The sequence below is a fragment of the Aristophania sp. ESL1100 genome (assembly GCF_058511235.1).
Genome location: NZ_CP196394.1, coordinates 880,460 through 1,341,832, shown reverse-complemented (window position 1 = coordinate 1,341,832; position 461,373 = coordinate 880,460). Strand labels below are relative to the sequence as shown.

The following is a 461,373-nucleotide window of genomic DNA, read 5'->3' as shown; positions in this document are numbered from 1 at the left end:
GGGGAAACTTATTTAGCCATCTATTTTGTTGAAATCAGCGATAGAGGATGCTTCTTCACAGAAGGCAGCCAGAAGAAGAAGCCTGTTTTTACGCTGCTCAGCTTCTGGCGCATTAACGGTCACTTTATCAAAGAACTGGTCCATAAAGGGCCGTAACTGTGCAAGATGCCGCATCGCGCCGGAGAAATCATCATTTTTGAGATGTGACTGCAGCAAAGGAGCACACTCAAAAAGAGCTTTCTGGAGGGCGTGCTCCTCATCCTGTGTGAAAAGAGAGGTATCAGGCTGGCCGATATGGGGGCCATCTTTCTTATTCTCAATTCGGAGAATATTGGCCGCGCGGCGATAGGCTGCAAGCAGATTGCGGCCATCTTCATGCTCAATCATCTCGGAAAGGGCATCAACACGGTTCAAAAGCCGGACAAGATCACCATCAAGATGGTCCTTGAACAGGGTATTGCCTTCGATCGCGGGCGTTACCGCTAAAGTGGCATCCAGAACGTCATGACGTTTGCCTTCTGTTTTAAGCTGCACTTTAAGACGTTCTGTGAAAAAGGCCTCAAGCGTTTTTAAGGCATTTCCAGCAGTCCGGCGGTCAGAAAGGCAGTCTGCTGCCTGATGGAGCAATAATCCAAGGTCAAAGCGCAGGCCATGCTCCCGGATGATACGGATCACGCCAAGCGCAGCGCGTCTCAGGCCGTAGGGATCACCCGATCCTGTAGGCACTTCACCAATGCTATAAAATCCCGCCAGCATATCCAGACGGTCCGCCAGTGCCACTGCGGCGGAAACCGGAGATGAGGGGAGGTCATCATCCTGCCCGCGGGGCCTGTATTGTTCTGAAATTGCCGTGGAAACAGCCGATTCTTCTCCATCATGGGCAGCGTAATATCCACCCATAATGCCTTGTAATTCCGGGAACTCACCAACCATGCCGGTCGTAAGGTCCGTTTTGGCAAGAAGGCCAGCGCGCTCAGCTTGAGCTTTTTCAGCTGCGGACAGGTTCATGGCATCGGCAATCAGGCCAGCCAGATGGCTTATCCGTCTTGCGCGTTCTTCCTGTGTCCCTAACTTGGCATGGAAGGTCACAGCCTTGAGGTCATTGACCCGGTCTGCCAGTTTTGTTTTCCGGTCCAGATCCCAGAAATGACGCGCATCAGCAAAACGGGCGCGCAGAACGCGCTCATTGCCTGCAATACAGAGGGCGCCACCATCTGCGAATGTGCGGTTGGCAACAAAGGCGAAATAGGGGGCTGCTTTGCCATCAGCGGTACGCAGAGCGAAATAACGCTGATTAACCCGCATGGAGACCTGCATAACCTCAGGGGGCAGGTCCATGAATTGGGGGTCAATGGAGCCGAGAAGAGGAACAGGATACTCCACAAGACCGCTGATTTCTTCAGTCAGGGATGTATCTTCTGCCAGTTTCAGGTTTTTCTCATCGGCAAGGGCATGGACGCCGTTTTCAATAAGAGTGCGCCTTTGAGCATCCTCAGTGATGACAAAACGCTTCTGAAGTTCCTGACGCCATTGTTCTGCGCCGGTCACGACAAACGTTTCCGGAGCAAGAAAACGGTGCCCTTCCGAAAGATTGCCGGACTGTAAACCATGAGCATCATCCCCTTCGTGCGCGAGGGAGAAAGGAACAGTAACGCCATCGAGCAGGCAGGTAATGTGGTGGAGAGGTCTCACCCATGAAAAGCCTGATCCCTTGCCCCAACGCATTGCTTTGGGCCAGGGGAACGTCCATAGCAAATCCGGAAGAGATTCACATAGAATGGCAGAAGCAGGGCGTTCAGGAAGGCTGCGTTCCAGAACCCAGAACCCATTTTCTTTCTTCAATTCGTCACGAGTGGCATTATGCTTGCGCATAAAGCCTTCAAGAGCTTTCTCCGGAGCTGTTTCACGTGGCCCCCGTTCGCTATGGGTACGAGCCGGGAGTGAAGGTTTAAGAGACAAAGACAGGGCTATGCGGCGTGCTCCATAAAAAGGATGCACATTTTCAGGGTCAAGCTCGGATAATGCTTTTGTGACCAGTCTTGCAAGATCATGTGCCGCACGGGCCTGCATGCCGGCAGGGATTTCTTCGCTCAGGAGTTCAAGAAATAATTCAGCCATGAATAGGTGCTCCCTCAGAGCGTTCTTTGTCTTCTGCATCTTCAGGGGCAAGCCATGCTTCACAGGCAGCCCTGGCCAGGGTTCTTACGCGGGCAATATAGGAGGCGCGTTCAGAAACGGAGATAACGCCTCTGGCATCCAGCAGATTGAAAAGATGTGAGGCTTTCAGACATTGGTCAAAGGCGGGTTGTGCGACCCCGGCCTCTGAAAGGCGCAGGGATTCCTTTTCACAGTCATTGAAATGGGACAGAAGCATTTTTGTGTCAGCCAGTTCGAAATTATAGCGGGAATAATCTTTCTCTGCCCGTAGAAAGACGTCGCCATAAGTCAGACCTTTGCCATTGAAATCAAGGTCATAGACATTTTCGACTCCCTGCACATACATGGCAAGGCGTTCAAGTCCGTAAGTCAGCTCCGTTGAAGGCATCACAGTCGGGATACCGCCAACCTGCTGGAAATATGTAAATTGTGTGACTTCCATACCATCACACCAGACTTCCCATCCCAGGCCCCAGGCCCCGATGGTCGGGTTTTCCCAATCGTCCTCGACAAAGCGAATATCGTGTTTTTCAGGATCAATACCAATGGCACGATAGCTTTCCAGAAGAAGGTTCTGACTTTCTTCGGGGGTTGGTTTCAGCAGCACCTGATATTGATAATAATGCTGAAGCCTGTTGGGATTTTCACCATAACGGCCATCAGAAGGGCGCCGGCAGGGCTGAACGTAGGCGGCAGCCCACGGTTTTTTTCCTAGTGCCCGTAAGGTGGTGTAGGGGGACAGAGTGCCTGCACCCAGTTCTGTGTCATAAGGTTGCAGGATCGCGCATCCCTTCTCAGCCCAGAAATTATGGAGGCGTAAGATAAGGTCCTGAAAGCAAGGAGGCCGGATGATAGACAAGTCTGGAGGCTCCATTCATAAACATAAATAAAAGCAGATTTCCCCTCATATTACATGATGGCCAGACACATCACTAGAGCAGATAATGTCATGAGAGGAGGAGGGGAGGAATTTTATGACAGAAGATTAATCAGAATTCCTTTAATATCTTTGCTATTAATAAACCAGGATGGTTTTCTGAAATGCCGGGCAGGACGAAGCTCTTGCCAGCTCGATGAAAGCGCATCATATCTTTTGCAATAGAGAGATGGAGTGACTGCCTCTTTACGGGTTATACTCGCGGTGAAATGAGGCAGATCGTTTGAAACAGGAAGGGCACTTTCATGAATTCAGAAGAACGGGACCTTATCAGTCGATTTGTCGCTCGCGTAGGGGGTGGCCAGGGTAATCAGGCTGGCCAGGGCGGTCAGGTTGCCCTGCCACCAATTGACCCGGAAGCAGACCGGTTTATCGAGGAAAATTTCCAGAAATATCCTGAAGCCCGCTACCGTATTACCCAGCTTGCTGTCGTGCAGGAAGCGGCATTGGCCCAGGCGCAGAACCGTATTCGTGATTTGGAATTCCAGTTGCAGCAGGCCCGTAGCCAGGCCGCACAAGCTCAGCAGCATCCCTCAGGGGGTGGTTTTCTGAGCGGCCTTTTCGGCGGAAATCGTCAGGCTCCTCCGCAACGGCAGAATAACTTTCCGCCAGGATGGGGGCCGCAAGGTGGAGCGGCTCCGCGCCCTGTTGCTCCTGGATATCAACAGGGGGGCTATGCGCCACCTCCGGGTTATCAGCCAGGGATGTTCCAGCGGTCTGGAACGGGTTTTCTGGGGTCTGCCCTTTCTACGGCTGCCGGTGTTGCAGGCGGGATGATGGCTGCCAATGCGCTGGAAGGTTTATTTTCAGGCCATCATGGTGCAACGGATGGCGCGGCAGGAGCTGGCGCTGGCGTGGGAACAGGAAGCGATTCTACGGCAGGTGGCTTTGCGGCCCCTGCATCGTCTGATGATCCATTTGCAGGGTCCGGCACAGAAGCATCCGGTTTCAGTGACAGTGATTTCCCCCAGCAGGATGATTCCTTCTTTAGCGGCAATGATGACAACGGTTTTGACGATAGTGGTTATGACGATGGGGGAGATGATGGGAGCTTTGATGACGGAGGATCTGACGACTTTTAAGTCCTGATTTGTCTTAAAAACCTGCCTGAACCAGAGGAAAGATAGGATGACCGATACCGTTGCGGGGCAAACATTCCACGATGTCATTGCTTTTGATGAACTCGAGGAAGGAAAATTGTACCCGCTTTCGGTAGCGGGCATATCGGTTGTTCTTCTGCGGGAAGGTGATACGGTCAGAGCTCTGGGGGGTAAATGCCCTCATAAAGGGGCGCCTATGGAACAGGGTGCCTACTGCCTGAGGAAAGAGCATGGCGACGTTATTGTCTGCCCCTGGCATAAGAGCGTTTTTGATATGGCGACCGGTGCTGTGGTTGAGCCGGTCGCATTTGCGTCCCTTCCGGTTTATCCCGTTGAGGTGATTCAGGGGCGGGTCCTGGTCGGAACTGTTCCCATTCCTGAAGGAGAGCCGGTCCCGGTCCGGGAAAATGAATCGGTATTGATTATCGGGGGCGGCGGTGCTGCGGCCAGTGCCGTATATACGCTGCGCCAGGGGGGCTTTGCTGGTACCATTATAATGGTATGTGGTGAAAAAAAGCTCCCTTATAACCGTACGGCCCTGAGTAAAGCGGTATTACTCAGTGATCCTGAGAAAATAAAAGTCCCGGTCCTGTTGGATGAAGCTTATTACGAGAGTCATAATGTCTCAATTATTTATGATTCAGTAACGAATTTTGACAGTGTGACACAGGTGGCAACCTTATCATCGGGGCAGACCCTTCGCGGCAGTCATGTGCTTCTGGCGATGGGGGCGAGCCCGAACCTGCTGGACCTTCCGGGAAGTCAGCTTTCTGGAGTCAGGCATCTTTATACGCTTGATGACGCGCAGTCCATTTCAGCAGGCATTAATCCGGAAGACGCTGTCGTACTTATAGGAGGCGGTTTTATCTGTCTGGAAGTGTCTTCCGCCTTGAGACAGAAAGGGGTTGGTGTAACAATTGTCAGCCCTGAAGCCGTGCCGATGGAAGGGCAGTTCGGGCGGGAGCTCGGCTCACGCCTTCTACAGCTTCATGAGGAAAATAGCGTTGCTTTCATCCATGATAGCAAAGTTGTTAAAATCCTTGGTGAGCAGAAAGTGGAAGGGGTAGAGCTTGATGACGGGACGATGCTGTCCTGCACTCACGTTGTGCCTGCTCTAGGGGGGCACCCCAATACTGATTTCATTAATGATCTGCCCAAGGATGAGGCTGGGGCTATTCCCGTTGATGAAGCGATGAGAGTCCGGGGAAATATTTATGCGGCAGGAGATGTTGCCTCTCTTAAATGGGGCGACAGCACATGGAATTTCCCTCATTGGCGCCATGCTCTTGTAATGGGACGGATTGCAGCCTGTTCCATTCTTGGCTATCCGCCGGGCGATATTCCTACCCCATGGTTCTGGACGCAGCAATTTGGCAAAAAGCTTGAATATCTGGGCTGGGGTGAGCCGTTTAATCACGTTACGATTGAAGGTGATCTGAGAAATTTTGAATTTCTGGCGACGTTGAGAAATCAGGATAATGTCGTTGGTCTTGTCAGTTCAGGAAAACCTGTCGAAATGTCGGAAGCAGCCCTGAATTATAGAAAATTTATCACTGAAGAGATTAGTGAAGCACCTGTGTGAGTGTCTTTTAACAGAGAAACTCTTGACAGGAGGGGGTCGCCTCGGCTTCCTGCATGTCTAATATAGTTTTGAGTTTGTAAATTATAGCCGGAGCAATGAGGGTTTTATCCATGCATCAATACCGTACTCACACTTGTAACGCCTTGCGTGTGGAGGACGCGGGAAAAACCGCACGGCTTTCCGGCTGGATACACAGTAAACGCGACCATGGTGGCCTGCTTTTCATTGATTTGCGGGATCATTATGGCGTGACGCAGATTGTTGTCCCTGCTGGGGGTGAGCTTCTTTCCCAGGCCGAGCGCCTGCGTGTTGAAAGCGTGATCACAGTCACAGGTGAGGTCGTTGAACGTGAGGATGGACAACGCAACGGTCATCTTCCCACAGGTGATATTGAGCTGCGCGCTCAGGAAATCACGGTGCAATCCACTGCAGATGTGCTTCCTTTCCAGGTGGCAGGACAGGAAAATTATCCTGAAGAGCTACGTCTGAAATATCGTTATCTTGACCTGCGCCGTGAGAAAATGCAGCGTAACCTTCTTTTGCGCAGTCGTGTTATTGCCAGTATGCGCCGCCGTATGCAGGATCAGGGATTTGTCGAATTCCAGACACCCATCCTGACGGCATCATCACCTGAAGGGGCGCGGGACTTTCTGGTGCCGGCACGTTTGCACCCCGGGAAATTCTATGCGCTGCCTCAGGCACCCCAACAGTTCAAGCAGCTTGCCATGGTGGCCGGGTTTGAGCGTTATTTCCAGATTGCACCCTGCTTCCGTGATGAAGCGTCTCGTGCGGATCGTAGTCCGGGTGAATTCTACCAGCTTGATTTTGAGATGTCCTTTGCAACGCAGGAAGATGTTTTTGGCGTTCTGGAACCAGTCCTTGCAGGGCTTTTTGAGGAATTCACACCTGAAGGATGGCAGATTACAGAGGGTGCTTTCCCACGGATTCCCTATGCAGATGCTTTGCGCGATTACGGTTCTGATAAACCTGATCTCCGTAATCCCCTGATCATTAAAGATGTCACAGAGGTTTTTGATGGTTCCGGTTTCGGTTTGTTCGCTAAAATTGCCGCTTCTGGCGGTCAGGTGAAAGCCATTCCGGCACCAGGTGCCGGGGACAAACCACGGGCTTTCTTTGATAAGCTGAATAACTGGGCCCGTGAGCAGGGAGCAGGCGGCCTGGGCTACGTCATTTTCGAAGAGGAAGGCGGGAAAGGCCCGATTGCGAAAAATCTGGAAGCCGAACGTCTGACAAAGTTGCGCGAAATTTGTGGGCTTAAGGCAGGGGACGCTGTGTTCTTCGCGGCAGGGAAAGGTGACGAAGTCACAAAATTCTCTGGTGTGGTGCGGACCAAAATTGCGACCGAACTTGATCTGATCGAGAAAAATGCCTTCCGTTTCTGCTGGGTTGTTGACTTCCCCATGTTTGAACGCAACGAGGAAACTGGGCAGATTGATTTCTCCCATAATCCTTTCTCAATGCCACAGGGCGGCCTTGAAGCGCTGGAGACACAGGACCCGCTGACCATTAAAGCCTATCAATATGATATCGTTTGTAACGGTGTAGAGCTGTCTTCGGGAGCGATCAGAAACCATCGCCCTGACATCATGCTCAAGGCTTTTGCGATTGCAGGTTATGGCCCCGAAGTCGTTGAAGAACGCTTTGGCGGTATGTTGAATGCCTTCCGTTATGGCGCTCCGCCTCATGGTGGTGCAGCACCGGGGGTTGATCGTATTGTCATGCTTCTGGCTGATGAACCCAATATCCGTGAAGTCATCCTCTTCCCACTCAATCAGAGTGGTGAGGACCTGATGATGGAAGCGCCAGCCCCTGTCGAGCCAGCTCGTCTGAAAGAGCTTTCCCTGAAGCTGGATCTGCCAAAACCGAAAGTGACAGCCTCTCATTCATAAGAATAAGAGACTTCCTTTAAATGAGCCTCCCTTTCTCTATAAGGAAAGGGAGGTTTTTTATTTCAGAGTAACGAGAAGCGGGACATGGTCAGAGGGTTTTTCCTTTGCCCGCTCATCACGGTCAATTTTCACCGCTTCAAGCCGATCTGCCAGAGAAGGGGATAGAAGGGCTATGTCGATTCTAAGCCCGGAATTTCTCTGAAACGCTGCTGCCTGATAATCCCAGAAGGTATAAAGTCTTTCATCGGGGTGAAGTGCCCTTGTGGCATCCGTCAGACCGGACCAGAGAAGGCGCCGGTATCCAGCACGGCTTTCTGGCGCAATAAGGGCATCTCCCGCAGAAAGTGCGCCGGGTGTCAGATCCTCGTCAGTCGGGCAGACATTATAATCACCGATGAACGTGAAGGGCGTGTTTTCTTTCAGGAGGGTTTGGGCTCTGTGATAGAGGGCCTCCATGAAAGAGAGTTTTTTCTTAAATCCTTCTTCTCCGCCTGAATTGCCGTTTGGAAGATAGAGATTTCCGATTCTGACATCATGAATCGTGACTTCCAGATAACGTGACGCCGTGTCGTCAAAACCGGGAAGATGGTCTGTCACAAGTGTTATGGGCTGGCGGCTGATAAAGGCGACGCCATTATATGATTTTTGCCCTTTCACAATGCAATGAAAGCCATTTTCCTCAAAAATGGAAGGGAACTGGCTTGTCTCACATTTGATTTCCTGTAGCGCCAGTATCTGGCACTCAGGATGGCGCTCAAGCCAGTCCAGGACCAGATGGGCACGCATGCGAACGGAGTTGATATTCCAGGAGGCAAAACTGAAGGACATAAGGAAGTGAGGCTTTCAGAGATTTTTAAAAGACTTTATGCGAGGGAAAAGCTGCTGCCGCACCCACAGGAAGAGGCGGCATTGGGATTATTGACGACGAAATGAGCCCCCATAAGCTTGTCGATGAAATCCAGTTCAGCGCCTTCCAATAAGGCAAGACTGGCTGGGTCAACCAGAACGGTCGCGCCATCTGACTGAATGAGCGTATCATCTCCGTGGCGGCCGCGGTCCAGTTTGAACTGATATTGAAAACCGTTACATCCCCCCGCATTGACGGCGACGCGCAAAGCCAGTCCTTCCTTATCGTCCTGTGCTTCTATGATCTCAATAATACGGGCACGCGCTGTGGGGGAAATGCGGAAACTCTCTGTCATAAAATTTTTCCCGGAGAAGAAACTCTCAATTCTGGAGGAGGAAATAGGTCACTTACGCTTGACTATAAGGCAAGCCGGGTCAAGAATCGACGATAATCATCGTGATCCTTCTCGATAATAAAAGCCGGTAGAATGAAAGGTAACTTATGGTCGCGCCTTATGCCGTTCAGCTCCAGAATGCCCGCGGGCGTCTTTATGAAGAAGAAAAATTATCTGAAAGCAGCACATTTTGTGTCAGGTCTCCCTGGCAACGTGATCGTGACCGTGTCCTCCATTCTACGGGGTTCAGGACACTGCAATATAAGACGCAGGTTTTTCTCAATCATGAAGGTGATTTTTTCCGCACCCGTCTGACCCATTCTCTCGAAGTCGCCCAGATTGCCCGTTCTGTGGCACGAAATCTGGATGTTAATGAAGATCTGACAGAAGTGATTGCCCTGGCGCATGATCTTGGTCACACCCCCTTCGGTCATGCCGGGGAGGATGCCCTTGCCGAGGCCATGAAAGGATGGGGTGGTTTCAACCATAATGCTCAATCCTTAAGGTTGGTGACTGAAGTTGAGTCCCGCTATCACGGGTTTAATGGCCTTAATTTGACGTGGGAGACGCTCGAGGGGCTGGCCAAACATAATGGGCCGGTTAAGAAACCATCAGCATGGCTGGTTGAGTTTGATGAAATTTATCCTCTGGATCTGATCCATTACCCCTCAGTGGAAGCGCAGATCGCGGCCATTTGTGATGATATTGCCTATCATGGGCATGATCTTGATGATGGGTTGCGTGCGGGACTTCTCACATTTGAAGATCTTGAAGAGGTGCCCTTGCTGAAGACATGTCTTGATGAGGTCAGAAAATTGGACTGGTCTCTTTATGAGCCATTGGAGCGCGCGCAGAGAATGCGCCATGAGCTGGTCAGGCGTGTGATTAACGCCCTGATTCGGGATTTAACGGAAAATAGTTCCAGCCTCTTAAAGGAGCTGGCGCCTCGGACGGTTGATGATATACGTCACGCCAGACAGGGTGTTATCGCGCTTTCTGCCGATATGGCGCAGAAAAACAAGGAAGTTCGTAAATTCCTTTATGCTAAAATGTACCGTCATTGGCGCGTTATGCGCATGGCACGCAAAGCCAGACTGGCCTTAAAGGAAATATTTGCCATCCTTAGCGAAGAGCCGCGCCTGCTCCCCAGTCCCTGGCGTGAAAAAGCCCTTGCAAAACATGGCATACAGGAAGAAGGGGGATCGCGCCGTGTTATTGCGGATTATATTGCCAGTATGAGCGACAGGAACGCGATGGAGGAACATAAGCGTCTGACAGACTTATCCATCATTGTTTAGGGGGGTGATAAAAATTATGACTGCCCTTATAAGAGCGATTATAAAACATTTTCAGTAAAAAGCCTTTAAGCAGGGCTGGTCTCTTTTTCAGCCAGGCCCGCTCCAGACAGGAACATATATATGCCCGTTTCTACAGCGTCATCGACAATCTCAGACTGTTTTTTCGCCCAGATGCTGGAGAAAGTTGTAGAGTGCGTGAGTGAGCTCCTGCCTGATCTGCCGGGGGATGTTCTGGCCCGGATCGAGCTCACTCCGACAAGAGATCCCTCACATGGAGATATGGCGACAAATGCGGCCCTGCTGGTGGCAAAACCGGCCAGAAGCAAGCCACGGGATATTGCTGAGAAGCTTGCGGATCTGTTGGCAGCGCGCCCTGAAATTGAGAAAGTTGACGTGGCCGGTCCGGGCTTTGTTAATCTGACGTTAAAAACGCAATTCTGGCAGAAAATCGTCTCTGTTGTGCTGGAAAAAGGCGAACACCTTTATGGTCGCTCTTCTATCGGGCAAGGGAAGAGAGTGAATGTGGAATATGTTTCGGCCAATCCAACGGGACCGATGCATGTAGGGCATTGCCGTGGTGCGGTTGTTGGTGATGCTCTGGCAAACCTTATGGGGGCCGCTGGCTATAAGGTTACCAAGGAATATTACATCAATGATGCAGGCACGCAGGTCAATGCCTTAAGCTGGGCAGCTTACTGGCGTTATCTTCAGGCACTTGGGACCTTTATCCCGGCAGAAGAGTTTGACAAGCTGTCCCCCAATGGATTGCAATATCAGGGTGATTACCTGATTGCCGTAGGAGAAGCACTGGCAAAATCCTATGGAAGTTCACTGGCTGGGGACAATAATAGCCCGGCCGATCCGTCAGTCTGGTTTGAAATTGTGCGCAAGGTAACGCTTGAGCATATGATGGCCATGATCAAGGAAGATCTGGCGGCTCTGGGCATTCACCATGAAATCTTCAGCAGTGAAGCGTCTGTTCTGGCAGAGGGTGATGTTGATAAAGCCATCGCTGTTCTTGAAAAGAAAGAGCTGCTTTATCAAGGTGTTCTGGAACCTCCCAAAGGCAAATTGCCTGATGACTGGGAAGCTCGCCCCCAAACGCTTTTCCGCTCAACTGACTTCGGAGATGACACTGACCGTGCCTTGAGAAAGGCCGATGGAACGAACACCTATTTCGCCAATGATATTGGTTATCATGCCCGGAAAGCCCAAAGGTCAGATCTGATTATCGACGTTCTGGGTGCGGATCATGGCGGTTACGTTTCCCGTATGCGTGCGGCTGTGAGTGCCTTGACTGACGGGAAAACAGACTTTGAAGCGGTTTTATGTCAGATCGTGCGTGTTGTAAAAGATGGTGAGCCTGTAAGGATGTCAAAGCGTGCAGGGACTTTTGTAACCCTGCGTGACCTGCTTGATGAGGTGGGACGCGATGCTGTCAGGTTTATTATGCTGACGCGCAAGGCAGATGCCCAGATGGAGTTTGACCTGAATGCAGCGGTTGCCCAGACGCGCGATAATCCTGTCTTTTACGTCAATTATGCGCATGCACGCTGCTGCTCTGTCCTGCGCCACGGGACTGAATTATTCGGGGCAGAGGCACTGTCAGAAGCAGCCTTGGCAAAAGTTGATCTCTCCGGGCTGACTCTGCCTGAAGAATTGGCGGTGCTCCGCCGTATAGCGGCGTTCCCTCGTCAGATAGAGGCGGCCGCTACGGCACGTGAACCACACCGTATTGCAACCTATTGCATTGATCTTGCTTCTGATTTCCATGCATTGTGGAATAAAGGCCGGGAAGAGACACGCCTGCGCTTTATTCAGGAAAATGCCCCGGAAGAGACATTTGCGCGTTTGGCGCTGGTGTCGGCTATCGCGACAACCATAAGAGCCGGGTTGGGCATATTGGGCGTTCAGGCTTTGGAGGAGTTACGTTAAATGTATGAGCGTAATGATGAAAAGAGAGTCAATCTGACACCCCCGCAACCTGACGAGCGTCTCGGGGGCGCTGATTATGCAGATGGCCCTCGTTCACGTCTGGGTGGTAATCCCGGGTCAGAACAGCCTGAGCGGCAATTTAGAAAAAGTCAGCAGAAAAATTTTCTGCTTTCCCTTTTAGGGCAGGACCCTGCGACCCGTAAATTGATGGGCGGGGCTCTCGCAATTGTGGTTCTGCTTCTTCTTTCCGTCGGGGTCTGGTCCCTGTTTGGGGAGAAACGTCATCAGGGCGTTCCTGTTATTGCACCTCCTTCCATGGCCTTAAAGGACCGTCCGGCTGATCCCGGTGGAATGCAGATTATGAGCGATGATTCCCTGAAAGGGGACGTTACAGGGAAAGGGGAAGTCCATCTGGCTCCTCCAGCAGAACAGCCTGATGAGCGTATCCTGGCGGGTAAGGATGGCCGATCTGTAACCCCGCCTGTTCAGCACCCTTTGCAGAGTGATATTCCGTCAGCAGATAAAACGGCTCCAGGGACACCGACAGTTCCTGTTCCTCCGCCTTCAGAACCTGCCAAGGGGATTCAGTCAGACATGGTCTCTCCTGATGGGAAAAAGCCGGAAACAGCCACTCCCACTGTTGAACAGCAGCCCGTGAAACCGATAGCTGAAAGCACGGAGAAGAAGTCCGAGGAGGCTGCCGGTAAAAAAGCAGCAGCTACTTCTGAGTCCCATCATACGGCTAAAAAAGAAACGACTTCCCAGACTTTGCCTCCGCCAAAAGCATTACCTCAGAGTGGTTCTTATCAGGTTCAGCTTGCCGCTCTGGATAGTAAGGAAAAAGCCAGACAGGTCTGGACGCGTTTGCAGAAAAAATATCCTGAGCTCTTTGGTAGAAGGTCAGCTCTTTATAGCCAGACGAGCCACGGCGGACATACGTTTATTCGTCTCAGGACCGGTGGATTTTCTGACTTGAAGGCGGCGAAGGCATTCTGTGCTCAGGCGCAGGCTCATTCTGTCTCCTGTACTCCCGCCTTTTTCTAGGAGTGCTGTGTGACGGAGAGTCTTCATCTTCGTTTGGAAGGATATGAGGGCCCGCTCGATCTTTTGCTGGATCTGGCACGAAGGCAGAAGATCGACCTGTCAGAGATATCCATCCTGCAACTGGTCGATCAGTTCCTGGCCGTTGTTGAAGAAGCCAAAGATGAGGCGCGCCGTTTCGATCTGGACGTAACAGCGGACTGGCTGGTCATGACAGCGTGGCTGACCTGGCTGAAATCCCGTCTCTTGCTGGAAAGCCCGGAAGCCGAGGTTGAAGAGGCGGTGGATTTGCTCCATGGGCGCCTGATTGAGCTCGAACGCATGAGGGAGGCGGTCAAATGGCTGGAGGCGCGGCCCCGTCTGGGAATTGACGTTTTTGAACGCCCGGTGGCGGAGGAATATGTTGAAATTGACCGTTCTCAATTAAAAACAGATCTTCCGTCCCTCATTAAGGCCTATCTTGCAGCAAACAGGCGCAGGCAGCGGAAGCAGGTTTATCGTCCCCGGAAAATCCGTTACTGGAGTGTTCAGGAAGCTCATATGGTTTTGTCTCGTTTATTGGGGCAGGAAATCAGTATGCGGTGGCAATCATTAGTGTCACTCCTGCCTGCTCTTGAATCGCAGACCCATCTTGAAGAAAAGGCTGCCATAGCTGGGGCGTTTCTCGCCAGTCTGGAAATGGCTAAAGGTGGCCGTCTCGAATTAAGACAGGCATCGGCTTTTACAACCATTGAATGGCGGAGCCGGAAAGATGTCTGATGAGCAGACTCAGGCTGACCAGCTTGCCTTGATTGAAGCCTATATTTTTGCCAGTGCAGAACCAGTTTCGTCTCAGAGTGTGCTGTCTTTCCTTCTTGCGCAAAATCATCATGTGGAGAAAGAGGAACTTTCCGTTCTAATAGAAGCGCTGCAGAAACGTTTTGAGACTCATTCATTTGAATTATGTTCTGTTGCGCGTGGATGGCAGTTCCGGACGAAAGCGGAATTTGCGCCAGCTCTTACAAAAATGATTGAAAAACCTCGCCGTCTTTCCCGTGGGGCTATGGAAACTCTTGCCATCGTCGCTTATCATCAGCCTTGTACAAGGGCCGATATTGAGACCATAAGGGGGGTCAGTCTGGGGCAGAATATTCTTGATACTCTTCTGGAGGAAGAGCTTCTCACGCCAAAAGGGCGCCGGGAAGTGCCAGGCCGTCCTGTTTTGTGGGGAACGACAACCCGTTTTTTAAGAGTGTTCGGTCTGAATTCCCTCAGTGATCTTCCGAGGAAAGAAGAACTTGTCATTGATCCTGCCCTGTTAAATCAAGATGGCGGTGATATGACGCAGGAAAAGGGGGGAACAGGCGAAAGCGATGTTTGATTTCAGCTGGACAGAAATTGCCCTTTTTGCTGTTGTCGTGCTGATTTTTATCAAGCCGAAAGACCTCCCTGTTGCCATGCGGGCGCTTTCCAGGGCGATAAAGGCAATCCGCCGGATGGCAGGCGAATTTCAGAACCATATTGATGAAATGGTGCGTGAGGCTGATCTGTCTGAAGCGCGTGAGCAGATCAAGGAGTTAAGGCAGTTCAATATTCGCGATCAGGTTAAAAGAGCGATTGATCCTGATGGTGGGTTGAAAAAGTCCCTCACGATTGAAGAGGGAGATTTCGTTGATAATCTCCCCTCTGTGCCGTCTCCCCCTGCCTCGGAAATCGGGGACTATAAGCCGGGGGAAAGCCAGCCTTATAATGCCCGGATGGAAGCACAGGCTGAAGCCTTGAAAAATGCACCAGCCATGATTCCCCCTCCAACAGCAATGCGTCTGATTGATGAGGCGGAATATTGGCACACACCTACCATTATTCCGCCGGAAATTGCCTTACATCATGGAAGGCGCATCCGTATTCTCTCTGACCCATCTTCCAGGAAAGCCGATATGAGGCAGCATGGCTGATTCGAACAATACGATTCATGATAAAGCGATGCCGTTGCTTGATCATATCATTGAATTAAGAAAACGTATTATCTGGTCGCTGGCGACCTTCATGATTGCTTTTGGGATCTGCTACCATTTTTCCGGCGAGATTTATCATTTTCTTTCCGCACCTCTGGCTGACATCATGCGCCAGAAAGGTGAGCAGCCTCATCTGATTTATACAGCTTTGTACGAAGCTTTTTTTACCTACGTCAAAGTCGCGGTTTTCGGAGCAATTTTCCTATCTTTTCCCATGATTGCCATTCAGGCCTGGATTTTTATTGCGCCGGGACTGTATCGCAATGAAAAGAAAGCTTTTGCCCCTTTTCTGATTGCAACACCGGTTTTGTTCCTTCTTGGGGCAGCCTTGGCCTATTACGTCGTCTTTCCCTTTGCCTGGCGTTTTTTCCTTTCCTTTCAGCAGGCAGGAGGGACGAACCAGATCGGCATTGAATTACAGGCCCGCGTCTCTGAATATCTCAATCTTGTCACCAAAATGATTCTGGCATTCGGGATCTGTTTTGAGCTCCCTGTTGCTTTGACCCTGATCGTTAAAGCCGGACTTGTGAGAACCCAGACTTTGAAAAAAGTGCGCCGTTATGCCTATGTCGCAGCGTTCGCGGTTGCAGGCATTATTGCCCCGCCTGATGCGATTACCATGTTAAGCCTCGCTATTCCGCTGGTCGGGCTTTATGAGCTTTCGATTTTTGCCGCTCGTCTGGTAGAACCCCGCTATGATAGCACCGCTGAAGAAAACACTTCCGAAGAGGCGTCTTCCGTTCCGGAGCTACCGGAATTTAAACAGATAGAAACTGATAAAACAGGGGGAGCATCCTGAGTCTATGCATGATCTTAAAAAATTAAGGGCCAACCCTGCTGCTTTTGATGAAGCTCTGGCACGGCGTGGAATCAGCCCCGTGGCAGAACGTCTGGTGCAGGAAGATGAAGAACGCAGGGCAGCGCTCTCGGAACTTCATCAGGCTCAGGCTGAGCGTAAAAACATTGCGCGCGATATCGGTCAGGCAAAGAGGCAGGGGCAGGATAGTGCAGCGCTTGAAGAAAAAGCCGTGCAGCTGCGCGACCATATTGCCGCACTTGAAGCGCGCTCTGATTCCCTCACAAAGCAGATTGAGGATGTGCTGAAAACACTGCCCAATCAGCTGGACGCTTCTGTTCCTGATGGACGGGACGAAAGTGACAATGTCGTTATCCATCAGACAGGAGAAATCCCTCAATTCCCATTTACGCCCAAGCAGCATTTTGAGCTTGGAGAAGCGTTGGGTTTGATGGATTTTCCAACAGCTGCCAAATTATCAGGCGCCCGTTTTGTCATGCTTAAGGGGGCTCTGGCACGGTTGGAGCGGGCAATCGGGCAGTATATGCTTGATACGCATACGCAGGAATTTGGCTATCAGGAAACAACAGTTCCCCTTCTGGTCAATGACGCAGCCATGTATGGCACGGACAAACTGCCCAAATTTGCCGAGGATTCATTCCATACAGATGATGGAAGGTGGCTGATCCCGACCGGGGAAGTGCCGCTGACAGCAACGGTCATGGGGGAAATGCTCCCGGCAGATAGTCTACCTCTCCGTTTAACAACGCTTTCGTCCTGTTTCCGTTCTGAAGCCGGCTCAGCCGGGCGTGACGTAAGAGGGATGTTGCGGCAACATCAATTTACGAAATGTGAGCTTGTCTCAATCGTCAAACCTGAAGCAAGCGACGCTGAGCATGAACGCATGACCAGAGCTGCGGAAACAATTCTTGATAGGCTGGGGCTTCCTTACAGGCGCGTTCTGTTATGCGCGGGAGATACAGGCTTTGGCGCAGCAAAAACTTTTGACCTGGAAGCATGGCTACCCGGTCAGCAGGCATGGCGTGAGGTTTCCTCCTGCTCCAATACCAAAGATTTCCAGGCAAGACGCATGAATGCCCGTTTTAGAAGTGAAGAAGGCCCTGCCTTCGTCCATACCTTAAATGGCTCAGGTCTGGCCGTAGGCCGCGTTATGATCGCCTTAATGGAAGTTTATCAGACCGAAGACGGACGAATTAACATTCCAGAAGCCCTCAAACCCTATATGGGGGGACTGGAACAAATCGGATAAGTCTGAAACTCCGATTAAGAAAGATCTTAGTTTTGAGACCCTGCCTGATCGTTCAGGCAGGGTTTTTGTCACGGTTTCCGGTTATGAGTGGGGCTTTTTCCTTTTCCCGGAATAAGGTTTTTTCTTTTTATGGGACGAGGCCGCGTGATCGTTCTGTTTGGGATGGGTGTTATCTTTCCCTTTAGGGCCACGGCGTTTGGGACCAAGCTTGCGGGCTGATTCTTTCATGCGGCTTTTGGTACGCAGCACGCTTTCAATCCAGTCATTAAGGCGCGCGGCATTTTGCTCAGCATCCTGCAAGGCCGGATAATATTCGGGAAAGCGCATGGCAAGCCAGCGCCAGCTTACCAGGCGTTTATGCCGTTTCTCGGCACGTTCCAGCTCGCTATTTCCTGCATTGGCTGGTGGGGGCAGCTTGCCAGTGCCGGGCGGATGTACAACCTGCCCGCGTGCATGGGCTGCTGCCCATTCAATAAGGCGTGGTATGCCATTATCGCGCACATCAACTGGGCACATGGCGTAAGTCCAGCGTGTATTCAGATCGAGCTTATCCACCCCTTCAAGGGCCGAGGCAATTTCAAGAGCCTGTTCCATATCAGCAAGGCGGTAATTGGGGTCATCAGGGCGCAAAACGGCTCGCTTGATGCGGGTCAGGACACCATAAAGGCTTTGGGAGCCTATTTCCTGGGCAACAGCCTGCACAATGTCGGAATCAGGCTGAACCAGAGGACGAAGTTCTTTTAATTCCTCGGGAGGGGCCTCAAGCATAGTGCGTACAAAAGATGGACTTCCACCCCCATCAAGAACACAGACGAGGCCGTGCTCATGCTTGCCATAACGGCCCGCGCGTCCTCCGATCTGTTTGACCTCCTGGGAGGTGAGGTTGCGTGTGTTCCGGCCATCATATTTACGTAATGTGCTGAAGATCACTCTTTTTATGGAGAGATTCAGCCCCATGCCGATGGCGTCAGTCGCAATCAGAATGTCTGCTTCCCCGTGATTGAAGCGGGCGGCTTCTGCACGCCGGACTTCAGGGCTGAGGGCCCCATAAATGACGGCAACGCTTTTATTCTTTTCGAGTAATTGCGCGCGGTAATCCAGAACGTCACGCCTGGAGAAAGCGATCAATGCATCACCGGAACGCAAATCTCCCAAAGCGAGGGTATGTCCAGCCTTGAGGGGGCTTTTGCGCTCAAGATGGATTTCATCAACCGGGTCATTACAAAGTGCAGCAATGCGTTTGACCAGGGGGATGCAGTCAGGAGCGCCCAGAATGAAGATATGTCGCGCAGGCACCCCCATAATGGCCGCTGTCCAGGCCGCTCCTCGGTCCGGGTCGGTCAGCATCTGTGCTTCATCAATGATGGCCACATCGACCGGATTATGAAAGGGGCACATCTCAACCGTTGCGGCCAGATGACGCGCCGTAGGGTCAATAATGCGCTCTTCCCCCGTTGTGAGGGAGACGGCGACGCCACGGCTTAACAAGGCTTCCCGGAATTCATGAGCCAGAAGCCGCAAGGGCGCGAGGGCGATCCCGGATTCCGCTTCTGCCAGTGCCTGGAGGGCAGTATGCGATTTTCCGGAATTTGTCGGTCCCGTAACGAGCGTGATACGTCGCTTAAGAGCCCGAGCTGTGCGGAAATGAGCGGCAAACCGGTCCAGTGCTGCGACGCGGGCAATGGCTTCATTTCCGATTTTAGTCTCAGATTCCGACTTCTTGTTGCTTTTATCTTTCTTTGACAGACCTTTGCGCCATAACGGCACTTCAGGAAGAAGTTTTTCAATTTCAACAGGATCGAAAAGGAAAATCTCCCGGCCGTCAGGCTGTGTTTCGCGCTTTGCGATGGGGAGACGGCTTTCAGCAATCCAGCGTAACACTTCCCGGATGGAGCAATGAAGGATCGCCGGTAGCCTGTCATATTCTATAAGCGTCTTTTCCCAGTTTTCCAGCCGTTCCAGCTCTGCCTGACGGCGCATCTCGGCGCGCTTGCGGATTTCTTCCTGTTCTTGCTGTCTTTTTTCCTCATAGAGAATGAGATCATCTTCGAAGCCGAGATCGATCCCGCCAAAAGCCCGGGCAATGCTATGAGAGAGCTCTTCAATCTGGCGGGCTGAAAGATGGGAGCCTTTATCGGCCATATCTGACCTGACTTCCTCGAGAACATCGCGGGGACGGTCAGCAATGTCGCGCCATTTTTCTTCCAGAACCGAATCGAGCAGAGCCGATAAGGCCTCTATTTTGACAAGCGGGTCATTAACGCGTTCTGCGGCTGTCAGCACATCTTCTTTCTGCACCCAGATATGGCCCTGACCATGAGCCATTTTCATGAGCGCGCTGGCCCACTGGCGCCTTCTTACCTGACAAAGTGCGTGCAGGAGCTCTGGAAGAGTGATGTCTGTTTTTTCAGTGTTCAGTCTTCTGGCAATCTGTCGCAAGAGGGCAGGGCGCTCTTTTGACGTGATAGCGAGTTCTCCATCCCATTCTGCTTCAGCATGGTTGAGAGCAATTTCAGCAGGGGAGAGAGCGTGATCATTCATGAAAATGGAAACCTGTGGGAAAATTTAAGCAAGTGTTAAGTAAGGGGAAAGCCGCTTTTGAACGGCCAGTTAATGTTTTTGCATGGGGCGAAAACGTATGATGGCTTTCCGTTTTCTGCAATAATAGGCTAAAACCATGTCACAATTAACAATAACGGGCTTTCTGCCTTAATTCCTTTTGTTCTTATTGTCCAATGGAGACAAAGACGGATATGACCACACCATTCCCAACTGATTCTGCACCTGTTCCGACTCTGGACGCCCCTTTGAGCGGACTTGTCCCTTACGAAGGCCACGACCGTCAATATCGTCTGGCGAAGCCGAGCAAGGAATATAGTCATCTTTACCCTGCCGAGGTGAAGCAGGTCCATCATTGGACGAACCGTCTTTTCAGCTTTACGACGACTCGTGATCCCGGCCTGCGTTTCGAAAACGGTCAGTTCACAATGATCGGTATTGAAGTTGATGGCAAACCCCTTTTGCGTGCTTATTCAATCGCTTCAGCCAATTATGAGGATCAGATGGAGTTTCTCTCCATCGCTGTTGAGAATGGCCCTCTGACATCACGTCTGCGTCATGTCAAAGTGGGTGATACAGTTTTGATTGGCCGTAAGCCGGTTGGCACATTATTGCTGGATAATCTTAAACCCGGTCGTAATCTTTATTTCCTTTCAACAGGCACCGGTCTGGCTCCTTTTATGAGCCTTATTAAAGACCCCGATGCCTATGAGCGTTATGATAACATTATTCTGACCCATACAGTGCGTGAGCGTGGTGAACTGGCGTATAATGATTTCATTAAAAACATTCTGCCGGAAAATGAATTCCTGGGAGAAGATGTCAAGGCAAAGCTGAAATATTACCCTGCTGTGACGCGTGAAGAATTCCCTGTGCAGGAACGTATTACCAGCCTGATTCAGAGCGGTCGTATTTTCCGTGATCTGAATATCCCTGAGCTGGATCCTGAGCATGATCGGGTCATGATCTGTGGGTCACCTGAAATGCTTGCTGATACAGAGAAACTTCTTGAAAGCCGTGGCTTTGAAGAGGGTAACATGAGTAATCAGGGTTCTTACGTGGTTGAGAAAGCCTTTGCCGAACGGTAAGTTTTTTCAATAAGGAGCTGAGTTGATGCAGGAATTTGATCTCTTTATCATAGGTGCCGGTTCTGGCGGCGTACGCTGTGCCCGTATTGCAGCCCAGAACGGTGCCAAGGTCGGTATTGTCGAAAGGCAGCACTGGGGAGGGACCTGCGTCAATATTGGCTGCGTGCCCAAAAAACTTATGGTTTATGCTGCTGAAGCGGGCCGGGCGGTTCATGATGCTCCTGCCTATGGGTGGGACGCGTCGGAGAACGGGCATGACTGGTCGCGCTTCATGGCGGCGAAAAATAAGGAAATTGAACGCCTGAATGGCATTTATGTTTCCTTGCTGAAACGTTCTGGTGTTGAGCTTTTTACAGGAGATGCCAGCCTGCTGGACGGCCATACGGTGACAATTGCGCCGTCTGCATTGGAGCCTCAAGCGCAACCTCAGACAATCAGGGCCAGAAATATTGTGCTGGCGACCGGGTCTACGCCTGTAAGGCTTGATTTCCCGGGGGCTGAGTATGCTCTCGTTTCAGATGATCTCTTCTCCCTGCCAGAGCGCCCTGAACGCCTTGCGATTATTGGCAGTGGCTATATAGGGATTGAATTTGCCGGTATTTTCGCGGGACTGGGTTCAAGTGTGGAACTTGTTTACCGTCAGCCCCTGCCATTAAAAGGGTTTGATCAGGATCTGCGTGAGCGGATGCATATGCTGATCGATCAAAGAGCCATTAAGCAGCATCATGGAGTAACCCCTGAGAAAATAGAAAAAACAGCTGATGGGTTGTTGCTTTCTCTTTCGAATGGCAAGGTTCTTGAGGTTGACGCTGTATTAATGGCAACAGGACGGAAGCCGGCTATTGAGGGACTTGGTCTCGATAAGGCCGGTGTAAAGGTTGAGAATGGTAGCGTCGTCATTAACGAAGCCTTCTCGAGCTCTGTTCGGTCTATCTATGCGATTGGTGATATTACAAACCATTATAATCTGACGCCGACAGCCATTGCAGAAGGGCATATGCTCGCTGAGGCGCTTTTTCATCCTCAGGGTCGTGAATGGTCTTTTGAAACAACGCCTAAAGCCGTCTTTTTCTCTCCCCCTCTGGCAAGCGTGGGGCTGAGTGAAGAAGAGGCACGCACTCAGCATGATCTTGAAATTTATACGGCAGAATTTACCCCGATGGGGCATATATTACCCCAGAGACCCGGTAAGTGCTTCATGAAACTCATTATTGACGGCCGCAGTGGTGTTATACTGGGTGCGCATATGATAGGTCCTGAAGCCCCGGAGATCATACAAATTATGGCGGTAGCCGTTACAGCCGGTCTGACCAAGGCTGAAATAGACCGCACTGTGGCCCTTCACCCGACTTTAGCTGAGGAATTTGTCACAATGCGTATGCCCGATAGAAAAGTTCCCCGGGCACATTCATGAAGCAGCTGGTTTAAATAAAAATGAGGCAGTTGCTAAAGGAGGATAATGAAGCGACCGTTATTGGAACCTGACGCAGTAAGTGCCGCACTTTTTGCCTTAAGGACAACGGTTGTCTCTTTGATTGCTCTGGCTATTGCCTTCTGGATGGAACTGGACCAGCCCCAATGGGCAGCTATGACTGTGTGGATTGTGGCCCAGAACTCCCGGGGAATGAGCCATTCCAAAGGAAAATGGCGTATTATCGGTACAGTGGGAGGTGTGGTTTCCGCTCTGGCGTTAATTGCACTTTATCCGCAATATCCCTGGCTTTTCTTTGTATCACTGGCACTATTGGCGGGGTTATGTACGGGGCTATCTTCGGTCACAAATAACTTTCGCAGTTATGCGCTTGTCCTTGTCGCCTATACAGGGGCAATTATTGCTTTAAGTGCTTTGGAGCGGCCAGATAAAGTCTTTGATATCGCAGTTTCCCGCGGCACCTATATTATTTTAGGTGTGGTCTGCGAAATGATCGGGGGCATGATCTGTGTCCCCAATTCTGTCAAAGACGCTCTCGAGGATCTTCATAAACGTTTTTCGCACCTGATCGGGCAGTCTGCTCTGGCGCTGGCTGGTATTGCCCTTGATCGTCCTCACGCTGTGACGACCTTGAGCAATCTTTTAGGAACGTTGCAGAAATTCAATGACAGTCTCGAGTTTGTTCGCTCGGCAACCCAGCAGGCTGGTGGCGATATTGCGCGTGCCCATAAGGTACTGACACTGATTGCCATAGTTCTTTCAAGGGGGCTTGGGCTTCATTCCCGTCTGATGTCTGTGGGAGAGCTATCAGGCACTTTGAAAGCAGACCTGCGCTTTTTAGCCACAGAGCTGGAGAAACTCCCTGATATTATGGCGGTTCGGGGTCAGGGAGGGATCGCGGTTGATCGTCTGGAAGAGCTGAAAGCGGTTTTTCATAAGAAATTGCAGATGGCCCTGATGAAAGATGATGATGACTCGCTCAAGTCAGCCATTATCTATTCCGGCATTGATTTTATGCTGAAGGATTTTATCGTTGCTCTTTCAGCGCATCATTTCAGCCGCAAGGACTATCCACTTAACAATTTTCCTTCCCTCAGGCGGCAGCCGGACTGGCGCTCTGCTTTTTCAAATGGGGGGAGAACCGTTGTCGCTCTTCTGGTTGGGGCACTTGTCTGGGAAGTGACAGCCTGGTCTGAAGGACCGGCTTATCTCAGTCTCCTGGCCGTTGTCTGCACGCGTTTTGCAACGTTTGATAATACCGTATTGGTGAGCCGACAATTTTTTTACGGGGCATTCTGGGCTGTTATTGCCAGTATTATCCCGGTTTTTTTCATCATCCCTGTAACATCGAGCTACGTTCTGTTTGGTCTGGCAATCGGGCTCATCATGTTTCTGGGAGGCCTTGGTTTACGTTACCTGCCGACTTTGACGATCGCTGCTTCATTTTCCAATTTTTTCCCCTGGGTGCTGGGGCTGGATAATCAGACACGTCTTGATGAGGTCAGCTGGTTTAATACCTCTCTCGCGCTGTTATTGGCTTTATGGAGCGGGGTTGTTGTGTTCCGGGTTGTTTTTCCATTTACAGCACCACAGGCATGGCATGCCCTGAGAGGGCATCTTGCCAGAGGGTTGAAGCGCCTGTTGCGCCAATCAGGCCACGTTAGCAAATTTTCCCAGATCGACTGGATCGCCGATACAGCCCAGCGTATGGAGCAGGTATTTCGCTATGCCGGGCAGCTGCCCGAACACCATGTTGAGGATATGGTGAAAGGGACTTTGTCTATTATGACAGTGGGGCGCAATCTGCTCATGCTGGAGAGTTTCTCTCAGGAAGGGCGTCTGCCGCGTGATATGAGTTACGAAGGTGAGAAGATTGTCAGTTCTCTGATTCAATCTCCCAGGGCATCGGATACCCATAATGGGCTTCCTTCTCTTCTGGACCTGAAGTCCAGTCTTGAGGAGTTACGAGAAAAGTTGTCGAGGACCTATGATTTTTTTGAGCGCAGGGACATCGTGCTGGCTCTGGGATCACTGATGATTTTAAGATTTGAATATATGACCAGCCGTATTTTCCTAACAAAACCTATTATTACCTCAGGCAAGTCAGAAGGCCTGGGATAGAGTGCGGTAAGGCAGGAATGAGGTGGGTCCTTTTCCCGCCTTACAGAATAAAGGCACAATCAGTATTGGAACCCGTTTCCACGCGGAGCGACCCAGCCATTGCCCGTTGCGTCTCCCAGTTCACCTTGCTGTGTCGGGTTGCTATCGCGGTAGGACGTGCCGAATTTACTGAGGTCCGTACCGGTTGTTTTATCCCTCTGAACCTTGGCCTGATGGTCTGGATCAGGGCCGTTCTGGAATTCCATTGAGGGGGCTTCCTGATATCCGGGCGGTGGGGGGCGCGTTCCGCGGGCATGATAGTGCTCGCCCCCATGTACAGCCTGGCTTTTGGGTGCAGCTTTAGGACTATTGGGGTTATTATTCTGGTCAAAAGGCTGATCAAAATGGACTTCCTGAGCATTAGCCTCAGTAATGAAAGAGCCAACCCCTTGAGAGATGCCTAGAATGAAAGCTGTTGAACTGATCAGTGAAACAACTTTGCGACCTGTAAGTAATCTCATGATTCTTCCTGACGAAGAGAAAAACAATTTTCCCCATAATTGACCTCAAATACAAAAGCTTCAAGCCCCTACATTCAGGAAGCCGTTAATGGCAGAAAAAAGAACAGATTTTTTTAATCTTTATATCCTGTTCAGAAACTCTATTTTATTAAGACATAACGCTTTGCAACGTAGCAAAAAACAACGATAAAGTATAATGAATTGGCCTTATTAGCCGCGACGTAAGCTGGAGAATGAAGAATGGCAGAGGTTAGTAAAACCCCTGATACTGTAAAATCCGCTGCCCTTAATGGGTGGTCCGTTGAAAGTTGGCGTTCCCGCCCGGGGCGTCAAATGCCATCTTATACGGATCAGGCCTCTCTCAAAGCTGTAGAATCCCGTCTGGCCAAATATCCTCCGCTTGTTTTTGCCGGTGAGGCCCGGCGCCTGAAATCCAGGCTGGCTCAGGCAGGCAGGGGAGAGGCTTTCGTGTTGCAGGGGGGGAACTGCGCCGAAAGCTTTAATGAATATACCGCTGATATCGTTCGTGACACATTTCGTGTCTTATTGCAGATGGCTGTGGTTCTGACGTTCGGGGCAAAGGTTCCTGTCGTTAAAATCGGGCGTATGGCTGGCCAATATGCCAAACCACGTTCATCAGATACGGAAACAATTAACGGCGAAAGCCTGCCTTCCTATCGGGGCGATATTATTAACGGCCCTGAATTTACAGCAGAAGCCCGTGAGCCGGATCCCCGCAGGATGGAAACGGCTTATTTCCAGTCAGCAGGTGTCATGAATCTGCTCCGGGCGTTTTCCAATGGCGGTTATGCCAATCTTCATCGCGTCCATGGCTGGAACCTCGATTTTGTTGCCCGTTCCCCGATGGCAGAGCTCTATCAGGATCTTTCCAACCGGATTGATGAGACACTTTCTTTCATCAAGGCCTGTGGCTTGAACGGGGATTCAGCTCATATTGATGAGACTGAGTTCTATACGTCACATGAGGCTCTTTTGCTGCCTTATGAACAGGCCCTGACGCGGATAGACAGTACATCGGGCCGTTATTATGACTGTTCGGCTCATTTCCTCTGGATCGGGGACCGCACACGTCAGCCTGATGGGGCACATGTTGAGTTCCTTCGTGGCGTTGAAAATCCTATTGGTGTGAAAGTCGGTCCTACCACAACGATTGAGGATCTTGAGAAGCTTCTCGAAATTCTTAATCCATTGGATGAAGAAGGCCGTATCACGCTGATTTCGCGTATGGGACGTAACAAGGTTCATGAATTCCTGCCGCCTTTGCTGGAAGCTGTGCAGCGCACGGGCCGTCATGTGACATGGTTGTGTGACCCTATGCATGGGAATACGACAACAACGTCCGCCAAGGTCAAAACGCGTTCTTTTGAGGATGTTCTGGCTGAGGTAATCGGATTCTTCGAGGTCTTCAAACAGGCAGGTCTGCGCCCAGGGGGTGTGCATTTTGAAATGACGGGCCAGAATGTGACCGAATGTATTGGTGGGGCACATCGTTTGTCAGAAGATGACCTTGGTTTGCGCTATGAAACATTCTGTGACCCTCGTCTGAACGCAGAGCAGTCTTTGGAAATGGCTTTTCTGCTGACGAAAGCTCTGGCTGAGTCAAAGGGTGGCAAATAAGCCTTCCATGTTAATCTTATGCCTGTGAAAGAGCGTGTTCATGGCAACTCCAGAAGAAGCCCTTGCGTCTGCCCTTGGTCCGGAGCAGACCCTGACTGAAGAAGAAATTCTTGCAAGGACAGATGCTTATTTCGAGCGGACGCGTGCAGTCGTGCGCCATTTTGGTGATGAACGCGTTACCTACGCTGTTTTTATTCGCCGCCCTGTCATTGCAGCCTGCGGGCTGGCTCTGGCCTGGGTCAGAAATGTGGCAAAGGAACAGGGGTTCGAAATTGAGATTGAAGAACTTTTCCCCGAAGGCGCCTGGGTGGGCGCCGGAGAGGCCCTGTTTTATCTGACAGGCAATTTTTCTGATCTGGTTTTGCTGGAAACAATGGTTCTGCAAAAAACAGGTGCTGCCTGTGTAGCCGCCTATAATGCCTATCAGATGGCGGTAACGCTGCCTTCTGTCCCATTTCTGGCCATGGAAGCACGTCATTGCGCCGGGGCTGAAATGCAGGAGCTGATGGCTTATGCCGCTTCTGTGGGGTCGCGGGCGGCTCAGATGGAAGGGGCAAAGGGATTTATTGGCAACGCCAATCACGGAACGTCCGGCTTTTTTGGCATGAAGGTCGGTCTTGGGACAATGCCTCATGCCCTGGTCGGTTATGCCGGTTCAACCGTGCGGGCTGCCGAGATGTATGCTGAGCTTTATCCGCAGGATCAATTAGTCGTTCTGGTTGATTATTTTGGTTATGAGATCACAGACGCACTTGCCGTCTGCCATCGCTTTCCTGAAAGGGCCATGCGGGGCGAGATCAGTGTCCGGCTGGATACGCATGGAGGGCGCTTTCTGGAGGGGCTTGATACGACATCCTCATACGAAGTACTGGAGCGGCATAATCCGGGTATTATCCGTCATTATTGCTCTGACAAGGAGCGACATTATCTGGTCGGTATGGGCGTCTCGGCAGCGGCGATATGGTATATGAGAGAGGCTTTGAATAAAGCGGGCTTTCCAAAGGTGAAGATCATTGTTTCATCTGGTTTCAGTATTACGAAATGTATCACCATGAAGAAGGCTCATGCCCCGATTGATGTCGTGGGGACGGGCTCATTTCTACCCAAAAGCTGGTCTGAAACCTATGCAACGGCTGATATTATCGTTTACGGAGAGCAGAGGCGTGTTAAGGTTGGACGCGAATTTCTCCTGAACAGATTCCGCCAGAAACCATAAGTCCAGGAACCATCATAAGTAAAGCAGAGTTTATGAGCCATACAGAAACAAAATCTGACCCTCAGGAATGGGTTGTCAGGATCATCGATCAGTCGGGTGCGACGGAAGATGATACGATTGAGGAAGTGAAAGGGTTTCTTGACCTTGCTCATGCCAACGCTTTCTGTCGTGCCTATGTTCGCGATAGTATAGAACGGTGTCGTGTTCCCGGCGCATCCGGGCGCGAAGTGCTGGAAAGCTGGTTCTCTTTTGGAGAGAATGCTGAAGTAATTGATGCAGGAGATGATGGCTGGAAAGCAAATTCCGAGCTGGATGATTTTGTTTCCTCTCCTGCAACCCGCATGGAGCGCGACTGGCGCAGCCTTGACCCCCGCCGGCTGGTTGAGGAAGAGGATGTGTTTGAAGAACTGAACGATGATGAAGACGATGAGTTGGACCCATCTGACGTAACCCGGCATTAAGATTGTTATTTAATTCTAATTGAGACTATTCCTGATATGAAACTCCGCTTTGCTCCGTCTCCGACCGGTTCTCTCCATGTAGGGAATGCGCGTCTTGCTGTTGCCAATTACCTCTTTGCACGCAAGCATAAAGGCACTTTTCTGCTGCGTATGGATGATACCGATACGCAACGGGGGAAGAAGGAATATGAGGAAGCCATCAGACGTGACCTGAAATGGCTGGGGCTGGAGTGGGATGAAGAGGCGTGGCAGTCCAAAAGGCTGGAACGTTACGCTGAGCAGGTTGAAGCCCTGAAAGCATCAGGAAGGCTTTATCCTTGTTTTGAAAGTGAATTGGAGCTCAAGATCAAGCGTGAACAACGCTTGCGCGCAGGAAAGCCACCAATTTATGACCGGGCCATGCTTAAGCTGACTGCGGAGCAGCGTGAAAAGGCAGAAGCCAACGGAAAAGTGCCTTATTGGCGGTTCAGACTCTCTGACCAGACCCGTCACTGGAATGACCTGGTCATGGGAGAGATGAGCGTCAAGCTGACCGCTATTTCCGACCCGGTTCTCATCCGTGCGGATGGCAGCATTCTCTATACTCTGGCGTCTGTGATCGATGATCTCGATATGGGTGTAACCCATATTATGCGTGGTGAGGACCATATCACCAATACAGGCGTTCAGCTTGATATCGCTGAAGCTCTAGGTGCAAAGCCGAAACATTTTACGTTTGCTCATCTGCCACTTCTGGTCGGAGGCGGCGGTGAGAAGCTTTCCAAACGTCTAGGCGGCCTTGCTTTATCGACGCTGCGCCATGATGGCATCGAACCACAGGCGATTGTAGCGTACCTGGCTCGTCTGGGAACGTCAGATGACCCGGAAGTACTGCCGATGGATGAGCTGATTGCCAGCTATAATATCAATCATGTGTCAAAATCCGCAGCGCGCTTTGATATGACCCAGCTTCTGGCCCTTAATCGCCGCACGTTGCATAATCTTGCTTTTGAAGACGTTAAGACCCGGTTGCCTGAAGGGGCTGATGAAGCATTCTGGCTGGCGATCCGGGGCAATATTGACCTGATAGCAGAAGTCCCTCATTGGTGGGATGTGTTCCATGGTTCCATTGTTCCGCTCTCTTTGCCTGATGAGCGTGATTTTCTGGCAAAAGCCAAAGAACTTCTCCCACCTGAACCATGGGATGAGACTTTCTGGAAAAGCTGGATTGATGCTCTGAAAGCTGAGACAGGGCGGAAAGGAAAACAACTTTTCATGCCGCTTCGCCTGGCCTTAACCGGAGAGGAAGCCGGGCCGGAACTGGCTCATATTATGCAGGTTATGGGAAGGGCGAAGGTGATACAGCGCCTCAATGACGCCTTGACCAGCTAAAAGTAAGAAAAGAGCGAATAAAAAGAAAATGCCCCTTTTAAAGGGGCATTTTTTATGGTGTTTCAGACCGTCCGTAATCATGGGATAGTGCTCTGACCACACCATGGAGTGTGCGCAATTCCTGTTCTGTCACTTCTCCACGGGTGAAAAGGTGACGAATATTGCGGATCATACCGGGCTTTTTCTGTTCATTGCGTAAAAAGCCTGTTTTTCCCAGATCACCCAGGAGATGATTCATGAAATTATTCACTTCACCTTTCGTGGCGACGTGGGTTTCATTCGTCATTAATGTGCGTTCCGGGGTCTGATCTTCTGTCAAAAACCATTCATAAGCCATAATCAAGACAGCTTGAGCCAGGTTAAGTGACATGAAACCGGGATTGAGCGGATAGCGAATAAGCGTATCGGCTCTCGCCATATCCTCATTATCAAGGCCTGCGCGTTCAGGGCCGAAAAGAATTCCCGCCTTAAGCTGACGCTGGCTGATGGCGCGTAATTCAGTCGCAGCTCCCCGTGCCGTCATTAAAGGCTTGATGATGTGGCGTGGGCGTGGGCATGTCGCAAAAACACGGTGCAGATCAGCAACAGCCTCATCAACCGTCTCAAAAACCTGAGCCGCTTCCAAAATACGGTCTGCCCCCGATGAGGCATACCAGGCACGTTCCTGGGGCCAGCCATCACGTGGGGCAACGAGGCGGAGATGAAATAATCCGCCATTCGCCATGGCACGGGCTGTTGTGCCAATATTTACGGCAAGCTGTGGGCGTACTAAAATGACAACAGGGTCATAAGGGCCAAGGGGCGCAAGATCGGCGCCACCATCACGTCCGGTCATGAAAACTTATCCTTTGCGCCAGGTTGTGCCCTGTGGGCCGTCTTCCAGGAGAATATTTTGTGCTGCCAGTTCAGCGCGAATTTCATCAGCGCGGGCAAAGTTCTTCTCTTTTTTGGCGGCCTGTCGTTCAGCAATCAAGGCTTCAATTTTATCTGTGGAGAGAGACACATCTCCCTGAAACCATTGGGAAGGTGAGACATGAAACAGCCCCAGGAGTCTTCCACCATTATAAAGATCGTCCGCTCCCTGCTGGTTGCCTGCCATGGCAAGATCAGCAAATTTATGCAGCTCAGCGAGGGCCTGAGCTGTGTTCAGATCCTCATAAAGAGCATTTAACAGGCTTGGAGGGAGTGCCTTATTTTTCTCGGAAGGAGGGGTTTTTTCCAAAGCGCGATAGAAGCGGTCGAGCGTTTTACGGGCGTCTTCAAGTTTCTCCCAGGAAAAATCCAGTGTTGAGCGGTAATGGGAGCCAAGGTAAAGCAGGCGCAATGCCTCAGCGGGGAAACGCTCCAGAACCTCTCTGATTGTATGAAAATTTCCCAGTGATTTGGACATTTTCTCTCCATTGGAGAGAAGCATCCCTACATGGAGCCAATAACGGGCAAAATGGCTCCCTGGATGAGCACAGAGTGATTGTGCCCGCTCATTTTCATGATGAGGGAAGAGGAGGTCATTGCCACCACCGTGAATATCGAAATTCTCGCCCAGATAATGCTGAGCCATGGCAGAACATTCAATATGCCAGCCCGGGCGGCCTCTTCCATAAGGGCTTTCCCAGCCCGGTTCGTCCGGGGAGGAGGGTTTCCACAACACGAAATCACCCGGATCGCGTTTATAAGGCGCAACCTCAACTCGTGCACCTGCGCGCATATCATCAAGCGAACGCCCTGAGAGAGCGCCATAATCAGGGAATGAACGCACATCAAAAAGAACATGACCTTCTGCGACATAGGCGTGGTTCTGTTCAATTAACTGGCCGATCATCTCAAGCATGTCAGCAATATGGGTGGTTGCCTGAGGTTCGATATCGGGCGGCAGGATTTCCAACGCTTTCAGATCCTGATGGAATTCCTCTGTTGTGCGCCTGGTCAGGGCAGAAATTTCCTCCCCTGAGCTTTGGGCACGCTGAATAATCTTGTCATCAATATCAGTGATGTTGCGTACAAAAGTGACACGCTTATAGAGCGTTCTCAGGACACGGACGAGTATATCGGCGCATAGCATGGCTCTGAGATTGCCAAGATGCACCAGGTCATAAACAGTAGGACCACAGAAATAGAGCTTGATATGGCCGGGGTCTAAGGGAACGAAGCGCTCCAGCTTATGGCTGTGGCTGTTATAAAGACGGAAAACAGGGGAGGAAGGAGTTTCATTCATAAAGTGATCAATGCATGAGCGAAAAGTTTTGGGCAATTCTTTTCATACAGTAAAATACTTGTTTTGCATAAGAAGCACGTTATGAGTGGGGTATGACCTCACAGACTCCATCAAAGAATTCGACGCAGATTTCGTATAGCAGCCATGCTTTTTCTCTTATACGGGTCGGTCTGCCATTAGCCCTGTCCCAGCTTTCTGAAATGGCCATGGGCGTGACCGATACAATCCTGCTGGGGGGGCTCAGTGTCTCGGCAGTGGCGATTGGTGGCATTGCCAATAATTTCTTTTTCACGACGATGGTGATTTTTCAGGCAGTTCTCGGTGGTGTGGGGGTCATGCTTTCCCATGCCAGAGGCGCGCGAGATCACGGCTATAATATCGCCCATGATGGCAGAAGCATCATGAGTGCCGGTTTTGTGTTGGCGCTCCTGGCCTTTATCCCGTGTTTTATCATCCTGTCATCTTCTGGCTGGCTTTTCTCACTGATGGGTGAACCCGCTGAGGTCATGGATAAGGGGGTTCGTTTCATTACGATCCTGCTTTATTCACTCCTACCGCATATCGTTGTTCTGGGTGTTTTTCGCGTAGCCCTGCCGTCATTGGGGGCAGAGACCTTACTGCTCTGGATCATGCCGGCGATGGCGCTCTGTAATGGTGTGACCAATGCCGCCTTGATTCATGGTTGGTTTGGATTGCCAGCTTACGGGTTGTTTGGCTCAGCCCGGGCAACGACTCTGACCGGCTGGGCAATTACGTGCGCAATGGTGATTCTCTGCTGGCGTCGCCCGGAAGTAAGAGAGGTCATGCGTCCTGCTCCGATAAAGCTTCCCGTTCTTAAAGGGCTGGCTCATCTGGGATTTCCTATGATGGCGTCTGCTGCGGCGGAACTTCTTATGTTCCAGATCGCAACGTTAAGAGCCGGTAGTCTGGGAACGCAAAGCCTGGCAGCTCATCAGGTTGCTTTAAGTACAGCCTCTCTTTTGTTCATGGTCAGTCTTGCGATCGGGCAGGCGACGAATGTGCGGGTTGCTTATTGGCGTGGGGCAGCCAGAATGGATCAGGCACGGCGCTCCGCTGTCATGGCGGTTATGCTTGTATTGCTCTGGTCCTTTACGACTGGAGCTGTGCTTGAATTATTTCCTGAAACGATTGCACATTTTTATTTCAGGGGAAGCTCAACAGATACCCTGACCGTAGCAACAACTGTGACCTTATTGAAAATTGCCGGAATCTTCCAAATGGTGGATGGCCTGCAAACCGTTTTTGGAGGTGCCTTGCGCGGGTGTGGTGATGTCTATGGCCCCATGATGCTGACAGTGGGTAGTTACGGCATTATAGGGCTTGGCCTTGGGGAGTATCTGGCCTTTTATCAGCATGTCGGTGTTGCCGGTCTGTGGATTGGCCTGGCATCAGGGCTGGGGGTTGCCGCCCTGACGCTTGGCTATCGGGCTTACCGGGTCATGCACCGTATCTCTTAAGAGGCGGTGCGTTTCTTCACAGCGAGTGCAGTCAGATAAATCACCAGACCACCGGCTGAAAGAATGGCTCCTCCCCACCCAGCAGCATGATAACCGAATCCGGCATCAAGAAGTTTTGCAACAAACCACGGCCCTAATGCATTGGCAAAGTTAAAGGCTGAATGATTGAGGGCTGCGGCCAATGTCTGTGCCTCACCAGCCACATCCATCAGGCGCGTCTGAAGAGCGGGGCTGATAATGATACAGCCGGCGGGAACAAGGAAGCAGGATATCAGTGCCAGCCATGGATAAGGTAGCGTCAGCCAGAAGCCGAGCAGGAAAAAAATACTGGCCAGCAAGGCAAAAATCACGGTTTTGTCCAGGTTACGGTCAACCATGGCACTGCCAAAGGCATTCCCTGCGACCAGACCAAGCCCACAAACAACCTGATAGAGAGAAATCGTCCAATGATTGAGATGAGTGACTTCAGAGAGAGCAGAGGTCAGGAAGGTATAGACGCCAAATAACCCGGCAAAACCGATGGCTCCGGTAAAAAAGGTGAACCAGACCTGAGGAACAAGAAGAGCTTTCAGCTCATTGAGCGGCTTTGCTCCAGGGTGAGGTTTATCCATTGGGACAAAATAGAGCACACTGCCAATGCAGAGGACACCAAACAAGGCAATCAACACGTAAATAACGTGCCAGGAGACATATTGGGACAGAACTGTGAAAGCAGGAGCCGCTACGACGGTGGAAATCGTAATCCCTGTAAAAACAAGGCCGATGGCTCGCCCACGATGGGAGTAATCCACCAGAGAGGCGGCAATGAGAGCCGCAATCCCGAAAAATGCCCCATGCGGCAGCCCTGTAATAAAACGCAGGATCTCAATGGAAGGAAGGGTTGCGCATAACATAGTGCCAAGATTGCCGATGACAAAAAGGCTCATCAGCAAAATAACCAATATCTTACGCGGGAGTCTGGCACCAGCAACAGCAAGAACCGGTGCTCCGATAACAACACCCATGGCGTAACTTGATATCGAGGTGGATGCCTGTTCAACCGTAAGATGAAGGGAATCGGCAAGTGGCTGCAGGATACTCATAGTGCCGAATTCGGTGGTACCGATTGCAAAAGTGCCGGTGGCAAGAGCTATCAATGCCGGTTTTACACCATGAATAGAGCGCACATGTTCAATCTCATCATGCGCAGTTTCAGCGTTCATAATCTTAGAAGTCCGATAGGGGGATGTGGAAAGGGCTCTCAGCCATACAGGGTGAAAGGATTGCCTAAAAAGTAAAATAGATTTTTAGTCAAGAGAGTGAATTGTACTATATATCTTATATTTTGATTTAGAAAAAATAAGAGACTGTTTTATAAGAAGACAACGCTTTGAGAGCGGGTAGATATAACCTCATTTATTGACAGAAGCACCTATTTCGTGTAACCGCGCACTTATTGCCGGGAAAGTGGGTGTTTCGGCAGTCTATGAAAAGACAGGCTGTGTGTCTTTTTCGGGCTGTAGCGTCATATCCCGTTCCGCCTTACGGAAAGGTGGAGACTACCGGCGCAACAAAGGGTCTGCCAGCACAGTATCGGGCAGGTCCGAATTGAGAACTAGGGATTACCTGTGTCCAAGCGTCTTGCGAGTAAGTATAAAATCAACCGTCGTCTCGGTGCCAACCTCTGGGGCCGTGCGAAGTCTCCTGTAAATCGTCGTGAATATGGTCCTGGCCAGCATGGTCAGCGTCGTCGTTCCAAGCCTTCTGACTATTCCGTCCAGCTGATGGGTAAGCAGAAACTTAAAGGCTATTACGGCAATATCAGCGAGAAACAGTTCCGTCGTTATTATGACGAGGCAGTGCGTCGCAAGGGTGACACATCAGAGAACATGATCGGGCTGCTGGAGCGTCGTCTTGATGCCGTGATCTATCGCATGAAATTTGCGATCACGCCTTTTGCTGCCCGTCAGTTTGTGAACCATGGTCACATTCTGGTTAATGGTAAGCGCGTCAATATTCCTTCTTACCTCGTTAAAGAAGGTGATGTGATTGAAGTGCGTGAAAAATCAAAGCAGCTTGCTGTTCTGCTTGATGCCGTTCAGAGCGCTGAGCGTGACGTTCCGGAATATATGGAAGTTGATCATCGTCAGATGAAAGGCACCTTCCTGCGCGTGCCTCAGCTTTCTGACGTTCCATACCCTGTGCAGATGGAACCAAATCTGGTCGTCGAGTTCTACTCACGTTAAGACCGGTTTTTCGGTTACAGACTTTATCAGTTGCGGAGCGCCGGGCGGGAATTTCCGCCCGGCGTTTTGTTATTATTGTTTCCTTGGTAGTAGGCTTTCATGTCCGACACACTCTCTGCGAATGAATTATCGCATGAAATTTCCAGACGCAGGACTTTTGCGATTATTTCTCACCCGGATGCTGGTAAAACGACTTTAACAGAGCGTATTTTGCGGGCTGGCGGGGCGATTCAGATGGCCGGTAATGTCCGTGCCAAAGGGGAGAGAAGGCGTACTCGTTCGGACTGGATGGGCATTGAGCGTGACCGTGGTATTTCGGTTGTGACCTCTGTGATGACCTTCAATTATGGGGGGTGTGTCTTTAATCTTTTGGATACGCCGGGCCATGAAGACTTCTCGGAAGACACCTACAGGACACTGACAGCCGTCGATTGCGCTGTTATGGTGATTGATGCGGCAAAGGGTATTGAAGAACGTACGCGCAAATTATTCGAAATTTGCCGTCTACGCGATATTCCCATTGTCACCTTTATCAACAAGATGGACCGCGAAGCTCAGGATTGTTTTGCTCTGTTGGATGAAATTGCCAATAGTCTGGCTCTGGACGTCTCTCCAGCAACCTGGCCGGTCGGGCGTGCTGCGAAGTTTGTCGGAACATATGATCTGCGGACCAAAGAGCTCCATGTCAAAGAGCCTCTGGCAGAAAATGATCCCCGTCTGGAAGAACTTGAGGAAGAATGTGGTCTCGCAGAAGCCGCTCTTCCGGCTTTTGATAAAGAATCTTTTGATGAAGGGCATCTGACACCTGTTTTCTTTGGTTCTGCCATGAAAGAAATTGGCGTAACCGATTTGCTTGACGCTCTTGTGGCTTATGGTCCACCCCCGCGCGCTCAGAAAACTGAAACGAGAGAGGTGCGGGCTGATGAAGAGAAGGTCACGGCGCTTATCTTTAAAATTCAGGCCAATATGGACCCCAATCATCGTGACCGTATGGCGTTTGCGCGTGTCTGCTCTGGCCGCCTGACACGGGGAATGCGTCTCAAGCATGTCAGGATCAACAAACAATTTGCGCTCCATACACCACAATTCTTTTTTGCCCAGGATCGTCAGCTTGTTGAGGAGGCCTTTGGAGGGGATGTTGTTGGTATTCCCAACCATGGAACGTTACGGATTGGTGATACCCTGACAGAGGGTGAAGATCTTCGCTTTACGGGAGTGCCGTATTTTGCGCCTGAAATTTTGCGCCGTGTACGCCTTGATGATGCGATGAAAGCCAAAAAACTTCGCCAGGCTCTGACAGAGTTGGCCGAGGAAGGTGTTGTGCAGCTTTTCCGCCCGCAGGATGGCGCACCGCCTATCGTGGGTGTTGTCGGGACCTTGCAGCTTGATGTTTTGCAATCAAGACTATCTGCCGAATATAACGTCCCCGTTGGTTTTGACAGCACACCTTATAATCTTGCCCGTTGGGTGACGGGTGATAAGGATGCGATAGAGAATTTTGCCTCTCTTAATCGTACGGCTATGGCTGATGACATTGATGGCGATCCCGTCTTTCTTGCAAGTTCTTCCTTCATGATGAACCGTGCAGCAGAAATGAATCCAAAGCTTGCGTTCCACGATATCAAGCAGATTGGTCTTTCCGGGACGTAAATTCTAAGGCAGGTCGAGTGTGGCTGAAACAGGACAATGATCACTGATCATGTCCGTGTTTCGGTCAAAACGGAAGGTCAGGACGTGGAGACTTCCGGGGGTAAGCCATTTCCGGGCTGTGCCTCCCAGAATGATATGGTCAATAAAACGGCTGCCTCCGCGACATGGGCTTGCCAACCCTGCTGTGACCAATGTCAGGGGAGCGTCCTCCTTCAACGCCAGATAGGCTGGATCTTTCAAGGTTAAGCGACGATTGAAGTCGCCAAGTATGACATAGGGGACGCCTTCATCCTCACGGTCCAGAATCCAGTTTTCAAGCACGGAAAGTTGCCGGACCAGAAGAGGGCAGGAATGCCTAGTGTCAGAAAGAGGAACCGCCCAACAGCCTGTTTTGAGGTGAACGACAAGTAAACGCAGTGTGGTGCTGCCATCATGAAGGGTCACGTCGAGGCCACTTCGGAGCGCATGTCTGGCACCGGGTGGTTTGACATTAAAGGCTGTAACATCAGGATTAATCGTTACAGAGAGGGATTTGCGCACTACCAGGCCAACACGCTGCACAATGTGATCACGGCTTAAAACAAAATTATAATGGCGGGGATCAAAGATTTTACGAAGGGCTGCTTCGCTTTCAACTTCTTCGACGGCAATAAGATCACTGTTAAGGCGGTTGGCATAAAATTTTAAACGGGCATAATCCTGATCGGAACGAAAGGGGATATCAGCAGGAACCTCTGTGTCCCCGGGTGAACGAAGGGTCAGCCAATTCATATTCCACGTCGTCACTTTCACCCTGTGGGCAGAGGCGGGGTCTGCCCACAGGGTGAAGATTAAACAGGAAACCAGAAAAAGTTTCTTTAAAAACAATCGTGTTATCAGGATTTTACGCGCTGTCTTAAAGCGGCAAGCTCTTCTTTGGCGGGGCGGAATTTTCCGCTTTCTTCATTCAGAACAAAAATCTTGCCATTCTGAATATCGTAATACCAGCCTTCTATGCTGACCTCATTGCGTGCTAATGCCCCGGCAACAATAGGGTGAGTTTTCAGATGAGTTAACTGGAGCTTTACGTTGGCTTCAGTGAGGGAGCGTATTTCCGCTGGTCCTGCATCCTCAGCTTTCAGCTCGGCAAATTGCGCTTTGGCTGCCTCTGCATTTCTAAGCCATTTTCTGACCGTTGGAAGGGAATCAAGCTTGGAGTGATTGAGGTCGAGCAAAGCATGCATGGCCCCGCAATTTGAATGGCCGCAAATAATGACATTTTTAACCTTGAGGCTGCCAATAGCATATTCAATTGCAGAGGAAACACCACCCACCATATTGCCATAGGCAGGCACAATATTTCCAACGTTACGGATCAGAAATAGTTCACCAGGTTCCGTCTGGGTAATCATACCCGGGCTGATCCGGCTGTCCGCACAGGTGATGAACAGGATTGGAGGGGACTGATCATAGGCAAGGCTATGGAAAAGTTCCTTGTTCCGAGGATAAACCTCCTCTTCGAATTTACAGACACCTTCGAGAAGCTCAGAGAGGGTATTTCTATGAAAAGCCATAATGAAGCTCCTGTTAATTCTTGTTTTATCGTTTAGCTGAAGATGTTTGGATCCTTGATCAGACTAGGACGTACAGAGGGGAAGAAACACCTTAAATTTTTGTAAGGTGTTAAAGAAACACTCCGTGGGAAAAAGCCTTTCCCACGGAAATGAATATTTAAGCCTGCTCGATTTTGCTGCGAATCATATCAAAGACGGCTTTTTCAGCTACGTCCGTCCCGCCAGCCTGAGCCATATCCGGGCGGCCACCTCCGCCTTTGCCACCCATGAGAGGAGAGGCGTCTCTCACCAGATCAACAGCGCTGATACGGTCAGTGAGGTCCGAGGAAACAGCAATGACGAGGCTGCCACGCTCATTGGCGCTGGAGAGAAGCGCAACAATTCCTGAACCAAGCTGTTTCAGCAACGTTTCTGCCAACCCTTTCAGATCGCGTGGATTAACGTCTCCGAGGTTACGTCCGGCAAACTTGATGTTGTTGACCGTCTCGATAGCCTCAGCAGTGCCACCTGTAGCCAGCTTGTGCTGGAGAGAGGATATCTGGGCATTAAGGCTTTTGCGTTCTTCCAGAAGTCCTTCAATACGATGAGGCACTTCGCCGGGAGCTACTTTTAGAAGATCGGCAATTTTCTGCAATAAGGCATCTGTTGAATTGGCAGCCTCTTCGGCCGCGATACCACAGACAGCTTCAATACGCCGCACACCTGAAGAAACGCCTGTTTCAGAAAGAATACGGAACAGGCCGATATCTCCAAGTCTTTCAACGTGAGTGCCCCCGCAAAGCTCAATGGAGTAGGCAGAACGATTCCCTTCTCCATTCCCCATTGTGACGACGCGCACTTCATCTCCGTATTTTTCACCAAAAAGAGCCATAGCCCCTTCAGCGACGGCCTGGTCTTTGGTGAGCAAACGTGTCTGAACCTCGGAATTCTGGCGGATCAGGCTGTTAACTTCCTGTTCGACGGCCTTGAGTTCCTCTGCGGTTAGTGGACGTGGCTGGCTGATATCAAAGCGGAGTCGGTCAGGGGCGTTCAAGCTGCCTTTCTGGGCAACATGCTCACCGATCTGACGTCTGAGAACTTCATGCAATAAGTGCGTAGCGGAATGATGTGCGCGGATTCTTGAACGGCGTTCATGATCAATCTCAGCATGCACTGTCATACCGGGCTTCAGGACCCCTTCTATGACTTTGCCATAATGGACGACAAGATCGCCATTTTTCTTCTGGGTATCCGTGATTTTAACGAGGAGATGATCCCCTGTTAATGTCCCGTGATCTCCAACCTGGCCGCCGCTTTCTCCATAAAAAGGTGTCTGATTTAAAACGATCGCAATTTCAGAACCGGCAGGAGCTTCAGCCAGCTCATCCTGTCCACGGAATATGGCCTGGACTTCGGCATCAGCCGTTTCTGTCACGTAGCCAAGGAATTCAGTTGCGCCCAGTTTATCACGTGCATCAAACCAGATGGTTTCCACGCCACTATCACCAGACCCCACCCAGGCAGCACGGGCACGCTTGCGCTGCTCAGCCATCGCTTCCTCAAAGCCCTTTTCATCCACTTTATGGCCTTGTTCACGCAGGACATCCTGAGTCAGATCAAGGGGGAAACCAAAGGTATCGTACAGTTTGAAAGCGACTGTTCCGGCAAGCGTTCCATTTTGTGGCAGACGTGAAACCTCATCTTCCAGCAGGGCCAGCCCCCGGGTCAGAAGGGCCTCAAAACGCTCTTCTTCACCTTTTATCGTTTCGGTAATAAGGGCTTTATGCTGGGAAAGTTCGGGATAGGCGTTCCCCATTTCCTGAATCAAGGCAGGCAGGAGGCGGTAAAATACCGGCTCTCTAGCCCCCATAATATGGAGATGGCGCATGGCGCGGCGCATGATACGGCGCAGCACATAGCCCCGTCCTTCACTTGAAGGAAGTACGCCATCGGCAATCAGGAACGCAGTGGAGCGCAAGTGATCAGCAACAACACGGTGGCTTGTCTTAAAAGGACCATCCGCATCCTGATGAAGTGTTTCGGCAGAGGCCTCAATTAAGGCGCGCAGTGTGTCTGTGTCGTAATTATCACATTTGCCCTGCATGACGGCCGCAAAACGTTCCAGCCCCATACCCGTATCGATAGAAGGTCTTGGCAGATTTGAACGTTTCCCACCCGCTTCTTCCATAAACTGCATAAAGACGAGGTTCCAGATTTCGACAAATCGGTCACCATCTTCATCAGGGCTTCCAGGAGGGCCACCAGCTATTTGTGGACCGTGATCATAGAAAATTTCAGAGCAGGGACCGCATGGCCCTGTGTCACCCATGCGCCAGAAATTGTCTGTTGTGGCGATACGGATGATTTTATCGTCTGAAAAACCAGCAATTTTTTTCCATAAAGTCGCTGCTTCCTCATCTTCGGCATAGACCGTTGCTAAAAGCCTGTCTTTGGAAATCCCGAATTTTTTCGTAAGCAGGTTCCAGGCAAATTCAATCGCTTCAGCCTTGAAATAATCTCCAAAGCTGAAATTTCCCATCATTTCAAAGAATGTATGATGCCGGGCTGTATAGCCGACATTATCAAGGTCATTATGCTTTCCACCGGCACGAACAACCTTTTGTGCGGTTGTAGCCCTTTTATAGGGACGTGTTTCCTGGCCTGTGAAAATATTCTTGAAAGGCACCATTCCTGCATTGGTAAAAAGCAATGTAGGATCATTCTGTGGGACCAGAGACGCTGAGGGAAGAATCTGATGTCCTTCCGCAGCGAAATGATTAAGAAAAGCGGAGCGGATGTCGTTCGTGCTGGTCATGGTTTGGTATTTCTGCTTCCAGACATAGACGTAAAATTATCTCTTTTCCTAACCGATTGTTACGGTCTTGGAAATGGAGAAGGATATTTTGCCTGCTAAAATAGGATTATTTTATCGAACGGGAAATGCTTGCGACGTTTCTTAACAGCTTATGTGGCAGAAAATACACAATATTTTGTCAGAAGAAAATTAATTGTCATGCCTCCCAGGGCTCCGCAGAAAAGAATCATCAGATTTTTCTGACTGAGAGCAGGGACATAATAATGAAGGGCCAGGGTGATCCCCCGATTGACGCAAAACCCTGGCACCGTTGCAAGAATAAATCGCCCCCATTGCACTGAGGCTTTGTGATGATCGTGGCTTGTTCTACGGAACGTCCAAATACGGTTAAGCAACCAGTTCCATGAGGCTGAGATGACGTAAGCACAACTGACTGCTGGAGGAAAAGGCAACAGCACAAGCAGAAGATTCAAACATAACCAGTCAATGACAAGGCCTGTTGAGCCGACGATTCCAAAGCGTATGAATTGTAAAAAAATTGTCCAGCTCATTAAGATTTCACAATAATTTTTCGATTTTTGAAGAGCTTACAAAAAAAGGATGCCCCCGTGTAAGAGGCATCCTTCTTAAAGTGAGACCGTAAAGGCCGTATCGTGATTATTTCAGGATAATCTCGACGCGACGGTTCTGAGGTTCACGGGTGTTAGGTCCTGTAGCAACCAGAGGATGAGCCTCACCGTAACCATGGATATCGATGGCAGTTGCCGGGACACCATCACGGACGAGCTCAGCCTTTACGCTGTTGGCACGGCGCAGGGAGAGGCCCATGTTATATTTCTGTCCGCGTGGGCCAGGATGAGCAGCGGAGTTATCGGTATAGCCGTTAACTTCGATGCGTGTTGTCTGGACATGCGTTGAAGCCTGAGCAGCCTGAGCGACGATCTCGCGAGCGCGTGGTGTCAGGTTTGATTTATCCCAGTCGAAGAAGACGAGATAAGTGCGAGCAGGTGTTCTCTGAGGAGGAACGACAACATGAGCCGGTGCTGGTGGCGGTGGAGGTGCATTGTTGAACGCATAACGCAGACCAAGGATGAACTGGTGCTGGTAGCGTGAGCCCGTATGCATGCGAGCGCCATTGGCATGATAAGTACCGATATTCACACCTGAGCCGCTACCCGTCTGAGCGAGGAAACGGTACTGGGTTGTAATGGCAAGCCCAGGAACGCCCGGGATGTCGTAAGCAGCACCGACGATTGCCTGAGCCGCAAAACCACCGCCTGTAGAACGCATAATGCGTCCAACGCCACTGCCTGAATTGCCGTGAATGTGATATTTTTCCCACATGTAACCGGCACCAATACCGACGAATGGTGTGATGGGAACGTCAATACCGAACTGTGCCAGGTCAATATCATAGAGGACGTTAACGAGAGCACCATAGCCCTGGTTACGACCGCCAGTCCGTGTTTTATGGCCACCTATGGCGCCATGATGGCTCATGGAATTATTGTTGCTCTGGGTATAAATACCTTCGAGTTCGACCCGAAGACCGTTACCAAATCCCCAACCACCTGACAGGAAGCCTGTATAGCCATCTGATTGATGAATACGGCCTTTTGTGCCTGCTGATTTAACTTTATACGTCTGGCTTTGTGTCAGATTATAGCCGGCGCCTAAATCGACATAAGGTCCGGTGATCGTACTTGCCAATGCCAGAGTAGGCGCAGCGGCCAAAGCTGACACAGCAAGAAGTGCTGTACGTATACGCATTTTCATTCGTCCTTTAAAACTACGAATTTGTATAATCTGCGTTACAGACTGGTTAGCGACATCTTATGAGAGATATCCAGCCCCACGAGATCGACCGGGTTAATATAAAATGAATATATTTTTTTTTAAAGATAACTGAGGTCGTCATACAACGAAAGCGCTGCCTTATGTTGTAAGGAAGACACAGTATAGCTATCAGATAATGACAGAATGAAATGATTTCCTGTCAGTTTTATATAAAGAGGATGTTCCTGAGTGAGAAACATCCTCTTTTATTTGGGACTCGGCTAGAATCCTGTCGTGATTATTTCAGGATAATCTCGACGCGACGGTTCTGAGGTTCACGAGTGTTAGGTCCTGTAGCGACGAGAGGACGTTCCTCACCGTAACCATGGATATCGATCGCTGTTGCTGGGACACCATTGCGGATCAGTTCAGCCTTTACGCTGTTTGCACGACGCAGGGAGAGGCCCATGTTATATTTCTGTCCGCGTGGGCCAGGATGAGCAGCGGAGTTATCGGTATAGCCGTTCACTTCGATGCGTGTTGTCTGGACATGCGTTGAAGCCTGAGCAGCCTGAGCGACGATCTCGCGAGCGCGTGGTGTCAGGTTTGATTTATCCCAGTCGAAGAAGACGAGATAAGTGCGAGCAGGTGTTCTCTGAGGAGGAACGACAACATGAGCCGGTGCTGGTGGCGGTGGAGGTGCATTATTGAACGCATAACGCAGACCAAGGATGAACTGGTGCTGGTAGCGCGTGCCACTATGGACTTTATTATGATAAGGGGAGGAGTCGTGTAATGTCCCGTTATTCACACCAGACTGGCTGCCCGTCTGAGCGAGGAAACGGTACTGGGTTGTAATGGCAAGACCTGGAACGCCCGGGATATCATAAGCGGCACCGACGATTGCCTGAGCCGCAAAACCGCCATTTGTGGAGCGCATGTAATTTGATTTGTGGTAAACGGGGCCGTCCAGATATTTCCCGGCGCTACCATGGAGATTATATTTTTCCCACATATAACCGGCACCGATACCGACGAAGGGTGTAACGGGGACGTCAAGGCCGAATTGAGCGAGGTCAATGTCATAAAGGATGTTGACCAAAGCGCCATAACCGTTATTGGCACCTTTGGCGTCAACTTTATGGTGTTCCCCGCCTTTGGTATGGCCTGTCATGGAGGTGTTGTAACTGTGAGTATAAATACCTTCCAGTTCAACCCGGATGCCGTTACCGAATCCCCAACCTGCGGAAAGAAAGCCGGTATAGCCGTCTGATTGATGGACTCTCCCTTTAATTGCGCCGCCTCTGTTAACGACGTTATTTTTATTGACATCTTTATATGTCTGGCTTTGTGTCAGATTATAGCCGGCGCCGAGATCGACATAAGGGCCGGTAATTGTGCTTGCCAGCGCCAAAGTAGGCGCAGCAGCTAATGTTGTCACAGCAAGAAGTGCTGTACGGATATTCATTTTCATTCGTCCTTTAGAACTACGAATTTATATAATCTACACTTCAGTCTGGCGATTTTATTAAATAAAAAGGCTCAGCCTTCGTAAGATGTCTGTTTATTAACATAAAATAAACACATTCTTTTTAAAAGATTGAGATGCAGAGCTTTATACTAAAACCCCACACTCTGTGACTAAAAAGACACGGTAAGTCTTTTTCCGATATGAATAAAAACTGCTTTTTGAAGAGCTTACAAAAAAAGGATGCCCCCGTGTAAGAGGCATCCTTCTTAAAGTGAGACCGTAAAGGTCGTATCGTGATTATTTCAGGATAATCTCGACGCGACGGTTCTGAGGTTCACGAGTGTTAGGTCCTGTAGCGACGAGAGGACGTTCCTCACCATAACCATGGATATCGATCGCTGTTGCCGGGACACCATCACGGACGAGCTCAGCCTTGACGCTGTTTGCACGGCGCAGGGAGAGGCCCATGTTATATTTCTGTCCGCGTGGGCCAGGATGAGCAGCGGAGTTATCGGTATAGCCGTTCACTTCGATGCGTGTTGTCTGGACATGCGTTGAAGCCTGAGCAGCCTGAGCGACGATCTCGCGAGCGCGTGGTGTCAGGTTTGATTTATCCCAGTCGAAGAAGACGAGATAAGTGCGAGCAGGTGTTCTCTGAGGAGGAACGACAACATGAGCCGGTGCTGGTGGCGGTGGAGGTGCATTATTGAACGCATAACGCAGACCAAGGATGAACTGGTGCTGGTAGCGCGTGCCACTATGGACTTTATTATGATAAGGGGAGGAGTCGTGTAATGTCCCGTTATTCACACCAGACTGGCTGCCCGTCTGAGCGAGGAAACGGTACTGGGTTGTAATGGCAAGACCTGGAACGCCCGGGATATCATAAGCGGCACCGACGATTGCCTGAGCCGCAAAACCGCCATTTGTGGAGCGCATGTAATTTGATTTGTGGTAAACGGGGCCGTCCAGATATTTCCCGGCGCTACCATGGAGATTATATTTTTCCCACATATAACCGGCACCGATACCGACGAAGGGTGTAACGGGGACGTCAAGGCCGAATTGAGCGAGGTCAATGTCATAAAGGATGTTGACCAAAGCGCCATAACCGTTATTGGCACCTTTGGCGTCAACTTTATGGTGTTCCCCGCCTTTGGTATGGCCTGTCATGGAGGTGTTGTAACTGTGAGTATAAATACCTTCCAGTTCAACCCGGATGCCGTTACCGAATCCCCAACCTGCGGAAAGAAAGCCGGTATAGCCGTCTGATTGATGGACTCTCCCTTTAATTGCGCCGCCTCTGTTAACGACGTTATTTTTATTGACATCTTTATATGTCTGGCTTTGTGTCAGATTATAACCAGCGCCTAAATCGACATAAGGGCCGGTAATTGTGCTTGCCAGTGCCAGAGTAGGCGCAGCCACTAAAGCTGACATAGCGAGAAGTGCTGTACGCATACGCATTTTATTCGTCCTTTAAACAACAATTTTATTAATCTACGCGTAAGGCCAATCGATTTCTTTTGAAGGAAACTAGGTCTATGCGGGATTGATGTTTATTAACGTAAAATAAACATATTATTTTTTAAAGGTTAACGTGAATAATTTTATTATTAATTCATACTTATGTCACCAAAAAGACACATTGTGTTATTTAGAACTTTACCAGTACTGTATATTGTCGTAACCAAAGACTTATCTTTATGATTTCCTGAATAAAAAAGGATGCCTCCGTGTAGAAGGCATCCTTCTTAAAGCGAGACCGTAAAGGCCGTATCGTGATTATTTCAGGATAATCTCGACGCGACGGTTCTGAGGTTCACGAGTGTTAGGTCCTGTAGCAACCAGAGGATGAGCTTCACCGTAACCATGGATGTCGATCGCTGTTGCAGGGACCCCATTGCGGATGAGCTCAGCCTTTACGCTGTTTGCACGACGCAGGGAGAGTCCCATATTATATCTCTGTCCGCGTGGGCCAGGATGAGCAGCGGAGTTATCGGTATAGCCGTTCACTTCGATGCGTGTTGTCTGGACATGCGTTGAAGCCTGAGCAGCCTGAGCAACGATCTCGCGAGCGCGTGGTGTCAAGTTTGATTTATCCCAATCGAAGAAGACGAGATAAGTACGTGCTGCGGTTCTCTGAGGAGGAACGACAACATGAGCCGGCGCTGGTGGAGGAGGAGGTGCATTGTCGAATGCATAGCGCAGACCGAGAATGAACATATGCTCATAACGTGAACCTGTGCGTACTTTATGATGGGAATCATCATGATAGGTGCCGATATTCACGCCCGATCCACTGCCTGTCTGAGCCAGGAAGCGGTATTGGGTTGTAATGGCAAGACCAGGAACGCCCGGGATGTCGTAAGCAGCACCGACGATTGCCTGAGCGGCGAAACCACCGCCGGTGGAATGCATTGAGTTTGCAACAGCATTTGAGTGGTTCATGCTGTATTTTTCCCACATATAACCGGCACCAATACCGACGAAGGGAGTTACAGGAGCGTCAATGCCGAATTGTGCGAGATCAATATCATAAAGGATATTTACCAGTCCGCCATACCCCTGATTTGAGCCGCCGCTATAGCCTTTGCGTCCATGGCTTCTAAAGTTGGTATTATAATTCTGGTTATAAATGCCTTCCAGCTCCAGGCGAAGCCCGTTGCCAAAGCCCCAACCGCCGGCAAGATAGCCGTTATATCCGTCAGATTGATGCAGGCGGCCAGACTTGCCAGCTGTGTGGGATGACATTGTCTGTGACTGTGACAGGGTGTAACCAGCGCCGAGGTCTACATAAGGGCCTGTGATCGTGCTTGCCAGTGCCAGGGTAGGCGCAGCTACCAGAGCGGTTACGGCAAGGAGTGCTGTACGTGTACGCATTCTCGTTCGTCCTTGTTTAAGGTTTAATCATAAACACTCATTCACGTCAGACGATCTGTTATTATTAATAGCAGCTCACCCAGACGATCTCAGACAAAAATAAACGAGCGATGGTTAATAATTTCTGGACAACGATTTATTAAATAGGGCGTTTCCAGAAGATGATGGCGGTCTGTTGCGTAAAAAACACAGTCTTGAAAAGCCGGGGGCAGGATGTCACTCAGGACATCCTTCTTCCCTGTAAAGCTCTTTAACAAGCCCGAATTCCACGTCGCGGCAGGTAAAGGCTTTTCCAATGCCGTGGAGCAATACAAAGGTCAGGCAGCCATTATGCACTTTTTTATCCCTGGTCATATGATCCAGTAAGGCTGAAATAGAGGGACGTTCCGGCAGGTCAGCAATGTTCCCCGGCATGTGCAGAGCTTTAAGGTGAGCATCAAGACGTTTGAGATCACTTTCCGGAGCCAGACCCATTTTGACAGAGAGTGCCAGTGCCAGATGGAGCCCGATGGATACGGCCTCACCATGAAGAAGCCGCCCGTCATAATGGAATTCCGCCTCCAGGGCATGAGCGAAACTATGTCCTAGATTGAGAAGGGCTCTGCCGCCTTTTGATGCTTGCTCGCGTTCATCGGCGCAAACGATCTGGGCTTTAAAGGCACAGGCTTTTTTTACAGCTTCACTGAGCAGAGTCGCGTCACCATTGAGCAAAGCCTGTCCATTTTTTTCACACCACTCAAAGAGAGCGGGGTCCGAAATAAGCCCTGCTTTGATGATTTCCGCGTAGCCGGCCATGAGTTGCCGCTTGGGAAGCGTCTCAAGTGTTGAGATATCGGCCAGGACCAGTTGAGGTTGCCAGAAGGCGCCTACAAGATTTTTCCCAATTCTGGTGTTGATCCCTGTCTTTCCGCCAACAGAGCTATCCACCTGGGAAAGAAGGGTTGTAGGGATCTGGATGAAAGGCACACCTCGCATGGCTGTTGCGGCAATAAAGCCCGCCAGATCTCCGACAACGCCGCCGCCCAATGCAATAATGGTCGAACTGCGCTCAAGGCCCAATGCCAGACAATCTTCCATAACACGCTGGTAGGTTGCAAAGGATTTGCTGCCCTCACCGGGGGAGACGGCAATCGTATCAAGGCGCACGCGGCTGTGCTCGAAGGATGCTTTAAATGTCGCGAGATGATGGAGTGCCACGGTCTCATCAGTGATGAGGATGGCATGATTATTTTTAAGAAAAGGCTCTATATAAGTCGCTGCTTTAGCAAGCAGATCACGCCCGATAATAACGTCATAGCGATGATGGGAAAGATTCACTGTAACTTTTTGTGGAGGTTCATAAGCGTCAAGGGCAGCAACGAGTTTATGGACAGCTTCATCCACGGTTTCATCTCCAAAGTTAAGGACCATATCAGCCTGAGCATAAAAAGGATGCCGTGCGGAAGCGAGCCGTTCAAGCGTTTCATGCAGGCTTTCTTTTCGCTGGTGTAAAACAGGCCTTTTGGCTTTGTTGTGTACAAGCCGTGAATGGAGGACAGGAAGGGGAACGTGTAACCAGATTGAACGCGTGCCGGGTGTGTTCTTCACCAACTCGCGGGTGCGTTCATCCATCCAGGCACCTCCCCCTGTGGCCAGAACGCAACTTGAGCCATTGAGCAGGCGGCGGATGACTTTATGCTCTCCTTCCCGGAAATGAGCTTCCCCATGTGTTGAAAAAATTTCCGCAACAGAGCGTCCGGCAGCCTTCTCAATTTCGCTGTCGAGGTCAATAAAAGGGAGCTTGAGAGTTTGGGCCAGACGACGCCCCAAAGTTGTCTTTCCAGCCCCCATATGGCCAATCAGGACGATAATCCGCGGAATTTTCGTCATTCAGTCCGGTTCCCATAAATAAGATAATAAAAAACTTTCTATCACGAAGTATGAAAGAAGCCATAATTTTGTCCGGCAAGACTTTATGCGATTGCAAAAATCCAGTAAATTCAAAAGAACTATGCTGCATTTTATGCAACGTTTCTGGCAAATTTTTTGCCTAAAAAGTCATGAGGGTCGTGGGTATGGCGCAGTCATCAAAAGGGGGCTTTGTAATCTCAGGGCTCGTTATTCTTCTTATACTCGCAGCCCTGGGTGGAGGAGCGCTTTATCTTGGTAAGGTTTCCCCTCCTAATCAGACCAATGTGCATCACGTTCTGAAACAGGCACCCCAGACATCGTCAGGTGATACGCATGCTCTGCCTGATCTTCCTGCGGTGACGCCGCCTGCAGAATGATGTGACCGGGAAAGCTCGGAATCTTCAGATCTGGCCATGAATTCTCTTATTGAGCGTTTTCTTGAAATGTATGCCTCGGAAAAAGGGGCGGCATTCCGAACGAGACTTGCCTATCAGGCAGATCTTGAAGAATTTGCCTCATGGTGTGGAGAGAGAACTCTGGTCAGCATCCAACCGGAAGATATTCGGGCTTATCTGGGGAAAAGGAGCCAGGAAGGGCTTGCACCACGTTCCCTGGCGCGGCATCTCTCCTGCCTGAAACAGTTTTATCGGTTCCTTTTTCAGGAAAAACTGATTTCCCTCAATCCAACCTCTGATCTGTCCGGTTTTCGTTATAGGGCGTCTTTGCCGCATCCTTTGACGGAAGAGGAAATAAAGCGTCTCATTGAGGTAGGAACCTGTCATCATGATGATCCGCGCCGCGATATTGTAGCAAAAGCGGCTTTGGAACTTCTTTACACAACGGGGTTGCGAATTTCCGAACTTCTATCCCTGCCATCTTCCATTACCCAGCGAGGGGAAGGGATGCTGCTGATAAAAGGGAAGGGCGGGCGTGAGAGACTGGTCCCCTTTGCCGAATCGTCTCGTCAGGCTGCGGCGGCGCTCGTGCGTTATGATTCCATTTTGGACAGCCCATGGCTTTTCCCCGGGCGCAATCCTCTCAAACCTTTGACAAGGCAGGGTTTTGACCGGATCCTGCGGGCATGTGCCCTCAAGGCAGGAATAGATCCACAGCGAGTCAGCCCGCATGTTCTGCGTCATTCTTTTGCGACTCACCTTCTCAATCGTGGGGCGGATCTGCGCGCGTTACAAATGCTTTTAGGGCATGTCGATATCGCGACGACCCAGATTTACACGCAGGTTATGAGTGAGCGACTGAAAGAAATTGTGGCTCATTACCATCCTTTATCGTCAGAACATTCCTGATGCGCGTTGGTGGGACGGACATAAATTTAGAGAGCAGGATTAAATAAAGACTGTTTCTTCTGCGCTGCACATGCTATCGCGCAATCTATGCGCCAGTTCCTAGATTTTGAAAAATCAGTCGCCGAGCTTGAAACCAAGATCGACGAATTACGCCAGATGGGACGCCGTGAAGACGGGTTCGGTCTGGATGGTTTAGACATTGATGAAGAAATAACGCGTTTGTCTGAAAAGGCCGACAAGCAGCTTCGTCTCGTCTATGGAAAATTAACGCCTTTGCAGAAAGTGCAGGTTGCCCGGCATGCCCAGCGTCCTCATGCACTTGATTATATCGGGCGTCTTATGACGGATTTCACGCCTTTAGCGGGGGATCGTGTTTTTGGCGATGACCACGCAATGGTGGGGGGGCTTGCCCGTTTCCGCGGGCAGCCTGTCGTTGTTCTGGGGACGGAAAGAGGATCCGACACGGAAAGTCGCCTCAAGCATAATTTCGGTATGGCCAGACCAGAAGGCTACCGCAAGGCCCAGCGTCTTATGAAGCTTGCAGCGCAATTCAAGCTGCCAGTGGTGAGCTTTGTTGATACAGCCGGTGCATGGCCCGGTATTGATGCAGAGGCACGAGGGCAGGCGGAAGCAATCGCGCGTTCCATTGACGTGTCTCTGGGGCTGTCTGTCCCTGTGATCGCGACTGTGATTGGAGAGGGTGGCTCAGGGGGCGCTATTGCGATTGCTGCGGCTGATAAGGTCTTCATGCTGGAGCATGCGATCTACTCGGTCATTTCACCTGAAGCGGCTGCCTCTATCCTGTGGCGTGATGCCAAATTGGCTCCTGCTGCGGCAGAGGCGTTGAAATTAACAGCGCAGGATCTGAAGAAATTCAATCTGATTGATGAGATTGTGCCAGAACCTGTTGGTGGTGCTCAGCGCCAACCTGGTGTTGTTATTGATACAGTTGGGACCATGATTGAGACTGGCCTGTCTGAATTAATGCCTTTGGCACCGGAAATGCTTGTTGAAAAAAGGCGTGAACGTTATCTCGCCATGACCAGAGAGCATTAAGTTTCCCGGATTTTACAGAGGCTCACCCTCAAAAGGGGTGGCCTCGACGGATTCGATAATTGATTTAAGCTTGCTTCCGGCCTCTTTGACAGCGTGTTCGTTATATCCTTTGGCAACCAGGGCAACGCCCTTTTTACCGTTACGTGTGAAAGGATAGGAGCCGAGGTCCAGGTCCGGATAGTCATTCTGCAAATCACTGAAGGCTTTGGCGATTCTGCTTTCGTAAATATCGAACCCGTACCAGGCTTGTGAGCATAAAGGCGTGCCCTTGGGGAGGCGCGGGACCTGCCACTCGACCATGGACTGGAAAATTGCCGGGACTCCAGCCATAACGTAAATATTGGCAATAGAAAAACCAGGCGCTATTGAAACAGAACTCCGGATGGGTGTTGCTCCTTCCGGGAAATAGGCCATACGCTGGGCGGCTTCATTGAAAGTGCCGGGCTTGAAAGCTTTTTCAAGAAGCTCGAAAGTTTCTTTATGGCAAATGAAGGGGCATTTCAGAGCTTTTGCGATGGAAGCGCTGGTAATATCGTCATGTGTCGGGCCGATGCCCCCACTTGTGAAGATAAAATCAAATTGGGAACGACATTCATTCACGGTGGAAATGATGCGCGCTTCGTTATCAGGAATGACGCGTATTTCATCGAGTTTAATACCCTGATGATTAAGGGCATTGGCCAAGACGACCGTGTTGGCCTCCTGCGTGCGTCCAGAAAGGATTTCGTTGCCGATCACGATAAAACAGGCTGTTTTGGGAGACATGGCGATTGTATCCTTTTCTTTGAAGCAGGGAGACTATTTTAAAGATTAAAGCCTATAAGGGAAAAGAGATAGCATTTTTCAGGATAAGATTCTTGTGATGGCCCACCTTTTTAATCAACCTGTCTGTATTCTTGATTTGAAAGCAACTCTGGGTGAAGGCCCTTATTGGTCTGATCGTGAGAAGGCTCTTTATTTCGTCGATATTTCCGGTCACAGACTTCACCGTTATCAGCCTGAAAATGGTACCCTCTCTGCGTGGGAGGCGCCTTCTCATTCAGCCTTCATTCTCCCTGTCAGTGATGGCTCCTTCATCGTTGGGCAGAGAGAAGGTCTCTACCGTTTCGACTGCCAGACCGGGCTTTTTTCTCTGATCTATAAGGTGGAAAATAAAGAGAACGGAAATCGACTGAATGATGGGTGTCTTGATACGGCCGGGCGGCTATGGTTCGGAACAATGAATCTTGAGGAAAAAGAGCCGACAGGCGCTCTCTTCTGCTTTGAGCATCTTCAGCAGGATCTATCACTCCGCAAGGTCGATGAGGGATATATTGTCTCGAACGGTCCGGCGATCTCGCCGGAAGGGAAAGTTCTTTACGTCGCTGATAGTCCGCGGCGCTGTATTTATGCCTTTGACCTCGCTGAAAATGGCAGTTTGTCAGGAAAGAGGGTTTTTGCCCGTTTGACGAAGGGTTATCCGGATGGTCTTGCAACCGATAGCCAGGGAAATCTGTGGTGCGGTGTCTGGGGTGGGGGATGTATTGCCCGTTTCCGTCCTGATGGCAGTCCGCTGCCTTTTATTGAGATGCCAGTGAGCAATGTCACAAAAATCTGCTTTGGGGGTGTGGATTACCAGACGGTTTATGTAACAACCGCCCGGGCAGGATTAAGCGAGGAAACCCTTGCCAGAGAGCCTCAGGCAGGAGGGGTTTTTACGTTCAGGACAGAAATTCCGGGCTGGAAGCTGCCCCGTTTTCCGAGTTTTTCAATGTTAGAGGCAGTTAATCTGAAAAATGTTTGAAGAATTCCTGAATTTTGGGGACTAACGGGAGATCCGGCTCCGGCATGGCGTATGTTCCCAATTCAGACGCACGTACCCATTTAAGGGCTTGCCCCTCTTTTCCTCTTGGCGAGCCTCTCCATTCTGTCAGTGTGTAAAGGACCATCAAAAGGTGGAATTTTTCACAATCTTTACTGACAAACGTAAAGGGCTTTAAAGCCTGTTCTTCAACATGAATATCAAGCTCTTCAGACAATTCTCTACGTAAGGCGTGCTCAGGCGTTTCGCCTGTTTCAATTTTACCTCCGGGAAACTCCCATAGCCCCGAAAGAGGTTTTCCTTCCGGGCGTTGGGCTAATAAAATCTGACGATTCGGATCGATCAGAATAGCGGCTGAAACCATGACCAGGCGTTTAGGAGGGATTACTGTCATTTGGCTGTCGGGACTTCGAGTTCTGCTGTAAGGGCCGTAATGAACTGGCTCGCAACCCGCCCGGAACGGCTGCCGCGTGCCATGGCCCATTGCAGGGCTTTTTCTGCAAGCACTTCATCATCAATAGGCAATGATTTTGCCCGGGCATACGTCCTGACAATTGTCAGATAATCATCCTGGGACGCACTATAAAGCCCGATCCACAGGCCAAAACGGTCTGAAAGAGAGACTTTTTCTTCAATGGCTTCCCCTGGATTGATCGAAGAGCTTGCCTCATTTTCAATCATATCCCGTGGCATGAGGTGTTTACGGTTGGACGTTGCATAGACCACGACATTTTCAGGTCTTCCAGCAATCCCTCCATCCAGAACTGATTTCAGGGATTTATAATCGGCATCCTGAGATTCAAAGGACAAATCATCACAAAAGAGGATGATGCGTCGTTCAGTCTGCCTTAGCAAAGCCAGAAGCTGGGGGAGCGTGGAAAGTTCATCACGAGGAATTTCAATCAGGGCGAGGGGAGTTTTCCCAAGAGAGCGCTGCGTTTTATTGACGTCCAACACGCAGGCTTTAACGAGCGATGATTTTCCCATCCCCCGCGCCCCCCATAACATGACATTATTTGCCTGACGTCCGGCGGCGAAATGTTGCGTGTTGTTCAGAACGGTATCGCACTGCCTTTGAATACCGCAAAGATAGGAAAGCGGGACAGCCTGCACTTTCTGGACGGGTAGGAGCGTTCCTGCGGCGCCACTCCAGAGAAAAGCGTCAATAGAGTGGTCTTCAAGCAGGCTTGCATCGGCTTTTTTCGGTGCCATACGTTCCAGACTATCGGCGATACGGGTCAGAATAGGCAGTAAATCAGCAGTGGAAGAAATATTCTGTGACATAATAACTCTTGATTGAACGCTTGACGTCAGTTCTCTTCACGATATGGTCGCTGGCATTAATTAGCAAGATGGAAGCTCGAATCTAATGTTTACACTCCTGTTTTCAACCGCTTACGCAGCCGATCAGGCCGCCGCTGCAGGGGGCGCGTTCTCGCCTCAGGCTCTTATGCAGTATGCACCGATTGTGTTGATTTTTGTGGTGTTTTATTTCCTGTTGATCAAACCACAACAAAAACGCCAGCGCGAGTTGCGTGAAAAACAGAGTGGGTTGCGTCGTGGTGATAAAATCGTAACAGCCGGGGGTATTGTGGGTGTTGTTCAGGCAACACGCGATGATTCACCAGAAATTGATGTGGAAATTGCCCCTAATGTCCGCGTGAAAATTGTGCGCAGCACGATTACGACCGTTATTCCGCGTGATCAGCCGGCAAATGACGCTTAAATTTCAACGCGCTCTATAATAAAAAAGCCTCTGCACCATGATGATCAGGTGCAGAGGCTTTTTTTATAACTGTGCTTTACGCTGAAAGAAGCTGGGCTTCTGCGAATTCATAATTGGCCAGTTTATCAAGGAAGTTTGTTGTATAGTCAGGGCGGCGATTGCGGAAATCAAGATAATAAGCATGTTCCCAGACATCGAATGTCAGAAGGGGACGGTCTGTTTTTTCAGCAATTGGAGTGCCGGCATTGCCTGTTTTTGTGATTTTCAGCTTTCCTTCGGGGCTGAGAACAAGCCATGCCCAACCGGAGCCGAACTGACTGGTTGCAGCCTGTTTGAAAGCCGCTTTAAACTGATCGACGGATCCAAAGTCTTCAATGATCTTGGCTTCCAGTTTGGAGGGCATTCTGCCGCCTGTAGGGGAGAGGCATGTCCAGAAGAAGCTGTGATTCCAATGCTGCCCGGCATTGTTGAAAACCGGTGTCAGATCAGCCTTGTTGAAAGAAAGCTGTATCAGCTCTTCAAGAGATTTCCCCTGTAAAGAGGGGTTGCCTTCAACGAGTGTATTGAGTGTGTTGACATAAGCCTGATGATGTTTGCCGTGGTGATATTCCAGTGTTTCCTGGCACATTCCGGCCTGAGCAAGTGCGTTCTCTGCATAAGGCAGTGAAGGAAGAATAAATGTCATAAATCATACTCCGTAATGAGAGAGCCATTGAGACCAATAGCTCTTATGCTCCATTAGCTATGAAGTGCAGAAGCACCCGTCAAGGACTGAACCCTTGTTTGAACCCTGTTTCAGGAATGCTGTCCAGAGAGGGCCTTTTTTTCAAGCTCGCCGATCAGTGCTGAATAGTCTTCGTCTTTATGCTCTTTATTGGAACGGGCAAGTGCCTGTTCAGTCACACTCATGCCGGAAAGCGTTGCTGATGTGTTCTGTCCGGCATCGAGAAGAAGCCTCATATCTTTGAGCATCAGGCGTGTGGGAAACTGTGGCGGGAAGGACCTGTTCTGGGCCATTTTAAGTTTGCGCTTGTGATGAGGGCTGATAACGGCGAGCTCCTGCAGACTGTTATAGAGAACATCACGATCAATGCCCGCAGCCAGGCCGTAGGAAACACCTTCAGCAACGATATTGAGTGTCGCACCCATGATGCCGTTAATGACCAGCTTGAGGCGCGCTGCTGAGCCGGCAGGCCCTGTACGGATTGTAATGCGCCCGACGCAATCCAGGACGGGTTTTGCACGGTCAATGACGGCGTCATTTCCGCCAGCCAGCATAATCAGCTCGCCCTTTTCTGCTTCCGGTGTGCTGCCGGACATAGGGCAGTCAATGATCTGCACGCCATGGCTCTGCATAAGCTCAGCCATATGATCCGCCCATTCAGGGGAAACAGTGGAGGTATCAAGGATCAGCTGGCCTTTTTTCAGCCCTGCAAGAAGACCATATTCACCTTCGAGCATTTTCTTTTCGGCGTTGTCATCAGGGACGCAGAGAATAATAATATCTGATTTCTCGGCAATTTCCCGTGGAGAGGAAAGCATGGGAACGGGAGATTTTTCTCCGAGCACGAGGCCTGATGGGGTATAGGCGACGACCTCATATCCCGCTTTGATCAGGTTTTTCCCCATTAGGGACGCCATAGCTCCGTAACCAACGAAACCAATAATCTGGTCATTCATAATATCTGCTCCAGACTGAATCTTAAGTAAGAAAGTTGCCAGTTGTCCGGCCATTCTATCCTATAAGGCGAGAGTTTGTGAGATTAATAGCGAAAACGTGATGAAGTGCCAGGGCATTGCCGCTTTGTTTCTTTTGATTGCGTTGCGGCGTAGAGTCGTGATACTTACCATGAAAGCTATTTTCCCTTCTTTGGTTTAAATAAAGGAATTCTGCCCTATGGCACGCGTGACTGTTGAGGACTGCATTGAAAAAGTTCCAAACCGTTTTGAGTTGGTTCTTCTTGCTGCCCAGCGTGCAAGAGGGCTGAGCCGCGGTGAGGAACTGACCATTCCCCGTGATAATGATAAAAATACAGTGATCGCATTGCGTGAAATTGCGGAAGAAAATGTCTCTCTTGACGGACTGCGTAATGCGATTGTCCGCTCCATGGGGCATCAGCCGGAAGTTGAGCCCGCAGATGAAGAGGTTATGGATCTGATCCCGACAGACCAGAATATTTTTGGTCTTCAGGATGTCACGGCTGAAGAGGAAGCCAGTCATATGGCGTCTGACGAAGCTTCAAAAAGGTCCAGAAAACGCTAAGAGGCTGAACCTGGCAGGATTTTCCAGTTTTACTGAATGTGAAGGCGGGCTGTGACTGAATATCCCTCATTTCCATTCAGTTCCGTTTTTTTTGAAAAAGACAGTGGGGCGGGGAGTCCCATTGCATGCGGGCTGGTACATAAAGAGGGGGAATCAGGTTTCGTGTCGCCTGATTTTCATCCCCCCATTCCAGGGCTCCTGAGACGTGTTGCCGAGTATTGCAGTGAGGCTGACGTCCAGGAAATTCAGGATGCCTATGATATGGCGGCCATTGCTCACAAGGGGCAATGCCGCGATAACGGTGATCCTTATATAACGCACCCCGTTGCCGTGGCGTCCATTCTGGCTGGTTTAAGAATGGATAAGACCTCTATTATTGTAGGGTTGCTTCACGACACGATTGAAGACACTGATCTCACCTATGAACAGCTGGAAAAACAGTTTGGGTCTGACGTAGCCTCCATCGTTGATGGGGTTACGAAACTGACGCGACTGGAACTCCAGTCTGACCGGACCAAACAGGCGGAGAATTTCCGGAAACTTGTTTTGGCAATGTCACGCGATATCCGTGTTCTTGTCGTTAAACTCTCTGACCGGCTGCATAATATGCGGACTCTCCATTATGTGGAGAGCGAAGCGCGGAGAAGGAGGATTTCGCGGGAGACGCTCGATATTTACGCTCCGCTGGCTGAGCGTATCGGGATGGACAGGGTCAAAACCGAGTTACAGAATATCGCCTTTATCAATCTTGAGCCAGAAGCGGATGCGACAATTCGCGCCCGCCTGAATTATCTGCGTGGCCAGGGCGCAGATATGATTGAGGATATTGTCAAAGAGCTGAAAAAGCTTTGTCATGAAGCCGGTATTGAAAATGTAGAAGTCACAGGACGGGAAAAATCGGCTTATTCCATCTGGGAGAAAATGAAGCGGCGCAATGTCGCCTTCGAGCAGCTCTCAGATATTATGGCGTTCCGTATTATCGTTCCGACCCGTGAAAATTGTTATATGGCACTGGGTGCTGTGCATGCGGCCTATCCTATGATAGCCGGGCGTTTCAAAGATTATATTTCAACACCTAAAGCCAATGGCTACCAGTCACTTCATACGGGTGTGACGCTTTACCGCCCACAAAGCCAGAAGATTGAAATTCAGATCCGAACGGATGTGATGCACGACCTTGCTGAAAATGGAGTGGCATCACATTGGTCATATAAGGAAAACGGTGATTCAGAAGTAGAAACGGAAATGTTGTCAGAGAATTTTGGCAGCTATACCCGTAAATTGCGCTGGGTGCAGGACCTTCTCGAAATTCTGGAAGACAGTCAGGAGCTCAATGAGTTTCTGGAGAATACGAAACTTGAACTCTATCAGGATCAGGTTTTCTGCTTTACCCCGAAAGGGGAACTGATCTCTCTGCCGCGTGGTGCGACCCCTGTTGATTTTGCTTATGCTGTGCATAGTCAGGTCGGGGATTGTTGCGTCGGCGCCAAAGTCAATGGCCGCCTTGTTCCCTTGCGTTACGTTCTGGAAAATGGTGACCAGATTGAGATTATGACGGCAAGAGGTGGTCAGCCCTCGCCGTCATGGGAGCGTTTTGTTGTTACAGGGAAAGCGCGGGCTCGTATCCGCCGCTTTGTGGCAGCGCAGCAGAAACAGGTTTATCTTGATAATGGCAAGGCCGCTGTTGCCCGAGCTTTCCGTCAGGAAGGTGTTGCAAAATCAGATAAAATCCTTGAAGAGCATCTCGGTGAATTGCGTCAGAGTTCACTGACGGATTTATATATTGCTGTTGGAAATGGTCAGCTTCTCGCCCGTGATGTTGTAAAGGCCGCCTATCCTGAACTTGGGCGTCGCAATCGGGCACCGCGTCTGGTCCCGGGGCTGCCGCAATCCGCGCCGGGGGGCAAGGGGGGGAAACTCGACCGTAAAGATGACCGACCTGAAGGAGAAATTCTCCGAGATGTTGGTCGCGGGATCGAGATCCATTTTGCCGGATGCTGCCGCCCTGTGCCGGGAGATCCTATTATCGGGATCATAATGCAGGGAAAAGGAATCTCGGTTCATCAGAAAAACTGTCATAATCTGAGCAGTTTTGCCGATACGCCTGAACGCCTGATGGAAGTTGAATGGAACCCGGCCCTTCTTGAAAGAAAGGGGAATTGCCGTTACGTGGCCCGGCTCTCTGTCGTTGCCGGAAATGACCCCCATATTCTAGCCTCTATGACCAATATAGCCTCGCGTCATGATAGTAGTGTCGTGAATTTGAGAATAGCGCATAGGCAGCTGGATTTTATGGAGATTTTTGTGGATGTGCAGGTCTGCAACCTGGCTCATTTATCAATAATTCTCGCGGCCTTCAGGGCTGAAGAAGGCGTTATTCACGTTGAGCGGGCTAAAAGTTAAATAGAAAGTGTGAGTCATGATTTTGGGGATTGGGGCTGACATCTGTCTGATAACACGCCTGAAGAAAGTTATAGATCGTTACGGTGATGTCTTTTTGAACAGGGTTTTCCTTCCTGAAGAGCGGAGTTATGTCGAACACCTCTCTGCGAGAATGCGTTTTGGAAGTTATGCCAAGAGATGGGCTGCGAAAGAGGCTTGTGTCAAAGCGTTGGGGACAGGCTTTGCGCAGGGTGTGCAATTTCATGATATCCGGGTGACGACAAACAATTATGGTGCTCCCGGGTTAATCCTGCTAGGAGAGGCGAAGTCTGTGCTTGAGCGACTTTTACCGGCAGGGTATGAGGCACAACTTTTTCTGACGATGAGTGATGATGCTCCCTATGCAATGGCGAATGTCATAATCCAGGGTTTGCCCCGTAGAGAGCTCGGCTGAAAAGAAGACAGAGGGATTTTATCCTTCTCTGTATGGATTGTGATTGTGGTTATGAAAATGAGGGTGGCGAAATAATATGAATGAAGCGGGAAAGAATGATATGGGAGAAAAGAAAGAGACATTTGCTGGCTTTATAAGCCAGTGCGTTGTTATAATCGTCTGTGTTTTTTTGATCCGCTCATTATTGATCGAGCCTTTTAATATCCCTTCAGGCTCTATGATCCCGACCTTGCAGATTGGTGATTTTGTAGCTGTTTCCAAATATAGTTACGGTTATTCACATTATTCTTTTCCATTCTCTCCGCCCTTATTCAAGGGGCGTATTATGGGGCGGGAGCCTGCTCGTGGCGATGTTGCCGTATTTCGTTATACGCAGGATACCTCCATCGATTATATTAAACGTGTCATTGGCCTACCGGGTGATCATATCCGTATGGAAGAGGGAAATCTCTTTATCAATGATCATGAAGTCCCGCGGGATTCCATGGGGCATTATGAAGTAAGAGATGAACGGGGCAATCTGCTCAGTGGTACGCGTTACCGGGAAAAACTTCCTGCATCAAACACCAAAGGTGTTGTTGCGCATGAAATTCTGAAAATGCGTAAAGATGATGACGCCAATAACACGCAGGAATATGTCGTTCCCGAGGGGTGCCTTTTCATGATGGGGGACGACCGTGATGACAGCGCCGATAGCCGTTTCCAGGGGGGAAGAGAAACGGGGAAATGTGCTGCCCCTCCGGGAAATGATTTCCTGAAAGTCTCTGATCACGATCTGGGCTTCGTTCCCATGGAAAATCTTGTTGGGAAAGCACAGAGAATCATGTTCTCTATTGATTTGAAACATCCAGCCTGGGAGTTCTGGTACTGGCCGTCTGAAATCAGATGGGGGCGGACTTTCCACGGTATAGATTAATATGGACCGCACTGAAATTCTCATGGCCCTGCAAAAACGTCTGGGCCATGCTTTTGAGCATAACAGCTTATTGCAAGAGGCATTGACGCACCGTTCAGCTTTGGCCAGGCGGCCAGGAAAGCGGCATGGTAAAATGGATATGCATGACACAATCAACGGTCATCATGGAGCCAGAACCTCGAATGAACGGCTTGAATTTATTGGTGACCGTGTTTTAGGTCTGGTTATTGCTGAATGGTTGTTTGAACGCTTCCCCAAAGAGCAGGAAGGGGCCTTGGGGGCGCGTCATGCGCATCTGGTTTCCCGCCCTGTTCTGGCTGATATTGCGCAGACCATTGGATTGGCTGAGGCGCTGTTGATCGCCCGTCACGAAGAAGCTGCCGGTATCAGGGAGCTGGCCAGTGTGAAAGCCGATGCGATGGAAGCCATTCTGGGAGCGGTCTATCTTGATGCCGGACTGGAAAAGGTTCGCAAGCTGATTCACCGTTTCTGGAAACACGCCATAGACCGTGAAAAAATGCCTCATAAAGAGCCCAAGACACTCCTGCAGGAATATGTTCTGGCTAAAGGCAATAATTTGCCACATTATGAACTCGTCTCTGCGGAAGGGCCCTCTCATGAGCCCATCTTTCGCGTAAAGGTGTCAGCGCTTGGCCGCAGTGGCAATGGTGAAGCCCGGAGCAAAAGGCTCGCTGAAACGGCGGCCGCTGTCGATCTTCTGCAAAATCTTGGACAGGAAACAAAAAGTGTCTGATCAAACCCAAACAGTTTGCGGCTTTGTCGCTCTTGTCGGAGCTCCTAATGCAGGGAAATCAACTCTTCTGAACAGAATGGCGGGAGCCAAGCTCTCCATCGTCAGTCCCAAGGCGCAAACGACCCGTTTCCGCACATTGGGAATTGTTATGCGGGGGCATAGTCAGATCATTTTCGTTGATCTGCCAGGAATTTTCAAACCCAGACGTCGGCTTGACCGGGCGATGGTCAATGCGGCCTGGAACGGTGCGCAGGATGCTGATCTGACTCTGTTTTTGGTTGACGCGCGCAAAGGGCTGAAAGAGGACGTGCGCGAGATCGCGGAAAAATTGCAGAAAAGTGAGCGTCCAGTCTGGCTGATTCTCAATAAGACGGATCTTGTTTCGCCAGAAACGCTTCTGCCTTTAACGAAGGAACTGACCGAGCTCCTTCCCGTTGAGCATGTTTTTATGCTGAGTGCCAGAATGGGGAAAGGAGTTGATGAACTTCTCGACCATCTGGCGGCTTCCCTTCCTGTCGGGCCTTATCTTTATCCTGAAGATGATCTTACTGATCTGCCTGATCGTCTGCTTGCCGCTGAAATTGTACGCGAACAGATTTTTTTCCAGACGCAGGAAGAAGTCCCTTATCAGACAACAGTTGAAACTGAGAGCTATAAAGACCGGCCAGATGGTTCTGTGCGGATAGAGGTGACAATTTATGTTTCCCGCCCAGGTCATAAAGCGATCCTGATTGGCGAAAAAGGGCAGAGGATACGCGAAATAGGTATGAAAGCCCGTAAGCAGCTTGAATCGCTTCTAGGACACCCCTGTCATCTCTTTCTGAATGTGAAAGAGCGTGCAGGCTGGGATGAGGAAACAGCTCGCCTGAAAGCATTGGGCTTATCAGACTTTGCATAGTGAGAACGTTTCTGACTGGTCTTGTTGAGTTGAAAGCAGACTTGTAAGAAAGGACTATGTGCGGATTTTATGGGAGTAGAGCGAATCATGAGTCATAATCTTCAAAAAGAAAATCTCCCATATAAAAGAGTCCTGCTTAAAGTGTCGGGTGAGGCACTTATGGGGCAGGGCAATTTTGGAATAGACCCAGCGATGGTCGAAATGGTTGCAGATGACATTGCCAATGTGTCCAGCCAGGGCGTGCAGGTCTGCCTTGTCGTGGGCGGAGGCAATATTTTTCGTGGTGTTGCAGCAGCAGCCAAAGGGATGGATCGGGCGCAAGGTGATTACGCCGGGATGCTTGCAACAGTGATCAACGCGTTGATGGTTCAGAACGCCCTTGAGAGGCGCAATGTGGAAACGCGGGTTATGTCAGCAATTCATATGGCCTCAATTGCAGAGCCTTATATCCGCCGGCGTGCCGTTCGACACATGGAAAAAGGGCGTGTTGTGATTTTTGCTGCCGGAACAGGAAATCCTTTTTTCACAACGGATACAGCCGCAGCCTTGAGAGCCAGTGAGATGGAATGTGACGCCCTCTTTAAGGGAACGCAGGTGGATGGTGTTTATTCTGCCGATCCCAGAAAGAACCCTGAAGCAGTGCGTTATGATCACCTGAGCTATACCGAGGTCCTGACACGTGACCTGCGTGTGATGGATGCAACGGCGATCAGTCTGGCTCGTGAAAATAGCCTGCCGATCGTTGTTTTTGATATGCACGTACCGGGTGCTTTTGGTGCGGTAATCAAAGGTGAAGGCCGTTTTACAAAAATTGTGGAAGCCTGATCGGTTATTCGTTTTGTTCAGGTGGTTCCTGATTTTTGGGTGAAAGACCTGATTTTTAATAAAAAGGAAGTCTCATTATGAGTGCAGAGCTTAAAGACCTGATTGCAGATTTGCAGCGCCGCATGGATGGTGCTCTGGAAAGTCTGCGTCGTGATTTTTCAGGTTTGCGGTCTGGACGTGCAAGCCCCAACCTTCTTGAGCCGGTGCGTGTAGAAGTTTATGGGTCCGTTGTTCCTTTGTCACAAGTCGGGTCAGTGGCTGTTCCAGAGGCACGCATGCTCACTGTTTCCGTATGGGATCGCAGTGTTGTCGGCGCCGTGGAAAAAGCGATTCGTGACAGTGGGTTAGGTCTGAACCCTGCTTCGGAAGGGCAGACGATTCGCGTTCCTATTCCGCAGCTTACAGAGGAAAGACGTAATGAGCTTGCGAAGGCAGCAGCTCGTTATGCTGAAAACGCCCGTATTGCCGTACGCGGTGTCCGACGTGATGGCATGGATAAAGCCAAATCGTTCGAGAAAAAAAGCGAAATCAGTCAGGACGATCTGAAAAGCTGGGGCGATTCAATTCAGAAACTGACAGATGATTATATCGGTCGGATTGACAAAATTCTGTCAGAAAAAGAACGCGATATCAAACAGGTTTAATGGTTTTACTCTGCCAGTGCATTCTTCTGACAATCATATAATACCCTTAGAGCAGACGCCTAAGCATGTTGCCATTATTATGGATGGTAACGGGCGCTGGGCGCGCTCTCGTGGCGCGTCTGTGGCTTATGGGCACCGAGAGGGGGCCGAAGCGGTTCAGCGTTGCGTTCGTGGTGCTATTGCGCATCAGGTTAAATATCTGACGCTCTATGCGTTTTCGTCAGAAAACTGGAGGCGCTCCGAGGAAGAGATCAGTAACCTTACGGCGCTATTGCGCTTTTATCTGCGTTATAAGCTGGCAGAGCTGCACAAACAGGGTGTGCGTCTGCAGGTTATTGGAGAGCCGGAGCGTTTTGGGAAGGCAGTGCTGGAGGAGTTGCGCGTCGCAGAGCAAAAAACACGCCAGAATACGACACTCACTTTAACATTAGCTCTTTCTTATGGAGGTCGGTTGGAAATTGCTACTGCTGCACGTACCCTGGCGCAGGCAGTTTCTGACGGGACATTGTCCCCGGAAGACATTACTGAAGAAAAATTCGCGGCCCATCTTCAGACATCAGGCATGCCTGATCCTGATATCATTGCTCGTACAAGTGGGGAGCACAGGCTTTCAAACTTTCTTTTATGGCAGGCCGCTTATGCAGAGCTTTTATTTCTTGATGTGTTGTGGCCTGACTTCAAGGAGAACCATTTTAGCGAGATAATCGATCATTATACAGGTCGTGACCGTCGGTTCGGAGGGCGCTCATCATGAAGTCATTTGCACAATGGAATGAATTTCAAAAGAGAGTTGCTTCAAGTCTTGTGCTGATCCCTGTTGCTTTGTTCTGTTTATGGTATGGGCGCTGGTTTTATAACGGCCTGATCCTGCTCGTGATGGTAGGACTTGTGTGGGAGGGGGAAACGCTTTTAAAACAGCCGATGAAGAGCTGGCGGGGCGTCCTTTTTCTTTTATGGCCTTTTGTGGGAGGGCTTATTGCCATAAAAGGGGCTTTTCTGCCTCTTCTATATTTCTCTCTTTCCGCCCTGTTATTTGGTTTCCGGTGTTGGTGTCCTGTTATTATTTCAATTATCGGTGGCACGTCCCTGCTTTTTTTGAGAGCAAGAGGTGATGGCTTTCTGGAAGTTGCTCTCGTTCTGGGGTGCGTTATTGCAAGTGATAGTGGGGCGTATCTTTCAGGGCGTCTGATTGGTGGGCCGAAACTGGCGCCTCGTATTTCACCAGGCAAAACGATCTCCGGTTCACTGGGCGGAATGGTGGGGGCGACCTTATTTTCAGGGCTCCTGATAGGCTGGGGAACGGGTGAATGGTCAATCAGTCCCTTTTTCTGGGGAGGCGTTTTAAGCATTGCGGCACAGTGTGGTGACCTGGCTGAAAGTGCTTTTAAGCGACGTGTTGGTGTGAAAGATTCCGGGAAACTCATTCCTGGCCATGGGGGGCTTCTGGATCGCTTTGATGGGTTACTGGCAGCAGCGCCATTGGCAGCCTGTCTGGCTCTTCTTTCAGGATCAGCCCCTTTCTGGCAATTAGGGCAGACCTTGTTGAAATAACTACATCAAATATATTTGGACGAAACAGGCAATAACGTAAAAGGAAACAGGAATCATGAGCGTTGGGGCTGGGGCGAAGAGACGCCGTATCAGTGTATTGGGCAGCACAGGAAGTATCGGAACGTCAACAGTCGATCTTCTCAAAACACTGGGGGACGAGATTGAAGTGCGTGCTCTGGTCGGTGGGAGTAATGCTGCTCTCCTGGCGCAACAGGCTCGCGAATTAAACGCTGAGCTTGCCGTGATTAATGATGAAACACGTCTCGATGAGCTGAAAGAACTTCTGAAAGGAACGGCAACCAAAGTTGCAGCAGGTCGGCAGGCGGTTATAGAAGCCGGCGCAATGGAAGCTGACTGGACCATGGCAGCCATTACAGGGGCAGCCGGTCTTGAGCCGACTTTGGCGGCCGTGCGTAATGGTCACGCGGTGGCTCTGGCAAATAAGGAAGCCTTGGTCTGTGCCGGGAATCTGATGCTGAAACTGGTGGAAGAGGCCGGTGCAAAGCTTCTGCCTGTTGATTCAGAGCATAATGCGATTGCCCAGTCCCTGGCTGGGTGTGATATGGCGCAGGTGGATAAATTAATTCTGACAGCGTCAGGGGGGCCTTTCAGACGCTCCAGTTTGGAAGAGATGGCTGTTGCGACACCGGAAAAAGCACTCCGTCATCCCACATGGTCCATGGGGGCAAAAATCACGATTGATTCGGCATCCATGGCCAATAAAGGGCTGGAAGTCATTGAGGCCGCTCGTTTGTTCGGGGTGGAAGAAGACAGAATCGATGTGATTGTTCACCCGCAATCAGTTGTGCATGGAATGGTCTCTTTTAAAGATGGAAGTTTCGTTGCGCAGTTAGGGAGCGCTGATATGCGTATTCCCATTTCTCATTGCCTTGCGTGGCCGGATCGGATGAGAACGAATTGTGAGCGGCTTGACCTGGCGAAGCTGGCCAAGCTTGATTTTGAGCCGGTTGATGAAGTGCGTTTTCGTCCATTAGCGCTGGCGCGCCAGGTATTGCGGGCTGGTGGTGTGGCACCAACTGTTTTCTCTGCCGCTAACGAAGTCGCTGTTGAGGCCTTTCTCTCAGGGCGGATACGCTTCCTTGGGATTGGTGAACTGATAGATGCCTCTCTGCAGGCTATGCCTGAAAACCCTGTTCCCATGACATTGGATGATGTCCTTTTCTGGGATCAGAAAGGGAGAGCTCTTGCAAAAGAGCAGATCGAGCGAGTTTAAAATTATGCATGGTTTGCACAATATTATTGTCGGGTTGCTGGTCTTTGGTGTCATCGTGTTTATTCACGAAATGGGGCATTATCTGGCAGCGCGCTGGTGTAAGGTGCGTGTTGATGTCTTTTCCATTGGCTTTGGGCCGGCCTTGTATAAATGGAAAGATCGGGTTGGCACGGATTGGCAGTTAAGCGCTGTCCCACTGGGGGGGTATGTCAAACTTCATGGTTTTGAAGGCGATGCCAGTGCCGAACACCCTGAAGGAAACCCGGAATCCTTTCATAGTAAACCTGTCTGGGCTCGTGCGCTTGTTACCGTTATGGGGCCTGTTTTTAACATTATCCTGACAGTCATGCTTCTGGCCATTATCTTCAGCCTTTATGGCCGTCCTGAAGTTAAACCTGAAATCAGCATGGTGGCACCACACAGCGCTGCCGAACAGGCAGGTCTCCAAAAAGGTGATAATTTCATCCGGTTTAATGGAAAGAAAATCCTCGGAGTGGCGGACCTGCAGTCTCTTGTGGCGTCTCATCCTGGTGAGACTGTTACCATGGGTATTGTCAGAGGAAACGAACCCAAAGATATTGCAGTGACTCTGGCAAACCTGACCAGGGGTGAAAAGCATTATGGGCAATTAGGGGTAGGGTTTACAGCCGTTCAGGCGACTCCTATGCCTGTCTATAAAGCCATTCCGGCGGCCATAGAGGGGACAGGAAAGCTATTTTCCCAGATTTTTGAAAGTTTGTGGCAGATCATCAGTGGCCAGAGAAGTCCGCGCCAGCTGGCAGGAACAATCGGTATTATTGCCATGTCCGGTCAGGCGGCTGATAATGGAGCCGCCAGTTTGCTCTTTTTTGTCGCTATGCTTTCAGCCAATCTCGGGTTAATTAATCTTTTCCCAATTCCTATGCTTGACGGTGGGCACCTGCTTTTTTACGCAGTGGAAGCCATCCGGGGTAAGCCTCTTTCCATGAAAGTGCGGGAAATGGCCTTGCAGGCTGGCCTTATGCTGGTTATAGCGCTGTTTTTATATACAGCCTATAATGATATCAGGGGCTTAGGGTTGTTCAAATGGTTAGGGTCTCATTTCTGAAACTGGACTTTGACTATAGAGTTTTGAATATGAGCAGTTGGAAAGAGAGCATCTTTTGTTTAAAAAGAACTGGCTCTTTTAATAGAGGCTCTTGCGTATAAAGATGATTTTTGGATAATTCTGTTTCCAAGCGGAAAGAACTATCTGTGAAATCTGGAAACGAGGGATACCGGTTTTGTCAGGATTGTGCTCTAAAAGTTTCCGGCCTGTAGCTATTAGGTTGGCTTTACTGGCTTCAGCGTGTCTATTTCCGACGGTATGTCATTCGTCGCAAGCACAGACAACACGTCACCAGGATGCGAGTCCCTCTAATAAAGCAGCAGGTAAGCACAAAACTGCAGCGCAAGGGCATGTTCTGCCTGACAGCATCATTCAATCTATCGTTGTTAAGGGAAATACCCGGATCGAGACAGGGACCATCCTGTCCTATATGGTCGTGCAACCCGGGGATTCGTTTGATAAAAACGAATTGAACCGCTCTTTAAAGACACTTTATGCAACCGGTTTGTTTCGTGATGTGACGATGCAGCGTCACGGTGGGACGTTGGTCGTTCAGCTCGTTGAGAATCCTGTCGTGAACCGAATCGTTTTTGAGGGCAATCATGCTCTTAAAGACAATGATATGCTCAAAGAGATCAGTCTCAAGCCCAGGGCAGTCTTTTCTGCCCAGACTGTGGCAGCAGACCGACAGAAGATCTTAGGGCTTTATGCAAAAAAAGCGCGTTATGGCGCGACAGTAACCCCGCAGATTATTCGCCTCTCCAATAACAGGGTTGATGTGGTGTTTCAGGTTAATGAAGCACGCCAGACGCTCGTGAAGAAAATTGTTTTTGTAGGCAATAAATCTTTTACGGAATCAGCATTATCCAGCGTTATTTCGTCCAAAGAGACAGCATGGTACCGGTTCTTCTCTTCAGCAGATGAGTATAACCCTGAACGAATCCGTTATGATGCCGAGTTGTTGAGACGTCATTACCTCCATAATGGGTTTGTTGATTTTAAAATGATTGATGCGACAGGTGAACTGTCGCCTGATCATAATACATTTTATATCACCTTTACGATCAATGAGGGCCCTCGCTATAAATTGGCGAAAATTGATGTGCGTTCAGATGTGCATGGCGTTACGAACAAGACACTGAAAAAGCATATCGAGCTCTTTGCAAACCAATATTATGATGGCACAGCGATCCAGGATAATGCCAATGACATGCAGGAGTGGCTCCAGGAAAGTGGGCATCCTTTTGCCTTAGTCAGAACAGAAATTGCGCGTAATCCCGAGAAAAAGACAATCAACCTTCTTTATGATGTCGTGCAGGGGCCGCGTGTTTATGTTGAACGTATTGATATTAACGGTAATACCATAACGCGAGATCCCGTTATCCGGCGTAATCTGCCTATGGCAGAAGGGGATGCCTATACCCCTTATGACCGTAAATACGCAAAGCTCGGCTTACAGGATATGGGCTATTTCAAGTCTGTTACAGTTGAGCAGACACAAGGGTCTGCGCCTGACAAGACGAACCTTGCTGTTAACGTGACAGAAAAACCAACGGGTGAGTTCTCTCTTGGTGGCGGTTACTCAACAGACGTTGGTGTCATGGGTAACCTCGGCCTTAAACAGCATAATCTGCTTGGTACTGGGATTGATGCCGGTTTCTCCGGGACGGTCGCCTATTATGAAAAACAGGTTGATCTTTCTGTAACGGATGCTAATTTCCTGGGGCGTAACTTTGTTGCTGGTGCAGATATTTATTATATGCAGAATTCCGGTCAGACGTACCAGAGTTATGATGAAGATCAATATGGTCTTTCATTCCGTATGGGCTATGCCTTCAATCGTTACCTGTCACAATCCTGGACCTACTCGCTTGTCAATCGTAAGGTCAGTCATACCCACCCAAGGCGGAAATGGTGCCGGGGTGATGAAGGATGGTGTAAAGATGATACATCTTCAGTATACGTGCAGGATGCAGCGGGCTGGTCACTTCTTTCTCAGTTGAGTACGACCGTTACCTATGACCGTCGTGATAATACAGTAGATCCACATTCCGGTTATATCATCCGTGCCACAGGTGATTTTGCCGGTATTGGTGGAAACTCCAAATATCTGCGCGGCAAGGTTAGTGGTTCCTATTATGTTCCTCTCGATAAGCTGACGGCCAGCCATGACTGGACGATCCAGCTGAGAGGCGGTGTCGGGTATATGGGAGATTGGAGCGGGGATAGTAATCGTAATATTATCGATAACTTCTATCTTGGTGGTGAAAACCTCCGCGGCTTCCTTCAGGGCGGTGTCGGGCCTCGGTCAGGGCATTACCGTTGTTCCAGTGGTGGACGCAATGGCTTCTGTCCAGAAATGGGACAGGAAGACTTGCTCGGGGGCCGGTTCATGTATACGGCCTCTGTCCAGCTTAACTATCCGTTCCCCTATGGTGAGAGTCTGGGCATGAAAGGCAGAGCCTTTGTTGATGCTGGTAGTTTGACAGGTACGCGTGTGAAACGTCACCATACAAGTGCTTCTCAGGACGGGAAAGACTATACGCCAATTAACGGAAATACCTATGTTCCGCGTGTGGCAGCTGGTCTTGGTTTCTCCTGGAAAAGTCCATTCGGGCTGGTCAATATTGACGGGGCTGTTCCTATTCATAAGGAACATGGAGACAGGGTCTATCCATTGCGTTTCGGCTTTGGACAACAATTCTAAAAATAGTTCGTGATAATTTTTGTAGTGAGTTCATAGAGGTGTTTTATGGTTATGCGTTTTAAGGCCCGTTTGTCATTAGCCTGTTCACTTCTTGCTATTGGGGCCATGACGGTTCCAGCGCTTGCGGCCACAGATTCCTCCAAATCTGGAGCTAAGGCGAATAACCCCGGCTGGTTTGTGCCAAAGACGGAACAACCTCATACGGCTAAAGCTCCGGCACATTCTCATAGAGCGGCAGCAGCTCCTGTCCCTATGGAGAGTGATGATGACGATTCTTCAGGCATGGGGCCTTCCACGCAAAATCCACCTGTGCTTCCGCTGCCACCTGTCCCGGCGACATCAGCTATTGCGAAAGAAAATCCTCCTCCACCGGCAGTGATCGGTGTCATCAGTGTTCCTGGTGTCATGCAATTCTCAACAGCTGCCCAGGAAATGCAGCAGGTTCTGGGAGAACGTCGTGATAAATTGGCCCAGGAAGTCCAGAAGGAAGAAGCTTCCTGGAGAGCAGAGCAGCAGAAGCTTCAGGTTCAGGCTCGGACATTGACGTCAGATCAGATTCAAATTCGTGAACGTCACCTTCAGGAACGTCGTGCCAAGGACCAACGTGATTTTGGGAATAAGGCCCGTATTATACAGGAAGCCTACCAGGTCGCCTTCCACCAGATTGAGCGTGAGCTTGAACAGAGAGATGGTATTATTGCTCGCGTGGCCGCGGCTCATAACATGAATCTGGTTCTGCATGCCGAGCAGGCTGTGCTGCATGTTGGTGAGCAGGATATCACTGAGGAAGTCGCCGAACGCCTTAATAAAATCCTTCCTCACGTTTTTATCCCAAAGGCTGGGGTTGACCCTGAGCAGTTGGCTAAATCTGGTCAGATGCCAACGACAGCGGATGAAGAGAAAGAATTGCAACAGGCAGAAACACCTAAAGTGGTCGGAGCGCCAGCGCAGTCAGTCGTTCGTCAGAAACGCTGACCCTGAGTTTATTCAAGCTCATGGATCGCTCACAGGAAGATTGTTCTGATACCGGGGATGCTCGTTTTTTCTCAAGACGGGGTCCCTTTACACTTTCCGATATCGTGTCTCATCTGCGTCTGGATGTGTCGTGTGAACATCTGGATGATGAGCGCCCGTTTACGGGGGTTGCACCACTTCATACAGCAGGCAGTACAGAAATCAGTTTTCTGGATAATCGCCGTTATGTTGATCTGTTGGATACAACCAAAGCGGGTGTTGTTATTGTGGCGCCCGCTTTTAAAGATAGAGTCCCTGAAGGCTGTATAGCTCTTATTTGCAAGGAGCCTTATCTCGCCTGGGCGCGTTTGGCGCAGCTTTTTTATCCGCTGCCCCCTTCTACGGGACAGATACATCCAACAGCGGTTCTGGGACAGAATGTTTCATTGGGAAAAACAGTCCAGATCGGGCCACTCGCTGTGATTGGGGATAATGTTACAATAGGGGACGGATGTGTCATCGGAAGCCACGCCGTCATTGGTGAGGGGGTAAAGATTGGCGATAATTGCCGCATAGGCTCTCACGTCAGTATTTCACACTCATTACTAGGCAATCGTATTACTCTGTTTCCTGGGGCGCGGATCGGGCAGGACGGTTTTGGTTTTGCCGTGACATCGCAGGGTTTTGAAACAGTACCGCAGTTGGGACGCGTTATCCTGCAGGATGATGTGGAAATAGGGGCGAATTCAACCATTGATCGTGGTTCAATGAAGGACACGGTTATCGGGGCTGGAAGCAGAATCGACAACCTTGTTCAGATTGGCCATAATGTCCAGATGGGGCGTTGTTGCATTGTCGTTTCACAGGCAGGGATTTCCGGTTCAACGACATTAGGTGACTTCGTCACGATCGCGGCTCAGGCAGGTCTTATTGGCCATATTCAGATCGGCTCCAAGGCACGTATAGGGGCACAATGTGGCGTCATGTCGGATATTGAAGCAGCATCGGACGTGATCGGGAGCCCTGCAATGCCTTTCAGGGAGTTCTTTCGTAATGTGGCAACTTTGCGTAAGTTGTCGCGTAAAGAATGATCCTGATAGTATTTTAACATATATTTTGTTAGAAATTGGCACTATTCCTGACATGGTGCTTTTCGGCCATGCAGTGGTCAGTAATATTGGGACTTAAGCCAGGAAAGGTATTGCACGTGAACGCAAAATCGGATCAGGATCATATTGTTCCCGAAACCGTAGATATTCTGCAAATTATGCAGGCTATTCCGCATCGTTATCCGTTCTTGCTGATTGATCGGATGGAAGAGATTAAAGCAGGGGAATCAGCGATAGGGATTAAGAATGTCACTGCGACTGAGCCTTTTTTCCAGGGACATTTTCCTTCACGCCCGGTAATGCCCGGTGTTTTGATTGTCGAATCGATGGCCCAGACAGCTGCGACGCTGGTGGTTCTGACACTCGGAAAAGAGTTTGAGGGTAAACTCGTTTATTTTATGACAATAGAAGGCGCAAAATTTCGTCGGCCAGTCGGTCCGGGGGATCAGTTGCGTATTCATGTTCAGAAAGAACGGGCCCGGGCAAATGTCTGGCGTTTTAATGGAATTGCCAAGGTTAATGATGTCGTTGTGGCAGAAGCAACTTTCAGTGCCATGATTATGGGCTAGGTTTGTGAAGAACTCTAAAGTGGATTCGACAGTCCCTTTTATTCACCCAACGGCGCTTGTTGATCCGAAAGCGTCTTTGGGAGCAAATGTCGTCATCGGTCCCTGGTGTATGATTGGGCCGGATGTGACTTTGCAGGACGGCGTAAAATTACATGCCTCGGTTGTTATTGAAGGTCGTACTCAGCTTGGAAAGCACGTAGAGGTCTATCCTTTTACGACGATCGGAATGGCACCTCAGGATCAGAAATATGCCGGTGAGCCCACCTCCTGTCATATTGGAGACAGTACAATTGTCCGTGAAAATGTGACGATCCATAGAGGTACGTCACAAGGCGAGGGTATCACGCGCATAGGCAGGGCCTGCCTGATAATGGCCAATGCTCACGTCGCTCATGATTGCGTTCTGGGCGATGAGGTCATCATCGTCAATAATGTTGTCATGGGAGGGCATGTCAATATAGGCGATCAGGCCCGGGTCATGGGGTCTGCTGCGATTCACCAATTTGTACGTATCGGGAAAGGCGCTGTTATAGGCGGTCTTTGCGGCGTCGAAATGGATGTCCTGCCTTATGGAAGTGTTCTGGGAAATCGTGCACGCCTCGTGGGGTTGAACTGGGTTGGGTTAAAACGCTCCGGGGTCGGCACTGATGAAATGCAGACTTTGAGACGAGCCTTCCGTCAATTATACCCTCGTTTAAATGATTCAGGTGATGTGCTCAGTCGCAGGATAAAGAAACTTCGTCAGGAATTTGGACATATAGAACGTTTCATCGAAATGCTTGATTTTATGGAAGCCCCCAGCCGCCGTGGTCTGACGCGGGCCGTCCGTAGAGAAAGTGACGATTACGCAGAAAGTCTATGCTGAAAGCGTCTCCGGCGATAGGTATTCTGGCTGGTGGAGGTCCCCTTCCATCGCAGCTGGCCCAAAAGCTGAGAGAACAGGGACATTCGATATTTATTGTGGGTTTTGAAGGTTTTGTAGAGCCTGACCTGATTAAAAATTATCCTTATAAATTAATACGCCTCGCAGCAGCCGGAGAGATTTTGAAATCTCTCCGAGATCATAACTGTAGAGATCTGGTCCTTATTGGTCCGGTCAAGCGGCCATCATGGCGTGATTTACGTCCCGATATGGAAGGGACCAGAATATTGGCCCGTCTGGGGAAGGCTATTTTTAAAGGCGATGACGGTCTTTTGAGCGCCATCATCACAATTCTGGAGGAAGAAGGCTTCCGCATTAGGGGCGCTCATGAATTTTTGGAGAGTGCGGTCGGGCGAGAGGGGGCTTTAGGCAAATTTTCTCCTTCTGCCCAGGCATGGAATGACCTTAAAAAAGCTGCTCATATTCTGACCGTGATGGCGCCGCTTGATGTCGGTCAAGGATGTGTCGTGCGAAATGGTGTGACACTGGCAATAGAAACAATAGAAGGCACAGACGCCATGCTTGAGCGTTGTCGGTGTTTTCAGGAAGGGCAAAAAGGGGGTATCTTGCTGAAGATGCCTAAAAAGGGGCAGGATATCAGGGCAGATATGCCGGCCATCGGTCCCGTGACGATTGAAAAAGCGGCTTCGGCAGGCTTGGAGGGTATTGCCTTTATGGCAGGAGGTACTCTGTTAACTCATGGTGAAATCTGTAGAATAAAAGCTGATCAGAAAGGCATTTTTTTATACGGGTTGCCGCATGATATGCTGCTGAAGTGGCAGGAAGAGAAGGAATGATCATATGAGTACTTTTTTACATACAATGGTGCGCGTAAGGGACATTGAGCGTAGTCTCGCATTTTATAATTTATTGGGTATGCACGAACTTCGACGTTGTGAAGTCAGAGAAGGGCGCTATACGCTCGTTTATATCGGTTTTGCGGACAATAAACACGGCCAGGCTGAAATCGAGCTTACCTATAATTGGGACCAGGAAAAAGACTACGATATCGGGAATGGCTTCGGGCATTTTGCGATAGGGGTGCCCAATGTGGCAGATGCCGTAGAAAAGGTACGCCTTGGGGGCGGTAAAGTCACACGCGAGGCGGGGCCCCTTAAGTTCGGGACAACGGTTATTGCTTTCGTTGAGGATCCCGATGGCTATAAAATGGAGCTCATTGAGGTGACCGAATCTCCTTGATGATTTTTAGAGTGGCGTCTAGTGAATCCATAATCATTTGAGCCTCGTGGCGTACATTGGGATCTTTATGATGGGTAAGATGATCGGCGACCATGACAGCTGGCGAAAGCTTGTTTCGTAAGTCATGCCGGAATTCTGACAGAAAAGATTCCAGATTATGTGGCGCAGTAGAAGGCTTTGAGCTGGTATCTGTCATGGATATCTCCTGATGTTAGGATTGACACTTTAGGACAAGCCGCTTAAAAGCACCACAAAATAGCTGAGAAATTGCTAAGGGCGTCTATCGCCCGATTTTTTGATATGTTTCGGCGTATCTGTGTTTTAGGGGAATGAAGAGTATGAAGCGCACTTATCAGCCTTCTCGTTTGGTTCGTAAACGTCGTCATGGCTTTCGTACACGTTCTGCGACAGTCGGTGGACGTCGCGTTCTGGCAAATCGCCGCGCAAAAGGACGTAAAAAACTTTCAGCCTGATTGACGCATAGATGATCCGCCTGACTCGCCTGAAAAAAAGGGCAGAGTTTCTCAGGATGGCTCAAAAAGGGCGAAAGGTTGTGACCCCTGGTCTTATTGGCCAGGTTGCGGCTTCCGAAAAGGCACCGGAAATGCGTGTCGGATTCACAGTGACTAAAAAAGTTGGTAACGCTGTGACCCGTAATCGTGTGAAGCGACGGCTGAGAGAAGCCAGTCGCCTGGTCATAAAAGAAAACGGTGCTCTTTCTGGAGATATGGTGTTGATCGGACGGAATCAGACGATCAGCAGACCATTTTCGTTATTGAAAAATGACGTTCTGAAGACCGTGAAAGCGATGCAGGAAAACAGGAACAGTCAGGGGTGAGGTTTGCGCTCACAAAATGCTGTTTGTTCCTTATTGCATTTTACCGCGTGGCGATCAGTCCTTTTCTGGGACGAAACTGCAGATTTCACCCGACATGTAGCGCTTATGCAGCGATTGTCATCAGGCGCTATGGTCCTTTCCGGGGCGGGTGGCTTGCCTTGAAGCGGATTTTAAAATGTCATCCTTTTCACAAGGGGGGAGAGGATCCTCCACCGTGAAATTAAAATTATAGCCTAAATAATGGCCTCACCCTGTTTTATGGGTTGAGAGAAATGCTACTTTGTGGAAAAACCTTCTGGGTCGTTTAACAGGGTAATTTTCCGTCTCCTATAAGGGAGGGTAAGCCCTTGTAGTATGATGAAAGAGTGGCTTCAGCTCGATGGAAAATAATAAACGTGTTCTTCTAGCCGTCGTTATTTCGGCTATGATCCTTCTGGGGTTTAACGTGTTACTGCCTAAACCGCCTCATCATGATGATGCGGTTACCAAGCAGGCTCCTGTGTCCAAAACGCTCCCACCAGCAGCGTCGTCTTCGCCGGGGAATGCGGCTTCTGATGGCGCGGATAATTCAGCGCAGCCTGATGCAGCAGATCATGCCGAACATCGTCTGGTTGTTGCAGGGCGCGATGTCCAGGGATCGATCAACCTTCGCGGGGCGCGCCTGGATGATCTGGTCCTGACGCATTATAAAGAGACGTTAAAGCCCAATAGTAAGCTGGTGCGTTTGCTGGATAAGGCTGGAAGTGACAAGCCGAGCTATGTTTACCCAGGCTGGACCAATGGTGAAGGAAGCTCAGTCAAACTTCCAGGGTTGAACACACTCTGGCAGAGTAGCGGTGATAAACTGACCCCAGAACATCCAGTGACGTTGAGCTGGAAGAATGGCGAAGGCATTGAGTTTCTGATTCATCTCTCGTTGGATGATCATTATATGTTCACCATCCAGCAGGAAGTCAGAAATACATCGGACAAGCCAGTTGTGCTGAGACCATTCCAGAGAGTGCAGCGGGATTATCTTCCTGAATCTACAGGGTCCTACACGGCTTATGAAGGTCCAGTTGCTGTTATGAATGGCAAACTGGCAGATAAAAGCTATAAGGATGTCCGGAAAGGGGTCTCTGAACCAGGACAGATTGCCTGGCAGACCACAGGAAAAGGTGGCTGGGGCGGTATTACAGATAAATACTGGCTGACCTCTGTCGGAGCTGATTCCTCCTCTCTTGTAACGGCGCAATATGCCTATCATCCTGTCGGAAAAGGTGTTTATCAGGTTACGTTCCTTTCCCGTGATGGACAGACCGTTCAGCCTGGCGCGTCTTTAGTGCAGAAAAGCTATGTTTTCGCCGGTGCGAAAGTTCCAGGCCTGCTGAAAAGCTACGAGAAAAAATATGCTTTGCCTGATTTCGATAAATCGATCGATTTTGGTTATCTGAGCCTGCTCACACGTCCCATTCTTTACGTTTCACATTGGCTCTATATTCACATTGGTAATTTCGGTCTTGCCCTGATGGCGCTGACCCTGATTGTGAAGATCATTCTCTATCCACTGGCCGTGAAAGCAGCTGTATCCTCTGCCCGTATGCGTCTTCTGGCGCCTAAGATTACGGAACTCAGAGAACAGAATAAAGATGATCCTATGGCCGTGAATCAAAAGATCATGGCTCTTTATAGAGAGGAAAAAGTCAATCCGGCAGGCGGCTGTCTCCCCATCCTGATTCAGGCGCCGATTTTCTTCTGTCTGTATAAGATTCTCAATCTCAGCATTGATGAAAGACACGCGCCGTTCTTTGGCTGGATTCATGATCTGTCTGTTCCTGACCCAACCAATATTCTCAATCTTTTTGGTCTTCTGCCTTTTGACCCGACCGATATTGCCTCTTTCCTCCATGTCAGTATCTGGGGCATCGCCCTGGGTGTGACCTTCTGGCTTCTGCAACGTCAGAGCATGGTCAGTATGGACCCGGTGCAGGCACGGATCATGCAGTTTATGCCGATTGTTTATGTGTTTGTGATGTCCAGTTTCCCTGCCGGACTGATGGTTTATTATACATGGAACAATGTGCTGACTCTCGCACAGCAGGCCATCATTCAACGCAGGACCAAACTTCCTGTCCCACTCTATAAAGTAAAAGCAAAGAAATAGGTCTTATGTCCAAAGAGCAACCAGGCCCTCCTTCAGAGGAGCAGATCGAAGAAGGACGCAAGCTCTTTGCTGGGGAATGCAATTTCTTTTTCGGCGCGCAAAAGCTTGAGCAGCTGCCAGATGCCCGAAAGCCAGAAATTGCATTTGCCGGACGCTCCAACGTCGGGAAGTCCAGCCTTATTAATGCTCTGACAGGGCGGAAAGCTCTTGCTCGGGCGTCATCCGAACCGGGTAGAACGAAACAGCTCAATTTTTTCAATCTGGGTGATAGGCTTACCCTCGTTGATATGCCGGGTTATGGTTTTGCCAAGGCTTCCAAGTCGGTCAAGGAGGACTGGCAGGGAATGATGTTTGGTTACCTTCGCGGCCGTCCTGAGCTGGCAAGGGTTATTCTGTTGATTGATAGCAGAGTGGGGCTGAAATCATCGGACCGCGAGGTCTGTGATCTGTTGGATAAAGCGGCTGTTGTGTATCAGGTTGTTTTAACCAAATGTGATGCTGTGAAAGCCAATGAGCTGGAAAAACGTCTTGAAGAAATCACCCAGTTTCTAAAGACACATCCGGCAGCCTTTCCCTATATTCTGTCCACCAGTAGCGAGAAAATGCATAATATAGCCGAGTTACGCGGATTATTATCACAGTTCGCTGAACCAGCTTTTTCGTCTTAGAGCGGCCAATAAGAGAGGCAAAAGGTCATGTCTGGAAAATCCCTTGAGGATCGATTAATGGTTCCTGTGCCAGAGGAGCTTTTGGCGGCAGAGAGCCTTACGGAAGAGCAGAAGGCAGCAGTACTGGCTGAGGCTCTTCCTTATCTGCGCGGTTATGCCGGTGATACCATCGTTGTAAAATATGGCGGACACGCCATGGTTGAAAATAACCTGGCAGCGACATTCGGGCGTGATATTTCATTATTGAAACTCGTTGGCGTCAATCCGATTATCGTCCATGGAGGCGGTCCCCAGATCAACTCTGTCTTGCGCCAGTTAAATATTGAATCACGTTTTATCGATGGTCTGCGTGTCACGGATTCGTCCATGATCGGCGTGATTGAAATGGTTCTCTCAGGGACTGTGAACAAACAGGTTGCGGATCTGATTAATCGTGCCGGCGCGCTTGCGGTTGGCATTTCAGGTCGTGACGGCAGATTGATCCAGGCGCGCAAACTCTATCATAATGGCCCCTCCGCCAATGGTGAGCCAGTTGATCTCGGTTTTGTCGGCACGCCGGAAACAATTGACCCACGTGTACTTTACGCCCTTTTGGGGGCCGGTTTAATTCCGGTGGTCGCTCCAGTCGGTGCGGGGGATAATGGCGAGATCTATAACATTAATGCAGATACGGCAGCAGGCGCTATTGCCGGTGCCGTCGGTGCTTCACGCCTGCTGATGTTGACAGACGTGCCCGGTGTCCTTGATGAAAATGGAAACAGGCTTCCTGAACTGACAGCTGACGAAGTGCAATGGCGGATTGAAAAAGGCCTGATCACCGGTGGCATGATTCCCAAAGTGGAAACCTGCCTTAAAGCGGTAAGAGCGGGGGCAAAAGCAGCCGTCATCCTTGATGGGCGCGTCCCTCATACCTGCCTGCTTGAGCTTTTTACACCGGCAGGTCTGGGGACTTTGATCAAAGCCGAATAAGAGGCCCCTTGAATGAAAGACAGTCAGGCGTTCTGATGTGCAAAATGCCACAAACGACCTGACTTTCTTTCCGTTGTCTTTTTTAAGGCAAGCATGGCCTGTTCCATGACTTCATCAATCGTTTCACGGCTTAATGGTTCGCGGCAACACAGGCCCATTTGCAGTGACAAGGTGGTTTTACGGAGAAATGGCGGGGTGATCCCCTGGGAGGTTATGCTTTCAGCGCGTTCTGCCGCTGCGTAACGATCAGCTCCATCAAGCCAGATTACAAAGAGCGGGCCACCAATTCGCCCGATTGAGTCGGTAGGGCGGATGGCATGTTCCAGAACGGCTACGCTGTGGGCAAGAATCTTTTCTTCTATTTCCGGACCATAGGTTAAAGCCAGGGCGGAAAGGCCATTAATTTGCACGAGAATGAGGGTGCCTGCCAGACCGTCACGGTCCAGCCTTGGGAAACGACGGAGAATGGTCTGACGTAATGCAGGCCAGGTCAGCACACCGGTTGCGGGGTCATGGCGTGTTTTTTTGATGGCCGTGATGTAAAGATTTTCAAGCTCCATCAAAAGAGCGGATATTTTCCAGAAATACGTTATGATTCTTTCATCATTTTTCTGCCAGGAAGCTTTGCGCCAGAGTAAAAGAATGGCCCATTCATTCTGCCGTAATTTCTGATAACAGGCGAATATTTCTATGTCATTAATCTTGAATGTGAAACTATTTTCGTTGGGAACATTCGGCGTTGCAAGATAGTGGAGAACTGTCTGGTCCATAAAGCCTGAGACAAGAGAGCCGGCTTTAAAAGGGTCATAAATAAGGGACGCTGTTTTCTCAGAAGGAGATTGACCATCCTCTATAACCAGGCTTTTCAGGAGAGCTCCCTGGCAGTTATAGTAAGAAAAAAGCTGATCAGAAGCGGCACAAATGCCTCTGTAGGGTGTTATCCCATTGCGCAAGGCATCAAGCAGGTTTGATAATAGATCGGGCTGCTCAGTGCTCTGAGAGGTTTTAAGAGGGTGTTCAAACACAGACACTGTTCTGTTCCTCCTATTTCTGGAAAAACGTGGATTGTCTTTGCAATAATACCAATTTTCTGTAGTTGACTTCCACGTCCGTGGACCTCATGGTCCACATATCTTATTCGTTATTAGATAGTTTGGGTTAATACGTCATGCAATATGATCAACTCCGTTCAGCAATTGAGAGATTGTGGGAAGAACGTGAATCTCTCTCATCTCAGACGACAGGTGAGGCACGCGATCTCATTGAGGAAGCTCTCACTGGTCTCGATACTGGTGTTATGCGTGTTGCAGAAAATAATGAAAATGGGGTCATCGTTCACGAATGGCTGAAGAAAGCCGTTTTAATGTCTTTCCGCCTTTATGACTCGGAGCCAATGGCTCAGGCTTGCGGTGGTGCACCGGGATTTGACAAGGTCCCCCTGAAATTCAGTGGCTGGGGCAAGGCTGAGTTTGACAAAGCCGGGTTCAGAGCTGTTCCCGGGGCAATCGTACGTCGTTCAGCCTTTATTGCTCCCGGTGTTGTGTTGATGCCAAGCTTCGTCAATCTCGGAGCACGCGTTGATAGTGGGACAATGATCGATACATGGGCAACCGTTGGTTCCTGCGCACAGATTGGTAAAAACTGTCATATCAGTGGCGGCGCAGGAATTGGTGGCGTTCTGGAGCCTTTGCAGGCTTCTCCCGTTATTATCGGTGATAACTGCTTCATCGGTGCCCGTTCAGAGGTTGCTGAAGGCGTTGTCGTGGAAACGGGTTCTGTTCTGTCCATGGGCGTTTTCCTGGGAGCATCCACCAAGATTATCGACCGTGCAACGGGTGATATCTATATGGGGCGTGTGCCTGCATATTCTGTTGTGGTGCCGGGAACACTTCCTCCCAAAACACCAGGTGGCCCGGCTCTGGCCTGTGCGGTCATTGTTAAAAAAGTTGACGAGCGCACGCGTTCCAAAACCTCTATTAACGATCTGTTGCGCGATTAATGATGGTAAAGCCTGTTTCTGATAAGACTGACCCGGTTCTTTTGTTGAAAACCTTGTTGCAGTGTCGTTCTGTAACCCCTGCTGATGACGGGGCTTTGGGCATTGTGGGTCACATGCTTGAGGAAATGGGCTTTGACGTCAAACGCCTGGATTTTGGCCCAGCCGGTGCTTCGACACCCAATCTATATGCCCGGTTAGGCCAGGGAAAACCTCATTTCTGTTTTGCAGGCCATACAGATGTGGTGCCTGTCGGAGAGGGATGGTTGCATGACCCCTTCTCTGGCGAGATAGAGGGCGATTTCATTTACGGCCGGGGTGCGGCTGATATGAAAGGGGGCATAGCCAGTTTTCTGGCTGCTCTTGCGCGTTTCCTGAAAGAAAATCCCCTTAAGGGAAGCTGTTCTTTATTGATTACCGGCGATGAAGAAGGCCCTGCCCATTATGGGACGAAAGAAGTCTTGCGCTGGATGGAAAAGGAAGGCGAGATTCCTGATTTCTGTCTGGTTGGCGAACCGACCAATCCACATGAAATGGGTGACGTCATTAAAATTGGCCGTAGGGGCAGCCTGAATGCGGTCATTACGGTCAAGGGAAGGGAAGGTCACGTTGCTTACCCCAATCTGGCTGATAACCCGATCCATAAGCTGATTCCTCTGCTTGAGGCCTTGACGCGGGAGCCTCTGGATCAGGGAAGTGAGTGGTTTGCGCCATCCTCTTTGCAGATTACAAGTGTGGATGTCGGGAATCAGGCGACCAATGTCATCCCTTCTGAAGCCGTTATCAGGCTAAATATCCGTTTTAACGATCTTCATAGTGGTGCCTCTCTTTCAGAGTGGCTTCAGACACTTGTTGAGCGCTTTACACCAGAGGCGGAACTGAAGATTGCCATCAGTGGTGAATCCTTTCTGACGCAACCAGGTCCTTTTGTGAAGCAGATTACAGACGCAGTGGAGCAGGTGACTGGGCGCAAACCTCGTCTGGACACGGGCGGTGGAACGTCAGACGCCCGCTTTATTACGCGTTATTGTCCTGTTGCAGAGTTCGGGCTTGTGGGGGCGACCATGCATAAGCGTGATGAGTGCGTCTCTCTGGCCTCTCTGGAGATACTGACACAGATCTATCAGACTTTAATGATAAGGCTCGGTCTCTGAGCCTTATAGCGATGTTATGAAAGGGTCGTCGGGGTAACCGACCCCGATAAAACAGAGACCGCTTGCCGGTGCCGTCGGGCCGGCAACGCAACGGTTACGGGCTTCCAGCACTTCATGCATTTTTTCAGGAAGCCATTGCCCTTTCCCGACAAGTGATAATGTGCCGACCATATTTCTTACCTGATGATGCAGGAAAGAACGGGCCTGGGTCTCAATAATAATGGTTTCTCCCTGACGTGTGACCGTAAGCTCATCAAGCGTGCGCAGAGCGTCTCTGGCCTGACAGGCTGCGGCCCTGAAGGAGGAGAAATCATGCCGTCCGAGCAGATAATCAGCCCCTTCCTGCATGGCTTTTTCATCAAGTAGCGGTTTGACGTGCCACACCGTATTGCTGCTGAACGTAGGGCGGGAGGGACGGTTGAGAATCGTATAACGATAGCGCCGCCATAAGGCTGAAAAACGCGCACTCCAGTCGGGAGCAACCGGAGCTGCCTCCAATATAACAATAGGATGAGGCTTGAGATGAAAATTAATGCCGTCGCGCATGGAATGGGCCGCCACTGAACTGTCGGCAGGGACATCCATATGAACGACCATACCGGAGGCATGGACACCGGCATCTGTTCGACCTGACGTCGTTGTCGTGATGGGCTGCCCCTTGAAAAGGCGAGCAGCGGCCTCCTCCAGTGATTGCTGAATGGAGGGGCTATGGTCCTGCCTTTGCCATCCCGCGTAAGCGGTGCCATCAAATTCAAGCCGTAAAGCCCAGCGCCTGGTTGGGAAAGGCAGTGCGTTATTCAAAGCGGGTTCCCTTGGGGAGAGGATTCCCTCTTAAAAAGGCTTCAGCGTTCATCATGTTACGCCCTGGTTTCTGAAGGAGTGTCAGGCGCAGGGCACTGTGATCGCCACAGGCGATGGTCAGGTAATCATCCAGAACCGTCCCTGGTTCACTCTCTGAGTGAGGGGGGGGCGTTATAATCTGGGCCGCACCTATACGAATTGCCTGTCCTCCCAGCATAGTAAAATTGCCGGGCCAGGGGGTGAAAGCGCGAATCTGACAGTCAATTTCCCGGGCGGAGCGTTTCCAGTCAATTCTCCCATCGTCTCTCTGAAGGCGGGGGGCATAACAGCTTCCTTCCTCAGATTGAGGGGTAGGAAGAGGGTTCGTATCAAGGACCTTTAATAAGGTGTCACTGCCGAGTAAAGCGAGGCGATCATGGAGCGTCTCTGCCGTATCATGGCTCGTAATTTCAGTCTCGGCGCGTAAAAGAACAGCGCCTGTATCAAGTCCTTCATCCATCTGCATTATGCAGATACCTGTTTTTTGATCTCCAGCTCTCAGGGCAGACTGGATCGGCGAGGCACCACGCCATCGGGGAAGAAGACTTGCATGAATGTTTAAACAGCCTTTCTCTGGCAGGGATAAAATCTCTGGAGGGAGAATAAGACCATAGGCTGCGACAATGATCGCATCAGGCTGAAGTGATTTCAGATAATCACGTTCTTCCTGATTATGGCGCAGTTTTACGGGTGTCCTGACCTCAAGATTATATTTTTCAGCGGTCAGGTGAACAGGCTGTTTCTGTACAGTCTTGCCACGTCCTGCCGGGCGTGGAGGTTGCGTATAAACTGCCGCAATTTCGTGCCCCGCCTTAATGAGACCCTCAAGTGCTGGAACGGCAAAATCAGGTGATCCCATGAAAACCAGTTTCATAGGGTCAGGACTTTCTTTTCTGCTCTTTCGCCAGGCGGCGCATAAGCATATTGCGTTTCAGGGTTGAAAGATGATCGACAAATAAAATCCCGTCTAAATGGTCAATCTCATGTTGTATGCAGGTTGCCAGCAGGCCAGTTGCCTCCAATGTGGTTTCGTGACCATTCAGATCGCTATAGCGCACTTTGATAAAAGCAGGTCTTTCAACTTCGGCATATTGATTGGGGACGGAAAGACAGCCCTCTTCATGCACGGAGAAGTCTTCGCTTTCCTCAATAATTTCCGGATTGATGAGCACCATTGGTTCTGGGGGCGCATCTTTTTCTGAAACATCCATAATCAGAAAGCGTTTGCTGATGCCAACCTGCGGGGCCGCCAGGCCAATGCCGGGAGCTTTATACATTGCAGAGAACATGGCAGGTAACGCGTTTTTAACCGTTTCCATTTCCTCAATGGTAACGGCCGTTGCAACCTGTTTCAGGACAGGATGGGGTGCCACCAGAATGGGCATGGGATCAATGGTGTCGATACGATCGAGAAATTCAAATGTCATCATAAGAGGGAATTTACCGGGCAATTGGATTTTGTTCCAGAGCAAAATCCGGGGCATGAAAGAAATGGATCAAGGAAAAGATTTCTGCTGCCCCTTGCACAGAAAGCAAAAATTTCTTTATTTAGTTAAAGAAGAGGGTAATGCCTTCAAAGGGTTACCTGTTTCGTCTCGCTCCATGAGGAGGCTTATTGTCACGTGTCAAATCGTCTTTTTACGTCCCCGATGTTTCTGGGGTTCGATCATCTTGAGCAAATGCTTGAGAGGGTCTCCAAATCTACGTCTGATAGTTATCCCCCTTATAATATAGAGCAGCTCAGCAATACCGCCCTGCGTATCACGCTTGCTGTAGCCGGTTTCGTGATGGATGATTTGCAGATTACTCAGGAAGATAACCAGCTGGTTATCCGTGGTCGGCAGGCTGATGACAGTCAGGGGCGTGTTTTTCTGCATAGAGGGATTGCCGCGCGACAGTTCCACAGGGCTTTTGTGCTGGCAGAAGGAATTGAGATCAGCGGTGCCTGGCTGGATAACGGGTTGCTCCATATTGATCTTGTACGCCCGCGCCCGGAAGTACGTGTGAAACATATTGCGATTTCACAGGGGCACCAGAAATCGCATATCCTGTCCGAAACAGCAGGCACCAAGTCCTCTTCCCGGGGGCGCAATGCGCGAAGCCTGCATAATCCTGAGTCAGACAGGAGAGGGGATGATGGCTAAAAACAAATCTCCGAGTACGAAGCCCTTTATCCTCCCTCGGGAAACCATCATGAGTGGCCAGGAATTCAGGGGGCTGGGAATGGCACAGACTGCTTACTTAAAGCCAATGATCCATGAAGGCGTCAGAATGATCGCAATTCATGCGGCAGATGGAACGCCGATTGCGATGGCAGAAGATGAAAAAAGTGCGGTGGACGTTATTTTGAAATCGCAGCTGATTCCGAGTTTCGTGCAATAAAGGACTTCTGGAAATTTCAGTCATTTCCAGAAGTAGACAGAGTCTTACATGGTAAAATGTTCACCAAGATAGACGCGTCTGACATCTTCATTAGCGACAATGGCTTCAGGCGTTCCTTCCATAAGGACTTCACCGCTATGAAGGATATAGGCACGATCAATAACTTCCAGCGTTTCCCTGACATTATGGTCTGTGATTAAAACGCCGATTCCGCGATCTTTCAAATGAGAGACGAGCCCTCTGATTTCACTGACTGCAATAGGATCAATCCCGGCCAAAGGTTCATCAAGCAGAATATAATTAGGCTGACTGGCCAGAGCGCGAGCAATTTCCAGTCTTCTGCGCTCACCGCCTGAAAGTGCGAGGGCAGGGGAGTGGCGTAAGTGGGTGATCCCAAACTCGGCTAAAAGACCATTGAGCATCTCATGTCGTTTTTCCGGGTCGGATTCTATGACCTCCAGAGCGACCATGATGTTCTGCTCGACATTAAGGCCACGAAAAATACTGGCTTCCTGAGGGAGGTAGCCGACGCCAAGGCGGGCCCGGCGATACATCGGGAGCTGCGTAATATCAGAGCCATCGAGCATGATGGCGCCTGTATCAGCACGGACAAGGCCGACGATCATATAAAAGCTTGTTGTTTTACCGGCCCCATTAGGACCTAATAATCCGACAGCTTCGCCACGCTGAACATGCAGCGAAACGTCTTTGACGACAGGTCTCTTTTTATAGGTTTTGCCAATGCCGTGCGCGACCAGCCCGGGACCTTTATATAATTCGGAATACATTACTGATGTGTCTCATTCGGAACGACCAGTCCCTGAATAGGCGAACTCTGACCTGGCAGCATGGTAGCGATTCCTGTTTTCATATTCACGACAGCCTGTGAACCATTATTCTGGTTCTGTCCCTGCGTGATGTGGACGTGTCCGATCACACGGGCGAGCTGCGGTCCGAAAAGATAGACGCCTCTGTCACCTGTGGCAACTTGTTTATCTGTTTTAATGACAACATGTCCCCACCCATAAGCGCGGTCCAGAGAACCGTTATTATCAGTGTTGCTATTTTTGTCTTTCTGCTTCTGTCGTTCCGCTTTCTGGGCATCTGTCAGGCCGACAGATTTCAGGATATCAGCCGTGACACGCTTCCCTTCATCATTTGTGACAGAGGCGTCGCCACGGCCAATGGTAATCCGTTCCTTGGGGTAATATTCAACAAGGTCACGCGCTGTCATAACCTGATGCGGCGTCGTGAATTTCATATTCTGCCCTGTCAGCAGAATAACGGCTTTATCGACATCATAGATTCCATGGTCGCCCCAGCCCTGACTTGTCCTGTTATAAAAATGAACATGCCCGATGGCTTCGACACGGTAAAGTTCCATGTCCCCGCCCATCATATCATTATTATTTTTGGGTTTTGGGGTCGCTGGCGCCACTTTATGACGCAGATAGCCGATAAGGGTATCGGCATCCAGCGTAACCTCTCCCCTGACAGCTCGTGCACCGCCAGTCAGTGTTACAGTCTGTTTATTATGATCGTAGATTTCTTCCTGTTTCCAATAAAGCTGGATAGGCTGACCGTGGGATTTGTCCGCCGCAGGGCCCGTTTGTGTTTTGTCTGATGATGAAACAGCCGATGATGATTCGGCTTTTCCTGATAAAGGGAAGAGCAGAGCGGAAAGAGTAAGAAAACAGGAAGATAAAAGATAAATACGCTTAAACATGATCTGACTAAGTCCCTTTCGCAGGGGAAGAAGGGGGATCTTTATCATCATTATGGACAGTCAGACCGGGCCCTGTAAACTGAATTGTCTTGGTGTTCTGATCAAGAAAAGCGCCTTCAGCATCCTGCGTGCCAAAAGGGCCTTCTGCATGAACCCAGCTGGCGGTAGAGATAATATTTCTTTTTAGGTCAATATCTGCTGTGGGGCTGTTGAGCAGAATGCCATCATTGCGATACACGACAACATGACCTGTCAGTGTCAGAGTTTGCTCATCGCGCATATAAACTCCCTGATCAGCCCGAATATTCAGCCAGACATTATTTTTCATTAAAATATCAGCAACAGGGTAGACCAGGTCAATATGGTCCTTACCGATCTGGCGTGCATTTTGTGACGTTAGGGTATAAGGGCGCTCTTTTGAGTCAATATCATGATAAATTGCGTGTTCTATAGCGCCTGTCAGATGCTGGAAACGCTGCATCTCTTTGAGAGATTTCCTGTTCAGATTCACAAGATGAGAAATTTCAGGCCACGCAGCGAGTGACACCAATATCAGGGCTGCCAGAGAAGGAAGCCCCCAGCGGGCCAGTTTCAATCGGGCTTGTCTGCGCGACATTTCCTCAGCGCTGGGAGGGCGCCGCACACGCTGAAATGATTCGCTACGGATTTTGTCGAGTTTCGCGCGATCTTCTGAATCCTGGTTGTCGAAATCACTCCGCCTGGGAGGACGCCGCTCTCCTGTTTCGTTCATAAAACCCCTGTGCGTAAAAGATCATGGAGGTGAACGATGCCTAAAGGATAATTTCGTTCATCGACAATAAATAAATTACTGATAGGAGGCGTGTGACGATTCATAAGATGGAGGACGTCCTGCACGGTCATGTCGGGTGCAACGGTGACAGGATGTCTGTTTATGATATCCCCGGCCAATGTTGTTTCGAGATTCCGGGAAAGAGCTGGGCGCAAATCACCATCTGAAATAAGTCCTACCAGTATTCCATTTTCATCGGTGATGCCGATGCAGCCAAAGGCTTTGCGGGTAATTTCCATAATAACCTGTGACAGGGGCATAAATAGTGTGCCAAGGGGCATTTTAGAGCCTTTATGCATGATCTCACAGACGGGGCGTAGCCGCGCCCCGAGCTGCCCTGCCGGATGAAACTGGTTGAAATCCTTATCAGTAAAACCGCGTTGATTAAGCAGACTTGCCATTAAGGCATCACCAACAGCCAGTTGCAAAATACAGGAGGTGGAAGGAGCGAGCCCGATCGGACAGGCTTCTGCAACGGCTGGAAGTGTCAGGCAAAATCTGGCAGTTTTTGCCAGTGTTGAGGAGGCGTTGCTGGTGACGGCTATAATAGGTATCTGGTGCGATTTTGCATATTCCAGAAGAAAAGACAGTTCCGCTGTTTCTCCTGATGTGGAGAAAATCAATAAGAGATCATCCTGGCAGATCATGCCTAAATCGCCATGCGCTGCCTCAGTTGGATGAATAAAAAAAGAGGGGGTCCCGGTTGAAGCGAGACTGGTCTGAATCTTGCGAGCAATATGTCCAGATTTGCCTACACCAGTAACGGCGATTCGGCCGGAAGAAGATAGAATATATTCAACAACCTGGCCAAAGACCTCTCCCAGAGTCCCTCTGAAAGTGGCGTCCAGAGCTTCTAATCCCTGCCGTTCCCTGGCAAGTGTATCAAGGGCCGTGACGAGGGATGGGTTAGTCATATTTTGTAAGATCAGCCTTTATGAGAAAATATATCCGGCTCTGTATAACCAAGCAGGTCCAATGTGGCACGGGCGGATAGAAAATCAAAGCATGATTGTGCCAATTCGAGACGATTTTCACGAACCAGCAATTCTCTGAGTTTATCCCATAAAGCATGTAAATAAAGCACATCAGAAGCGGCATAGCTTTTCTGGGCTTCGGTCAACACGGAAGCGCCCCAGTCAGAACTCTGTTGCTGTTTGGAGAGGTCAATTCCCAATATTTCCCGGCAGAGATAGGCAAGGCCATGCTTGTCTGTGAATGTATAAACCAGACGGGAAGCAATTTTTGTGCAGATAACAGACGTAACTTTGATATCAAAGGAATGTTGAAGTAACGCGACATCAAAACGGGCGAAATGCATCAGTTTTGTAACGTCTTTATTTTCCAGAAGTGCTTTAAGGTTCGGGCAGGCTGCCCCTTTCCCTTCAAGGTGGGAAGGGCGAATCTGGACGAGATGAGCTTCACCATTACCGCTCGAGAGTTGAACCAGACAGAGACGGTCACGATAGGGGTTAAGCCCCATTGCCTCGGTATCAATGGCAACCAACGGTCCTAGATCAAGATCTTCCGGCAGATCCCCGTCATAAAGATGGATTTTATTTTGTTCATTATTCATAAGGCACCGGGAGAGATGTAAGTCACATTAAGAGGCAGATGGCCTCATAACGAGCTTGGTCTATCTGCCTTATATGAATATGGTGCCCAGAAGAAGACTCGAACTTCCACGTCCTTGCGGACACAGGTACCTGAAACCTGCGCGTCTACCAATTCCGCCATCTGGGCTTCCAAAATCCGTTTTCATGTTTCTCACTGGGAGCAACACGAAATCAGCGTTGGTGGGATGCTTCTAGCGGCCTCTTGAAAGAACGTCAACTCATAAAAAGCATAATTAATCAGTAAAATATTTTAGGTCCGTTATGGACGTATTGTTCTGAGATGTCTTTCGTGTTTTCTGAAAATATGTGATTACAATTTTGTGAATGGTAAGCATTGCTGACTATTTATTGCGGTTGTTTATTGTCATCAATGATTAAGGTTTTAAAAGTGTCTGTTTTCCGCCCTGGGGTTCAGGCCGCAAAGAGGAGGCGTTGTTCATGGCCGATCCCATGCTTAAATTTGTGAATCAACCACAGGAGCGCCCTGTCAAACGCTCAGCTGAGCAAAGGCGGAAAGATTTTGAAGAAATATATGAGGGTTTCTCTATTGATAGAGCGGAGATGCAGGCGTCTCGTTGCTCTCAATGTGGGATTCCTTTTTGTGCCTCACATTGTCCTTTAGGGAATAATATTCCTGATTGGTTGCGACTTGCGGCAACGGGGCGGCTTGAAGAAGCTTATCGACTTTCGTCAGAAACAAACAGTTTTCCTGAAATTTGTGGCCGGATCTGCCCTCAGGACCGTTTGTGTGAAGGCAATTGCGTTATCAATAAGGATTTTAAAAGCGTCACAATCGGGGCAGTCGAGCGTTTTATTACGGAGACAGCCTTTGACGAAGGATGGGTGGAGCCGGATCTGCCTTTATCAGAGAAATCCTTAAGTGTCGGGATTATAGGGTCAGGACCCGCGGGGCTTGCCTGCGCCGGGGCTCTCAGGGCAAAGGGATATGAAGTCCATGTTTATGAACGCCAGGCCGAAGCAGGGGGGCTGCTGCGTTTTGGTATACCCGGATTCAAGCTTGAGAAGCATGTTGTCAAACGGCGTATAGAGTTACTGAAAGCCCAGGGGGTCATTTTTCACCTGGGGCAGGAAATTGGCTCAGCTCCCGGGGCGCTCTCTTTTGATGAAGTGCAGAAGCGTCATCAGGCTCTTTTCCTTGGAACAGGCGTTTATAAAGCCAAACGCCCCCATATAGAGGGGGAACATTTAAAAGGCGTCATCAAGGCGCTGGAGTTTCTCTGCCAGGCGGAGAATCCTGAACCGGAATTCAATAGCGCTGGGAAACGCGTTGTCGTCATTGGTGGTGGTGATACAGCCATGGATTGCGTCCGTAGTGCGATCAGGCAGGGGGCTGCAAAAGTAACATGTGTTTACCGCCGTGACCGTGCCAATATGCCTGGGTCACGTCAGGAAGTGATCAATGCCGAGGAGGAAGGTGGCGAATTTTTATGGTTGGCTGCCCCTGAGGCATTTGTCGGGAAAGATCATGTTGAGGCGGTTCGTCTGAAGGAAATGAGGCTCGGTATGCCTGATTCTGACGGGCGTCGTGCTGTTGAGCCCACAGGAGTGAGCAGTGTGCTTGAAGCAGATATGGTTATCTGTGCGCTCGGCTTTGACCCTGAAGACCTTCCGGCTTTGTGGAAACGCAGTGACCTCGCCGTAACGTCTCACAACACATTAAAGGTCTCGGAACATAATTATGAAACGTCCCTTCGCGGTGTTTTTGCGGGTGGGGACATAGTCCGTGGTGCCAGCCTTGTTGTCTGGGCTATCCGGGATGGGAGAGAGGCCGCCAAAGCCATGGATCACTATCTTGCAACACATTATACGGCGTCGCAGTCCAGTCATAATCTTGAGGGAGTTCTTTAAATGTCCGGTCAGAATTTCGTTCAGGATTATCAGGCTAATATTGAACGCTTGAAGGGTCTTTATGATCCCTCCCAGGAGCATGATTCCTGTGGGGTCGGTGTTATCGTCAGTCTTGATGGCAAGGCATCACGTAAAGTGGTTGAGGCCGGGATTGAAGCCTTAAGCAATATTTGGCACCGCGGTGCTGTCGATGCTGACGGCAAGACAGGGGACGGGGCTGGTATCCATGTAGAGATCCCCCAGGATTTCTTCGCAGAGGCGATTCACAGCACGGGTATCAGTAAAATAGACGGAATCATTTCCGTTGGTATGGTTTTTCTGCCCCGTAACGACCTGGCCTCGCAGGAACGGGGGCGCCAGATTATTGAAAGTGAGATTCTCGCTTTCGGTTACGAGATTTATGGCTGGCGCCAGGTGCCGATTGATACGTCCTGTATCGGTGAAAAGGCGAACGAGACCCGCCCTGAAATTGAACAGATCATGATCAGAAACGTTCTGGGGCATGATCAGGATGAGCTTGAGCGCAATCTTTATGTGATTCGTCGCCGGATTGAGAAGGCAGCAGCCCTTGCCTCGACGGATCTGTACATCTGTTCTCTTTCAAGCCGCTCCGTCATTTATAAAGGCATGTTTCTTGCTGAGAACCTGACGGATTTTTATCCTGATCTGCTGGATAAACGTTTCGTTTCACGGTTTGCACTTTACCATCAGCGTTATTCCACCAATACGTTCCCCACATGGAAATTGGCACAGCCTTTCCGCCGTGTTGCCCATAATGGTGAAATCAATACCCTGTCAGGTAATATCAATTGGATGCGTGCGCACGAAACGCGTCTGTCCAACCCGGATCTGGATCCTTTTATGGATTCACTCAAACCGGTCATTCAGCCATCCGGGTCTGATACGGCAGCCCTTGATAATGTTTTTGAGCTTCTGACCTTTGCTGGGCGGGACGCCATGATGGCAAAGTCTCTAATGATTCCGGCCTCTATGGGGGGGAGCACATTTATCTCACCAAAAGTGAGGGCTTTTTACCGCTATTGCTATTCCGTTATGGAGCCGTGGGACGGCCCGGCCGCCATCTGCGCAACGGATGGCAAATGGATCATCGCCGGGCTGGATAGGGCAGGTTTGCGGCCTTCGCGCTATTCCATCACGAAAGATGGGTTGCTGATTGTCGGGTCAGAGACGGGGATTGTCCGTATCCCTGAAGAGTCCATCCTGGAACGCGGTCGCCTTGGGCCTGGTCAGACGATGGCGGTTAATCTTGCAACAGGCCGGCTTTATAAGCCTGATGACGTCGAGGAAGAGCTGTCTTCGCGGCATAATTATGAAGAATGGATTAAATTAACGCGTGACGTTGCCCCGTTGATTGAAGGGATGGATGAGGAAAGCGAGCTTTCAGAAAGTGAGCTCTTCCACCGTCATCAGGCGATCAGCCGCACTTATGAAGATCTGGAGACAATTCTGCACCCGATGGTGGCGAATGCTGCTGAAGCGATCGGGTCAATGGGTGATGATACGCCCTTGCAGATTCTTTCAACGCATTATCGTGGGTTAGGAAATTATTTCCGTCAGGGGTTCAGTCAGGTGACGAACCCACCCATTGACAGTCTGCGGGAAACACGAGTGATGAGCCTTGTGACAAGGCTTGGCAATCTCGGAAATATTCTTGCAGAATCACCCAGTCAGTGTGACCTCCTGCAACTGCCTAGCCCCATTCTGACTAATGGTGAATTTGACCGCCTCCGCAAAGTCTGCGGGGATCAGGGGGCTGTTATAGATTGTACCTTTCCGCTCTCCGAAGATAAAGCCGGTCTCAAAAAAGCAATTCAGTCAATCTGCAGTCAGGCGGAAGAGGCCGTCCGGCAGGGATGTGCCCATATTTTCCTGACTGATGAACATAGCTCTGCCGAGCGGGTGGCCGTGCCGATGATTTTGGCAACGGCAGCGGTCCATATTCATCTGGTTCATCATTCTTTGAGAACCTTTACGTCTCTTAACGTGCGCAGCTCAACGGTTCTGGACGTCCATAGTATCGCGGTTAATATCGGTGTGGGCGCGACGACTGTAAATCCGTGGTTGACCCAACATTCAATTGCAGATCGTCTCAAGCGTGGTTTGTTTGAGCCCATGACATTGCGTGAAGCAATGCTGCGTTATCGCAAGGCTTTGGACAAGGGATTGCTTAAAATCATGTCCAAGGTTGGGATCTCAATCGTTTCCTCTTATCGAGGTGGTTATAATTTTGAGGCAATCGGTCTTTCCCGCGCCCTCGTTGCGGAATTTTTCCCGGGGATGCCATCGCGCATTTCAGGGATAGGGCTGCCGGGAATTGCACGTAATGTGCTCAAAGCTCATAAGGCTGCCTGGGCTGATGCCAAAATTACGCCTCTGCCCATTGGGGGGCGTTATAAATTACGCATGAGAGGGGAAGCGCACGCCTTTAACGCAACGGTTGTTCATCAGCTCCAAATGGCCGTGAATGCCAATAGCTATAAGCTATATCGCCGTTATGTTGAGGCTCTGGAAGCCCTTCCGCCAATTTCGCTGCGTGATCTGTTCGGGTTCAAACCTGTGGCCCATCCGATCTCAGTTGATGAGGTTGAGGGGGTTACGCAGATCCGCCGTCATCTCGTTGCTCCCGGGATTTCACTGGGGGCTTTGAGCCCTGAAGCCCATGAAACATTAGCGATTGCGATGAACCGGATCGGGGCTAAATCTGATTCTGGAGAGGGGGGCGAAGACCCAGCCCGTGCCCATCCCCGTCCGAATGGGGATAATGCGTCTTCGGCTATTAAACAGGTCGCGTCAGGCAGGTTCGGTGTAACGGCGGAATATCTCAATAATTGCCGCGAAATTGAGATTAAGGTTGCCCAGGGGGCAAAACCGGGAGAAGGGGGGCAGTTACCCGGGTTCAAGGTCACAGAGCTCATTGCCCGTTTACGCCATGCAACACCGGGTGTGACTCTCATCTCGCCACCGCCTCATCATGATATTTATTCTATTGAGGATCTTGCCCAGCTTATTTATGACCTGAAACAGATCAACCCGGAAGCGACAGTGACGGTAAAGCTGGTTGCCAGAACTGGGATTGGCACGATTGCAGCAGGTGTTGCAAAAGCGAAAGCGGATGCCATTCTGATCTCCGGTCATTCCGGTGGGACAGGAGCCAGTCCGCAATCCTCGATCCATTATGCGGGTCTCCCCTGGGAAATGGGGCTGAGCGAAGCCCATCAGGTGCTGATGCTGAATCGCCTGCGCCATCGCCTGACATTGCGTGTTGATGGCGGGATCAGAACAGGGCGCGATGTTGTGATTGCGGCAATGCTGGGTGCTGAAGAATTTGGCATTGGCACGGCAGCGTTGGTGGCGATGGGGTGCATCATGGTTCGCCAGTGCCATTCAAACACCTGTCCGGTCGGTGTCTGTGTGCAAGATGAATCCTTGCGCGCCAAGTTTGAGGGAACGCCCGAAAAGGTGATCAACCTCTTTACCCTGATTGCGGAAGATGTGCGCAATATTCTGGCGCAATTGGGCGTGCGTTCACTGAAGGAAATCATCGGGCGTACAGACATGTTGCATCAGGTGTCTCGTGGCGCTGATTATCTGGATGACCTTGATCTGAACTCCCTGCTTGTGCAGGCTGATACGGGCGGTTATGCGCGTTACTGTACGCGTGAAGGCCGCAATGAAGTGCCTGATACGCTTGATTCAGAGATTATTGCAGATGCACGTCCTCTGTTTGAACGCCGGGAGAAGCTCCATCTCCATTACATGGTACGTAATACGCACAGAGCGATCGGGACGCGCATTTCGTCTCTCATAACGCGTAAATTTGGCATGGACACTCTGCCGGAAGGCCATGTGACCCTTACGTTGAAAGGCTCAGCCGGTCAGTCTCTGGGAGCCTTTGCGGTGAAAGGCTTGCGCCTTGAAGTGGAAGGCGATGCCAATGACTATGTCGGCAAAGGTCTGTGTGGTGCTACGATCATTGTGCGTCCCGGGCAGGGCTCGACACTGGTTACGCAGGATAATGCGATCATTGGCAACACAGTACTTTATGGCGCTATTTCCGGCACGCTTTTTGCCGCTGGGCAGGCAGGGGAGCGGTTTGCCGTCCGTAATTCAGGCGCGGTGGCTGTTGTGGAAGGTTGCGGCTCCAACGGTTGTGAATATATGACGGGCGGAACAGTGGTCGTTCTGGGTGAAGTCGGTAATAATTTCGGTGCCGGCTTTACGGGTGGAACAGCCTTTGTGCTGGATGTCGATGATCAGTTTGAGGGACGGGTCAATAGTGAGAGTCTGATCTGCAACCGGGTCGTTTCTCCCCGCTGGGAAATGCAGTTAAGGGAGCTGGTTGAGCGTCACGTCAGAGAGACAGGAAGTCTCTATGCAGCCGGTCTGCTTGATAACTGGGCGGCGATCCTTCCCAAATTCTGGCATATTGTGCCCAAGGATTATGCCAAAATCATAGGGTTTGTCGAAGAAGATCTGACACGTCTTTCTGCCTGAAGAAAGAGGAGGGGGGAACTCTTTTTAGAAATAAGGGAGTTCCCACGCTTCTTCAGTCAGGGTAAGCTCTGCCTATTATGAATATGCAGTCTTACCCCTTATTTCCATTTACCATGTCTTCACAGATACAGCCCTCTGAGACGAGTGCACCTGTTGCACCCCGGTGGGATCTGTCTGATCTGTATCAGTCTCCGCAGGATCCGCGTATTGAGCAGGAATTTCAGGCTCTGGAGCAAAAAGCAGAGGCCTTTGAAGCGAAATGGAAAGGCAAAATTGCCACTTTGTCACCGGCTGAGTTTGCCGGGGTTATTGAAGATTATGAATTAATAGAGGAAGGGCTGGGGAAGCTGGCATCCTACGCCCAGCTTCTTTTTGCCGCCCACACAACTGATCCTGAAACAGGTCGTTTTTCACAGGGCGTGCAGGAAAGAATGGCCTCTCTGTCAGTTCATCTGCTGTTTCTTTCCCTTGAAATCAACCGTCTGGATGACGCGTTTGTCGCTGATCTGTGCAAATCTCCCGAGGCGGGAAAATGGGCTTCCTTCATCCGCGACGTCCGTGTCTTCAAACCTTATCAGCTGAGTGATGAAGTTGAGCGTGTCCTCCTTGAGCTGTCTGTAACAGGGCGTCAGTCATGGGTGCGCCTGTTTGATGAAACCATGGCAGCCATGATCGCGAAAGTGGGAGAGGCTGATGTGCCTCTTGGGGACGTTTTTAATCTCCTGACGGATTCAGACCGCCAGAAACGCCATGATGCTGCCAGAAGCATCAGTGCTTCCCTGAAAAAACAGGAAAAGCTTCTGGTCATGATTACCAATAATCTGGCCAAGGATAAGGCAACATTGGACAAGCTGCGGGGGTATCCACGTCCTGTAAGCAGCCGTAACCGTGCCAATATGGTGGAAGATGACGTTGTTGATGCGCTTGTTGAAGCTGTGGACGCCTCTTTCCCCCAATTATCGCACCGTTATTATAAGCTGAAAGCGCAGTGGCTCGGTTTGGAAAAACTTGAGCATTGGGACCGCAATGCCCCCTTGCCACAAAGCGATGACCGTATTCTCAGCTGGGATGAGGGCAAGGAAATTGTCTATCAGGCTTATCGCAATTTTGACCCCGAGATGGGGCAGCTGGCAGAGAAATTCCTGACCAATCCGTGGATTGATGCCTCTGCCGCTCCGGGAAAATCTTCAGGGGCGTTCGCGCATCCAGTTGTGCCGTCAGTTCATCCTTACCTCCTGATGAATTACCACGGGCGCCCCCGTGACGTCATGACGTTGGCGCATGAAATGGGACACGGGATTCATCAGATCCTGGCCGGTCAGACGCAAGGTTATCTCAAATCCTCCACTCCCCTGACCCTGGCTGAGACAGCCTCTGTTTTCGGGGAAATGCTGACCTTTCAGTCCTTGCTGAAAAAATCGACCTCACCTGAGCAACGCCGTCACCTGATTGCTTCCAAAGTGGAAGATATGCTGAATACCGTCGTGCGGCAGATTGCGTTTTACCAGTTTGAAGTTAAGCTCCATGCTGAGCGCCAGAAAGGCGAGCTTCCTGCTGAGAAAATCGGGGAAATCTGGCGTGAAGTGCAGCAGCGGAGCCTGGGGCCGGCGTTCCATTTTACGCCTGATTATGATCTTTACTGGTCTTATATCCCCCATTTCATTCATTCACCTTTCTACGTATATGCTTATGCGTTCGGGGATTGTCTGGTGAATGCGCTTTATGGTGTCTATTGTGAAAAGCCTGATGGCTTTACCGGAAAATATAAGACCATGCTTGCCGCTGGAGGGACCTTGCGACACAGGGAGCTTCTGCAACCTTTCGGGCTGGATGCCAGTGACCCGAAATTCTGGCATAAGGGTCTGAAAGTCATTAGTGGGCTGATTGACCAGCTCGAGGCTGACTCATTGTAACAAGGAAGGCTGTATCATGGCGCGTGAAAGTGATCTCGATAAAACTGGCTTTATGGATAATGTCCAGCGTGTCGTTCGTGCGTCTGGTGCAATGGGAGGGGTCGCTGCCCGTCTGGCAGGGCATAAGCTCGGACTGAAAGCAGATAAGGAGAAACATGCGGAAGGTCTGCGGGCGGCTCTTGGTAATCTGAAGGGCCCTCTGATGAAAGGTGCCCAGCTTCTTTCCACAATCCCTGGGGCCTTGCCGGAAGAATATGCCGATGAGCTGGCTCATTTACAGGCCAATGCCCCTCCCATGGGGTGGAGCTTCGTCCAGCGTCGTATGAAGGCGGAATTAGGCAATGACTGGGAACAGAATTTCCGCTCTTTCAGTCATGAGGCGGTAGCGGCTGCCTCTTTGGGGCAGGTGCATCGCGCGCTCTTGATTGACGGGGAAGAAGTCGCCTGCAAGCTGCAATATCCAGGCATGCAGGGTGCCATGGATAGTGATTTGCGGCAGTTAAAACGCGTTCTTGGTATTTACGGCTTTTTTGGTAATACGATCAGGCAGGATGAAGTTTACGCCGAGCTTGCAGAACGTATGCGTGAAGAGCTTGATTATCAGCGTGAAGCGAGTCATCTGCGCCTTTACAGGATTATGTTGCAGAATATTGAGTCTGTTACGGTCCCGGCGCCTATCTCCAATTTAACAACGGCGCGTTTGTTAATCATGAGCTGGGTCAATGGTCGTTCCATGAAGTCTGTTCTGGAAAGTAACCTTTCGCAGCAGGAGCGTAATGATATAGCCCGGGCCCTGTTCCAGGCCTGGTACCGTCCTGTCTATCATTATGGTGTCATCCATGGTGACCCGCATATGGGGAATTTTACGGTGCGCGAGGATGGAGGGATCAATCTGCTTGATTTTGGGTCCGTGCGCATTTTTTCCCCCCGTTTTGTGGGCGGTGTGGTCAGACTTTTCAACGCCTTACGTGAGGATGATGAGGATGCCGCCTTTGAGGCGTATCAGGATTGGGGATTCCGCAATCTTTCACGCGATACAGCCAACGTCCTGAATAAATGGGCTCGTTTTTTCTATCGCCCTCTTATGACGGACAAGGAAACCTCAATGGAGGAAAGCAACAAGCCTGAGGAAGCAAAGGCCACGCTTGAAGCTGTTTATGATGGATTGAAGCGCACAGGCGGCGTGACGTTGCCGAGAGAATTCGTCATGATGGACCGCTCAGCGATAGGATTGGGGAGCGCCTTTTTGCGCCTGGGGGCCCGCCTGAACTGGCATCAGATGTTTATGGAGCTTATCAAGGACTTTAATGTCGATAGTCTGGCGCTCCGCCAGCGGGAAGCCCTGAAACGTGCCGGTGTTCAGCCAACACGTTCCGGTCTTTGAAGAGTGGGGAAAGCTATTTCTTAAAGATTTTTCCAACAAGATCAGACAGCCCTGAAGCGCCGTTCTTTCCGTCTTTCCCTTCAGATTGGGACTCACCTTTATTGATGAAGCTATTAATCTGCTGAAAAGTGTTATTGATCTTGTCGTGGCCATTCTGGAGGCTATTGGAAATATCCTGAAGTTTCTGAGACCATTGCTGAGCCTTCTGATTGCCCTGCTGTGCTTCTTCCTGCACTTCCTGAATCAGGGACTGGAGTTTTTCAAACCCCTCCTGAACCTTGTTGCTGAATTGAGTGTAAGCCTGGGTGATCGTTTTCATATCCATGATTCTAACCTCTCTTTTTCGAGTCCGATTATACCACCTTCTTTCTTAAGAAGGTGACACTAAGAGAGGGGTCTCTTGCGAAATCAGCATTTTATCTCCATCTTGTCTTGAATGAGCACGAAAACCTCTTCCCGCAAAAAAAAGAAACCAGTGCCGCCCAGGCAGACGGATTTTTTCCCGGAACGTCAGCCGGTAAAACCGAAAACGCGGCGCATGGTTGTCAGGTCGGATTATGAACCGAACGGGGATCAGCCGCGCGCTATTGAGGAAATCGTCAAGGGGCTGGAGGCTCAGGAACGCAATCAGGTTCTACTGGGCGTCACGGGCTCCGGCAAAACCTTTACCATGGCCAAGGTCATTGAGGCGGTACAACGCCCAACCTTGATCATGGCGCCCAATAAAACATTAGCCGCACAGCTTTATGCGGAAATGAAGCAGTTTTTCCCGGAAAATGCGGTTGAGTATTTCGTCTCTTATTACGATTATTACCAGCCGGAAGCCTACGTTCCCCGTTCAGATACGTTTATCGAGAAAGATAGTCAGCGTAACGAGCAGATAGACCGTATGCGCCATGCCGCGACTCAGGCCTTGCTGGAACGTAATGACGTCATCATCGTCGCCTCTGTGTCCTGTATTTATGGTATCGGCTCACCAGAGCTTTATGCCAGCATGAGAGTGCATCTTGAAGTCGGTGGGACGATTGAGCGTGACAGTCTGATCCGGTCATTGGTCGAGCTGCAATATATGCGCAATGACCTGGCTTTTGAGCGCGGTAGTTTCCGTGTGCGGGGAGAGGTGATTGATATTTTCCCTGTGCAGAATGAGGACCGTGCCTGGCGAGTCAGCCTGTTTGGCGATGAAATAGAATCAATTTACGAGTTTGATCCTCTTACAGGGCAGAAAACGGACGATTTGGCAGAAGTGACGCTTTATGCGAATTCTCACTACGTAACACCGCGCCCGACCCTGAATCAGGCTATGACGGGAATTGCTCAGGAACTGGAAGGACAGCTGAAAGTTTTTAATGAGGAAGGGAAGTTACTCGAAGCCGAGCGCCTGCAGCAAAGGACCAATTTTGATCTCGAAATGCTGGAAACAACCGGGGTGTGTAAAGGCATTGAGAATTATTCACGCTACCTGACCGGTCGGCGCCCTGGCGATCCTCCTCCGACATTATTTGAATATCTTCCTGAAGATGCGCTTCTGATTATTGATGAAAGCCACGTGGCGGTGCCCCAGATCGGTGGGATGGAGCGGGGCGATTATGCCCGTAAGGCAACCTTGGCTGAGTTCGGGTTTCGTCTGCCTTCATGTCTCGATAACCGTCCGCTCTCTTTTTCAGAGTGGGAAGCTTTCCGCCCCCAGACGCTTTTTGTGTCTGCGACTCCGGGCCCGTGGGAGATGGAACAGACGGGTGGTGTGTTTGCTGAGCAGATCATTCGTCCGACAGGATTGATTGATCCGGTCACCATTGTTCGGCCCGTTGAAGGCCAGGTTGATGACCTGTTGCATGAGGCCAAAGCGACCATCGCTCAGAAAGGGCGTATTCTTGTTACGACCCTGACCAAAAAAATGGCTGAGGAATTGACAGAATATCTGTCTGAAAATGGAGTTCGGGTCCGTTATCTCCATTCTGATATTGATACGCTGGAACGGATAGAAATTATCCGCGACTTGCGTCTTGGCACGTTTGATGTGCTGGTCGGGATCAATCTTTTGAGAGAAGGTCTGGATATTCCTGAATGTGCTCTTGTGGCTATTTTGGATGCTGATAAGGAAGGTTTTTTACGCTCACGCACCTCTCTTATCCAGACGATCGGCCGTGCTGCCCGGAATGTTGAAGGGCGCGTGCTACTTTATGCAGACAAGATTACAGACAGCCTGCGTTACGCGATTGATGAAACAGCTCGGCGGCGGGAAAAGCAGATTGGCTGGAATGAGGCCCACGGTATTACGCCTCAATCCGTCAGAAGCCGGATCGCTGATTCATTGCAGGCTGAGGAAAATGTCCTTGAAGACGAAAAAAGACTGGACGCACAGGAAGAACAGGTCTCCCTCGACCGCTTAAGAAAAGAAATGCGTCAGGCAGCCTCTGAACTTGATTTCGAGAAAGCCGCTAAATTACGCGATGAAATTTATCGCCGTGAGGCTGAAGAGCTTGGTATGACGATCAATCCGCAGGAAACCGTTTTCCCACATAATCTGGCGCCCGCTGCTCAGAAGAAGCGCAGTAGAAAGAAAAAGGAGCTGTGATTATGAGCAGCCGGCGGTTGCAGTCTCTCCAATGGTGCCTTATGTGAACCGCCCTATATGAAAACGTATCACTTTTGATGATTATAGAGGGTCCGTAGGCGCTCAACGTAGAAATTTATCCTGTCTGATGGATGGGAAAATCCGCTTCCCCCGGGCCGGTGACGGATTATGTCTTTAAGGTTACGATGTTATGGCTGAGAAACCGTCTCTCAAACAATATCTCTCTCCTAAAGGAGCAGAGCGTATGCGTGCAGAGTTAAAGCAGCTCTCTCATGAGGAAAGACCAAAAGTTGTAGAAATTGTCTCATGGGCTGCCGGGAATGGTGATCGTTCAGAAAATGCTGACTATCAGTATGGCAAAAGGCGGTTGAGAGACATTGACCGGCGCTTACGTTTCCTGACAAAGCGATTGGATGACGCCATTATTATTGACCCGTCACAACAGACGAATCGGGAGCAGGTTTTTTTTGGTGCAACGGTCCGTTATGTTGATGAGGAAGATCGCGAGCACGAAGTAACGTTGCTGGGGGTTGATGAAGCCGTCCTGGAAAGAGGCGAAGTCAGCCTGGTATCACCCGTTGCAAGGGCGCTGATGCGGGCGCGTATCGGTGATGAAGTCACGCTTCAGACACCCTCAGGTCCCTTATTGCTTGAAGTGCTTTCTATAACGTACCCGTAATTTCTGCCTTTATTTAAAGGATATGACTATGTCGTCTCATTTATCGTCCCTTCATATCGCTGTGCAGATGGACCCCCTTGAAACCGTCAATATAAATGGCGACTCCACCTTCGCCCTGATGTTGGAGGCGCAGAAAAGAGGTCATAAGCTTTTTGAATATCATCCAACATCATTGGCTTTAACGGAAGGAGATGGCGGGAAAAGCTCTGTTTCAGGAAGATTGATGGCCAAGGCCCGTCCCGTTGAGGTGCAGCGTGTGCAAGGCGATCATGCTCATTTCGGTGCCTATGAAACTCTCGATCTCGCCTCTACCGATGTTGTTTTAATGAGGCAGGACCCTCCTTTTGATATGGGGTATATTACAGCCACGCATATGCTGGAGCATGTTCACGGTAAAGAGGCGGACAGAACGCTTGTTGTCAATAATCCTGTGGCTGTGCGCAATGCGCCGGAAAAGCTGCTTGTGACGCATTTCCCTCATTTAATGCCCCCAACATTGGTGACGTGGGACAAAGAGGCGATTGCTGAATTTCGTCGTCATCATCGCGATATCATTCTTAAACCCCTGTTTGGGAATGGGGGAGCGGGCATTTTCCGTGTGAAAGAGGATGATGAGAATTTCAGTTCCTTATTGGAAATGCATTTTGCGACCTCCAGAGAGCCCCTGATGGTGCAGCGTTATGAGCCGGCTGTCAGAAAGGGTGATAAGCGCATCATTCTGGTCGATGGTAAGGCGATAGGAGCTATTAATCGGGTGCCGGCCCAAGGGGAGGCGCGCTCCAATATGCATGTAGGGGGACGGGCCGAGCCCGTTGAGCTGACCGTAAGAGATCAGGAAATCTGTGAAGAGATAGGATCTTATCTGAAAAATAATGGACTGATTTTTACAGGAATTGATGTCATTGGGGACTGGTTGACCGAGATTAATGTGACATCTCCAACGGGATTGCAGGAGCTTGACCGTTTTAATGGCATCAATAGTGCCGGTCTCATCTGGGACGCAATTGAAGAGAAGTTATAGAGACCCCGGCTCTTTAATTTAGGAACGTGCCTGATTGATGTGAAGAAAAAGGAAGTCTTATTCGGACTTTCCTTTTTCCGGGCCTTCTTTTTGGTCTTCCGTTGAGGCATCCGTATGGTCTGCCTCTTTCTTTGGCCGGAAATTATCATAAGGGAAAGGCAAAAGCGCATCAGCCCCCTCAGCACCTGAAGGCGGCGGAGGGATTTTATCGCGTGTAAAGCGGTTAAGAAACCACGATTTCAGCCTGCTTTTTTCGCGCACATAAATAAGGCCGCCCCAGGTAAGGAAGGTAATGATGGCAATTGCGAAATTCAGAAATGAAAAGTGGGAAATGATTTCCTCCACTGGCAGAGTTGCGTCTACGGTCCATCAAGTCTATTTTACAAAAAGATATGCCGTCAATCTTGCTACGATAAAGTTTTACAGGGCAAGTATTAGAAAGTGTTTGTGCATATAATCATGGCGAGTCCCTTCTGGGATGACGATAAAAGACAAACAAGGTCCTATAATTTCATGATGTCTTCTGATCAAACCCGTAATTCTCTTGATGCTGATAGCGTCATAAACGCCTATAGAAGATGGGCCGATATTTATGACATTGTATTTGGCGGCATTTCAGCTTTCGGACGTAAAAGAGCTGTTGAAGCTGTCAATGCATTGCCTGGCGATAAAGTGCTTGAAGTCGGTGTGGGGACAGGGCTCTCTTTGCCTTCATATCGGATGAATAAACTGATCACAGGGATTGATCTATCTGGCGAAATGCTTGCAAAGGCGCGCAAGCGTGTCCAGCAGAAGGGCTTAGGTAATATTGAAGCCCTGCTGGAAATGGATGCAGAAGCAACCAGCTTTGAAGATGCCAGTTTTGATATCGCAGTGGCTATGTTTGTAGCTTCCGTTGCACCTCATCCCAAGAAGTTACTTCAGGAGCTGAAAAGGGTTGTAAAGCCAGGTGGTCATATTCTGTTTGTGAATCATTTCCAGGCTCATAGTGGCCTGCGGCTGACGATCGAAAAGATTATGGCACCAGCATCACGCACATTAGGCTGGCATCCTGATTTTGCTCTGGATGATTTGCTTTCAAATCAGGATATCATAAAGGCAACGATCACCCCTGTTCCCCCCCTGGGGCTGTTTACGCTGGTCACATTGCCGCATTGAAAGATTAAAAGATTGTCATGATTTTGCGTGACATAAGGCTGGTTTGTCATTATCAATTCTGAATCAATGATCGTTTGAATATTGGAGAGGTTCCATTTTTCGAAGGAACATCTTCGTAAAACCCAGAGGTCGAATGTGATCGGCTATTCAGAGTCAGCAGAACCTTCTATTTCCACTGTCGGTAGTCGTATTGGAACGGCTTATCTCTTATTGGCCCTTTTTGCGGGTCTGCTGGGGGGCGGAATGGCGCTTCCTTTTATTGATAAGCATCCCACAGCCGGTCTGTTCGTCAGTCATACACTTCTGATGGGTTTTTTTGTCGTGGTGCCCGGTATTTTGGGCGGCTTGGCTCATTGGTTATTGCCTCAGGCAATTGGTGCAAAGAAGATGGCTTTATCTTCTTTTTCAATAGGGGCATGGCTGCTTCTTGCGACAGCGATTATTGTTCTGCCTTTATGGCCTGTGCTTGCCTTATTGCTTTGGGCAACAGGCGTGGTCGTGCTTGCGATAAATATCATCGCAACCATTCTGGAAGAACGATCAAAACCCTATAGGGCCCTTTCCCCTATGGTCTGGGGCTTTCTTTTTAATGCAGTTACCCTGATGATTGTTGCGCCTGTTATCATGGCGCTTCTTGTTAAGGGTAAAATAGATCTGGGTTCAGCATTATCATTGATGCATTTTTTCCAGATTCCCGAACTCAGTCTTCTTCTTCTGCCTGCATTTGGCATGGTGGCTCAGGCCCTTCTGCCGATGAAAGACACATTATCAGCGAAACTGGCCCCCTATCTGTTTGCAATTATAGGGGTGGTGGCTCCTTTATTATGGGTAAAAAGTCTGTTTTGTGGTTTTGTGCCGAATAGTTCCTTTTATATCCTGTATCTGTCACAATTAGTGCCAGCCCTCATTTTTCTTGCGAGTTTATGCATCAGTATATGGCGTGCCTCATTCAGGCAGAGTGCGGCGCCCTATTGGGCTGTTATGGCTGTTATTTTGCTGGTTATCGGCACTGTGTCTGCCTTGTTCGCGCCGTCTTATAAAAATCTGTTTTTTACGATCGGTGATATCAGCCGGGGGCATCAATCAATTGTTTTTGGCAGTCTCCTGGCGTTATGTGCTGGTTTTTATGCCTGGGTAGCCCAGATGGTGCCGTTTTTCTCCAGGGGATATCTTGAACTTGGTGTGGCGCATGCTTTTGTGACCTTTGCTGCCATGCTGTGTTTTATGATCCCCCAGGCCCAGCTCTTTGCGGTCGTGCTGACGGCAATCAGTCTTTTTGTCTTTATATTTATGGGTTTTTATGCCTGTGTGACGTTAAAAAAGAGGCAGAAACAATTTTCAAAACAGTCTTTTGTAAAAGGCTAATCTGTTATGTCACAAAGCCTGCCGTCGCACTCTTCGATTGCCAGATTAAAAGAGATCTTCAAGCTTGAAGGTCAGAATGGCGATGCCTCTCTCAGAGAGTGGATCAGCCTGTTAAAGCCGCGTGTTATTTCTCTGGTTGTCTTTACCGGCTGGGCGGGGATGGCTGTAGCGCCCCGGCATGTTCCCTTTATAATCGGGCTTGTGACGATCCTGTCCATCTGTCTGGGGGCCGGGGCCGCAGGCGCGATCAATATGTGGTATGACAGAGATATTGATGCTGTCATGAAACGCACGAGTGTGCGGCCTGTCCCCGCAGGGAGAGTCACGCCTGAAAGCACGCTGATTTTTGCTGTTGTCCTTTCCGTTATTTCTGTCGCTCTGTTATGGCTGGCGACGAATACGCTCGCAGCCTCTATTCTGGCATTTTCGATTTTCTTTTACGGTGTGATCTATACGATGTGGTTAAAGCGCCGTACACCACAGAATATCGTGATTGGCGGTGCCGCTGGTGCATTCCCCCCCATGATTGGCTGGGCAGCAGCGATGAACTCGCTTGATGTCCTTCCGGTCAGCATGTTCGCCATTGTGTTTTTATGGACACCCCCGCATTTCTGGTCGTTATCACTTTATGCCTGTAAAGATTACGATCGGGCGGGGATCCCTATGTTGCCGGTTATCAAGGGCGCCCGGCACACACGTTGGCAGATCTTTATTTATACATGGATCCTGACAGCCGCGTCATTGGCACCGAGCATCGCAGGGCAATGTGGATGGTTTTATACGATATGCGCCATTTTACTTGATGGCGGGTTTATTTTATGTGCCTTGAAAGTTTTGCTTGACCGGCAGGATGAAAAAGGGGTTAGCTTAACAAGTGACAAGCCAGCACGTCTGGCCTTCAGATATTCGCTGGCTTATCTGTTTTTTTTGTTTAGTGCATTGTTGATTGACAGGATTCTATTAGCATGATGAATGGGCATGATCTTTCATCACGCCGTCGGATAAGCCGACTTTTGGGAATAGTGTTAGGGCTGTTATTTGTGGCGCTTGCCCTTTTTAATATAGCTCTATATCGACTTTGTTAAACAATACATTCCAGGAAGCAGCTTTTCCAGGCTAACATGGATTGTGATGAATGAAAAACGCCTTCCCTTGTTGATCAGGGAAGGCGTTTTATTATGGGGTATTATTATCCAGCCTGTTGTATGGCTGACAGAACCCAGTTGCCGCGTCCATCCGCTTTGACGAAAGTCCAGAGCTCTGTTACCACCTGTGGCTCTGTCTGGCTGCCGTCAATCACATTGCCCATACTGTCTGTTGTCACATCAATGAGGCTATAGCGCATGGCAACAGTCGCATAAGTCAGATTTCCTTCATGCCAGGCTTCAGAGAGATCTCCATGCAAAAACTGGACATTGGAGAGGATATTCCGGGCGCCTTTGCTGGCGAGGTCTGAAAGCTGCTCTCCGAAATATTGGGCCATTTCGGGCGTCGTCATACTCTTCAGGGCAGTGATATTCTGCGCACTCCATGCGGCCTGGATTTGAAGAAGCAGAGATTGAAAGGCCCAATAGTCCTTAGGTTGCAATGATAAGGGAAAAATTTTTCGCTGAAGTGCGTTGTTGGCGACTTTATATTTTTCTGGCTTGTTCATCACTATGTATATACCCACGCCGCAATCAATGAATATAAAACAAACCAACAGAATAAATGGGAGATTGCTTGAATTATCGGAAGAGCTTTTATGATTTGATAAAGCATCAGCTGATTGCGTTGTCATAATATCTCGCGCCTCCGATGGCGAAGCGTTACCATTCGTCGTAATTGCTGTTGTGGGGTTCTGTTTAGCTGTCTCTGAAACAGTTGGAGGAGGAGCGTCAGTGGCAAGGGTAGAAGAGGAGTCTTTTTCGGAGTTAATAGAGGCGCCCGTTAAAACTGGAACGGATGAAACCGCCGGACTTACGTTATTTTCTGACTTAAGAATTCGCCTGTTTCTTGATCTATGAATCAAAACTGGTGCGCGAGTAACTCTTCTATAAGAAGTATGGTGCTTCGAGACAGGCAAAGAAGTGCTTGTACTGACGGCAGGGCGAGAAGATTCCGAAATGGTAGAGGGTGCTTTTTCCTCCAGAGAGAAAGAAGAGACTTCCTTTTTTCCCTCTGAAGAGGAGATGTGAGACGTTTTTTTTGGAGATGTCCAACTTTTTTCTATTGAATGGGTTCTGGTAGGTGTGATGGAAGTCGCTCTGGGAGTACTCCCTGTATGCGAGCCACGACTACCGAAAGAAGACCCGCGTCCCGCGCGGGCCTGGCTGTCAGAAGCATTTAAAAGAACAAAAAGCGATAAAAAAGCTGAAAGAAAAAACTGAAGGTTTCGGCACATAAAATGACTAACCAATGCTTAACGGACAATTAGTTTTCTATATTATGCGCGACAAATACCTCAATAAATGAAATATGTCATTAATATTTTAATGATTGTACCTGATTAATTTTGTTTTTATTGGTATATCACTATAACCTATTGATATAATGATATTTTTAATAATAGTTTGTATTTATATCCTAAAAATACAGATAATTGATCTTTTTATGTGGGAAATCATATCCATCAGGTATTAATCCCTATTTTTATTAAAATACTATAACAGCAAATAAGGAGTCTCTTCCCGATCCTGATTTAATATGAAAAGCAGGTTTTAGGTTTATATCTAAAATAGGTAAAAAACCGACGTGCTATAGGTGTGCATGAGACTGTAAGTCCTGGCAATGAAATCAGCCTCATGCTCTGGTTTGTATTCTATCCAGCCTGTTGTATGGCTGACAGGACCCAGTTGCCGCGTCCATCCGCTTTGACGAAAGTCCAGAGCTCTGTTACCACCTGTGGCTCTGTCTGGCTGCCGTCAATCACATTGCCCATACTGTCTGTTGTCACGTCAATCAGGCTATAGCGCATGGCAACTGTCGCATAAGTCAGATTTCCTTCACGCCAGGCTTCAGAGAGGTCTCCACGTAAAAACTGGACATTGGAGAGGATATTCCGGGCGCCCCTGCTGGCGAGGTCTGAAAGCTGCTCTCCGAAATATTGGGCCATTTCGGGCGTCGTCATACTCTTCAGGGCCGTGATATTCTGCGCACTCCATGCGGCCTGAATTTGGAGAAGAAGTGCCTGAAATGCAGAATAATCTTCCGGGCGCAATGTTACAGGAACTCTCTGCTGAGCAGGAGCCATCCCTCCAACGCTGTTAGGGTTACCCTGTTGCTGAGAGGGTCTTCTCCATAACTTCATAAGAAGCGAGACAAAGAAGATAACAACAAGGATCTGGATCAGAACGCCGAGGAAAGACCATCCATTGGCGAAACCACCGAAGAAACCATGCCCGCTAAGCAATCCGAATAATCCAGCTCCCAGAAAACCCCCTGCAAGACCCGTCAGCATAGGATGGCGAGCGGCAAAGGAAGGGCGGTAACCATTCATCATGGGAGGACGGGCGCCCATAGGAGACGTCGGCGCTGGTCTTGTCATGCGTGGAGGGGGTGTCAGACTCCTTTCCATAGGGCGAGACCAGTTGGGTGTAATCGTCGTGCTTCTGGGGGCACTCCACGTCCGTGAACCACGGCTGCCAAAAGAGGAGCCGCGTCCGGCACGAGCAAATCCGTCTGATGCCTGGAATAGGGTAAATAAGGCCAGAAAGGCAAAAAGGAAAAAACGGGAGGGTTGGCGCATAAAGTTACTCTCCGGCGATCGTCATACCATCAATCCTGATGGAAGGCGCATTGATAACTGATTCCATTAACAGATCATTAGCAGGCTCAAAACGGGAAAACATGTCATTAAGGTTTCCGGCGATTGTAAACCCAGAAAGAGGTTCAGCGATTTCGCCCTTTCTGATCATAAAGCCAGAGGCCCCACGACTATAATCACCTGTCAGAGGATTAATGGCGTTCCCCATCATTTCAGTTATGAGGATACCTTCTGAAAGATCGCCAATCAGCTCCTCAGCTGTCTGTGCTCCGGCATGAAGAAAAGCGTTGCTGGCTCCAGGGTGAGGCCCGCCTGCATATGATCTCACGGCTCTGCCATTATATGGTAATCCCAGTTGCCGGGCGCAACGGCTATCAAGCAACCAGTTGACTAACAAACCCTGCCAGACAAGGTTTAAATCATAGCTTTCATGTCCCTCCATATCAAAAGGACGGGAGCCAAGCCCACGGGGCAGAAGAGGCTTATCTTCGATCATAATTGTGTCAGGAAACAGCTTCTCTCCCATTTTTCCGTCCAGGAAGGATGTTTTCTGGACGAGGGAAGAGCCATTGATCGCTGTCAGAAAATGCCCGATCAGGGAAGAGGCAATCCGACGGTCAAAAATGACGGGTAAGGTTGTGGTACGTGGTTTCTGAGGGTGAAGGCGTCTTAAAGCCCTTTCCGCCGCTTCATGACCGAGGCGTTCGCCTTGTTTGAGATCCGCATAATGCAAGGCGCTATGACCGGCATAGTCCCGCTCCATAGCGTCCTTCGGGCCGGCAATAACGCTGACCCCACGGCTGAATTGTGTGCGTTGATAAGAGCTGGAAAATCCACAGCTTGTTGCATAACCAACAGTTGTAAAGGAACGACCGGACGATGCCCCATTACTGTTGGTAATGCCTTTATGGGAGAGAGCTGTTTCTTCCATTTCCTGAGCCTGTTTTATCAGATCATCTGTGCTCAGGGTGGTTTTACGGTCAATCAGATCAAGCTGTTCAATCAGGGCAGGGCTGATTTTTTCCGGTAGGTTTTCCAGAAGGCCATCAAAAGGGGAAGGGGGGAGGGCATCTGCCATGGCGCAGGCGCGTTCAGCACAGAGAGACAAGGCTTCTGCTGACACATCATGGGTGGATACAAGGGCCACTTTCTGATCTTTAAAAACGCGCAGGCCAAGACCGAGCTGTTCAGAATGTTTGATACCCTCTATTTCACCATTTCTTACAAGAGCTGTATCACTCTCTGATACCGTAATCAGGACGTCCGCATTATCGGCGCCTTGTTGACGGGCCAGATCAAGTGTTTTGGCTAAGAGGGCCTCTATATTCATCATGTGTTCAGAGTTTCACGAATTTCGTCAGGAGAGGGAATGTCTTTTGCCAATCCCATGGTGGTTACAGTCGGGGCGGAACTGAACAGAGATTGTGCAATCCGTAAAATATCAGATTCCGTAACCTGCTCAATGCGCGAGACTGTTTCTTCTGTAGGGATAATACGGCCATAGAGCTGGAGCTGGCGCCCAATCTGGGCACAGCGGCTCCCGGGGCTTTCCAGAGACATAAGGAGTGATGCCTTAAGCTGCGTGCGGGCGCGGGTCAGCTCTTCTGGAGAAAGGCCATCCTGCAGGCGGCGCAGTTCATTGAGCATGGCAGGGACCAGCTCGGCTGTTTTCTCTGGTCCGGTTCCGGCATAAAGTCCGAAGATACCGCCATCTTCAAAAGGACTTGCAAAGCTGTAAACGCTATAAACCAGCCCACGCTTTTCACGGATTTCCTGAAAGAGACGTGATGACATGCCCCCACCCAGAAGGGTGGAAAGCACCATGGTTCCGTAATAATCCGGATCCTGATAGCCCGAAGCAGGGAAGCCCAATAACAGATGAACCTGGTCTAACTGGCGAGGCGTCTGATGAATGCCGCCACGATAATGGGCTGCCACAGCCTGAGGCGGTCTGTGCGTCGGTAAATCCTGAAAATGCTCTTTGACTAAAGAGACAACAGCCTTATGTTCCAGGTTTCCTGCCGCTGCGATGACCGTGTTCTGCGTGCTGTAATGCTCGTTCATATAGGCTGTGAGTGTATCACGGCTCATGGTGCGGACATTTTCTTCACTGCCCAGAATGGGGCGCCCCATTGGTTGGTCCGGGTAAGCCTGCTCCTGAAAATAATCGAAAATGATATCGTCAGGTGTGTCATTTGCCTGACCGATTTCCTGAAGAATGACGCCTCGTTCACGTTCAATCTCTTCAGGGCTGAATGTGCTGTGGGTGAGAATGTCGCCTATAATATCAATGCCAAGAGGGAGGTCCTCTTTCAGGAGCTTGACGTAATAGGCAGTATTTTCACGGGCAGTATAGGCATTGATCTGGCCGCCTACATTTTCAATTTCTTCGGCAATCTGCATGGCAGAACGGCGTTGCGTCCCTTTGAAGGCCATATGTTCCAGAAAATGGGCAACACCGTTATTTTCGGCTGTCTCATGGCGTGAGCCTGAAGCAACATAAACGCCAAAAGAAACTGTTTCGACGCGGTCAATGGTCTCTGTGACAATTCTCAGGCCATTTGCCAGGGTGGTTTGTTCGATTGCAGAACTCATAAATGCCTTATTGAACTAAAATTAATGGGACCGAATATGGGCTTTGATGGCGTTCTGCACATCAATAAGATCGTTAGGCAAGGTCTTATAATGTTCCTGGCGCGTAAACAGATCAGATAAATGAGGTGGTAGCTCCGGATGAAGACCGGTCGCTTTTTTGACCGCCTCAGGAAATTTGGCTGGATGGGCTGTCGCAGCGGCAATCATGGGAACGTCACTTTCCTTATAATGCCGTCCTGCCTCAAGTCCAATCGCGCTGTGAGGGTCCGCGCAATAATGTGATTCATCATAAAAACGGCGCATGGCTGCAATGGTCTCATCATCATCCAGGCGCAGCGCATTGAAGTTTTCGCAGATTTTCTTCCACGCATCATGGGGGACAGCCATCCGTCCCGTCTGCCGGAATTCCTGCATAATGGCATTGCAACGGTCTGAATCGCGTTCCAGCATTTCAAAGAGCAGGCGCTCAAAGTTTGAGGAAACCTGAATGTCCATGGAGGGAGAAAGACTGGGGTTGACCGTTGTGACGCTCATGTCATTATTGAGCAGGAACCGGGTCAGTATGTCGTTTTTATTGGATCCGACGATAAATTTGCGGATGGGAAGGCCCATTTGTCCAGCGGCCCAGGCAGCTAGGATATTGCCAAAATTTCCGGTTGGAACGGCAAAGGAAACGTCTCTGTCGGGGGCGCCAAGGGCGAGGGCTGAGCGGACGTAATAAGGAATCTGTGCGGCTATACGGGCCCAGTTTATGGAGTTTACCGCCGAGAGGGAAACCTCTTCCCGGAAGGCCGTGTCAGCAAACATGGCTTTCACCATATCCTGACAGGCATCAAAATCACCTTCAATGGCGATATTGAGAACATTATCCTCTGTCACGGTTGTCATTTGCCGGCGTTGCACGTCAGAAGTACGCCCCTTGGGGTGCAGGATGACGATTTTGACGCGTGCTTTCCCTTTGAAAGCTTCAATGGCAGCTGACCCCGTATCGCCAGATGTGGCACCGACGATTGTGACCGTGCGGTCTTCTTTTTCCAGCACATATTCAAAAAGCTGGCCAAGCATCTGCATGGCCATATCTTTAAAGGCCAGAGTAGGGCCATGGAAAAGCTCGAGTGAGAAAAGCCCGTTTTCTACCTCGACAAGGGGAACGGTCGCTGCATGATCAAAATTTTTATAGGCCTCGTGAGCCATTATTCGCAGGTCATCAACAGGGATAGAGTCTCCCGCGAAAAGAGAGATAATTTCCGTTGCCAGATCGGGATATGATAAACCGCGCCATTTCAGCAGGGTCTCACGTGATATTTGTGGCCATTCTGTCGGAAGGTACAATCCTCCATCAGGTGCTAATCCACTGAGCAGAATATCAGTAAAAGAGGGATTTCTGTCATGGGCGGTACTACGGGTGGATCGATAAAGCATCATGCATCCATCAAATCTAAGGATCAGGGTAAGGTAATAATCAGTAATTGTAATGGTTGATCGACTGCCCCGGACGTGTCTGCTTCATTTGCATTCCCGATCAGGACTGCCAGTTTCGCCTTGGATGACGCCGTTGCGGGAATAAACACCATATCTCGTGCCTGCGTAAGCGTTATATCATGCAGCATACGCATGGGAAGGTGCTTTTGTGGCACGCCAATCAGATCACCATGATCAACATCAACCATATAAAGTGTATTATCAGGCGTAATAGCCAGGCCACCGAGGCAATAGGAGTTACGCCATTTGACCATCGCTTCGAGCAGTTCGGCCGGCCCGGTTGTCGGGTCATTGAGCAGAACGGTTTCGATCATGTAAAAAGGGCCGGGGGGCGTTTGATAAAAAAGTTTCTTCCCATCATGGCTGAGGGCAAGATAACGGACGTTCCCGACACTCAGAAGAAGGCCATCTGCGTTTTTCTCAACCCTGCCATTTCGTTTATAAGGACGCTCTGCAATAAGACTGGGGTAACTGACCATCAAACGTCGTGCCTGATGGGTTTTGAGGTCCATAACAATGAGAGCAGGCGCTCCTTCGTCGGAAATATAGGCATAATCAGCACCAACCTGAAGAGCCGGTATATGACTGCCTGCTGTCACCACTTTTTCAAGAGAAGAATGATCCTCTACGGCACCTTCTGGCGACAGATGATACAGTTCAGGCGTCTTTCCCCGGGTTACAGCCCATAATCCCTGATCGTTTCCTGTCAGAGCACTGAAGGCGGGCAGATTGGGAAAAGGATGAGTCCGGGCTGTTTTCTGATCAAGCAACACAAGAGTGCCGTTTGTATCAAGACTATAGAGCCTGCCGTCAGGGAGAGAGGCAAGAACAGAGGTCACCTGGCCGTTAACGGGGTGCTCAGAGCTGATTTGAGCCGGAACAGGTGCAGCCTTCAATTCATCACCTGCATGGGCAGGATTTATGCTTAACAGACTGCTCAAACAGAGAAGTGAGGAAAATGTTAAACGCCCAATAAGACGTCGTGTTACAGGGCGAGCGTGCGAAGAGGACATAGTCATGGCGCTATGTTTGGACTTTTTGCATCATTTGGCAAGATAGAGAAGAGCGACTAAATGGTGATTAATCACCAAAAATCTCTTTTCAGGGATAAAATTGTTATGGCGGCATTATTAGACCGTGCCTTACAGGCTTTCAAAGAGGGAGATTTTGATCAGGCGGCCGGTCTGGCCCGTTCTTTCCTCTCCCAAAAGCCTGATGACCCTTATGCTGTTCATATTCTGGCATCAATCGCTCTGGTAAAGAATATGCCGGCCACCACGATTGCCCTGATTGGCAGGGTGCTTCCGGACCTTGCTATGCTTGATGACGTAATGATTCAGGGCAGGCTTTATCAGACCCTGGGGCGGGCATTGATGGCTGAGAATCAGCTGGATGCCGCACGTGCTGCCTTTGTTATCGCGATTCAGTATTTCCCGGAGGAAGCATCAGCTCACGGCGGGCTGGGGGAGGCTCTGCTCAAAATCGGGAAGTTCCCTGAAGCGATTACGGCTCTGGCACAGGCGATCAGACTTGCCCCGGGAAATGCTGTTCTTTGGGGATTAGCGGGGAGTGCCTATCTTCAGGCAGGGAAATATCAACAGGCGGTTGCCGCATACGGGCAGGCTCAGAAAATCTGCCCGCAGGAAAGCAGTTTTTATGCCAATCAGGGGGCAGCCTATTTTCATCTCGCGCAATGGGAAGTGGCAGAAGATGCCCTGAAAAAAGCCTTGTCGTTAGGTGGTAATCTGCTGGAGGCCGACATGACGATGGCTCTGGTCAGATTATCACTGGCTGATATCAAAGGTGCGAAAGCCCTTTTCACTGAGTTGCTGAAAGAAAATCCTGATCAGCCGGATTTAAGCCTTGCTTATGGAAGTTTCTGTTACGAAACGGGGGAACGTGATGAGGCAGAAACGCTTTTTCAAACTCTTGAAGCTTGTGATGGGAGGCCGGATTTATCGACAAGAGCCGCATTCAACCGCAGTGCCATTTTATTGGAAAAAGGTTTCTGGAAAGAGGGCTGGGCTCTCTTTGAAAAAAGAAAACTCTTTACGCCTCAATTTCATGAGACGCATGTGCCTGAGTGGGATGGATCATCGGGAGAGGAGGCCGTTGCGATAACATTGGAAGGAGGATGGGGGGATTCTCTGCTCTTTCTGAGATTTTTGCCTTACGCGGCGCTCAGGCGCCCTTTGCGGCTCGATTTCCCTTCTGAGTTTCAGGATTTACTTCAGTTCATGCCGGGGCTCCCACGGGAAAGAATCGTTCCCTCAGGCCATCCTGTTCTTGCCTCTCAAAGCCTGAATAGTCTGCCTTTTCTCCTTGAAAAAGAGCCGGAACAGAAACCCTACCTGTCTGTGGAAGGAGAGGTCGAGGAAGATCTGATTGGCGTTTGCTGGTCAGGAAACCCGCACTATGTTTATGATCGCCGCCGGTCAGTGCCAGTGTCTCTTCTTGAGCCCTTACGTTCTTTAAAAAATGTCAGGTTTCTGAGTTTACAGAAAGACGGTGAGTGCCCGGAATGGATGGAAAAAGCGTCGTTAGGTCATCTTTCTGATCTGGCAAAATCCATACAACGCTGCGCTTTCATTATCAGTATTGATAGTCTGGTCGCCAATATGGCGGGTGCCATGGGTAAAAATCTGTGGTTGTTACACCGGATCGGAGGGGATTGGAGGTGGTCCCGTCATTTCTGGTACCAGAACGTCAGATTATTTTATCCTGAAGCAGACAGGGATACGGTAGAAGATACATGGCGCCCTGCCATCATGGCTCTTGTGAAGGCTGTTGATGAGTGGAGAAAGATGGGCAATAGGCTCTGATTAATATGACAGACGTAATGATCACAGGCCCACAATAGAGCCATAAAAACAGATCATGAATGTTTCGTCTGAATATGAGCACCAGAATCGGGACGAGCAGACTGATCACCTCACCCCATGAGGCGATATTGCGCGGAACCAGAGCCAGTAAGGAAGGCACTCTTTCTTTGGGTGTCGTAAGGCATAGTCTTGATAATGCCCAAAGGACCCAGCAGAGAAGAAAAAACCATATCATGCGCTTTTCCTGCTTTTCAGAATGAGTGTCAGGGCTGCTGTGCCGATGAGGGCTGCGCAGAGATCAATGATAAGGCAGCAGCTCATTCCAGAAGAAAAGGACCTGGTCATAAGGTCGAGGGGGACCAGGCCAAATCCGGTAATGGCTAATAGGAAAGGCAGAACAGGATAGCGTGAATTAACGATGAAACTGATGAAATAGCAGGCTGCCCAGAGTGAGAAAAAGACCAGCATTTCCCATTGATCTATTTCCATAAAGGAAGGAGCAGGAAGACGCGTTAAAGCCAGAAGACATAAGGTCGCAAGCGGAAGCCCCATAATTGTTCCATCATTCAGGGCTTTATAGAAACGGCACAACAGGGCCTTTTCCGGCTTTTTCTCAATTTGTTTACAAGCTTTCTGATAAAAAATCAGTAACCCACTTCCTGTGAGAAAGGCGCCGAGCAGCCCTATCAGACTGATATAATAGCATAAAGGACTATGAGCCCAACGCACTTTATGGATGGCGTGTAATAACGTAAGGGTGTTGCACTCTGGGGAGAGGGGCCCCGCTTTTAGATCAGACGTAATAAAAGCGCGCGTCCCGCAAAAATGGCTCTCATCACCTCTGATAAAATGTAACCCATCAGGGGTGTTCAGAAAAAAACTGCCTTCAATATTATGCCATTGCTTTCTTCCTTCTTTGACCATGGCAACAAGTGGGGGCATTGGAGCGGGGTTTGTGATTTTTGCGCTTTTGTGACTGTGTGAGGGACCGAGCAGGCCAAGTTTATGGAGGTTAAGAGCCGCCCCGGAAAACGTGATGATAATGATGACGGGGAGTATGATGCACCCGATCAGTAAATGCAGGTCCAGCAATCGTCTGATCTGCGCAGCTTGTGGTCTGAAGAGCAGAAGATCGGGGAAAAAGCGTTCCAGGTGAATCCATATTCCTGTAATCAGGGCGATAAGAAGCCCGATAAAGATAAAAGTTTCCAGCAAAGCGGCATAAAATTTCGGGAGGTGCAGGGAGCTGTGTAAAACGACGAAAAAGGTAGCACCACTATGGTCGCGTGTAGGGATAACTGTACCGGTTGCCGGGTTTATTGCTGAACCGAGAAAGGTGTGTCCGTTAAAATGGAGCACTCTTATTATAGGGTCACGCTCTGTGGGGAGGCGTAAAAAACTGTTGGAATAATGTTGCAGAGAGTGTTTAAAAACGGTTTCAGCCCCGTTAATGCCTTTTTCAGTTAAAGGCGCTTTTATCAGGGTCTGAGGTTCCATCCATTGCTGAAGCTCGATGCTTGCTGTCGCCAATGCGCCTGTAAAAAACAGGATAAACAGGAGAAGCCCCGTTGGGTAGCCAATCCATTTATGAAAAAAAGTCAGCCAGGAGCGTAAAACAGGAGCCATGGAATCGTTTCTGAAGAAAATTAAATTTTATTCTTCGAAAGGGATAAAATAAGAAAAGGTATTTTTCAAGTTGTGGCCTTAATATAAATATTTGTTAATACCTAATTGAAACTGATTATTAATTTTACAATTAATTTAAAAATTACGAAAAATATTACACTGTTAATATTTATAGTCTACTTCGTGCTGTTCTGCTTATGGTAGTAAATATTTATCTTAATCAATAAAAACATGAATCACCTTATTCGCCCTGTTTTTTCAGCCAGTTGTGGAGGCGGAAGGCACGAGGAAGAAAGTCCGATCAGTTGTTGCAAATAATTCTCAATATTACTAAAGAGGGAGGTGTTAACCCTTAAAATGACAAGTCTGAAATATGTACGAATGCCAATCTCTCAGAAAAACAAGGTCTTTTTCCCGTCTTTTATGCCAGATTGGTATAAGCACATTATCCTTCTCGACAGTGGCGCTTGCCGATACGAATAGCCTTGAAGGTGAGAAGAAAAAACAGTCTGTCATTTCCGCGCAGTCAACATCAGCCGATGAAACCATTATTGTGCGGGCCCGCAAACGTGAGCAGATGCTTGTGACCTCAGGAGGGCAGTTAGGTGTTCTGGGTCAGAAGAAAGGTCTGGATGTCCCCTTTAATATCCGCAGCTATAATGCCAGTATTGTGGATAATCAGCAGTCTCAGACTCTGGGGCAGGTTTTGCAGAATGATCCGTCTGTAAGAACGACATATGGTTACGGAAATTTTTCTGAATTATTCATTATTCGTGGTTTTCCCGTTTATGGCGATGACGTTGCCATTAACGGTCTTTATGGGATTGTACCACGCCAGATTGTTTCACCTCAGCCATATGGAAAAATCCAGCTTTTAAATGGAGCCAGTGCGTTTCTAAACGGGGCAGCACCAGGGGGAACCTCAATTGGCGGGACGATCAATCTATTGTTCAAACATGCGGAGAGGACACCGATTACGCGGATTACCGGCGATTATACAGGAACCGGTATGGGCGGAGGGGCGCTGGATATAGGCCGTCGGTTCGGGCGTGATAAACAGTTTGGAATGAGGCTGAATGTCGCAGGCATGTCAGGACAGACCTCCATTGATCATGAACATCGCCACTCCACAATTGTAAGTTTTGATACTGATTGGCACGATGATAAAACCCGTATCACTCTTGATATGAATTATCAGAATCAGGGCGTTCAATGGGGGCGGCCGTCAGTCATGATCCCGGCAGGTACCAAAGTTCCACGCCCTGTCAAACCGTCTCACAATTTTGGTCAGCCCTGGTCGTATAATGAGCTGAATTATATTTCAGGTATGCTGAATATTGAGCATGATCTTACCGATAATATCATGCTTTACGGCGCTTTTGGCGGACTGGGGGGCGATGAGGCAGGGGATTATTCAACCTTTACCTTAAAAGATGCGGCAACAGGTGCGGGCACAACGGGAGCCATGTATGTGCCTTACGTCCAGACAAATGAAAGCACGCGAGCGGGCATGAGAGGGCATTTTAAAACAGGCCCCCTCAAACATGAGGTGAATCTGGGCGGCTCAGCCTTATGGGAGGAAACGGATACAGCCTGGTCGATGGGGGCGGCGACACCAAGCAATATCTATCATCCGTCCTATGTTGAGAGACCTGACCATACAATGGTGGGCGGAAATATCAAAAGTCCCAAAAGAACGGCAGATGAACGGCTTTACAGTCTTTATTTCTCAGATACGATTTCTGCTTTTAACGGTCGTGTCGCTCTGACAGGGGGCTTTCGTTACCAGAATATCATGACAAATAGTTATGATTATAAGACGCGTGGCAAAACCGACCATTATGATCGTGATGCCATTACACCAATCGTTGGGCTGGTGGTGCATACGACACGTCATACGTCCCTTTATTTCAACCGGATTGAAGGTATTGCACCAGGACCGCAGGCGCCGAGTAATACAGTCAATGCAGGGCAGATGTTCGCCCCTTACCGTACCGTGCAATATGAAATCGGGGCCAAATACGATATCGGTAAATTAAGTGCCTCTCTGGCTTTTTTCCGGATGTCCCAGCCCAATTCCTATTCAATGCCTTATGGGGATACTGGCTCGAATATTTTTACAACAAATGGCCGTCAGCGTAATCAGGGAATAGAATTCAACCTGGACGGAGAAATTGTGAAGGGGCTGCGCTTTAATGGAGGAACGTCAATTATAGACGCCGTCCAGAAACGGACTGCCCAGAATATGTATGATGGCAAAAGGGCCATTGGTGTTGCGGGTTACACGATTAACGGCAATCTCGAATATGACGTTCCTCACGTCAAAGGGCTTACCTTGACCGGGCGTGTAACGCATACTGGCCACCAATATGCTGACAATGCCAATACGGCCAAGGTTTCAAGCTGGACGAGCTTTGATGTGGGAAGTCGTTACGTGTTTCTTCTTGAAAAACACCCGATGACGTTGCGCTTCAGTGTCGAGAATCTGGCGAATACGCGTTATTGGGCTTCGGCCTATGGGGGATATCTGACAGAAGGTCTTCCCAGAACATTCAAGTTTTCTGTGACGACTGATCTGTAAGTACGGCAAGCAAAGCTGATCGGATGCGGTGCTGATCAGCCTTCTGGGTAAATTTCCGGCCCTCCCGGTCGGAAATATAAAAGACGTCCACAACCCTTAGCCCATAGGTGGCAATGTGAGCTGAGGAGATGACAGCGCCTTCCTGATAAAGGGCATAGGTTATGTCATGCAGAAGGGCAGGCCGGTCACGCCCTGAAACTTCCAGAATTGTATAGTGCTCTGAGGCATTATTGTCGTAAATGACACGCGATGGAATATAGAGAGCGCCCATTCGGCGTGTTAAGGGAAGGGTCGCCGCACTCAGAGCGTCTTTAAGTGGCAGATCCTTTTCCAGAACATTACGAAGTGTCTTTTTCAGACGCTCAATATGGGTGGGTTCTTCGAAGGCCTCGCTATAGCCATTTTGAATCCAGAATGTATCGAGCACCATGTCATTTGAGAATGTGTGAATCCGCGCATCAGAAATAATGGCACCACATAAGGCGAGTGCGCCCGCGATTTTGGAAAACAGGCCAGGCTGGTTTTTGCAGAAAATGGTTAATTCCGTAATGTCACGGCTTGGCAGAGGCTGAATATCAATGGTCGTGCCTTTTACATCATTCTTATGCTCTGCAATCAGGCGGGCATGACGTTCAAGGGTGCTCTGATCGAAGCTGAGCCAGTAACCCGGCCGCCCCAGGGACATGAAGGTCGTAATATTTTCGTAACTGAGATCTGCGACAAGGGCACATTTAACGGCATTTTTAATTTCATTGATGCGGCTGTCATTTCCATGAGCCTGCAATCCGCCATCCAGAACGTCAGCGATGCGGGAGTAAAGCCGGTAAAGCAGTGTCGCTTTCCAGGCATTCCAGGCTCTGGGGCTGACGGCACGAATGTCAGCGATCGTCAGAAGAAGCAGGAGCTTCAGTCGCTCAGGGGACTGAATAATGTCGGCCAGGTCAAGGATTGTATTAGGGTCGTCTATATCACGCGTAAAAGCTGTCTGGGTGAGGAGAAGATGGTGGAGGATCAGCCATGAAACCGTATCGGTTTCTTCCCGGGAGAGACATAATTGCTGGCATATCCGGGCCGAAAGGTCAGCGCCGACCGCAGAATGATCGCCTCCATATCCTTTGCCGATATCATGTAGAAGTGTCGCAATATAAAGTTCTTTACGTGATTGCAGCTCTTTGGTCAGGCTGTAGGCAAAGGGGATTTCATCAGCCATTTTTCCTGCCTCGATCTGGCGCAGAATTCTGACGGCTTCAATACTATGTTCGTCGACAGCAAAAATATGGTAGCTGTCAAATTGTGTCCGCCCCACGATGCGTGACCAATAGGTGATAAACCGGCTCAATAAGCCTGTTTCATTGAAAAGCGATAAGAGAAAAGGGCGCTCTTTTTTTTCATCAGGATAGGGCCGGTCATTTTCAAAAGCCGGGTCACATAATAAATTGAAAAAGAGCTCTGATGCTTCAGCTTGCCCACGGAGTGAGACTACGAAACGTTCATTATTAATGAGTTGTTGAATGGCCGTTGGATGAAGCTCCATCTGATACCGACGGGCGCAATCAAGAATTTTAAAGAGATCGGCAGAATTGTTCTGAAATGATTCCTGTGAGGAAAAAGCGAGACGCCCATTAATACGGGTAAATTGTTCAGGGCCTTCTTCCAGTTGGAGGGGCGTGTTGCTTTGCTGGTTTTGAATATGCAGCATGATGGCTGGTTGCAGGACGCGCGCGAGTCTTAAAACGGTTCTGGCCATCAAGAAATAATGGCGCATGAATCGTTCAACACCCTTTTGATGGCCATGTGTCGCGTAGCCCATGCGGGCCCCGATAATGGGTTGCACATCAAAGGTCAGGCGCTCTTCATTTCTGCCAGTGATATAATGAAGGTGGAAGCGCACCGTCCAGAGGAAGTTCCATACTTTTTGCGCACGATAGCTTTTATGAGGTGATAGAAGCCCGAGTTTGACGCAGGTAGGGGCCAATTCCAGACTGTCTGGATGGGGGCCGTGGCCCGGACTGATGACGTCCAGGCTGGCACGTCCTATCCAGTTAAGAACCTGAAGGTCGCGTAATCCGCCCCGGCCTTCTTTTAAATTGGGTTCAACGAGATAAGGCGTTTCACCAAAACGTTGGTGGCGGATGTCTCTTTCCCTGATTTTTGTGTCAATGAAATTAAGAAGGGCAGGCCCCGTAAGATAATCCTGCAATCCTGTTTGTATGCTGGTTGCTAAAGCACTCTGGCCAAAAAGTGGACGAAGATAAAGAAGTGTTGTGCAGGCAATCTGGTCGGTCTGGGCATTTAAAAGACATGTTTTGACCGAGTGGGTGGAATGCCCCACTTTTAATCCGAGGTCCCAGAGACAATAGAGAATATATTCAATCTGTTTCAGTAATCGGGGAGACGGGTTGTTGCCTGTGATAAACAGGAGGTCGATGTCACTGAAGGGGGCTAATAATTTGGCCCCATAGCTTCCTGTTGCGCATATACAGAACTCTTCTTCAGAGTCGTTCTGGTTCAGTCCGGCATATTCCGCCAGCTGGGTGATGACATGGTCCATGGCGGAGGAGAGTTCCTGACCAGCCTCGACACCGTTTAATTTCAAGCTTTCAAAAGTTTTACGGATATCTTCACGCTTCTGACCCAATGTGCGTCTAACTAAACTGACGGCCTCGTTACGGGGAAGCCGGAATAATTTGGAATTAGAACGCCCACCGAAATGATCTGGTGCTGAAGGGGTCATGTACAAGAGTGCCTGAAAGCTGAAAGTGATAAAGAAAGTGGGAGATAAGTAATAAAGGTAATGACGCCGATTCCACCTCATTACCGGAATTTAATGATGTTACGTTACCGTTTTGGAAAAGGCTATCTCTTTTAAACGATAGAGCATGTCATGGGCCTGGCGCGGCGTTAGGGAATCCGGGTCCAGATCAGTAAGAATATGTCTTAATTCAGAGAGTTCGTCAGGAGGAAGTTCCTGATCAATAGCTGGTTTTTTTTCATCATTTGAAGAAAAAAGAGGTAATGGTTCGCTGATATTTTCTCCAAGATCGGTCTGTTCTTTCTCAAAGCGTGCAAGAAGAGCACTGGCGCGTGAAAGCACAGATTTCGGAATACCTGCCAGTTTTGCAACATGCAGGCCCCAGCTTTTTCCAGCGAGGCCGGGTTTTACCTCATGTTGAAAAATGACTTTCCCTTCCCATTCCCGGACAGACATCGTAAAGGGGGCAAGTTTGGGGAGACGACCGATCAGGGTTCCCAATTCATGAAAATGCGTTGCAAAGATCGTTCTTGATTGAAGCTGTGAATGAAGGGCCTCTAATGTCGCCCAGGCAATGGCCAGTCCATCAAGTGTTGAGGTCCCGCGGCCTATCTCATCCACAACGACCAGAGAGCGGGGGCCTGCCTGATTAAGAATTGCAGCTGTCTCAGTCATTTCAACCATAAAGGTTGACTGCCCGCGCGCAAGATCATCTGACGCCCCAACACGTGAAAAAAGACGGTCAACGAGGCCTATTTTGGCAGAGGTGGCCGCAACGGGCAGGCCTGCCTGAGCCAGTATGACGGCCAGAGCCGATTGCCGCAGAAAAGTTGATTTCCCGGCCATATTCGGCCCTGTCAGTAAAATGACATGTTTATTGGGAGGGAGGTCGCAGTTATTGGGAATAAATCGTGCTTCGTTAGAAAGATCTGCCTTCAAGGCATCATCAACGACAGAATGGCGGCATGCCTCAAGCGCAAATTCTGTTCCATTTGAAAGTTCCGGGCAGCACCATTGCCCTGTATTGAATAATTTTGTGCAGGAGAGCAGTGCATCCAGCTTGGCCAGGGAAATAGCAATTTCATCAAGGGCAGGCGTTGCAAGGATATGATTACAGAGATCATCAAATAGATGCCGTTCAAGAAGAGACGTTTTTTCTCCAGCCTCTGTAATGCTCTGATCCAGCTCTATAAGGGTATCAGTCGAGAAACGAGCAAGATTGGCTGTTCCCTGACGGAAATGAAGCCCCTCATGCTTTTTGAGCTTATTGGCCGCCGCCGCCGTGACTTCAATAATATAACCAAGCTGGTTGTGATGACGGATCCGGAGGTTTGAAATATCATAGAGTTCTGCCAGCTGGGCTTGCAGCTGCGTGATTTTTCTCCGCCCATGGTCACGAAGGTCTCTCAACTTATCAAGTTCGGGGTCAAAACCGGTCGCAATCACCCCGCCATCCTCTATTCTGCCAGGCAGCTCCAAGGCCAGGGCACTGACCAGACGATTAAGCAGAGTATCAGCACGCCCATAAAGAGTAGCTGCAAGGGAGCGTATATAAGGAGGAAGCGTATCTTTATGCGCGACAAGGAGCTGGGTAATTGTTTCAGCGGCTTTGAGTGTATCGCGAATGGCAGCCAGGTCCCGCGGCAGAGCACGTTTGCTGGAAATACGCCCCAAAGCTCGGGCGCAATCGGGTGTCTGTTTCAGAATGGACTGAAAAGACTGCGCGAGATCAGTATGCTGGCTGAGCCATAACCACCCTCCCTGACGCCGCTGGATGATTTCCAGATTCTTGCTCGGAGCAGAAAGCCAGCGTGCCAGAAGGCGCATCCCGGCAGCCGTTTCGGTGAAATTGATACTACTGAAAAGCGTGCGATTTGTTCCGCCATCACGCGATTGCAGGATTTCAAGACTTTGCCGGGTAGCGGGATCAATGCCCATTACCAGATCGCCGCCTTCTCGCAAGGGGCGGCTCAAACGGGGGAGCTTGCCTGCCTGACTGCGACGTACGTAAGTAATAAGCGTTGCACAGGCAGCAATCTGCTCATCAGGAAAGTCGCCTAAAGCACTCATCTCCGTAATGCCATAAGCCTCGGAAAGGGCTTTTTTCATCAGGTGAGGGGAAAGCTTTGTGGTAGCCGGTGCCACGCGGGACTCGTAATCCTGTGGAATAAGAGTGCGTTCTGCCAGAATTTCCGAGGGATCCAGCCTTGCCAGCAATTCGGGCAGTTCACTTAAGGCCAGAGATGTTGTTTCAACATTACCTGTGGAAATATCGATCCAGGCTGCCCCTAAAGGGGATTTTTGTTTTTTCTCTGTTTTCAGAACGCAAAAAAGCAGATTGGCGCGTCCTGCTTCCAGAAGTTCATCTTCGGTCAATGTGCCGGGGGAAACAACGCGCGTAATCTCCCGTCTCAAGGGGCCTTTCTGTCCTTTTGACGGGGTTTCTGTCTGGTCCGCAACGGCAACTCTGAAGCCCCGTTTAATCAATCGCAGCAGATAGACTGAAGCGGCTCCTGCGGGGACACCACACATGGGAATAGGGTTTCCATCATGCGTGCCCCGATTGGTCAGGGAAATATCCAGCGCCAGAGAAGCAGACTGCGCGTCTCCAAAGAAGAGCTCATAAAAATCGCCCATTCTGAAAAAAAGAAGGGCGTCTGGTTCCTGTTCTTTGAGAGAAAACCATTGAGCCATAGCAGGAGTCGCATTTTTAGCGGATGGGACTGGCATAGGGGTAAAATCTGCTTTGGCAAAAGACATGTGAACAGGAAACCTGACAATAATGTGATTGAAAATGTTCAGATGGAAAATTTACGGCGGATAGATGTTTTGAGCAAACCTTTAGTTACAATGTCTTTATCAGGAGGTTTTTCCAAAACGACGTCTGACCATGACATACAGGTCTTTATAGGATGCAAGCCCAAGAGCGCTTAGTAAAACACCATAAAAAGCAGCATGAAAAATTATGATCCCGCCAAGAGTAAGCAGTTTGGGGATTATGGGCCAATCAGGAGCCTGAGCAAGAAATCCATGCAGAATTCCGAAAGCACTGAGCCCCATTAAAACCGATGCGACTATAATTTTTCTGACACGAAGCAGGGCTGTCCTGTCCGGGCAGAATAATCCTTTCCGCTTCAGGATAAACATCAGAAGGCACAGATTTGCCAATCCGGATAATGTGCTGGCAAGGGGTGGACCGATATGGGCAAGGGGACGGTAAAATAAAAGATTGAATCCCAGATTAAGCGCCAGGGTAAAAAGCCCTATATAAACGGGCGTTCTGGTATCTCCCTGGGCGAAAAAGGCTGATGCAAATAATTTGATCAGTATAAAGGCAGGCAGTCCGAGCGCATAGGCCTGCAGGCACTGTGCTGAATTTATGAAATCGTGATGCGTAAAATGCCCGTAACCAAAAAGCCCACTCATAATTAACGGGGCTATGGCGATCAGCCCGGCAGTCGCGGGCAGAGTTAACAGGAGCGCATAATCAAGGGCTTTATTCAGGCTTTGTTGCAGGGCGGGAATATTTTTTGCAACCACATGCTGTGTCAGGAGTGGCAGTAAGGTCGTTCCAAGAGCGCTTCCCAGCACACCAAGCGGGAGCTGATTGACGCGGTCGGCAAAATAGAGCCATGAGATTGAGCCAGCGGGCAATAATGTGCCGATAATGGTGTCGATCGCCAGGTTTAATTGTGTGACGCCAGAACCGACAAGTCCGGGGGCCATTCGTTTAAACAGCGTCCCGATGTCCTGATTATAAACCGGCCAGGAAAAAGTGGGTAAAAGGCCGAACTTCCGTGCCGCCCATAAGAGCGCTCCGAGCTGAATGACGCCTGAAATGGTAATGCCCCATGCACTGCTCAGTGTAACATTATGGATACCAAAAGCACCAATAAGGATGGCAATAATCCCAACGATATTGAAAGTGACATAGGCCGCTGCCGCTGCGCCGAAATGCCTGCGTGCATTTAAAATACCCGCAATCAGGGCGGCGCTGCATATAAAGACCATATAAGGCATGGTTATGCGGGTCAGGCTGATGGCGAGGTTGTAGCGACTAACGTCACCATGTTTAAAGCCCGGGGCAATGAAACTGATGACAAAAGGCATGAATATTTCGCATAACAAGGCAAATATAATGAGCCATGTCAGTAAAACAGCCAGCGCCTGTCCTGCGAATTTTAAGGCTTTTTTCTCCCCATTTTCGGCATATTGTGCCGTAAAAAGAGGGACAAAAGCCGCATTGAAAGCACCTTCTCCCAAAAGGCGGCGAAACATATTGGGAATACGGAACGCGACCTGATAGGCATCCTGCAGGGGACCGGCACCAAGGAAAATGGCCAGAAGCTGGTCGCGGATAAGCCCCAGCAGGCGCGAGAGCATGGTCCATCCACCAACAGTAAGAAGATTGCGTAACAAAATCAGATCTGCCTTCAGGGGAAAAAGAGAGTTCAGGCTTATTTCATCAGGCGATTTACAGCCCTGCAAAAACGTTTTTTATCTGGCGAGGTCAGAGGGATATGCCATGATTGGAGCTGTCCCTCCCGATTGATGAGATATTTGTAAAAATTCCATCGTGGAAGGGAAAGAAAGCCACCTTCTGCGGCAAGCCATTTGAAAAGCGGGATTGCCTCTTTGCCTTTAACGTGTGACCGGGCCGATAATGGAAAGGTCACGCCATAATTTTTCTGACAGAATCCCTGTATCTCCTGCGCATTGTCAAATTCCTGCCCTCCAAAATCTCCACTGGGAATCCCGATGATGACAGGGCCATTCGGATCAGAACCTTGGAGCTTTTCCCACAGTTTCTGAAGATGTTCATATTGAGGTGTAAAGCCACATTTCGAGGCTGTGTTGACAATGATCAGAGGGCGCCCACGCCACTGGGAAAGGTCTATCTGTCCACCATCAAGTGAGGGTAGCGTAAAATCATAGGCGGTTTTATGCGCTATTTCATTCATCGAGGCAGGCTTTCATAAGAGGTCGTGGCGATAATAAAATTAAGGTGAAATGAATTATTCCAGTCGGGAGGGACGATCAAGTAAATACCCCCGTGCCTGGTCAGGGGTTATTTCACCTTTCAGTAATCTGTGGACGGCATCAATGATCGGCGTCTCTACACCATAACGGGGCCCGAGGGTGCAAAGCGCTTCGGCAGAAAGTGCTCCTTCGGCAACGGTGTTGCGTTGGGAAAGGATCACAGAGAGATTTTCGCCTTTTCCCAGAGCAACGCCCAGACTGTAATTGCGTGATCCGGCCCCTGTGCATGTCAGGATCAGATCTCCCACTCCGGCTAAGCCATAGATGGTTCTGCTCTGGCCGCCCATGGCTTCCACAAGTCGGCCCAGTTCCGCCAAAGCACGCGTGATAAGGGCTGCCCGGGCATTTTCACCCAACCCGGCACCGATTGTAACGCCGGCGCCGATGGCGATAACATTTTTGGCCGCTCCGGCGAGCTGAACGCCAAGAGGGTCCATGCTGGCATAAAGTCTGAGGGTCGGAGTCGTCAGTTTTTCCGCTATTTCCTGGATAAAGATGCGCTCGGACGCGGCCAGGGTTGCCGCGGTTGGGAGGCCCTGAGCCACTTCAATGGCAAAATTGGGACCTGAAAGCACCGCTAATGGATGAGAGGGCATCGTTTCTTTGAGGACTTCAAGCGGGAGGAGGGCCGTCCCTTTCTCCAGTCCCTTGCAACAGGTAATGACGGGGATATGCGACGGAAGTGTTTTTGCAAGCTTCAGGCTGTTTTCTCTCAATGCCTGTGTTGGAACGACAAGAAAGATAACCTCCACATCATCAGGAAAACTGGTCGTGACTGTGACTGATTCCGGGAGTGTGATTTCAGGCAGACGCTTGAGACGTCTCGGCCCCAATTCTGGATCCGGCTCTGAACGGGACCAGAGCTGGACGTCTGCGATCTGGCTATAGGTGCAGGCCAGTCCTATGCCCCATGCGCCAGCGCCAATCACGCCAATGCGGAGTCTGTCCTTCATAAACGTGCCTCCTTAACAGCAGAAACGACAAATGGCTTTCTCTCAGAGAGTGGCCAACGGGGCCGGGGAGGAAGCGTAATATCGTCCGGTCTTTCTCCCTGTTTTAACCGTTCCAGAGCGGCCCATCCAATCATGACGGCATTATCGGTGCAGAGCTTCAGAGGCGGCGCAAGAAATGTTTTTCCGTGTTTTTCTGCGACATGGGATAAGGCAGAACGCAGCATTTTATTGGCAGCGACACCTCCGGCAGCGACCAGAGCGGTCACCTGTGGAGCGAGCATGAAAGCATGTTCAAGGCGGTCCTGCATGATGTCTGCGACTGCCTGCTGAAAACTGGCGGCCATATCTGCTGCGATGGAACGCGGAATGGCTTCCTGGCCATAAGGTTCAATCAGACGGGCAACAGCCGTTTTTAATCCTGAAAAAGAGAAATCACAGTTAGAGCGGCCTTTTAAGGGGCGAGGGAGATCAAAAGCCCGGGGATTTCCTTCCAATGCAAGTTTTTCCAGTGCCGGGCCGCCTGGCCAGCCAAGCCCGAGCATTTTGGCGACCTTGTCAAAAGCCTCTCCAGCGGCATCATCAATCGTGCCTCCAAGTTGGCGATATGTGCCGATGCCTTCGACGACAATGCATTGGCAATGCCCCCCTGACATCAAAAGAGCGAGATAGGGGAAAGAAAGCGCCTCGCAATTCCAGTCTTTCAAGGCTGCGGGAAGGCGGGGGACGAGAATATGTCCTTCAATATGGTTGATCCCGATGAAGGGTTTGTTTTGTGCCATTGCCAGACCCTTGGCGTACGAACTGCCAACGATCAGCCCGCCAATCAGGCCAGGGCCTGTGGTTGCGGCAAAATAGCGGATATCGGCTAAAGTGAGGCCTGCACGCTCAAGTGTGAGATCGACAAGAGGAGGTAAAAGTTCTAAATGCGCTCTTGCGGCAATTTCAGGAACGACACCTCCCAAAGCGGCATGGCTGTCCTGAGACCATACAGATTGTGCAAGGATCGTTCCCTGATGATCAAGAATGGCACAGGCGGTATCGTCACAGGATGTTTCGATCGCTAAAAGAGGTGTAAGAGTGGAGAGGTCGTTCATAACGGGTTTATTATGACGAATTTTATCTGTTCATGACAGTCCCCTATAGATCAGGTTCTGTAAAATCGGCTAAGATGTACAAATTATGAATCTTACTTTCGTGCCTTCTCCAGCTCTTCAGAATGTCGCAGCTGAAGCGATCAGACGTGCCCATAGTGGCGAACCTTCCAGAGCAAGCCGTCTCCCTTTGAAGGTTGGGACCAGATCATCACCTTTGGCTCTTGTCCAGACCCGTAATTTTCTGACGCGTCTGACCCGTTTCTGTCCGGTGCTGCGTGATATGGGAGCGTTTGAAGAGTTTCAGATCAGTACGTCAGGTGACCGCAGTGCCCTGAGGCTGGCAGATATTGGCGGGAAAGGGCTTTTTTCCAAAGAAATTCATGAAGTTCTTCTTGAAGGCGGTATTGATTTCGCGGTTCATAGTCTGAAAGATCTCGAAACCAATTTGCCAGAGGGGCTTACGCTGGCATGCACGTTGAAACGTGAGGATGCACGGGACGTTCTGGTCCTGCGGGACCGTACAGCTGTTATTGAAAGCGATGACCCGCTTTCATGCCTGCCGGAAGGAGCTCTGGTTGGTTGTGCGTCTGTCAGAAGGCAGGCGCAGCTTCTGCATTATCGTCCTGATCTGCGTTTCTGCCTTATTCGGGGGAATGTTCAGACCAGACTTGATAAAATGAATGCAGGGCAGTGTGATGCGACCTTGCTGGCCTTGGCCGGACTTCGTCGCCTGGGCATGGAAGACCGCGTTGACGTGATTTTTGAACCGGACTTTATGGTGCCGGCATCCGGTCAGGGCATTGTGGGCGTTACGGTCAGGGAAAGTAATACGGAATTACGCGAGTTATTATCAGCGATTGAAGATCCCGAAGCGCGGGCTGTGGCAACGGCAGAAAGAGCGTTGCTTGCAGAGCTTGATGGCTCATGTCGAACGCCGATAGGGGGCTATGCGCGGCTGGAAGGTAATGTGCTTCATATGAGCGGGCTGGTCGCCAGTGAAGATGGAACCTTTTATTTGAGAAAAGAAATATATGGGGCGCCTTCAGAAGCTGAAACCTTAGGGAAAGAGCTTGCCTTGCAGTTGCGGCGCGATACGCCGGATCATATTTTTGCTGAAATAACCCGAAGCTAGAAGGTCCGATCCATGATTCCGAAACGCCTTGTTCTGGTGACACGTCCTGAACCTGGCCTATCAGAATCGATGTGTGAGTTGGAAAGGCGGGGTTGGCACGGTCTGGCCTGTCCGGCGCTGGAAATTATACCAGCTGATGCTTTTCCACCTTTGGAGTGTCGGGCAATTCTGCTCACAAGTGGGCAGGCCCTTCCAGCCTTGTCCCGGCAGGATCGGGATAAACTCATATGTGCTGTCGGGAAGAAAACAGCAGAACGTGCGCGTCAAATCGGGTTCAGGAATGTTCAGGCAGCAGGGGGAAATGCCGAATCTCTGAAACGATTCTGTCTTGAGAGAAACCTGACAGGCGCTGATGTCATTTTAGCGTGCGGGCAAGGATGGCAAGGGCAGGATTACGGTCGGGATTTAAAAGAACAGCTTTCTGTAAAGTCACTTTGTGCCTATAGAGTCGAGCGTAAAAAAACTCTCCCTCAGGAAGTGATAGAAGTTCTGAAAGCTGAATCCGTTGATTCGGTTTTGTTCTATTCATCGGAAACAATGGCTGCTTTTGTTTCCTTATGCTCAGAGGCAGAGAGTGTGCCCTGTTTAACGAAAGTCACAGCTCTCTGTTATTCTGAAGCGATCGCAAAAAGGGCGGAGACTTCCGCCCTCTGGTCTTCTGTCATCATCGGACCTTATCCCCCCGCCTGCATTTAGCATTTAAAAGCGTGCAGACAGGGAGAGGAAATTTTTTAGGCCTCGCCAGCTGTTTCCGGGAACTCATGGGCACGTTTTGCCTGCCACAATGTCACGAAATCAATAGGTTGAAGCACGATCGGCGGGAAACCACCGTCACGGGTAATGTCGCTGATAATGGACCGTGCGAAGGGGAAAATCAGACGTGGAACTTCAACAAGGAGAATAGGTTCAATAAGCTCTTCGGGAGGATTTTCAAGCGTGACGATCGCGGCATAGGTCAGTTCAGTAATGAAGACCATGCGATCGGGCGTCTTATCCTCTGATTTATCCGTGGCTTCGGCGCGGATGGCCAGAGCAACTTCATAAACAGATTGCTCTTCTTCAATTTTATTGGCCTGGACGTCAATATTAACATTAATCTGGGGCGCGTTACGCAGCAACGTAAAGATAGCAGCGCCCAGAGGGACTTCAAACGAAAGATCTTTTATATATTGCAGATTAATGGCCAAAGGCATGGCAGGAGGATTATTTCCCGGCTGTGTTGCATCCGCACCGGCAGGAGAGTTGTTCTGTTGAGACATACGAAAAATCCTTGAGATATACTCTATTTTATTTCACTGATCTGGCCTAGCATGTCTAAAAGAAATGGCCAAGTTTGTGAAAGTTTATTACAAATCGTTCAGATTTTTTTCGAACTGGTTGTGATTGGGGCGTATTCGTCTTAAATTCAAACTGTATAGACAGTATGAAAAGGCTCCTTTGGGCAAAAGGGGTTGGGTATTAGGACTGATGATGACAAATTTCCCATGGGATATCGTTTTGCTGGCCATTCTGGCACTTCTGATGGCAGGTACGTTATTTTGTGTGCTTGGCCGCCGGATTGGGGCTCAAGGAGTGAAGCAGGAAGCATCACCAACCGGGCAGACGCAAGGTCCCCGGAAGCCTGATGACCGGACATTGCCTATGCAGCCCCCGCCACTTCCCAATCAGTCTCTTCCTGAAGAGAATCGTACGGAATATGTTGTTCCGGAAAGTCATACTGCTCTTTCTGATGAGCTCGGTCTGCTTCAGCAGAAAATGCCAGGTTTCACCGCTAGTGGCTTTTTGCATCAGGTGGAAGCTTTTTTCGGAGATGTTGTGTCGTCTTTTGCAAAGGGCGATTTGCCGGCACTTCAGGCTCGTCTGACGCCCGAAGCATTTGAAGCTTTCAAATCCATTATTGAAGCGCGCAAAAAAGAGGGACATCAGGCCTTCTGCGAGATCAAACGGGTGGAAAGACTGGAATATAAGGCGGTAAAGTCTGTTTCTGCGAATGCTGAGACCGGTGAAGCCGGGACTGTTCTCTTTCAGGTCGCCATTACCTCCTGGCAGATCAGCAATGTCAGGGACATGGAAAAAAATATTGTTGATGGGACAGAGGCCCTGACAGAATTTCATGACATCTGGGGTATTTCCTGTTTGTCTCATGGTGGTGAGTTGAAACTGGTCTCATCCTCTGTTTTCTGAGAGGCAGTTTCATCTTGGGTTTTGTTTAATTTAAGTGGCGAAAAGCGGAGCTTTCACGAGAGAGCTTTCATTTTCAGCTATTAGAGACATTAAGGGTATTCTGTTGAAGTCTTTGATAAGGCATTTTGCCGCTTTAGCTTGTTCTGCCTCTTTTCTGGCAGGGTGTGTGTCTCAACAGCAATCAGGGAACAATCTCTTCACAGCGGTGGGGTATGAGGGTTTTTCAGCCTGGGGGCAGGAAGATCATAAAGCGCTCCTTCCTGTCATGCTCAAAGAATGTCAGCGTCTTGCAGGATTGCCTGCTGACACGGCTTTGGGGGGGATGGATTCTCTGCCGAATGGGACGAAAAGTGGAGACTGGGCCGCGGCCTGTACGGCTTTACCAAAAGGTGAAAATGTCAGCGAGCAGGATGCCAAAAACTATTTCGAGAGCTGGTTTCAACCTTATCTGATTGAAAAAAACGCTTTTTATACCGGTTATTATGAACCGCAGATTGAGGCCTCTTTAACAAAAACCTCAGAATATACAGTCCCGCTTTATCGCCGCCCTCTGGACCTCGTCCGTGAAAAGGCGACTGATGGTGAGGTGATGTTCGGCCGATGGGTTGGGCAGGATTTTAAGCCCTATGATGACCGTGCGCAGATTGACCATGGGTCCCTTAATGGCAAGGGGCTAGAAATTGCCTGGCTCAAAAGTCCGGTTGATCTGTTTTTCCTGCAAATCCAGGGTTCTGGCCGTCTGTTGTTACCCGATGGACGCATTGTAAGAGTCGGTTATAGCGCGCGTAATGGGCAGCCTTACGTTCCGATTGGAAAGGTATTGGTGCAAAAAGGTCTGATGGCGAGAGAAGATGTGACCATGGAGTCCATCAGGAACTGGCTTTCAGCAAATCCCGATCAAGCTGAGGCATTGTTGGAAGAAAATCCCAATTATGTCTTTTTCAAAAAACTGTCCATTCCCTCTCTCGCAGGGCCGGTGGGGGCCTTCGGTGTTCAGCTGACTCCCGGACGTTCGATTGCTGTTGATCGGGCTTATGTGCCTTTTGCTGCTCCGGTGTGGGTGGAAACAATGTTCCCCTCAAGTCCATCTCCTTCAGCGGACGAAGGGGAGCGCTGGGCGCATCTGACCTTTGCTCAGGATGTCGGTAAGGATATTCAAGGGGCCGCTCGTGCAGATTTATTTACGGGCTGGGGCGAGCAGGCGAGTTTCATCGCCAGTAATTTGCGCCATAAAGGCCGTATGATTGTATTATTACCCAGACCAGCGACGGCAGAAGTGCACTGGTCCGATTTCAAGGCTTCGCTCAATCAATGATCCGTACGCGTCGTGAGACGTTAGGACGGCATCTGCTGATTCGGGGTGACTCAGGCCGGGTTCTCAAACGGTTTGAGCCCGGAAGTGTCGATGTTATTATTACGTCACCTCCCTATAATATCGGGCTGGCTTATGAAAGCTATCAGGACCGTCTGACAGAAGAAGACTATCTCGACTGGATGGAGGGGATTTGCAAACTTCTCCACCGTTGTTTGCGTGATGAAGGTTCATTTTTCCTCAATATTGCCGGTTCGAGCGCTCAGCCGTGGCTTCCTTTCGAACTGGTCGTGCGTTTGAGGAAATTCTTCGCTCTTCAAAATCACATAAGCTGGGTGAAGTCCATTGCCGTAAAGGACGTGACCTATGGTCATTTCAAGCCGGTCAATTCCAAGCGTTATTTGAACCGTAACCACGAACATATTTTTCATTTAACGAAAAAGGGGGACGTTCCCCTTCAGCGCGTTGAGGCAGGGGTTCCTTTTACGGATAAGAGCAACATCAACCGCCGCCAGCATCTTCAGGATAAACGCTGCCGGGGTGATTGCTGGTTTTTGCCGTATGATACAGTGCGGAGCAAGGAAGGGAAATTCAGTCACCCGGGGACTTTTCCGGTTTCGCTTCCCATGACATGTCTTCGCCTGCATGGTGTTCATCCCGATCTTACGGTTCTTGACCCCTTTATGGGGACGGGTACGACCTTGATTGCAGCTGAAAAACTTGGTGTAAAAGCTATAGGCATAGAGGCTGATACCAAGTACGTCCGGACGGCAAGGGAACGCCTGCAAAGCTGCCTTGATGAGGCAGGTAAGGATCAGGTGTGACAAGGCGTTTTCTGCAACAGGAAGAAGTGAATTTGTGGCATGCCGTCATGCGTGACGTTATCCCTTTAAGGAATTCCTTCTCGAAAGAGGTGTCGCGCCCGCCTCAGAAAAAAGAAGCCGTCATTTCAGAAAAAAAGCAAGAAACACCCGTTACGGAAATGCCCAGAGAGACGGTCTTCAGAAAAATCCTGGAACCCTCTGTCCCACCTCGTTCCCGGCATCATGAACTTTTTGTGGGTGTGCGTAATCCCGGATTGGATAATACACAATGGCGGAAATTGGCGCGCGGGAAAATTGCGGTGGATAGCAGACTGGACCTGCATGGCTTCAGCGTTCAGGAAGCGTTTGACCGGTTGGTGTCTTTTATGGCGCGCGCCCGGGCGGGTCATTGGCGTTGCGTCGAAATTATAACCGGTCTGGGCAGTGGTGAAAAAGGGGGCATGATTCGTCGGGAATTGCCGCTCTGGTTGCAGAGAGCGGATATCAGGCCCTCTATCCTTGCCGTTGTTCATCCTCATCACGGCAATCAGGGATCTGTGCGGGTACTTTTGAAAAGACAGCGAGGTTAAAATCGGTTCATAATCCCGATTGGAAGGATTTTATCTTGGCGCGCGCTTTCGCAGCACTTATAAAGACAGAACGCGAATGATTATCATTCCAAAATTTTCCTGACCAGCGGAGAGCGGGTGCCATGTCTTTAAAGACTATCTTGCGTACGGCTACGATGATCTCACTTCTATGGGGCGGGGTTGCGGGTATTGAAGCGCAGGCGCGCGACGTAACAGATATTACCGGCCATGTGGTAAAAGTCCCTGATGACCCGAAACGGATTGTTCTGGGGGAAGGGCGACTGATTTACGCGCTCGAACCTCTGGAGAAGGAAAAACTTTTCGATCGTGTCGTGGGCTGGCAGGGGGAGTTTATATCTTCCGATACAGCTTATTATAAACAGCTTGTCGATCGCTTTCCTCAAGCGTCAAAAGTGGCTGTCATAGGGCGGAGTACATCAGATACGATCAGTCCGGAGAAAATTCTTGATCTGCATCCTGATCTTGTCATTTTCAGCACGACGGGCCATGGCCCCGGTCAGTCCAGTGACGTAACCGCAAGACTGAAAGCAGCGCATATTCCCATTGTTTTTGTTGATTTCAGGCAGGATCCGGTCAGAAACACGACAAAAAGCATGCAGATCCTGGGGCAGGCTCTCGGGAGAGAAAAAGAAGCACAGGCATTTAATGATTTTTATCAGAAACGCCTGACGCTGATTGAAGATAGAATTAAGGATGTTCCGCCTTCAAAACGCCCACGCGTCTTTATCAATATGCTTGCAGGCGCTCGCCAGACATGTTGCCACACGGCAGGAAAAGGCAATATGGGGGCGTTTATTGCCACAGCAGGCGGCCAGAATGTCGCAGCGAATATGCTGCCGGGCTATCTGGGCGATATTTCCGTCGAAGCTTTGATGACGCTTGATCCCGATATTCTGATCCTGGATGGGACCAAGGGGGCTGATTCCAAAAATCCCGGTCTGAAAATGGGTGCTGGTGTCAGTAAAGAGGTCGCCTATAACTCTTTTGAAAAACTTCTGAAACTCCCTGAATTTTCGACCCTGAAAGCTGTAAAGCAGAAAAAGGTCTATGGGATCTGGCATACATATTACGATAACCCTTTCAATATTCTGGCTGTAGAAGCGATGGCAAAGTGGTTCTACCCGGATAAATTCAAAGATATTGATCCAGATGCAGATCTGCGTGAAATGCAGAAGAATTTCACGGTTCTTCCTCCAGGGGGAACATACTGGATCAGCGATAATGCTCACTGAAACAGGTGAGAGAGACGCTAATCAGCCCGATCGTGATCATTATGAGGAACTCGCTTCCCGCCTGACGGGAATGAGGGCCTCATATGAGCGCCTGACAAAGCGGAGAACGCTGGTTCTGGCTCTGTTGGGGTTATTAATTTGCGGATCTCTTCTGCTGGACTTTTCTCTGGGCCCGGCGGGGCTTTCTCCAGCGCAACTGGTTCATGCGCTGTTTCATCCCTCTTCTGATACAGCCTCGATTATTGTCTGGCAGCTGCGTCTTCCTTATGCGCTTATGGCGCTTCTGGTGGGTCTGGCTCTGGGGATTTCCGGCGGTGAGATGCAGACCATTCTTGATAATCCGCTTGCGAGCCCTTTTACATTAGGTGTTTCTGCGGCGGCGGCTTTTGGTGCGTCTCTGGCGATCGTGCTGAATTGGAGATTGCCCTATATTCCTGAAAACTGGATGATCCCCATAGAAGCCTTTATCTTTGCGGTGGGATCAGCCTTTTTACTGGAGCTTGTTTCCCGTACGCGTTCACGTTCCACATCAGTGGTTGTTTTATTTGGCATTGCGCTGGTTTTTACGTTTCATGCTTTTGTCGCTCTGATGCAGTTTGTGGCTGATGAAGACTCCCTGCAGGAACTGGTTTTCTGGACAATGGGCAGCCTGACGCGTGCTGACTGGAGTAAACTGACGGTTCTGGCTGTAGGGTGCCTTGTTATATTGCCGTTCAGCTGGCGTTCTGCCTCCGCTATGACAGCCTTACGTCTGGGCGAAGACAGGGCGGCGAGCTATGGTGTGAATGTTCAGCGTTTGCGGATGATGTCTCTTTTGCGGATCAGCATACTTTCAGCGCTCGCGGTCTCTTTTGTCGGGACGATCGGGTTTGTGGGGCTTGTCGCTCCCCATATCGCCCGCAGGCTTTTAGGCGAAGACCATCGTTATTATCTGCCGGGGGCTGCCTTATGTGGCTGCCTCATTATGTCTCTTTCATCCATTGCAGCTAAGAATCTGATTCCTGGAGTGGTGATTCCAGTGGGTATTGTCACAGCACTGGTCGGGATTCCGTTTTTTCTCGGTGTGGTGTTACGGAGGCAACTCTAATGAAGGAGCTGCCTGAAAAGAGAGGGGGCGCTCTCACAATACGTGATCTGAGCGTCCATTATGGCGCGCGGCACGTCATCGATCATATGACGCTTGCGCCCATTAAAGCGGGGTGTATTACAGCCATTTTAGGGCCTAACGGATCAGGTAAATCCACGCTTTTAAGAGCGATTGCCGGTTTGACGCCATCACGTGGAACCGTTGAGTTGGGGGCTTTTGCTCTTTCGGCGCTGTCTCCCTCCAGGCGCGCGGAATTAAGCGCGTATCTTCCCCAGACTTTGCCGCCAACAGTCCATTTGCAGGTTCTTGAAGCCGTTATGGTTGCCCGCCGCGCAGGATCAATGATTTCAGCCAGAATAGCGCTGGAAGAAAGTGTCGAAATTCTTGAGCGCCTGGGGATTGGTGCTCTGGCACTGCGTTACATGGATGAACTTTCAGGCGGCCAGAGGCAGCTTGTCGGGCTGGCGCAGGCACTTGTGCGCAGACCGGCCCTTCTTTTGCTTGATGAACCACTGAGTGCACTTGATCTTCATTATCAGATCGCGGTCATGGAAGCTGTTCGTCATGAAACGGAAATGCGGCAATTAGTGACATTGATTGTCGTTCATGACCTCAATATTGCTCTCCAGCGATCCAAAGATGTCGTTTATATGAAAGAGGGCAAACTGATCGCGCAAGGGAGCGTCACAGACGTTACAACGTCTGATATACTGGCCGAGGTCTATGGCGTTCAGGCGCGTATTGAAACATGCTCGCGCAATAAACCCCATGTGCTCGTGGATGATATTGTTCAGACCCCGCTTTAAACGGTCATCAGCTTAAAGCGGGGCCCGTATTTGCTGGTTATGGCCAGCAGGTTTCAGGAGGCAGGCTCATGAGAATGGCTTCAGGGTTACCGCCTGTTTTTAAACCAAAAACCGTCCCACGGTCATAAAGAAGGTTGAACTCAGCATAGCGACCGCGACGGATGAGCTGAGCCTGCCTGTCTTCATCACTCCAGGGGGTGAACATTCTTTTGCGAACGGCTGCTGGATACGCCTTGAAAAAAGCGTCTCCTACCTCTTTGGTGAAAGCGAAATCATTTTCGAGTTTCTCTGTCCGCAGCCAGTCATAGAAAATTCCTCCCAGGCCACGTGGTTCCTTGCGGTGAGGGAGGTAAAAATATTCATCACACCATTTTTTAAAGCGAGGATAATAGGTCGGGTCATATTTATCACATGCTTCTTTAAAACATTCATGAAAGGCCTTGGCGTCTTCAATCGCTTCGTCACTTTTGGGAAACATGGGTGTGATATCGCCACCACCGCCAAACCACCCGCGCGATGTGATAATCAGGCGCGTATTGAAATGAGCGGCTGAAACATGCGGGTTACAGGGATGAGCAACAAGGGAAATTCCTGTTGCAAAAAAACGGGGATCTTCTTCCGCGCCAGGGATCTGTTTGCGGAATTCAGGTGAAAACTCTCCCCACACAGTAGAGCAGTTAACGCCGACTTTCTCAAAAACGCGTCCGCGCATAACGGACATGACGCCACCACCACCACTTTCTCTTTCCCATGGAGTGCGGATAAAACGGCCCGCTTCAGAGCGGTCTTTCAGGATTTGTGAATTTCCGGCAACAGCCTCATCTTCAATCTTTTCATAGCTGGCACAGATACGGTCACGTAAAGATTCAAACCAGGCTTTGGCCTGAAGCTTCAAAGCATCATGAGGAACGTTAGGACGAATTAGTTCATTAAAGTTCGACGTTTCAGTCATGAAGCCTGCCCTTCTTTGTCGTCTAAAGCTGTTAAAAAAAGGTTGAACATATTTTGTAAGCTTTAATGACTATACTCTTTCATGATTCACAGAAAAGAGAGAAAGTCGTACGAATTTCGAAAATGAGGCATTAATTTTAAAAAAAATGTGTCCCTGAAGTCTGTCAGACGATAAGACGAAAATCACACTTGCAGAACGTATTAAAGCGGAGAAACAGATTTCATGAATCAGACAGTCACACCGGTCATTGGCGTCATAGGGGGCTCAGGCCTTTATGAAATTGATGGGCTTGAAAATCGTGAATGGCGAAAAGTTACCACGCCGTGGGGTGATCCTTCAGATGAGCTGCTTTTCGGCACGCTGAACGGCGTTTCCTGCGTTTTTCTCCCACGTCATGGCCGTGGTCACCCCATTCCCCCTTCCGAGCTGAATTACAGGGCCAATATTGCTGCCCTGAAAGCGGCAGGGGTTACGGATATTCTGTCTGTATCGGCAGTAGGGTCTCTTAAGGAAGAACTGGAGCCGGGGCGTTTTGTTCTGGTCGATCAGTTTATTGATCTCTGCCAGAACCGTAAGCGCAGTTTTTTCGAAACAGGCTGCGTAGCTCACGTTGGAATGGCAGATCCTGTGTCATCACGCATTATGGATGCTGTGGAAAAAGAGGCACGTCATTTATCCATCCCCCTGAACCGGGGGGGCACGTACGTCGTCATTGAGGGGCCGCAATTCTCAACACGGGCAGAAAGTGAGCTTTACCGTTCATGGGGCTGCTCTGTGATTGGTATGACCAATATGCCTGAGGCCCGTCTCGCCCGTGAAGCTGAAATCAATTACGCCACGATCGCCATGGTGACGGATTATGATTGCTGGCATGACGAACATGAAAATGTAACCGTGGAGGCCGTGATCGCTATTATGAAGAAAAATGCCGATCAGGCGCGGGCCCTATTGAAGGCGGTCATTCCTGTTCTGGGACAGACAAGAGCCATCGGGCCTCATGATGCTGAAAGGGCGCTGGATAATGCTCTTATTACAGCACCGGCTGCACGTGACCCCAAAATTGTGGAAAAACTGAAAGTTATTGCCGGACGCGTTTTGTAAAAAACGTAAGGGGAGGGCGAGCCTCCCCTTTGTCAGGATTGCTCCTCTATTGGGGGCAATCCTATTTTCTCAGGAGATGCTCAGAGAAAAATGACAAAGAACGCTCCCAGGCCAGTTCACTAGCCTCCTTATTATAGCTGGGGCGATCCGTGCAGCCGAAACCGTGATCGGCATTTTTATAAAGATAAAACGGAATATCAGGGCAGTCGCGATGAATGATCTCTCTGTCCGCGGCAGGGATAAGTGTATCCTTTTCCCCAAAATGAAGTTGGACTGGGCACACAGGTCTGGGCGATGTGATTTGCTGGATGTCACCCCCGTACCAGGCGATGGACGCGTTTACGGGAAGTGTCTGGGCGCATTTCCAGGCCAGATAACCACCCCAACAGAAACCGATAACGCCGATAGGCAGGCTGGGATTTTGCTGACGTAAGGCTTTGATACAGGCCTCTATATCTTTGAGAGGAGATTCTGGATCGAGTTGAGCGCGGATATCCAGCCCTTTTTCAACACCCTGTTCGTCATAGGACAGGACGACATCAGGCTTTACCCGGTCAAAAAGAGCAGGGGCCATAACGTGGTATCCTGCCTGAGCCAGGTGCAGACAAACCTTTTTGATATAATCTGTCAGGCCAAAAATTTCCTGAAGAACAATCAATCCGGCTTTAGGTGTAACATGGTCTGGTTTCGCTTCCCAGATGTCCAGTGCATGATGATCGTTTGTCTGAAGTTTTATAAAATGTGGTTCAACTATTTGAGAGCCCATTAAAAGCCATCCTTTCCTGCGGAATTCCCTGAAAAAACTGATCTTCTGCTCCACCTTTAAAAGAGGATCATGGGTTAAAAAATCCTTTTTTGCAGGCCCGGCAGTTCTTGACGCTTCAGGGGGGCGATATTATCTCTTCAGGAGCGTCTTGAATCCTTATAAGAGACGCACAGAGGTGCGCTGCTGTATATGAGTGCAATAACCCGGCCATGCCGCTTTTTACAAGGGCTGGCCTAAAATGGAGTGATCCATGACGAAATTTCGTCCTCTTCATGACCGCGTTGTCGTTCGCCGCTTGGATGGCGAAGCAAAAACCGCTGGCGGCATTATTATTCCCGATACAGCCAAAGAAAAGCCAATGGAAGGCGAAGTTGTCGCTGCCGGACCTGGTGCTCGTAATGACCAGGGGCAGATCGTTCCGCTTGATGTCAAAGCAGGTGATCGCGTGCTGTTCGGAAAGTGGTCTGGCACTGAGGTGAAAATCGACGGTGAAGAGCTGTTGATTATGAAAGAAAGCGATATTCTGGGCATTGTAGGCTGATTAAGTCATCCCATTTGCAATTTCGCTTGTTTTAAACCTCTAAAAATCTAGGTGTTATTATGGCTGCTAAAGACGTAAAATTTGGTGCAGACGCGCGTGAGCGTATGCTCCGTGGTGTTGATATTCTTGCCAATGCTGTGAAAGTAACGCTGGGTCCAAAAGGACGTAACGTTGTTCTCGATAAAAGCTTCGGCGCTCCCCGTATTACAAAAGACGGTGTCTCTGTCGCAAAAGAAATCGAACTGGCTGACAAGTTCGAAAATATGGGCGCACAGATGGTGCGTGAAGTTGCGTCAAAGACCAACGATATCGCTGGTGACGGCACAACAACAGCGACCGTTCTCGCTCAGGCTATCATCCGTGAAGGTGCCAAGGCCGTTGCTGCTGGCATGAACCCGATGGATCTGAAACGTGGCATTGATAAAGCCGTCAGCCATGTTGTTGAAGAGCTGAAAACACGCACGAGAAAAATCTCTTCTCCTGCTGAGATCGCTCAGGTCGGCACAATTTCTGCCAATGGTGAGAATGAAATCGGTGAAATGATTTCCCGCGCCATGGAGAAAGTCGGCTCCGAAGGTGTCATCACTGTTGAAGAGGCAAAAGGCCTTCATACAGAGCTCGACGTTGTTGAGGGTATGCAGTTCGATCGTGGTTACATTTCTCCTTATTTCGTAACCAACACAGAGAAAATGACTGTGGATATGGATAACCCGCTTATCCTGATCCATGAGAAAAAAGTTTCCTCACTTCAGCCAATGCTTCCTCTTCTTGAGAGCGTTGTTCAGTCCGGTCGTCCGCTGCTGATTATTGCTGAAGATGTTGATGGTGAAGCTCTTGCAACACTCGTTGTCAACAAACTCCGTGGTGGGCTGAAAATTGCTGCTGTCAAAGCTCCCGGCTTTGGTGACCGTCGTAAAGCCATGCTGGAAGATATTGCGATCCTCACAGGTGGTCAGGTTGTTTCCGAAGATGTTGGAATCAAGCTTGAGAACGTGACAGTTGATATGCTTGGCAATGCCAAAAAAGTGCATATTGACAAAGAAAATACAACGATCGTTGAAGGTGCAGGCCAGTCTGAGGCCATCAAGGCTCGTTGCGGCCAGATCCGTTCCCAGATTGAAGACACAACATCTGATTACGACCGTGAGAAACTTCAGGAACGTCTTGCGAAACTGGCTGGCGGTGTTGCCGTTATCCGCGTTGGTGGCAGCACGGAAGTTGAAGTTAAAGAGCGTAAAGACCGCGTTGATGACGCGCTTCATGCAACACGCGCTGCTGTTGAAGAAGGCATCGTCCCAGGTGGTGGTACAGCTCTTGCCCGCGCAAGCCTGACACTTGGTTCTCTGAAATTCCATAACGAAGATCAGCGCGTTGGTGCTGAAATCGTTCGTAAGGCCCTTCAGGCTCCTCTGCGTCAGATCGCCCATAACGCTGGTGAAGATGGTGCGGTTATTGCTGGTAAGGTTCTGGAAGACGGTAACTATACAACAGGCTTTGACGCTCAGAAGGGCGAATATAAAGACCTCGTTGGCGCTGGTATCATCGACCCGACCAAAGTTGTCCGCACAGCTCTGCAGGATGCAGCATCAGTTGCAGGTCTTCTGATCACGACTGAAGCCATGGTTGCAGAACGCCCTGAGAAAAAAATGCCTGCTATGCCTGATGAAGGTATGGGTGGCATGGGCGGTATGGGAGGAATGGGCTTCTAATCAGGAAGCACAATCCTTTCTCCCTTCTTCGTTAAGGAGAAGGGATACCCCTTATAAAAAGCTTTCACTCTCAAGGGAGTGGGAGCTTTTTTTATATCCGGGTGATTTCTGTAATCTCGGGATGAAGAAAATGCGTGATCTCTTCGATCGCTTCGGCAAGTTTCAGACGCCTGACCTCTACGCCTTCCGGGAATGCTGAGAGAAGTCTTGATGGTAAACGCCGGTCGAGCATGACGAAGACCCCCTTGTCATCCTTGCGCCTGATCAGGCGCCCGAAAGCCTGGCGCAATCTCATACGCGTAATAAAATCGTCATAATCACTGGGATTATCGGGAGAGAGATAACGCCTTCTTTCCCTATGCAGGATATCCGGTCGTGGCCAGGGTGTTCTTTCAAAAACGACCATTCTCAGGGCATCTCCCGGAACGTCCACGCCATCTCTCATGGAATCCGTGCCCAAAAGGCAGCTATGGCGTTCAGTGCGGAAGATATCGACAAGGGTCGCATTATCCATAAGATCAATATGCTGGGCATAAAGACTGATGTCTTTGTGGCTTAAGGGCTCCTGAATATGTTTATAGACGGCTTTCAAGCGATTTATGGCCGTGAAGAGCCCTAAAGCGCCCCCTCCTGATGCTTCAAAAAGCTTCTGAAAAGAGCGACTAAGAGACATAATTTCCGGCGAGACATCCGTGATGATGTAGGCTCGCGTCTGCTTGGCATAATCAAAAGGACTGAGCAGTGAGGCCCTGACAGGTGCTTTCAGGAAATGTTGAACACCAACACGTTGTTCCGCTTTCTGCCAGTTCTGTTCCTCGTTTCCTTTTTCCTGCTGGTCCCGAAGCGTAGCAGAGGTGATAACCAGGCCATGAGTTGTATTTTTCAGGACATTGGCGAAAGGAATGGTCGGGTCCAGCCAATGGCGGTGTAATCCGATGTCCAGTCCATCCAGTCCCATCCGGGGGGCAGAAAATCTCTCGCGCCTGACAAAATCAATATAGAGGGGTGTTTTATCTTCAGCAGGAGGGGCAGATAATGCCCTGAGCATGGAGATCCAGCCTTGCAAGGGTGTCAGGGCGCGGCGGTAGAGACTGCGGATGAGTGCTTCAAAACGTTGGACCAGAGAGGGGTCAAGCTCCGTATTTTCTTCAAGCTGCGTTGCCAGGTAGGAAATCAGATCATCAAGAGGCGTGACAATTTTTTGCAGCGCCTCAATCAGGCCGTCCGTTGCTGCACGTAAGGAGACACTGACAGGATGGAGATCAACTTCCTGGCGGTCATAGCGGAAATCAGGCTCATTCGGGCGCAGATTTTCGCGTAGCCGGGCTTCAAGTAGAGCATCAAGTTCCTGAAGAAAATGCTCAGAGGGATTATCCAGTGTCTCAATCTCATCCGGACGTTCTTCCGTTTCTTCTAAAAACGCGTTTCTTTGGTCCCTGATCTCTTGAAGACGCAGACTCCATTGTGGTTGGGGGAGAGCCGTTTGTGCGGCCAGAAGGATTTTCTGAAGCTTGTCTTTTAAGGGGGGAAGGATTTCCAGAAGGTCATCAAGTCTCCGGTAAAGGCCTCTGGCTCTTGAGCGCCCCCCTTCATTCCCTAAAAGCCAACGGCGCAACTCAGCGGCCTCCAACCCTGAGAATGTCAGGGAAAAGGCATTGTCGCTGGCATCAAAAATATGGTGCCCTTCATCGAAGATGATATGAGAGGGTGTGCCATTTTCATCTTCCAGATTTGCCGGGGCTTTTGATTGAGGCACAAGAGCGTTCCAGGCTGCCTGAGAGAGTGTCAGGGCATGGTTGGCGATAACCAGATCAGCATAACGGGCTTTGCGAATTGAGTTTTCGATAAAGCAGCATTGATAATGGCGGCATGCTGAATGGATACATTCTCCTCGCCGATCCGCTATGGCTGCGAGTAATCCCGTTCCAAAAAGATCACCAAACCAGCCCGGCAAATCACCGCCTTGCAGATCACCGTCAGCTGTTTTGCAGACCCATCGTGTCAGTAAAACCAATGCGATCAGGGCCGGATTATTTTTTGCGGGGCGGTTGAGCGTTGCCGTGACAATTTCTTCAAGATTTAAAAGACAGAGATAATTCTCTCTTCCTTTACGCAGGACGACCTTTTCTTTTCGCACCTCAGGATCGGGATAGAGGCGCGTCAGTTCCTGCTCAATCTGTCTCTGGAGGTGGCGTGTATAGGTGCTGATCCATACAGCCCCATCATTTGTTTCAGCCCATAAACTGGCAGGTGCGATATAACCGAGTGTTTTCCCGGTTCCTGTGCCAGCTTCTGCTAAAACAATATTGGGCGTATTGGGTTTTTCACGGGGATGAAACGCATTGCTGGTAACGGATGAGAAATCGGCCTGTCCGATTCTTGTTTCAGCATTATCGCCCAGAATTTCGGCCAGTCTCTTTCGTGCAGCCAATGTTGTGATCATTTGTGAGCCTGCCTGCGGACGGGGCGCTTTTTCCTCCCATTGGGGAAGATATTTCCAGACTTTGAGATACTCAGAAGGATGTCTGGTATTTTCAGCACTCTTGTCGGCAGTGCAAGCAGGATCAGCCATAAGGGCAGCCTTGACTGAATCAGCCCAGCTCCATCCGGCACTGGCCATAAAATCATTTAAGGCGAGAAGCGTCTTGCGTTCTTCAATATTCGTGCTGATCTGGCTTAAATGGGTCAGGATATGATGTGTGATTTCATAAAGTCTGTGCGGCTGTATGAGTGTGTCATCATGCTCGGAAATCAGGCCGAGAGCTACAGCTAACCCCCGGGGTGTCGGTGTGACAGGTCTGGCTGGATAAACGAACAGAAAGAGCTCAAGAAGATCAAACCAGGGGACGGGCTGAGGTTCGGGAGGCAGGTTCAGAAGCTTCAGGGATTCCGGGCCATGTACCAATAAGGGGGGCGGAAAGTCCCGTAAAATTGGCGCAAGCTCTCTATTGGGAAGCGACATTATTTCCCCATCCGGTGTCAGCAGAGAAGAGACAGCCGGGCACGCGATCAGAGCAGGTGCGTGAAACAGGGAAAGAAACTGATCAGTCATTTGATCACTTTATCTGTAAAATGCGTTGATGCCGAGAGCTTAATCTCTTAGAAGAACCTGCACTTCTTGATATGTGACCTGAGGCACTCTAAATTTACAGGGTTATGAATACCATGCTGAGCTCATCCCTTCCTGATTCTGCTTTGTTAAAGCTTTGGCCTTACGAAGAAGCTCGAAAATTAAGCGAGCGTGTTAAGGACAGGGATCCTCAAAAGCCTGTTTTGCTTGAAACCGGCTATGGGCCTTCTGGCCTGCCACATATTGGCACTTTTGGCGAAGTTGCCCGTACGACCTGGGTGCGTCAGGCATTTGAAGCAATGACAGGGCGTAAGACGCGTCTTCTGGCATTTTCAGATGATATGGATGCTTTGAGGAAAGTGCCGACAAATGTTCCTCAGCAGGAGATGCTCCATCAGCATCTGGGGCTTCCACTTTCACGTGTGCCTGATCCTTTTGGCACTCATGAGAGCTTTGCGGCTCATAATAATGCGCTTTTATGTGAATTTCTCGATGAGTTCGGGTTCGATTACGAATTTGCATCCGCCACTAAATATTATACGAGCGGCGTTTTTGATGAAGCTTTGAAGCGCGTTCTTGAAGTGCATGATAAAATTATTGCCGTTATTGCACCGACCCTGGGAGCCGAGAGACGGGCGACCTATTCTCCCGTTCTGCCCATTCATCCTGAAACAGGCCGGGTTATGCAGGTGCCTATTCTGGAGGTGAACCCGGAAGCTGGAACGGTGATCTGGGCAGATGAATCCGGTAAGCGTTTTGAGACCTCCGTCTATGGCGGGCAGGCTAAAATGCAGTGGAAAGCTGACTGGGCCATGCGCTGGTATGCGCTCGGGGTCGATTATGAAATGTCTGGCAAGGACTTGATCGATAGTGTCAAGCTGTCCTCGAAAATCTGCCGTCTCTTAGGCAAAGAGCCGCCCGTGACTCTGACATATGAATTGTTCCTGGATGCTCAGGGGCAGAAAATCAGCAAGTCCAAAGGAAACGGTTTGTCTGTGGAAGAATGGCTGCGTTATGGGACGACTGAAAGTCTGGCGCAATATATGTTCCAGCAGCCAAGCCGCGCCAAACGGCTTTATTTTGATGTTATCCCCCGTGCAACAGATGATTATCTGACGTTTGTTCAGAAAGCGGAAGGGCAGGAAGGGGCTGACTTATATAATAATCCGGTCTGGTTTCTGCATAATGGAGAGATCCGCACGCAGGATACAAGCCCGATCTCTTTTACCGCTTTGTTGAATCTGGCAAGTGTTGCCAATGCCCACGAGGCAGAGACGCTCTGGAAATTTCTGCGTCGTTACGATGCGACATTATCGCCAGAGACCCATCCTTATCTGGATCGTCTGGTGACGCACGCCCTGGCCTATTTCGATGAGCGTGTCCGCCCGACAAAAATATTCCGTAACCCGACCGAGCAGGAAAGGGTGGCATTGGCAGATCTGGCTCAGGCCCTGTCTGATTTACCTCCTGATTCAACGCCGGATGCCGTTCAGAATGTCGTGTTTGAGATTGGTAAACGATATTTTGACAAGTCCGAGTTGCGGTCATGGTTTGGCTGTCTTTATGAGGTCCTGCTCGGACAGAGCGAGGGACCACGTTTTGGGATTTTTGCAGCGTTATTCGGATTGTCAGACACGGTTTCCTTAATTAAGGAAGCTCTTGATCGCCCTGTGGATATAGACTAGAAGACAAAATTCACGAGTACAATCTTGGGTTTTATGACCAGACAAGGGCACTCATTGCCTCACGAGGCCGAAGTAACGAAAAAGGCAGATAAGGGACACATCTCTTTTAAATATCTGCCTCCTCTTATAGGGATCGTTTTGCTGGTTGCCGCTGTCATAGTGATCTGGCGGCAATTCAGACATTTTTCTCTACATAATATTCTTGCAAGTTTAGCCGCTCTTCCAGCGTCCGCCTTATGGTTGGGGGCAGGCGCGACAGTGCTTTCCTATGGAATTCTGACTTTTTATGACGGACTTGCATGCTGTCATGTAAAAGCTGGTCTCCCGTGGTGGAAAATTTCCTTCGTCTCTTTTTGTGCCTATGTTCTGGCTCATAATCTCGGCTGTGCTGCAATTTCCGGTACGGCGGTCCGTTACAGACTTTATCGTAACTGGGGAATAGCCGGAGGCAAGATAGCCTCTATTATCGCTTTTTGTTCACTAACCTATTTTCTCGGGATGATCGGGCTTGTAGGTCTTATTTTGCTTTGGCAGCCTGGAACAATACCGGTTTTGTCACATTATGGTTCCTGGTTTCCTCTTCTTCTGGGGAGTGGCTGTTTTCTTGTATTAGGATTGTACGTAATCGCGGCCTATAAAAAGAAAAGTCTTTCTTTCAGAGGCCATAAAATTGACGTCCCGGATTGGAAAATTGCCATTGGGCAAATTTTAGTCAGTATGGCTGATATGTCGGCAACAGCTTTGATTGCCTGGTGTCTTATAGGACCTTTGCCGGCTGAATCGACTCTGACTTTTGGCAGTTTTCTCGGGATTTATCTATTTTCCTATACGGCAGGGCTCTTGACCAATATTCCTGGTGGGTTGGGTGTTTTCGATGGGACAATGGTGGTAGCACTGTCTCCCTGGTTGCCTGTGTCACGTATTATGGCAATGGTCCTGATGTTCAGGGTTATGTATTATCTTATTCCGCTTTTACTTGCAGGCGGGGCCTTTGCTATCCATGAAATCTGTTTGAAAGCACAGTTTTTTCATAATAAGGCGTTTGCATTGGGGCGCCCACATCAGAAGTTACGTCAGTCAGAGACGTATTTTGTCGTAAAGGTAGCAGGAAGCGCACAAATATTTGTGGGATCTATTATCGTTGCCTATGCTGCAATAGTACCAGTGCGCTATTACGTTCCAGAAATTTATACATCCTTTACGCAATTGATAACGCTGGCTTTGGCCTTGTCAGGGGTGGCACTGATTGCCGTCTCATTCGGGCTTATGAAACGTATTGCCCTGGCATGGCGCCTTTCAGTCGGTCTCTTGTGTTGTACAGGGTGTCTGTTGGTGGCTCGTCACGCAGACTGGGAAATATACGGTATTACATTGTTGCTTCTTCTTATATTACTGCCATTTCGTAATAATTATTATAGAAGAGCCTCTATATTTACGGAGAAGTTATCCCCTTTATTATTGTTTTTTGTCGGAGTGTTCCTGTTTGGTCTCTGTGGGACGGTGTGGCTTACCTTAATAGAGGGGAGGCGGTTACCATGGCATATTCCATCTTCCTATAGTTTATATGATCTCAGAGATCATTGCTTCATGCTGGCTCTGGCTTTGGGGTGCTTCTTTACGTTCTGGTGGAGTTTGAGAAGGACATCTCTGCGTCCTCAGGATTGGACGCCTCTTCTTGAAACAGCCTATGACTGTCTGGATAAACAGAATAGATTTCGCAATTTTATCCGGAAGTATGCCCTGCGTCCCGACGGGCTCTTCTATGATGAAAGCGGGCAGGCAGCTCTTGCTTTTATCAGAAAGGGAGATTTTATCCTCGCCTTGGGAGAACCAGTGGGAAATCCGGTTAAAACAAAGGCAGCGATTTGGCGTTTGCGGGATTACGCTGTGCAGGAAAATTGTAACCTGGCATTTTTGCAGCTTGGTGAAAGATATAGAAAACTCTATGAGGCACTTGGTCTGTCGCGTTTTGACCTGGTGCCCGATGGAATGATTTTCTGTTCAGATGACAAATGTCAGCGTTTGAAACGTGAATTAAAGTCAGTCAGTTCTGTCCAGTTTTCCTGAACGGATTCAGCTGTTCGTTTGCTATTGAATGTATATTCCTCAAGTTTTCTGACCTGACCATAAGTCTTGTTGCCATGGTCTTCAATAAGAGCAATGCGATCAACGTCAAATGATGGAATTGGTAACAGGCTGTGCTGATTGATCCAGTTTTTAAGAAGCATCTCATGGCCTGGGGGCATAAAACCCAGCTCGATAAAGGTCGAAAGTTTCTTACGTGGTATTTCCAGTCCGGCTCTGTGCAGAGCAAAGTTTACTTTCTGGAAAAGAGATAACAAAGCGGGTGAGGACGTAACCGTAAGGCCAAGCCTGTATCCTTCGTTACAGCTTTGAAAAGCGACGTGCTTAAGGACGCAGGAAAAGGGCGACCATCGCAATCGCATGAGTTCATAGTCGATCTCTTCAAGCAGGGCCCGATCAGTACACAGCCCGATGTTTCTGAGGCGAAGGGACAGATTAACCCCGCTCAGCCATTGGCAATCCACTGTTTTGAGCAAGGAACTATAGGCAGCGAAGGAGGACGGAAGGGGAATTATTACCGATAAATGACTCATAGGTCATATGAGGTCTTTCCAGGGGGAAAGGTCAAGTCACAGCCTTGACATAATCTGAAAAAAACCCACATCGTCATAGGTAAGGTTTCTCTGGCTGATTTTCAGGGACATATTTAGCAGGTAAGGAATTCTATGGCATTTCAGTACGATTATAACGCCGCCAATAGTCAGCAAAATGTTGCTGCTATGGATGCAGGACTGCGGAGTTATATGCTCAGAGTCTATAACTGGATGGCAATCGCTCTGGTTGTGACTGGTGGCGTAGCGCTGGCTGTCGTTAATACGTCGTTGCGTGGTCTGTTTTTCCACCTTGCTCCAACGCAGACAGGGGGAACAATGCTGGTTCCTACTCTGTTGGGTTATGCTGCTATTTTTGCGCCTTTAGTGTTTGTCATGGTCTTGTCTTTCGGCGTGAACCGGCTGTCGCGTTCATCAGCACAGCTGATCTTTCTGGCTTTCAGCGCGGTTATGGGAGTCAGCATGGCTTCCCTGTTTTTCGCTTTTACCGGGACGTCGATTGCACGCACCTTCTTTATCACAGCGTCTCTTTATGCAGGTGTCTCATTATGGGGATACGTAACTAAAAGATCACTGGTCGGTTTTGGTGCGTTTCTTTTTATCGGAATGATCGGCCTTCTGATTGCGATGGTCGTTAATATGTTCCTTCACAGCAGCATGATGGATTTGCTGGTTTCATGTGCGGGAGTGCTTATTTTCACGGGTTTCACGGCCTATGACACCCAGCGCATCAAATTGTCCTATCAGCAGCAATATGCGTATGTAGGGCCTGATATGTTGGCGAAAAACAGCATTTATGATGCGCTTTCAATGTATCTGAACTTCGTCAATCTCTTCCAGTTTCTGCTCCAGTTTCTGGGCGTCAGGAACGATAACAGAGGGTGATGGTCCTAAATAGGGTTGTCAATTTCTTGGGAGACGTATGAGGCAGGGTGTTACTCTGCCTCTTTTTGTATGGATCCGCTTATATCAGGACTATTATCGTGACTATTAAAAAATTTTAATCCAAGTTTACTTTTACGTGAAATGAGATAAAATGCGCGTTAGACCAATGTTTTCTTTTGCGAAAACCGGTGGGTGATCCCCGTTGGTATTCTGGATTTTCCTTGTAAACGGTAGGATGCAAGTGAAGGTCATAAGGGAACGGTCGGGAATCCTTCCCGATGAGTTGGTATAAACGTAGAGGCGGGAGGTCTCGCTTCTACCGTCAGGACAGGAACGGAGGAAGGTAAAAAATGACGACGTTCTTATGCGCTAGGGCAGTCCTGACAGTGTCAAATTGTTATCTGATCACTCCAGGTCAGAACGACAGATAAAGGCAGGATCCATGAAAAGACTCTGGCGATTTTTCCCGGCGTTGCCTGCATTGATGCTTTCTGGGTGTACGGTTGATCTTCTTCAGCCACGCGGCCCCATTGGGGAAGGTAACCGCGACATGATGCTCCTCGAATGGGCCGTCATGATGTGTGTTGTCGTCCCAGTCATCATCGCAACATTGGTATTTGCTTGGAAATATCGGGCATCAAACAAAAAGGCCGAATATTGGCCGGATTGGGATAACTCTCACAAGATCGAAACTTTTGTGTGGGCTATTCCTATTGCAATTATTTTCGTATTGAGCTGCATCAGTTTCTGGAGCACTCATTTCTATGACCCTTATAAGCCAATGACACAGGATCAGCTTGTCAAAGAGCAGGCTGAGAACAACAAACCGCTTCGTATCCAGGTTGTTGCGCTTGATTGGAAATGGCTGTTTATTTATCCGGATCTGGGTATTGCAACGGTTAACGAGCTGGACGTCCCTACAAAGACAGAACTCAGCTTCGTTATTACATCCGACGCAGCTATGACCTCTTTCTTCATTCCACAGCTTGGATCTCAGATTTATGCGATGGCAGGGATGGAGACACAGTTGCATCTTCTGGCACGTGATGCGGGCACATATCGTGGCGAAGCCGCCCAATATACAGGCCCTGGCTTCTCTGATCAGAAATTCCTGACCATTGCCATGCAGCCTGAGCAGTTCCAGTCCTGGGTTGAAAATGTGAAGAACGGCGGAAGCAGCTTCGCATCCAGTGAGCCGCTTAATGTCCAGACATATGCAAAAGTATCTGCGCCACAGGCTAAAGCGCCTGTAACGTATTTTGCTGATGCACAGTCAGACCTCTTTGATCGTATTATTGCTAAATATAACAATGGTATGGTGAAAGATCCGGCTAATGGCAAGATCATGAGCATGCAGTCTATTTCTGACAATGCTTCTTCTAATGACACCGGCATGTAAGGAAACACCGAAAGATGCTCGGAAAATTAACCTTATCTGACATCCCGTTTGATGTACCCATTCTTGTGGGGACATTTATCGCGGTGGCAGTCATAGGGATTGCTGTATTAGCGGCAATTACCTATTTCGGTAAATGGGGATATCTGTGGCGCGAGTGGTTGACAACAGTCGATCATAAAAAGCTTGGCGTTATGTATATTGTGTTGGCAATTGTCATGCTTGTGCGTGGTCTGGCCGATGCGATCATGATGCGTACACAACAGGCACTCGCCTTTAACGGTAACCCTGGTTATCTTCCTCCTCACCACTATGACCAGATCTATTCCGCTCATGGCACCATCATGATTTTCTTCATGGCCATGGCATTCATGACAGGTCTGTTCAACTTTGTGGTTCCTCTCCAGATTGGTGCGCGTGACGTTGCCTTTCCGTTCCTGAACTCTGTGAGCTTCTATATGACATTAGCTGGCGCTGTGCTGGTTAATATCTCATTGTTCATTGGTGAGTTTGCGAACGTTGGCTGGCTTGCTTATCCACCAGTTTCAGAGCTGGCTTTCAACCCTGGTGTTGGTATTGATTACTATATCTGGGCTGTTCAGATCTCTGGTGTCGGAACGCTGTTGACTGGTGTGAACTTCTTCACAACGATCGTTAAGTTGCGTGCCCCTGGCATGAAATGGATGGAGCTTCCTGTTTTCACATGGACAGCTTTCTATGCCATTATCATGATCCTGATCACCTTCCCGGTGCTGACGGTTACTCTGGCTCTGCTTTCACTTGATCGTTACCTTGGAATGCACTTCTTCACCAATGATGGTGGCGGAAGCGTCATGCTCTATATCAACCTGATCTGGACATGGGGACATCCTGAGGTTTACATTCTCGTTCTGCCTGCTTTCGGTGTCTTCTCCGAGATTGCATCTGTCTTCTCTGGTAAGCCTCTTTTTGGTTACAAAACGATGGTTTATGCCAGTGGCGCGATCTGCTTCCTTGGCTGTGTTGTGTGGGTTCACCACTTCTTCACAATGGGTGCCGGTGCAGACGTCAATACCTTCTTTGGTATTGCTACAATGCTTATTGCGATCCCGACAGGTGTTAAGATCTTTAACTGGCTCTTCACCATGTATAAAGGTCGCGTACGTTTCGTAGGTCCGATGAACTGGATCGTGGGCTTCATGATCACCTTCTCAATTGGTGGTATGACCGGTGTTATGCTGGCTATGCCAACAGCTGACTGGGTTCTTCATAACTCACTCTTCCTGGTGGCTCACTTCCATAATACGATTATCGGTGGTGTGTATTTCGGTTACGTCGCAGGTCTGGTCTACTGGTTCCCGAAAGTTTTTGGCTACAAGCTGAATGAGTTCTTCGGAAAATGGGCATTCCGTTGCTGGTTTGTCGGCTATTATGTCACATTCGTTCCGCTGTATATTGCGGGGCTTGAAGGCATGACACGTCGTCTGAACCACTATGACAACCCGAACTGGTATCCTTTGATGCTGGTCTCCTGTGTTGGTGCTTTCATTATCATCCTGGGTACACTTTGCATTGTCGCACAGCTGGTTCTGGCTGTTGTTGACGCTGTAAAAGGTAAACATGATGCTGACGATCTTACCGGCGATAACTGGGGTTCCGGTCGTACTCTTGAATGGTCACTTCCTTCACCAGTACCGCATTACAACTTTGCCCGTATCCCTGTTGTCAGAGGTCTTGATACATTCCATATCGAGAAAAAGCTGGGCCGTCCGGCACCTGTGACACCGCTTGAGCCAATCCATATGCCACGATATACTGGCGTTGGTGCGATTATCGGTCTGTTCACCATTATTATGGGTTTTGCTCTGGTTTGGCATATCTGGTGGATGGTAGGGCTTGGATTCCTCGGAATCGCGCTCTCTGTCATCGTTCGCAGTGCTGATCTGGACACAGATTATTACGTTCCTGTTTCAGAGATCCAGGCTAACGAAGATGCTTTTGCACAGCGGCTTGCCGCAGCGCATGCGGCAGAATAAGGAGGAGATGAATCACTATGTCTACTGACACGACTCACTCATCCGTAGCTGGCCACGAAGAGCACGTAGACCATAACGAAGTTAAGGTTTTCGGGTTCTGGATCTACCTGATGACGGACTGTGTGTTGTTTGGTACGCTTTTCACGGTTTTTGCTGTGATGTGCCATCAATATGCAGGTGGTCCAACAGGGAAGCAGCTTTTCGACATTAAAAATGTCGGGATTGAAACGGCTATCCTTCTGGTGTCTTCCATCACTTACGGATTTGCGATGATCAATGCCTTCGCACAGCGCAAATCCGCAGTTCTGACCTGGTTGCTCGTTACGTTCATCCTCGGACTTTCCTTCGTCGTTCTCGAAGTGAAGGAATTCTCCGAGCTGATTGGTGAAGGGCATGGACCAGATCGTTCTGCATTCCTTTCCTCGTTCTTTACGTTGGTTGGGACGCATGGTCTTCACGTTACGTTTGGTCTGATCTGGATGATCGTTCTGTTCTTCCAGATTATGGGTAAACAGGGACTTGGAGAGCGGATGATCGGCAAGCTTACGTGCCTGAGCCTTTTCTGGCACTTTCTTGACATCGTCTGGATCTGCGTCTTTACCTTCGTTTATCTAGGGAGTGTGATGTAATGAGCCAGAATCATGCAACATCTGCAGCTGGTGAGAGCCACGGCTCTTACGGTTCCTACATCATCGGCTTTATATTAGCAGTTATTCTGACAGTTGCCTCTTTTGCTGTTGTTATCAGCAAAGCATTGAGCTTCTGGTCAACACTGGTAGTTATAAGCGTCCTGGCAGCGATTCAGATTGTCGTTCATATGGTGTTTTTCCTTCATATGAATACAAGCTCCAAGCAGCGTTGGGTCCTGATGACATTTCTCATTACGGCTTTCTCCGTATTGGTTATCCTCGCAGGCTCACTCTTCGTGTTGTGGGATACACAGATGCATATGATGTCTCGTTAAGAGATATCCTCAGCATTCTGAGTAATGAAAAGGACCGGCAGGATTTTCTGCCGGTCTTTTTTTGTCATTAAGGTGAGCCGGATAGGCTGAATTACATAAAAAAAGCCCTGACCTTACGAAAGGCCAGGGCTTTTAAAGTTCGAACTAAAGAATTTTAATCTTTATTAGGTTCTTCAGACAAATATTGGGCTTTATCGGGCTTGCCGTTCCATTCTTCAGCATCCGCAGGCTGAGTGCCCTTCTGGCTCATATTGGGCCACACTTTTGACAGTCTGGCATTGATTTCCATCCAGGGGCCAGATCTTTCATCACTATCAGGGAAAATAGCTTCTGCGGGGCATTCCGGCTCACACACACCGCAATCAATACATTCATCAGGATTGATGACCAGGAAATTTTCGCCCGCATAGAAGCAGTCAACCGGACAAACCTCTACACAATCCATGAATTTGCATTTGATGCAGTTTTCTGTGACCACATAGGTCATTGCCGTCTCCAGTTCTTATGATGGCCTTAAAATAAGCCTGAAATCAGAATTTTCCAGAATGGTATGCGAAAATCAGGGGTATTATGCAAGCATAAAACGCTTATTCGAGAATTTCACTGTAAAGGAGTGCCGCTTCAGGAGCAGGCCCTCGTCGTGTTCCTAATTTTTCAATCCGCCATACTTTAACAATAGCGGGGCGCCCCGGCAAAGGAAAAGTCAGAACATCCCCTATCCGTAATTTTGTATGGGCTTTGGAGATGCGCCTTTTGTTTAAGTACATCTGTTCTTTTTCAATAGCATTTGCACAAATCTGACGGCTTTTGGCAAACCGGGCATAAAAGAGCCATAAATCCAGACGTTGTGAATCCATAGTGGGCCCTTATTTCCTGAAATGAAGCTGTTTGAGAATATCAAATGGAGAATCAGCTATGCCCTTGGCGTTGTCTATCTTTTTTCTATCCTTTCTCTTCCGGCCAGTGCTGGGTTTTGTTTTTTTCAAAATCAGGGGCGCTGGAGGGCCATAAATATTTTCAGGCAGATCTTGAGGGAGCTGATAAGCGATATTCAGCTCTTTAAGAATGTCTGTCACTAAAGGCTTTTTGACGCCCAATAAAGCGCCAAGATTGGCAGGGGCTGGCGCAGAGTCCAGCTTTTTCCAGTTACGATTAATAAGCTTGAGTATTTTTTCCAGCTGAATCACTGAAAGGATTGCAGAGCGGAGTTTAACCATTCCTGGCTCAAGCTGTAATTTTTCAGAATGGTCTTTATGCCACAGAGCATGAAGGATAATGAAGAGTGGTGTCAGGGGTCTTTTAAAAAGTGGAAAGCAATAAATATAGCGCTCACCCACAACAATCTTCTTTTGATAGAGACTGTTTCGTTGAGCTGACGTGAGATGACGGTCTTCTTTCTGCTTAAGCGTCATTCCGCCATCTTCATATAAACGGTGAAGAATACCTCTCAGTAGGGGATCATTCTGTGTGGATATCTGCGCCGCATGAAGTGGTTCCAACATTATATCAATCAGTGCTGAGACGGACTGTTGAAGATGTTTCAAAACATTATGACGTTGGGTCTTATCCTGAAACTCACCTGGTAGAAGCGCTATTTCAGGTTCGAAATAACTTTTACCGGTTTTTAAATGTGCTATTGGAACGTGATCCCAGCTTATGATTCCATGGCTGGAAAATGATAAATCTGAAACCGGACGATTCATAAAATCGCGAATTAACGCAGGCATTTCAGAGTGAAGAGCCTGTCGTGCCGTTTTAAGCAGGAGGCTTTTCTCTGCATTATTTGTGGTTTCGTCCAGTTTAATCGTAAAGCCTTTAATCTGGCCGATATCATGTCCTTCAATAAGGATATGTTTGTCTTTGGTAATGTTGTAAAAAAGGCTTCCCTTATGGTCTGAGAAATTCTGTTTAAGAAGTGTGACAGCACGTTTATTGACAAAACGCGCTATTAAACGTTCATGCAAAGCGTCAGAAAGCTTGTTTTCAACATCACTGCTTTGCTCCTGCCAATAACGATTTCGAGGTAACCAGTTCTGGTGGGCAGCGATATAGGAACAGATACGCACGCTTTGCAGACGTTGCATAAGTGTATCAATATTGGCGTCACTTTGATTAAGAGCCCGTAATTGTCCTTCAATCCAGTGAGTGGGAATCCTGCCTTCTTTGGCGAGATATAAAAAGAGCTTCCCGCAGAGTTGTGCATGACTGTCATCTCCTAATTTCCGGAAATCGGGAATTTGGCAGACCTCCCATAAAAGCCTGGTGGTTTTGGGAGTGAAAACACTATGTTTCATAAGGTCGGATGTTGTCAGATACTCCAGTACAGCGAGGTCAGAAGCTTCCCGGCCTCGGATCAGTTCAGGCTGGGGAGGGGGAGTCTGTAACGATTTCAGAAGTGAATGAGGATTTGTGAAATCCAGAAAATTTTCCCGCCAGTAAATTTGTTTTAAAGGCGCGAAATTATGTGTTTCAATGGCTGTAATGGTTTCAGGAGTAAGAGCAGGGCTGGTGGTGAGCGTGCCAAATGTGCCGTCTCTCATCCCTCTGCCAGCTCTACCGGCAATCTGGGCGATTTCTTGTAAGCTCAGGGAACGGTGGGTCCTGCCGTCAAACTTTCTAAGCGACGAAAGGGCGACATGGTCGACATCCATATTTAAACCCATACCGATCGCATCTGTCGCGACCAGATAATCAACTTCACCTTTCTGATAAAGTTCAATCTGGGCATTGCGCGTGCGTGGACTGAGGCGCCCCATAATCAGAGCGCAGCCACCTCTTTTCTGCCGTATGGATTCAGCCAGCGCATAGACTTCCGAGGCGGAAAAGGCGACGATGGCTGTTCTGGCTGGAAGACGGTTCAGTGGAACAGGGGGCGTGTAGGTCAGTTTTGATAAACGGGAACGCGTTTCAATGACAATTTCGGGGAGAAGTTTTTTCAGAAGAGGCCGGATCAGCTCAGCTCCAAGGAAAAGAGTTTCTTCTGTTCCCCTGGCATGAAAAAGGCGATCGGTAAAAATATGGCCTCTATCAGGATCGCCAGCAAGCTGGATTTCGTCAACCGCAATGAATTTGACCCTCCGGTCAAGGGGCATGGATTCAACGGTGCAGGAAAACCATTTTGCTTTGGGAGGAAGGATCTTTTCTTCCCCCGTAATCAATCCGACAGCCTCCTCGCCTTTCAGTTGAACGAGCCGTTCGTAATTTTCCCGGGCCAGCAGGCGAAGTGGAAAGCCGATAATGCCGCTTTCATATCCCAGCATCCGGGAGAGGGCATAATGTGTTTTTCCTGTATTGGTTGGTCCCAGGACGGCATGGAGGTAACCGGATGAACTTAATGTCATGTGCATCCATGCCTTATAATGCGTAGGGTGAAATGAACAAATCAGAACAATGTGTTTGAACGAAAAGCATTTTATAGGTGAAGAATGTTGGATCTGGAAACAGTTTTGCAGTCATTATCTTTGTCCCTTCCTCTCATTGAAGAAGAAAACGTTTCGGAACGTATCCCTTTATATCTGTTGCATAAAGACGATAAAGCAAGGGCGCAGGCTCTATGCGGTAATGACTGGTCTTATCTCACGGCCGGTAAAGGAAAGTGTGAGTCCGGAACAATTTTTGTTCTTCCCGGGAAGGACGGGATGAGAGGGGCAATCGCTTTTTATGATAACCCTGCAAACCCGGAATCTTTTGGTGCTTTGGCATCCAGATTGCCCGGAGGAATCTGGTCTGTTCAGTCTGAAGATGAAACATTGCTGGAAAGTGTTTTTCTGGCGATAGGGCTGGATAGCTATGATTTTAGCTTATCAGGTAGAAAAACTGTTTCAGAAGGGCCACGTTTTCTCGTTCCGGCTTCGTTTTCCCGTGAGAGATTAGAGAAGGTGAAGACGATTGTACGGGCGGTCTGGATGGGCCGTAATCTCATCAATATGCCAGCCAATATTCTGGGACCGCAGGAATTGGCGGAGTTTGCTGCGTCAGAACTTGGGAAGCGCGGTGCCGCTGTTACAATCACAAAGGGCGAAGATCTAAAGCGGGGCTATCCAGCGCTTGCAGCAGTCGCGGCCGGGTCTGACAGGGGAGGGGCCGTTCTGTCGGCTCATTGGAAAGGGAAAGAGGGGGCGCCTCATATCGCGTTGGTGGGGAAAGGCGTCTGTTTCGATACAGGGGGCTATGATCTGAAGCCAGGAAGCTCCATGCTGAAAATGAAGAAAGATATGGGTGGGGCAGCTCTTATGCTCGGACTGGCCTGCGCACTCATTGAAACAGGTCAGGAGCTGGAAATCGATTTACGTCTTGGCTGTGTGGAAAATAGTGTTTCAGGTCATGCTATGAGGCCGGGTGACGTTATTAACACGCGGGAAGGGCTTTGCGTTGAAATTGGAAATACCGACGCAGAGGGACGCCTGGTTTTATGCGATCTGCTTACAGACGTGGGTGAAAAAAAGCCGGATGTTATTATAGATGCAGCCACTCTGACCGGTGCAGCCAGAGTCGCGCTGGGGCCGGACCTGCCTGCCTTGTTCTGTAATGATGACATGTTTGCACAGAAAATCCTGAAGGCAGGAACGGACAGCTTTGATCCCTTATGGCGTATGCCGCTATGGTCAGGCTATAAAACATGGCTGGAGAGCGATATAGCGGATTGCAATAATGTCTCTAGTAAGCCAATGGCTGGAGCCATTACGGCAGCGTTATATTTGCAGAATTTTGTTAAAAAAGAGCAGAAATGGGCCCATATAGATAGCTATGCATGGAATGATCAGCGTACGGCCTGCCACCCTAAAGGCGGTGAAATGCGGGCATTCAGAGCACTCTTTGCACTGTTTTCAAACGAATTTCAGGGTTAGTTATAAGAAAAAAGCATAGCTGTTGAGCGTTTGAGGCAATTCCTGATTTGTTACGATTCCAATATACTTGCTGCATCGTTTCGAATAAGTCATTTGAGTGAAGATGATTTGTCGGACCAAGGTCGGACAGACGATTATGATTTCAAATGAACGAACATTAAAAGGTGGTTCTATGAATCGTGCGAAAAAGACAAACCAGACATTACTGGTGTTGCGTGATACAATCGTCGAAAGTGTTCGCCGTGAAGGGCCTGACCTCTCAGCGCGTCAGCTTGCTGTGTTTTTAACCTGCTACCTGCAGGATGGGGCCCATACAGTGCGTGGCCTGTCCGAGCTTCTTAAAGTCTCTAAGCCAGCTATCACACGGGCTCTTGACCGTCTTGGTGAATTGGATCTTGCACGGCGTAAAACAGATCCGCTGGACCGTCGCTCTGTGCTCGTTCAGCGCACGATGCAAGGGGCTGCCTATTTGCGTGAACTGGGAGCTATTATGGATCATGCCGTTGCAGGCGACCTTTCTTTCAAGGCAAATAAGAAATCAGCTTCTGACAAAATAGCTGACTTCCAGCTGCGTAAATTTGGTTGATCTTTCGTAACAACAGCACTTTTATACGCAAATGGGGAATGATCGCTTTGTGGTCATTCCCTTCATTTCATAAGCATTTAGAAGCTCTTTAGACTTTTCAAACATTTATTGATAAAGTTCCGACGGATATCATTGTCGTTAAGGGCTTTTTATGGTCGGGTTCGTACCTTTTCTGAATTTGCCAGCACAACAGGCTCGTCTCGGCAAGAGTTTAAAGCAGCGCGTAAATCGTGTTTTTGAACATTGCCAGTTTGTTATGGGACCGGAAGTTCAGGAGCTTGAACAGGCGCTTGTTCGATATAGCGGTGCTCATCATGCTATTGCTGTTTCATCTGGAACAGATGCGCTGTTAATCACCCTTATGGCCGAAAATATCGGGCCGGGTATGGCTGTTTTCCTGCCGGCTTTTACCTATACAGCAACAGCCGAAGTTGTTTTGCTGTTAGGGGCTGTCCCTGTATTTGTGGATATTGATCCCCAAAGTTTTCAGATCAGTCTTTTGTCACTGAAAGAACGTTATCAAAGCGTTTTAAAAGAAAACACCTTAAAACCTTCTGCGATTATTGCTGTTGATCTATTCGGGCAGCCTGCGCCCTGGGATGAACTGAAAGAATTTGCCTCACAAACCGGTCTTGTCCTTATCGCCGATTGTGCGCAATCCTTTGGAGCGTCCTATAAAGGGCGTAAATTGGGGCAGGAGGCTCAGGCGACAACCCTCTCTTTTTTCCCTTCAAAGCCTCTGGGATGTTATGGAGATGGGGGCGCTATTCTTACCAATAATGAAGAGAAAGCGGCCCTCTATCGCTCTTTGAAGTCTCATGGGGAAGGGAAAGAGCGTTATGATGTCCAGAAAATAGGGTTGAATGCTCGTCTGGATACAATACAGGCAGCCATTCTGCTCGCAAAACTTGAGGTCTTTGAAGAAGAACTGGTCAAACGTGACTCTATTGCCTGTTATTATGACCGCTTCCTGCCTGACTGTGTTCAAAGGCCTGAACGTATAAAAGACAGTCAAAGTGCCTGGGCTGTTTATTGCATCACATTACCCTCACGACAGGGGCGCGATTCCCTGAGACAGTGGCTGACCGATCATCATATCGCATCAGCCATTTATTATCCTAAGCCCCTGCATCAGCAACCGGCTTATATAAATTATCACGATGGTGTATCGTTGCCCGTCTCTGAAGCAACGGGCGAGATTGTTCTGGCGCTTCCTTTGCACCCTGATCTGACGGAGAAAGAGTGCGAATATGTCGTTACAACCATTCAGAAATGGGCTGACCATTATGACGTTTAAAAGCAAAAATACCTTTCTTCTGGGAGGTATCATCATGGTCCTGGCGCCTGTGGTTCTGATATGGATATTTGCCTGGCCTATGTTGCGGCCTCTTCCTTTCCCGACTCCTGAAAATGGGCATATGATCCAGCCTGCCGAGCGTCTTCTTAATGAAAAAGAAGTGGGAAAACTTGCTCAGTGGTTCCAACAACATAGAAGTGGCTGGGGCAAAAAAGGCGAAAAAGCACCGGGAGCGCCTTCAGTGCAATTTCTGCTGGAAGGTAAAGATCATCAGAAGCTTTATCTCTCCTTCTGGCATTTCCGTCATGGAGATGATGTGGCTGGTGTCCAGTCAGAATTGAATGGGCCCTTCAGAATGAGCTCTACCAACAAAGAGCAGCTGGAAAGTCTGATGAAAAACTTTCCCGATGTTCCATGGATCGCTAAAAAATAATCTGTGAGAGTTATAAAAAGATCAGTTTTCCTTCTGATCTTTTTTATTATCTTCAGCGTTCTGCGCTTCCTGTTTTTTGCGAGCATCCAGCTCCTCCCGGCTTACTTCTGAAACAGCGACCTGAACAGCCTCAGCATTTTCGAGTGGAGGCATTGCCTTATCAAAAACAGCCAGAAGAGCTGCTGTGATCGGGGAGGCCAGCACCAGCCCTGGCACACCTAAAATAGAGCTGAAAACCGTCTGTGAAAGAATGGCAATTGCGGGAGGCATATGGACGGCGCGGCGCTGGATGAGGGGGGCTAGCACATTTCCCTCAAAAAACTGGATGACCGTATAGAGAATAGCCACCAGAAAAGCTTCCTTGGTGCTTACTGAGAGGCTGATAATCAGCGCCGGGACAGCTCCCAGGATGGCTCCAATATAGGGGATGAAGTTGCAAAGTCCCGCCACGACTCCAAGCGCTAGAGCCAATGGAACGCCAATCATGGAGAGTCCTAAGCCAGAGAGGCAGCCAACAACAAACATGTCTAGAGCCTGGCCAGACGTCCATGCCCATAAGGTGGCCCCTGCCGAGAAAAGGAGATCCCGGGTTGCCTCTCTGTGTGTGGGGGGAACCAGCCGTAGAAAGCCATTAATATAGAGGGAAGGAGAAATGGCGAAATAAAAGGCGGAAATCAGGACGACAAAAATCGTTCCTACCAGACCTAAGGCACTGCTTAAGAAGCCCGTTACTGAGCCCGCCAGTCCAAAGCCAAGGCTGCCAAGAGGGTTATGATTATCATTGCCGCCAACAGAGGTTGGTAAATGGTCAAGAATGAGACGGCCCAGTGTTGAATGAGACAAATGCTCTCTCAGATCACCAGATTGCGTAATCAGGGCTGTTTTCAGGCTGATAAACTGATCCCCGATAGCTGGCCCGTTACTCCAGATCAGGGCTGTAAATAACCCTATAATGGCCACGACAACGATACCGACCGCCGCGGCGTAAGGAATAAAAGGAAGAAGTTTCCTTAATAATTTTGCCAGGCCATGCATGACAATGGCCATCAGAGCTGCCGCGAAAACAATCGTCAGAACGTCACCTACCAGCCAGAGGGCCAGTATGATGAGCGTCAGAATGATGACAGAGCGTATCAGTGTAACAAGCTGGCTTAAAGCGCGTGAAGGAGGCTCTTTCTCCGTAGGTTGCGGACGGTAAAAGAAAAATCCCATGAAAGTGGCATCCTTTTATTAACTTTTATGAATAAGGCTGATGTCATGAGGCGGCCTTAAATATTATTCTTTTCCAGTTCATCTTGCGCTTCAAACCAGGATAATTCCGTTTTTTCGAGCAATTGCTCTGTTTTGGAAAGTTCACTGTTCAGGTTTGTAATGTCGGCAGTATTCCCGGAAGTATAGAGTGCAGGAGAGGCGAGTTTCTCTTCAAGTTTTTTCTTTATATCAGATAATTTTGTCATTTGCGCTTCCAGCTCCCTGATTTTTCGCCGGAGGGGAGCCAACTGTCTTGTAAGTTCTTTTTTTTCAGCGCGTTTTAAAACAGATTCTGACGTTTTTTTATTTTCAGACGCCCTGGCTGATGTTCCTGACGTAGCACGACGGGCCCTTGTTTCAAGCCATTCTTTATAATCTGCCATATCCCCTTTGAAAGGGGTGATTGTGCCATTTTCAGCGATCCATAGATCATCAGCGACAGAATCGACAAGATAACTGTCATGACTGATTAAAATGACAGCGCCCTCAAAATCACACAAGGCGCGAATCAGGGCATCACGGGCGTCCAGATCAAGGTGGTTGGTTGGCTCGTCCAATAATAAAAGATGGGGGGCGTGACGTGTTGCCAGAGAAAGCAGAAGGCGTGCTTTTTCGCCACCGGATAGATTTCCGACCGGTGTCTCGGCCCTTGTTGAATCGAGCCCGAAACGAGCGAGCTGAGCCCGGACAGCTGTTGGTGTTGCCTGAGGCAAGGCGCGTGCCATATGGGCTATAGGGCTGTCTCCCATAACAAGTTCTTCACTCTGGTGCTGAGCGAAATATCCGACTTTCAGGCGTGGGTTGGTTGAGAGCTCCCCTTCAAGAGGTGTGAGCCTTCCGGCAAGGAGTTTGGCGAAAGTCGATTTACCGTGCCCATTCTGGCCCAGAAGAGCGACCCGATCCTGCATATCAAGCCGCAGATTGAGGCCCCGTAAAACAGCCTTTCCGTTATAGCCCACAGAGACATTTTCGAGGCGAATCATTGGAGGAGGAAGCGCTTCAGGTTCAGGGAAAGAGAAAACCGTAGGCGTCGCCTCAATAACGGACTCAATCTGGGGTAATTTTGCCAGGGCCTTCAGGCGGGCCTGAGCCTGCCGGGCTTTGGTCGCTTTAGCCCTGAAGCGTGCAACAAAGGATTCCATTTTTGCCCGTTGGGCAGAAAGCTTTTCAGCAGCACGGTTTTGTTGCAGGGCCTGTTCTGTTTTGATCTGGATGAAGCGGTCATATCCCCCTGGCGTTACAGAGATTTTCCCCTGATCAAGATGGGCAATGGCATTGACCGTGTTATCAAGCAGGGAGCGATCATGGCTGACCATTAAGACCGCCCCGGAATATTTTGTCAGCCAGTTTTCAAGCCAAAGGGTCGCTTCGATATCAAGGTGATTGGTTGGCTCATCAAGAAGAAGCAGATCAGGCGCAAGGAAAAGAGCACTGGCCAGGGCAACGCGCATTCTCCATCCACCAGAAAAATCTGAAACAGCCCGCTGCTGGGCTTCATGGTCAAATCCCAGACCGGCAAGGATAATGCTGGCACGGGCAGGGGCCGTATGGGCATCAATGGCAATCAGTCTTTCGTGGATCTCTGCCAGAAGCTGAGGGTCCGTGACTGTTTCAGCCTGATGGAGCAGAGTGGTCCGTTCTTCATGGCTGGCCAGAACTGTTTCAAGCAGGGATTGCGGGCCGGAAGGTGTTTCCTGTTTAACTCTGCCGATTGTGGCACGGTTGGAAAGTGTAATCGTCCCCCCATCAGGGGCAATATCTCCGGCAATAGCGGCGAGGAGTGTGGATTTCCCGACACCGTTTCGCCCAACAAGGCCAATTCTGCGTCCGGGATCAATGGTGAGGGAGGCGTCTTCAAGCAAAGGACGACCAGCGATGCGAAGTGTTAAATTAGTGATAACAAGAAGACTCAAAAGCCATCCCCAAAGAGTGTAATCGTGATTTTGATAATAAAAAAAGTCCTCACACCCTATCAGATTCCCTATTTTTCCTCTAGTGAGTTCAGGAAAGCTTATCTTTTATAGTAAAGAGAGGACAGAAAATGGCCTTGGAACGTACACTTTCCATTATTAAACCCGATGCAACAGAGCGTAACCTCACCGGCAAGATCAATGCCGTGTTTGAAGATGCCGGCCTGCGCATTGTTGCCCAGAAGCGTATCCAGCTGAGCGAAAAAGAAGCCGGTGCTTTTTATGAAGTCCATAAGGACCGCCCTTTCTTTGGTGAGCTGGTTTCCTTCATGATCTCCGGTCCTGTTGTTGTGCAGGTCCTTCAGGGGGATAATGCTGTTGCCCGTCACCGTGAAGTTATGGGTGCAACCAATCCTGCCGAAGCCGCTGAAGGCACAGTCCGCAAACTTTTTGCCAAAAGCATTGGCGAAAATTCTGTTCATGGTTCTGACAGCCTTGAGAATGCTGCCCGCGAAATCAGCTTCTTCTTCGCTGAAACAGAAATTCTTCCCTGAGGGGGAGTAGGGGGAGTTCAGTCTCCCCCTGATATTTTATAATCAGGCTTATTTCTGATCCAACTGCCTGATAAAGCGCGCTAATACTTCCGGGTAAAGTCTGTGTTCCTGCTCTAGAACGCGCTCGCCCAGTATTTCAGCGGTATCTCCTGCCAGCACCGGCACTCTGGCCTGTGCAAGAATAGGGCCTTCATCCACCCCGTCAGTGACAAGATGGATCGTGCATCCATGCTCTTTGGCACCAGCCTCAAGAGCAGCCTCATGTGTATGCAACCCTGGGAAATTGGGGAGCAGGCTAGGGTGAATATTTAACATGCGCCCAGACCATTGCCGGACCAGATAGGGCGTGAGGACACGCATATATCCTGCCAGGCACATGATTTTCGCACCGGACGCTCGAACTAGCCTGTCGATTTCCTTTTCATGTGCTTCACGATCACGGCCATAAAGCTTGTTATCAACCACACAGGTTGGAACATTATATTTTTTCGCGGTCTCAAGGCCGGGCGCATCAGGGCGGTTACTTAAAACAAGAACCACACGCGCTGGATAGTCCGGGCGGGTGCATGCTTCCAGTAACGCTGTCATATTACTGCCGCGCCCACTGATCAGAATCGCAATGGGCGTCTTTTCTGTGACACTATTCATGGATCAGGCGAATGAAACCGGATTGCTGAACTGAATTCCAGCGCTGTCAGATGTCACTTTGCCCATGATGAAGGCTGTTTCCCCGAGGGATGCAAGCTCATTCATAACGGCTTCCGGCTGGGAAGTTATAAGTACCATACCAACGCCACAGTTAAAGACTTTCAGCATTTCATCCTGGGTGACGGGCCCTTCCTTGGCGAGCCAATGGAAGACTTCTGGTGCTGTCCAGCTGGATCCATCAATGATAGCGCCCAGACCTTCAGGCAGAATACGTGGTAGATTTCCTGGTAATCCGCCACCTGTAATATGGCTGCATCCCTGAAGAAGATTTTTTTCATGAAGACGCAGAACTGTTTTGACATAAAGTCTGGTTGGTTCAAGCAAAGCCTGTGCCAGTGTTTTGCCAGGACAGAAAGGCGCCGGATCATTCCAGCCTAGCCCGGTTTTTTCAACAATGCGGCGTACAAGGGAAAAACCGTTGGAATGCACACCAGAGGAGGACAGGCCGATGAGGGTATCGCCTGCCTTGATTGTTGAGGGAAGCAGTCTGTCACGTTCGGCAGCGCCGACGCTGAAGCCAGCCAGATCATAATGCCCTTTTCCGTAAAGGCCAGGCATTTCAGCTGTTTCGCCACCAACGAGGGCACAGCCGCTTTCCTGACAGGCGCGGGCAATACTTTCGATAATGCGCTGAGCAACGTCAAGGCTCAGCTGGCCAGTAGCCATATAATCAAGGAAGAAAAGCGGTTGCGCGCCTTGCACGATCAGATCATTAACGCACATAGCGACAAGATCAGTCCCGATATTGTCGTGTTCACCACTTTCCACAGCCAGAAGAAGTTTAGTGCCAACGCCGTCCGTGCAGCTGACGAGGACAGGGTCCTTAAAACCGGCGCTCTTGAGGTCAAACAAGGCACCGAAACCGCCTAATCCTCCCATAACGCCGGGGCGTGAGGTGGCTTTTGCAGCGGGTTTAATCGCTTCGACCAAGGCATCCCCGGCCGCTATATCCACTCCAGCATCAGCATAGCGTGCGGCGTTAGAAGGTCCAGAAGTCGAAGTCATAAAAAGTAAGCCTTTAATGGGGGTTGATGCTTTCTTTATTCTAAAGCATCCTTGCCAAAGACGAAATAGCTAGATGTTGCCGACAGGATATGAAACAATCCACCCCGATGATGCGAGGAGGATTATGAGCCGGAATCAGTTACAAATGACACTGGATTTGCAATCGGGAAACCGGTCTTTCAGCAGTGATTTCATTCCGGGCGCCTCCAATGCTGCCGCGCGTGCGTGGCTGGCTCGTGACACCTGGCCGGAAAATCGTCTTTGGCTATGGGGTGCTTCCGGCACGGGAAAAACGCATTTGCTGCGTTCCTGGTCGGAACAGAATTATGTGCGTGTTTACGAAGCGTCTGCACTTTCAGAAGAAAATCTGGCAACGATTCTGGGAGAGACACCACAGGGGATTCCCGTCAGGGCAGTCGTTATTGATCATCTTGAAACGTGCCGTAATGAACTGGCCCTTCTGCATTTACTGAATATGGCATCCTCCCAGGGTGTTAGAGTCGTAATGGCGGCAAGGCAGCCCCCCTCATGGAAACGTTTCATAGTGCCTGACCTAGCGAGCCGTTTAAAAGCGACATGCACAACCTTTATTGATGAACCCGAGGATGCGTTAAGGGCGACACTGCTTTTGTCATTACTGGCAGAGCGTCAGCTCATTGTGCCTCAACAGGTTACAGAATGGTTGTGGCGTCGTCTGCCCCGCACAGGGGAGGCCCTTGTCAGGGCTGTCAAACGTCTTGATGAAGCTGCCCTTGAAAGAGGCAGTGCCATTTCCCGCCCACTCGCTCAGGAAGTTCTGGCTGATATGCTGGAATCAGATCCTTATGGAGACAGCCTGTTATGAAGAAACTCCATACCGGTTCACGTCATGTCTCTCAGGGAACAACGCAGGAAACATACTCGCCCAAAACGGGAGAGGTAGACATTCGCCACTCACCTGAACGTTTTGTCAACAGGGAGCTTTCCTGGCTCGATTTTAACCAGCGTGTTATTGAAGAGGCGGAAAACAAGCGGAATCCTCTTCTCGAGCGGGTAAGTTTCCTATCAATCAGTGCCCGTAACCTCGATGAATTTTATTCAGTGCGTGTGGCCGGGCTGGTGGGCCAGGTCCGTGAAAATATTTCCACACTCAGCCCGGATGGAGCAACGCCCAGTCAACAGCTCGAGGCTATTCGCGTCAAGGCAAGGACCCTGAAGCAGGACCAGCAGCGTATCTGGCAGACGTTACGCAGAGAGCTTGATGAATCCGGGATTCGAATCATTGAGGCGGCCAGGCTGGCAGATAAGGATAAAGAGTGGCTCTCTCATTATTTTGACGATCAGATCTATCCGGTTTTAACCCCTCTGGCGGTTGATCCTTCTCATCCGTGCCCTTTTATCCCCAATATGGGGCTTGCCCTGGTCATGTGTCTGATAGACCCACTTAGTCATACACATGTCATGGATGGTATTGTGCTGCTGCCCAGCCAGATATCACGTTTTTTGCGTCTTCCGACGCAAGGGGGGGAAATAAGGTTCGTTTTGCTTGAAGAGATCATTACGCTATTTGCAGAACGTCTTTTCCCTGGCGTAACGATCGCTTCATCAGGTGTATTACGGATTATCCGTGATACAGACGTTGAGTTTGAGGATGAAGCCGAAGACCTTGTCAGTGCCTATGAAACAGCCTTGAAACAGAGGCGCAGAGGGGTTGGTATCCATCTGGAACTTGAAGGAAGCCTGCCTGATACATTGGGGCGCGAACTTTATAAGGAAATGGGGGTTGGCCCCAAGGATGTGATTGTTCTGCCGGAAATGGTGGGCATGGTTGATCTGGCCCAGCTTGTCGTCAATGATCGGCCAGACCTTGTTTTCCCACCTTATACCCCTCGTTTCCCGCAGCGCGTTCTTGATTATGACGGGGACTGTTTTGCGGCGATCAGGGCGAATGATTTAATTGTTCATCATCCCTTTGAAAGTTTCGATGTCGTTGTAAAGTTCCTGCAACAGGCAGCTTTGGATCCCAATGTTCTGGCGATCAAGCAGACGCTTTATCGCACGTCGCGGGACAGTCCGATTGTGCAGGCGTTGATTGAAGCTGCTGATGCTGGCAAGTCTGTGACTGCCGTAGTTGAATTACGCGCCAGATTTGATGAAGAAGCGAATATCAGACTGGCACGGGCACTTGAGGCTGCCGGTGTGCAGGTTGTGTTTGGTCTGGCCCATTATAAGACACATGCCAAGCTCAGTCTGGTCGTGCGGAGAGAGGAAAATAAACTTCGTTCCTATGCACATTTCGGGACAGGAAACTATCATCCATTAACGGCCAGAATTTATACCGACTTGTCATTTTTTACCTGTAATCCCGCTTTGGTTGAGGATTCAGCACGTCTCTTCAATTATGTGACAGGCTGTATTGTCCCGGAACATATGCAGGCTGTTTCCTTTTCCCCGATCAATATCCGTCAGACTCTGGAGAAACTAATTCGGGAGGAAATCGCTCATGTCAAAGCCGGCAGGCCCGGGCATATCTGGTTAAAAATGAACAGCCTTGTAGACCCGCAATTGATTGACCTGTTGTATGAGGCGTCTCAGGCAGGGGTGAAAATTGTTGCACTGGTGCGGGGAATCTGTTGCCTGCGCCCGGGTGTACAGGGGCTTTCTGAAAGAATACAGGTAAGGTCTCTGGTTGGGCGCTTCCTCGAGCATTCGCGTATTTTTGCTTTTGGCAACGGGCGTCATCTGCCATCACGTCAGGCGAAGCTTTTTATCTCTTCAGCAGACTGGATGCAGCGTAACATGGATAAGCGTGTTGAAGTCCTTGTTCCGATTACCGATCCCACTGTTCATGCTCAGATTTTAGGGCAGATCATGACAGTTGACCTGCGCGACACCCTTCAGACATGGAGGATGACGTCGAAAGGTGACTGGCATCATGTATCGACGGAGCTGCGGGCTTTTTCCGCGCATGAAAATCTCATGAATAATCCGTCACTGTCCCGTCGTGCGGGGGGTAAAAACCGCCTCAAACCTGAGCTTTATACGGTGCCTGAACTGGGATGGGAGGAGAGCGACCATGGAAATTGCTGATTGTACACGTGCAGCGATTGTTGATCTGGGCTCAAACTCTGTAAGAATGGTCGTTTTTGAAGGGATCAGGCGCAATCCGCTTATCAGTTTTAATGAAAAGCACACCCTTAAATTGGGAAAAGGGCTTGATAAAACAGGTCGATTGAATGAGGAAGGAGTTTCGAGGGCCAAAGATGTCCTGGTCCGTTATGCGACGATTGCCGCTGTTATGGGGGCGGAACCTTTTCACATAGTGGCAACAGCAGCTGTGAGAGATTCCTCGAACGGGCAGGAATTTATTGATTCAGTCAAAAAACTTTTGCCTCATGTTGATTTCCGTATTCTCAATGGTGAGGAAGAAGCTGATTACGCAGCAAGCGGGATGCTTTGTGCCCAGCCTGATGCGAATGGCATTGTCGCTGATATTGGAGGCGGATCACTGGAATTGATTCATATTGCCGATAAGCGTCATTATGAATCCATAACAACGCCTTTAGGGGTGATCCGTCTGAAAGAAAGATCTGACGGCACTATTGAAAAAGCGGCTGAAATTGCTTCCTCTCATTTTAAGGAAATAGACTGGTTATCGGCAGGGCAAAATCGGTCGCTTTATCTGGTAGGGGGGGCTTTCAGAGCATTGGCACGGCTCTATATTGCCAGACATAAATATCCCCTTCATATCGTTCACCTGTTACGGCTGTCATTTCAGGAAGCACAGGATCTGGTTAAATGGATCATAAATGCTTCTGAAAAAGAGCTTAAAACGCAGGGTCATATTGCCATAAAGCGCCTTCCTGATGTCCCTTATGCGGCGGTTGTCTTACAGGAATTGCTTCAGTCTATCAGGCCGATGAATGTCGTTTTCAGCACGGAAGGGCTGCGTGAAGGGTGGTATATGCGCCACGTAGCCTCATCCTTATGGGATTTTGACCCTTGCCTGATTTTGCTTGAGGAAATGGCAACACGATCCAGCCGGCAGGTGATGTCGCCAAATCTCTTATATGAATGGACATCCCGTCTTTTTTGCGAGAAAGGGGGATTAGGTGAGACACCCCTTCTGGCAACATGGCGTTATTATGCCTGCCTGATTTCAGATATTGGTGCTTTTGCTCATCCTGAATACAGAGCTGAGGAATCCTACCGGCTCATATTATATAATCAGGGTGTCAGCTTTGACCATGACACAAGGGCTTTCCTGGCGCTCGTTCTGGGTATTCGTTATGGGGTCGATCGTCATGACCCATTGCTTGAAATTTCAAAACAAATTCTCTCTCCAGAGAAATTTGAAAGAGCAATCCTCCTGGGAGCTTTGATAAGGCTTGCTTATACGCTCTGTGCCGGGGCTGATATCTTACTGAAATCCTGTCAGATTTCTTTAAAAGAGGATGTTTTGACGCTTGATCTCGGGGCCGGGTTGTTACGCTCAGCCGGGAGTGCGGTTGAAATTCGTTTGAAAAAACTGGCAAGTGAATTGGGAAAACCTTTCGCAATTCTCGAACAATAGAAACAGCTTTTACAAATCAGGATGAGAAAGCGGCTTCAGAAGCCTGTTGAGGTAATCAAGCTCTGCCTTGGGGCGTGTCCTGTCAGAAGCACGACGTTGTAATTCACGTTCTATCGAACGGTAATCCTTGTTTTTATAGTTATCGGGGATATGGGCGTCTGATTCATTGTCGTTATCGAGAGAACGGCCCAGAGGGTCCTGGTGTTTGGACGGGCTGGACTGGTCGTCTCCGTTATCCGTATCATCATCGTTGTCATTCTCGTCCTGTTCAGACGAGCTATTATCCTGTTGCGTGGATGGGTGATCCTGTGAGGATTGTGGTGGCGGAATGAAACCTAACCGTCCTTTGGCTTTCTGTTGCATGGAACGCTGGTTTTCTCTCATTTTCTTTTGAGCCTGAGACAAATCCTCCAGAATTTTCTGTTCCGTCAGGGCCGTTTGTTTATCATCTCTTTGAGCGATGACTTTCAAAGCCACCACCATATCGTCTGCTGCCAGTTTAAAGGATTTATTATCTTTTCCCGTAAGATCTTTTTCGCGTTTTATTAAGAGTTCTGTCAGAGAACGAAGGCCCTGCTGCGTCTGATGATCCTCCTGGCGCTGGGCAGAAAGCTGGCGTGTTACATGGATGTCAGGCGTTGTCTCTGGCGTGTCGTAACCAAGATAGTCAGGAGCGGCAACGCCTAACTGACGCAGCAATGAGGCCGTGGACATCTGTGTTATGTCATGGGACTGGCTGTCAGAATCAAGGTGACGGCCATAGATTGCCAGACGGTGGTGCGTACGGTCCAGGAGCTTTGTTTCATCCTGGATGAGAATGCGTAGGGCAGAGCGCTGCTCTCTGGCTTCCTGCTGCGCTTTCATCTGAGATGAGAGGGATTGAAGGTCTGGCACCTGAGCCTGACGCATTTGTTCCGCCATACCGGAAAGCTCAGCCAGATGGTTCCGGGCTTTTGAGGTTTCGTTATGCAGGGCTTCCTGCTGGATTTTATGCGTCAGCTTCTGCCAGGGAGTGTTTTTGTCTGATGGTAAGGGAAGGACGATCCCTGTTTGACTGGCCTGTGTGAACATGAGGTTCATACGTTTATCCAGCGCGTTTTTCAGCCTTTCCAGCTGTTCATGCAACACTTCCTGCTCAGTTGTGGGAAAATAGCTTCTGCCCGCCATCTGGTTGATTTTATGGAGGACATCCTGTTGTGCCGCCCTGAATTCTGCCATGGAAAGAGCAACGGCTGTGCCGGAATTGGCGCGATCTTCCTGATAAAGAGCCAGAAACCATAAGATTTCTGATAATTGTTCAGAGTGAACAGGCTTTCGTGCATCATTCAGAGCCTGGGAAAAAGCAGCCCCGACGTCACGTGTCATGGGTAAGTGGCTCAGAAGAGTCAGTTCCACAAAAGATTGTTCCTGTGTTTCTTCATTCAGGGACAATCTTTTGCGGAGGTCAATGAAAGCGCGTGCCAACGGGTCATGGAAAGGACGTGCTGCCAAAGAAATTTGTTGTGTCGGGCTTTTGCTGGTCAAGCCTGAGAGGCTGGTTGCCTGTAGATAGGCAACAACTTTTTCTCCAGCAAAAGGGTCAGCTGAGAGATCAAGACTGATTTCTCCTTTAACGGAGACAGGATGTCCATCAAGGGGCAGAGGAATATGGCTGACACGTGGTTTATGGCCAGGCAGGGGATGCTGGTCAGGTTGCGTCATAACCAGCTCAAGGGATTTCAGTCCCTGAGGTTGGTGCGCTTTCCAGCTGATTGTCGTCTGCCAGTTGCTCTTGAGGCTTTTGGGTTTCTCTTTCCAGTCAATAAAAGGAGGAACATCCTTTTCAATCTTAACGTCCCAGGAGGCAATGAGACGTCCTCTGGCTGATAATTTTATGACCTTATGGTCACGAATAAGTCCCTCAATTTTCCAGTTTTTATTTTCCAGTTTCTGATATTTCTTCTGTGTTACTCCAGAGAGATAGGGTGCGCCTTTTCCCCCTGATATAACGGCGAAAAAATGACTCCCTTCCAGGATCGGGGCATCAATTTGATGAATTTGATTTTGTAAAAACAAAACCGGATTTCTGGTATAAGAGGGCGGTTCAATCCAGGCCTGAACAGAAGCAATGGGAGCAAGATCATCATCTATCCCGGGGATGAACCCGGCTTTCAGACGTGACAGACAATGTGGACCCGTTACGTTCAGCCCTACAGCATAGAGACCGATCAGAGCCAGAAAAGCGAAGCGTTCATACCAGTTATGAAAAAAATAAGGTTTTCTGACGCGCAGGGACGTAAGAGAATCAGCCAGGCGCTTTTGATATTCCTGCCAGATATAAACATGCGTTTGTGGCGTTAATGTCCGGCTGGGTGTGGCTGGAGAATCATTAAGGCTGGAGAGAGGATGCCCCTGCTGAAAGGTTGATCGTTCAATAAGACGGTCAAGTTGCTCTGTCGTCGGGGGAGACGGGCGGCTGCGATATTTACGGAAAAGATAGAAACAGCAAAACAGAAACGCTGCCAGCTCTATGAAACCATGAAGAAAATCCGGCAATGATTGGGGAATACGGAAAAGAGACGCCAGTCCCCATAAAAAAACAATAAGGAGCGGCCAGCGCAGCTCAACCCAGACCTGCTCAATCTTGAGGGTACGCCTTGCTTTCTGGCGTGCCCGTTTCAAGATCGGGGTAAGGGAAGATCTGCTCGCCATCCTGATGGTTAACCCTCAGACCAGACCGGCAAATGTTCCTGATTCAGAATTTCATCCAGGGATTGCCGTTCACGAATAACAGATTTCTGGCCATTTCTAACCATGACCTGAGCCGCAAAGGGGCGTGAATTATAGGTTGAACTCATAACCGCTCCGTAGGCACCCGCATCAAGGATGGCAAGATAATCGCCTTTTGCCAGTGGGGGAAGGGGGCGGTTGCGGGCAAAAACGTCGCTGCTTTCACAAACCGGTCCTACCACGTCATAGTGTTCCATATCACTCCCAGCCGGATTTTTAACAGGGATAATACCGTGCCACGAATCATACATGGCAGGGCGGACAAGGTCATTCATGCCGCCGTCAATGATCGCAAATTGCCGGGAGCCTTTTTTAATCTCTGTAATGCGCGTGAGTAAAACACCAGAAGGAGCGGAAATCCAGCGTCCCGGTTCAATACGCAGCGAAACGTCCAGAGGGCCCAAAGTTTCACGAATGACATTGGCCAGCATGGAAGGTTCAGGGGCTTGCTCATCGCGGTAGCAAATTCCGAGTCCGCCACCACAATCCAGAGTTGTGACTGTCAGGCCTGCGTTACGCAGTTCAGTAACCATCACAGCCAGTTTTTCATATCCGGCTCTATAGGGAGCTTCCGTTAAAATCTGGCTACCCAGATGCACGGCGAGCCCGACCATCTCGATACCCTCAAGCTCAGTCTGTGCTTTACGATAAAGGGCCAGGACATCCTGGTGAGCGATTCCGAATTTATTTTCAGCTTTGCCGGTCGTAATCTTGGCGTGAGTTCCGGCATCGATATCAGGGTTAACACGCAGGGCAGTGCGTATCTTCTTATTCAGTGATAAGGCAAGGTCATTGAGTCTGAAAAGCTCTTCAGCACTTTCAACATTGATTTGCGCAATATCGAGTGTGATGGCTTTCAGGAGTTCATCATCTGTTTTCCCCACCCCGGAAAAAACAATATTTTCTGCTTTGATGCCGGCATTAAGAGCGCGTTCCATCTCTCCGCCGCTGACGATATCTGCGCCGTAACCCAGCTGGGCCAAAGAAGAAAGGCAGGCTTTATGATCCTGTGACTTAACCGCAAAATGAAAATGCACGGCCTGTTTGAAGTCTTTGAAAGCCTCTTTAAATGTTAAGGCTCTTTCGCGTAGAACAGTGTCGCTGATCACCCAGCAAGGTGTTCCAGATTCTTCAGCGATATCCTGTAAGGCAGTATGATCGAAAAGCAATCCTTTTTGCTTGTCATAGCTGAGGGAAGGATGACTGGCGCAAAGACGCTCTATTGTAGGGTCATTATGGTCTGCGGTCATAAACTGTTACTATTGGCCCCGGTGTAAAGAGAGTGAAGCAGAAACGAAAGAGGCAGTATAAAGTAAAAAAACCCTATTCTCATAGGGCTGATTGCCAGAGAATTAAAGTTTTACTCATGATGCAGACGGGATGCGGCCTTCTCTTGTCAGGCTAGGGGCCTGTTCGGGCGGATTTAAGATAGAGGAACAGGGTCGTAAAAAACGCGATCATGGCAGCAAAGCAACTGGCAAGAAAAATATCTCTATAACCGGAAAGATCAGCAATCAGGCCGGCTAGTGGTCCCGTTAGACCGTAAGATAAATCCTGAAAGGCAGAAAAGCCGCCCAGGGCAATACCGCGTTCCTGCGGTGTGACCAGATTCATAACTTCCCGGCCAATTCCGGGATAAATCATTGAACAACCAACCCCGCTCAGAAACGCGCCTGTTAATGCGATAACCGGACCATGTCCTGCCCATATTAATAATTGCCCAACAGCCTCAATAAGCAGTGAGCAGAGAGTGATGCGGAGGCCGCCAATGCGGTCAGGCAACCCTCCACAGAAAAAACGTATGAGAACGTAACCCCCTCCAAAGGTAGCGAGCCCCAATCCGGCACCCGGCCAGTGATTTTCTGAAAAATAAAGCGCAAAAAAGGCGCCGATTGCGGCAAAGCCAATACCTTGCAGGCAGATGATGGAGCCATGCAGCCAAATTTTGCCGAGCAGTCTCAAAAATGAGGGTTTTCGAGCCATAGGCGGTGGTGGCGTGAAGGGGATCTTTGTAATGGCTACCAAACCGAAAGCAGGCAGAATAAAACTGACAAGCATCGTGCAGGAATAGCCAATATCATGGTACAGAATAAGCCCCAGGGGCCCCCCGATGCCGATGGCTCCGTAAATGGCCGCTCCGACCAGTGCCATGACTTTGCCAGAGCGTTGAAGCCCGACGAGCGCAATCCCCCAGGTGTTAATGCCTACTCCGACGAAACTTTCTCCCAGACCAAGGATAATTCTGCCACTCATAAGGATGACAAGTGATAACGCCGGAATGGTGGAGCATAAGCCCGACATCAGGCAGAGCAGCGCACCGGTCATATAGAGTATGAGGCCACATCTTACAGATGGTTTTGAGCCCTTGATGTCAACAAATCTGCCAGCATATCCACGTGTGACAATGGTGGAAAAAAAGGCAATACCAACAGTCAGTCCAGCCCAGACATTATTTAAGCCAAGATTATGAGCGACAAAAACAGGGACGACCGGCAGGGTCAGGCCGACACATAGATAAGCGATAAAAAGGATGACTGTCAGAAACAGAAGATATTTCTGCTGTGTATCTTCTTGTCGCCCTTCTGAAGACATCCACTTTCCCTTAATAAATCAGGTGGCGTAATAATTTTTGTGCACTTCAGCTGATATACAGACTAACGGAGTCTGTATAGTCATTTCTGTCTGTGATTTTTGTGGTATGGTGCACCCGAAAGGACTCGAACCTCTAACCCCCAGATTCGTAGTCTGGTGCTCTATCCAGTTGAGCTACGGGTGCATAATTCATGGTATGAAACCATGCTGGATATAAGTGGTGCACCCGAAAGGACTCGAACCTCTAACCCCCAGATTCGTAGTCTGGTGCTCTATCCAGTTGAGCTACGGGTGCGTCTTGCGGCGTCTTCTATCTTCATTAACAAAGCAGCGCAAGCCCTTTTTAGGCATTTTTTTGTTTTTAAAGAATTATTTGCCTAAGCATCCTTATTCCCGCGTCAGAGTGATCCGTGCACGGCAACGTGGGGAGGCATAGGTCCCTCCAATCGTCTGCCCGACAGGATAGCCCTTGAAAACCTGCTTATAAGGTGTGTCATTCATCCCTTTATTCGTGAGCTCTGCCTGGAAAGTCTGATCGCCTTTTTTATAGGACCCCCTCAGAACAGAAATGCTGATCCCTGGCGTGAAAATGAGTGATTTCCCTCGCACTTTCAAAAGGGATTCGTCTTTCGTCGGGCATTCTCCATCCTCGGTTACGAGTGTGCCTTTCCACGTGCCATAAGCATTATGTGCCGGGTCGGGGGTTCCACCGGCACAGGCCGCCAGAAATGTAAGCCCGAGCAGGGGAAAACAGAAAGAAAGGTGCATAGAGTCTCCTAAACATTCAAGGATATGCTTCAAAAGATTTGGCAAAGGCTACCATAAAAGGATGACGTTTTCGCTGATACACTTTATAAATAGCGAACTTTCAGAAAGAATTAAGCCATATTTTAGAGACGAGGCCAGAAACTTGACGCAACAGAGCGCACAAAACCTTAATCAGCTTGATCAATCCCTTCATGAAGACAGAATTCTGATTCTTGATTTTGGTAGTCAGGTTACACAGCTTATCGCACGTCGCGTAAGAGAAAGCGGTGTTTATTGTGAAATATGGCCTTATACAGCAAGTGACGAAAAAATCAGGGCTTTTCATCCACGTGGAATCATTCTTTCAGGGAGCCCCTCAAGCGTTCATGACCAGAATGCTCCCCAGATCCCGCAAAGTGTTCTCGAATTGGGGTGCCCGATTTTAGGGATTTGTTACGGTCAGCAAATTTTGTGTCAGACTCTCGGTGGGAAAGTCGAAACGCATGAGCACCGTGAGTTTGGCCGTGCCTATATTACCGTTGCAGAAGAATGTCTGTTGTCTCATGGCGTATGGGCGACAGGTGCGGTTGAGCAGGTTTGGATGAGCCATGGGGACCGCGTTACCGCTCTGCCTGAAGGTTTCAAGGCCATCGCCTATTCTGAAGGGGCACCATTTGCGATTATCGCTGATGAAAAGCGGAAAATTTACGGTGTTCAGTTCCATCCTGAGGTTGTGCATACACCCCACGGAGCAGCCTTGATCCAGAATTTCATTCACCGTGTTGCAGGGTGTGCCGGGTCATGGACAATGGCAGGTTTCCGTGATCTGGAGATCGCCCGTATCCGCAAACAGGTCGGCGATAAAAAAGTCATTTGCGGTCTTTCAGGTGGGGTCGATAGCTCCGTAGCTGCGAAATTGATTCACGAAGCTATTGGCGATCAGCTTACCTGCATTTTCGTCGATCCCGGAATTTTACGGGCTGGCGAAGCCGATGAAGTCGTCCGGACGTTCAGGGATGAATTTAATATAAAACTGGTTCATCGTGACGCTTCCGAGTTGTTCCTTGGCGAGCTTGCCGGGGTAACAGATCCGGAAGTGAAGCGCAAAACGATCGGGCGCCTCTTTGTTGAGGTGTTTGAAGAAGAGGCGGCCAAGCTTGGTGGGGCACAATTCCTGGCACAAGGGACGTTGTATCCGGACGTTATTGAAAGTGTGAGCTTTACGGGTGGTCCATCTGTAACGATTAAATCACATCATAATGTTGGTGGTCTGCCTGAGCGTATGAATATGCAGCTCGTCGAACCGCTGCGCGAATTGTTCAAGGATGAGGTGCGCGCTTTGGGTAGGGAGCTGGGAATTCCCGAAAATATTGTTGGCCGTCATCCTTTCCCGGGGCCAGGTCTGGCAATTCGTATTCCCGGAGAAGTAACACGTGAGAAACTGAACCTTCTGAGAAAGGTTGATTCAGTTTATCTTGAAGAGATCCGCAAAACCGGCCTTTATGACGAAATCTGGCAGGCCTTTGCCGTGTTACTTCCCGTCAGAACAGTGGGTGTGATGGGGGATGGCCGCACTTATGACCAGGCTTGTGCTCTGCGCGCTGTCACCAGCACAGATGGTATGACCGCCGAAGTTTATCCTTTCAGCTTCGATTTCCTCAATCGCGTCTCCGGTCGTATTGTAAACGAGGTGCGCGGCATTAACCGCGTCACGTACGATATCACTTCCAAGCCACCAGGAACCATTGAGTGGGAATGATAGTGCGCCTGATCTAACAAGCTGGAAATAGGTCATAACTTTTTAAAAGCCCTGCATTATGCGGGGCTTTTTTTATATGTGAGGGAAGAACTCGTCCCAATTTTGCCGCATTCTTTAAAAAAATGGCTTTCCATAGTGCAGCGACTTACGATGGGTAGTGTCATGGGGAGAGTCTGACCACTAACCTTAACTGTCGTGGTTATTTTATCTAACTCTCTGATTCTTATGTAATTTTTTTGTAAGTATTTTCACATAATTAAGAAATAGTTGACAGTTTAAATAGTACCGCCCTAGTTATGATAATATCTGATCTTGTCATAATTATGTCATGGACGTTTCTGCTAAGGAAAACTCAATGAAGTTTAATTTTTTAGTTACTAATGGTGGTTCGTACATGGCATCCGGCGTGAATAACGTCCATGTTATCGGGAGTTCTGGTGGTGAAATCGTCCTGCAGAATGGGACGTGCCTCGGTGGTGCAAGCATTTATGATGGCTGTGTTATAGATGTGGGGGCCGGCGCTAATATCGAAAGTGGACTTCAGATTTCAGGTGGTACTGCTGAGATTTCCGGTAGTGTGGATGCACTGACGATCAGTGGTGGTACAGCTGTTATCCATTCAGGCGCCAAGGTGGTTGCGGGCGTTGTGTCTGGGGGCTCCTTTTCTGCGGGGGCTCCTCTTTTGAAAGGCACGCTGCAATATGACAGTGGTTCTGTCCTTGATGAGAATCAGACGATTTCTGCCGGTGTTGGTGGGGTTGCGATTATAGAAAATGGTGCCACAGCTTATAATATTGTGGCTGATGGTAGTGGGGCCGAAGGAGGCTCCGCAGGGACGGTCATCCTCAATGGTTCTGCAAGTAATAATATAACTGTGCAATCTGGCGGGGTTGTCAGCGTAGGAGCGGGGACCAGAACCGGGAATATTTCTTATAATGAGGGCGGGAGTGTTTACATCAGAAATGGTGCCAGCATTATCGAGCAAACAGTTCTGGTCAGTGGTGGAGATGCAACGCACTCCGGTTATATGGAGATTGATAAGGGTGGTTTCATAAGTGGCGTTTCCGCTGCTGATTATGGAAGCATTAATATTAATAATGGTTCTGCAACAGATGTCTGGGTCGATTCCAACTCGGACGTTACCTATAGCCATTCCGGTAAGTCACATACAGCCCGTGCCACGAATGGCGGTGAGATTCATATAAGTGGAGGAGGGAAAGTCGACATCCTCTATGCCTCCAGTGCTGCTGTGGTCGATCTGAAATCAGGCGGGAAAGTAGGTCTGATGTCTGCTTATTTGGGAGCTACGGCTCTGATCAGTAGCGGAGGATATGCGAGTAATTTACATGTTTTACATAATGGGCATGGGACAATTCAGTCTGGAGCATCTGTCCATAAATTGACTGTTGGTTCGGGTGGCTCAGTGACCTTTTTATCCGGGGCTTCGGCGGATTCCATTGTTGTTTCCCATGGCGGTTATCTTACTGGGCCTGTTATCACAGATAAGCAGACACTGGGAGTTGCTTCAGGCGGCACAGTCATAGGCGCTACAATTACAGCAGGTCAGAAGGATTCCACGCCCAATCCGGATGGTGGAAAAGAGCATCCATTATTTGTTGATAATACAGGTGGCGTAACCTCTGCGGCCTCAGGAGCTGAACTTGATGATATTACCATTGCTGGCGGTAATGGTGTTGATAATGTAGGTGGTCTCCTGGTCGTGGATTCCGGAGCGGTAATACAGAATATTAGTATGGGGTCCAATTCGCGTATCAGATTTAATGGGTTACATTATGATGATCAGCATAAATATCTCACACTTATCGACAATGAACTATATATTTACGATGGGGAAATAGGGTCACCTGGAACTCAGGCCACGGCTATTTCGTTAAGTGGTGACTATAAAGAGAGTGACTTTTCTCTGGTTGATGACGGACATGGCACGTCAGTGCTTGTCTATGCCTGCTTCCTCCCCGGGACGATGATTCGTCTCGAAAATGGTGAAACAGCTATTGAGGACATAAAAGAAGGTGACGCTCTCTGCGTGCTGGAAAATGGCAGACAGCAGATTCGCAAAGTAACGTCTGTTATGCATAAGCGCGCAACTGTGCGTAAGGATCAGCCTGTAGAGATAGCTGGCTGGCCTGTGCAGGTCTGTAAAGATGCTTTCGCCCCGGGCGTACCCTCACAAGATCTTTATGTAACGCCTGAACATTGTTTTTACCTCAATGAGCGTTTTGTGCCCGTTCGTATGTTGGTCAATGGAGCAACGATTCGGTACGATCTGTCGCAGGAAAGTTATGATTACTATCATGTGCGGACAGAGCCTCACGCAATCATCTGGGCCAATAATAGTTTGACGGAAAGCTACCTTGATACAGGAAAGCGTCAGACGATTGAGGTGCAGGATGATAATACAGCGCGTCTGGTTCCTTTTAAGCCCCTGACATGGGCTGATGATTCTGCCGCTCCTCTGGAGGTTAGTCGCGATTTTGTGGAACCACTTTATAATCAGTTACGTGATCGTGCCTTTTCTCTGGGATACGTTGTTACAAACTCTGATCTTGAAAAACAGAGCATGACAGAGGATTCAGATCTGCGTCTGATGCTTGATGATGGGGTCATTATCGGAAAAACGCGTGAGCATAATGGCAAGATGATTTTTGCCATTCCTCATAAAACGAAAAATGTGCGCCTTCTTTCAAGAACCTTCAGGCCGTCTTCAACAATCGGGCCTTTCCTGGACGACCGCCGTGAGCTGGGAGTGTTGATTGGGAAGATTGAGTTCTGGGTAGGGGCATCTGAAATTGATGTCATATCCCATTTGGAACAGGAAAGCCTCTCTGGCTGGAGTGTTATTGAATCCGGTCCACATCGTTGGACGATGGGTAACGCATTATTGCCTCTGCCTGATTCCAATGTGGCAGAAGGTCAGAAAAGGGTTCTGGCGATTCAGGTTGAGGCGGGTGGTCCTTATCTCATAGATGAATCGCTTGATCGGGCTTTTGCTATACAAGCAGCTGAATAAGCGTAAGGGATCAGAAGAATCCTGGGCCTGTAACTACCGGCATGGTGAAAAATGCCGGTAGTTACAGAGTTATAGTAAGTGGTTTTTTAAAAATTCTTTAAATCATTTCAGTTGTGTTCAGGTTGTTCTGTTCCAGTTGCCTTTCTAACCAGGGGGATGCCGGTGAAGATATGCTAGCCGGTAGATTTATGGTTCCATAATTCCTGGGCATATAATTTTTTTTGAAAAATACGGTCAAAAACAGCTTTTTTTGGGCGGTTTGTTTGAATTTTTTATTAATAGTATTAAAATAATACCATATTTTTAAATGGCTATTTATATGATTTCGCCTTAAATTTGACATACATAGTTTTGAGCTATTTGAAAATATGAAATAAATTCATATCCTGTAAAACCGTATTTTTTAAGAAGAAACTGCAGATATCAGCGGTTTTTAAAAGTTTTATATAAAATACATCTTTATAATAAGTTTTATTTTTAATTGTTAAAGATTAATTGTCAATAAATGAAAATCATCATTAATTTTAAGATGGAAAAAGTATTTTAAAAATAAAATATAGTTATAAGTGTGTATATATTATAAATAATTTCTTTTTATATTGTGAGTTTCATTAAATGATTCATATATAAGCGAGTCATAATGTTGACATAATATTTCATATTTTAACGTCGTAACGTACTTTGATTTTAGGATATGATTAAAATGTACCTGAAAGAAACTCGTCCCGCATCTTCATCGTCTTTTAGGGCATCTCTTCTGCTCGCGTCCTCCCTGTCATTGGTTGTTATGAGTGGCACGGCACTGGCGAGTGGGACAAGCCAGAATATAACCATAGATCATAATGGAAAATTATTAGATATTAATGATATTGGAAATCACGATGCTAACGTCACTATAAATGGCGGAACGCTTGTGATTGACGCAAATAATGACACAGCCAATCATACGATCAATCTTCATGATGATGGAACGAATAGTGATGGCCATCAGCATTATAACTATAGTAATGATCCTCAGATGGCGCCTATCGTCAAGCCGGATAATGGGCAGCCTTTCCACTATCATATGGGCGGGACAATTGACTTGGAAGGGCATGATTATACCCCGGCAGGCAAGATAACAGGAAATGGCGGCCTGACCCTTGTGGGAACCGGTGCGCCGGGGATGCAGCAAGGGTCGACCCTTAATCTGAATCATGATAATAATTATCAGGGTGATACGACAATTGTCGGTCTGGGCGGCAACCCGGAGAAGGGGGATAGCACCCTTACCGTAAATGCAAACAGTACTAATGCGTTTGGTGTGGGGAATTCGTCTAATGGGCGAAATGCGCTCACTCTGGTTTACGGTACAGTCGTCAATCTTAATGGTGATCCAGCTGACGGCAAAAATGCCGGCGTTGAAGTGCATGGTGATATCAATGTCGATAATCACAGTGTCCTGAATTTCAACAATAGTAGTGAGGCCAGCTCCTATATTGGCGTTTTGCCTGATGGTAATGTGAATTTTAATGACCATAGCTCAGCCGGTTCGGGGCTCATTAATAACCTTAATCATATTACGTTTACCGGTGATTCAACTGCCGATAAGGTGACAATTCAGAATTCGCCTCAGGCAGGGGCTTATCGGCCTAATCCTACGAATGATCCAAACGGTTATGGGATAAGAGTGCCTTCTCTGGACGTATCAGTAGACGTTTCTGGTACCAATAAGGGAATCGCCATTGGTTCTATGTCAGATGCTGGTGGCGGCGAAGTAAAACTGGGCGGTAAAACACTGACATTAGGTGGTCTGAATAAGGACGATCATATTTCGGCTATCATCGAAGATGGTGGGAAATATGGTGGGACCGGTGGCTCTCTGAATAAAACAGGCTCCGGAACGCTGACACTTCATAATAGTAACACCTATACTGGTGAGACCAATATCGGTAAGGGGACCTTGGCTCTTTCTTCCGGTCAGGATGTGCTCGGTCATAATATTGAAGGAAGCATTTCTCAGTCCAGCAATGTTAATATAGCAGACCAGGCTAAATTCGATATCAGCGGTGTAAAAGGTGATAGCTCTTCAATAAAAGGGGTCAGCGGTCAGGGCGACGTAACGCTGGGTGATAAAACACTGACGATTACAGCGGCTGATTCAAATCATTCTTATTCCGGGGTTGTTTCTGGAAATGGTGGCCTAACGATTTCTGGAGGGAACCAGGTTCTCGATGGTTATAAGCAGCAGGAATATAAAGGTCAGACGAATATTAATGAGGGTGCCACCCTTACTCTAAATGACACTCATGGAAATATTCTCAGTAATTCATCAGACGTTAAGGTTGATGGTAAGCTTGATGTAACGCATTTACAGCTGGAGGGTCATGCTTATCCGAATGGAAAGGATTTTATAGAACTTCCTGAGAATACCACAATTACATCTCTCTCAGGGGGGAATAGTGGTAACGTCGTTCTCGCAGGCCACGGCAAGTTGGTACTCACAAATGCCCATGGTGAGTATGATGGCATCATTTCTGGTAATAAGTATGATGGTCACATCGCATCCGGTGGCTTTGCCGGGGCCGATCAGCTTGGCGGGTTAACGATCGAAAAGGGTCATGAAACCCTCGGTGGTGCTAATAGCTATACAGGCAATACGACGATTAATAATGGCGCATCACTTGCTTTGTCAGGTAATGGGTCTATTGGCAATTCAGCCTATGTCCAGAATAACGGTACATTTGATATTTCAAATGTAAATGGAAAAACTGATATTACGTCCCTTTCCGGGAACGGGAATGTTAGCCTTGGTAAGAACGACCTGGTTCTTACAAATGCGCATGGGACGGTCATCGATAATACTTCATCTGCGCAGGTTCCAGCAGGGGATAAGGCATTTACAGGCACGATCTCTGGCACCGGTGGCTTAACCGTTCAGAATGGTAAAGAGACGCTTGGTGGAGCGAACAGCTATAGCGGCAACACGAACATCAGCAATGGCGCTGAACTTGCCCTGTCCGGCAATGGTTCAATCGCCAATTCGACAGTCCATGACGAAGGCACGTTTAATGTGTCAGGAGCGAATGGCAGCACGAGCATCAACTCTCTTGCTGGCAGCGATAAAGGTTCAGTCCAGCTTGGCAGCAACAACCTGACACTGACCCATGCGGGTGACAAGTTTGATGGAGTGATTGCTGGCACAGGTGGTCTGACCGTTCAGAATGGTAAAGAGACGCTTGGCGGAGCGAACAGCTATAGCGGCAACACGAACATCAGCAACGGTGCAGAACTGGCGCTGTCAGGTAATGGCTCGATCGCGAACTCCACGGTCCACGATGAGGGCACGTTTAATGTGTCAGGAGCGAATGGCAGCACGAGCATCAACTCCCTTGCGGGCAGCGATAAAGGCTCTGTACAGCTTGGCGGCAACAACCTGACACTGACCCATGCGGGTGACAAGTTTGACGGTGTGATCTCCGGCACAGGCGGTCTGACCGTTCAGAATGGTAAAGAGACACTTGGTGGAGCGAACAGCTACAGCGGCAACACGAACATCAACAACGGTGCTGAACTGGCGCTGTCAGGCAATGGTTCAATTGCTAATTCGACAGTCCATGACGAAGGCACGTTTAATGTATCAGCAGCGAATGGCAGCACGAGCATCAACTCTCTTGCGGGCAGCGACAAAGGCTCGGTGCAGCTTGGCAGCAACAACCTGACACTGACCCATGCTGGCGATAAGTTTGATGGTGTGATTGCCGGCACGGGTGGTCTGACGGTTGCTTCCGGGACTGAGACGCTTGGTGGAGCGAACAGCTACAGCGGCAACACGAACATCAGCAATGGTGCTGAACTTGCCCTGTCAGGGAACGGCTCAATCGCCAACTCGACAGTCCATGACGAAGGCACGTTTAATGTGTCAGGAGCGAATGGCAGCACGAGCATCAACTCTCTTGCTGGCAGCGATAAAGGTTCAGTCCAGCTTGGCAGCAACAACCTGACACTGACCCATGCTGGCGATAAGTTTGATGGTGTGATTGCCGGCACAGGCGGTTTAACTGTTCAGAATGGTAAAGAGACGCTTGGTGGAGCGAACAGCTATAGTGGCAACACGAACATCAATGAAGGTGCAGAACTTGCGCTGTCAGGCAATGGTTCGATTGCCAATTCCAGTGTGAATGATGACGGTAAGTTCGACGTGTCAGCAGTCAATGGTGGTACAGACCATCAACTCGCTGTCCGGCAGCAAAACCGGTTCGGTTCAGCTGGGTGGTAATAACCTCACCTTGGCCAATGCCGGCGGAACATTTGATGGCGCAATGTCCGGCACAGGCGGCCTGATGGTTGCAGGTGGTAAAGAGACGTTTGACGGTGCAAATGTCACTATAGGAAACGCTGTTATTGATACAGCCGGCAAGCTCTCTGTTACAGATGGTGGCAACATCAATATCGGTAATCATATCACCGACAAGGGTGATCTGACGCTTGATAACAGCCATCTTACAATGACCTCCAACCCGACAGGGGTTACGAATGACAGCAGCGGGCTTTTCTATGTAGGAGCCCAGGGCGGTAATGTTGGTCACTTAAACCTGACCAATCATAGTACCATTGACGGGATCGATAAAGATGGTTTCGGAATGGCCCTGGCGATTGGCGGCTCGAAAGGTGACGTTGGTGAAGCGACCATCGACAACTCAACGGTTAATGTAAGCCAGTTGCAGATAGGCAATGAAGGAACAGGCACAGCGACCGTCTCAGGTGGCTCACAGGTTAATGTGAATAATGGCCTGGTTGTTGGCGATGACGGTAAGCATAATAATGGGATAGGCGACGCCCATGGTGATCTTACCCTGACAGGGAAAGGGACGCAGCTTACAGCGAATACGGCTGTGCCTACGAAGAACCCGCAGCACGCCATTTATATGGAAGGCTCTTCCAACATCAATGTGAATGATGGAGCGAACCTGAATATCGTTCAAAGTGGACGTCCCGAGAATGGCGTTGCGATCTATGACCATAGTGCCGTGAATCTCAATAATGGTGGCACGGTCAATCTGACGCAGCAAAATGGCAATGCAGCTTCCAAAAACTCCTTTGTTGATCTTGATGAAGGTAGTCATATCAACATCAATAATGGCTCGACACTGTCCTATCATGGTGATGTCAGCAAAGGTGAACATCTTTACCTGCATACTGGAGGCGATAGTTCCCTTAAGGTTAATGAAGGTGGCACACTTGACGTAAGCGGGGACCTGTCTGATCGGCCTGAAAATCCTGTAAGTGACATGCATTCAGTGATTGAAGTGAATGGTGGCACGATCAAAAACACAGCCGATTTCCAGACGAATGCTGATATTGAACTAGCTTCCGGCAAGCAGGGACAGTTCGACGTGGAAGGGGATTCCACACATGCCAACTATACCTATCAGGTAGGTGGAGCTGGTGGAGTTGATAAAACCGGTTCAGGAACAATGACCCTGAGCGGGGATAAAAACAGCTACACAGGTGAGACCAATATCAAAGGTGGCAGCCTTAATCTGGCCTATGGCGGAAGTATCAGTAACTCAGCTGGTGTGAATATATCGAATGGCGCATCGTTTGATATTTCCAATGCATTCCATGATAAGCCGGAAGAAATCAAAACGCTTAATGGCGAGAATGGCTCGAAAGTTCAGCTGGGTCAGAATGACCTGGCTCTCTCCGATGCCCATGGCCAGTTTGATGGAGTGATTGCTGGCACAGGTGGTCTGACCGTTCAGAATGGTAAAGAGACGCTTGGCGGAGCGAACAGCTATAGCGGCAACACGAACATCAGCAACGGTGCAGAACTGGCGCTGTCAGGTAATGGCTCGATCGCGAACTCCACGGTCCACGATGAGGGCACATTTAATGTATCAGGAGCGAATGGCAGCACGAGCATCAACTCCCTTGCGGGCAGCGACAAAGGCTCGGTGCAGCTTGGTGGCAACAACCTGACACTGACCCATGCGGGTGACAAGTTTGACGGTGTGATTGCCGGCACAGGTGGTCTGACCGTTCAGAATGGTAAAGAGACGCTTGGTGGAGCGAACAGCTATAGCGGCAACACGAACATCAGCAACGGTGCTGAACTTGCCCTGTCAGGTAATGGCTCGATCGCGAACTCCACGGTCCACGATGAGGGCACATTTAATGTATCAGGAGCGAATGGCAGCACGAGCATCAACTCCCTTGCGGGCAGCGACAAAGGCTCGGTGCAGCTTGGTGGCAACAACCTGACACTGACCCATGCGGGTGACAAGTTTGACGGTGTGATTGCCGGCACAGGTGGTCTGACCGTTCAGAATGGTAAAGAGACGCTTGGTGGAGCGAACAGCTATAGCGGCAACACGAACATCAGCAATGGCGCTGAACTTGCCCTGTCCGGCAATGGTTCAATCGCCAATTCGACAGTCCATGACGAAGGCACGTTTAATGTGTCAGGAGCGAATGGCAGCACGAGCATCAACTCTCTTGCTGGCAGCGATAAAGGTTCAGTCCAGCTTGGCAGCAACAACCTGACACTGACCCATGCGGGTGACAAGTTTGATGGAGTGATTGCTGGCACAGGTGGTCTGACCGTTCAGAATGGTAAAGAGACGCTTGGCGGAGCGAACAGCTATAGCGGCAACACGAACATCAGCAACGGTGCAGAACTGGCGCTGTCAGGTAATGGCTCGATCGCGAACTCCACGGTCCACGATGAGGGCACGTTTAATGTGTCAGGAGCGAATGGCAGCACGAGCATCAACTCCCTTGCGGGCAGCGATAAAGGCTCTGTACAGCTTGGCGGCAACAACCTGACACTGACCCATGCGGGTGACAAGTTTGACGGTGTGATCTCCGGCACAGGCGGTCTGACCGTTCAGAATGGTAAAGAGACACTTGGTGGAGCGAACAGCTACAGCGGCAACACGAACATCAACAACGGTGCTGAACTGGCGCTGTCAGGCAATGGTTCAATTGCTAATTCGACAGTCCATGACGAAGGCACGTTTAATGTATCAGCAGCGAATGGCAGCACGAGCATCAACTCTCTTGCGGGCAGCGACAAAGGCTCGGTGCAGCTTGGCAGCAACAACCTGACACTGACCCATGCTGGCGATAAGTTTGATGGTGTGATTGCCGGCACGGGTGGTCTGACGGTTGCTTCCGGGACTGAGACGCTTGGTGGAGCGAACAGCTACAGCGGCAACACGAACATCAGCAATGGTGCTGAACTTGCCCTGTCAGGGAACGGCTCAATCGCCAACTCGACAGTCCATGACGAAGGCACGTTTAATGTGTCAGGAGCGAATGGCAGCACGAGCATCAACTCTCTTGCTGGCAGCGATAAAGGTTCAGTCCAGCTTGGCAGCAACAACCTGACACTGACCCATGCTGGCGATAAGTTTGATGGTGTGATTGCCGGCACAGGCGGTTTAACTGTTCAGAATGGTAAAGAGACGCTTGGTGGAGCGAACAGCTATAGTGGCAACACGAACATCAATGAAGGTGCAGAACTTGCGCTGTCAGGCAATGGTTCGATTGCCAATTCCAGTGTGAATGATGACGGTAAGTTCGACGTGTCAGCAGTCAATGGTGGTACGACCATCAACTCGCTGTCCGGCAGCAAAACCGGTTCGGTTCAGCTGGGTGGTAATAACCTCACCTTGGCCAATGCCGGCGGAACATTTGATGGCGCAATGTCCGGCACAGGCGGCCTGATGGTTGCAGGTGGTAAAGAGACGTTTGACGGTGCAAATGTCACTATAGGAAACGCTGTTATTGATACAGCCGGCAAGCTCTCTGTTACAGATGGTGGCAACATCAATATCGGTAATCATATCACCGACAAGGGTGATCTGACGCTTGATAACAGCCATCTTACAATGACCTCCAACCCGACAGGGGTTACGAATGACAGCAGCGGGCTTTTCTATGTAGGAGCCCAGGGCGGTAATGTTGGTCACTTAAACCTGACCAATCATAGTACCATTGACGGGATCGATAAAGATGGTTTCGGAATGGCCCTGGCGATTGGCGGCTCGAAAGGTGACGTTGGTGAAGCGACCATCGACAACTCAACGGTTAATGTAAGCCAGTTGCAGATAGGCAATGAAGGAACAGGCACAGCGACCGTCTCAGGTGGCTCACAGGTTAATGTGAATAATGGCCTGGTTGTTGGCGATGACGGTAAGCATAATAATGGGATAGGCGACGCCCATGGTGATCTTACCCTGACAGGGAAAGGGACGCAGCTTACAGCGAATACGGCTGTGCCTACGAAGAACCCGCAGCACGCCATTTATATGGAAGGCTCTTCCAACATCAATGTGAATGATGGAGCGAACCTGAATATCGTTCAAAGTGGACGTCCCGAGAATGGCGTTGCGATCTATGACCATAGTGCCGTGAATCTCAATAATGGTGGCACGGTCAATCTGACGCAGCAAAATGGCAATGCAGCTTCCAAAAACTCCTTTGTTGATCTTGATGAAGGTAGTCATATCAACATCAATAATGGCTCGACACTGTCCTATCATGGTGATGTCAGCAAAGGTGAACATCTTTACCTGCATACTGGAGGCGATAGTTCCCTTAAGGTTAATGAAGGTGGCACACTTGACGTAAGCGGGGACCTGTCTGATCGGCCTGAAAATCCTGTAAGTGACATGCATTCAGTGATTGAAGTGAATGGTGGCACGATCAAAAACACAGCCGATTTCCAGACGAATGCTGATATTGAACTAGCTTCCGGCAAGCAGGGACAGTTCGACGTGGAAGGGGATTCCACACATGCCAACTATACCTATCAGGTAGGTGGAGCTGGTGGAGTTGATAAAACCGGTTCAGGAACAATGACCCTGAGCGGGGATAAAAACAGCTACACAGGTGAGACCAATATCAAAGGTGGCAGCCTTAATCTGGCCTATGGCGGAAGTATCAGTAACTCAGCTGGTGTGAATATATCGAATGGCGCATCGTTTGATATTTCCAATGCATTCCATGATAAGCCGGAAGAAATCAAAACGCTTAATGGCGAGAATGGCTCGAAAGTTCAGCTGGGTCAGAATGACCTGGCTCTCTCCGATGCCCATGGCCAGTTTGATGGAGTGATTGCTGGCACAGGTGGTCTGACCGTTCAGAATGGTAAAGAGACGCTTGGCGGAGCGAACAGCTATAGCGGCAACACGAACATCAGCAACGGTGCAGAACTGGCGCTGTCAGGTAATGGCTCGATCGCGAACTCCACGGTCCACGATGAGGGCACATTTAATGTATCAGGAGCGAATGGCAGCACGAGCATCAACTCCCTTGCGGGCAGCGACAAAGGCTCGGTGCAGCTTGGTGGCAACAACCTGACACTGACCCATGCGGGTGACAAGTTTGACGGTGTGATTGCCGGCACAGGTGGTCTGACCGTTCAGAATGGTAAAGAGACGCTTGGTGGAGCGAACAGCTATAGCGGCAACACGAACATCAGCAACGGTGCTGAACTTGCCCTGTCAGGTAATGGCTCGATCGCGAACTCCACGGTCCACGATGAGGGCACATTTAATGTATCAGGAGCGAATGGCAGCACGAGCATCAACTCCCTTGCGGGCAGCGACAAAGGCTCGGTGCAGCTTGGTGGCAACAACCTGACACTGACCCATGCGGGTGACAAGTTTGACGGTGTGATTGCCGGCACAGGTGGTCTGACCGTTCAGAATGGTAAAGAGACGCTTGGTGGAGCGAACAGCTATAGCGGCAACACGAACATCAGCAACGGTGCAGAACTGGCGCTGTCAGGTAATGGCTCGATCGCGAACTCCACGGTCCACGATGAGGGCACATTTAATGTATCAGGAGCGAATGGCAGCACGAGCATCAACTCCCTTGCGGGCAGCGACAAAGGCTCGGTGCAGCTTGGTGGCAACAACCTGACACTGACCCATGCGGGTGACAAGTTTGACGGTGTGATTGCCGGCACAGGTGGTCTGACCGTTCAGAATGGTAAAGAGACACTTGGCGGAGCGAACAGCTATAGCGGCAACACGAACATCAGCAACGGTGCTGAACTTTCCCTGTCAGGCAATGGCTCAATTGCCAACTCGACGGTCCATGACGAAGGCACATTTAATGTGTCAGGAGCGAATGGCAGCACGAGCATCAACTCCCTTGCTGGCAGCGACAAGGGTTCGGTCCGGCTGGGTGCCAACAACCTGACATTGGCAAACGCCAACGGTAAGTTTGACGGTGTGATCTCCGGCACAGGCGGTCTGACCGTTCAGAATGGTAAAGAGACACTTGGTGGAGCGAACAGCTACAGCGGTGATACGAACATCAGCAATGGTGCAGGACTGGCGTTGTCTGGTAATGGTTCGATCACGAACTCCACAGTCAATGATGAAGGCACGTTCGATGTATCAGGAGCGAATGGCAGCACGAGCATCAACTCCCTTGCGGGCAGCGATAAGGGTTCGGTCCGGCTGGGTGCCAACAACCTGACATTGGCAAACGCCAACGGTAAGTTTGACGGTGTGATCTCCGGCACAGGCGGTCTGACCGTTCAGAATGGTAAAGAGACACTTGGCGGAGCGAACAGCTATAGCGGTGATACGAACATCAGCAATGGTGCAGGACTGGCGTTGTCTGGTAATGGTTCGATCACGAACTCCACAGTCAATGATGACGGTAAGTTTGACATCAAGCATGCTAAAGATGGCGCATCAGTGGGTTCTCTGGCTGGAAAGGGTTCAGTGGAGCTTGGTAATAACAACCTGACACTGGCTCATGCGGGGAATCAGTTTGATGGCACAATTACTGGGACAGGTGGCCTCACGGTTGCAGGTGGGAATGAAACGCTTACCAATGTAGGTAACAGCTACACTGGTCAGACCAGCATAAATAATGGAGCCGAACTTGCTCTATCGGGGAGTGGTTCTGTCAGTCAGTCATCAGGTGTTTATGATGATGGCACATTTGATGTGAATAATGTCACGGGTGGGAATGTTGCAATCAACTCTCTTTCTGGTGGAGATAAAGGTTCAGTTCAGCTTGGTAAAAATAACCTCACATTGGCAAACGCCAGTGGCAGATTTAATGGGACAATTTCTGGTAATGGTGGTGTGACACTCGCCGGTGGAAACGAAGTGTTCGGTGGGGCCAATAATTATGCGGGTGAAACGAATATTAATTCCGGTAACCTCGAAATTGATGGTGACCAGACCAATGCAAAAGGCAAAACAACTGTTAATAGTAATGCGACACTAAGTGGTGCAGGGACTGTTGGTGGAGACGTTGTCGTGGGTGCTGGAGGGACTCTCTCCGCAGGTAATAATGGTGGTGCCGGTATTGGCGACTTGCATATTAATGGAAATCTGACTTTACAGGATAATTCCACCCAGAAATTCACAGAAGGTGAAAGTCACGTCTCAGGCGGGAAATCGAACGATCTTGTGGAAGTCGGAGGGAATCTGACCCTTGGCGGTAAATTAAAGCTGGAAGATAAGGGAGATGTATCGCAGTTAGACGAAAACAATCAGAAAACTTATCAGGTCTATAAATATAAAGGACAGCTTTCAGGCCAGGATAAACAGGAACTTTCCTCTATGAATGTTGAGGATGGTGTCAGTCTGACCCTCCAGACGTCTAAAGCAGGAGAAGTGAATGTTGTCGTTAATGACCGGGATGTGACCTATTTCCATTCAGGAAATGACTCAGTCAGCGCTCAATCAGGACGGGCAGCTTCTGATGGTTCAATGCCGGTTAACGAATGGAGTGCGTCCATTAAAGGACTGGGATTAACAAACTGGACAGATTCAACTGGGAAAGACACAAGTTCGTGGAACAGAGATAATACGGCTATCTTTGATGAGTCTGCGAGTGTCATTAAGGTTAATGATCATAAAGACGGGCAAACGGCACCAGTAAGAATTGGTGGCCTGAAATTCCAGAATGAGGATGGCAAAGCCTTTGTCATCACAGGTGATGATCTTTATAGTAAGACTAAAGATACCTATATCAGTGTCGGAAATGGCATGAAAAAAGGAGCTCCGGTTACTGCAGAGCTGAATACTGCCATTAATGACAGACTCTCCGAAATTGCTCCTCAATTGGTTAAAGCAGAAGAAACTGATGTTAATCTGCACAAGGATGACGTAGGGACGTTGCGTGTGACGGCTGACCAGAAATACCATGGCAAGACGATTGTCGATGGTGGTAATCTCGAAGCTGACGCAAATCTCACAATGTCTTCTGGTGTAGAAGTTAACCAGGGCGGCACATTGTCAGGTAATGGGGCAGTCAGTAGCGTTACGGCACATGCCGGGGGCACTGTTTCTGCCGGAACCGTCAAGGATCCTGCCGGTAATCTAAACGTTAATGGTGACCTTACAATGGAAAAAGGTTCAAACCTTGCTGTTAACGTCGTCAAGGCTCCGGCAACATGGTCCAAAGAGAGTTTGTTGAGAAACACGTCCGCAAATACTGCAGATAGTGGTCGTACGAACAATATGATCTTTGTGACAGGTATGGCTAATCTGAACAATTCCAATGTGAATGTTAACTTTGCCAAGAATGTGCAATTGGCTTATGGGCAGTCTTATGATTTCCTTGTTGCTGATAAAGGCATTACGGCGAACGGCACCAAGCTGGTCACAAATATGGGTAGCAAATATGCATTCCTTGATCCTAAATTGGGTATCAAGGCAGCGGCAAAACCCGTTCCTAAGATTGAAACTCGGGACGGTGATAGCGATCCAATTACGGGCAGTACGTCATCAGTAGGTGATAAGGCAGAAGATGCGTATGTTTATATGGGTCGTAACGATACGTCATTTGGATCCATGGCACTGACACGTAACCAGCGTGAGGTTGCACGTGCTCTTGACAGGCTTGATAAACTTAACCCGATGGTTCGCCCAAATTCAGATAACCCTGTGCTTGATGCGGCCTATCAGATCAATAAAGGGCAGGAAAGAAGAAGTTTCGACTCATTCTCTGGTGAAATTCATGCTTCAGCAAGAACGGCCCTTATCCAGGACAGCTTCTATATAAGAGAGGCAGCATTGAACCGTCTGGCTATGGCCGATTGTGATGTGAATGGCGATTACGGGATCAGCACAGCGGACGCCAAAACAGGCAAGAGAATTGACGGAAAATGTGAATCATCTTCTCTGGTTCTATGGGGTGAAGCCTACGGAAGTCGTGGGAATAATTCCGGTGATGGTAATGCTTCGGCTATGCATCACTCCAGCACAGGCTTTATTATGGGAGCGGATGCTCCGGTATTTAATACCTGGCGTGTTGGTGGTCTGGTCAGCTATGGCCGTTCAATGTTCAGTACCAAAAACACACCTGCCAGTGGCTACAGCAATAACGCTTCAGTCAGTGCTTATGCGGGGACACATTGGAATAATGTCTATCTCCGCATGGGTATCGCTTATACCTGGAACATGATGAACGTTAATCATACAGCGACCTATGCTGATGAACGCCGTAAGTCGAACAGCAATTACCGTGCAGGTACAGCTCAGGCCTTTGCGGAGATGGGTTATCGGTTCCACTTCAAGAATGCGATCATTGAGCCATTTGCAAATGTTGCCTATGTCAATCTGGACACAGATAAATTCAAAGAAGGTGGCGCTCTGGGACTTCGTGGTAAGAACTCAGATACGGGTGTTACATTCTCAACCTTCGGTGTTCATATGATGACAAGCTTTAAAGCAACGCAGCATATGATTGTGAAACCTTATGCAACGGTGGCTTATAGACACGCATTTGGTGAGTTGACACCAACGGCTCATGAACTGTTCAGGCAGGGTCAGCAGGGTGGAACGATGGATATTGCCGGTGTGCCTTTGTCCAAAGATTCAGCACTGGTTGATGCCGGGTTCTCTCTGAACGTTACCGATAGCCTGGATCTCAAACTTTCCTATATCGGTCAATATGGCAACCAGTCAGTTGACAGTGGGGGAAGAGCCCAGCTTTCTATGAAGTTCTAAGAAAAAAGAGGGCATAGTTTCTGTGCCCTTTCTTTCCTCGATTTCTGAAACTCTGAAACCTCTATATTGCCTATCCAAGGTGGTATGGAGGTTTTTTTGTAGAATTGTCCGGGAGATAAGTTTCAGGACAATAATTGTTTTGGGAGAAAAGTCTTTTTAGGTAGCAAGAAAATCGTTAGACTGCTTCGGTATTTTATAACGTTGGCATAGATAAAATTCATGAAGCTGTTACATCCTGTTTCTAATGGCCTTTTTCTCACTGGAAAGGCGTTTTTTCTTATGTCTGTTCTTGTGTTTACAGGGCAGTTTTGTGAGGCAGGCGCTGAAACGAAGCATCACCTTCTTCCTCCCCAAAGCATTCATCATAGAAAACATCCAGGGAAAACGGCTCAGAAACATAAAGAAAAAGGTAAAAAATCCCTGAAACAGCATAAGAGTGCCACCTCTGTGAAGGCGTCTTTAGGAACGGGAGGCGCTGCTGGAGCCATTGCGGGTGGGGCTGTTGCGGCCAAAGCGCAAACACAGCCGGTTAATAATGCATCATCAAATCCGCTTCCGACTGAACAGGAAAAAGGGACGGATACGGGTTATCCTATTCCCCGTTTTGCCTCTTTGCGGGCTGATCGCGTGTATATGAGACGGGGGCCGGGGGATCGTTATCCTATTGAGTGGGTTTATCATCGCCGTGGCTTGCCAATGAAAATTGAACGGGAGTTTGATGTATGGCGCCTGGTTGAGGATTCAGAAGGCCAGAAGGGGTGGGTGCATAGAGTCACGTTAAGAGGGAACCGTACATTTGTTGTTCTTGGAAATGATGAAAACAAGACACAGGATACTAAAAATTCTTTTTCTAAACACGCTGACCCCTACGTGGTAGGTTACGTTCCGCCACAGGACATAGGCCATCAGAAAGGCGATTATACTTATCTTTTAAGTTCAGCAGGACCAGATCAAAGAGTGATTGCTTTATTAAAGGCTGGAGTAGTCGGGCAGCTTGTAGCCTGTCCGGTAAAATCAGCCTGGTGTCAGGTCAAGGTCGCCGATCATGAAGGTTGGGTACAACGTAAATATATCTGGGGGCTTTTTCCTGAGGAGGTTATAGAATCAAAGTAATCAGAATTGAGGATATAATGACCAATATTGCAGGTGACCGACGCACAAAAATTGTTGCAACCCTTGGACCGTCTTCATCATCACCGGAGGTAATTTTATCTTTAGCAAAAGCCGGTGTGAATGTTTTTCGTCTGAATTTTTCTCATGGGTCGCATAAAGAACATGCTGCTCGGCATCAGGCAGTTCGTGAAGCTGAACAAATTATAGGGCATCCTCTCGCTATTCTCGCTGACTTGCAGGGCCCGAAATTACGGGTTGGTGTTTTTGCAAACGGGCCTGTTATGCTCCGTGCCGGGCAACATTTCCGGCTGGATCGAGATGAAACCCCCGGGGATGAAAATCGCGTTTGCCTTCCACATCCAGAAATTATTCAGGCTGTTGATATCGGGCATCGCCTACTGCTGGATGATGGGAAACTGGCTCTCAAGGTTTTGTCAAAAACAGCAGATTCTCTCGAGACTGAGGTCATCATAGGGGGGAAATTATCAGAGCGTAAAGGCGTCAATGTCCCGGACGTTATTCTGCCTATTCCCGCTTTGACTGAAAAAGACAAAGACGATTTTAATTACGCATTGTCTCTAGGTGTTGATCTGGTAGCCTTATCTTTTGTGCAGAAACCGGAAGATGTCATGGAGGCGCAGAAAATCGCCAAGGGACGTGCATGGATTGTTACAAAGCTGGAAAAGCCCCAGGCTGTTGATTGCCTGGAAAAAATTATTCACCATTCAGATGCCGTGATGGTTGCTCGTGGGGATCTTGGTGTTGAGCTGCCGGCTGAAGATGTTCCTGTAACGCAAAAACGTGCCATTTCCGAAGCACGTCGGCAGGGACGCCCGGTAATCGTGGCAACACAGATGCTTGAAAGCATGATCGAAAGCCCGACCCCGACCAGGGCTGAAGTGTCAGATGTTGCGAATGCTGTTTATGATGGTGCTGATGCCGTCATGCTTTCAGCTGAAAGTGCAGCAGGGCGCTACCCTTTAGAGGCAGTGCAGATGATGGTGCGGATTGCCACACGTGTTGAGCGTGATCCGCAATGGCGTGCTCGTATGGACAAGATGCGCCCTCCCGTTGAACATACAATTCAAGGCTCATTGGCCCAATCGGCCTGGGATGTCGGACATACCTTGAATGCCGCTGCTCTGGCAGTCCATTCAAGAAGTGGACGCGGCGTTATTACCGTTGCACGGGAGAGGCCCTATAATCCGGTTGTATCCTTAAGTGATAGAACCGTTGCACGCCGCCTATGCGTGGTCTGGGGGGTCTATCCCGTCGTTCATCCCATGACTGATGAAGCTATGGGAATTGAAGATCTGGACGGTCCTGTCTCAGAGATGATGCTTGAACGGTCTCTGGCGAAGGAAGGGCAGCATGTTATTCTTCTGGCCGGGCTTCCTTTTGGCCGAGCAGGCAGTACGAATACCTTGCGCGTTATAAAAATTTAACTCAGGTTCACAGAGATGGAGAAAAAGCCCGGCTTATAATCCGGGCTTTTTTTGTGACGTATCACTAAACCTGCTTTTTATCGATCAAGGTCTGCCTGATTAATTTACCGCGTTTAATACGGTCTGTAATTGCATCAGCATCGTTGTCCCGGATTGCCTGAGCCATTTTTTCTGTTTCATCTTTAAAACGGTCAAGTGTCTCAAGAATAACGTCACGATTGGCGAGAAAGATATCGCGCCACATGATGGGGTCAGAGGCGGCGATACGCGTAAAATCCCTGAAGCCCGAAGCTGCATATTCAAGGACGTCGGCACGAAGATCGCTGGAGAGATTGGCCGCGGTGTCACAGATTGTAAAAGCCAGAAGATGTGGAAGATGGCTGACCATGGCGCAGACACGGTCATGATAATCGTCATTAATGATACGCGTTCTGGCACCGCATCTTTGCCATAGGGATTCAATTTTCTGAATGGAAGATTTCTGAGCCTGCGAGGGCGGTGTCAGCAGACACCAACGATTTTCGAAAAGCGTTGAAAATCCTGCATCCGGGCCGGAAAATTCGGTGCCAGCCATAGGGTGAGCGGGGACGTAATCAACCCCCGCCGGCAAGGCTGTAGAGATTTCGATACCAAGGCGCCCCCGGACTGAAGCAACGTCGCTGAGGATACTGCCTGGTTTCATATGAGGAAGCACCTTGAGTGCGACCTCCTGAACCGCGCCGGTCGGAATGGAAAGAATAACGACATCAGCATCCTTGACCCCTTGAGCAAGGTCAGTTGTGCAGAAATCAGCAATCTGGAGCTCACTCACCCGTTTGAGCACATCTGCATTATTGTCAATGGCCGTTATATAGTGCGCTAGGTCTCCTTTTTCTTTCGCCCGGCGTAAAAGGGAGGACCCGATGAGACCTGGTCCTACGATCGCCATATGTCCAAAGAGAGGAGAGTGATTCACATCCATAATAACAGCTTTGCTAAAGTGTTTTTTTGAGATTACGAAGCTCGGAAATCTGCCACAATATAAGCACAGGTACGCCAATTATGATATCGCGCCCGCGTCTTAACAAAGAAAGGGAGAAAGAAATATCTGTGCTGATCCCGAAAATAAGACCGACTGCCATATAGGCGCCTTCCTGCACACCAAGAGATCCTGGGACAAAAAAACCGACTGACATCATCCCGCAAACGACCCCTTCCAGAGCTATGGCATCAAAGAAGGAGAGCGATACGCCCAGAAAAAAGAGCGCAACCCACGTTATAACGGCGCTGGCAAGCCAGAAAACAAGGTGAAGAAAGGCGCCGCAAGCAATATGTCTGGGATTGTCCCAGAGTTTTTCAAGTGCCGTCTGAAAGGAAGAGGTATTGTTATGGAGGCTTTCTTCCCAGCTTGCAGCGATATGACGCGACAGAAATCGTCCTATTTTACCGAGAATATTCCCGCTTTTTTTCTGGCTCCAGATAAAACCGGCAATTCCGGCTGTCAGGAGTGAGAGGCCAATAATCAGGGGCGTTATAAAACGTCCGGCTTCCTGATGGCCTAATAGGCAGAGCAGGGCAAACAGGATAAAGACAATCTGGGCAAGCGTCTCGCACGTAATATCAACGATATTAGCTGCAATGGCCTCGGCCCAGCTGATTTGCGGACGAGCACTTTTTTTGTCAGAGGAGGTCTGGGGTATTGTTGCCTTCACACCGGCAATCATCCCGCCTAATTGTGAGAAAGGGAGACAGGCCCCAGCGGCATCTCTGACAAAACGCGCCAGAACCAGGCGTTTCCACGATATTTCCCGAACGCTGCCTTTCCACGAAAAGCCCAGACCGAAATTAATGATAAGCTGGAGGAAAATCAGGACAAAAAAACCTGTAAACCCGACCTTTGAAAGAGCTGTTTCAATGGGGCCGATTCCCGCCTGGGCCGTCAGATAGGCAAAAAGCAGAATACCGATAAAAGTCAGGCCATAGGGAAGGGTTTTTTTTAGCGTTGGGCTCATAAAAAATTATATTTTTATTTTCTGTATTCGTGAGAAAAGAAACAACTTCTTCTCTGTGGGGTATTCTTTTTACAGGAGAGTGATTCCGTATTATACCCCACAGGAATATTTTTCGTAAAATGGATCTGATTGGTTATGGTTTCTGATAAAACATTCGTTACAGGTGCAACCGGGTTTGTTGGTTCGGCAGTAGCGCGTGTCCTGGAAAAAAGAGGCCATAAACTCAGACTTCTGGCCCGTCCTTCCTCTGATAAAACAAATCTTGAAGGCCTCAAGGCAGAGATTGTCTATGGTGATCTTTCCCAGCCTGAAACGCTGATTAAAGCTTTTGAAGGTGTTCGCTATCTTTTCCATCTAGCAGCGGATTATCGCCTATGGGTGCCTGACCCAGAGACGATGATGCGCGCCAATGTAGAGGGTACACGCCAGCTGATGCGCCTGGCCCAACAGGCAGGGGTCGAGAAAATCGTTTACTGCTCGTCAGTTGCAGCTCTTGCCACGGCGCATAATGGAATTCCTGCCGATGAAGCCAGTCCCGTAACAGAGGATCAGATCGCCGGGGTTTATAAACGTTCCAAATATCGCGCGGAACAGGCCGTCCTGCAAATGATCAGGGAAGAGAATCTTCCAGCAGTGATCGTGAATCCCTCAACGCCTATCGGGCCACGCGATATTAAACCGACACCGACTGGTCTGATGATCCGTGATTGTGTCCGCAGGCGCATGCCTGCTTACGTTGATACAGGGCTGAATATTGTTCATGTTGATGATGTGGCTGAAGGGCACGCCCTGGCGCTTGAAAAAGGAAAAATAGGGGAAAAATATATCCTGGGCGGTGATAATATCATGCTGAAGGATTTATTTGATCTGATCAGTGACGTAGCTGGTGTCCCCGCACCGAAGATTAAACTCAGTCAGTCCGTGTTATATCCAGTGGCGGTCATATCCGAAGAATTATATCGTCTTTTTAAAATTGAGCCACGTGTCACAAGAGAAATGCTGGCCATGTCTAAAAAACTGATGTTTTTTTCGTCAAAAAAAGCAGAGGACGAGCTTGGTTATAAACACCGCCCAGTAAGTGATGCGGTTGCTGACGCAGTTGCCTGGTTTAAAAATAAGACGTAATAAATCATGAGACTATAAATAAATAACGGAAACAAAGTCATGACCGCATTTTATGCCTTTTTTGTGTGGTTATATCTTATATTTATGCGTGGTTATTATTGGCTGGGCGGCCCCTGGTTGCAAAAGGTCAGGGGTGATGACGACAGATTAAATCTGCCAGACCTGCCGGTTGTTTCTATTATTGTGCCGGCACGCGATGAAGAAGAGACAATTGATATCGTTCTGAAATCTCTTTTAGCGCAGGATTATAAAGGACATTATAATGTCATCCTCGTTAATGACGAGAGTCGGGACGCGACGTCCTCTATAGCCAGAACAGTTCATGATTCTGAAAATCGGTTGACCATCATTGAAGGGAATCCACGCCCGGAAGGGTGGAGTGGTAAATTATGGGCAGTTTATCAGGGGCAGGAAAAAGCTTTTGAAACTTTGAAGGAAACAGATTTTGTTTTCCTGACAGATGCCGATATTATTCACGACCCGGATCACCTGTCCTCATTGGTGGCAAAAGCAGTTGAGCAGGAACTGGATCTGGTTTCTGAAATGGTCATGCTTAACTGTACGGGATTCTGGGAAAAATTTCTGGTCCCGGCTTTTGTCTATTTTTTTGCGCTTCTTTATCCATTTCGTAAGGTCTCTGACCCTCGTTCACCAATTGCCGGTGCGGCAGGGGGGACCGTTTTGCTGCAATGTGGCAGGTTGAAAAAAATTGGTGGGATACAGGCATTGAGGGATGCTCTGATTGACGATTGCACCTTGGCGGCACACGTAAAAAGAAGTGGCGGGAAGCTTTATCTCGGATGTAGCAAGCAGGCCCGGTCAATTCGTGGATATGAGTCCCTTGGTGAAATCTGGCATATGATCGCGAGAAATGCCTATGTCCAGCTGCAATTTTCGCCCTGGCGTTTTGCGATGGCTGTGATAGGCATGTGCCTGATCTGGTTTGTTCCGATTTGTAATTTTATATGGGGAAAGGGGAAGAGACGCTGGATTGGAGGGGCCGTTTATATGGTAAGTTGTCTGAGTTTCTTTCCGACCATCCGGTGGTTTAATCTTTCCCTATGGCGCGTTTTTCCACTACCGATTATAGCGATGTTCTATATGATGGCGACGACAGGTTCCGTCATCGACTATTATCGTGGGGTGGGGGTGCGCTGGCGTGGACGTTCTTACGATAAACGTTCACAATAACAGGGAAAAACGGCACGCTAATGGAAGATAGTAACACTATGAATGTCTGGGGCGAAGAGGATGTTACATCCAGAAAAGGCATGGGAGATGAGAATTTCCCTGTGGGATCTTTTCTGATCGCGCCTGTCCATCGCCCTGTAATCCATGCCTATTATCATTTTGCCCGTGTGGCGGATGATATGGTGGATAATGAGAAACTTTCTCCCGAACAGAAAAAAAATCGTCTTCTGGCTCTCAGAGAGGTTCTTTTTGGAGAAAGGGAGGCTCCCTGTCGGGCGGATGCACAGACGGCCGTCCGTCTTCGTTCTGCGATGCTTAAATGCGGCCTTCCCTTGTCCCTGGCGGGTGACCTGATTACGGCTTTTGTTATGGATGCCGAAAAAAACCGTTATCAGAATTGGGAAGAGTTACTGCATTATTGCCGTTATTCTGCCAATCCTGTGGGACGATTTTTATTGGCCGTCCATAAAGAGGACGAAGAAACCTATGAAGCATCAGACGCGCTTTGTACGGCTTTGCAGATCATTAATCACCTTCAGGATGTTTATGATGATTTGAGCAAACTAGACCGTTGCTACCTACCTGTGCCCTGGCTCGAGGAAGAAGGGGTGACGATTGATGATTTGCGGCTTGCTCGTTCAAAACCAGGTGTCCGTTTCGTTATGGACAGGATGCTTGCCAAGGTGGACGGATTGAATACAAAGGCCAGGCGTTTGCCATCCCTGATCCGGGATAGACGGATGCGTCTGGAAGCCGCGGTTATTGTCAATTTATGTGTGAAGCTGACGGACTATCTGCATTATCAGGATCCGATCGAAAATCGTGTTGCGTTAAAACCGGTTGATGGGGTCGTTGCACTTATAAAAGCTTTCTCTTATTTTTCGTCGCCAAAAGCAGTCCCTTCCTTTATGAAGAGAGATTAGAAGTCACATAGTTGTTCAGAGCGTATGGGACGGTACAGATGAGGGAGCAAAAGAAAAGATAATGAGTTTTGCCCGGAAAAAAGAGGCATTGGGCTTGGTTTGTGCCCCCTCTGACTTGCTCGCTGTTCAGGCAATTGTTGATCAATCCGGTACCTCTTTTGGAAAAGGGATGCGGATTCTCACACCTTTGCGCAGGCAGGGGATGTATGCGATCTATGCTTTCTGTCGCATTGTCGATGACATTGCTGATGGTGATACAGACGATGCCAACCCTGAACAGGCTTTGACAGCATGGTTCGATCGTCTCAATGACTTATATGAAGGAAAGACGTCCGGTGCCGTAGATAATGTTCTGGTGGCAGCGATTGAACGCTTTCATTTAAAGAAAAAAGATTTCGAGGATGTGATAGAAGGGATGCTGATGGATTGTCGGGGGCCGATTGTTGCGCCTGATGAAGCAACCCTTGATCTCTATTGTGATCGTGTAGCCTCGGCGGTCGGGCGCCTCTCCATCAAGGTCTTTGGCACACCTCATCATGAGGGAGCTGTTCTGGCCTATCATCTGGGCAGGGCTCTGCAACTGACAAATATTTTGCGCGATATTGCAGAGGATGCAAAAAAGAACCGTCTTTATTTGCCGAAAGAACTTCTGCAACGCTTTGACGTCCCATTGGATCCCTATGAAGCGACCTATGCGCGGGGATTGGATTCTGTTTGCCGGATCATTGCAGGAAGAGCAAAGGATCATTTCAGAGAGGCAGACAAAGCCATGAAGCAATGCCCCTCTGACACCGTTAAACCGGCACGTCTGATGGCCGCCTCTTATAAGGTTACTCTCGCTGCTTTGGAAAAAAGAGGGTGGCGTAATCCTGAGAGGGCTTTAACTATTAATTCATTGTCTAAAAAGCTCTCTCTCATTCGGGCTTTTGCCGGGGTATAATCGTGGGGCACGTTCATATTATAGGGGGAGGGCTCGCCGGTCTATCCGCAGCCATGGAATTGGCCCCACAGGCACAAGTCACAATTTATGAGGCCGGCCCTGTCTGTGGGGGGCGTGCGCGTTCTTTTTATGATCGTGCTCTCGAGACGACAATTGATAATGGCAATCATTTATTATTGTCTGCCAACGCCTATAGTTTTCGCTATCTTGATCTGATCGGGGCAAGGGATACCTTAAAAGGTCCCGGGAAGCCTATCTTCCCCTGGTATGATCTTGAGGATAGTCTGGGATGGTGTCTTCGTTTATCAAAGGGAAAGGTTCCTTTCTGGCTGTTAAACCATCGGGCACGTGTTCCCGGGATGGCCTTGAAGGAAATTTTTGTCCTGACCCGTCTGATGAAAGCCGGACCGGATCAGACGGTTGCGGAATGTCTTGACGGGGGAGAATTTACGCGCCGTTTGGTAGCGCCATTTGCGATATCGGCCCTGAATACGGACCTTGAGAGTGGCAGCGCCCTTCTCTTGGGTAATATTATTAAGAAAACCTTGGCACAAGGGGGGCAGGCCTGTTGCCCATGGACAGCCAAGAATGGCCTTTCTGAGACGTTTGTAACACCTGCTTTATCCTATCTGGAGAAATTCCATAGTAAAGTTCTGGTTGGCACACGCGTTACGTCCTTAAAGGAGGAAAATGGCCGCCTTGTTTCCTTTATGACAACGGATGGCATTGTGAATCTCGGGCCGGAAGACTCTGTGATCCTTGCAGTGCCGGCGACTGTTGCGGAAAGCCTGCTGCCTGAGCTTGTGGTGCCGACAATGTTTGAGTCGATTGCCAATGCCCATTACAGACTGCCTTATAAATTGAGGCTTAAAAGCCCTGTAAAGGAAGCGGGATTCGTTGGTCTGGTAGGCGGAATGGCTGAGTGGCTTTTCATTCATGATGATGTGCTCTCAGTAACGGTCAGTGCGGCAAATCGTTATGCTGATTATTCCAATGAAGCGATGCTTGATCTGATCTGGGAAGAAATCACCCAGGCCCTGAATACGGTTATAGAAGGTGTTCTGCCACTTGCGACACCGGCCAGCAGACTTATCAGGGAAAAGCGGGCAACCTTTGCAGCCACGCCAGAGCAGAATAAGCGCCGCCCTGGTGCCAGGACGCCCTTTGCCAATCTTTCGCTGGCGGGGGACTGGACCGATACAGGCTTGCCTTCAACGATTGAAGGGGCCATTCAGTCTGGTCTGGCCGCAGTGGACGCTTTGGGCTACCGGTCTGCCTTTAAAGCTGGGCAGCCATGAAAAGCGGCGTTATTTCTGGCTAAACTTAATTCATAGTGAAACAAATAGAATCAAGCAGGGAGAAACCAGTGAGCGAGACTTTGTCCTATCCGAGCGATTTTAGCGGTAAGCTTGATCACTCTATCGAGCAGGGCCATTTTGCCTTAGGACGCCGCCAGAAAGAGGATGGCCACTGGGTTTTTGAACTTGAAGCTGATGCGACCATTCCGGCTGAATATGTGCTGCTGGAGCATTTTCTAGATCGTATTGATCCAGAAAAAGAGGAAAAAATCGGCCATTATCTCCGCCGTATTCAAGGTGAGCACGGGGGCTGGCCTCTCTATCATGATGGAGATTTTAATATCTCCGCTTCTGTAAAGGCCTATTTTGCTCTTAAAGCGATTGGTGACAGTCCTGATGCCCCTCATATGAGAGCCGCGCGGGCTGCTATTCTACAGCATGGAGGCGCTGAGAGAACGAACGTCTTTACACGTATCCAGCTGGCCCTGTTTGGAGAAGTCCCCTGGGATGCCGTGCCGGTCATGCCTGTTGAGCTGATGCTGATGTCACGCAAGGCGTTTGTTTCTCTATGGAATATGTCCTACTGGTCTCGCACCGTGATTGCGCCTTTGCTGGTTTTGGGAACCTTCAAGCCTGTTGCGATTAATCCGCGCAAGATTCATGTTCAGGAGCTGTTTGTAACGCCTCCTCAAAAAATCAAGGACTGGATCAGGGGGCCTTATCGTTCCCGCTGGGGGCGTTTCTTTAAAGCTCTTGATGTTGTCTTACGCAAGGCTGAACCGTATTTCCCAAAAAAAACACGCAAGAAAGCCATTAACAAAGCGATTGCCTTTATCGAGGAACGCCTGAGCGCAGGCGGTCTTGGCGCTATTTATCCGGCAATGGCGAACGTTATTATGATGTTCCGTACACTTGGGGTTGCAGACAATGATCCCAAAGCGGTTCAGGCATGGCAGGCGGTTCAGGACCTGCTTGTAGAAAAAAATGGTGAGATCTATTGCCAGCCTTGCGTCTCGCCCGTCTGGGATACAGGGTTATCCGGCCTGGCAATGCTTGAGGCTGCTTCCGGTCCCAAAGGTATAAAGCGTGAAGAGACAATCGCTGCCTTGAAAAAAAGTGCAGCCTGGTTGAGAGATCGCCAGATCCTGGACGTTAAAGGTGACTGGGAGATCAATATCCCCGGTCTTCGTCCCGGCGGTTGGGCCTTCCAGTACGAAAATGACTATTACCCCGATGTTGATGATACAGCCGTTGTCGGAATGTTGCTTCATCGCCTTGATCCTGTTGAGAACAAGGAAGCGATCGCGCGTGCCCGTGAATGGATTATCGGTATGCAAAGCACCAATGGTGGGTGGGGTGCTTTTGATATTGATAACAACATGGACTTCCTGAATTATATTCCCTTTGCCGATCATGGAGCCTTGCTGGACCCTCCTACAGCAGACGTTTCGGCCCGGTGTATTTCCTTTTTGTCCCAGCTTGGTCATGACGAAGATCGCGCGGTTATTGAAAAAGGCATCAGTTATCTGCGCCGTGATCAGGAACCGGAAGGGAGCTGGTTTGGCCGCTGGGGTACGAATTATATTTACGGAACATGGTCTGTGCTCTGTAGCTTGAATATAGCGGGTGTTTCTCATTTTGACCCCATGATTACGCGTGCTGTTGAATGGCTGAAATCTGTCCAGCGTGAAGATGGTGGCTGGGGTGAGGATTGCGCCAGCTATGAGGGGGCTAAACACGGTGTTTACAAGACCAGCCTCCCGACGCAGACAGCCTGGGCCGTTCTTGCCTTAATGGCGGTTGGAGAGCGTGATTCAGATGCGGTTAAACGCGGTATTGCTTACCTTGCCCAGGCTCAGGATGAGAATGGTGAGTGGCATGAAGAGCCCTATAATGCTGTAGGATTTCCGAAGGTTTTCTACTTGCGTTATCATGGTTATAAGCAGTTTTTCCCGCTTATGGCTCTGTCACGCTACCGTAATCTGGGGGCTAGTAATTCAGGCCACGTAGAGTTCGGGTTTTAATGCTGGGGATTCTGACAGGCCTGGCTGAAGAAGCAAAATTGGCATCCCGTGCATTTCCAGAGGCGAAAATTGCGCTGAGTCATGCACAGGAAGCGCAAGGGAAACGAGCTTTACAGACGCTTCTGGAATCAGGCGTGACAGAATTATTGTCCTTTGGCTGTGCAGGGGGGCTGGATGAAACCTGCTCTCCCGGGACGATCATTGTCCCTGATTATGTTTATGTTGAAGAAGAAAAATATTTCTCCGATCCTATGATGACCGAGCGTCTAAGAAACGAAACCACCCGTAAGGGAGGGGTCTTTCATAGCCCGGTTATGATTGAGACCGCTTTGCAGAAAAAGCAGATATGGGAAGAGACGGGGTGTAGCGCTGTCGATATGGAAAGTGGTTTCGTTGCGAAAGCCGGGCTTCCATTCGCGGTTCTGCGTGTGGTTTGTGATGATGCTTCCCAGGATTTGCCACCTGCAGCATCGGCCGGGTTGAAGAATGGCAAGATTTATATGCCGGGGCTTATAGGCTCTCTTTGCCGACACCCATCTCAAATGGCTGCCTTGATAAAGTTAGGGCAGAATGCGGCTAAAGCGCGCAAAATTATGGCTGGTTTCCTGACCGCCCTTTGATGAATTAAGCTTGCTATTTCTCATCTGAAACGTTAAAAGAAGGCACTTTTTCCCGATCATCGGGAAGAGGCTATTTCGCACGCATGACCCAGAATCTCTGGTGCCTGTAACAGGACGCGTCATGCGGAGGATTAACCAGACTATAAAGGTTGCTTATTATGGCAATGCCTCAATTTACAATGCGCCAGCTGCTTGAAGCAGGTGTTCACTTCGGTCACCACACACGTCGCTGGAACCCAGCGATGGCTCCTTATCTTTTCGGTGTCCGTAACCAGGTTCATATTATTGACCTTCAGCAGACAGTTCCCTTGTTGGATCGTGCCCTGAAGCAGGTTCGTGACACTGTTGCTGCTGGTGGGCGTGTGCTTTTCGTCGGCACAAAACGTGCAGCTTCCGAGCATGTTGCTGAAGCCGCACAGCGTTGTGGCCAGTATTATGTCAATCACCGTTGGCTCGGTGGGATGCTGACAAACTGGAAGACCATCACAAATTCAATCAAGCGCCTGCGCTCTATTGATGAGATGCTTGCCGGTGATACAGCTGGTCTTACGAAAAAAGAAATTCTTGATATCACACGCGACCGCGAGAAGCTGGAGCGCTCACTCGGTGGTATTAAAGACATGGGCGGTCTGCCCGATCTGCTTTTCGTGATTGATACCAACAAGGAAAAGCTGGCCGTTGAAGAAGCCAACAAGCTGGGTATCCCGGTTGTGGCAATTCTCGACAGCAACTCTGATCCTAAAGGTGTGAACTTCCCTGTTCCAGGGAATGATGACGCAATTCGCGCAATTACCCTTTATTGTGATCTAGTTGCCGGTGCGGTTCTGGACGGTATTTCTGCTGAGCTGGCAGCTTCTGGTCAGGATATCGGTGCTTCTGAAGAGCTTCCTGTTGAAGCAACAATCACAGAAACAGCTGTTTCTGCTGAAGAAGCTCCAGAAGCTTAATGAAAGCTGAAAACAATTCCTGATTTTTTGGGAACTGCTTTTGAAAATTAGACCATGCAGTCAGGGGACAAATTCCTGACTGCATGGATTTTTATATAAAAGGTGATGATATGGCTCAGATCTCAGCAGCCCAGGTTCGTGAACTCCGTGAATCTACTGGTGCAGGCATGATGGACTGCAAAAAAGCCCTGACTGAAACTGATGGAGATATGGAAGCCGCCATCGACTGGCTTCGTAAAAAAGGTCTCTCTCAGGCTGCAAAAAAATCAGGTCGTGTAGCGGCTGAAGGCCTTGTTGGTGTTGCCTCCGGCAAAAACAAAGCGGCCATGGTTGAAGTGAATGCCGAGACAGACTTTGTTGCGCGTAACGAAGCATTCCAGAATGTTGTCGAACAGATTGCCAAAGTTGCATTGGAAGTTGGTGATGACCTTGAGACGATCAAGGCTGCAACATTACCTTCAGGTCGTACAGTTGCTGACGAACTGACACATCTGATCGCAACAATTGGCGAGAATATGTCTCTGCGCCGTGCTGTTGTGCTGAGCGTTCCCTCAGGCGTCGTAGCAAGCTATGTTCATGGTGCACTGCGCCCGGGCATCGGCCGTATCGGTGTTCTGGCAGCTCTTGAAGCCCCTTCAGAAAGTGAAGCACTCGAGACACTTGGCCGCCAGGTCGGGATGCATGTTGCGGCAACACGTCCTGCTGCTCTGGATGTTTCCGGTGTTGACCCTGAAGCTCTGGAACGCGAGCGCGCTGTTTTGGTTGAGCAGGCCCGGGCATCCGGTAAACCGGAAGCGATCATTGAGAAAATGATTGATGGCCGTATTCGTAAATTCTACGAAGAAGTTGTGCTTCTGGAGCAGGTCTGGGTGCATGACGGTGAAACACGCGTCAAAAAAATCATTGAAAAAGCTGGAGCAAAGCTTGTTGCTTTCGAACGCTTCCAGCTTGGTGAAGGCATTGAGAAACAGGTTGATGACTTTGCGGCTGAAGTGGCGAAAGCTGCTGGCCACTAAGTTTCAGCCAGAATTTTCTTGACGTTATTAAAAGGCTCTCATGAAATATGAGAGCCTTTTTTATTGAGCGGAAGAGAGACATGATGGAATGGGAAGCGCCAGCGATTGTTCTGCGGTCAGAGCCACAGGGAGAGAACAATTTATTGGTAACCGTTCTGACTCAGACGCATGGTGTCAGGAGAGGTTTGTGCAGAGGGGGAAACTCAACCCGGCAAAGACCTGTCTGGCAGGTTGGAAATATCCTGATTGTTAAATGGAAGGCACGACTGGCTGACCAGCTGGGGCAGTTTACAGGCGAAATTGTTAAAACAATCAGTGGCTATTTGCTGGATTATCCAGAGTCCCTTGCATTGATGACCAGTGCCTGTGCTGTTTGTGCTCATGGTGTGCCGGAGAAAGAAGCCTGCTCCGACCTCTTTCATGAAATGGTAAAGCTGTTAAGCAGATTGGTTGTTTTTCCCCAACTTCCTCCTTATGCAGATTACATCCGATGGGAGGTTCTGCTTTTAAGGCAATTGGGATACGGCCTTGACCTATCTTGTTGTACAGTAACAGGAAGGAAGGATCATCTGGCTTACGTGTCCCCACGGACGGGTAAGGCAGTGAGCGAAGAAGGGGCTGGAGAGTGGAAAGACCGTCTCCTGCCTTTGCCTCATTTGTTACGTGATGCAACGGATGAAGGCACAAAAGAGCAATGGCAGCAGGGGCTGAAAATAACAGGCCACTTTCTTGAAAAATCTGTCTTTGGTGTCATGAACCGCCCCTTACCTTTGGCAAGAGAAAGGCTCTTAGAGCATCTCAGTTGATATGGTAGTGCGTCCAATTCTTGACAGGCCGATCTATCAGGGCGTCCTATTTACGTCATGACTGATGAACAGCGCAAATTTCTCGATGAGGTCTGGGCCGGTATGAGGAAAAGAAGTGCCGGAAGCCTACGCATGGTAGCGTGAGACACTAAAGAAACACCTAAAATAACCAAGTGCTAAATTCACTAGGGATATAATGCGAAAAAAGAGGGAGAGACTTTGAACGTCTCTCCCTCTTTTTCAATAAGGGGACTTTACCCAAGCTTAATGCCCAGATGCTGCCAGATCACGACAAGAATTGCCATCAAACAGGTAAAGAAGAGGCTGTGTTTGATCGTGCGGGCAAGCACAATACCTTCCTGACCTTTCAGGGTAGTGACTGAAATGCCGGTAGCGATATTTTGCGGTGAAATGGTTTTGCCCATACCGCCACCTGCGGCATTGACGGCCGCAAAAAGGGTTGGGTCCAGGTTGAGCTGGTGGGCAGCTGAAACCTGCAAATTCCCAAAGAGGGCATTTCCAGCAGTATCGCTGCCTGTAAGAAAGACCCCGATCCATCCCAAAAAGACTGATACCAATGGGAAAACAACGCCAGTGGAAGCGATGCCAAATCCGAGGGTATAGGTCATACCGGAATAATTCATCAAATATGAAAATCCAACCGTCAGTGCAACGGTGATGACGGCAAGCCATCCCTGTTTAGCGGTAAGGAAAAGCGCATTCTTAAATTGCTGGAAAGAAGCTTTCGTCACAATGGCAGTAAGAAGGGCGGAGAGAATAATCGCCGTGCCTGTGCCCAGTGGCTGTAATTTCCAAATAGCAGCATAGGGCTTATGATAAAGGGTTATGTAGACCTTATTATCAAGACCCGGCCAGTGAATGTTAAGCTCACCTATTTTATCAATATGATAAATGTTCCAGATAATCACCATAAGCGTAACAATGACCCAGGGGATCCAGCCATGCCAGTGAGGAATATTCACGTCAGTCTGGCTGGATTTGTGGTCAACTGTTTCTGTAACCGCATAGGCAGGATCTGGTTTGGGTTTCCAGAAAGATAAGAACCCGATTGTAACGACAAGCGAAATACAGGCTGCGAGTACGTCGGTCAGATTATAGGACACGAACATGGTGACAGCGACCATCGTGAGTGTAAAACTCAAGCTCGCAACCAATAGTACTGGCCAAAGCTGCCTGACAGACTTCCATCCTCCGTAAAGAACCATGACGTAAAAAGGCATCATAGCGGAGAGAGGTGCCATCAGGAGGCCGGATATACTCGCCAATAAAGGCGCTGACAGACCCGTGACAGAGCCGAGTACGGTTACAGGAATTCCCAAAGCACCATAAGCCGCAGCGGCCGCATTGAAAATCAAAACATAGGAAATCGCTTCAAGAGCCGGAAATCCCAACATAATGAGGAGCGCACTGGTGATGGCAATCGGGCTGCCAAAGCCTGCAATTCCTTCCAGGGCGGTGCTGAAGCAGAACCCGATGACAATCAGCATAATGCGTTTGTCATTGGGAACGTGGCTCAATATCCATGAACGGAACGCATCAAAGCGGCCTGTTTCCTTGGCAATATTAAAAAGAAAAATCGCACTGATTGCGATCCACATAACCGGGAATACCGCAAAAACCATGCCGTTCGTCAGGCTGGAAAAAGCAGTTGTAACCGGCATGCCCCATACAGTCACTGCCAGTATCAAACAAACAGCCAGCCCACCAAGGGTAGATTGCCAGGCGGGGCGTTTTAAAACGCCCATCATGACAAGCGTGACGAGAATAGGCGCTGATGCAAGCAGAAAAGAGAGGAGGAGGCTGTTACCAGCAGGTATTATGGTTTGTGAAAACATGTTTTTTTACTTTGTAAAAAGAATGTGTCTTCACGGCGAAATATAATATCTCATCCATGAAAATTGGATTCATAATGACTATTGTACTTCGGAAATCAATCTATATATGTTCGTTTGTCGTTCACAGATGCGTCAAGAAAAGACATTTTTGTAAGAATGTGGAAATAAAAAGAGCATTTTTCTCAGAAAAAAATGTATTTTGACAGTAAATCGTGAATGATATATTTAATATGTATGAGAATATAACGTTCTAAATATATTTTTACAAAAATAACCTTGATTTACTAATTTATGGGAACAAACGTTATATCGTTAAAAAAATATTACAGTATCTGACATTCAGTGTGAATTACTATTTTTATATACAAAATATATAGAGATATACATATATAATATATTCCAACAGCATGTTAAAAAATCGAAAAAATAATGCGATATGTTTTGGAAATTTCTTCCATATTTCCTAGATAAAATGGGAGATTCGCAATCAGGATGGGTAAGGTCGCTTTGAGATATAGCGATTATAGAGATATGCCACGGCAACAAGTGTGCTGGTCCCTACGAGAATTGGGGTCAGTAGAAAGTTCCAACTGGCTGCAGCAAGAATGACGACCAGGGGGTCACCACCGGCAGGCGGGTGTGTTGTGCCAGTTAACTGCATAACGGCGATCGCGAGGCCTACACCGACGGTCATTTCAATAGGGCCGTGGCCTATAAAATGAAGTATGACCAGTCCAACAAGAGACGATAGGAAATGCCCTCCTATGACATTACGGGGCCTGGCAAGGGGGCTTTGGGGCAAGGCGAAGAGAAGCACACAGCTGGCACCAAAAGGGGCAATCAGCAAGACATAGTGATAATTCGTCGTTAAATCGACGAGTGGAAAAATGGCTAACATGCCGCCAATGCCTGAAATTAAAGCAGGGAGGAAATTTTTCCTTATTCCCTGAAGCATCGCGTTTCCTGTTGCGCTGAAAGATACATTTTTCGCGTCGATTGCCATCATCCATTTCCTATGGATAAGAATAGTCCGCACAGTTAAACTGTGCGGACCAAACCGTGTTATTTGATCTTTTTGAAACGAGCAGCTTCTTCTGAACCGCCAGTTGCATTACCCTTGGAGTAAGAGCGTGCCCCTGTTCCGGCCAGAGCGCCCCCGTCAACGATCAGATATTCGTCACGGATAGGACGTCCCTCGAAATAGCATTCAAGGATTTCACGTGTGCCAGCGGCATAACGAGCCTGAGCTGACAGAGACGTCCCGGAAATGTGAGGCGTCATACCATTATGAGGCATTGTGCGCCATGGGTGATCCTGCGGAGCAGGCTGCGGGAACCATACGTCGCCACCATAACCGGCCAGCTGACCCGATTTAAGAGCGCTGACAACGGCATCACGGTCGCAGAGTTTCCCACGAGCTGTATTGACCAGGTAGGCACCACGTTTGAAGAGCTTCAGTGTCTTCTCATTGATCATATGCTCTGTTTCAGGGTGCAGAGGGCAGTTCAATGTGACAATATCACAAGCGGGATAAAGATCTTCGCGTGTGGGGTGCCATGTGAGGTTCAGTTCTTCTTCAACAGACTCAGGCAGACGTTTGCGGTCTGTATAATGCAGATGAACATCAAATGGTTTCAGCAGGCGCATGATGCGCAGACCGATACGACCGGCTGCAACGGTGCCTACATGCATACCTTCAATGTCATAGGAACGTTCTACGCAGTCAGCAATATTCCATCCGCCTTTTACAGCCCATTCATGGGATGGGAGGTAGTTGCGGACGAGAGCAAGCATGGTCATGACCACATGTTCAGCAACTGAGTGAGAGTTACTGTAAGTGACTTCTGCAACTGTGATTTTGCGGTCGATAGCAGCCTGAAGGTCAACGTGGTCTGAACCGATACCAGCTGTCAGAGCCAGTTTCAGTTTAGGAGCACGGGCAATCCGGTCAGCTGTGAGGTAAGCAGGCCAGAAAGGCTGTGAAATGATAACCTCGGCATCATGAAGATGTTTTTCCAGAACAGAGTCCGGACCATCTTTTGATGATGTTACAACGAGTTCGTGGCCGTTTGATTCCAGGTATTTGCGAAGACCTAATTCACCTGAAACCGAACCAAGCAGGGTGCCAGGTTTGAAATCAATTGCTTTGGGGCTCGGCAATTTCTGTCCGTCGGGGAAGTCCTTAACAGCGGGCAAACTATCGCGAGCGTAGGAGGTGGGGTAACCGTCAACGGGATCATCGTAAAGAACGCAGACAACTTTAGCCATAATAAGAAAACTCTTTCTGTCTGGAGGCATCCAGTAGTTACCCCATTAATAAATTTAGAGAAAATTCGGATAAATTATTAGAATATCCGGATAATATCTTGGAGTTCTATTCTGGATGCCTCTGAGTAAACGAGGTGTCTTTTGAGACAAGTTGGAAGATACACTTTGCGTTTGAGGCTGATCTAATGGGAGTTTCTTATCGATCTATAGGTAATTTTGATAGCAAAGTCTGTAATGATGGTTTTATCAATAAAAATCATGACTGGTTGGAATAAATAGATGATAGATAACGTTTTTGTGTGATAAATAATGGCACAAATAAGGCGTATTGGTTACGTATAATTCAGGAAGAATTATGCTTCTTTTTTACTGATTGTCTGTGCGTATCCTGCTTCAAACTGTTCTTCGATGTTTGCATGCTTTGCACAGTTCTGGAGGGCGATGGCCATGGGCGACTGAGGCATACGATCTACCAGGACAAGACCGATGGTCTGTTCAATAACGGGTTTTTCCATCCTGACCATGGTGATATCGCCCGTTGCATCAAAAATGAGGCTGAACGCACGAGGGACAATGGAGCACCATTGACCTGAACGGATATGGGAAGCGATTCCCAGGAATGAATTACTGACAATCCGGGGGGAAAGCTCAAGTCTTATACTCGCGGCAATGCCGTTCATGATTCTGCGATTCTGCATATCAATGGATAAGAGGCATAAAGACTCTTTTGCAGCCTGGGCCCAACTGATGCTTTCCTGGTTGGCTAATGGATGGTCTTTCCGACAGGCGAAGGCATAATGTTCGTGATAGAGGGGAAAGCTTCTAACATGTTCAAGCGGTTCGTTATCGAGATAGGTAATGCCGCCATCAATTTCGAAATGCTCAAGTGCTTTTTCGATACTGCGCGATGACATGGCATGGATTTCAATATGAGCGAGCGGATTCTGCGCAGCAAACAATCTGGAAAGAAACGGAACAGATGGAATGGCAGCAGGAATGACGCCAAGGCGCAACGTGCCTTTCAGCCCTTCCTGGTTCTTATTGTTCAGATCATCGCGAAGGCTTTCATAGTCGGAGAGAATCTGGCGTGCCCAATGCAGAACCTTTTCACCTTCAGGCGTTAAGGAGACAAAACGATGGCCTCTGACAATAAGGGCTATGTTAAGGTCTTCTTCCAGTTTACGGATAGCCTGGGAAAGAGTCGGTTGCGTCACACAACATATTTCAGCTGCATGACTGAAATGCTGCTCTTCAGCGAGCGTTACAAAAAACTTCAGATGTCGGATCAGCATCGCTTGTCTCTTTAGGCCAGTGATGTTCGATGGGAAATATTAACAGATTTCACCTTTTGGAGCGATGGGAAGGAGATATCAAAAATTCGTATAAATCTCTTAATGTTACAGGAGATGAGAGTTTTTTCTAAAATTATGACCTGTTTTGGGAAAATATAATATTTTATTAAAATAAATAATCATACTAACGTATAAAACATATAATTGCCTCAATTGAGCGTTACTTAATAATAAAAATATTAAGTGTTTTTATTAAGCTTAATATTTGTCTCTGCGTAACATATTTTTCAACTCTAATGAAGGTAGTATTTATTCAATGAGTGATATTCACGTATTGTTCCCAGCACATAGTCACACTGGAACTACCCATGTAACTCCTGCTCATGGAAGCGTGTCAGGAGAACATAAGGTCTCAGGCTATTCTTTTTCAGATCATCATGCAAAGGACTTTCTGCCCGGTTCTGAGAAGAGCAGGGAATCTTCTTTTGAAAAAGCAGGAAAGGAAGGTTCTATCTCAGAGCGTGCTTTTGCGACAAAGAGTGATGGCAGCTCAATTCATTCGAATTTAAAATTACCACGTCTGTCAGAAAATGCCACTGAATCGGAAAAACACGCAGCATTACATAACGTGGCTGACAGTCTTATAGGAGGAAAAGGCGTAACCTCCAGTTTACATGCCGGTCATGAAGGTCATCTGAGCCACGATTATAAACCTTTATCGGTCCATGACCATATGAGTGGCGAGAGTCTTAAGAATATTTCGTTTCAAAAGAGTATCGATCCTGACCAGGACGCAGCACAAAAGATTAAAGATGCTGTGGCGACAATGACAGGGGATTCCTCGCATGTTACGGATTCCTTCGTTGCTCAATATCAGTCTGAATTGGCAAATGGGAAAGACTGGAAAGAGGTCTATAATGATATAGCGAATAGTAATGAGGTTAATAGCTATTTAAGCAATTTGGTCCAATCAATGACAGGTGCTTCCCCTACTGATGCACAAATGAAATATTATCATCAGGAATTACAGGCAGGAAAAGACTCAACAGATATCAGGCGTGATATTGCTTATAGTGATGACGTTGAAAATAAAATTGCAGATTCAATAACCTATATGACCGGGGATGCATCTGCTGCAACGTATCTGCGTGTCAGAGGCTACCAGGATGATCTGGCTGATGGTCTGGATTGGAATAAAGTTCACTCAGAAATAATTGATCAGACAGTGAGCTCTTATCTGAACGATAAGATGGAGACGATGCTGGGAAATAGTGTGGTAAGCCATGATACCACCCCATATCTGGATGAAATCAAAGCAGGGAAAAGTGGAAAAGAGGTTGTATATGATATGGCACATGGTGCCGAAACAAAAGATCTCCTTAACAGGATAATGGGCGATATAATGGACGACCCCCATAGTACGATGTCTGATTCATTACTGGGGCAGTTCCAGGATGAATTTAATGATGGGAAAAGTTACAAACAGGTCAGATATGATGTCATTAAAGAAGTCGTAAATGAGAAACTGCCCAATATTATGATGCAGGCTGCTCATCGTGCACCATCAGAAGATGAATATAACGATGCCTATAATCAGGTAAATATTAACGCACGAACGGTGCCCGAATTGCGTTCTTACTTCCTCCAATCTTCAGATGCGGTTCAGTATCGTGAACAGGCTTTTGAAAAACAATTAAGTCAGGAATTAGGTTCTTCAAATATTGTTCATCAGGATTCTAAGGGGAATCTTGAAGTTGGAATAAATCATAAGGTCGTAACGGGGGATCATCTAAAGGAAGGAGATATCATCACTCAGAAACAGATCGATCAATTCTTTAAAGATGATTTTTCCTATACTGTTTACACGGCATCTCTAGAAGCAGAGAAAATGGGAATTTATAATTCCGATTTCATTGTGGCGTTGGCAGATGCTGATTATTCTGACCAACATCATAAAATGCCGGGTGCTTTGCCTGGAAATTTTGTAGACGACTATGGAGACGTTTGTAAGTTGATTACAAATGGACAATATACTGAAGCGGCCGCGCTCTTAACTGATAGTGATTGGATGCAACTTGCTCCTGCTGATGCTACGCGTTTCCAGACGGCTATTCTGAAGCTGAATGAACTGCCGAAAGAATAAGTTATTTTGTAACTGGCACTATTGTTCTGAAATAGTGCCAGTAACGTTTGTGATGGACATTATTTACATAACTCATTAAGATTACATTGATTAATCTCAATAATATAATTAAAGATCTCTAACATTTTGAGAATTAATTATTAATATTTATGTTTAGGAATGTAATGGAGTGATTTGTTCCTTATATTTATAAGAAAGCTGAATTAAGTTTATGATTCCGCCTGACTATAGTGCGTTGTTAGCTGAGCTTTGCCTCTGGACACGTGTCATCACTCGTTTAAAATAGCGTTCTTTACGAAAAAACAAGGCGGAAGTGTCAGGGTATGGATCAGGCAGGTCATATAGAGGATACGCGTTTGGCAGAAGCTCTGAGTGAGCGTTATGTGGCCTATGCGTTATCAACAATTATGTCGCGATCTCTGCCTGACGTGCGGGATGGTCTGAAACCGGTTCATCGTCGCCTGCTCTTTGCCATGCAGCAGCTCAAACTTGACCCGAGTTCAGGGTTCAAGAAATGTGCCCGTGTGGTCGGGGATGTTATTGGTAAATTTCATCCTCATGGTGATGCTTCTGTTTATGATGCGCTGGTGCGTCTGGCCCAGGATTTTGCGGCACGATACCCTCTTGTCGAAGGGCAGGGGAATTTTGGTTCCATTGATGGTGATGGAGCTGCGGCCATGCGTTACACTGAAAGCCGTATGACTGAAGTTGCCAAAGTCATGCTTGAAGGGATTCATGATGACGCGGTAGATTTTCGCCCGACTTATGATAATGAAGATCAGGAACCTGTTGTTCTTCCCGGTTTCTTTCCCAATCTTCTGGCCAATGGGGCTGCTGGAATTGCCGTGGGAATGGCGACAAATATTCCCCCTCATAATGCGGCGGAAATTTATCGCGCTGCCCAGATGCTTATCGAAAATCCGTCTATTGCGATCAGTGAGTTACTGACGGTTTTGCCTGGGCCGGATTTTCCGACAGGGGGAATATTGGTTGAAGACCGTCAGGCCGTCTTGCAGGCTTATGAAACAGGACGTGGCTCTTTCCGAACCAGAGCACGCTGGAATGTGGAAAAAGCACGGGGTGGAACGTGGAGCATTATCGTAACGGAAATTCCCTATCAGGTGCAGAAATCCAAGCTCATTGAGCAGATTGCCAGCCTGATGGAACAAAAGAAGTTACCATTGCTGAGTGACGTTCGTGATGAGAGCACGACGGATATACGCCTCGTCCTGGAGCCAAAAACCCGGCAATGCGATCCGGAACTTCTGATGGAGACGCTTTTCCGTAATACGCAGCTTGAGAGCCGTTTCAGCCTGAATATGAATGTTCTCAATGAAGAACGTGTCCCTGGTGTCATGTCACTGAAAGACGTCCTGAGTTCATGGCTTGATCATATTCATGTTGTTCTGGTGCGCCGTTCCCAGCACCGCCTTGAGGCGGTTCTGAAACGCTGTGAGATCCTTGACGGCTTCCTGCTTGTTTATCTCAATCTTGATGAAGTCATTCGTATTGTCAGAGAAGATGATGATCCCAAACAGGCCCTGATAGATATCTTTGCTCTTACGGAGCTTCAGGCTGAATATATTTTAAATATGCGTCTGCGTTCGCTTCGCAAGCTGGAAGAAATGGAATTAAGGCGTGAGCGTGACGCTTTAGGAAAAGAGCAGGCTTCTCTTGAAGCGTTGCTTGGGTCAGAGAAGAAACGCTGGAAAAATATTGCGGGCCGTCTGCGCGACCTTGAAAAACGTTTTTCAGAGGGAACATATGGTCCACGTCGTACGACGATTTCTGAGCCGCCGGCTGAAATTGATACGTCCCTGATTCTGGAAACGGAAAAAGAGCCCGTAACGGTTCTGCTTTCAAAAGAAGGGTGGATCAGAACGATTAAAGGACATAACGTTGACTCGGAGACTTTCCGATTTAAGGAGGGTGATGAATCAGGGTTTGTTCTTGAGTGCCAGACGACTGACAGACTGTGCCTTATGGGAAAAGCGGGGCGCGCTTATACAATCAAGGTCTCTGACCTGCCTGGTGGTAGAGGGTTTGGGCAGGCAATCAGAACATTATGCGATCTGGCGCAGGATGATCTGGCGATCGCTCTGTTTCTTTTGGGCGCAGAAGATGAAAAATGGTTCCTGGCCAGCCGGGAAGGGCGAGGAATGGTTGTTGCTGTGCGCAACCTATCGGCCGAGAAGAGAACGGGGCGGCAGGTCTTTAATCTTGATGAAGGAGAGGAACTGCTCTCTTGTATTCACTATGAAGGAAGCCACATCTTATGTCTGGGAGAGAATAAAAAGGCGCTTGTTTTCCCCGCAGAGCAGGTGCCCGAGATGAATAGAGGGCGCGGCGTTTCATTGCAGAAATTAGGTGATGCGCGTTTGAAGACCGTCAGGCTTTTTAACCTTGAAGAAGGGCTATTGTGGAAAGAGGGACAAAGGGTGAGACCGACTTCTGACTTGCTGCCCTATCTTTCACGCCGTGGTGCTACGGGTAAATTGGCGCCACAATGGATGCTGAGAAAATAATCATTTTAAAAAGGTGAAATGTAAGGGAGGATTATGTCTCATATCGCGCTACTGACTGTTTCAGGTTTTATAGGGTTTATTCTCTCGGTTAGTGCGACGATTCATATTTTGCTTACAAAAAGAGACCCGGCAGCCGCGGCCGGGTGGATCGGGGTTTGCTGGTTGATGCCTTTTTTTGGCACAGCGCTCTATCTGATGCTTGGGATCAATCGTGTTCAACGACGGGCCCAGAAATTGATGGAACCCGAGATTATAAAAGAGGATATGCCGCTTAAGGAATTGCGGCACATGCCTGATAGGCAGTTTATTCCCCTTGCCCAGATGCTCGACCGGCTGACGGGGCGCCCTTTATTGAACGGAAATACCGTTAAATGCCTTCATGATGGAGATAATGCCTATCCCGTTATGCTGGAAGCCATTCATCAGGCGAAAAAGTCTGTTTTATTATGTTCTTATATTTTTCGTGATGATTGCGTAGGAAAACGCTTTGTAGACGCTTTGGCAGACGCCAGAAAGCGCGGTGTGGAAGTCCGTGTATTGGTCGATGGGATCGGGAGTGGCTATCTCTATAGCCGTATTCTGCATGCGCTTCATAACAAGGCCATAAGCTGTACCCGGTTTATGCATTCATTCCTGCCATGGCGGATGCCCTTTATCAATATGCGAGATCACAGGAAAATTCTGGTGGTCGATGGAGCCATAGGGTTTATGGGGGGGCTGAATATAGGAGCGGAAAATCTCCTGCGTCAGCCAGCGAAAGAGCCTGTTGCCGATACACATTTTCGTCTTGAAGGGCCGGTGGTCCAGCAATTGACTGAAGCGTTTGCCAAAGACTGGATGTTTACAACCAATGAGCCTTTAATCGGCCCTCTTTATTTTCCGACACCACAAATAAAGGGAACAGTGCCAGCACGTGTTGTAACGGCCGGGCCGGATTCTGATCTTGAAAAAATAGAATATACCATATTGCAGGCCATTATTCTGGCGCGGAAGGAGATATGGTTTATGTCTCCCTATTTTATTCCTGACAGCCGGTTTTCTACAGAATTGGGATTGGCTGCGTTAAGAGGCATCGACGTTAATATTCTTGTGCCCAGAGAAAGCAATCATAGAATGACGGATTACGCTCGTGATGCGTGTCTTCCTCGCCTCGTTGATGCAGGGTGCCATATATGGCTGGGAAAGCCGCCCTTTAATCATTCAAAACTGATGGCCGTTGACGGTAAATGGTGTTTTGTCGGCAGTTCTAATCTGGACAGGCGGTCTTTAAGACTTAATTTCGAGGTTAATATAGAGATCTATGATGAACATCTCGCCTCTCATCTCGAAACTTTTATGAAACGTCATGCTCACGAAAGACTGACGAAAGAGGCTTATAAAAAATGGCCTTTGGTCGTTAATTTGCGAAATGCCATTTTCAGATTGTTTTTGCCGTATCTGTAAGACAGACTTTCAGGGACTTATCGTCTCTGGTTCAAGCCGCACCAGGATAGGGCGATGATCAGAGCCAAAACGTGGCAAAGTGCGGGCTTGCAGGCGCCCGAAGCCGCGAACGAGGCAGCGGTCAAGCCGTAAGGGAATGTGATTGAGCATCCGGTGGGTGCCTTCTCGTGGTCCAATATCACTGAAATCTTTTAACAGAGTCGGGCCGACAATATTAAAATCTCCCATAATGATTGCGCGCTCAGTTAAGTGGCCGCGTATTAGACGCAACTGCCTGCGATTGAGCATCGGGCCATGGGAAAGATGGACATTGGCAATAGAAAATAGCCCAAAACCGGCTTCAAATTGAAGAAGTTGTGCAGAGCGATGTGCACATAAACCAGGCTGAAGTGATAATAAAACAGGATCGGGAAAAGCCATATGACTCCAGCAGGCTGCTCCGTGAGGCCTCCCTTCAGGAACTGTGCGGGCATAATGCCCCCCAATGAGGGTCGGAAGCAGGTCTATCCCCGGTTTTACTTCCTGCAGCAATAAAATATCCGGTTTTGTGACACGTATGAGAAGAACGATATCTTCCAACGTTGCACCTTCTTTATGCAAAAGATTCCAGCTTACAATTGTGAGGGAAGGTGCAGAATTAGAAGAAGGTCTGGTTTTGTGAAACATCATTTTTTTCTATAGAAATAAAAAGAGCATGATAAATCATATTCTCTATGAGAAGAAATAATAAATGCATGTCTCGGGAAAGGTTAGCGTAAATGTCTTTAAATAAGAATCAAAAAGCTAAAGGCTGGAGCCATCTGGCGACTATTTTATCCCATGAAGGCAGGAAGAAACCCACTAGTGACGGTAATTTTGTCAATGATCCCTTGACGCGCGGATCAACGGTCCTCTTCCCCACGATAGAAGCTCTTAACGCCAATGAATCACGCCGTTATGATCATGAGCTGACCTATGGTGCCATGGGCAATAGTAATCAGTTTACGCTTGAGAGATTGATTGCCAGAATAGAAGGAGGAACGCAGACCCAGCTTGTGGGATCCGGGCTTCTGGCCTGCACATTTGCCTTGCAGGTTTTTCTCAAGGCCGGCGATCATCTTCTCTTGCCGGATTCTGTTTATGGACCGACACGACGCTTTGCGCTTAGAACACTGTCACGTTTTGGTATTGAAACCGGTTTTTATCCTCCTCTGAGCTCAGAGGAAGAGCTGAAACGTCACGTAAAACCCAACACGACCGTTATCTTTGCCGAAAGCCCGGGCAGCCATACCTTTGAGGTGCAGGATATCCCGATGATTGCACGGATAGCGCATGAAAATGGAGCAAAGCTTCTTCTCGATAATACGTGGGGAATAGGGGCTTTCAGTCCGTTTGAGCATGGAGTAGACGTATCCATTCAGGCTTTGACGAAATATCCTGCTGGCCATTCGGATATCATTCTTGGTGCGATTACAGTGGCAAATGACCAGGATTGGAAACGCTTGCGTGATGAAGCCATCTTTATGGGGCTTTGCGCCAGTCCTGATGATTGCTGGCTAACCTTGAGAGGGATCAGAACCATGGCCTTGAGGCTGGAAGCACAGTCCCAGAAAGCATTGGAGCTTGCAAAATGGCTCAAAACCCGTCCTGAAATTGCACGTGTGCGTCACCCTGCCTTGCCTGACTGTCCCGGTCATGAGTTCTGGGCGAGAGATTTTACAGGGGCAGCAGGTGTTTTTGGTGTCGAGCTGCACTCTGATATTTCGTCAGAAGCGATGGAAAACATGCTGAATGAACTGGAATATTTCGGGATAGGGGCAAGCTGGGGTGGCTATGAAAGTCTGGTTCTGCCAACTCAGGGAACCATTACACGCACTTATAAAAATGGCGTGTCATCCAACCCGGCGTTCCGTCTCCAGATCGGACTGGAAGATTACGAAGATCTGCGAAAAGACCTCGAAAAAGGACTGAATTATTTAAGAAATGATAAAAAGAATTAAGAGCCTCTGAGGCGGTAGCTTAACGCCTCAGCAATATCCTGACGCCTGACTGACGGAGCGGCAGCCAGATCAGCAATTGTGCGGGCTACACGAAAAAGTCGCGTAATCCCGCGATTGGAAAGGCGCATCTTTTCGGCAGCCTGTTCTGCCAGGAGCTGTGCCTCTTCGTTAAGATCAAAATTTTCAGGAGAGGCAAGAGCATTGCACATATTTTGCCTCTTTAATTGCCGTTCTCTGGCCTTGCACACACGTTCCCTTACAACCGCACTACATTCCCCTTTGGGAGCGCGGCTGATTTCAAGAGGGGAAAGAGGCTTGATTTCCACGCGTAAATCTATGCGGTCAAGCATGGGGCCTGAAATGCGGGACCCATATTCACTGGCACAGCGTGGTGCTTTATGGCAGGCACGTTCGCTGTCGCCCAGATAGCCGCAACGGCAAGGATTCATGGCAGCTATAAATTGAAACCGGGCAGGGTAGGTCGCATGTCGTGCAGCCCTTGCGATGGAAACGCTTCCTGTTTCAAGAGGTTGTCGCAGAGATTCCAGGCAGGAGCGGGAAAATTCAGGAAGCTCATCGAGAAAAAGAACTCCATTATGAGCCAGACTAACTTCCCCTGGTCTGGCTTTTGCGCCCCCACCAATGAGCGCAGGAAGACTGGCACTGTGATGTGGCGCCCGGTAGGGAGGGCGGATGACGAGCCTACCGGCTTCCAGTAACCCGCTGATACTATGGATCTGGCTGGTCTCAAGCATTTCCTCTCGGGTAAGGTCAGGAAGGATCCCCGGGAGGCGACTGGCCAACATGGACTTCCCCGCTCCGGGAGGGCCGCTCATTAAAAGGGAATGACCGCCAGCTGCCGCAATTTCCAGAACACGCCTCCCGACCTGCATGCCTTTGACGTCAGCTAGATCAGGCCCATAATCGGGCTCATAACCTGTTGGTTCAGGAACAGGGGAGAGAATCTGCTCGCCTCTGAAATGGGCTAGAAGTGCGAGCAGGCTATCCGCTGCCAGAATACTGATATCAGGGTGTCCCCACCGCGCCTCAACGCCTTGTGCCTGTGGGCAGATCAGGCCGAGATCAAGAATAGCGGCCCCAAGGGCGGCACATAAAACACCATTGACAGGATTGAGCTTTCCATCAAGGGAAACCTCGCCAATTGCGGCATAATCAATGATGCTTTCTGAAGGGATGACTCCCATGGCAACAAGAAGTCCCAATGCAATGGGAACGTCAAAATGAGCCCCTTCCTTGGGAAGATCAGCAGGCGTCAGGTTAACAAGAATTCTTTTGGCTGGCAGGGCCAGCCCCATTGCGGCCAGTGCTGCCCTGACACGCTCCCTTGCTTCTCCCACAGCCTTGTCGGCCATGCCAACGACCAGAAAAGAGGGAAGCCCCGTTGATATCTGGACTTCAACGGTTACTGGAACAGCCTCTATCCCGGAAAAAGCAAAGCTCTGAATCCGGGCGAGACTGGGAGAGGGGGCTCCAGAGTTCATTGTCTCTCAGCAGGTAACAGCCCGGATAAGGCGTGTACGCAGTGTCCCCTCCAAATTGCGGAGCTTCTCAAGAATTGCCTGTTCAATTTCAGACTTATTCTGCCCATCATAGGCTTCAGCTTCCACGACAACGTAACCGATTTCACCATCAGTCTGAAGGAACTGGGCCGTAACGTTACAGGCGGCCTGTGCAAAAATATCGTTGATGTGGCTTAATGTGCCGGGCCGGTTTGTATGGACATGCATAAAGCGCATCCCACCAGGGCGTTCCGCCAGCTGGACTTCGGGGAAGTTGACGGCTCCCAGGGTCGACCCGACGTCTGAATAGTCAACAAGCTTCCGTGCGACTTCAACGCCGATGCGTTCCTGTGCTTCAATGGTAGAGCCGCCAATATGGGGTGTGAGAATGACATTCTCCAACCCCTGCAGAGGAGAGACGAATTTTTCCTGGGCGCTTTTGGGTTCTACCGGAAAAACGTCAACAGCAGCTCCCATAAGATGTCCGTCTTTCAAGGCCCGTGCAAGAGCGTCAACGTCAACAACATTACCGCGTGCGTTATTGAGCAGGATGCTGTTTGGTTTCATAGCCCTGATTTCGGCTTCACCAATCAGATTATTGGTTCCCGGTGTTTGTGGGACGTGCAGCGTAACAATGTCCGATTGTGCGAGGAGCTCTTCCAGGCTGGCAACAGCAACGGCATTTCCATGAGGAAGGCGGGGCACAATGTCATAATAAATGACGCGCAGGCCAAAAGATTCAGCCAGGACTGAAAGCTGTGAGCCGATTGAGCCATAACCGACGATACCGACGGTCTTCCCTCTGACTTCCCAGGCATTTTCAGCCGATTTCTGCCAGCCACCATTATGGCAATCAACAGAACGGGAAGGAATCCGCCGAAGCAGCATGACAATTTCGCCCATGACCAGTTCCGCCACTGACCGGGTGTTGCTGTATGGGGCATTAAAGACGGGGATAGCCCCCATGCGGGCGGCATTAAGATCAACCTGATTGGTCCCGATGCAGAAGCACCCGATCGCCATAAGCCGGTCCGCAGACTCAATGACCTCCCTGGTTAATTGGGTGCGGCTGCGAATACCCACCATATGGACACCTTTAAGGGCCTCTTTCAGAGCCTCACCCTCAAGGGCTTTTTTCAAAAGCGTGACTTCGCTGTATCCCTGTTCATTGAGATAAGTCACAGCACTTTGGGCAATCCCTTCCAAAAGCAGGATGCGAATCTTGTTTTTGGGCAGTGAAAGTTGCTGCTCTAGGGTGGAGCTCATATGTCAGTCCGTCCTTTAAAGATGGTTCATAAGAACCTGAGGAGATCAATAACCAAATTTGTCTCGACCAGTTGGCAATAAATTAAAGGATAGTTTCAGATCAGGAAAGGGCTTTTACACAATCGCCTACCAGATCAGGATTTCCACATGCCAGGACAGAACCATCACTTTGAAGGGTCAGCTCATGACCGTTCCAATCGGTGATGCTTCCTCCAGCCCCTTTAATAACGGGGACCAGTGCGGCCCAGTCCCATGGTTTCAACGTATCTTCGGCAATGATATCAATCAGGCCGAGAGAGAGTAATCCGTAGCCATAAGCATCTCCCCCCCATGACGTACGGCTGACCTCTTTTTTGAGGCTATTAAAGCGGGGCAGATAATCGGGGCGGATAATATCGGGCGATGTGCATGAGAGCTCTGCCTCTTTCAAGGAAGCACATCGTCTTGTTCCAACACGTCCTGATAAGCGGGACGATATAAAGCGAGTCTTCTGTCCTTCCATCCCCAACCATCTTTCTTCTGTCACGGGTTGGTCGATCAGGCCGAGGACAGGAGTCCCTTTATGGAACAGGGCAATCAGCGTGCAGAAACTGGGGCGCCCTGTTACAAAAGAGCGGGTTCCATCAATAGGGTCCAGAATCCAGAGCCATTCTGCTGACAGGTCTCCTTCCTGTCCTGTTTCTTCCCCCAGAATACTATGATGAGGGAAGGCCTTATGAAGGATGGCGCGCATTGCCTGTTCAGCGTCACGGTCCGCTTTTGTAACCGGACTGTCATCGCCTTTGGATTCAATGGCTAGATTCGTTCTGAAATAAGGGGTAACACATTTTTTCGCAGCTTCTGCACATTCTATGGCAATGGCCGCCAGATAATCAGGATCATGGTGTTTCATAAGAAAAGCCTGTTCATTGATGATGTTTATGAGCGTCTCTGGCGCAGTTACGGTCTCAAGAAGGGTTTATGCGTCCTGTTATTGTGATTCCAAGCAGACTGGCCTCAACACGTCTCCCGCGCAAGGCTTTGGTTGATATTAATGGTTTGCCCATGATTGAGCACGTTCTCAGGCGTGCCCTTGAGGCTGATCTGGGGCCTGTTATTCTTGCCGCGGGTGATCGTGAAATTATTGAAGCCGTTGCCCATATCAGAGACGTTACGGCCGTCCTGACAGATCCGTCCCTGCCAAGTGGATCAGACCGGGTCTGGGCAGCCCTGGAAGAGTGTGACCCTTCACATCATCATGACGTTGTTATCAATCTTCAGGGTGATCTTCCTTTTATGAATCCCGGTGATTTATCAAAGGTTTTAAAGCCATTGGAAGATGAACGCATTTCCTTAGGGACTTTGGTGGCTCCCATTACGGAGCCTGAAGAGAGGCGTGAGGCTTCAGTTGTAAAAGTGGCCTGCGCGTTTTCTGACCAATCTGATGTTGCACGGGCACTTTATTTTTCCCGTCAGGTTGTGCCATGGGGAGAGGGGGATTTGTGGCATCACGTGGGGCTCTATGCCTGGCGCCGGAAAGCCCTTGCACGTTTTGTGATATTGCCTCCCTCATTGCTGGAGCAAAGAGAAAAGCTTGAGCAATTGCGCGCCCTGGAGGATGGTATGATGATTGGATGTTGCGCCATAGACAAAGCACCGATCGGCGTTGATGTGGAAAAGGATCTGATGATGGCAAGAAAGACAGCCTCATGCCTGTAATTGCATTTCAAGGGCGCCCTGGTGCCTATTCTGACCTCGCCTGTCGTTCTGCGCGTCCTGGTTGGCAAACCCTTCCTTGCCGAACCTTTCTGGAAACAATAGAGGCTGTTAAACAGGAGGACGCGCAGGAGGCCCTGTTACCTTGCGAGAATTCGCTTGCCGGACGTGTGCCGGAAATTCACACTCTGCTTCCTGAATCAGGCTTGAAAATTATTGGTGAGCATTTTCAACGCGTTGAGCATGCTTTGCTTGGGGTTAAGGGTGCAACCATGGCCGATATAAAATCTGTCCACACGCATCCTGTCGCTCTGGGGCAGATAAGGGTCTTTGTAAAGAAACATCACTTACAGCCGGTGGCAGAATTCGATACAGCTGGCGCGGCTGAACTGGTTGCCTCCTGGAACAGGAAAGAGGACGCGGCTGTTGCCTCCACTCTGGCAGCAGAGCTTTACGGTCTGACGGTTCTGCAAGAAAATATTGAAGATGCGGCTCATAATACAACGCGTTTTTATCGTGTAGCCCGTCAGGATGAGCAGGCAGAGAGTGATATCAGCCAGACCGAACTGTCTGATTGTATGACAACCTTGCTGATTCAGGTTCCCAACAAGCCGGGCGCTCTTCTGAAAGCACTGGAATGTTTTTATGAGGAGGGGATCAACATGACCCGTCTTGAAAGCTACATGCTCGATGGCTCGTTTACAGCAACGCAATTTCTGATGGATATTGAGGGGGCGCCTCTTCAGGAAAATACCGGGAAAGCTCTCAAAAAGCTGAAAGAGCTCTGTGCTGATTTGCGCATTTTAGGCGTTTACCCTCGTAGCTCTTTACGAGAGAAACTTGTATAAACTGGAATCTCTCCTCCTGGAAATCAGATCAAGATACGAAAATAAGGCCAGACAATTATGGGACAGACAATTAATGATATTTACCGTGGTTCCTTCACGGCTCTGGCAACGCCATTCAAAAAAGATGGGAGCCTTGACGGGGCTGCCTATACCCGTCTGATCGAACGTCAGATTGAAGGGGGAACGACTGGCCTCATTCCGGCCGGGACAACCGGTGAGAGCCCGACCCTTTCTCACCAGGAACATGGCCAGATCATTGAACAATGCGTTAAAATAGCGAACGGACGCGTTAAAGTGATGGCAGGCGCCGGGTCCAACAGCACGAGCGAAGCTGTTGCAATGGCAAAACATGCGGAGTCTGTTGGAGCAGATTCACTGCTTGTTGTCGTCCCTTATTATAATAAGCCGACACAGGAAGGGCTTTATCGGCACTTTATGTCGATTGCTGATGCTGTTTCGATTCCCTTGTGGCTCTATTGTATCCCTGGCCGGTCCGTTGTTGATCTGACACCTCAGACTGTTGAGCGTCTTGCACAACATCCCAATATTGTCGGGACAAAAGATGCGACGGCGAATCTCTCACGTCCCATCGAGGTAAGAAGGCTTGCTGGAGAGACCTTTAATCAGCTTTCAGGTGAGGATAATACGGTTATCTCATTTCTGGCAGCGGGAGGGCATGGCTGTATCAGTGTGACGTCCAATGTTGTCCCTCATCTTTGTGCAGATATGCATCTGGCCTGGCAGGAAGGACGGGTGCAGGACGCAATTGATATTCAGGACCGTTTGACGCCCTTGCATAATGCCATGTTTGTCGAGGCAAATCCCGGCCCGGTAAAATATGCGCTGTCGCGTCTGGGGCTCTGTGAACCGGTCCTTCGTCTGCCTCTATGTGAGCCAACTGAAGCGACACAAAGACAGGTTGATGAAGCTCTGAGAAATCTGGACCTTCTTGATTAAGAGAGATCTATGACGAATAAAAAAACAAAAGGAGGTATGGTCTCTCATGGGGTTGTCGCCCAGAACCGCAAAGCGCGCTTTAATTATGCCATTAAAGAGACACTGGAAGCAGGAATTGTCCTGAAAGGACCCGAGGTTAAAAGCCTCCGATTGGGAAGAGCGACATTATCTGAGGCTTATGCTTCTGAACGCAATGGCGAGCTGTGGCTTTTGAATGCCTATATCCCTGAATATCAGGGAGGGGTTTTGTCACGTTTTGAAACGCGCGCTCCGCGGAAATTGCTCGTACATAAAAAGCAGGCCAACCAGCTGATCGGGGCTATCACGAAAGATGGTGCCTCATTGGTCCCGTTGGATATTCATTTTAATGATCGCGGACTGGCCAAGGTCACTTTGGGGCTGGGGACAGGGAAGAAGAAAGAAGATAAACGCCACGCGATCGCAGAACGCGACTGGCAGCGGGACAAAGCCCGTTTAATGCGCAGCAAAGGTCGCGATTACGGATAGGTCTGGTAACAATTGTTCTGATCATAAAATCAGCTAAAAAAAAGACCCCTTGGACGACTGACATCCAAGGGGTCTTTTTTAAAAGTCTCAGGCAGAGAAACGATCAGGCGAGAGAAAGCTCAACAGCTTCCGGGCCTTTATTGCCCTGAACAACTTTCATGTTCGTGATCTGACCTTCTGTCAGAGCATTCAGCCCTGAACGACCGAGAGCAGAAGCATGGACGAAGACATCTTTGCTTCCATTTTCCGGCGTGATGAAGCCAAAGCCTTTTGTCGCATTATACCATTTGACAGTGCCGCGCATTTCTTCTGCGTTGCTCATGTCAGGAGCAGGGTAGGAGCGATCCTGGCGTGGCTGGCTTGAACGAGGAGGAGGAGCAAGCTCAGCTGTGCTTGTGTCGACAGATAGCACTTCTGCCACCTGGCGGCCTTTTGGTCCCTGTCCGATCCGGACGACGAGTGTCGTACCAGGGGCAGGTGCCGTATGGCCGCTGTCAGTCAGTGTATTGGCATGAAGGAACACGTCTCCGCTTCCATCACTCAGGCCAACAAAACCGAAGCCTCTTTCTGTGTTGAACCATTTAACGGTTGCACCAATTTCTGGTCCCATAGGAGTTACAGGGGCGCTTGGTCCACGGCTATTGTTGCCAAAGCGGCGAGGGCCATTGCTACCACCACGTGGTGCGCCGTATCCTCCCCGATCGTCAAAATAGGAGGGCTGGCTCGTAAAATCGCGGTCAAATCCGCCGCGGCGGGGAGCATAGGAGCCGCGGTCCGTTCTATTATTTCTCAACTGTTTCGTCCCGGATACTGGGTCATAAAAGGCACAAAACGAAAAAGATTCGTTCTGCATTTTGTTTTTGTTTCAGAAAGCCCGTGAGCTTTTCCGAAATTCACACTAGCACGCTTTTTTCTTTCGTCACTATCTAAATTGAAAAAACGCGGTAATAGCACGATAAATTTTTCTTTATCAGGTAAAGAAACTCTTTAGATGTCGCGACGAAATTTTTAAGAATCTGATAATAAATTCATAATCTATTCATATAAACTCAGCCTGATCTCAGAACTCTCTCCGGATTTGCACGGTCAAAAAGGTGTACAAGGGCTGTTTGTTCCGGCTTTAATTTATCATGTTCTTGCCATTTTTTTGCCATTATCTTGGTAACCTGCTGATTCATGGCGTCGATTATTAAAGGCAGACTTATTTCATTGGCCAGCCTGAATCCTGGTAGGCCTGATTGTCTGTTTCCGGCCAGATCGCCCCCGCCCCTGATAAGGAAGTCCTGATCGGCAATCATGAAACCATTGTCTGTTTCCCGCAATAAACCAAGGCGTTTTCGTGCTGTGAAAGAGAGTTCATGTTTATGGAGAAGCAGGCAGAATGATGATTCGCTCCCGCGCCCGATACGCCCTCTCAGCTGATGGAGTTGGGCAAGCCCGAAACGTTCTGCCTCTTCAATAACCATGATTGTGGCATTGGGGATATCGACTCCAACCTCAATGACTGTTGTTGCGACCAGAAGGCGGGTTTTCCCTTCTTTAAAATCAGAAAGGGCGGTTTGTCTCGTGGCACTATCCTGCTTGCCGTGTGCCAGCCCGACTAAAGGACCAAACCGCTTTGTCAACATGGCCCACCGGTCTTCTGCGGCGGCAGCGCTCTGGGTCTCACTATTTTCTATAAGCGGGCAAACCCAGAAAATTTGTTTTCCCTGGTCAAGGCTGCGCTGAATTGCGTCCAGAATCTCGTCCAGTCGGTCCATATCGTGCAGTGTTGTGCGGATTGGCAGGCGGTTGGCAGGTTTTTCCTTTAGAAAGGAGACCCCCATTTTACCCCATTCCGCAAGAAGCATCGTCCGTGGAATAGGGGTGGCTGTCATAACAAGGAGATCTGTCTGTTCCCCCTTATTGCCGAATTTCAGGCGTTGCTCCACGCCAAAACGATGTTGTTCATCAATAATTGCCAGTCCAAGATCGGCAAATTCAACCCCTTCCTGAAAAAGGGCATGTGTGCCAACGGATATTTTTGCCTCACCTGACCTGATGTGATTCAGAATTTTCTTGCGTTCATTACCTTTGATGGCGCCACTGAGGAAAACAGACGGAACGGGGCATAAACGTGATATTGTCTCATAATGCTGGCGCGCAAGGATCTCAGTAGGGGCCATAAGAGCAGCCTGCACGCCGGATTCAACGGCCTGCAGCATGGCCATCATGGCAACGAATGTTTTTCCTGATCCTACGTCGCCTTGAAGAAGGCGTACCATAGGGTGCAGGGCGGCCATATCCTCACTGATTTCAGCAATGGCCTTTTCCTGAGACCTGGTGGGGGTATAGCCAAAGCGTTTTCTGAGTTCCTGCTGGTGGGAGCCGTCTCCTCTGAAGGAGCGTCCTTTTTCCTTTTGCAGAGACTCTCTTGCCAGGCTGATACAAAGCTGGTCGGCAAGAATCTCATCAGCGGTCAGCCTCATGCGTGCCTTTTCAAGTGAGGCCGTAAAATCCCCCTCATCCTTCAAAAGGGAAGGATCATGCAGGATTGTCAGGGCTTCTTTAAAGCGGGGCCAGTTTTTCTCAGTGATTAAGGCAGGGTCATGCCATTCCGGCAGGTCGGGGACTAAAGAGAGAGCGGCTTTCATGGCCCGTTTGACGGTTGAAGGATAAAGCCCCGCGGTTAAAGGCCATATAGGCTCGATTTGAGGGAAAGAGAAACGCTTCTCCCATGGGAGAAAATAATCCGGTTGAGAGATTACCGGCCTGTTCTGATAGAAGCTGATTTTCCCTGATAGGATCATCTCTGTACCGGGCTCCGGTAAGGTGATGCCCTTTTTTTGGAACAAGGCAACCTCCAGCCGCCCGGTCTCATCTTCTACATGGATGGTAACGGGTTGGGTCGGGCGTTGTGGGCGCCTGATACTGATCATTGTGACACGAGCCGTAAAAAGACTGCCTGGTTCACTATAGGATGCGTCACTGACCGATGAGAGTTTCCGGCGGTCTATATATCGTTCCGGCACCGTGAGAAGCAGGTCGATGATTTTCTTGCCACCGCTGATCTTGCTTAAAAGTCCAGCATGATAGGGGCCGATTCCCTTTAACGAAGTCAAAGGGGCCAGGAGAGGCTCTATCAAGGCAGGGAGCGAAGAAACAGACATGAAAAATGAGGAACGACAACTCTCTTGAGGCTGACAAAAAGATCAGCAAAGTTATATGATAATGTGAGTGCGCTCAGGACACTAGTAAGAGAGTGTATCTTTCTGTCGGGTTAATGATTTTTCACAACAGGGCTTTGATTAATGGTGCAAGAGAACAGGTTTATGGCTTCATTCGGTCCAACCGTGTGGGGAGTTCCTGATGGAAGTGTCGCTTTTCTCTTAAGACATCGTTTATCCGAGCATTCCGGGCCCTTACTGCACGTTGCACGTCATGAGTCCGACCTTGCGGCTTTGGGTGATATGCTGGAATGGCTTATGCCTGAGGTTGAAATACTGCGTTTCCCGCCGTGGGACTGCCTGCCATATGATCGCGTGTCACCCAATATTGCCCTTATGGCAGAACGGGCCGCTACGTTAAGCCGTTTACTCGAACCGCTGCCTTCTACGGGGCGTATTGTCCTGACGACGATCAATGCCCTTGTCCAACGTGTGCCGCCTTGCAAAAGTTTTCAGGGGCAGTCGCTTTCCGTCAAGGTGGGAGAAAGTCTTGATGCCTCATATCTGATCGACCTTCTGATCGGGCGGGGATATAGCCGCGTTGATACGGTGATGGATCGAGGAGAGTTCGCAACCCGGGGCGGTATTTTTGACCTTTTCCCTGCAGATGCGCAGGACCCTGTAAGACTCGATTTCTTCGGTGATGAAGTGGAGCATATCCGTCATTTTGATGTGACGACCCAACGTTCCACCCGAGAGCTGACATTATTTACCCTCGGGCCTGTTTCTGAATATTCCCTTGATAAGGAAAGTATCAGCCGTTTTAAAAACGGATGGCGTGACAGTTTTGGTGTTGGCGCTTTGCAGGACGTTCTTTATCAACAGATTATAGAGGGTCGAAGAGCGGCAGGGGCGGAACATTACCTCCCTTTATTTCATGAGGGTGATGGTGCTCATATGGGCACCTTGTTTGATTATCTCCCCAATGTCGCGGTCAGTTTTGAGCGCGACGCTCCTGAAATGCTGAAAGCCCGTTTTGAAATGATCGCAGATCATTATCAGGCCAGGTTAAGCGCTGTTCGGGAAGGAGAATTACCCTATAGACCTCTACCTCCCCACCGTTTTTATCTTGATCAAAACGGGTGGGAAAGTGTGTTGGCCTCTATCCCGACAATGCAGCTCAGTCCTTTTGCAAAACCGGATGGACAGGAAGGATTTGATATCGGCTATCGGCCAGCTCCGGTTTTTGCCAGTCTGGGCGGGGCAGCAAAAGAGAAAGTTTTTGATGTTTTTGCCGAGCAGGTGAAAAACTGGGCCCAGGAGGGGAAACGTACATACATTATGGCATGGAGCCGTGGATCGCGGGAGCGATTGGCTCATATGCTCAGTGAATATCAGCTGGATACGCAACTTTTTGACGATTGGTCACATGCGGCGGGAATGTCCCGTCAGCATCTTGGCATGATCGTCCTTCCCCTTGAACGTGGGTTTGTTACCGATCGCCAGGCCTTTGTTTCAGAGCAGGATATTCTGGGAGAGCGCCTGGCGCGGCCGCCACGCCGTAAGCGCAAGACGGGTGATTTTATTACCCAGATTGGCGAGATTGTTGAAAATGACCTTGTCGTGCATGAGGATTATGGAATCGGGCGCTATGTTGGTCTTGAAACGGTTAAGGAAGATCTCGTTGCCCATGATTATCTCTCCATTCTGTATGACGGTGAACAAAGGCTTTTACTGCCAGTAGAAAATATTGATCTTTTGAGCCGTTTCGGTTCCGAGGGAGACGGTGTGCCACTGGACCGGCTGGGAGGGGCGTCCTGGCAGAACCGCAAGGCCAAAATGAAAGCTCGCCTGCGTGAAATGGCAGGAGAGCTTATTCGCACGGCTGCGGCAAGAGCCATGAAGGAAGCACCTGCGATGGCTCCTGTAGAAGGATGGTGGGACGAGTTTTGTGCGAGCTTTCCTTATATCGAGACAGAAGATCAATCGCGTGCCATTGCCGATGTTCTTGAAGATATGAGCAGTGGACGTCCTATGGACCGCCTGGTCTGTGGGGATGTTGGTTTCGGAAAAACCGAAGTGGCTCTTCGGGCTGCTTTTGTTGCAGCCCTTTCAGGGATGCAGGTGGCAGTCATTGTCCCGACGACCTTATTGGCCCGACAGCATTATCTGAGTTTTACAAAACGTTTTGAGGGGCTTCCTGTCAAGATAGCCCAGCTTTCCCGCCTGGTAACTGCCCGGGAAGCCTCAAAGGTAAAAGAGGGGCTGGCTAATGGGGAGATCGATATTGTCATCGGCACACATGCCTTGCTGGCCAAGTCAATTTCCTTCAGCCGTCTTGGATTGCTGATTATCGATGAGGAGCAGCATTTCGGGGTGGCTCATAAAGAGAAGCTGAAAACGCTGCGTGAAGACGTGCATGTTCTCACCCTTTCAGCCACACCTTTGCCGCGCACATTGCAGTTGTCCCTATCAGGTGTCAGGGAAATGAGCCTGATTGCCACGCCGCCGACAGATCGTCTTGCCGTCAGAACATTTATCACGCCTTTTGATCGTGTCATGATTCACGAAGCAATACAGCGTGAACGTTTCAGGGGGGGGCAGATTTTCTGCGTTGTGCCACGCCTTTCCGATATGGGCCCCATGGCAGAACGTTTGAAGGATATCGTGCCGGATGCCCGCATTGCCGAGGCTCATGGCCGCCTGACACCGACTGAACTTGAAAAGGTGATGACGGAATTTTCTGACGGGAAATATGACATTCTGCTTTCAACCAATATTGTTGAAAGTGGCCTTGATATGCCGGGTGTTAATACCATTATCATTCACAGGGCAGATCGGTTCGGCCTCGGGCAGCTTTATCAGTTACGCGGGCGCGTAGGCCGTGGGAAACAGCGTGGCTATGCGTATCTGACCTGGCCACAGACGCAGCCTCTTTCAGCCAATTCAGTCAAGCGTCTGGAAATCATGCAGACACTGGAATCCCTGGGGGCCGGATTTATTCTGGCTTCTCATGACTTGGATATGAGAGGGGCGGGCAACCTTCTGGGAGAAGAGCAATCAGGCCATATTAAGGAAGTCGGTATAGAACTTTATCAGCAGATGCTTCAGGAGGCGGTGATTGATCTGCGGAAAGAGAGAGGGAAATCCCACGCTTTAGAAGAAAAATGGTCTCCGGTGATTTCTCTCGGTCTGCCCGTCCTGTTGCCTGAAACCTACGTTCAGGATCTTTCTGTCCGGTTAGGGCTGTACCGCCGCATCGCAACGTTGAAAGATGAGAGTGAACTTGAAGCCATGCGGGTGGAGCTGGTTGACCGTTTTGGCCCATTACCGCAGGAAGTGCAGAACCTTCTTGAGATTGTCCTGTTAAAGAAACTCTGTCTGGAAGCAGGGGTAGAGCGCGTTGAAACAGGACCGAAGGGAATGGTCATCCAGTTTCGTAATAATCAGTTTGCCAATCCTGAAGGTTTGTTACGCTGGATTGATCGTAACCAGAAAGCCGGCGTTAAAATACGCTCAGATCATAAATTGGCGATGGTGAGGGAAATGAAAAACGCCGTGAGAATTTCTCTTGCCAAAAAGGTTCTGACGTCTCTGTGCAAATTAGTACAGAAGGTAGAAGCCGCTGAGACATAAGATCGAAATCGGTGTGTGGAGGGGAGTGCCGTTATAAGCGCCACTCCCTTATTATTCCTGAATGGGATTCCTATGCGCCCGCTGTGGCTAGATAGGCATCTGAAGCCGAGCCGAACATTTCGTAGCGTATCTGGGAATCAGGGAGGTTACGGGCTTTCAGAAGTTTTATGATGTCCCGCATGAAATCGTCAGGTCCGCAGATGTAATAAATTGCGTCCTGGTTAAGTTGGCTTTCCAGCCAATCTGGCGAAATACGTCCTTTATGGAATGTGATGTGCGGCGTGCTCTCAGGTTTCTCGCCCGTTGTGTAAAATAAATCTGCGGTAATTTGTCCCTTTTGAGCCAGTTCTTTAATATGATCGGAGAAAATATCACTCTCTTCGTTATGAGCCCCGTGGACGTAACGAATGGGAGGATGGGCCTTTTGAGCCAGAAGTGTGTCCATCATGGAAATCATAGGCGTCAGCCCGACACCAGCGCTTATGAAAATAACCGGTTTCTCGGACGTTTCATCTAAATAAAAATCCCCTGCTGGTGCTGAGACGTCAAGGATCGTTCCTTCGGGGCAGGCGCGATGGAGCCAGTTTGAGACAAGACCGTCATCGTGGCGTTTTACGGTGATCTGATAATGATCGTTAGCCGGTTTTGAAGAAATCGTATAGTTACGGCGCTGTGTCCCATGTTCCGGGATGTTGAGTTTAAAACTGAGATATTGACCGGCTTTATGGTGCATGACGGGTTTTCCATCCTCAGGGACCAGAGTAAAAGACGTCACTTCAGGAGTTTCATCATGCCGATGGGCCACTTTAAACCGGCGCCATCCTTTCCAGCCGCCGGGAAGGTCTTCATGAGCCTGGTAAATTTCGGCCTCACGGTTAATTAAAACATCTGCCAGAAAATTATAGGCCTCAGTCCAGGCGGTCATGACCTCTGGAGTCGCCGCATCCCCCAAGACATGAGCGATTGCACCGAGAAGAGCCTTTCCTACAAAAGGATAATGTCTGGGAAGGATATTAAGCCCGACATGTTTTTCAGCAATACGTTCGAGCATCGCTTTGAGATCGCCGGGGTTATCAATGTGACGGGCATAGGCCAGAACGGCGAGAGCCAATGCTTTGGGCTGCTCGCCATCTTTCTGGTGAGACATATTAAAAAGATCTCGGATTTCTTCGTCCGCTAACAAGCGCTTATACATTTCATGAGTAATATCAAGGCCTTTTTCCTGTAAGGCCGGGACGCAGGCTTTAACGATTCCACGTGTCTGAGCAGAGAGAAGGTGACTCATTTACGACTCCAAAGGTTCATATTTTATCTATCTTTGAGGATCGTTTTGCTGCCAGGTTTTGTCAATGCATAAATGCACGGGAGCTGATAATGTGATAATGTGCCGGTAATTGATAATAAGAACGAAAAGGGGAGGAGTGTGCGCTTAACCTTGCATACAGATTATGCTCTGCGTGCGTTGATTTATATGGCCGTGCAGAATGATCGCCTTGTTTCGATCAGGGAAATTTCAGATATGTATGAAATTTCCGAAAGTCATATGATCAAAGTCGTTCATCGTCTGGGGAAAGGTGGATTTATAAAAACAGTCCGCGGGAATCGGGGTGGGATCTGTCTTGCACATGCTCCAGAAGAAATTCGTATCGGGGAAGTCATCCGTTATACTGAAGATGACATCGCAGTGGTCGCCTGTATGAGTGAGGACCCTAAAAAACAGAACTGTCTTCTGTTGCCGGGGTGCGGGCTGAAAAGCGTCATGGGCAAGGCTCAGAAGGCTTTTTTATCTGTTTTCGACACACTCTCTCTTGCAGATGTCGTGACACCTGTTGAGCGTTTGAAAATCAAAAAGGCTGAAGAGAGACGGCTCGAAGCGCAAAAAACTACGGCCGTCCCTTAAAGCCTATAGCCACGACGTAGAGCTCGCTTGATTCCTTGCGCGATGAGGGGGGTTTTACGTGTTTGATCGTCGCAAAATTCTGCTTCATGGTATCGAGCATATTTTTTTCAGAGCCGCCCTGAAAAACTTTGGCGATAAAGACGCCTTTATCCGCCAGAATCTGCAAAGCGAAATCCAGCGCATTTTCGGCCAGAGCCATAATCCTTAAATGATCAGTCGCGGCATGGCCTGTCGTATTGGGGGCCATATCAGACATGACGATATCAGCACGTCCACCAAGCATGGTTTGCAAGATTTCCGGCATGTCGGGGTCCATGAAATCACCGACGATAATTTCCGCGCCCGGAACAGGGTCAACAGGTAAAAGATCAACACCGATAATCTTGTCTGCCCCTCTTTTAAGGGCGACTTGTGTCCATCCTCCCGGTGCGGCACCGAGATCAACAATTTTGCTGTCAGGTTGGATCAGATGGAAACGATCATCAATTTCGATCAACTTGAAAGCCGCTCTGGAGCGCCATCCCTGCTGCCGTGCTGCTGCTACATAAGGGTCATTAAGCTGCCTATTCAGCCACCTTTGCTGAGAAGGGGTTTTTTTGCGAGCCGTTTTGAGCTTCTCAGTTTTGGTTCTGAGTGTGCGAGAGGCTTCAGCATCCTCCGTGCTCAAACGTCTGCCGGGGGTTGCTGATTGCTTGAGAGGCTTTCCTGCGATACGTGTTTTCGCCGAAGACGGTTTTGATTTCATAGTGGAAAAGCCAAGGCCCCTGAACTTACAGACTGGCCAGAATTAAGCTTGAAAGCACATTTCTGGCGAAAGCGTGGTGAATTATGTTCCCGTGCCATACGCATAACCATGCCATCACGCAACCCCCTGTCCGCTATGGTGATGGAGTCTATCGGCCACATGGATTGAATAGCCTCATAAATGGCGCAACCGGCAAGAACAAGCGACGAACGGCCATAACCGATACAGGGGTGGTTTTCCAAAGCTGACCGGGACATTGTTTTTATTTTGCTGATTGCCCGGCTGATCGCTTCAGAGCTTAAAATAGTGCCATCAAGCCGGCAGCGATCATAATGCTCCAGATTCATGGCGACACCGGCAATCGTCGTGATCGTTCCTGAAAGACCAATCAATCGGACATTACGACGGGCAACTTCACGTTTGATGCAATAAATTTTTTCAAAATTTTCCAATTTGCTGCGGATAAACTTAAAGGCAGCCTGATATGATTCTTTAGGGGTAAGGTGGGCAAAGAGCTCACTCAGGCTCACGATCCCCTGTTTCAGACTTGTCATGCCAGCGAGATAATGTTTTTGCGATAAAATATCGGTTCTCACCCAGGAAAGTTCGGTCGAGCCCCCGCCAATATCGAAGATCAAGGCACGTTCAGTCTCATTTTCCTTTAGGGAGGATGAAAGCAGTGGGCGGCAGCTTTCAAGAGCAAGCTCTGCCTCTTCGCGGTCTGAGATAATCTGAATCTTCAAACCTGTTTCTGCATAGACCCGGTCGAGAAATTCGCGTGAATTTTCGGCACGACGGCAGACTTCTGTTGTAATGGCGTAAATGGAAGAAACGGGCCAGTATTTTATCTTTCTGGCAAAAAGACGCAGACTTCCCAGCGTCCGTTCAATCGCCTGTTCATCAAGCCTTCCAGTAAGACTGACTTTCTCACCAAGCAGAACAGATGAGCTGAATCGCTCTATGATCCTGAATTTTCCACGAAAATTTTTCACAATAAGCAAGCGACAACTTGTCGTTCCCAGATCAATTGCGGCGTAATAGCGTGGTTGTTCTGAAGTCAGTTTCAGGGCTTCATTGTCTGATAGGGAGACGTTTTTATGCGCTCTTTTCTGCGACTTATAGCGCATTTTCATGATGTCTCTCCTTTCTGGAATGATGAATGAAATTGCCTTTACCCGATCATTTTAGCGCAATTTTAGAGATATAAGTTAAATTTTTTCGAATAACCCTCTTGTCATAGAGGCAAGATGCCGTTAGAAGACCGCTTAACCGCTTGGGAGATAGTTTAGCGGTAGAACTACCGGCTCTGACCCGGTCAGCCCTGGTTCGAATCCAGGTCTCCCAGCCAGATAATCTTCAAATTATAAATACGTTACCCCCTCAGGGGAAGAGATACTGTTCTTTCCAGGACAGGCGTAGATATTTGTCTTTCAAAATAGTGTATATATTTCTGATATAGTCATCACTATGTAAATTTTTACGGGCAGACGGCAGAAATATGCTTTCTTTTATGAATTCTTCTTCCCATGGAAGAGAGAATTACGCTATGTAGCCTTGCCAACAGCCGGAGCGGCTATGTGGCCCTCCGGATTCTGAAGATAAATAGTGCTTATGAATGTGCGGGGGCGGCCTATGACTAATTTCCTGAATAATAATCCACTTTATGGTCGTATCCGTGATGCGCTGGCCTTTGATGATGTTCTCGTTGAACCGGCAGCCTCCTCTGTTTTGCCTGCACAGGTTTGTGTCACTACCAGACTGACGCGTAAAATTCAGCTTAACATCCCTCTCTTATCTTCAGCTATGGATACGGTGACTGAAGAAGCCATGGCGATTGCCATGGCTCAGCAGGGTGGTCTAGGCGTTATTCATAAAAATCTCAGCATTGAGGAACAGGCAGAGCAGGTTCGCAGAGTAAAGCGCTTTGAATCAGGAATGGTCGTCAATCCCGTGACAGTCGGGCCGGAACAGACGCTTGAAGAAGTTCATGCGATTATGGCAAAGCACAGAATTTCCGGCCTGCCGGTCGTTGAAGCTGATGGCCGCCTCGTTGGTATTCTGACCAATCGTGATATGCGCTTTGCAACAGACCGTTCAACGCGCGTGCGGGACCTCATGACCTCCGATAATCTGGTGACCATCATGCATGGAGCCCCTGCTGATCAGGCGCGCGATCTTCTGCATAAACACCGTATTGAAAAACTGCTTGTGGTCGATAAGGCAGGTCGTTGTGTCGGGCTGATTACCGTAAAGGATATGGATAAAGCGATTGCCCATCCTCTGGCCGTTAAGGATCAGAGAGGCAGCCTTCTTTGTGCTGCGGCCATCGGTGTGGGAGAAGACGGTCTCAAAAGAGCGAAGGAACTGGTCGGGGCGGGGATTGATGTCCTCGTTGTCGATACGGCTCATGGCCATTCCCAGGGTGTCCTGAAAACGGTCGCTCATTTGCGGGAGCAGTATCATGACGTTCAGATTATCGCAGGTAATGTTGCAACACCGGAGGCAGCACAGGCCCTGATTGAAGCCGGCGCTGATTGTATCAAAATCGGGATTGGTCCAGGATCCATCTGCACAACGCGTATTGTTGCCGGGGTTGGCGTTCCTCAATTCTCTGCTGTTCTTGAAACGGCTGCGGCCTGTCATGAAAAGGATATTTCCGCCATTGCTGATGGTGGGATCAGAACGTCAGGTGACATCGTCAAGGCCATTGGTGCCGGGGCTGATGTTGTGATGGTGGGCTCTCTCCTGGCAGGCTGTGAAGAAAGCCCTGGCGAGACATTCCTGCATCAGGGTCGGACGTATAAAGCCTATCGTGGCATGGGCTCCCTCGGAGCTATGGCTCGCGGGTCAGCAGACCGCTATTTCCAGGCAGAGGTCAGTGACAGCCTGAAACTTGTGCCGGAAGGAATCGAGGGACAGGTGCCTTATCGTGGTGCCATGGCCGCTGTGATTCACCAACTTGTTGGCGGCCTGCGTGCGGGGATGGGCTATACAGGGTCCGCAACTATTTCTGAGCTTCAGCAAAAAGTACAGTTCCGCCGTATTACCAATGCAGGGCTGAGAGAAAGCCACGTTCATGACGTAACAATTACTCGTGAAGCACCTAATTATCGCTTTGAGTGAGGCTTTACTCTTTTCATACACCCTTGAAATAGGGTAGGCGAAGGGGCATGACCCCTTCTGCCCGTATTTCCGGGGCTATAGATCTGCTTTGTGCGATTCAGAATGCCCCTTTTCGTCCTGCTGATGCTACTGCCAATAATTTCTTTCGTGAACGCCGCTATATAGGGGGTGGTGATCGCCGCGCCATATCCACATTAGTCTGGGATGTGCTGCGTAACTGGCGCCGCCTGCATTGGCACCTCAGGGCCAGGGAAGAAGAACGGCGGAGTGATATTTCCCCAAGGCTGCTTTGTGCGGCTCAGCTGTTCTTTTCCGGGCAGGAATTAAATGTGGTCAAAGCCTTGTTCAGCGGGGAGCGTTACGCTCCTGAAGTGCTGACTGAGCGCGAATCCCTTATGCTGAAAAGCTTGCAGGGAAAAGAGCTCAGTGACGAGCGTCAATCCCGTGCTGTCCGATTTGAAGTGCCGGATTGGCTGATGCCTTATTTTGAAAAGGATTTTGGCGATCGTGTGGAAGAAGAGCTGCAGGCACTCTTGACGCTTCCTACTCTCGATCTGCGTGTTAATCTTCTTAAAGCCACAAGGGATTCCGCAAAATCCGCCCTTCGGAAAGAAGGGTTTGAAGCCATGGAGACGACATATTCTCCCTGGGGGTTGAGGCTGAAAGGCCGTCATCCGGTAACATCGACAAATGCCTTTCAAACGGGTTTGATTGAAATTCAGGATGAAGGCAGCCAGCTTATCGCTGCAGCGGTTGAGGCGAAAGCAGGGCAACGAGTGCTGGATTATTGTGCCGGAGCCGGTGGAAAAACGCTGGCACTGGCCATGACAATGGAAAATAAGGGACAGATTGTCGCCTGTGACGTTTCCAAACCAAGGCTTGAGGGTTCCATAAAGCGTTTCCGCCGGGCAGATGTCCATAATGTAACCAGACATCTGCTCGAAGAAGGCGATAAATGGGTCAAAAGGCGCGAAGGGAGCTTTGATACGGTTCTCGTTGATGCACCTTGTTCCGGAACAGGGACATGGCGCCGCAACCCTGATGCGCGTCTTCGCTTTACAGAACAGGATTTACAGGAACTGACCGTCAAACAGGCCCAGATCCTGAAAATTGCGGCAAAGCTGGTGAGGCCGGGTGGAAGGCTGGTTTATGCAACATGTTCTTTATTGTCAGCAGAAAATGACTGCCAGAAAGACCGTTTCCTGACAGGGAATGATCAGTTTACAGTGGCCAAACCGGAAGAAATGTCGGCATGGTTGCCTGAGGAGTTGAAACAGCGTGCCAGTTTTTCCCTGACGCCCGGTAAAAATGAGACAGACGGTTTTTACGTTTCTGTTTTTAAAAGAAAGTCATGATATTAATTGGCCGGATAAACCCGGCGTAACAATTTCTAAAACGTTTAGCGGTGTGCCGCTCCAGAAGGGGAAGTGCTGAGATGAATTACGATATTCTGCTTGGACTGGCGATGACTTTTGGAGCGGGTGTTCTGGCACAATGGGTGGCCTGGCGCTTTCGTCTTCCGGCTATTGTGCTCCTTTTTGGTCTGGGCCTGTTATTTGGCCCGGTTTTAGGATTGCTTCATCCTTCTGAAACGATGGGATGGGCGTTTCGCCCTTTGATCTCATTACTGGTGGCCCTCGTCGTTTTTGAAGGTGGCATGGTGCTTGATATCCGGCAGTTGCGCGAAGCCGGTGAGGGGATATCCCGCCTGACAAAAATAGCGCTTCCTGTAAACTGGGTTCTGGGAAGTCTGGCAGCGCATTATGTGGCTCATTTTGACTGGGGCACGGCATGTCTGTTCGGGGCGATTGTCGTTGTTACTGGCCCGACCGTGGTATTGCCGCTCTTGCGTCATAACAAATTACAACCCAGAGTGGCAGCATTTTTGCGCTGGGAAGCAATTGTAAATGACCCCATAGGGGCTATTCTGGCGGCCGTTATTCTGGAGATTGTGCTTTTCAAGACCGATAGCGGCATGGCGCAGTTCTTCACGCAGACGCTTCCTGATATTCTGATTGCCGGGATTGAAGCGGTCGTTGCGGGGATTTTGCCGGCCTATCTGGTGCGTTATCTCTTTACGCGTGATTTGATGCCCGAGCCCCTTAAGGTGCCGCTTCTTCTGACAATTGCTCTTCTGATTTTTCAGCTCTGCACGATTGAAATGGCAGGTGCCGGTCTGATTGCTGTCACTATTTTTGGTATGGCTGTAACAAATCTTCATATTCCTGGAGGTAATGAGTTAAAAAGAACAAAAGAGTCATTGGTCGTTTTAATCGTTTCCATTCTCTTTATTCTTCTTACGGCTGATTTACAGCGCTCAGTATTGGAAAAAGTTTCCTGGTCCATTGTTCTTTTGACTTTGGTTATGCTTCTTGTTGTCAGGCCACTTGGAATATTTATTTCCACAATCGGCGCGAATATGACATGGCAGGAACGCCTTTTTGTCGGGTGGATTGCACCACGCGGGATTGTGGCGGCCTCAGTTGCCGGTGCGATCGGGATTAAATTGACAGATGCCGGTTTTGAGTCCGGTACGCTTATTATGCCGGCTGTTTTCATGCTGATTGCAGTCACCATGATCTGCCATGGTTTCACGTTGCGGCCATTGGCCAGGCGTTTGAAACTGACATTATCAAATGAGCCTGCACTGGCCATTTTAGGGGCGAATCCCATCTCGATTGATTTAGCGGAGTGCCTGAACAAAATATCCGTGCCCGTTCTCCTGGTGGATAATCAGGCTAAGGAACTTATAACGGCTGCCGGGCGAGGAATCCCGGTTTTGAAAGCGGAACTTCTTTCGACCTATGGGCAGGTTTCTCTTGAAGAAAAGCCGGCAGATTATCTTCTGGCAATGACGGCAGACGTTATTTACGATGGTATGGTGTGCGGTCTGCTCGCCCCATCAATGGGGAGGCAAAGGGTTTTTCAGGTCAGTCCGGGTGTGGCAAAACTTGATAATTATCGTGGCTTATCACGAGATGCCCGTGGCAAGATTCTGGGAGAGCCTTCCTGGAGCTTCTCATTTTTTGAAACGCTCTATTATCGTGGCTGGAGGTTTGTTGCCAAAACTGTTGAGCAGACAGGCTATCCTTTTGGAACGGATGAAAATCGTTATGATTTGTTCCTGATCAGGCGTGGTGTGTTTATCATGATCCGCTCAGCGGAAGATAGAGATACAATTGTTCCGCAACCAGGAGACATTGTTGTCAGTTTGTCATCCAGGGACTCATGAGCCTGAAAATTATGTGATGTTACAATTTACTAGTGTCTTGTTTGCAATAAAGTGATAGAAATCAGGAACATTATACGCGAGGTGGGCTTTCTTGGTTTGATCACACTTGCAGCTTGAGTGAGGTTGCAGGTGTCTGGTAACCGCCCTATCTTAAATTTTAACAGTAATGTTACGTTTCGCGGTTTTGTGTTGTGATGATCCATGAGAACGCGGAAGCGTAATTTTATTTATAGGACTGGATTTGTTCATGGCTGGTGGTCGCCCTATTCTGGTTGTCGATGATGATGAGACTCTTTCTCGCCTTTTAGTTGACCAACTACAGACAGAAGGTGAATTCCTTGCAACTGAAGCGAGGACCTTGGAACAGGCCCGTGAAATTTTCTCATCCAAGGATGTTCGTTTTGATGCCGTGCTTCTCGATGTCACCCTCCCGGATGGAGATGGGCGTGATTTCTGCGCGGAACTGCGTCAAAAAGGTCTGAAGATGCCTGTCATTATGCTGACAGGTTCAGACGCAGAACATGATATTGTTCGTGGATTGGATGCGGGGGCGAATGACTATATTGCCAAGCCTTTCCGCCCGGCAGAATTAATGGCCCGTTTGAGAGCGCAGCTTCGGATTTTCGAAAGCAGTGAAGATGTTGTCTTTGAAATCGGGGATTATATTTTCAGTCCTTCCCGTAAGTTATTGACGGAAAAGACAAATGGGCAGCGCATCCATCTGACTGAAAAAGAAACGGCTATTCTTAAATTTCTCTATCGCTCAGGTGAGGAACCCATTATCCGTCAGGTTATGCTCAATGAGGTATGGGGCTATAATGCGGGTGTGACAACACACACACTTGAGACGCATATTTACCGCCTCCGCCAGAAAATTGAAAAAGACCCCGCACATGCAACGCTTCTGGTGACAGAAGGTGGCGGTTATCGTCTGAATATTAATCATTAATTCATAAAAAAGGCCCGGATCACGTCTGAAAAGGGCCCCATTTTTTAATAAGATTTTTATAGCGCTAATTCTGCGAGAACAGGAACATGGTCCGATGGGGGCTGCCAGTCTCTCGCAGAAGAATAGATGTCGATGTTCTTAAGGGATGCCTGCAAATCAGGTGTGATCCATATATGATCCAGTCGCCGACCGCGGTTTGATTTTTTCCAGTCACGGTTACGATAGGACCACCAGGTGTATAGTTTCTGTGGCTCAGGGGACAGAAGCCTCATGGCATCTATAAAACCCTGTTTTTCCCATTCATTATGACGAGATGTCTCAGGTGGTGTATGGCTGACAACTTTCAGAAGCTGTTTATGGCTCCAGACATCATGTTCTAAAGGGGCCGTATTTAAATCCCCTACAAGAATACTTCTCTGAGGAGGATTTGCCTTGAACCAGGCTGTAGCCTCTTCAATAAACTTCAATTTATGCGCAAATTTGGGATTGGTTTCCGGATCCGGGATATCGCCGCCCGCTGGGACATAAAAATTATGGATTGTGACTTTCCCGGATTTTGTCTGAAGCTCGGCAGCAATGTGACGGCAATCATTCTGATTACACCATAAAGGTGTGTCTTCTATGGGCGTCAGAGGATAGCGCGATAGAATGGCAACGCCGTTATAGGATTTCATTCCTTTAAAATAATAATGGTGATATCCGGTGGCTTCGATCTCTTCAGCCGGGAAAAATTCATCGGGGACTTTTGTTTCCTGAAGGCAGATGACATCCGGGTTGGTTTCTTCAGTCAGTTGTCTGAGCAGTGGTAGTCTCAGTCTGAGGGAGTTAATGTTCCACGTAACAAATTTCATAAAGATGCCCCTGTAAAAGACCGGAAAAACCTGCTTACGACTTTTAACAGAATTTAAATCTGAAAACAGGTGTTTATGAATAGAGCCGCGTTATCTGACTTTTCTGAAGGTCAGATTATAGCGGAAAGCGCCTGTTAAAGGATGATGTCCAGCTTGTATGGTGTCCACGCCATGAAAGGCGAGGCGGGAGGCTCCTCCCCAAACAACGACGTCACCATGGAGAAGGGTAAAGCGCTTGATCCTGTCATGACGCTGTAAACCACCCCATAGAAAGCGCGCCGGCAGGCCGAGGGAAAAAGAGATAATCGGTGCCTGAAGGTCTGTCTCATCCTTATCCTGATGGAGCGTCAGACGTGAACCAGGTTGATAACGATTGATAAGACAGGAATCAGGGATGAAATCCTGATATCCTGCCAGGGCGGCAGCGTCTCCGGCTAAAGTTGCAAACAGCTCAGGAAGGGGTGGCCAGTTCATTCCGGTTTCCGGGTCACAGGAGCTGTAGCGATAGCCTTGCCTGTCTGTAATCCAGCCTGACTGGCCACAATTCATCATGGCCACGGACATGGTTTTTCCGCCAGGCGTCACCATATGACGGAAAGGTGCAACAGAGTCGATATGGTGGATATGAGCGATCAATTTTTCAGCCCATTTCAGGGCAAAGTCGCCGAGGATAGTAGCCCCGGGGGCTATTGTCATACCAAGCCGAGTATGAGGAAAGAGATCATCAGATGGGACGGGACTCATAAACGCTCTTTTTCTGCGTGATAACGTTCTATTTAGAGGTATAGGTAATGATTAATTATGGCTGATAACAGAGAGATTAGACCAGTGGCACCTTCGTTTCTGACCTTTGACACACATATCGATATCCCCTGGCAGGAAAAAACACCGGAAGGGTTGCCTGTCTGGGAAAAACCCGAAGAAGATGACATCAAAAATCTGTGGTCTCTGGAAACGAAAAGACGTTTCACGATTCCGAAAGCTGATAAAGGGGGGCTGACTTCGGTTTGTCTGGCGGCTTATTGCCCGCAAGGTCCGGTGACTGACGAGGGGCATCAGGCAGCCTGGAAACGGGTCAATGCCATGTTGGAAATCATTCACTCCATTCCACAGAGTGCGATGGGTTCTAAAAACGTCGCTATATGCACGCAGGCAGACGATATCATCAGGACTGTTGAGGAAGAGGGGATTTCCATCACACCCGTCATAGAAAATGGCTACGTTATCGGGGATGATCCGTCGCGTATTTCATTTCTGAGCCGGACCTATGGCGTGCGTTATATAACGCTTACGCATAATGGTAATAATCTGCTGGCAGATTCAGCAGTGAAGAGGGGCGATCAGTCTCTTGCGCATGGAGGGCTTTCCTCACTGGGAAAGGAAGTGATCAGAGAAATGAACCGCGAAGGGATATTGGTTGATATTTCCCATGGCTCTTATGAAACCATGATGCAGGCTGTGGCGTTATCGTCCACGCCAGCTTTTGCCAGTCATTCCTGTATTAAAGCGCTGTGTGATCACCCTCGTAATCTGGATGATCATCAGCTTAAATCCCTGGCAGATGCCGGGGGGGTGATCCAGATTACCGCCATGAGCCCCTTCCTGAAGAGAGGCGGAGGGGGCACCCTCGATGATCTCATATCCCATATCCATTACGCTGTGAAATTGATCGGCATTGAGCATGTCGGCATATCATCTGACTTTGATGGGGGTGGTGGCGTAAAAGGATGGGAAGACGTCTCTGAAACGTGGCAGGTTACCAGAGCGTTAAAAGAATCAGGATTTGACGAAAGCGAGCAGCGTGCCTTGTGGGGGGGGAATATGCTGCGTTTGCTCAAGCAGGCTGAACAGAATGAATCTTCTGATGCCCGAATCGAGGAAAATATCCGTTAGTCAAGAGTGTAAAACTCTATAAACAGTAAATATATGAAGAATTTGTCCACTATTTTTCATGAATTTAGGGTTGACATCAACTTTGTGGTTGGACGTCAGGATTCACCCGTCTTCATGGAAGGTTTTGTGACAAGGGCCTTTGTTTTTCAATGGGTTATGGATAGTGTCTAAAAAATGAGCAATCTAAGGATAAGAGCGGTAAACCCTCATCTCTCAGCATTTTCCCAAGAACTATCCACAGCCTTCTCCACAAGAATAGTGGATGAGTGAAAGTCAGGAATGTCGTCGGTCTCTAACCCCATAATAAATCAGAGTTCTGAACAGAAGACGGGTGTCGATGCAATTCGCCATGCGTTAAAAACGATTCCGAATAATCCCGGTGTTTACAGGATGCTCGGAGATAAAGGGCAGGTGCTTTACGTTGGAAAAGCTCTGGATCTTAAAAAACGCGTCACATCATATACGCAGCTGAACCGCCTGCCTGATCGTCTTAAATTGATGGTTTCTCTGACCGTTTCGATGGAAATTGTTGTCACAAAAACGGAAGCCGAGGCGCTCCTTCTTGAAGCTAATTATATCAAGAAGATGAAGCCCAGATTTAATATCCTTTTGCGTGATGACAAAAGTTTTCCCTGGCTTATGCTCACGATGGATCATGATTTTCCGCGGCTTTTACGCCAAAGAGGCAAACCCGTTCCCGGTGCCGTTTATTGGGGGCCTTTTGCTTCAGCCTGGGCTGTTGACCAGACGTTGCAATTACTTCAGAGGGCTTTTTTACTCAGGACCTGTTCGGATAATGTCTTTTCATCACGGACGCGTCCTTGCCTGCTCTACCAGATTAAGCGCTGTTCAGCGCCCTGTGTGGACCGTATCAATGCCGATGATTATGCCAGACTGGTCTCACAGGCCCGGGAATTTCTGGCAGGAGGGGGACAGGCTCTCCAGCAGAAACTGACGCAGGAAATGGAACAGGCGGCGGAAGATATGGCCTTTGAACGCGCCGCTCTGATCAGAGACCGCATCAGGGGGTTTGCGTCCATCAGAGCGTCAAGTGCTGTAAACCCGACCAGTATCGGGGAGGCTGACGTTATGGCACTCTGGCAGGAAGCGGGTCAGAGTTGTGTCCAGGTTTTCTTCATCCGGGGAGGGCGCAATAATGGCAACCGGGCTTTTTATCCGGTGCATGATCATGATGCGCGGGCAGAAGATATTTTATCGGCCTTTATAATGCAGTTTTACGAAAATAAGGTGCCTCCAGCACTGATTCTGACAAATCTGGAACTTCCGGACAAAGCGTTGCTTGAAGATGCCTTGCGGTTGCGAAGAGAAGCGAAAGTGACGCTTGCTGTGCCGCAGAAAGGTGAAAAAAAGGATGTTCTTGATCACGCGGTTTTAAACGCGCGTGAAGCGTTGGAGCGCAAATTGGCTGAAAGTGCCGGACAGGCAAAATTACTGTCTCAGGTGGCAGAGCTGTTCGAATTAGAGGCTCCCCCAAAACGGATCGAAGTTTATGATAACTCTCATATTATGGGACAGGCCCCTTATGGGGTGATGATCGTCGGCGGAGCCGAGGGGTTTGAGAGGCGTTCTTATCGTAAATACTCCATAAAAGGGCCCGTTACCCCTGGAGACGATTTTGGCATGATGCGTGAAGTGATGACCCGTCGCTTCTCACGAATGGTCAAAGGAGAGGGAAAAGAAGATGATAGCGCTCTTCAGAAACCCGATCTGTTGCTTATTGATGGAGGGAAGGGCCAGGTCAGCGCGGTCAGGGAAATATTGGCCTCTCTTGGGATCACTGATATTCCTCTTGTAGGAATTGCAAAGGGGGTGGACCGCAATGCCGGCCGGGAGTGGTTCTTTCTAGAGGGAAAAGACCCTTTTCAGCTTCCGGAACGGGATCCGGTTCTGTATTACCTCCAGCGTTTGCGTGACGAGGCGCACAGATTTGCCATTACGACCCATCGCTCAGGGCGCTCGAAATTATTGACTCATTCCCGGCTGGACGATGTGCCAGGCGTTGGAGCTGTAAGAAAGAAAGCTCTTCTGGCCCGTTTCGGGTCTGTAAAAGGCGTTAAACAGGCCACGCTTGAGGAATTAATGACGGTACCTGGAATTAGTAAAGATACTGCTAACGGAATTTATGGATATTTTCACCCGGAATATGGTCGCTAGTGGGGGTGTGAAAATAATTATTTGTGCTAGATATATAAAGAAGCGATCCTTCCAGAAGTGTTCGTCAGTTTTATAACCATTCGGCATATTTTGAGGTTCTGTCAGGATGTTTTTTACCCTTCCCAATGTCCTAACACTTTTCCGGATTGTCTGTATTCCGCTATTGGTTGTCCTGTTAGGTCTTCAAAGGGGTGTCACTGACGTTATAGCTTTGGGAATCTACGTTCTAGCCTGTGTTACAGATTATCTGGATGGGGCAATTGCACGGCGGACCAATCAGCTTTCCGAGTTGGGCCGTATGATGGATCCCATTGCTGACAAGTTGCTTGTCGGCGCTCTTTTACTGGCATTGGCGGGGCTCGGACATCTGAAGTTTCTGTCACTCTATGCGGCTATTATCATTTTATTGAGGGAAATTGCTGTCAGCGGTCTGCGTGAATTCATGGCGACCTATCAGGATAAAATTCCTTCAACGCGTCTTGCAAAATGGAAAACAGGTTTGCAGATGGTCGCTCTCGGTTTTCTGGTCATTGGCAATAAAGGCGCTATAAAACTGCATCTCGGGGAAATTCCAGTCCTTGTTATTGGAGCTGGTCTTCTGTGGCTTTCTGTTATTCCAACGGTTTTGACCGGTTGGGAATATCTGAAAGTTGGTGTAAGAAGAATGCGCATGAATTGACAATAGAGAATCATTGTTTTGGACGGAAACTATCTGTTTTCGTCTATACATCTGATAATAATTCATTATGTTGCATTGTTCTATGAACTTATCCAGAAGGCGACTTTGACGAAGGGAACAAGAATGAAGAAAGCCGCCATATGTACGGTATGGCTCACATTAAGTGCTTGTTCTGGTATCGTTAAACATACGGAAGATACTTTTTGGCCTTTTAATAATCCTAATGCCCCGAAAGGGGAGAGTGAGACTATGCGCCGCGTTCGTGGCGATAGTGTTGTAACTCGTCCAATACAGACTGAAGAGGGGGATATCTGGCCTGGGCAGCCTGATCCTGTGCCGACACTTCGTGATGTCAGTAATCCAGATAGCCATTTTAATGAGACTTTCCGGCGCTCATTGAAAACGCTTGATGCTGATCTTAAGCAGCAACCTTTCGATGAGGGTGATTCCTTGTCGATCGGGGAAGAGGTTTCCACGCGAAATGGTGTAAAAAGGGATAGTTCAGCCATCGGGGCGCCCCTACCATCTCAGGTGAAGGATAATGCGCCAGCCTATCTGGAAGGCCCCAATCGCGATACAGTGGCTATCCCCAATGGAGACGGAACAACCTCTCTGGTGGCACCAGACGGCTCAGTGACCATCATACGTGGCACCCCTGACAGTTCTCAGAAGGTTATTGCTGCTGATAAAGAGGCGGAAGCAAAAAAACCGCCTTCATGGGACATCGGTGATGAATCCCGGATGCAGGATCTGTCGAGTGATGATGCACAGAATAATCCATCTTCTCCAACAGCTATGGTCCCTCCAGAGCCGGCAGAAACGCAAAGCAATAATAAGCCGCGGCCCAAAAACATTGTAGTGCATAAGCCTTCAGGGCCCGCGAAACCATCTGATGGAAAAAGCCGGAACGATTGGGTAAAAATATTGAGTAATTTTTATCTTAAGTAAAAAATATGCCTTTTATTTTGAGGTAAGACTTGACCTGAACGATGTAAAATAGCATTCTCCGCCCCAAAGAGGGACCGTGCTGTTTCAGACATCAGGCGGGTTACCATCATGTTACAGCAATCCGAGGGTGATTATGGCCAAAACAAATGTTATTCAGATTCGTCTCGTTTCTTCGGCTGATACAGGTTATTTTTACGTTACGAAAAAGAATGCCCGTTCTGCGACAGGTAAGCTGGAACTTCGTAAATACGATCCTGTTGCCCGTAAGCACGTTTTGTTCCGTGAAGCAAAAATCAAATAAGGTCTTGTTTTTATAACAAGACTGGAAGCGGCTATTTATAGCCGCTTTTTTTATGTCAGAATTCAATAAAGACGATTATTGTCACCATATGGGATCACGATATCGCCCTTTTCGCTCATATTAAGCATAGCGCGGCTGCGTTCATCGAGCAGATCCTTATCCAGAGCGTTTTCACCCAGCCCGATGACACGTTTTTTCCAGATATCCTGCTCTTTATGGGCGTCCTGTAAGGCAAGCTCGGCCTGTTGCTCAAGCTTCAGCTGTTCCTGATAGGCTTGGATGCCATGTTCCCCGTGGAGGGCATTCCACATAAAATAGCCTGTCATAACAAGGAAGAGAGCCGGTGGAAGAATGGCTTTCAAAGCTCTTTTAATAAATAAGGCTATCTTCATAATGACATTGCTCCATTCTCGGCCACATTCTAAGTCCAGGAACCAATAAAAAAAAGCCCCTTCTTTTCAAAAGAGGCTTTTTTAAGTCAATTTTGAAGAAAGAATTAGGACTTCAGGATGGAACGTCCTGCATATTCTGCGCTTGTGCCCAGCTGCTGCTCAATGCGGATTAACTGATTATATTTTGCCATACGGTCCGAACGAGAAAGGGAACCTGTTTTGATCTGCCCACAATTCACAGCAACGGCCAGATCAGCGATGGTGCTGTCCTCTGTTTCACCGGAGCGATGGCTCATGACACAATGATATCCGGCTTTATGGGCCATCTCAACGGCGCGGAGTGTTTCAGTCAGAGTGCCGATCTGGTTTACTTTCACCAATAACGCGTTGGCGACATGTTCCTTGATGCCTCGTGCCAGGCGGGTAGGGTTTGTGACAAACAGGTCATCACCGACCAGCTGAATGCGGTTGCCGAGGCGCTTTGTCAGTTCACTCCAGCCTGCCCAGTCATCTTCAGCGAGACCATCTTCAATGGAAACGATGGGGAAGGCTTTTGTCAGTTCTTCGAGGTAGGAAACCATTCCTGCGGAATCAAAGCTTTTTCCTTCGCCTGCCAGAACGTATTGACCATTTTTATAAAATTCGGTTGAAGCACAATCGAGCGCGAAAACGATGTCTTCACCCAATTTATAGCCTGCGTCCTGCACAGCTTTGGAAATATAATTCAAACCTTCTTCGGCTGAACGAAGATTGGGGGCAAACCCACCTTCATCACCAACATTGGTATTTAATCCAGCCTTATGGAGGTCTTTTTTCAGGCAGGCAAAAATTTCAGACCCCATCCGGATGGCCTCTGCGATAGAAGAGGCACCTACGGGCTGGATCATGAATTCCTGAAAATCAATGGCATTATCAGCATGTTCACCGCCATTGATGATGTTCATCATGGGAACGGGCAGGGTGTGAGCAAAAGTGCCGCCGACATAACGATAAAGGGGTAATTCCAGCTCTTCAGCCGTAGCACGGGCAACGGCCAGTGAAACACCGAGCAGAGCATTGGCGCCAAGGCGGCCTTTATTGGGAGTGCCATCAAGGTCAATCATGGCCTGGTCAATGGCGATCTGCTCTTCGGATTCCATTCCCAGAAGGGCTTCAGCGATTTCAGTATTAACGGCTTTTACAGCGTTGAGGACACCTTTGCCATGGTAGCGTGATTTATCTCCATCGCGGAGTTCAACAGCTTCATGGGCTCCTGTCGAAGCGCCGGATGGAACAGCGGCGCGTGCTATAACGCCAGAGGCCAGTTCAACATCGACTTCAACGGTCGGATTGCCACGACTGTCAAGAATCTCGCGTCCTGTAATATCGACAATGGCACTCAAAGGAGGTCTCCTTATAGATTTAGAGAAGAGGATAAATCATTTAAAATGGATAGCGTCTCTTCCCATTATATGTTTATTTCAACCACCCCAGCATAGCTTAAGGTTAATGAATGTGAAGCCTTTTCCGTTCCTTGTTTCTATAATTTTTCTTTTATCCGGCCTTCTTATGTTCATGATGGGGGGATGGCTCTTTCTGGCAGGGCTTGTTGAGTCTCTTCCCAATTTCGCCATTATTCTTCTCACGCTGGGGGGATGTCTTATCGCTTGCCAGGGGGCCTATCACTGGGGGCGGCTTGGGCAGTTGCCACCTATTATTCTTCCTCATGGAAAAGACCAGACCGACCGTCAGCGCCTGTTGGTGGGAATGGGGGCGCTTCTATGGTCCTGGTTTTCGCTCAGTCTGGGGTTGCTGGCAAAAATCTCAGTTGGTTATGGCTGCGAACTGGTAGGGTTTGGCGTAATTTATACGCTTGAACGTTATTGGCGCCTGCGCGGTGTTATCCCGGTTAATTTCTATCTGGTGAAAACCGGCTTTACATTTTTAGCGTGTGCGGGGCTTGTTCTGGCCATGATCGCCCCGCATGGTCATAATTGAGACGTCAGGAAAATGAAGCGTCTTTTACAAGAGAATCAAGAGCCTTCAATTTTGTCAGAAGACCTTTAACTTCTTTGAGGGGGAGCATAGTCGGCCCGTCACTGGGGGCATGGTCAGGGTCCTGATGGGTCTCTATAAAAAGAGCTGCAACCCCAATGGCGATAGCAGCACGGGCGAGAGGTTCAACAAATTCCCTTTGGCCGCCCGTTGCCGCCCCTAAACCGCCTGGTTGCTGAACAGAATGCGTTGCGTCAAAAACAACAGGGCAACCAGTGCGTGCCATGATGGGGATACCGCGCATGTCGTTAATGAGCGTATGATACCCGAAACTGGTCCCGCGATCGCAGAGCATAATCCGGTCATTACCGACGGATTTCAGCTTGGCGACGACATTATTCATGTCTTCGGGCGCAAGAAACTGGCCTTTTTTGACATTGATCGCCCGGCCTGTTTTTCCAGCGGCAAGGAGCAGGTCTGTCTGACGGCATAAAAAGGCAGGAATCTGCAAAACATCAACGATCTCGGCAACAGGCGCGCATTGTTCAGGAAGGTGAACATCTGTGAGAACGGGCAGGGCGAAGCGTTCTTTCACCTCGCCCAGAATATCCAGTCCCTCTTTCATGCCAACGCCACGGGCTGCATTGACCGAGCTGCGATTTGCCTTGTCAAAGCTGCTTTTATAAATCAGCCCGATTGCCAGCTCTGAACATACAGCCTTTAGCGCGTCAGCCATTTCAAGGGCATGTTGGCGCGATTCTATCTGACAGGGGCCCGCGATGAGTGTAAAGGGCTTGTCCTGTCCGATAGTGAGGGACTGAATCCGTAAACTCATGACTTTGAGGTGTGTTTTATTGATCGGGTCTGTTCATGTTGTTTGACAGCCGCGCCAATAAGACCTGCAAAAAGAGGATGAGGTTCAAAAGGCTTGGAAAGCAGTTCCGGGTGGTACTGCACACCCATAAACCAGGGATGATCCGGATATTCGATCACTTCAGGCAAGATGCCATCTGGTGACATGCCTGAGAACACCAGTCCTGTCGCCTCAAGCTTATCTTTATAATGCAGATTCACTTCCCAGCGATGACGGTGGCGTTCCTTGATTTCAGTACAGCCGTAAATTTCTGCCGCACGTGAACCAGCAAGCAGTTTTGCCTTATAGGCGCCCAGTCGCATCGTGCCGCCGAGGTCATCCCCTTCACGGCGGCGCAGCAACTCAGTGCCACGAGCCCACTCAGTCATCAGCCCGACCAATGGTTCGTCTGTGGGGCCAAACTCTGTTGAAGACGCTTTTGGCAGGCCAGCAAGTGAACGGGCACATTCAATGACCGCCATCTGCATGCCAAAGCAAATCCCTAAAAATGGAATCTTATGCTCACGGGCATATCGGATTGCGTTGATCTTGCCTTCAGCGCCACGTTCTCCGAAGCCTCCTGGCACCAGAATACCATCCGCATTTTGCAGCGCTGCGTCTATCTGATCTGGCTTTTCTAGTGTTTCAGCATCAATCCACTGCATGCTGACACGGGCATTATTGGCGATCCCGCCGTGAAGAAGCGCCTCAGCGAGTGATTTATAGCTGTCAAGCAGGGCTGTATATTTCCCGACGATCGCGATTCTGACCTCTTTCTGGGGATGACGGATTGTCTGGACAATCTTTTCCCATTTGGAAAGATCAGGGGCAGTTTCGTAAGGAAGTCCGAAATAACGCAGGACTTCGCGGTCCATTCCCTGCTGGTGATAAGCAATCGGGCAGGCATAAATTGTATCAACGTCCAGAGCCGCAATAACGGCTTCAGGGCGGACATTGCAGAAATTCGCAATTTTCTGGCGTTCAGTCTGGGGAATGGCGCGATCGGAACGGCAAAGAAGCATTTGAGGCTGTATGCCAACATTCTGCAGTTCTTTGACGGAGTGCTGGGTCGGTTTTGTCTTAAGTTCCCCGGCCGAAGGGATATAGGGCAATAAGGTAAGGTGAACACACATGGTGTGTTCGTGACCCAGGTCATTGCGCAACTGTCTTATTGCTTCAAGAAATGGCAGACTTTCAATGTCGCCGACTGTCCCGCCAATTTCCACGAGGACGAAATCATAATCGTCTGTTCCATTAACGACGACTTCCTTGATGGCGTCAGTAATGTGGGGAATGACCTGAACCGTCGCGCCAAGATAATCGCCCCGTCTTTCGCGGGCAATGACGTCTGAATAAATACGACCTGTTGTTGCATTATCAGATTTGCGGGCGTGAACGCCGGTGAATCGTTCATAATGACCGAGATCAAGATCTGTTTCAGCACCATCATCTGTGATGAAGACTTCCCCGTGTTGATAGGGACTCATCGTGCCGGGATCGACGTTGAGATAAGGGTCTAGTTTACGAAGGCGGACCTTGTGGCCACGAGCCTGAAGGAGGGCCGCCAGAGCGGCTGAGGCAATCCCCTTGCCGAGTGAGGAAACAACCCCACCAGTAATAAATACGAAGCGTGTCATGGGGGTCCTCCTTACACTGAAAGGCTACAGGAGCGGAAGGGGGCTTCCGCTCTGAAACTCATTTATTATTTTGTCTTTTTAGAAGCATCAGGCGTTTTGCCCGGTGTCTGCGTTGTTGTCTGTGTTGCTGGCTGCGATGTTGTTTGTGGTGCGGTCTGCTGAGCGGGTTGTGCCAGAATGTCATGTTCTTTCGCTCCGCCTGAGGCACCCTTGTTCATAACGTCAAGAACAAGACAGAGAACCATGAAGATTCCCGCAAGAACAGCAGTCGCCCGTGTCAGAAGGTTGGCTGTGCCGCGTCCTGTCATGAAAGACCCCATTCCCTGACTGCCACCGATTCCAAGGCCACCGCCTTCGCTGCGTTGAATGAGAATCACCCCGATCAGGGCGAGAGCAACCAGAGTGTTGAGAACCAGCAATAACGTCGTCATAAGTTGGAAGTTCCTGAAAACAAAAAAGAGTTATCCCTGAGGAGCAGATTGAATGATTTTAATAAAATCCTGTGCCTTGAGGCTTGCTCCGCCGACAAGTACACCATCCACCCCCTTAATGGCAAAAATTTCTGCAGATTGGTCAGGTTTGACAGAGCCGCCATAGAGAACCGGCATTTTTGAGGCCGTCTCAGGTTGGTGTTTTTCCAACAATCTACGGATTGAGGAAATATTGTCCTGGAGGTCTTCCATGGTCGGGGTGATACCGGTGCCGATAGCCCAGATAGGCTCATAAGCAATGATCCCATCAAACTTTTCCGGAAGTGAGCGTGCAATCTGCTCTTCCAGGATTTCGGTTGTGCGGCCTTTTTGTTTTTCTTCAAGAGTTTCGCCGATGCAGACGACGGGAATCAGGTTCGAATCGCGTGCCGCAATGACTTTTTCACAGATGAACGGACTTGTTTCATTGTGTTTCTGGCGGCGTTCAGAATGGCCCAGAATTACGTAGCGTACGCCAATTTCGGCAAGTGTGGGTGCTGAAATATCACCTGTATACGCGCCTCCCGCAGCCGGGTGGCAATCCTGTGCGCCCAGGGCAAGCTGGAAAGGAGAGAGGCCCTTATTTTTAAGAATCTGTTCAACACTGACAAGTTGCGTGAAAGTCGGGCAGATTACTGTCTGGACGTCCGGATGATCATGGCCGGAACAATACTCAGCCAATTCTGACGCCAATTCGAGGGCATGAGCGTGTTGGGAAAGCATTTTCCAGTTCCCAATGACAAATTTTGGCGAGATTTCCACAGTAAATTCCTTAAAAATCTTTTACAAAAGGCCCTAAAGTCGGTGGCATGCTAGTAAAATTAGCGCATGAACGGTATGTTAGGGCAAATTAGCAAAGATTCATTCTTTTCACCATCCTGACTTTGATAAAGAGACGTAGTGCCTCCATGATCACTATATTACGACATTTTCTGGTTGATACCTGGTTTGGCCGTGCAGCGGCTTTTATCGTCTTTCTGGCCTTTATCGGTTTCGGGGGGACCTTTGTCAGTATGGGTGATTTTGGAGGAGGTGAAGATCAGATTGCCCGTGTTGGTGACCTGAAAATCTCCCCCCAGGAGCTGGCGCGCGCTATTAATCAGCAGGTTGTATTTTTGCAGCAGGCCGGCATTTCTCCTGATCAGATGCAGGGGAAAGTGGCTCAGGACAAGATCAGTTTTACAGCCCTGCACAATCTTATTACGGCAAAAGAGGCAGAGCTCGCTGCAAAGCGGAATGGCATAAGGATTGCTGACTCGACGGTGTTACAGGCCGTTCATGATATGCCTGAATTTAAAGGGCAAAATGGTCAGTTTGATTCCGCAAAAATGGAAGATATTCTGAGTCGTAATGGCCTGGATCACGCTTTTCTGATCAATCAGACCCGTCAGATATTGAACTCACAGGCGACAATGCTTGGGTTCGGAGCTGCCTCAAAACTGCCTGAAAAGGAAATTGACCAGCTGGCGACCTATTTTTCAAAAATAAGAGTGGCCGATATTGCTGAGGTCCCCTTTGATCAGCAGCCTGCTGTCAGTAAAGTTGATGAAAAAGAGTTAAAACGGTTTTTCGACAATCACCGTGATTTATTTGCCGAGCCGGAATTTCGTCATGCCCGTATCGTTGCTCTGACGCCAGAGAGTGTTTCCCGTACACTTGAGGTTCCTGACGATGTTCTGCGTAGAATCTATGAATCCAGAACTCGTGATTATAATATGCCCGAAACACGGACTGTTGAAGTGCTGGCATTTAAAACACAGGACGACGCACGAAAAGCGGCTCCTGTCTGGCGCTCCTTAAAAGACTGGGCTGCTATTCAGAAACGTTATCCAGAGGCGATCGGGGCAAGTCTTGAAGAGGCACGTGAGAGTGATTTTCCTGATCCTGTCCTGGCTAAAGCGGCCTTTGCGGCAAAAGAGGATGACATTGCGTCTGCTGTAAAGACAGATGCCGGCTGGAGTCTGATTCACGTCGTGAAGATAGTGCCTCCGCGTCACGTGACGTTTGAAGAGGCGCGCGACAAAATCAGGGATGAGGTGCGTAAAAACGAGGCAAATGTAACTCTGAAAGCACGTTTCAAGAATTTTGAGGAAGCTATTGCTGAATCAACAACACTGGATAAAATTCCCGATAATATCGGTGCCATCCCTGCCGAAGGAAGTCTTGACGCTCAAGGTCTGACACAAGGGGGAACAAAGGCCCCACTTCCAGGAAGTGATGATCTGAAAAAGGCGATTGTAAAGCAGATCTTTGCCCAGAAAGAAGGGGAGTTGCCTCATTCCATCGCTTTACCGGATGGGAGTGCTTTTGCGGTTCTTGTGGATAAGATTGTTCCTGGACGCAAAAAAACTCTTGATGAAGCTCATACGCAGCTTCTGATTGCCTGGCAGGAAGAGCAGAAGAAACGGGCAGCCAATATCCTGGCAACGGATCTTTATCAGAAAGCAAAAGCAGCCAAATCACTGGAAAGCGTTGCCGGAAATGAGCAGAAATTACATTTCACCCATGATGTTCATTTCTCTGTAGATCAGCCGCCTGCCGGCATCCCGGCCCTGATTGTTCAGGCGGTGGGACGTATGAAACAGGGTGAGATTGCCATGCTAGAAAATGGTTCTTCCTTCTGGCTGGTTCACTTCAAGAAAGAGCAATTACCGCCACAGACTGTTTATGTAGGGCTACAGAAACAGCTTTCGCAACAATTTGGAGAAGGTCTGCAAGAGGATCTCTCAGAGCTTGTCGGGACGGCATATACGAAGAAGGTTCCTCCAGGAAAGATGGATGATACCCGTTTCCATCAGGTCAGTGAGGCATCCTTGCAGCGTATTCTGGCTGTCGTTGGGCGTGGTCAATAATGTCTGAGATTGTGTATTTTTCGGCTGCCGCTGATTTGCAAACGCCTCTTTCGGCCTTCATGAAGCTTCGTCAGTTTGATGAAAGTCCCTATCGGCTCTTTTTTGAAAGCATTGAAGGGGGTGCAGTCAGAGGGCGTTATTCCATTATTGCCCTCATGTCTGACACGGTCTGGACCTGTAAGGACGGTGTTGCAACGCGTGATGGCACCGTGCAGGAAGAGGGGCCGATGGCCTCTCTGAAAGCCTTGATTGAGGAAAGTCAGTTATCCCTTCCTGAGGGAATGCCTCCTATGATTGGGGGGGTGTTTGGGGTGCTGGGTTATGACATGGTGCGCCATATGGAGCATCTTCCTCAAGCACCTCGCAATGATCTCGATCTGCCAGAGGCGATCATGGTCAGGCCGCGCCTGTTTGTCGTTTTTGATACAGTTAAAGACGAAATGGTGATTGCTGTACCCGTCCGTGGAACAGAAACACGACAAAATGCTGAAGCCCTGATTGAAAAAGCGCGTCAGATATTGTCAGGTCCTTTGCCGGTTGAGAAAGAAGAAAAGCCGGATTCTCTCAAGCTTGATGAGCCGCGCTCCAATATGACGCATGAGACTTTTCTGCAGAAGGTAAAACAGGCCAAAGATTATATTGCGGCAGGAGATGCTTTCCAGATTGTGCCGAGTCAGCGTTTTGAGAAAGAATTTCCTCTTTCTTCTCTGGCGCTTTATCGAAGCTTGCGTCGCGTAAATCCGGCACCATTTCTGTTTTTGATGGAACTTGGGGTTTATTCACTGGTGGGGTCCTCGCCTGAAATATTGGTGCGTTTGCAGGATGGTGACGTAACGGTTCGCCCTCTTGCCGGCACGAGGCCTCGTGGTGCGACCCGCCAGGAAGATGAAGACCTTGAAAAGGAATTATTGGCCGATCAGAAAGAGCTGGCAGAACATCTCATGCTGATTGATCTCGGGCGTAATGATGTGGGGCGCGTGTCTCAATTGGGGACGGTCAAAGTGCCGGAACAATTTACTGTCGAGCGTTATAGTCACGTCATGCATATTTCCTCGACTGTGACAGGGCGGGTTCGGTCGGACGCCACCGTGCTGGATGTGCTCTCAGCTGCTTTCCCTGCCGGAACGCTGACAGGTGCGCCCAAGATTCGCGCGATGGAAATTATTGACGAGCTGGAACCAACGCGCCGCGGCCCTTATGCCGGGTGTGTAGGCTATTTCTGCGCAGATGGCAGTATGAATACATGTATCGGTTTGCGCATGGCGCTTCTGAAAGACGGAAAAATGTATGTGCAGGCCGGGTGTGGTGTTGTGGCCGATTCAGATCCGGAGGCTGAATATCAGGAGACGAGAGCGAAAGCACGGGCTCTTTTCAGAGCGGCTGACCTTGCCATGCATCAGGCTGTTTATGGTCAGGATATGGATATAAAATCTTTTCATTCAGTTTCGCAGCCATCTCATTCTGCGGGGGACATCAGTGATTCTACTCATTGATAACTACGATAGCTTTACGTTTAATCTTGTGCATCACTTTGGAGCTCTGGGTGTTGAGTGTGATGTGCGCCGCAATGATGCTCTGACGGTTGATGAGGCCCTGGCTTTGAAGCCGGAGGCTATTGTCATCTCTCCCGGTCCCTGCGCTCCGGATCAGGCGGGAATATGTTGTGAGCTTATTAAAAGAGCGGCAGGCATTGTGCCAATCCTGGGCGTGTGCCTTGGGCATCAGGCGATTGGTCAGGTTTTTGGTGCTAAAGTTGTGCGGGCCCCTGTGCCCATGCATGGCAAGATCAGTGCCGTAAGCCATAATAATACAGGTGTTTTCCGAAACCTGCCTCAGGCGTTGAAAATGGTCAGGTATCATAGTCTGACGCTTGATCCTGCGACCATTCCAGATTGCCTCGAAGTGAATGCTCACTCCGATGATGGGGTTATTATGGGGGTGCGCCATAAGGAATACCCTGTGCACGGCGTTCAGTTTCACCCGGAAAGCATTGCCTCCTCTGCCGGGCGTGATCTTCTGGCTAATTTCCTTTCAATCGCCGGGATAAGAGGCGGAGGGCAAAAAGGAAGTTTCTCTCACGGGTTAAAGCAGGTTATCTCGGGTCAGCCTCTTACCGCTGAGGAATCTGAAGCCGCTTTTGAAGAGATCATGAAAGGACTGGTGCCTGAAACTCAGCTCGCTTCTTTCCTGACCGCTCTTTATATGAAGGGTGAAACACAGGAAGAACTTCTTGGTGCCGTGAAAGCTGTCAGGCGCCAGATGCGCAAACTGGAACATGTCCCTGAAAATACGATTGATGTCTGTGGCACGGGCGGAGACGGGCTGGGGACTCTCAATGTTTCCACGGCTGTTTCTTTTGTTCTGGCGGGGCTGGGTGTGCCAGTGGCCAAGCATGGAAACAGGGCATTATCGTCGCTTTCCGGAGCGACAGATGTTCTGGAGGCTTTGGGGATTCCGTCAGATGGGAATGTACCAAGGCAGGAAAAACGTCTTCAGGAAGATGGCATCGCCTTTCTTGCCGCCCCCCACCATCATCCCTCTATGAAGTTTGCATTGCCAGTCCGTAAAGCACTTGGCTTTCGCACCTTATTCAATCTGTTGGGTCCCTTGTGCAATCCTGCGCAGGTGAAACGGCAGCTTGTTGGTGTGTTTGACGCCCAATGGTGTGAACCGATTGCCCAGGTCCTGGGAGCTCTGGGGGGCACTCATATCTGGGCTGTTCATGGAAGGACAGATGAGGGCGGTATTGACGAGATTACGCTGGCGGGGCCGACCGATGTCGTCATCTGGGAAAATGATAAACTCACGTCTTTGACGCTGACGCCTGAAATGGCCGGATTACCCCGGATGCCGGTGCATCTTTTACGCGGGGGTGGGGCGGAAAGTAATGCGCAACGTATGAAAGCACTTTTTGAGGGCGAAACAGGCTGTTACAGAGACACAGTGCTCTTTAATGCCGCTATTGCTCTTCATATCGCCGGCAAAGGGTCAGTTCTTGATGAAAAGGGTATTTCACCGGAAGGTTTGAAAGCCAATATTAAACTGGCGGCTCAGTCCCTCGATGAGGGATGGGCGTTGCAGTCACTTGAACGGGCCCGGAAATCTTTTTTGCCAGTTACCTGAGAGACTGGTATTGGTATATGGAATTTTAAAATCGGAATGAGTATGATTTTTTTAATGCGCCACGCTCCAGTCACTTTTGCTCCACTGGATGGCAATGGAACTTCTTCCGGACCTATGGGTCGTTCAGAAGAGAGTTCCTCTGATGCGATTCAGCAGGAGGGTGAGTCTTCTCCGCCCAATAGTGCGAATAATGCTGATGATCCATCCAAGGGAATGGACATTCTCGAACGGATTTGCGCCCGTATCCGTCTGGATGTGGAGCAGCGTTCCCAGATGTATCCGCTGAAGGATATTGCGGCCAAAACGCGGGAAATGACCACTCCGACAAGAAGATTTGTTCAGGCCTTGCAGCATGTGACGGCTGACAGAAAGGTCGGGCTGATTGCCGAAGTTAAAAAAGCGTCTCCCTCAGCGGGTATTCTGCGCCCGGAATATGACCCCGCAGCCATTGCTCATTCTTATGAAGAGGCGGGGGCAACCTGTATTTCTGTTTTAACAGAAGGGTCATGTTTCCACGGCTCCATTGAGGATATCGCGAAGGTTAAAGCGGCCTGTAGCCTGCCTGTATTAAGGAAGGATTTCATTCTTGATCCCTGGCAGATTTATGAGAGTCGCCTTGCCGGGGCGGATTGCGTTCTCCTGATTATGGCCATTTTACCTGAAAATCAGGCAGCTGAACTCGTTTCTCTGGCGCGTGGTCTGGGAATGGACGTGCTGATAGAAGTTCATAATGAAGAAGAATTAAACCGGGCATTAGCCTATGATTGTTTCCTGATAGGGATCAATAACCGTAATCTCAAAACGCTGGAAACCGATATCCAAACGACACTGAAGCTGGCCCCCATGGTTCCACCAGATCGGCTGGTTGTTTCAGAGAGCGGCATTAAAACCCATGCAGATCTCGAAAAGCTCGGTGAAGTTGGGACAACGGCCGTACTGGTTGGGGAATCTCTGTTAAAAGAGGAAGATCCCGGTTTAGCGGCGAAGAAGCTTCTGGGCCTTTGAAGGCAGATTGATGAGCCAGAAGAGAAAATAAGATACGATAATTGCTTTTTGGATCGTAACAAATCCTGACTTTCAGGTGTACGGTTGGTAAAGGTAATGTTTGATGACCCCTGAGGAGGGGCTGTGACTCTGGAGAATAAAACACCAATGGCACAAGAAAGTTCAGTTTTAACCTCTGAGCAGAAAGAACAGGCCCTGAGAGATATGCTTCTCATAAGGCGGTTTGAGGAAAAAGCGGGCCAGCTTTATGGAATGGGGCTGATTGGTGGATTCTGCCATCTTTATATCGGTCAGGAAGCCGTTGTGGTTGGGATTGGCCTTGCCATGAAGAAAGGTGACCGGTCTATTACGTCATATAGGGACCATGGCCAGATGCTGGTGGCAGGCATGACAGCCCGTGGTGTCATGGCAGAGCTCACAGGCAGGAGCGGTGGTTACTCGCATGGGAAGGGCGGTTCCATGCATATGTTCTCTCGTGAAAAGGAATTTTACGGGGGGCACGGGATTGTCGGCGCACAGGTCTCCATAGGCACCGGCCTTGCTTTTGCAAGTAAATATCGGGATGAGGATTCTGTTTCGATCGTTTATTTTGGCGATGGTGCCGCTAATCAGGGGCAGGTTTATGAGAGTTTCAACCTCGCAGCTCTGCTGAAATTGCCATGCCTTTATATTATTGAAAATAATCGTTACGGAATGGGGACCTCGGTCGCGAGAGCCTCGGCCTCCAAGGATTTCTCACAAAATGGTGCTCCGTGGGGTATCCCCGGCCTGAAGGTCGACGGAATGAACGTTGAAGCCGTTTATAAGGCGGCAAAGATGGCTATGGACCATTGTCGCTCCGGGAAAGGGCCATTTTTGCTGGAAATGGAAACCTATCGTTATAGAGGTCATTCCATGTCCGATCCGGCAAAATATCGCCCACGTTCTGAAGTGGACGAAATGCGCGCCCATCATGACCCTATTGAAATGTTGAAAGCGGAGATGCTGAAGGAAGGTTATACGGAAGATTCCTTTAAGCGTCTTGATAAAGAAGTAAAAGAAATCGCGCAGGATTCAGCAGACTTTGCCCAGGAAAGTCCGTTACCTGACGAAAAAGAACTATGGACAGATATTCTGGTGGAGGACTGATCCAATGGCAGTGACAATTATGATGCCGGCCCTGTCCCCGACCATGACAGAAGGTACATTAGCCCGTTGGCTTAAAAAAGAAGGTGACTCAGTGACTGCCGGCGAAGTCATCGCTGAGATTGAAACTGATAAAGCAACGATGGAGCTTGAAGCTATTGAAGACGGTATTTTAGGCCGTATTCTTGTTGCTGATGGGGCGTCTGAAATTGCTGTAAATACGCCAATCGCCATTCTGGTGGAAGAAGGTGAAACCGTTCCTGAGGCTTCCGAGGTATCCGTTCAGCCTTCCAAAACAAATGCTTCTTCCTCCTCTTCCGGGGCAGCGCCCGTGCAGCATCCAGCCAGAACGGTCCAGCAGCAGGAACCGGAATGGGGCGAGACCCGGGAAATGACGGTTCGCGAGGCCTTACGTGATGCCATGGCTGAAGAGCTGCGCCGGGATCCGGACGTCTTCCTGATGGGTGAAGAGGTTGCGGAATATCAGGGGGCTTATAAAGTCAGCCAGGGATTGCTCGATGAATTTGGCGAAAAGCGTGTCATCGATATGCCGATCAGTGAGCATGGCTTCACAGGGATGGCTGTTGGCGCTGCGTTAACGGGATTGAAGCCGATCGTTGAATTCATGACAATGAATTTTGCCCTTCAGGCGATAGATCACATCATCAATTCAGCTGCCAAGACCCGGTATATGTCGGGTGGGCAGGTTTCATGTCCTATCGTATTCCGTGGTCCAAATGGGGCGGCAGCCCGTGTGGGTGCGCAACATTCACAATGTTTTGCCAGCTGGTATGCCCATGTGCCAGGGCTGAAAGTGGTCGCTCCCTGGTCTGCAGCGGATGCGAAAGGGCTGTTGAAAGCGGCTATTCGCGACCCTAACCCAGTCGTTGTTCTTGAGAATGAAATTCTCTACGGGCAGAAATTTGAGGCTCCTGTCAGTGAGGATTTTGTCCTTCCGATCGGGAAAGCCAAAATAGAGCGCGAAGGCAAGGACGTAACGCTTGTTGCTTTCTCCATCATGGTTGGTGTTGCTCTGGATGCGGCTGAAATGCTTGCCAAAGAAGGGATTGAGGCGGAAGTCATAAATCTTCGCTCCGTCCGACCTCTGGATAAAGAGACCATTCTTGCCAGTGTGCGCAAAACAAATCATATCGTTTCAGTAGAAGAGGGCTGGCCGGTTTCGGGGATCGGGTCTGAAATCTGCACCATCGCTTCTGAAGAAGCATTTGACTGGCTTGATGCCCCTCCTGTGCGGGTTTGTGGGTTGGATATCCCCCTTCCTTATGCCGCAAATCTGGAGGCATTGGCTCTGCCTAAACCGGAATGGATTGTTGATGCCGTCCGCAAGCAGTTTGGAGGATAAAATCGATGGCAATTTCTATTTTAATGCCGGCTTTATCCCCCACCATGAAGGTTGGCACACTGGCACGCTGGCTCAAGAAAGAAGGTGAACTGGTCAAGTCTGGCGAGGTCCTTGCCGAGATCGAGACTGATAAAGCGACCATGGAAGTTGAAGCCGTCGATGAAGGCATTCTGGGGCGGATTCTCGTGCCGGAAGGCACAAGCGATGTTGCTGTCAACACACCGATTGCCATTCTGGTTGAAGAGGGAGAAGCTGTTCCTGAAAGCGCTGAAAAGCCCGCTGCTTCAGCAGGAACACAACCGGCCGAGCCTCCAAAAGCTGAAACAGCGAAAAAGAGTTCTGTCGCTTCTGCTGCCCCGGTTTCCAGGAACACTGAAAAACGCCTGTTCGTGTCTCCTCTGGCAAGGCGGATTGCCAAAGAGCAGAATCTGTCTCTCGAAGGGATCAAGGGATCCGGTCCCAATGGGCGGATTGTAAAGCGTGATATTGAGGCAGCCTTGTCGCAGCAGAAAACGGTTCCTGTCAGTTCTGCAGTGGAGAGCGGGTCTGTTGAACGGGTTAAACATTCCACGATGCGCAAAGTGATTGCACGTCGCCTGACGGAATCAAAAACCCAGGTTCCTCATTTCTATGTCTCTACAGATATAGAACTTGATGCCTTACTTGCCTTGAGAAGCAAGTTGAATGCCTCTCTGGCTGATGAAGATATCAAGCTTTCAGTCAATGATCTGATGATCAAGGCTGTCGCTCTTGCCTTGAGAAAACAGCCCGGGCTGAACGTGCAATATACAGAAACGGAAATGCTTCATTTTGAAGATATTGATATTTCCATGGCCGTTTCTATTCCTGATGGTTTGATTACGCCCATTATCCGCCAGGCCGATAAAAAGTCATTAAAGCAGATCAGCCGGGAAGCTAAAGATCTTGCCGCCAGAGCACGTGCCAATAAACTGGCTCCTGAAGAATTCCAGGGGGGAACGTTCTCCATTTCCAATATGGGAATGTTTGGCGTGCGTGATTTTGCCGCTATTATAAACCCGCCACAGGCTGCTATTCTGGCGATTGCAGCGGGTGAAAAACGCGCTGTCGTGCGCCATGACCAGATTACAGCCGCGACAGTGATGACGGTCACTCTTTCAGTTGACCATCGGGCTGTTGATGGAGCTTTGGGAGCTCAGTGGCTTAAAACCCTTAAAGAGATTGTTCAGAACCCTTACGCGTTGGTGCTTTGATATATGTCCGATTTATTCGATCTTATTGTTGTTGGTGGCGGCCCCGGTGGGTATGTTGCGGCTCTGAGGGCCAGTCAGTTGGGAATGAATGTCGCCCTGGTGGAAAGCACGCATATGGGCGGAGTGTGTCTGAACTGGGGGTGTATCCCTACAAAGGCTCTTCTGCGTTCGGCAGATATTTTTCATAGTCTGAATCATTTGAAAGAGTTTGGCCTTTCTGCCGAGAATCCCTCTTTTGATCTTGAGAAAGTTGTAGCGCGTTCGCGTAGTGTTGCAGACCGTATGCGTAAGGGGGTGGCACATCTTCTGAAAAAAGCGAAAGTGACCACTTTTGACGGTTTCGCCTCTCTTTCAGGCCGGGAAGGCGAAGCTCATAAACTCTCTGTCACAAAAGACGGACAGGAAATAGCGTCTATCCGTGCACCACACGTGATTCTGGCAACCGGGGCCCGGGCTCGTCAGCTTCCAGGGCTGGAAACAGACGGCAAGCTGATCTGGAGTGCCAGAGAAGCGATGACACCGACGACATTCCCCAAACGACTTCTGGTCATTGGTTCGGGTGCAATTGGTATCGAGTTCGCCTCATTCTATCGGGATCTGGGGAGCGAAGTCACAATTGCAGAAGTCGCTGACCGTATTCTGATTGCCGAGGACCCTGAAATCAGCGCCCAGGCGCAGAAAGCGTTTGAAAAGCGTGGGATAAAAATTCTGACATCTGCAAAAGTCGGAACACTTGTGAAAAAAGAAGACGAGGTTTCAACGGTTATTGAAACGCCGAAAGGGACGTTTGATCTTACGGTTGATCGTGTGATCTGCGCCGTTGGCATCGTCGGGAATGTGGAAAATATCGGTCTGGAAAAAACGCGTGTTAAAATTGACCGTACCCATATTATAACCGACGAATTCTGCCGCACTGATGAGCCTGGTCTCTACGCAATCGGCGATGTTGCCGGTGCGCCATGGCTTGCCCACAAAGCCAGCCACGAAGCTGTCATCTGTGTTGAAAAGATTTCCGGTCGTTCGCCGGAACCGCTTCATACACTTTCCATCCCCGGCTGTACGTATTCACGTCCCCAGATTGCTTCTGTCGGTCTGAGCGAGGAAAAGGCGAAAGCACTTGGTAAAACGGTCAAGGTTGGGCGTTTCCCCTTCCTTGCGAACGGAAAAGCCGTTGCCATGGGTGAGCCGGAAGGCATGACAAAAGTCGTGTTCGATGCGACAACGGGAGAATTGCTCGGAGCCCATATGATCGGGGCTGAAGTAACAGAAATGATTCAGGGCTTCGTTATTGCGCGTACAGGCGAACTGACAGAAGCAGAGCTGAGTGAAACTGTGTTCCCGCATCCGACGATTTCAGAAACCATGCATGAAGCTGTTCTTGCGGCTTTCGAAGGCGCATTGCACATTTAAATGTCCACACGGCTTGTTATTAATCACCAGAATCATCGTGGTTCCGTCCGTCATCCTGAAAAGATGCATCGGCCGGATAACCCGATTGCACGTAAGCCGGAGTGGATAAGGGTAAAGGCGCCTAACCATCCCGTCTATCATGAAACCAGAGCTTTGATGCGTGAGCACAAGCTTGCGACGGTTTGTGAAGAGGCTGCCTGCCCTAATATTGGCGAATGCTGGTCCCAGCGTCATGCAACCATGATGATTATGGGTGAAATTTGCACACGTGCCTGTGCTTTCTGCAATGTTTCAACGGGGCTTCCCGCTCCATTGGACGCAGGAGAGCCCGGGCGTGTTGCCGAAGCTGTCGCCAAACTTGGGTTGCGGCACGTGGTCATCACCTCAGTTGATCGGGATGATCTGCCTGACGGTGGAGCAAGACATTTTGCGGACGTTATCAAGGCCGTCAGGGAGCAGGCGCCTGAGACAACAATAGAGATTCTAACGCCTGACTTTCTGCGTAAAGATGGGGCGTTGGAAATTGTTGTGGCTGCCAAACCGGATGTTTTTAATCACAATATCGAGACTGTGCCCCGCCTGTATCCGTCAATAAGACCGGGAGCGCGCTATTTTCAGTCACTTCGTCTTTTAAGTGATGCCAAACGACTTGATCCATATCTGTTTACAAAATCTGGATTAATGCTAGGGCTTGGCGAAGAAAAGGCTGAAGTGGGGCAGGTTATGGATGACTTTCGTGTAGCGGATGTGGATTTTCTGACATTGGGTCAATATCTTCAACCGAGCGTCAAACATGCTGCGATTAAACATTTTGTGACACCTGATGAATTTGCAGATTATGCAAAAACAGCCCGTGTGAAAGGGTTTCTGCAGGTCAGTGCTTCGCCTATGACCCGTTCGTCCTATCATGCTGATCGGGATTTTGCTCAGCTTAAAGAAGAACGTATGCGTCGTCTGGGAGAAATAAGCTGATATGCCGACCCATGCTGAACAACGATTAATCGCTTATAGCCCTGAACAGCTTTTTGATCTGGTGGCGGACGTAGGAAAATATCCTGAGTTTCTTCCCTGGTGCATTAAGGCCGTTGTCCGCTCCAGAACCGATGAAGAACTTGTCGCTGATTTGAGTGTCGGGTTTGGCCCGTTCAGGGAATCCTATACAAGTCGAGTCACATTGGAACGGCCAAATAGAATTCTGGTGCGTTACGAAAGAGGGCCTTTTAAATATCTCAAAAATATCTGGACATTCACGCCTCATGAAGGAGGGTGTGTTGTCGATTTTTATGTAGATTTCGAATTCAGATCCCGTTTGTTAAGAAATGCTATAGGAATTGTTTTCAATGAAGGCATTCGTCTTATGGTAAAAGCCTTTATCAGTCGCGCCCGTGAAATATATGGTCCGCCACAATTTCCACCTTCCTCATTGGGCAGATGAGGAATTAATAATTACTAAATGGGATTTGCGGCAAATTTGTGTATCATTATTTCAATTAAAATGATTGTTTTAAGAGACTGATCGTTTTAGACTAAAAGAGAGTTCACTCCTGAAGTGAATATTAATGGAGTTGAGTAATGAAAAAATTATCTGTTACAGCTTTCGCTGCCGCTGGTCTGATGCTCGTATCTTCCCCGGTTTTTGCCGCGACAGCTCACAAGCATGCTACCCATCATAGCAAAGCTGGTAAAAAAGCAGCGAAGAACAATGAGTCCGTATCCAAGACAGATGCATTGAATGCCATGTCTTTGGAAAAAGCTCGTACACCTGTTCTGACGCCTCCAGCTGTTGTTACAGTTCCTCAGAAAGAAGCAAAAGAAATTCAGAAGAAAACAGGTGACGCTATGATGCCTGTCGCACCACCTTCTGCTATAAAAGCACCAGCTGCCCCTGTCGCTGCGGCGCCAGCGGCTCCTGCACCAGCAGCCACGACACCAGCAGCTTCTGTAATGCCAGCTGCAATGCCTGCTCCTGCTGCTCATTAATAAGACCAGCTGTATTTTTACAGGCTATAAAAGAACGGTCCTTTCAGGGGCCGTTTTTTATTGTGTGATTGATGTATAAATGGCCATGTCGCCCATAATATTTTCGATATAGCCTCGCGTTTCCTTAAAGGGAAAAAGAACAATCCATTTTAAAATATCATCGTCATTTTCGGTGGAAAGGGGCGTTGCATCAATGGGAACGACACGCGCCGGTCCGGCATTATAAGCAGCCAGAGCGTAGGGAAGTGAGCCCTGAAACCGCTCTATAATGGACGATAAATACTGAGTGCCCAATACTATATTTGTCTGCGGGTCAAGTAAGGTATTAGCCGTTACCGTTTCCAAATGATGTTTCCGCGCAACCATCTGTGCTGTTGGCAGGCGTAATTGCATTAAACCATAAGCAGGAGAAGGGCTTATGGCATTCGGGTCACCACTGCTTTCCTGACGAATAAGGGCAGGAACGAGAGAAGGGGGGAGAGAGGGCGGAATGTTGGAAAGTGCGGCCGGATCATAAGGAAGAGGATAGCCCAATGGATAAAGCGCAATAGCTGATCTGGCTAATTTGCGGGCACTTAAAATAGCCCCTTTGGGAAAATTAAGTTGGGAAGATAGTTGTGCTACCGAGATAAGAGCCGATGATTCGTTTGTGTGAACATAGAGATAACTTATAAAAATTGCCGCATTGGTGAGATCATTATTTCCGGCAAGAGCCTGAATCGCCTCGACAAGGTCCGTTCGTGGAATAGGACCGCCTTGCAGCCGAGGAAGATGTGAAAGTTGCGATTGTAAGCTGCTTTTAAAAAGTCGTGTCCTGTTTGCGTAATTCAGAAAAGGGGATTGAGTGAGTCGGGCAAGCGCCATTTGACCATAAAAAACAGTCGGATAGGAGGCTGCCTGACGAAACCAGGATTGGGCCTCTTCAGCCTCGTTTGCAGCTTCAGCACAGCGCCCGAGCCAGTAAAACCCTTCAGCACGGTAAATCAAAGAGCTGTCTTGAGACAATGTACGGAAAAAAGCTTTGGCTTGCTGTATATGATTGAAACGGAAAAGCTGTGTATACCCATTTAAAAATAAAGCATCATTCCGCTGAAACCCGGGGGGCTGTTGAGAGAGTGATGTAAGAAAATCAAGCGCTTTTTGATTGTCATTATCCAGACCAGAGCGAAGAAAAAGCCTGACATAGGACAGAATTTCTGTCGCAGTCTGAGCCGGCTGGGGCCCCTGAAGCGGTTGTTGCGCTTGCCAGAGAGTGTATCCTTCTTCAAGTCTGTTCTGTTGCCGTAACAGATGTAGGCGCAGTCTTATGAGGGTATCGTCATGCGTTATACTCTGCTGAGAGTCGAAAAGCTCATCAGCTGTCGGTAAGGCAAATCTTTGAGCAAAGCGCACACGTGCCAAAGCTGCTTTTGAGGCTGATAAACGACTGATCTGTCTGAAAGCCGCTTGTTTCAGGCCTTTATTCTCCAAGGTCTGATAACGTGCCCATTGATCATCCGGCCTGAGTGTTTTTCCGTAAAAGGAAAGAAAGCTCCGTTCATCTGCGGCATCAGCAAGCCCGTTGCGCCATAAAAGACGGGCTTGCTCGCTGGAATTGGTAAGATAAGAGGAACAGATCTGTAACGTTACCAATTGTGTTAGTGGAAAAAGGGGGCAGAGTTGTTTTAATGTTGTGGGATCGGCTTCCTGTTGGAGTGCTTTTTCATAGCGCCAGGTCATGCGTGTACGAAGAGGCCATTGCGGCGTCATTTTCAGAAAATCGGCATAACGCTGTGCGGGGAGATGTGCTCCCTCAGGGCTTGTCAGAAAAAGCCATTCTGTAAGTCTGGGTGAATAAGAGACAGGCTCGGCGTGCAGGGATGATGAAGAGAGGAAAAGCCCTGTTCCAATAGCACTTATGATGGTGAGAAGAGGATTCAAATGTCTCATTTTCCAGCTTCAGAATGTTTTCCAGAGGTCATAAATACCCTGGCCGCATAATTTAAGCCCCACCAGTAAAACCACAAATAGGCCGATCCAGTTTAACCAGTAAAAGCTTTTAAAAAGCCATGTGGCCAGATTGGCTGCAAGTGCGATGATCAAAACAGAGATCAGCAGTCCGGCTGTCAGAATGAGGGGGTGCATATCCGCAGCTCCCGCCACGGCCAGAACATTATCAAAGCTTAAAGCTATGTCAGCGATAATAATTTGCAGGATAGCTTCCCCTATTGTGGTCGGGCGGGCAATATCACCTTCATCCTGGCGGGTCCGTATGTGAAGGAAAAGGCGCCAACACACCCAGAGTAGAAGGCCGCCCCCGATCAGTTTCAAGGCTTCAATCTGAAAAAGCTGAGAAGCAACGAGGGCCATTGCGATGCGCAGAATTGCCCCAAATACAGTCCCGGCAAAAATAGCCAGCCATTTTTGGCGCTTCTGTAGAGACTCAACTGAAACCGCAATGATCGTCACATTGGTGCCGGCAAGTGTGAAATCGATCAATAAAACGGCCAGGAGCGCAGAAAGAGCGTTTACAAAATTCGGAAATGTCACATCCGTACCCCTCACAATGAGAAACAGACCTCTTATATATACAAAAAGAAGCCTCAAAGTGTCCTTGTGTTAATTCTGGCCCATGTTTTGAGTTCAGTTCAAGGGGCTTCTGGTTGTTTATTCCCGGATTTTCATCCTTTCCGGGTCTGGGCAGAACGGCCTTGATTGGCTAATGACTGTCCAGAGTTTGTTTTTTAGTGGAGCTGCCTTATGGTCCCTCGTTATTCTCGTCCCCAGATGGTGGCAATATGGTCTGGTATTAATCGTTATCGTATCTGGTTCGAGATTGAAGCTCTGGCTTGCGAGGCAATGGCTGAACAGGGGGTGATTCCTGTTGAAGCCGCTAAAGTCATCAGAGAAAAAGGTGACAAGGCAATGGCCGCCTTCTCTGAGCAGGATATCGCACGTATTGATGCCATTGAAGCTGAGACTCGGCATGATGTCATTGCGTTTCTGACCTGGCTTGCCGAAAAAGTTGGTCCCGAAAGCCGTTTTGTCCATATGGGCATGACCTCCTCAGACGTTCTTGATACCTGTCTCGCCGTGCAAATGACGCAAGCGGCTGATTTGCTGCTGGAAGATATGGATAAACTTCTGGCTGCCCTTAAAAAACGGGCTTTTGAGCATAAAAATACCGTTACAATCGGGCGTAGCCATGGGATCCATGCTGAACCGACAAGTTTCGGCCTTAAGCTTGCGGGCCATTATGCGGAATTCAAACGTAACCGGAAGAGGCTCCTTGCTGCTCGTGAGGAAATTGCCATTTGTGCGATTTCCGGTGCTGTCGGGACTTATGCGCATATTGATCCAGCGATTGAATCCTACGTAGCAAAGCATCTTGGCCTGAAGGTTGAAGATGTGTCCACTCAGGTGATTCCGCGTGACCGTCATGCGGCGTTTTTCTGCACGTTAGGTGTCATTGCCAGTGGTATTGAAAGACTGTCCGTTGAAGTGCGTCATCTACAGCGTTCCGAAGTAAGGGAAGCCGAAGAGTTTTTCCATGCCGGGCAGAAAGGCAGCTCTGCAATGCCTCATAAGCGCAACCCGGTTCTGTCTGAAAATCTGACAGGTCTTTCCCGTCTTGTGCGTTCTTACGTTGTTCCTGCTCTGGAAAATGTGGCTCTCTGGCATGAGCGCGATATCAGTCATTCTTCTGTAGAGCGTAACATCTGCCCTGACGGGACGATCGTTCTCGACTTTGCCTTGATGCGCCTGGCTTCCATGATGGAAAAACTGGTGATTTACCCTGAACAGATGCTGGCTAACGTGGAAAGCCTCGGTGGGGTTGTTCACTCCGGTGAAGTATTGTTGGCGCTTGCCCGTGCCGGTTACTCACGTGAGGAAGCTTATTCTATCGTCCAAAGAGCAGCCATGGCCACCTGGACGAAACTGAATACACCTGAAGGCAGAACTTTCAGGGAAAACCTGGAATCTGACCCGCTTGTTTCAGGTAAACTTGATAAGGCTGTTATTGATGATGCTCTTGACCCAGCCCGTCACCTGAAGGCAGTGGACATGATTTTTGACCGGGTTTTTGCCGACTAAAACTTACACTAATCTTAAAAAGGAGGTCAGAGTTCTTCTTTGGTCTCCCTTTTTGGAAGGTCTCTATGCTAGATAGAGATAATTGACTGTTTTGGGGATAAGGACTGGATTTCATGGCTCGTGGTCGGCAAATTTATGAAGGTAAGGCCAAGATACTGTACGAAGGGCCAGAGGCTGGTACGATTATTCAGTATTTCAAGGATGATGCAACGGCCGGCAATGGCGCCAAAAGCGGCGTAATTACCGGTAAAGGGGTTCTTAATAACCGTATCAGTGAATACCTGATGCTGCGGCTTAAAGAGATCAATATCCCGACTCATTTTATCCGCAGACTGAATATGAGAGAGCAGCTTGTGCGGGAAGTTGAGATTATTCCGCTGGAAGTTGTTGTGCGTAACGTTGTGGCTGGATCACTGGCAAAACGTTTCGGTCTGGAAGAAGGTGAGCGTCTGCCACGTGCGCTCATTGAGTTCTATTATAAAAATGATGCTCTGAATGACCCGTTGGTATCAGATGAGCATATTATCACCTTTAATTGGGCCTATCCCCATGACCTTGACGAAATCAGCGCTCTGAGCCTGCGAGTCAATGATTTCCTTACAGGGTTGTTTGCCGGTGTCGGGATCACGCTTGTCGATTTCAAGCTTGAGTTCGGCCGTTTATGGGAAGGTGACGAGATGCGGATTGTTCTGGCCGATGAAATTTCGCCCGATAATTGCCGTCTCTGGGATGCCCGTACGAACGAAAAACTTGATAAAGACCGTTTCCGTCGTGATATGGGTAAAGTCGAAGAAGCTTATCAGGAAGTGGCACGCCGTCTGGGTATTCTGCCTGAAGCTGACAATGGAAAAAATGTGACCTCGGAGGGGGGATTGTGAAAGTTCGCGTATTTGTTTCCTTAAAGGAAGGCGTGTTGGACCCACAGGGTAAAGCTGTTGGTCATGCTTTGGAATCCTTGCACTTCAAAGGAGTGAAAGACGTCCGTATCAGCCGTGTTGTTGACATTGAGCTGGACGCATCCTCTGCTGAAGAAGCAAAAAAGCAAGGTGAAGCCATGGCCCATGCTCTGCTGGCAAATGAAGTTATCGAAGATTTTGTTGTCGAGGTTCTGTCATGAAATTTGCATCAGCTTTAACAATGGGCCTGCTTTTTGCCGGCGCACTCACACTCTCTTCTGGCGCACATGCGCAGCGTGTTTCTACAGTCACGGCAAAAGCTCTTGGGCAGATGTGCACCAATCAGAGCAGCCTCAAACTGTGCGATGCCTATCTTTCCGGTGTGATGGATAGTGAAGTATGGTCCCGTGCCTATGCCGTCTATCAGCATGATAAAGCGCCTGTTGCTTTCTGCGTAGCACCTGGCAAAAACACAACCCAGATCAGGGAAACTGTTGTGTCCTGGCTCAAAGGGCATAGTGAGGCCCTGTCACAGCCGGCAGGCAAAGCTGTATATCGCGCCCTGCATGAGGCTTACCCTTGTGGGAGTAAGGTTGAAACGTCTTCTGCAACCCAGAAAGGGTTTGGTCAATGAAAACGGGAATTGTCGTTTTTCCTGGTACGAACCGGGAGCGCGACATGGTACAGGCCATTGAGCGTGTATCGGGACAAAAGCCAGAAATATTATGGCATCAGCAGGATCACATAGAAGGCCTTGACCTCGTCATTCTGCCAGGTGGTTTCAGCTATGGGGATTATTTGCGCAGCGGGGCAATGGCTGCACATTCCCCGATTATGAAGGCTGTCAGGCAGTTTGCTGAAAAAGGTGGTTATATTCTGGGCGTTTGTAATGGCTTCCAGATTTTGACGGAAGCCCGTCTCTTACCTGGCGCTCTATTGCGTAACGCCGGGATGCGCTTTCTCTCTCAGGACTGTTTTCTTAAAGTTGAGACGTCGCAGAGTGCCTTTACAAAAAACTGGTCCAAAGGCTCTATTTTCAGAGCTCCTATGGCCCATGGCGACGGAAATTACACAGCCTCTCCAGAGACCTTGAAACGTCTGGAAGGTGAGGGTCGAATCGCTTTTCGTTATTGTGACCAGGCCGGACGTGTTGAGCCTGATAATATGCTGAATAATCTGAATGGCAGTGCGCAGGCCATTGCCGGTGTTCTCAGTGAGAACAAGCGTGTTTGTGGCCTTATGCCACACCCTGAAAATTTAACCGATGCCCTGACAGGCGGCACTGACGGGTTGCCCCTCTTTCAGGGTTTAGTGGAGACACTGGGCTCATGAGTTTAACCGTAGATATCGCTTTGGCACAATCTTTCGGTTTGACCAATGACGAGTATGAAACTGTCCTTTCCATTATGGGGCGGACGCCTTCATTGACCGAGCTGGGTATTTTCTCGGTCATGTGGTCTGAACATTGTTCCTATAAGTCATCGCGTCTTCATCTTAAGACTTTACCGACCAAGGCCCCCTGGGTCATTCATGGTCCGGGTGAAAATGCGGGCGTTGTCAATATTGGTGATGGGCTTGCCGCCATTTTTAAAATGGAAAGTCATAACCATCCTTCATTCATTGAGCCCTATCAGGGAGCCGCGACCGGTGTTGGTGGCATCCTGCGTGACGTCTTTACGATGGGCGCTCGCCCGGTTGCCAATCTGAATGCTCTGCGTTTTGGGGATGCAAAAGAGGCTGATACACGCCGGGTTGTTGATGGTGTTGTAAGAGGTATTGGCGGTTACGGAAATTGCGTAGGGGTCCCGACCGTCGGGGGAGAGGTTAATTTCCATCGTTCCTATAATGGAAATCCGCTCGTCAATGCCATGACGGTTGGTATTGCCTCTCAGGATCGTATTTTCCTCTCTGCTGCGGCGGGTGTGGGGAATCCTGTTGTCTATGTCGGCTCTAAAACGGGGCGGGACGGTATTCACGGGGCGACGATGTCCTCAGCTGAGTTTGATGAGGAATCCAGCTCAAAACGCCCAACTGTCCAGGTTGGCGATCCGTTTACCGAAAAGCTTCTGATTGAAGCCTGCCTTGAACTGATGGCAACGGATGCCGTGATTGCCATTCAGGATATGGGGGCAGCCGGACTGACCTCTTCAGCTGTTGAAATGGCCAGTAAGGGTAGTGTCGGTATCGAGCTTGATCTCGATCACGTTCCCCAACGCGAAACGAATATGACCGCCTATGAAATGATGCTTTCTGAAAGTCAGGAACGCATGCTCATGGTGCTGCGCCCTGATCGGACGGAAGAAGCGCGTCGTATTTTCGAAAAATGGGAACTTGATTTTGCCGTCATTGGTGTCCTGACTGAAACAGGTCATATTACGGTCAAGCATAAAGGAAAGATCGAAGCGGATATTCCGCTTGGGCCTCTGGCAGATCAGGCTCCGCTTTATGACCGTCCGGTTCAGGCGACAGAAAAACCGGCCCCGTTGAAAACCCCGGAGTCCCCAGTCAGTCTTGAAAAAGCACTTGAGACCTTGATTGCCTCTCCAGATCTCGCTTCCCGCGCCTGGATATGGAATCAATATGACAGCACCGTAGGTGGTCAGACTGTGAAACGTCCCGGTGGTGCCGATGCTGCTATTGTAAGGGTGGAAGGCACGGATAAAGCTCTTGCCCTGACGACTGACTGCACACCCCGTTACGGGCAGGCAGATGCTTATTGTGGGGGGGCACAAGCGGTTGTTGAGGCGTGGAGAAATATCACGGCAACAGGAGCGACCCCTCTGGCCGTGACAGATAACCTCAATTTCGGCAGCCCTGAGAATCCTAAAATTATGGGGCAGTTTGTTGAGGCAATCAAAGGCATGGGCGAAGCCTGTCGTGCGCTTGATTTCCCTGTCGTAAGCGGAAACGTGTCTTTATATAATGAAACACGTTCTGAGAATAATCAGGCAAATGCCATACAGCCTACACCGGCCATTGGCGGCCTGGGTGTTATTGAGGATGTCAGCAAGGCTGTTGGACTGGCTTTCCCCGAAGAAGGTGAAATTTTCTTGATTGGCGAGACAAAAGGCGAACTGGGCCAGTCTCTGTGGTTAAGGGAAATTTGCGGAAGGGAAGAAGGAGCGCCTCCTACCATTGATCTGCGTAAAGAACGCCTGAATGGTAATTTTGTGCGCCGGCAGATTCTCGATGGTAATATTACCGCCTGTCATGACGTGTCAGACGGTGGTTTACTTGTTACAATTGCTGAGATGGCCCTGGCTGGACGGCGTGGCTGCGAACTGGTTGCTGCTCCGAAAGGCATACAACCCCATGCATTCTGGTTCGGTGAGGATCAGGGGCGCTACGTGGTTATTACACATAAAGGTGATCACCTGCTGAAAGCTGCGGATAGAGCCGGTGTTGCGATCCGTCGTCTTGGAAGCATCAAGGGTGGTGCTCTGATTGTCGGGACAGACATGAAGTGTGAGCTCAGCACATTGCGCACGCTTAATGAAGAGTTCCTGCCTCGTCTTATGGGAGACATGGAATAATGCCTATGTCTTCTGACGAAATTAAGCGGATTATTCTGGCAGCACTTCCAGATGCGCAGATCGAAATTCAGGACCTTGCCGGTGATGGTGATCATTATGCCTGTGAGGTAAGGAGTGAGGCTTTTCGTGGTCTCCCTATGGTCAAACAGCATAAGCTGGTTTATGACGCCTTTGGGGGACGAATGGGAACAGAGCTTCATGCCTTGTCGGTAAAGACAAGGCTTCCCGGATAACAAATCATTAATTACCGGCCTCAGGGGGTTGACGTTTTATTCTGGCGCCCTATCTCCAAGGTCGGTTAAAGGCACTTTGAAGGAAGAAGTGCACAAGGAATTAGATAAAAATGCCAGAGACTGTTTTGCAAGATATCCAGAACATGATTAACGCTAATGATATCATGTTGTTCATGAAGGGTGACAAGCTGTTCCCACAATGTGGATTTTCAGCACGTGTCGTTCAGATTCTGAATCATGTAGGGGTTAATTTCGAAACATGTAATGTGTTGGAAGATCCTGCAATCCGTCAGGGGATTAAGGATTTCTCCCAGTGGCCGACAGTTCCGCAGCTTTTCATTAAAGGTGAATTTATTGGCGGATGCGATATCGTAACGGATATGTATCAGAGTGGTGAACTGGAAAGCTTGTTGGTTGAGAAGGGGCTTTTGAAAGCTCATCCATAAGGGCTTAAGGTTTTTTAGGCCTAGAAAGCGGTGTTATGCACCGCTTTTTTTATGAAATCTTAGTCATATTTTTGATATTATTCTTGCAAAGAATAAGAAAAATTAGGTAGATTTTGACGAAGTAATGATGAGGGAACTTTTGGATGTCTTATTTACGTTTATGCAAAGGATTGTTGCTTGTAGCTGTTACAAGTACGCCTTTAATGATCGGAAGTCTGGCAAAAGCAGCCCCGCGTGAAATTACGGATTTTGAGGCCCGGAAGCTTACTTTCAGTGCCCTGACGGCGAATCCTGTTGTGCATCATTACTACCATTATCGTCCGCTTAACAGATCCAAACCCTTGGCAAGACCTGTGGCTCTGGCGAGTCGTAGAGCGCGCGTAGCACCGATCAGGACGGTCACGTACAGAGGGCGTGTTGTGACGCATCATCAACGTAACAGACATCATCGTCGCGGCTGATTTTGAAAGAGCAGGGCCTCTTAAAAGGCTCTGAGAGCGTCCTCTAAAATCTGTAGATCCCCTTTCTTATCGACGAGAGCGACGTCAAATCGCGTATTAGCCCGGTTCCATTCCGGGTGTGATGTTAATAAATAGTCAAAAGATTCCAAAAGGCGGCGTGATTGCTTTTTTGTGAGGGCAAAAGCGCTTTCATAGTGCGTTTTGCGTTGTTTGACTTCAATGCCGATCAGCCAGTCATCATTTGAAATAATGAGATCAATCTCACCGTATGGTGTACGGATCCGGTGAGCAAGGATATCGAAGCCTGCCTTTTGAAAAAAATCAAGAACGCTTGCTTCGGCATCCAGGCCAGTTTTGAAAGCTTTAATCCCCCGGAGTCTTCGTGAGGCTCCGGGAAAGAGTTTTTTATGCGCGGTCACGGAGAAGCTGTGCAGCTTCCAGTGCGAAATAGGTCAGGATGCCGCTACATCCAGCACGTTTAAATGCCAGAAGGCTTTCCATAATCGTTTTTTCCCGGTCAAGCCATCCATTTTGAATGGCAGCCATCATCATCGCGTACTCCCCTGATACCTGATAGGCAAAAACAGGGACAAGAAAATTATCTTTCACACGCTGAATGATATCGAGGTAAGGCATACCAGGTTTGACCATGACCATATCAGCGCCTTCCTGAAGGTCTATTTCAACTTCACGAAGAGCTTCATCTGAATTGGCAGGATCCATCTGGTACGTTTTTTTATCTCCGGAAAGAAGATTGCCTGAGCCAAGAGCATCACGGAAAGGACCATAAAAGGCAGAGGCATATTTCGCGGCATAAGACATAATGCGCGTATTGACGTAACCATTCTCGTCAAGGAGTTCACGAATTGCGGCGACCCTGCCATCCATCATGTCTGATGGTGCAATAATATCAATCCCGGCTCTGGCCTGATTTAAGGCCTGGCGGCTCAGGATTTCTACAGACGGGTCATTAACAACGTAATTATCAATAATGAGGCCGTCATGACCGTGGATGGTGTACGGATCAAGAGCGACGTCCCCGATAAGCCCCAGTTCAGGATAGGCTTTTTTAAGCAGGCGGGCAGCCCGGCACATCAGGTTATCAGGGTTCAGAGCCTCGCTTCCGGTTTCATCTCTGACGTCCATAGGCGTCACCGGGAAAAGGGCAATTGCCGGAATTCCCAGTTTCACGGCTTGTCCGACATGTTCCTCAAGAAGATCAAGACTGACCCGGACAACTCCGGGCATAGCCTGGACCGCCTGTCGTTGCCCGGTACCCTCACACACAAAAACAGGCCAGATCAGATCATCACTATGGAGCTTATGTTCAGCAACCATACGTCTGGTAAATGAATCATAACGGTTACGCCTGAGGCGTGTGAGAGAACTGTAAGACATATCGTCCTTTCCAGGGGGCTGACTTGCTACTTTTCCAAAATCGTTTTTTTCACAAGTTTGCTGTGGTGGCGGCTATAACAGAAATAAATGACGACGCCGATAGCCAGCCATATAAAGAGGCGTAACCATGTTGCAAAATTCATGGAGAGCATCACCGTGCCACAGGATAGGATACCGAGGCCTGGGACAAGGAAATTCCCTCCGGGAACTTTGAAAAGACGGTGCATTTCTGGTGCGCGCACTCTGAGGATCAAAACGCCAAGACAGACAATCACAAAGGCGAGAAGTGTCCCGATAGACGTCATTTCACCAAGGATATTGATCGGCAGACATGCAGCAAGAACACTGCTGGCGACCCACGTGATGACATGAGAAAGAATGGGCGTACACGTCCGCTTGTTAAGACGGTTGAAGATCTGCGGGATAAGCCCGTCACGCGCCATGGAGAGAGCGACGCGGCTCTGACCAAGCAGAAGACCATAAATAACGGATATATAACCAAGCATGATCCCGATTTTAACAAGAACCCCGAACCAGGTGATATGAATCTTGTCAAGAACCGTCGCTACAGGGTTCGCGTTATTGGCAAAGTCATGATAGTCGACAACGCCAACCAGCACAGAAGAAAAGATTGCATAAACAACCGCAGTGACGACGAGGCTGCCTAAAATCCCGAACGGGATGTCTCTTTGTGGATTACGAGCGTCCTGTGCTGCCGTTGAGACGATATCAAAACCGATATAGGCAAAGAAAATCAACCCAGCTGCGCGCATGACACCGCTGAAGCCGAATTCACCATAATGTCCAGTATTGGGTGGAATAAATGGGTGAAAATGCGCGGACTGAATATGAGGCAGGCAGATAACGGTCACACTGGTGATGATCAGCAGTTTCAGGCCCACGATAATGGCATTGACGCGACTGGATTCTGAAACGCCGCCCATGAGCAGAAAGGTCACCAGCAATAGAATAAAGACTGCCGGCGCATTGAACCATGCCTGGGCTGTAGAGCCATCAGCCAGTTTAACCAGAGAAAATGTTGATGACGTAAAACGGGGATCCAGAGTGATGCCCCAATCCCGTAGCAATGAGATGCAATAGCCCGACCAGCTTGAGGCAACAGCAGAGGCATTAACGGTATATTCCAAAAAGAGATCCCACCCGATAATCCAGGCAATCCCTTCACCCATGGCAACATAGGCGTAGGAATAAGCGGAACCGGCAATAGGGATCATACCAGCCAGCTCAGCATAGCAAAGACCGGCAAAGCCACAGGCAATGGCTGCAATAACGAATGAGAGAATAACAGCCGGGCCTGCATATTGCCCGGCAGCAACGCCACTAAGAGAGAATAATCCGGCGCCGATTGTGACGCCTACCCCGAGAAAAACAAGCTGCCACGGACCAAAAACTCGTTTCAGCTCTGTTCCTGAATTGTCTTGTGAAGCTAATGAATCCAGCGATTTGGTCCGCCAGAAGGGCCGATTCATCAGAGATTACTCCTCTTATTTCCGCTTAAGTAACAAATTGGAAGCCACAGTTTTCAGGATCCTTCTGTGCTTAAAAGACTCTTTTTTGAACCATATAAAACATATATTACCATTCCAATAGCCCACCAGACCAGTAATCTGATCCAGGTATCGCCATCAAGAGAGACCATCACGGCACCACAAGAGACGATGCCCAGCAACGGGATGAGAAACGTCCCTCCTGGAACACGAAAAAGCCGTTTAAGCTCAGGTTCCCTGCGGCGTAATATTACGACTCCGCAACAAACGATAATAAAAGCAAATAATGTCCCAATTGAGGTCATATTGCCTAATGTGCTGATTGAGAAGGTGCCTGCCAGAAGTCCCGCCATAAGGAAGCAGAGAATATGGGCGTTCCAGGGCGTCTGTGTTTTCTTGTGCAACTTGCCGAAGAAGGAGGGAAGAAGGCGATCCTGGGACATGGTGAGCGCAATACGGCTCTGGCCCAGCAACATACCATAAATGACAGAGATGTAACCGAGCGTAACACCCAGTTTAACCAGACTGGCAAGCCAGGGCATATGCACCATATCAATGGCTGTGGCGACCGGATTGGCATCATTGACCATGGAGCGGTAATCAACAACTCCAACGAGAACGGCAGAGAATATAACGTAGATAAAGGCGCAGATAATCAGGGTACCGACAACGCCGATCGGAATATTGCGCTGCGGGTTTTTGGTATCAGCTGTCGCTGAGGAAACGATGTCAAAGCCCAGATAGGCAAAAAAGGCCATCCCGGCGGCGCGCATGACCCCGCTAAAACCGAAATCACCGAATTTTCCTGTATTGGGTGGGATAAAAGGTTCGTAATGATCATGCTGAATATGGGGAAAACAGACGACGATAACGCTGGTGATGACAAACATCTTTATGACAACAACGACTGCGTTTATCCGGCTTGATTCAGTCGTGCCGCGCATGAGCAGGAGTGTGATACAGAAAAGGATAAACACACTCGGTATGTTGAACCATGCCTGAGCCATATGCCCGTCAGGCATTATCACGGGAGTAAAGGAGGGGGCCGTCAAGCGGGGGTCAAGCGTGATTCCCCACCCTCGCAGGAGTGACGTAAGATAACCCGACCAGCTGGAGGCAACGGCAGCCGCACCAACGGTATATTCCAGAACGAGATTCCAGCCGACCGACCATGCAGCAACCTCTCCGATGGCGCAATAGGTATAGGAATAAGCAGAGCCGCCGGAGGTAATGAGGCCTGCCAGTTCTGCATAGCAAAGGCCTGCAAAACCACAGGCAACAGGTGCAATGAGGAAGGAGAGAATGACAGCAGGGCCTGCATGTTGTCCAGCAGCAACACCTGTTAAGGAAAAAAGACCAGAACCTACAGTAATCCCTACGCCGAGTAGAATAAGATGCCAGGGACCGAATATCCGCTTTAAACCTGACTGATTCGCATTGTCGTTATTAATTGGTTTCCTGCGCAGGAAAGCGTGATTCATAAGGCGTCCCTAGTGTTTGAAAGAAAATTGTAATCCTTTAAGGGGGAGAATAGACGTGCTTTGCGTCTACGACTATATAGGGAAGTGCACTTTTTCACGGAGACCATAGCTAGAATGACTCAGCAAGCCGGTCAGTTCGACCTCAAATCGTTTTTTCATCACTCACTTTCTGAGAGAGATCCTGAGATCAATGCTTTGTTAGGCGCCGAATTAAGACGTCAGCAGGATGGAATCGAACTGATCGCTTCAGAGAATATGGCGTCCTTCGCCGTGATGGAGGCCCAGGGCTCTGTTCTGACAAATAAATATGCAGAAGGGCTGCCGGGGCGCCGTTATTATGGTGGGTGCAGTGAAGTCGATAAAGTTGAAGAGCTTGCTATTGAACGTCTGAAAAAGCTTTTCGGGGCTCAGTTTGCCAATGTTCAGCCTCATAGTGGGGCGAATGCCAATCAGGCGGCTTTTATGGCATTGGGCAAACCAGGCGATACAATTCTGGGAATGAGCCTGGCAGCCGGTGGACATCTGACTCACGGAGCCGCCCCTAATTATTCCGGCAAGTGGTTCAATTCTGTACAATATGGTGTACGGGGTGAAGATGGTCTTCTGGATTATGAGGAAATGGAGCGTCTCGCCCGTGAGCATAAGCCCACGATTATCGTTGCTGGAAGTTCAGCCTATCCGCGCGTGATTGATTTCCCACGTTTCCGCAAAATTGCTGATGAAGTGGGCGCTTATCTGATGGTTGATATGGCTCATTTCGCAGGACTGGTTGCTGCCGGTCTTTACCCAAGCCCTGTTCCTTATGCTGATATCACCACAACGACGACCCATAAAACCTTACGTGGGCCACGTGGCGGGGTTATCATGACCAATGATGCAGAGCTGGCAAAAAAAATCAATTCAGCTGTGTTCCCCGGTCTGCAGGGCGGTCCTTTAATGCATGTTATCGCTGGTAAAGCGGTCGCATTCGGGGAAGCGCTGCATCCAAGTTTCAAGACCTATCAGGAAAATGTGCTCAATAATGCACGGGCTCTTGGCGATGAGCTCAAGAAGCTTGGTTTTGATATTGTAACGAACGGCACAGACAGCCATTTGGTTCTGGTGGATCTGCGTCCTAAAAAGGTAACGGGTAAACAGGCAGAAGCCCTGCTTGAAAAAGCCGGTATTACCGCCAATAAAAATGCTGTTCCCTTTGATCCAGAGAAACCTTTTGTGACGTCTGGTATCCGTCTCGGGGCGCCTGCTGCGACAGCGCGCGGCTTTGGTGAGGCAGAGTTCCGCCAGATTGCTCATATGATCAATGATGTTCTGAGTGCTGGGGAAGAAGACCAGGCCACTATCGAGCGCGTCCATCAGGATGTGAAAGATCTGTGTCGTCGCTTCCCGATCTATGATCGTGCGTCTGCCTGATTAACACTCAAGGGTTTTTGGTGCCGGGTCATTAGGTCTCGGCACCAATTTCAGCCTGGTTACCGTGTAAGTGTTTCAGGTGTGATAATACGGATTTTATGATGGACGGCCTGTTCGATTTCGCGCAGGAATTGCCTTTCCGATAAGGTGACTAATGAGACGGCCTTTCCTCTTTTCCCTGCCCGGCCAGAGCGTCCTATGCGGTGGATGTAGAGTTCCGGGCTTTTGGGAAGATCGACGTTAATCACAAGCAAAAGATCCTCGAGATCAAGGCCCCGGGCAGCGATGTCTGTTGTGACCAGGCATGTCAGGCTTTTATTGTGAAGCTGATCAAGAACTTTTTTACGTTCAGTCTGTTTGAGGTCGCTATGAAAGCTGCTTGCCTTAAAACCCCATGAGCGTATTTTCCGGGCAAGATCGTCAGAGGCTCTTTTGGTATTGACGAAAAGCATGATCTGACCATCAGAGACGTAGTGGTCCAGGATTTTCCTTACAATCTGCTCTTTTTCATCTTCGTGAAGGAATAAGGCTCTCTGCTGAAGGCGGATTGGCGTTCTGGTTTCTTCCTCAAGATCAATGGTAACAGGGTGATGTGTTACTTTTTTTGCAAACAGACGTACAGCCTCTGGGAGGGTTGCTGAACAGAAAATTGTCTGGGGACGGTCTGCGAGATAAGGAACAAGAGCCGTCATGCTCTGGGTGAATTCTTCGTCGAGCAGTCTGTCTGCTTCATCGAGAACCAGATAGGTAATATGACTTAAATCCAGCTCGCCGCGTTGCACAAAATCCAGCAGGCGCCCATGAGTTGCAATGATAATATCTACGCCACCTTCCATGGATTTAAGCTGCTGCTCTCGGGAGGTGCCTCCGCATAGAACCCTGGTTTTAAAACCTGTTTCCCGCGCTAACTGGCGGCATATCCCTGCTGTTTGATGAGCAAGGTCGCGTGTAGGTTCCAAAATCAGGCAGGTTGGAACATGTTCGAAATGTTCGCCCTCCTGTTTTTCTTTGTCTGTGAGAAGCTGCAGGGCTGCAAGCAGGAATGTGGCGGTTTTGCCGCTTCCGGTCTGGCTGGGAAGGAGAACGTCTTTCCCTTTTAATAAGGGAGGAATTCCCTTTTGCTGAATAAGCGTTGGTCTTTCAAACCCCAATTTCTTTGTGGCACGGCAAAGAAGAGGCTGAAGCCCCAAAGCTTCGAAACTGTTGTGAGACGGATCCTGACTGGAGGAATTTTTATCAGAGGAGGGCCGGTGGGAAGAAATGTCTGTCATAAAATCGAAATTACACTTATCACGGTCCTGTCTGGAATAGGGGCATGATATAAAAATGTCGATTCATGCAACACTGATTGCTGAAAATTACGCAGGGCATCTTTCTCAGGGCAAAGGACTGGCCGATAGAGCCGGTTTCAGTTGGGATTTTCAGCCTGTTCTCTTTAAGAAAAACAATCTGTTTTCCCAATGTCTGTTTCGTTCAAATTTCAGGATTCTTGAACAGATTGAGCCTGTCATCATTTCGCCGCAGACAGAGATCATTATAAGCATGGCAGGCAAAGGGAGTCGCGTTGCCGCTTTGTTAGGAAAGCGTCACAGGATTCCTGTCATACAGATTCAGGATCCCCGTATGTCACTTAGGGATTTTTCATTAGTGATCGTTAATGAGCATGACCGGTTGCGAGGAGAAAAAATTGTGACAATCCGGACGGCATTGCACGGCGTGACTGAGGAAAAGCTGATCCATGCACGTCAGAAATGGCAGGATTTTATCAGACCGGTTGAGCGAAAGGTCCTCGGGGTGCTTCTGGGGGGCTCGAACGGGCGCTATGTTTTCGGGGTGAAGGAAGCGGTTATGATTGCAGGAGAAATCAGGCAGTTTATCACAACACACCAGATGTCCTGTGTCATAACGCCTTCAAGAAGAACATCACCGGAAGTTCTTTCCGTGATGAAAGAGCACTTGAAACTTTGCGACGTGCGTTTTCTGGAAGGAAAGGGGGACGAAAATCCCTATCTTGGTATTCTTGCCTGCTCAGATTGTCTTGCTGTGACAGAAGATAGTGTCTCAATGATTTCAGAAGCGGTCGCGACGACCTGCCCTGTAGGTATTCTGTCACTTTCTGGCCAATCAACACGCCTGAAATCTTTTGTTAAAGGGCTGGAGGAAATAAGCCGTGTTTCTCCTTTTGGCGTAAATATGCCCTTAACGATTAGAGAAAGGCTTGACGATACTCCCCTGGCGGTAGAGAAAATGAAAAAGCTGTTAATGGATCAAGAGAGACCGGCATGATGAATGTTTTGACATTTGGGCCTGAGGGCGGGAATGTACTTTACAAAGCTCTTTCCCATCCCCTGGCAGTCGGGCCGATCAAAACATTAGAGGCAAGTCTGAAAGGGCACTCAGTTGCGCTTTATGACCCAGATGGTTATTTCGAAACATTCATAGGGCTCTACCCTGATTTTGAGATTACGACTTTCCTGACGCATAAAACGGAAGATGTTGGACAGCCTGCTCCTTTAGGAAAAACGTGGCGGCCATTGCTGGATCTGCCGGAATGCAAGGAGACTCACATCCTGGTGCTTTCTTTTGAGAAAGCCAAAATGCAGCATAGATTGGGTAATCTTCTCGGGCAGCGTCGTCTTTATACTCTAGAGTCCGCTCTGCTACCGACCAATTTCCGTCAGAAGGGGTTGTTCTATCTCGATAAATGTAATTTTGCCACCAACTTTGCATTTTTCCGAGATACAGATGACTTTTCAACACGTCTGACGACAACCAATTACTGGTCTCATTATGGGGCCAATGACGTCCGTTACTGGTTCCAGCTTTTTGATGAGTCCGGGAAGGTTCTGGCGCAATGGGAAGAACCTTCTGAAAAAGCAGGCGCTGGCATTGTCGTCGATAGTCGGACTGTGCGCCGGCGCTTTGCCCTTCCATCCTTTACGGGGCAACTCTTTATTCATGTTATCGGTGCCAGAGGGCATGATGTTGTCAAATATGCGCTCGATATCATCGGCCATAACGGAAATGACAGCCTGTCCGTCACTCATGACGCCAATGCCTGGCCGTCAGATCACTTTGGTTCACTTCCGGCCCCAGCCGGGGATGAAACAGTGATTGTCTGGTTGCAAAATAGCCATGGTACCACGGTTCCTCCTCAGGCTCTTTCTTTTAAAGTTATGGGGACAGAGGATGAACGTTTTTACGGTCAGGCGCTGGGGCCTTATGAAACGGTAGCGCTTGATTTGGGAAATTTGTTCCCTGATGTCAGATGGCCAGCCCAGTTTGAAATGAAGGCTGGGAAACATCTTGTGCGCCCTCGTTATGAAATTACTGAAAGCGGAAAAACACGCATTGCCCATTTAAATGTCATGCGGAGTGATTTGAAGCCGGATGTGACAATCAGCCAGATGCCTGCCTCATTGGGGCGTGGAATTTTATTGCCATTTCCGGTTTTTGATCCTCAGGATTTTGAACTCTTTCTCCAGCCTAATCCCATGTCAGAGCTGGTAGAAACGCTCCCCTTACGTGTTGATTTTTTCAATTCGCGGGGAGAGGAAACAGGGTCTCATTTTTTAGGAGATCTGAAGCGGGATCATAAAGGGGCCTTTGCCATACATGATCTGGTTGCTCAGTCAGGGCATGGGGAGCTGGTTTATGACTTCCGGGAGGGGGGCGTTGCCGATGGGTGGCTTCATGCCATGATGCGTTACAGCAATCGCTTGTCAGGTCATAAGGCAGAAACAAGTTTTGGAGGCCACATCTTTAATACCTTGATGACGTGGCGTAACGAACCTCAATCCTATGGTGGCCCTGCTCCCGGTTTAACGACCAGATTGTTCCTGAAGTTGGGCATTACGAGCGAAGGGCAGCCATTAAGGACATTCTGCCAGCTTATTTATCCCTGTTCAGGCACTAAGCGCTCTTCATCAGTCACCGTCCTCTATCTCTATGCCAAAGATGGCTCCTGCATTGCCGAGAAAACAATTTCCATTGCGTCCTCAGGCTCGAGAACGATCTACCCGGATGTGCTCTTTTCAGAGGAAGAGCTGAAAGAGGCAAGCGAGGAAGGCTATATCATCATTCGTGATCTGACATGCCGTTTATTTGGCTATCATGGTGTGGAAAATGAAAAAGGTGGTTTTTCCCTGGACCATATGTTCGGGTTTTAAAAGACTGGTTTTATGTGGCTAAAAGCCCTTGCTGCCTGAAAGGGAAGCTGTTAAAAGCGGCTTGCCTTTATAGGAAAGGATGCGTAGCTCAGCGGTAGAGCACTGCCTTCACACGGCAGGGGTCACAGGTTCAATCCCTGTCGCATCCACCATGATATTTCCCAGAAAAAAGCTTTTTCATAAACAGAGTATAGAGCTTCTGGTAAGATATTTAAAAAATAGTAAAATTTTAAGTGTAGAATATTGATTATGTACAGGTCAATATTCTATATGACGTTTGTGGTTACTTTTCAGATTAATTATTCACAATACTATTTGAGATTTTTTAATATGGAGATAGCAAAAAATGACTAATTATACTATATATGATTCTCCCAAGATATTGGTGACAAAAAATACCGTAAAAATAAAAGTTTCATTGCCAAAAGATTTTGCTAATTATAAATCAGCAATTCAGACGTACTCTATTGTAAATATAATTGGAGTATCGGTCATTAGAGAGAACGTTAATAAGCTGATAGCTAAACTTATAACGTCTATTATCTTTTTGCCTTTTCCTATATGTATGTCTATTGCTTTTTTATGTGGAGCTTCAAAAGATCATCCATATGACAAACCATCATTTGGTGGGGACTTAGTGTCTTTAATGGTAATTTTCTTGTCCCTTGCCTGGTTCATTCAGTTACTGTACTGGCTATTTAAGCCGAGGTATTTTCTTCAATTTTCTACAGGAGATGGAGAAAAGACTGTACTTGTAGATCATTCCAAGAAAATGTTGTCCTCGGTTAAAATAGCTGTGGAAAAAGCAATTTCTGAACAATAACAGACAAAGAATTTATGGTCTGATTATTTGGGCGCGTTCTGCCTTATCGATCTTATTGAAGACAGCGACAATGTCTTTAAAGAGACATTGTCGCGAAGTGGTCGCTTTAATAATTCGCAGCAAGATTGAAAAGGAAAGACCGTCCAATCGCAGGCGTGACGCGGTTGCTGAAAAGATTGCTGTAATTAAGGCGATTGGCCAGATTGTAACCGTTCAATGCTATGTGCCAGTGTTTCCCGAAATCATGTGAAATCATGGCATCAAAATCAACGGTTGCAGGCACATGCGCTGAGTTGGCGTTATCAAGCCAGACCCCTTCACGCCATGTGATGCCGCCGCCTATCGTAAGGTTATAAAGGGTCTTGGGGGCAATGACATAGCTGCTCCATAATGTTGCAGAATTTTTGGGAACGTACTGAATTCTTTTTCCCACATTCGCTGCTGTATCAGACCCTGTGACGCGACTGTCATAAAAAGCATAGGTGCCGATAATGCTCCAGTTTTTGGTAATATTTCCGGAAACGCTCAGCTCTATACCCTGGTTTCTTTCCTTGTCAGAGGAAGAACTGACATCACCAGTGGCCGGGTCCGTAATGGTGGAGTTATTTTTTTCCAGCCTGAAGAACGCGGCTGTGAAGCCCATACGCCCTTTGAAGGCATTATATTTTGCTCCGAATTCGTAAAGGCGGCTTTTTTCCGGTTTATAACCGGCATCAGTGGTGAAGGGGGCGTTACTGTTTGTGACATAAAGGCTTGTGGGGGTCGTTGCCTCTGCCCAGTTAAAGTAAACCATAATATTGTCAGTCGGGGTGTACATCAGGCTGACACTGGGATTAATCGTAAATTCGTTCTGGCTGATATGGGTGTCAGGCGTGGTTTTAACGCCGCCTTTAGCCGCATAATCACTGTACCATTGATCAAGCCGGAAGCCTCCTTTGATAGAGAACCATTTTGTTAGCCAGATCTGGTCGGAAAAGAAGAAACCAACATCAGTGGCTGCGCCGTCTTTGGTACATTTTCGGCCCACGCCGTTGGGAATATTGGCCAGATTGCCAGGATCTGTCGCACAGTTTGAGCGCCGAAGACCCGGAACATTGGGAGAAGGATTAAGGAGGTTTGTACCCTCTCTTTTTATATTATAGGGGTAGTTTTTCCGGTGATCTTCTACGTGCTCAATATCAAAACCTGTGATGAGTTCATGTTTGAATGTTCCGGTTTTAAAGCGGGCAACGCCTGAAAAAACGTCCTGGATCGACCAGTCACTCTGCCTGTAAGGGTTAGGCCCACCAAGCCCGCCATTGCGGGAAATGGCAGCCGTTTCTGGATGAGAGGAGAAGAAGGCTTTCTGACACCCCGCATTACAGTTTGGTTGTGAGGCTGAGAAATAACGATGGTAAATGCCGCCTCTTGTGTCGTTATAGACGGTCAACCAGGGAGCAACTTTCGCTGTTAAGCGCCCGGTGATCATATCTGTGCTGACATCATCATGATCAAAAGTCGTGCCATACCAGTTTTTGCGGTTAACGCCATATTCGGTAATGGGTTTTCCTACAGCAGAGCCAGGTTTCTTGACGACCCAGACGCCATAATCGGGGATGCGGTTATCATTCTGATGGAAATAATCAATGGTATAGGAGATATCCTCACCCATTCCAAAGGTGATTGAAGGGGCGATCCCCCAACGATGTGAGTAGATATGACTGCGGCCGACAACATCATTTTCATTCCCCATGGCTGAAAATCTGATAGCCGTGGTGTCGTTTAATTGCTGGTTGATATCGAGTGTGCCGCGGAAATAGGAACCGGAACCACCCGAGAAACTTCCCTGATACTTATTGCCGGCATGAGGGGTTTTAGAGACAATATTGATCGCTCCCCCCGTTGTTCCGTTGCCAAATATTTCGGAAGAGGGGCCTTTTATGACGGAGATATGGTCGTAATAAAAACTATCGCGTGTATAGACCCCGAAATCACGGAGGCCGTTTTCATAAATATCGTTTTGTGCCTGGAAACCACGTATCAGGAATTGGTCGCCTGACATGCCGCCTTCGCCTTCCCCGACTGAAGCTGTAATCCCGGGGACATTACGGAGAGCCTCATCCAACGATTTAACATTCTGCTGCTTCATCAGTTCCTGGGGAACGACATTGACCGTCTGGGGTGTATGCATGGCATCCTGCGGCATACGGCTCAGACCGATCGGTTCATTCAGGATATTCATGGCACTGGGGCGGCGTGCCTGCACAGTAATGCGCTCTTCGTCTGAAGAATGCTTTTGATTATGATTCGCAACTTCTGCGTTTTGAGAAGGCGGCTGAGCGTGCTGCGTATTATCCTGAGGTGAGTCATTTGTGTTTTCAGCCAGAGCTGAAGAAAAGCCTGTGCAGGCCAGGCTAATCATCCCGGTAGCAAGGGGAACAGGGCGTAAGCAACGGCGAATGAACAAAGACGACATAGCGGATTGATTCTTTCGATGAAAAAGATTTCCTCACCAAAACCATAGTTGAGAACAATTTGCAATTGCAGATAGGAGTAAAATATATCTAATTGGAAACTGTTGCGCCTATGCCACAATGTGATGTTTTAAAAATAATGGAAACTATTAACGAACGGTAAATTCAACAGGGACAGTCAAAGTAATAATATCTCCTTTAACTGTTTCTGGAGGGGCAGGGAGTGGTTGAGCTCGTTGAGGAAGACTGAGCGCTTCTTCATCAAGAAGAGAGTAACCAGAAGTTTTTATGAGTTTTGTATTAAGGACATGTCCTTGGCGGTCGATTGAAAAACGTATTATAGGCGCCCCTTCCTGACTGTCAGCCATGGCACTGGCCGGGTAGCGTTTGAACTTTTCAAGTTGTGCCAATAAGGCCGTCTGCCACGAAGTTTTATTATGGAAAGGGCTGCTTGTCGCACTGTTAACACTCTGAGTAACGGGTTGAGGCGCTGTCGAAGGAGACGAAATAGCTGGCGTAAAAGAAGGCTTTTCCCGCGCTTCTCTATGGGCATGATTTTTGGGAGAGCTGGACGTATTTTTATGTTCAGTATGAGGTTTCTTATTTTGTTTTTTCAATAAAATAGCGGGGTGAGGGGCGGGAGCAGAAGGCACAGATATTTTAGGTGAAGCTTCCTGAGGTGTTGATTGGGCGTTGGTTTGGGGTTTTTGAGGTTCTGGAGCGGTCTTCTGTGGTGCGGAGACGTTTGTTGCCGGCATTACGACAAGATCAACAGCCATTGCAGGAGGTGGAGAAAAAGCGCCGATCTGCTCAATATGGTCAGGCCAGTAACAAAAACAAAGTATCATGGGCGTTATGAGAAAAATAAAGCCCGCACTGATAAGCCGCCTTTGCTTTTTTTCTCTTTTAAGAAGATTAAGACGGTACGCGGTAAAGATTTCAGTAAAAGCCTGAATTCTGCGTGAAGTCTGCGCCGAACTGCTCATGAATTTTACGGATCCTGCCGCGTTACGAGGGCCACTTTGAGATAGCCTGCTTTACGCAAAAGATTCATGGTCTTCATGAGCGTTTCATAATCAATTGTTTTATCAGCGGCTAAAAAGATACGCTCATTCAGATTTCCTTTTGTTACATTCTTTAATGTGTTGATTAATGCTGGCTCTGTAATGTCAGTGTCATTCAGCGTGAGTGTGTGATTGGCTTTGATGACCAGAGAAACTGGCTGTGTCGGCGCGGGCGCAGCCTTTTCTGATGAGGCAGGAAGGTCGATCGGTAGATTGACCGTTGTTAAAGGCACCGTGACCATAAAGATCACTAAAAGAACCAGCATGACATCAATAAAAGGGGTGACATTAATGCTGTCCATCTCCTGCTGAGCGTTTTCATCCCCGTGACGAAGGCGGATCATGCCTTATTCTCCCGCTAGGCGCGGCATAAAGCGGAGCGGTTTATGCTCATCGAGACGAGTTGTTTTCTGGCGGTCCATATCACGCGATACCAGGCGCATGATCTGCGTCGTGAGGTCAGCCAACAGCGCGCGGCAAGAGGCTGTTTGGCGTAAGAGATAATTATAGATCATCACCGCTGGGATTGCCGCGATGAGCCCGAAGGCTGTGGCAAGAAGGGCTTCGGCAATGCCGGGGGCGACAATAGCAAGATTGGTCGCTTTGCTGGCGGCAATACCGGTAAAGGACGTCATAATCCCCCAAACTGTTCCAAAAAGGCCGATAAAAGGAGCTGTTGCGCCAATAGTGGCCAGAATGGCTATGCTACGGGTTAATCTGCGCCCCTCAGCGGCTTCCAGTCTTTCAAGATGCATGGCGATACGTTCTTTAATACCCTCACTGATATGTATGATATCCCGGGATTTTTCCTGCTCATGATAAGCAGCCATAATCAGAAGGTTGGCAGTGCTGTCCGGTGTAATGCGCTCTTTGCCGTGAGTGAGGGAATCTGCTTCTTCGAGGGTTTGTGTGTCCTTCATAAGCGTTTTATGCATAAATCTGAGCTCAAGGGTCTTAGCAAAAAAGACAGCCCAGCTTACCAGGCATGCAATAACCAATAAGAGCATGACTGTGCGCACCAGAAACCCTGCATGCAAGAACATCTCCCAGGGGGAGAAGGGAGCCGGTGAGCTTGGGAAATTAGACATGAGTTCGTCTGCCTCCGAAGAAATCGTAACACGCATGACTCTTGGAAAAAGAGAATGATAAAATTTTATGAACCAGAAATCATTTATATGCAACTAAGAATCGTTATCATTTAAAAGGATGATCTTTTTTCATCGGGGTTGTATCGGGACAGAATTTTTTGTTTCCTTGGACAAAATTGCTAATACCAAAGAGATAGCGTCCCTGGTCATACGGAGAACAGACCGAGCTCTTATTGAGCTGGGTGTTTCAAGGCTGATATAGGATGTTAAGGAAAATCATCGTTTTGAGGGAGGGAGTTTAACACTTCAAATTTTGTGACGGGGTGTCCTGTTTGAAGCTCAAGGGCGTTGAGTGATTGTCTGGCACTTAGAGCTGCTGAAGAATATTGTTTGATGAGTTCCTCTCGCTCATAAAAGCGTTTCCACAAAATGGCGTAATGATCTCCACACTCTTTTAATTTGTCGCTCAGAAAGCGCTCTCTTTCCAAAGCAAGACGAAGCTGTTCGTTCTCCAAAGCGCCAACATCAATCATATTGCGCTCGTGATTTAAACGGGCTTTCACTAAAGAGCTGAACCAACCTGCGAACAAGCCTATGACTCCGCCAAGAAGGCTTTCCCACTCTTTAGCAAGATTTAATAATTCCAGCGGAGTCACAAAGAAAGAAACTATTCAGTCAGAGCATCCGGCTTAACCGGCATTTCTGTGCTCGTGGTGTCTGTCCCATTAATGATGGCCTGAAGTGCCTGCACGTAGGCTTTTGTTTTAGGGCCAAAACTTTCCCCCATAGCCACAATCATGGGTGCTTGTGACTGCACGTCAGACAGAGCGCTTTGGGCCTGGTCTTTTAAAGGGGGTTTAGGAGGTGCGGGAAGATCATAGGTTGTGATTGTGCCATCAGGGGCAATATTAACGCCTAATCTTTCCTGAAGGAGGAAATTATGGACTTTGTTATAAACGTCCTCAGAAAGATTATAATAACTTGGAGAGGTCGCAATACCTGGAAAAATAACCAGGTTCATAACATTATGTTTATCATCCAGAACGGCATAATAATCAGATATTTTAGTTACGTTACTCATTAGTTCATGATCCCTATAGCGCAAACATTGATAAACCATGGACGTACGGAGGAAACGGTTCCGCGGACAAATAAATTTAAATGAACATCCGTGTTTGTGATCGCCGGTAGTGTGCCATCATTACTGTTTTCTTTCAGACAAAGGGAAACCCCTCGCTGGTATTGTTCACTTCCACTGTAACTAGCTTCTCTGGTTGCTGTGGCGAAAACATACGGAATGGTGCCAATGGCAAAGGCTGTGGGAAACTGAACTGTCACGTCATCCCCATTTCCTGGCCCTGTAACTGAGAAATATTGCATAACGATGCGTCCTGTTTGACCATTTTCCACCATGATTTCGGGGAGTGATGTTCCTCTTGCTGTCGTGACGCTATTATCGGCGTTTAGAAATAGAGACGCGCTTGTGCCGTCTTCTTTAATCGTTGAAATCGCTGTGGTGGGATTTGTTTTCGTGCCCAGTAATTGAATCTGGCTATGGGCATTAACGCCAGCAGCACTCAAATGGATTGTTTTACTGGCTAACTTATCGCCGCTAACATTTCCCTTAAGCTCTAAATCACCTGTGAGTATGCCCCCAGAAAGAGCAAGTTTGCTATTTTCAGCAGCTTGCGCCCGAGAAGTTTCAGTTGAAAGAGCATTGTTCACCGCTTCAATTGAGGCCCCGTTAAAAGCGTCAAACCCGTCATTTTCGACGATTAATTGAGGCTTTCCATTCCAGCCATTTTTTAAGGTTCTGATCGTTGTCGGGCGTGCTTCAGCATCAGAATAGGTAAGCGCCTGGACGGACTTTTCAGCAGGGTAGAAAATCTCGTTTTTATTGTCTCCTTCAACATGAACAGAGAGGTTTTTATCCCCATTCCAGACAACGTTGCTGAGTTTTACATCGGAACCAGAAACGGGCTCGGTATGTAATAAAAGGGCCTCAGCTGATTGCGCGCGATCTGTTTCAGCCTTGAGCTCTGCTTTTGAAGGATAGAGTGTGTTGGCATAATCTTTGTCAATACAGAGGTGATCGTGACCGTTTTTATCGTGATAGCTTACGCCAAGCGCCTGGGTTGCGTCAGTCTCAGAATATTGGGCTTTAATGGCAGTAATCTGGATATTATGGGCATCAAGCCCTTCACTTCCGGAAACAAGTCCCGCTTCGACTTTTTGTGCACGATTTGTTTCAGCATTCACATCATTAATCGTGGCAACAATTTTGCCCTGAACGCTGAGATTGCCCGTCACATCCCCGCCTGCAATCGGCAAAAGGGTCGGAAGAGTTGTATCAAGCTCGTCTCTGATATCGCAGATATTCGTGATAATCGGGTTAAAAAGAGAGGCACTGAGGGGCGTGCCTTCCTGCTGGCCCGGAACGAGATCACGCGTATTTGGCCGACCTTTAGAGTCAACCGCCATATTTGGCACGTCAGGGAATTGAGGCCAGTGCGGATTGCTCATAAATCCATACTCCATATTTGCTGCAAAGAAGGCGTTCTTAGTCTGTGAGTGTATCGGGCTTTGCTGGCAGGTCCGTGCTTGTTGTGTCCGAGCCATCAATAATGGCCTGGAGCGCCTGTAAGTAAGCTTTCGTTTTAGGGCCAAAACTTTCCCCCATAGCCACAATCATTGGTGCTTGTGACTGCACGTCAGACAGAGCGCTTTTGGCCTGGTCTTTCAAAGGGGGCTTGGGAGGTTCGGGAAGATCATAGGTTGTGATTGTGCCGTCAGCTGCTAGGTTAATGCCGCGTTTATCCTTGAGAAGTAATTCCTGGACTTTATTGTAACTTTCTTCAGTCAGATTAACGTAGCTTTTAGAGGTCGCAACCCCTGGGAAAATGACTAAATTCATGATATTACGGTTTTCGTCTAATACAGCGTAATAATCAGAAATTTTAATGGGATCCATTATTGAATAATTCCTATGGCTAGAACATGCAAAGTGTAATGATAGCCTGTGACATCATTTTCTGATGTAACTGACGTGAATGAAAATCCGTCTTTTTCAATATCTTCTGCCTCAGTAGACTGATTTTCTTTATTAGAAATAGAAGCATAACGAGCTCTAAATTGCGGGTCTCCTTGACCCTTAAATTCATTATTTATGGTTAGAAATATACCCTGCGGAGGAGACGCAAATGGAATGGGAAATTTTACGGGTACAGTTACGCCGTTTGGTATGCCTGATACCTGAAAACACTGCATAACGATACGACCTGACGATCCTGCTCCCATTGATATCTCAGGAAGTGAAGTCCCGCGTGCCGTCGTGACGCTATTATCAGCGTTTAGAAATAGGGACGCGCTGGAGCCGTCTTCTTTTACCGTTGAAATCGCTGTAGAAGGGTTTGTTTTACTGCCCAGTAATTGAATCTGGCTATGGGCTTTAACGCCGTCAGCACTTAAATGGATTGTTTTACTGAATAGATTTTCGCCGTTAACATTTCCTTTAAGCTCTAAATCACCTGTGAGCATACCGCCCGTGAGAGGCAGTTTGCTATTTTCAGCAGCTTGCGCCCGAGCAGTTTCAGTTGAAAGAGCGTTGTTTACTGCTTCAATTGAAGCACCGTTAAAAGCGTCAAATCCGTCATTCTCAACGATTAATTGAGGCTTTCCTCCCCAGCCATTCTTTAAGGTTCTGATCGTCGTTGGGCGTGCTTCAGCATTTGAATAAGTGAGCGCCTGGACAGAGTTTTCTGTCGAGTAAAAACTTTTCCAGCTGGAATCTGGTAATTGCGCAGCCAAATGTTTGCCTGTGTGATTCCAGACCAGGTTATTTAATCGGTCATCATTGTTAGTGGCTGGGACAGTTTGGAGCAGTTTCGCTTCAGCTTTCTGAGCCCGCGTGATTTCCTGCGCTAATGAATTTTTATTGGCGTAATTCTGATCAACCCATGAGGTATTAGGAACCGTATTTCCGGTTTGGCCGGGCTTGTCATTAATAGAATAGTGGGCGTTAATGATACCTGTGACGTCTCCGCCTGTTAAGGGGAGTTTGCTCGCCTCAGCTTTTTGGGCACGCGTGGTTTCAGTTGCAATATCATTAATCGTAGCAACAATTTTGCCCTGAACACTCAGACTGCCCGTTACATTTCCCCCTGAAACAGGAAGAAGGGTCGGAAAAGTAGTATCAAGCTCGTCTCTGATATCACAAATATTATGGATAATAGGATTGATGAGAGAGGCATTAATAGGCGTGCCTTCCTGCTGCCCCGGAACGAGGTCACGCGTATTGGGGCGTCCCTTTGTGTCAACCGTCATATTGGGCACATCAGGGAATTGAGGCCAGTGCGGATTGCTCATAAATCCATACTCCATATTTGCTGCAAAGAAGGCGTTCTTAGTCTGTGAGTGTATCGGGCTTTGCCGGCAGTTCTGTGCTTGTTGTGTCCGAGCCATCAATAATGGCCTGGAGCGCCTGTACGTAAGCTCTCGTTTTGGGGCCAAAACTTTCTCCCATTGCCACGATGATCGCCGCCTGGGATTGCATGGCAGAGAGAGCACTCTGCGCCTGTTCTTTCAGCTCAGCATGAGAGGGTGGGGGGAGTGTGAAGGTTGTAATGGTGCCATCCTCCCCATAGGTCACGCCAAGCTTTTCGGTTACGAAATGTTTTGTGACTTCATCGTAAATGTCTTTTGTGACATTGATATAGCATGGTGACGTGGCCATACCCGGGCATAGGACCAGTGTCGTGACCTGTCTGTTCTCATCGATCACGACGTAATAATCAGAAATCTTGCTCATCTCAGGCAATCACTCCTATGGCTGTAATTCTTACGGGAGCGCTTATACCATCAATAGCGTCACTGCCCCCTTGCACCCAGCGTTTGCGAAGCTCGAATGATTTTGTGGTTAACGTCCCGATCGCAACATTGACGATAACGTTATTGGTATCACTTGTTTCGCTCTCTGTATCCAAAATGACGGTATAAGGAACCTGGAGGAATTCATTAGGGAAGGTGATGACGGTGCCATTTGACGCCATGGCCGAGAAGACCTGAATCACAATCCGCCCGGATGGCTGGTCTGACGTCACCAGCATTTCAGGCAGGCAGGTGCCGCGCGCTGTTGTAACACGATTATTGGCATTGAGCGTTAGAGATGCCTTGCGCCCGTCAGAGGCTGTCAGGGCCAGGGTGGTGACCGGACTAGCTTTGGTGCCGAGAAGCTGGAGCGTGCTTTTCGCTTCATCTCCTTTGACCGACAGGCTCAGAGCCCGACTTGCTATTCCACCCTTGAAAACATTACCGTGCAGGTTTAAATCCCCACTAATATTACCCCCTGTGAGGGGCAATAATGTGGACTCCACATTTTGAGCACGCGTAGTCTCAGTCTGAATATCATCCGTCGTTGCGAGTATTTGCCCATTAACATTTTTCAAGGTGCCGTCTTTATTGGCTTCCAGCACTCTATAAAAGTTACCGTCCAGATCCTTGAGGACCAGGCGCCCGGAGAGGTGGCTGACATTATCAGGCTGGACAGCCTGCATGTAGAACTGACCGGTTCCCACCTGAGTGCCAATGGTTTTTGAAAGGGTTTCCCCATTTTGATAGAACGATGAAGCGACTAATAAATCTCCTGAAACCTTACCTCCAGATAATGGAAGGAGTGTTGCTTCAGCATTTTTTGCGCGTGTTGTTTCAGTCTGAATATCGTCAGTTGTTGCTAAGATCTGCCCATTAACATTTTTCAATGTGCCGTTCGTGTCGGCTTCCAAAACCCTGTAATAACGTCCATCCAGATCATTGATGAGTAATCGCCCGGCAATATGATCGACATTATCAGGCTGGATAGCCTGCATGTAAAAGCGGCCATTACCGATCTGAGTGCCCAATGGTTTTGAAAGCGTTTCTCCATTTTGAGAAAACTGCCCTCCAATAGAAAGGCCACCAGAGAGCTTTCCCCCTGTGAGGGGGAGCAATCCTGCTTCTGCTTCTTTGGCACGATGGGTCTCAGTAGCGACATCGTCAATTGTTGCAACTTTCTTGCCTGCGATATCAAGCTCGCCCGTAATATTTCCACCCTTGAGGGGGAGATAGGTCGGCAAACTCGTATGAAGGCCATCAACATCATCTCTTAAATCACAAAGTGTATGAATGATCGGATTGATGAGGTCTTTATTAAGGGGGGTGCCTTTCTGTTTTCCGGAAATATGATCGAGGACTTCAGGGCGGCCTTCATCATCAGCCGTCATATTTGGCACGTTCGGAAAGAGGGGCCAGTTCGGATTACTCATGAATCCATACTCCATCATGTCTAAAATAAACTTCGCTATCGGCTGGTTTTAGGAACTTGAAAACGCGCATCAGCTCTGCAAAGTCATTGTCGCTGTCCTGTGCTGATTCAAGCATGCCGCACATAGCTTCCCCGCAAATGGCTTTCAGCACGTCTGAAGGGAGTTCTACGATCCATTTAAAACGCAGTGAGCGTTCGCCCACTTGCAGTCCCTCACCACAAATAACCGGTCCACAAATCGGTGCTTCCGGTTCCGTAATGGAAATATCAATGTCGTAAGTTTTGGCTAATGATATATAAAAAGCGGGGGTCTGATTGCCGCGTGTTGTCCATCTCTGTTGTAATAGAACGCGCCATTCATCGTCTGACAGTGTGCCTTGATCACGTCCTATAGGGTCAGGGCCCAGCAATGCGCGGTAATCATCGAGCAATAGATCCGAGGAACCAGGACATAGCTCATTGGCCAGGGCAGCACTATCGCGTTCAAGATCTTCGCGCGGCTTGGCTAAGGCCAGCAATAATGCTTTGATATTATCGCCCTTGAGAGCCGTTCCCGGGGGGAGTAGTTCGCTCGCCCATTCATGAGCGATTTCGTTAGCAGATCGGGGGGCTGGATATGAGATCACGAGCTCATATCCTTCCCAGAGACATCCTGCCATTTAATGCTGCCCATAAGGGGCATTTGATTGGTAGGGTAGGTGATATCACTGACAGGTGAGATGACAGATGATCCCCCACCAACAGCATTAAACAGAGCGGCTTGCAATGCTTCAACATAAAGCGTGCCTCCGATCTCAATGCCATTATAAATTGACTGAAACGCTGCCGTGACCTTGTCGCGATTAATCTGATTATCCAGCCCCAGCTTAATAACCGGCGTCTCAGTTACCAGTTCAACCGGATAGACTGTCGCGTTTCCTCTAATCGGCCTGCGTTCATCAATATAATCCTGCACCCGCACAATCTCTTCCTGTGTCGGCACACGTGGCCCCGCAAAAGCGATGATAACGCCCACAGTGCCAGGCCCTGTGTAGGAAGGAATGACATTGACGAATTTAGCTCCGGCATTGCTCGCCCATTTGCGGTAATCCTCAGCATCTCCGCCATTATAAGGGTTGCGGATGGCATCAATAATGCGCTCCCGCCAGTCCTCAACGCCTTCAATATCAGCACCACCGGCCAGACCGTCCTGATCCACCGTGATCTTATCCACACCCGCTACAGGACTAACCAGTGAAAGAGAGGTCCCCGCTGACAAATTTCCCGCACTGCCCGTATTCTGACAGATGACAGACGCACTTTTGCTTTCCCCTGCCGTAATCGTAACCGGCTGGGTCAGTTCCCATTGAACAGACCCATCTTTGGTCAGCATAATGCCTTGCGGGAGTGATACATCCGCCGCTGCCTTGATGACCACTTTCCCTACCGCTGATTGCGGCGCCAGGCGAGGGACGCCCCAGATCTGCCCATGTTGTGGCAGCAATCCATCCGCTCCGATCGTTGCCGTTGTGGGCATGAGTTCGAGAAAGCGATCACGAATATAAAGGTAGGTCTCATAATCAGCGAGTGATTTGGCTGAAACGAGCACCTGCTCAAAGGTGGAGGGGGCGGTAGGGTCAAGTGTGACCACACTGCCATCATCAGCCTTAAAGCGCGCCTGGGCGAAAGCCGCCATATAACGCTGAGCAATGTCAGAAGGTGTTGGAATGCGCGCGCTCATAAGGTCTCCACGCGTTGGGTAACGGAGGTCAGAGCATTTTTAACGGTCACGATCAGGGTGTTTTTACGTGATTGATCCCATTGAGAGGACACAGAGAGGGACTGATCATGATAGGCCCCGATGGGGTCAATGGCGGCTTGTGCGTAATCTTCAGCCGTGATGCGGGTTGTCTCACTTTTCTTGGCACGCTCAAGCAGCCAGAGCTTGGAGCCAAGGCGCTGACCCGGCTCCTGGAGGATATCGCCTACCCATCCACGCTTTGCACCGAGGGGGACGGTCGTGCCGTCAGGCTCTGTGAGGAGGGAAGGCAGCACGTCATCACGGTCTGCACGACGGTGCGAGCCGAGTGCGATCAAGAGTGCTGAAGCCAATGTGGTGTCAAACGCGATCGTGCCTCGTTTTTCACCTGTTCTGGTAATAACGAGATCAGTCTGCCCATTAACATCGGGGGCTATATGAAGGGTGCCTATGCTCATGCGTTATTGATAAGCTGATTGGGCAGAAACCTTCAGGGGGAAGAATAGCCCCCGTCACATGGGTTCAAAAAATAAATGAACGGATAATGAATATTTTATTGTATTGGAAATATACTAATAAATATAATTATAAAATCATTTTAAAAATTATACATGCAAATGGTAATATTATTATCGATAAAATAATATTACCATGTTGAGAGCGTACTTAATGCACAAGTACGGGTATAGACCATAACGATCATTATGATGGAATTTAAATAATTATGGTTGGGAAATATCTATTCCCAATAATTTTTAGGGATTTTAATCAGAAAGGAACAGGCTTTGTGCCTTATGATAGAAAATAAATAGACTATGATCATGTGAGACAAAGAGGTATGGATGATAATGTATCATTTCCTCTTTGTCATGTCTCTAAAACTATATTTACGCCTGATTATAGTCGATCAGGAGGGTTTTCCTGTATGTCCACCACCCGGTTGGATGCCGGAATGTGTGTGGTTATTCAAGGAGACTTTAGCTGTGACGTCTCCGCCAGCGTGAATATTGCCTGAGGCTGTCAAATTCCCTGTTATGGTGACGCCTGTTTGATCAAGTTTGAGGATCTCGCTTCCTTGCACATGAACGACAAATGATGTGACGACATCAACCTCAGCAATGATCCCATCACGGAAGATCAGCCTTTGTCCGGCGGCATCATATAGGACAGTTTCGCCTTCTTTAAGGCTTCCCATCCGGGCCGCCGCTGGATTGGAGGGTGGGAGTGCGACAAGATCAGCAGGGTCGGCGCCCGTGCTGACGATATGTGTCACCGCACCATCAATAGGGACATGGGAGGAAAAGCCAAAAGGATGATGAACAGGGATTTTGGTCCTGACCTGGCCGGCATGGACGTCCATATCAACCATTTGTTCTGGTCCGTCATCATAGACCGCCCCAACAACACCACGTGCTATTTGTGAGCGGATTGTGTGGAAAATATCAATCACATTCACGATTTCTATCCCTTAGCGTTCTGTGAACGTCGCAACGTGGTGCCTGTTTTGCGGCTGCTCTGACCATTGGTGGGTGTGTGTTCCTCTTCACCCGTCAGATCATAAGCATCAGGAGGAACGACGGAAATGCGTGTCTCACATTGGTTGCCCGAAATAGACCATGTGATGGCACTGATTAACATGTCCCCATCAATATTACTGACGTCATCTTTAACCCGTACTAATTGATTGGGTCGCCATAGTGTTTTCTTATCGGTGAGTAATCGTGGCACACTATAGGAACGTGTGGCATTTTTGGCGCGCATTGTGCGCATGCGCCAGGCGGCCTGATCGTCCAGACTATAGGCTTGACCGGACGTCCGAGGGGGAGAGGCTGTTTGCTTTGGCGGGTCTTTCCTGTTCCATCCGGCACGTGGTGTAATTTGTGATTGTTGCAGAATGGTGGTGAGATCTGCACCTTTATGAGAGGCAAGCTGCGGATTATTGCTGGTCGTTCCTGCCATAAAAACTTTTGGTCGGTAGCGCCCTATAGTATCGTCATAACTATAGCCAAACGCACCTGCTGCTTGTTTTTCATGTGCGCTATGGCCTTTTGTCAAAGCGCGACTTCCTGCCGCAGCCCTGGTTGAAAGAGCACTTTGAGTGCCGCGTTGATCAGACGTCCCTTGAGCTTTGACGATATAATCTGAGTAATTCTGTTTCAGACTTTCTTCAAATTGCAGCACATTTCCGTTGGGGAAGATCAGATCTTCATCGGCGTGGCTTGAGCCTGGTGTTGTAAGCAGAATGCTACCGACCCCATCAGAGGTGATAAGCACGCCTCGCTGGCGACTTTGTTTTTCAATAGCATCCAAAACAGAGGTTCCGGCCTCAAACGCAATGACGCTAAAAGGAGAGCCTGTATCAGCGAGTTTTTTAACCGTTAACCCATATGGTTTTGCTAAAGAACTGATGAGAGTTTCCAGGCGTACATTATCCATTCGCCCGGGGCCTTCCGGCTGGGCCGTGCAATCAACAATATCACCGACCACGTCACGCCCAGTCAGTGTGACAGAAAGAGATTGATAATCCCCTTTGGAACTGATGGCTTCAACCCATCCCTTAAGAATGGGAAAATTGGCGATATAAATTTCAACAGAGGCCCCCATTCTGGGCCTGTCGCCTGATTTTGTGGGGAAGGGAAGCGCTAATTCAACAGTGAAGTTGCTGGCAAGGTTTGCAAGATTCATCTCCACTTCAAGGCTTGTCCAGTGCTCAAAAAGCTGCCCTTCAATGATGAGAAGGGCATTACGGTCAAGCTTTTCAATGGTCATGGCTCATCTCCAGCATTTCGATAAGACCGGAAGGCGTTAAAGCAGGATGCCTGATATTATTGCGAGAGACAGCATCATCAAAAATTTTCTGAACATTATCACTGTCATCGCCTTCCATGCCGTAGCAGAGTGACCAGAGTGAGGAGCGGGCAGCAACTGGTACGACCAATAATTGCGGCAAGCTGCCGATCCGGGAATTGGCATCAGCGATAAGGCTGGCACGCAGGGACTGCGCCCCCGCATAAAGGCCGCCCAAAGATTGTGCGGATTTTGCAGAAGCGGCCTCCTCAATAGAGGCACTTAAATCGTCAATAGCGGCGATAATCTGATCTCTTGCCGTTTCCGCTTCCTGATTGCTTACAAAGTCTGATGCTGCCCAGGCTGAGGCAAGCTGACTAACAATAAAGGCTTGAGCAGCAACACCAAGAGCAAGCATTGTTCCAGGTGTTGGGTTAAGAGACGCTATATCAGAGCTGGCCTCTTTAGTCTTGCGCGCAGCTGTAAGCAGAAGCTTTGTGACTGTCTGACCGGTAACCTGTTCACCCTGGGTCGAAGGCGTTGGGGGTGCGATGATAGAGTGATCAGGCCTGGTAATAGATGAAGCGATGGCTGCCGGCATGCCGGCAAGATTATCTACGACCTGATCAGCATAGTCAGGTTGGGAAGAGGATACGCCCCTGGAAGCCTGAGCGAGAAGCGGTGCAATCGCGCTTTTAACTGGTTCAGGAGCGCTGGCTGTAATTGAATCAAATATGCCCTCACATTGTGAGATAAGAGAACTGACACCGTTAAGCAGTGAGAGTGGTAAACTCGCAATTGAAAGCACATCAGAGATCATGCTTTGCGCCTGATCCATGAGGTCATCCGCCTTTTCCAACACGTTATTTATGGTGTCGTTAATTTTGGCAAAGAGACCCTTTTTTGCTGGCGGATCAGGATCGCGAACAAGCTCTACCTGAAACGTCGTGCAACGAATGGCATTTTCGCTGAATTTGAAGCTGGCAGGCTTGGTGAGCCTGACCTTCAGGTTTCCCCACCAGGGATGCACTAATGTTACCTTGCCAGGTTTCATTAAGGCGGCGCGCATACGTTTTGTACGAACAACATAATCATCGCCAATAATGTAACCTGTTATGGTAATCGCTGAGTCTGTTGCGCCAAAATCCTGAAAAAGCTGTTTATCGGGGTCCTGGTTGGGAAATAAAATACGGTTGATGCGTCGCCCGGCATCCTCTGAGGAATCAACGATAGAGAAAGAAACCCCTGCGAGGGTGCTTTGCTGGGTAAAGCGGGCAAAAAGCCCGCCTGCCAGACCACTTCCCAGCTGTGAGATTTCAGAGCCGGCCAGGCCACCAAGTCCTTGAGTGTCAATTAAAGACATTAGGCCCTCCCCATCATGGCACCATGGTCAATGAGGACGGCGGGATTGGTTGAACGTGCCGTTGCTTTCAGACCTTTTTCCGTCTCAATTTTAACTCTGATTATGTTTTCTTGTTTCTGCATGCTGCCAGGCTGGGGTGAAAGAGGGCGCGCCAACATGTCGAAATGACCCTTCGATGAAATCTGTGGAATATTGGGTAAGGATGGCAATTGTGGAGGCTTAAGGCTTGTCAGGTTATCAAGGCCAGGGATTTTTCCAGGCGCGCTTATGGGCGTGGGAACTGGCTTTGAAGTTTGTGTTGTATCTGTCTCACTTGGCGCTTTCTTTTCATGACCTGAGAAGAAATCATGCCATGATTTAGGCACGACAGACGCAATCCAGTCCATCAGGCTGCCAATAGATTTTTTGACAATGTCAAAATGTTTATACAGCTCATAAAGCCCGGCTATCAGGGCAACAACGCCCAGCACAACAGCAATGATAGGCGCATCAAGGAGCGTTGCGATAGCGGTTAAAACAGCCATGACCCCGTCGTAAATTACCATCGCAGCACTGGCGGCAAGTACAAAGCCAGCCACGCCGATTAACACGGTGGATAAACCTGAGAAATGTTTATCAAGAAGTTTTAAACCGGTATCGAATATCTTCATCACCGTAGTAAGGGCTGAGAGAATTGGCATCGTATCTTTTCCAATATCCCTCATTGCCTGAGAAAAACTTTCCTGAAAGTTTTTTACAACAGATGTTTCACTATTCTGGCTTGTTTTAAAATCGCGATTTATGGTTTTGTCAGTGAGGCCAGTAACGCGATTATGCTCTTTCATGTATGTGGGGAGCTGGTCTAGCAATGTGCCCGCATACGCTCTGGCATCGTTATTGCTAAAGGCTTTTTCAAGCACCTGATCGCGGCTCATTCCCGTTTGTTTCATAATATCACTAAGAGACTGGATCACGGCCATAATGGGACCTGTTCCATTTTTTTTGGCATTGGCCTCAATTTTACCTAAATCAAATCCTTTCAGGCCTTCAAAGGATTTATTCCATTGATCCATCCCCCCTTGAGAAGAAATCGCTTTGGAAAAAGCATCTCCTTCTCTAAGGACATTACTATCAGAGTTGTCGGTTGCATTTTGTTTTACAAGCGCTAGGGAAAGAGCCAGATCCCCCACAGAATTTTTATCTCTGGGACTTAATTTTCCCAAAGATGTGTCTAATTTGGACATGAGGTCTGTCGTTGTTTTAACAGACACACCTGTTAATGCCTCCGTAAGAGCGACTGTTCCCAGAGCTTCTGGCATCTGTTTATTATCGATGCTCATGGTTTGTTTGAGCATCAGGGCTGCGTCAGCTGTATCTGAGAGATTTGTATTAAAGGTGCTGGCAATTTTTGCTGTAATTTCTGATAAGGGATTAATGTCCTTTTCAGAAATATTATGTTGAGCAAAGTTTTTATTTATGTCAGCTAAGGCCGTACTGCTTTGGGACGTTTTAAGTGCCAAATCATTCAGTTTGGTTTTTTCTTTCTCAACGAATGCTGACAAAGAGTCACCATAATAGCCGAGAATTTTTCCAATGTTGTTGAGGCGATTATTATAATCTGCTTCCTGCTTGGCGGAATCAAGCGTGATAGAGCCACTAAAAGCACTTAAATCAGGAAGTTCAAACTGGTGTTTTTCTTTCTTATGTGCGGTCTTTTTCTCAGAGTTTTTCTTTGTATCTTCGCTTTCTTTACTCTTTTTACTATTTCCTGATTTTTCGACCAACGTTGAAAAAGGGTTTGAGAGTTCCTGTGCTTTTTCAGCAGGAGCAGAGATTTTATCTTTAATGCTGTTTACGTAGGTCTCTATAGTTACAAGTGAGGCACGCAGAGGACTCAGAGCCTGCGTGAATGTGCCTCCGATAGTGCTTGCCGTTAATTCCGCGGCCATTGGTTTAATCCTCTGCGTTTTTTACCTGTTCTACGTAGTTATTCTGAGCTGCGGTCCAGAAATTAAGCTCATGCAGCGTTAAGGCCCGAAGGTCGCTGCGGTTAAACCGCAGCGTGTTCGCAAGTGATGCCAGCCTTACAGGCCAGTCATCTCTCCATCGTCCAAAAAATGGGACATGATCTTCTGACAGCGGACATAATCACGCGCACTCATGGAGCGGAGGAGTTTTTCTCCTACAATTCCTTTATGGCCCGTGCAGCGCTGCAACATGTCGAGAGACGTTTTGGCATTAACGCCACCTGAGCTGCTATCAATCAGGTCGCCGGCTGTCAGTTCACGGAAAACAAGCTCAGAGAGTTCCTTTTTATCGCCACCCTGAAACTCAAGGGATACAGGGCGTGTTAAGGTGTAACGGATTGAGCCATCTTCCTGCTGTTCAGCGCCTTTGGGGAGTTCTTCCGCCATTTACTGGACCTCCTGATATGTATTGAAGCTAAACGTGACCGAGGCTGGTTTTCCACCTCCTGTCCATTCAGGCTGCTCGCGCACCCAGGCGTCTGAGACCACGATGGTTGTGCCAAGGTCCGTCTGGAGCTGAAGCTCGCCTTCACCCAGAGAGGGATCAAAGTCATTGAGCGACATATCGCTCGTCATATTAACGTTCACCTTGACCTGCCCAGCCTGATAGGCAGAGGAGCGGAGTGTGCGAAAATTTGCCGATACGTCTGTATTTTTGACACCACTTAACTTGATGGAAGAGCTATTGTCAGTATCGTACTGTTTGCCACGCCAGAAGAAGCGGATAATGCCGAGTGTTTGTGCCATTTTTATACCTGTAATTGCAGAGAGTTAGCCAGAACAACCAGACTGCCCATTGGCTTGACTGGCAGAGAGGAATCAACGCGTGAGCGATCTTCAGCATTGCGCTCAAAGCGCGCTTGCGCACCGGTGGTTGCCACATCATCAATCCAGCCCTGGTTCTGATAGAGCAGACATTGCGCAATCCATGAGGCTTTAAGTGTTTTGGGTGTTACGACACCATCAGCATTGGCAAGTGGACTGTCATCATCAGCCAGCTTTGCGCGGGCGTAGGTTTCATTGACATATGTGTTCCACTCATAACGGACACGCGCCGCAATGGAAGGAATCATAACGTCCCAAATACCCATATTCTGCCCTGTTTTGGGGTCAGAGGTGCGGGCTGTGACCACACGCTCAAGCGCCATGGTGCCGTCACGCTGGATTGTTACGGTTGTGCATCCATTCTGAAGCAGGACAGAGCGCTGCGTGTCAGAAAACTGATCGGCCGTTTCAGGGCCAAGATTGGCTAATGTGTTGAGCGGCAAAGTACGGAGCTGACGTGCTGGATCGTTATTAAGTGACTGAGCGACTTGTGCTCCGAGTGCTGCTCCGATCTGCCATGGGCTACAACGTGGATTTTGCAGAGGCAAAATAATCAGCTCTTCAGATGTCACGTAACTCTGTTGTATATTCAAAGCCTGCCCCTGCGTGGCTCGCAAACCAACAAAGACGCGCATATCCTTGGCTACCATGGCATCATTGCGCCGCTTTGCTTCCGCCACAGCGGCAGAGGTCGCTAAGCTGTCGCTTTGAGCCAGAATGACGTCTGTGTACCAGGTTTCACCCAGAGCCAGTAGAGCGGGTGCAATATCAACATCACCTGTGCCACCCGCCATGGCCTTGACGGTAACAGACACACCGGAAATTTGGTCACCGATCGCGCTGGAATAGCGGATATCAATGGCATTCGTCAGTGAGCCACCTTCACCAGAAGTGACAGTCACCGTGTTTTTATTATCATTTCCCAGAGCCACGGCCAGTCCTGTCAAACGCAACGCAGCGCTGGCAGTGGCAGCCTTGACCAGCCCAGAGGCAATGTTTCCGGCGCTCGCCCCAGCCGCCACACTCCAGCTAACCCGTACACCAGCCAATAGAACCGCCGCCGTCGTGGCTGAAGAGGCCGTGCCTGCAAAGGTAATAGACCCACTGGCAGGTGCCGCATCATCAGGCAGGGCAACGCCAATCACATCCACGCTCAAGGTTGGTTTTTCATTTAAAAACCCACGTACAGTCTGCGCCAGCACTGAACCCGCTCCATAAAGCTGTTCTGCCTGGGCGATTGTGACGTATTCATGAAGTAGACCGCTTGCTTCTTTCTTATTGGTCTGGCCAATAATCACGGCGCGCAGGGGCATGCCTGCTAAAGAGCCGGGAGCCGGGACGTAACTGACCTCAGTATAAGAGCCAGGAACGGCCCATTCACCGGGGATTTCCTGAAAATCAACCGTCATTATTCTTTATCCTCTTTCTTGTCTGAGTGCTCTGGTGAAGATGCTGGTGCTGGTGCTGGTGCTGGTGCTGGTGCTGGTGCTGGTGCTGGTGCTGGTGCTGGTGTTACTGCTGGCTTTTCTTCAGGCGGAAGAGGTGCAGGTTGTACTGTGACAGCGACAAGATCACCCGCCCGTAAAGCGCGTGCCCAATAAGGGTCGTTTTTATTAACTTTGAACGCTCCTTCAGGTACGTCCTGTCCACGCGGAGTGACCACGCGCCGACCTTCTCCGGCTTTCACCAGAATTGTTTCATCCATTCTTTGTCTCCTGTTGTGCAGTGCCGGATGTTGATGGGGTCGTTACGGTTTCAATCCGGTTTGTCTGCGTGATAAAGTCATCCAGTAAGGCGAGTGTTTCCGTGTCGCCGATACAGATGTCGTAAAATACCAGTTCGGCCCAGACGATCGCGCTGTGTTCATCAAACCAGTATGTAGTGGGAGGGATGTTGAGATTGCGGACGCAGCATGTGCCAATACCGGGCACACTCCAGTTATGCATGCCGCCCGCAAGAGCAGCCATCACGCCTGTGATGCCTATCCCTGTGAGTTGGCCTGTACCCAGATAAAGCTCTTCGCCTGTTGATTGGGAAAGCATAACCCATACCGGGAACGAAACATTTCCTTTAAACTGGGCACTGTTATGTTCCACATTATGCCAGTTACCAAACCCGGTTGCGACTGTTGTTCCATTTTTGGCCAAAGCCTGCCATGTTGACTGATCCGGGTTGGGAGGCAAAATCGTATGGGTAAAGACTGCCTCTGGTAACAGGGCTTTAAGGCGTGCTTGCACAGCTCTGAAAAGGATTGCCAGCACGTCTCCCTTGAGGATTGCCTCAGGGTAGCCTTGCGGGATCGAAGTTCCTTCTTGTGTTGGAGCACTTACCATAAGGTCTTTGCCTTCATCCCTGATGTGATATTTGAATAAGTGAAGAAAGAGATACAGCGCGCGCCAATTTGAGACCGACCGGCATGGAGCCCTGCCTGTAGAGGCATAATGATCTCCACTTTGGGAGCTCGCCGCTCTGATCTGGTAAAGTGGTGGAAGTTGTCTCGTTCATGCAGAACAAAGTGTGGGAAAAAGCGCTTTTTATTCAGGGGGAAAAACGTCCCCCGGATGATTTTTTAAAAAAGCTTCATATTTGCGCGTACAGCGCTTTTAAGATTCAGATGCTATCATAACTGGGTGGAGTGCTTAAAACGCATGCTACCCTGTTTGAACGCGTTTGAAATCCGTTTGAAACTCAAAAAGGCTTCTTATCTCTATGACAAGATGACGCAATCCTGTTTTATGATTAATAAAGTGAGAGCTTTTATGAGGGTAGGATTAATCATATCAGGAATAAAAGATTAATCATTTAAACGTTCTTATTTACAAAGAAGAAGATGATCTCGATATAAAAATAAACGTAAACCGTCTTAAATGCAGATTAAAATATTTTACGTTTGTTTGTCTGTCTCATTGATACGGAAATTAATGAAACGGTGCTTCAATAAGATCAAGCTTTTCTCTTCCGTTTCGAAACAAGCCCTCCATAGATCTTCTGATCTGGAAGGGCGATCTTATAGCGGTTGAGTTTGTGTCTTGCTTTGGCGTTTTCGAAAAGTTTGAGCACCTCATAGCTGATCGGTGCTCTTGTTCGCAATTCAAAGTGAGCAGATAGGTTTTGTCATTCTGAAGGGGGCGAACATAAGTATAGACAGCCGGGATATTGTGCTGGAGCCAGTGTTGGAACAAATCCTCTGTACAGACCACATTCGGGCTGTCTCTTTTGCACTTTATTGCGAAGCTTAGGGGCAGATAATTTTAAAAGCTGCGCGCTGTTTCCCATAATCGCGAAGAAAGCGATATGTCTGAGTTTGCGGGAGAGATGCGTTTTTGACGGCTTGCAGCTCTGAGAGAAGCGCCTTTTGTTCCTGCGGGCTATAAGTGACGTAGGCGGGGCAAATGCCAACAATATCAGTATCTTTACAACCAGTTATACTGATAGCTCCCAATGTCAGGAAAATTACATGGCTAAAACGTGCCATGATTGAGGGCCTCTATGAGTGAATGATCACTATTATAGCTATTGGTTGCCTTTTGAGCTGCCTGCTGTGAAAGTGCTGTCACCTGGCGGGCTTTGTCAGCATCATTTTGGGCGGTGCCTGTTTTACTGGCACGCCATGAGAGCCAGACCAGCCCTATGAGCGCGCCCAATGAGAGCGTGATGAGTGCAATTATGTTTTTCATTGTCTCTGTTCTGCCTCCTTATGCGCTCTGTCAGCGACATTAAGAGCTGAGCTGTTTTGTTTATGCATGTCAGAGAGGCTTTCTATTGCAGACGCCAGGAATGGTGCGTTCGCATTGCCAGGTTTGTAAGCCTTCAGAAGTGAGCTGGGCGACGAGGAGGGTGCGTGCATGCTCAAGACGGTATTGCATGAGGTGCAAACATCCCTGTCGTTCCAGATAATCGAGGTCGTGTCTGAGTTCTATAATATCGATGGGGAAGCCAAGCTCTCTGAAGCAGAGCAGCAGCACGTCCTCGTTAAGGCTGCGTGCAGGGCTATCTGCCAGAAAGGAAAGAACACGCCAACGACGCTCTTCAATCAGTTTTTGGATCAGAGACATCGTTAGGATCTTTTTCTCTGGAGGTTATATCCATTTTAGAGCTCACTTCTTTGTGGCTTACCAGTAAGGAGGATGGTCATCATTGCCGAACACACCGACGATAAAGGTGATGAAGATGACGAGCATGATGACGAGAAAGAAGTCAGCGTTTTGCATCAAGATGGCTCCTTATGATGGTCATGACCAACTCTCTGAGCAGTTTCGTTTTTTCTGTTTGATTTTGTATTTGTCCATCGAGCCGTCGAGCCCAGAGTGAAAAGACCACCAGAAGGAGGCACAGCATCAGGAGTAGCACGGCCCCGATGCTGAGAGAGACGTTCCAGGGCAGCATCTGCATAGGGGTTCAAGGTGAAGGTTTTGTGGTGTCAGAGGGGGTGTTTTCTGATGGGGTTTCGTCTTGCGTTTTTTCAGGCTGGATAAAGACGCTTGCCAGATCGTGAATGGCGGCTTTGATGTGTGTTTCTACGATATCGGCATTAGGTAGGGTGATCCCGGCAACCTTGAGTAATTTACAGGCTTCATTAATGGCTTCCTGCACGAGGGGATGGTTGCTTTCATAGGTGCGGTAAATGGCAAGCAGATGGTCAGCGCCACCATCAATTTTAGTGAGAGCGGAGCGAAGTGCGGTTTTGGCGGTATCGTCATATTTTGAGAGAGTACCCTCAATAAGAGGATCGATAGCTGTATTAAAGGTTGGCAGGAGTTTTTCGAGCCAGTTGAGTATGTTCATGGTTCCTCACGATGCGCAGTGTCTTGCGCTTGAAGTTGGGGGGGAATCAGCTTTGTTGTGTGGGTGTGAGGCGGGCCTCACGGCAGAGTTCGAGTGCGGCGGCGGCGCGTGCGTTGACGCGTGCGATCCATCCGTTTCCAAAAGCGCTGAAATGGCGTTTTTGTCGGTAATTGACGGTTTGCATGGAGGCGAGTGCGCAGCACCAGAGGGAGGGGCGCCATTTCAGGCAGTTAAGCTTTGCGCGCATATCGGTGGTGATAATGCCTGTCTCATCAAGCATCATCTCCTTTTGAAGGAGCAGGGTCATATCGTGATTGAGATAAGCGATGAGGGAGACAGGTGATATGTGGGAGAGTGCCTGTATCGTTTTGGGGCCCATAATGCCGTCAGTTTTGACGCTGGCGATTTTCTGGACCAGCAGGGTAGAGGTGCTAAGACCTGCGTTAAAAGCGTGATCAAAGACCAGAAGGTCGAGCCCTGGGGGAAGGGTGTCGCAGCAAAGGGGGGTCCAGAATTGCTCATAGGCAATGCGTCTGAAGTCCTGCTGGGAAAGAAGGCGCATTTTTCGGGCGGTGAGATCAGGCGTGTCCTGGGCGATAAGGGGGGCGGAGAGGCCGTATTTAGTGCCGACAAGCTGACCGGAGCCCACTCGTCCTCCCGTCCAGTTACCCGGATCAGAGCGGAGGCACTGATAGCTGCCTTCATAATGAAGGGTAAAGGTAAGGGCGGGAGTGAGGCTTTCTTTCATAAAGCCACGGTAAATAAACAGCCCTGAAACAGTCAGGGGGCAAAATGCCCCCCTCTTTCATGAAAAATAGTCCCAGAGTGAAGAAAATTCACGTTATTAAGCGTCTTTAAACCCTGTTTAAAATAGGTTTAATTGCCGGTCATCAGGAGACGTACGCGGACGCTGGATATCGTTTCTGATCGTGTAGAGTGTGCGTTGCAAATAACGCCGGCTTACGCCTACGCGTGCGACGATTTCATTATTGGACAACCCTAAAAAGGCAAGGCGTCTGATACGCCATGCTTTAAGAAGAGGTACCTCCCATTTTAAACCGCCATAGCGTTCTTCCAGGCACCGTGCCAGGGGCAGTCCCCAACTTTGAGCAAGATTGGAGTGTTCAATATGCACACGAGGAACCCAGACTTTCTGCCCGCCCATAGACTCAATAAAGGTAAAAGTCAGCTCTTCTCCCACAGCTTCTGCCAACCATCCAACTTCAGCAGGGACCGGGATAGTAAACGTGCCCACAATATTATCCTTTTAATATGATTGTTTCTTCTGATATTTTAGCAAACAATAATAACATGTACAAATAAAATTACACTTTTTGAATTCATTATATTTTTTGTAAAATAAATAACACATAAGACAAATTAAATATACTTGATTATATGTCTAAGATCCTTAAGATTTTGGTTATTTACACAAAATTTATTTATAATATGACCGTCTTTGAGAATGTGTGATCTTATTGGAAGGATCGTTTCAGGAAGAAGAGGAGCTGTCTTGGGCTCCTCTTCTTCATTGATTTCGTTAGTGTATAGTGCCAACAGCTTCTCGTTGTCGTGCCCGATAGGCTGCGCGCCAGAAGCGGATCTTTTGTGGCAACCAGAATGTCTCTCTCGCATCCTGCTCAAAGAGCTCTGAAAGTACGGGGGGACGCGCTTCCTTCCTGAGCTGTTCGCAAAGGGCGGAAATGCTCAGTTTGCGGGGTAAGGTTTCAAGGTAAAAAACGAGTATGCTCCATAGCCTGGAATGATGAGGTAATCCCCTTACATCCTGCTGGGAGATTAAGGCATCTCTCAATGTTCCAACTGTGCCAAAAGCAGGGCTGATTTTGCTCAGGCTCTCAATAATTTCAGAGCGTGTCAGTTCAACATTTTCAGAAAGGGCTAATATATAGGAGAGGCGTTCCGTCATTTGATGTGTCATGATTACACTCCCAAGCCAGCGCTTCTACGCAACATAGATGGTTTGCGCTGGTTCCATCCAGCTTCTATATCGGCAATATCCAATTCGTCGCGTCCTATGGTCCCAGCGATATAGAAAGCGAATTTCAAGGTTTTGTTAAGTTCTCTCAGGCCACCCTCTCGCGAGCCAATCCAGCGCAGAAGTTTTTCAATCTCAGGATTAGAAACGCCCCAGGCGGTAACCAGCTGGTCAATATCCTTATGACTTGGCTGCGAACGGGATTTCCACATGCCTACACGGCTGAAAATCTGTGCATTGGCGGCTTGTTGGCCCATGCCTTCAATACGGCCTCTCAAAGGTTCATTGCCGATCCAGGCCAGACCAATGCCTGCCTGATCATTCAGGGCTCGAAGCTGATCAAGTGCTTCAGTTGTGAGATGCTGAGCTTCGTCAATAATCAGCAAACCGCCTGTATCTTTCAGGCGTTTGACAAGTTCACGCATAAGTCGTGAGCCTGTTTTTACAGGACAATCCACCACTTCGGCAATTTCCTGAAGAAGAGCTCGTGGTGATCTCAGTGAGCTATCTGCCGTTATCAACCAGGCATTGCTATTGGTTTTACAGTAATATTCAGCCGTTAAGGTCTTGCTGGTGCCGGGTGCTCCAGTCACAACTCCGATATCACTTGCAAGTTGTGCATATTCAAACACCTGAAGCCAGCTGGCAGAGGAGGAAAGCATGAGAAAATCAGGGGCTTTTTTCATTTGTTTGCTTGCCTGATATCGGGCTATATGGGTCTCGATCCAGCGTCGTAAAAGCTCGGCTATTTTCTCATTATTGCCGCAATATTGGCTGTTTAGAAACTGACTGATCGTTGATTTCGGGCAGCCTGATTCACGGCTGATCTGTGTGAGTGATAAGGATTTTTCTCTCTGAATTTTCTTGATTTTGTCGATAAGGTTACGATAGGCATGATTGGTTTCGTTATTCATTTTTTCTTATTCCTTAGGCACTGTGACGCATGAAGTTCAGGATGCTTGCGGTAACGTGATCTTCATCGTCTTCGAGGGAGGGAAGGGCTTTCTGTCCTGTCGTCACAACAGGTTGGGGCCGGAATGGCGAAACCACTTTCTGTTTGATAAGTGTCTCACTATCTTCCTCAGGTGTTGGCAGCAATTTCGCCAATTCTGAAACGGATAAGGTACGCTCTGCTTCCAGCTGCATTTTTGCCGCTTTGAGAAGCTGTTTTTCAGCACGTTTTTTCTCAGAAGCCGCTGCGGTGTTATCAAAGCCTGTTTTCTCAATGACTGGAGCATCTCCCAGAAATTCACCTGAATTGCTGTAAACATGCATCGGTTCATGAAGGGCTTGCGGATCAAAGCGAACCACAATCGGCTCACCCATATGATCCCTGAGAAACTCCGCCCAATAGCGATTACCCATCAAGCGAAAGGACCCATCACGTTTGGAGGCCATGACATTTTCAGCCGCACGCAACCAGAGATGGCTTTGCTCAGGCGTCGGTTTCCTTACCGCAACATGGCTCAAACTTTCTTCAAACACCTGCCGAAAGGATTTCACACCCCGGCATACACCCGTGCGTCGACCGATCCTGTTATTATGCTCCTCAATTCCAGCCGAAATAACAGCGAGGAATTTCTCAAGAGGAATGGCTTTTTCACCATAATTGCTTGGCTTATTGACGGTGTTATTACCTGTATAAGCTCCAGCAAATTCTGGGTGTTTGGCAAGGTCGCTGGCCAGGTCACGAAATGCACGCTCGATGGGCTTTGATTGACCACTATAAGGCGTGACAAAGACCGTCTCTATACCCAGAATGGTCATGACCCCAGCCGCATCACCCTCACGCACTTTGAAGCGAAAGCGTGTTTTTGTGCCGCCTGTCATGCGTTTGGAAGCGAAGGCCCGTCCATTATCGAGGTAAGCCTTGGTAGGAATCCCGTATTTCTCGACCAGATCACCCAGTGCCAACTGAATGGCATCCGTATTTTCGGACCGATCGACGCGCCAGCTCAGGATCATGTTTGAATAAAGGTCTTGCCATGCCACCATAAGGGGGCGCCCGATTGTGCCGTCAGGCCATTCAACGCGGACATCCCATTTATGGCCATCAGCATTGACCGCTTGGAGAGCATGAAGATGGGTACGGTCGCGTTCCTGAACAGGAACAAGGTTTTTAACCGCGTCACGTCCTTCGCGTGCTAGTGCTACGACGGCGACAGGTAACTCAGCGAGCCAGCGCGAAAATGTTTTCTCTGAAGGAATTGTCCAGCCATTATAGGTGGAAGCTAAACATAATCGGCGATAACAGGCTGCAAGAGAAGGTTTTTCCGGGCGTAACCAGTCAGCCTTGATAAATTCCCATGCTTCTTCAGAGCAACGAAAGCGCGCGGATTTAGGGCCAGTTTTGCTTGGCACCAAATAAGCGAGCCAGTGTTCACGCGGTATATTTCTGACAAGACGCCTCCAGCGCATGACAGACGGTCGTGAGATTTTATACTCTTCCTGAAGGGCCTTGATGGCCTCATCAATCGCCCAACCTGCCTCTGTTAATTGCTTTACAGAGTCCAAAATAAGCAAAGCGCGCATGGCAGACTGCTTCTGGTTCTGTCCGGCCTCCTGGTAAATTGCCCATGAGTGAGCATGGTTGGCAGGATCAATAGTTTCATCATGACGGCAATCAAGAAACCGCCGGACCCATTCTAACTGCGCAAGTTTCGGTAACAGTTTATATGAGTATTCAACACCCCCGCCTATGGCATTGCGTGGTCTCCAATAGATGTCTTTCCATTCAGGGCGCTTCCAGCGTTCTTTCTCTGCTTTAAGATGAAGAGGTGTTTTGGAAGGTAAATCTGGTAATTGAAGGCTTGCTATTTCAGAAATATTAGCAAACTCGCGGGTTAACATATGACATCTCTACTAATTATGCTATTTTTCTTGCAGAGATGTGCTGGAATTTTCTTGATTATTCGTTTATTAATAGCTCTCTCTACAGGCGTTCCATCTTTACGAAAACGCTTTGAGCCCCAAACTTCATAAGGCGTTTTTCCCAGAAGGTTAGCGATGCGAATTTCTGTTGGGACAGAATAGTTATATTCTCGGATTGTTAAACTGACAGCGTTTCTATTTAGCCCCAGTTGCTTGGAAATATGGACGAGTGGACCATATTTTTTGCGCAATTCTGACTTAATGTCTTCACCGTCCATACCGGATCGGGTATTCGTCATAGGTTGTAATTCCGTTTTGTCGGAAGAGTGTTACCCTTCGTTTTTCAATCATCGGAACGTGTTTTAATTTGGTTTCTTTAAAGCATGTTCCAATTCGTTTTAAAGCACGATCTTAGCCAAAAAGAAACCATGTTTCGTAATGGGAAAGATAAAATATTGGTAATGTTTCGTTTTGGTTTAAATTTTGGCTAATTTTTGCGAGTATTTTTAAAATGAGTGAACTCTATAAAGAAAATCATGATAGGAAACTTGAAGAGGACAGAAAGTCTGTTTCGGAACGGTGCTTGCGTTTAAAAAAAGCGATAGAGGCAGCGGGGGGAAATAGTGTTGTTTCGAAACGCTCTGGTATTCCTAAAGGGAGCCTCAGTAATTACGTACAAGGTCGTGACATGAAAGCGGGGACATTGGCGGCAATTGCTGATGCATGTGGTGTGACGCTTGACTGGTTGGTGAGGGGTAATGAAAAGGAAACGGCTTATTTCTCTGAAAAGGCACCAGAAACAGAAAAAAGGGTTGAGCGACTTAAAGAAATTGTGCGTAAAGCCGGAGGAGAAAGACTGGTTTCTGATAAAACTGGCATTCCCTTAAACGAGCTGAACGCTTTTCTGTCTGGCCAAAGGAGTATGAAGATAGAGACTGCCGTCGTTCTGGCCAGAATATGTGGCGTTTCTCTGGAGTGGTTGGCAGAAGGGGGTAAGGAAGACCGTCACTTACCGACTTTATTGCAGCATCATACTGTGGATAGACGACGTAATCATGACGACGCGATTACGATCCCGTTTTTTCAGACAGAAGCCTCAGCAGGGACAGGAATTATTTCTGGCGATTGGGAAGATGCAGAAGAAATCCATATTTCAAAAGGATTTCTACGTTCAATCTTCGGTTATATTCCCAAAGATGTTTTATTAATGAAGGCGCGTGGTGATAGCATGCAGCCAACGATCCAGTCGCAGGATGTGTTGATCGTTAATTATACGCCAAGCAATGATCTCAGGCCTGGGATCTATATTATGGCCGTAAATGATACGACGCTGGTAAAGAGGTTAGATATTAAAACCCCTAGAACCTATGAAGTTATTAGTGATAATAAAGAATATAACAGCTTTGATGTTTCAATGGATGAAATCTGTTGGGGAGATGCAAGGCCAGACGCGGCGGTCAGAATTATTGGTAAGGTTGAAGGCCATATCCATTTAAATAAATGAGCTAAGGGCGTTATTGCCCATCGTCGTCTTTAATTGAACGGATTTGAAACGTCTTTCAAACGCGTTCGAACATTTTTTGTGTTTTTATCTTTGTATCATAGATCCGTCTTAATAGCGGTCTTTGATGCCTGAATGGCTATAAAAAATTTGTCTGATACCCAAAACGTATTTTTCTTTTTAGAAACAATACTGGTGACAGATTTCCGGGAAACCTTCCTAAATTAACGTATTTATGCCGGGTTTATTCACGCTGGTCGCTTGTCTTAATAGATATGTCCTCTGACATTAAGGACAGTCATCCACTTTGCATTACGCCAGGCACGTTATTGATGAGGGTGGAAGCGCTATAGGCCGGCAGCATGATGGTAAATTTCAATATACGTGCTAATGGCGCGTTAGATTTAACCGCAGAGGGTGATAATCCAATGCATAATTCTCGGAAAAACGTTGTTTTTTCTTAGAAATCCAGATGGTGGGCGCAACAGGGATTGAACCTGTGACCCCTACCATGTCAAGGTAGTGCTCTACCGCTGAGCTATGCGCCCTCGCCATCTGGTGAGGCACTGTTTATATAAGGTTGCGCCTTCTGACAAGGGCAAAAATTAAAAAATATGTTTCTTGTGGCTAAAATCTTCATAAATTGTGAAAATTTTTAAAAAACGCCTCAAATTCTGTCACTTAAGCAGAGTAAATGGGGCATAACGACAGACAGATTGCTCAGAATTTTTCGTCTCTGACTTTTAATCCTCGATAGAGAGGAGCAGGGCGCCTTCCTTGCTGAGTGCCTGTTTCTTCTCTTTCAAGGTTTTTAATAAAGTTTCAGATTTCCTTGAAAGATGGTCTTCTGTCAGCGTGATGGCGTGGGGAAGATTGTTGTCTTTTAAAGCTGATATAATGGCACTTTGTCCCACCCAGCCTTCATAATCCTGCTCACCAGCAAGGAAGCGTGCTCTACGGAGGCGTAACGTAGCGTTTTCGACGCTTTGAATAACAAAATCATTTCCTGAGAGGCTCGCAATCCAGCTATGGAACTCACAACCAGCTTTATAGGCGTCCTGGTGGTAGGTTTCCTTTGAGATTGCTTTTAATATTTTTTCAGCAATCGGCAGTTTCTGTTTGATCACGGCATAGGTCGTTTGCCTGATAGAAGCCGTTTCCAGGATCATTCGGTAATTACAAAGTTGGCTGATTTCCTTTAAATCAATAGGCGAGACAATCCATCCCCGCTCTTTACGTGAAACCAGCCCCTCATTTTCGAGCTTGAACAAGGCCGTTCGAATGGAGGTGCGGGAAATTGCCACTCTCTCTTCCAGGGACCGTTCTGTAATTTTCTCTCCGGGTTTTAGCTCCATATCTAAAATGAGTTTGCGTAATTTCAAGGTGCCATAATCGGATTGTGAGGTTTCTTTTGTCATAAGGATCCTGCTTTCTGGGCGGTAATCTTTACATTGGTATACCATAAAGGTATACCAAAAGGGGTATTTTTTGAAAAAAGAGTGCAGGTCATGAGTCAAACTTCAGATAATGATCAGCCGGAACCATATTGGTTTCGGAACTTGATAGTCTGCCTTTTTGGTTCATTTACGACGTTCCTGGCCATGACGATCATGTTGCCTTTTCTGCCACTTTATGTGCAGCAATTAGGGGCAAAAGGACAGGCTGATATCGCACAATGGTCAGGGATCGTCTATGGAGCAACATTTCTGACAGCCGGGTTGATTGCGCCTTTATGGGGGCATTTGGGGGATCGATACGGGCGTAAGATCATGCTGGTGCGGGCCAGTCTGGGAATGGCTGTTACGATGGCTCTTATGGGCTGCGCTACGACCGTCTGGCAATTGGTGGTTCTGCGTCTTTTAGCCGGGTTTGCCGGGGGATATTCCTCTGGGGCTACCATTATGGTGGCTGCTCAGGCCCCAAAGGAACGATCATCCAGGGCGCTGGGATTGCTCTCATCAGGGATTATGGCAGGAAATCTGGCTGGGCCCCTGGTGGGGGGATTTTTCCCACCTCTGATAGGGATCCGTTTAACATTTCTGGTCGCGGGATTGTTGATTTTTGTCACATTCCTCATGACCGTTACAATGATCCGGGAAACCTCCAAAGTGGCGTCGAAAGCAAAGGTCTCACAGAGAAACTGGTCTGATCTTCCAAACAGGAAGCTGGTTTTTATAATGTTGGCGACAGGCATGTTTCTCATGGTTGCCAATATGTCCATTGAGCCGATTATTACCCTCTATGTGCGCAAGATTGTTGCAATATCAGCTCACGTGACCATGATTGCCGGGTTTGTGATGTCAGCGTCTGCCCTGGGCAGTATTCTGTCAGCTTCATGGCTTGGGAGGCTGGCAGACCGGATCGGCAATAGAGCCGTCATAACAGGGGCTCTGATCGTGGCAGGGCTTTTATTAATTCCCCAAGCCTTTGTAACGGCCGGGTGGCAGCTCATTATTCTGCGTTTTTTAATGGGATTGGCTCTCGGCGGGTTAATGCCCTGTATTACGTCCGTGATCCGCCATAATGTGCCGCAGCATTTTGTCGGGCTTGTTCTGGGATATTCTATTTCGGCCCAATATGCAGGGCAGGTTTCGGGGCCGTTATTAGGCGGTTTTGTGGGGGGACAGATGGGGATGACCTTTGTCTTTTTTGCAACCAGTCTGTTGCTTCTTTTCGGGGGGCTCTGCAACTGGATCGCTCTTCGCGCTACAGAAGGCCGGTAAGATCACTCATTGTAAGGAGAATTTTTGTTGTGACACAGTACGAGAAACAGAAAACGGCAATTTTATTTCTCGATTTTCAGAATTTTATTCTGCAGAATTTTGTACCGGCGGAAACGGCGGCCCGTGTTGTTGAGCAGGCACAGAAATTGCTCAATGCGGCACGTAAGGCGGGCTTGCTGATTATTCATGTCAATGTTTGTTTCCGCCCGGGATATCCCGAAGTGAATGAAAGAAATAAACTTTTCTCATGGCTTCGTGATAATAATCTCGGCGTCAGTGATGATGAGGCGGCCAGGATTCATCCATCGCTCGCCCCTCAGCCTGATGAGCCTGTTATTTATAAGAGGCGTATCGGGGCATTCGGGGGGACGGATCTTGATATGATTTTAAGAGCCCGGAATATTGAAACCTTATGTTTAACGGGCGTTGCCACATCAAATGTTGTGTTGGCGACCTTCTATCAGGCTTTTGACCGTGATTACCGTATGACGATTATTGATGATGCCTGCGCGGATGGTGACGAAAAGACACATCATTTTTTGACCGGCACATTTTTCCCGCGACTGAGCGACGTCATCTCCACAGATGCGTTTCTGGAACATATTGATAAATAGTGCTGAGTTTTTTGAGAATAGAAGAAAAGAGGTTATAAAGACCAGGTTTTGTTCAAAAGGGAGTCCTGTCATGGCGCAAGCGGAATATCTTCTTGAGCGTATCCTGATTACGAATGACGATGGATATGGGGCTCCCGGTCTCGAGGTTCTGAAAAAAGCAGCCCGATCTCTGGCGCGTGAAGTCTGGGTCGTCGCCCCGGCGACTGATCAGAGTGGGGTCTCTCATAGTATCAGTTTGCATAATCCGTTGAGAGTGAAGCAAAAATCACTCTATGAGTTTGCGGTAACGGGCACGCCGGCTGACTGCATTGTTATGGGCGTAAAGCAATTTATGAGCGGCCATAAACCGGACCTCATTCTGTCCGGGATTAATGCGGGGGCCAATCTGGGTGTTGAAACCCTGTTTTCCGGCACGGTCGGGGGTGCCATGACGGGTATGCTGCTTGATATACCCTCTATCGCGCTAAGCCAGTATTTTGCTGATTACGCTTCTCATTGCTGGGAAGTTTCAGAGCGTCATGCGGCCTCAGTTATCAAAAAGCTGCTTGGTTGTCATATACCGCGCCGTGTGTGTCTTAACGTGAATTTTCCAGATTGTGCTCCAGACGACGTAAAAGGGCTGAAATGGACGACACAGGGAAAAGGGTTATTAAACGGGGCGGCTGTGCAGGCTGAAACAGATCCTCGAAATCAGGATTATTACTGGGTCCGTTTACTCCATTCCGAGAATAAAACAGAAGCTGATCCTGACGAGACATCAGAGACCTATAATGTCGCGCGTCATTATATCACAGTCTCTCCTTTGAGGTTTGAGCGTACAGATCTGAGCACGTTTGAAACATTAAGCCAGTCCTGATTGCTTTTTGCATCTTTGAGCCTTTAAAGAGTGCTTGAGTGTACATTTAACGAAATTAAATCGTTTTATGTGAATAACATTATCATGGATGGTTAAATGTTGACTTTCAGGTTTCTCTCAAGGTTAATAAGAAGAATTTCAGAGCGTTCTTCGGGGGGATCAGACAGTGTCTCTTTCTATTGATAAAGATAATACAGATTATAATAGTGATTTAGCGTCATATCGCTATGGTTCAAAAAAGTGGGATGTAGAAAGACTTTCTCCTCATATTGGGGCTGTCATTCATGGGATTAATCTTGGGGAGTCCTTATCTGAGGGGGAAAAAGGAGAGCTGAGACAGCTTCTTTTACGTCATCAGGTTCTGTTCATGCGCGGTCAGGCCATAACGCCCGCCCAGCAGAAGGATTTTGCAGCATTTTATGGCAAGCTGCATATTCACCCTGTTTTTCCGACCGACCCTGAAGTTCCTGAGGTGATTGTCCTTGATACAGCACAGAATGATCTCAAAGATAACGCCCTCTGGCATACTGATGTCACTTTTTCCCAGACGCCTCCGTTAGGGGCTGTTCTGGTTGCGCGTAAAGTCCCGCCAACGGGAGGGGATACCTTATGGGCGAGTGCAAGTGCTGCCTATGACGCTCTGTCTCCCGGGATGAAGGAGTTCCTTCAGAATCTAACAGCTCTGCATGATTTTACGCGCTCATTTCCGCTTTCTCGTTTCGGGAGGACAGAAGAGGAGCGCAAAAAGTGGTTTGAAACACGTAATAATAACCCACCTGTTGAGCATCCGGTCATTCGGGTTCACCCGGAAACAGGACAGAAAGCCATTTTTGTTAATGAAGGTTTTACGACTGAAATTAATGGTCTTGAGCATGATGAGAGCCAGGCCTTGCTTTCATTTCTTTTCAAACATGTCTCCCGTCCGGAATTTCAGGTGCGGTGGCGCTGGAGAGAAGGGGACGTTGCCTTCTGGGATAATCGTATTACACAGCATTATGCTGTCGATAATTATCGTCCCTATCGCCGTATTATGAATCGCGTCACAATTATGGGGGATAAACCTTTTGGACCATCAGAAAGTGCTGCTCTGTGAGTGTGTCTTTGGAAGAACATCAAAAAATACAGCGTAATCAGGCTGCCCAGACTCATAGACAGAACAGATTAGCCAACTGGCATGTTTCCATGATTTCCGTTGGTGGAATTATCGGCGCAGGATTGTTCGTCGGGACCTCGGCAACGATCGCCGCGGCCGGTCCGGCTGTTTTGTTTTCCTATCTCGCTGCGGGGATGCTGGTCTGGTTTGTCATGATCATTCTGGGGGAACTGAGCAGCCAATATGGTGCCAAAGGGTCTTTTATAGCGGATATATCACGGGCAATGGGGAGGCGTAGCGGTTTTATAACAGGCTGGTGTTATATCCTGCTCTGGGTTGTAACGGGCGGAGCGCAGGCAGTTGCAGGCGGAATGATCCTTAATGATCTCTTTGGGATTCCTTCCTTATCCGGTTCCGCGATCCTGATGGTGCTGGCGCTGCTTTTGAATGCGCTTCCGGTTTATATATACGGGAAAAGTGAGTCCCTTCTGTCACTTTTAAAGCTTTTAACGCTGTTTCTCTTTATGGGGGCAGGGATTATATGGCTGTGTTTCACTCAGGGAGCCTTTGAGCAGGCTTATCATAATTTAATGGGTCATGGGGGGCTGCTTCCATTAGGGAGTTGGGCAGCGCTGGGCGTTATTCCCATGATTATGCAGACTTTTACAGGGTGCGAAATTGCTTTTGTCGCATCCGCTGAAAGTAAAGACCCGCAAAAGAATATCAGAAGGGCCGTCACGCGTTTGCCATTTCTGGTGCTGTTTTTTTATATGGGGTCTGTGTTCGTTATTCTGCTTGTTCGTCCATGGACAAGTATCATCCCCGGTCATTCTCCCTTTCTGGTTGTGATGCATTACCTCAATATTCCCTTTGCTGAAAAAATTGTGGTGGTGATGACATTATTGGCAGTGATGTCCTGCCTGAATTCAGCCAATTATCTGGTCTCCCGCATCGCGCGGGAGCTGGCGGAATTACGGTGTGCTCCCTCCCAATTAGGACGCAGAACGGCTCATGGCGTTCCCCTGCTGGCGGTATTGCTGACAACAGTCCTTGAAGTCATCATCGTATTATTGGCGTCATGGTCGCCTTCAAAGGGCTATAGCATTCTATTGGGGGCATCAGGCAACCTGATCCTGTTCTGTTATTTTATGTCTTCACTCTCCTGCCTGCGTGTCCGTAAGACTGTCTCACAACCGATCATTACGGTTCTGGCTGCCTTATCATTACTGATTATGGGAGGATTATTTGTCGCGATCCCCTTTGAACCTGCAACCTGGATTGAAGGTCTGATCGCTTCAGCAATTGTTGTCAGCTTATGTGTGATCAGTTTTGTAAGTGTCAGGCACTCTGACAAAACGATAAAGCTGTAAATAATTTACGACCGGTCACTTAAAAAGCCGTCTTCCTAGGGAGGGAGACGGCTTTTATCACATTTTGTTCTTATGAGGCTTAACGGATTGTATAGCCGCCATCGACAACAAAGTTCTCGCCATTAACCATGGCAGCAGCGTCGCTCGCGAGATAGGTAGCAGCGCAGGCAATTTCATCAGGTTGGGCAAAACGTCCTGTCGGGACCTGTGCCCTGAAGGCGTCTCCCACCGGGCCTGCCCAGACCTTTTTGCCGAGCTCTGTCTCTACAACCGTTGGTGAGATAGCATTGGTTGTGACGCCATGCGGACCCCATTCATAAGCCAGAATTTTTGTCATGCCCAGGATACCAGCTTTGCTGGCTGTATAGGCAATATGGCCATCCAGCGCCACAAGTGCGGCCTGAGAAGCCATATTGATAATCCGGCCAAAGCCGTTTTTGCACATATGAGGACCCAGTTCACGTGCAAAAAGAAATGGTGCACGCAAATTGATGGAAAGAGTCGTATCCCATGCTTTGGTGGTCAGCTCGCCAGCCGGGGCAATCAGCGCAATGCCGGCATTATTGACGAGGATGTCAATTTTCCCGAAAGCTTTCAATGCGTCACTGCAGGCCTGCTTTACGGCATTTTCATCCGTAACATCGGCCTGAATACCAATATGTTCCGCCCCCAAAGCTTTTGCTGCTTCAGAAACAGAAGGGCTGAGATCAACCAGGCAAAGACGCGCACCTTGCTCTGCCAGCCTCTGGGCAATGGCGTTGCCAATGCCGGAAGCGCCACCTGTTACAAGGGCTGTACGGCCTTTAAGGGACATAAGCGTGGAAAAAGGTGTCATTTCAAAATCCTCACTATATTTATAAAACGTTAAGCCACAGGTTCTTCGTCAATATTTTCCCGAGAAGAAAAACGCGCTGTCCTGTTCGTTTTGAGTAAATCAATTTCTGCCTGCACTTCAGGGTCCAGAGTCAGGAAGTAGGTTAACACGCCACTGATGAAATAAATAATGGCGAATGTTATCATAACTCCGAGAACACCAAAGTAAGGCTGAACAAGATACACAATGGCCGGACCAACCCATACGCTGGCTCCTGCACCGAGATTCAGAAGCGACATGGCTGCCGGTTTATCTTCAGGGGCCAGATAAGGCATTAAAGCGGAGAGGGGCGCATAAGCGGCCAGCGTCATCCCATAGAGAGCTCCGACAATGAGGGTCGGGACAATATGATCGGGCCCAAAATAGGTGGGGGACCAGTAAAGTAATAATGTTGTCACAGTTGAACCAAAACCACCGCAGATCATGACAGTTCCGCGCCAGCTCATTCTGTCACTGAGTATCCCGAAAAGCAGGTTCCAGATGACATTGGATAAGGCGAGCACCTGAAGGACCAGGAGCCATTGTTCCATGGAGAAATGGAGGGTGTCCTTGAAATAAATCGGCAGACAAACCAGAAACCCGAATTCTGCAGAGGTATCAATGGCCCTTACAATACTGCCAATTCCGACTTTTGGGCGTTTCCAGGCGATGGAAAGTGATGAAAATAAGGTCCCGAAGACATCTTTGTCACTTCTGGAACTATGCATGGAGCCATGTTTGTCCTTAATACCGAAAAGCCCGAGCAAACCACCAAAGATCACAAGGCCCAGTGCGGCCCATAATGTTTCCATATGGCCGATTGCAGGAATCATGTAGCGTGCAAAAACAGCGCCAAGTGTTGGCAGACCTGTCGCAAAACAGAACCAGAACCATCCAACGGCTGAGCCGAGTTTTGTGGGGGTAACTGTCGTTACAACCCATACCAGAAAACCGAAGGCGAACAGCGGATAGCCAAATCCTCTTATGCCGTAAAAGAGCGCCATTAAAGGGAAAGAATGTGAAGGGATCGCCATCCCCAGAAAACCGATCTGCAAACTGACCCAGATGATAAGCCCTGTCGCCATGACACGTCGGGGCCCCCAGAGGTCAGACAGGGCTCCTGATAACCAGGAGGAAACAGCGGCACTGACGCCATAAATTGTAAAAAGGAGAGCAACATTATGTTCTGACTGCCCATGATCGACGAGATAAGAGGATAAAAATCCACTTTCAGCGCCATCACCGGACATAAAGACCAGAAGGCCGATAAATCCCCAGAACAGCGTTGGGGGAATGCCAATTTTCGCAAGAAACTGTCCCCAGGCGTTTTGGGGCGTTCCAGAAGAGGGGATTTCTGTATCCAGCTGAGCTGAATTGACGTGCGCTGTTTTGGTCATATGATCACCCAATTTTTGAACTGTTCCCGAACATGCTCTGAATTCCGGGAACAGCCTGCTAATGCATTATGTGGAGTGTTTCTCCAGTGTCATTAAAGTACGAGCCATTGTTTGAAGGATGAGGCAGCAGGAAGTGGCACCGGCATCCATTACGCCTCTGGAACGTTCACCAAGGCGGCTGGCACGGCCAATCCGGGCGACCAGATTAATCGTGGAATCACGCCCTTTTTCTGCCGCTTCAATGACGGCACTCAAAGTGGCATCCAGACCTTCTTTCTCAGCAGCGTGAGCCGCTTTGACGGAAGGGACCAGCGTATCCATGAGGGTTTTATCGCCGACATCGGCCGTTCCCAATGAGCGTATTCCTGCTTCTGCACCATCAAGCATCAGGCCAAATAGTTTGGCATCAATATAGCTATTCTCACCTAATGCGGAGGCCATTCCGGAGAAGAAGCGCCCATAGAGGGGGCCCATTGAGCCGCCAATGCCTGCAAGAAGAGCATCAGAAAGGGCTTCAAGCGCTTCTTTCAGAGGAGGCGGATTTTCTCCCAGGGCCTGCCCACACCGCTCAAACCCTTTAGCCATATTGATACCGTGATCGCCATCACCGATTTTCCCATCGATTTCACTGAGCCAGTCACGGGCTTCTATAATGGCCTTCACCAGAGCGGGAATAATATGTGTCGTGTCTTTGACCGCGATGCCGCTGGTTGCCTTATAAGATGTAACGAATTTCTTATCGGCTCCTCCGCTATGGAGAACCTTGGCAATGGCCGGGGCTGTTTTATGCGAGCTTGGATAGAATGACCCGACACGAGTAAGGCCCACTGTATGAGTCGGGTGCGACATCAGTCGATCAAGCTCGTCATCCAGTTTCATAACGGTAAGGGTCGCCCCCTTCATCTCCAGAGAGGTGAAATAATTACCGACGAAACTATGCTGGATGGTGATTCCCCGTTCTGCAAAAATCTCAGAAAGATCAGCAAAAAGGACGTAGAGTTCGATAACAGGTGTGGCACCCAATCCGGAAAGAAGAACCGCTACATTATCGCCTTTTTGGAAAGGCAGATCATTCAGGACATAATCTGCCATCATGCGTGCAATGTTACGTGAACTTTCCAGAGGGCGGACTTCAACGCCAGGCTCACCGTGATGGCCGATCCCGACTTCCATGGTTCCGGGCTCAATAGCAAAATTGGCGTGTCCGTTTGCGACAATCGTGCAGGGAGAGAGCCCCACACCGATGGAACGTGTGTTATCAATCGCTTTCTGGGCGGCTGCCAGAACCTCTTCGAGTGAACCACCTTCTTCAGCGCGTGCACCGCCAGCTTTCCACATCAGGATTTCACCGGCGACGCCGCGCCTGCGGGCGGCATCATCTTTGGGGGCGGAGGCGACGTCATCATTGGCGACAACCGTTCCTACCGTAATGCCCTCTTTTTCAGCATCGCTGACGGCCAGGCGCACATTCATGATATCGCCGGCGTAATTACCGAACAGACAGGCAACACCTGCTCCCATATCGGCTGTCCGCATAGCGTCCAGAAAGCTTGCGGCTGTCGGGGAAGAAAAGATTTCGCCAATGGCCACTGAATCGAGCATTCCAGAGCCAACATAGCCCAGAAATGCCGGTTCATGACCGGAGCCCCCACCTGTAATAACGCCGACTTTCCTGACGATGCTGCCTTCTTTGCGTTTTATAACGCGTGGATTCTTCGTGGGTGCCAGAATATTGGGATGAGCCAGAAGATAGCCACGTAACCCATCTTCAACGATGTAATCCGGATTATTATAAATGCGGTCCAGTTTGTGAATGGCACGTTTCGAATCATCGGTCATATCATGAAACCTTTTTATTTTTATCGAATTACCGTCTATCCGCTTGCATTCTGATCAATCACGACAGGACAGAATTTCTCCGGAAATTTTGGCATTACGTGTTAACAATTTTTCGAAGAAAAAAATCTTCTCTTGGATTTTAAGCATAGAAATCAACGACATTCACTTCACGAACGCGTGTTTTATGAAAAAAGATTTATTATTTTGCCTTATATATGTTTTCTAGTGTTCTACTGAATTTGCTTTTGTTCGCAATAATGATCAGAATGATGAGGGAAGAATCCGGCGGTTTGGAAATGTAGCCTTCTTACCGTGACTCTTTGTGAAGCATTCTGGAGTGATAAAGGATTAAAAAATGAAAATAGCTATTGGATGTGATGAAGCAGCCACTGCGTTAAAAGAGATTATCAAGCAGGAAGTCGAAAAAGCCGGTCATGAAGTGACTGATTACGGAACTTATGAGAACGAACCTGTTTTATATCCTGACATTGCCGTGACCGTGGCGAGGGCGATCAGAGACGGGAAACATGACCGTGGGATTCTGCTTTGTGGGACAGGAATTGGGATGGCCATCAGTGCCAATAAGGTTCCTGGTATCAGAGCGGCCCAGACTCATGACACATTTTCAGCAGAAAGGGCGATGAAAAGTAACAATGCCCAGATCATTACGCTGGGGGCGCGTGTCATCGGTCCTGAACTGGCCAAGTTTATCGTGAAAGCCTATCTCGAGTCAGAGTTCAGTGGTGGGAACTCCACGCAGAAAGTTGAACGTATAAAATATTATGAACAAGCAGCCTTTGAGTGAGCAAGGTGAATTTTGAGGGAGATAGCTGCCTCCATTCATCTCTTTGTGAAGATGAAAACGCTGCAGGGGAGGATAAGCGGCGTAACCGCATTGACCTCCAGCCGGATCAGCTGACGGAATTGGCAGCTCTTTATTATCTGGAGCAAACGACTCAGGAAGAGCTGTCAAAACGTTTTGGTCTTTCGCGTCCTTCCATCAGTAAATTGCTCAAGCGTGCCCGTGAAGAAGGAATCGTCGAGATACGTGTCCTGACGCGTCCTGAATCTGTGAATGAACTGGAGCAGGCTTTTCAGAAACGTTTTGGTCTTTCGCGACTTCTGGCGGCGGTGGAACACCGGAACCCTGAGGCGCAACGCCAGGGTGTTGCTGCTTTGATGGCAGATTATCTGGGAAGTGTTTTGCGCGATAAGATGGTCGTTGCTGTCGGAATGGGGCGTAATATTGCCGCGATCGCTGATCAGATCAGTAATGGAGGAGGCCGCTCCATCACATTTGTTTCAGCCATTGGCGGGTCACCGCGTGCGGGTGATTATATCAGTTCCGACCATATATGCCGAAAGCTTGCCGCTCGTTTTGGCGGTATCAGTGAGACCTTATATGCTCCGGCTCTGGTTGCGGACGCCGCACTCCGCCGGGCTTTGATGGAAAATGACGTCGTGCAGAGTACGCTTCATCATGCCAGGCGTGCTGATGTGGCCCTGATTGGCATTGGAGACGTTAATGAAGATAGCAATATGGTAAGAATGGGGTGGTTTACCCCCCAGGAAATTGCTGAATCCAAATTGGCGGGAACGGTCGGCGATATGATGGGATATGATTTTATCACCATTGAAGGGAAACCGGCGAATGTGCCGACTCAAGGGCGGGTCATTGGGCTCGCATTGGAAGATCTGCATCGTATCCCCAATGTTGCTGCAATTGCGAGCGAGAGCTCCAAACTCGTTTCCATTTTAGCGGCTTTGCGAACGGGAACGATTACCACCCTGGCAACGACCGTTTCGATCGCGAAAGCTGTGTTGAAGCTGGATGGTCTACAGACTTAGACATTGTTTCTCTGCCCGATAAAAAAGCCACGCTTGAATGAAAAGCGTGGCTTTTATTATGCTGTGAGGTTTTTTTCTCTCAGGCTGTTTGATGAAGGGCTGATTTTTTCTTCTTTGCCGCAGCAGCCTGCATGAAGCGGCGTGCTTCCGGTGAGATGGTCAGTGTCATGGTTAGCCCGGCTGAGATCAGATAAAGGATCGCAAAGGCCCAGACAACGTAGGTCAGGCTTGAACCAAAGAGTAACCCACAAAGACTGACGACCGCAGGGCCGAACCAGGTGGAGGCACCGGCACCCAGCCCAAGTACTGACAGGGCAGCGGCTTTCTCTTTGGGACAAATTTGCGGCATTAATCCTGATAATGGGACGAAGGCGGCAATGGCAGCCCCATAAAAGACACCAACACAGGCGGCGGCCCAGAAATTACCCGGGAACCATAGAGGCACATAATAGAAGAGTGGAATTGTAACAAAGCCTCCAATCCCTCCAAAGACTGCAACAATATGACGATAGCCGAAGCGATTGGCGACCATGCCAGAAGCCAGGTTAAAGATGATATTGCTCAAGAAGATGATCGATAGAAGGTTCAACCAGTCACCGAGAGAAAAGCCAAGATGATCCACAAAAAAAGCAGGCATGATGGCCAGAAAGGCATATTCAGATGACGTATCTATTGTTCTGACAATGCCGGCAATAAAGGTTTTTGGTTCACGCCACATGATGGAAAATGAGCCAAAAAATACGTCTTTAGTGGAGACATGGGCAGGAAGGAGACGTTTCTTACCTGTTGGCTCGTTTGTAAATAGCAGGGCGATCAATCCCCCGATGATAACGAGTGCCAGAGATGACCAGAACGTATTCAACTCCCCGATTTCCGGGATGGCATAACGGGCAAATTGCGAGCCTAAAGTCGGCAATCCTGCTGAAAAGGAGAACCAGAACCAGCCTGCTGCCGAACCTAGCAGGCGTGTCGGTGTCGCTGCGGCAATCCAGACCAGAAAACCATAAGCAAACAGGGGATAAGCAAAGCCTCTGAGGGTATAAAACAGCATAATGAGCGGGCCATTATTGGGACCGAGACCAAAAACCAGAAAACAGGTTTCGATAAGAGCCCATAAGATGAGGCCAAGCCACATGACTTTCTTAGGTCCCCAAAGATCTGACAAGGGGCCTGAAAACCAGGCGGAAATCATGACTGTGACGCCATAAAATGTAAAAAGCTGATTCACAAAGTTCTGTGAATGGCCATTATGGAGCATATAGGTGTCAAGATAACCAGCCTCGACCCCATCACCGATCATGAATAACAGCAGGCCAATAAATGCCCACAGAAGAGGGGCAGGGATACCCAGACGCTCAATCAGGGCTGTTTTTTTCTCAGTCGCCACAGCGGACATTAACCGTCTCTCCAGCATATTCAAGCGCATTGCGGACTTGGGACGTTCCACCTCATTGTGGAATGAAAGTGCAAAATGCGTCGTTAGCAGGGTCCTACGAGAGTGCTCGAACCCTTTTTCAATCAAAAAGCTCATCACAATCATGAAGAGTAAAAAAATATACCGAAAAGGCATAAAATAAATCATGACAGAAGCTTGAGTGGTAATGTTATATATTATAAAAAATTAATTTTGTAAAGATATATTTTTTAAAGGTAATAATACGTCTTTAAAGTAGAAAATAAATAGTATTACTACATATAAAATTCAAAAATATAAAAATAATATATTTTATATTGTCGTTAATTTATTTTTATAAACAAAAATATTTTTAACTTTTGTTTTTAGTTGTTCGTGATGTCAAACTACTTCCTACGGCTGCAAACGTTATACAGGATATAGCCATCAGCTGTTCTGTTGTCAGATGTTCTCCGAGGATGAAGAAACCAGCCAAGGAGCCTATGGCCGGGGAGGTGCTTAAAAACGTGCTGAATAGGGAGGCTGGAAGGAGATTCAGTGCCTTGATTTCAATAGAATATGGCAACGCACTCGAAAGTACGGCCACGATCAGCCCCTGAAATAGAATTGAGGGATGAAAAATGGCCGTTCCAGCGGAAGTGATACCTATAGGGACGATTAATAAAGAGGCAACGCTCATGCCCCATGCAGGCGCGTCCATGCCCAGACGTGCTGAAACTGACTTGCCAAAAAGAACGTAAAGGACCCAGCATAAACCAGCACCTGCAGCAAAAAGAAGGCCAATAGGGTCAATCTCATTTTTTGTATGGAGAGGAAGAAGAAAAAGCAAACCTGTTATAATGAGACCAATCCATAAAAAATCTCTTATGGTGCGAGAACCAAAGAGAGAAATAAGAACAGGTCCTGCGACTTCAACAGCAATGGCAAGTCCAATAGGGATACGGGAAAAAGCCTGATAAAACAGAAGGTTCATAAAGCCTAATCCAGCACCATAGAGGATAAGAGGGCGCCAGCATATGAGTGGCAGTCCCCGTTTCCACGGTTGTCTGATGAGTAAAAGAATGATTGCTGCCAGCCCTATCCGCAATGCTGCCACGCCAGAGGCCCCAACTGTCACAAAGAGATGTTTTGCACAGCTGGCACCAATATTCTGGATAATCAGGGAGCAAAGTACCAGAGAGGCACCTTTAATTTGAGTTCTGGATGCAGATTCATCATGATAAGTGCCAGTCATTATAAACCTGTAGGGAGTGGTTCAGGGCTGGGAGGGTTATCTTTTATTCAGCTGAGAATGTCCAGAAAGGAAAAAGCCCCTTCCGGTTCGAAAGGGGCTTTTTATAGAGCGAACGGATCTAAAGCTTAATCGTGATGGAGTACATGTTTGGACTGAACAGCCACTTCGTGTTTCAGTGTATCCCAGGCCATGAAAAGAGGTGATTGAGCTTCAGTGCCCAAAATGGCGAAAATAATATCAGGGCTGTTGAAATCAGGATGTTTATGTTTGCTTTCACGTTCTTTCTGAGTGAGCAATTCTTCGAGCTTCCTGGGCTTTTCAACCTTACCAGCATTAAAAGCGGCTTCTGCCTTTTGGGATAGGGATTCAGCCTGAAGAATTTCAGAAAGTTTTCCGTCGATTTTCTCACGGATTACCGCGGCATTTTCGTGAAACCAGCGGGAAACTTTGTCGTCATTATTCTTGCGAACTTTGTCGAGAGCTTCTTTTATTTCCTGATAAAATGGATCTGTAATTTTGTCAGCCATGGAGTTTATCCTCATAATTCTGAACAATTCTATCAGGCTATCATGTATTCTGATAAAGGGAAGTTAATTATGCTAGAATATGAAGAATCATTGTTTTGGAAAAAATAAATATCGATTTGTTCACTATATTTTTTTTATAAAATGATTATAATCGCGCGCGTATTTGTTAATTACGGAGTGATTATACAGAATGGCTACATTAAAATATAATCGTGAAGCAATCGCAAAAGCTTACGATCCGGCATATGCAGTACCGAATTCACAATTTGGCAAAATCATGAATGCTCTTGAAGCCGTTGGTGATGGTGCCGTATTTGCTCATGCCGTAGTCGGGTTGCTCTTCCCTAATCTGAGATTTACTGAGATTCAGGAATGGCATATCGGTGTCGCAAGAGACCTTCTGGAAATTCTGGGCTTCGCTCCCATCACCTCCCATGCTCACCAATATAGACGCAAGGCTGACTATAAATATTGGATGAAGAAGTAAGGTTGTAAAGTCTAAAAAGCCCCCAGATGATGGGGGCTTTTTTTATAATATGGACATAATATGTGTAACGTATGGCCCTTTGAAATTTATAAAGCTTATAATCGCCGGAGGGATATTCATGGGCCATATGGCGGTCAACAGCAGGGCGGAATCTCTACGCCAAGTGATAAGCCGGGAATTTTTATTTTCACCGTTCATGGAGCAAGATCTACCGGTTATCAAGATGAGCTATGTCAAAACGGGACTTTCCGGTATACAGGCCAAGGTCAGATTGGTGATATGAAAATGACTGCTGGCAATCGGGCTATTCGTGATCATGTAAAAAACGGCAAAGATCTCTTGCTATTTCGACAGACTAAAAAAGGTGGGCCTGTTATTTTTGAAGGCCTTTTTGTCTGTAGTGGATGGGAAATAGAACAACAGTTAGATGTGAATGGTCAGTTGCGAAAGGCCATTGTTTTTACCTTAGTGCCACAAAATGGACTGAGAGCGGAAGCAGAAGAGCTTGCAACGGCAATTAGGCCTTTGCCTTCTTTAATAGAATTAAAAGACAGAGCTCTTCGAGCTGCTATTGGGCCTCAACAGGAGAGTGGGCAAAAGGCTTTGATCACTATTTGGGAAAGAAGCAAAGCCGTGAAGGATTATATTCTTGCTCGTGCCGCAGGAACTTGTGAAAAATGCAAAAAAGAAGCTCCTTTTTTGACCCCTAAAGGCCAGCCATATCTCGAAGTTCATCATATTCGTAAGTTAAGTGATGGTGGTCTTGACCATCCTCACTATGTTGCAGCAATTTGCCCTAATTGTCATAGACAGGCGCATTTTGGTGCTGACCATCATGCCTTAAATGAAGAATTATTAAATTATGTAAAACGGTTAGAAGAGCCGTAACGTTATTTAATTTATGGAGCTAAGTAATAATAAATATTCTCCAATATAGTGATCATATAAAGTATTCGTTCATCATTTTGTTGAATAGGGTGTACAAACAATCACCCAATAACGATCATAGGGTTATTCCCCTTTAGAAGGGGTCGAGCCATATGCCACTCAATGATTCAGAGACATTTGCTCAGGCAAGTGAGCGAGTGAAAAGAGTAAAACATCACTCAAAAAATGGCAGTATATCAATATGTCTGGGATTCCGTGGCGGAGAGAGAGGGATTCGAACCCTCGGTACGCTATTAACGTACACACGCTTTCCAAGCGTGCGCCTTAAGCCGCTCGGCCATCTCTCCGTTCAAGGCTTGGGGAACATAGCAGGGTTTTAATTTCGTGCAACCCCATTACGGGCATTATTCACAAATTTTTCTATCTTTTTTAAAGATTTGACCCCGCGGCTTTCTTCCACGCCGGAAGAAACGTCCACAGCACTGGCACCGCTTGTTTTGGTAGCCTCTGCGACGTTATCTGGTGTCAGCCCGCCTGCCAGAAGCCAGGGAGCAGGAGAGTGCCAGTTTTTCGTAAGGGTCCAGTCAAAGCTTTTTCCCAACCCTCCAGGTTGAGCATCCGAGGAATCGGCAGGGGCTTCTATGACATAGCCATCCAGAGAGGTAGGGGCCAGGGGTAGATCTTCAGCGTTTTTAATGCCTTTTGCATGCCAGACAGGTCGCTTGAAATGTTGTTTAACTGCCAGAACCTGTTCAGTCGCCCCATAGAGTTGCAACACGTCCAGAGGGACAGTGCGCAGAACTTCGTCAATCTCGTCGAACGTTGGATTGACGAATAAGCCAACCCTTTGCGGCCCTCCTTTCTGAGAAGGAGGGGTAGATTCATGGAGGGATAAAGCCTGCTGAGCCGTGATAAAACGTGGAGAGGGTGGGTAAAATACAAAACCGACCCATGTCACACCCAAAGTTGTGCAGAGTTGCATTTCTTCGGGACGTTTCAAGCCGCAGATTTTAACCTCAATCATCAACCTTTCAGCTCTGCCATAATGCCCTTGGCGGCCTGAAGGGGATCTGGAGCTGTCGTAATAGGGCGGCCGACGACGATCCAATCCGCACCGGCCTGGGCGGCTTCACGTGGGGTCATAACGCGTTTCTGATCATCAGAGCGAGCACCTGCCGGACGGATGCCGGGCACAACAAGAACGGGCTTTTCTCCCAATGTGTCGCGTAAGGCGTTAATTTCATGAGCTGAACAGACAAGCCCATCTGCTCCGGCCTGTATCGCCATTTTTCCCAGTCGCAAAACTTCGTCCAAAGGTGTGTCATTGACACCAATCGCCTTTAGGGATTGCTCATTCATGCTGGTCAGGACGGTTACAGCCAGAAGCTTTGGACGATGACCTTCAGGAGCAGATTGTTCTAAAGCTTCACGGGAGCGGGTAATCATTTCCGGCCCACCAAGAGCATGGATCGTTGTTAATTTAGGCGTAAGAGACGAGAGAAGAGACCGGAGCCCGGAAGCGACTGTATTGGGAATGTCATGAAGTTTCAGGTCAAGAAAAAGCGCCTGATTCCGGGTAACTTCTTTAACAGCGTCCAGCCCGCAACTATAAGTGAATTCAAGCCCCAATTTGAAGGCGTCCACAGCTCCCTGGAGTGATGAAACCCATTGGAGAGCCTGATTTTTATCAGCAGTATCGAGTGCAGCAATCAACTTTGTGCGGCGAGTGGTCATGCAACGGGGCCTTGGTCAGCTTGAACAGGATTAGAGGAGGGAGCGTCAGGTGTCGGGGCTTCTGGAGGTTGTTGAGCGGCTATTTTCTGCTCAAGATCGGCAATTTGTTTTTCATAAGTGCGAGACTGATTTTCGGCACGGCGAGCCCGTCCTCTTTGTTTAAGTTCGCCAGTCCAGCCGATGATAAGCCCGATAAGAAGGAAAAAAATGGAAAGCCCAAATGCCAATATCCCGATCGACATATGAAAGCTCTTTGAAATAACCCACATTTCGGAAGGGGAATCATTAGACAGGGAAAAAACGGTGAGTAGTGCCAGAAGGCATACAATAATTACAAGTCTTATCATGGTTTCTTCCTAGCGTGTCCCATCAAGGTTAAGCAAGATGCTATCATAAGGGGAGATAATTTTTATTTTTGTAAAAAAAGACTGCCTGATTTATAAATTTCAGGAAATTATTGTTTAACAAAATGTGCGCGAAAATTCATTTGAAAAGAGAATATCCGTGACAGATCAGGCAGATGATAAAAAGATTGCTTTTTCAGGGGAAAAAAGGACAGCTCTGCCAGAGTGGAAGATATTTGATGCACAGTGGTATCGCAGGCGTTATCAGGCAGTTTTAAGCGAGGAGGAAAAGCAGGCAGATGATGCCGCGCTTGAAAAAATCTGGTGCGATACAACCAGTAAAACCGGGCGTTCCCCGAACAGGTTTTTTGATGAAGAATGGTATCTTTCCTATAATAGGGAGGTAGGCCGGGTCATTCAGGCAGGAAGCATTTTTGAAACCGGTTTTCAGCATTATGAAGAAATAGGTTTCGGAGGATGCGCGCCCCATTGGCTTTTCCGTGAAGAAGATTATTTCAGGCAAAATCCTGATTTAAGTTATCGTGCGCTGTTATCGGCCGGTTTTGTAAATGGATATGACCACTATATCAGCGTTGGCGATAAAGAAGCCAGACAGGCAAATCTCTTTTTCCAGCCGGATCTTTTTGTCAGTCAGGCCATGCGTGAGGGGCTGTTTATTGAGAACTCTCAAGGGCCTTTCAGCAGCTTTCTGGCACTGGAAAGTGCGCCGCTGGGGCGGATACGGAGTTCGTGGTATTTTGATCCGAAATGGTATCTGAACCGTTATCCGGAGGTTGAGGAACTCCTCCGTAATGGTCGTTACGGCCTCCCGCTGGAGCATTATCTCTGTAATCAGGAGCCGGTTCGCTTTGACCCGAACCCTTATTTCAGTGAAACTTATTATCTTGCCCAGTATCCCGACATAGAAAGAGCGATCAATGATGGGCATTATCGCAACGGATATGAACATTTTCTGGCAGCCGGTCTTTATGAAGGACGTCATCCAGCGCCTTCCATAGAGCTTGATCGAGAGCTCATGAAAGGTGAGAACGCCTACCGGCTGATTAATCATAATGTCAGGGATGCTTTTGCTTTTTATATCAAGCAGAAAGAAGAAAATTTCCCAGAAGAACGGATAAGCTGCTCTGTGGAGAGTGCTCGCAAGCTTGCTGTAATGCGCCTGGAAGCGCAGCTGCCAGCCCTTTATCGCAAGCCGCTTGTTTTTGCGCCTTCCCGCAAACCGGACATAAGCGTTATCCTCTTTTCCGAGGGTGATTATCTGTCTGTAACGGCTTCCCTGATTTCCCTTTACGAACAGGGGTTCAGGGAGCAGGAAATCATTATTGTTACCAGAGGCACTATTTCCGAACAGAAACGACTGGAAAAAACGTTTCAAAACATCCTTATTATGGCATCTTCCGAATGGAAAACAGAAAAGGCTTTATTTTCTGAAGGTGTAAAACGGGCCCATAGTAAAAATATCCTGCTTATGTATGCAGGTGTTACCCTTCATCAAAAAGCACTTCCCGTCATTTTATCGCAATTGCGTATAAGAAGCATTTCAGGTGGTGGTGGTCAGGTTCTTTCAGTCAATCAGAACATTCTGGAAACAGGCATTCATCTTTATCGAGATGGGTCTCACAGGGTTTATGGGATGGGAGAAAGGGCTTTTGCCGCGGCTATTTCTTTTGCCCGTCAGGTGGACGGGTTCCAGAAAGGTGTTTTCTTTGCCCGGAAATTTGATCTCCAGCCGGTGCTGTCAGAGCTGGCACCATTTGATGATAAAACAGGGTTCTTGTACCTTACGGTCCTCTTGAGCAGTAGGGGGAAGAAGCTTCTTTATTGCCCTGATCTGGTTGTGACTGACCCGGAAACAATGTGTGTTTTTGATGATCTATCTCTCGTTTCGGATCAGATAAGACGTGATTTTCCTGCTTACGTTGCAGAAAGGCCTCTTCCTTCAGACAAATTAGTTGCTTTGGTCAGACCCAAAAAGAAAAAAACGGCCTTGCTGGTCTTTCAGAGACTTCCGCTAAAAGCTGAAGATGGTTTCTCACGCCGTGCTTTTGATCTGATGGATCTTCTGGATGAAGAGGGATGGGACGTAACGTTACTGGCTCTTCACGCAGGTGTGGAAGACAGATTGGCGCCACTGCAATCCTATCGTTCTTCTGTCAAATGGTTCGTGGGGGAGACTTATCTTGAAGAGTTTATCGTTAAAGGAAAAGGTGAGTTTGACCTGATCTGGCTGAATGGTTCTGTGGTTGCAAACAGACTATTACCCATGGCGAAATCATCTCTTTTATCGTCACAGGATTTTATTCTCGATCTTACCAACCCTGATGGGAGTGGATTGCCAGCGGCTGAGCGTTACTTAAGGTGTTCTGTTGGAAGACAGGAAGACCTGGAGCTTTTTTTCAAAGAATTACGGCAGGACCTTTCAGAAAGCTGGGTTTGTCGTGCCGTCATCACTGATAATGAGTGGGAAGCCAGATATATCAGGCAATTGGAAAGTTTTAATGTCCTGGTCATTCCCAATCGTTGCCGCTCACTGAATTTTATCCCCCAATGGGAAGGACGCACAGGATTGTTGTTTCCTATCCCTATCCATAAATCAGGTGACGCTGCCCATGATGCGTTTGACTGGTTCTGCCTGAAAGTAGCGCCTGTTTTAAGAGATATGCTCTCAAAGGAAATTCCGATATGGGTGGGCAGTTACCATAATCCTGATGTGGATCTGGGGTTTTATGAACGTTTCACCCCCGTAAAAGGTCTGGCAACGTTACAATCGCTGGAAGATAAAATGGCTCAATGCCGTCTTGCGATTGTCCCTACACGGGTTATGACCACAATCCCGCCGGAAATTATGGATGTAATAGGCGCTGGCTTGCCCACTATTATGAGTTCATCTGTGTTTGAAGGGATGAAACTCAGTGCACATGAAGCGAAAGATGCCGGTTTTAATGACCCTCTGGCTTTTGCATCAGCGATTGCGGAACTCTATAAAAATGAGGATCTCTGGACTAAAATGAGCCAGGCCGGATCCAGGAAGGTTCTTAAAACCTATAACCAGAAGCGTTTCAGAGATGCTGTCATAGGGCTTCTGTCTCAGTTAGAGAATGCCCTTTTTCACGTGGATGGGTTAAAGAAGGAAGAATCCTCTTCAAGATATCATTTTCAGCCCGCTCCCTTGATTTTCTTTGGTGATGACCCTGATGAAATAAGTGGTGAGCCTGAAGAAATGGAAATTATTGACCGCGAACCCGATATAAAACTTGGTGTTACATTAGAGACGTAAAAGAGGGGCCCTTTATGACCGAGAAGACTAAACTTTCTGAAGTTCTGAGCCATGTGGACCAGACGATCGAAGCGGCTCTGGAGCGTCTGCAATCCTTATTGCGCATTCCAAGTATTTCGACACAATCTGAATACAGAAAGGACTGTCTGAAAGCGGCTGAATGGCTCAAAAGTGAATTGGCTGTTTCAGGGTTCAGGTCATGTATTGAACCGGTTATGTGGGCAGAACCCGGTCATCCTATGGTTTATGGGGTGCACCATGACACGATCATTCCAAGAAAGCATGTCTTATTTTACGGTCATTATGATGTGCAACCTGTAGACCCGGAAAATTTATGGCATGCACCTCCCTTTGACCCCATTATTAAAGATGATAACGGGCGCATGGTCATCGTAGCCAGAGGGGCGAGCGATGATAAAGGGCAGGTCATGACGTTCCTCGAAGCCTGTAGAGCGTGGAAAGACGTTACTGGGTCACTGCCTGTTGACGTGACGGTCCTTCTGGAAGGCGAAGAGGAATGTGGTGGCGGTAATTTACGGCCTTTCCTTGAGACTTATAAGGATCGCTTTCAGGCAGAAGTTGCCCTGATTTGTGATACCTCGATGGCTGACCGGAAAACACCATCTATTACAACGTCCTTACGGGGGCTGTTGGCCGAAGAAATCATCATTAAATGTGCTTCACAGGATTTGCATTCCGGCCTTTATGGAAATGCAGCCCGTAATCCCATCGAGGTTTTATGTCATGTGCTTGCAAAAATCAGGGATGAGAATGGCCGTGTAACAATTCCCGGTTTTTATGAGGGCGTTGAAGAACCGTCAGAGCGTAAACGCCGGCAATGGTCTGCTCTTTTCCCTGATGATCGTTCGTTGTTGGGCGAGGTTGGTCTGGCCCATGCCGCAGGTGAAAAAGGCTATAGTGCGATCGAGCAGGTCTGGGCGCGCCCCAGTTTTGAAATTAACGGCATTTCTGGGGGGTATGAAGGGGAAGGCTTTAAAACGGTTATTCCCGCCCAGGCCTCTGCAAAAATTTCCTTTAGATTAGTGCCTGGACAGAACCCTGACATTATTCGTGAAAAGTTTCGCCTCTTTGTGCGTGAAAATCTCCCAGGTGACGCTGAAATAAGTTTTATATCTCATGGTGCTTCCCCGGGTTTTGCCTTTTCTGATGAGAAAGGTTTTCTCACTCAGGCCCTGACGGCGTTGGAAGAGGAATGGGGGCATGAAGCGGTAGAAATTGGCTCAGGTGGCTCCATTCCGGTAGCGGGTGACATAAAAGACGTTCTGTCCATGGATAGTCTGATGATCGGTTTTGCACAAAATGATGACCGAATTCATTCACCCAATGAACAATATGGGCTTGATTCCTTTCATAAAGGCATAAGATCGTGGGTGCGTATTCTGGACAAGCTGTCACGATAATGGAGGCGGCCTCTTCTTCGCTCCCCCTTGCTGTGACGATGGGAGATCCGGCTGGAATTGGACCGTTTCTGATAAAACAGGCCTGGCAGCATTTTCGGAAAACAGGCCTGTCCTTTTTCTGGATAGGCGATCCCGGATTGCTGGGAAACGATATACCTGTCACGATTATTTCAGCTCCGGAACAGGTGGCAGATATGTTTCATGATTGTCTGCCAGTGCTTCCTGTGTCATGCCCCGTTCCGGTTATTGCCGGACGTCCAGATTCAGGTAATGCGAAAGCCGTTATTGAATCCATTGATTACGCTGTTCAAAGTGTCAGAAGTGGACATGCCGGGGCCGTGGTGACCAATCCGATCGCCAAACATGTTCTGGCTGAAGCCGGGTTTCAATATCCCGGCCATACAGAATATCTTGCCCATCTTTGTGGGGTCTCAGGCCAGGAGATTATGATGCTGGCCTGTCCTGAATTAAAAGTGGTTCTGACAAGTGTGCATATTTCCTTACGGCAGGCTTTGGACACACTGGATAGAGACCATATTATAGCCGTGGCTTTAAAGACGCATGAAAGTCTGAAGCGGGATTTCGGGATTGCTTCCCCCCGGATTGCCGTAGCGGGGATTAACCCGCATGCAGGTGAAAAAGGTTTGATGGGGCATGAGGAAACGCTTATCATAGAACCAGCGGTTAAAATTCTGCGTGAGAAGGGCCTCGACGTGACGGGACCTTTACCGCCTGATACATTATTCAGTGCGGTCATGAGGCCGAGCTATGATGTAGCCATCTGTCATTATCATGATCAAGGTCTGATCCCTGTTAAAACGCTGGACATGGTGCGAGGGGTTAATGTGACTCTTGGTCTTCCCATTATCCGAACCTCTCCAGATCATGGAACGGCTTTTGATTTGGCAAAAAATAATCAGACGGCTCAGATGAATCCAGGTAGTTTATATGCCGCTATGCAGATGGCTAACGCAATGAGTCAGAAACGGACAGGATTTCAGGAGGGGTAAATGATTCGTCTGGGTGTCAATATTGATCATGTCGCTACATTGAGAAATGCTCGTGGTGAATCCTATCCTGATCCCGTAGAAGCTGCACATTATGCCATTAGAGGGGGCGCTGACGGGATAACGGCGCATTTGCGTGAGGATCGCCGTCATATCCGTGATGACGATATCAGGCGGCTCAGGATGCTTGATGTGCCTCTTAATTTTGAAATGGCTGCGACTGATGAAATGGTTTCAATAGCCAGTGAGGTCAAACCTCATGCCTGTTGCCTGGTCCCTGAAAAGAGGGAAGAGCTGACGACTGAGGGAGGGCTGAATGTCCATGAGCTTGAAAATGATCTCCGTCCTAAAATTGAACAGCTGAAAAAGGCCGGAATTCGTGTCTCACTGTTTATTGACCCCGATCCTGCACAGATTGAAGCGGCCTGCCGTTTGAAAGCGCCTGTTATAGAGCTCCATACGGGGGCTTATGCCAAGGGAAAAATAGGCGAGTTTGAGAGGCTGGAAAAAGCAGCTTTTCTGGCGCAGGAAAAAGGCCTCGAAGTCCATGCAGGCCATGGATTGACCTATGATAATGTCCGTCCTGTAACGACATTGCCCGGTCTGGCCGAGTTGAATATCGGCCACTTTCTTATTTGTCAGGCACTTTTTACCGGGCTGGAGCAATCAGTCAGGCAAATGAAGGATCTGCTTGTATAATTAGGGAGATTTTGGAGGGGGCTCTTCGGTCTTGGGCGGTTGTACAGGCCTGATAAGTGGTTTGGTTTTGTCATTGTCAAAATACGGAGCATATTTACCCGATTGATCAGAGTAGGTGGCTGTCGCACTTTGCGGGGGTGTTTTTGCAGGATGGAAAGCGGAGATCGGCCCGAAAGGCCATATGGCGTGTACTTCATGCATCGTTGATTCAATCTGTCGCGCGCAGCCACGAGTGATCATGGAACAAATGCCATCTGTGCCGATATATTCATCATTATCGCCAGCATAATGAATTTCAGAAACACGGTCATGATCGAGACGAACAATCATCTGGCAATTTGATCCGGGCCCTCCTGAAAAGGCCTGATAAAGCTGAATGACGCCCCCAACGGGAATTAAGGTTGAATCCTGTGGAACGGCCACTTTGCGCGATATTTCATATTGCCATAGTTCGGTCGTGTCATTGAGCTTTTTACTGCTTTTAGGTGCCCCGGCACAGGCTTGCAGGTCATAGCCTGTCATTCCGACCATTTCATATTGAGCACGATGCGCCTCACGTGCATCAAAATAGCCACATCCTTCAAGAAGAAGAGGCAGAGAGCAGATGATTGCAAATTTTGTAAGATCAGAACGTTTCAAAATCTCGGCCTGAAATTGTTAATGCTTTGAAAAAGAGGCTGTCCCATATCACAAAATGACCTTTGTAAAAAGGAGAGAAGCAGAGGGGCGGGTTTCGTTAAAAGTGACTATGCGTTAGAAAGAGTAAGTATTGTGTTTATAGAAGAGGAAAACTCATGGCCGAGATGTCATCATCTGAAATTACCCGGTTGCAGCAGGCTTTAAAGCGCCTTCTGGGTTCACCCAAGCTGACAGTCGTCAAGCCCCCTCGTAAAGGGATGAGCGTTGAAGTTGCTGTCGATGGTGAGGTGATCGGTACGGTCTATCGTGATGAAGACGAAGGAGAAATTTCCTACGCCATCAATATCACTGTGCTGGAAGAAGATCTGCCTGCCGCCTAAAAAGGGTGTGAAAGTGCCCTCATTATAAGGGGGCACAGCTGCTTATCAACCAGGGATGAAGTGATTTATCAAGGTAAGGTGTCAGCGTTCTCTGCACTTCCGCGTGATAGTGATTAAGCCAGTCACATTCCTGTTGTGTTAAAAGGTCTCTGTTAATCATTTGCTTATCAATGGGCGTGTGGGTCAGAACCTCAAATTCAAGGAAGGTGCCCTGAGTGCCGTTAATGGTGCTTTCCTTTACCAGAAGCAGATTTTCAATGCGGATGCCATAGTGCCCTTCCTTGTAATAGCCAGGCTCGTTTGAAACGATCATCCCAATATTCAGCCCTGTCGGGCGAGGAGCGGGTGAAATGGATTGCGGTCCCTCATGGACTGAAAGATAAGAGCCAATTCCGTGCCCTGTTCCATGGTCGTAATCCAGTCCGCTTTGCCACAGGAACTGACGGGCCAGACTATCCAGTCTATAGCCGGGCATATTACGGGGGAAACGCGCCATTGCGACGGCAATATGGCCTTTCAGGACATTTGTATAGGCAGCGCATAAAGAGGGTGGCGGGGCGTCAGGACCAATCCATAGAGTGCGGGTGAGGTCCGTCGTGCCATAAGGATATTGGCCGCCACTATCGACCAGATAAACCTGATTAGGCGTGACAAGACTATCCTGGCCTTTTATGGCCCGGTAATGGGGATAAGCGCCATTTGGACCGATTGCGGAAATTGTTTCAAAACTATCTTCCAGGTAATCGGGGGAAAGTGCCCGAAACTCGCCAAGTCTGGCGGCCAGTTCCGTCTCACTTTTCCCAACGGCCTCAGTTTCAACCCAATGCAGGAAATGAGCCATGGCGAGAGCATCCTGCAAGTGAGCCTTTCTGGCCCCCTGCTGCTCGATATTATTTTTGATGGCCTTGGGAAGCGTGCATAAATCCTGCGCAAACGTAAGTTTTGCCTCAGCGTCTTTGAGCTTCAATGTAAACCATAAAGGGGTCGTCGCTGGGTCAAGCCTGACAGTGCGCCCCTTGAGCTCAGAGAGCTTTTTCTGCAAATCTTCAGGTGCAACGATGGTGACCAGATCATCCAGAGGCGTTTGAAGTCTGTCACTCTTTATAAAAAAATCGACAGCCGCATTATCGTATAAAATGCCGTAAGCATGCGCTATTGGCGTCATGGGAACGTCATGACTGCGTATATTGAGCAACCACGCCAAAGAGGTGCCATCAGCAATAATCATAGCCTGTTGACCGGCTGCCTGAAGCTGGGTGGCGATTTTTTGCCTTTTGGAAAGACTTCCTTCTCCAGCATAGCTCAACCCATGCGATTGAACAGGTTCGGCAGGGGGAGAAGGCTGATCTTCCCATGCCAGATCGATCGGATTATCCGCCAGAGGAACGAACTCAACATGGTCGCTCTGCCAGGAATCATATTGGCTTTGACTGACAAGTTTCGGATCAAAGCCAATTTTTAGTTTATGGCCTTTCCGTATAGCCGCCTGACTAAGCCACTCCCGGGGAGGAAACTGGCTTATGTGACAGCGTTCCCATAAATCGTGAGGGACTTGCTGCTCCATCTGGACGGTATAGCGTCCATCGGAAAAGACAGCCCCCTCATCATCAAGAAGAATGGCTAGCCCTGCACTCCCGGTAAATCCTGTCAGCCATGCCAGACGCTCAGCATAAGGGGCGACATATTCACCGAGATATTCATCACCTCGTGTAATCAGGAAGCCCGATACACCCTGTTTTCTGAAGAAGTCCCGTGTTTTATTTACACGGTCAAAGAGAGGCGATGAAGTAGGGTCAGTCATAACACGTCCTATAAGTTATAGGGTTTTCTGATGATGAGCGTTGCCCATGGTCCTTCCGTCAGGATTTCTTCAAGAACCAGGCCCTGACGCTGATGCGCCTGGTACACCATGCGTGCCTGCGTCTGAAGCAGGCCGGCAAGGATGATGGTTCCCCCCGGTGCGACGGCTAGGGCAAGAGAACGGGCCATACGGCAGAGAGGACGGGCGAGAATATTGGCAAAGACCAGATCGTAAGGCGCTTTTTTACGCACGGCCTCTGTATGCCAGCCATTACCAAAGCGGCAATCCAGCAAGGGGCCAATATGATTGAGTTTCGCATTGGAAGCCGCCACCCGAACGGACCATGGCTCAATATCAACAGCCAGTACAGGCCGTTTCAGAAGCTTGGCAGCCGCCATGGCCAGAATTCCCGAGCCGCAGCCCATATCCAGGATTTTCTGCGGTTTGCGATAGGCAATTTTTTCAAGGGCGCGAATACATCCTCTGGTAGAGCCATGTTCTCCTGAGCCAAAGGCAATCCCTGCATCAAGTGTGATGGTCAGACGGTTTGAAGGTGGTTTATCCTGCAAATGTGTCCCTCTGATGCAGAAAGAACGCCCGATTTCCTGCGGGGGAAAAGCTTCCTGCGTGCGGGCAAGCCAGCCTTCCGCTTCCGTTTCAGAACGAGTCAGAACAGCTTCAGCGCCTGTCAGAGCGCGTGCCAGTTCAAGAGCGGATTCAAGCTCTTCATCTTTCTGGCCGCGTTCTTTAACGCCTTCCAGACGCCAGAAAATCTGTTCGTCATCTTCTTCAAAAATGCCGACTGTCTCACAGGCGGTCAGCAAGGCTTGTTCAAAAAGGGGTGTAAATTTTTCTTCAACGGTTACAGAAACAGTTTCCAGCGCCGTGGCGTGGCGGGAGCCTATATGACGTGGTGCAATGGAACGGACAGGCTTCACTTAAGAATCTCCACAAAATCAGCAAGAAGGCGCTTGGTGCCTTGTGTTTCAAAATTAATCAATAAACTGCCCCCATCCGCCTCAATGACAATTCCTTCGCCAAAGCGAGGGTGTTTTACCTTGCTTCCAACGGGAATGGCTATAGAGGAAGCTGGAAAAGCTGATTTTGCAAAAGAATGAGGCTGAGCCTGTCCGAAATGGTTGCGCTGCCAGGATGACTGCCCGAAAGAAGAAGAACGTTTGGGAGGGGCTGTACGTTTGATCAGCTCATCGGGAAGCTCATCAATAAAACGGCTGGGAATGGAATCCTGCCAGTTGGCATAAATGCGGCGGCTGGCAGCATGGGCAATAATGGCTTTTTTCCGCGCTCTTGTCAGCCCGACATACGCAAGGCGCCTTTCTTCTTCCAAAGCGGAGTTCCCACCTTCATCAAGAGAGCGCTGGGACGGGAAAAGCCCTTCTTCCCATCCAGGCAGGAAGACGATATCAAATTCGAGCCCTTTTGCCGCGTGGAGGGTCATGAGACTTACACGCTCTTTATTCTGATCCACAGCATCAGAATCCATAACCAGGGCAATATGTTCCAGAAAGGCTTCAAGCGTCGGGAAATCAGCAAGGGCTCGAATCAGCTCATGTAGGTTATCGAGCCGTCCTGGTGCTTCGACTGATTTATCTTCCCGCCACATTTGCAGGTAGCCTGAGCGTTCAAGCAATTGTTCAGTCGCGACGACATGCCCTTCTTTACTCAATGTTTCCCGGGCGCGGTCAAATGTTTCCAGCAAGTCAGCAAGGCTTTCGGCCGATTTGCCTTTTAATTTTTTATCATGGATCAGATTTTTAAGAGTTATCTGCAAGCTGCTTGATTGTTGGGATGCTTCTACACGTAGTTTGTTAAGGGCAACCGTGCCAAACCCTCTTTTGGGCAGATTAACGATGCGCTCAAAGGCCAGATCATCCTGGGGCTGTTGGAGGGCCCGCAAATAGGCAAGGGCATCCCGTATTTCGGAACGTTCATAAAAACGCAGACCGCCAATAACCTGGTAGGGGATATTGGACCGTAACAGGGCTTCCTCAATCGGGCGGGTTTGGAAACCGGCTCTTACCAGTACGGCCATTTCAGCAAAAGAATGATCCTCTTTGTGGAGAGCCTGTACTTTCTGCGCGATTGTGCGGGCTTCTTCATCAGAATCAGGAAGGCTCAAAACGTCAATATAATCGCCAGGCTCATCGGCCCCAGCTGCCTGTAATGTCTTGCCTAACCGCTCTTCATTATGCCTGATAATACCGGCAGCCGCTGCCAGAATACGCGGGGTTGAGCGGTAATTCTGCTCCAGTCTGATAATTGTGGCGCCGGGGAAATCTTTTTCAAAACGCAGAATATTGCCAATATCCGCACCACGCCACGAGTAAATGGATTGGTCATCATCGCCGACACAGGCAATATTGGCAGTCTCTTCACCCTCACGTTTGGCAAGTAAGCGCAACCATAAATACTGGATTGTGTTGGTATCCTGATATTCATCGACCAGAATATAGCGGAAGCGTTTGTGATATTGTTTCAGAACATCGGGCTGGCGACGGAAAATTGTCACCATATGCAACATAAGATCGCCAAAATCACAGGCATTTAAGGCTATGAGGCGTTTTTGGTAAGCGTCATAAAGGGAGACAGCATTTTTATCTCCTATGCCTGTTTCATGTGCCGCTGTGATATCCTGTGGCAGAAGGGCTTTATCCTTCCAGTCCTGGATCTGGTTTAAAAGCTGGGCAGGCGGCGTGCGTTTGAGGTCACACCCATGACCGGTCATGATCTGTTTGAGAAGACGAAGCTGGTCATCAGTATCAATAATCGTAAAATTAGGCTCTAACCCAGCTAACGTGGCGTGGCGTCTTAACATCCTGGCACAAAGGGAGTGGAACGTTCCCAGCCATAACCCCTCGACGGGATTGCCCAGAATGGCGCTGATCCGTTCTTTCATTTCCCTGGCGGCTTTATTGGTAAAGGTCACAGCCAGAATCTGCTCCGGCCACGCCAGATTCTGTAGAAGAATATGGGCAAAACGTGTTGTCAGCACACGTGTTTTACCCGTGCCGGCACCGGCAAGAATAAGCAGTGGGCCTTCTGTCGTTTCGACGGCCTGCTTTTGTGCCATATTAAGCCGAGACAGGTAATCTGGCGATAAAAGGGCGGAGGGGGTATGTATGTTCTGATCAGTCACGCGCCGAATATACTGCGGAGCACCCTTAATGGCCAATAGTTATCCTTCATCACCTGCGTTAAAAACGGAAACAACAGGGCATAGACGGAGAATGCGCCAGAAAATACTGGAACACGGGCCGACCTCTCTTGCTGATTATGAGCTTCTTGAAATGCTGCTCTTTAATTCGATTCCAAGAAGAGATACCAAGCCGTTGGCAAAATCCCTTCTAAAACAGTTCCACTCTCTTCTTTCTTTGTGCCAGGCTGATTTTGAGGATCTGGAAAATTATAATCTGAACCTGAAAACTGTTTTAATGTTACAGTTTATCCGTTTTGGGGCTGTGTCACTGGCAAGTAACGATAAGCAAAATCAGTTCTGTTTTGCAGACTGGGAGCGTTTAATGACCTATGCTGAACGTTATAGCCAGAAAAGTACAAGGGCGGGTATCAGAGTTATTTATCTTAATAACCGTAATGAACTTCTTATGGATCATTTTCTGACCGATGAAAGTGATATCATATCGTTTCACCGCCCAATTGCCGAACACGCTCTGGATGTCAATGCGACGGCTCTTATCTTGATCTATATCGCACCTAAAAGACCGGCTACGGTTATTGCTCAGCAGGTACTGGGCCTGAAGCATGATTTACGCCCATTATCCATTGAGGTGCATGACGTCCTTCTGGTAGGTGAGAACTGGAAAATGACGCTTTACCAGGAAGGGCTTTTAAGTGAGCATGATTAAGGGAGATTTTTCTCTTGAGACTATGCTGAAAGTCATTCAGGAGGGTAATTTTGACCTGGACGATAAAGAGCTCGTTTTTTCGGGAATGATTACCCTGTTCTGCCAGGGTAAGGCAGAGCGGGAGCGCCTGAAAGTCCTTTTGCTTGAAAGATTTGATAATCTGGCTCAGCTTCTGAGTATGTCTCATCAGGAATGGGTAACGCTTAAAATAAAGGATCAGAATTTCTTTATTTATTTACAGCTTTTAAGAGAAGCGGCACGGAGGTTCAATCAGGCCAGTTTGCCAACCGGTGATCTGACTCATAATGAGAAACTGCTGATTAATTATCTCATGACCTGTATGGCACGGGAGCGCGTTGAGCAGTTCCGTGTTCTGTTTCTGGATCAAAGTAACGCCCTTATTCTCGACGAAGTCCAGGGGAAGGGGACCGTCAACCAGACTCCTGTCTATCCGAGAGAAATAACACGTCGTTGCCGGGAATTGCGGGCCAGTGCGGTTATTCTGGCTCATAATCATCCAAGTGGGGCGGCAACCCCTTCTGAAGCAGATGTTATTATGACCCAGCATGTGCAACGAGCACTCTCACTGATTAAAGTCAGAGTGCTCGATCATTATATTATTGCCCGCTCCACATATTCCAGCTTCAAGGCGCTTGGATTATTATAAGGGCTTTTTTCAGGAAAGAGTGGGGATTAACTGAGAGAGCACGAGTTGTCCCGGAAGGCCGCCCCGTGGGAAGATTCTGTTAACATGTCCCATTTTGCGCCCTGCTTTGGCATCTTTCTTGCCATAAAGATGAAGGCAGGCTTCGTCTTCTGACAAAATCTCCGGGATAAGAGCCATATCTTCGGGGCCAATCAGGTTATGCATGATAACGTCTGAATGTCTTCTTGTTGAAGGCAGGGGCAGACCGGTTACGGCTCTTATATGCATCTCAAACTGGTCGACAGCACAGCCATCCATCGTCCAGTGACCGGAATTATGCGGTCTGGGAGCAATTTCATTGATGAGGAGCTGTCCATTTTCATCATGAAACAGTTCTACGCCCATAATGCCAACAAGATTCAGTTTTTCAGCGATGGCAGTAGCCAGTTTCTGTGCCTGTATGGAAAGCTCCGGCATAATGGGAGCAGGGGCGAGGGAGATACGTAAAATCCCCTCTTTATGAATATTTTCAGCAGGATCAAAACAGCGGCAGAAACCAGAATGATCACGGGCAATCATGACACTGATTTCGCGTTCAAATGAAACAACACGCTCTGCCACTAGAGGATAGGAAAGCTGATCAGCCTGTGCGATTAAATTTTCCAGATCCTCAGTGTGCGTAAGCCTATATTGCCCTTTCCCGTCATATCCCATTCGGGCTGTTTTAACGATGCAGGGGAGACCAAACTCGCTCAACTCAAGCAGATCAGCCTTGTTGTAGACAGGTTTCCAGGGGGCGACAGGAATGCCTGCCTCCGTAAGGGTCTGTTTTTCAGTAATCCGATTCTGGCTGATTTCAAGAATAGAGCTCGAAGGAGCAACAGGGCAGTAGCTTTCGAGCGTTTTCAATCCCGCATGGCTGATATTTTCAAATTCAAATGTGATGACGTCACACTTAAGAGCAAATGCCTTCAGTGCCTCTTCATCATCATAGGGCGCAATGGTGCACTCTTCAGACACTTCTCCAGCGGGGGAAGGGGCTGCGTCTGTATAAATATGGGCTTTAAAACCAAGACGAGCAGCTGCCATGGCGCTCATACGGCCAAGCTGCCCCCCTCCAATAATGCCGATACGGGCCCCGGGATTTAATAACTTCATTCAACAGGGCTTTCGGCAACGCTGTCTGTCTGATCTTGGCGGAATTTCTGAAGGCGTTCAGCCAGGGGCTTGTCACTGAGAGCCAGAATTGAGGCTGCCAAAAGAGCGGCATTAACAGCGCCCGCTTTTCCAATCGCCAATGTGCCGACAGGCACGCCTGCAGGCATTTGCACGATTGAAAGTAAACTGTCCTGCCCTTTCAGGGTTTTGCTTTCAACGGGTACACCCAGTACAGGCAAATAGGTCCAGGCGGCACACATACCGGGGAGATGAGCGGCCCCTCCCGCTCCGGCGATAATGACGTTAAGGCCGCGTTCTGCTGCTGATTTTGCATAATCAGCCAAACGATCTGGCGTACGGTGTGCCGAAACGATTTTCACTTCATAAGGGATGTGAAGTTCATCAAGTTTCTCACAGCCATGCCGCATGGTTTCCCAGTCGGACTGGCTGCCCATGATCACGCCAACACGTGGGGACATAGTGTCTGCTGTCATAAAACCCAGGCCGTACCTTACACTTCAGAGTTTTGCGGTGCGGAAAAGAGTTTTTCGGCAGCGGCAAAAGGATCTTCCACGGTTTCTTCCATAACGGGATTATGTTCCGTCGCTTCAGCAACGGCTGCGTTAAGGTCGGTCTGAGTGCAGAGGCCCAATATGACAGGATCACGTGGCTTAATGTTCGCGCTGTTCCAATGTTGCTTATCGCGAATTTTGGCGATTGTGTCTTTGGTCGTTCCAAGAAGACGGACAATCTGCGTATCTGTTAATTGAGGGAACTGACGTAACAGGAAAGCAATCGCATCCGGCCGGTCATTGCGTTTGGAAACCGGTGTATAACGGGCTCCCTTTGCGCGGCGTGCGACAGGGTTTTCTGATGACTTGATTTTGAGTTTTGACTTCGGATCAGCTTCGCAGCGCTTGATTTCAGCAAGGGTGAGCTGATTATTTTTCACCGGGTCATAGCCATTAATGCCGCTGGCGACTTCACCATCTGCAATAGCTTGTACTTCAAGCGGATGCATGCCGCAGAATTCTGCGATCTGTGTAAATGTTAAGCCTGTTTTTTCAATTAACCATACGGCAGTGGCTTTAGGCATCAAAGGCAGAGTCATGTCGGCTTATTCCTTCACGGCAGATCAAGTGAGCGCCTCGCAGAGCGCAGACACCACCAGGGCCACTCTGAAATTTACCTGCCCTTTTCGGAGCACGGCACCTGCTAAACTGCACGGCGACGCCCTATAAAATGCGACAGAGCTTGGCTACGGTCAAGAGGTTAAACACGTATAAACGCATCTAACCTCATAGTTTTAATGGTTTCAGGCTGCCTGCGACGCCACCTGGCACTCCGTCTGTTTTTCAGACTTGCCCTTTTCAACAGAAGCCGAACCTCTATGCTGCGTAATAGGGATACGCCTTGGTTTTGTGGCCTCAGGTATCAGACGTTTCAGAGTGATCACCAGCAACCCATTTTCAAGACAGGCTTCCTGCACTTCCGTGTGGTCAGCTAATGTAAAGCGTCGTTCGAAGGCGCGTGTTGCGATCCCTCTATATAACCAGTTTCTCTGGCGGTCGCTTTCTGGCGTATTCCCTCTGATAACGAGATTATTATCTTCAAGCGTGATTTCCAGATCACCTGTTTTGAACCCGGCAATTGCCATTGTCAGCGTATAATCTGTCTCGCTGGTTTTCTCTATATTATAAGGCGGGTAGCTTGAGGGAGATTGGGTATTCGCCGCATTGCCGGCAAGCATTACCATGCGGTCAAAGCCAATCGCGCTTCTGAAAAGAGGCGCAAAATCATAGTCCATAATTATCCTCCATTCTGGCAGGATCACTTCGTTTTTTCCCGGTTCTATGGCGAAAATGAAGTGAATATCTGATTGTCCCAACCCTGAAAGGCGTTAGAACTCATGTAGGATAAATGGGGTCCTTTAATATAATTTCAAGTAAGTAAAAAGCCAGCCCTTTTGAGGCTGGCTTCTGAGAAGGCTTATTTCTTGATAGCCCCGATACCGGCAAAGCGTTTGTTGAATTTCGCAACCTGCCCCCCTGTATCCATAATACGCTGAACGCCTGTCCAGGCTGGATGCGTCTTGGGGTCAACGTCAAGGCGGAGAGAAGCTCCAGCCTCGCCGTAGCATGAGCGTGTTTTGAATTCGCTGCCATCAGACATAATGACAGTAATTTCGTGATAATCAGGGTGAATGCCGGATTTCATCTTAATTTTCCAACCTTATTCAACGCCCCGATACCGACCGGGGCAAAAATATTGCCCTCTCATAGAGGATTTTTAAAAAAATTAAAAGCGTATAGTCGAGAAAATATTGCCTGGAGGAAAATGTTATCAATTTTCCGGGAAAATGCTCTTGAAAACGATATATGTCGAAAAAAAGCAATTTTTTACCCATAATAAACACACAGTATAAAATAAATCCCTATATGTTGATTATGGTAGTTTTTAAAGGGGGAGTCCTGACACCATGGATTTAAAGAAAAATATACAATCAATAAAGACGCCGGGATGGGTTAGTGATTTCCGTAAATTCATCATGCGGGGTAACGTTCTCGATCTTGCTGTTGGTGTGGTTATTGGGTCAGCTTTTACGGCAATCGTGAATAGTCTGGTGAAAGATTTGCTGACACCTTTTCTGGGAGCTGTGACGGGGGGCGTAGATTTTTCCAATCTTTTCATCACGCTTAAAGGTCCCGTTAAAAACACTCTTGAAGAGGCGCAAAAAGCAGGGGCTGTTACGCTGAATATTGGCGTTTTTCTAAATGCCATTATACAATTTCTGATCATAGCCTTTTGTATTTTCTGGCTTACAAGACTCATTGGGAAGTTGGTACGTCATGAAAAAGAGGTTAGTAAACTTGTAGAGCCTCCACCGCCTAGCCGGGAAGAAGTTCTTTTATCTGAAATCAGGGATATCCTTGCTTCACGGACTCGCCAATGAAAAAACACCCTTTAGCGACTCATATCAGTTCTTATGGTGCGACTTTTTTTTCCGTAATGCTCGGAGTGGGGACGCTAATGGGGTGCAGTGATTCGCATGCAGGCTTTCGATCGTCCGAATTCCCTTTTTCACCCAATGCACGTTTATATAGTTACTTTATGATAAACGGTATTGCGCAAGGTACGCTTTTAACGGGAGAAAAGGGCAAGGAAGATCTTCCCGTTATGCAGGAAGAGGATAAAAAAGCCCGCGATTCTGTTCTTTCTTTGATGAAAAACGAGAAAGGACAGAATGAATTTCAGACAGATCTTATTTTAACGCATTATCTGTCTGAAATTCGTAGCAAACAATAAGGCTGAGTTTTATTTCCGGCCTCTGAGATGCTCAAGAAGGAGCAGGAGCGGGGCGGCAATAAAGATCGAGGAAGACGTCCCGACAACGATACCGAAGAGCATGACGGTTGCAAAACCTGTAAGGGTGCTGCCACCGAACAAAGCCAATGGAAGGGCCGCCAGGAAGACCGTCATGGAAGTGCCCAGAGTACGGTTTAATGTCTCATTGATTGAGAGATTAAGAAGGTCCTTAAAGGGCATCGTCCTGTATTTGCGCATATTTTCACGTATGCGGTCATAGACAACGACTTTGTCATTGGTTGAATAACCCAGAATGGTCAGAAGTGCTGCAACCATGACAAGGTCAAATTCAATGCGGGTTAATGCCAGAAAGCCGATTGTCTTTGTCAAATCCAGAACAAGGGTGATAACGGCACTGATTGCAAATTCTTTTTCAAAGCGGATCCAGATATAGACCAGAATCATGGCCAGACTGAAGAACAAGGCCAGCATACCGTTCCTGAATAATTCGGAAGAGACAGACGCTCCCACAGCATCAGCGCGTTGAATCTGCACGTTTGGCACAGCGCTGACGAGTGTTGTTTTTACACGGTCAACGAGAGCCTGGGTTTGTTTTTCTTCCCCATTTCCCTTTCCACGAGGCAGGTTAATGGCAATGCGAATATCGTTGGGAGAGCCAAAACTCTGCACAGAAGCAGCGTCGATTTTTGCTTTTTCAAGCACTTCCCGGATATGGGCGGGGTCCTGCTGGGCAGGGGCATGTGTTTCGACAATAATGCCGCCCCTGAAATCGAGCCCGAGATTTAACCCGGGCGTGAAAAAAAGAATTACAGAAGCGATGGAAAGAACGGCTGATACGATAAGGCCAGCATACCGGCCACGCATGAAGTCAATCTTCCGATCATCACGGACGAACCGAAAAAGAGGGCGAGAAAGCATATGATTTAGACCGGCAATTCTTTGGGGCGGGTATGAGCATACCATCTGATGATGAGTAAGCGCGAGAAAACAAGCGTGGTAAATAAGGTTGTGACAATACCAATTGTGATTGTAAGGGCAAAGTTCTTAACCGCACCACTTCCAAACACGAACAACATGACGTGGGCCAGAAAAGCCGTGGCATTACTGTCAATAATGGTCCCTGTCGCGCGTTCAAAACCGACCTGCAAAGCCTGCAGGGGTGCGCGCCCGCGCTTTACTTCCTCACGAATACGCTCATTGATGAGGATATTGGCATCAACAGCCATACCGAGTGTGAGAAGGATACCGGCCATACCAGGCAGGGTCAGGGTTGCCTGAAACAGAGAAAGGATTGCCAGCATAAGAACGAGGTTGGCCAGAAGAGCCCAGTCTGCGTAAAGACCGAAACGCCCGTAAAAGAGCAGCATAAAAATCACAACGAGAACAAAGCCGACAGCAAGGCTGATCATGCCGGAGTGAATCGAGGCCACGCCGAGGCTTGGGCCAATTGTGCGCTGCTCAATAACGCTCAAGGGAGCAGGAAGAGCGCCTGCACGCAGCAAAAGAGCCAGGTCAGAAGCCGTTCTGGCTGTAAAATTGCCCGTAATCTCGCCGGATCCGGCAGTGATGGGGCCATTGATAACGGGGTCAGTAATGATCTTGCCGTCCAGAACGATGGCAAAAGGTTTTCCGACATTGGCTGTGGTAATACGAGCAAAATCCTCAGCACCTTTATTATCGAACTTCAGGCTGACAGCCCATTTGCCTTCACTCATGGTAGCAGCGGCATCAGCAAGGTTGGCACCATCAACCTCGATCTGATCCATGACGGCAAGCTGACCATTTCCATCCGGTGTCGGCAACATGGTAGCGCCGGGATAAGGCTGAGTGGGGTTGGGTGCCAGCAAATGGAATGTCATTCTGGCCGTTGTGCCGAGGAGCGTCTTGATGCGTTCAGGGTCACTGATGCCTGGGAGCTCCAGAACGATGCGGTCATCTCCCTCGCGGGCAATACTGGGGTCAAGGGCGCCAGTGCTGTCTATGCGGCGGCGCACAATTTCGATCGACCTTGTAACAGCTTCTCTGGCACGTTGGCGAACGGCTTCAGGCTGAAGTGTCAGGGTTAAACGGCGATCTTTTTCCCCGGTTGTGAATTCATCTGGAACGGCCTGAGGGATGGCTTCAAGAACCTTGCGCGCTGCGTCACGTTCACTTTCAGCACGGGGCAGGAAGCTGACACTATTGGTCGCATCATCACGTTTGATACCGATAAAACCCAGATGCGCAGCAATCAAACCCTGACGGATCTGTCCTTCCAATGACTGGAGCCGGTCATGTTTCAGCGTATCCGTATCAAGCTGGAGGAGAAGATAAGACCCCCCTTTAAGGTCAAGGCCAAGGTGAACCTGATGCCAGGGGAGGGCAGAAAAGGGCTTTTTGATAAAATTGGGCAGGCACAGCAAAATGCCGATCATGCAAATACCCACAACACCCAGCATTTTCAGGCGACTATAATACATCATAAAAGGATGAATAACCTTAAGGGTTCCAGAAAATTTCGAGGACGAAAATGCCCTCTCCTGATTTAATATGCAAGGCCCTGCTGCATATTAGCCTTACTTCTTTCATTTGAAGAATGTTTTAATCATGAAAAACAGAGTAAAGAGATCCTATGAAAAAGGATAAAACACTCAAGGTCGGTATTGTGGGAGCAGGTCATTTTGGCCGGTTCCATGCTCTGAAGTCATTGCAAAATCACCGTGAAACACTGGTAGGTGTTTACGATATTTCAGAGCAGTCGTGCCGGAAACTGGCCTCTGAGGCAAAATGCTTTCTATTTCCCTCTTATGAAGCCTTATTGGACTCTGTTGACGCTGTTATTATTGCCACGCCTGCTGAAACGCATTTTGAGCTGGCTCAACAGGCTTTAAAGGCTGAGAAACATCTGCTGATCGAAAAGCCAATTTCATCGACGCTGGCAGAAGCCTTTATCCTTCAAAAAATTGCCCGGGAAAAAAAGGTGGTCGTTCAGATAGGCCATCTTCTGCGTTATTCTGCTGAATATGAGGCTATTACGCAGCGTATTAAAAAACCTCTTTATATTGAGGCGACACGTCTGGCTCCTTTTAAAATACGGGGGACGGACGTATCGGTTGTGCTGGACCTTATGATCCATGATCTGGATTTTATTCTTTCCCTTATCGATAGTCCGATCCTGACGATCGACGCTTTAGGGGCAGCTGTTTCCAGCCATTTCGAAGATATTGCCAATGCACGGGTCCGGTTTGAAAATGGAAGTGTGGCAACGATTACGGCAAGTCGTATTTCACTCAAGACTGAACGGAAAATGCGCCTTTTCTCTCAGGAAGGCTATCTTTCTGCGGACTTTATGGCTCGTCACCTGACGTATCTGAACAAGGAAAAAGGCCTTCCTCTACCGGGAAGTGGGGGCTATCGACGCGACGTGGTCAGTTGGAATGATCATGATAATCTGGCCGCAGAACATGCCGCTTTTGCTGCGTCCTGTCTGGATGGTGTGCCTGTCCTTGTTGATATACAGGCGGGGATTCGGGCACTTGATGCTGCCTTGAGAGTGACGGAAAACATCCATCACTCCTATGATCTGATGGCTCAGGCAGGATTATTGAATCGCCTATGAGTTTTCCTGCCGTGCTTCGAGTTCCAGCCAGCGTTCTTCAGCCTCGGTCAGCTCTGTTTCCTTCTGTGTCAGGAGGACCGTTATTTTTTCAAACTTTACGGGGTCCCGTTTATAAAGATCAGGATCGGCGAGGGCGCGGCGGCAGACTTTTATGTCTGCTTCCAGAGACGTCATTTTTTCAGGCAATGTCTCAAGCTCACGCTGTTCTTTATAACTCAGTCTGGAAGAAGAGGGCGCGGCTGCTTTTTTTCCATTATTGGACGTTTCTGCCTGCCGGGCCTCTTTTTTCTGAGCTTTTTCTTTCTGTTCCGCTACGCCGCGCTGAGCGAGCATATCGGAATATCCCCCTGCGTAATTGATCCAGAGACCGTCCCCTTCAGGGACCAGAACGGAGCTGGCCAGGCGGTCAATAAAATCGCGGTCATGGCTGACGAGGAGGATTGTCCCTTTATAGTCGCTGAGCATTTCCTGAAGAAGGTCAAGCGTTTCCAGATCGAGGTCATTGGTTGGCTCATCAAGCACCAGAAGGTTGGAGGGGCGTGCCAACGCACAGGCCAGAGCCAGGCGCCCTCTCTCTCCTCCTGAAAGGTGGCTGACAGGCGTTTTTGCCTGTTCGGGTCGAAAGAGAAATTCTTTCATATAACCAATAACATGGCGTTTTTCCTCGCCAATCTGAACCATTTCCCCATGGCCGCCTGTAAGAATATCGGCAACAGAGCGATCCCCTTCCAGAACACTTCTCTGCTGGTCAAGTGAGACAGCCTGAAGAGAGGGGCTGAGAGTGACACTGCCCTTTTGGGGAATAAGTTTTCCTGTCAGAACTTTAAGCAAGGTGGTCTTGCCAGTGCCATTGGCGCCGCATAATCCCAGGCAGTCACCTTTGAGAATTTTAAGTGTCAGATCCCTGATGACAGGGCGCTCACTATAGGCCCAGGAGATATCTTCAGCGGAAATAACAATTTTGCTGGTATTGTCAGCCTGCTGTGCGGAAAGTTTGAGTGTCCCCTGTCTTTGTGCGTTTATTTCGCGACGTTGTTCGCGGAGCTGGGCCAGTTCTGCAACGCGTCTGACATTGCGTTTCCGCCTTGCTGTAACGCCATAACGCATCCAGTCTTCTTCACGGGCGATCTGACGGGATAATTTATGAGCCTCCAGTTCAGCCAGCTCCATCTGCTGATCGCGCCAATCTTCAAATTGTGAGAAATTTGCGTCCAGTCGTGAGGTTTTTCCCTGATTGAGCCAGATGACGGACTGGCAAAGCGTCTCAAGAAAACGCCTGTCATGGCTGATGACAATCAGGGCGGTATCAGAGGACAATAATTCGCGCTCAAGCCACATGATACAGGGGAGATCAAGATGGTTTGTCGGTTCATCAAGCAGCAATAGATCAGGATTATGCACCAGTGCCTGAGCAAGAGCACATCGCCGTGCTTCTCCACCGGAAAGCGTGGCACAGCTTTCCTCTCCACTAAGTCCAAGCTCTGAGAGAAATGACCGGGCTTTGTAGTGGTCTTCTAAAGGAAGATCATCAGTTACAGCGTCAAAAGTCGTTTTCCAACGGCTGAAATCTGGCTCCTGAGGGAGGTAACGCACTTTAAGCCCCGGCTGAAGAAAGCGTTTGCCGTTATCTGGGACGATCTCTCCAGCTGCTATACGGAGCAGGGTGGATTTGCCGCTTCCATTGCGCCCGACGAGGCAAAGACGCTGTCCGGCTTCAATGGCGAGATTGGCCTCTTCCAGCAGGGGACGGCCACCAAGAGTATAGGATATGTTCTGTAAATTAAGGATAGGAGCTGACATAGGCAGAGATGTGAACGATTTATAAGGTAAAATTCAAGCCTTAATAGCAATTTTTTCGTTCCATGGCTGTTTCTGAAAACCAGCGTAAGGCAAGCCCGGAAAGATTTTTATGATAGAGAACAAATTCACTCTGTTTATCCTTCGTTAGAGCTTTTATATGGTGGGTCATGGTCGCTGATAAAAAACAATTAAAGCTCTGGGTTCGCCATCAGAACAAGCTTCATAAAACAGCTGTTAATCTGCTGGTGATTCTGGGATTTCTGAACGTCATTCTTGGCTGTCTGCAAGCCTGGTTTCTGGCGCATGCGCTGGCTTGTATCCTCGATTCCAGCATGTCGGGTTTTCTGTCCTTTACGCTCTGGTTTCTATTGATCTGCCTTCTGCGTATCGGGTTGGGAATTCTTCAGGAGATGACGGCCTCCTCAGCGGGTCAGAAGGCCCGGGAGCGGCTGAGGCGCATGGTTTTAGGGCAGGTATTTTCAGCCGGGCCGGCGCTTTTGCGTAGCACACATAGCGCCCGGATTGCTTCTTTACTGGTCGATCATATTGAATCACTGGAGGGGTATTTTGCCCGCTGGCTGCCTTTTTCCAAATTATGGGCTCCTGCTCAGTGGTTTGTTGTTCTGGTTCTTTATTGGCAAAATCATAAAGCTGGTCTCATTCTCGGGGCCTGTTGCCTTGTTCTGCCTGTGTTCCAGGCTGTTTTCGGAATTGCGACGGGTAGAGCGTCCCGCAAACAATTTCTGGCATTCAGCCGCCTGCAAGGCCGTTTCCTTGATCGGTTGAGAGGGCTTTCCACAATTGTCATGGCTGGCCGTACTGAGCAGGAAGCCCAGTCTTTAAAAGATTCATCTGACGAGCTGCGGCGCAAAACCATGAAAGTCCTGCGCATAGCCTTTCTGACATCTGCTTCGACAGATCTGGTCATGATTATGGCTCTGGTCGGAATTGTCATTACTGAAAGCCATTCTCTCCTGCATCATGGGAGTTTTGGGCAGGTATCGAGTGCCCTGTTTGCTCTCCTGATTGTGCCGGAGGCGTTCGCTCCTTTCCGGGCTTTTTCCATGGCCTATCAGGATCGGGCCAAAATAACAGAAACAGCCGAAAATGTTCTGTCTCTGCCTTCACGAGACGAACAATCAGTGCCAGAGACGAATCAGGCAGATCTTTCGGGGCCGATTACGTTGACATTCGATCATGTCAGCTACCGATGGTCTGAAAAGCGTGAGTGGGCTTTGGATAATATCAGCTTCACGGTAGCTCCTGACGAGATTTTATTACTTACAGGCCTTTCCGGCGCTGGTAAGTCAACGTTGCTCGAGCTTGTGCTTGGCTTTATCAAGCCTGAAAAAGGCCATATCTATTTCAACAGGCAGGATAGTGCACAGCTGCCATCTTCAGTCCTTGCAGACTCAATCAGTTATCTGGGGCAAAAACCACTTTTGTTTTATGGCACATTGAAAGAAAATATTCTTTTTGCGCGGCCTGATGCGTCAGAAGCAGAAGTGCAGATGGCTCTGAAATCTGCCCAGGCAGAGCAATTTGTCGCCCAGCTACCCTCAGGATTGGACACAGTCATTGGTGAGGGAGGCTATGGTCTGTCCGGTGGACAAATACAGCGTATCGCCATTGCACGCGCTTATCTCAGGAAATCGCCTATCATTCTGATGGATGAACCAACGGCACATCTGGATAAAGACACTGAGAAAGAGGTCATTGCGGCCTTAAAATCTCTGCTTAAAAATAAAACGGTCATTATCGCTACTCATTCAGAAGAATTTGACATGCTGGAAGATGCAAAATCCCTGCATTTATCGGGTCATCATAAGGTGAGTGAAGAAGAGGTGCTTCCATGAAATCACTTCTGGTTATCATCTCTTTATGGCGCCCTCATTGGTTCAGGCTTTTACTGGGGTGTGTGCTTGCAAGTCTTGCCTTCGGGGCTTCACTGCTTTTAATGGGGCAGGCAGGTTCGAGGCTGACAGGGGCTGTATTGGGTGTAGGGGCAGGATTTTATCTTTTGCGCCTGGCGGGGCTTTCAAGGCTTGTTTTGCGTTATTGCGAGCGATATGTCACGCATGATGCACTCTTTCGGGCTCTGGCTGATGTGCGTGTCTGGTTTTTCCGTAAATTGGCCCGTTCTTCCGCATTAGGCATAGGACGTAAACGCTCTGGCGATCTGTTTTCTCGGTTGATGGCAGATATTCAAAGCCTGGATAATCTTTATATCAGGATTATTGTTCCTCTGCTCATCGCCTTTATGGCGCTGCCTTTTCTTTTTCTGATCTGTGTCAGGGAAAGTGCCGTCTTTGCCCTCCTGATCACAGCGCTTCTGGCCTGTATGGTCATCGGTGTTCCCTTACTGACGGGGTACTATGCCTACCGAATGGGGCCCCATTTATTAAAAGCACGTTCGTCTCTTTATTCCGCCTCTCTCGATATTGCGACAGGCTTGAGGGAGGCACGCCTCTTTCAGGCTGAAGAGCGAATGGCAAATCTTTTGTTTGTGAAAGAGCAGACCTTATATAAAGAGCAGCATCGTCAGGAAATACAGATAAGCCTCTGCCGGGGGCTGGCTGGTTTGCTGTCGCGCATCGGTGTTTTGCTGACCCTGCTTTTTGCTGGCGGTTATTATTTTCATCATCCTGATAGTGTAAGAGCGATAACACTCTTCTTCGTCGTCATGACGATTTTTGATCAGTTTATGGATCTGCCTGGCGCCGGTTTTCTGGCCGGGCAGGCTCTGCATGCGGCAAAGAGAGTTACAGAACTCCCGGAAAGCAGGGAGCAAATCGCTGATCATGGTGGCATCCCGGCACCGGCCGCCTATGACTTGATGGCCAGAAACATCACGTTTGGCTGGGAAGAAAATCGTCCTCTTCTGGAAAATACCAGTTTTACCTTGAAAGAGGGGGAACGCCTTATCCTTCTGGGCTCTTCAGGAAGCGGAAAATCCAGCCTGACGACGCTCCTTATGGGGCTGACCAGACCATGGGCGGGGGAGATCACTTTAGGAAATATTCCTGTTTCCGACATTGATTCCGATTCCCTTCGGCAGAAGATCGGTTGGCTTTCCCAATCGAGCCATCTTTTTGATGATACAATCCGTAATAATCTTCTGCTGGGCGGAAAAGACGTCCCTGATCAGGAGCTCTGGGCTGCGCTGGAAAAGGCTCAGCTGGCCGATTTTGTCAGATCCCTGCCAGACGGGCTGGATAGCTGGGTAGGCGAAAATGGTTCTACATTATCAGGCGGCCAGGGACGGCGCCTCGCTCTGGCGCGGGTTCTTATGAGAAAAGCCTCAATTCTTATTCTTGATGAGCCGACCGAGGGACTGGATCGTGAGACACAAAAAGAGTTCGTCAGAACCTTGAATCATCTTGATCGCCGGATCTCAATTCTGCTCATTACGCACAGAATGACCGGGCTTGAAAAAGCAGACCGTATTTTAAAACTGGAAGATAAAACTCTGAAGTTATATCCTCTTTCCTGACAGGCTCTTTAGAAGATTGGTCCTTGTTATCCTGACAGGCAGCTTGAAAGAGAATTCAACTTAAGGGAGGCGAGAATGTCTCATCGGTTTGACAGGTTGCGTAGAGGTTTTTTGAGATCAGCTTTTCCGCTGGCAGTGGCCGCCCTTCTGGCAGGGTGTGCGACGGCCTCGGCAAGGAATAGTTATGTTGTATTTTTCCAGCATGATTCTGTTAAACTTGATAAAGCCGGACAGGCTGTTGTGAAGCAAGCTGCTCATGCAGCACGTAAAAAACATGCTCGTCATATTTACGTCATGGGGTCAGCTGAAAAAGCGGGCGATCCGGCCGCTTTAAGGGAACTGGCCACAACCAGGGCTTTAGCTGTCGTAGAACTTCTGGAAATTGATGGCATTGATCCACGCCTTATTTCCAAAGATAAAATCCCCATTAAGGATGTTGATGATTCAGCTGTGGCCTATCGTCGTGTGTCGATCAAGATAGCCAGATAACACTATAAAATCGAAGGTCTTTTTCTGTTGTCTGATCATGGTCATGAATTAGTCTCTCCAGCAGAGATATTGAAAAACGTTTTTGGTTTTGATCATTTCAGAGGGTTGCAGGAAGAGGCTGTAAATGCGCTGATGCAGGGGGAGGATGTTCTTCTGCTCATGCCCACTGGGGGCGGAAAAAGCCTTTGCTATCAAGTTCCGGCTTTATGCCGGGATGGGATGGGCCTGGTCATTTCCCCCCTGATTGCCCTGATGGAAGATCAGGTCGCTGGTTTAAAGCAGGTCGGTGTGAGGGCCGCGGCCCTCCATTCAGAATTGACGTATGATGAACGTCTTACCTTATGGAATCAGTTGCGGCGTTCTGAAATTGATATCCTCTTTATATCGCCCGAAGGCCTTCTTTCGTCTTCAATATTGGACTTTCTGAAAAAAATTCCTCTCTCACTGATTGCGATTGATGAAGCGCATTGCGTTTCAGCCTGGGGGCATGATTTCAGGCCTGAATATCGTGAATTATCGGTGCTTGCGACGCATTTCCCTGCGGTCCCACGGATTGCCTTGACAGCAACGGCTGATGAACGGACGCGTCTGGATATTCTCGATGTGCTGAATATGTCGGATGCCCTGGTGCTGACAGCCAGTTTTCACCGTCCGAACCTTTATATCCAGGTTCAGCCGAAATATTCGGAAACAAGGCAGCTGATTGCCGTTCTTGAGACCAAATTCAAGGAAGGGGCTGCGATTATCTATTGTGGCAGCCGAAAAAGGACCGAACGGATTGCAACGTCACTGACAGCGAAAGGATATACCGCACTCCCTTTTCATGCCGGCCTGTCAAGTTTGGAAAAAAAAGCCTTACTGACACGCTTTCGTTCAGGTGAGCCTCTTATCATTGTCGCAACGATTGCTTTCGGGATGGGGATTGACAGGCCCGATGTCCGTCTGGTCGTCCACCTGGATATGCCTCATTCCCCTGAGGCATATTATCAGCAAATTGGCCGGGCAGGGCGTGACGGGGATAATGCTCACACACTCCTTTTATATGGAGGGGATGATATCGGGCGCGCCCGTTACTGGCTTGAGCAATCAAGTGCTCCTGATAGCGAACGCCATATTATGCGTTCGCGCCTTGAGAAAATGATCGCTCTGACAGAAACAGCTCATTGCCGGACCAAAACAATTCTCTCCTGTTTCGGTGAAGAAATGCCTGGTTCCTGTGGGCATTGCGATAATTGCACTTACCCTGTCTCGACATTTGACGGGCTTGAAGCCGCGCAGAAAGTCATGTCAGCGATTTATCGCTCGGGTGAGCGTTTTGGTGCGGTTATGATTGCGAATATCCTGCGTGGACAGACAAATGAACTGATCACGCGTTATCAGTTGGATAAATTATCGGTCTTTGGTGTCGGAAAAGGAAAGAGTGAACTCTGGTGGCGGATGATTATTCGCCAATTGATCGCCAAGGGAGCGGTCAAGCTGGGCAATGACCATGGTGGTCTGGCTCTGGACAGGGAAAGAGCGCGTCCTCTTTTGCGCGGGGAAGAAGAAATAGCGTTTAAAGAGGATTTAACGCTGTCAGAAACCATCAGGCGTTCTGTAAATTCCGGAGCTGTTGAAACAGATCTTACGGATTATGAGCAGAAACTGTTTCTTTCTTTAAAAAACTGGCGTCGGGAAGAGGCGCGCAGTCAGGATATTCCGCCTTACCTTATTTTTCATGACGCAGTGCTCCGTGATATCGCCCGCATGAAGCCTGACACTCTGTCCGAGCTTGAAATCATCAAAGGTGTCGGAAAGAGCAAACTTAAACGATACGGGGATGCCGTTCTGGAACTTATGGAAAATCCTGAGGGTTAGGGCGCGTTGTTACTTTCCTCAGACTGGAGTGTGAAGCTCGTCGTAACTTTTATATCGCCCCGGAAATAAAAGGTAAAAGGTGCGGTCGTCTGGCCGGGCTGCAGGGTTTTCAAGCCATAACAGATAAGATGATATCCATCTGAAGGGAAAACCATGACGGCATTGTGCGGGATGGCAAGATGCTTGAAAATATTGTCCCCCCCTGTCTGGTTGGAGAGTTGCAGATCATCGCTATGGTTGGCTGTGACATGATCGCAGATAGGCGAGCTGACATTTTGTAAAAGCAGGTCCCGGGAGCTTTTATTTTCAATGATGAAAAGACCCTTTGCAATATCTGGATGACTTGCAATAGGAATTAACGCCCCTTTTTTTACGCTGATTTTTTTTGCTGGATCATTTGCTGTTCCCTGCGTTGGCGTATCAGCCAGGGCCTGTGAGGAAATCATGGCCAGAATTGCCAAAACCGGCAAAGAATAAGAGGAATTAAAAAAAGTTTTTTTCATAAAAGCCTCCTTAAAGGGGACAAATTTTACGTTTATTGTATCTTATATAACTATAATATTATCAGCTGTAAGGACATGTCCAATTTTTCCCCGATAGTACCATTGATTTTGTCAGGGAGAACGATCACAAAAGCTTATTGAGAATAGCTGGAATAAATTATGCATTGCCCTTTCTGCGGGAATCAGGAAACACAGGTCAAGGACAGCCGCCAATGTGAAGAAGGGGCGGCTATTCGGCGCAGGCGTGTCTGTTCCGACTGTGGCCAACGATTTACGACGATTGAACGGATCCAGCTCCGTGAATTGAGCGTTATCAAGGCTGATGGGCGCCGTTTTCCTTTTGATCGTGATAAATTGGCACGCTCAATCCGGATCGCATTGCGCAAGCGTCCTGTTGATGAAGTCAGGCAGGAACGGCTGGTAAATGAGCTGGTCAAGGTGATAGAATCTTCCGGGGCCTCAGAAATTTCATCACAATTCATAGGTAAGCTTGCCATGAACGCGCTCCGTCAGGTAGACAGCGTGGCTTATGTTCGTTTTGCCAGTGTTTATGAAGATTTCCGTGAGATTGAAGCTTTTTCAAAAATTCTGGCAGATATGACCTCTACGACCAACACGCTTAAAAAAACATCTCAGGAACCTTCATGAACGCGTCACCTAAAGGCCACTCTTCTTCACCACGTACACGTAACCGGACGATTTCCCGTGTGGCATCGGTGCAGGCTCTGTATCAATGTGAACATAATGAGAGTGGCGCAGAAAGCGTTCTGGATGAATTTGCCATATATCGTAAGGCAAATTCAGGGGAGGATTTTGCAGAAGGGAATATCCCGGGCGCGGATTTAAGGCTGATAAGACAGATCGTACGTAATGTGATGGCGAACCGTCGGGAAATTGATAGCGCTCTTGAGGCCTTATTACCTCCCACATGGCCATTAAGCCGCCTTGACCCTGTCCTGAGAGCCCTTTTGCGTGCGGCAATCTCAGAGTTGCAGCAAGGAACTCCAAAAGAGATCATTATCAATGAATATCTGGATGTTGCCCATGGCTTTTTCTCAGGTGATGAACCGAAAATGGTGAATGGTGTTCTTGATAGTTTTAAAGTGAATGAAGAAGACACTGATCATAATTTATGAGTGAATTTGATTTCATTAATCGTTATTTCCGGCCCTTGGCCGGAGAAGGGGCGTTCGAATTAAGAAATGATGGGGCCGTTCTTTCGGTTCCGGCTGGAGATGAGCTTGTCATTTCCAGCGATACTATGGTTGAAAACCGTCATTTCCTGCCTTTTGATCCTCCGGAAACGGTTGCGCAGAAACTTCTCCGCTGCAATCTTTCAGATCTTGCAGCGATGGGAGCAGAGCCGGCTGGATATACACTCAACGTCAGTGTGCCACTTGACCATCATTACGATGAAAACTGGTTTAAGGCTTTTTCACAAGGTCTGGCAAAAGACCAGAAGACATACAGATTATCATTACTTGGCGGCGATACGACGGGGATAGAAGGCCCCCTTGTTTTGAGTCTGACAATATTTGGGCGCGTAAGACGTGGGAAGTCATTACGTCGTGATCAGGCTCGACCGGGTGATAGCGTATGGGTTACTGGCACAATCGGCGCTGCTGCTTTAGGCCTCTATGCACGGTTAGGAAAACTGGAAGACCCTACAGGGGCCCTGACACAGGCTTATTTACTACCCCAACCCTGTATGGGGCTGCCTCTTTACGGTGTTGTCAGTGCTGCAATGGATATCTCTGATGGCGTTATGCAGGATGCCAATCACATTGCTGAAGAATCCGGCGTTCATATCACCTTGCATACGCCCCTCCTGCCTCATTGTGAAGCGGCCTGCCAGGTTCCATCGCAATGGGAAGAAATACGACTTATGGGAGGAGATGATTATCAGCTCCTGATGACATGCCCACCGGAAAATGAGTCGCTTTTGAAAAAGATCTGCCAGGAAAAAAACGTAAAAATTACCCGGATAGGGGAAGTGTCAGCCGGTAGTTCCATTGAAATGCTCGATGAGCAGGGGCAGCCTGTTTTCTTTGAAAAACTGGGTTGGCAACATTTCTGATGACTCAGAAGGACCTTATTCTTCTATAGATTTTTCGTATACGCGGTGGCGTTTATGAGGCTCTGGCACAAGCGATTCTGCCAGATTTCTCATGCCGGTGTCACTTTCCTGAATCCACCCCAGCTCAACCCATTTATAAGGTAGGGACTTCCCGCGTTGCATTAATTCCCGGATCGCCAGAGAGGGAAGAAGGGACCCCAGGATGGTGCCGCGCAGTTTACTGCTGACTCCAAGCAGGATCACGCGGGCTGACGTAAAGCGGTGGAGTGCCAGACGATACGCAAATTTCACCCACCCGATAGGGGAAGGCGAGCCTCCCAGGTCAGCCGTAATATCGTAAATATTGGGGATGACCATGGCCATTGCAACGGGCTCTCCATCCTGATCGATCTGCACGTAATGTTCAGTACGGAGGAGGGGTTTGATCTCCTTGACCATAGTGCGCATTTCATAATCCTGCATCGGAACAAAATTATATTTCTGCGCCCAGGCGTCGTTATAGAGCCCTCTTAAAATTTCACTTTGAGCCACAATCTCTTTTTTCGAAAGAGAGCGTGCCGTAATTGATTTCAGCCGACCTTCACCGAATTTCAGACCAGCAGGCACTTTAAAGCGCTCTTCTATATCAGGCGTGAGTTCAAGACTATAGCTCAGCAGGTCTTCAGTTTTGACGTAACCTGCCTGTTCAATCAGAGCGCCGAGCCCGACTGGGTGCCATGGCATGGCAACCATAGGTGGTGTTTCCTGCCCTTCTATCATGCACCCGGTTTCACCATTGCCACTTAAAGTGACAGGGCCGCGTATGCAGACGACGTCTCGTTCTTTAAGCCAGTTTTCAGCAGCGTTCAGAAGGGGAACGGTAATTTCCGGGTCTGGAAGGGAATCGAAAGCCCCGAACTGCCCGATTCTTTCCTGCCAATAATCAATGGCACAATGGTCAATAATCGCAGCGATTCTTCCAACTGGCTGATTGTCTCTCCAGGCTAGGAAATATTGTATTTCGGCATGGCGGAAAATTGCAGCCTTTTCCGGGTCAAGAAGGCCGTATTGTTCCATATCGAACGGTGCAACAAAGCCCTTCATTCCGCTATAAATACGCCGGGGAAGGGTGATAAAAAGACGCAAGTCACGTCGAGACGTAACAGGCCTGATTTCAATCTTTTGACGGTTATTTAAAGAGGCTTCACGTTGCATGAAAGTGGCTATACGCGTACAAAAGAAATGTGACCAGAGGGCTAGGGAGATAAATAGCCAATTATGACGAAAAAAAATACCACGTATATTTCACACGGCCATCATGTCCTGATCACAGGAGGGTCCAGTGGTATAGGGGCAGCCCTGGCTATTTATTATGCCCGACCGGGAGTCCATATCACTCTCTGGGGGCGAAATGAGGAACGTCTGGCCGAAACAGCTGAAAAGGTCCGTCATAAAGGGGCGTCAGTCTCAACATTGAGCCTCGATATTGCCAATGCTGAGCAGGCTTTGCAGGCCTTTACAGAAGCTGATAGCGAAAATCCTGTTGATATCCTGATTCTCTCTGCGGGAATGTCAGATATCCGTCCGGCGGGACAGAAAACAGAATCTCCTGAGACGGCTTTAAAAATGTCCATGGTGAATTTCGCCACGCCAGTAACGCTGGCAACAAAAGCGGCGTCACTCATGGCTGAACGTGGTAGTGGCAGAATTGGGATTATGGGCTCGGTGGCATCTTTCCATGATCTGCCTCTGGCAACGGTCTATAGTGGGTCAAAAGCCGGTATAGGACGTTTCAGTACAGCTCTGCGGGCTGCCATGGAGCCCTATAATGTCAAGGTCACCCTGATTGCACCGGGTTTTGTTGATACACCTATGAGCCGGAAGCTCGAAGGAGATCAGCCATTTCTGGTGCCTGTCGAGGTTGCCGCGCGGAAAATTGGGCGCGCTATAAACCGGGGGCAGGCGACTCTGGTTTTCCCATGGGTTTTTGAGTTAACACGTCTGCTGGAAATGATTTTACCCCGGGCCCTGGCACATAAGATTTTGAGAAAACTGGATATTATGCAACATCCGACACCCTGATTGGTCACGCTATTTTTACGGGCGGAATAGGTGATTGCGCGGATCGAGGGATGTAAAGCTTCCCGGGTGGATATTATTGAAGTGACGTTATTGAAAAAGAGAGTGCCCGTATAATGAAAGAGATTGTTGTTATGGATATTGGCGGGACGCATGCGCGTTTCGCCATTGCTGCTATTGATGCGGGAAAAGTCGTTTCCTTAACAGAAGAGATAACCTTAAAATGTTCTGAACATGCTTCCCTGGCATTGGCATGGGAGGCATATGGCCGCGAGTTGGGGCGCCCGATTCCAAGAGAAGCGGGGATCGCCGTTGCCTGTCCTGTTTCAGGCGATATCCTGAAAATGACGAACAACCCGTGGGTCATACAACCATCCCAGCTTTCCAGTCGGTTAAATCTCGATAATTTTGTAATTGTTAATGATTTTGGTGCAGTTGGGCACGCTGTGGCCCAGATTGGACCGGAATTTATGCAACATCTTTGTGGTCCGGAACAGGATCTGCCCGTTGATGGGACGATCAGCATCCTTGGCCCTGGGACAGGGTTGGGAGCTGCGTGTGTTGTCCGGCATAAAAATGGCCAGTATCAGGTAATCGAATCAGAAGGGGGGCATGTTGATTTTGCACCGCTCGATTCATTGGAAGACCGTATTCTCGCCGCTATGAGGGGGCGGTTTCGTCGTGTTTCAGTTGAGCGGATTGTCTCTGGTCCCGGTCTGACCAATATTTATGAAGTCATTGCTGAAATGCAGGATATGCCGATCAGACTGAAAGATAACCGTGTCTTATGGGCAACCGCCCTTGAAGGAACGGATACGCTTGCTACGGCTGCGCTGGAACGTTTCTGCCTGAGTCTGGGCGCAGTTGCAGGCGATTCGGCTCTGTCTCATAAAGCCTCTGGTGTTGTTATTGCGGGTGGTCTTGGCTTGCGCCTGGCTAATTTACTCCCTCATTCCGGTTTTGCAGAACGTTTCGTTGCAAAGGGGCGTTTTGAATCATGGATGAGTGCCATACCTGTTAAAATTATTACGCATCCTCAACCGGGTCTTTATGGAGCTGCTGCTGCCTATATTTCCAATTTCAACCTCAATGATGAAATTTCTGGTGGGAATTAATTGTTTTGTTACCTATTAGGTAACTTATAGTAAGAGAAAAGTTCAGGGTCTGTTACCCAAGAGGAAATGATGGCGATAACCTCAGAGACATCTGCGTGGCTTGGAGTCACGGCTATTAATGAGATGAGCGGCATACGTCCGGTTCATGCGTATAAAACTCATTTGGATTATGGTTCGGGTGTCGTCCACCATTCCTCGGGTCCGGCGGGGCAGAATAAGGATGATGTGATTTCCCTCTCGGAAGATGCCCAGAATTATCTTGAAAAGATGCAGGAACAGACGATTGCACAAGTGGCCAGTCAATTGAATATGGCGGCGAAAGTTGTTTCTAATAGTTCAACGTCAGATTCACAAAGGATGGCTACAATCTCTTCGGCCTATCATTTGTTTTTTATGGGCAGTACATTAGGCGCCATTACCGGGAGGTTCGCCTCAGCCTGGGAAGGGTTCAAGGCTGCCACGTCTGACAGCGATTTTGATAAATATTTTTCTCTTGAAAAGCAGTTCGTGCCTGGTACAACGGCTTTGGTTGAGGATTTTACTCAAAAAACCAAACCTGATTTATGGGCGCAATTCTTTATTCAACATCAGTCTGATAATAGGCAGCAACAGGGCCGTCCTTCTGATGCTTCCGACATTACGTTATATAAGAAACCTGCTGATCGTAATAAATCAGGAAACGTGACTTTATCTGAGGCCCCGACGATGGGGAAAGATAGAAATCATCATCGGAAAAAGGGTGATTATTTCCAATAATTACGTAATGGAACGTGATTTTCAGAATTATTGCACAACCATTCTGTAATATGCTTTACGAATGAATGTAAATCATTTTTGAATTTCAGGTAATTCTTATTAGGTTCCAATGTTGTCTGATTGAGATAAAGAGATCGGGATATTTCTATTTGTAAAGCGTGGATATGCGCTTCAGGATTTCCGTAATAATCAGTAATGAATCCTCCCGCATAGGGGGTATTCTGTTGGACACTATAGCCGAGCTCTTCAAAGATGGTCTGTACTGTATTGATTAATAATGTGGAACAGGATTGCTGATAACAGTTCCCTAAAACAATATCGCAGGGGGTGCTCTGTTGGAGCGTGGGCATGGAGTGTACGTCAAACAGGATGACATGGCCTGATTTATTTCTCAGCCGTTCAAGTGTTTTATGAAGCTTTTGATGAAACGGTGCCCAGTAATGATTTAAACGGTGCTGCACCGTTTCAGCAGGGAGGGTATGGCTGTAAATCGAATGGCCGGGTGCGGTGCAGCGGGGGATGACACCATAACCAGCCATAACACGATGGGAGCGTATAAGCTCTTTTTCATCAAGTGCTGGTGTAAACATGCGCCCGTCAAGTTCGCGCCAGTCCCGGTTTACGTCGCAAAAGCTACGAGGAAATTCTGCTTTCAGAAAAGAAATACCAAGCTGAGGCAAGTCTGAAAGAAGGTCATCAACAAACCGGTCTTCCATCCTTTGTAGTTCATAGGTTGAAAGACGTGACTGTTGCAGAAAGGAAGAAGGATAGCGTCGTCCGGAATGGGGGGAGGAAAAAAGAAGAGGAACGGATGAGCCTTCACTGAAGGAAAAAGGTTCCTGACATTCCGCTTCTATTTCCAATGATAAGGGCACGTGACCGCTCCGTATGATTCAGCTCTGGCCTGCTGTGGCATCCAGCCAGCCTTGCAGCATATAGGAAGCTGCGAGTTTATCGACGACTTCGCCCCTTTTTTTGCGTGTCAGATCCATTTCCTGAATAAGAAAGCGATTAACGGCGCTGGAAGAAAGGCGTTCATCCCATAAGGTGAAAGGCAGATTCAGCCCTTGAGCCAGATCTTTCCCCCAATCTCTTGCGGCGTGAGCGGCTGGCCCTTCTGTCCCGTCGAGGGAAAGTGGCATGCCAATAACGAGGGCCCCGACATCGTGCATCTTACAAAAATCGGCAAATTCCTTTATGAGAAAGGAAAGTTTTTGTCTTTTCAAAATCATGAAGGGTGATGCCAACATAAGCTGAACATCCGTCAAAGCAAGACCGATCTGCTTTGATCCAGGGTCAACGCCAAGAATACGTTGTAAGGGTTTGATCTGCTGCCGCAGGTCATGTGGATTGAAGTACGTCATAAAGAAGCGTTATGATCTATTTCCATGTTTAAAAGCTAGCCCGTTTTACTCTTTTATTAGGACATTCCATGTCGCTTGATGCAAAAACAGTTTTAAAAATGGCGAGGCTTTCACGTTTGGGCCTGTCGCCAGAGGAAGTTTCAACCTACCAGAAAGAAATGCAGGGAATTCTGGGATGGGTCGAACAACTCAATGAGGTCGACATCACCAATGTTCCCCCTATGGTCGGGACTGATCTTGCCCGTGCACGTCTGAGAGAAGACCGTGTAACAGATGGTGATTGCCAGGAAGACGTACTTTCCAATGCCCCTGACCGTGAGGGACCATTCTATACTGTGCCAAAGGTTGTCGAGTAATGACGTATAAATTTGATCTCACTCTTTCTCAAGCACGGGATAGCCTGAAAAGCAAAGAGATTTCCGCAGTTGAGCTGGTGAATGCCCATTGTGACGCTATAGAAACGCTTGATGGACGCATTAACAGCTTTATTACGCGTACCCTTGACCAGGCACGTGAACAGGCCCGGGAAGCTGACGGGCAATTACAGCGTGGAGAGGGGAAATCCCTGACAGGCATCCCTCTTGGTGTGAAAGATCTGTTTGCCACGAAGGGTGTGCGTACAACCGCTGCGAGTAAAATTCTTAAGAATTTTGTCCCCCCTTATGAAAGCACCGTAACGAGTCATCTGCTACGTGATGGCGCAGTGTTCCTGGGTAAACTGAATCTTGATGAGTTTGCCATGGGGTCCACCAATCTGACCTCAGCCTTTGGCGGTGTTGAAAATCCCTGGAAGAAAACAGGGTCTGAGGCGCGTCTGGTTGCTGGTGGGTCCTCAGGCGGTTCAGCCGCTGCGGTTGCGGCAGGGTTGGTGCTCGGAGCAACAGGGACAGATACAGGCGGCTCCATCCGCCAGCCATCTGCTTATTGCGGGATTACGGGTATTAAGCCGACATATGGCCGTTGCTCACGTTTCGGCACAATTGCTTTTGCGAGCTCTCTTGATCAGGCTGGCCCAATGGCGCGTACAATCCGGGATTGTGCCATTCTGCTGGAATCAATGGCCGGGTTTGATCCAAAGGATTCAACCTCTGTTGAAAAAGACGTGCCTCATTATGAAGCCGCTTTAGGGCAGGGTATTAAAGGGTTACGCGTCGGTATTCCCAAAGAATATCGCACAGAAGGTCTCTCTGAAGAAATTCAGGCACTATGGGATCAGGGCATTGAATGGCTGAAAGAAGCAGGGGCAGAAATTGTTGAGATTTCCCTGCCTCATACAAAATATGGCTTGCCTACCTATTATATTGCCGCTCTTGCTGAAGCCTCTTCCAACCTGTCTCGCTATGATGGCGTGCGTTTCGGTGAACGTGTCCCTGCCAAAACGCTGGATGAGCTTTATGAAGCGACGCGTGGCAAAGGATTTGGCGAGGAAGTAAAACGGCGCATCTTGCTGGGGACATACGTGCTGTCTTCTGGCTATTATGATGCCTATTACCTGCGGGCACAGAAAGTCAGAACGCTCATTAAGCAGGACTTCCTGAATGCTTATGAAAAATGTGATCTTCTGCTTGCTCCGACGGCGCCAACAGGTGCTTTTGCCTGGGATGAAAAGCCTACAGATCCTGTGCAGCTTTATCTGAATGACATCTTCACGGTTCCAGCCAGCCTGGCCGGGGTGCCGGCACTGTCTCTTCCTGCGGGATTAAGTCGGGAAGGCCTCCCTCTGGGGCTGCAGCTCATTGGTCGTTATTTTGATGAAGAAACCCTCATAAAGGTTGGCCATGTTATGGAGCAGGCAGCTTTATTCAATCATCGTCCCACTCTCCATGCAGGAGTTTCAGCATGAGTTCCTATCGTATTCAAGGTGAAACCGGGGAATGGGAAGTCGTTATCGGGCTTGAGGTTCATGCCCAGGTTGTCAGCAAGTCCAAACTTTTCTCTGGAGCGTCAACCGCCTTTGGAGCAGAACCCAACACACAGGTAAGTCTGGTTGATGCCGCTTTTCCAGGGATGCTTCCTGTCCTGAATGCAGAATGTGTGGCTCAGGCAGTGCGTACTGGTCTGGGACTAAAAGCGCAGATCAATCTTTTCAGCAGGTTTGACCGTAAAAATTATTTTTACGCCGACTTGCCACAGGGATATCAGATCAGCCAGTTCGAATTTCCTATCGTTGGTAAAGGCGTGGTTGAGATTGAGCTTTCTGATGGTGAGAAGCGTGATATTGGTATTACGCGTCTTCATCTTGAACAGGATGCCGGAAAATCCATTCATGACCATGATCCTACACGTTCCTTCATCGACTTAAATCGTGCAGGCGTGGCGCTGATGGAAATCGTCAGTGAGCCTGATATGCGCTCTCCTGAAGAGGCAGGCGCCTATGTGCGGAAACTACGCCAGATTTTGCGTTACCTGGGTACATGTGACGGGAATATGGAAGAAGGCTCCATGCGGGCGGACGTGAATGTCTCTGTCCGTAAGGAAGGAGAAGATTACCGCACACGCTGTGAAATCAAAAACGTCAATTCCGTGCGTTATGTGATGCAGGCTATTGAGATTGAGGCGCAGCGCCAGGTCGAAATCTGGGAATCTGGCGGAACGGTTGATCAGGAAACACGCCTTTTTGATCACATCAAAGGAGAGACGCGTTCCATGCGCAGCAAAGAAGATGCGCATGATTACCGCTACTTCCCAGATCCTGATCTTCTTCCTCTCGAAATTCAGCAGAGCTGGGTGGATGAGCTCAAGGCAGCCTTGCCGGAACTGCCAGAAGAGAAGAGAGCACGTCTTGAAAAAGATTATGGGCTCTCAGCCTATGAATCCGGCGTACTGACGGCTGAGCAGAATATTGCCGATTTCTATGAGGACGTTGCCAAAGGGGCGGATGCACGTCTCGCAACGAACTGGATTATGGGCGATTTCTTTGCTGCCCTTAACCGGACTGGTCGTTCCATTGAAGATAGTCCTGTCAGCGCGCAGGGGTTGCGTGAACTGCTTGGCTTGATCAGCGATTCGACCATTAATGGCAAGATTGCCAAGGAAGTTCTGGAAGACATGGTTGAAACCGGGGCTTCTGCTTCTGAAATCGTCGAACGCAAAGGGCTGAAGCAGGTTACAGATACAGGAGCGATTGAAGCCTCTATCCAGCAGATTCTGGATGCCAATGCAGACAAGGTTGCTGAGTATAAAAGCGGAAAAGACAAGCTCTTTGGCTTCTTTGTTGGGCAGACCATGAAGGCCATGAAAGGCAAAGCCAACCCGGCTATGGTCAATGAGTTGCTCAAGAAACTTCTTGATGCATAAAAAGTGAAAAAAGATGTTCATAAGGGTTTGACGAACCATTGTTTTACCCTTATGAACACTTTTGCAAACGCCGTGTTATCTGCGTAAAGAGCGGAGGGGTGGCCGAGAGGCTGAAGGCGGCGGTTTGCTAAACCGTTGTACGATGTCAAGTCGTACCGTGGGTTCGAATCCCATCCCCTCCGCCAGCAGGCTTATCCGTAAAATAAACTTCCGTGAAGCGGAAAACATTAGATTATTCAAATAGTTATTAACCGTTATTCTAATGTAATGTTCTATTAATTATTTTCAAAATATTACGTTATGGTGAATCTTTCGCGAGGCAGTTTCTAAGATTGGGAGCAGAAGCTCTTGGTTGGGTTTTTATAGATGAAGCAGGACAGGCAATGCCACAGGCTGCTGTAGGTGCCCTTTATAGGGCTAAAAGATCGGTTATCATAGGTGATCCACTTCAGGTAGAGCCCGTTTTTCCATTATCCAGGCCTTTAGTGAAAGTAATCTGCAAGCTTTCGCCTTATACAGAAGATGAACATTACTCACCTTGTTTGGCAACTTTATTAAAAATGAGAATAAATCATTTGACTTGTTTATTATATCACCATTTAAGGAGATTAAAAATGAAATAAAAAATACGTTAATGAAGAATTATGAAGAATTTTCTTTAAATCATCAAAAATCAATTAAAGGATTTCAGAATTGGGTTGATGAACGAATTGGTACAATTCATACATTTCAAGGAAAAGAAGAAGATGCTGTGATTCTTGTTTTAGGTGTAGATGAGAAAAATTTAGGCTCGGCTTTATGGGCATCCAGTAAGCCAAATCTTCTTAATGTTGCCGTTTCTCGTGCCAAACGGCGCCTTTATATAGTCGGAAGCCATTCATTATGGGGAAGTTTGCCCTATTTTGATGAAGCGGCTCGCTCTCTCCCTATAAAATCTTTACCGGATATGAGTATCGGAAACCTTTTTAGTGAAGGGGTCTCCTGACAATTCATAGATTCACTAGTGATCGTTCTGTTTCTTGTTATCAAGAAGCGTTTTAATAATTGTAACCATTTATCCATGCGTCGATAAAAAGTAATTAATAACGATCTATAATAGTTTTTTATCTTTTAAGATATTTATAAACTAAACCATATATAGTAATATTAATAAATAAATAATACTTATTAAAACTAACCTATCTCTTTAAAATATAAAGGGTATTCTTGATTCTGAAAAAGAAGACCATTGACTGTTTGTTCATTTTATGACAGCGTTAACGGCGGATCAACCGGGAAGCTGGCACTTCTCGATTAATCCTGATCACAAACTGAGAAAGGCCTCAGTCTATGACTATTGCGATGTATAACATGGCATATCATGTTGCCAAAAGAGGGTATACGACGTTTAATTCATATGAGTTAGATGATGCACGCTCTTTGGCTATTTCTTCTGTTGAAGAAATGGTGGTCTTTCTTGTTTCTTTGAGTTCTTTTTTCTGGACGTTGTCTGTTACGTACATATGTTCAGGGCGGCGGATCAATCGGGAAGATGGCAGTTTCCATCATCCATTAATGTCAGCCGTGAAAAGAGGATAAGCTGATGTGTTCTCACTCTGATGAGAAAATATCGGAAACTTCTTTTCCGGCTGATTTTCCCTCTGATAAAAAGACGGCCCCCGATCTTTCTCCCCTTCTTGCAGAAGCGCAGAGGATAATCGGCCAAAATCATTTAGGATTCTGGCTTGATGGCGCTGAGGTTGCGGCTTTTATAGAGCTGTTACTGGCAATAGGGGAAATGTTATTACATTTACGGTCTGCGGTCGATTTGATGATACCCTTATCTGCCTTACGGTGGAAAGCAGAGGATAATCGTGAGGGCTTTATGCTCCATGCAGAGGACATACGTCATATTGATGACGCTTTGATACGATTGCAGAGAATGAACGATTTTTGAGAGTGCCGTTTTTCGTATTCAAGGGTAAAAGAACAATAAGATTCTGACTGGGCGGTTCTAATTACCAGCTTAGGGTAATCCGCCTAAAAAAGACCGGATCTCTTTACGTGATTTAATGCTCGTTTTCTTTTGCTTTTAAAATCATTAAGGCGCCCAGGGCCTTATCGGCTGGTGGAATGCTCCCTAATGGACGCTCTGGGTGGTCTGCATATACTTTTCCGTCCGATGTTATGGTTCCTAATTTTGTTCCATCTGTTCCTCTGACGGTACCGTCTGAATCGATATGGCCTATGCGTGAACCATTTAAATCGATTAAGCCGTTAATGGTGACGTCGCCAAGTAACTGGCCGAACTTATCTCTTACAGCACCATCTGAATCAATGCTGCCATAACGTTGCCCCTTTTTGTTATAGAGGCGCCCTCCAGCATCAACATACCCTATGATATTATTATGAGCATCACGTAGAAGACCTTTTTGCCAGCTATGCTCTTCGGCGCAGGCAGGTTTTATACTCCAGAGAGGACAAAGTAAGACGATACTCAGGCCAAAAATAGAAAATGAAGAAGAGGCCAGTTTCACAATGTCATCCTTCGTCAAAAGAGCTTACGAAGCATATGGTTGAAGGTAAAAGCCTCATGATCTCTGTTTAGTTCCTGTTTGTCTTCTCTTTTTTGAGCTCTTGTTTTGTTGCTTGCTCTTTACGGGCCTTTTGGTCATCTCTTTCACGCTGTCGATCCTGATAGGTTACAAGGATCTTATGGGCTTGTTCAAAGCGCGTTAAGGTACCTTTATAAATCTCAGCGGTCGCTCCTGTGGTGTTGGAAGGTCTGGCAATCAGCTTATTGTTTTCATCATATAATTTACCATCCGGTCCTATATGCCCGGTGATCTGGCCGTGAAGGTCCAGCACATTCAGTTTGTCATCAACAGAACCGATCCTGTTCTCGTTAACGTCATAGAGGACGTTATCGGCGCCTAGTGAGCCGCCGTTACATTCTTCAAAACCATCCCAGGGGACGTGCATGTTATTGATATCATCAAGCAGCATCCGCGCGGCAGATTCCTCAAATCCATAAGGCACTCTGCCGACAGCTCTATCGCGTTCATCATAGAAATTAAGGGCTGTATAGGTCGTATCAGTACCGCCGTAGCTGACAAATCCGACCCTGTTATGTTTCAGGTCATAGACATTGCGATCATCAAAGCCAGAGCGTTTATCCATATAGCCAATTAACTGATTTTGATGGTTATAGATGTCTCGTTTGTTCTTACTATAAGCAAAACTGCACTTATAAGCGTATTTTGAACGTTCTTCCTGATGCTGCATGGCATTTTTATCATAATCAAGCAGCAAAACTGCACCATAAGTCCGGCTCGTTGTAATCATCCGATCTTCTGGATGAACCATAGGGAGTGCCTGATAATCCGTTTCCTGCGGGATATAGGTTATAATGCCGACTTTCTTTCCATCGGAATTATAGACTTCGTCGCTATATTCCAGCTTTCCATGATTATCAGTATTTCTTTTGCCAGACGGTTCCGCTTTTCTAGAAAATTTTATGGCAGAGGTGGTGAAATCATCTTCGTACAATGTGCCATTTAATTGCTCATCTCGATCCAGAATATATCCAGTCTGGTCTACATTGCCGACCCATTGATGTCTGGCATTATAAACGTCCAGATTATTGTGGATATAACCTAAAACAGCTTTATGCTTTTTAATGGTTCCGACTGTTTCAATTCGGCCCATATAGTTTCTGAGACGGTCATATATATAACCATTTTCATCAACAAACCCGACGATATTACCGTCTGTATCATCAACAATATCGCCTATTTTCCATAAATCATGCCATCTCCAGACGTTGCCAGGCCGATCGTAATGGGCCTGGTTGGATGTGCAGCCAGCGAGGAAGCATGACGTGCCAAGAAAAAACAGCGTAGAAAGTTTCATATAATCAGACCAGAGATAGCTCATATAAACATGATTGTCCTATGAAGCATATAAAACCACTTATCAAAAGCTTTTTCATTTAATGTGATAAAATAGGTTAGGACGTAAATTTTATTCGAAATTGATACCCTTATGAGGGTCTATATAGTGTATGGTGCTCTGCAGAAATACGTTACTCTTTCATTAAGAATGATCACAGAATATTTCTTTTTTTGCAGAAAGGAATGGTTGAAGGCCAGGGCTTTCTTCCTTTAAAAGAAAGACTGAATGGGGCTGGAGAGGAGGTGACCTTATGAAATCTTTTTTTGTCATAATGGCTTTGACTGCTCTCGTGACGGTTACATCATCCGGGGCCTATGCCAATAGCAGAGACGTGACATTGGAGACGCCTTTTGTCCCTTTGCCTGACGGTACATCTATGATGAAAGATGCGACTGATCCTTCGTCTCTTCAGCAGAAAAAGCGTAATACACATTATACTCATGAGCGTTATGCGCGGAGACTGAAGGACGAGCAGCGCCTGGAGCAAAAGGGATTAAGTCAGCTTATGGCTCGTAAGGCGGTATGGGCCATTGCCCATAAGCCTCAGTCCAGCTGCGCCATTTATGCCATGCATCTGACCGGCTATCATGACATGAAGTTCGTGCGGCCCGATCTGGTCAGTAAATCCGAGAAAGACACAGATAAGAAGCTGATCTCGGCTATAAAAGATCAGAAGCTATGTGATAAAAATCATTTAAATAAAAGACTGCCACCAGCTGTACCTTACGTGCAGGCTGATGCGGTACAATCCTATTTTCAGACCCAGCCGGCACTGGCCAAAAAGACATTAATCAATGCTGGAATCTCAGCAAAGAATGCTGATGATGTTGCCTGGGTTATTCTCAATCATCCTGAAAGCACCTGCGCCTGGCAGGTTGAGCGTATTTTAGCCGATGAAAAAGGCGGAGATCATAATTCAGATGATGAAAAAGATGCTATCATGAAAATTGAACATAGAAACGAATGTTCGCCAGCTTATTACAAATAAATTAAGATCCGTAACCATCAGGATGGTTCAAGCGCCATTGTAATGCTGTTTCAACGATGGCGTTGATATCGGGATAAAGAGGCTTCCAGCCCAGTTCAGAGCGGAAACGGCTTGAATCCGCAACTAAAGAAGCGGGATCTCCCGCTCTTCGGGGGGCTAATGACCAAGGGAGTTTTTTCCCGGACACATATTCGATGGCTTTTATGACTTCCAGGTTGCTGAAACCTTTTCCATTTCCAAGGTTATAGGTGACGGACCCCTTATCGAGTGCATCAATGACACGGATATGGGCGTCAGCCAGGTCAGTAACGTGAATATAGTCGCGGATGCAGGTGCCATCCCTTGTCGGATAATCATTTCCGAAAAGCTTTAATGCTGGCCTGCGCCCTAAAAGGGCGTCAATCGCAAGTGGAATAAGGTGGGTTTCTGGTCGATGATCTTCACCAAGCCGTCCCTGAGGGTCTGCTCCAGCTGCATTGAAATACCTTAGGCAGGCAGAATGCATCCCATAAATCCGGTCTGCCCATTTCAAGGCTCGTTCTATCATTAATTTGCTTTCTCCATATGGAGAAGCCGGTTCTATTGGTGCGGAATCAGGAATGATAGCAGGGAGGTCTTTGCCGCCAAAAAGGGCGGCAGTCGATGAAAAAACGAAACGTTTTACACCGTATTTTGTACAGGCCTCAATCAGATTGAGGGAGGTGAGCATATTCGTGCGAAAATAGTCGTACGGCTTTTGCATAGAGGCACCGACGAGTGATAACGCCGCGAAATGCATAACGACGTCCCACGGGCCATCAGCAAGGCATTCCTCGACTGATGGGGCATCTGTAAGATCAATCTCCAGGAATGTGGCACCTGATGGGATTGCCGCTTTATGTCCGGTGCTGAGATTATCAAGGATGACGACTTCATGGCCATCATCAAGCAAACTCTGGGCAACATGGCTGCCAATATAACCGGCTCCCCCAGTAATCAGGCAACGCATAGATGTCCTCTTTATTGATGGCACGGGAAAGTCAGTAACACGGGATAGAAAGCGACTTTATGGAGGTCTGGGCGGGAATCGAACCCACGTTCGCGGATTTGCAGTCCGCTGCATCACCATTCTGCCACCAGACCACAGGACGCGTGGGATGTATGGCTTTTTCCCTTTCTGCCGTCAAGAGAAAAGAAGCAATAATTTTACTTTTTTACGTAAAACCTGCCTACCGTCTTTCAGGGAAATAGGATATTCTCCGGCCGAAAAAACAAGGTCTGATTTCGTCTTATGAATATTAACCAACATATGCAAAACTTCACAGGATTTCCTTTCAGAGTTGGGCTGGGGTTATGTTCTGCCCTTATTGCGCCGGCGGTGATGGCACAATCATATGATGGGAAAGGTGCGCCTGAGTTTGTTCCGCATACCTTGCGCCAGGCCATGGCAACGGCCTATCTCACCAATCCTCAATTAAAAGAGGCACGGGCGCAATTAAGATCGGTCGATGAACAGCTTCCTGCTGCGGAAAGTGGATGGCACCCTACCATTCAGGGAACAGGGTCCATCAGTTACTATAGCGGCAGTAACGATAGTTATTTCCTTGAAAGCACCGGAAAAGGTCAGAAACCGCAACCTTTTCATAGTGGGCAACGTTATTCCACCCCAGGTTATATGGCCGGTGTTACAATTAGCCAGCCTATCTATCAGGGCGGGCATACCATTGCGGCTACGCGGCAGGCCCGCAATCAGATTATGGCACAAAGAGCCCGTTTGATCTCAACTGAACAAACGGTTCTGCTGTCTGTTGCAAACGCCTATATCAATCTTGTTCAGAATGAACAGCTGCTGCAAATCAGTTTAAATAACGAGAAAGTCCTGCGTGAACAGCTTGATGCCACTAATAAGCGTTTTCGCCTTGGTGAGTTGAGCAGAACCGACGTTGCTCAGGCGCAAGGGGCGCTGGCAACCGCTCAGGCTCAAAGACAACAGGCAGAGGGCGTGTTGCAGCAGAGCCAGGCGAGTTATGTTCAGGCGGTCGGGCTGCCTGCCGCTCCCGATCTGCAACCGCCTCAGGCACTGGTTTTGCCTGTAAAAAATGAAAAAGAGGTTATTTATCAGGCAGTTCACAATAACCCGGACGTGATTGCCGCCCTTTTTGATGAAGCGCAGCAGAAAGATTCTGTTTCGGTCCAGATGGCAGCAATCCTGCCAAAGGTTACAGCAGAACTTGGGTACCAGAAATCACGGAACCAAGGGGCCTCTCATTCAGATAATGAAAATAAATACGCACAATTAGCCTTCCAGATCCCCATCTATCAGGGAGGATCTGAATATGCCGCTGTCAGACAGGCCAGGCAGAATGCCGAAGCGGCGCACCATGAAATCAACATGCAACGGCGTACGGCTTTGCAGAAGGGATCCGCAGGGTGGCAGCAGATGATTGCCGCCAAGGAAAGTATCAGCAGTAATAAACTCGCGGTCTCAGCTGATATCGCCGCTCTTGCCGGTGTTGAGCGTGAAGCGATTTTGGGTACCAGCAGCACATTGGAGGTTTTGCAGCAGCAGCAGACTCTTTTGCAGGCCCAGCAGACCCTTATTCAGAACATTGCCAGTTACGTCTATAACTCTTATGCGACAGCGGCGGCTATCGGCCGCTTGACAGCGATTGACCTCAAATTGAACGTCCCCCTTTATAACGAGAAAGCCTATTTTGACGCAGTAAAAGGCCGGCTCTGGGGAACGGGAGATTACGCAGTCAATCAGCCTGGCCGCTAGAAGGCCTCACTTTTTCTTTCATGTAACGCCTTGCGTAAAACAGGATAAAGCAGGGGGTTACGTCATAATCACTATCAGGACCCGAAAACTGGAAGACCATGTCAGAGCAGATAATCCCCTCATTACAAAAATCAGAGTTGGAAAAAAGCTTTATTCCACAAGAGTATGAATCAGAGCTTTATCAGGCAAGTGAAAAGAGGGGGGATTTCCGGGCTGATCCTTCAAAAAAAGGAAAAGCCTTTTCGATTATGTTCCCACCACCAAACGTTACGGGAACACTGCATCTCGGGCATGCGCTGACCTTTACCCTTCAGGATATTCTCATTCGCTGGCAACGTGAAAAAGGTGCGAATGTCCTGTTCCAGCCAGGCACAGATCATGCCGGTATTGCCACGCAGATGGTTGTTGAACGGGCTCTCGATAAAGAAGGTATTTCACGCAAGGAACTGGGGCGCGAGAAATTTACCGAACGCGTGTGGGAATGGAAAAAGGAATATGGGGGCACCATTATCCAGCAATTACGCAAACTCGGTGTTTCAGCAGACTGGGGCCGTGAGCGTTTTACGATGGATGAAGGCCTTTCCCATGCCGTGCGGAAAGTTTTTGTCCAGCTTTTTCGGGAAGGGTTGATTTACCGCGACAAGCGACTGGTTAACTGGGACCCTGAATTTCGTTCGGCCATTTCTGATCTCGAAGTCAATAATCATGAGATGAAGGGATCGATGTGGTATATCCGTTATCCGCTCAAGAGCGGGAACGGCACCATTACCATTGCGACGACACGTCCTGAAACCATGCTGGGTGATGTGGCGGTTGCTGTAAATCCTGAAGATGAGCGTTATTGCGATTTTATCGGCCAGAGTGTGATCCTGCCTCTGACGGGTCGTGAAATTCCCATTATTGGCGATGAACATTCCGATCCGACCAAAGGGACAGGTGCGGTTAAAATCACGCCCGCTCATGATTTTAATGACTTTGAAGTTGGTAAACGTCATGGCCTTCCCGCTCTGACGATATTGGATGAAGGTGCCTGTATCTGGCTTGATGAAATTGATTCGAACCTTCAGGAAATTGAGCAGCTTGCTGATCCGGAATTTGTAAGATCACTGTCCGGTCTGCACCGCGATGAAGCGCGCAAAAAGATCGTAGCTGAGCTGGAACGTCTTGAATGGCTTGAAAAAATCGAGCCTCATACGCTCCAAGTGCCAACGGCGGACAGAGGTGGGGCTATCGTCGAACCCCGTCTGACATTGCAATGGTATTGTGATGCGGCGACCTTGGCCAAACCGGCTATCGCTGCTGTAGAAACCGACAAAATCGTTTTTGAACCCCGGCAATGGGAAAATACGTTCTTTGCCTGGATGCGCGACCTGCAACCATGGTGTATCAGTCGCCAGCTCTGGTGGGGGCACCGTATCCCTGCCTGGTATGGCTCTGATGGAAAGACGTATGTTGCCGAAACCGAGGAAGAAGCCCGCAATCAGGCTGGGGCAGGGGTAACACTTACCCAGGATGAGGACGTCCTTGATACGTGGTTCAGTTCAGCTCTCTGGCCTTTCTCAACTTTAGGATGGCCTGAAAAAACCGAGGAACTGGAACGTTATTATCCGACATCCGTTCTGGTAACAGGGTTTGACATTATTTTCTTCTGGGTTTCCCGCATGATGATGATGGGGCTGCATTTCATGAAAGAAGTGCCGTTCCATAAAGTCCTGATTCATGGACTGGTCCGCGACGAAAAAGGGCAGAAAATGTCCAAATCACGCGGAAATGGTATTGACCCTCTTGATCTGATTGCCGAGTTCGGAGCCGATGCAACCCGCCTGGCTATTTGTGCTGGCGCGGGCCCTGGCAGAGACATTAAACTTGGGCGCACACGTGTTGAAGAACATCGTGCCTTTATCACAAAATTATGGAATGCAGCGCGCTTTCTGCAAATGAACGGTGCTGTCGCAGATAATGATTTTGATCCTGAATCAATCCAGACAACACTGGGATGCTGGATTGTCGAAGAGGCAAGGCAGGCTGTTCAGAATGCCAATGCCGCCCTTGAAGCTTCACGCTTTGATGATTACGCACGCTGCTGCTATCATTTTGTATGGAACATCTTCTGTGACTGGTTCATTGAGCTTGCCAAGCCGCTTCTCAATGGAAATGGCAATGAAACGATCGAGATACAGAAAGTCAGCGCCTATATATTAGGGATTATCCTGCGTATGATGCATCCGGTGATCCCTTTTGTGACGGCGACTCTCTGGAGCAAGCTTGGTTACGAAGGTGTGCTTGAGCAGAAAGAATGGCCCGTTCCTGCCTCTCTTGCAAAAGCACCGGAAGCCAATAAAGAGGTTAACTGGCTCATTCGTCTTATTTCAGAAGTGAGGACCGTTCGTTCTGAAATGAACATTCCTCCCTCTCAAAAAGCGCCATTGCTCTTTAAAGAGACATCCTCACAATGTCTGAACTGGGCAGAACAATGGAAAGAGGCTCTGGGCCGTATGGCAAGGGCATCTTCCATAGAGCCGCTGGAAGGCACCCCTCCCAAAGCGGCTGCGCAAATTGTTCTTGAAGACGCAATTGTGCTGATTCCTCTTGAAGGTCTCATCGATCTGGAGGCTGAGAAACTGCGTTTGCAAAAAGAGATTTCACGCCTTGAGGATGAAATCGAAAAGGTTGAGCGCAAATTGAGCAATGAGAATTTCGTTGCCAGAGCAAAACCTGAAGTTGTGCAGGAAAATCGGGATAGACTGGAAAATTTCCAGGCTGATTTAACGAAGCAGCGGGCGGCTTTGTTGCGTCTTTCCTGAGACGATTCATGACGAGGGAGGGGGGAAGAGTTTTATCTCCTCTCCCAGTCTTTTTGAATAAATCCCTTAGCTTTGAAGGTAAAACTGCTTTCAGGAGCCCTGTTTTCCACGTTTCATTGTTAAGTAAATGCTTTTCTGTGTATGATCTTTTTTCAGATAACGATCAGTTTCTGTAAAAGCTGCATAAATGGAACGTGACAATGAAAATCCATACCACTCGAAAAACAAAACTCTGTCGCACATTATCAGCGATAGTCTCTTTGGCCTTACTGAGTGGATGTGCTCATTTCCGTGAAAAATATGATCCGGCAAAAGAGGGCTGGGCACGGCAGAAAGGCGATACGTCTTTAACCGTGCAAGGTTATACCCTTGCTGAAGGCAATAAAAACATCTGTTTCGAAAAAGGATTTAAGACCGTCCTTTTACCTGATGACGATTACAGCAAAAAATATCTTAACTATCTTATCCACACTAATAGAGACCCTATGGGCAGGAGTATTTCACAAGAAGGCCGGACTCTGGTGCGTTTTCCAAACTGGAAGAGACATTGTGTCTATAATTTCAAAGAGATTCCAGCGGGTAAATGGATTGTTGTTTTTGAGGTACGTAATCATTTGATGCCGTTAATTACTGTGGCAACAGATAAAGGAACGGCAACCGGCAATACGATTGTCAGCGGCGAAACCTATATATGGGCGCCTCTTGACATAAAACCTTCTGACCATGATCTAAAAAAGAAACTGGTCTTCAATAAAAATTTACCGCCGCAGGATTCCGTTCTGAATTTCCAGTGGGGTGATGACGTCTCGGTCCATCAAGGTGAGCTTGCGGATTGGAGCAATCCACCAGATCAGGTAAGGAAATAATCCCTTAATTAGGTTACCTCTTCCGCTTCTTGCGTGGCCAACAAACGGAAGAGGGACATCAAATCTTTAACGTTTCCGGACAATAATCTGATCGAGATCGCGTATGGCCCCGTGTGCGGCACTTGTGGTCAAAGCCGCATAGGCCTGTAAGGCACGTGAGACTTTGCGTTCTCTATCGGGTTGCCACCCAGCTCTGCCTTTCTGGTTCATAATTTCACGACGTGCTTTTATCACATCATCACTAACGTCCAGGTGCAAACGGCGATTGGGAATATCAATTTCGATCGCATCTCCGTCTTCAACCAGCCCGATCAGACCTCCTTCAGCGGCTTCCGGAGAGATATGCCCGACAGAAAGACCGGAACTTCCCCCTGAGAAGCGGCCATCAGTGATCAAGGCACATTGCGCTCCCAGCCCGATGGATTTCAGGTAGCTGGTGGGATAGAGCATTTCCTGCATTCCGGGGCCCCCTTTAGGGCCTTCATAGCGGATTACGACGACATCGCCAGCAATAATGGATTTGGACAGGATTGCTTTTACAGCAGCATCCTGACTATCAAAGACTCTGGCACGTCCCTTGAAGCTTAAAATGGATTCATCAACGCCGGCTGTCTTAACGATAGCGCCTTCTTCAGCAAGATTACCATAGAGTACAGCCAATCCTCCATCCTGTGAAAAAGCATGGTTCCTGTCACGAATAACACCTTTTTCACGGTCCATATCCAGCTCTTTATACCGGTTGGCCTGGGAGAAAGCTTCCGTGGTTCTGACGCCGCCCGGGGCCGCCTTAAAGCGTTCAATTGCCGCTGATTTCCCGTTAGCGATATCCCATTGATCCAGAGCATCCTTAAGGCTGGAACTATGGACAGAGGAAACATTCCTGTGAAGTAAACCCGCCTTATCAAGCTCGCCCAATATAGCCGGAATCCCACCGGCACGGTGCACATCTTCCATATGCACATCTGCCTTGGCAGGGGAAACCTTACAAAGATTGGGGACTTTGCGGGAAAGCCGGTCAATATCGCTCATTTTGAAATCAACGCCTGCTTCATGAGCAGCCGCAAGGAGATGAAGCACCGTATTTGTGGACCCTCCCATGGCGATATCAAGAGCCATAGCGTTTTCAAAGGCATCTCTTGTCGCAATGGAACGGGGCAGGACCGTCTCATCATCCTTTTCATAATAACGACGAGCCAGCTCTACACTTAGGCGGCCTGCTTCAAGAAATAAGGAACGCCGATCGGCATGTGTTGCCAGAAGAGAGCCATTTCCAGGGAGGGACAGGCCAAGCGCTTCTGTCAGACAGTTCATGGAATTGGCCGTAAACATGCCGGAGCAGGAACCGCAGGTCGGGCAGGCGGATCGTTCAATCTGCTCGGATTGCACGTCGCTGACACGGTCATCAGCAGCGACAACCATGGATGTTACAAGATCCACGGCTTTTTCAATACCGTCCATGGCTGTGTGACCAGCTTCCATCGGGCCGCCGGAAACAAAAACAGTCGGGATATTCAGGCGTAAGGACGCCATTAACATCCCTGGCGTAATCTTGTCGCAGTTACTGATACAGACCAGTGCATCAGCACAATGGGCATTAACCATATATTCAACAGAATCAGCAATTAATTCCCGGGATGGCAGGGAATAAAGCATCCCACCGTGCCCCATGGCGATCCCGTCATCAATGGCGATTGTGTCAAATTCACGGGCAATACCGCCAGCTTCTTTCACGGCAGTAGCCACCAGATCTCCCATGTTTTTAAGATGGACGTGGCCAGGAACAAATTGGGTATAGGAATTGGCAATCGCAATGATTGGTTTGCCGAAATCGCTTTCTTCCATTCCTGTAGCCCTCCAGAGTGCGCGGGCTCCAGCCATATTGCGGCCATGAGTGCTTGTACGTGAACGGTAGGCAGGCATGAGAAGAACCTCTTTGTTATGACTGTTCTGGTAACAAATTAATTATAAAATGCACTTTTTGGTAATATATGAAAAAAAATCTTGAAGTTCCAGTCACAAAAAGAAAACCTCTAAAAGAACCGATAGGATCAATCCGGAGAAAAATCATGGTGAAAACGAATTCAATTTTATTAGGTGGAGGGTGCTTCTGGTGCCTTGAAACTATTTTTAAAAATCTTCGTGGTGTCATATCGGTCAAACCGGGATATGCAGGCGGTTCGATTGATCATCCGACTTATAAGCAGGTATGCACGGGGCAGACGGGCCATGCAGAAGTCGTGAAAATCGAGTATGACCCGGAAGAAATTTCACTGAGCGACCTGTTGCGTATTTTCTTTACGACACATGACCCAACCCAGCTTAATCGGCAAGGCAATGATGTAGGGACGCAATATCGCTCGGTTATCTTCGGCGACCTGGAGCAGCAAAAATCAGCCCAGCTCATTAAGTATGAGATTGATGAAAAACACATCTGGCCTCGGCCAATTGTGACGTCAATCGAAGGAGAAGCGCATTTCTGGGAAGCAGAGCCTGAACATCATAATTATTTTGCCCGTCATCCGGAGGCCGCTTATTGCCAGGTTATTATATGGCCCAAACTGGTCAAAGCCAGAAAGCTTTATCATAATTATTTTCTGCCAGATCACTCGGACGGTCAGGCGTCTTAAACCTCATCTTCGAGAAGCAGCTTGTCAGCTTCCTCATCGTAAATGAAAAGACTGGCATAACGTGCCCAGGCAATCGCTGTATGCAAAGTCTGCTGGGCGTAATTCTGCGACATGGTTTTTTCAAGAATATGTCTGATAGCCTCGGCATTGATGCTATGGTTGGGACGCTCATCGAGAATATTTCTGACAAACCGTAAAAGAGGAAGCGCGCGCAAAAGGGCCGTCCGCATGATATCACGGCGCGCATCAGCATCGCCTTCAACGAAAATGCTCCCTGTAGGTGTGAGAATGATATCCCCATCTTCCAGCTGGGCCAGATCAAGAAGCTGCAATGTTTCCCCCAACGGGAAGAGGTCATCCAACGTCATTTGAAGGCGCTGTGCCAGTTCCGGTAGATCTGCCCTGCCGGAAAATGACTCACTTCCCAATACTTCGACCAGCCCGACCAGAACTTCAATGGATAGGTCAGGAAGAGGAATAAACGCTTCCTCTTCCTCTGTTTTTTCAGAAACGTCAGGAGAGACTTCGGAAATTTCCGCTTCTGAAACAGATGGCGCTCTTCTGGTCATAAGAGAATAAACCTGATCGACGAAGGCGCGAAATGATTTATCTTCCCGATTGCGGGGATGAGGGAAGGGCACAGGTATTTCAAACGATATTTTCCCCGGAGAGGATGAAAACAGCAGAATTCTGTCACACATCAGAACGGCTTCTTCAATCGCATGAGTGGCCAGAACCATGGATTTCAGAGGTTTGAGTCTTTTATCCATCCATAATTCGATCAGATCAGTGCGTAAATTTTCGGCCCCCAGTAATTCCAGGTTCAGGAACGGTTCATCGAGTAAAACCAGTTCAGGCTCACGCACAAAGGCCCGTGCCAGGGCTGTACGCTGACACAGAGTTGGTGACAATTCCCGGGGGAAAGCGCTTTCATAGCCGTCAAGATCCATGATCTCAATAATACGGATTACGCGTTCGTTTTTTTCCTGTTTGCTTAACGAGCTCGCTTCCAGAGCCAGGCGAATATTTTCCTCAATTGTCAGCCAGGGGAATAATGAATCATCCTGCAGAACAAGGGAGACTTTTTCAAAATCCCTGGATGTTGCAACTTTATCGCCCCAATAAACAGTTCCTTCAACAGGCTTATCAAGGCCACTCATAATATCGAGCAAGCTTGACTTTCCAGACCCGGAACGCCCCAGAAGTCCCAGAATTTCGCCTTCTTTCACGCTGAAGCTGACTTTCTCCACCACAACAATATTTTGCTGACGTGATTTACGGGCAGCCTGAGTGCAGTTACTCAATCTGAGAATATCTGTCATGGGTGCATCCTGAATTTGCGGTGAGCGTGCGTGCTGAATGGGGAAAGAAGCAGATAATTTAAACCATAGGAAAATGACGTGATCAGAAAGAACAACCCCGCCTGGGAAGCATAGTGCCCTGTCTGTAAAGTTATCAGTACTATGTTTCCTAAATCATCTTCCTGCATCAACCTGCCAGTGGTCATCATCATCCCCCCCAGCAAAATGAGATCCCATAAGGGATAAGAAGCCAGAATGGCTCCTTTTGCCAGGGAAGGTGCCAGGAGCAAAAGTTTGACATGCCGCCAGGTCTGATAAGCCGACAGGCGCAATCTGAAGGCAAGCTCCAGTAAATCATTCCTTGGCTGGTCTTCATTACGGTAAAAAACGCTTGCACCATAAGCACCCTGAATTATCAGGATAAAGAGTAAAAATTCCTCCCAGAAAGAATGGACCAGAGGGCAGAGAAGAAAAATCGGGAGAAGGCTGCCTATATAAGCCCAGCTGCGAGCTCGGACGCGGAAGGAAGGAGAGGCATTTATGCTGAGCCCTCCAATCACAATCCAAAGAAGAAGAGCTGCCCCTGATACGCCTCCCCATATTAACAGGGCTCTGAAAGCTGCAACAGAAATCGGTGCAATGTCAGAAGAACCAAAAATGAAGAAAGCGCAGGAAATAATCAGAAAAAAGCATGTTACAGCAAAACGTTTCCAGAATATGGCAGTCGAATGCTCATTTCTTTCAGGATGGAGGATCGTCTTTTTTGAACCTGATGCAGACACATCATATCGGTGGATGCGTTTTAAAAATGGTCTTATGCAAAAAAGGTGGATAATCGTTATTAAAATAATGATGCAGCCGAAAATTTCAGAAAAGGCAGCATAATCGTGTTGTTTCAGGCAAAGAAGAACATACCCCCCCAATCCATGTCCCTCTGAAGGATGAAGAAGGGATAAAAGCCACTCTGCCCCTAAAAACCTGACCCAGAAATGAGGCATATCCAAAGCGACTGAGCGGATCATCTCCGGATAAGCCACAGGAACCTGCAATTTCCAGAATTGCTGCCAGGGTTTCAGCCTCATGGCTCTGGCACTTTTAATCAATAGCGGGGGAATATGGGGCGTAATTTTTAAAACAGGATTGGAACAACGGGCAATCAGCGTTGAGGCTGCCAGAAAACTGACAGACCAGAAGTCATTTAATATAAAATTGGCAAAACCTGCCAAGGCGATGACAGGGACAATACTCCATGCAGATGTAAAAGCTTTAAAAAACAGACGTGCGTAGCGAGAAACAGAAGAAAAGAAGAAAATGAATAAAACAGATAAAATTGTTATGAAAAATGCTGCCAGAACGCCACAAAAACTGACGGCACTGTCGCGCCAGAAGTCATTCTGGGAGAAAACCGGCAGATGAACAACCGATTCTACCTGGTCATGTCCTGCCAGCAAGGAATGAGTATTTAGAAATAAAATAAAACAGAGCACTAATGCTGAAATAAGGCCACCTGCCAACAAACGGTCTTTCTGTATCAGAAAACTGATCATCCGTCTGAAACCAGATGGCACTGTTAACGACGGTTTCATGCCCTTTTCATGGATAATCGACCGATCATCATCTCCACCTTGCCGCTCTTATAAAACTGGTTACTGAAGTCCAGTACTGCCAAAGCCATTATGACCTCGTTCTGTTTCATCGAGAGTAGCACATTCCCGCCAGGTTAATCTTGTAACAGGTGCAAGGATCCCTTGCGCTATTCTCATACCTCTCTCAATCGTGAAGGAATCGGTCCCACCATTCATTATGATAATGCAGACTTCTCCACGATAATCTTCATCAATCGTGCCAGGTGAGTTGGGGAGCATAATACCGTTTTTGAGGGCAAGGCCGGAGCGTGGACGAATCTGTAGTTCGTAACCAGCGGGAATCGCTACCTTCAACCCTGTCGGAACGACAAGACGCTGCCCCGGGGCAATGACCAGTGAGGCATCAATAGCTGCCACAAAATCAATCCCGGCGGCCCCTGCCGTAGCGTAAGAGGGCAGGGCAAGTCCTTCTGAATGAGGGAGCCGAACCACATCTACAGTCACAGAATTACTCATAAAGTCAGTATCTCGTTTAAATTTCGTTAAAATAGGTAGCAATTTTCTTTACAAGACGACACGCAATGTCCTTCTTGCTTTCAGAAGGCCAGTTTTCAATGCCCCGATCATCTAGCAGTGAAACCTGATTATAATCCTTACCGAAGACACCTGTCTTGACATCATTGGCCAGTAGCCAGTCACATCCCTTCTTTTTGCGCTTTTCCCGGGCGTAATCAAGGATATTCTCAGTTTCAGCGGCAAAGCCTATGACGAGAGCCGGTCGTTCTTCATGCTGGCTGATCGTCGCAAGAATATCGGGGTTTTCAACCAGTTTCAGCATTGAAAGGTCATGATGACCTTTTTTCATTTTTTCGTCTGCGGCGATTTCACTGCGCCAGTCACTGACAGCGGCAACGGCAATCATCCCATCTACGGGAAGAGCTGCCAGTGCTTCCTTGAGCATATCGCACGCTGTCACAACGTTAATCCGTCTGACACCCGGAGGTGTCGGTAGGGTGACAGGGCCACTGACCAGCGTCACATCAGCACCAGTCTGTGCCAGAGCTTCTGCAATGGCAAATCCCTGCAATCCAGACGAATAATTGGAAATATACCGTACAGGGTCAATCGGCTCACGTGTCGGGCCGGCTGTAACCAGAAACTTCCGTCCTTTCAGGCTCTGGCTTTTGGTCAAAGAGGCGCAAAGAGATTCAACAATATCCTCAGGCGAGGCCATGCGCCCCATCCCATATTCCCCACAGGCCATCTCGCCTTCCACGGGGCCAATAAAATGCACGCCTCTTTTTCGGAGTGTTGTTCTATTGGCCTGCGTGGCGGGATGCTCCCACATATGCACGTTCATTGCAGGCGCAACATAGATAGGCGCGGTTGTCGCAAGGAGAATTGTTGTTGCGAGGTCATCTGCGAGACCATAGGTCATACGAGCGAGAAGATTGGCTGTGGCAGGGCACACCAAAACGGCATCGGCAGAGCGTGCAAGCGCAATATGGCTTATCTGACTTTCCTGATCAGCTGAAAGCAATTCATTATGAACGGCTTCACCGCAGAGTGTTTCAACAGAAAGCTTTGTCACAAAAGCTTCTGCTGAGCGTGTCATGACCGGTGTGACGGCAAAGCCCTGTTTCCGTAGGAGACGCGCAACTTCCAGGGCTTTAAAAGCGGCGATCCCTCCCCCGATGACAAGGACAACCCGTTTCTTTTTTTCGATATTATTTACAGGCATTTTCTTTGACGTTTTATAGTGCGGTTAATCAACGGCAACCCTGATATTACAGGCGCCAGCCAGAGTGAATGGCTACAATCCCTCCCGATAAATTCCTGTAGGTTACATGTTCCAGCCCAGCTTCACGCATCATTGAAGCTAATGTTTCCTGATCGGGGAACATCCGGATGCTTTCCGCCAGATATTGATAGCTTTCTGAATCACCAGCAATCATCTGCCCCATTCGTGGCAGGATACGGAAGGACCAGAGATCATAAATCGGGGAAAGAGCCGCTACAGCCACTTTGGAAAATTCAAGACAGCAAAAACGGCCGCCTGGTTTCAAAACACGTCTTACTTCCCGCAGAACCGCATTTTTATCTGTGCAATTGCGCAGACCAAAAGCCATCGAAACGCGATCCATCGAGGCATCAGGGAAGGGAAGAGCCTCAGCATCCACCTCTCTGATTTCAATTTTATCAATCAAACCTTCCTTAATGGCACGTTCACGTCCCACTTCAAGCATAGCAGCATTGATATCAGACAGGATCGCCGACCCCCCGCCGCGTTTAAGCCAACCGAAAGTGATGTCTCCCGTTCCTCCTGCCAGGTCGAGAAGCTTCAGATCGGGAGCTGGCGCCAGTTCCGTGATAAAAATCCGCTTCCAGAGGCGATGAATACCAAGAGACATTGCGTCATTCATGATATCATACTTGCCGGCAACGCTTTCAAAAACATGCCTTACAAGAGGTTTCTTTTCCTCGCGAGGGACGTTTTTAAAACCGAAATCCGTCATATCTTCCTGTGAAGAGGCGGAATGAGAAAAGGAATTTAAATGATCACTATCAGTCATAAAACCATCGTTAGCTTATCCTAGTTCATTATGCCAGAATTGCCTGAAGTCGAGACCATCATGCAAGGTCTAATTCCAGTGCTTGAGGGGCACAGGGTTGAACATATTGCCATTAACCGGCCCGATTTAAGAAAACCGTTTCCGCTCAGTCTGAAAAGCCGCCTGACGCGTCATAGAGTTATAAAACTGCGGCGGCGCGCCAAATATATTCTCGCAGATTTTGATAATAATCTGACATTATTGCTGCATCTCGGTATGAGCGGACGTATTTTTATCGATTATCCTCCATTGTCGGAAAAATTACGCAAACACGAACATTTCAGTCTTATGACCGATGAAGGGACCAAAATATCCCTTATTGATCCCAGGCGATTCGGTCTGGTTGATCTTTTTGAGACAGATAGGGAAAGCGATTGTTCTCTCCTGTCCCATCTTGGCGTTGAACCACTTTCCGGTTTATCGGCGCACTCTCTTCAAGAGCAGTTTAAAAATAGACATGTATCAGTTAAAGCAGCTCTGCTGGATCAGAAAATCATAGCGGGTCTGGGCAATATTTATGTCTGCGAAGCTTTGTTCCAGGCATCAATTCATCCCGAAAGAGAGATTGGAACTCTGACCTATTCTGAAATCAGCGCTTTATGTGACGTTATACCAGCCATTTTGAAGCAGGCTATCGAGGCGGGTGGCTCAACATTGCGTGACTACGTCAGAACTGACGGGCAAAAAGGAGGATTTCAGGATCTGCACCAGGTTTATGGACGGGAAGGGCTCGGTTGCCCGACATGCCCTGGCAGCCCGGAATGTACAGGCATAAAGCGGAGTTTACAGTCAGGGAGAGCGAGTTTTTATTGTCCCCAGAGACAAAGATTAACATAAAATATGCACGTAAAGACTTGACGTATCCTTTCCTGCAGAGTAGAGGGCAAGCATTATTAAAGCTCAATTTTTCGTAGAAAGAACCGGGAAGACACATGGCAAATAACCCTTCGGCTCGTAAGCGCATCCGTCAGAACGTACGCCGCCGTATGCGTAATACGGCTCGACTGTCCCGCATGCGTACTTTCGTCAAAAATGTAGAAAAAGCTATTCTCGCTGGCGATAAAGCTGCTGCAACTGAAGCGCTTCGTGCTGCCCAGCCTGAAATGCAGCGTGCAGTCAGCAAGGGTGTGATCTCCAAGAACACAGTCAGCCGCAAACTTTCACGCCTTTCACTGCGCGTGAAAAATCTTGCTGCCTAAGATTTTTCAGGAAGCTTTTTAACCAAGGCTTTCCCTGCTTTTTGAGACTTGCTGCGCCCCCTCCCATGGGGGCGTTTTTTATCCTGCTTTCTCCACACTATTTTAAAAAATGGAGAAGGGATAGCTTGCGTCTTGGAAAGCCACAGATTAATCATACACTCATAGAGTTAGAGTTTATCATATAGGACGATGGAGAAGTCGGCATCTGGGAGTCGGCTGTTGGTTTGTCGTCAGTGGAAATTGGAAAGCGGAGATTCAGAAGGTGGAAAAGACTCAGTTACAGGAAGTCGGGGCCTCTTCTGCACAGTCTCTTCTTGAGGCCGCCTGGCTTCGCGTTCGGGATAGGCTTAAAAGTGAAGTTGGGGAAGTGGAATATCGCACCTGGCTTCAACAGATTATTTTAGGCCCGTTGGATGAAAATGAGATCATCCTTTACCTGCCATCACGCTTTTTGAGAGACTGGGTCCGGGAGCAATATGGAGAGAGGCTGCAAACACTTTGGCGGCATGAAACTCCTATCGTCCAACGTGTTGAACTTCAGGTCAAAAAAGGAACGTCATCTGTAAGTGATGACGCCTCCCAGGCAGAAAAAGAAGGCAATAACGCGGATTCAGCTTTTGAAGCATTGCCGGACGGAGCTTCAGACTCAACGCTTATGCACGTTCAGGAAAGCAGGAACGATCTGGCCGTGCCGCTTGATCCCCGCTTTACCTTTGATAGTTTCGTGGTGGGCAAGCCTAATGAATTTGCTTATGCCTGTGCGCGCCGTGTTGCAGAAAAACCCTCAAGCCCGGGATTTAATCCATTATTTCTTTATGGGGGTGTCGGGTTGGGGAAAACCCATCTGATGCATGCCATAGGCTCAGAGCTGATTAAAACCGGCACTGTTTCTGTTGCCTATATGTCAGCAGAAAAATTCATGTACCGTTTTATCGCCTCCATTCGTTCTCAATCCACCATGGAATTTAAAGAGCAGTTGCGCTCTGTCGATGTTCTGATGATTGATGACCTGCAATTCCTTATCGGTAAGGATAATACGCAGGAAGAGTTTTTTCATACGTTCAATGCTCTTGTGGATGCTGGCAGGCAGATCATTGTCAGTGCTGATAAAAGCCCTTCAGATCTTTCCGGATTGGAAGACAGGCTTCGCACCAGATTAGGCTGCGGCATGGTTGCCGATATTCATGCCACGACCTTTGAGTTGCGTCTCTCCATCCTTGAGGCGAAAGCCAGAGCATCAGGTACGCCTGTGCCGACGAAAGTCATGGAATATCTTGCCCACAAGATCACCTCCAATGTGCGTGAACTTGAAGGGGCTTTAAATCGCCTTATTGCCCATGCTGATCTGGTCGGTCGTCCCGTGACGCTGGAATCAACCCAGGATGTGTTGAAAGATATGCTGAAGGCGCATGAGCGTCGCGTAACAATCGACGAAATACAGCGCAAAGTGGCAGAGCACTGGAATATCAGATTAACCGACATGTCCTCAGCAAGGCGCGCGCGGGCCGTGGCCCGTCCACGTCAGGTCGCAATGTACCTGGCTAAAAATCTGACCAGCCGAAGCCTGCCGGAAATTGGTCGTAAATTCGGCAACCGGGATCATACAACCGTCATGCATGCTGTCGCCAGAGTGGCAGAGCTGATGGAGCAGGATCCCTCTTTTGCCGAAAGCGTGGAACTTCTGAAACGCATGCTTGAAAGTTGATGCCTGATTGCTGAAGGCATTTTCTTCGCAAGTAAATTCTGTTAGCATAACTGGACTATTTTTACGTAAGGATATGGGATTAAACATGAGATTTAAGGCTGAACAGGCACCTCTGCTACGTGCGCTTGCCCACATCCATGGTGTTGCTGAAAAACGCAATACAGTCCCCATTCTTGCCAATGTTCTTTTGAATTATGATGGCACGACGTTAAAGCTCACCGGCACGGATATGGAAATTGCCATTGTCGAGGAAATCAGTGCCCCTGGTGGAGAAGCTGGCTCGGTTACGGTTCCTGCCTCTGTCCTCTATGAAATTGTGCGTAAACTGGCAGGCTCTGAAGCAATAGAATTTGAGCAGAATGATCTTGAAGCCCCTTTAGGTCTTAAGGCTGGGCGTTTTGCTACTGAACTGAACGTTCTTCCTGTTGATGATTTCCCTGCGATGGTGGCAGGGGAACTTCCCCATAATTTCACCATCCCTGTTCCGACCTTACGCTCTCTGATCGACCGTACAAAATTTGCAATGTCGACAGAAGAAACAAGATATTATCTTAACGGTATCTATCTTCATGTCGGCACGAAGGATAAGGAAAAAACCTTACGTTCTGTTGCAACAGACGGGCACAGACTGGCTTTATTTGATACAGAACTTCCAGCTGGCGCAAAAAACATGCCGGGGATTATTATTCCCCGCAAGACCGTTGCAGAGTTGCGCAAATTGCTGGATGAAAATGATGCTGAAGTTGCGGTCGCCTTGTCTGAGACACGCATTCAGTTCAAAATCGGTTCTGTCATGCTGACGTCCAAATTGGTTGATGGCACGTTCCCTGAATATGAGCGTGTCATCCCCCGTAATAACAAACGTAAATTGCGTATTTCCAAACAGGCGCTTGGCGTTGCGATCGGCCGTGTGGCGGCCATCAGTCTGGAACGCTCTCGTCCTATTAAACTCGCTTTAGGGCAAAATCATCTGATTTTATCGGCGACAAGCCCGGATCAGGGAATGGCGCAGGAAGAGCTTGACGAAAATAGCGTCACTTATGAATCCGAACCTCTGGAAATCGGGTTCCAGGCTCGTTACCTGACCGATATTACCGATCAGATTGATGCCGAAGCGGATTTCCTGTTTGCTGACAGTGCCTCACCAACTCTGATACAGGACACGCAGGAACCGGCAGCTCTTTTCGTGCTGATGCCGATCCGTGTGTAAGGATTTCTGTTGAGACTTGACCGTCTTACCCTGACTGATTTTCGTAATTACGAACGCTGCGTATGGGAGCCACAGGCTCCCATTGCTGTTCTTACAGGGGAAAATGGGAGTGGTAAAACAAATTTACTCGAAGCACTCTCGCTTCTGGCTCCAGGGCGCGGGCTTAGAAATGCTCCTCTGACGCAGCTATGTCGCCATGAGGCTATGCAATGGGGCGTTGCAGGCAAAATCTCATCCAAAGAGCAGTCTTTTCTACTCTCAACAGGCGTGCCTGCGCGTTTTGAATCCTCTTCGCCAAAAGTAAAGAAAAGGCTCTTTCTTCTTGATGGCGAGGTGGCAAGAAATCAGAGTGTGATTGCTTCACTCTTTCGGTGTGTGTGGCTCACGCCACAAATGGACCGGTTATTTACTGAGAATGCTTCGGGCAGGCGGCGATTTTTTGACCGCCTTGTTATGGCTCTGTACCCTGATCATGCGTCCCAGATGGCCGCTCATGAGCGCTCTGTCATGAGTCGTAACCGTCTTTTATCTGATCCAGATTATGATCCCCTCTGGCTGGAGGCGATAGAGGAATCAATCAGCAGGCACGCTGTAGCCGCAACGGCGACACGTTTGTTTTTTATTGAAAGAATGAATGCTCTTACGTCTTTCAATCAGGAATTTCCCGCAACACATATAAAAATCCAGTGTGAGATCGCTGATTTGCTGCAAAATCATCCTGCACTTTACGTAGAAGACTGGCTAAGAGAGAGACTTAAGCAAAGCCGCTCGAGCGATGTTCGGAAGGGGGGCACGTCTTTTGGAGTGCATAAAAGTGATTTTTCGTTAAGAGATCGTTTAACAGATCGCCCGGCTTCTTTATCGAGCTCTGGTCAGCAGAAAATTATGTTACTGGGCATTATCCTGCATCACTCGATACTGGTTTCGCAAACATGGGGTGACATGCCTTTTGTTCTGCTCGATGAACCTCTGATGCATCTGGACTCAAAAAAACGAACGGCCTTATTATCGGCTCTCACAGATTTAGGAAGCTCTGTTTTCATCACGGGGACAGAAGCGGAAGATTTTTCATTTCTGAAAAACAAAGCGGATTTTTTCACCATTATGAATGGGGCCATTGAAAACAGCCTTGTCTGAAAAGCGGGAAAGGCAATTTTCACGAATGGTCAATGGCTGATTTAGGCTCTGGCACATTATTCATAATAGCTTTATATTAAAAAGGAATTTCAAGACCGATCTTTTGGAGCGACCAGCAGGCATGACAGAGACTCAAAACCAGCCAGCAAACATTCAGAACGCTGAAGATTATGGGGCCTCTTCTATATCTGTTCTCAAAGGGCTGGATGCCGTCCGTAAAAGGCCGGGCATGTATATTGGTGATACGGACGATGGTTCCGGTCTTCACCATATGGTTTTTGAGATCATTGATAACGCCGTTGATGAAGCTCAGGCCGGTTTTGCAACATATTGCATTCTGACACTCAATGAAGATGGCTCGGTCTCTGTTCGTGATAACGGGCGCGGTATCCCTACAGATCTGCATGAAGAAGAGGGGATCAGTGCGGCTGAGGTTGTGCTGACCAAACTGCATGCCGGTGGTAAGTTCAACCAGAATTCCTATAAAGTTTCTGGCGGTTTGCACGGGGTCGGAGCGGCCGTTGTCAACGCCCTGTCTGAATGGATGGAAGTCCGTATCTGGAGACAGGGTAAAGAACATTTTATCCGCTTCCAGCATGGTGAACGTGTTGCCCCACTGGAAGTTATCGGAGAATCAAGCGAAGAACGCGGCACCTTAGTCACCTTCAAGCCAAGTTCTGAAACTTTCACTAAAACGACTTTTGAGCTGTCCATTCTTGAACGCCGGGTGAGAGAGCTTGCTTTCCTTAATTCCGGTATGAAAATCATTCTCCGTGATGAACGGGGGAGTGAGCCTAAAGAGATAACCTTCCATTATGAAGGCGGATTGAGCGCCTTTGTTGACTGGCTTGATCATTCCAAAAATTCTCTGATCACACCTCCCATTACAGGTGAAGTTGAAGAAGAAACAAGTGGCATCAAAGTTGAGTTCGCCCTTTCATGGAATGACAGTTTCCATGAGACAATGCTTTGCTTTACCAATAATATCCCGCAACGTGATGGTGGTACACATCTGGCGGGTTTCCGTCAGGCTCTAACGAGAGCCATCGGGAAATATGCTTCAGAGAATTTCAAGAAAGAAGCATCATCTCTGACAGGTGAAGATATGCGCGAGGGGATGACGGCGGTTCTTTCCGTTAAGGTTCCTGATCCCAAATTTTCTTCCCAGACTAAAGACAAGCTTGTCTCATCAGAGGTCCAGCCCGTTGTTCATTCCATTGTGGCAGATGTCATCAGCCATTGGCTCGAGACACACCCCAAAGAAGCCCGCAATATTATTTCCAAGGTGGTTGATGCTGCCAGTGCGAGAGAGGCGGCTCGCAAGGCGCGTGAATTAACGCGCCGTAAAGGGGTACTGGACGTTTCCTCTTTGCCAGGAAAGCTGGCCGATTGTCAGGAACGTGATGCCTCAAAAGCTGAGATCTTCATTGTGGAGGGTGATTCCGCGGGTGGCACAGCCAAACAGGGGCGTGACAGACGCTTTCAGGCTATTCTTCCGCTACGTGGAAAAATTCTCAATGTTGAGCGCGCCCGCTTTGACCGTATGCTCAGCTCTGCTGAAATTGGCACGCTGATCACAGCACTGGGAACGGGTATCGGTCGTGGTGAAGTCGATCAAGGTGGATTTTCTGCAGAGAAATTGCGCTATCATAAAATCGTCATCATGACTGATGCCGATGTGGATGGCTCACATATCAGGACCTTGTTGCTGACATTCTTCTTCAGGCAAATGCCTGAATTGATCGAACAGGGCTATCTCTATATTGCCCAGCCGCCCCTCTACAGAGCCAAAAGAGGGCAGGAGGAGCATTATCTCAAGGATGATGCGGCGCTGGAGGATTATCTTTTTGATAAAGCCCTTGCTAAAGGGACCTTGGAATTCTGCACAGGACAGAGTTTTAGTGGGAGTGCTTTGCTAGACGAAGTGAAACGTCTTTCAGTTATTTCCCGTGACCTTCACGCTCTCTCATCGCGCATTCCGCTCTGGGTGGTTGAGCAGGCAGCTAATGCCGGTGTTCTGACTTCGGACCTGGCTCGAAGAGAGGAAAACCTTACAGAGTTCCAGAAGCGTCTTGATGATCATTCTGCCGCAACAGAACGTGGCTGGAAGGTAACAACAGACGATCATGGCCTGACTTGCGCCCGCTCTGTTCGTGGTGTGAATGAAATTTATACCTTCGAAAATACACTTCTTCGCTCTGGTGAAGCCAGACGCCTGGCAGCACAAGGTGCTTACCTGGCAGAGATTTTTGAAAACCCCGCAAAACTCGTCATGGACGAAAAAGAAACACAGGTTGCAGGCCCGGGTGACCTGATTACACAGGTTCTGGCACAAGGGCGTCGCGGCTTGACCTTCAACCGCTTTAAAGGTCTGGGGGAAATGAACGACGAGCAGCTCTGGCATACAACACTTGATCCTGCGACCAGAACGCTCCTTCAGGTAAAAATCGGTGATATTGAAGAAGCCGGGCAGGTTTTCTCAACATTAATGGGTGACGTGGTTGAACCGCGGCGGGAATTTATTGTTGATAATGCCTTAAAGGTCGCTAATCTTGACGTGTAAAGTGCCTTATATCCACAGGCTGGTTTTAAGGCTTGGGGTATCGGCTGTTTTATTGGCAGGAAGCTGGAATGTTTCCTTTGCGCAATCTGCGGCACCATCGCCGTCGGTCGCTGGTGCCGCTCCTGCTGTCCCTGATGCGTCATTTGCCAAAACCAAAGATAGTGCGGTCACACTACATTATGCGATCTTTGTTCATGGTCTTCATGTCATGGACGCTGAAGGCGCTTATGTGCTCCGCCCCTGGGGCTATGGTGGCAAAGCGAGGCTTTATACCATTGGTCTGGCAAACTGGTTTTTAAAACTTAATATCCATGTTGAAACGATGGGTCGGTTTGAAGACGGCAAAACAGTGCCTCTTGAATATGACGCAACGGGTTTGTCGCGTAAAAAACAACGCCACGCCCACATAAAATTCGATCAGGATGGCCCTCATCTTACCTTGCTGACTCCAAAGGATAAAGAACGTGATCCTTTGCCGGAGGATAAGTTGAAAACCTCCATGGATATTCTCAGTGGTCTGGCAACCTTGTTCCAAAGTCTGGCCGCTACGGGCAAATGTGATCTTTCAGGCACCCTTTATGATGGATTGCGCCTGACACATATTGAGGCTCATGGTCCGATAAATGATAAAATCCCTGAAACACATGATTCATCCTATTCGGGTCAGGATGCAAAACGGTGCGATTTTATAGGATATCAGATCGCAGGATTTCCTGTGCACTCACATCATAAACAACTCTTAAGCACACCTCAGGCAGGGAAGGCCTGGTTTTTGACACTCAAGGATTATGGAATTGTGCCTGTAAAGATACAGTTTCATCACCCAAAAGTTGGAGATGTTGAAATGGTCATGCAGTCTGAACCTGCAACGGCTGAGATGGAACTCCCTGACAAAAATAAGACCGCTTCTCCAGCCCGATAAAAACGGCCCCTCTTTAATCCGGTATTTCGGTCACATATCCTGAAGATTAAGTCTATGATACATTCTTTAACGACTGTTATTCTAGCCGCTGGTAAAGGCACACGTATGAAGTCACGTCGTCCCAAGGCGATGCAGCTTCTGGCGGGACGGCCTCTTATCACTCATCTGATCGATACGGTTCGCCCTTTGACCAATGATATTCTCGTTGTCATAGGGCCTGATATGTCGGAATTGGCAGAAGAGGTTCAGCCTTTTAAATCCGTGATTCAGACAGAGCGCAATGGTACAGGGCACGCTGCCTTGATTGCTTCGGAATTTATAAAAGATGAGGGCGACGTCCTTATCCTTTATGCTGATAATCCCCTCGTAACGCAGGAAACGCTCACATCACTGGTGGAATTACGGCGCCATCATGAGGCTCCCTTGGCCATTATGGGCATGAAACTGGATGACCCTTCACATTATGGCCGTTTAATCAGAAATAGTTCGGGAACCATTGATCGCATTGTCGAATATAAAGATGCGACGGAAGAAGAACGTGCAATTACCCTCTGTAATGCAGGCATGCTTTGTGCCAAAGCGTCTTCTCTGAAAACATGGCTCAAAAAATTGACCCCTGATAATGCGCAGAATGAGCTTTATCTGACAGATATTGTCGCGTTAGCAGCGCAAGAGGGGGAGGTTGTCTGCCTTGAAGCGGCACCGGAAGAGCTGGTTGGTATCAATTCCCGTTCTGAACTGGCTCAGGCAGAGCGCATTCTTCAGGACCGTTATCGCCAGAGAGCTATGGAGCAAGGCGTAACCCTACAGGACCCGTCCAGTGTTTATCTGAGTGCTGATACAGAGATTGAGCAGGATGTGATCATTGAACCACATGTTTTCATCGGTCCTGGTGTTACCATAAAAGAGGGAGCGTCTATTCGTGCCTTTTCTCATCTTGAAGGCTGTGTCGTTGAAAAAAATGCTGTGATTGGCCCCTATGCCCGCCTGCGCCCCGGGACGATATGCGCGGAAAACAGTCATGTTGGGAATTTTGTCGAATTAAAAAACACAACCCTTGGCAAAGAGAGCAAAGCAAACCATCTTTCCTATTTGGGGGATTGTGATATTGGCGAGAAAACCAATATAGGGGCAGGCTCTATTACCTGTAATTATGATGGGTTTTTCAAACATAGAACATCCATCGGGGCAAATGCCTTTATAGGGTCCAACACAATTCTTGTCGCACCTATCACGATCGGTGCTGACAGTCTCACCGCCGCTGGAAGCGTCCTGACAAAAAATGTACCCGCTGAGGCTATGGCGTTTGGACGATCCCGTCAGATTATATTAAAAGGCCAGGGATTGGCTTATAAACAAGCTCTGAAAACCAGGAAGGAACAGGACTGATATGTGTGGTATTTGCGGCGTTATCGGACATCGTCAGGCAACCCCTCTGGTTTTTGAGGCATTGAGGCGTCTTGAATATAGGGGTTATGATTCCGCAGGGATTGCGACCATTTCCTCTTCGGGTCAGATTATGCGTTGCCGTGCCGCCGGAAAGCTGGATAATCTGGAAAAAGCGCTTGTAGAAACGCCTCTTGAGGGAACGCTTGCGATTGGTCATACAAGGTGGGCTACGCATGGCTCTCCGACAACGAATAACGCCCATCCCCATAAAGCGGGAAAGGTCGCGATTGTCCATAATGGGATCATCGAGAATTTTGCAGCCCTAAAGAAAGAACTGGTGGAAAAAGGGCGCCATTTTTCTACCGAGACCGACTCTGAAGTGATCGCGCATCTTCTCGATCTTTATCTTTCCGAATGTCATGACCCACGTAAGGCGGCCTTTCAGACGCTGAAAAGACTGGAAGGCGCTTATGCCCTTGCCATGATCTTTGAAGATCATAATGATCTGCTGATTGGAGCGCGGCATGGGGCCCCTCTGGCAGTCGGGCACGGGGTCGGGGAAATGTTCCTTGGTTCTGATAGTCTGGCCCTGGCTCCCTTATCACGCAGAATTACCTATCTCGATGATGGAGACTGGTGCGTTCTTACGCGGGAAACAGTCGAAATTTTTGATTATGACGGGAAGAAAGTCGATCGTCCCATTCAGACTGCGGCCCTTTCATCTGGTGTGATCGGGAAAGACGGTTTCGGTCATTTCATGGAAAAAGAGCTCCATGAACATCCTGTTGCTATTGGTCAGACACTCAAGCGGATCACTGATCCCGCAACGCGGCATATCGTTCTCCCACCGTTGCCCTTTAATCCGGCTCAGCTTCCGAGAATTACGATCACGGCGTGCGGATCGGCCTATTATGCGGGTCTTGTCGGGCGTTACTGGCTTGAATCCATCGCCCGGTTGCCCGTTAATAGCGATGTCGCCTCGGAGCTCCGTTACCGCGAAGTGCCACAACCTGACCAGGGAATGGCTTTGCTGATCTCCCAGTCTGGTGAGACAGCTGATACATTAGGCGTGCTCCGCTCGCTTAAAGCTCAGAAACAGCATATTGTCTCGATCCTCAATGTTGAACAATCGACAATGGGACGCGAAAGTGATGTGGTCCTGGGAATGGATGCAGGGCCGGAAATTTCGGTTGCGTCTACAAAGGCGTTTACAGCACAATTATCAGTCATTGCAGCCATGACGCTGGAATTTGCCCGTCTCCGTGGTGCCATAACTGAAAAGCAGGAACAGTATTATACCAGCCAGCTTCTTGATCTGCCTTCCAAAGTTGTAGAGGTTCTGGGTAATATCGAACCGATCAAGGCGATGGCCCGCCATATTGCTCAGGCACGGGACGTCCTTTATCTGGGCAGGGGCAGCTGTATGCCCATAGCACAGGAAGGCGCGCTCAAGCTGAAAGAAATCACCTATATCCATGCTGAAGCCTATCCCGCTGGTGAGTTAAAGCACGGTCCTATCAGTCTGATTGATCATACAGTCCCTGTTGTTGCGATTGCTCCTTCTACGATTTTATTTGATAAAATGGTTTCCAACCTGCAGGAGGCAAAAGCAAGAGGGGGACGGATCCTGGCCTTTACGGATGAAGCAGGGGCTGCCATGCTGGAAAGCATTGCTGATGAAATGGTCGTCCTTCCCAATGTGGATGCATTTGTCGCCCCTATTCTTTATGCTGTGCCCGTGCAATATCTAGCTTATGAAGTTGCCCTTCTCAAAGGTACAGATGTTGACCAACCACGTAATCTGGCAAAATCAGTTACTGTGGAATAGGTTTCATATCGTATAACTGGCAAAAGAAGGATTATTGTCTATTATGTATATAATAATCCTTCTTGAATTAATTACGTATTATTAAATAATCTGCATATTATATTTATATAAAATATATTTTATATTCTGATAAATGTTTCGTGATACACTTACACGTTATTTTTCAGTGTTTTAATTTTGTTTTTAAATTCCTTGTAATTTCTAAAAGGAATTTATATGCAAAACAACAAGATCTTTCTTACTGTTATCAGTGCCATAGGCGTTGTCATTATGATTGCGGGACTAGGTCTTATGGGAGGTGGTTTATATATCATCACTCATGGTGACACAGTTGCCTATCTCATTCTGGGGGTACTTTTAACTGCTGTCGGAATTGGGGCAGCGCTGCGAAAAGGATGGACTTTACCGTTAGCGATCGTTCTTTTTATCGTCAGTGTTGCCTGGGCTTTTCTGGAAGGCGGAAATCATTTCTGGACCATTTTCCCACGCATTAACGTCTTCCTCGCAGTAGCGCTTGGTGCCTGCATTATCGCTCCATGGTTGAAGAAACGGAACGGGAAACCCGCTCTTAAAGGAAAAATCGCAGCGGGATTAGTTGCTTTCTTCGCGGTTATTTTCGGAGGTTCTCTTTACGAGGTCTTCCAGCCGCATGCAGAGATTGCCTCAACGGGTGAAGAGGCAAAAATTTTAGATCCTCAGGCAGGAAAAGAGGCCGGGAAAGACTGGCCGGCATGGGGGCGCTCATTAAGTGGAACAAAATACGCTCAATTTACGCAGATTAATCGCCAGAATATTAATAAGCTTAAAGTTGCCTGGACTTATCGTACAGGCGATATGGCGATCGATGGTGCCGAATATCAGCTTAATCCTATCAAGGTAAATAATTCTCTTTATATTTGCACACCTCTTAACAAAGTTATTGCCCTTGACCCCGTAAGTGGCAAGGAAAAATGGCGTTATGACCCACATGTGAAAATCACTGAAAGTAACCAGAGCTGGAAGCGCTGCCGCGGTATCAGTTTTACGGATCTTTCCACGGTAAAAACGGCTGATACGCAGCCTGTGCAGGCAGAAAATACCAATTCACTCTGCGACCAGAAGCGTATTGTCAGCACAACGATTGATGGCAGGCTTTTTGAGCTGAATGCTGATAATGGCCAGCTTTGCAATGATTTTGGTAATAACGGCTTTATAGATCTTAAAGAAGGCCTTAATTCCGCCCCGGAAGAAGGGTCTTATTACGTTACGTCAGCTCCCCTTGTTGCTGACGGTATCATTATGGTTGGCGGCAAGATGAATGATAATTTATCTGTCGGGGAACCATCGGGGGTTGTTCGCGGTTATGATGCCCGTTCCGGCAAATTGATCTGGGCGTGGGATCCTTCTCGCGGAGCGTCTGACAGCACGCCACTGCCTCCGGGTGAACATTATGCTCCGGAATCTCCCAATTTCTGGGGAACAGCTGCCTATGATCCCAAACTGGGTTTGGCTTATTTTCCGACAGGTAATCAGACACCTGATTTCTGGACCGGAAACCGGCACCCTTATTCCAATGAATATAATGATTCCATTGTTGCGGTTGATCTTAAAACCGGGAAAGAACGCTGGCATTTTCGCACAGCCAATATCGACCAGTTTGACTATGACGTTAGCTCACAGCCGATCCTTTATGATATGCCCCAACAGGATGGCACAAAACGACCTGTCCTGATCCAGGGCACAAAACGCGGTGAGGTTTTTGTGCTTGATCGCCGTACAGGTGAACCTGTTGTTCCTGTTGAAAATCGTCCCGTCCCGACGGATGTCATGCCGGGCATGCAGGTTGCAGATCACCAGCCATTCTCAGCCATTTCAGTGGGGACCACGCCTTTAAAAAGTAAAGATATGTGGGGGGCAACAATCTTCGATCAGCTTTATTGCCGGGCCACATTTGATAATCTCCGTTGGGAAGGGCCATGGACACCCCTTTCAGATAAAAAAGACACGCTTATCTGGCCAGGATATTATGGTGGGCAAAACTGGGGCGGAGGCGCTTTTGACCCCACAAAAGGAATTCTTTACGTCAATGATATCCGTATGGCCATGGTTGGACGTTTCCTGAAACAGGAAGACGCGGCTCATGCAGGGCTGGCTCCAAGCACAGAAGGAGAATATTCCACCCAGACTGGAACGCCGTGGGGTGTTGCCCGCCGCATGTTCCTGTCTCCTTTGGGGGCGCCTTGCTTCAAACCTCCTTATGGGTCTTTGACGGCGATTGATATTAACTCACATAAAAAGCTCTGGAGTGTTCCCATTGGAAGCATCAAGGATGCGACAATGTACGGAATCTTCAAAAAAGGATTGCATCCCAATCTTGAAGTTCCCGTTGGTATGCCAACTATGGGCGGCCCGCTCGTTACGGGAGGAGGCTTGACGTTTTTTGAAGGATCCCTTGATTATTATCTGCGTGCTTTTGATAATCAGACAGGAAAAGTCATCTGGCGCTCACGCCTCCCTGTTGGAGCGCAGGGATCACCGGTCAGTTACGTAGGGGCTGACGGTAAACAATATATCATTGTTGTTGCTGGTGGCGGAACACGGACAGGCACGAATAAAAATCGTGGTGATTATGTCATAGCCTATAGCCTTCAATAACAGCGTAAGTTTATATGGTGCAGTCTATTTAAATAGACTGCACCATAATATTTGATATTTATTTCTTATATATAAAATAAATATCAAAATGTTCTTTATACGATAATGTGAAATTTTAATTATATTTTTTCACAATGATGTGTTTGGTCATTTTAGGAAAATAAATTCTATTATGTTCCTATAAAATAAGGAATCATATGATATGAAAAAAATTGCATTGTCTTTACTTTTATCAGCAGCTTCTCTGGGGTCTGCCTATGCGGCATCTGGTGTCGTTATGGTGCCGACAATCAGCTCTAAAGTCGCAACAAAACTGGTGGCGGATGCTGTAAAAAACTGCGCTAAAAGAGGGTTTCCTGTTTCTTCATCCGTGATTAACGCCTCAGGCCAGCGCATTGCCTTTTTGCGTGGAGATGGTGCTCCTATGGACACTGACCCTGTCTCATTCCGCAAGGCCTATACTGTTTATTCATGGGGCACCAGCAACAATAAACAGACGACCAGTGAGTTGATTGACGCCAAAATCACGGGCCCCGCTGATGGTTCAATGACAACAATTGCCCAGATGCTTCCTCTGCCAGGCGGTGTGTTGCTTCAGGATGATGCCAAACACACGATTGGGGCAATTGGTGTTTCCGGCGTGCCTGATGGCCATATTGACGAAGCCTGCGCAAAAGAGGCCATCGCTAAATATAAATCCGAACTTTAAATCACTTCCCTTGAAAAAAATGATCAGCCTGCTTCCCAGTCCGGGGAACAGGCTGATTTTTTAATCACTCTTCCGAAACAGGAATCCTGAAAAACAAAAGATTGAACTCTTTGTTATTTTGTTCCACTCTCTTAACGAGTTAAGTGGTAACGGAGTAAGCAAGTGCGAGAAAAACTGTCCCGTTTTTTTGAAAAACTGGCGAGCTCCGGTTTTCAAGGGGACTATAGCGCCGATTATGCCGAGCGTTTAATCGCAGCAACGGACAACTCTGTCTACCAGCTTCAGCCACAAGCTGTTCTCTATCCCAAAACAGGCGATGACCTTACCCTTATTGTCAGACTGGCTTCCGAGTTACAGTTACCCATAACACCAAGGGGAGGTGGAACGGGGACGAATGCGCAGTCCTTAACGGCCTATATTGTGGTTGATGTATCGCGTTATCTCGATAACATCATAGCATTTGACGCTGCACGTGAAACTGTTACCGTTCAACCTGGTGTAATCCTGACGCGGCTGAACGCTTTTCTAAAGCCTCATGGCTATTTCTTTCCTCCGACTGTTTCTACGGCGAATAGGGCAACCATTGGCGGAATGGTGGGAACGGACGCTTCCGGTAAAGGATCGCGCCTTTATGGAAAAACGTCGGATTATCTGGAAGCCATGAAAATTATCCTCTCAAATGGGGAAATTTTTGAAGCCAGAATTTTTAATCAGGACGAAACAGCATCACTCCAGAACGAACAAAGCATAGCCGGGCGCGCATGCCGGGAGATCATACGCGTCATTAAGGAACATGCTGCTGAAATTGAAGCGGTTTTTCCTAAAATGAATCGTGGCCTGACGGGGTATAACCTGCAGCGCGTTCTTATGAGTGATGGCTCATTTAATCCCATGCGCCTTTTCTCCGGTTCTGAAGGGACATTGGGATTTACGCAGGAAATTACATTACGGGTCAGGAAAATCCCGCGTTTCAAGCGGCTGGTCGTGATCCGTTATCGCCAGTTTGAATCCGCTCTGGCCCATATTAACACGCTTTTAACGGCAGATCCGCTTGCTATTGAAATCCTTGATGACCGCGTTCTGAACACGGCTCGTGATGATCGTTCATGGCAGCTTATAGAACCTGTTCTGGGCGGTCCATCCTCTGAGCCTGTCAATGGACTGAATTTTGTTGAATTCGTTGGTGATGATCTTGCCGAGCTTCACCGTGGGATGGAAAAAGTCGAAGAGCTCTGCCGGGAAGAGCCTGATATTATTGATTTCCGTCTGGTGGAAGATGAAAGCATTATTGAGCAGCTCTGGTCCCTTCGTGCTTCAGCGGTTGGGTTATTAGGGCGCCCTGTAGGGGAAAAACAGGCCATCCCCTTTATTGAAGATACGGCTGTCCCACCGGATGTTCTACCTGATTATGTTAAGGAATTCCGGTCTATTCTGGATCATTACCACCTGAATTACGGGATGTTTGGTCACGCTGATGTGGGCTGCCTGCATGTCCGCCCTTTCATGAATATGAAATCAGCCTCGGACCGTGCCTTAATAAGACCCATTACGGAAAAACTGGTTGCTCTGACCAAAAAATACGGAGGGGTTTTATGGGGGGAACATGGGCGCGGGGTCAGGGGGGAGTTTCTGCCTGTTTTCTTCGGTGATGTATTATTTCCGGAACTTTGCCGCATCAAAGCCGCCTTTGATCCTGATGACCTATTCAACCGCGGAAAACTGGTACCTCTGAAAGACCATAAGGTCACGAAAATTGATGAAATGCCTTTCCGCGGGTCATTTGAGGAAGAAATCAGACCTTCATGGCGTCTGACCTTTAATAAGGCCATGCAATGCAATGGAAATGGAGCCTGTTTTAACCAGGAGCCGTCTTCTGTCATGTGCCCTTCCTATAAAGCGACAAAAAATCGGCTATATTCTCCCAAAGGGAGGACAGCTCTTCTGAAAGAGTGGCTGCGTCTGAAGTCTCTGCCTGAGAAACATGAAGTTGAAAAACAACAATTAAGTTCTGTTGAAAAAACGCTGAAACACTCTTTGTCTCTCTGTCTTGCGTGTAAGGCCTGCGCCTCACAATGTCCGATTAAAATTGATATACCTTATTTACGGTCTCTGTTTTTCCAGAAATTTTACCGTTTCCATATCCGACCATTAAAAGATTACACCATTGCCTGTCTGGAAAATTTCCTCAGGGTAGGGCGCTTATATCCTGCTTTGGTGAACAGAATTTTAAGCCATAAGGCTATCAAGTCTGTTCTGCGTTTAATCGGACTGGTTGATCTTCCTGTTTTTTCCCCTGTTACTCTGCCGCTTTCCTGTTACGCAACAGATGATTGGCTGCAAAATGGGGCTGACAGGAAAGTGCTGCTTTTACAGGACAGTTATACAAGCAGCTTTGAGGGAAAACTGGTGGAAGATGCCTATTTTGTCCTGAAGAGATTAGGCTATGACGTTAAAGTCTCTCCTGTCTGGAATAATGGAAAAGCGTGTCACGTTCTTGGGTTCAGAAAGCTTTTTGCTCATGCTGCCAGGAAAATGATCAGAAATTTACGTCCTTTTGAAGAGCGTAAAATTCCCGTTCTTTTCCTGGATGCCGCAACGGGTCTTATGTTTCAGAAAGAATATAAGGAGCTTGCCCCTCATTATCAGAGTTCTGTCCAAAGCCTGGAATCTTTTCTTTCACTCAGTTTGAAAGAAAACCAGTTCTCAATTTTAGATAAGGACCCTATCCTTATAGAAAAAACGCTTATACCGCATTGTACCGCTCAGGCTTTAACCCCGGAAACTGGAGGGCAATGGCAGAGTATTTTTGCATTTTTTGGTTTAAAATTAACCGTGAAGCAAACAGGGTGCTGTGGTATGGCCGGGTTATTTGGCCATGAAAAACAAAATGTTCCTCTGTCTAAAAAGCTCTTTCATATGAACTGGGAGAAGCTTGTGACAGAACACACGCTTGCAACAGGTTTTTCCTGCCGTTGCCAGGTAAAAAGAGTGGAAGGGACTAAATTGCAACACCCAATAGAATTTCTACGCCACCATCTGGAAAAATAACATAAAGATAATTTTTTCTAACCCATTTTAAATGAAAGATTATGTTATAAGAGCTCGAGACCCGTATCGTAACTACTTATTAAAAGAGAACGCATAATGGAAACAGGATTGGCAGCTATCATTTTAACGCTCGCTTTCCTGCTTTTTCTGGCTAGTCTTATCCAGCCTATTGCCAAAAAATTGCATATACCTGATACGGTTCTGATTGCTATTATTGGCATTATCCTTGGAACGGTCTCTTCCATCATCGTTAATTCCCTCGGTTTCGACCTTTTTGAAGGTGCCGCTGAGACATTTATTTCTTTCCCGATCAATAGCGAGGCCTTTCTACTGATCTTCCTGCCGCTTCTTGTCTTTCAGGGAGCGATGAATATTGATGTGCGCAGCCTTGCCCATGAAACAGCGACCGTGCTTTTACTCGCCGTGGTTGCTGTCGTGGTTTCAACCGCTACGATCGGGTTTGCACTATATCCCTTTGCAGGGCAGTCCATAACAGTCTGTCTGCTTCTTGGCGCCATCGTCGCTACGACGGATCCTTCTGCTGTGGCCGGTATTTTCCGGGAAATTGGGGCTGCTGCGCGCCTGAACCGCCTTGTGGAAGGGGAGGCGTTGCTCAATGATGCTGCGGCCATTGCGATCTTCTCCATCCTTCTGACGTCTCTTACAGCGCACCATCAAATTCATTTTGAAGAAGCCATTCTCGATTTTCTGAGTGAATTCATAGGGGCTATTATCGTCGGTGTCGCCGTTGCACGTCTGACCTTATTGCTGATTTCTGCCATGAGTGGCTTCCCAGCGGCTGAAGCGACTTTAACCATTGTCCTTCCTTATGCCGTTTATATCTTATGTGATGATATGTTCGGCTTTTCAGGAGTGGTGGCGACAGCTTCTGCCGGTTTGACGATTTCGGCCTATGGGCCGTCCACCTTCAGACCGCAGGTCTGGGCTTTTATAAAAAGCCTTTGGGAACAGCTTGTTTTCTGGGCAAGTTCTCTCGTCTTTATTCTTGCCACCATGTTGGTCCCAAAACTGATGTTCGGCCTGACCAGATGGGACTTTGTTTTAATATTGATTGTCACCGTGGCTGCCCTGGTAGCACGTGCAGCGGTTATTTTTGGCCTGTTGCCTGTGTTGAGCCTGACCCATCTTGCTCCTGCTGTGCCGACACGTTTTAAAACAACCATGGTCTGGGGAGGGCTGAGGGGGGCTATTACACTGGCCCTGGCTTTGGCTGTGACCGAAAACCCCAATATCAATAGTTCAATCACCCATTTTATCGGGATTGTTGCGACAGGATTTGTTTTATTTACCTTGTTTGTAAATGGCATGAGTCTGCGACGGCTCGTGTTATATTTGAAACTGGATCAGCTTTCTCCGGTTGATGAGGCCATGCGTCACCAGATCATCGGGATCGGTCTTGGACATGTTGCCAAAAAAGTGGAAGAAATTTCCAGAGAGCTCGGTTTTCCTAAACGTACGACGAGCGGGGTTATCGGGCAACTCGAACGCCGCGCTGAAAAAGAGAAAGCCGCGAATGAATTTGAAACCGCACTGAGCGACCGCAACCGTGTTACTGTGGCGCTGATTACGATTGCCAACCAGGAACGTTCCATTCTGCTTGATTTCTTTCGTATGCAGGGCCTTTCCAGCAGGCGCGTCATGGAGACTTTGCTGCGGACAGCAGAAGCCATGATTGACGGGGCCAGACTTGAAGGGCGTTATGGCTATGTCCGCGCTCGCAGAAAGCGCCTGAGCCCGTCACTGCGCTTTCAGCTTGCCCAGTTCCTGCATCATCATTTTCATATAGACCGGCCGCTGATGTATTGCATGATGGAACGTTTTGAAATGCTCATCATTGCGCATCTTGTCTCAACGTCGCTAATCCGCTTCGTTCATAAAAGAATGGAACCCATTCTGGGAACGCGTATTACAGAAATCGTGTCTGAAATTCTGGGAAGGCAGGGAAAGCTCATTGATGATGCTCTTGAGGCTCTGAGGCTTCATTATTCCGGCTATTCTGAGGCACTGGAGAGCAGACTTCTCCGTCAGGTTGCCTTGCGGTTTGAAGATGATGAATATAATACGCTGGCTCAGGAAAACCTGATTTCTGACGAATTATTGCGCGAGCTCCAGAAATCCATCGAGCGCCATAAAGCGCGCCTTGATACCCCTCTGCGCTTTAACCTCCGGAGCGGCATTGAACAGAGATTGCGGGCCTTTCAGGCTTTTAACGGTGTGCCCGATATGGCACTCCACAAACTTGCTGACAAGGTTTCAATGAATTTTCTCTCTCCGGGGGAAGTCCTTCTGAAAGAAGGGCAGAAGATTAATACAATCTACGCTCAGGTTGCCGGCTTGATGGAGTTCCATCTTGATGGAAAGGAACTGACATTGGGGGCAGGGGATCTGATTGGCGCTGCAAGTCTGCTGCATGGGAATAAAATGCCCGCCACCATACATTCCCTACAGTTTTCGCATCTTCTGGCGATACCGCGTCCTGTATTCGAAAAACTGATGAATGATTACCCCATTATCAAGCGTCAGATTTTGAGGCGGGACACTCTACGCCTCAGTGGAAAACTGATGACCAAAACAATCACAACAGCTCACATGGAAAATACGGAAGCTGCCTGAACAACATTATGATTGCTTGTTTTCCGGGATAAAAAACTTCCGAAAGAAAAAGGCACAAAATAGAAAAATAAGGCTGGCAAAAAGCGCTGCAGCACCATGTAGTAGCCAGAATTCTGTGCCGGGAAGTTTTGTTACCAAAGTCGCCACTTTTCCAACCAACAGGTTGGAAAAAGCCAGGTGAAGCGTAAAAAATGAAACAAGCAGCGTATTGACCGAGGCGGGAGCTATGCGTGAATAAAGCGCCATTCCCACAGCAAAAACCATGGAAAACCCGATATCATTGATTGTATGGAAAGCGATACCCCACCAGAGGTTGATACTATGTAAGGCGGGATAGAAAGCCTGCGCTAAAGCAAGACAAACCGGGCCAAAAGCAGCAATCAGACTCCCCCAGAAAATCTTCCAGATATCAGGAACAGCTTTGAAGCGTCTTTCATAGTCTCTCCAGAACCATAAGACAGCAATGGCCGTGATTGAGCTGATAAGGCCATCAAGAGAGAGTAATGTGCTGACAGGAAAATTATGGCCCCAGAATGTTAACTGATAATGTTCCTCTCCCCACAAAAGGTAGCCGGCAAAAATTTCCTCATTGGGAAGAGCGCCGATCGCAAAAACAAAAACGAGGGATATCAGCAGAATGATACGTTTTTTCTCATTCGATGAAAGAGGATTTCGTTTCTCTTTATGCGTGCTTATAACCTCAGGAGGCAGCCACTTCCTGCCGGCAAGGTAACAGATCAATCCCAGCGCCATCCCCAATCCTGCACATAAAAAACCCCAGTGCCAGGCTATCGTTCCCAGATATGAACAGAGCAGAGGGGATATGATAACAGCGATCTGTACCCCGAGAGAATAAAGCTGATAAGCATCTGCTCTGCGCTTGTCATCAGGGGAATAGAGGGCGCCCACCTGTGCTTTCATGCTGCCACTGCACCCATTTCCGACAAGCAAACAGATCAGTGCGATAACGAAGCTGCTCTCAAAACTCATCAAACCATGGCCGAGAGTCATCAACACAGCCCCTAAAATAATGGTCCGCGTTCGACCGAGATAGCGGTCAGCAAGAATGCTTCCCAGGAGAGGCAGGGCAGCAACAACCGCCATAAAAAGCCCCATGATACTGGCAGCCAAGGCCGGCAGACCAACGGGCGCATAAAGGGATCTGACAATCGCCAGGAGAGGGGCCATGCCCCATACGTGAGCACTATGTTCAGGACGTAGAATGTAGTCCTTCATATAAATGACAAGGAGAGCCAACATGCCATATAGGGAAAAAGCGACCCAGGCTTCTGTCAGTACAAGAACCCACAATCCTCTAGGATGCCCGAAAAAACTTTCTTCTTCAGGAAGCTTTATTTCTTCTGCTGAGGGTAAATCTTCAAAAGTCTGTGTCACTGAAAGTTATTCTTTCATTTATATTTGAGTATAGTTGATCATAATTATGATAATTATTCTTAACTCTACGAATTTTATTATTTATAATAATTTTATAGACAATGATAAATATCAATATTATCCTTATGGAAAAGGTCTTTTTCAGCCTTTTATGCGTATTTATCATTTTATTAAGGAACGATTATGGCGATCAAAGACCCCAAAGTCATTGAGCATCTCAATACGCAGCTGACCAATGAGCTAACCGCTATCAATCAATATTTTCTTCATGCCCGGACCCTCCAGCATTGGGGCGTGACGCTTCTCGGCAAAAAAGAATATGCCGAATCTATTGAAGAAATGAAACACGCAGACTGGCTTATTGAGAGAATCCTTTATCTTGGAGGATTGCCGAATGTCCAGCGCCTGAATTCTATTTTAATCGGTCAGTCGGTAGAAGAGATCCTGAAATGTGACCTTAAATTGGAAGAAAAAGCCATTTCCGATCTACGGGAAGCCATCGCTTATTGTGAGCAGGTCAGGGATTATGTTTCGAGAGATCTTTTACTGACAATCCTCAAAAATGAGGAAGAACATGAGGATTTCCTCGATCGTCAATTCGATCTGATTAAACAGGTTGGTATTGAGCGTTATATCCAGAAAAACTCAGCTCCAGCACCTGAACAGGACTGAAAATCAGCCAAATTGGCCCTGATTACACAGCTGTACATCACGTTTTGCAGACGCACCGGCTATAACGGTGCGTCTTTTTTGTAATTCTTCCTTAAAAAGACACTTAACGTTCTTTAAGCAGTTACCACAACGTATCTGGCAGTTTTTCCGCGCGTAAAGTTCTGCCAATTGTGAGGCACCATCATCAATAACGGCCGTAATATCCTGATCTGATAAGCTGTTACAGGAACATATGATCATGGAAAAACCTTTAAAAACTGATTTCAGGCCCTCAAAATAGTGCAATTGATAATTGTTCTCAAGAAAATTCTAAAAATCGGTTCTTTTTTAAGAGAGGGGGGTATTTTTTCGTCTGATCGATCAGAGGCAATTTTACATGTAAATGTCGTATAATATTTATTATGCCAACTCACATACCCAAAAAAAAGCGTTTTGTGAGTGATCGATCATCCAAAATAATTCACGAAATGATTCAGGGGTCCACGGGTTTGAACGAGGTTCAATTTATCCGCATTCGACAACGCATGATACAGGTAATTTTTGGCACGTTTGACAGCTTCATAAACATCACAGAAAGAAAGATAAAACGCCAGAGCTGATGACAAGGTACACCCTGTCCCCCTCCCGTGTTTCGTAACGATACGGGGCAATTCAAACCAATATTCCTGCCCTTCCGGGCCTCGTAGTAAATCCGGGCTCAGAGGATCATTTTCCAGGTGCCCTCCCTTCAATAAAACCCAGAAATCTCCCAGTTTCCCAAGATTTTCAGCCTGAAACCGCATGTCATCACGTGTTCTGGCGACTGATTTCTCAAGCAAGGCTGCACTTTCCATCAGATTTGGTGTAATGACCCGCACATACGGGAAAAGCTGTTCTTTCAGAAGTGGCAAAAAGTCATTTTGGCACAAATTTTGGCCTGCGCTGGCTTTAAAAACAGGGTCTAGCACAACTGGAAGAGACGTTTCCTGTCGTGCAAGAAAGGGCAAAAGAGCCTGTAAGACAGAGCTATCAGGGATCAGACCGATTTTAATGGCCGAAATAGGAAATTCATCTTCAACAGATTCAAGCTGAGCTGTTACCATAGACGCTGAAAGAGGCCAGATTTCCCGCACGTAACGGCTATTTTGCGCAATAATCGCCGTAGGGACAGCAAGAGCGTAGCCCCCCAGAGCTGATATTGTTTTAACGTCAGCTAAAATTCCCGCCCCTCCTGTCGGGTCAGTTCCGGCAATGGATAAAACCGTCGTTATCACGGATTAACGCTCAATTCTCTGGTGTCCCAGCGCCAAAAGGGCCAATTTACGGTATCCATGGTCATAGAGAACAGACGCCGCACGCATAGCCCGCGCCCCACTCTGGCAGCATAGAACAACCCTGTTTTCTCTTGAAAAGTCAGGCTCAAATGAGTCTAAAAAAGTCTCAAGAGGGATATGATGCAACGAGGAACGCTTTAACTCAGGTTGCTCAGCAGGATTGCGCACATCAATTAGAATATCATCATCTTTTAACTGGCTATATGAGAGAAAAGGCCAGGATTCCTCTGGTTCTTCTGCCTGCATAAACGAAAAATGGCTCATGCGCAGTTCTTTTGCATCCCAGCGATATAGCTTCCCAGCTGGTGAAGGTAAAATATCCAAAAGGAGCGATAGACAAAGCTGAGCCTGTAACATCCCGACCAATCCAACAACAGGCCCAAGCACCCCTGCTGTCTGACAACTGAGCCCTGCATTGCTAAATCTGGGAAAGACAGCCCTATAACTGGGAGCAGAACCACAAAAGATACCTGCATATCCACCCCAGCGAATGGCCGAAGCACTGATGAGAGGCACATTCAGCGCACAGCATAAATCACTGAGCATATAAGTGGTCGCAAAATTATCCGCAGCATCCAGAACGATAAGAGACCCTTTTTCCTCTTTTACCCCCTTAGAAAGCCCGGATAACAGAGGAAACATGACATCATAATGCGCCCCAAAGGGGTGAGGAATGATGGAAATAGCAGGATTTAGCCGGGCCAGATGCTGTGCTGCGCATTCAGCTTTATTTCTGCCAATATCGCTCATGCGGTATAATGTCTGCCGATGCAGATTTCCTTCTTCGACAACATCGTCATCCAGAATGTGAATCTGCCCGACTCCTCCCCCTGCCAGAACAGGAAGCAAGGTGCTTCCCAGCCCCCCTGCTCCTACAACGACAACACAAGCCCCCCCAATGGCTTTTTGTCCCGTTTTTCCCACTTCAGGGAGGCAAATCTGGGCAGAGTAACGCTCTTTCATGGGGCAGGGGACTCCGTGCTTAAAGCGCTGCGCCAGACTTTTACACGCTCAGCAATATCTCCATTACGAAAAACATCACTGACCACCGAGACGGCCGCAGCACCCGCTTTAATACAGGAGGGTGCCCGTTCTGCCGTAATGCCGCCAATGGCAACCAGAGGCACTGGTGCAATTCTATCAGACCATTCCCTGACCCGCTCCAGCCCCTGGGGTGCCCAGGGCATCACTTTCAGCGTTGTCTCCCAGACAGGACCTAAAGCGATATAAGCAGGATTTACGGCGCAGGCTCGCTCAAGCTCACTATGATCATGAGTGCTGATCCCTAATTTTACGCCTGCCTGATGAATTTTCTCTATATCGGCTGTCAGCATATCTTCCTGCCCCAGATGGATATAAGGAGCCCCTTCTGACAGCGCCAGCTCCCAATGATCGTTCACGACCAATGTTGCCTTATGCTGCTGGCATAATTTCAATGCTGAGCGAATGTGCCTTCTCAGCAAGCTTTCATCATGGCTTTTATGACGTAATTGAATAAAGCGGGCCCCCGCTTCCACAGCCCTGGCAACGTCATCAGCGGAGCCTGCAATCGGGTAAAAAATATCAGGTAGTGGGCACTTCATGAAAGTGCTGCCATGCCCGTTAAGGGGCTTGAGGGAATAGCCCCTCCATAAGGCTCTATGAGACCTGCTTCATAGGCAGATCGTCCGGCTTCAATCGCCTGAGCAAAAGCTCTGGCCATTACGACAGGGTTCCCCGCTCTGGCCACGGCTGAATTGAGTAGGACAGCATCATATCCCATCTCCATGGCTTCGCTAGCCTGTGACGGTCGGCCTATACCGGCATCTATAATGAGCGGAATAGAGGAAAAATGCTGTCGGTAAGCCAGAAGGGCATTTCTGTCTGAAAGGCCCTGCCCGCTTCCTATCGGAGCAGCCCAGGGCATCAGGACCTGACAGCCTGCCTGCACGAGTTTTTCTCCAACCCCCATATCTGAAGTGGTGTAAGGAAAAACACAGAACCCCTCTTCTGTAAGAATTCGCGCCGCTTCTACAAGCCCGAAAACATCAGGATTCAAGGCAAGATCATCTGCGATGACTTCCAGCTTGATCCAGTTCGTTCCCATGATTTCACGGGCCATATGGGCTGTTGTGACAGCTTCCCGCACGGACTGACAGCCCGCAGTATTGGGCAGAATTCGTGCCCCTGTCTGGCGGATCAAGGACCAGAAAGCCTGCCCGCTCCCTTTCTGTCCTCCACCAAGTCCCAGACTTTCACGGCGTAGGGAAACAGTGACAATATCGACATTCGCAGCTTTTACCGCTTCTTCCAACATGGCTGGGGACGGATAACGTGCTGTCCCAAGAAGAAAACGTGATGAAATTTTATCACCATAAAGAGAGAGACTCATCTTATCCTCCCTGCATGGGAGCGAGAATTTCCACCTCATCTCCCTCTTTCAGTAATGCTGTATTTCGTTTTGATATCGGAATAAAAAGACCATTAAGAGCTGTCGCTACTGTTGATTGATCCAGCTCAAGCTCTTCAAGCAATGTGGCAAGAGATGCGCTTAAAGCATGGGGCTCGCCATTAACACTGATTGTCATCACATCGTTCTCCCCGCTTCCTTATCAAGAAGCTCAACAATCTGGCGCGCGCACCAGGGAGATAACAGAAAACCGTGACGATATAACCCATTGGCGTAAATAATCCGGCCTTCCTGTTCAATATCGGGCAGATTATCGGGATAAGCAGGGCGGACGCCGGCGCTGACTTCAACGATATCCGCCTCACCCAAAGCTGGGTGCAAACGCTGCACGGCTTCAAGAAGATCATAGGCCGAGCGCACCGTTACAGGCACGTCACTATCACTTTCGATACTCGTTGCACCGACCATCATAACGCCCTGTCCACGTGGCACAACGTAAACCGGCTGACGTGGATGAAGAAGCCGAATCGGTCGGGAAAAACTTATCTCTGTCGAGTGGATGCGAATCATTTCTCCGCGAACCCCCCTCAATCTGGGGAGATCTCTACGTGCCGACAGGCCCCGACAATCAATAATCACATCTTCCTTGAGATCAGAAGCTGTTACCTCATATCCACGCTCCACTTTACAGCCAGCCTGCAGAAAAGATGTTTCTAAAGCCGGCAACGCAAAGCGGGGGTCAAGATGCGCTTCTCTGGGATAAAAGAGCCCTTCCCTGAACCTGCCTGCAAGAGCCGGTTCCAATTGCCCGATAATCGTTTCATTGACGGTTTCGTGCTCCTGCGTACAGCGGGCAAAGCGAATGACTTCGCTTCGGTCCCGTGCCGCTGACAGCACCAGACTGCCATTCCGCTGCAAACCTTCATAGTGATTTTCCCACCATGACAGAGCCTCTACGCCACGGTCACGGACCAGATCATCAGCCCCATCACGCTCACACCAGGGGGCAATCATTCCACCGGCGAACCAGGAACATGTTTCTTTGCCAAGTTGCTCAGTCTTTTCATAGAGATGCACAGTGCCGTAACCTGCATCCTGCAAGCTCAGTGCTGTGACAAATCCGGCAACACCGCCCCCTATTATGCCAATTGAGGGTAAAGTCTCATACTGTTTCGACATAAAGAGCCCCTCCCTGTTTGCGGAACTCTTCAGATTTTTCTTTCATGCCTTCCAGCCGTTCTGTCTCTTCGCGAATATCCTGTGAGATTTTCATTGAACAGAATTTAGGCCCGCACATGGAGCAGAAATGTGCCGTTTTATGAGCCATTTTAGGCATTGTTTCATCATGGAATGCCCGTGCTGTATCAGGGTCAAGCGCGAGATTGAACTGATCTTCCCACCTGAAAGCAAAGCGTGCCCGCGAAAGCGCATTATCATGTTGCTGTGCAGCCGGGTGCCCTTTTGCAAGATCCGCTGCATGAGCGGCAAGTTTATAGGTAATGACACCGGTTTTGACATCATTACGGTCTGGCAGCCCCAAATGCTCTTTGGGCGTGACGTAACAGAGCATGGCTGTGCCGAACCATCCGATCATCGCGGCCCCGATCGCAGAGGTTATATGATCGTAACCGGGAGCGACATCTGTTGTAAGAGGGCCGAGGGTATAAAAGGGCGCGTCTGCACAGAATTCCTTCTGTTTGTCCATATTCTCACGAATAAGATTCATGGGAACATGGCCAGGACCTTCAATCATGACCTGACAACCATGTTTCCAGGCAATCTGCGTTAATTCTCCAAGCGTTTTCAGCTCAGCAAACTGGGCTTCATCATTAGCATCAGCAATGCTGCCGGGGCGCAGCCCATCTCCCAGGGAAAGAGCTATGTCATAGCGATGACAGATGTCACAGATTTCTTCAAAATGCTCGTAAAGGAAACTTTCGCGGTGTCCATCAAGGCACCAGCGCGCCATGATTGATCCGCCACGGCTGACAATTCCTGTGACTCGTTTTGCCGTCAGAGGGATATGGGCCAGACGCAATCCGGCATGAATCGTGAAATAATCAACCCCCTGCTCCGCCTGATGGATCAACACACTGCGAAATATTTCCCAGTTCAACGCCAAAGGATCGTTACCTACGCGCTCCAGGGCCTCGTAAATAGGAACAGTGCCGATGGGTACGGGAGAGTTTCGTATAATCCAGGAGCGTACCTGTCTGATATGTTTGCCTGTAGAGAGGTCCATAACCGTATCGGCACCCCAGCGGGTCGCCCAGACCATTTTTTCAACTTCCGAGGCAACCCCGGACGTGACTGCTGAATTACCGATATTTGCGTTGATTTTTACCAGAAAATTACGCCCGATCACCATAGGCTCAAGCTCTGGATGATTGATATTGCCAGGGATTATGGCACGCCCTGCTGCAATTTCATCACGAACATATTCAGGCGTGATATAAGAGGGCATATCGCTTCCTACACGCTCTCCCCGCACAGATGTGGAAGCCTTTTTTTGCGCCTCTTCTCTGCCAAGATTTTCACGCCAGGCAGCATAAATCATTTCCTCGGTCACAATTCCTGCGCGGGCATAATCCAGCTGGGTAACGTTCTTCCCCGCAAACCCTTCTCTTACGATATGATGAGCCGGACAAAAGGGAACAGAATCAGAAGCAGGAAGAGTCTCCTCTATACGGCCTGAGAAACCGCGTTTCTCCAGCCATTTTCCTCTGATTTTCGGTAATCCTTCTTCAAGGGAAAGGACCGCTGATTCATCTGTATAGGGCCCGGACGTATCATAAAGACGCTGAAAGGGCTGTTCTTCATCTTCAAGAGCGACATCCCTGAAAGGAACAAGAATGTCTTTTCTTCCCGGAGCGGGACTATATATTTTCTGGGAGCCACAGATTGGGCCTGTGGTAATTGTAAATTCCTGCATTGATCTTCCCTCCACTCATAGCTGGTGTGAGTAAAAGACCCGGCACAATGGTTGACGATCTTATAAGAATTCCAGACAGCATAATCTCATACTATCTGTGTTTCCCGTTCCTTCGCCGGCCTGACCCGGATCAGGTTCAAAGGGTTCGGCACCATGCCATCTCAGCCCTGCCTGTCAGCAGGACTCCCCCCGGAACATGCTTATTTGCGTAGCAAGGCTTTCTATCACACGTCAAGTTTGAAGCCTTGATGGCACTATAACGTGATAAGTTTTTCAGATGTCACAATGAATAGGAACGGCTGTAACGATCCCCTGAAGCCGTTAAAATCTCGTATCCGATTGTTCCGGCCTGTCTGGCAAGATCATCAATGGACTGCTCTGGTCCAATAACAGTGACATAATCCCCCTCTTTCAGAGCATTTTCTGGAAGGGCTGTGATATCAACGCTGACACTATCCATAGAGACACGCCCCATAACAGGCAGAGGAGTGCCTTTGAACCAGAGAATGCCTCTCCCGCTTAACTGCCTGAAAAAACCATCGGCATAGCCTATCCCGAGGGTTGCCAGACGTGTCTTATGAGAAACCTGGCAACTATAGCCATATCCGATGAATGAGCCTGCTGGGACCTCTCGGAGCTGACAAACGGGAACTTTCAGAGACACCACCTGAGACAATGGATTTTGAATGCCCGTTTGTGGAGCGATCCCATATAAGGCTGCCCCTGGCCTGACCATGTCGAAATGAAATGCTTCACCCAGAAAAATTCCGGAAGACGCTGAAAGAGAACGCGGGACTCCACGAAAAGACTCTGTCATAGACTCAAATCTTGCCAGCTGTTCCCTGTTGGCAGGGTGTTCAGGCGTGTCAGCGCAGGCAAGATGGCTCATAATAAGACGTAAGGGTAACAGTCTCAGCCAGTCATGTGTTAAATCAGCTTCTGACAAGCCAAAACGTGACATCCCTGTATCAAGCTGTAACGCGGCAGGATGCGCTTTTTTGCTGGTAAGGCAATAATCCCGCCACTCATAAGCCTGCGTCAGTGTATTAATAACAGGTACAAGATTTTTCTCTACAAACCACTCTGCCGCGCCTGGCATAAATCCATGCAGGACGAAAATTTGCGCTGTGGGCAGAATTTCCCTCAGCTTTTCACCTTCCTCAGGGAGTGCTACAAAAAAACTGGATGCGCCTTTCTCGAAAAGGGCCGTCGCAATCGGCTCGAGACCGAGACCATAGGCATTAGCCTTCAGGACTGGAGCGCACTCTGCCGCTTTTACAAAATGTCTGAGTGTATTATAATTTTTCTGCAAGGCTTTGAGGTCAATCGTCAAAAGTCCCTTTCCGAGAGACAGATCATGAGACATGGTAACTTCGTCCTCTCTTTTGCCCATTATGACGTCGGACTCTCGGTAAAAATGAAACTTTCATATATGTTTTGACCCGCTGAATCGACTGATTCATAACTTTATAGTACGAAAAACGACTAATCTAGCTTGAGGTCTGATAGGGTTCTGTATTAGAGACATGTCGGAAATTTAAACTTTTCTTCGTTTTGAGTTGTTGGCTTTTGCCCGATCAAGGGTAAAAGTCCCGTCAGTTAGTTATGAGAGCCACTAATTCAGTGGGTCAATTGGGAGCTAGTCAAGGTTTGACAGAGGCTAAGCAAACTTCCACCCTTCCTCTTTGCGCAACGCCGAGCCGTTCGGGGTTGGCACGTCGGTATGGGGATTTCGCCAGTTTTCCAGAAGCATTGGATTATGCTGCCCAAGGGAAAACGGGCTTTAATATTTATTCCGGTAAAGGGACGTTGCTGGAAGCTCTGCCCTACAGCCTTTTACGCACTCAGGCTCACTCTGTTGCGAAGCGCCTTCTTGGTCTCGGCTTGAAACCGGGAGACAGGTTGTGTCTCGTGGCAGAAAGTGATGGTGATTTTGCCCGAATTTTCTTCGGCTGCCAATATGCTGGCCTGGTTCCTGTCCCTCTTCCTTTGCCGGTCGCTTTCGGCGGAAAGGAAGGGTACATCGAGACATTGCGTGGCATGATCGCCAGTGCCGAAGCCAAGGCTGTTGTTGTGCCTGACGTTATCGGAAGTTGGACAAACGATATCACGTCGGGGATGAATCTGGCTTTTGGTGGGTCACCCGCTCAGCTTCTTGAGCTGCCCGAGGCGGAAATTGCTCTTCCTGAAATCAGGACCAACGACCTTTCTTATCTCCAATTCTCATCAGGAAGCACCCGTTTTCCTATGGGGGTCAGCGTCACGCAGAAAGCGGGCATGGCGAATGCTCACAGCATTGCCCATGACGGGTTAAAAGTGCTCACAGCAGAATCGCCCGATGATGACCGTTGCGTCTCCTGGCTTCCCCTCTATCATGATATGGGGCTTGTAGGGTTTTTCTTGACGCCTATGACATGCCAGCTTTCGGTTGACCTTCTCCCGACACGTGAGTTTGCTCGCCGCCCTCATGTCTGGCTGGAACTGATTTCACGCAATAAAGGCACACTTGCCTATAGCCCCTCTTTCGGTTTTGAGCTCTGCGCAAAGCGGGGAGCGCGTGAAGAGATTGATCTTTCATCCTGGCGCGTGGCCGGAATCGGCGGTGACATGATCCGCCCGCAAATCCTTGAACAATTTGCTGATTGCTTTGAGAGCAAGGGATTTGATCGTCGCGCGTTTGTTGCCAGTTATGGAATGGCTGAGACCACTCTGGCTATCAGTTTCGCTCCCCTTAATACCGGGATTGAAACAGACACAGTCGATCTTCGTTATCTTGAGGAACATAATCAGGCCAGACCGGTTTCTTCAGAAGATGATATGTCGCGCACATTTGTTTTATGTGGGGAGGCCCTGCCAGGACATAAAATAGAAGTGCGGGACTCTGAGGGTAAAATATTGCCCGAACGTGAGGTCGGGACGATTTTCGTTCATGGTCCCAGCCTGATGTGCGGTTATTTCAATCGTCCTGAAGAGACAAAAGCTGTTCTCTCAGAAGATGGATGGCTTAATACGGGTGATCTGGGCTATAGCCTGCGCGGTCAGATCGTGGTTACAGGGCGCGCTAAAGACCTGATTATCATAAATGGCCGTAATATCTGGCCACAGGACCTTGAATGGTCGGCTGAACATGAAATTTCAGGTTTGCGTTCCCGCGACGTTGCTGTGTTCTCGCTTAATGATGCTGGTAGTGATGAAGAAATTGTCGCGCTGGTGCAATGCCGGCTGACTGAAGAAGAACCTCGCAAGGCGCTGATAGATCAGATTACCAGTTTATTCCGCCGTCTTCATGGAGTGGAGTGCCGAGTGATTCTGGTGCCTCCGCGCTCGCTCCCTCAGACATCATCTGGCAAACTGACCCGTGCCCGGGCCAAAAAGATGCTGCTGAATGGTGAGTTTGGCGATTTTTAAAATTAGTCTTATTATAACCGGTTACAACAACAGGTTACAGAACCAGAGGTTTAGAAATGACAGAAACTGTCGCTGACATTGCCGAAATGATTACTCAGAAACTTCTGGCTAATCCAAAGGTTCCCCGTGACATTAACGGTGATAGCCGTATTGTAGAAGATCTGGCTTTTGACAGTCTTGCTGTCATGAATTTTGTGATGGAAATAGAAGACACTCTTGATGTTTCGGTCCCATTGGATAAATTGGCCGACATTAGAACAATTAATGATCTTGCAGCCTGCCTGTACGAGATCAAAGCTGGTTAATATGACTTCACTTTTTGCTAAACACGCCTCTCTTAAAGCGTCATTTGAGGGGCTGAAGGCCTTGAGCCCTCGCAATCCGTTCTCTGTTGTTATAGATCGTCCACTCTCAGCATCTGTAGGATTGATTGAAGGGCGTGAGACACTTCTTTTTGGCACAAATAACTATCTCGGCCTCAGCCAGTCAAAAAGAGCTGAAGACGCAGCCATAGAAACCGTTCGTTCCATGGGTGTTGGCACAACGGGGTCGCGTATCGCCAATGGTACACTCTCTCTTCATCAGAAGCTTGAGCAGAAACTTACCGAAGTTTTCCGCCGCAAGCATGCCATGGTTTTTTCAACAGGCTATCAGGCTAATCTGGGCACAATTTCTGCTCTGGTAAACAAGGATGACACCCTCTTTCTGGATGCTGACAGCCATGCCAGCATTTATGACGGGGCCAGACTTTCTGGTGCACAGGTTATCCGCTTCCGCCATAATGATCCTTCAGACCTTGACCGCCGCCTCACACGTGCCAAAGATTCCTCTGGAGCAAAATTGATTGTTGTTGAAGGTATTTATTCAATGACAGGCAATATTGCCCCTCTTAAGGAATTTGTTGAGGTAAAAAAACGCCACGACGTGCCTATCCTGGTCGATGAAGCTCATTCATATGGCGTTGTTGGTGAGCATGGCCGTGGCGTTGCTGAGTTGCAGGATTGCGAAGCAGATATTGATTTTGTCGTCGGCACTTTCTCAAAGGCATTAGGAACTGTCGGGGGCTATTGCGTTACCGACTATGATGAGATTGACCTCATTCGTCTTTGCTCTCGTCCTTATATGTTCACGGCCTCTCTTCCTCCTGAAGTGATCGCTGCAACATTGGCAAATTTTGAGGAAATACAGGCGCGCCCTCACCTCAGAAAGCAATTACAGCAGAACGCAGAGCGCCTTCATGCGGGGTTTAAGGCACTGGGTTTGCCAACAAGCCAATTTGTTTCACCCGTCATCGCCGTTACGCTTGAAGACGTTCCCACGGGGATTGCTTTCTGGAACAAACTTCTGGAAAAAGGCGTTTACGTGAATTTATCACTACCGCCTGCCACACCTGACGAACGTCCTCTATTGCGTTGTTCCGTCATGGCCGCTCATAGTTTTGGCCAGATTGATCAGGCTATTGAGACTTTCGGCGAAGTGGCCCGTGAGTTAGGCGTCATTAAATAACGACAACCCGGAAAGTGCGCCCTATTTTATAAGCGCACTTTCCGGAAATGCCATAAAACGAGCGGCAGACAAAGAACAGGGTGTTTCTTTTCAAACTCTGAAACATAAGGCCTCTGCCCCGTGTGACGCTCAATCTTCCAAAGAAGATAGGATAATCCATTTTCAAACGTAAAAGCCGCCTTGATCAGGCGCATCACGTTCAATGGTTTTCCTAATTTTTCAATATGTTTCCAGCGTAATTCAGCTTTCTTGCGGTTGCGTTCCGTAATATGAGGGCGCAGAATTTCATCCTGATATGTAACACTTAATCCTGCGGCTCTCCAGGCAGCGAGAAGACATTCCGTATAACGTGCCTGTTGCCCCTGAAGAATATTACGGCTTCTGCCTGTTTTCTCGACTCTTAACTCAGCTTTATAAGTTCTTGCAAAAAGTGAATGCCAGTAATTTTCCGAGGGAGCCTGCTCTGGGCCAAGAAGTGCTGCCCATAAGGAAGCCGTGATTACACAGCGCCTGACAGCTTCCAGTATCCTATCCGCAGCAACTGTATCTCTTACCCATATAAGTCTTACAGGCTGACAAAAACGCGCCCAGATCGTGGTATCGCAGGACTCTAATGATGAACGCGACAGGAACTGTTGATAGGATAATGTGGCGACTTTTGCCCTGTAAACTTTTCCTCCATAGGTCATCTCCACATAACACACATTGGGAGGAAGCAGTCGGTTCATGAAACGACTTATGAAGGGACCGGAAAAATCCTGGCAACGATCAACGATGATATAAAAATCCAATATACCATCAGGATCTGCCTGCCTCAAAAGAGAGCCGTAAAAAAGGACTCCCAGAGGCGGCCGAGGCAATTGCTCGGCCAGATATCCGGCAAAATTGGTAACAGCGTCTTCAACAGAAGACGTCAATTCATTAATAAGTGTTTCATTAAGATGATCAGACATGAAGAAACCTGAAGCTGGGGCCTCGCTCCAAAAGTAAATGTGAATCTACCGGAGGCGTAAAGACCTCACCATCAAGCACAAAATCACTTTCTGTGACAATATGAAACGTTTCAGTTCTATAGCTGGTATAATCAGGATGTTCCCTGAGCCACAGCGGTGCTTTCCCTCTTAAAAGATTGAAAAGCACTCCCGTGAAATTCTTCGGAAAGCTATTGACGTTAAGGAAATGAAATCCTTTGTCAGTCTCATCAGAATTCCAGAAAGGCCAGATATTATGCGACATTTTTTCCAGTCCAGAGGCCAGAAAAAGGAAACTTCTATCATCAGAATGTGACGTTTCACTCTCTTTTGATGTAGACCAGCTCATCGTGTCGCCACTCAGCCATTGATTGCGTGTCTTTCTCAAACACAGGCTCATGATGCTCGATAAAATCGTCAGGACAACAGCAAGATCATGCGGCGCAAATTTCAAAACTGTTGGAGAATGTGCAATCCTCACGGCCCTTGCATAGCCGGCGCACCCTCCAAACATGCCTAGGACAGGAGTGCGTTCCTCGTCACCAGGCCAGGAAATCTGTATAGGAGACCGTCTTTTATAGGAAAGCTTATGGGGCTCAAGAAGTCTTTTCAAAGTAGGTGCATGTCGACTTCCAAACCCGACATCACCAGCAATCAGATTTGTATTACCAGAAGGAATAACAGCAATATCGGGCAAAGCATCTTTAGGATAGATCGCAGCAATTGCCGTTAAACAGGAACTGACTGAACCATCTCCGCCGTTAATTGCAATCGTGGATATATCATTTTTACGCAGAAAACTTATATCATCAAGAAGTTGTTCATCATGGTGCGAGCGAATACAAAAATCCCCGAAATATGCTTTTGCATTCGAGAAAAATATCTCACCATCAGCACGATTTCGGAGACTCTTGGGATTATGAATAAAAGCTGTCTTCACGTAGCATCAAATCTTTTTCTATAAGGCGGGTCATTGAGAGCCATTGGCTCTCACTTCCAAAAGTTTGGTATTCTGATCTATCATAACCCGTTCTAAGAGGATAGAAAGGATAATCCTTATTCACAGGATTTAATGTTTCCTAAATGAATCATGATCTCTCAAATGTCTGAAATTTCATCTCACAGTCTTTCTGCCGCTACACAGAATTCAGCAGTAAGCCTGGCTCATATTTCTGACCCTCACCTCCCTCTTCCGAAGATTCATGTAAGAAAAATTTTAAATAAACGCGCTTTCAGCCTCGCTTTGTGGGTCAGTAAAAGACGACAACATCATCTTTTTGAGATCACTCAAGATATTATCAGAAATATCGAAACGCATAAGGAAATCAGCTCAATCCTGATTACGGGTGATCTGACTAATTTTGGCACCAGAGAGGAATTTGAAGCAGCACGAAAATGGCTGGAAAGCTTTTCAATTCCGCCAATCATTGTGCCGGGAAATCATGATACAATGATGCCTGAGCCATTTGAGGAGTCACTGGCTCTCTGGAAACCCTGGACGGGGCCGCACTTCCCTTTTGTAAGATTTATTAAAGATGTGGCCATTATCGGGCTTAACTCAGCTATCCCTACCCCACTATTCAAGGCTTATGGGCGTTTAGGGACCGATCAGTTGGAAAAGCTTTCTATAATCCTTGAAAAATTGGGAAAAGCTGGTTACTGCCGGATAGTCATGCTTCATCATCCTCCTAAAACAGGACTGATGGACCGGGTAAAAGCCTTACATGACATAAATGAATTTTCATCTGTTCTGCGAGAAAAAGGGGCTGAGCTTGTTCTTCATGGACACAGCCATAAGGCAACCTTTACTCATGTGGAAGGGGGTTCTGTTCCTCTCTTAGGGAGCAGTTCAGTTTCAATGAAACATGACTCAGTTTCGCGCAAAGCAGGGTGGACAAAAATTAAGTGTATTCCATCATCACAAAAGTGGGAGATTCAGCTTTCCCGCTTTGATAAAACAGGGCATATCTTGTGGCAGCATGAATGGAACACTGATCGGCAGATGATTACTCCTCTGCAGGAGCTAAGTTTTTGATAAGACTTCCGACCCTTGATCGATATCTTTATCGCCAGCTTATTCCACCATTTGTTGTGGCATTGACGACAATGCTGATCGCCCTGCTACTGGAGCGGCTTCTGGTTTTATTCAACCACCTGGCAAGTGCAGGCAGTTCTCTGGCGACATTAGTCAGTCTTTTAACGGATCTCCTCCCTCATTATATGGGGCTGGCCTTGCCGGCTGCTCTTTGTATCGCCGTTTTTCTGACCATCCATAAAATGAGTGAAGGTAACGAGATTGATGCCCTCAATGCCTCTCAAGTGCCCTTGTTACGCATTACGCTGCCTTACATAATGGTTGGTGCCATTCTGGGCGTATTAAGTGTTTTTCTATATGGCTATATCCAGCCTATTGCACGCTATGATTACCGTCAGGGTTTTTATTTTGCTCGCCATACTGGCTGGGCCCCTCATTTACAGTCTGAAATGTTTGCTGTGACATCAAAAAATACAATGCTCACAGCCGATCATGTGGACCATGGAGGATCCCGCTTACATCACGTTTTTATCCGTGACCTTAAAAAAGACGGCAGTACACAGCTCATTACAGCTGAAAAGGGCTTATTGACCATTTCTGAAGCACTTCAGGCGACAGAATTAAGTTTATGGAACGGTCAGATTATGACAATCAAAATAACTGATACCGCTGATTCTCCTGTGACGATTACCCATTTTGAACATGTGACAAAAGTTTTAGAGCGCTCAAAAAGTCTGAAATCATTCCGTTCTAGAGGGCAGGATGAACGTGAATTGACGCTCTTTGAACTGATCCATGATTTGAAAAACGGGAACAGCAAAATTTCTCATCGCACCTTACGGGCCGAGCTTGACTTCAGGCTGACTCGCGCTCTTGCTATTCCCTTTATTCCTTTAATTGCTGCCGCTTTTGCCATCGGACAAAAAAGAAGACGCTCTCCATTGGGGCAGATCCTGCTGGCGGCTATCCTGGTCGGATTTGATGAAATTCTCTTATTCGGCCACAGTCTATCATCTGAAGGAAGTGCCTCTGTCTGGCTGACACTCTGGTTGCCTGAAGTTATCTTTTGCACGGCATGCGTCCTGGCCTTGCTGACGAAATCACAGCTGATCCACTGGGGTTCAAAAACACCGCGAAAGAAAGAGGCAGCGTGAGTAATTCTTTCCCTCATCACGTCCTTGCGCGAGCCTTTCTGAAACCTCTGTTGGGCAGAATCCTGCTTTGTGCTGTTGTCCTAACGGCTTTATTGGAGATTCTTGCCCTCCTCGAAGAAGCGTCTGATATCCTGAACCGTCATTTGGGAATGCATGGATTACTGAAATTCCTGCTCCTACATATGCCGGCCATGACGACTGAAATCATGCCACTTTCCGTTATGATTGGCGCACTCTTTACGCTGCTTCAGATGTCGCTTTCCAATGAAATCGCCATCCTGAGATCCTCGGGACTCTCACCCTGGGATATGTATAAGCATTTTCTTCCCGCCCCTATTCTTGTCAGCTTCCTGACAATCATCATGCAATTCTGGATTGTTCCTCCCTGCGAACAGGCCTTGAATAAATGGTGGAATGTCACGGATACAGCTCATAGTGATATTCCAAACCTATGGTACAGGGAAAAAGGAAATATTGTTCATATTGAACAAGTGCTTGACGGAGGTAACCTCCTGAAGTCCGTGACCCTTTATCATCGTGACCCCAAAAACGGAATTCTTGTAAGCAGCCTGCACTTTAATAGTCTGACGGTAAAAAATGCTCACTGGACCTCTTCTGAAAAAGGTTTATTAACGTCTCTTGATCATGATCAAAATAAGGCACATGTTATAAGCTATGATGGTGAGGTGCCGCTTTTAGCCTCACAAAAACAGATTTTGAATATGACTCTGAAGGATGTTTACTACACACCAGCGCAGCTCTGGCATGCCATTACGCAGAAATCTCCGAGCAGTTTGCCGCCCTCTAATTATCTGATGGCATTTTTCTCAACTGTTTTTTTGCCCCTGCAAATGGCTGTAATGCTTTTAATTGCCTTTCCTGTGACTTATATCCCTCCTCGTGCCGGTTTGAGAAATCCTCTTCCGGTTTATGTGATGGCTTCAGGATTGGGGATGGTAATTTTACAAGGAATGATTTCTGCCCTGGGAAACGCAGGCTCATTGCCAATTTTTCTGGCGGTCTGTTCAGGACCTGTTATTGCGACCCTCTTTAGTCTGGCTTGGATTTTGCGCCTGGAGGAAAGATGAACTCGATTAAAACCTTCCTACAAAACACAACACTGCTCCGTAAGGGAAGGAGTTATGACCTGGGTAAGATGAATCTTATGCAGCTTTGGGCTGCCTATCTCACGTACCCTACAATCCTCCTATATTTTGCGCTTACGCTCCTGAGTGCCTATCTCAGCATCCATTATATGAACAATTTCTGGATGTCTGTCATTCCGGTCCCTCTGGTTGTCTTTATTTACCCGATTGTCTGGTATCTGCTCCATCGGTACATTCTCCATGGGCGTCTTTTTTATCGGAACCCTATTACGGCTTCTTTATGGAAGCGTATTCATTTCGATCACCATCAGGATCCGCATTTACTGGAGGTCCTGTTCGGGTCGCCCTTTAATACGATCCCTACAATGGCAATCGTGACGATGCCGATTGGTTATCTGATCGCTGGTTGGAGTGGCGCTTGGTCTGCGCTTGCAACGGCTCTAGTCATGACCTGTATTTATGAATTTTTCCATTGCATCCAGCATCTTGCCTATAAGCCACGCTCCAAATGGGTGATTTATATCAAGCAGTTACATGTCCTGCATCATTTCCACGATGAAAAAGGAAATTTCGGGATTACAAACTACCTGCTCCTTGATCGCCTTTTTAATACCTTTTACCGTGAAGCCAAAGAACGCCCCAAAAGCCCATTTGTCTTCAATCTTGGTTACACACTTGAAGAGGCAGAACGTTATCCCTGGGTGATGAAGAAAACCGGTGCTCCTCCACGTGATAAACCTGACCCGGCACGCACACCAACTAAAGAAGAAATGTCCAAAAGAGCATGAGCCTCCCTGTTCTCATACTCGCTGGTTCACGTTATGGAGAACGTGAACCTCTGGCATTACATGGACGTGTTTCCCATAAAGCGCTCCTCCCTGTTGGAGGAAAGCCCATGATTGAACGTGTGGTGGAAACACTTGAAAAAACTGATGGTCTAGGGCCTTTATGGGTCTCGATTGAAAATCCTGAATGTCTTTCTTTCCTCGGTGACCGCATTAAAATTCTTCCTGCCGCTTCAACTCCCAGTGAAAGTGTGCTTCAGGCTGTAAAAAAAATTGGTGTCCCCTGCCTGATTACAACAGCAGATCATGCATTGCTTCAACCTGAGTGGATTTATGAGTTTTTGCAAAAAAGCCGCGACAGTCAGGCAGATATGACCGCAGGAGTGGCAAGTGCTGAAACGATTATAAGAGACGTTCCCGGCACAAAGCGCACATATATCCCTCTGTCAGATCTTTCTTTCTCGGGATGTAATCTTTTCTGGATGAATTCTCCCAAAGCGATCAATATCATTATCCTTTGGCAGAAACTTCAGCAAAATCGCAAACATCCTTTAAAAATGGCTCTGACACTGGGAATCCCAACACTTCTGAAAGCGCTGGTAAGGCAACTGAGTGTTCAGGGCCTGGAAAAGCGGCTTTACCATCTTACAGGTGCACGCGCCCGGTTTATCCTTCTTTCAGACGGACGCGCTGCTGTCGATGTCGATAAAATCAGTGATCTGACTTTGGCCGAACAACTTCTGAAAAAACTTTAACACCGCGTTCAAGGTAGCTTTTCAGAATGTTGGCGGGTTTCTTCAGAGATAGAGTCTCTTTCTTGATATCAATCAGACTGACAGTCCCGGCAGCAGAGAGGGTCCGCATTCCGTCAGAATAATGAGTCGTAAGACTGGCCGGGAAATCCAGAGACCTCCCTCCAATAAGAAGCGGTCTCCCTGTGCCAAAATTTTCGAAACGTAAGAGCCTTAACCCTCCTCCTGGCGTACGTCTGTTTTGTTGTACAGGAAGGTAGACTGTTCCATCCAGATAAACAGGTGTGCCACCCGGCACAGCACCACCACGATCTGTCAGAAAAGCGCCCATATCAGCCCATTGTCCTGTGAGATTTTCAGCAACGGCAATATGCAGGGTATCCTGTTTGTCATGAACAGACTTCGTCGGTGCCCAAAAAAGCCACCAACGGTGATCGAAATAAAAGGGCGTTCCATTCATGACGCTTAATGGAAAGTTAAAAGAAGGCACTTTTTTCCATTTATTGGGGAAATCAATAGCCTGATAGAGAGTCAGGCACCCGGTTCCATCGGCTGCTCCTGGCAGAAGATAAAACGTCCCTTCATGCTCAAACACATAGGGATGGAAAAGATTCCATTCTTCTTCCAAAGCCAAAGAATCAGAAAGCAATATAAAATTTCTATCGTAGCAAAGAACTCTAATATTACTTTTAAGAGTCTCTTTATTATATGACTTTACAAATATATATAGATTATCATCTTTCCAGATCCCAAATGGATCAGATATAGTAAAGTTGTCATTTACAGAGGGTAGAAGCGTAATATTATGATTGCCAAACCCATAATCGGAAATAATCTCTTTTACAGGAGTATGTACGATGGCTGAACACCAATTTTCTTCTTGATAAAACGACATAAAAACATCCCATAGTTGAGCGTTCCAGAGACTATCAAAATGCTTTATAAGTCCTATGATAATCCCCTTATTCTCCTATAGAATATAACATTTTTGGCAAATAAAACGGAAAATAAATGACAGAAAACCCAATAAGTGATGAAGGAGAAATCACGCTCCGCTTTTACGCTGCCAAAGCAATCCTTGCTGAGGCAGCGACCTTGGCCTTGTCTTTGCTCCCTGCTCCAGGTGCCCCATCGGCTACCTTAAAAGGGCGCCAGGATTACGTGACTGAAGCAGACCGTGCTGTAGAAGCCATGATCTCACAACGTCTTGCGGCACTTTTCCCGGAAGATGGCTTCATTGGTGAAGAAAATGGTGAACAGGCTCAAGGCACGTACCGCTGGGTGCTGGACCCCATTGATGGGACATCAAATTTCGCGCGCGGACGTAATCGCTGGTGTATTTCCCTCGGTCTGATGAAAAATGAGCGTCCTGTTGCCGGGATTATCAATGCCCCCGCTTTAAATGAAGTCTTTACAGCGATTGAAGGGAAAGGCGCTTATCTTAACGGGAAACCGATACAAGCTGCCACATGTACTGATCTTAACAAGTCCATGATTGAAATTGGCTGGTCCCCTTTTGTTCCACTGGAATGGTGGCAGGAAAAAACGACGACTCTTCTCAAGCTCGGTGCCATGCCCCGCTCGTTGGGATCTGGCGCATTGGCTCTGGCAGATGTCGCCTGTGGGCGCTCTGACGGATACCTTGAAAAAGTCATATATATTTGGGATGTTGCAGCAGCATTAATTATTTTGAAAGAATCAGGGGCTCGCGTCTCTCCTTTCATTAAAATGGGTGGGCTGAAAGAAAAAACAACAATTCTGGCAACTGCACCAGCTATTGCTAATGAACTTTCTCAGGCTTTTGGTGTAGAAATCTTGTAATATGAAGGCATTCTCTGGCCTTTTACCTGTGGAGATCACGAACTTGACCCGCTTTTCCTTTTTGCAAAAAACCTCTTTATTGTTTGCAGCAGGACTGCCTTTTTTATCACTGGCAGCCTGCTCTTCCGACGAAGAACAGACATCAGCTGCGCAGCAACAGATCCTGGTTGATCAGGCGACCGTAACTGTTCAATCCATCTTTGGTAAAAGCAAACCCTCTTCAGCCATTCACTCTTATCTGGACAAATCCAAAGCCGTCATGATTTGTCCATCTATTGTGCATATGTCCGTCGTATTTGGTGGTTCCGGCGGGAAATGTGTACTCCTGAGCAGAGATGCCCGCAATTCATGGTCTGATCCTGCTTTTTATAGCCTGAGTGCCGGGTCATTTGGCCTACAGCTGGGTTATCAGAGCTCCCAGATGATCTTTTTTATTATGACCCAGAAAGGCATACAGGTTCTGCTCGATCATCAATTCAAATTTGATGCGAATGCAAGCGCCTCTTTCACAAGCCTGAACAGCAGTGCGCTGGCAGGTGGCACAAGCGCTGTCCATAGCGATATTTATGCTGTGCAGACTGCCAATGGCGTGTTTGCCGGCGCGGCTCTGGGCGGAAGCAAGCTTGCGGTCGATAGTGCTGCCAATCACGCCTATTATCATCAGATCGTCGGACCTGAAGATATCATCATCAATATGCGTGTTAACAATACAGCTGCTGATCCCTTACGCCGTATTCTGATGAATCCGGGTGCGAATGACACTGTCTCTGACAGCGATGACTCCAGCAATCAGAGCAACTCGCAAGCGGGAAGCGGCAAAAAAATCGATTCCAACGCTGACAATGTTTCCAGCGAAGACATTAAATAACTGTCAATTTACTGCTTAGGAGCAGCAGACAGGGCACGGCGATAAGCTTTTACGTGCCGTGTCTGCTCTTCAAGTGTTTTAGCAAAGTTATGGCCACCCTGGCCTGTCGCCACAAAATAAAGCTCCTCCCCGTCAGCTGGATGAGCGGCCGCAACGAGAGAATCCAGACCCGGGCTGCAGATAGGCCCTGGTGGTAAGCCTGTTATCTGGTACGTGTTATAAGGGCTTTCTACCAGTAAATCCTCATGGGTCAGCGAATGATCCAGTGCCGCTTTTCCACCGGTTAGAGCATAAATAACGGTCGGGTCTGTCTGTAACTTCATTCCCTTTTTCAGGCGATTTAAAAAAACACGGGCTACACGTGGTCTTTCTGATGGGAGTGAAGTTTCCCGCTCTATAAGTGACGCCAGAACAACCAGTTCCTGAGGGGTATGGATCACTTCATCAAGCGCTTTTTTGTCACGTCCCTCCCAAACTTTCTGCAAAGTAACGGCCATAAGATGCTGCATACGTTTCGTCAGCAATGAGCGCTCAGTGTCTCTTTGATAAGAGAACGTTTGCGGGAAAACCGTTCCTTCAGTCAAAGCGGGTACGTCACCTTTCAAGAATGGGGCTTCTTGAAGGAGTTTTGTAATCTGGGCTGCAGTCAAGCCCTCGGCAATTGTGATATTATGCGACACAGCCTTGCCATGCCGAAGGATTTCAAGACTATGGGCAATTGAAACACGTTCAGGAAAAGAGAATTCAGCAGCTTGGATAGCTCCCTCTTTAGCCGTAAGTTTCGTCACAAACTGGAAAAATAAAGAAGAGACTTGTCCCTTTCCAAGAACACCATTCTCTTGCAGAACTGTAACGACTTGTTTCATGCTTCCCCGGGGAATCAAAACAGTCTTACTTTCTGATAACGGCCCTGGATCTGTATAATGCCCATAACCTGCCATAACAGCAGACAGAACAAATAATATAGCCGCAAAAACGAAATATCTGGGCCGCAGGAACCGTTTAAGAAAAGACTTCCCAGAGGTATCCTGAGACGGAGCTTCCGATTCCGGATCTGGAGAAGATGACGAAGCCATTACAGATCACACCCCCTCCTTGCCATTATCCCTTTCAAAATCAAGGGATAAAACGTTTTAGCACAATACTGGCGTTCGTGCCTCCGAATCCGAAACTATTGGAAAGAGCAACATCAATCTTACGGCGCTGCGCCTCATGCGCGACACGGTCAATAACACTCTCAGTTTGGGGGTTATCAAGATTTAACGTTGGAGGCGCAACACCATCGCGAATGGCCTGAAGGCAGAAAATTGCCTCGACTGCACCAGCCGCACCCAATAAATGTCCGATAGCGGATTTTGTGGAAGACATCGCCAATTTACGCGCACTATCCCCGAAAAGACGCTCAGTTGCCTGAAGCTCAAGATCATCAGCCATTGTTGATGTGCCATGAGCATTGACATAGTGCACATCAGCAGGCGTGACACGTGCATCTTTCAGAGCCGCGACCATGGCTCTATAAGCCCCTTGATGCCCTTCAGCCGGGGCTGTGATATGGTAAGCATCCCCAGAGAGGCCATAGCCCCCAATTTCACCATAAATCTTGGCACCACGTTTACGGGCATGTTCATATTCTTCGAGAACGACAACCCCCGCTCCCTCACCCATAACAAAGCCGTCACGGTCCTTGTCCCACGGACGGGATGCTTTCTGCGGTGTATCGTTAAACCCGGTGGAAAGTGCACGTGCTGAGCAGAAACCTGCAATGCCCAAAGCACAGATTGCAGCTTCAGCACCGCCTGCAATCATCACATCAGCATCGCCATGCTGGATCAGGCGAGAGGCATCACCAATCGCATGCACGCCGGTCGCACAGGCTGTTACGACTGCGTGATTAGGCCCTTTAAAGCCATAGCGAATGGATAAGTGCCCGGAAATCAGATTAATCAATGAAGAAGGGATAAAGAACGGCGACAGGCGTCTGGCTTTACCGCTGGAAACAGTCAATGAACCTTCATAGATTGTTTGCAGTCCACCAATTCCTGAACCGATCATAACACCGGTCGCACAACGGTCTTCCTCACCTTCGGGCTTCCAGCCAGAATCTTCAACAGCCTGTATAGCCGCTGCAAGGCCAAGATGAATAAAACGATCCATCTTTTTCTGATCCTTGACAGGCACCCAGTCTGATAATGTCAGACCGCCTTCTGCTGTTGGGCCATCAGGCACCTGACCCGCAATCTTTGCGGGCAGGTCTGAGGGACTGTCAGGGTCAAAATGAGTGATACGGTCTATCCCCGAATGAGACTCAATAAGACGTTTCCAGGTAAGCTCTGCCCCAACGGCGAGAGGACTTACGACCCCTATACCTGTAACAACAACACGTTTCTTATTTGTATCAGCCCCGTCCATCGACGCACCATCTCACTCATCTAATCATAACGGAGCCCTTTAAAAAGCGGGACTCCGCCAATAAAGTAAAGGGGAAACCGTTCCCCGATCCTCTTTTAAAAAATCAAGCAGCTTTCTGCTTGCTGATATAGTCAATTGCATCGGCAACTGTAGCAATTTTTTCAGCTGCGTCTTCAGGAATCTCAACAGAGAAAGCTTCTTCAAAAGCCATGACCAGTTCAACTGTATCAAGGCTGTCTGCGCCCAGATCATCAATGAATGATGCTTCCGGTGTGACTTTACTTTCTTCAACGCCGAGATGCTCTACGACAATTTTCTTAACTTTATCAGCAATTTCGTTGCTCATTTGCCTTTTATCCTTCTACCCTCAAGGGGCTCTAAGAAAAACTCTGTCCGCTATCGATTGGTCAAAGATAGCATACCGTTGCGTGACAGACCCAATAAGTGACCTATCAGACAAAGCTGCTCGCGCTTAGCACGCTTTGCCCTCAAAGGCCAAGCTTTTCAGACCATCGCCATGCCACCATTGACATGGAGTGTGGTACCAGTGACCCATCCTGCTTCATCTGAAGCAAGATAAAGTACTGCTGAAGCAATATCCTCAGGGCTTCCCATACGACCCAGAGGAATGGAACCCAGAAGTTTCTGTTTCACCGAATCAGGAAGAACATCCGTCATCGGAGTTTCAATAAAACCAGGTGCGACGACATTGACTGTCACGCCTCTTGATCCAGCTTCCTGCGCCAGTGCCTTACTCATACCGATCAGCCCTGCTTTAGCCGCAACATAGTTGGCTTGTCCAGGGTTTCCCGTCACACCGACAATGGAGGAAATGGAAATAATCCGCCCGGAACGGCGCCGTAACATACCTTTAAGGGCTGAACGTGCCAGACGGAAAGGACTTTCAAGATCCAGTGTGATAACGTCAGTCCAGTCTTTATCCTTCATACGGATCGCCAGAGTATCACGTGTCAGACCGGCATTATTGACGAGGATATCCAGAGTCTGGCCCGCCAGTTCCTCAGCACGCTCAATCAGATTATCAGACTGTTCTGCTTCTGAAAGATTGGCTGTCAGGCAAAAGACGCGTTCATTACCCATTGACTGGGCCAGTTCCTGTAAAACAGCCTCACGCGTCCCTGTCAGGACAACACTGGCACCCTGAGCATGCAATGTGCGTGCAATCGCTGCCCCGATCCCGCCTGTCGCTCCTGTAACCAGAGCAAGTTTACCAGAAAGTGAAAACATGACCGTTCTTCCTTAGAGTGTTTTCAACATTGTTTCAATTTCAGCGGGAGTCCCGGCAAAATCAGCGATCAGATCAGGAGCAACACGGCGCCCTAAACCGGTTAGGACTTTTCCTGCACCCAGTTCATGCTGATGCGTTATACCAAATTCTGCAAAATGTAACACTGTTTCACGCCATCTGACCTGGCCGGTCACCTGCTCAACCAAATGTTTGCGAAAGGATTCCGCATCACGGGTCGGGCGCACTGTCACATTGGGCAGCACGTCAATCTGTGCATTCTCAAGAGCTGTATGAGCCAGAGCTTCCGCCATTTCTCTGGCAGCCGGCTCCATCAGTGATGAATGAAATGGTGCCGATACAGGAAGTTTTACGGCCCGTTTGACGCCTGTATCCTTTGCCAGAGGGATCACTCTGTCAATGGCATCCATTGTGCCGGAAACAACAATCTGTCCTCCACCATTATCATTGGCAAGTTCGAGCACACCATCCCAGGCAGCAGCTTCACAAAGCTCACGAGCTTTTGCAGGCTCTACCCCTATCAAGGCTGCCATTCCGCCTTGCCCTGCTGGAACAGCCCGTTGCATCGCCTGCCCTCTCAGGCGAAGCAGACGTGCGCCATCGACCAGGCTCAGAACACCGGCTGCTGCGAGAGCGGAATATTCGCCAAGTGAGTGACCTGCGACACATTCCCCTTTCTCGGCAAGAGAGAAATTCCCTTCACTCTCAAGCACGCGGGTCACTGCAAGAGAGGTCGCGAACAAGGCAGGCTGAGCGTTCTCAGTCGCAGTTAATTCGGCGGGGTCTCCCTCAAACATGATACGGGACAGAGACTGCCCCAGCGCCTCATCAATTTCCTGAAAGACAGCTTTGGCGACAGGAAAGGTTTTATACAGTTCCAATCCCATGCCAACAAACTGGCTTCCTTGACCTGGAAAAACAAAAGCGTGACGTGACATGCAGTTCCTTGCTCTGATAATTTAAAAACAACCAAATGATCTTAACGACCAATCAAACGACCTCTCTGCCAGGACTCAGCGGCGCTTTCCGGATCATGACCATCAATTGAAACGGCATAATCCAAAGCACTCATGACGCGATTGCCAAGCATCATACCGGCAAGCTCATCATAGAGGTCCTCATCCATTTCTTCGCGCAGACCAGGGCGCATAATAAGCTGCGCCTTGAGTTCGCCGCCCAGAACCCCGGCATCGTCTGAAAGAATTTGAAGCATATCTGTATGAAAGACGGCATGAGGTTGCCACGTCACAATCAACGGATTATCGCTTCCTTCTCCCAGAGTCTGGACCTGTTGAAATAAGGCAGCCTCTCCCACAATTTCAAGTGGCAGAGCTTCCAGATCACTCCGCAGAGCACGTGCAGACCGGAGGATTTCTTCAGCTTCATCTGTGACAATAATTCTGGAAAAATCACTTCCCTGCCAATTTGAAGGCACCAAGGTCCCCGCTTTAGAAGCGAAAACAACCTGTGGCCGATAAATATCGCCAAAAACCTCACACCCTTCAACCAGAACATTCTGATCTCTGGGCAGCCAGGCAGAGACGAGTAAATCTATTTCTGCCGTATCAAGCGCTTCCTGCCGCTCATCTGCTCCTAAATCAACGTAGGATACATCAACACCGTGAGCCTCTATAATCCTTGCAACTGCACTCGCACAGGCGCCATGCAGAGCCGTATATAAATGCCCGATTGAAAGATGGGACATAAAAGCTGCCTCTCCTGACAATAAATCTATGAAGAGGGCATAAACGCCCTCTTCATATTTGTGAAGTCTTTCTCTCTCTTTTCAGTATTTTTACGATCAGAGAAAAACTCCCATAATGGCTTTCCAGCCTTACCAGATTGTTACGCGTTCCTGTTGTGGTAAATAAAGTTTCTGTCCGGTTACAACCCCGAATGCGGGGTACCAGTCATCTATATTACGCACGGGTATATTGACGCGCATCATGGCCGGAGCATGTTCATTGGAGATCACCTGACGGCGCAGTGCGTCAGGGCGATCCTTTTCCCTCCAGACCTGTGCCCAGCCGAGGAACACCCTCTGCACACCGGTTAAACCATATTTCAGATCCATAGCGTGCGTTTTGGCGGAATCCTTATAAGCCTGTAATGCCAGATTCAGCCCACCAAGATCAGCAATATTCTCCCCCATTGTCATAGTCGGATTGACATGCAAGCCGGGAAGAATTTCAGGTTCTGCATATTCTTTTCCCAGGCGCTGCGCCAAAGCATCAAATGCCTGAGAGGAGCTTTTGCTCCACCAGTCATGCAGCCGTCCCGTTTCATCATAATGACGGCCCTGATCATCAAAACCATGGCTCATTTCATGACCGATCACACCACCAATGGCCCCATAATTAACAGCCACGTCTCCTTTGGGGTCAAAAAAAGGCGGTTGCAGAATGGCTGCAGGAAAAACCACTTCATTCATGGTCGGGTTGTTATAGGCATTGACTGTTTGTGGCGTCATATCCCATTCATCACGGTCAACGGGACGATCCAGACGATCCAGACGGTGTTGCCAGTTAAAGGCCGCGGCTCTGGATGCATTGCCATAAACATCATTTTTCTGCACAACAAGCTTGCTGTAATCCCACCATTTTGAGGGATAACCGACTTTGACGGTAAAATGTTCAAGCTTGGTGAGAGCGGCCTTTCTGGTCGCTTCGTCCATCCAGTGATTTTGTTCCAGACGTGTTTTAAAGGCACTCTTCAAATCACTGACAAGCGCCGTAATCTGTGTTTTGGCGTCTTCCGGAAAATAATGCTGCACATAAACGCGCCCTAATGCCCATCCCATTGCCTGGTTGGCAAGGCGCACGCCTCTTTTCCAGCGGACTGGCTCTTCCTTGACCCCCAGCAATGTCTTGCCGTTAAAGTTGAAAGATGCTTTTGAAAAATCCTGGGAAAGATAGGGAGCTGCATTATCAATCAGATGAAACGCCAACCATGCTTTCAGCGTTGGAAGAGCCGTCTGTGCCAATACACGGCTCATGGCGGCGATCGCTCCGGGTTCCCGGACATCGATTTCACGCATATCGAGATATTTGGTCGGGATATGCATTTCAGTCAGCATCATATCCCAGTCAAAATCCGGTGCTAACTGCTTTAATTTCCCTACAGTCATGGGGTTAAATGTTTTCAGAGGGTCACGTGTCTGAT

The 461,373-nt window shown here is 48.6% G+C and carries 400 protein-coding genes, 9 tRNA genes, 2 pseudogenes and 1 riboswitch (1 of these 412 running past the window's edge); of the genes and pseudogenes, 224 read left to right on the top strand and 187 right to left on the bottom strand.

The genetic code is table 11. The features are described from left to right. Positions 1 to 12 precede the first annotated feature (12 nt). Both glyS and ACSYSY_RS06265 read right to left on the bottom strand, forming a co-directional pair. Positions 13 to 2,118 (bottom strand): glycine--tRNA ligase subunit beta, encoded by a 2,106-nt coding sequence (gene glyS, locus ACSYSY_RS06270; protein WP_491706723.1) that lies wholly within the window; start codon positions 2,116 to 2,118, stop codon positions 13 to 15. Continuing rightward, a complete protein-coding gene (locus ACSYSY_RS06265) occupies positions 2,111 to 3,031 on the bottom strand; it encodes a glycine--tRNA ligase subunit alpha (RefSeq protein ID WP_491706722.1) in 921 nt (306 codons plus the stop codon). The genes glyS and ACSYSY_RS06265 overlap by 8 nt, the downstream gene beginning before the upstream one ends. A 308-nt stretch (positions 3,032 to 3,339) precedes the next feature. Between ACSYSY_RS06265 and ACSYSY_RS06260 the strand changes: the two genes are divergently transcribed. The 3 genes from ACSYSY_RS06260 to aspS all read left to right on the top strand — a co-directional run bounded on the left by ACSYSY_RS06260 (position 3,340) and on the right by aspS (position 7,686). Then, complete coding sequence (locus ACSYSY_RS06260) at positions 3,340 to 4,176, top strand: DUF2076 domain-containing protein (RefSeq protein WP_491706721.1); 837 nt, start codon at positions 3,340 to 3,342, stop codon at positions 4,174 to 4,176. A gap of 46 nt (positions 4,177 to 4,222) precedes the next feature. Further along, a complete protein-coding gene (locus ACSYSY_RS06255; RefSeq protein WP_491706720.1) occupies positions 4,223 to 5,776 on the top strand; it encodes an FAD-dependent oxidoreductase in 1,554 nt (517 codons plus the stop codon). Between the two features lie 110 nt (positions 5,777 to 5,886). After that, entirely contained in the window at positions 5,887 to 7,686 is a 1,800-nt protein-coding gene (aspS, locus tag ACSYSY_RS06250; RefSeq protein ID WP_491706719.1) for an aspartate--tRNA ligase, read from the top strand. A 57-nt stretch (positions 7,687 to 7,743) separates the two neighbouring features. Here the strand turns inward: aspS and xth (ACSYSY_RS06245) are convergent, their stop codons facing one another. Both xth (ACSYSY_RS06245) and erpA read right to left on the bottom strand, forming a co-directional pair. Continuing rightward, entirely contained in the window at positions 7,744 to 8,514 is a 771-nt protein-coding gene (gene xth / locus ACSYSY_RS06245) for an exodeoxyribonuclease III (RefSeq protein WP_491706718.1), read from the bottom strand. Between the two features lie 35 nt (positions 8,515 to 8,549). Further along, the gene (gene erpA, locus ACSYSY_RS06240) at positions 8,550 to 8,888 is read right to left on the bottom strand and encodes an iron-sulfur cluster insertion protein ErpA (RefSeq protein ID WP_491706717.1); all 339 of its coding nucleotides are present in this window, start codon (positions 8,886 to 8,888) and stop codon (positions 8,550 to 8,552) included. Between the two features lie 146 nt (positions 8,889 to 9,034). Between erpA and ACSYSY_RS06235 the strand changes: the two genes are divergently transcribed. The 8 genes from ACSYSY_RS06235 to serS all read left to right on the top strand — a co-directional run bounded on the left by ACSYSY_RS06235 (position 9,035) and on the right by serS (position 17,261). Continuing rightward, on the top strand, positions 9,035 to 10,225 hold the full coding sequence (locus tag ACSYSY_RS06235) for a deoxyguanosinetriphosphate triphosphohydrolase (protein ID WP_491706716.1): 1,191 nt from the start codon (positions 9,035 to 9,037) through the stop codon (positions 10,223 to 10,225). Between the two features lie 147 nt (positions 10,226 to 10,372). After that, a complete protein-coding gene (gene argS, locus ACSYSY_RS06230; protein WP_491708237.1) occupies positions 10,373 to 12,160 on the top strand; it encodes an arginine--tRNA ligase in 1,788 nt (595 codons plus the stop codon). After that, positions 12,161 to 13,204, top strand: a complete 1,044-nt coding sequence (locus ACSYSY_RS06225; protein ID WP_491706715.1) for an SPOR domain-containing protein — start codon at positions 12,161 to 12,163, stop codon at positions 13,202 to 13,204. It abuts the gene before it with no gap. 9 nt (positions 13,205 to 13,213) lie between these two features. Next, positions 13,214 to 13,960: a segregation and condensation protein A gene (locus tag ACSYSY_RS06220; protein WP_491706714.1), complete on the top strand. Its 747-nt coding sequence runs from the start codon at positions 13,214 to 13,216 to the stop codon at positions 13,958 to 13,960. After that, positions 13,953 to 14,561, top strand: coding sequence for an SMC-Scp complex subunit ScpB (gene scpB / locus ACSYSY_RS06215; RefSeq protein WP_491706713.1), 609 nt, complete (start codon positions 13,953 to 13,955; stop codon positions 14,559 to 14,561). Before ACSYSY_RS06220 ends, scpB begins: the two co-directional genes overlap by 8 nt. Further along, positions 14,554 to 15,135 carry a Sec-independent protein translocase protein TatB gene (gene tatB / locus ACSYSY_RS06210; protein WP_491706712.1) on the top strand — a complete coding sequence of 194 codons (582 nt, stop codon included), beginning with the start codon at positions 14,554 to 14,556 and terminating at the stop codon, positions 15,133 to 15,135. Before scpB ends, tatB begins: the two co-directional genes overlap by 8 nt. Further along, positions 15,128 to 15,994, top strand: a complete 867-nt coding sequence (tatC, locus tag ACSYSY_RS06205; RefSeq protein WP_491706711.1) for a twin-arginine translocase subunit TatC — start codon at positions 15,128 to 15,130, stop codon at positions 15,992 to 15,994. Before tatB ends, tatC begins: the two co-directional genes overlap by 8 nt. A 4-nt stretch (positions 15,995 to 15,998) precedes the next feature. Next, positions 15,999 to 17,261: a serine--tRNA ligase gene (gene serS, locus ACSYSY_RS06200; protein ID WP_491706710.1), complete on the top strand. Its 1,263-nt coding sequence runs from the start codon at positions 15,999 to 16,001 to the stop codon at positions 17,259 to 17,261. Positions 17,262 to 17,342: 81 nt separating this feature from the next. On the opposite strand, the gene ACSYSY_RS06195 is transcribed toward serS, so the two are convergent. Beyond that, on the bottom strand, positions 17,343 to 19,802 hold the full coding sequence (locus tag ACSYSY_RS06195; RefSeq protein ID WP_491706709.1) for a helicase-related protein: 2,460 nt from the start codon (positions 19,800 to 19,802) through the stop codon (positions 17,343 to 17,345). A 212-nt stretch (positions 19,803 to 20,014) separates the two neighbouring features. Here ACSYSY_RS06195 and ACSYSY_RS06190 point away from each other — a divergent pair, with 212 nt between their 5' ends. Genes ACSYSY_RS06190 through ACSYSY_RS06180 form a run of 3 tightly spaced genes read left to right on the top strand, consistent with a single transcriptional unit; the run spans position 20,015 to position 24,461 of the window. Beyond that, complete coding sequence (locus ACSYSY_RS06190; RefSeq protein WP_491706708.1) at positions 20,015 to 20,908, top strand: ferredoxin--NADP reductase; 894 nt, start codon at positions 20,015 to 20,017, stop codon at positions 20,906 to 20,908. A gap of 25 nt (positions 20,909 to 20,933) precedes the next feature. Further along, entirely contained in the window at positions 20,934 to 22,322 is a 1,389-nt protein-coding gene (gene gorA / locus ACSYSY_RS06185; RefSeq protein ID WP_491706707.1) for a glutathione-disulfide reductase, read from the top strand. A gap of 45 nt (positions 22,323 to 22,367) precedes the next feature. Beyond that, on the top strand, positions 22,368 to 24,461 hold the full coding sequence (locus ACSYSY_RS06180) for an FUSC family protein (RefSeq protein WP_491706706.1): 2,094 nt from the start codon (positions 22,368 to 22,370) through the stop codon (positions 24,459 to 24,461). Between the two features lie 59 nt (positions 24,462 to 24,520). On the opposite strand, the gene ACSYSY_RS06175 is transcribed toward ACSYSY_RS06180, so the two are convergent. Then, positions 24,521 to 24,961: a hypothetical protein gene (locus ACSYSY_RS06175; protein ID WP_491706705.1), complete on the bottom strand. Its 441-nt coding sequence runs from the start codon at positions 24,959 to 24,961 to the stop codon at positions 24,521 to 24,523. A 240-nt stretch (positions 24,962 to 25,201) separates the two neighbouring features. Between ACSYSY_RS06175 and ACSYSY_RS06170 the strand changes: the two genes are divergently transcribed. The 4 genes from ACSYSY_RS06170 to gltX are packed head-to-tail and all read left to right on the top strand — an operon-like array spanning position 25,202 to position 29,647. Next, the gene (locus ACSYSY_RS06170; protein WP_491706704.1) at positions 25,202 to 26,599 is read left to right on the top strand and encodes a class II 3-deoxy-7-phosphoheptulonate synthase; all 1,398 of its coding nucleotides are present in this window, start codon (positions 25,202 to 25,204) and stop codon (positions 26,597 to 26,599) included. 40 nt (positions 26,600 to 26,639) lie between these two features. Beyond that, positions 26,640 to 27,815: a nicotinate phosphoribosyltransferase gene (locus tag ACSYSY_RS06165; RefSeq protein WP_491706703.1), complete on the top strand. Its 1,176-nt coding sequence runs from the start codon at positions 26,640 to 26,642 to the stop codon at positions 27,813 to 27,815. Between the two features lie 32 nt (positions 27,816 to 27,847). After that, positions 27,848 to 28,276 (top strand): hypothetical protein, encoded by a 429-nt coding sequence (locus ACSYSY_RS06160; protein WP_491706702.1) that lies wholly within the window; start codon positions 27,848 to 27,850, stop codon positions 28,274 to 28,276. A 36-nt stretch (positions 28,277 to 28,312) separates the two neighbouring features. Beyond that, on the top strand, positions 28,313 to 29,647 hold the full coding sequence (gene gltX / locus ACSYSY_RS06155; protein WP_491706701.1) for a glutamate--tRNA ligase: 1,335 nt from the start codon (positions 28,313 to 28,315) through the stop codon (positions 29,645 to 29,647). Between the two features lie 52 nt (positions 29,648 to 29,699). Here gltX and ACSYSY_RS06150 read toward each other — a convergent pair whose 3' ends face one another. Further along, complete coding sequence (locus ACSYSY_RS06150; protein ID WP_491706700.1) at positions 29,700 to 30,482, bottom strand: RNA methyltransferase; 783 nt, start codon at positions 30,480 to 30,482, stop codon at positions 29,700 to 29,702. A 6-nt stretch (positions 30,483 to 30,488) separates the two neighbouring features. Continuing rightward, positions 30,489 to 31,859: a cysteine--tRNA ligase gene (cysS, locus tag ACSYSY_RS06145; protein WP_491706699.1), complete on the bottom strand. Its 1,371-nt coding sequence runs from the start codon at positions 31,857 to 31,859 to the stop codon at positions 30,489 to 30,491. A 92-nt stretch (positions 31,860 to 31,951) separates the two neighbouring features. Here cysS and ACSYSY_RS06140 point away from each other — a divergent pair, with 92 nt between their 5' ends. Continuing rightward, positions 31,952 to 33,337, top strand: a complete 1,386-nt coding sequence (locus ACSYSY_RS06140) for an MATE family efflux transporter (protein WP_491706698.1) — start codon at positions 31,952 to 31,954, stop codon at positions 33,335 to 33,337. On the opposite strand, the gene ACSYSY_RS06135 is transcribed toward ACSYSY_RS06140, so the two are convergent. Further along, positions 33,334 to 34,539, bottom strand: a complete 1,206-nt coding sequence (locus ACSYSY_RS06135; RefSeq protein WP_491706697.1) for an MFS transporter — start codon at positions 34,537 to 34,539, stop codon at positions 33,334 to 33,336. The two genes, ACSYSY_RS06140 and ACSYSY_RS06135, sit on opposite strands and share 4 nt — an antisense overlap. Before the next feature lie 405 nt (positions 34,540 to 34,944). Here ACSYSY_RS06135 and rpsD point away from each other — a divergent pair, with 405 nt between their 5' ends. Continuing rightward, positions 34,945 to 35,562, top strand: coding sequence for a 30S ribosomal protein S4 (rpsD, locus tag ACSYSY_RS06130; protein ID WP_489805715.1), 618 nt, complete (start codon positions 34,945 to 34,947; stop codon positions 35,560 to 35,562). Between the two features lie 99 nt (positions 35,563 to 35,661). After that, positions 35,662 to 37,212 carry a peptide chain release factor 3 gene (locus ACSYSY_RS06125; protein WP_491706696.1) on the top strand — a complete coding sequence of 517 codons (1,551 nt, stop codon included), beginning with the start codon at positions 35,662 to 35,664 and terminating at the stop codon, positions 37,210 to 37,212. Between the two features lie 3 nt (positions 37,213 to 37,215). Here ACSYSY_RS06125 and ACSYSY_RS06120 read toward each other — a convergent pair whose 3' ends face one another. The 9 genes from ACSYSY_RS06120 to aroB form a co-directional block, all read right to left on the bottom strand. After that, positions 37,216 to 37,998, bottom strand: a complete 783-nt coding sequence (locus ACSYSY_RS06120) for an endonuclease/exonuclease/phosphatase family protein (RefSeq protein WP_491706695.1) — start codon at positions 37,996 to 37,998, stop codon at positions 37,216 to 37,218. A gap of 89 nt (positions 37,999 to 38,087) precedes the next feature. Then, positions 38,088 to 38,765: a carbonic anhydrase gene (locus ACSYSY_RS06115; protein ID WP_491706694.1), complete on the bottom strand. Its 678-nt coding sequence runs from the start codon at positions 38,763 to 38,765 to the stop codon at positions 38,088 to 38,090. Positions 38,766 to 38,922: 157 nt separating this feature from the next. After that, a complete protein-coding gene (gene alaS / locus ACSYSY_RS06110) occupies positions 38,923 to 41,559 on the bottom strand; it encodes an alanine--tRNA ligase (protein ID WP_491706693.1) in 2,637 nt (878 codons plus the stop codon). Positions 41,560 to 41,708: 149 nt separating this feature from the next. Further along, positions 41,709 to 42,110 (bottom strand): GtrA family protein, encoded by a 402-nt coding sequence (locus ACSYSY_RS06105; RefSeq protein WP_491706692.1) that lies wholly within the window; start codon positions 42,108 to 42,110, stop codon positions 41,709 to 41,711. Positions 42,111 to 42,216: 106 nt separating this feature from the next. Further along, on the bottom strand, positions 42,217 to 43,329 hold the full coding sequence (locus ACSYSY_RS06100) for an OmpA family protein (protein WP_491706691.1): 1,113 nt from the start codon (positions 43,327 to 43,329) through the stop codon (positions 42,217 to 42,219). A gap of 304 nt (positions 43,330 to 43,633) precedes the next feature. Then, the gene (locus tag ACSYSY_RS06095; RefSeq protein WP_491706690.1) at positions 43,634 to 44,803 is read right to left on the bottom strand and encodes an OmpA family protein; all 1,170 of its coding nucleotides are present in this window, start codon (positions 44,801 to 44,803) and stop codon (positions 43,634 to 43,636) included. A 300-nt stretch (positions 44,804 to 45,103) separates the two neighbouring features. Next, positions 45,104 to 46,273: an OmpA family protein gene (locus ACSYSY_RS06090; protein ID WP_491706689.1), complete on the bottom strand. Its 1,170-nt coding sequence runs from the start codon at positions 46,271 to 46,273 to the stop codon at positions 45,104 to 45,106. A gap of 318 nt (positions 46,274 to 46,591) precedes the next feature. Continuing rightward, positions 46,592 to 47,689, bottom strand: coding sequence for an OmpA family protein (locus ACSYSY_RS06085; RefSeq protein WP_491706688.1), 1,098 nt, complete (start codon positions 47,687 to 47,689; stop codon positions 46,592 to 46,594). A 216-nt stretch (positions 47,690 to 47,905) separates the two neighbouring features. Beyond that, positions 47,906 to 49,558 (bottom strand): 3-dehydroquinate synthase, encoded by a 1,653-nt coding sequence (gene aroB, locus ACSYSY_RS06080; protein WP_491706687.1) that lies wholly within the window; start codon positions 49,556 to 49,558, stop codon positions 47,906 to 47,908. A 185-nt stretch (positions 49,559 to 49,743) separates the two neighbouring features. Between aroB and ACSYSY_RS06075 the strand changes: the two genes are divergently transcribed. From ACSYSY_RS06075 to ACSYSY_RS06065, 3 genes are all read left to right on the top strand, one after another. Further along, complete coding sequence (locus ACSYSY_RS06075) at positions 49,744 to 49,956, top strand: hypothetical protein (protein WP_491706686.1); 213 nt, start codon at positions 49,744 to 49,746, stop codon at positions 49,954 to 49,956. Between the two features lie 36 nt (positions 49,957 to 49,992). After that, positions 49,993 to 50,883 carry a tyrosine recombinase gene (locus ACSYSY_RS06070; RefSeq protein WP_491706685.1) on the top strand — a complete coding sequence of 297 codons (891 nt, stop codon included), beginning with the start codon at positions 49,993 to 49,995 and terminating at the stop codon, positions 50,881 to 50,883. Between the two features lie 87 nt (positions 50,884 to 50,970). After that, entirely contained in the window at positions 50,971 to 51,939 is a 969-nt protein-coding gene (locus tag ACSYSY_RS06065) for an acetyl-CoA carboxylase carboxyltransferase subunit alpha (RefSeq protein ID WP_491706684.1), read from the top strand. A 12-nt stretch (positions 51,940 to 51,951) separates the two neighbouring features. Here ACSYSY_RS06065 and ACSYSY_RS06060 read toward each other — a convergent pair whose 3' ends face one another. Beyond that, a complete protein-coding gene (locus ACSYSY_RS06060; RefSeq protein WP_491706683.1) occupies positions 51,952 to 52,704 on the bottom strand; it encodes a competence/damage-inducible protein A in 753 nt (250 codons plus the stop codon). Between the two features lie 97 nt (positions 52,705 to 52,801). Between ACSYSY_RS06060 and ACSYSY_RS06055 the strand changes: the two genes are divergently transcribed. Further along, positions 52,802 to 53,722: an SMP-30/gluconolactonase/LRE family protein gene (locus tag ACSYSY_RS06055; RefSeq protein WP_491706682.1), complete on the top strand. Its 921-nt coding sequence runs from the start codon at positions 52,802 to 52,804 to the stop codon at positions 53,720 to 53,722. On the opposite strand, the gene ACSYSY_RS06050 is transcribed toward ACSYSY_RS06055, so the two are convergent. Both ACSYSY_RS06050 and ACSYSY_RS06045 read right to left on the bottom strand, forming a co-directional pair. Further along, positions 53,703 to 54,134 carry a (deoxy)nucleoside triphosphate pyrophosphohydrolase gene (locus ACSYSY_RS06050; RefSeq protein ID WP_491706681.1) on the bottom strand — a complete coding sequence of 144 codons (432 nt, stop codon included), beginning with the start codon at positions 54,132 to 54,134 and terminating at the stop codon, positions 53,703 to 53,705. The two genes, ACSYSY_RS06055 and ACSYSY_RS06050, sit on opposite strands and share 20 nt — an antisense overlap. Further along, positions 54,131 to 55,024: an ATP-binding protein gene (locus ACSYSY_RS06045; protein WP_491706680.1), complete on the bottom strand. Its 894-nt coding sequence runs from the start codon at positions 55,022 to 55,024 to the stop codon at positions 54,131 to 54,133. Before ACSYSY_RS06045 ends, ACSYSY_RS06050 begins: the two co-directional genes overlap by 4 nt. Before the next feature lie 85 nt (positions 55,025 to 55,109). Here ACSYSY_RS06045 and yajC point away from each other — a divergent pair, with 85 nt between their 5' ends. Further along, positions 55,110 to 55,466 carry a preprotein translocase subunit YajC gene (yajC, locus tag ACSYSY_RS06040; RefSeq protein WP_491706679.1) on the top strand — a complete coding sequence of 119 codons (357 nt, stop codon included), beginning with the start codon at positions 55,110 to 55,112 and terminating at the stop codon, positions 55,464 to 55,466. Between the two features lie 76 nt (positions 55,467 to 55,542). Here the strand turns inward: yajC and ACSYSY_RS06035 are convergent, their stop codons facing one another. Together ACSYSY_RS06035 and ACSYSY_RS06030 are read right to left on the bottom strand one after the other, a co-directional pair. Further along, positions 55,543 to 56,151, bottom strand: a complete 609-nt coding sequence (locus tag ACSYSY_RS06035; protein WP_491706678.1) for a superoxide dismutase — start codon at positions 56,149 to 56,151, stop codon at positions 55,543 to 55,545. A 110-nt stretch (positions 56,152 to 56,261) separates the two neighbouring features. Continuing rightward, positions 56,262 to 57,146: an NAD(P)-dependent oxidoreductase gene (locus tag ACSYSY_RS06030; protein ID WP_491706677.1), complete on the bottom strand. Its 885-nt coding sequence runs from the start codon at positions 57,144 to 57,146 to the stop codon at positions 56,262 to 56,264. A gap of 217 nt (positions 57,147 to 57,363) precedes the next feature. On the opposite strand from ACSYSY_RS06030, the gene rpoZ reads away from it, so the two are divergent. The 25 genes from rpoZ (at position 57,364) to argB (ending at position 80,553) form a co-directional block, all read left to right on the top strand. Then, positions 57,364 to 57,729: a DNA-directed RNA polymerase subunit omega gene (gene rpoZ / locus ACSYSY_RS06025; RefSeq protein ID WP_491706676.1), complete on the top strand. Its 366-nt coding sequence runs from the start codon at positions 57,364 to 57,366 to the stop codon at positions 57,727 to 57,729. Positions 57,730 to 57,891: 162 nt separating this feature from the next. Next, complete coding sequence (locus ACSYSY_RS06020; protein ID WP_491706675.1) at positions 57,892 to 60,132, top strand: RelA/SpoT family protein; 2,241 nt, start codon at positions 57,892 to 57,894, stop codon at positions 60,130 to 60,132. 16 nt (positions 60,133 to 60,148) lie between these two features. Beyond that, the gene (gene acpS / locus ACSYSY_RS06015) at positions 60,149 to 60,565 is read left to right on the top strand and encodes a holo-ACP synthase (protein WP_491706674.1); all 417 of its coding nucleotides are present in this window, start codon (positions 60,149 to 60,151) and stop codon (positions 60,563 to 60,565) included. 76 nt (positions 60,566 to 60,641) lie between these two features. Next, a complete protein-coding gene (gene lepB / locus ACSYSY_RS06010; protein WP_491706673.1) occupies positions 60,642 to 61,481 on the top strand; it encodes a signal peptidase I in 840 nt (279 codons plus the stop codon). Between the two features lies 1 nt (position 61,482). Continuing rightward, positions 61,483 to 62,235 (top strand): ribonuclease III, encoded by a 753-nt coding sequence (gene rnc, locus ACSYSY_RS06005; protein WP_491706672.1) that lies wholly within the window; start codon positions 61,483 to 61,485, stop codon positions 62,233 to 62,235. Continuing rightward, positions 62,228 to 63,133 carry a GTPase Era gene (gene era, locus ACSYSY_RS06000; RefSeq protein ID WP_491706671.1) on the top strand — a complete coding sequence of 302 codons (906 nt, stop codon included), beginning with the start codon at positions 62,228 to 62,230 and terminating at the stop codon, positions 63,131 to 63,133. The genes rnc and era overlap by 8 nt, the downstream gene beginning before the upstream one ends. 87 nt (positions 63,134 to 63,220) lie before the next feature. Next, positions 63,221 to 63,958: a UMP kinase gene (pyrH, locus tag ACSYSY_RS05995; RefSeq protein WP_491706670.1), complete on the top strand. Its 738-nt coding sequence runs from the start codon at positions 63,221 to 63,223 to the stop codon at positions 63,956 to 63,958. 77 nt (positions 63,959 to 64,035) lie between these two features. Further along, complete coding sequence (frr, locus tag ACSYSY_RS05990) at positions 64,036 to 64,602, top strand: ribosome recycling factor (RefSeq protein ID WP_491706669.1); 567 nt, start codon at positions 64,036 to 64,038, stop codon at positions 64,600 to 64,602. A gap of 37 nt (positions 64,603 to 64,639) precedes the next feature. Continuing rightward, positions 64,640 to 65,356, top strand: coding sequence for a polyprenyl diphosphate synthase (uppS, locus tag ACSYSY_RS05985; protein ID WP_491708236.1), 717 nt, complete (start codon positions 64,640 to 64,642; stop codon positions 65,354 to 65,356). Continuing rightward, the gene (locus tag ACSYSY_RS05980; protein ID WP_491706668.1) at positions 65,353 to 66,153 is read left to right on the top strand and encodes a phosphatidate cytidylyltransferase; all 801 of its coding nucleotides are present in this window, start codon (positions 65,353 to 65,355) and stop codon (positions 66,151 to 66,153) included. Before uppS ends, ACSYSY_RS05980 begins: the two co-directional genes overlap by 4 nt. A 55-nt stretch (positions 66,154 to 66,208) precedes the next feature. Further along, positions 66,209 to 67,387 carry a 1-deoxy-D-xylulose-5-phosphate reductoisomerase gene (gene dxr, locus ACSYSY_RS05975; protein WP_491706667.1) on the top strand — a complete coding sequence of 393 codons (1,179 nt, stop codon included), beginning with the start codon at positions 66,209 to 66,211 and terminating at the stop codon, positions 67,385 to 67,387. A gap of 4 nt (positions 67,388 to 67,391) precedes the next feature. Then, positions 67,392 to 68,474, top strand: coding sequence for an RIP metalloprotease RseP (rseP, locus tag ACSYSY_RS05970; RefSeq protein WP_491706666.1), 1,083 nt, complete (start codon positions 67,392 to 67,394; stop codon positions 68,472 to 68,474). A 214-nt stretch (positions 68,475 to 68,688) separates the two neighbouring features. Further along, positions 68,689 to 71,181: an outer membrane protein assembly factor BamA gene (gene bamA, locus ACSYSY_RS05965; protein WP_491708235.1), complete on the top strand. Its 2,493-nt coding sequence runs from the start codon at positions 68,689 to 68,691 to the stop codon at positions 71,179 to 71,181. Between the two features lie 45 nt (positions 71,182 to 71,226). Beyond that, positions 71,227 to 72,156, top strand: coding sequence for an OmpH/Skp family outer membrane protein (locus ACSYSY_RS05960; protein WP_491706665.1), 930 nt, complete (start codon positions 71,227 to 71,229; stop codon positions 72,154 to 72,156). Between the two features lie 20 nt (positions 72,157 to 72,176). After that, a complete protein-coding gene (lpxD, locus tag ACSYSY_RS05955) occupies positions 72,177 to 73,226 on the top strand; it encodes a UDP-3-O-(3-hydroxymyristoyl)glucosamine N-acyltransferase (RefSeq protein WP_491706664.1) in 1,050 nt (349 codons plus the stop codon). Positions 73,227 to 73,342: 116 nt separating this feature from the next. Beyond that, entirely contained in the window at positions 73,343 to 73,813 is a 471-nt protein-coding gene (gene fabZ / locus ACSYSY_RS05950) for a 3-hydroxyacyl-ACP dehydratase FabZ (protein ID WP_491706663.1), read from the top strand. A 19-nt stretch (positions 73,814 to 73,832) separates the two neighbouring features. Next, positions 73,833 to 74,678 (top strand): acyl-ACP--UDP-N-acetylglucosamine O-acyltransferase, encoded by an 846-nt coding sequence (gene lpxA, locus ACSYSY_RS05945; RefSeq protein ID WP_491706662.1) that lies wholly within the window; start codon positions 73,833 to 73,835, stop codon positions 74,676 to 74,678. Next, on the top strand, positions 74,675 to 75,532 hold the full coding sequence (locus tag ACSYSY_RS05940) for an LpxI family protein (RefSeq protein WP_491708234.1): 858 nt from the start codon (positions 74,675 to 74,677) through the stop codon (positions 75,530 to 75,532). Before lpxA ends, ACSYSY_RS05940 begins: the two co-directional genes overlap by 4 nt. Before the next feature lie 4 nt (positions 75,533 to 75,536). Further along, positions 75,537 to 75,935 (top strand): lactoylglutathione lyase, encoded by a 399-nt coding sequence (gene gloA, locus ACSYSY_RS05935; protein ID WP_491706661.1) that lies wholly within the window; start codon positions 75,537 to 75,539, stop codon positions 75,933 to 75,935. Between the two features lie 338 nt (positions 75,936 to 76,273). Then, positions 76,274 to 76,408 carry a 50S ribosomal protein L34 gene (gene rpmH, locus ACSYSY_RS05930; RefSeq protein WP_018979184.1) on the top strand — a complete coding sequence of 45 codons (135 nt, stop codon included), beginning with the start codon at positions 76,274 to 76,276 and terminating at the stop codon, positions 76,406 to 76,408. A gap of 11 nt (positions 76,409 to 76,419) precedes the next feature. Then, positions 76,420 to 76,773: a ribonuclease P protein component gene (rnpA, locus tag ACSYSY_RS05925; protein ID WP_491706660.1), complete on the top strand. Its 354-nt coding sequence runs from the start codon at positions 76,420 to 76,422 to the stop codon at positions 76,771 to 76,773. Further along, positions 76,770 to 76,991: a membrane protein insertion efficiency factor YidD gene (gene yidD, locus ACSYSY_RS05920; RefSeq protein WP_491706659.1), complete on the top strand. Its 222-nt coding sequence runs from the start codon at positions 76,770 to 76,772 to the stop codon at positions 76,989 to 76,991. Before rnpA ends, yidD begins: the two co-directional genes overlap by 4 nt. Before the next feature lie 161 nt (positions 76,992 to 77,152). Next, a complete protein-coding gene (gene yidC, locus ACSYSY_RS05915) occupies positions 77,153 to 78,916 on the top strand; it encodes a membrane protein insertase YidC (protein ID WP_491706658.1) in 1,764 nt (587 codons plus the stop codon). 5 nt (positions 78,917 to 78,921) lie between these two features. After that, positions 78,922 to 79,584: a ribosome biogenesis GTP-binding protein YihA/YsxC gene (gene yihA / locus ACSYSY_RS05910; RefSeq protein WP_491706657.1), complete on the top strand. Its 663-nt coding sequence runs from the start codon at positions 78,922 to 78,924 to the stop codon at positions 79,582 to 79,584. Between the two features lie 57 nt (positions 79,585 to 79,641). After that, entirely contained in the window at positions 79,642 to 80,553 is a 912-nt protein-coding gene (gene argB, locus ACSYSY_RS05905; RefSeq protein ID WP_491708233.1) for an acetylglutamate kinase, read from the top strand. A 23-nt stretch (positions 80,554 to 80,576) separates the two neighbouring features. On the opposite strand, the gene ACSYSY_RS05900 is transcribed toward argB, so the two are convergent. Next, the gene (locus ACSYSY_RS05900; RefSeq protein ID WP_491706656.1) at positions 80,577 to 81,584 is read right to left on the bottom strand and encodes a GGDEF domain-containing protein; all 1,008 of its coding nucleotides are present in this window, start codon (positions 81,582 to 81,584) and stop codon (positions 80,577 to 80,579) included. A 137-nt stretch (positions 81,585 to 81,721) separates the two neighbouring features. On the opposite strand from ACSYSY_RS05900, the gene dapD reads away from it, so the two are divergent. Further along, complete coding sequence (gene dapD, locus ACSYSY_RS05895) at positions 81,722 to 82,552, top strand: 2,3,4,5-tetrahydropyridine-2,6-dicarboxylate N-succinyltransferase (RefSeq protein ID WP_491706655.1); 831 nt, start codon at positions 81,722 to 81,724, stop codon at positions 82,550 to 82,552. A 2-nt stretch (positions 82,553 to 82,554) separates the two neighbouring features. After that, entirely contained in the window at positions 82,555 to 83,703 is a 1,149-nt protein-coding gene (dapE, locus tag ACSYSY_RS05890; protein WP_491708232.1) for a succinyl-diaminopimelate desuccinylase, read from the top strand. Positions 83,704 to 83,706: 3 nt separating this feature from the next. On the opposite strand, the gene truA is transcribed toward dapE, so the two are convergent. The 3 genes from truA to def are packed head-to-tail and all read right to left on the bottom strand — an operon-like array spanning position 83,707 to position 85,973. Then, the gene (truA, locus tag ACSYSY_RS05885) at positions 83,707 to 84,504 is read right to left on the bottom strand and encodes a tRNA pseudouridine(38-40) synthase TruA (RefSeq protein ID WP_491706654.1); all 798 of its coding nucleotides are present in this window, start codon (positions 84,502 to 84,504) and stop codon (positions 83,707 to 83,709) included. Then, positions 84,497 to 85,417: a methionyl-tRNA formyltransferase gene (fmt, locus tag ACSYSY_RS05880; RefSeq protein ID WP_491706653.1), complete on the bottom strand. Its 921-nt coding sequence runs from the start codon at positions 85,415 to 85,417 to the stop codon at positions 84,497 to 84,499. The genes truA and fmt overlap by 8 nt, the downstream gene beginning before the upstream one ends. 4 nt (positions 85,418 to 85,421) lie before the next feature. After that, positions 85,422 to 85,973, bottom strand: a complete 552-nt coding sequence (def, locus tag ACSYSY_RS05875; RefSeq protein WP_491706652.1) for a peptide deformylase — start codon at positions 85,971 to 85,973, stop codon at positions 85,422 to 85,424. 192 nt (positions 85,974 to 86,165) lie between these two features. Between def and ACSYSY_RS05870 the strand changes: the two genes are divergently transcribed. Together ACSYSY_RS05870 and ACSYSY_RS05865 are read left to right on the top strand one after the other, a co-directional pair. Then, a complete protein-coding gene (locus ACSYSY_RS05870) occupies positions 86,166 to 86,687 on the top strand; it encodes an Hsp20 family protein (protein ID WP_491706651.1) in 522 nt (173 codons plus the stop codon). 79 nt (positions 86,688 to 86,766) lie between these two features. Further along, on the top strand, positions 86,767 to 86,925 hold the full coding sequence (locus ACSYSY_RS05865) for a DUF1150 family protein (RefSeq protein ID WP_491706650.1): 159 nt from the start codon (positions 86,767 to 86,769) through the stop codon (positions 86,923 to 86,925). 44 nt (positions 86,926 to 86,969) lie between these two features. Here the strand turns inward: ACSYSY_RS05865 and lptB are convergent, their stop codons facing one another. The 6 genes from lptB to ACSYSY_RS05835 form a co-directional block, all read right to left on the bottom strand. Further along, positions 86,970 to 87,713, bottom strand: a complete 744-nt coding sequence (lptB, locus tag ACSYSY_RS05860) for an LPS export ABC transporter ATP-binding protein (RefSeq protein ID WP_491706649.1) — start codon at positions 87,711 to 87,713, stop codon at positions 86,970 to 86,972. Then, on the bottom strand, positions 87,713 to 88,651 hold the full coding sequence (locus tag ACSYSY_RS05855) for an LptA/OstA family protein (RefSeq protein WP_491706648.1): 939 nt from the start codon (positions 88,649 to 88,651) through the stop codon (positions 87,713 to 87,715). Before ACSYSY_RS05855 ends, lptB begins: the two co-directional genes overlap by 1 nt. A 7-nt stretch (positions 88,652 to 88,658) precedes the next feature. Next, positions 88,659 to 89,402: an LPS export ABC transporter periplasmic protein LptC gene (lptC, locus tag ACSYSY_RS05850; protein ID WP_491706647.1), complete on the bottom strand. Its 744-nt coding sequence runs from the start codon at positions 89,400 to 89,402 to the stop codon at positions 88,659 to 88,661. Next, positions 89,399 to 90,376, bottom strand: a complete 978-nt coding sequence (locus ACSYSY_RS05845; protein ID WP_491706646.1) for a KpsF/GutQ family sugar-phosphate isomerase — start codon at positions 90,374 to 90,376, stop codon at positions 89,399 to 89,401. Before ACSYSY_RS05845 ends, lptC begins: the two co-directional genes overlap by 4 nt. Before the next feature lie 11 nt (positions 90,377 to 90,387). Next, positions 90,388 to 91,035 carry a ribonuclease D gene (locus ACSYSY_RS05840; RefSeq protein ID WP_491706645.1) on the bottom strand — a complete coding sequence of 216 codons (648 nt, stop codon included), beginning with the start codon at positions 91,033 to 91,035 and terminating at the stop codon, positions 90,388 to 90,390. A gap of 80 nt (positions 91,036 to 91,115) precedes the next feature. Beyond that, positions 91,116 to 91,202: transfer RNA gene (locus tag ACSYSY_RS05835), tRNA-Leu, on the bottom strand. A gap of 311 nt (positions 91,203 to 91,513) precedes the next feature. Between ACSYSY_RS05835 and ACSYSY_RS05830 the strand changes: the two genes are divergently transcribed. The 4 genes from ACSYSY_RS05830 (at position 91,514) to ACSYSY_RS05815 (ending at position 100,756) form a co-directional block, all read left to right on the top strand. Next, a complete protein-coding gene (locus ACSYSY_RS05830) occupies positions 91,514 to 92,944 on the top strand; it encodes an NAD(P)-dependent oxidoreductase (protein WP_491706644.1) in 1,431 nt (476 codons plus the stop codon). Further along, a complete protein-coding gene (gltB, locus tag ACSYSY_RS05825) occupies positions 92,945 to 97,459 on the top strand; it encodes a glutamate synthase large subunit (RefSeq protein WP_491706643.1) in 4,515 nt (1,504 codons plus the stop codon). A gap of 83 nt (positions 97,460 to 97,542) precedes the next feature. Next, positions 97,543 to 99,372 (top strand): M3 family oligoendopeptidase, encoded by a 1,830-nt coding sequence (locus ACSYSY_RS05820; protein WP_491708231.1) that lies wholly within the window; start codon positions 97,543 to 97,545, stop codon positions 99,370 to 99,372. A gap of 16 nt (positions 99,373 to 99,388) precedes the next feature. Further along, entirely contained in the window at positions 99,389 to 100,756 is a 1,368-nt protein-coding gene (locus ACSYSY_RS05815) for an ABC1 kinase family protein (RefSeq protein WP_491706642.1), read from the top strand. A gap of 13 nt (positions 100,757 to 100,769) precedes the next feature. Here the strand turns inward: ACSYSY_RS05815 and ACSYSY_RS05810 are convergent, their stop codons facing one another. Then, positions 100,770 to 101,081 carry a hypothetical protein gene (locus ACSYSY_RS05810; protein ID WP_491706641.1) on the bottom strand — a complete coding sequence of 104 codons (312 nt, stop codon included), beginning with the start codon at positions 101,079 to 101,081 and terminating at the stop codon, positions 100,770 to 100,772. 111 nt (positions 101,082 to 101,192) lie between these two features. On the opposite strand from ACSYSY_RS05810, the gene uvrB reads away from it, so the two are divergent. The 3 genes from uvrB to gshB all read left to right on the top strand — a co-directional run bounded on the left by uvrB (position 101,193) and on the right by gshB (position 105,034). Beyond that, entirely contained in the window at positions 101,193 to 103,334 is a 2,142-nt protein-coding gene (gene uvrB, locus ACSYSY_RS05805; protein WP_491706640.1) for an excinuclease ABC subunit UvrB, read from the top strand. Between the two features lie 190 nt (positions 103,335 to 103,524). Continuing rightward, a complete protein-coding gene (greB, locus tag ACSYSY_RS05800; protein WP_491706639.1) occupies positions 103,525 to 104,013 on the top strand; it encodes a transcription elongation factor GreB in 489 nt (162 codons plus the stop codon). A gap of 22 nt (positions 104,014 to 104,035) precedes the next feature. Beyond that, entirely contained in the window at positions 104,036 to 105,034 is a 999-nt protein-coding gene (gene gshB / locus ACSYSY_RS05795) for a glutathione synthase (protein ID WP_491706638.1), read from the top strand. Positions 105,035 to 105,091: 57 nt separating this feature from the next. On the opposite strand, the gene ACSYSY_RS05790 is transcribed toward gshB, so the two are convergent. Beyond that, complete coding sequence (locus tag ACSYSY_RS05790; RefSeq protein ID WP_491706637.1) at positions 105,092 to 105,379, bottom strand: hypothetical protein; 288 nt, start codon at positions 105,377 to 105,379, stop codon at positions 105,092 to 105,094. Positions 105,380 to 105,547: 168 nt separating this feature from the next. On the opposite strand from ACSYSY_RS05790, the gene ACSYSY_RS05785 reads away from it, so the two are divergent. From ACSYSY_RS05785 to ACSYSY_RS05775, 3 genes are all read left to right on the top strand, one after another. Further along, positions 105,548 to 106,192: a class I SAM-dependent methyltransferase gene (locus ACSYSY_RS05785; protein ID WP_491706636.1), complete on the top strand. Its 645-nt coding sequence runs from the start codon at positions 105,548 to 105,550 to the stop codon at positions 106,190 to 106,192. Between the two features lie 135 nt (positions 106,193 to 106,327). Beyond that, on the top strand, positions 106,328 to 107,557 hold the full coding sequence (locus ACSYSY_RS05780; RefSeq protein WP_491706635.1) for a cbb3-type cytochrome c oxidase subunit I: 1,230 nt from the start codon (positions 106,328 to 106,330) through the stop codon (positions 107,555 to 107,557). A gap of 6 nt (positions 107,558 to 107,563) precedes the next feature. Then, positions 107,564 to 108,526, top strand: coding sequence for a heme o synthase (locus ACSYSY_RS05775; RefSeq protein WP_491706634.1), 963 nt, complete (start codon positions 107,564 to 107,566; stop codon positions 108,524 to 108,526). A 220-nt stretch (positions 108,527 to 108,746) separates the two neighbouring features. Here the strand turns inward: ACSYSY_RS05775 and ACSYSY_RS05770 are convergent. The 6 genes and pseudogenes from ACSYSY_RS05770 to ACSYSY_RS05745 all read right to left on the bottom strand — a co-directional run. Then, positions 108,747 to 109,133 (bottom strand): annotated as a pseudogene (locus tag ACSYSY_RS05770) (Tim44 domain-containing protein); the annotation flags it as partial. A 1,224-nt stretch (positions 109,134 to 110,357) separates the two neighbouring features. Beyond that, a complete protein-coding gene (locus ACSYSY_RS05765) occupies positions 110,358 to 111,284 on the bottom strand; it encodes a Tim44 domain-containing protein (protein WP_491706633.1) in 927 nt (308 codons plus the stop codon). Between the two features lie 4 nt (positions 111,285 to 111,288). After that, positions 111,289 to 112,635, bottom strand: a complete 1,347-nt coding sequence (locus ACSYSY_RS05760) for a TldD/PmbA family protein (RefSeq protein WP_491706632.1) — start codon at positions 112,633 to 112,635, stop codon at positions 111,289 to 111,291. After that, entirely contained in the window at positions 112,632 to 113,897 is a 1,266-nt protein-coding gene (locus ACSYSY_RS05755; RefSeq protein ID WP_491706631.1) for a M16 family metallopeptidase, read from the bottom strand. The genes ACSYSY_RS05760 and ACSYSY_RS05755 overlap by 4 nt, the downstream gene beginning before the upstream one ends. 21 nt (positions 113,898 to 113,918) lie before the next feature. Continuing rightward, on the bottom strand, positions 113,919 to 115,319 hold the full coding sequence (thrC, locus tag ACSYSY_RS05750; protein ID WP_491708230.1) for a threonine synthase: 1,401 nt from the start codon (positions 115,317 to 115,319) through the stop codon (positions 113,919 to 113,921). Between the two features lie 23 nt (positions 115,320 to 115,342). Continuing rightward, positions 115,343 to 116,398, bottom strand: coding sequence for a hypothetical protein (locus tag ACSYSY_RS05745; protein WP_491706630.1), 1,056 nt, complete (start codon positions 116,396 to 116,398; stop codon positions 115,343 to 115,345). A 54-nt stretch (positions 116,399 to 116,452) separates the two neighbouring features. Between ACSYSY_RS05745 and ACSYSY_RS05740 the strand changes: the two genes are divergently transcribed. Next, positions 116,453 to 118,201: a tetratricopeptide repeat protein gene (locus tag ACSYSY_RS05740; protein ID WP_491706629.1), complete on the top strand. Its 1,749-nt coding sequence runs from the start codon at positions 116,453 to 116,455 to the stop codon at positions 118,199 to 118,201. Between the two features lie 231 nt (positions 118,202 to 118,432). Here the strand turns inward: ACSYSY_RS05740 and ACSYSY_RS05735 are convergent, their stop codons facing one another. Then, positions 118,433 to 119,827: a PepSY-associated TM helix domain-containing protein gene (locus ACSYSY_RS05735; RefSeq protein WP_491706628.1), complete on the bottom strand. Its 1,395-nt coding sequence runs from the start codon at positions 119,825 to 119,827 to the stop codon at positions 118,433 to 118,435. 373 nt (positions 119,828 to 120,200) lie between these two features. On the opposite strand from ACSYSY_RS05735, the gene ACSYSY_RS05730 reads away from it, so the two are divergent. Then, on the top strand, positions 120,201 to 122,408 hold the full coding sequence (locus ACSYSY_RS05730) for a TonB-dependent receptor (protein ID WP_491706627.1): 2,208 nt from the start codon (positions 120,201 to 120,203) through the stop codon (positions 122,406 to 122,408). On the opposite strand, the gene ACSYSY_RS05725 is transcribed toward ACSYSY_RS05730, so the two are convergent. The 6 genes from ACSYSY_RS05725 to tsaD all read right to left on the bottom strand — a co-directional run bounded on the left by ACSYSY_RS05725 (position 122,380) and on the right by tsaD (position 132,247). Beyond that, the gene (locus ACSYSY_RS05725) at positions 122,380 to 125,142 is read right to left on the bottom strand and encodes a [protein-PII] uridylyltransferase (protein WP_491706626.1); all 2,763 of its coding nucleotides are present in this window, start codon (positions 125,140 to 125,142) and stop codon (positions 122,380 to 122,382) included. The two genes, ACSYSY_RS05730 and ACSYSY_RS05725, sit on opposite strands and share 29 nt — an antisense overlap. Positions 125,143 to 125,241: 99 nt before the next feature. Beyond that, a complete protein-coding gene (gene mutS / locus ACSYSY_RS05720; protein ID WP_491706625.1) occupies positions 125,242 to 127,890 on the bottom strand; it encodes a DNA mismatch repair protein MutS in 2,649 nt (882 codons plus the stop codon). Between the two features lie 129 nt (positions 127,891 to 128,019). Beyond that, a complete protein-coding gene (gene murJ / locus ACSYSY_RS05715) occupies positions 128,020 to 129,579 on the bottom strand; it encodes a murein biosynthesis integral membrane protein MurJ (protein WP_491706624.1) in 1,560 nt (519 codons plus the stop codon). A 38-nt stretch (positions 129,580 to 129,617) separates the two neighbouring features. Next, a complete protein-coding gene (locus ACSYSY_RS05710) occupies positions 129,618 to 130,121 on the bottom strand; it encodes a glutathione peroxidase (RefSeq protein ID WP_491706623.1) in 504 nt (167 codons plus the stop codon). Positions 130,122 to 130,175: 54 nt separating this feature from the next. Then, positions 130,176 to 131,153 (bottom strand): NAD(P)H-dependent glycerol-3-phosphate dehydrogenase, encoded by a 978-nt coding sequence (locus ACSYSY_RS05705; RefSeq protein ID WP_491706622.1) that lies wholly within the window; start codon positions 131,151 to 131,153, stop codon positions 130,176 to 130,178. Beyond that, positions 131,150 to 132,247, bottom strand: a complete 1,098-nt coding sequence (gene tsaD, locus ACSYSY_RS05700) for a tRNA (adenosine(37)-N6)-threonylcarbamoyltransferase complex transferase subunit TsaD (RefSeq protein WP_491706621.1) — start codon at positions 132,245 to 132,247, stop codon at positions 131,150 to 131,152. The genes ACSYSY_RS05705 and tsaD overlap by 4 nt, the downstream gene beginning before the upstream one ends. Before the next feature lie 85 nt (positions 132,248 to 132,332). Here tsaD and hemC point away from each other — a divergent pair, with 85 nt between their 5' ends. Then, positions 132,333 to 133,379, top strand: a complete 1,047-nt coding sequence (gene hemC / locus ACSYSY_RS05695; protein ID WP_491706620.1) for a hydroxymethylbilane synthase — start codon at positions 132,333 to 132,335, stop codon at positions 133,377 to 133,379. A 12-nt stretch (positions 133,380 to 133,391) separates the two neighbouring features. Next, positions 133,392 to 134,075, top strand: coding sequence for a uroporphyrinogen-III synthase (locus ACSYSY_RS05690; RefSeq protein ID WP_491706619.1), 684 nt, complete (start codon positions 133,392 to 133,394; stop codon positions 134,073 to 134,075). A 35-nt stretch (positions 134,076 to 134,110) separates the two neighbouring features. Here the strand turns inward: ACSYSY_RS05690 and secB are convergent, their stop codons facing one another. Continuing rightward, positions 134,111 to 134,638 (bottom strand): protein-export chaperone SecB, encoded by a 528-nt coding sequence (gene secB / locus ACSYSY_RS05685; RefSeq protein WP_491706618.1) that lies wholly within the window; start codon positions 134,636 to 134,638, stop codon positions 134,111 to 134,113. 208 nt (positions 134,639 to 134,846) lie between these two features. Between secB and ACSYSY_RS05680 the strand changes: the two genes are divergently transcribed. The 7 genes from ACSYSY_RS05680 to ACSYSY_RS05650 all read left to right on the top strand — a co-directional run bounded on the left by ACSYSY_RS05680 (position 134,847) and on the right by ACSYSY_RS05650 (position 141,414). Next, on the top strand, positions 134,847 to 135,563 hold the full coding sequence (locus ACSYSY_RS05680) for a Tim44/TimA family putative adaptor protein (protein WP_491706617.1): 717 nt from the start codon (positions 134,847 to 134,849) through the stop codon (positions 135,561 to 135,563). Between the two features lie 103 nt (positions 135,564 to 135,666). Next, the gene (mltA, locus tag ACSYSY_RS05675; RefSeq protein WP_491706616.1) at positions 135,667 to 136,878 is read left to right on the top strand and encodes a murein transglycosylase A; all 1,212 of its coding nucleotides are present in this window, start codon (positions 135,667 to 135,669) and stop codon (positions 136,876 to 136,878) included. Then, positions 136,875 to 137,699, top strand: coding sequence for a DNA-methyltransferase (locus tag ACSYSY_RS05670; RefSeq protein WP_491706615.1), 825 nt, complete (start codon positions 136,875 to 136,877; stop codon positions 137,697 to 137,699). The genes mltA and ACSYSY_RS05670 overlap by 4 nt, the downstream gene beginning before the upstream one ends. Beyond that, positions 137,696 to 138,268: a Smr/MutS family protein gene (locus tag ACSYSY_RS05665; protein ID WP_491706614.1), complete on the top strand. Its 573-nt coding sequence runs from the start codon at positions 137,696 to 137,698 to the stop codon at positions 138,266 to 138,268. Before ACSYSY_RS05670 ends, ACSYSY_RS05665 begins: the two co-directional genes overlap by 4 nt. 122 nt (positions 138,269 to 138,390) lie before the next feature. Continuing rightward, entirely contained in the window at positions 138,391 to 139,521 is a 1,131-nt protein-coding gene (locus ACSYSY_RS05660) for an ABC transporter substrate-binding protein (RefSeq protein WP_491706613.1), read from the top strand. A gap of 70 nt (positions 139,522 to 139,591) precedes the next feature. After that, positions 139,592 to 140,608, top strand: coding sequence for a FecCD family ABC transporter permease (locus ACSYSY_RS05655; RefSeq protein WP_491708229.1), 1,017 nt, complete (start codon positions 139,592 to 139,594; stop codon positions 140,606 to 140,608). Next, positions 140,608 to 141,414, top strand: a complete 807-nt coding sequence (locus ACSYSY_RS05650; protein WP_491706612.1) for an ABC transporter ATP-binding protein — start codon at positions 140,608 to 140,610, stop codon at positions 141,412 to 141,414. The genes ACSYSY_RS05655 and ACSYSY_RS05650 overlap by 1 nt, the downstream gene beginning before the upstream one ends. 37 nt (positions 141,415 to 141,451) lie before the next feature. Here the strand turns inward: ACSYSY_RS05650 and hemF are convergent, their stop codons facing one another. Further along, complete coding sequence (gene hemF / locus ACSYSY_RS05645) at positions 141,452 to 142,366, bottom strand: oxygen-dependent coproporphyrinogen oxidase (RefSeq protein ID WP_491706611.1); 915 nt, start codon at positions 142,364 to 142,366, stop codon at positions 141,452 to 141,454. A 222-nt stretch (positions 142,367 to 142,588) separates the two neighbouring features. On the opposite strand from hemF, the gene ACSYSY_RS05640 reads away from it, so the two are divergent. Further along, positions 142,589 to 143,467, top strand: coding sequence for an S-methyl-5'-thioadenosine phosphorylase (locus ACSYSY_RS05640; RefSeq protein ID WP_491706610.1), 879 nt, complete (start codon positions 142,589 to 142,591; stop codon positions 143,465 to 143,467). Between the two features lie 61 nt (positions 143,468 to 143,528). Here ACSYSY_RS05640 and ACSYSY_RS05635 read toward each other — a convergent pair whose 3' ends face one another. Continuing rightward, the gene (locus ACSYSY_RS05635) at positions 143,529 to 144,233 is read right to left on the bottom strand and encodes a dienelactone hydrolase family protein (RefSeq protein ID WP_491706609.1); all 705 of its coding nucleotides are present in this window, start codon (positions 144,231 to 144,233) and stop codon (positions 143,529 to 143,531) included. Between the two features lie 250 nt (positions 144,234 to 144,483). On the opposite strand from ACSYSY_RS05635, the gene groES reads away from it, so the two are divergent. Further along, a complete protein-coding gene (gene groES / locus ACSYSY_RS05630; RefSeq protein WP_491706608.1) occupies positions 144,484 to 144,774 on the top strand; it encodes a co-chaperone GroES in 291 nt (96 codons plus the stop codon). A gap of 59 nt (positions 144,775 to 144,833) precedes the next feature. Next, the gene (groL, locus tag ACSYSY_RS05625; protein WP_491706607.1) at positions 144,834 to 146,483 is read left to right on the top strand and encodes a chaperonin GroEL; all 1,650 of its coding nucleotides are present in this window, start codon (positions 144,834 to 144,836) and stop codon (positions 146,481 to 146,483) included. A 91-nt stretch (positions 146,484 to 146,574) separates the two neighbouring features. Here groL and ACSYSY_RS05620 read toward each other — a convergent pair whose 3' ends face one another. Beyond that, positions 146,575 to 149,535 carry an ATP-dependent DNA helicase gene (locus ACSYSY_RS05620; protein WP_491706606.1) on the bottom strand — a complete coding sequence of 987 codons (2,961 nt, stop codon included), beginning with the start codon at positions 149,533 to 149,535 and terminating at the stop codon, positions 146,575 to 146,577. A 113-nt stretch (positions 149,536 to 149,648) separates the two neighbouring features. Here ACSYSY_RS05620 and ACSYSY_RS05615 point away from each other — a divergent pair, with 113 nt between their 5' ends. Then, a complete protein-coding gene (locus ACSYSY_RS05615; protein ID WP_491706605.1) occupies positions 149,649 to 151,238 on the top strand; it encodes a lysine--tRNA ligase in 1,590 nt (529 codons plus the stop codon). 33 nt (positions 151,239 to 151,271) lie between these two features. Beyond that, on the top strand, positions 151,272 to 153,305 hold the full coding sequence (locus tag ACSYSY_RS05610; protein ID WP_491706604.1) for a lysylphosphatidylglycerol synthase domain-containing protein: 2,034 nt from the start codon (positions 151,272 to 151,274) through the stop codon (positions 153,303 to 153,305). On the opposite strand, the gene ACSYSY_RS05605 is transcribed toward ACSYSY_RS05610, so the two are convergent. Then, a complete protein-coding gene (locus ACSYSY_RS05605; protein WP_491706603.1) occupies positions 153,254 to 153,856 on the bottom strand; it encodes a 2'-5' RNA ligase family protein in 603 nt (200 codons plus the stop codon). The two genes, ACSYSY_RS05610 and ACSYSY_RS05605, sit on opposite strands and share 52 nt — an antisense overlap. A 132-nt stretch (positions 153,857 to 153,988) precedes the next feature. On the opposite strand from ACSYSY_RS05605, the gene ACSYSY_RS05600 reads away from it, so the two are divergent. The 5 genes from ACSYSY_RS05600 to cyoD all read left to right on the top strand — a co-directional run bounded on the left by ACSYSY_RS05600 (position 153,989) and on the right by cyoD (position 159,134). Continuing rightward, a complete protein-coding gene (locus ACSYSY_RS05600; protein WP_491706602.1) occupies positions 153,989 to 154,759 on the top strand; it encodes a Bax inhibitor-1/YccA family protein in 771 nt (256 codons plus the stop codon). Positions 154,760 to 155,201: 442 nt separating this feature from the next. Then, on the top strand, positions 155,202 to 156,158 hold the full coding sequence (cyoA, locus tag ACSYSY_RS05595) for a ubiquinol oxidase subunit II (RefSeq protein ID WP_491706601.1): 957 nt from the start codon (positions 155,202 to 155,204) through the stop codon (positions 156,156 to 156,158). A 14-nt stretch (positions 156,159 to 156,172) separates the two neighbouring features. Continuing rightward, on the top strand, positions 156,173 to 158,170 hold the full coding sequence (gene cyoB / locus ACSYSY_RS05590; RefSeq protein WP_491706600.1) for a cytochrome o ubiquinol oxidase subunit I: 1,998 nt from the start codon (positions 156,173 to 156,175) through the stop codon (positions 158,168 to 158,170). Between the two features lie 17 nt (positions 158,171 to 158,187). Then, positions 158,188 to 158,799 carry a cytochrome o ubiquinol oxidase subunit III gene (gene cyoC / locus ACSYSY_RS05585; RefSeq protein WP_491706599.1) on the top strand — a complete coding sequence of 204 codons (612 nt, stop codon included), beginning with the start codon at positions 158,188 to 158,190 and terminating at the stop codon, positions 158,797 to 158,799. Continuing rightward, positions 158,799 to 159,134 (top strand): cytochrome o ubiquinol oxidase subunit IV, encoded by a 336-nt coding sequence (gene cyoD / locus ACSYSY_RS05580; RefSeq protein WP_491706598.1) that lies wholly within the window; start codon positions 158,799 to 158,801, stop codon positions 159,132 to 159,134. The genes cyoC and cyoD overlap by 1 nt, the downstream gene beginning before the upstream one ends. Before the next feature lie 154 nt (positions 159,135 to 159,288). On the opposite strand, the gene fdxA is transcribed toward cyoD, so the two are convergent. The 3 genes from fdxA to ACSYSY_RS05565 all read right to left on the bottom strand — a co-directional run bounded on the left by fdxA (position 159,289) and on the right by ACSYSY_RS05565 (position 162,475). Continuing rightward, on the bottom strand, positions 159,289 to 159,621 hold the full coding sequence (gene fdxA, locus ACSYSY_RS05575) for a ferredoxin FdxA (protein WP_491706597.1): 333 nt from the start codon (positions 159,619 to 159,621) through the stop codon (positions 159,289 to 159,291). A gap of 100 nt (positions 159,622 to 159,721) precedes the next feature. Beyond that, a complete protein-coding gene (locus tag ACSYSY_RS05570; RefSeq protein WP_491706596.1) occupies positions 159,722 to 159,991 on the bottom strand; it encodes an RNA-binding S4 domain-containing protein in 270 nt (89 codons plus the stop codon). A 9-nt stretch (positions 159,992 to 160,000) separates the two neighbouring features. After that, positions 160,001 to 162,475 (bottom strand): helicase-related protein, encoded by a 2,475-nt coding sequence (locus ACSYSY_RS05565; RefSeq protein WP_491706595.1) that lies wholly within the window; start codon positions 162,473 to 162,475, stop codon positions 160,001 to 160,003. Between the two features lie 84 nt (positions 162,476 to 162,559). On the opposite strand from ACSYSY_RS05565, the gene ACSYSY_RS05560 reads away from it, so the two are divergent. The 4 genes from ACSYSY_RS05560 to ACSYSY_RS05545 all read left to right on the top strand — a co-directional run bounded on the left by ACSYSY_RS05560 (position 162,560) and on the right by ACSYSY_RS05545 (position 166,297). Then, a complete protein-coding gene (locus ACSYSY_RS05560) occupies positions 162,560 to 163,981 on the top strand; it encodes a leucyl aminopeptidase family protein (protein ID WP_491706594.1) in 1,422 nt (473 codons plus the stop codon). Between the two features lie 172 nt (positions 163,982 to 164,153). Further along, positions 164,154 to 164,567, top strand: a complete 414-nt coding sequence (locus tag ACSYSY_RS05555; protein ID WP_491706593.1) for a MarR family transcriptional regulator — start codon at positions 164,154 to 164,156, stop codon at positions 164,565 to 164,567. Positions 164,568 to 164,718: 151 nt separating this feature from the next. Further along, positions 164,719 to 165,864 carry a DegT/DnrJ/EryC1/StrS family aminotransferase gene (locus tag ACSYSY_RS05550; RefSeq protein WP_491706592.1) on the top strand — a complete coding sequence of 382 codons (1,146 nt, stop codon included), beginning with the start codon at positions 164,719 to 164,721 and terminating at the stop codon, positions 165,862 to 165,864. 34 nt (positions 165,865 to 165,898) lie between these two features. After that, positions 165,899 to 166,297 carry a hypothetical protein gene (locus ACSYSY_RS05545; protein WP_491706591.1) on the top strand — a complete coding sequence of 133 codons (399 nt, stop codon included), beginning with the start codon at positions 165,899 to 165,901 and terminating at the stop codon, positions 166,295 to 166,297. Between the two features lie 21 nt (positions 166,298 to 166,318). Here ACSYSY_RS05545 and ACSYSY_RS05540 read toward each other — a convergent pair whose 3' ends face one another. Together ACSYSY_RS05540 and abc-f are read right to left on the bottom strand one after the other, a co-directional pair. Further along, entirely contained in the window at positions 166,319 to 167,509 is a 1,191-nt protein-coding gene (locus ACSYSY_RS05540; protein ID WP_491706590.1) for an AI-2E family transporter, read from the bottom strand. Positions 167,510 to 167,565: 56 nt separating this feature from the next. Continuing rightward, entirely contained in the window at positions 167,566 to 169,461 is a 1,896-nt protein-coding gene (abc-f, locus tag ACSYSY_RS05535) for a ribosomal protection-like ABC-F family protein (RefSeq protein ID WP_491706589.1), read from the bottom strand. Between the two features lie 128 nt (positions 169,462 to 169,589). On the opposite strand from abc-f, the gene ndk reads away from it, so the two are divergent. Beyond that, the gene (ndk, locus tag ACSYSY_RS05530; RefSeq protein ID WP_491706588.1) at positions 169,590 to 170,012 is read left to right on the top strand and encodes a nucleoside-diphosphate kinase; all 423 of its coding nucleotides are present in this window, start codon (positions 169,590 to 169,592) and stop codon (positions 170,010 to 170,012) included. A gap of 48 nt (positions 170,013 to 170,060) precedes the next feature. Here ndk and purN read toward each other — a convergent pair whose 3' ends face one another. Together purN and purM are read right to left on the bottom strand one after the other, a co-directional pair. Then, complete coding sequence (purN, locus tag ACSYSY_RS05525; RefSeq protein ID WP_491706587.1) at positions 170,061 to 170,660, bottom strand: phosphoribosylglycinamide formyltransferase; 600 nt, start codon at positions 170,658 to 170,660, stop codon at positions 170,061 to 170,063. A 3-nt stretch (positions 170,661 to 170,663) separates the two neighbouring features. Further along, positions 170,664 to 171,725 (bottom strand): phosphoribosylformylglycinamidine cyclo-ligase, encoded by a 1,062-nt coding sequence (gene purM, locus ACSYSY_RS05520; RefSeq protein ID WP_491706586.1) that lies wholly within the window; start codon positions 171,723 to 171,725, stop codon positions 170,664 to 170,666. Between the two features lie 124 nt (positions 171,726 to 171,849). On the opposite strand from purM, the gene ACSYSY_RS05515 reads away from it, so the two are divergent. The 3 genes from ACSYSY_RS05515 to ACSYSY_RS05505 are packed head-to-tail and all read left to right on the top strand — an operon-like array spanning position 171,850 to position 176,277. After that, entirely contained in the window at positions 171,850 to 172,569 is a 720-nt protein-coding gene (locus ACSYSY_RS05515; RefSeq protein ID WP_491706585.1) for an HdaA/DnaA family protein, read from the top strand. Beyond that, the gene (locus ACSYSY_RS05510; protein ID WP_491706584.1) at positions 172,566 to 174,794 is read left to right on the top strand and encodes an RNA degradosome polyphosphate kinase; all 2,229 of its coding nucleotides are present in this window, start codon (positions 172,566 to 172,568) and stop codon (positions 174,792 to 174,794) included. Before ACSYSY_RS05515 ends, ACSYSY_RS05510 begins: the two co-directional genes overlap by 4 nt. Further along, a complete protein-coding gene (locus ACSYSY_RS05505; RefSeq protein ID WP_491706583.1) occupies positions 174,781 to 176,277 on the top strand; it encodes a Ppx/GppA family phosphatase in 1,497 nt (498 codons plus the stop codon). The genes ACSYSY_RS05510 and ACSYSY_RS05505 overlap by 14 nt, the downstream gene beginning before the upstream one ends. 9 nt (positions 176,278 to 176,286) lie before the next feature. Here the strand turns inward: ACSYSY_RS05505 and ACSYSY_RS05500 are convergent, their stop codons facing one another. The 6 genes from ACSYSY_RS05500 to ACSYSY_RS05475 all read right to left on the bottom strand — a co-directional run bounded on the left by ACSYSY_RS05500 (position 176,287) and on the right by ACSYSY_RS05475 (position 182,406). Next, a complete protein-coding gene (locus ACSYSY_RS05500) occupies positions 176,287 to 178,968 on the bottom strand; it encodes a DUF4175 family protein (RefSeq protein WP_491706582.1) in 2,682 nt (893 codons plus the stop codon). An 8-nt stretch (positions 178,969 to 178,976) separates the two neighbouring features. After that, positions 178,977 to 180,296 (bottom strand): diaminopimelate decarboxylase, encoded by a 1,320-nt coding sequence (lysA, locus tag ACSYSY_RS05495; protein ID WP_491706581.1) that lies wholly within the window; start codon positions 180,294 to 180,296, stop codon positions 178,977 to 178,979. A 151-nt stretch (positions 180,297 to 180,447) separates the two neighbouring features. Next, complete coding sequence (locus ACSYSY_RS05490; protein ID WP_491706580.1) at positions 180,448 to 181,638, bottom strand: MFS transporter; 1,191 nt, start codon at positions 181,636 to 181,638, stop codon at positions 180,448 to 180,450. A 107-nt stretch (positions 181,639 to 181,745) separates the two neighbouring features. Then, a tRNA-Arg gene (locus ACSYSY_RS05485) sits at positions 181,746 to 181,822 on the bottom strand. 34 nt (positions 181,823 to 181,856) lie between these two features. Further along, a tRNA-Arg gene (locus ACSYSY_RS05480) sits at positions 181,857 to 181,933 on the bottom strand. A 92-nt stretch (positions 181,934 to 182,025) separates the two neighbouring features. Further along, the gene (locus ACSYSY_RS05475) at positions 182,026 to 182,406 is read right to left on the bottom strand and encodes a hypothetical protein (protein WP_491706579.1); all 381 of its coding nucleotides are present in this window, start codon (positions 182,404 to 182,406) and stop codon (positions 182,026 to 182,028) included. Positions 182,407 to 182,548: 142 nt separating this feature from the next. Here ACSYSY_RS05475 and guaA point away from each other — a divergent pair, with 142 nt between their 5' ends. The 6 genes from guaA (at position 182,549) to pyk (ending at position 203,706) form a co-directional block, all read left to right on the top strand. Then, a complete protein-coding gene (gene guaA, locus ACSYSY_RS05470) occupies positions 182,549 to 184,144 on the top strand; it encodes a glutamine-hydrolyzing GMP synthase (RefSeq protein WP_491706578.1) in 1,596 nt (531 codons plus the stop codon). 394 nt (positions 184,145 to 184,538) lie between these two features. Continuing rightward, complete coding sequence (locus tag ACSYSY_RS05465; protein WP_491706577.1) at positions 184,539 to 187,175, top strand: Hint domain-containing protein; 2,637 nt, start codon at positions 184,539 to 184,541, stop codon at positions 187,173 to 187,175. A gap of 694 nt (positions 187,176 to 187,869) precedes the next feature. Then, positions 187,870 to 191,433, top strand: coding sequence for a beta strand repeat-containing protein (locus tag ACSYSY_RS05460; RefSeq protein WP_491706576.1), 3,564 nt, complete (start codon positions 187,870 to 187,872; stop codon positions 191,431 to 191,433). Next, positions 191,369 to 201,148: an autotransporter-associated beta strand repeat-containing protein gene (locus ACSYSY_RS05455; protein ID WP_491706575.1), complete on the top strand. Its 9,780-nt coding sequence runs from the start codon at positions 191,369 to 191,371 to the stop codon at positions 201,146 to 201,148. The genes ACSYSY_RS05460 and ACSYSY_RS05455 overlap by 65 nt, the downstream gene beginning before the upstream one ends. Positions 201,149 to 201,427: 279 nt before the next feature. Beyond that, positions 201,428 to 202,261, top strand: coding sequence for an SH3 domain-containing protein (locus ACSYSY_RS05450; RefSeq protein ID WP_491706574.1), 834 nt, complete (start codon positions 201,428 to 201,430; stop codon positions 202,259 to 202,261). Positions 202,262 to 202,278: 17 nt separating this feature from the next. Then, complete coding sequence (pyk, locus tag ACSYSY_RS05445; protein WP_491706573.1) at positions 202,279 to 203,706, top strand: pyruvate kinase; 1,428 nt, start codon at positions 202,279 to 202,281, stop codon at positions 203,704 to 203,706. A gap of 64 nt (positions 203,707 to 203,770) precedes the next feature. On the opposite strand, the gene ACSYSY_RS05440 is transcribed toward pyk, so the two are convergent. Together ACSYSY_RS05440 and ACSYSY_RS05435 are read right to left on the bottom strand one after the other, a co-directional pair. Beyond that, a complete protein-coding gene (locus ACSYSY_RS05440; RefSeq protein ID WP_491706572.1) occupies positions 203,771 to 204,667 on the bottom strand; it encodes a prephenate dehydrogenase/arogenate dehydrogenase family protein in 897 nt (298 codons plus the stop codon). 13 nt (positions 204,668 to 204,680) lie between these two features. After that, positions 204,681 to 205,697 carry a lysylphosphatidylglycerol synthase domain-containing protein gene (locus ACSYSY_RS05435; protein WP_491706571.1) on the bottom strand — a complete coding sequence of 339 codons (1,017 nt, stop codon included), beginning with the start codon at positions 205,695 to 205,697 and terminating at the stop codon, positions 204,681 to 204,683. Between the two features lie 135 nt (positions 205,698 to 205,832). On the opposite strand from ACSYSY_RS05435, the gene hpnA reads away from it, so the two are divergent. The 10 genes from hpnA to recO all read left to right on the top strand — a co-directional run bounded on the left by hpnA (position 205,833) and on the right by recO (position 216,587). Further along, positions 205,833 to 206,822: a hopanoid-associated sugar epimerase gene (hpnA, locus tag ACSYSY_RS05430; RefSeq protein ID WP_491706570.1), complete on the top strand. Its 990-nt coding sequence runs from the start codon at positions 205,833 to 205,835 to the stop codon at positions 206,820 to 206,822. A gap of 39 nt (positions 206,823 to 206,861) precedes the next feature. Further along, positions 206,862 to 208,013 carry a glycosyltransferase gene (locus tag ACSYSY_RS05425; protein ID WP_491706569.1) on the top strand — a complete coding sequence of 384 codons (1,152 nt, stop codon included), beginning with the start codon at positions 206,862 to 206,864 and terminating at the stop codon, positions 208,011 to 208,013. Between the two features lie 20 nt (positions 208,014 to 208,033). Continuing rightward, positions 208,034 to 208,936: a squalene synthase HpnC gene (hpnC, locus tag ACSYSY_RS05420; RefSeq protein WP_491706568.1), complete on the top strand. Its 903-nt coding sequence runs from the start codon at positions 208,034 to 208,036 to the stop codon at positions 208,934 to 208,936. 61 nt (positions 208,937 to 208,997) lie between these two features. Further along, positions 208,998 to 209,876: a presqualene diphosphate synthase HpnD gene (hpnD, locus tag ACSYSY_RS05415; protein ID WP_491706567.1), complete on the top strand. Its 879-nt coding sequence runs from the start codon at positions 208,998 to 209,000 to the stop codon at positions 209,874 to 209,876. Positions 209,877 to 209,878: 2 nt separating this feature from the next. Further along, positions 209,879 to 211,174 carry a hydroxysqualene dehydroxylase HpnE gene (gene hpnE, locus ACSYSY_RS05410; RefSeq protein WP_491706566.1) on the top strand — a complete coding sequence of 432 codons (1,296 nt, stop codon included), beginning with the start codon at positions 209,879 to 209,881 and terminating at the stop codon, positions 211,172 to 211,174. An 80-nt stretch (positions 211,175 to 211,254) separates the two neighbouring features. Beyond that, on the top strand, positions 211,255 to 213,198 hold the full coding sequence (gene shc / locus ACSYSY_RS05405) for a squalene--hopene cyclase (protein WP_491708228.1): 1,944 nt from the start codon (positions 211,255 to 211,257) through the stop codon (positions 213,196 to 213,198). Next, entirely contained in the window at positions 213,198 to 213,818 is a 621-nt protein-coding gene (locus tag ACSYSY_RS05400) for a phosphorylase family protein (protein WP_491706565.1), read from the top strand. Before shc ends, ACSYSY_RS05400 begins: the two co-directional genes overlap by 1 nt. A gap of 158 nt (positions 213,819 to 213,976) precedes the next feature. After that, positions 213,977 to 214,765: a 30S ribosomal protein S2 gene (rpsB, locus tag ACSYSY_RS05395; protein ID WP_491706564.1), complete on the top strand. Its 789-nt coding sequence runs from the start codon at positions 213,977 to 213,979 to the stop codon at positions 214,763 to 214,765. 110 nt (positions 214,766 to 214,875) lie between these two features. Beyond that, positions 214,876 to 215,781, top strand: coding sequence for a translation elongation factor Ts (tsf, locus tag ACSYSY_RS05390; RefSeq protein WP_491706563.1), 906 nt, complete (start codon positions 214,876 to 214,878; stop codon positions 215,779 to 215,781). An 80-nt stretch (positions 215,782 to 215,861) separates the two neighbouring features. Continuing rightward, entirely contained in the window at positions 215,862 to 216,587 is a 726-nt protein-coding gene (recO, locus tag ACSYSY_RS05385; protein WP_491706562.1) for a DNA repair protein RecO, read from the top strand. 254 nt (positions 216,588 to 216,841) lie between these two features. Here recO and ACSYSY_RS05380 read toward each other — a convergent pair whose 3' ends face one another. The 4 genes from ACSYSY_RS05380 to ACSYSY_RS05365 all read right to left on the bottom strand — a co-directional run bounded on the left by ACSYSY_RS05380 (position 216,842) and on the right by ACSYSY_RS05365 (position 222,003). Then, positions 216,842 to 218,443, bottom strand: coding sequence for an L-lactate permease (locus ACSYSY_RS05380; RefSeq protein ID WP_491706561.1), 1,602 nt, complete (start codon positions 218,441 to 218,443; stop codon positions 216,842 to 216,844). Positions 218,444 to 218,930: 487 nt separating this feature from the next. Further along, positions 218,931 to 219,449 carry an HPP family protein gene (locus ACSYSY_RS05375; RefSeq protein WP_491706560.1) on the bottom strand — a complete coding sequence of 173 codons (519 nt, stop codon included), beginning with the start codon at positions 219,447 to 219,449 and terminating at the stop codon, positions 218,931 to 218,933. Between the two features lie 56 nt (positions 219,450 to 219,505). Further along, the gene (locus tag ACSYSY_RS05370; protein WP_491706559.1) at positions 219,506 to 220,711 is read right to left on the bottom strand and encodes an NAD-dependent formate dehydrogenase; all 1,206 of its coding nucleotides are present in this window, start codon (positions 220,709 to 220,711) and stop codon (positions 219,506 to 219,508) included. Between the two features lie 353 nt (positions 220,712 to 221,064). Beyond that, positions 221,065 to 222,003 carry a LysR family transcriptional regulator gene (locus ACSYSY_RS05365; RefSeq protein ID WP_491706558.1) on the bottom strand — a complete coding sequence of 313 codons (939 nt, stop codon included), beginning with the start codon at positions 222,001 to 222,003 and terminating at the stop codon, positions 221,065 to 221,067. Between the two features lie 316 nt (positions 222,004 to 222,319). Between ACSYSY_RS05365 and ACSYSY_RS05360 the strand changes: the two genes are divergently transcribed. The 3 genes from ACSYSY_RS05360 to cls all read left to right on the top strand — a co-directional run bounded on the left by ACSYSY_RS05360 (position 222,320) and on the right by cls (position 228,114). After that, positions 222,320 to 224,146, top strand: coding sequence for a hypothetical protein (locus ACSYSY_RS05360; protein ID WP_491706557.1), 1,827 nt, complete (start codon positions 222,320 to 222,322; stop codon positions 224,144 to 224,146). Between the two features lie 323 nt (positions 224,147 to 224,469). Further along, on the top strand, positions 224,470 to 226,671 hold the full coding sequence (parC, locus tag ACSYSY_RS05355; protein ID WP_491706556.1) for a DNA topoisomerase IV subunit A: 2,202 nt from the start codon (positions 224,470 to 224,472) through the stop codon (positions 226,669 to 226,671). 33 nt (positions 226,672 to 226,704) lie between these two features. Beyond that, the gene (gene cls, locus ACSYSY_RS05350) at positions 226,705 to 228,114 is read left to right on the top strand and encodes a cardiolipin synthase (protein ID WP_491706555.1); all 1,410 of its coding nucleotides are present in this window, start codon (positions 226,705 to 226,707) and stop codon (positions 228,112 to 228,114) included. A 9-nt stretch (positions 228,115 to 228,123) separates the two neighbouring features. Here cls and ACSYSY_RS05345 read toward each other — a convergent pair whose 3' ends face one another. Next, a complete protein-coding gene (locus ACSYSY_RS05345; protein ID WP_491706554.1) occupies positions 228,124 to 228,783 on the bottom strand; it encodes an endonuclease/exonuclease/phosphatase family protein in 660 nt (219 codons plus the stop codon). A gap of 89 nt (positions 228,784 to 228,872) precedes the next feature. Here ACSYSY_RS05345 and metC point away from each other — a divergent pair, with 89 nt between their 5' ends. Then, positions 228,873 to 230,093 (top strand): cystathionine beta-lyase, encoded by a 1,221-nt coding sequence (metC, locus tag ACSYSY_RS05340; RefSeq protein WP_491706553.1) that lies wholly within the window; start codon positions 228,873 to 228,875, stop codon positions 230,091 to 230,093. Here the strand turns inward: metC and ACSYSY_RS05335 are convergent. From ACSYSY_RS05335 to ACSYSY_RS05325, 3 genes are all read right to left on the bottom strand, one after another. Continuing rightward, complete coding sequence (locus ACSYSY_RS05335) at positions 230,090 to 231,595, bottom strand: YifB family Mg chelatase-like AAA ATPase (protein WP_491706552.1); 1,506 nt, start codon at positions 231,593 to 231,595, stop codon at positions 230,090 to 230,092. The two genes, metC and ACSYSY_RS05335, sit on opposite strands and share 4 nt — an antisense overlap. Before the next feature lie 6 nt (positions 231,596 to 231,601). Continuing rightward, positions 231,602 to 232,879 carry a phosphoglycerate dehydrogenase gene (gene serA, locus ACSYSY_RS05330; protein WP_491706551.1) on the bottom strand — a complete coding sequence of 426 codons (1,278 nt, stop codon included), beginning with the start codon at positions 232,877 to 232,879 and terminating at the stop codon, positions 231,602 to 231,604. A 100-nt stretch (positions 232,880 to 232,979) separates the two neighbouring features. Next, positions 232,980 to 233,771, bottom strand: coding sequence for an inositol monophosphatase family protein (locus ACSYSY_RS05325; RefSeq protein ID WP_491706550.1), 792 nt, complete (start codon positions 233,769 to 233,771; stop codon positions 232,980 to 232,982). A 68-nt stretch (positions 233,772 to 233,839) separates the two neighbouring features. On the opposite strand from ACSYSY_RS05325, the gene ACSYSY_RS05320 reads away from it, so the two are divergent. From ACSYSY_RS05320 to smpB, 4 genes are read left to right on the top strand one after another with little or no spacing between them, the layout of a single operon-like run. After that, on the top strand, positions 233,840 to 234,577 hold the full coding sequence (locus ACSYSY_RS05320; RefSeq protein WP_491706549.1) for a 3-deoxy-manno-octulosonate cytidylyltransferase: 738 nt from the start codon (positions 233,840 to 233,842) through the stop codon (positions 234,575 to 234,577). Further along, positions 234,568 to 235,422, top strand: a complete 855-nt coding sequence (locus ACSYSY_RS05315) for a prephenate dehydratase (RefSeq protein WP_491706548.1) — start codon at positions 234,568 to 234,570, stop codon at positions 235,420 to 235,422. Before ACSYSY_RS05320 ends, ACSYSY_RS05315 begins: the two co-directional genes overlap by 10 nt. 57 nt (positions 235,423 to 235,479) lie before the next feature. Next, a complete protein-coding gene (gene dapA / locus ACSYSY_RS05310) occupies positions 235,480 to 236,379 on the top strand; it encodes a 4-hydroxy-tetrahydrodipicolinate synthase (protein ID WP_491706547.1) in 900 nt (299 codons plus the stop codon). A 9-nt stretch (positions 236,380 to 236,388) separates the two neighbouring features. Next, positions 236,389 to 236,886, top strand: a complete 498-nt coding sequence (gene smpB / locus ACSYSY_RS05305) for an SsrA-binding protein SmpB (RefSeq protein ID WP_491706546.1) — start codon at positions 236,389 to 236,391, stop codon at positions 236,884 to 236,886. A 103-nt stretch (positions 236,887 to 236,989) separates the two neighbouring features. Here the strand turns inward: smpB and ACSYSY_RS05300 are convergent, their stop codons facing one another. Further along, positions 236,990 to 237,679 carry a cold-shock protein gene (locus ACSYSY_RS05300; RefSeq protein ID WP_491708227.1) on the bottom strand — a complete coding sequence of 230 codons (690 nt, stop codon included), beginning with the start codon at positions 237,677 to 237,679 and terminating at the stop codon, positions 236,990 to 236,992. 256 nt (positions 237,680 to 237,935) lie between these two features. After that, a complete protein-coding gene (gene recG / locus ACSYSY_RS05295) occupies positions 237,936 to 240,035 on the bottom strand; it encodes an ATP-dependent DNA helicase RecG (RefSeq protein ID WP_491706545.1) in 2,100 nt (699 codons plus the stop codon). Between the two features lie 162 nt (positions 240,036 to 240,197). Here recG and mfd point away from each other — a divergent pair, with 162 nt between their 5' ends. Beyond that, complete coding sequence (mfd, locus tag ACSYSY_RS05290; RefSeq protein ID WP_491706544.1) at positions 240,198 to 243,668, top strand: transcription-repair coupling factor; 3,471 nt, start codon at positions 240,198 to 240,200, stop codon at positions 243,666 to 243,668. Between the two features lie 70 nt (positions 243,669 to 243,738). Here the strand turns inward: mfd and hmpA are convergent, their stop codons facing one another. Continuing rightward, positions 243,739 to 244,953 carry an NO-inducible flavohemoprotein gene (gene hmpA, locus ACSYSY_RS05285; RefSeq protein ID WP_491706543.1) on the bottom strand — a complete coding sequence of 405 codons (1,215 nt, stop codon included), beginning with the start codon at positions 244,951 to 244,953 and terminating at the stop codon, positions 243,739 to 243,741. A gap of 138 nt (positions 244,954 to 245,091) precedes the next feature. On the opposite strand from hmpA, the gene ACSYSY_RS05280 reads away from it, so the two are divergent. Then, positions 245,092 to 245,568 (top strand): RrF2 family transcriptional regulator, encoded by a 477-nt coding sequence (locus ACSYSY_RS05280; RefSeq protein WP_491706542.1) that lies wholly within the window; start codon positions 245,092 to 245,094, stop codon positions 245,566 to 245,568. Here the strand turns inward: ACSYSY_RS05280 and ACSYSY_RS05275 are convergent. Continuing rightward, entirely contained in the window at positions 245,552 to 246,313 is a 762-nt protein-coding gene (locus tag ACSYSY_RS05275; protein WP_491706541.1) for an RlmE family RNA methyltransferase, read from the bottom strand. The genes ACSYSY_RS05280 and ACSYSY_RS05275 overlap by 17 nt on opposite strands. Next, on the bottom strand, positions 246,310 to 247,446 hold the full coding sequence (locus ACSYSY_RS05270) for a Ppx/GppA phosphatase family protein (RefSeq protein WP_491706540.1): 1,137 nt from the start codon (positions 247,444 to 247,446) through the stop codon (positions 246,310 to 246,312). Before ACSYSY_RS05270 ends, ACSYSY_RS05275 begins: the two co-directional genes overlap by 4 nt. A gap of 141 nt (positions 247,447 to 247,587) precedes the next feature. Here ACSYSY_RS05270 and ACSYSY_RS05265 point away from each other — a divergent pair. The 5 genes from ACSYSY_RS05265 (at position 247,588) to ACSYSY_RS05245 (ending at position 253,617) form a co-directional block, all read left to right on the top strand. After that, positions 247,588 to 247,661: transfer RNA gene (locus tag ACSYSY_RS05265), tRNA-Gln, on the top strand. Between the two features lie 284 nt (positions 247,662 to 247,945). Then, a complete protein-coding gene (guaB, locus tag ACSYSY_RS05260; protein ID WP_491706539.1) occupies positions 247,946 to 249,436 on the top strand; it encodes an IMP dehydrogenase in 1,491 nt (496 codons plus the stop codon). Positions 249,437 to 249,483: 47 nt separating this feature from the next. Then, complete coding sequence (locus tag ACSYSY_RS05255) at positions 249,484 to 250,791, top strand: RsmB/NOP family class I SAM-dependent RNA methyltransferase (protein WP_491706538.1); 1,308 nt, start codon at positions 249,484 to 249,486, stop codon at positions 250,789 to 250,791. A gap of 80 nt (positions 250,792 to 250,871) precedes the next feature. Further along, on the top strand, positions 250,872 to 252,668 hold the full coding sequence (locus ACSYSY_RS05250) for a cation:proton antiporter (RefSeq protein ID WP_491706537.1): 1,797 nt from the start codon (positions 250,872 to 250,874) through the stop codon (positions 252,666 to 252,668). A gap of 247 nt (positions 252,669 to 252,915) precedes the next feature. After that, positions 252,916 to 253,617 carry a response regulator transcription factor gene (locus tag ACSYSY_RS05245; RefSeq protein WP_491706536.1) on the top strand — a complete coding sequence of 234 codons (702 nt, stop codon included), beginning with the start codon at positions 252,916 to 252,918 and terminating at the stop codon, positions 253,615 to 253,617. A 56-nt stretch (positions 253,618 to 253,673) separates the two neighbouring features. Here ACSYSY_RS05245 and xth (ACSYSY_RS05240) read toward each other — a convergent pair whose 3' ends face one another. Then, entirely contained in the window at positions 253,674 to 254,468 is a 795-nt protein-coding gene (gene xth, locus ACSYSY_RS05240; protein ID WP_491706535.1) for an exodeoxyribonuclease III, read from the bottom strand. Between the two features lie 90 nt (positions 254,469 to 254,558). Beyond that, the gene (gene alkB / locus ACSYSY_RS05235; RefSeq protein WP_491706534.1) at positions 254,559 to 255,212 is read right to left on the bottom strand and encodes a DNA oxidative demethylase AlkB; all 654 of its coding nucleotides are present in this window, start codon (positions 255,210 to 255,212) and stop codon (positions 254,559 to 254,561) included. Positions 255,213 to 255,269: 57 nt separating this feature from the next. On the opposite strand from alkB, the gene ACSYSY_RS05230 reads away from it, so the two are divergent. The 5 genes from ACSYSY_RS05230 to rpmG all read left to right on the top strand — a co-directional run bounded on the left by ACSYSY_RS05230 (position 255,270) and on the right by rpmG (position 260,464). After that, positions 255,270 to 256,361 (top strand): dipeptidase, encoded by a 1,092-nt coding sequence (locus ACSYSY_RS05230; RefSeq protein WP_491706533.1) that lies wholly within the window; start codon positions 255,270 to 255,272, stop codon positions 256,359 to 256,361. Positions 256,362 to 256,640: 279 nt separating this feature from the next. Then, complete coding sequence (gene uvrC / locus ACSYSY_RS05225; protein ID WP_491706532.1) at positions 256,641 to 258,536, top strand: excinuclease ABC subunit UvrC; 1,896 nt, start codon at positions 256,641 to 256,643, stop codon at positions 258,534 to 258,536. A 106-nt stretch (positions 258,537 to 258,642) separates the two neighbouring features. After that, positions 258,643 to 259,215 carry a CDP-diacylglycerol--glycerol-3-phosphate 3-phosphatidyltransferase gene (gene pgsA / locus ACSYSY_RS05220; RefSeq protein ID WP_491706531.1) on the top strand — a complete coding sequence of 191 codons (573 nt, stop codon included), beginning with the start codon at positions 258,643 to 258,645 and terminating at the stop codon, positions 259,213 to 259,215. Positions 259,216 to 259,464: 249 nt separating this feature from the next. Then, positions 259,465 to 260,163: a hypothetical protein gene (locus tag ACSYSY_RS05215; RefSeq protein ID WP_491706530.1), complete on the top strand. Its 699-nt coding sequence runs from the start codon at positions 259,465 to 259,467 to the stop codon at positions 260,161 to 260,163. A gap of 133 nt (positions 260,164 to 260,296) precedes the next feature. Further along, positions 260,297 to 260,464 carry a 50S ribosomal protein L33 gene (rpmG, locus tag ACSYSY_RS05210; RefSeq protein WP_489805887.1) on the top strand — a complete coding sequence of 56 codons (168 nt, stop codon included), beginning with the start codon at positions 260,297 to 260,299 and terminating at the stop codon, positions 260,462 to 260,464. Between the two features lie 62 nt (positions 260,465 to 260,526). On the opposite strand, the gene ACSYSY_RS05205 is transcribed toward rpmG, so the two are convergent. Both ACSYSY_RS05205 and eno read right to left on the bottom strand, forming a co-directional pair. Further along, the gene (locus ACSYSY_RS05205; protein WP_491706529.1) at positions 260,527 to 260,856 is read right to left on the bottom strand and encodes an FtsB family cell division protein; all 330 of its coding nucleotides are present in this window, start codon (positions 260,854 to 260,856) and stop codon (positions 260,527 to 260,529) included. 104 nt (positions 260,857 to 260,960) lie between these two features. Next, positions 260,961 to 262,238: a phosphopyruvate hydratase gene (eno, locus tag ACSYSY_RS05200; RefSeq protein WP_491706528.1), complete on the bottom strand. Its 1,278-nt coding sequence runs from the start codon at positions 262,236 to 262,238 to the stop codon at positions 260,961 to 260,963. 112 nt (positions 262,239 to 262,350) lie between these two features. Here eno and ACSYSY_RS05195 point away from each other — a divergent pair, with 112 nt between their 5' ends. Beyond that, the gene (locus tag ACSYSY_RS05195) at positions 262,351 to 262,833 is read left to right on the top strand and encodes a DUF3429 family protein (protein ID WP_491706527.1); all 483 of its coding nucleotides are present in this window, start codon (positions 262,351 to 262,353) and stop codon (positions 262,831 to 262,833) included. Between the two features lie 4 nt (positions 262,834 to 262,837). Here the strand turns inward: ACSYSY_RS05195 and kdsA are convergent, their stop codons facing one another. The 4 genes from kdsA to tpiA all read right to left on the bottom strand — a co-directional run bounded on the left by kdsA (position 262,838) and on the right by tpiA (position 266,552). Continuing rightward, a complete protein-coding gene (gene kdsA / locus ACSYSY_RS05190) occupies positions 262,838 to 263,665 on the bottom strand; it encodes a 3-deoxy-8-phosphooctulonate synthase (protein ID WP_491706526.1) in 828 nt (275 codons plus the stop codon). Next, on the bottom strand, positions 263,662 to 265,320 hold the full coding sequence (gene pyrG / locus ACSYSY_RS05185; protein ID WP_491706525.1) for a CTP synthase: 1,659 nt from the start codon (positions 265,318 to 265,320) through the stop codon (positions 263,662 to 263,664). Before pyrG ends, kdsA begins: the two co-directional genes overlap by 4 nt. A gap of 65 nt (positions 265,321 to 265,385) precedes the next feature. Beyond that, positions 265,386 to 265,751: a preprotein translocase subunit SecG gene (secG, locus tag ACSYSY_RS05180; RefSeq protein WP_491706524.1), complete on the bottom strand. Its 366-nt coding sequence runs from the start codon at positions 265,749 to 265,751 to the stop codon at positions 265,386 to 265,388. A gap of 30 nt (positions 265,752 to 265,781) precedes the next feature. Then, the gene (tpiA, locus tag ACSYSY_RS05175; RefSeq protein ID WP_491706523.1) at positions 265,782 to 266,552 is read right to left on the bottom strand and encodes a triose-phosphate isomerase; all 771 of its coding nucleotides are present in this window, start codon (positions 266,550 to 266,552) and stop codon (positions 265,782 to 265,784) included. Positions 266,553 to 266,698: 146 nt separating this feature from the next. On the opposite strand from tpiA, the gene ACSYSY_RS05170 reads away from it, so the two are divergent. The 12 genes and pseudogenes from ACSYSY_RS05170 to ACSYSY_RS05115 all read left to right on the top strand — a co-directional run bounded on the left by ACSYSY_RS05170 (position 266,699) and on the right by ACSYSY_RS05115 (position 279,880). Then, positions 266,699 to 268,642 carry a peptidylprolyl isomerase gene (locus tag ACSYSY_RS05170; RefSeq protein WP_491706522.1) on the top strand — a complete coding sequence of 648 codons (1,944 nt, stop codon included), beginning with the start codon at positions 266,699 to 266,701 and terminating at the stop codon, positions 268,640 to 268,642. Next, positions 268,642 to 270,135, top strand: coding sequence for an anthranilate synthase component I (gene trpE / locus ACSYSY_RS05165; RefSeq protein ID WP_491706521.1), 1,494 nt, complete (start codon positions 268,642 to 268,644; stop codon positions 270,133 to 270,135). The genes ACSYSY_RS05170 and trpE overlap by 1 nt, the downstream gene beginning before the upstream one ends. Beyond that, positions 270,119 to 270,682 (top strand): annotated as a pseudogene (locus ACSYSY_RS05160) (anthranilate synthase component II); the annotation flags it as partial. The gene trpE and the pseudogene ACSYSY_RS05160, both read left to right, overlap by 17 nt. Beyond that, the gene (gene trpD, locus ACSYSY_RS05155) at positions 270,677 to 271,765 is read left to right on the top strand and encodes an anthranilate phosphoribosyltransferase (RefSeq protein WP_491708226.1); all 1,089 of its coding nucleotides are present in this window, start codon (positions 270,677 to 270,679) and stop codon (positions 271,763 to 271,765) included. The pseudogene ACSYSY_RS05160 and the gene trpD, both read left to right, overlap by 6 nt. A gap of 213 nt (positions 271,766 to 271,978) precedes the next feature. Continuing rightward, the gene (gene trpC / locus ACSYSY_RS05150) at positions 271,979 to 272,770 is read left to right on the top strand and encodes an indole-3-glycerol phosphate synthase TrpC (protein WP_491708225.1); all 792 of its coding nucleotides are present in this window, start codon (positions 271,979 to 271,981) and stop codon (positions 272,768 to 272,770) included. A gap of 147 nt (positions 272,771 to 272,917) precedes the next feature. After that, positions 272,918 to 273,898, top strand: coding sequence for a pyruvate dehydrogenase (acetyl-transferring) E1 component subunit alpha (gene pdhA / locus ACSYSY_RS05145; RefSeq protein WP_491706520.1), 981 nt, complete (start codon positions 272,918 to 272,920; stop codon positions 273,896 to 273,898). Positions 273,899 to 273,902: 4 nt separating this feature from the next. Next, complete coding sequence (locus tag ACSYSY_RS05140) at positions 273,903 to 275,258, top strand: pyruvate dehydrogenase complex E1 component subunit beta (protein ID WP_491706519.1); 1,356 nt, start codon at positions 273,903 to 273,905, stop codon at positions 275,256 to 275,258. 5 nt (positions 275,259 to 275,263) lie between these two features. Beyond that, positions 275,264 to 276,490, top strand: coding sequence for a pyruvate dehydrogenase complex dihydrolipoamide acetyltransferase (locus ACSYSY_RS05135; protein ID WP_491706518.1), 1,227 nt, complete (start codon positions 275,264 to 275,266; stop codon positions 276,488 to 276,490). 3 nt (positions 276,491 to 276,493) lie between these two features. Beyond that, positions 276,494 to 277,900: a dihydrolipoyl dehydrogenase gene (gene lpdA / locus ACSYSY_RS05130; protein ID WP_491706517.1), complete on the top strand. Its 1,407-nt coding sequence runs from the start codon at positions 276,494 to 276,496 to the stop codon at positions 277,898 to 277,900. Next, positions 277,901 to 278,872 carry a lipoyl synthase gene (lipA, locus tag ACSYSY_RS05125; protein ID WP_491706516.1) on the top strand — a complete coding sequence of 324 codons (972 nt, stop codon included), beginning with the start codon at positions 277,901 to 277,903 and terminating at the stop codon, positions 278,870 to 278,872. A 1-nt stretch (position 278,873) separates the two neighbouring features. Next, positions 278,874 to 279,335, top strand: a complete 462-nt coding sequence (locus tag ACSYSY_RS05120) for a type II toxin-antitoxin system RatA family toxin (protein ID WP_491706515.1) — start codon at positions 278,874 to 278,876, stop codon at positions 279,333 to 279,335. Between the two features lie 137 nt (positions 279,336 to 279,472). After that, complete coding sequence (locus ACSYSY_RS05115) at positions 279,473 to 279,880, top strand: hypothetical protein (protein WP_491706514.1); 408 nt, start codon at positions 279,473 to 279,475, stop codon at positions 279,878 to 279,880. Between the two features lie 57 nt (positions 279,881 to 279,937). Here the strand turns inward: ACSYSY_RS05115 and ACSYSY_RS05110 are convergent, their stop codons facing one another. Both ACSYSY_RS05110 and ACSYSY_RS05105 read right to left on the bottom strand, forming a co-directional pair. Then, positions 279,938 to 281,809, bottom strand: a complete 1,872-nt coding sequence (locus tag ACSYSY_RS05110; protein WP_491706513.1) for a lytic transglycosylase domain-containing protein — start codon at positions 281,807 to 281,809, stop codon at positions 279,938 to 279,940. 9 nt (positions 281,810 to 281,818) lie between these two features. After that, positions 281,819 to 282,409 (bottom strand): YjbE family putative metal transport protein, encoded by a 591-nt coding sequence (locus ACSYSY_RS05105; RefSeq protein ID WP_491706512.1) that lies wholly within the window; start codon positions 282,407 to 282,409, stop codon positions 281,819 to 281,821. Positions 282,410 to 282,619: 210 nt separating this feature from the next. Here ACSYSY_RS05105 and purB point away from each other — a divergent pair, with 210 nt between their 5' ends. The 9 genes from purB (at position 282,620) to ACSYSY_RS05060 (ending at position 289,523) form a co-directional block, all read left to right on the top strand. Continuing rightward, the gene (gene purB / locus ACSYSY_RS05100; protein ID WP_491706511.1) at positions 282,620 to 283,954 is read left to right on the top strand and encodes an adenylosuccinate lyase; all 1,335 of its coding nucleotides are present in this window, start codon (positions 282,620 to 282,622) and stop codon (positions 283,952 to 283,954) included. Between the two features lie 113 nt (positions 283,955 to 284,067). After that, positions 284,068 to 284,832 carry a phosphoribosylaminoimidazolesuccinocarboxamide synthase gene (gene purC / locus ACSYSY_RS05095; protein WP_491706510.1) on the top strand — a complete coding sequence of 255 codons (765 nt, stop codon included), beginning with the start codon at positions 284,068 to 284,070 and terminating at the stop codon, positions 284,830 to 284,832. Further along, positions 284,829 to 285,071, top strand: coding sequence for a phosphoribosylformylglycinamidine synthase subunit PurS (gene purS, locus ACSYSY_RS05090; RefSeq protein ID WP_491706509.1), 243 nt, complete (start codon positions 284,829 to 284,831; stop codon positions 285,069 to 285,071). The genes purC and purS overlap by 4 nt, the downstream gene beginning before the upstream one ends. Then, on the top strand, positions 285,068 to 285,484 hold the full coding sequence (locus ACSYSY_RS05085; RefSeq protein WP_491706508.1) for a Rap1a/Tai family immunity protein: 417 nt from the start codon (positions 285,068 to 285,070) through the stop codon (positions 285,482 to 285,484). Before purS ends, ACSYSY_RS05085 begins: the two co-directional genes overlap by 4 nt. Further along, a complete protein-coding gene (purQ, locus tag ACSYSY_RS05080; protein WP_491706507.1) occupies positions 285,481 to 286,182 on the top strand; it encodes a phosphoribosylformylglycinamidine synthase subunit PurQ in 702 nt (233 codons plus the stop codon). Before ACSYSY_RS05085 ends, purQ begins: the two co-directional genes overlap by 4 nt. Beyond that, the gene (gene purL / locus ACSYSY_RS05075) at positions 286,179 to 288,383 is read left to right on the top strand and encodes a phosphoribosylformylglycinamidine synthase subunit PurL (protein ID WP_491706506.1); all 2,205 of its coding nucleotides are present in this window, start codon (positions 286,179 to 286,181) and stop codon (positions 288,381 to 288,383) included. The genes purQ and purL overlap by 4 nt, the downstream gene beginning before the upstream one ends. Next, entirely contained in the window at positions 288,383 to 288,616 is a 234-nt protein-coding gene (locus ACSYSY_RS05070; protein WP_491706505.1) for a BolA family protein, read from the top strand. Before purL ends, ACSYSY_RS05070 begins: the two co-directional genes overlap by 1 nt. A 110-nt stretch (positions 288,617 to 288,726) precedes the next feature. Then, on the top strand, positions 288,727 to 289,062 hold the full coding sequence (gene grxD, locus ACSYSY_RS05065) for a Grx4 family monothiol glutaredoxin (protein ID WP_491706504.1): 336 nt from the start codon (positions 288,727 to 288,729) through the stop codon (positions 289,060 to 289,062). A gap of 143 nt (positions 289,063 to 289,205) precedes the next feature. After that, positions 289,206 to 289,523, top strand: a complete 318-nt coding sequence (locus ACSYSY_RS05060; RefSeq protein WP_491706503.1) for a hypothetical protein — start codon at positions 289,206 to 289,208, stop codon at positions 289,521 to 289,523. A 20-nt stretch (positions 289,524 to 289,543) separates the two neighbouring features. Here the strand turns inward: ACSYSY_RS05060 and ACSYSY_RS05055 are convergent, their stop codons facing one another. The 4 genes from ACSYSY_RS05055 to ACSYSY_RS05040 are packed head-to-tail and all read right to left on the bottom strand — an operon-like array spanning position 289,544 to position 293,910. Further along, on the bottom strand, positions 289,544 to 289,942 hold the full coding sequence (locus ACSYSY_RS05055) for a YraN family protein (protein ID WP_491706502.1): 399 nt from the start codon (positions 289,940 to 289,942) through the stop codon (positions 289,544 to 289,546). Further along, entirely contained in the window at positions 289,929 to 290,921 is a 993-nt protein-coding gene (gene hemB / locus ACSYSY_RS05050; RefSeq protein WP_491706501.1) for a porphobilinogen synthase, read from the bottom strand. The genes ACSYSY_RS05055 and hemB overlap by 14 nt, the downstream gene beginning before the upstream one ends. Before the next feature lie 26 nt (positions 290,922 to 290,947). Beyond that, a complete protein-coding gene (locus ACSYSY_RS05045) occupies positions 290,948 to 292,411 on the bottom strand; it encodes an APC family permease (RefSeq protein ID WP_491706500.1) in 1,464 nt (487 codons plus the stop codon). Positions 292,412 to 292,464: 53 nt separating this feature from the next. Then, entirely contained in the window at positions 292,465 to 293,910 is a 1,446-nt protein-coding gene (locus ACSYSY_RS05040) for an APC family permease (RefSeq protein WP_491706499.1), read from the bottom strand. A 114-nt stretch (positions 293,911 to 294,024) separates the two neighbouring features. Between ACSYSY_RS05040 and glyA the strand changes: the two genes are divergently transcribed. Continuing rightward, positions 294,025 to 295,320, top strand: a complete 1,296-nt coding sequence (glyA, locus tag ACSYSY_RS05035) for a serine hydroxymethyltransferase (protein ID WP_491706498.1) — start codon at positions 294,025 to 294,027, stop codon at positions 295,318 to 295,320. Positions 295,321 to 295,379: 59 nt separating this feature from the next. On the opposite strand, the gene ACSYSY_RS05030 is transcribed toward glyA, so the two are convergent. Beyond that, entirely contained in the window at positions 295,380 to 296,591 is a 1,212-nt protein-coding gene (locus ACSYSY_RS05030; protein ID WP_491706497.1) for a DEAD/DEAH box helicase, read from the bottom strand. A 55-nt stretch (positions 296,592 to 296,646) separates the two neighbouring features. Between ACSYSY_RS05030 and ACSYSY_RS05025 the strand changes: the two genes are divergently transcribed. The 4 genes from ACSYSY_RS05025 to ACSYSY_RS05010 all read left to right on the top strand — a co-directional run bounded on the left by ACSYSY_RS05025 (position 296,647) and on the right by ACSYSY_RS05010 (position 300,312). After that, the gene (locus ACSYSY_RS05025) at positions 296,647 to 297,606 is read left to right on the top strand and encodes a mitochondrial fission ELM1 family protein (protein WP_491706496.1); all 960 of its coding nucleotides are present in this window, start codon (positions 296,647 to 296,649) and stop codon (positions 297,604 to 297,606) included. After that, entirely contained in the window at positions 297,603 to 299,489 is a 1,887-nt protein-coding gene (locus ACSYSY_RS05020; RefSeq protein ID WP_491706495.1) for a hypothetical protein, read from the top strand. The genes ACSYSY_RS05025 and ACSYSY_RS05020 overlap by 4 nt, the downstream gene beginning before the upstream one ends. A gap of 77 nt (positions 299,490 to 299,566) precedes the next feature. Continuing rightward, positions 299,567 to 299,641: transfer RNA gene (locus ACSYSY_RS05015), tRNA-Val, on the top strand. 194 nt (positions 299,642 to 299,835) lie between these two features. Continuing rightward, positions 299,836 to 300,312, top strand: a complete 477-nt coding sequence (locus ACSYSY_RS05010) for a DUF6232 family protein (RefSeq protein ID WP_491706494.1) — start codon at positions 299,836 to 299,838, stop codon at positions 300,310 to 300,312. A 106-nt stretch (positions 300,313 to 300,418) separates the two neighbouring features. Here the strand turns inward: ACSYSY_RS05010 and ACSYSY_RS05005 are convergent, their stop codons facing one another. From ACSYSY_RS05005 to ACSYSY_RS04845, 33 genes are all read right to left on the bottom strand, one after another. Next, positions 300,419 to 302,767, bottom strand: a complete 2,349-nt coding sequence (locus ACSYSY_RS05005) for a TonB-dependent receptor (protein ID WP_491706493.1) — start codon at positions 302,765 to 302,767, stop codon at positions 300,419 to 300,421. A 147-nt stretch (positions 302,768 to 302,914) separates the two neighbouring features. Further along, entirely contained in the window at positions 302,915 to 303,751 is an 837-nt protein-coding gene (locus ACSYSY_RS05000; RefSeq protein WP_491706492.1) for an energy transducer TonB family protein, read from the bottom strand. A gap of 5 nt (positions 303,752 to 303,756) precedes the next feature. Continuing rightward, on the bottom strand, positions 303,757 to 304,173 hold the full coding sequence (locus ACSYSY_RS04995; protein ID WP_491706491.1) for a biopolymer transporter ExbD: 417 nt from the start codon (positions 304,171 to 304,173) through the stop codon (positions 303,757 to 303,759). Positions 304,174 to 304,176: 3 nt separating this feature from the next. Beyond that, a complete protein-coding gene (gene exbB / locus ACSYSY_RS04990; protein ID WP_491706490.1) occupies positions 304,177 to 304,917 on the bottom strand; it encodes a tonB-system energizer ExbB in 741 nt (246 codons plus the stop codon). 266 nt (positions 304,918 to 305,183) lie between these two features. After that, positions 305,184 to 305,573 carry a hypothetical protein gene (locus ACSYSY_RS04985; protein ID WP_491706489.1) on the bottom strand — a complete coding sequence of 130 codons (390 nt, stop codon included), beginning with the start codon at positions 305,571 to 305,573 and terminating at the stop codon, positions 305,184 to 305,186. 11 nt (positions 305,574 to 305,584) lie between these two features. Next, positions 305,585 to 305,998, bottom strand: a complete 414-nt coding sequence (locus ACSYSY_RS04980) for a hypothetical protein (protein WP_491706488.1) — start codon at positions 305,996 to 305,998, stop codon at positions 305,585 to 305,587. After that, entirely contained in the window at positions 305,998 to 307,440 is a 1,443-nt protein-coding gene (locus tag ACSYSY_RS04975) for a hypothetical protein (RefSeq protein ID WP_491706487.1), read from the bottom strand. The genes ACSYSY_RS04980 and ACSYSY_RS04975 overlap by 1 nt, the downstream gene beginning before the upstream one ends. A gap of 37 nt (positions 307,441 to 307,477) precedes the next feature. Beyond that, a complete protein-coding gene (locus ACSYSY_RS04970; RefSeq protein WP_491706486.1) occupies positions 307,478 to 307,888 on the bottom strand; it encodes a hypothetical protein in 411 nt (136 codons plus the stop codon). Then, positions 307,888 to 309,282: an H-type lectin domain-containing protein gene (locus ACSYSY_RS04965; protein ID WP_491706485.1), complete on the bottom strand. Its 1,395-nt coding sequence runs from the start codon at positions 309,280 to 309,282 to the stop codon at positions 307,888 to 307,890. Before ACSYSY_RS04965 ends, ACSYSY_RS04970 begins: the two co-directional genes overlap by 1 nt. Positions 309,283 to 309,319: 37 nt before the next feature. Beyond that, positions 309,320 to 309,724, bottom strand: a complete 405-nt coding sequence (locus ACSYSY_RS04960; protein ID WP_491708185.1) for a hypothetical protein — start codon at positions 309,722 to 309,724, stop codon at positions 309,320 to 309,322. 1 nt (position 309,725) lies between these two features. Next, the gene (locus tag ACSYSY_RS04955; RefSeq protein ID WP_491708184.1) at positions 309,726 to 311,216 is read right to left on the bottom strand and encodes a hypothetical protein; all 1,491 of its coding nucleotides are present in this window, start codon (positions 311,214 to 311,216) and stop codon (positions 309,726 to 309,728) included. After that, complete coding sequence (locus ACSYSY_RS04950) at positions 311,209 to 311,841, bottom strand: hypothetical protein (RefSeq protein WP_491708183.1); 633 nt, start codon at positions 311,839 to 311,841, stop codon at positions 311,209 to 311,211. Before ACSYSY_RS04950 ends, ACSYSY_RS04955 begins: the two co-directional genes overlap by 8 nt. Beyond that, a complete protein-coding gene (locus tag ACSYSY_RS04945) occupies positions 311,838 to 312,935 on the bottom strand; it encodes a baseplate J/gp47 family protein (RefSeq protein ID WP_491708182.1) in 1,098 nt (365 codons plus the stop codon). The genes ACSYSY_RS04950 and ACSYSY_RS04945 overlap by 4 nt, the downstream gene beginning before the upstream one ends. Beyond that, on the bottom strand, positions 312,932 to 313,411 hold the full coding sequence (locus tag ACSYSY_RS04940; RefSeq protein WP_491708181.1) for a phage GP46 family protein: 480 nt from the start codon (positions 313,409 to 313,411) through the stop codon (positions 312,932 to 312,934). Before ACSYSY_RS04940 ends, ACSYSY_RS04945 begins: the two co-directional genes overlap by 4 nt. Before the next feature lie 449 nt (positions 313,412 to 313,860). Beyond that, positions 313,861 to 314,409, bottom strand: a complete 549-nt coding sequence (locus ACSYSY_RS04935; protein ID WP_491708180.1) for a phage baseplate assembly protein domain-containing protein — start codon at positions 314,407 to 314,409, stop codon at positions 313,861 to 313,863. A gap of 5 nt (positions 314,410 to 314,414) precedes the next feature. Next, a complete protein-coding gene (locus ACSYSY_RS04930) occupies positions 314,415 to 315,722 on the bottom strand; it encodes a phage baseplate assembly protein (protein WP_491708179.1) in 1,308 nt (435 codons plus the stop codon). Further along, positions 315,712 to 317,103, bottom strand: a complete 1,392-nt coding sequence (locus tag ACSYSY_RS04925) for a DNA circularization N-terminal domain-containing protein (RefSeq protein ID WP_491708178.1) — start codon at positions 317,101 to 317,103, stop codon at positions 315,712 to 315,714. The genes ACSYSY_RS04930 and ACSYSY_RS04925 overlap by 11 nt, the downstream gene beginning before the upstream one ends. Further along, on the bottom strand, positions 317,103 to 319,031 hold the full coding sequence (locus ACSYSY_RS04920; RefSeq protein WP_491708177.1) for a phage tail tape measure protein: 1,929 nt from the start codon (positions 319,029 to 319,031) through the stop codon (positions 317,103 to 317,105). Before ACSYSY_RS04920 ends, ACSYSY_RS04925 begins: the two co-directional genes overlap by 1 nt. A 135-nt stretch (positions 319,032 to 319,166) precedes the next feature. Next, complete coding sequence (locus tag ACSYSY_RS04915) at positions 319,167 to 319,496, bottom strand: phage tail assembly protein (protein WP_491708176.1); 330 nt, start codon at positions 319,494 to 319,496, stop codon at positions 319,167 to 319,169. After that, entirely contained in the window at positions 319,497 to 319,856 is a 360-nt protein-coding gene (locus ACSYSY_RS04910; RefSeq protein ID WP_491708175.1) for a phage tail tube protein, read from the bottom strand. It lies immediately after the preceding gene. A 2-nt stretch (positions 319,857 to 319,858) separates the two neighbouring features. Next, positions 319,859 to 321,343 carry a phage tail sheath subtilisin-like domain-containing protein gene (locus tag ACSYSY_RS04905; protein WP_491708174.1) on the bottom strand — a complete coding sequence of 495 codons (1,485 nt, stop codon included), beginning with the start codon at positions 321,341 to 321,343 and terminating at the stop codon, positions 319,859 to 319,861. After that, positions 321,343 to 321,639 carry a hypothetical protein gene (locus tag ACSYSY_RS04900; protein WP_491708173.1) on the bottom strand — a complete coding sequence of 99 codons (297 nt, stop codon included), beginning with the start codon at positions 321,637 to 321,639 and terminating at the stop codon, positions 321,343 to 321,345. Before ACSYSY_RS04900 ends, ACSYSY_RS04905 begins: the two co-directional genes overlap by 1 nt. Next, the gene (locus ACSYSY_RS04895) at positions 321,632 to 322,267 is read right to left on the bottom strand and encodes a hypothetical protein (RefSeq protein WP_491708172.1); all 636 of its coding nucleotides are present in this window, start codon (positions 322,265 to 322,267) and stop codon (positions 321,632 to 321,634) included. Before ACSYSY_RS04895 ends, ACSYSY_RS04900 begins: the two co-directional genes overlap by 8 nt. Positions 322,268 to 323,169: 902 nt before the next feature. Next, positions 323,170 to 323,409: a hypothetical protein gene (locus ACSYSY_RS04890; protein ID WP_491708171.1), complete on the bottom strand. Its 240-nt coding sequence runs from the start codon at positions 323,407 to 323,409 to the stop codon at positions 323,170 to 323,172. Next, the gene (locus tag ACSYSY_RS04885) at positions 323,396 to 323,611 is read right to left on the bottom strand and encodes a hypothetical protein (RefSeq protein WP_491708170.1); all 216 of its coding nucleotides are present in this window, start codon (positions 323,609 to 323,611) and stop codon (positions 323,396 to 323,398) included. The genes ACSYSY_RS04890 and ACSYSY_RS04885 overlap by 14 nt, the downstream gene beginning before the upstream one ends. Positions 323,612 to 323,680: 69 nt before the next feature. Then, on the bottom strand, positions 323,681 to 323,989 hold the full coding sequence (locus tag ACSYSY_RS04880; RefSeq protein ID WP_491708169.1) for a hypothetical protein: 309 nt from the start codon (positions 323,987 to 323,989) through the stop codon (positions 323,681 to 323,683). Between the two features lie 343 nt (positions 323,990 to 324,332). Next, the gene (locus ACSYSY_RS04875) at positions 324,333 to 324,719 is read right to left on the bottom strand and encodes a hypothetical protein (protein WP_491708168.1); all 387 of its coding nucleotides are present in this window, start codon (positions 324,717 to 324,719) and stop codon (positions 324,333 to 324,335) included. A gap of 46 nt (positions 324,720 to 324,765) precedes the next feature. Then, the gene (locus ACSYSY_RS04870; protein ID WP_491708167.1) at positions 324,766 to 325,467 is read right to left on the bottom strand and encodes a glycosyl hydrolase 108 family protein; all 702 of its coding nucleotides are present in this window, start codon (positions 325,465 to 325,467) and stop codon (positions 324,766 to 324,768) included. 117 nt (positions 325,468 to 325,584) lie between these two features. Next, positions 325,585 to 325,974 (bottom strand): hypothetical protein, encoded by a 390-nt coding sequence (locus tag ACSYSY_RS04865; protein WP_491708166.1) that lies wholly within the window; start codon positions 325,972 to 325,974, stop codon positions 325,585 to 325,587. Positions 325,975 to 326,259: 285 nt separating this feature from the next. Then, positions 326,260 to 326,658: a hypothetical protein gene (locus ACSYSY_RS04860; protein ID WP_491708165.1), complete on the bottom strand. Its 399-nt coding sequence runs from the start codon at positions 326,656 to 326,658 to the stop codon at positions 326,260 to 326,262. Positions 326,659 to 326,660: 2 nt separating this feature from the next. Next, positions 326,661 to 327,629 (bottom strand): AAA family ATPase, encoded by a 969-nt coding sequence (locus tag ACSYSY_RS04855; RefSeq protein WP_491708164.1) that lies wholly within the window; start codon positions 327,627 to 327,629, stop codon positions 326,661 to 326,663. Between the two features lie 13 nt (positions 327,630 to 327,642). Continuing rightward, entirely contained in the window at positions 327,643 to 329,565 is a 1,923-nt protein-coding gene (locus ACSYSY_RS04850; RefSeq protein WP_491708163.1) for a transposase domain-containing protein, read from the bottom strand. Continuing rightward, on the bottom strand, positions 329,559 to 329,864 hold the full coding sequence (locus ACSYSY_RS04845; protein ID WP_491708224.1) for a helix-turn-helix domain-containing protein: 306 nt from the start codon (positions 329,862 to 329,864) through the stop codon (positions 329,559 to 329,561). The genes ACSYSY_RS04850 and ACSYSY_RS04845 overlap by 7 nt, the downstream gene beginning before the upstream one ends. A gap of 233 nt (positions 329,865 to 330,097) precedes the next feature. Here ACSYSY_RS04845 and ACSYSY_RS04840 point away from each other — a divergent pair, with 233 nt between their 5' ends. Next, positions 330,098 to 331,090, top strand: coding sequence for a S24 family peptidase (locus ACSYSY_RS04840; RefSeq protein WP_491708162.1), 993 nt, complete (start codon positions 330,098 to 330,100; stop codon positions 331,088 to 331,090). Positions 331,091 to 331,560: 470 nt separating this feature from the next. Here the strand turns inward: ACSYSY_RS04840 and ACSYSY_RS04835 are convergent. Together ACSYSY_RS04835 and ACSYSY_RS04830 are read right to left on the bottom strand one after the other, a co-directional pair. After that, positions 331,561 to 331,635 (bottom strand) — tRNA-Val (locus ACSYSY_RS04835). Positions 331,636 to 331,830: 195 nt separating this feature from the next. Further along, positions 331,831 to 332,505 (bottom strand): GntR family transcriptional regulator, encoded by a 675-nt coding sequence (locus ACSYSY_RS04830; RefSeq protein WP_491708161.1) that lies wholly within the window; start codon positions 332,503 to 332,505, stop codon positions 331,831 to 331,833. A gap of 90 nt (positions 332,506 to 332,595) precedes the next feature. On the opposite strand from ACSYSY_RS04830, the gene ACSYSY_RS04825 reads away from it, so the two are divergent. The 5 genes from ACSYSY_RS04825 to ACSYSY_RS04805 all read left to right on the top strand — a co-directional run bounded on the left by ACSYSY_RS04825 (position 332,596) and on the right by ACSYSY_RS04805 (position 337,743). Then, the gene (locus tag ACSYSY_RS04825; RefSeq protein WP_491708160.1) at positions 332,596 to 333,810 is read left to right on the top strand and encodes an MFS transporter; all 1,215 of its coding nucleotides are present in this window, start codon (positions 332,596 to 332,598) and stop codon (positions 333,808 to 333,810) included. Positions 333,811 to 333,839: 29 nt separating this feature from the next. Further along, positions 333,840 to 334,424 carry a cysteine hydrolase family protein gene (locus ACSYSY_RS04820; RefSeq protein WP_491708159.1) on the top strand — a complete coding sequence of 195 codons (585 nt, stop codon included), beginning with the start codon at positions 333,840 to 333,842 and terminating at the stop codon, positions 334,422 to 334,424. 70 nt (positions 334,425 to 334,494) lie between these two features. Then, complete coding sequence (gene surE / locus ACSYSY_RS04815) at positions 334,495 to 335,280, top strand: 5'/3'-nucleotidase SurE (RefSeq protein ID WP_491708158.1); 786 nt, start codon at positions 334,495 to 334,497, stop codon at positions 335,278 to 335,280. 166 nt (positions 335,281 to 335,446) lie between these two features. Then, positions 335,447 to 336,373, top strand: coding sequence for a taurine dioxygenase (gene tauD, locus ACSYSY_RS04810; protein WP_491708157.1), 927 nt, complete (start codon positions 335,447 to 335,449; stop codon positions 336,371 to 336,373). Further along, the gene (locus tag ACSYSY_RS04805) at positions 336,370 to 337,743 is read left to right on the top strand and encodes an amino acid permease (RefSeq protein ID WP_491708156.1); all 1,374 of its coding nucleotides are present in this window, start codon (positions 336,370 to 336,372) and stop codon (positions 337,741 to 337,743) included. Before tauD ends, ACSYSY_RS04805 begins: the two co-directional genes overlap by 4 nt. 79 nt (positions 337,744 to 337,822) lie before the next feature. Here ACSYSY_RS04805 and ACSYSY_RS04800 read toward each other — a convergent pair whose 3' ends face one another. The 3 genes from ACSYSY_RS04800 to dhaL form a co-directional block, all read right to left on the bottom strand. Continuing rightward, positions 337,823 to 338,578 carry a GolD/DthD family dehydrogenase gene (locus ACSYSY_RS04800; protein ID WP_491708155.1) on the bottom strand — a complete coding sequence of 252 codons (756 nt, stop codon included), beginning with the start codon at positions 338,576 to 338,578 and terminating at the stop codon, positions 337,823 to 337,825. Positions 338,579 to 338,607: 29 nt separating this feature from the next. Beyond that, positions 338,608 to 339,993, bottom strand: coding sequence for an MFS transporter (locus tag ACSYSY_RS04795; protein ID WP_491708154.1), 1,386 nt, complete (start codon positions 339,991 to 339,993; stop codon positions 338,608 to 338,610). Positions 339,994 to 340,059: 66 nt separating this feature from the next. After that, positions 340,060 to 341,832 (bottom strand): dihydroxyacetone kinase subunit DhaL, encoded by a 1,773-nt coding sequence (dhaL, locus tag ACSYSY_RS04790; protein ID WP_491708153.1) that lies wholly within the window; start codon positions 341,830 to 341,832, stop codon positions 340,060 to 340,062. Positions 341,833 to 342,187: 355 nt separating this feature from the next. On the opposite strand from dhaL, the gene rpiB reads away from it, so the two are divergent. After that, positions 342,188 to 342,637: a ribose 5-phosphate isomerase B gene (gene rpiB / locus ACSYSY_RS04785; protein WP_491708152.1), complete on the top strand. Its 450-nt coding sequence runs from the start codon at positions 342,188 to 342,190 to the stop codon at positions 342,635 to 342,637. Continuing rightward, positions 342,634 to 343,680 (top strand): sugar-binding transcriptional regulator, encoded by a 1,047-nt coding sequence (locus ACSYSY_RS04780; RefSeq protein WP_491708151.1) that lies wholly within the window; start codon positions 342,634 to 342,636, stop codon positions 343,678 to 343,680. The genes rpiB and ACSYSY_RS04780 overlap by 4 nt, the downstream gene beginning before the upstream one ends. A 79-nt stretch (positions 343,681 to 343,759) precedes the next feature. Here the strand turns inward: ACSYSY_RS04780 and ACSYSY_RS04775 are convergent, their stop codons facing one another. From ACSYSY_RS04775 to ACSYSY_RS04765, 3 genes are all read right to left on the bottom strand, one after another. Then, complete coding sequence (locus ACSYSY_RS04775) at positions 343,760 to 345,076, bottom strand: MFS transporter (RefSeq protein WP_491708150.1); 1,317 nt, start codon at positions 345,074 to 345,076, stop codon at positions 343,760 to 343,762. Between the two features lie 370 nt (positions 345,077 to 345,446). Next, on the bottom strand, positions 345,447 to 346,328 hold the full coding sequence (locus ACSYSY_RS04770; RefSeq protein WP_491708149.1) for an EamA family transporter: 882 nt from the start codon (positions 346,326 to 346,328) through the stop codon (positions 345,447 to 345,449). Between the two features lie 125 nt (positions 346,329 to 346,453). Continuing rightward, complete coding sequence (locus ACSYSY_RS04765; protein ID WP_491708148.1) at positions 346,454 to 346,855, bottom strand: hypothetical protein; 402 nt, start codon at positions 346,853 to 346,855, stop codon at positions 346,454 to 346,456. Between the two features lie 190 nt (positions 346,856 to 347,045). On the opposite strand from ACSYSY_RS04765, the gene ACSYSY_RS04760 reads away from it, so the two are divergent. Both ACSYSY_RS04760 and ACSYSY_RS04755 read left to right on the top strand, forming a co-directional pair. Next, positions 347,046 to 347,342 (top strand): hypothetical protein, encoded by a 297-nt coding sequence (locus tag ACSYSY_RS04760; RefSeq protein ID WP_491708147.1) that lies wholly within the window; start codon positions 347,046 to 347,048, stop codon positions 347,340 to 347,342. A gap of 60 nt (positions 347,343 to 347,402) precedes the next feature. Further along, entirely contained in the window at positions 347,403 to 348,230 is an 828-nt protein-coding gene (locus ACSYSY_RS04755; protein ID WP_491708146.1) for an HNH endonuclease, read from the top strand. A gap of 256 nt (positions 348,231 to 348,486) precedes the next feature. Here ACSYSY_RS04755 and ACSYSY_RS04750 read toward each other — a convergent pair. The 4 genes from ACSYSY_RS04750 to ACSYSY_RS04735 all read right to left on the bottom strand — a co-directional run bounded on the left by ACSYSY_RS04750 (position 348,487) and on the right by ACSYSY_RS04735 (position 350,311). Then, a tRNA-Ser gene (locus ACSYSY_RS04750) sits at positions 348,487 to 348,577 on the bottom strand. Positions 348,578 to 348,606: 29 nt separating this feature from the next. Continuing rightward, complete coding sequence (locus ACSYSY_RS04745; protein ID WP_491708145.1) at positions 348,607 to 349,254, bottom strand: phosphoribosylanthranilate isomerase; 648 nt, start codon at positions 349,252 to 349,254, stop codon at positions 348,607 to 348,609. Next, positions 349,254 to 349,964 carry an orotidine-5'-phosphate decarboxylase gene (pyrF, locus tag ACSYSY_RS04740; protein ID WP_491708144.1) on the bottom strand — a complete coding sequence of 237 codons (711 nt, stop codon included), beginning with the start codon at positions 349,962 to 349,964 and terminating at the stop codon, positions 349,254 to 349,256. The genes ACSYSY_RS04745 and pyrF overlap by 1 nt, the downstream gene beginning before the upstream one ends. Further along, complete coding sequence (locus ACSYSY_RS04735) at positions 349,961 to 350,311, bottom strand: LapA family protein (protein WP_491708143.1); 351 nt, start codon at positions 350,309 to 350,311, stop codon at positions 349,961 to 349,963. Before ACSYSY_RS04735 ends, pyrF begins: the two co-directional genes overlap by 4 nt. Before the next feature lie 157 nt (positions 350,312 to 350,468). Here ACSYSY_RS04735 and ACSYSY_RS04730 point away from each other — a divergent pair, with 157 nt between their 5' ends. From ACSYSY_RS04730 to ACSYSY_RS04715, 4 genes are read left to right on the top strand one after another with little or no spacing between them, the layout of a single operon-like run. Continuing rightward, positions 350,469 to 353,606, top strand: a complete 3,138-nt coding sequence (locus ACSYSY_RS04730) for a glycosyltransferase (protein ID WP_491708142.1) — start codon at positions 350,469 to 350,471, stop codon at positions 353,604 to 353,606. 14 nt (positions 353,607 to 353,620) lie between these two features. Next, positions 353,621 to 355,027, top strand: coding sequence for a dipeptidase (locus ACSYSY_RS04725; RefSeq protein WP_491708141.1), 1,407 nt, complete (start codon positions 353,621 to 353,623; stop codon positions 355,025 to 355,027). Then, positions 355,027 to 356,037, top strand: coding sequence for a 4-hydroxythreonine-4-phosphate dehydrogenase PdxA (gene pdxA / locus ACSYSY_RS04720; RefSeq protein ID WP_491708223.1), 1,011 nt, complete (start codon positions 355,027 to 355,029; stop codon positions 356,035 to 356,037). The genes ACSYSY_RS04725 and pdxA overlap by 1 nt, the downstream gene beginning before the upstream one ends. Continuing rightward, positions 356,038 to 356,733: a pyridoxine 5'-phosphate synthase gene (locus tag ACSYSY_RS04715; protein WP_491708140.1), complete on the top strand. Its 696-nt coding sequence runs from the start codon at positions 356,038 to 356,040 to the stop codon at positions 356,731 to 356,733. Here the strand turns inward: ACSYSY_RS04715 and ACSYSY_RS04710 are convergent, their stop codons facing one another. Further along, complete coding sequence (locus ACSYSY_RS04710; protein WP_491708139.1) at positions 356,734 to 357,372, bottom strand: hypothetical protein; 639 nt, start codon at positions 357,370 to 357,372, stop codon at positions 356,734 to 356,736. It abuts the gene before it with no gap. A 155-nt stretch (positions 357,373 to 357,527) separates the two neighbouring features. On the opposite strand from ACSYSY_RS04710, the gene ACSYSY_RS04705 reads away from it, so the two are divergent. Further along, positions 357,528 to 357,752 carry a DUF3126 family protein gene (locus ACSYSY_RS04705; protein ID WP_491708138.1) on the top strand — a complete coding sequence of 75 codons (225 nt, stop codon included), beginning with the start codon at positions 357,528 to 357,530 and terminating at the stop codon, positions 357,750 to 357,752. A 22-nt stretch (positions 357,753 to 357,774) separates the two neighbouring features. Here ACSYSY_RS04705 and ACSYSY_RS04700 read toward each other — a convergent pair whose 3' ends face one another. From ACSYSY_RS04700 to ACSYSY_RS04690, 3 genes are read right to left on the bottom strand one after another with little or no spacing between them, the layout of a single operon-like run. Further along, the gene (locus ACSYSY_RS04700; protein WP_491708137.1) at positions 357,775 to 359,553 is read right to left on the bottom strand and encodes an aminopeptidase P family protein; all 1,779 of its coding nucleotides are present in this window, start codon (positions 359,551 to 359,553) and stop codon (positions 357,775 to 357,777) included. 8 nt (positions 359,554 to 359,561) lie between these two features. Next, positions 359,562 to 360,473, bottom strand: a complete 912-nt coding sequence (locus ACSYSY_RS04695) for a 50S ribosomal protein L11 methyltransferase (RefSeq protein ID WP_491708222.1) — start codon at positions 360,471 to 360,473, stop codon at positions 359,562 to 359,564. A 14-nt stretch (positions 360,474 to 360,487) separates the two neighbouring features. Next, positions 360,488 to 362,644 carry an ATP-dependent helicase gene (locus tag ACSYSY_RS04690; protein WP_491708221.1) on the bottom strand — a complete coding sequence of 719 codons (2,157 nt, stop codon included), beginning with the start codon at positions 362,642 to 362,644 and terminating at the stop codon, positions 360,488 to 360,490. Positions 362,645 to 362,801: 157 nt separating this feature from the next. Between ACSYSY_RS04690 and ACSYSY_RS04685 the strand changes: the two genes are divergently transcribed. Next, positions 362,802 to 363,437: a JAB domain-containing protein gene (locus ACSYSY_RS04685; RefSeq protein ID WP_491708136.1), complete on the top strand. Its 636-nt coding sequence runs from the start codon at positions 362,802 to 362,804 to the stop codon at positions 363,435 to 363,437. Continuing rightward, entirely contained in the window at positions 363,430 to 364,104 is a 675-nt protein-coding gene (locus ACSYSY_RS04680) for a JAB domain-containing protein (protein WP_491708220.1), read from the top strand. Before ACSYSY_RS04685 ends, ACSYSY_RS04680 begins: the two co-directional genes overlap by 8 nt. Positions 364,105 to 364,113: 9 nt before the next feature. On the opposite strand, the gene ACSYSY_RS04675 is transcribed toward ACSYSY_RS04680, so the two are convergent. The 5 genes from ACSYSY_RS04675 to rpmE all read right to left on the bottom strand — a co-directional run bounded on the left by ACSYSY_RS04675 (position 364,114) and on the right by rpmE (position 367,458). Then, entirely contained in the window at positions 364,114 to 365,241 is a 1,128-nt protein-coding gene (locus ACSYSY_RS04675; protein ID WP_491708135.1) for a 5-(carboxyamino)imidazole ribonucleotide synthase, read from the bottom strand. Further along, positions 365,238 to 365,735 (bottom strand): 5-(carboxyamino)imidazole ribonucleotide mutase, encoded by a 498-nt coding sequence (purE, locus tag ACSYSY_RS04670; protein WP_491708134.1) that lies wholly within the window; start codon positions 365,733 to 365,735, stop codon positions 365,238 to 365,240. The genes ACSYSY_RS04675 and purE overlap by 4 nt, the downstream gene beginning before the upstream one ends. Before the next feature lie 17 nt (positions 365,736 to 365,752). Then, positions 365,753 to 366,352 carry a DUF1013 domain-containing protein gene (locus ACSYSY_RS04665; RefSeq protein ID WP_491708133.1) on the bottom strand — a complete coding sequence of 200 codons (600 nt, stop codon included), beginning with the start codon at positions 366,350 to 366,352 and terminating at the stop codon, positions 365,753 to 365,755. Positions 366,353 to 366,556: 204 nt separating this feature from the next. Further along, positions 366,557 to 367,048, bottom strand: a complete 492-nt coding sequence (locus tag ACSYSY_RS04660) for an Hsp20 family protein (protein ID WP_491708132.1) — start codon at positions 367,046 to 367,048, stop codon at positions 366,557 to 366,559. A gap of 182 nt (positions 367,049 to 367,230) precedes the next feature. Next, complete coding sequence (gene rpmE, locus ACSYSY_RS04655; RefSeq protein ID WP_489805405.1) at positions 367,231 to 367,458, bottom strand: 50S ribosomal protein L31; 228 nt, start codon at positions 367,456 to 367,458, stop codon at positions 367,231 to 367,233. A gap of 262 nt (positions 367,459 to 367,720) precedes the next feature. Between rpmE and mscL the strand changes: the two genes are divergently transcribed. Together mscL and ACSYSY_RS04645 are read left to right on the top strand one after the other, a co-directional pair. Then, positions 367,721 to 368,194 (top strand): large-conductance mechanosensitive channel protein MscL, encoded by a 474-nt coding sequence (gene mscL, locus ACSYSY_RS04650; RefSeq protein WP_491708131.1) that lies wholly within the window; start codon positions 367,721 to 367,723, stop codon positions 368,192 to 368,194. Continuing rightward, entirely contained in the window at positions 368,191 to 368,547 is a 357-nt protein-coding gene (locus ACSYSY_RS04645; RefSeq protein WP_491708130.1) for a hypothetical protein, read from the top strand. The genes mscL and ACSYSY_RS04645 overlap by 4 nt, the downstream gene beginning before the upstream one ends. 9 nt (positions 368,548 to 368,556) lie before the next feature. Here ACSYSY_RS04645 and secF read toward each other — a convergent pair whose 3' ends face one another. Both secF and secD read right to left on the bottom strand, forming a co-directional pair. Continuing rightward, a complete protein-coding gene (secF, locus tag ACSYSY_RS04640; protein ID WP_491708129.1) occupies positions 368,557 to 369,486 on the bottom strand; it encodes a protein translocase subunit SecF in 930 nt (309 codons plus the stop codon). A 5-nt stretch (positions 369,487 to 369,491) separates the two neighbouring features. Beyond that, the gene (gene secD / locus ACSYSY_RS04635; RefSeq protein ID WP_491708219.1) at positions 369,492 to 371,027 is read right to left on the bottom strand and encodes a protein translocase subunit SecD; all 1,536 of its coding nucleotides are present in this window, start codon (positions 371,025 to 371,027) and stop codon (positions 369,492 to 369,494) included. Positions 371,028 to 371,179: 152 nt separating this feature from the next. Here secD and ACSYSY_RS04630 point away from each other — a divergent pair, with 152 nt between their 5' ends. Continuing rightward, the gene (locus ACSYSY_RS04630; RefSeq protein ID WP_491708128.1) at positions 371,180 to 372,166 is read left to right on the top strand and encodes a Gfo/Idh/MocA family protein; all 987 of its coding nucleotides are present in this window, start codon (positions 371,180 to 371,182) and stop codon (positions 372,164 to 372,166) included. Here the strand turns inward: ACSYSY_RS04630 and ACSYSY_RS04625 are convergent. Next, positions 372,161 to 373,966, bottom strand: coding sequence for an ABC-F family ATP-binding cassette domain-containing protein (locus tag ACSYSY_RS04625; protein ID WP_491708127.1), 1,806 nt, complete (start codon positions 373,964 to 373,966; stop codon positions 372,161 to 372,163). The genes ACSYSY_RS04630 and ACSYSY_RS04625 overlap by 6 nt on opposite strands. A gap of 167 nt (positions 373,967 to 374,133) precedes the next feature. Between ACSYSY_RS04625 and cydD the strand changes: the two genes are divergently transcribed. The 4 genes from cydD to recQ all read left to right on the top strand — a co-directional run bounded on the left by cydD (position 374,134) and on the right by recQ (position 379,805). Then, positions 374,134 to 375,822, top strand: a complete 1,689-nt coding sequence (cydD, locus tag ACSYSY_RS04620) for a thiol reductant ABC exporter subunit CydD (RefSeq protein WP_491708126.1) — start codon at positions 374,134 to 374,136, stop codon at positions 375,820 to 375,822. Beyond that, positions 375,819 to 377,459, top strand: a complete 1,641-nt coding sequence (cydC, locus tag ACSYSY_RS04615; RefSeq protein ID WP_491708125.1) for a thiol reductant ABC exporter subunit CydC — start codon at positions 375,819 to 375,821, stop codon at positions 377,457 to 377,459. The genes cydD and cydC overlap by 4 nt, the downstream gene beginning before the upstream one ends. Before the next feature lie 75 nt (positions 377,460 to 377,534). Continuing rightward, complete coding sequence (locus ACSYSY_RS04610; RefSeq protein ID WP_491708124.1) at positions 377,535 to 377,948, top strand: OmpA family protein; 414 nt, start codon at positions 377,535 to 377,537, stop codon at positions 377,946 to 377,948. A gap of 9 nt (positions 377,949 to 377,957) precedes the next feature. Further along, a complete protein-coding gene (gene recQ / locus ACSYSY_RS04605; protein WP_491708218.1) occupies positions 377,958 to 379,805 on the top strand; it encodes a DNA helicase RecQ in 1,848 nt (615 codons plus the stop codon). Here recQ and ACSYSY_RS04600 read toward each other — a convergent pair. After that, positions 379,802 to 380,308 carry a copper chaperone PCu(A)C domain-containing protein gene (locus tag ACSYSY_RS04600; RefSeq protein WP_491708123.1) on the bottom strand — a complete coding sequence of 169 codons (507 nt, stop codon included), beginning with the start codon at positions 380,306 to 380,308 and terminating at the stop codon, positions 379,802 to 379,804. The two genes, recQ and ACSYSY_RS04600, sit on opposite strands and share 4 nt — an antisense overlap. A gap of 159 nt (positions 380,309 to 380,467) precedes the next feature. Here ACSYSY_RS04600 and nrdR point away from each other — a divergent pair, with 159 nt between their 5' ends. Genes nrdR through thiL form a run of 3 tightly spaced genes read left to right on the top strand, consistent with a single transcriptional unit; the run spans position 380,468 to position 382,385 of the window. Further along, the gene (gene nrdR / locus ACSYSY_RS04595) at positions 380,468 to 380,956 is read left to right on the top strand and encodes a transcriptional regulator NrdR (protein ID WP_491708122.1); all 489 of its coding nucleotides are present in this window, start codon (positions 380,468 to 380,470) and stop codon (positions 380,954 to 380,956) included. Further along, positions 380,953 to 381,444, top strand: a complete 492-nt coding sequence (gene nusB / locus ACSYSY_RS04590; RefSeq protein WP_491708121.1) for a transcription antitermination factor NusB — start codon at positions 380,953 to 380,955, stop codon at positions 381,442 to 381,444. Before nrdR ends, nusB begins: the two co-directional genes overlap by 4 nt. Further along, positions 381,441 to 382,385, top strand: coding sequence for a thiamine-phosphate kinase (gene thiL, locus ACSYSY_RS04585; protein WP_491708120.1), 945 nt, complete (start codon positions 381,441 to 381,443; stop codon positions 382,383 to 382,385). The genes nusB and thiL overlap by 4 nt, the downstream gene beginning before the upstream one ends. Before the next feature lie 15 nt (positions 382,386 to 382,400). On the opposite strand, the gene ACSYSY_RS04580 is transcribed toward thiL, so the two are convergent. Beyond that, a complete protein-coding gene (locus ACSYSY_RS04580) occupies positions 382,401 to 383,579 on the bottom strand; it encodes a hypothetical protein (protein ID WP_491708119.1) in 1,179 nt (392 codons plus the stop codon). A gap of 63 nt (positions 383,580 to 383,642) precedes the next feature. On the opposite strand from ACSYSY_RS04580, the gene ACSYSY_RS04575 reads away from it, so the two are divergent. From ACSYSY_RS04575 to ACSYSY_RS04565, 3 genes are all read left to right on the top strand, one after another. Continuing rightward, positions 383,643 to 384,446 carry an SDR family NAD(P)-dependent oxidoreductase gene (locus tag ACSYSY_RS04575; protein ID WP_491708118.1) on the top strand — a complete coding sequence of 268 codons (804 nt, stop codon included), beginning with the start codon at positions 383,643 to 383,645 and terminating at the stop codon, positions 384,444 to 384,446. Between the two features lie 113 nt (positions 384,447 to 384,559). Then, positions 384,560 to 385,558 carry a glucokinase gene (glk, locus tag ACSYSY_RS04570; RefSeq protein ID WP_491708117.1) on the top strand — a complete coding sequence of 333 codons (999 nt, stop codon included), beginning with the start codon at positions 384,560 to 384,562 and terminating at the stop codon, positions 385,556 to 385,558. Between the two features lie 66 nt (positions 385,559 to 385,624). Next, the gene (locus ACSYSY_RS04565; RefSeq protein WP_491708116.1) at positions 385,625 to 386,314 is read left to right on the top strand and encodes a hypothetical protein; all 690 of its coding nucleotides are present in this window, start codon (positions 385,625 to 385,627) and stop codon (positions 386,312 to 386,314) included. Here ACSYSY_RS04565 and ACSYSY_RS04560 read toward each other — a convergent pair. Continuing rightward, positions 386,302 to 387,189: an N-formylglutamate amidohydrolase gene (locus ACSYSY_RS04560; RefSeq protein ID WP_491708115.1), complete on the bottom strand. Its 888-nt coding sequence runs from the start codon at positions 387,187 to 387,189 to the stop codon at positions 386,302 to 386,304. The two genes, ACSYSY_RS04565 and ACSYSY_RS04560, sit on opposite strands and share 13 nt — an antisense overlap. Before the next feature lie 18 nt (positions 387,190 to 387,207). Beyond that, the gene (gene ruvX, locus ACSYSY_RS04555; RefSeq protein ID WP_491708114.1) at positions 387,208 to 387,678 is read right to left on the bottom strand and encodes a Holliday junction resolvase RuvX; all 471 of its coding nucleotides are present in this window, start codon (positions 387,676 to 387,678) and stop codon (positions 387,208 to 387,210) included. A gap of 68 nt (positions 387,679 to 387,746) precedes the next feature. On the opposite strand from ruvX, the gene gatC reads away from it, so the two are divergent. From gatC to ACSYSY_RS04515, 8 genes are all read left to right on the top strand, one after another. Continuing rightward, positions 387,747 to 388,034, top strand: coding sequence for an Asp-tRNA(Asn)/Glu-tRNA(Gln) amidotransferase subunit GatC (gene gatC, locus ACSYSY_RS04550; RefSeq protein WP_491708113.1), 288 nt, complete (start codon positions 387,747 to 387,749; stop codon positions 388,032 to 388,034). Continuing rightward, a complete protein-coding gene (gatA, locus tag ACSYSY_RS04545; protein WP_491708112.1) occupies positions 388,034 to 389,521 on the top strand; it encodes an Asp-tRNA(Asn)/Glu-tRNA(Gln) amidotransferase subunit GatA in 1,488 nt (495 codons plus the stop codon). Before gatC ends, gatA begins: the two co-directional genes overlap by 1 nt. Continuing rightward, positions 389,518 to 390,975: an Asp-tRNA(Asn)/Glu-tRNA(Gln) amidotransferase subunit GatB gene (gene gatB, locus ACSYSY_RS04540; protein WP_491708111.1), complete on the top strand. Its 1,458-nt coding sequence runs from the start codon at positions 389,518 to 389,520 to the stop codon at positions 390,973 to 390,975. The genes gatA and gatB overlap by 4 nt, the downstream gene beginning before the upstream one ends. A 92-nt stretch (positions 390,976 to 391,067) precedes the next feature. Continuing rightward, positions 391,068 to 391,160: transfer RNA gene (locus ACSYSY_RS04535), tRNA-Ser, on the top strand. A 147-nt stretch (positions 391,161 to 391,307) separates the two neighbouring features. Next, positions 391,308 to 391,598, top strand: coding sequence for an AAA domain-containing protein (locus ACSYSY_RS04530; protein ID WP_491708110.1), 291 nt, complete (start codon positions 391,308 to 391,310; stop codon positions 391,596 to 391,598). Next, the gene (locus ACSYSY_RS04525) at positions 391,514 to 391,960 is read left to right on the top strand and encodes an AAA domain-containing protein (RefSeq protein WP_491708109.1); all 447 of its coding nucleotides are present in this window, start codon (positions 391,514 to 391,516) and stop codon (positions 391,958 to 391,960) included. Before ACSYSY_RS04530 ends, ACSYSY_RS04525 begins: the two co-directional genes overlap by 85 nt. Positions 391,961 to 392,304: 344 nt before the next feature. Next, positions 392,305 to 392,553: a hypothetical protein gene (locus ACSYSY_RS04520; protein ID WP_491708108.1), complete on the top strand. Its 249-nt coding sequence runs from the start codon at positions 392,305 to 392,307 to the stop codon at positions 392,551 to 392,553. Between the two features lie 4 nt (positions 392,554 to 392,557). After that, positions 392,558 to 392,911 carry a hypothetical protein gene (locus ACSYSY_RS04515; protein WP_491708107.1) on the top strand — a complete coding sequence of 118 codons (354 nt, stop codon included), beginning with the start codon at positions 392,558 to 392,560 and terminating at the stop codon, positions 392,909 to 392,911. A 112-nt stretch (positions 392,912 to 393,023) separates the two neighbouring features. On the opposite strand, the gene ACSYSY_RS04510 is transcribed toward ACSYSY_RS04515, so the two are convergent. Continuing rightward, positions 393,024 to 393,491, bottom strand: coding sequence for a 5-fold beta-flower protein (locus ACSYSY_RS04510; RefSeq protein WP_491708106.1), 468 nt, complete (start codon positions 393,489 to 393,491; stop codon positions 393,024 to 393,026). A gap of 67 nt (positions 393,492 to 393,558) precedes the next feature. Beyond that, a complete protein-coding gene (locus ACSYSY_RS04505) occupies positions 393,559 to 394,890 on the bottom strand; it encodes a hypothetical protein (protein ID WP_491708105.1) in 1,332 nt (443 codons plus the stop codon). A 268-nt stretch (positions 394,891 to 395,158) separates the two neighbouring features. Here ACSYSY_RS04505 and ACSYSY_RS04500 point away from each other — a divergent pair, with 268 nt between their 5' ends. Further along, a complete protein-coding gene (locus tag ACSYSY_RS04500) occupies positions 395,159 to 395,896 on the top strand; it encodes a hypothetical protein (RefSeq protein ID WP_491708104.1) in 738 nt (245 codons plus the stop codon). A 1-nt stretch (position 395,897) separates the two neighbouring features. Here ACSYSY_RS04500 and galE read toward each other — a convergent pair whose 3' ends face one another. Together galE and ACSYSY_RS04490 are read right to left on the bottom strand one after the other, a co-directional pair. Beyond that, complete coding sequence (gene galE, locus ACSYSY_RS04495; RefSeq protein WP_491708103.1) at positions 395,898 to 396,884, bottom strand: UDP-glucose 4-epimerase GalE; 987 nt, start codon at positions 396,882 to 396,884, stop codon at positions 395,898 to 395,900. A 60-nt stretch (positions 396,885 to 396,944) separates the two neighbouring features. Beyond that, a tRNA-Cys gene (locus ACSYSY_RS04490) sits at positions 396,945 to 397,018 on the bottom strand. A 148-nt stretch (positions 397,019 to 397,166) separates the two neighbouring features. Here ACSYSY_RS04490 and ACSYSY_RS04485 point away from each other — a divergent pair. The 3 genes from ACSYSY_RS04485 to ACSYSY_RS04475 all read left to right on the top strand — a co-directional run bounded on the left by ACSYSY_RS04485 (position 397,167) and on the right by ACSYSY_RS04475 (position 402,324). Beyond that, entirely contained in the window at positions 397,167 to 398,654 is a 1,488-nt protein-coding gene (locus ACSYSY_RS04485; protein WP_491708102.1) for a TolC family outer membrane protein, read from the top strand. 98 nt (positions 398,655 to 398,752) lie between these two features. Beyond that, the gene (locus ACSYSY_RS04480; RefSeq protein ID WP_491708101.1) at positions 398,753 to 401,458 is read left to right on the top strand and encodes a valine--tRNA ligase; all 2,706 of its coding nucleotides are present in this window, start codon (positions 398,753 to 398,755) and stop codon (positions 401,456 to 401,458) included. A gap of 200 nt (positions 401,459 to 401,658) precedes the next feature. Further along, positions 401,659 to 402,324, top strand: a complete 666-nt coding sequence (locus ACSYSY_RS04475; protein WP_491708100.1) for a hypothetical protein — start codon at positions 401,659 to 401,661, stop codon at positions 402,322 to 402,324. A gap of 66 nt (positions 402,325 to 402,390) precedes the next feature. Here the strand turns inward: ACSYSY_RS04475 and ilvD are convergent, their stop codons facing one another. Continuing rightward, a complete protein-coding gene (ilvD, locus tag ACSYSY_RS04470; RefSeq protein WP_491708099.1) occupies positions 402,391 to 404,244 on the bottom strand; it encodes a dihydroxy-acid dehydratase in 1,854 nt (617 codons plus the stop codon). A gap of 146 nt (positions 404,245 to 404,390) precedes the next feature. Here ilvD and msrA point away from each other — a divergent pair, with 146 nt between their 5' ends. Then, positions 404,391 to 404,951, top strand: a complete 561-nt coding sequence (msrA, locus tag ACSYSY_RS04465) for a peptide-methionine (S)-S-oxide reductase MsrA (RefSeq protein WP_491708098.1) — start codon at positions 404,391 to 404,393, stop codon at positions 404,949 to 404,951. Here msrA and ACSYSY_RS04460 read toward each other — a convergent pair. The 5 genes from ACSYSY_RS04460 to ACSYSY_RS04440 are packed head-to-tail and all read right to left on the bottom strand — an operon-like array spanning position 404,948 to position 410,411. Continuing rightward, a complete protein-coding gene (locus tag ACSYSY_RS04460) occupies positions 404,948 to 406,273 on the bottom strand; it encodes an ABC transporter ATP-binding protein (protein ID WP_491708097.1) in 1,326 nt (441 codons plus the stop codon). The genes msrA and ACSYSY_RS04460 overlap by 4 nt on opposite strands. Beyond that, positions 406,270 to 407,838: an ABC transporter permease subunit gene (locus tag ACSYSY_RS04455; RefSeq protein WP_491708096.1), complete on the bottom strand. Its 1,569-nt coding sequence runs from the start codon at positions 407,836 to 407,838 to the stop codon at positions 406,270 to 406,272. Before ACSYSY_RS04455 ends, ACSYSY_RS04460 begins: the two co-directional genes overlap by 4 nt. Positions 407,839 to 407,898: 60 nt before the next feature. Then, positions 407,899 to 408,354 (bottom strand): dUTP diphosphatase, encoded by a 456-nt coding sequence (gene dut, locus ACSYSY_RS04450; RefSeq protein WP_491708095.1) that lies wholly within the window; start codon positions 408,352 to 408,354, stop codon positions 407,899 to 407,901. Positions 408,355 to 408,370: 16 nt separating this feature from the next. Then, positions 408,371 to 409,579 (bottom strand): bifunctional phosphopantothenoylcysteine decarboxylase/phosphopantothenate--cysteine ligase CoaBC, encoded by a 1,209-nt coding sequence (gene coaBC, locus ACSYSY_RS04445; protein ID WP_491708094.1) that lies wholly within the window; start codon positions 409,577 to 409,579, stop codon positions 408,371 to 408,373. A gap of 46 nt (positions 409,580 to 409,625) precedes the next feature. Beyond that, positions 409,626 to 410,411, bottom strand: coding sequence for a class I SAM-dependent methyltransferase (locus ACSYSY_RS04440; RefSeq protein WP_491708093.1), 786 nt, complete (start codon positions 410,409 to 410,411; stop codon positions 409,626 to 409,628). 30 nt (positions 410,412 to 410,441) lie between these two features. On the opposite strand from ACSYSY_RS04440, the gene mutM reads away from it, so the two are divergent. From mutM to ACSYSY_RS04375, 13 genes are all read left to right on the top strand, one after another. Further along, a complete protein-coding gene (mutM, locus tag ACSYSY_RS04435) occupies positions 410,442 to 411,287 on the top strand; it encodes a bifunctional DNA-formamidopyrimidine glycosylase/DNA-(apurinic or apyrimidinic site) lyase (protein WP_491708092.1) in 846 nt (281 codons plus the stop codon). Positions 411,288 to 411,382: 95 nt separating this feature from the next. Next, complete coding sequence (gene rpsT / locus ACSYSY_RS04430; RefSeq protein WP_491708091.1) at positions 411,383 to 411,649, top strand: 30S ribosomal protein S20; 267 nt, start codon at positions 411,383 to 411,385, stop codon at positions 411,647 to 411,649. 262 nt (positions 411,650 to 411,911) lie between these two features. Further along, positions 411,912 to 413,354, top strand: coding sequence for a chromosomal replication initiator protein DnaA (gene dnaA / locus ACSYSY_RS04425; RefSeq protein WP_491708090.1), 1,443 nt, complete (start codon positions 411,912 to 411,914; stop codon positions 413,352 to 413,354). An 85-nt stretch (positions 413,355 to 413,439) separates the two neighbouring features. After that, a complete protein-coding gene (gene dnaN, locus ACSYSY_RS04420) occupies positions 413,440 to 414,564 on the top strand; it encodes a DNA polymerase III subunit beta (RefSeq protein WP_491708089.1) in 1,125 nt (374 codons plus the stop codon). A gap of 9 nt (positions 414,565 to 414,573) precedes the next feature. Continuing rightward, a complete protein-coding gene (gene recF / locus ACSYSY_RS04415; protein WP_491708088.1) occupies positions 414,574 to 415,701 on the top strand; it encodes a DNA replication/repair protein RecF in 1,128 nt (375 codons plus the stop codon). A gap of 121 nt (positions 415,702 to 415,822) precedes the next feature. Beyond that, positions 415,823 to 418,264: a DNA topoisomerase (ATP-hydrolyzing) subunit B gene (gene gyrB / locus ACSYSY_RS04410; RefSeq protein ID WP_491708087.1), complete on the top strand. Its 2,442-nt coding sequence runs from the start codon at positions 415,823 to 415,825 to the stop codon at positions 418,262 to 418,264. Further along, positions 418,254 to 419,186 (top strand): DUF3108 domain-containing protein, encoded by a 933-nt coding sequence (locus tag ACSYSY_RS04405; RefSeq protein ID WP_491708086.1) that lies wholly within the window; start codon positions 418,254 to 418,256, stop codon positions 419,184 to 419,186. Before gyrB ends, ACSYSY_RS04405 begins: the two co-directional genes overlap by 11 nt. A 54-nt stretch (positions 419,187 to 419,240) precedes the next feature. Further along, positions 419,241 to 420,575: a bifunctional UDP-N-acetylglucosamine diphosphorylase/glucosamine-1-phosphate N-acetyltransferase GlmU gene (gene glmU, locus ACSYSY_RS04400; RefSeq protein WP_491708085.1), complete on the top strand. Its 1,335-nt coding sequence runs from the start codon at positions 419,241 to 419,243 to the stop codon at positions 420,573 to 420,575. A gap of 1 nt (position 420,576) precedes the next feature. Further along, positions 420,577 to 422,403 carry a glutamine--fructose-6-phosphate transaminase (isomerizing) gene (gene glmS, locus ACSYSY_RS04395; protein WP_491708084.1) on the top strand — a complete coding sequence of 609 codons (1,827 nt, stop codon included), beginning with the start codon at positions 420,577 to 420,579 and terminating at the stop codon, positions 422,401 to 422,403. Between the two features lie 216 nt (positions 422,404 to 422,619). Continuing rightward, entirely contained in the window at positions 422,620 to 425,037 is a 2,418-nt protein-coding gene (locus tag ACSYSY_RS04390) for a membrane-bound PQQ-dependent dehydrogenase, glucose/quinate/shikimate family (RefSeq protein WP_491708083.1), read from the top strand. A gap of 202 nt (positions 425,038 to 425,239) precedes the next feature. Next, entirely contained in the window at positions 425,240 to 425,746 is a 507-nt protein-coding gene (locus ACSYSY_RS04385) for a GlcG/HbpS family heme-binding protein (RefSeq protein WP_491708082.1), read from the top strand. A gap of 162 nt (positions 425,747 to 425,908) precedes the next feature. Then, positions 425,909 to 428,794 (top strand): FAD-binding and (Fe-S)-binding domain-containing protein, encoded by a 2,886-nt coding sequence (locus ACSYSY_RS04380; protein ID WP_491708081.1) that lies wholly within the window; start codon positions 425,909 to 425,911, stop codon positions 428,792 to 428,794. 96 nt (positions 428,795 to 428,890) lie between these two features. Continuing rightward, a complete protein-coding gene (locus ACSYSY_RS04375; protein WP_491708080.1) occupies positions 428,891 to 431,428 on the top strand; it encodes a cation:proton antiporter in 2,538 nt (845 codons plus the stop codon). 6 nt (positions 431,429 to 431,434) lie between these two features. On the opposite strand, the gene ACSYSY_RS04370 is transcribed toward ACSYSY_RS04375, so the two are convergent. Continuing rightward, entirely contained in the window at positions 431,435 to 432,823 is a 1,389-nt protein-coding gene (locus tag ACSYSY_RS04370) for a peptide MFS transporter (RefSeq protein ID WP_491708079.1), read from the bottom strand. Positions 432,824 to 433,006: 183 nt separating this feature from the next. On the opposite strand from ACSYSY_RS04370, the gene bfr reads away from it, so the two are divergent. Further along, positions 433,007 to 433,495 carry a bacterioferritin gene (gene bfr / locus ACSYSY_RS04365; RefSeq protein WP_491708078.1) on the top strand — a complete coding sequence of 163 codons (489 nt, stop codon included), beginning with the start codon at positions 433,007 to 433,009 and terminating at the stop codon, positions 433,493 to 433,495. A gap of 3 nt (positions 433,496 to 433,498) precedes the next feature. Here bfr and ACSYSY_RS04360 read toward each other — a convergent pair whose 3' ends face one another. The 9 genes from ACSYSY_RS04360 to alr form a co-directional block, all read right to left on the bottom strand. Next, a complete protein-coding gene (locus tag ACSYSY_RS04360) occupies positions 433,499 to 433,735 on the bottom strand; it encodes a (2Fe-2S)-binding protein (RefSeq protein ID WP_491708077.1) in 237 nt (78 codons plus the stop codon). 206 nt (positions 433,736 to 433,941) lie between these two features. Further along, positions 433,942 to 434,748 (bottom strand): bifunctional hydroxymethylpyrimidine kinase/phosphomethylpyrimidine kinase, encoded by an 807-nt coding sequence (gene thiD, locus ACSYSY_RS04355; protein WP_491708076.1) that lies wholly within the window; start codon positions 434,746 to 434,748, stop codon positions 433,942 to 433,944. A gap of 3 nt (positions 434,749 to 434,751) precedes the next feature. Further along, complete coding sequence (locus ACSYSY_RS04350) at positions 434,752 to 435,771, bottom strand: ThiF family adenylyltransferase (RefSeq protein ID WP_491708075.1); 1,020 nt, start codon at positions 435,769 to 435,771, stop codon at positions 434,752 to 434,754. Continuing rightward, the gene (gene thiE, locus ACSYSY_RS04345; protein ID WP_491708074.1) at positions 435,768 to 436,391 is read right to left on the bottom strand and encodes a thiamine phosphate synthase; all 624 of its coding nucleotides are present in this window, start codon (positions 436,389 to 436,391) and stop codon (positions 435,768 to 435,770) included. The genes ACSYSY_RS04350 and thiE overlap by 4 nt, the downstream gene beginning before the upstream one ends. Continuing rightward, complete coding sequence (locus ACSYSY_RS04340) at positions 436,388 to 437,179, bottom strand: thiazole synthase (protein ID WP_491708073.1); 792 nt, start codon at positions 437,177 to 437,179, stop codon at positions 436,388 to 436,390. The genes thiE and ACSYSY_RS04340 overlap by 4 nt, the downstream gene beginning before the upstream one ends. A gap of 1 nt (position 437,180) precedes the next feature. Then, positions 437,181 to 437,375, bottom strand: a complete 195-nt coding sequence (thiS, locus tag ACSYSY_RS04335; protein WP_491708072.1) for a sulfur carrier protein ThiS — start codon at positions 437,373 to 437,375, stop codon at positions 437,181 to 437,183. Further along, a complete protein-coding gene (thiO, locus tag ACSYSY_RS04330; protein ID WP_491708071.1) occupies positions 437,375 to 438,376 on the bottom strand; it encodes a glycine oxidase ThiO in 1,002 nt (333 codons plus the stop codon). Before thiO ends, thiS begins: the two co-directional genes overlap by 1 nt. Further along, a complete protein-coding gene (gene thiC / locus ACSYSY_RS04325) occupies positions 438,360 to 440,129 on the bottom strand; it encodes a phosphomethylpyrimidine synthase ThiC (RefSeq protein ID WP_491708070.1) in 1,770 nt (589 codons plus the stop codon). The genes thiO and thiC overlap by 17 nt, the downstream gene beginning before the upstream one ends. 90 nt (positions 440,130 to 440,219) lie before the next feature. After that, a riboswitch (TPP riboswitch) is annotated at positions 440,220 to 440,329 on the bottom strand. An 80-nt stretch (positions 440,330 to 440,409) separates the two neighbouring features. Then, complete coding sequence (alr, locus tag ACSYSY_RS04320; RefSeq protein ID WP_491708069.1) at positions 440,410 to 441,495, bottom strand: alanine racemase; 1,086 nt, start codon at positions 441,493 to 441,495, stop codon at positions 440,410 to 440,412. A 239-nt stretch (positions 441,496 to 441,734) separates the two neighbouring features. On the opposite strand from alr, the gene ACSYSY_RS04315 reads away from it, so the two are divergent. Genes ACSYSY_RS04315 through spt form a run of 3 tightly spaced genes read left to right on the top strand, consistent with a single transcriptional unit; the run spans position 441,735 to position 445,043 of the window. Further along, positions 441,735 to 443,537: a fatty acyl-AMP ligase gene (locus tag ACSYSY_RS04315; protein ID WP_491708068.1), complete on the top strand. Its 1,803-nt coding sequence runs from the start codon at positions 441,735 to 441,737 to the stop codon at positions 443,535 to 443,537. A gap of 56 nt (positions 443,538 to 443,593) precedes the next feature. Then, positions 443,594 to 443,842: an acyl carrier protein gene (locus ACSYSY_RS04310; protein WP_491708067.1), complete on the top strand. Its 249-nt coding sequence runs from the start codon at positions 443,594 to 443,596 to the stop codon at positions 443,840 to 443,842. A gap of 1 nt (position 443,843) precedes the next feature. Beyond that, positions 443,844 to 445,043: a serine palmitoyltransferase gene (spt, locus tag ACSYSY_RS04305; protein ID WP_491708066.1), complete on the top strand. Its 1,200-nt coding sequence runs from the start codon at positions 443,844 to 443,846 to the stop codon at positions 445,041 to 445,043. A 26-nt stretch (positions 445,044 to 445,069) separates the two neighbouring features. Here the strand turns inward: spt and ACSYSY_RS04300 are convergent, their stop codons facing one another. Together ACSYSY_RS04300 and ACSYSY_RS04295 are read right to left on the bottom strand one after the other, a co-directional pair. Next, on the bottom strand, positions 445,070 to 445,996 hold the full coding sequence (locus ACSYSY_RS04300) for a hypothetical protein (RefSeq protein ID WP_491708065.1): 927 nt from the start codon (positions 445,994 to 445,996) through the stop codon (positions 445,070 to 445,072). Next, positions 445,989 to 446,954 carry a diacylglycerol kinase family protein gene (locus ACSYSY_RS04295; RefSeq protein ID WP_491708064.1) on the bottom strand — a complete coding sequence of 322 codons (966 nt, stop codon included), beginning with the start codon at positions 446,952 to 446,954 and terminating at the stop codon, positions 445,989 to 445,991. Before ACSYSY_RS04295 ends, ACSYSY_RS04300 begins: the two co-directional genes overlap by 8 nt. A 162-nt stretch (positions 446,955 to 447,116) precedes the next feature. Between ACSYSY_RS04295 and ACSYSY_RS04290 the strand changes: the two genes are divergently transcribed. The 5 genes from ACSYSY_RS04290 to ACSYSY_RS04270 are packed head-to-tail and all read left to right on the top strand — an operon-like array spanning position 447,117 to position 451,849. Then, positions 447,117 to 448,049 carry a metallophosphoesterase family protein gene (locus tag ACSYSY_RS04290; protein ID WP_491708063.1) on the top strand — a complete coding sequence of 311 codons (933 nt, stop codon included), beginning with the start codon at positions 447,117 to 447,119 and terminating at the stop codon, positions 448,047 to 448,049. After that, positions 448,046 to 449,203: an LptF/LptG family permease gene (locus tag ACSYSY_RS04285; RefSeq protein ID WP_491708062.1), complete on the top strand. Its 1,158-nt coding sequence runs from the start codon at positions 448,046 to 448,048 to the stop codon at positions 449,201 to 449,203. Before ACSYSY_RS04290 ends, ACSYSY_RS04285 begins: the two co-directional genes overlap by 4 nt. Then, positions 449,200 to 450,291 (top strand): LptF/LptG family permease, encoded by a 1,092-nt coding sequence (locus ACSYSY_RS04280; RefSeq protein ID WP_491708061.1) that lies wholly within the window; start codon positions 449,200 to 449,202, stop codon positions 450,289 to 450,291. The genes ACSYSY_RS04285 and ACSYSY_RS04280 overlap by 4 nt, the downstream gene beginning before the upstream one ends. Next, the gene (locus ACSYSY_RS04275; protein ID WP_491708060.1) at positions 450,288 to 451,097 is read left to right on the top strand and encodes a sterol desaturase family protein; all 810 of its coding nucleotides are present in this window, start codon (positions 450,288 to 450,290) and stop codon (positions 451,095 to 451,097) included. The genes ACSYSY_RS04280 and ACSYSY_RS04275 overlap by 4 nt, the downstream gene beginning before the upstream one ends. Then, positions 451,094 to 451,849: a nucleotidyltransferase family protein gene (locus ACSYSY_RS04270; RefSeq protein WP_491708059.1), complete on the top strand. Its 756-nt coding sequence runs from the start codon at positions 451,094 to 451,096 to the stop codon at positions 451,847 to 451,849. Before ACSYSY_RS04275 ends, ACSYSY_RS04270 begins: the two co-directional genes overlap by 4 nt. Here the strand turns inward: ACSYSY_RS04270 and ACSYSY_RS04265 are convergent. Beyond that, positions 451,806 to 452,741, bottom strand: coding sequence for a glucosamine inositolphosphorylceramide transferase family protein (locus ACSYSY_RS04265; protein ID WP_491708058.1), 936 nt, complete (start codon positions 452,739 to 452,741; stop codon positions 451,806 to 451,808). The two genes, ACSYSY_RS04270 and ACSYSY_RS04265, sit on opposite strands and share 44 nt — an antisense overlap. A gap of 116 nt (positions 452,742 to 452,857) precedes the next feature. Between ACSYSY_RS04265 and ACSYSY_RS04260 the strand changes: the two genes are divergently transcribed. Then, on the top strand, positions 452,858 to 453,667 hold the full coding sequence (locus ACSYSY_RS04260) for an inositol monophosphatase family protein (RefSeq protein WP_491708057.1): 810 nt from the start codon (positions 452,858 to 452,860) through the stop codon (positions 453,665 to 453,667). Positions 453,668 to 453,710: 43 nt separating this feature from the next. After that, a complete protein-coding gene (locus tag ACSYSY_RS04255; protein ID WP_491708056.1) occupies positions 453,711 to 454,535 on the top strand; it encodes a lipid-binding SYLF domain-containing protein in 825 nt (274 codons plus the stop codon). 8 nt (positions 454,536 to 454,543) lie between these two features. Here ACSYSY_RS04255 and mltG read toward each other — a convergent pair whose 3' ends face one another. The 7 genes from mltG to ACSYSY_RS04220 all read right to left on the bottom strand — a co-directional run. Next, the gene (gene mltG, locus ACSYSY_RS04250; protein WP_491708055.1) at positions 454,544 to 455,611 is read right to left on the bottom strand and encodes an endolytic transglycosylase MltG; all 1,068 of its coding nucleotides are present in this window, start codon (positions 455,609 to 455,611) and stop codon (positions 454,544 to 454,546) included. Positions 455,612 to 455,651: 40 nt separating this feature from the next. Beyond that, a complete protein-coding gene (gene fabF, locus ACSYSY_RS04245; RefSeq protein ID WP_491708054.1) occupies positions 455,652 to 456,944 on the bottom strand; it encodes a beta-ketoacyl-ACP synthase II in 1,293 nt (430 codons plus the stop codon). A 103-nt stretch (positions 456,945 to 457,047) separates the two neighbouring features. Continuing rightward, complete coding sequence (locus tag ACSYSY_RS04240; protein WP_489805296.1) at positions 457,048 to 457,290, bottom strand: acyl carrier protein; 243 nt, start codon at positions 457,288 to 457,290, stop codon at positions 457,048 to 457,050. A gap of 158 nt (positions 457,291 to 457,448) precedes the next feature. Then, positions 457,449 to 458,192, bottom strand: coding sequence for a 3-oxoacyl-[acyl-carrier-protein] reductase (gene fabG, locus ACSYSY_RS04235; protein WP_491708053.1), 744 nt, complete (start codon positions 458,190 to 458,192; stop codon positions 457,449 to 457,451). Between the two features lie 12 nt (positions 458,193 to 458,204). Then, entirely contained in the window at positions 458,205 to 459,149 is a 945-nt protein-coding gene (fabD, locus tag ACSYSY_RS04230; RefSeq protein ID WP_491708052.1) for an ACP S-malonyltransferase, read from the bottom strand. Between the two features lie 41 nt (positions 459,150 to 459,190). Then, entirely contained in the window at positions 459,191 to 459,916 is a 726-nt protein-coding gene (locus ACSYSY_RS04225; protein ID WP_491708051.1) for a glycine betaine ABC transporter substrate-binding protein, read from the bottom strand. 129 nt (positions 459,917 to 460,045) lie between these two features. Further along, positions 460,046 to 461,373, bottom strand: the 3' portion of a protein-coding gene (locus ACSYSY_RS04220; protein WP_491708050.1) for a M13 family metallopeptidase. 790 nt of this gene lie beyond the right edge of the window; only the last 1,328 of its 2,118 coding nucleotides appear in the window; its start codon lies off the right edge, out of view; its stop codon occupies positions 460,046 to 460,048.

Bases quoted from the DNA above. Each gene is read 5' to 3' on its own strand.
- glyS (WP_491706723.1), bottom strand. From the start codon at position 2,118: ATGGCTGAATTATTTCTTGAACTCCTGAGCGAAGAAATCCCTGCCGGC.
- ACSYSY_RS06265 (WP_491706722.1), bottom strand. From the start codon at position 3,031: ATGGAGCCTCCAGACTTGTCTATCATCCGGCCTCCTTGCTTTCAGGAC.
- ACSYSY_RS06260 (WP_491706721.1), top strand. From the start codon at position 3,340: ATGAATTCAGAAGAACGGGACCTTATCAGTCGATTTGTCGCTCGCGTA.
- ACSYSY_RS06255 (WP_491706720.1), top strand. From the start codon at position 4,223: ATGACCGATACCGTTGCGGGGCAAACATTCCACGATGTCATTGCTTTT.
- aspS (WP_491706719.1), top strand. From the start codon at position 5,887: ATGCATCAATACCGTACTCACACTTGTAACGCCTTGCGTGTGGAGGAC.
- xth (WP_491706718.1), bottom strand. From the start codon at position 8,514: ATGTCCTTCAGTTTTGCCTCCTGGAATATCAACTCCGTTCGCATGCGT.
- erpA (WP_491706717.1), bottom strand. From the start codon at position 8,888: ATGACAGAGAGTTTCCGCATTTCCCCCACAGCGCGTGCCCGTATTATT.
- ACSYSY_RS06235 (WP_491706716.1), top strand. From the start codon at position 9,035: ATGGTCGCGCCTTATGCCGTTCAGCTCCAGAATGCCCGCGGGCGTCTT.
- ACSYSY_RS06225 (WP_491706715.1), top strand. From the start codon at position 12,161: ATGTATGAGCGTAATGATGAAAAGAGAGTCAATCTGACACCCCCGCAA.
- scpB (WP_491706713.1), top strand. From the start codon at position 13,953: ATGTCTGATGAGCAGACTCAGGCTGACCAGCTTGCCTTGATTGAAGCC.
- tatB (WP_491706712.1), top strand. From the start codon at position 14,554: ATGTTTGATTTCAGCTGGACAGAAATTGCCCTTTTTGCTGTTGTCGTG.
- tatC (WP_491706711.1), top strand. From the start codon at position 15,128: ATGGCTGATTCGAACAATACGATTCATGATAAAGCGATGCCGTTGCTT.
- serS (WP_491706710.1), top strand. From the start codon at position 15,999: ATGCATGATCTTAAAAAATTAAGGGCCAACCCTGCTGCTTTTGATGAA.
- ACSYSY_RS06195 (WP_491706709.1), bottom strand. From the start codon at position 19,802: ATGAATGATCACGCTCTCTCCCCTGCTGAAATTGCTCTCAACCATGCT.
- ACSYSY_RS06190 (WP_491706708.1), top strand. From the start codon at position 20,015: ATGACCACACCATTCCCAACTGATTCTGCACCTGTTCCGACTCTGGAC.
- gorA (WP_491706707.1), top strand. From the start codon at position 20,934: ATGCAGGAATTTGATCTCTTTATCATAGGTGCCGGTTCTGGCGGCGTA.
- ACSYSY_RS06180 (WP_491706706.1), top strand. From the start codon at position 22,368: ATGAAGCGACCGTTATTGGAACCTGACGCAGTAAGTGCCGCACTTTTT.
- ACSYSY_RS06175 (WP_491706705.1), bottom strand. From the start codon at position 24,961: ATGAGATTACTTACAGGTCGCAAAGTTGTTTCACTGATCAGTTCAACA.
- ACSYSY_RS06170 (WP_491706704.1), top strand. From the start codon at position 25,202: ATGGCAGAGGTTAGTAAAACCCCTGATACTGTAAAATCCGCTGCCCTT.
- ACSYSY_RS06165 (WP_491706703.1), top strand. From the start codon at position 26,640: ATGGCAACTCCAGAAGAAGCCCTTGCGTCTGCCCTTGGTCCGGAGCAG.
- ACSYSY_RS06160 (WP_491706702.1), top strand. From the start codon at position 27,848: ATGAGCCATACAGAAACAAAATCTGACCCTCAGGAATGGGTTGTCAGG.
- gltX (WP_491706701.1), top strand. From the start codon at position 28,313: ATGAAACTCCGCTTTGCTCCGTCTCCGACCGGTTCTCTCCATGTAGGG.
- ACSYSY_RS06150 (WP_491706700.1), bottom strand. From the start codon at position 30,482: ATGACCGGACGTGATGGTGGCGCCGATCTTGCGCCCCTTGGCCCTTAT.
- cysS (WP_491706699.1), bottom strand. From the start codon at position 31,859: ATGAATGAAACTCCTTCCTCCCCTGTTTTCCGTCTTTATAACAGCCAC.
- ACSYSY_RS06140 (WP_491706698.1), top strand. From the start codon at position 31,952: ATGACCTCACAGACTCCATCAAAGAATTCGACGCAGATTTCGTATAGC.
- ACSYSY_RS06135 (WP_491706697.1), bottom strand. From the start codon at position 34,539: ATGAACGCTGAAACTGCGCATGATGAGATTGAACATGTGCGCTCTATT.
- ACSYSY_RS06125 (WP_491706696.1), top strand. From the start codon at position 35,662: ATGTCCGACACACTCTCTGCGAATGAATTATCGCATGAAATTTCCAGA.
- ACSYSY_RS06115 (WP_491706694.1), bottom strand. From the start codon at position 38,765: ATGGCTTTTCATAGAAATACCCTCTCTGAGCTTCTCGAAGGTGTCTGT.
- alaS (WP_491706693.1), bottom strand. From the start codon at position 41,559: ATGACCAGCACGAACGACATCCGCTCCGCTTTTCTTAATCATTTCGCT.
- ACSYSY_RS06105 (WP_491706692.1), bottom strand. From the start codon at position 42,110: ATGAGCTGGACAATTTTTTTACAATTCATACGCTTTGGAATCGTCGGC.
- ACSYSY_RS06100 (WP_491706691.1), bottom strand. From the start codon at position 43,329: ATGCGTATACGTACAGCACTTCTTGCTGTGTCAGCTTTGGCCGCTGCG.
- ACSYSY_RS06095 (WP_491706690.1), bottom strand. From the start codon at position 44,803: ATGAATATCCGTACAGCACTTCTTGCTGTGACAACATTAGCTGCTGCG.
- ACSYSY_RS06090 (WP_491706689.1), bottom strand. From the start codon at position 46,273: ATGCGTATGCGTACAGCACTTCTCGCTATGTCAGCTTTAGTGGCTGCG.
- ACSYSY_RS06085 (WP_491706688.1), bottom strand. From the start codon at position 47,689: ATGCGTACACGTACAGCACTCCTTGCCGTAACCGCTCTGGTAGCTGCG.
- aroB (WP_491706687.1), bottom strand. From the start codon at position 49,558: ATGACGAAAATTCCGCGGATTATCGTCCTGATTGGCCATATGGGGGCT.
- ACSYSY_RS06075 (WP_491706686.1), top strand. From the start codon at position 49,744: ATGGCGCAGTCATCAAAAGGGGGCTTTGTAATCTCAGGGCTCGTTATT.
- ACSYSY_RS06070 (WP_491706685.1), top strand. From the start codon at position 49,993: ATGAATTCTCTTATTGAGCGTTTTCTTGAAATGTATGCCTCGGAAAAA.
- ACSYSY_RS06065 (WP_491706684.1), top strand. From the start codon at position 50,971: ATGCGCCAGTTCCTAGATTTTGAAAAATCAGTCGCCGAGCTTGAAACC.
- ACSYSY_RS06060 (WP_491706683.1), bottom strand. From the start codon at position 52,704: ATGTCTCCCAAAACAGCCTGTTTTATCGTGATCGGCAACGAAATCCTT.
- ACSYSY_RS06055 (WP_491706682.1), top strand. From the start codon at position 52,802: ATGGCCCACCTTTTTAATCAACCTGTCTGTATTCTTGATTTGAAAGCA.
- ACSYSY_RS06050 (WP_491706681.1), bottom strand. From the start codon at position 54,134: ATGACAGTAATCCCTCCTAAACGCCTGGTCATGGTTTCAGCCGCTATT.
- ACSYSY_RS06045 (WP_491706680.1), bottom strand. From the start codon at position 55,024: ATGTCACAGAATATTTCTTCCACTGCTGATTTACTGCCTATTCTGACC.
- yajC (WP_491706679.1), top strand. From the start codon at position 55,110: ATGTTTACACTCCTGTTTTCAACCGCTTACGCAGCCGATCAGGCCGCC.
- ACSYSY_RS06035 (WP_491706678.1), bottom strand. From the start codon at position 56,151: ATGACATTTATTCTTCCTTCACTGCCTTATGCAGAGAACGCACTTGCT.
- ACSYSY_RS06030 (WP_491706677.1), bottom strand. From the start codon at position 57,146: ATGAATGACCAGATTATTGGTTTCGTTGGTTACGGAGCTATGGCGTCC.
- rpoZ (WP_491706676.1), top strand. From the start codon at position 57,364: ATGGCACGCGTGACTGTTGAGGACTGCATTGAAAAAGTTCCAAACCGT.
- acpS (WP_491706674.1), top strand. From the start codon at position 60,149: ATGATTTTGGGGATTGGGGCTGACATCTGTCTGATAACACGCCTGAAG.
- lepB (WP_491706673.1), top strand. From the start codon at position 60,642: ATGAATGAAGCGGGAAAGAATGATATGGGAGAAAAGAAAGAGACATTT.
- rnc (WP_491706672.1), top strand. From the start codon at position 61,483: ATGGACCGCACTGAAATTCTCATGGCCCTGCAAAAACGTCTGGGCCAT.
- pyrH (WP_491706670.1), top strand. From the start codon at position 63,221: ATGAGTCATAATCTTCAAAAAGAAAATCTCCCATATAAAAGAGTCCTG.
- frr (WP_491706669.1), top strand. From the start codon at position 64,036: ATGAGTGCAGAGCTTAAAGACCTGATTGCAGATTTGCAGCGCCGCATG.
- ACSYSY_RS05980 (WP_491706668.1), top strand. From the start codon at position 65,353: ATGAAGTCATTTGCACAATGGAATGAATTTCAAAAGAGAGTTGCTTCA.
- dxr (WP_491706667.1), top strand. From the start codon at position 66,209: ATGAGCGTTGGGGCTGGGGCGAAGAGACGCCGTATCAGTGTATTGGGC.
- rseP (WP_491706666.1), top strand. From the start codon at position 67,392: ATGCATGGTTTGCACAATATTATTGTCGGGTTGCTGGTCTTTGGTGTC.
- ACSYSY_RS05960 (WP_491706665.1), top strand. From the start codon at position 71,227: ATGGTTATGCGTTTTAAGGCCCGTTTGTCATTAGCCTGTTCACTTCTT.
- lpxD (WP_491706664.1), top strand. From the start codon at position 72,177: ATGGATCGCTCACAGGAAGATTGTTCTGATACCGGGGATGCTCGTTTT.
- gloA (WP_491706661.1), top strand. From the start codon at position 75,537: ATGAGTACTTTTTTACATACAATGGTGCGCGTAAGGGACATTGAGCGT.
- rpmH (WP_018979184.1), top strand. From the start codon at position 76,274: ATGAAGCGCACTTATCAGCCTTCTCGTTTGGTTCGTAAACGTCGTCAT.
- rnpA (WP_491706660.1), top strand. From the start codon at position 76,420: ATGATCCGCCTGACTCGCCTGAAAAAAAGGGCAGAGTTTCTCAGGATG.
- yidC (WP_491706658.1), top strand. From the start codon at position 77,153: ATGGAAAATAATAAACGTGTTCTTCTAGCCGTCGTTATTTCGGCTATG.
- yihA (WP_491706657.1), top strand. From the start codon at position 78,922: ATGTCCAAAGAGCAACCAGGCCCTCCTTCAGAGGAGCAGATCGAAGAA.
- argB (WP_491708233.1), top strand. From the start codon at position 79,642: ATGGTTCCTGTGCCAGAGGAGCTTTTGGCGGCAGAGAGCCTTACGGAA.
- dapD (WP_491706655.1), top strand. From the start codon at position 81,722: ATGCAATATGATCAACTCCGTTCAGCAATTGAGAGATTGTGGGAAGAA.
- dapE (WP_491708232.1), top strand. From the start codon at position 82,555: ATGGTAAAGCCTGTTTCTGATAAGACTGACCCGGTTCTTTTGTTGAAA.
- fmt (WP_491706653.1), bottom strand. From the start codon at position 85,417: ATGAAACTGGTTTTCATGGGATCACCTGATTTTGCCGTTCCAGCACTT.
- def (WP_491706652.1), bottom strand. From the start codon at position 85,973: ATGATGACATTTGAATTTCTCGATCGTATCGACACCATTGATCCCATG.
- ACSYSY_RS05865 (WP_491706650.1), top strand. From the start codon at position 86,767: ATGGCACAGACTGCTTACTTAAAGCCAATGATCCATGAAGGCGTCAGA.
- lptB (WP_491706649.1), bottom strand. From the start codon at position 87,713: ATGTATTCCGAATTATATAAAGGTCCCGGGCTGGTCGCGCACGGCATT.
- ACSYSY_RS05855 (WP_491706648.1), bottom strand. From the start codon at position 88,651: ATGTTTAAGCGTATTTATCTTTTATCTTCCTGTTTTCTTACTCTTTCC.
- lptC (WP_491706647.1), bottom strand. From the start codon at position 89,402: ATGAACGAAACAGGAGAGCGGCGTCCTCCCAGGCGGAGTGATTTCGAC.
- ACSYSY_RS05845 (WP_491706646.1), bottom strand. From the start codon at position 90,376: ATGACTAACCCATCCCTCGTCACGGCCCTTGATACACTTGCCAGGGAA.
- ACSYSY_RS05840 (WP_491706645.1), bottom strand. From the start codon at position 91,035: ATGAATAATGAACAAAATAAAATCCATCTTTATGACGGGGATCTGCCG.
- ACSYSY_RS05830 (WP_491706644.1), top strand. From the start codon at position 91,514: ATGGCCGATCCCATGCTTAAATTTGTGAATCAACCACAGGAGCGCCCT.
- gltB (WP_491706643.1), top strand. From the start codon at position 92,945: ATGTCCGGTCAGAATTTCGTTCAGGATTATCAGGCTAATATTGAACGC.
- ACSYSY_RS05820 (WP_491708231.1), top strand. From the start codon at position 97,543: ATGCAGTCTTACCCCTTATTTCCATTTACCATGTCTTCACAGATACAG.
- ACSYSY_RS05815 (WP_491706642.1), top strand. From the start codon at position 99,389: ATGGCGCGTGAAAGTGATCTCGATAAAACTGGCTTTATGGATAATGTC.
- ACSYSY_RS05810 (WP_491706641.1), bottom strand. From the start codon at position 101,081: ATGGATATGAAAACGATCACCCAGGCTTACACTCAATTCAGCAACAAG.
- uvrB (WP_491706640.1), top strand. From the start codon at position 101,193: ATGAGCACGAAAACCTCTTCCCGCAAAAAAAAGAAACCAGTGCCGCCC.
- greB (WP_491706639.1), top strand. From the start codon at position 103,525: ATGGCTGAGAAACCGTCTCTCAAACAATATCTCTCTCCTAAAGGAGCA.
- gshB (WP_491706638.1), top strand. From the start codon at position 104,036: ATGACTATGTCGTCTCATTTATCGTCCCTTCATATCGCTGTGCAGATG.
- ACSYSY_RS05785 (WP_491706636.1), top strand. From the start codon at position 105,548: ATGATGTCTTCTGATCAAACCCGTAATTCTCTTGATGCTGATAGCGTC.
- ACSYSY_RS05775 (WP_491706634.1), top strand. From the start codon at position 107,564: ATGTCACAAAGCCTGCCGTCGCACTCTTCGATTGCCAGATTAAAAGAG.
- ACSYSY_RS05765 (WP_491706633.1), bottom strand. From the start codon at position 111,284: ATGCGCCAACCCTCCCGTTTTTTCCTTTTTGCCTTTCTGGCCTTATTT.
- ACSYSY_RS05760 (WP_491706632.1), bottom strand. From the start codon at position 112,635: ATGATGAATATAGAGGCCCTCTTAGCCAAAACACTTGATCTGGCCCGT.
- ACSYSY_RS05755 (WP_491706631.1), bottom strand. From the start codon at position 113,897: ATGAGTTCTGCAATCGAACAAACCACCCTGGCAAATGGCCTGAGAATT.
- thrC (WP_491708230.1), bottom strand. From the start codon at position 115,319: ATGCTTTATCGATCCACCCGTAGTACCGCCCATGACAGAAATCCCTCT.
- ACSYSY_RS05745 (WP_491706630.1), bottom strand. From the start codon at position 116,398: ATGACTATGTCCTCTTCGCACGCTCGCCCTGTAACACGACGTCTTATT.
- ACSYSY_RS05740 (WP_491706629.1), top strand. From the start codon at position 116,453: ATGGTGATTAATCACCAAAAATCTCTTTTCAGGGATAAAATTGTTATG.
- ACSYSY_RS05735 (WP_491706628.1), bottom strand. From the start codon at position 119,827: ATGGCTCCTGTTTTACGCTCCTGGCTGACTTTTTTTCATAAATGGATT.
- ACSYSY_RS05730 (WP_491706627.1), top strand. From the start codon at position 120,201: ATGTACGAATGCCAATCTCTCAGAAAAACAAGGTCTTTTTCCCGTCTT.
- ACSYSY_RS05725 (WP_491706626.1), bottom strand. From the start codon at position 125,142: ATGACCCCTTCAGCACCAGATCATTTCGGTGGGCGTTCTAATTCCAAA.
- mutS (WP_491706625.1), bottom strand. From the start codon at position 127,890: ATGCCAGTCCCATCCGCTAAAAATGCGACTCCTGCTATGGCTCAATGG.
- ACSYSY_RS05710 (WP_491706623.1), bottom strand. From the start codon at position 130,121: ATGAATGAAATAGCGCATAAAACCGCCTATGATTTTACGCTACCCTCA.
- ACSYSY_RS05705 (WP_491706622.1), bottom strand. From the start codon at position 131,153: ATGAAGGACAGACTCCGCATTGGCGTGATTGGCGCTGGCGCATGGGGC.
- tsaD (WP_491706621.1), bottom strand. From the start codon at position 132,247: ATGAACGACCTCTCCACTCTTACACCTCTTTTAGCGATCGAAACATCC.
- hemC (WP_491706620.1), top strand. From the start codon at position 132,333: ATGAATCTTACTTTCGTGCCTTCTCCAGCTCTTCAGAATGTCGCAGCT.
- ACSYSY_RS05690 (WP_491706619.1), top strand. From the start codon at position 133,392: ATGATTCCGAAACGCCTTGTTCTGGTGACACGTCCTGAACCTGGCCTA.
- secB (WP_491706618.1), bottom strand. From the start codon at position 134,638: ATGTCTCAACAGAACAACTCTCCTGCCGGTGCGGATGCAACACAGCCG.
- ACSYSY_RS05680 (WP_491706617.1), top strand. From the start codon at position 134,847: ATGATGACAAATTTCCCATGGGATATCGTTTTGCTGGCCATTCTGGCA.
- ACSYSY_RS05670 (WP_491706615.1), top strand. From the start codon at position 136,875: ATGATCCGTACGCGTCGTGAGACGTTAGGACGGCATCTGCTGATTCGG.
- ACSYSY_RS05660 (WP_491706613.1), top strand. From the start codon at position 138,391: ATGTCTTTAAAGACTATCTTGCGTACGGCTACGATGATCTCACTTCTA.
- ACSYSY_RS05655 (WP_491708229.1), top strand. From the start codon at position 139,592: ATGAGGGCCTCATATGAGCGCCTGACAAAGCGGAGAACGCTGGTTCTG.
- ACSYSY_RS05650 (WP_491706612.1), top strand. From the start codon at position 140,608: ATGAAGGAGCTGCCTGAAAAGAGAGGGGGCGCTCTCACAATACGTGAT.
- hemF (WP_491706611.1), bottom strand. From the start codon at position 142,366: ATGACTGAAACGTCGAACTTTAATGAACTAATTCGTCCTAACGTTCCT.
- ACSYSY_RS05640 (WP_491706610.1), top strand. From the start codon at position 142,589: ATGAATCAGACAGTCACACCGGTCATTGGCGTCATAGGGGGCTCAGGC.
- ACSYSY_RS05635 (WP_491706609.1), bottom strand. From the start codon at position 144,233: ATGGGCTCTCAAATAGTTGAACCACATTTTATAAAACTTCAGACAAAC.
- groES (WP_491706608.1), top strand. From the start codon at position 144,484: ATGACGAAATTTCGTCCTCTTCATGACCGCGTTGTCGTTCGCCGCTTG.
- groL (WP_491706607.1), top strand. From the start codon at position 144,834: ATGGCTGCTAAAGACGTAAAATTTGGTGCAGACGCGCGTGAGCGTATG.
- ACSYSY_RS05620 (WP_491706606.1), bottom strand. From the start codon at position 149,535: ATGACTGATCAGTTTCTTTCCCTGTTTCACGCACCTGCTCTGATCGCG.
- ACSYSY_RS05615 (WP_491706605.1), top strand. From the start codon at position 149,649: ATGCTGAGCTCATCCCTTCCTGATTCTGCTTTGTTAAAGCTTTGGCCT.
- ACSYSY_RS05610 (WP_491706604.1), top strand. From the start codon at position 151,272: ATGACCAGACAAGGGCACTCATTGCCTCACGAGGCCGAAGTAACGAAA.
- ACSYSY_RS05605 (WP_491706603.1), bottom strand. From the start codon at position 153,856: ATGAGTCATTTATCGGTAATAATTCCCCTTCCGTCCTCCTTCGCTGCC.
- ACSYSY_RS05600 (WP_491706602.1), top strand. From the start codon at position 153,989: ATGGCATTTCAGTACGATTATAACGCCGCCAATAGTCAGCAAAATGTT.
- cyoA (WP_491706601.1), top strand. From the start codon at position 155,202: ATGAAAAGACTCTGGCGATTTTTCCCGGCGTTGCCTGCATTGATGCTT.
- cyoB (WP_491706600.1), top strand. From the start codon at position 156,173: ATGCTCGGAAAATTAACCTTATCTGACATCCCGTTTGATGTACCCATT.
- cyoC (WP_491706599.1), top strand. From the start codon at position 158,188: ATGTCTACTGACACGACTCACTCATCCGTAGCTGGCCACGAAGAGCAC.
- cyoD (WP_491706598.1), top strand. From the start codon at position 158,799: ATGAGCCAGAATCATGCAACATCTGCAGCTGGTGAGAGCCACGGCTCT.
- fdxA (WP_491706597.1), bottom strand. From the start codon at position 159,621: ATGACCTATGTGGTCACAGAAAACTGCATCAAATGCAAATTCATGGAT.
- ACSYSY_RS05570 (WP_491706596.1), bottom strand. From the start codon at position 159,991: ATGGATTCACAACGTCTGGATTTATGGCTCTTTTATGCCCGGTTTGCC.
- ACSYSY_RS05565 (WP_491706595.1), bottom strand. From the start codon at position 162,475: ATGACATTAAGTTCATCCGGTTACCTCCATGCCGTCCTGGGACCAACC.
- ACSYSY_RS05560 (WP_491706594.1), top strand. From the start codon at position 162,560: ATGTTGGATCTGGAAACAGTTTTGCAGTCATTATCTTTGTCCCTTCCT.
- ACSYSY_RS05555 (WP_491706593.1), top strand. From the start codon at position 164,154: ATGAATCGTGCGAAAAAGACAAACCAGACATTACTGGTGTTGCGTGAT.
- ACSYSY_RS05550 (WP_491706592.1), top strand. From the start codon at position 164,719: ATGGTCGGGTTCGTACCTTTTCTGAATTTGCCAGCACAACAGGCTCGT.
- ACSYSY_RS05545 (WP_491706591.1), top strand. From the start codon at position 165,899: ATGGTCCTGGCGCCTGTGGTTCTGATATGGATATTTGCCTGGCCTATG.
- ACSYSY_RS05540 (WP_491706590.1), bottom strand. From the start codon at position 167,509: ATGGGATTTTTCTTTTACCGTCCGCAACCTACGGAGAAAGAGCCTCCT.
- ndk (WP_491706588.1), top strand. From the start codon at position 169,590: ATGGCCTTGGAACGTACACTTTCCATTATTAAACCCGATGCAACAGAG.
- purN (WP_491706587.1), bottom strand. From the start codon at position 170,660: ATGAATAGTGTCACAGAAAAGACGCCCATTGCGATTCTGATCAGTGGG.
- purM (WP_491706586.1), bottom strand. From the start codon at position 171,725: ATGACTTCGACTTCTGGACCTTCTAACGCCGCACGCTATGCTGATGCT.
- ACSYSY_RS05515 (WP_491706585.1), top strand. From the start codon at position 171,850: ATGAGCCGGAATCAGTTACAAATGACACTGGATTTGCAATCGGGAAAC.
- ACSYSY_RS05510 (WP_491706584.1), top strand. From the start codon at position 172,566: ATGAAGAAACTCCATACCGGTTCACGTCATGTCTCTCAGGGAACAACG.
- ACSYSY_RS05505 (WP_491706583.1), top strand. From the start codon at position 174,781: ATGGAAATTGCTGATTGTACACGTGCAGCGATTGTTGATCTGGGCTCA.
- ACSYSY_RS05500 (WP_491706582.1), bottom strand. From the start codon at position 178,968: ATGGCGAGCAGATCTTCCCTTACCCCGATCTTGAAACGGGCACGCCAG.
- lysA (WP_491706581.1), bottom strand. From the start codon at position 180,296: ATGACCGCAGACCATAATGACCCTACAATAGAGCGTCTTTGCGCCAGT.
- ACSYSY_RS05490 (WP_491706580.1), bottom strand. From the start codon at position 181,638: ATGTCTTCAGAAGGGCGACAAGAAGATACACAGCAGAAATATCTTCTG.
- ACSYSY_RS05475 (WP_491706579.1), bottom strand. From the start codon at position 182,406: ATGCACCTTTCTTTCTGTTTTCCCCTGCTCGGGCTTACATTTCTGGCG.
- ACSYSY_RS05465 (WP_491706577.1), top strand. From the start codon at position 184,539: ATGGCATCCGGCGTGAATAACGTCCATGTTATCGGGAGTTCTGGTGGT.
- ACSYSY_RS05460 (WP_491706576.1), top strand. From the start codon at position 187,870: ATGATTAAAATGTACCTGAAAGAAACTCGTCCCGCATCTTCATCGTCT.
- ACSYSY_RS05455 (WP_491706575.1), top strand. From the start codon at position 191,369: ATGGTGGTACAGACCATCAACTCGCTGTCCGGCAGCAAAACCGGTTCG.
- ACSYSY_RS05450 (WP_491706574.1), top strand. From the start codon at position 201,428: ATGTCTGTTCTTGTGTTTACAGGGCAGTTTTGTGAGGCAGGCGCTGAA.
- pyk (WP_491706573.1), top strand. From the start codon at position 202,279: ATGACCAATATTGCAGGTGACCGACGCACAAAAATTGTTGCAACCCTT.
- ACSYSY_RS05440 (WP_491706572.1), bottom strand. From the start codon at position 204,667: ATGGATGTGAATCACTCTCCTCTCTTTGGACATATGGCGATCGTAGGA.
- ACSYSY_RS05435 (WP_491706571.1), bottom strand. From the start codon at position 205,697: ATGAGCCCAACGCTAAAAAAAACCCTTCCCTATGGCCTGACTTTTATC.
- hpnA (WP_491706570.1), top strand. From the start codon at position 205,833: ATGGTTTCTGATAAAACATTCGTTACAGGTGCAACCGGGTTTGTTGGT.
- ACSYSY_RS05425 (WP_491706569.1), top strand. From the start codon at position 206,862: ATGACCGCATTTTATGCCTTTTTTGTGTGGTTATATCTTATATTTATG.
- hpnC (WP_491706568.1), top strand. From the start codon at position 208,034: ATGGAAGATAGTAACACTATGAATGTCTGGGGCGAAGAGGATGTTACA.
- hpnD (WP_491706567.1), top strand. From the start codon at position 208,998: ATGAGTTTTGCCCGGAAAAAAGAGGCATTGGGCTTGGTTTGTGCCCCC.
- ACSYSY_RS05400 (WP_491706565.1), top strand. From the start codon at position 213,198: ATGCTGGGGATTCTGACAGGCCTGGCTGAAGAAGCAAAATTGGCATCC.
- rpsB (WP_491706564.1), top strand. From the start codon at position 213,977: ATGGCAATGCCTCAATTTACAATGCGCCAGCTGCTTGAAGCAGGTGTT.
- tsf (WP_491706563.1), top strand. From the start codon at position 214,876: ATGGCTCAGATCTCAGCAGCCCAGGTTCGTGAACTCCGTGAATCTACT.
- recO (WP_491706562.1), top strand. From the start codon at position 215,862: ATGATGGAATGGGAAGCGCCAGCGATTGTTCTGCGGTCAGAGCCACAG.
- ACSYSY_RS05380 (WP_491706561.1), bottom strand. From the start codon at position 218,443: ATGTTTTCACAAACCATAATACCTGCTGGTAACAGCCTCCTCCTCTCT.
- ACSYSY_RS05375 (WP_491706560.1), bottom strand. From the start codon at position 219,449: ATGATGGCAATCGACGCGAAAAATGTATCTTTCAGCGCAACAGGAAAC.
- ACSYSY_RS05370 (WP_491706559.1), bottom strand. From the start codon at position 220,711: ATGGCTAAAGTTGTCTGCGTTCTTTACGATGATCCCGTTGACGGTTAC.
- ACSYSY_RS05365 (WP_491706558.1), bottom strand. From the start codon at position 222,003: ATGCTGATCCGACATCTGAAGTTTTTTGTAACGCTCGCTGAAGAGCAG.
- ACSYSY_RS05360 (WP_491706557.1), top strand. From the start codon at position 222,320: ATGAGTGATATTCACGTATTGTTCCCAGCACATAGTCACACTGGAACT.
- parC (WP_491706556.1), top strand. From the start codon at position 224,470: ATGGATCAGGCAGGTCATATAGAGGATACGCGTTTGGCAGAAGCTCTG.
- cls (WP_491706555.1), top strand. From the start codon at position 226,705: ATGTCTCATATCGCGCTACTGACTGTTTCAGGTTTTATAGGGTTTATT.
- ACSYSY_RS05345 (WP_491706554.1), bottom strand. From the start codon at position 228,783: ATGATGTTTCACAAAACCAGACCTTCTTCTAATTCTGCACCTTCCCTC.
- metC (WP_491706553.1), top strand. From the start codon at position 228,873: ATGTCTTTAAATAAGAATCAAAAAGCTAAAGGCTGGAGCCATCTGGCG.
- ACSYSY_RS05335 (WP_491706552.1), bottom strand. From the start codon at position 231,595: ATGAACTCTGGAGCCCCCTCTCCCAGTCTCGCCCGGATTCAGAGCTTT.
- serA (WP_491706551.1), bottom strand. From the start codon at position 232,879: ATGAGCTCCACCCTAGAGCAGCAACTTTCACTGCCCAAAAACAAGATT.
- ACSYSY_RS05325 (WP_491706550.1), bottom strand. From the start codon at position 233,771: ATGAAACACCATGATCCTGATTATCTGGCGGCCATTGCCATAGAATGT.
- ACSYSY_RS05320 (WP_491706549.1), top strand. From the start codon at position 233,840: ATGCGTCCTGTTATTGTGATTCCAAGCAGACTGGCCTCAACACGTCTC.
- ACSYSY_RS05315 (WP_491706548.1), top strand. From the start codon at position 234,568: ATGCCTGTAATTGCATTTCAAGGGCGCCCTGGTGCCTATTCTGACCTC.
- dapA (WP_491706547.1), top strand. From the start codon at position 235,480: ATGGGACAGACAATTAATGATATTTACCGTGGTTCCTTCACGGCTCTG.
- smpB (WP_491706546.1), top strand. From the start codon at position 236,389: ATGACGAATAAAAAAACAAAAGGAGGTATGGTCTCTCATGGGGTTGTC.
- recG (WP_491706545.1), bottom strand. From the start codon at position 240,035: ATGTCTGTTTCTTCGCTCCCTGCCTTGATAGAGCCTCTCCTGGCCCCT.
- mfd (WP_491706544.1), top strand. From the start codon at position 240,198: ATGGCTTCATTCGGTCCAACCGTGTGGGGAGTTCCTGATGGAAGTGTC.
- hmpA (WP_491706543.1), bottom strand. From the start codon at position 244,953: ATGAGTCACCTTCTCTCTGCTCAGACACGTGGAATCGTTAAAGCCTGC.
- ACSYSY_RS05275 (WP_491706541.1), bottom strand. From the start codon at position 246,313: ATGAAATCAAAACCGTCTTCGGCGAAAACACGTATCGCAGGAAAGCCT.
- ACSYSY_RS05270 (WP_491706540.1), bottom strand. From the start codon at position 247,446: ATGAAAATGCGCTATAAGTCGCAGAAAAGAGCGCATAAAAACGTCTCC.
- guaB (WP_491706539.1), top strand. From the start codon at position 247,946: ATGACTAATTTCCTGAATAATAATCCACTTTATGGTCGTATCCGTGAT.
- ACSYSY_RS05255 (WP_491706538.1), top strand. From the start codon at position 249,484: ATGACCCCTTCTGCCCGTATTTCCGGGGCTATAGATCTGCTTTGTGCG.
- ACSYSY_RS05250 (WP_491706537.1), top strand. From the start codon at position 250,872: ATGAATTACGATATTCTGCTTGGACTGGCGATGACTTTTGGAGCGGGT.
- ACSYSY_RS05245 (WP_491706536.1), top strand. From the start codon at position 252,916: ATGGCTGGTGGTCGCCCTATTCTGGTTGTCGATGATGATGAGACTCTT.
- xth (WP_491706535.1), bottom strand. From the start codon at position 254,468: ATGAAATTTGTTACGTGGAACATTAACTCCCTCAGACTGAGACTACCA.
- alkB (WP_491706534.1), bottom strand. From the start codon at position 255,212: ATGAGTCCCGTCCCATCTGATGATCTCTTTCCTCATACTCGGCTTGGT.
- ACSYSY_RS05230 (WP_491706533.1), top strand. From the start codon at position 255,270: ATGGCTGATAACAGAGAGATTAGACCAGTGGCACCTTCGTTTCTGACC.
- uvrC (WP_491706532.1), top strand. From the start codon at position 256,641: ATGTCGTCGGTCTCTAACCCCATAATAAATCAGAGTTCTGAACAGAAG.
- pgsA (WP_491706531.1), top strand. From the start codon at position 258,643: ATGTTTTTTACCCTTCCCAATGTCCTAACACTTTTCCGGATTGTCTGT.
- ACSYSY_RS05215 (WP_491706530.1), top strand. From the start codon at position 259,465: ATGCGCCGCGTTCGTGGCGATAGTGTTGTAACTCGTCCAATACAGACT.
- rpmG (WP_489805887.1), top strand. From the start codon at position 260,297: ATGGCCAAAACAAATGTTATTCAGATTCGTCTCGTTTCTTCGGCTGAT.
- ACSYSY_RS05205 (WP_491706529.1), bottom strand. From the start codon at position 260,856: ATGAAGATAGCCTTATTTATTAAAAGAGCTTTGAAAGCCATTCTTCCA.
- kdsA (WP_491706526.1), bottom strand. From the start codon at position 263,665: ATGAGTTTACGGATTCAGTCCCTCACTATCGGACAGGACAAGCCCTTT.
- pyrG (WP_491706525.1), bottom strand. From the start codon at position 265,320: ATGACACGCTTCGTATTTATTACTGGTGGGGTTGTTTCCTCACTCGGC.
- secG (WP_491706524.1), bottom strand. From the start codon at position 265,751: ATGACGACGTTATTGCTGGTTCTCAACACTCTGGTTGCTCTCGCCCTG.
- ACSYSY_RS05170 (WP_491706522.1), top strand. From the start codon at position 266,699: ATGATCACTATATTACGACATTTTCTGGTTGATACCTGGTTTGGCCGT.
- trpE (WP_491706521.1), top strand. From the start codon at position 268,642: ATGTCTGAGATTGTGTATTTTTCGGCTGCCGCTGATTTGCAAACGCCT.
- trpC (WP_491708225.1), top strand. From the start codon at position 271,979: ATGGACATTCTCGAACGGATTTGCGCCCGTATCCGTCTGGATGTGGAG.
- pdhA (WP_491706520.1), top strand. From the start codon at position 272,918: ATGGCACAAGAAAGTTCAGTTTTAACCTCTGAGCAGAAAGAACAGGCC.
- ACSYSY_RS05140 (WP_491706519.1), top strand. From the start codon at position 273,903: ATGGCAGTGACAATTATGATGCCGGCCCTGTCCCCGACCATGACAGAA.
- ACSYSY_RS05135 (WP_491706518.1), top strand. From the start codon at position 275,264: ATGGCAATTTCTATTTTAATGCCGGCTTTATCCCCCACCATGAAGGTT.
- lpdA (WP_491706517.1), top strand. From the start codon at position 276,494: ATGTCCGATTTATTCGATCTTATTGTTGTTGGTGGCGGCCCCGGTGGG.
- lipA (WP_491706516.1), top strand. From the start codon at position 277,901: ATGTCCACACGGCTTGTTATTAATCACCAGAATCATCGTGGTTCCGTC.
- ACSYSY_RS05120 (WP_491706515.1), top strand. From the start codon at position 278,874: ATGCCGACCCATGCTGAACAACGATTAATCGCTTATAGCCCTGAACAG.
- ACSYSY_RS05115 (WP_491706514.1), top strand. From the start codon at position 279,473: ATGAAAAAATTATCTGTTACAGCTTTCGCTGCCGCTGGTCTGATGCTC.
- ACSYSY_RS05110 (WP_491706513.1), bottom strand. From the start codon at position 281,809: ATGAGACATTTGAATCCTCTTCTCACCATCATAAGTGCTATTGGAACA.
- purB (WP_491706511.1), top strand. From the start codon at position 282,620: ATGGTCCCTCGTTATTCTCGTCCCCAGATGGTGGCAATATGGTCTGGT.
- purC (WP_491706510.1), top strand. From the start codon at position 284,068: ATGGCTCGTGGTCGGCAAATTTATGAAGGTAAGGCCAAGATACTGTAC.
- ACSYSY_RS05085 (WP_491706508.1), top strand. From the start codon at position 285,068: ATGAAATTTGCATCAGCTTTAACAATGGGCCTGCTTTTTGCCGGCGCA.
- purQ (WP_491706507.1), top strand. From the start codon at position 285,481: ATGAAAACGGGAATTGTCGTTTTTCCTGGTACGAACCGGGAGCGCGAC.
- purL (WP_491706506.1), top strand. From the start codon at position 286,179: ATGAGTTTAACCGTAGATATCGCTTTGGCACAATCTTTCGGTTTGACC.
- ACSYSY_RS05070 (WP_491706505.1), top strand. From the start codon at position 288,383: ATGCCTATGTCTTCTGACGAAATTAAGCGGATTATTCTGGCAGCACTT.
- grxD (WP_491706504.1), top strand. From the start codon at position 288,727: ATGCCAGAGACTGTTTTGCAAGATATCCAGAACATGATTAACGCTAAT.
- ACSYSY_RS05060 (WP_491706503.1), top strand. From the start codon at position 289,206: ATGTCTTATTTACGTTTATGCAAAGGATTGTTGCTTGTAGCTGTTACA.
- hemB (WP_491706501.1), bottom strand. From the start codon at position 290,921: ATGTCTTACAGTTCTCTCACACGCCTCAGGCGTAACCGTTATGATTCA.
- ACSYSY_RS05045 (WP_491706500.1), bottom strand. From the start codon at position 292,411: ATGAATCGGCCCTTCTGGCGGACCAAATCGCTGGATTCATTAGCTTCA.
- ACSYSY_RS05040 (WP_491706499.1), bottom strand. From the start codon at position 293,910: ATGAATCACGCTTTCCTGCGCAGGAAACCAATTAATAACGACAATGCG.
- glyA (WP_491706498.1), top strand. From the start codon at position 294,025: ATGACTCAGCAAGCCGGTCAGTTCGACCTCAAATCGTTTTTTCATCAC.
- ACSYSY_RS05030 (WP_491706497.1), bottom strand. From the start codon at position 296,591: ATGACAGACATTTCTTCCCACCGGCCCTCCTCTGATAAAAATTCCTCC.
- ACSYSY_RS05025 (WP_491706496.1), top strand. From the start codon at position 296,647: ATGTCGATTCATGCAACACTGATTGCTGAAAATTACGCAGGGCATCTT.
- ACSYSY_RS05020 (WP_491706495.1), top strand. From the start codon at position 297,603: ATGATGAATGTTTTGACATTTGGGCCTGAGGGCGGGAATGTACTTTAC.
- ACSYSY_RS05010 (WP_491706494.1), top strand. From the start codon at position 299,836: ATGACTAATTATACTATATATGATTCTCCCAAGATATTGGTGACAAAA.
- ACSYSY_RS05005 (WP_491706493.1), bottom strand. From the start codon at position 302,767: ATGTCGTCTTTGTTCATTCGCCGTTGCTTACGCCCTGTTCCCCTTGCT.
- ACSYSY_RS05000 (WP_491706492.1), bottom strand. From the start codon at position 303,751: ATGAGCAGTTCGGCGCAGACTTCACGCAGAATTCAGGCTTTTACTGAA.
- ACSYSY_RS04995 (WP_491706491.1), bottom strand. From the start codon at position 304,173: ATGATCCGCCTTCGTCACGGGGATGAAAACGCTCAGCAGGAGATGGAC.
- exbB (WP_491706490.1), bottom strand. From the start codon at position 304,917: ATGTCTAATTTCCCAAGCTCACCGGCTCCCTTCTCCCCCTGGGAGATG.
- ACSYSY_RS04980 (WP_491706488.1), bottom strand. From the start codon at position 305,998: ATGAGTAACGTAACTAAAATATCTGATTATTATGCCGTTCTGGATGAT.
- ACSYSY_RS04975 (WP_491706487.1), bottom strand. From the start codon at position 307,440: ATGAGCAATCCGCACTGGCCTCAATTCCCTGACGTGCCAAATATGGCG.
- ACSYSY_RS04970 (WP_491706486.1), bottom strand. From the start codon at position 307,888: ATGGATCCCATTAAAATTTCTGATTATTACGCTGTATTAGACGAAAAC.
- ACSYSY_RS04965 (WP_491706485.1), bottom strand. From the start codon at position 309,282: ATGAGCAATCCGCACTGGCCTCAATTCCCTGATGTGCCCAATATGACG.
- ACSYSY_RS04960 (WP_491708185.1), bottom strand. From the start codon at position 309,724: ATGAGCAAGATTTCTGATTATTACGTCGTGATCGATGAGAACAGACAG.
- ACSYSY_RS04955 (WP_491708184.1), bottom strand. From the start codon at position 311,216: ATGAGTAATCCGAACTGGCCCCTCTTTCCGAACGTGCCAAATATGACG.
- ACSYSY_RS04945 (WP_491708182.1), bottom strand. From the start codon at position 312,935: ATGAGCGCGCGCATTCCAACACCTTCTGACATTGCTCAGCGTTATATG.
- ACSYSY_RS04940 (WP_491708181.1), bottom strand. From the start codon at position 313,411: ATGAGCATAGGCACCCTTCATATAGCCCCCGATGTTAATGGGCAGACT.
- ACSYSY_RS04930 (WP_491708179.1), bottom strand. From the start codon at position 315,722: ATGACCATTGAAAAGCTTGACCGTAATGCCCTTCTCATCATTGAAGGG.
- ACSYSY_RS04925 (WP_491708178.1), bottom strand. From the start codon at position 317,103: ATGTCTTTAATTGACACTCAAGGACTTGGTGGCCTGGCCGGCTCTGAA.
- ACSYSY_RS04920 (WP_491708177.1), bottom strand. From the start codon at position 319,031: ATGGCCGCGGAATTAACGGCAAGCACTATCGGAGGCACATTCACGCAG.
- ACSYSY_RS04915 (WP_491708176.1), bottom strand. From the start codon at position 319,496: ATGGCGGAAGAACTCCCCAAAGGCGCTGAACAGCAGGAAGATGGCTCA.
- ACSYSY_RS04910 (WP_491708175.1), bottom strand. From the start codon at position 319,856: ATGGCACAAACACTCGGCATTATCCGCTTCTTCTGGCGTGGCAAACAG.
- ACSYSY_RS04905 (WP_491708174.1), bottom strand. From the start codon at position 321,343: ATGACGGTTGATTTTCAGGAAATCCCCGGTGAATGGGCCGTTCCTGGC.
- ACSYSY_RS04900 (WP_491708173.1), bottom strand. From the start codon at position 321,639: ATGGATGAAACAATTCTGGTGAAAGCCGGAGAAGGTCGGCGCGTGGTC.
- ACSYSY_RS04895 (WP_491708172.1), bottom strand. From the start codon at position 322,267: ATGGTAAGTGCTCCAACACAAGAAGGAACTTCGATCCCGCAAGGCTAC.
- ACSYSY_RS04890 (WP_491708171.1), bottom strand. From the start codon at position 323,409: ATGGCACGTTTTAGCCATGTAATTTTCCTGACATTGGGAGCTATCAGT.
- ACSYSY_RS04885 (WP_491708170.1), bottom strand. From the start codon at position 323,611: ATGAAAAACATAATTGCACTCATCACGCTCTCATTGGGCGCGCTCATA.
- ACSYSY_RS04880 (WP_491708169.1), bottom strand. From the start codon at position 323,989: ATGTCTCTGATCCAAAAACTGATTGAAGAGCGTCGTTGGCGTGTTCTT.
- ACSYSY_RS04875 (WP_491708168.1), bottom strand. From the start codon at position 324,719: ATGAACATACTCAACTGGCTCGAAAAACTCCTGCCAACCTTTAATACA.
- ACSYSY_RS04870 (WP_491708167.1), bottom strand. From the start codon at position 325,467: ATGAAAGAAAGCCTCACTCCCGCCCTTACCTTTACCCTTCATTATGAA.
- ACSYSY_RS04860 (WP_491708165.1), bottom strand. From the start codon at position 326,658: ATGACACATCAAATGACGGAACGCCTCTCCTATATATTAGCCCTTTCT.
- ACSYSY_RS04855 (WP_491708164.1), bottom strand. From the start codon at position 327,629: ATGAATAACGAAACCAATCATGCCTATCGTAACCTTATCGACAAAATC.
- ACSYSY_RS04850 (WP_491708163.1), bottom strand. From the start codon at position 329,565: ATGTTAACCCGCGAGTTTGCTAATATTTCTGAAATAGCAAGCCTTCAA.
- ACSYSY_RS04845 (WP_491708224.1), bottom strand. From the start codon at position 329,864: ATGGACGGTGAAGACATTAAGTCAGAATTGCGCAAAAAATATGGTCCA.
- ACSYSY_RS04840 (WP_491708162.1), top strand. From the start codon at position 330,098: ATGAGTGAACTCTATAAAGAAAATCATGATAGGAAACTTGAAGAGGAC.
- ACSYSY_RS04830 (WP_491708161.1), bottom strand. From the start codon at position 332,505: ATGACAAAAGAAACCTCACAATCCGATTATGGCACCTTGAAATTACGC.
- ACSYSY_RS04825 (WP_491708160.1), top strand. From the start codon at position 332,596: ATGAGTCAAACTTCAGATAATGATCAGCCGGAACCATATTGGTTTCGG.
- surE (WP_491708158.1), top strand. From the start codon at position 334,495: ATGGCGCAAGCGGAATATCTTCTTGAGCGTATCCTGATTACGAATGAC.
- ACSYSY_RS04800 (WP_491708155.1), bottom strand. From the start codon at position 338,578: ATGACACCTTTTTCCACGCTTATGTCCCTTAAAGGCCGTACAGCCCTT.
- ACSYSY_RS04795 (WP_491708154.1), bottom strand. From the start codon at position 339,993: ATGACCAAAACAGCGCACGTCAATTCAGCTCAGCTGGATACAGAAATC.
- dhaL (WP_491708153.1), bottom strand. From the start codon at position 341,832: ATGACCGATGATTCGAAACGTGCCATTCACAAACTGGACCGCATTTAT.
- rpiB (WP_491708152.1), top strand. From the start codon at position 342,188: ATGAAAATAGCTATTGGATGTGATGAAGCAGCCACTGCGTTAAAAGAG.
- ACSYSY_RS04775 (WP_491708150.1), bottom strand. From the start codon at position 345,076: ATGTCCGCTGTGGCGACTGAGAAAAAAACAGCCCTGATTGAGCGTCTG.
- ACSYSY_RS04770 (WP_491708149.1), bottom strand. From the start codon at position 346,328: ATGACTGGCACTTATCATGATGAATCTGCATCCAGAACTCAAATTAAA.
- ACSYSY_RS04765 (WP_491708148.1), bottom strand. From the start codon at position 346,855: ATGGCTGACAAAATTACAGATCCATTTTATCAGGAAATAAAAGAAGCT.
- ACSYSY_RS04760 (WP_491708147.1), top strand. From the start codon at position 347,046: ATGGCTACATTAAAATATAATCGTGAAGCAATCGCAAAAGCTTACGAT.
- ACSYSY_RS04755 (WP_491708146.1), top strand. From the start codon at position 347,403: ATGTGTAACGTATGGCCCTTTGAAATTTATAAAGCTTATAATCGCCGG.
- ACSYSY_RS04745 (WP_491708145.1), bottom strand. From the start codon at position 349,254: ATGATTGAGGTTAAAATCTGCGGCTTGAAACGTCCCGAAGAAATGCAA.
- pyrF (WP_491708144.1), bottom strand. From the start codon at position 349,964: ATGACCACTCGCCGCACAAAGTTGATTGCTGCACTCGATACTGCTGAT.
- ACSYSY_RS04735 (WP_491708143.1), bottom strand. From the start codon at position 350,311: ATGATAAGACTTGTAATTATTGTATGCCTTCTGGCACTACTCACCGTT.
- ACSYSY_RS04725 (WP_491708141.1), top strand. From the start codon at position 353,621: ATGACCGAGAAGACTAAACTTTCTGAAGTTCTGAGCCATGTGGACCAG.
- pdxA (WP_491708223.1), top strand. From the start codon at position 355,027: ATGGAGGCGGCCTCTTCTTCGCTCCCCCTTGCTGTGACGATGGGAGAT.
- ACSYSY_RS04715 (WP_491708140.1), top strand. From the start codon at position 356,038: ATGATTCGTCTGGGTGTCAATATTGATCATGTCGCTACATTGAGAAAT.
- ACSYSY_RS04705 (WP_491708138.1), top strand. From the start codon at position 357,528: ATGGCCGAGATGTCATCATCTGAAATTACCCGGTTGCAGCAGGCTTTA.
- ACSYSY_RS04700 (WP_491708137.1), bottom strand. From the start codon at position 359,553: ATGACTGACCCTACTTCATCGCCTCTCTTTGACCGTGTAAATAAAACA.
- ACSYSY_RS04690 (WP_491708221.1), bottom strand. From the start codon at position 362,644: ATGGCACAAAAGCAGGCCGTCGAAACGACAGAAGGCCCACTGCTTATT.
- ACSYSY_RS04685 (WP_491708136.1), top strand. From the start codon at position 362,802: ATGCGCCAGAAAATACTGGAACACGGGCCGACCTCTCTTGCTGATTAT.
- ACSYSY_RS04680 (WP_491708220.1), top strand. From the start codon at position 363,430: ATGATTAAGGGAGATTTTTCTCTTGAGACTATGCTGAAAGTCATTCAG.
- ACSYSY_RS04675 (WP_491708135.1), bottom strand. From the start codon at position 365,241: ATGAAGTTATTAAATCCCGGGGCCCGTATCGGCATTATTGGAGGGGGG.
- purE (WP_491708134.1), bottom strand. From the start codon at position 365,735: ATGACAGCAGACACTATGTCCCCACGTGTTGGCGTGATCATGGGCAGC.
- ACSYSY_RS04665 (WP_491708133.1), bottom strand. From the start codon at position 366,352: ATGACTCTGCCTTTGATGCCTAAAGCCACTGCCGTATGGTTAATTGAA.
- ACSYSY_RS04660 (WP_491708132.1), bottom strand. From the start codon at position 367,048: ATGGACTATGATTTTGCGCCTCTTTTCAGAAGCGCGATTGGCTTTGAC.
- rpmE (WP_489805405.1), bottom strand. From the start codon at position 367,458: ATGAAATCCGGCATTCACCCTGATTATCACGAAATTACTGTCATTATG.
- mscL (WP_491708131.1), top strand. From the start codon at position 367,721: ATGGATTTAAAGAAAAATATACAATCAATAAAGACGCCGGGATGGGTT.
- ACSYSY_RS04645 (WP_491708130.1), top strand. From the start codon at position 368,191: ATGAAAAAACACCCTTTAGCGACTCATATCAGTTCTTATGGTGCGACT.
- secF (WP_491708129.1), bottom strand. From the start codon at position 369,486: ATGCTTTCTCGCCCTCTTTTTCGGTTCGTCCGTGATGATCGGAAGATT.
- secD (WP_491708219.1), bottom strand. From the start codon at position 371,027: ATGTATTATAGTCGCCTGAAAATGCTGGGTGTTGTGGGTATTTGCATG.
- ACSYSY_RS04630 (WP_491708128.1), top strand. From the start codon at position 371,180: ATGAAAAAGGATAAAACACTCAAGGTCGGTATTGTGGGAGCAGGTCAT.
- ACSYSY_RS04625 (WP_491708127.1), bottom strand. From the start codon at position 373,966: ATGTCAGCTCCTATCCTTAATTTACAGAACATATCCTATACTCTTGGT.
- cydD (WP_491708126.1), top strand. From the start codon at position 374,134: ATGGTCGCTGATAAAAAACAATTAAAGCTCTGGGTTCGCCATCAGAAC.
- cydC (WP_491708125.1), top strand. From the start codon at position 375,819: ATGAAATCACTTCTGGTTATCATCTCTTTATGGCGCCCTCATTGGTTC.
- ACSYSY_RS04610 (WP_491708124.1), top strand. From the start codon at position 377,535: ATGTCTCATCGGTTTGACAGGTTGCGTAGAGGTTTTTTGAGATCAGCT.
- ACSYSY_RS04600 (WP_491708123.1), bottom strand. From the start codon at position 380,308: ATGAAAAAAACTTTTTTTAATTCCTCTTATTCTTTGCCGGTTTTGGCA.
- nrdR (WP_491708122.1), top strand. From the start codon at position 380,468: ATGCATTGCCCTTTCTGCGGGAATCAGGAAACACAGGTCAAGGACAGC.
- nusB (WP_491708121.1), top strand. From the start codon at position 380,953: ATGAACGCGTCACCTAAAGGCCACTCTTCTTCACCACGTACACGTAAC.
- thiL (WP_491708120.1), top strand. From the start codon at position 381,441: ATGAGTGAATTTGATTTCATTAATCGTTATTTCCGGCCCTTGGCCGGA.
- ACSYSY_RS04580 (WP_491708119.1), bottom strand. From the start codon at position 383,579: ATGCAACGTGAAGCCTCTTTAAATAACCGTCAAAAGATTGAAATCAGG.
- ACSYSY_RS04575 (WP_491708118.1), top strand. From the start codon at position 383,643: ATGACGAAAAAAAATACCACGTATATTTCACACGGCCATCATGTCCTG.
- glk (WP_491708117.1), top strand. From the start codon at position 384,560: ATGAAAGAGATTGTTGTTATGGATATTGGCGGGACGCATGCGCGTTTC.
- ACSYSY_RS04565 (WP_491708116.1), top strand. From the start codon at position 385,625: ATGATGGCGATAACCTCAGAGACATCTGCGTGGCTTGGAGTCACGGCT.
- ruvX (WP_491708114.1), bottom strand. From the start codon at position 387,678: ATGACGTACTTCAATCCACATGACCTGCGGCAGCAGATCAAACCCTTA.
- gatC (WP_491708113.1), top strand. From the start codon at position 387,747: ATGTCGCTTGATGCAAAAACAGTTTTAAAAATGGCGAGGCTTTCACGT.
- gatA (WP_491708112.1), top strand. From the start codon at position 388,034: ATGACGTATAAATTTGATCTCACTCTTTCTCAAGCACGGGATAGCCTG.
- gatB (WP_491708111.1), top strand. From the start codon at position 389,518: ATGAGTTCCTATCGTATTCAAGGTGAAACCGGGGAATGGGAAGTCGTT.
- ACSYSY_RS04520 (WP_491708108.1), top strand. From the start codon at position 392,305: ATGACTATTGCGATGTATAACATGGCATATCATGTTGCCAAAAGAGGG.
- ACSYSY_RS04515 (WP_491708107.1), top strand. From the start codon at position 392,558: ATGTGTTCTCACTCTGATGAGAAAATATCGGAAACTTCTTTTCCGGCT.
- ACSYSY_RS04505 (WP_491708105.1), bottom strand. From the start codon at position 394,890: ATGAGCTATCTCTGGTCTGATTATATGAAACTTTCTACGCTGTTTTTT.
- ACSYSY_RS04500 (WP_491708104.1), top strand. From the start codon at position 395,159: ATGAAATCTTTTTTTGTCATAATGGCTTTGACTGCTCTCGTGACGGTT.
- galE (WP_491708103.1), bottom strand. From the start codon at position 396,884: ATGCGTTGCCTGATTACTGGGGGAGCCGGTTATATTGGCAGCCATGTT.
- ACSYSY_RS04485 (WP_491708102.1), top strand. From the start codon at position 397,167: ATGAATATTAACCAACATATGCAAAACTTCACAGGATTTCCTTTCAGA.
- ACSYSY_RS04480 (WP_491708101.1), top strand. From the start codon at position 398,753: ATGTCAGAGCAGATAATCCCCTCATTACAAAAATCAGAGTTGGAAAAA.
- ACSYSY_RS04475 (WP_491708100.1), top strand. From the start codon at position 401,659: ATGAAAATCCATACCACTCGAAAAACAAAACTCTGTCGCACATTATCA.
- ilvD (WP_491708099.1), bottom strand. From the start codon at position 404,244: ATGCCTGCCTACCGTTCACGTACAAGCACTCATGGCCGCAATATGGCT.
- msrA (WP_491708098.1), top strand. From the start codon at position 404,391: ATGGTGAAAACGAATTCAATTTTATTAGGTGGAGGGTGCTTCTGGTGC.
- ACSYSY_RS04460 (WP_491708097.1), bottom strand. From the start codon at position 406,273: ATGACAGATATTCTCAGATTGAGTAACTGCACTCAGGCTGCCCGTAAA.
- ACSYSY_RS04455 (WP_491708096.1), bottom strand. From the start codon at position 407,838: ATGAAACCGTCGTTAACAGTGCCATCTGGTTTCAGACGGATGATCAGT.
- dut (WP_491708095.1), bottom strand. From the start codon at position 408,354: ATGAGTAATTCTGTGACTGTAGATGTGGTTCGGCTCCCTCATTCAGAA.
- coaBC (WP_491708094.1), bottom strand. From the start codon at position 409,579: ATGCCTGTAAATAATATCGAAAAAAAGAAACGGGTTGTCCTTGTCATC.
- ACSYSY_RS04440 (WP_491708093.1), bottom strand. From the start codon at position 410,411: ATGACTGATAGTGATCATTTAAATTCCTTTTCTCATTCCGCCTCTTCA.
- mutM (WP_491708092.1), top strand. From the start codon at position 410,442: ATGCCAGAATTGCCTGAAGTCGAGACCATCATGCAAGGTCTAATTCCA.
- rpsT (WP_491708091.1), top strand. From the start codon at position 411,383: ATGGCAAATAACCCTTCGGCTCGTAAGCGCATCCGTCAGAACGTACGC.
- dnaN (WP_491708089.1), top strand. From the start codon at position 413,440: ATGAGATTTAAGGCTGAACAGGCACCTCTGCTACGTGCGCTTGCCCAC.
- gyrB (WP_491708087.1), top strand. From the start codon at position 415,823: ATGACAGAGACTCAAAACCAGCCAGCAAACATTCAGAACGCTGAAGAT.
- glmU (WP_491708085.1), top strand. From the start codon at position 419,241: ATGATACATTCTTTAACGACTGTTATTCTAGCCGCTGGTAAAGGCACA.
- glmS (WP_491708084.1), top strand. From the start codon at position 420,577: ATGTGTGGTATTTGCGGCGTTATCGGACATCGTCAGGCAACCCCTCTG.
- ACSYSY_RS04390 (WP_491708083.1), top strand. From the start codon at position 422,620: ATGCAAAACAACAAGATCTTTCTTACTGTTATCAGTGCCATAGGCGTT.
- ACSYSY_RS04385 (WP_491708082.1), top strand. From the start codon at position 425,240: ATGAAAAAAATTGCATTGTCTTTACTTTTATCAGCAGCTTCTCTGGGG.
- ACSYSY_RS04375 (WP_491708080.1), top strand. From the start codon at position 428,891: ATGGAAACAGGATTGGCAGCTATCATTTTAACGCTCGCTTTCCTGCTT.
- bfr (WP_491708078.1), top strand. From the start codon at position 433,007: ATGGCGATCAAAGACCCCAAAGTCATTGAGCATCTCAATACGCAGCTG.
- ACSYSY_RS04360 (WP_491708077.1), bottom strand. From the start codon at position 433,735: ATGATCATATGTTCCTGTAACAGCTTATCAGATCAGGATATTACGGCC.
- ACSYSY_RS04350 (WP_491708075.1), bottom strand. From the start codon at position 435,771: ATGAAAGAGCGTTACTCTGCCCAGATTTGCCTCCCTGAAGTGGGAAAA.
- thiE (WP_491708074.1), bottom strand. From the start codon at position 436,391: ATGAAGTGCCCACTACCTGATATTTTTTACCCGATTGCAGGCTCCGCT.
- ACSYSY_RS04340 (WP_491708073.1), bottom strand. From the start codon at position 437,179: ATGAGTCTCTCTCTTTATGGTGATAAAATTTCATCACGTTTTCTTCTT.
- thiS (WP_491708072.1), bottom strand. From the start codon at position 437,375: ATGACAATCAGTGTTAATGGCGAGCCCCATGCTTTAAGCGCATCTCTT.
- thiO (WP_491708071.1), bottom strand. From the start codon at position 438,376: ATGTCGAAACAGTATGAGACTTTACCCTCAATTGGCATAATAGGGGGC.
- thiC (WP_491708070.1), bottom strand. From the start codon at position 440,129: ATGCAGGAATTTACAATTACCACAGGCCCAATCTGTGGCTCCCAGAAA.
- alr (WP_491708069.1), bottom strand. From the start codon at position 441,495: ATGTCTCATGATCTGTCTCTCGGAAAGGGACTTTTGACGATTGACCTC.
- ACSYSY_RS04315 (WP_491708068.1), top strand. From the start codon at position 441,735: ATGAGAGCCACTAATTCAGTGGGTCAATTGGGAGCTAGTCAAGGTTTG.
- ACSYSY_RS04310 (WP_491708067.1), top strand. From the start codon at position 443,594: ATGACAGAAACTGTCGCTGACATTGCCGAAATGATTACTCAGAAACTT.
- spt (WP_491708066.1), top strand. From the start codon at position 443,844: ATGACTTCACTTTTTGCTAAACACGCCTCTCTTAAAGCGTCATTTGAG.
- ACSYSY_RS04300 (WP_491708065.1), bottom strand. From the start codon at position 445,996: ATGTCTGATCATCTTAATGAAACACTTATTAATGAATTGACGTCTTCT.
- ACSYSY_RS04290 (WP_491708063.1), top strand. From the start codon at position 447,117: ATGTCTGAAATTTCATCTCACAGTCTTTCTGCCGCTACACAGAATTCA.
- ACSYSY_RS04275 (WP_491708060.1), top strand. From the start codon at position 450,288: ATGAACTCGATTAAAACCTTCCTACAAAACACAACACTGCTCCGTAAG.
- ACSYSY_RS04270 (WP_491708059.1), top strand. From the start codon at position 451,094: ATGAGCCTCCCTGTTCTCATACTCGCTGGTTCACGTTATGGAGAACGT.
- ACSYSY_RS04265 (WP_491708058.1), bottom strand. From the start codon at position 452,741: ATGTCGTTTTATCAAGAAGAAAATTGGTGTTCAGCCATCGTACATACT.
- ACSYSY_RS04260 (WP_491708057.1), top strand. From the start codon at position 452,858: ATGACAGAAAACCCAATAAGTGATGAAGGAGAAATCACGCTCCGCTTT.
- mltG (WP_491708055.1), bottom strand. From the start codon at position 455,611: ATGGCTTCGTCATCTTCTCCAGATCCGGAATCGGAAGCTCCGTCTCAG.
- fabF (WP_491708054.1), bottom strand. From the start codon at position 456,944: ATGGACGGGGCTGATACAAATAAGAAACGTGTTGTTGTTACAGGTATA.
- ACSYSY_RS04240 (WP_489805296.1), bottom strand. From the start codon at position 457,290: ATGAGCAACGAAATTGCTGATAAAGTTAAGAAAATTGTCGTAGAGCAT.
- fabG (WP_491708053.1), bottom strand. From the start codon at position 458,192: ATGTTTTCACTTTCTGGTAAACTTGCTCTGGTTACAGGAGCGACAGGC.
- fabD (WP_491708052.1), bottom strand. From the start codon at position 459,149: ATGTCACGTCACGCTTTTGTTTTTCCAGGTCAAGGAAGCCAGTTTGTT.
- ACSYSY_RS04225 (WP_491708051.1), bottom strand. From the start codon at position 459,916: ATGTCCCATCTTTCAATCGGGCATTTATATACGGCTCTGCATGGCGCC.